General features: G+C 60.9%; 434 protein-coding genes, 6 tRNA genes and 11 pseudogenes (2 of these 451 running past the window's edge). 233 read left to right on the top strand and 218 right to left on the bottom strand.

Annotation, left to right across the window (positions count from 1 at the left end):
• The 11 genes from AB4O08_RS24465 to AB4O08_RS24415 all read right to left on the bottom strand — a co-directional run.
• On the bottom strand, positions 1–710 hold the 5' portion of the coding sequence (locus tag AB4O08_RS24465; RefSeq protein ID WP_236320606.1) for a DUF4055 domain-containing protein. Its footprint begins 709 nt before the window's first position; 710 of the gene's 1,419 nt are visible here — the first part of the coding sequence; the start codon lies at positions 708–710; the stop codon falls past the left edge of the window.
• Positions 707–2,008, bottom strand: a complete 1,302-nt coding sequence (locus AB4O08_RS24460; RefSeq protein ID WP_460114421.1) for a terminase large subunit domain-containing protein — start codon at positions 2,006–2,008, stop codon at positions 707–709. Before AB4O08_RS24460 ends, AB4O08_RS24465 begins: the two co-directional genes overlap by 4 nt.
• Positions 1,995–2,456: a DUF2280 domain-containing protein gene (locus AB4O08_RS24455; RefSeq protein WP_034135924.1), complete on the bottom strand. Its 462-nt coding sequence runs from the start codon at positions 2,454–2,456 to the stop codon at positions 1,995–1,997. The genes AB4O08_RS24460 and AB4O08_RS24455 overlap by 14 nt, the downstream gene beginning before the upstream one ends.
• A gap of 31 nt (positions 2,457–2,487) precedes the next feature.
• Positions 2,488–3,111: a putative metallopeptidase gene (locus AB4O08_RS24450; RefSeq protein ID WP_368945273.1), complete on the bottom strand. Its 624-nt coding sequence runs from the start codon at positions 3,109–3,111 to the stop codon at positions 2,488–2,490.
• A gap of 54 nt (positions 3,112–3,165) precedes the next feature.
• Positions 3,166–3,630, bottom strand: a complete 465-nt coding sequence (locus AB4O08_RS24445; protein ID WP_068931898.1) for a hypothetical protein — start codon at positions 3,628–3,630, stop codon at positions 3,166–3,168.
• A gap of 109 nt (positions 3,631–3,739) precedes the next feature.
• A complete protein-coding gene (locus AB4O08_RS24440) occupies positions 3,740–3,928 on the bottom strand; it encodes a hypothetical protein (protein ID WP_368945271.1) in 189 nt (62 codons plus the stop codon).
• Between the two features lie 48 nt (positions 3,929–3,976).
• A complete protein-coding gene (locus AB4O08_RS24435; protein ID WP_460114420.1) occupies positions 3,977–4,321 on the bottom strand; it encodes a hypothetical protein in 345 nt (114 codons plus the stop codon).
• A complete protein-coding gene (locus AB4O08_RS24430; RefSeq protein ID WP_003218335.1) occupies positions 4,318–4,656 on the bottom strand; it encodes a hypothetical protein in 339 nt (112 codons plus the stop codon). The genes AB4O08_RS24435 and AB4O08_RS24430 overlap by 4 nt, the downstream gene beginning before the upstream one ends.
• A gap of 173 nt (positions 4,657–4,829) precedes the next feature.
• Positions 4,830–5,153: a hypothetical protein gene (locus AB4O08_RS24425; protein WP_092489149.1), complete on the bottom strand. Its 324-nt coding sequence runs from the start codon at positions 5,151–5,153 to the stop codon at positions 4,830–4,832.
• 8 nt (positions 5,154–5,161) lie between these two features.
• The gene (locus AB4O08_RS24420; protein ID WP_368945269.1) at positions 5,162–5,347 is read right to left on the bottom strand and encodes a Com family DNA-binding transcriptional regulator; all 186 of its coding nucleotides are present in this window, start codon (positions 5,345–5,347) and stop codon (positions 5,162–5,164) included.
• A 76-nt stretch (positions 5,348–5,423) separates the two neighbouring features.
• Positions 5,424–5,657 (bottom strand): hypothetical protein, encoded by a 234-nt coding sequence (locus AB4O08_RS24415; protein ID WP_068936743.1) that lies wholly within the window; start codon positions 5,655–5,657, stop codon positions 5,424–5,426.
• A gap of 385 nt (positions 5,658–6,042) precedes the next feature.
• Here AB4O08_RS24415 and AB4O08_RS24410 point away from each other — a divergent pair, with 385 nt between their 5' ends.
• Complete coding sequence (locus AB4O08_RS24410) at positions 6,043–7,815, top strand: sensor domain-containing phosphodiesterase (RefSeq protein WP_368945267.1); 1,773 nt, start codon at positions 6,043–6,045, stop codon at positions 7,813–7,815.
• A 129-nt stretch (positions 7,816–7,944) separates the two neighbouring features.
• On the opposite strand, the gene AB4O08_RS24405 is transcribed toward AB4O08_RS24410, so the two are convergent.
• The 7 genes from AB4O08_RS24405 to AB4O08_RS24375 all read right to left on the bottom strand — a co-directional run bounded on the left by AB4O08_RS24405 (position 7,945) and on the right by AB4O08_RS24375 (position 12,128).
• Complete coding sequence (locus tag AB4O08_RS24405; protein WP_068936747.1) at positions 7,945–8,493, bottom strand: hypothetical protein; 549 nt, start codon at positions 8,491–8,493, stop codon at positions 7,945–7,947.
• On the bottom strand, positions 8,490–9,065 hold the full coding sequence (locus AB4O08_RS24400) for a recombination protein NinG (protein WP_460114419.1): 576 nt from the start codon (positions 9,063–9,065) through the stop codon (positions 8,490–8,492). The genes AB4O08_RS24405 and AB4O08_RS24400 overlap by 4 nt, the downstream gene beginning before the upstream one ends.
• Positions 9,062–9,532 (bottom strand): hypothetical protein, encoded by a 471-nt coding sequence (locus AB4O08_RS24395; protein ID WP_457243402.1) that lies wholly within the window; start codon positions 9,530–9,532, stop codon positions 9,062–9,064. Before AB4O08_RS24395 ends, AB4O08_RS24400 begins: the two co-directional genes overlap by 4 nt.
• The gene (locus AB4O08_RS24390; protein ID WP_353631365.1) at positions 9,532–10,341 is read right to left on the bottom strand and encodes an ATP-binding protein; all 810 of its coding nucleotides are present in this window, start codon (positions 10,339–10,341) and stop codon (positions 9,532–9,534) included. Before AB4O08_RS24390 ends, AB4O08_RS24395 begins: the two co-directional genes overlap by 1 nt.
• Positions 10,331–11,131 (bottom strand): replication protein, encoded by an 801-nt coding sequence (locus AB4O08_RS24385; RefSeq protein ID WP_460114418.1) that lies wholly within the window; start codon positions 11,129–11,131, stop codon positions 10,331–10,333. Before AB4O08_RS24385 ends, AB4O08_RS24390 begins: the two co-directional genes overlap by 11 nt.
• 110 nt (positions 11,132–11,241) lie before the next feature.
• On the bottom strand, positions 11,242–11,859 hold the full coding sequence (locus tag AB4O08_RS24380; protein ID WP_457243404.1) for a hypothetical protein: 618 nt from the start codon (positions 11,857–11,859) through the stop codon (positions 11,242–11,244).
• Positions 11,860–11,912: 53 nt separating this feature from the next.
• Entirely contained in the window at positions 11,913–12,128 is a 216-nt protein-coding gene (locus AB4O08_RS24375) for a helix-turn-helix domain-containing protein (protein ID WP_003218319.1), read from the bottom strand.
• Positions 12,129–12,215: 87 nt separating this feature from the next.
• On the opposite strand from AB4O08_RS24375, the gene AB4O08_RS24370 reads away from it, so the two are divergent.
• From AB4O08_RS24370 to AB4O08_RS24290, 17 genes are all read left to right on the top strand, one after another.
• Positions 12,216–12,884, top strand: a complete 669-nt coding sequence (locus AB4O08_RS24370) for a LexA family protein (RefSeq protein WP_060764994.1) — start codon at positions 12,216–12,218, stop codon at positions 12,882–12,884.
• A gap of 79 nt (positions 12,885–12,963) precedes the next feature.
• Positions 12,964–13,437, top strand: coding sequence for a DUF6932 family protein (locus tag AB4O08_RS24365; protein ID WP_170045120.1), 474 nt, complete (start codon positions 12,964–12,966; stop codon positions 13,435–13,437).
• A complete protein-coding gene (locus tag AB4O08_RS24360) occupies positions 13,422–14,396 on the top strand; it encodes a hypothetical protein (protein WP_460114417.1) in 975 nt (324 codons plus the stop codon). Before AB4O08_RS24365 ends, AB4O08_RS24360 begins: the two co-directional genes overlap by 16 nt.
• A 244-nt stretch (positions 14,397–14,640) precedes the next feature.
• Positions 14,641–15,072 (top strand): hypothetical protein, encoded by a 432-nt coding sequence (locus tag AB4O08_RS24355; RefSeq protein ID WP_169388688.1) that lies wholly within the window; start codon positions 14,641–14,643, stop codon positions 15,070–15,072.
• Positions 15,073–15,180: 108 nt separating this feature from the next.
• Complete coding sequence (locus AB4O08_RS24350; RefSeq protein WP_460114416.1) at positions 15,181–15,507, top strand: DUF2388 domain-containing protein; 327 nt, start codon at positions 15,181–15,183, stop codon at positions 15,505–15,507.
• A gap of 81 nt (positions 15,508–15,588) precedes the next feature.
• Complete coding sequence (locus AB4O08_RS24345; RefSeq protein WP_099491208.1) at positions 15,589–16,062, top strand: hypothetical protein; 474 nt, start codon at positions 15,589–15,591, stop codon at positions 16,060–16,062.
• A 295-nt stretch (positions 16,063–16,357) separates the two neighbouring features.
• Positions 16,358–16,609: a DUF1654 domain-containing protein gene (locus tag AB4O08_RS24340; protein WP_457243410.1), complete on the top strand. Its 252-nt coding sequence runs from the start codon at positions 16,358–16,360 to the stop codon at positions 16,607–16,609.
• Between the two features lie 427 nt (positions 16,610–17,036).
• Positions 17,037–17,810 carry a hypothetical protein gene (locus tag AB4O08_RS24335; protein ID WP_460114415.1) on the top strand — a complete coding sequence of 258 codons (774 nt, stop codon included), beginning with the start codon at positions 17,037–17,039 and terminating at the stop codon, positions 17,808–17,810.
• A gap of 146 nt (positions 17,811–17,956) precedes the next feature.
• Complete coding sequence (locus AB4O08_RS24330) at positions 17,957–18,223, top strand: hypothetical protein (RefSeq protein ID WP_460114414.1); 267 nt, start codon at positions 17,957–17,959, stop codon at positions 18,221–18,223.
• A complete protein-coding gene (locus tag AB4O08_RS24325) occupies positions 18,201–18,431 on the top strand; it encodes a hypothetical protein (RefSeq protein ID WP_460114413.1) in 231 nt (76 codons plus the stop codon). The genes AB4O08_RS24330 and AB4O08_RS24325 overlap by 23 nt, the downstream gene beginning before the upstream one ends.
• Positions 18,428–18,655 carry a hypothetical protein gene (locus tag AB4O08_RS24320; protein ID WP_460114412.1) on the top strand — a complete coding sequence of 76 codons (228 nt, stop codon included), beginning with the start codon at positions 18,428–18,430 and terminating at the stop codon, positions 18,653–18,655. Before AB4O08_RS24325 ends, AB4O08_RS24320 begins: the two co-directional genes overlap by 4 nt.
• 57 nt (positions 18,656–18,712) lie before the next feature.
• Positions 18,713–19,840, top strand: coding sequence for a hypothetical protein (locus tag AB4O08_RS24315; protein WP_460114411.1), 1,128 nt, complete (start codon positions 18,713–18,715; stop codon positions 19,838–19,840).
• 53 nt (positions 19,841–19,893) lie between these two features.
• The gene (locus tag AB4O08_RS24310) at positions 19,894–20,859 is read left to right on the top strand and encodes a RecT family recombinase (protein ID WP_460114410.1); all 966 of its coding nucleotides are present in this window, start codon (positions 19,894–19,896) and stop codon (positions 20,857–20,859) included.
• Positions 20,859–21,521, top strand: a complete 663-nt coding sequence (locus AB4O08_RS24305; RefSeq protein ID WP_460114409.1) for a lambda exonuclease family protein — start codon at positions 20,859–20,861, stop codon at positions 21,519–21,521. The genes AB4O08_RS24310 and AB4O08_RS24305 overlap by 1 nt, the downstream gene beginning before the upstream one ends.
• Positions 21,522–21,523: 2 nt before the next feature.
• Positions 21,524–21,766: a hypothetical protein gene (locus tag AB4O08_RS24300; RefSeq protein WP_460114408.1), complete on the top strand. Its 243-nt coding sequence runs from the start codon at positions 21,524–21,526 to the stop codon at positions 21,764–21,766.
• Positions 21,763–22,233 (top strand): hypothetical protein, encoded by a 471-nt coding sequence (locus tag AB4O08_RS24295; protein WP_460114407.1) that lies wholly within the window; start codon positions 21,763–21,765, stop codon positions 22,231–22,233. Before AB4O08_RS24300 ends, AB4O08_RS24295 begins: the two co-directional genes overlap by 4 nt.
• 69 nt (positions 22,234–22,302) lie before the next feature.
• On the top strand, positions 22,303–22,656 hold the full coding sequence (locus AB4O08_RS24290; RefSeq protein WP_460114406.1) for a hypothetical protein: 354 nt from the start codon (positions 22,303–22,305) through the stop codon (positions 22,654–22,656).
• Here AB4O08_RS24290 and AB4O08_RS24285 read toward each other — a convergent pair.
• Entirely contained in the window at positions 22,645–23,709 is a 1,065-nt protein-coding gene (locus AB4O08_RS24285) for a hypothetical protein (RefSeq protein ID WP_460114405.1), read from the bottom strand. The genes AB4O08_RS24290 and AB4O08_RS24285 overlap by 12 nt on opposite strands.
• A gap of 83 nt (positions 23,710–23,792) precedes the next feature.
• Here AB4O08_RS24285 and AB4O08_RS24280 point away from each other — a divergent pair, with 83 nt between their 5' ends.
• The 7 genes from AB4O08_RS24280 (at position 23,793) to AB4O08_RS24250 (ending at position 29,357) form a co-directional block, all read left to right on the top strand.
• The gene (locus AB4O08_RS24280) at positions 23,793–24,743 is read left to right on the top strand and encodes a phosphoadenosine phosphosulfate reductase domain-containing protein (RefSeq protein ID WP_460114404.1); all 951 of its coding nucleotides are present in this window, start codon (positions 23,793–23,795) and stop codon (positions 24,741–24,743) included.
• A 372-nt stretch (positions 24,744–25,115) separates the two neighbouring features.
• A complete protein-coding gene (locus tag AB4O08_RS24275) occupies positions 25,116–27,212 on the top strand; it encodes a DNA cytosine methyltransferase (RefSeq protein WP_460114403.1) in 2,097 nt (698 codons plus the stop codon).
• 330 nt (positions 27,213–27,542) lie between these two features.
• Positions 27,543–27,857, top strand: a complete 315-nt coding sequence (locus AB4O08_RS24270) for a hypothetical protein (protein WP_460114402.1) — start codon at positions 27,543–27,545, stop codon at positions 27,855–27,857.
• A complete protein-coding gene (locus AB4O08_RS24265; protein ID WP_460114401.1) occupies positions 27,854–28,399 on the top strand; it encodes a hypothetical protein in 546 nt (181 codons plus the stop codon). The genes AB4O08_RS24270 and AB4O08_RS24265 overlap by 4 nt, the downstream gene beginning before the upstream one ends.
• Positions 28,400–28,445: 46 nt before the next feature.
• Positions 28,446–28,769, top strand: coding sequence for a hypothetical protein (locus AB4O08_RS24260; RefSeq protein WP_460114400.1), 324 nt, complete (start codon positions 28,446–28,448; stop codon positions 28,767–28,769).
• A 49-nt stretch (positions 28,770–28,818) separates the two neighbouring features.
• Positions 28,819–29,136 (top strand): hypothetical protein, encoded by a 318-nt coding sequence (locus AB4O08_RS24255; RefSeq protein WP_460114399.1) that lies wholly within the window; start codon positions 28,819–28,821, stop codon positions 29,134–29,136.
• Entirely contained in the window at positions 29,136–29,357 is a 222-nt protein-coding gene (locus tag AB4O08_RS24250; protein WP_460114398.1) for a hypothetical protein, read from the top strand. The genes AB4O08_RS24255 and AB4O08_RS24250 overlap by 1 nt, the downstream gene beginning before the upstream one ends.
• Here the strand turns inward: AB4O08_RS24250 and AB4O08_RS24245 are convergent.
• Positions 29,354–29,596: a hypothetical protein gene (locus tag AB4O08_RS24245; RefSeq protein WP_460114397.1), complete on the bottom strand. Its 243-nt coding sequence runs from the start codon at positions 29,594–29,596 to the stop codon at positions 29,354–29,356. The two genes, AB4O08_RS24250 and AB4O08_RS24245, sit on opposite strands and share 4 nt — an antisense overlap.
• 354 nt (positions 29,597–29,950) lie before the next feature.
• Between AB4O08_RS24245 and AB4O08_RS24240 the strand changes: the two genes are divergently transcribed.
• Both AB4O08_RS24240 and AB4O08_RS24235 read left to right on the top strand, forming a co-directional pair.
• The gene (locus AB4O08_RS24240; RefSeq protein ID WP_068936822.1) at positions 29,951–30,187 is read left to right on the top strand and encodes a DUF4224 domain-containing protein; all 237 of its coding nucleotides are present in this window, start codon (positions 29,951–29,953) and stop codon (positions 30,185–30,187) included.
• A 4-nt stretch (positions 30,188–30,191) separates the two neighbouring features.
• Entirely contained in the window at positions 30,192–31,256 is a 1,065-nt protein-coding gene (locus tag AB4O08_RS24235) for a tyrosine-type recombinase/integrase (RefSeq protein ID WP_460114396.1), read from the top strand.
• Positions 31,257–31,373: 117 nt separating this feature from the next.
• Here AB4O08_RS24235 and AB4O08_RS24230 read toward each other — a convergent pair.
• Positions 31,374–31,464 (bottom strand) — tRNA-Ser (locus AB4O08_RS24230).
• Positions 31,465–31,616: 152 nt separating this feature from the next.
• Here AB4O08_RS24230 and AB4O08_RS24225 point away from each other — a divergent pair.
• Positions 31,617–32,288 (top strand): Bax inhibitor-1/YccA family protein, encoded by a 672-nt coding sequence (locus AB4O08_RS24225; protein ID WP_010209655.1) that lies wholly within the window; start codon positions 31,617–31,619, stop codon positions 32,286–32,288.
• A 62-nt stretch (positions 32,289–32,350) separates the two neighbouring features.
• Here AB4O08_RS24225 and murB read toward each other — a convergent pair whose 3' ends face one another.
• From murB to AB4O08_RS24185, 8 genes and pseudogenes are all read right to left on the bottom strand, one after another.
• Positions 32,351–33,370 carry a UDP-N-acetylmuramate dehydrogenase gene (gene murB / locus AB4O08_RS24220; protein WP_010209654.1) on the bottom strand — a complete coding sequence of 340 codons (1,020 nt, stop codon included), beginning with the start codon at positions 33,368–33,370 and terminating at the stop codon, positions 32,351–32,353.
• Entirely contained in the window at positions 33,367–33,831 is a 465-nt protein-coding gene (locus AB4O08_RS24215) for a low molecular weight protein-tyrosine-phosphatase (RefSeq protein ID WP_010209653.1), read from the bottom strand. The genes murB and AB4O08_RS24215 overlap by 4 nt, the downstream gene beginning before the upstream one ends.
• A 3-nt stretch (positions 33,832–33,834) precedes the next feature.
• Positions 33,835–34,596: pseudogene (gene kdsB, locus AB4O08_RS24210) on the bottom strand (3-deoxy-manno-octulosonate cytidylyltransferase); the annotation flags it as partial.
• A complete protein-coding gene (locus AB4O08_RS24205) occupies positions 34,593–34,778 on the bottom strand; it encodes a Trm112 family protein (protein ID WP_003174668.1) in 186 nt (61 codons plus the stop codon). The gene AB4O08_RS24205 and the pseudogene kdsB, both read right to left, overlap by 4 nt.
• A gap of 24 nt (positions 34,779–34,802) precedes the next feature.
• Positions 34,803–35,813, bottom strand: a complete 1,011-nt coding sequence (gene lpxK / locus AB4O08_RS24200) for a tetraacyldisaccharide 4'-kinase (protein ID WP_010209651.1) — start codon at positions 35,811–35,813, stop codon at positions 34,803–34,805.
• Complete coding sequence (locus AB4O08_RS24195) at positions 35,813–36,241, bottom strand: ExbD/TolR family protein (RefSeq protein WP_010209650.1); 429 nt, start codon at positions 36,239–36,241, stop codon at positions 35,813–35,815. The genes lpxK and AB4O08_RS24195 overlap by 1 nt, the downstream gene beginning before the upstream one ends.
• The gene (locus AB4O08_RS24190) at positions 36,238–36,873 is read right to left on the bottom strand and encodes a MotA/TolQ/ExbB proton channel family protein (RefSeq protein ID WP_010209649.1); all 636 of its coding nucleotides are present in this window, start codon (positions 36,871–36,873) and stop codon (positions 36,238–36,240) included. Before AB4O08_RS24190 ends, AB4O08_RS24195 begins: the two co-directional genes overlap by 4 nt.
• 73 nt (positions 36,874–36,946) lie before the next feature.
• The gene (locus tag AB4O08_RS24185) at positions 36,947–39,172 is read right to left on the bottom strand and encodes a DNA internalization-related competence protein ComEC/Rec2 (protein ID WP_029529109.1); all 2,226 of its coding nucleotides are present in this window, start codon (positions 39,170–39,172) and stop codon (positions 36,947–36,949) included.
• A 135-nt stretch (positions 39,173–39,307) separates the two neighbouring features.
• Here AB4O08_RS24185 and AB4O08_RS24180 point away from each other — a divergent pair, with 135 nt between their 5' ends.
• Positions 39,308–39,823: a DUF2062 domain-containing protein gene (locus AB4O08_RS24180; RefSeq protein ID WP_021492748.1), complete on the top strand. Its 516-nt coding sequence runs from the start codon at positions 39,308–39,310 to the stop codon at positions 39,821–39,823.
• Here AB4O08_RS24180 and AB4O08_RS24175 read toward each other — a convergent pair.
• Together AB4O08_RS24175 and AB4O08_RS24170 are read right to left on the bottom strand one after the other, a co-directional pair.
• The gene (locus tag AB4O08_RS24175) at positions 39,820–41,190 is read right to left on the bottom strand and encodes a sensor histidine kinase (RefSeq protein ID WP_010209646.1); all 1,371 of its coding nucleotides are present in this window, start codon (positions 41,188–41,190) and stop codon (positions 39,820–39,822) included. The genes AB4O08_RS24180 and AB4O08_RS24175 overlap by 4 nt on opposite strands.
• The gene (locus AB4O08_RS24170; RefSeq protein ID WP_021492750.1) at positions 41,177–41,905 is read right to left on the bottom strand and encodes a response regulator transcription factor; all 729 of its coding nucleotides are present in this window, start codon (positions 41,903–41,905) and stop codon (positions 41,177–41,179) included. Before AB4O08_RS24170 ends, AB4O08_RS24175 begins: the two co-directional genes overlap by 14 nt.
• A 206-nt stretch (positions 41,906–42,111) precedes the next feature.
• Between AB4O08_RS24170 and AB4O08_RS24165 the strand changes: the two genes are divergently transcribed.
• The 4 genes from AB4O08_RS24165 to AB4O08_RS24150 all read left to right on the top strand — a co-directional run bounded on the left by AB4O08_RS24165 (position 42,112) and on the right by AB4O08_RS24150 (position 46,889).
• Entirely contained in the window at positions 42,112–44,865 is a 2,754-nt protein-coding gene (locus AB4O08_RS24165) for a response regulator (RefSeq protein ID WP_021492751.1), read from the top strand.
• Positions 44,866–44,987: 122 nt separating this feature from the next.
• The gene (locus AB4O08_RS24160; protein ID WP_010209643.1) at positions 44,988–45,977 is read left to right on the top strand and encodes a 2-hydroxyacid dehydrogenase; all 990 of its coding nucleotides are present in this window, start codon (positions 44,988–44,990) and stop codon (positions 45,975–45,977) included.
• A 70-nt stretch (positions 45,978–46,047) separates the two neighbouring features.
• Positions 46,048–46,488: a hypothetical protein gene (locus AB4O08_RS24155; protein WP_010209642.1), complete on the top strand. Its 441-nt coding sequence runs from the start codon at positions 46,048–46,050 to the stop codon at positions 46,486–46,488.
• Positions 46,485–46,889 (top strand): META domain-containing protein, encoded by a 405-nt coding sequence (locus tag AB4O08_RS24150; protein WP_010209641.1) that lies wholly within the window; start codon positions 46,485–46,487, stop codon positions 46,887–46,889. The genes AB4O08_RS24155 and AB4O08_RS24150 overlap by 4 nt, the downstream gene beginning before the upstream one ends.
• A 139-nt stretch (positions 46,890–47,028) precedes the next feature.
• Here AB4O08_RS24150 and AB4O08_RS24145 read toward each other — a convergent pair whose 3' ends face one another.
• Positions 47,029–47,490: a TlpA disulfide reductase family protein gene (locus AB4O08_RS24145; protein WP_010209638.1), complete on the bottom strand. Its 462-nt coding sequence runs from the start codon at positions 47,488–47,490 to the stop codon at positions 47,029–47,031.
• Between the two features lie 115 nt (positions 47,491–47,605).
• Here AB4O08_RS24145 and arsC point away from each other — a divergent pair, with 115 nt between their 5' ends.
• The 3 genes from arsC to AB4O08_RS24130 are packed head-to-tail and all read left to right on the top strand — an operon-like array spanning position 47,606 to position 48,970.
• Entirely contained in the window at positions 47,606–47,959 is a 354-nt protein-coding gene (gene arsC / locus AB4O08_RS24140) for an arsenate reductase (glutaredoxin) (RefSeq protein WP_010209636.1), read from the top strand.
• Positions 47,956–48,570 carry an NAD(P)H:quinone oxidoreductase gene (wrbA, locus tag AB4O08_RS24135; RefSeq protein ID WP_010209634.1) on the top strand — a complete coding sequence of 205 codons (615 nt, stop codon included), beginning with the start codon at positions 47,956–47,958 and terminating at the stop codon, positions 48,568–48,570. Before arsC ends, wrbA begins: the two co-directional genes overlap by 4 nt.
• Complete coding sequence (locus AB4O08_RS24130) at positions 48,554–48,970, top strand: DUF2069 domain-containing protein (protein WP_010209633.1); 417 nt, start codon at positions 48,554–48,556, stop codon at positions 48,968–48,970. Before wrbA ends, AB4O08_RS24130 begins: the two co-directional genes overlap by 17 nt.
• An 88-nt stretch (positions 48,971–49,058) precedes the next feature.
• On the opposite strand, the gene AB4O08_RS24125 is transcribed toward AB4O08_RS24130, so the two are convergent.
• Both AB4O08_RS24125 and ttcA read right to left on the bottom strand, forming a co-directional pair.
• Complete coding sequence (locus AB4O08_RS24125; protein WP_010209632.1) at positions 49,059–49,730, bottom strand: DNA-3-methyladenine glycosylase I; 672 nt, start codon at positions 49,728–49,730, stop codon at positions 49,059–49,061.
• Between the two features lie 67 nt (positions 49,731–49,797).
• On the bottom strand, positions 49,798–50,622 hold the full coding sequence (gene ttcA, locus AB4O08_RS24120) for a tRNA 2-thiocytidine(32) synthetase TtcA (RefSeq protein WP_010209631.1): 825 nt from the start codon (positions 50,620–50,622) through the stop codon (positions 49,798–49,800).
• Between the two features lie 262 nt (positions 50,623–50,884).
• On the opposite strand from ttcA, the gene AB4O08_RS24115 reads away from it, so the two are divergent.
• Together AB4O08_RS24115 and AB4O08_RS24110 are read left to right on the top strand one after the other, a co-directional pair.
• Positions 50,885–51,487 carry a Yip1 family protein gene (locus AB4O08_RS24115; RefSeq protein WP_010209630.1) on the top strand — a complete coding sequence of 201 codons (603 nt, stop codon included), beginning with the start codon at positions 50,885–50,887 and terminating at the stop codon, positions 51,485–51,487.
• Positions 51,488–51,615: 128 nt separating this feature from the next.
• Positions 51,616–52,110, top strand: a complete 495-nt coding sequence (locus AB4O08_RS24110) for a SprT family zinc-dependent metalloprotease (RefSeq protein ID WP_010209629.1) — start codon at positions 51,616–51,618, stop codon at positions 52,108–52,110.
• A gap of 105 nt (positions 52,111–52,215) precedes the next feature.
• Here the strand turns inward: AB4O08_RS24110 and AB4O08_RS24105 are convergent, their stop codons facing one another.
• A complete protein-coding gene (locus AB4O08_RS24105; RefSeq protein WP_045791938.1) occupies positions 52,216–53,397 on the bottom strand; it encodes a CaiB/BaiF CoA transferase family protein in 1,182 nt (393 codons plus the stop codon).
• A 157-nt stretch (positions 53,398–53,554) separates the two neighbouring features.
• Between AB4O08_RS24105 and tusD the strand changes: the two genes are divergently transcribed.
• The 6 genes from tusD to AB4O08_RS24075 all read left to right on the top strand — a co-directional run bounded on the left by tusD (position 53,555) and on the right by AB4O08_RS24075 (position 56,991).
• The gene (gene tusD / locus AB4O08_RS24100) at positions 53,555–53,947 is read left to right on the top strand and encodes a sulfurtransferase complex subunit TusD (protein ID WP_021492753.1); all 393 of its coding nucleotides are present in this window, start codon (positions 53,555–53,557) and stop codon (positions 53,945–53,947) included.
• A 1-nt stretch (position 53,948) separates the two neighbouring features.
• On the top strand, positions 53,949–54,299 hold the full coding sequence (gene tusC, locus AB4O08_RS24095; RefSeq protein ID WP_042572148.1) for a sulfurtransferase complex subunit TusC: 351 nt from the start codon (positions 53,949–53,951) through the stop codon (positions 54,297–54,299).
• On the top strand, positions 54,299–54,577 hold the full coding sequence (gene tusB / locus AB4O08_RS24090; RefSeq protein WP_010209618.1) for a sulfurtransferase complex subunit TusB: 279 nt from the start codon (positions 54,299–54,301) through the stop codon (positions 54,575–54,577). The genes tusC and tusB overlap by 1 nt, the downstream gene beginning before the upstream one ends.
• Positions 54,574–54,909 (top strand): TusE/DsrC/DsvC family sulfur relay protein, encoded by a 336-nt coding sequence (locus tag AB4O08_RS24085; protein WP_010209617.1) that lies wholly within the window; start codon positions 54,574–54,576, stop codon positions 54,907–54,909. Before tusB ends, AB4O08_RS24085 begins: the two co-directional genes overlap by 4 nt.
• Complete coding sequence (locus tag AB4O08_RS24080; RefSeq protein ID WP_021492755.1) at positions 54,906–55,907, top strand: glycosyl transferase family protein; 1,002 nt, start codon at positions 54,906–54,908, stop codon at positions 55,905–55,907. Before AB4O08_RS24085 ends, AB4O08_RS24080 begins: the two co-directional genes overlap by 4 nt.
• Before the next feature lie 88 nt (positions 55,908–55,995).
• Complete coding sequence (locus AB4O08_RS24075; protein WP_047540916.1) at positions 55,996–56,991, top strand: glutathione S-transferase family protein; 996 nt, start codon at positions 55,996–55,998, stop codon at positions 56,989–56,991.
• A gap of 105 nt (positions 56,992–57,096) precedes the next feature.
• Here the strand turns inward: AB4O08_RS24075 and cysG are convergent, their stop codons facing one another.
• Genes cysG through AB4O08_RS24040 form a run of 7 tightly spaced genes read right to left on the bottom strand, consistent with a single transcriptional unit; the run spans position 57,097 to position 64,832 of the window.
• Positions 57,097–58,491 (bottom strand): siroheme synthase CysG, encoded by a 1,395-nt coding sequence (cysG, locus tag AB4O08_RS24070; RefSeq protein WP_010209614.1) that lies wholly within the window; start codon positions 58,489–58,491, stop codon positions 57,097–57,099.
• Positions 58,492–59,772: a serine--tRNA ligase gene (serS, locus tag AB4O08_RS24065; RefSeq protein ID WP_010209612.1), complete on the bottom strand. Its 1,281-nt coding sequence runs from the start codon at positions 59,770–59,772 to the stop codon at positions 58,492–58,494. It lies immediately after the preceding gene.
• A gap of 16 nt (positions 59,773–59,788) precedes the next feature.
• The gene (crcB, locus tag AB4O08_RS24060; RefSeq protein ID WP_042572146.1) at positions 59,789–60,163 is read right to left on the bottom strand and encodes a fluoride efflux transporter CrcB; all 375 of its coding nucleotides are present in this window, start codon (positions 60,161–60,163) and stop codon (positions 59,789–59,791) included.
• Positions 60,163–61,485, bottom strand: coding sequence for a replication-associated recombination protein A (locus tag AB4O08_RS24055; RefSeq protein ID WP_010209607.1), 1,323 nt, complete (start codon positions 61,483–61,485; stop codon positions 60,163–60,165). The genes crcB and AB4O08_RS24055 overlap by 1 nt, the downstream gene beginning before the upstream one ends.
• A 10-nt stretch (positions 61,486–61,495) precedes the next feature.
• Positions 61,496–62,119, bottom strand: coding sequence for an outer membrane lipoprotein chaperone LolA (gene lolA, locus AB4O08_RS24050; protein ID WP_010209605.1), 624 nt, complete (start codon positions 62,117–62,119; stop codon positions 61,496–61,498).
• 54 nt (positions 62,120–62,173) lie between these two features.
• Complete coding sequence (locus tag AB4O08_RS24045) at positions 62,174–64,582, bottom strand: DNA translocase FtsK (protein WP_010209603.1); 2,409 nt, start codon at positions 64,580–64,582, stop codon at positions 62,174–62,176.
• Positions 64,557–64,832, bottom strand: coding sequence for a hypothetical protein (locus AB4O08_RS24040; protein ID WP_137205507.1), 276 nt, complete (start codon positions 64,830–64,832; stop codon positions 64,557–64,559). The genes AB4O08_RS24045 and AB4O08_RS24040 overlap by 26 nt, the downstream gene beginning before the upstream one ends.
• A 246-nt stretch (positions 64,833–65,078) precedes the next feature.
• Here AB4O08_RS24040 and aat point away from each other — a divergent pair, with 246 nt between their 5' ends.
• The 3 genes from aat to infA all read left to right on the top strand — a co-directional run bounded on the left by aat (position 65,079) and on the right by infA (position 66,841).
• A complete protein-coding gene (aat, locus tag AB4O08_RS24035) occupies positions 65,079–65,759 on the top strand; it encodes a leucyl/phenylalanyl-tRNA--protein transferase (RefSeq protein ID WP_010209601.1) in 681 nt (226 codons plus the stop codon).
• A 55-nt stretch (positions 65,760–65,814) separates the two neighbouring features.
• A complete protein-coding gene (locus AB4O08_RS24030; RefSeq protein ID WP_010209600.1) occupies positions 65,815–66,522 on the top strand; it encodes an arginyltransferase in 708 nt (235 codons plus the stop codon).
• Positions 66,523–66,622: 100 nt separating this feature from the next.
• Positions 66,623–66,841, top strand: coding sequence for a translation initiation factor IF-1 (gene infA, locus AB4O08_RS24025; RefSeq protein ID WP_002553999.1), 219 nt, complete (start codon positions 66,623–66,625; stop codon positions 66,839–66,841).
• Positions 66,842–67,095: 254 nt separating this feature from the next.
• Here infA and clpA read toward each other — a convergent pair whose 3' ends face one another.
• On the bottom strand, positions 67,096–69,366 hold the full coding sequence (gene clpA, locus AB4O08_RS24020) for an ATP-dependent Clp protease ATP-binding subunit ClpA (protein ID WP_010209598.1): 2,271 nt from the start codon (positions 69,364–69,366) through the stop codon (positions 67,096–67,098).
• A gap of 29 nt (positions 69,367–69,395) precedes the next feature.
• A complete protein-coding gene (clpS, locus tag AB4O08_RS24015; protein WP_010209597.1) occupies positions 69,396–69,764 on the bottom strand; it encodes an ATP-dependent Clp protease adapter ClpS in 369 nt (122 codons plus the stop codon).
• A 224-nt stretch (positions 69,765–69,988) separates the two neighbouring features.
• On the opposite strand from clpS, the gene cspD reads away from it, so the two are divergent.
• The gene (gene cspD / locus AB4O08_RS24010; protein ID WP_029529108.1) at positions 69,989–70,267 is read left to right on the top strand and encodes a cold shock domain-containing protein CspD; all 279 of its coding nucleotides are present in this window, start codon (positions 69,989–69,991) and stop codon (positions 70,265–70,267) included.
• A gap of 81 nt (positions 70,268–70,348) precedes the next feature.
• Here cspD and icd read toward each other — a convergent pair whose 3' ends face one another.
• On the bottom strand, positions 70,349–71,605 hold the full coding sequence (gene icd, locus AB4O08_RS24005) for an NADP-dependent isocitrate dehydrogenase (protein ID WP_010209595.1): 1,257 nt from the start codon (positions 71,603–71,605) through the stop codon (positions 70,349–70,351).
• A 493-nt stretch (positions 71,606–72,098) separates the two neighbouring features.
• On the opposite strand from icd, the gene AB4O08_RS24000 reads away from it, so the two are divergent.
• The 24 genes and pseudogenes from AB4O08_RS24000 (at position 72,099) to AB4O08_RS23885 (ending at position 99,236) form a co-directional block, all read left to right on the top strand.
• Positions 72,099–74,324, top strand: a complete 2,226-nt coding sequence (locus AB4O08_RS24000; RefSeq protein ID WP_047540912.1) for an NADP-dependent isocitrate dehydrogenase — start codon at positions 72,099–72,101, stop codon at positions 74,322–74,324.
• 226 nt (positions 74,325–74,550) lie between these two features.
• A complete protein-coding gene (locus tag AB4O08_RS23995; protein ID WP_010209593.1) occupies positions 74,551–74,997 on the top strand; it encodes an NUDIX hydrolase in 447 nt (148 codons plus the stop codon).
• Between the two features lie 59 nt (positions 74,998–75,056).
• On the top strand, positions 75,057–76,181 hold the full coding sequence (gene mnmA / locus AB4O08_RS23990; protein ID WP_010209592.1) for a tRNA 2-thiouridine(34) synthase MnmA: 1,125 nt from the start codon (positions 75,057–75,059) through the stop codon (positions 76,179–76,181).
• Complete coding sequence (hflD, locus tag AB4O08_RS23985) at positions 76,178–76,801, top strand: high frequency lysogenization protein HflD (RefSeq protein ID WP_021492762.1); 624 nt, start codon at positions 76,178–76,180, stop codon at positions 76,799–76,801. The genes mnmA and hflD overlap by 4 nt, the downstream gene beginning before the upstream one ends.
• Positions 76,802–76,926: 125 nt before the next feature.
• On the top strand, positions 76,927–78,297 hold the full coding sequence (gene purB, locus AB4O08_RS23980; RefSeq protein ID WP_010209589.1) for an adenylosuccinate lyase: 1,371 nt from the start codon (positions 76,927–76,929) through the stop codon (positions 78,295–78,297).
• Positions 78,298–78,380: 83 nt separating this feature from the next.
• The gene (locus AB4O08_RS23975) at positions 78,381–79,547 is read left to right on the top strand and encodes a ribosomal protein uL16 3-hydroxylase (protein ID WP_010209588.1); all 1,167 of its coding nucleotides are present in this window, start codon (positions 78,381–78,383) and stop codon (positions 79,545–79,547) included.
• Positions 79,540–79,962, top strand: a complete 423-nt coding sequence (locus AB4O08_RS23970; RefSeq protein WP_047540909.1) for a GNAT family N-acetyltransferase — start codon at positions 79,540–79,542, stop codon at positions 79,960–79,962. The genes AB4O08_RS23975 and AB4O08_RS23970 overlap by 8 nt, the downstream gene beginning before the upstream one ends.
• A 232-nt stretch (positions 79,963–80,194) precedes the next feature.
• On the top strand, positions 80,195–80,932 hold the full coding sequence (locus AB4O08_RS23965; RefSeq protein ID WP_010209583.1) for a secretin N-terminal domain-containing protein: 738 nt from the start codon (positions 80,195–80,197) through the stop codon (positions 80,930–80,932).
• Positions 80,933–81,422: 490 nt separating this feature from the next.
• Positions 81,423–82,748 carry an isocitrate lyase gene (gene aceA, locus AB4O08_RS23960; protein ID WP_003174717.1) on the top strand — a complete coding sequence of 442 codons (1,326 nt, stop codon included), beginning with the start codon at positions 81,423–81,425 and terminating at the stop codon, positions 82,746–82,748.
• A 657-nt stretch (positions 82,749–83,405) separates the two neighbouring features.
• The gene (locus AB4O08_RS23955) at positions 83,406–83,819 is read left to right on the top strand and encodes an NADH-quinone oxidoreductase subunit A (RefSeq protein WP_003219575.1); all 414 of its coding nucleotides are present in this window, start codon (positions 83,406–83,408) and stop codon (positions 83,817–83,819) included.
• Between the two features lie 10 nt (positions 83,820–83,829).
• On the top strand, positions 83,830–84,504 hold the full coding sequence (locus AB4O08_RS23950) for a NuoB/complex I 20 kDa subunit family protein (RefSeq protein WP_003219572.1): 675 nt from the start codon (positions 83,830–83,832) through the stop codon (positions 84,502–84,504).
• 72 nt (positions 84,505–84,576) lie between these two features.
• On the top strand, positions 84,577–86,361 hold the full coding sequence (nuoC, locus tag AB4O08_RS23945) for an NADH-quinone oxidoreductase subunit C/D (protein WP_021492763.1): 1,785 nt from the start codon (positions 84,577–84,579) through the stop codon (positions 86,359–86,361).
• Between the two features lie 2 nt (positions 86,362–86,363).
• The gene (nuoE, locus tag AB4O08_RS23940; protein WP_003174721.1) at positions 86,364–86,861 is read left to right on the top strand and encodes an NADH-quinone oxidoreductase subunit NuoE; all 498 of its coding nucleotides are present in this window, start codon (positions 86,364–86,366) and stop codon (positions 86,859–86,861) included.
• Positions 86,858–88,213 carry an NADH-quinone oxidoreductase subunit NuoF gene (nuoF, locus tag AB4O08_RS23935; RefSeq protein WP_003174722.1) on the top strand — a complete coding sequence of 452 codons (1,356 nt, stop codon included), beginning with the start codon at positions 86,858–86,860 and terminating at the stop codon, positions 88,211–88,213. Before nuoE ends, nuoF begins: the two co-directional genes overlap by 4 nt.
• Positions 88,214–88,348: 135 nt before the next feature.
• Positions 88,349–91,063, top strand: a complete 2,715-nt coding sequence (gene nuoG, locus AB4O08_RS23930) for an NADH-quinone oxidoreductase subunit NuoG (RefSeq protein WP_010209579.1) — start codon at positions 88,349–88,351, stop codon at positions 91,061–91,063.
• The gene (gene nuoH / locus AB4O08_RS23925) at positions 91,060–92,067 is read left to right on the top strand and encodes an NADH-quinone oxidoreductase subunit NuoH (RefSeq protein ID WP_003174724.1); all 1,008 of its coding nucleotides are present in this window, start codon (positions 91,060–91,062) and stop codon (positions 92,065–92,067) included. The genes nuoG and nuoH overlap by 4 nt, the downstream gene beginning before the upstream one ends.
• A gap of 11 nt (positions 92,068–92,078) precedes the next feature.
• Positions 92,079–92,627, top strand: coding sequence for an NADH-quinone oxidoreductase subunit NuoI (gene nuoI, locus AB4O08_RS23920; RefSeq protein WP_003174725.1), 549 nt, complete (start codon positions 92,079–92,081; stop codon positions 92,625–92,627).
• A 9-nt stretch (positions 92,628–92,636) separates the two neighbouring features.
• Positions 92,637–93,140, top strand: a complete 504-nt coding sequence (nuoJ, locus tag AB4O08_RS23915; RefSeq protein ID WP_003174726.1) for an NADH-quinone oxidoreductase subunit J — start codon at positions 92,637–92,639, stop codon at positions 93,138–93,140.
• 2 nt (positions 93,141–93,142) lie between these two features.
• Complete coding sequence (gene nuoK, locus AB4O08_RS23910; protein WP_003174727.1) at positions 93,143–93,451, top strand: NADH-quinone oxidoreductase subunit NuoK; 309 nt, start codon at positions 93,143–93,145, stop codon at positions 93,449–93,451.
• On the top strand, positions 93,448–95,301 hold the full coding sequence (gene nuoL, locus AB4O08_RS23905) for an NADH-quinone oxidoreductase subunit L (RefSeq protein WP_021492765.1): 1,854 nt from the start codon (positions 93,448–93,450) through the stop codon (positions 95,299–95,301). The genes nuoK and nuoL overlap by 4 nt, the downstream gene beginning before the upstream one ends.
• A 39-nt stretch (positions 95,302–95,340) precedes the next feature.
• Positions 95,341–96,873: an NADH-quinone oxidoreductase subunit M gene (gene nuoM, locus AB4O08_RS23900; protein ID WP_010209575.1), complete on the top strand. Its 1,533-nt coding sequence runs from the start codon at positions 95,341–95,343 to the stop codon at positions 96,871–96,873.
• Between the two features lie 7 nt (positions 96,874–96,880).
• Positions 96,881–98,344, top strand: a complete 1,464-nt coding sequence (gene nuoN, locus AB4O08_RS23895) for an NADH-quinone oxidoreductase subunit NuoN (protein WP_012724956.1) — start codon at positions 96,881–96,883, stop codon at positions 98,342–98,344.
• A gap of 237 nt (positions 98,345–98,581) precedes the next feature.
• A pseudogene (locus tag AB4O08_RS23890) lies at positions 98,582–98,932 on the top strand (toxin).
• Positions 98,922–99,236 (top strand): helix-turn-helix domain-containing protein, encoded by a 315-nt coding sequence (locus tag AB4O08_RS23885; RefSeq protein ID WP_045791932.1) that lies wholly within the window; start codon positions 98,922–98,924, stop codon positions 99,234–99,236. Before AB4O08_RS23890 ends, AB4O08_RS23885 begins: the two are co-directional and overlap by 11 nt.
• Before the next feature lie 61 nt (positions 99,237–99,297).
• Here AB4O08_RS23885 and AB4O08_RS23880 read toward each other — a convergent pair whose 3' ends face one another.
• Both AB4O08_RS23880 and AB4O08_RS23875 read right to left on the bottom strand, forming a co-directional pair.
• On the bottom strand, positions 99,298–100,050 hold the full coding sequence (locus AB4O08_RS23880) for an outer membrane beta-barrel protein (protein WP_010209570.1): 753 nt from the start codon (positions 100,048–100,050) through the stop codon (positions 99,298–99,300).
• A gap of 133 nt (positions 100,051–100,183) precedes the next feature.
• Entirely contained in the window at positions 100,184–101,011 is an 828-nt protein-coding gene (locus tag AB4O08_RS23875) for an arylamine N-acetyltransferase family protein (protein ID WP_021492767.1), read from the bottom strand.
• Positions 101,012–101,131: 120 nt separating this feature from the next.
• Between AB4O08_RS23875 and AB4O08_RS23870 the strand changes: the two genes are divergently transcribed.
• Positions 101,132–101,368, top strand: coding sequence for a DUF6555 family protein (locus tag AB4O08_RS23870; RefSeq protein WP_010209566.1), 237 nt, complete (start codon positions 101,132–101,134; stop codon positions 101,366–101,368).
• A 31-nt stretch (positions 101,369–101,399) separates the two neighbouring features.
• Here AB4O08_RS23870 and AB4O08_RS23865 read toward each other — a convergent pair whose 3' ends face one another.
• Complete coding sequence (locus AB4O08_RS23865; protein ID WP_010209565.1) at positions 101,400–101,600, bottom strand: DUF6021 family protein; 201 nt, start codon at positions 101,598–101,600, stop codon at positions 101,400–101,402.
• A gap of 14 nt (positions 101,601–101,614) precedes the next feature.
• On the bottom strand, positions 101,615–101,791 hold the full coding sequence (locus AB4O08_RS23860; RefSeq protein WP_010209563.1) for a hypothetical protein: 177 nt from the start codon (positions 101,789–101,791) through the stop codon (positions 101,615–101,617).
• Positions 101,792–101,904: 113 nt separating this feature from the next.
• Between AB4O08_RS23860 and AB4O08_RS23855 the strand changes: the two genes are divergently transcribed.
• Positions 101,905–102,426 (top strand): DUF3087 family protein, encoded by a 522-nt coding sequence (locus AB4O08_RS23855; RefSeq protein WP_010209560.1) that lies wholly within the window; start codon positions 101,905–101,907, stop codon positions 102,424–102,426.
• 41 nt (positions 102,427–102,467) lie between these two features.
• Here AB4O08_RS23855 and AB4O08_RS23850 read toward each other — a convergent pair whose 3' ends face one another.
• From AB4O08_RS23850 to AB4O08_RS23805, 10 genes are all read right to left on the bottom strand, one after another.
• Positions 102,468–103,598: an MFS transporter gene (locus AB4O08_RS23850; protein ID WP_045791930.1), complete on the bottom strand. Its 1,131-nt coding sequence runs from the start codon at positions 103,596–103,598 to the stop codon at positions 102,468–102,470.
• Positions 103,599–103,644: 46 nt separating this feature from the next.
• Positions 103,645–105,009 carry an MFS transporter gene (locus AB4O08_RS23845; RefSeq protein ID WP_010209557.1) on the bottom strand — a complete coding sequence of 455 codons (1,365 nt, stop codon included), beginning with the start codon at positions 105,007–105,009 and terminating at the stop codon, positions 103,645–103,647.
• Positions 105,010–105,095: 86 nt separating this feature from the next.
• Positions 105,096–105,548 (bottom strand): alpha/beta fold hydrolase, encoded by a 453-nt coding sequence (locus tag AB4O08_RS23840; protein WP_460114395.1) that lies wholly within the window; start codon positions 105,546–105,548, stop codon positions 105,096–105,098.
• A complete protein-coding gene (locus tag AB4O08_RS23835) occupies positions 105,541–106,290 on the bottom strand; it encodes an HvfC/BufC N-terminal domain-containing protein (RefSeq protein WP_021492770.1) in 750 nt (249 codons plus the stop codon). The genes AB4O08_RS23840 and AB4O08_RS23835 overlap by 8 nt, the downstream gene beginning before the upstream one ends.
• The gene (gene bufB / locus AB4O08_RS23830) at positions 106,287–107,111 is read right to left on the bottom strand and encodes an MNIO family bufferin maturase (RefSeq protein ID WP_010209552.1); all 825 of its coding nucleotides are present in this window, start codon (positions 107,109–107,111) and stop codon (positions 106,287–106,289) included. The genes AB4O08_RS23835 and bufB overlap by 4 nt, the downstream gene beginning before the upstream one ends.
• A 59-nt stretch (positions 107,112–107,170) precedes the next feature.
• On the bottom strand, positions 107,171–107,452 hold the full coding sequence (gene bufA2 / locus AB4O08_RS23825) for a BufA2 family periplasmic bufferin-type metallophore (RefSeq protein WP_106119303.1): 282 nt from the start codon (positions 107,450–107,452) through the stop codon (positions 107,171–107,173).
• A 26-nt stretch (positions 107,453–107,478) separates the two neighbouring features.
• The gene (locus tag AB4O08_RS23820) at positions 107,479–108,240 is read right to left on the bottom strand and encodes an alpha/beta fold hydrolase (RefSeq protein ID WP_010209550.1); all 762 of its coding nucleotides are present in this window, start codon (positions 108,238–108,240) and stop codon (positions 107,479–107,481) included.
• 18 nt (positions 108,241–108,258) lie between these two features.
• Positions 108,259–108,666 (bottom strand): DoxX family protein, encoded by a 408-nt coding sequence (locus tag AB4O08_RS23815; protein WP_431479770.1) that lies wholly within the window; start codon positions 108,664–108,666, stop codon positions 108,259–108,261.
• Positions 108,663–108,935: a BufA1 family periplasmic bufferin-type metallophore gene (locus AB4O08_RS23810; protein ID WP_010209548.1), complete on the bottom strand. Its 273-nt coding sequence runs from the start codon at positions 108,933–108,935 to the stop codon at positions 108,663–108,665. Before AB4O08_RS23810 ends, AB4O08_RS23815 begins: the two co-directional genes overlap by 4 nt.
• A 467-nt stretch (positions 108,936–109,402) precedes the next feature.
• Positions 109,403–110,263: a Dyp-type peroxidase gene (locus tag AB4O08_RS23805; protein WP_106119305.1), complete on the bottom strand. Its 861-nt coding sequence runs from the start codon at positions 110,261–110,263 to the stop codon at positions 109,403–109,405.
• 138 nt (positions 110,264–110,401) lie between these two features.
• Between AB4O08_RS23805 and AB4O08_RS23800 the strand changes: the two genes are divergently transcribed.
• Together AB4O08_RS23800 and AB4O08_RS23795 are read left to right on the top strand one after the other, a co-directional pair.
• Positions 110,402–112,018, top strand: a complete 1,617-nt coding sequence (locus AB4O08_RS23800) for an NADP-dependent glyceraldehyde-3-phosphate dehydrogenase (protein WP_460114394.1) — start codon at positions 110,402–110,404, stop codon at positions 112,016–112,018.
• 23 nt (positions 112,019–112,041) lie between these two features.
• Entirely contained in the window at positions 112,042–113,100 is a 1,059-nt protein-coding gene (locus tag AB4O08_RS23795) for an FUSC family protein (protein ID WP_460114875.1), read from the top strand.
• A 181-nt stretch (positions 113,101–113,281) separates the two neighbouring features.
• On the opposite strand, the gene AB4O08_RS23790 is transcribed toward AB4O08_RS23795, so the two are convergent.
• The gene (locus AB4O08_RS23790; RefSeq protein ID WP_010209536.1) at positions 113,282–114,040 is read right to left on the bottom strand and encodes a TetR/AcrR family transcriptional regulator; all 759 of its coding nucleotides are present in this window, start codon (positions 114,038–114,040) and stop codon (positions 113,282–113,284) included.
• Between the two features lie 360 nt (positions 114,041–114,400).
• On the opposite strand from AB4O08_RS23790, the gene AB4O08_RS23785 reads away from it, so the two are divergent.
• Genes AB4O08_RS23785 through AB4O08_RS23770 form a run of 4 tightly spaced genes read left to right on the top strand, consistent with a single transcriptional unit; the run spans position 114,401 to position 119,027 of the window.
• Positions 114,401–115,105, top strand: coding sequence for an ABC transporter ATP-binding protein (locus AB4O08_RS23785; RefSeq protein ID WP_042572136.1), 705 nt, complete (start codon positions 114,401–114,403; stop codon positions 115,103–115,105).
• Complete coding sequence (locus AB4O08_RS23780; RefSeq protein WP_460114393.1) at positions 115,102–116,319, top strand: ABC transporter permease; 1,218 nt, start codon at positions 115,102–115,104, stop codon at positions 116,317–116,319. The genes AB4O08_RS23785 and AB4O08_RS23780 overlap by 4 nt, the downstream gene beginning before the upstream one ends.
• Positions 116,312–117,790 (top strand): TolC family protein, encoded by a 1,479-nt coding sequence (locus AB4O08_RS23775; RefSeq protein ID WP_042572134.1) that lies wholly within the window; start codon positions 116,312–116,314, stop codon positions 117,788–117,790. The genes AB4O08_RS23780 and AB4O08_RS23775 overlap by 8 nt, the downstream gene beginning before the upstream one ends.
• Complete coding sequence (locus AB4O08_RS23770; protein ID WP_460114392.1) at positions 117,780–119,027, top strand: efflux RND transporter periplasmic adaptor subunit; 1,248 nt, start codon at positions 117,780–117,782, stop codon at positions 119,025–119,027. The genes AB4O08_RS23775 and AB4O08_RS23770 overlap by 11 nt, the downstream gene beginning before the upstream one ends.
• A gap of 303 nt (positions 119,028–119,330) precedes the next feature.
• Here the strand turns inward: AB4O08_RS23770 and AB4O08_RS23765 are convergent, their stop codons facing one another.
• From AB4O08_RS23765 to AB4O08_RS23715, 11 genes are all read right to left on the bottom strand, one after another.
• Complete coding sequence (locus AB4O08_RS23765; protein ID WP_460114391.1) at positions 119,331–120,722, bottom strand: FAD/NAD(P)-binding protein; 1,392 nt, start codon at positions 120,720–120,722, stop codon at positions 119,331–119,333.
• A gap of 12 nt (positions 120,723–120,734) precedes the next feature.
• Positions 120,735–121,502 carry an ABC transporter ATP-binding protein gene (locus AB4O08_RS23760; RefSeq protein WP_042572131.1) on the bottom strand — a complete coding sequence of 256 codons (768 nt, stop codon included), beginning with the start codon at positions 121,500–121,502 and terminating at the stop codon, positions 120,735–120,737.
• A gap of 3 nt (positions 121,503–121,505) precedes the next feature.
• Positions 121,506–122,846: an ABC transporter substrate-binding protein gene (locus tag AB4O08_RS23755; RefSeq protein ID WP_010209526.1), complete on the bottom strand. Its 1,341-nt coding sequence runs from the start codon at positions 122,844–122,846 to the stop codon at positions 121,506–121,508.
• A gap of 46 nt (positions 122,847–122,892) precedes the next feature.
• Positions 122,893–123,942 (bottom strand): branched-chain amino acid ABC transporter permease, encoded by a 1,050-nt coding sequence (locus AB4O08_RS23750; RefSeq protein ID WP_010209525.1) that lies wholly within the window; start codon positions 123,940–123,942, stop codon positions 122,893–122,895.
• A 4-nt stretch (positions 123,943–123,946) separates the two neighbouring features.
• The gene (locus tag AB4O08_RS23745) at positions 123,947–124,828 is read right to left on the bottom strand and encodes a branched-chain amino acid ABC transporter permease (protein ID WP_010209524.1); all 882 of its coding nucleotides are present in this window, start codon (positions 124,826–124,828) and stop codon (positions 123,947–123,949) included.
• Positions 124,825–125,598 (bottom strand): ABC transporter ATP-binding protein, encoded by a 774-nt coding sequence (locus AB4O08_RS23740; RefSeq protein WP_021492783.1) that lies wholly within the window; start codon positions 125,596–125,598, stop codon positions 124,825–124,827. The genes AB4O08_RS23745 and AB4O08_RS23740 overlap by 4 nt, the downstream gene beginning before the upstream one ends.
• On the bottom strand, positions 125,595–126,497 hold the full coding sequence (locus AB4O08_RS23735) for an AMP-binding protein (protein WP_069672535.1): 903 nt from the start codon (positions 126,495–126,497) through the stop codon (positions 125,595–125,597). Before AB4O08_RS23735 ends, AB4O08_RS23740 begins: the two co-directional genes overlap by 4 nt.
• A 123-nt stretch (positions 126,498–126,620) precedes the next feature.
• Entirely contained in the window at positions 126,621–128,000 is a 1,380-nt protein-coding gene (locus tag AB4O08_RS23730; protein ID WP_010209520.1) for an LLM class flavin-dependent oxidoreductase, read from the bottom strand.
• Positions 128,000–128,326: an acyl-CoA dehydrogenase gene (locus AB4O08_RS23725; RefSeq protein WP_010209519.1), complete on the bottom strand. Its 327-nt coding sequence runs from the start codon at positions 128,324–128,326 to the stop codon at positions 128,000–128,002. Before AB4O08_RS23725 ends, AB4O08_RS23730 begins: the two co-directional genes overlap by 1 nt.
• Positions 128,327–128,337: 11 nt before the next feature.
• Positions 128,338–129,534 carry an SfnB family sulfur acquisition oxidoreductase gene (locus AB4O08_RS23720; RefSeq protein ID WP_021492785.1) on the bottom strand — a complete coding sequence of 399 codons (1,197 nt, stop codon included), beginning with the start codon at positions 129,532–129,534 and terminating at the stop codon, positions 128,338–128,340.
• 154 nt (positions 129,535–129,688) lie between these two features.
• On the bottom strand, positions 129,689–130,252 hold the full coding sequence (locus tag AB4O08_RS23715; protein ID WP_044287368.1) for a helix-turn-helix domain-containing protein: 564 nt from the start codon (positions 130,250–130,252) through the stop codon (positions 129,689–129,691).
• Between the two features lie 92 nt (positions 130,253–130,344).
• Here AB4O08_RS23715 and AB4O08_RS23710 point away from each other — a divergent pair, with 92 nt between their 5' ends.
• The 7 genes from AB4O08_RS23710 (at position 130,345) to AB4O08_RS23680 (ending at position 137,524) form a co-directional block, all read left to right on the top strand.
• Positions 130,345–131,274: a DMT family transporter gene (locus tag AB4O08_RS23710; RefSeq protein ID WP_010209516.1), complete on the top strand. Its 930-nt coding sequence runs from the start codon at positions 130,345–130,347 to the stop codon at positions 131,272–131,274.
• A gap of 210 nt (positions 131,275–131,484) precedes the next feature.
• Entirely contained in the window at positions 131,485–134,406 is a 2,922-nt protein-coding gene (locus AB4O08_RS23705; protein ID WP_021492786.1) for a monovalent cation/H+ antiporter subunit A, read from the top strand.
• Positions 134,406–134,750: a Na+/H+ antiporter subunit C gene (locus AB4O08_RS23700; RefSeq protein WP_003192163.1), complete on the top strand. Its 345-nt coding sequence runs from the start codon at positions 134,406–134,408 to the stop codon at positions 134,748–134,750. The genes AB4O08_RS23705 and AB4O08_RS23700 overlap by 1 nt, the downstream gene beginning before the upstream one ends.
• Positions 134,747–136,429 (top strand): monovalent cation/H+ antiporter subunit D, encoded by a 1,683-nt coding sequence (locus tag AB4O08_RS23695; protein WP_010209510.1) that lies wholly within the window; start codon positions 134,747–134,749, stop codon positions 136,427–136,429. Before AB4O08_RS23700 ends, AB4O08_RS23695 begins: the two co-directional genes overlap by 4 nt.
• The gene (locus AB4O08_RS23690; protein ID WP_010209508.1) at positions 136,426–136,914 is read left to right on the top strand and encodes a Na+/H+ antiporter subunit E; all 489 of its coding nucleotides are present in this window, start codon (positions 136,426–136,428) and stop codon (positions 136,912–136,914) included. The genes AB4O08_RS23695 and AB4O08_RS23690 overlap by 4 nt, the downstream gene beginning before the upstream one ends.
• Positions 136,911–137,189: a K+/H+ antiporter subunit F gene (locus AB4O08_RS23685; protein ID WP_010209507.1), complete on the top strand. Its 279-nt coding sequence runs from the start codon at positions 136,911–136,913 to the stop codon at positions 137,187–137,189. Before AB4O08_RS23690 ends, AB4O08_RS23685 begins: the two co-directional genes overlap by 4 nt.
• A complete protein-coding gene (locus tag AB4O08_RS23680; protein ID WP_010209506.1) occupies positions 137,186–137,524 on the top strand; it encodes a Na+/H+ antiporter subunit G in 339 nt (112 codons plus the stop codon). Before AB4O08_RS23685 ends, AB4O08_RS23680 begins: the two co-directional genes overlap by 4 nt.
• Before the next feature lie 126 nt (positions 137,525–137,650).
• On the opposite strand, the gene AB4O08_RS23675 is transcribed toward AB4O08_RS23680, so the two are convergent.
• A complete protein-coding gene (locus AB4O08_RS23675; RefSeq protein ID WP_010209505.1) occupies positions 137,651–138,109 on the bottom strand; it encodes an HIT family protein in 459 nt (152 codons plus the stop codon).
• Positions 138,110–138,210: 101 nt separating this feature from the next.
• Between AB4O08_RS23675 and AB4O08_RS23670 the strand changes: the two genes are divergently transcribed.
• Positions 138,211–138,540: a winged helix-turn-helix transcriptional regulator gene (locus AB4O08_RS23670; protein WP_010209504.1), complete on the top strand. Its 330-nt coding sequence runs from the start codon at positions 138,211–138,213 to the stop codon at positions 138,538–138,540.
• On the opposite strand, the gene AB4O08_RS23665 is transcribed toward AB4O08_RS23670, so the two are convergent.
• Both AB4O08_RS23665 and lepB read right to left on the bottom strand, forming a co-directional pair.
• Positions 138,537–139,319 carry an SDR family oxidoreductase gene (locus AB4O08_RS23665; protein WP_042572127.1) on the bottom strand — a complete coding sequence of 261 codons (783 nt, stop codon included), beginning with the start codon at positions 139,317–139,319 and terminating at the stop codon, positions 138,537–138,539. The genes AB4O08_RS23670 and AB4O08_RS23665 overlap by 4 nt on opposite strands.
• Before the next feature lie 192 nt (positions 139,320–139,511).
• Positions 139,512–140,180: a signal peptidase I gene (lepB, locus tag AB4O08_RS23660; RefSeq protein WP_460114390.1), complete on the bottom strand. Its 669-nt coding sequence runs from the start codon at positions 140,178–140,180 to the stop codon at positions 139,512–139,514.
• A 112-nt stretch (positions 140,181–140,292) separates the two neighbouring features.
• Between lepB and AB4O08_RS23655 the strand changes: the two genes are divergently transcribed.
• The 3 genes and pseudogenes from AB4O08_RS23655 to AB4O08_RS23645 all read left to right on the top strand — a co-directional run.
• Entirely contained in the window at positions 140,293–140,856 is a 564-nt protein-coding gene (locus AB4O08_RS23655) for a dihydrofolate reductase family protein (RefSeq protein ID WP_042572126.1), read from the top strand.
• Positions 140,857–140,871: 15 nt separating this feature from the next.
• The gene (locus tag AB4O08_RS23650) at positions 140,872–141,570 is read left to right on the top strand and encodes a Type 1 glutamine amidotransferase-like domain-containing protein (protein ID WP_044287369.1); all 699 of its coding nucleotides are present in this window, start codon (positions 140,872–140,874) and stop codon (positions 141,568–141,570) included.
• 22 nt (positions 141,571–141,592) lie between these two features.
• Positions 141,593–141,724: pseudogene (locus AB4O08_RS23645) on the top strand (DUF6124 family protein); the annotation flags it as partial.
• A 211-nt stretch (positions 141,725–141,935) separates the two neighbouring features.
• Here the strand turns inward: AB4O08_RS23645 and cysS are convergent.
• Positions 141,936–143,324: a cysteine--tRNA ligase gene (gene cysS, locus AB4O08_RS23640; protein ID WP_010209498.1), complete on the bottom strand. Its 1,389-nt coding sequence runs from the start codon at positions 143,322–143,324 to the stop codon at positions 141,936–141,938.
• A gap of 42 nt (positions 143,325–143,366) precedes the next feature.
• Positions 143,367–145,067 carry a glutamine--tRNA ligase/YqeY domain fusion protein gene (locus tag AB4O08_RS23635; protein ID WP_010209497.1) on the bottom strand — a complete coding sequence of 567 codons (1,701 nt, stop codon included), beginning with the start codon at positions 145,065–145,067 and terminating at the stop codon, positions 143,367–143,369.
• Positions 145,068–145,315: 248 nt separating this feature from the next.
• Here AB4O08_RS23635 and AB4O08_RS23630 point away from each other — a divergent pair, with 248 nt between their 5' ends.
• Together AB4O08_RS23630 and lpxH are read left to right on the top strand one after the other, a co-directional pair.
• Positions 145,316–145,819 (top strand): peptidylprolyl isomerase, encoded by a 504-nt coding sequence (locus AB4O08_RS23630; RefSeq protein WP_010209496.1) that lies wholly within the window; start codon positions 145,316–145,318, stop codon positions 145,817–145,819.
• Complete coding sequence (gene lpxH, locus AB4O08_RS23625; protein WP_044287373.1) at positions 145,816–146,565, top strand: UDP-2,3-diacylglucosamine diphosphatase; 750 nt, start codon at positions 145,816–145,818, stop codon at positions 146,563–146,565. The genes AB4O08_RS23630 and lpxH overlap by 4 nt, the downstream gene beginning before the upstream one ends.
• Before the next feature lie 149 nt (positions 146,566–146,714).
• Here the strand turns inward: lpxH and AB4O08_RS23620 are convergent, their stop codons facing one another.
• From AB4O08_RS23620 to AB4O08_RS23605, 4 genes are read right to left on the bottom strand one after another with little or no spacing between them, the layout of a single operon-like run.
• Positions 146,715–148,244 (bottom strand): DHA2 family efflux MFS transporter permease subunit, encoded by a 1,530-nt coding sequence (locus tag AB4O08_RS23620; RefSeq protein WP_010209494.1) that lies wholly within the window; start codon positions 148,242–148,244, stop codon positions 146,715–146,717.
• Complete coding sequence (locus AB4O08_RS23615; protein ID WP_460114389.1) at positions 148,244–149,443, bottom strand: HlyD family secretion protein; 1,200 nt, start codon at positions 149,441–149,443, stop codon at positions 148,244–148,246. Before AB4O08_RS23615 ends, AB4O08_RS23620 begins: the two co-directional genes overlap by 1 nt.
• Positions 149,444–149,458: 15 nt before the next feature.
• On the bottom strand, positions 149,459–150,910 hold the full coding sequence (locus AB4O08_RS23610; RefSeq protein WP_069672532.1) for an efflux transporter outer membrane subunit: 1,452 nt from the start codon (positions 150,908–150,910) through the stop codon (positions 149,459–149,461).
• The gene (locus AB4O08_RS23605; protein WP_010209489.1) at positions 150,907–151,380 is read right to left on the bottom strand and encodes a MarR family winged helix-turn-helix transcriptional regulator; all 474 of its coding nucleotides are present in this window, start codon (positions 151,378–151,380) and stop codon (positions 150,907–150,909) included. Before AB4O08_RS23605 ends, AB4O08_RS23610 begins: the two co-directional genes overlap by 4 nt.
• A 169-nt stretch (positions 151,381–151,549) precedes the next feature.
• On the opposite strand from AB4O08_RS23605, the gene AB4O08_RS23600 reads away from it, so the two are divergent.
• The 7 genes from AB4O08_RS23600 to AB4O08_RS23570 all read left to right on the top strand — a co-directional run bounded on the left by AB4O08_RS23600 (position 151,550) and on the right by AB4O08_RS23570 (position 163,444).
• Positions 151,550–154,336 carry an ATP-binding protein gene (locus AB4O08_RS23600; protein WP_460114388.1) on the top strand — a complete coding sequence of 929 codons (2,787 nt, stop codon included), beginning with the start codon at positions 151,550–151,552 and terminating at the stop codon, positions 154,334–154,336.
• The gene (gene pvrR, locus AB4O08_RS23595; protein ID WP_010209487.1) at positions 154,323–155,510 is read left to right on the top strand and encodes a response regulator cyclic di-GMP phosphodiesterase PvrR; all 1,188 of its coding nucleotides are present in this window, start codon (positions 154,323–154,325) and stop codon (positions 155,508–155,510) included. The genes AB4O08_RS23600 and pvrR overlap by 14 nt, the downstream gene beginning before the upstream one ends.
• Before the next feature lie 51 nt (positions 155,511–155,561).
• Entirely contained in the window at positions 155,562–158,720 is a 3,159-nt protein-coding gene (locus tag AB4O08_RS23590) for a hybrid sensor histidine kinase/response regulator (RefSeq protein ID WP_460114387.1), read from the top strand.
• A 22-nt stretch (positions 158,721–158,742) separates the two neighbouring features.
• Entirely contained in the window at positions 158,743–159,387 is a 645-nt protein-coding gene (locus tag AB4O08_RS23585) for a response regulator (protein ID WP_010209485.1), read from the top strand.
• A gap of 84 nt (positions 159,388–159,471) precedes the next feature.
• Positions 159,472–160,062 carry a fimbrial protein gene (locus AB4O08_RS23580; RefSeq protein WP_042572122.1) on the top strand — a complete coding sequence of 197 codons (591 nt, stop codon included), beginning with the start codon at positions 159,472–159,474 and terminating at the stop codon, positions 160,060–160,062.
• Between the two features lie 60 nt (positions 160,063–160,122).
• Complete coding sequence (locus AB4O08_RS23575) at positions 160,123–160,872, top strand: fimbrial biogenesis chaperone (protein ID WP_042572121.1); 750 nt, start codon at positions 160,123–160,125, stop codon at positions 160,870–160,872.
• Between the two features lie 85 nt (positions 160,873–160,957).
• Positions 160,958–163,444, top strand: coding sequence for a fimbria/pilus outer membrane usher protein (locus AB4O08_RS23570; RefSeq protein ID WP_137205518.1), 2,487 nt, complete (start codon positions 160,958–160,960; stop codon positions 163,442–163,444).
• A gap of 80 nt (positions 163,445–163,524) precedes the next feature.
• Here AB4O08_RS23570 and AB4O08_RS23565 read toward each other — a convergent pair whose 3' ends face one another.
• The 3 genes from AB4O08_RS23565 to AB4O08_RS23555 all read right to left on the bottom strand — a co-directional run bounded on the left by AB4O08_RS23565 (position 163,525) and on the right by AB4O08_RS23555 (position 169,638).
• A complete protein-coding gene (locus AB4O08_RS23565) occupies positions 163,525–167,196 on the bottom strand; it encodes a translocation/assembly module TamB domain-containing protein (protein WP_460114386.1) in 3,672 nt (1,223 codons plus the stop codon).
• Entirely contained in the window at positions 167,196–168,923 is a 1,728-nt protein-coding gene (locus AB4O08_RS23560) for an autotransporter assembly complex protein TamA (protein ID WP_021492798.1), read from the bottom strand. The genes AB4O08_RS23565 and AB4O08_RS23560 overlap by 1 nt, the downstream gene beginning before the upstream one ends.
• Positions 168,924–168,987: 64 nt before the next feature.
• On the bottom strand, positions 168,988–169,638 hold the full coding sequence (locus tag AB4O08_RS23555) for a GNAT family N-acetyltransferase (protein ID WP_460114385.1): 651 nt from the start codon (positions 169,636–169,638) through the stop codon (positions 168,988–168,990).
• Positions 169,639–169,806: 168 nt separating this feature from the next.
• Here AB4O08_RS23555 and xthA point away from each other — a divergent pair, with 168 nt between their 5' ends.
• Together xthA and AB4O08_RS23545 are read left to right on the top strand one after the other, a co-directional pair.
• Positions 169,807–170,619 (top strand): exodeoxyribonuclease III, encoded by an 813-nt coding sequence (xthA, locus tag AB4O08_RS23550; RefSeq protein ID WP_010209477.1) that lies wholly within the window; start codon positions 169,807–169,809, stop codon positions 170,617–170,619.
• Positions 170,620–170,807: 188 nt separating this feature from the next.
• Positions 170,808–172,139, top strand: coding sequence for a substrate-binding domain-containing protein (locus tag AB4O08_RS23545; protein WP_460114384.1), 1,332 nt, complete (start codon positions 170,808–170,810; stop codon positions 172,137–172,139).
• Between the two features lie 130 nt (positions 172,140–172,269).
• Here AB4O08_RS23545 and AB4O08_RS23540 read toward each other — a convergent pair whose 3' ends face one another.
• Positions 172,270–173,499 (bottom strand): acyl-CoA dehydrogenase, encoded by a 1,230-nt coding sequence (locus tag AB4O08_RS23540; RefSeq protein ID WP_021492800.1) that lies wholly within the window; start codon positions 173,497–173,499, stop codon positions 172,270–172,272.
• Between the two features lie 151 nt (positions 173,500–173,650).
• On the opposite strand from AB4O08_RS23540, the gene AB4O08_RS23535 reads away from it, so the two are divergent.
• The 3 genes from AB4O08_RS23535 to AB4O08_RS23525 all read left to right on the top strand — a co-directional run bounded on the left by AB4O08_RS23535 (position 173,651) and on the right by AB4O08_RS23525 (position 175,975).
• Positions 173,651–174,586 (top strand): LysR family transcriptional regulator, encoded by a 936-nt coding sequence (locus AB4O08_RS23535; protein ID WP_010209472.1) that lies wholly within the window; start codon positions 173,651–173,653, stop codon positions 174,584–174,586.
• Between the two features lie 80 nt (positions 174,587–174,666).
• Complete coding sequence (locus tag AB4O08_RS23530; protein ID WP_010209471.1) at positions 174,667–175,059, top strand: MerR family transcriptional regulator; 393 nt, start codon at positions 174,667–174,669, stop codon at positions 175,057–175,059.
• Positions 175,060–175,075: 16 nt separating this feature from the next.
• Entirely contained in the window at positions 175,076–175,975 is a 900-nt protein-coding gene (locus AB4O08_RS23525; RefSeq protein WP_010209470.1) for a hydroxymethylglutaryl-CoA lyase, read from the top strand.
• A gap of 681 nt (positions 175,976–176,656) precedes the next feature.
• Here the strand turns inward: AB4O08_RS23525 and AB4O08_RS23520 are convergent.
• Positions 176,657–178,291 (bottom strand): AMP-binding protein, encoded by a 1,635-nt coding sequence (locus AB4O08_RS23520; protein WP_045791919.1) that lies wholly within the window; start codon positions 178,289–178,291, stop codon positions 176,657–176,659.
• Positions 178,292–178,442: 151 nt separating this feature from the next.
• Here AB4O08_RS23520 and AB4O08_RS23515 point away from each other — a divergent pair, with 151 nt between their 5' ends.
• From AB4O08_RS23515 to AB4O08_RS23500, 4 genes are all read left to right on the top strand, one after another.
• Positions 178,443–179,606 carry an isovaleryl-CoA dehydrogenase gene (locus AB4O08_RS23515; RefSeq protein ID WP_021492803.1) on the top strand — a complete coding sequence of 388 codons (1,164 nt, stop codon included), beginning with the start codon at positions 178,443–178,445 and terminating at the stop codon, positions 179,604–179,606.
• An 11-nt stretch (positions 179,607–179,617) separates the two neighbouring features.
• Positions 179,618–181,225, top strand: coding sequence for a carboxyl transferase domain-containing protein (locus AB4O08_RS23510; RefSeq protein WP_044287381.1), 1,608 nt, complete (start codon positions 179,618–179,620; stop codon positions 181,223–181,225).
• A gap of 61 nt (positions 181,226–181,286) precedes the next feature.
• Positions 181,287–182,093, top strand: a complete 807-nt coding sequence (locus tag AB4O08_RS23505; protein WP_045791918.1) for a gamma-carboxygeranoyl-CoA hydratase — start codon at positions 181,287–181,289, stop codon at positions 182,091–182,093.
• Complete coding sequence (locus AB4O08_RS23500; RefSeq protein WP_045791917.1) at positions 182,090–184,015, top strand: acetyl/propionyl/methylcrotonyl-CoA carboxylase subunit alpha; 1,926 nt, start codon at positions 182,090–182,092, stop codon at positions 184,013–184,015. Before AB4O08_RS23505 ends, AB4O08_RS23500 begins: the two co-directional genes overlap by 4 nt.
• Here the strand turns inward: AB4O08_RS23500 and AB4O08_RS23495 are convergent.
• A complete protein-coding gene (locus tag AB4O08_RS23495) occupies positions 184,012–184,644 on the bottom strand; it encodes a LexA family protein (RefSeq protein ID WP_021492804.1) in 633 nt (210 codons plus the stop codon). The two genes, AB4O08_RS23500 and AB4O08_RS23495, sit on opposite strands and share 4 nt — an antisense overlap.
• 131 nt (positions 184,645–184,775) lie before the next feature.
• Here AB4O08_RS23495 and AB4O08_RS23490 point away from each other — a divergent pair, with 131 nt between their 5' ends.
• Complete coding sequence (locus tag AB4O08_RS23490; RefSeq protein ID WP_010209462.1) at positions 184,776–185,126, top strand: DUF6124 family protein; 351 nt, start codon at positions 184,776–184,778, stop codon at positions 185,124–185,126.
• 465 nt (positions 185,127–185,591) lie between these two features.
• Positions 185,592–186,743, top strand: coding sequence for a M14 family metallopeptidase (locus AB4O08_RS23485; RefSeq protein ID WP_021492805.1), 1,152 nt, complete (start codon positions 185,592–185,594; stop codon positions 186,741–186,743).
• Here the strand turns inward: AB4O08_RS23485 and AB4O08_RS23480 are convergent.
• Complete coding sequence (locus AB4O08_RS23480; protein ID WP_045791916.1) at positions 186,740–187,192, bottom strand: winged helix-turn-helix transcriptional regulator; 453 nt, start codon at positions 187,190–187,192, stop codon at positions 186,740–186,742. The two genes, AB4O08_RS23485 and AB4O08_RS23480, sit on opposite strands and share 4 nt — an antisense overlap.
• A 99-nt stretch (positions 187,193–187,291) precedes the next feature.
• Between AB4O08_RS23480 and AB4O08_RS23475 the strand changes: the two genes are divergently transcribed.
• Positions 187,292–188,563, top strand: a complete 1,272-nt coding sequence (locus AB4O08_RS23475) for an MFS transporter (protein WP_045791915.1) — start codon at positions 187,292–187,294, stop codon at positions 188,561–188,563.
• Here the strand turns inward: AB4O08_RS23475 and AB4O08_RS23470 are convergent.
• Entirely contained in the window at positions 188,465–189,004 is a 540-nt protein-coding gene (locus tag AB4O08_RS23470) for a cytochrome b (protein WP_010209458.1), read from the bottom strand. The two genes, AB4O08_RS23475 and AB4O08_RS23470, sit on opposite strands and share 99 nt — an antisense overlap.
• Positions 189,001–190,083: a catalase family peroxidase gene (locus tag AB4O08_RS23465; RefSeq protein WP_010209457.1), complete on the bottom strand. Its 1,083-nt coding sequence runs from the start codon at positions 190,081–190,083 to the stop codon at positions 189,001–189,003. The genes AB4O08_RS23470 and AB4O08_RS23465 overlap by 4 nt, the downstream gene beginning before the upstream one ends.
• A gap of 167 nt (positions 190,084–190,250) precedes the next feature.
• Here AB4O08_RS23465 and AB4O08_RS23460 point away from each other — a divergent pair, with 167 nt between their 5' ends.
• Positions 190,251–190,757, top strand: coding sequence for an RNA polymerase sigma factor (locus tag AB4O08_RS23460; RefSeq protein ID WP_010209455.1), 507 nt, complete (start codon positions 190,251–190,253; stop codon positions 190,755–190,757).
• Positions 190,754–191,491 (top strand): anti-sigma factor family protein, encoded by a 738-nt coding sequence (locus AB4O08_RS23455; protein ID WP_044287385.1) that lies wholly within the window; start codon positions 190,754–190,756, stop codon positions 191,489–191,491. Before AB4O08_RS23460 ends, AB4O08_RS23455 begins: the two co-directional genes overlap by 4 nt.
• On the opposite strand, the gene AB4O08_RS23450 is transcribed toward AB4O08_RS23455, so the two are convergent.
• The 7 genes and pseudogenes from AB4O08_RS23450 to AB4O08_RS23420 all read right to left on the bottom strand — a co-directional run bounded on the left by AB4O08_RS23450 (position 191,488) and on the right by AB4O08_RS23420 (position 197,791).
• Complete coding sequence (locus tag AB4O08_RS23450; protein ID WP_460114383.1) at positions 191,488–192,462, bottom strand: Csu type fimbrial protein; 975 nt, start codon at positions 192,460–192,462, stop codon at positions 191,488–191,490. The two genes, AB4O08_RS23455 and AB4O08_RS23450, sit on opposite strands and share 4 nt — an antisense overlap.
• A pseudogene (locus AB4O08_RS23445) lies at positions 192,459–194,776 on the bottom strand (fimbria/pilus outer membrane usher protein). The gene AB4O08_RS23450 and the pseudogene AB4O08_RS23445 overlap by 4 nt, the downstream one beginning before the upstream one ends.
• Positions 194,777–194,891: 115 nt before the next feature.
• Positions 194,892–195,680, bottom strand: a complete 789-nt coding sequence (locus tag AB4O08_RS23440; RefSeq protein ID WP_021492811.1) for a fimbrial biogenesis chaperone — start codon at positions 195,678–195,680, stop codon at positions 194,892–194,894.
• 25 nt (positions 195,681–195,705) lie between these two features.
• Complete coding sequence (locus AB4O08_RS23435) at positions 195,706–196,194, bottom strand: Csu type fimbrial protein (RefSeq protein ID WP_010209447.1); 489 nt, start codon at positions 196,192–196,194, stop codon at positions 195,706–195,708.
• 2 nt (positions 196,195–196,196) lie between these two features.
• Positions 196,197–196,739: a Csu type fimbrial protein gene (locus AB4O08_RS23430; protein WP_010209446.1), complete on the bottom strand. Its 543-nt coding sequence runs from the start codon at positions 196,737–196,739 to the stop codon at positions 196,197–196,199.
• 18 nt (positions 196,740–196,757) lie between these two features.
• Positions 196,758–197,300 (bottom strand): Csu type fimbrial protein, encoded by a 543-nt coding sequence (locus AB4O08_RS23425; RefSeq protein ID WP_045791911.1) that lies wholly within the window; start codon positions 197,298–197,300, stop codon positions 196,758–196,760.
• Positions 197,294–197,791: a Csu type fimbrial protein gene (locus AB4O08_RS23420; RefSeq protein WP_010209444.1), complete on the bottom strand. Its 498-nt coding sequence runs from the start codon at positions 197,789–197,791 to the stop codon at positions 197,294–197,296. The genes AB4O08_RS23425 and AB4O08_RS23420 overlap by 7 nt, the downstream gene beginning before the upstream one ends.
• A 215-nt stretch (positions 197,792–198,006) precedes the next feature.
• On the opposite strand from AB4O08_RS23420, the gene zapE reads away from it, so the two are divergent.
• Together zapE and AB4O08_RS23410 are read left to right on the top strand one after the other, a co-directional pair.
• The gene (gene zapE, locus AB4O08_RS23415; RefSeq protein ID WP_045791910.1) at positions 198,007–199,101 is read left to right on the top strand and encodes a cell division protein ZapE; all 1,095 of its coding nucleotides are present in this window, start codon (positions 198,007–198,009) and stop codon (positions 199,099–199,101) included.
• A gap of 39 nt (positions 199,102–199,140) precedes the next feature.
• Positions 199,141–200,433: a protein kinase gene (locus AB4O08_RS23410; protein ID WP_021492815.1), complete on the top strand. Its 1,293-nt coding sequence runs from the start codon at positions 199,141–199,143 to the stop codon at positions 200,431–200,433.
• A 116-nt stretch (positions 200,434–200,549) separates the two neighbouring features.
• Here AB4O08_RS23410 and AB4O08_RS23405 read toward each other — a convergent pair whose 3' ends face one another.
• Positions 200,550–201,257 carry a YebC/PmpR family DNA-binding transcriptional regulator gene (locus tag AB4O08_RS23405; protein ID WP_010209440.1) on the bottom strand — a complete coding sequence of 236 codons (708 nt, stop codon included), beginning with the start codon at positions 201,255–201,257 and terminating at the stop codon, positions 200,550–200,552.
• Between the two features lie 109 nt (positions 201,258–201,366).
• Positions 201,367–202,692 carry an MFS transporter gene (locus tag AB4O08_RS23400; RefSeq protein ID WP_010209437.1) on the bottom strand — a complete coding sequence of 442 codons (1,326 nt, stop codon included), beginning with the start codon at positions 202,690–202,692 and terminating at the stop codon, positions 201,367–201,369.
• A 255-nt stretch (positions 202,693–202,947) separates the two neighbouring features.
• Here AB4O08_RS23400 and AB4O08_RS23395 point away from each other — a divergent pair.
• Positions 202,948–203,843 (top strand): annotated as a pseudogene (locus AB4O08_RS23395) (LysR substrate-binding domain-containing protein).
• Here AB4O08_RS23395 and AB4O08_RS23390 read toward each other — a convergent pair.
• The gene (locus tag AB4O08_RS23390; RefSeq protein WP_010209434.1) at positions 203,813–204,673 is read right to left on the bottom strand and encodes a LysR substrate-binding domain-containing protein; all 861 of its coding nucleotides are present in this window, start codon (positions 204,671–204,673) and stop codon (positions 203,813–203,815) included. The pseudogene AB4O08_RS23395 and the gene AB4O08_RS23390 sit on opposite strands and share 31 nt — an antisense overlap.
• Before the next feature lie 113 nt (positions 204,674–204,786).
• On the opposite strand from AB4O08_RS23390, the gene AB4O08_RS23385 reads away from it, so the two are divergent.
• From AB4O08_RS23385 to AB4O08_RS23375, 3 genes are all read left to right on the top strand, one after another.
• Positions 204,787–205,896, top strand: coding sequence for a 2-aminoethylphosphonate--pyruvate transaminase (locus AB4O08_RS23385; RefSeq protein WP_010209433.1), 1,110 nt, complete (start codon positions 204,787–204,789; stop codon positions 205,894–205,896).
• 28 nt (positions 205,897–205,924) lie between these two features.
• Positions 205,925–206,752: a phosphonoacetaldehyde hydrolase gene (phnX, locus tag AB4O08_RS23380; RefSeq protein WP_460114381.1), complete on the top strand. Its 828-nt coding sequence runs from the start codon at positions 205,925–205,927 to the stop codon at positions 206,750–206,752.
• Positions 206,753–206,866: 114 nt separating this feature from the next.
• Positions 206,867–207,424 (top strand): cytochrome b, encoded by a 558-nt coding sequence (locus tag AB4O08_RS23375; RefSeq protein ID WP_021492818.1) that lies wholly within the window; start codon positions 206,867–206,869, stop codon positions 207,422–207,424.
• Here the strand turns inward: AB4O08_RS23375 and AB4O08_RS23370 are convergent.
• Both AB4O08_RS23370 and AB4O08_RS23365 read right to left on the bottom strand, forming a co-directional pair.
• Entirely contained in the window at positions 207,414–208,298 is an 885-nt protein-coding gene (locus AB4O08_RS23370) for a 1-aminocyclopropane-1-carboxylate deaminase/D-cysteine desulfhydrase (RefSeq protein WP_042572102.1), read from the bottom strand. The two genes, AB4O08_RS23375 and AB4O08_RS23370, sit on opposite strands and share 11 nt — an antisense overlap.
• Positions 208,299–208,355: 57 nt before the next feature.
• Positions 208,356–210,395 (bottom strand): oxidoreductase, encoded by a 2,040-nt coding sequence (locus tag AB4O08_RS23365; protein ID WP_460114380.1) that lies wholly within the window; start codon positions 210,393–210,395, stop codon positions 208,356–208,358.
• A 212-nt stretch (positions 210,396–210,607) separates the two neighbouring features.
• Here AB4O08_RS23365 and AB4O08_RS23360 point away from each other — a divergent pair, with 212 nt between their 5' ends.
• The 3 genes from AB4O08_RS23360 to AB4O08_RS23350 all read left to right on the top strand — a co-directional run bounded on the left by AB4O08_RS23360 (position 210,608) and on the right by AB4O08_RS23350 (position 214,113).
• Complete coding sequence (locus AB4O08_RS23360; protein WP_021492821.1) at positions 210,608–211,738, top strand: carbon-nitrogen hydrolase family protein; 1,131 nt, start codon at positions 210,608–210,610, stop codon at positions 211,736–211,738.
• On the top strand, positions 211,735–212,763 hold the full coding sequence (locus AB4O08_RS23355; RefSeq protein WP_460114379.1) for an AraC family transcriptional regulator: 1,029 nt from the start codon (positions 211,735–211,737) through the stop codon (positions 212,761–212,763). The genes AB4O08_RS23360 and AB4O08_RS23355 overlap by 4 nt, the downstream gene beginning before the upstream one ends.
• Positions 212,764–213,096: 333 nt before the next feature.
• Positions 213,097–214,113 (top strand): transketolase-like TK C-terminal-containing protein, encoded by a 1,017-nt coding sequence (locus tag AB4O08_RS23350; protein ID WP_021492823.1) that lies wholly within the window; start codon positions 213,097–213,099, stop codon positions 214,111–214,113.
• Positions 214,114–214,154: 41 nt separating this feature from the next.
• Here AB4O08_RS23350 and AB4O08_RS23345 read toward each other — a convergent pair whose 3' ends face one another.
• The gene (locus tag AB4O08_RS23345; RefSeq protein WP_010209424.1) at positions 214,155–214,625 is read right to left on the bottom strand and encodes a MarR family winged helix-turn-helix transcriptional regulator; all 471 of its coding nucleotides are present in this window, start codon (positions 214,623–214,625) and stop codon (positions 214,155–214,157) included.
• A gap of 146 nt (positions 214,626–214,771) precedes the next feature.
• Between AB4O08_RS23345 and aceE the strand changes: the two genes are divergently transcribed.
• Positions 214,772–217,432 (top strand): pyruvate dehydrogenase (acetyl-transferring), homodimeric type, encoded by a 2,661-nt coding sequence (gene aceE, locus AB4O08_RS23340; RefSeq protein ID WP_042572099.1) that lies wholly within the window; start codon positions 214,772–214,774, stop codon positions 217,430–217,432.
• A 1-nt stretch (position 217,433) separates the two neighbouring features.
• Here aceE and AB4O08_RS23335 read toward each other — a convergent pair whose 3' ends face one another.
• Complete coding sequence (locus tag AB4O08_RS23335; protein ID WP_460114378.1) at positions 217,434–218,207, bottom strand: DUF2242 domain-containing protein; 774 nt, start codon at positions 218,205–218,207, stop codon at positions 217,434–217,436.
• A gap of 89 nt (positions 218,208–218,296) precedes the next feature.
• Positions 218,297–219,196 (bottom strand): LysR family transcriptional regulator, encoded by a 900-nt coding sequence (locus AB4O08_RS23330; RefSeq protein WP_010209419.1) that lies wholly within the window; start codon positions 219,194–219,196, stop codon positions 218,297–218,299.
• A gap of 119 nt (positions 219,197–219,315) precedes the next feature.
• On the opposite strand from AB4O08_RS23330, the gene AB4O08_RS23325 reads away from it, so the two are divergent.
• The gene (locus AB4O08_RS23325; protein ID WP_044287394.1) at positions 219,316–220,521 is read left to right on the top strand and encodes an MFS transporter; all 1,206 of its coding nucleotides are present in this window, start codon (positions 219,316–219,318) and stop codon (positions 220,519–220,521) included.
• On the opposite strand, the gene AB4O08_RS23320 is transcribed toward AB4O08_RS23325, so the two are convergent.
• The 11 genes from AB4O08_RS23320 to AB4O08_RS23270 form a co-directional block, all read right to left on the bottom strand.
• Positions 220,468–220,992 (bottom strand): GNAT family N-acetyltransferase, encoded by a 525-nt coding sequence (locus tag AB4O08_RS23320; protein WP_074900423.1) that lies wholly within the window; start codon positions 220,990–220,992, stop codon positions 220,468–220,470. The two genes, AB4O08_RS23325 and AB4O08_RS23320, sit on opposite strands and share 54 nt — an antisense overlap.
• A gap of 99 nt (positions 220,993–221,091) precedes the next feature.
• Complete coding sequence (locus AB4O08_RS23315) at positions 221,092–222,966, bottom strand: SurA N-terminal domain-containing protein (protein WP_154973355.1); 1,875 nt, start codon at positions 222,964–222,966, stop codon at positions 221,092–221,094.
• A gap of 228 nt (positions 222,967–223,194) precedes the next feature.
• Positions 223,195–223,467: an HU family DNA-binding protein gene (locus tag AB4O08_RS23310; RefSeq protein WP_003174819.1), complete on the bottom strand. Its 273-nt coding sequence runs from the start codon at positions 223,465–223,467 to the stop codon at positions 223,195–223,197.
• Between the two features lie 148 nt (positions 223,468–223,615).
• A complete protein-coding gene (gene lon, locus AB4O08_RS23305; RefSeq protein ID WP_010209415.1) occupies positions 223,616–226,012 on the bottom strand; it encodes an endopeptidase La in 2,397 nt (798 codons plus the stop codon).
• Positions 226,013–226,186: 174 nt separating this feature from the next.
• Positions 226,187–227,470, bottom strand: coding sequence for an ATP-dependent Clp protease ATP-binding subunit ClpX (gene clpX, locus AB4O08_RS23300; RefSeq protein WP_010209414.1), 1,284 nt, complete (start codon positions 227,468–227,470; stop codon positions 226,187–226,189).
• Between the two features lie 112 nt (positions 227,471–227,582).
• Positions 227,583–228,218 (bottom strand): ATP-dependent Clp endopeptidase proteolytic subunit ClpP, encoded by a 636-nt coding sequence (gene clpP / locus AB4O08_RS23295; RefSeq protein ID WP_021492827.1) that lies wholly within the window; start codon positions 228,216–228,218, stop codon positions 227,583–227,585.
• Positions 228,219–228,309: 91 nt separating this feature from the next.
• Positions 228,310–229,620, bottom strand: a complete 1,311-nt coding sequence (tig, locus tag AB4O08_RS23290) for a trigger factor (protein ID WP_010209411.1) — start codon at positions 229,618–229,620, stop codon at positions 228,310–228,312.
• A 401-nt stretch (positions 229,621–230,021) separates the two neighbouring features.
• Positions 230,022–230,097, bottom strand: a tRNA-His gene (locus AB4O08_RS23285).
• A 77-nt stretch (positions 230,098–230,174) separates the two neighbouring features.
• A tRNA-Leu gene (locus AB4O08_RS23280) sits at positions 230,175–230,259 on the bottom strand.
• A gap of 56 nt (positions 230,260–230,315) precedes the next feature.
• Positions 230,316–230,391 (bottom strand) — tRNA-His (locus tag AB4O08_RS23275).
• Positions 230,392–230,423: 32 nt separating this feature from the next.
• Positions 230,424–230,500, bottom strand: a tRNA-Arg gene (locus tag AB4O08_RS23270).
• 279 nt (positions 230,501–230,779) lie between these two features.
• On the opposite strand from AB4O08_RS23270, the gene folD reads away from it, so the two are divergent.
• Both folD and pbpG read left to right on the top strand, forming a co-directional pair.
• Positions 230,780–231,634: a bifunctional methylenetetrahydrofolate dehydrogenase/methenyltetrahydrofolate cyclohydrolase FolD gene (folD, locus tag AB4O08_RS23265; RefSeq protein WP_010209410.1), complete on the top strand. Its 855-nt coding sequence runs from the start codon at positions 230,780–230,782 to the stop codon at positions 231,632–231,634.
• A gap of 207 nt (positions 231,635–231,841) precedes the next feature.
• Complete coding sequence (pbpG, locus tag AB4O08_RS23260; RefSeq protein ID WP_010209408.1) at positions 231,842–232,765, top strand: D-alanyl-D-alanine endopeptidase; 924 nt, start codon at positions 231,842–231,844, stop codon at positions 232,763–232,765.
• A 156-nt stretch (positions 232,766–232,921) separates the two neighbouring features.
• Here pbpG and AB4O08_RS23255 read toward each other — a convergent pair whose 3' ends face one another.
• Positions 232,922–233,584, bottom strand: a complete 663-nt coding sequence (locus tag AB4O08_RS23255; RefSeq protein WP_031291166.1) for a C39 family peptidase — start codon at positions 233,582–233,584, stop codon at positions 232,922–232,924.
• A 285-nt stretch (positions 233,585–233,869) separates the two neighbouring features.
• On the opposite strand from AB4O08_RS23255, the gene AB4O08_RS23250 reads away from it, so the two are divergent.
• Positions 233,870–234,031 carry a hypothetical protein gene (locus AB4O08_RS23250; RefSeq protein WP_010209406.1) on the top strand — a complete coding sequence of 54 codons (162 nt, stop codon included), beginning with the start codon at positions 233,870–233,872 and terminating at the stop codon, positions 234,029–234,031.
• Here the strand turns inward: AB4O08_RS23250 and AB4O08_RS23245 are convergent.
• Positions 234,028–234,438, bottom strand: a complete 411-nt coding sequence (locus tag AB4O08_RS23245) for a PA0061/PA0062 family lipoprotein (protein ID WP_010209405.1) — start codon at positions 234,436–234,438, stop codon at positions 234,028–234,030. The genes AB4O08_RS23250 and AB4O08_RS23245 overlap by 4 nt on opposite strands.
• A gap of 198 nt (positions 234,439–234,636) precedes the next feature.
• Between AB4O08_RS23245 and AB4O08_RS23240 the strand changes: the two genes are divergently transcribed.
• The 4 genes from AB4O08_RS23240 (at position 234,637) to AB4O08_RS23225 (ending at position 241,225) form a co-directional block, all read left to right on the top strand.
• Positions 234,637–237,858 (top strand): efflux RND transporter permease subunit, encoded by a 3,222-nt coding sequence (locus tag AB4O08_RS23240; RefSeq protein ID WP_042572096.1) that lies wholly within the window; start codon positions 234,637–234,639, stop codon positions 237,856–237,858.
• On the top strand, positions 237,848–239,017 hold the full coding sequence (locus AB4O08_RS23235) for an efflux RND transporter periplasmic adaptor subunit (protein WP_010209401.1): 1,170 nt from the start codon (positions 237,848–237,850) through the stop codon (positions 239,015–239,017). The genes AB4O08_RS23240 and AB4O08_RS23235 overlap by 11 nt, the downstream gene beginning before the upstream one ends.
• A complete protein-coding gene (locus tag AB4O08_RS23230) occupies positions 239,001–240,419 on the top strand; it encodes an efflux transporter outer membrane subunit (protein ID WP_305436238.1) in 1,419 nt (472 codons plus the stop codon). The genes AB4O08_RS23235 and AB4O08_RS23230 overlap by 17 nt, the downstream gene beginning before the upstream one ends.
• 596 nt (positions 240,420–241,015) lie before the next feature.
• Positions 241,016–241,225 (top strand): DUF6124 family protein, encoded by a 210-nt coding sequence (locus AB4O08_RS23225; protein WP_010209399.1) that lies wholly within the window; start codon positions 241,016–241,018, stop codon positions 241,223–241,225.
• A 141-nt stretch (positions 241,226–241,366) separates the two neighbouring features.
• Here AB4O08_RS23225 and AB4O08_RS23220 read toward each other — a convergent pair whose 3' ends face one another.
• The gene (locus AB4O08_RS23220; RefSeq protein WP_305436240.1) at positions 241,367–242,650 is read right to left on the bottom strand and encodes a Zn-dependent hydrolase; all 1,284 of its coding nucleotides are present in this window, start codon (positions 242,648–242,650) and stop codon (positions 241,367–241,369) included.
• Between the two features lie 158 nt (positions 242,651–242,808).
• Positions 242,809–244,296: an NCS1 family nucleobase:cation symporter-1 gene (locus AB4O08_RS23215; RefSeq protein ID WP_154847056.1), complete on the bottom strand. Its 1,488-nt coding sequence runs from the start codon at positions 244,294–244,296 to the stop codon at positions 242,809–242,811.
• 591 nt (positions 244,297–244,887) lie between these two features.
• On the opposite strand from AB4O08_RS23215, the gene hydA reads away from it, so the two are divergent.
• The 3 genes from hydA to preA all read left to right on the top strand — a co-directional run bounded on the left by hydA (position 244,888) and on the right by preA (position 249,130).
• The gene (gene hydA / locus AB4O08_RS23210) at positions 244,888–246,327 is read left to right on the top strand and encodes a dihydropyrimidinase (RefSeq protein WP_010209394.1); all 1,440 of its coding nucleotides are present in this window, start codon (positions 244,888–244,890) and stop codon (positions 246,325–246,327) included.
• Positions 246,328–246,488: 161 nt separating this feature from the next.
• On the top strand, positions 246,489–247,856 hold the full coding sequence (locus tag AB4O08_RS23205; RefSeq protein ID WP_137205526.1) for an NAD(P)-dependent oxidoreductase: 1,368 nt from the start codon (positions 246,489–246,491) through the stop codon (positions 247,854–247,856).
• Entirely contained in the window at positions 247,856–249,130 is a 1,275-nt protein-coding gene (preA, locus tag AB4O08_RS23200; protein ID WP_010209390.1) for an NAD-dependent dihydropyrimidine dehydrogenase subunit PreA, read from the top strand. Before AB4O08_RS23205 ends, preA begins: the two co-directional genes overlap by 1 nt.
• Before the next feature lie 118 nt (positions 249,131–249,248).
• On the opposite strand, the gene AB4O08_RS23195 is transcribed toward preA, so the two are convergent.
• Entirely contained in the window at positions 249,249–249,869 is a 621-nt protein-coding gene (locus tag AB4O08_RS23195) for a TetR/AcrR family transcriptional regulator (protein ID WP_305436243.1), read from the bottom strand.
• Between the two features lie 143 nt (positions 249,870–250,012).
• Here AB4O08_RS23195 and AB4O08_RS23190 point away from each other — a divergent pair, with 143 nt between their 5' ends.
• The 10 genes from AB4O08_RS23190 (at position 250,013) to AB4O08_RS23145 (ending at position 258,904) form a co-directional block, all read left to right on the top strand.
• Positions 250,013–250,480, top strand: coding sequence for a GNAT family N-acetyltransferase (locus AB4O08_RS23190; RefSeq protein ID WP_010209387.1), 468 nt, complete (start codon positions 250,013–250,015; stop codon positions 250,478–250,480).
• On the top strand, positions 250,474–250,839 hold the full coding sequence (gene copC / locus AB4O08_RS23185; protein WP_010209386.1) for a copper homeostasis periplasmic binding protein CopC: 366 nt from the start codon (positions 250,474–250,476) through the stop codon (positions 250,837–250,839). The genes AB4O08_RS23190 and copC overlap by 7 nt, the downstream gene beginning before the upstream one ends.
• Before the next feature lie 3 nt (positions 250,840–250,842).
• The gene (copD, locus tag AB4O08_RS23180) at positions 250,843–251,700 is read left to right on the top strand and encodes a copper homeostasis membrane protein CopD (RefSeq protein WP_010209384.1); all 858 of its coding nucleotides are present in this window, start codon (positions 250,843–250,845) and stop codon (positions 251,698–251,700) included.
• A gap of 257 nt (positions 251,701–251,957) precedes the next feature.
• Positions 251,958–253,220 carry an OprD family porin gene (locus AB4O08_RS23175; protein ID WP_010209383.1) on the top strand — a complete coding sequence of 421 codons (1,263 nt, stop codon included), beginning with the start codon at positions 251,958–251,960 and terminating at the stop codon, positions 253,218–253,220.
• Between the two features lie 232 nt (positions 253,221–253,452).
• Positions 253,453–254,277 (top strand): NAD-dependent epimerase/dehydratase family protein, encoded by an 825-nt coding sequence (locus AB4O08_RS23170; RefSeq protein WP_010209382.1) that lies wholly within the window; start codon positions 253,453–253,455, stop codon positions 254,275–254,277.
• A 3-nt stretch (positions 254,278–254,280) separates the two neighbouring features.
• Entirely contained in the window at positions 254,281–255,156 is an 876-nt protein-coding gene (locus AB4O08_RS23165) for an SMP-30/gluconolactonase/LRE family protein (RefSeq protein WP_010209380.1), read from the top strand.
• Between the two features lie 51 nt (positions 255,157–255,207).
• Complete coding sequence (locus tag AB4O08_RS23160; RefSeq protein WP_010209378.1) at positions 255,208–256,170, top strand: TRAP transporter substrate-binding protein; 963 nt, start codon at positions 255,208–255,210, stop codon at positions 256,168–256,170.
• Positions 256,171–256,234: 64 nt separating this feature from the next.
• Positions 256,235–256,762 (top strand): TRAP transporter small permease, encoded by a 528-nt coding sequence (locus tag AB4O08_RS23155; RefSeq protein WP_010209377.1) that lies wholly within the window; start codon positions 256,235–256,237, stop codon positions 256,760–256,762.
• A gap of 1 nt (position 256,763) precedes the next feature.
• Positions 256,764–258,044, top strand: a complete 1,281-nt coding sequence (locus tag AB4O08_RS23150; RefSeq protein WP_038453403.1) for a TRAP transporter large permease — start codon at positions 256,764–256,766, stop codon at positions 258,042–258,044.
• A complete protein-coding gene (locus AB4O08_RS23145; protein WP_305377773.1) occupies positions 258,044–258,904 on the top strand; it encodes an aldose 1-epimerase in 861 nt (286 codons plus the stop codon). Before AB4O08_RS23150 ends, AB4O08_RS23145 begins: the two co-directional genes overlap by 1 nt.
• 110 nt (positions 258,905–259,014) lie before the next feature.
• On the opposite strand, the gene AB4O08_RS23140 is transcribed toward AB4O08_RS23145, so the two are convergent.
• From AB4O08_RS23140 to AB4O08_RS23130, 3 genes are all read right to left on the bottom strand, one after another.
• Positions 259,015–260,160, bottom strand: a complete 1,146-nt coding sequence (locus AB4O08_RS23140; RefSeq protein ID WP_010209371.1) for an HlyD family secretion protein — start codon at positions 260,158–260,160, stop codon at positions 259,015–259,017.
• Positions 260,157–261,800: an MFS transporter gene (locus tag AB4O08_RS23135; protein ID WP_460114377.1), complete on the bottom strand. Its 1,644-nt coding sequence runs from the start codon at positions 261,798–261,800 to the stop codon at positions 260,157–260,159. The genes AB4O08_RS23140 and AB4O08_RS23135 overlap by 4 nt, the downstream gene beginning before the upstream one ends.
• Before the next feature lie 116 nt (positions 261,801–261,916).
• Complete coding sequence (locus AB4O08_RS23130) at positions 261,917–262,504, bottom strand: TetR/AcrR family transcriptional regulator (protein WP_010209369.1); 588 nt, start codon at positions 262,502–262,504, stop codon at positions 261,917–261,919.
• 177 nt (positions 262,505–262,681) lie between these two features.
• Here AB4O08_RS23130 and AB4O08_RS23125 point away from each other — a divergent pair, with 177 nt between their 5' ends.
• Positions 262,682–263,470 (top strand): SDR family NAD(P)-dependent oxidoreductase, encoded by a 789-nt coding sequence (locus AB4O08_RS23125; RefSeq protein WP_010209368.1) that lies wholly within the window; start codon positions 262,682–262,684, stop codon positions 263,468–263,470.
• Positions 263,471–263,654: 184 nt separating this feature from the next.
• Here the strand turns inward: AB4O08_RS23125 and AB4O08_RS23120 are convergent, their stop codons facing one another.
• The 10 genes from AB4O08_RS23120 to pedF all read right to left on the bottom strand — a co-directional run bounded on the left by AB4O08_RS23120 (position 263,655) and on the right by pedF (position 274,716).
• Complete coding sequence (locus tag AB4O08_RS23120; protein ID WP_460114376.1) at positions 263,655–265,133, bottom strand: DASS family sodium-coupled anion symporter; 1,479 nt, start codon at positions 265,131–265,133, stop codon at positions 263,655–263,657.
• A 79-nt stretch (positions 265,134–265,212) separates the two neighbouring features.
• Positions 265,213–266,583, bottom strand: a complete 1,371-nt coding sequence (locus AB4O08_RS23115) for an ATP-binding response regulator (RefSeq protein WP_460114375.1) — start codon at positions 266,581–266,583, stop codon at positions 265,213–265,215.
• Positions 266,567–267,730 carry an alcohol dehydrogenase-like regulatory protein ErcA gene (gene ercA / locus AB4O08_RS23110; RefSeq protein WP_045791871.1) on the bottom strand — a complete coding sequence of 388 codons (1,164 nt, stop codon included), beginning with the start codon at positions 267,728–267,730 and terminating at the stop codon, positions 266,567–266,569. Before ercA ends, AB4O08_RS23115 begins: the two co-directional genes overlap by 17 nt.
• 126 nt (positions 267,731–267,856) lie before the next feature.
• On the bottom strand, positions 267,857–267,928 hold the full coding sequence (gene pqqA, locus AB4O08_RS23105) for a pyrroloquinoline quinone precursor peptide PqqA (RefSeq protein ID WP_106119375.1): 72 nt from the start codon (positions 267,926–267,928) through the stop codon (positions 267,857–267,859).
• A 195-nt stretch (positions 267,929–268,123) separates the two neighbouring features.
• Positions 268,124–269,644: an acetaldehyde dehydrogenase ExaC gene (gene exaC / locus AB4O08_RS23100; RefSeq protein ID WP_010209363.1), complete on the bottom strand. Its 1,521-nt coding sequence runs from the start codon at positions 269,642–269,644 to the stop codon at positions 268,124–268,126.
• 121 nt (positions 269,645–269,765) lie between these two features.
• Positions 269,766–271,541 (bottom strand): PQQ-dependent methanol/ethanol family dehydrogenase, encoded by a 1,776-nt coding sequence (locus AB4O08_RS23095; protein ID WP_010209362.1) that lies wholly within the window; start codon positions 271,539–271,541, stop codon positions 269,766–269,768.
• Between the two features lie 126 nt (positions 271,542–271,667).
• Positions 271,668–272,600, bottom strand: a complete 933-nt coding sequence (locus AB4O08_RS23090; protein ID WP_010209360.1) for a quinoprotein relay system zinc metallohydrolase 1 — start codon at positions 272,598–272,600, stop codon at positions 271,668–271,670.
• Between the two features lie 16 nt (positions 272,601–272,616).
• Positions 272,617–273,366 (bottom strand): quinoprotein dehydrogenase-associated SoxYZ-like carrier, encoded by a 750-nt coding sequence (locus AB4O08_RS23085; RefSeq protein ID WP_460114374.1) that lies wholly within the window; start codon positions 273,364–273,366, stop codon positions 272,617–272,619.
• Between the two features lie 9 nt (positions 273,367–273,375).
• Positions 273,376–274,251 carry a substrate-binding periplasmic protein gene (locus AB4O08_RS23080; RefSeq protein WP_154973245.1) on the bottom strand — a complete coding sequence of 292 codons (876 nt, stop codon included), beginning with the start codon at positions 274,249–274,251 and terminating at the stop codon, positions 273,376–273,378.
• Between the two features lie 3 nt (positions 274,252–274,254).
• Positions 274,255–274,716, bottom strand: coding sequence for a cytochrome c-550 PedF (gene pedF, locus AB4O08_RS23075; RefSeq protein ID WP_042572089.1), 462 nt, complete (start codon positions 274,714–274,716; stop codon positions 274,255–274,257).
• 255 nt (positions 274,717–274,971) lie between these two features.
• On the opposite strand from pedF, the gene exaA reads away from it, so the two are divergent.
• Both exaA and AB4O08_RS23065 read left to right on the top strand, forming a co-directional pair.
• Positions 274,972–276,864: a quinoprotein ethanol dehydrogenase gene (gene exaA, locus AB4O08_RS23070; RefSeq protein WP_021492845.1), complete on the top strand. Its 1,893-nt coding sequence runs from the start codon at positions 274,972–274,974 to the stop codon at positions 276,862–276,864.
• A 78-nt stretch (positions 276,865–276,942) separates the two neighbouring features.
• Positions 276,943–277,590, top strand: coding sequence for a pentapeptide repeat-containing protein (locus AB4O08_RS23065; RefSeq protein WP_021492846.1), 648 nt, complete (start codon positions 276,943–276,945; stop codon positions 277,588–277,590).
• A 38-nt stretch (positions 277,591–277,628) separates the two neighbouring features.
• Here the strand turns inward: AB4O08_RS23065 and AB4O08_RS23060 are convergent, their stop codons facing one another.
• Both AB4O08_RS23060 and AB4O08_RS23055 read right to left on the bottom strand, forming a co-directional pair.
• Positions 277,629–278,255, bottom strand: coding sequence for a response regulator transcription factor (locus AB4O08_RS23060; protein ID WP_010209351.1), 627 nt, complete (start codon positions 278,253–278,255; stop codon positions 277,629–277,631).
• Positions 278,252–279,514, bottom strand: a complete 1,263-nt coding sequence (locus AB4O08_RS23055) for a HAMP domain-containing sensor histidine kinase (RefSeq protein WP_154973417.1) — start codon at positions 279,512–279,514, stop codon at positions 278,252–278,254. Before AB4O08_RS23055 ends, AB4O08_RS23060 begins: the two co-directional genes overlap by 4 nt.
• A gap of 186 nt (positions 279,515–279,700) precedes the next feature.
• On the opposite strand from AB4O08_RS23055, the gene AB4O08_RS23050 reads away from it, so the two are divergent.
• The 6 genes from AB4O08_RS23050 to AB4O08_RS23025 all read left to right on the top strand — a co-directional run bounded on the left by AB4O08_RS23050 (position 279,701) and on the right by AB4O08_RS23025 (position 284,726).
• Positions 279,701–280,873: an ABC transporter substrate-binding protein gene (locus tag AB4O08_RS23050; RefSeq protein ID WP_010209349.1), complete on the top strand. Its 1,173-nt coding sequence runs from the start codon at positions 279,701–279,703 to the stop codon at positions 280,871–280,873.
• A gap of 30 nt (positions 280,874–280,903) precedes the next feature.
• A complete protein-coding gene (locus AB4O08_RS23045) occupies positions 280,904–281,863 on the top strand; it encodes a YVTN family beta-propeller repeat protein (RefSeq protein ID WP_010209348.1) in 960 nt (319 codons plus the stop codon).
• Positions 281,860–282,600, top strand: a complete 741-nt coding sequence (locus tag AB4O08_RS23040) for an ABC transporter ATP-binding protein (protein WP_021492850.1) — start codon at positions 281,860–281,862, stop codon at positions 282,598–282,600. The genes AB4O08_RS23045 and AB4O08_RS23040 overlap by 4 nt, the downstream gene beginning before the upstream one ends.
• The gene (locus AB4O08_RS23035; RefSeq protein ID WP_021492851.1) at positions 282,597–283,388 is read left to right on the top strand and encodes an ABC transporter permease; all 792 of its coding nucleotides are present in this window, start codon (positions 282,597–282,599) and stop codon (positions 283,386–283,388) included. The genes AB4O08_RS23040 and AB4O08_RS23035 overlap by 4 nt, the downstream gene beginning before the upstream one ends.
• Positions 283,389–283,496: 108 nt before the next feature.
• On the top strand, positions 283,497–284,045 hold the full coding sequence (locus AB4O08_RS23030; protein WP_021492852.1) for a PQQ-dependent catabolism-associated CXXCW motif protein: 549 nt from the start codon (positions 283,497–283,499) through the stop codon (positions 284,043–284,045).
• A 15-nt stretch (positions 284,046–284,060) separates the two neighbouring features.
• Entirely contained in the window at positions 284,061–284,726 is a 666-nt protein-coding gene (locus tag AB4O08_RS23025) for a response regulator transcription factor (protein WP_010209341.1), read from the top strand.
• 146 nt (positions 284,727–284,872) lie between these two features.
• Here AB4O08_RS23025 and AB4O08_RS23020 read toward each other — a convergent pair whose 3' ends face one another.
• The 5 genes and pseudogenes from AB4O08_RS23020 to AB4O08_RS23000 all read right to left on the bottom strand — a co-directional run bounded on the left by AB4O08_RS23020 (position 284,873) and on the right by AB4O08_RS23000 (position 290,468).
• Complete coding sequence (locus tag AB4O08_RS23020; RefSeq protein ID WP_042572084.1) at positions 284,873–286,813, bottom strand: PAS domain-containing hybrid sensor histidine kinase/response regulator; 1,941 nt, start codon at positions 286,811–286,813, stop codon at positions 284,873–284,875.
• Positions 286,755–287,900: a nitric oxide-sensing protein NosP gene (gene nosP, locus AB4O08_RS23015; protein ID WP_021492853.1), complete on the bottom strand. Its 1,146-nt coding sequence runs from the start codon at positions 287,898–287,900 to the stop codon at positions 286,755–286,757. The genes AB4O08_RS23020 and nosP overlap by 59 nt, the downstream gene beginning before the upstream one ends.
• Positions 287,901–288,031: 131 nt before the next feature.
• Positions 288,032–288,837: pseudogene (locus AB4O08_RS23010) on the bottom strand (sulfite exporter TauE/SafE family protein).
• Positions 288,838–290,082, bottom strand: a complete 1,245-nt coding sequence (locus AB4O08_RS23005) for an NAD(P)/FAD-dependent oxidoreductase (protein ID WP_047540758.1) — start codon at positions 290,080–290,082, stop codon at positions 288,838–288,840.
• Between the two features lie 50 nt (positions 290,083–290,132).
• The gene (locus AB4O08_RS23000; RefSeq protein ID WP_005789341.1) at positions 290,133–290,468 is read right to left on the bottom strand and encodes an ArsR/SmtB family transcription factor; all 336 of its coding nucleotides are present in this window, start codon (positions 290,466–290,468) and stop codon (positions 290,133–290,135) included.
• 94 nt (positions 290,469–290,562) lie between these two features.
• On the opposite strand from AB4O08_RS23000, the gene AB4O08_RS22995 reads away from it, so the two are divergent.
• On the top strand, positions 290,563–291,426 hold the full coding sequence (locus AB4O08_RS22995; protein WP_021492855.1) for an MBL fold metallo-hydrolase: 864 nt from the start codon (positions 290,563–290,565) through the stop codon (positions 291,424–291,426).
• On the opposite strand, the gene bkdR is transcribed toward AB4O08_RS22995, so the two are convergent.
• The gene (bkdR, locus tag AB4O08_RS22990) at positions 291,423–291,908 is read right to left on the bottom strand and encodes a Bkd operon transcriptional regulator BkdR (protein WP_010209335.1); all 486 of its coding nucleotides are present in this window, start codon (positions 291,906–291,908) and stop codon (positions 291,423–291,425) included. The two genes, AB4O08_RS22995 and bkdR, sit on opposite strands and share 4 nt — an antisense overlap.
• Before the next feature lie 195 nt (positions 291,909–292,103).
• On the opposite strand from bkdR, the gene AB4O08_RS22985 reads away from it, so the two are divergent.
• From AB4O08_RS22985 to AB4O08_RS22965, 5 genes are all read left to right on the top strand, one after another.
• Positions 292,104–293,339 (top strand): 3-methyl-2-oxobutanoate dehydrogenase (2-methylpropanoyl-transferring) subunit alpha, encoded by a 1,236-nt coding sequence (locus AB4O08_RS22985; protein ID WP_044287408.1) that lies wholly within the window; start codon positions 292,104–292,106, stop codon positions 293,337–293,339.
• Position 293,340: 1 nt separating this feature from the next.
• Positions 293,341–294,399 (top strand): alpha-ketoacid dehydrogenase subunit beta, encoded by a 1,059-nt coding sequence (locus tag AB4O08_RS22980; RefSeq protein WP_010209333.1) that lies wholly within the window; start codon positions 293,341–293,343, stop codon positions 294,397–294,399.
• Entirely contained in the window at positions 294,400–295,659 is a 1,260-nt protein-coding gene (locus tag AB4O08_RS22975) for a dihydrolipoamide acetyltransferase family protein (protein ID WP_021492856.1), read from the top strand.
• Positions 295,660–295,662: 3 nt separating this feature from the next.
• Positions 295,663–297,042: a dihydrolipoyl dehydrogenase gene (gene lpdA, locus AB4O08_RS22970; protein WP_021492857.1), complete on the top strand. Its 1,380-nt coding sequence runs from the start codon at positions 295,663–295,665 to the stop codon at positions 297,040–297,042.
• Between the two features lie 124 nt (positions 297,043–297,166).
• The gene (locus tag AB4O08_RS22965; RefSeq protein ID WP_460114373.1) at positions 297,167–298,186 is read left to right on the top strand and encodes a branched-chain amino acid aminotransferase; all 1,020 of its coding nucleotides are present in this window, start codon (positions 297,167–297,169) and stop codon (positions 298,184–298,186) included.
• 73 nt (positions 298,187–298,259) lie between these two features.
• Here AB4O08_RS22965 and AB4O08_RS22960 read toward each other — a convergent pair whose 3' ends face one another.
• A complete protein-coding gene (locus AB4O08_RS22960; RefSeq protein WP_074900420.1) occupies positions 298,260–299,153 on the bottom strand; it encodes a GNAT family acetyltransferase in 894 nt (297 codons plus the stop codon).
• 195 nt (positions 299,154–299,348) lie between these two features.
• On the opposite strand from AB4O08_RS22960, the gene ctlX reads away from it, so the two are divergent.
• From ctlX to AB4O08_RS22925, 7 genes are all read left to right on the top strand, one after another.
• Entirely contained in the window at positions 299,349–300,275 is a 927-nt protein-coding gene (gene ctlX / locus AB4O08_RS22955; RefSeq protein WP_042572082.1) for a citrulline utilization hydrolase CtlX, read from the top strand.
• Positions 300,276–300,291: 16 nt separating this feature from the next.
• Positions 300,292–301,338: an ornithine cyclodeaminase gene (locus AB4O08_RS22950; protein ID WP_010209325.1), complete on the top strand. Its 1,047-nt coding sequence runs from the start codon at positions 300,292–300,294 to the stop codon at positions 301,336–301,338.
• A gap of 244 nt (positions 301,339–301,582) precedes the next feature.
• The gene (locus AB4O08_RS22945) at positions 301,583–302,359 is read left to right on the top strand and encodes an ABC transporter substrate-binding protein (RefSeq protein WP_010209324.1); all 777 of its coding nucleotides are present in this window, start codon (positions 301,583–301,585) and stop codon (positions 302,357–302,359) included.
• Between the two features lie 72 nt (positions 302,360–302,431).
• The gene (locus tag AB4O08_RS22940) at positions 302,432–303,133 is read left to right on the top strand and encodes an ABC transporter permease (protein WP_010209323.1); all 702 of its coding nucleotides are present in this window, start codon (positions 302,432–302,434) and stop codon (positions 303,131–303,133) included.
• Complete coding sequence (locus AB4O08_RS22935; protein ID WP_010209322.1) at positions 303,130–303,843, top strand: ABC transporter permease; 714 nt, start codon at positions 303,130–303,132, stop codon at positions 303,841–303,843. Before AB4O08_RS22940 ends, AB4O08_RS22935 begins: the two co-directional genes overlap by 4 nt.
• Positions 303,844–303,846: 3 nt before the next feature.
• On the top strand, positions 303,847–304,677 hold the full coding sequence (locus tag AB4O08_RS22930; RefSeq protein ID WP_010209321.1) for an ABC transporter ATP-binding protein: 831 nt from the start codon (positions 303,847–303,849) through the stop codon (positions 304,675–304,677).
• 5 nt (positions 304,678–304,682) lie between these two features.
• The gene (locus AB4O08_RS22925) at positions 304,683–305,180 is read left to right on the top strand and encodes an Lrp/AsnC family transcriptional regulator (RefSeq protein WP_010209320.1); all 498 of its coding nucleotides are present in this window, start codon (positions 304,683–304,685) and stop codon (positions 305,178–305,180) included.
• A 3-nt stretch (positions 305,181–305,183) separates the two neighbouring features.
• Here AB4O08_RS22925 and AB4O08_RS22920 read toward each other — a convergent pair whose 3' ends face one another.
• From AB4O08_RS22920 to AB4O08_RS22905, 4 genes are all read right to left on the bottom strand, one after another.
• A complete protein-coding gene (locus tag AB4O08_RS22920) occupies positions 305,184–306,014 on the bottom strand; it encodes a TIGR03915 family putative DNA repair protein (RefSeq protein ID WP_460114372.1) in 831 nt (276 codons plus the stop codon).
• Complete coding sequence (locus tag AB4O08_RS22915; RefSeq protein WP_010209318.1) at positions 306,011–307,231, bottom strand: putative DNA modification/repair radical SAM protein; 1,221 nt, start codon at positions 307,229–307,231, stop codon at positions 306,011–306,013. The genes AB4O08_RS22920 and AB4O08_RS22915 overlap by 4 nt, the downstream gene beginning before the upstream one ends.
• 77 nt (positions 307,232–307,308) lie before the next feature.
• Positions 307,309–308,646, bottom strand: a complete 1,338-nt coding sequence (locus AB4O08_RS22910; RefSeq protein ID WP_010209316.1) for a lysine N(6)-hydroxylase/L-ornithine N(5)-oxygenase family protein — start codon at positions 308,644–308,646, stop codon at positions 307,309–307,311.
• A 119-nt stretch (positions 308,647–308,765) separates the two neighbouring features.
• Complete coding sequence (locus tag AB4O08_RS22905) at positions 308,766–309,248, bottom strand: sigma-70 family RNA polymerase sigma factor (protein ID WP_021492862.1); 483 nt, start codon at positions 309,246–309,248, stop codon at positions 308,766–308,768.
• Positions 309,249–309,613: 365 nt separating this feature from the next.
• On the opposite strand from AB4O08_RS22905, the pseudogene AB4O08_RS22900 reads away from it, so the two are divergent.
• The 14 genes and pseudogenes from AB4O08_RS22900 to AB4O08_RS22835 form a co-directional block, all read left to right on the top strand.
• Positions 309,614–310,696: pseudogene (locus tag AB4O08_RS22900) on the top strand (efflux RND transporter periplasmic adaptor subunit); the annotation flags it as partial.
• An 87-nt stretch (positions 310,697–310,783) separates the two neighbouring features.
• A complete protein-coding gene (locus tag AB4O08_RS22895) occupies positions 310,784–312,754 on the top strand; it encodes a MacB family efflux pump subunit (protein ID WP_010209310.1) in 1,971 nt (656 codons plus the stop codon).
• A complete protein-coding gene (locus AB4O08_RS22890; protein WP_460114371.1) occupies positions 312,747–314,150 on the top strand; it encodes an efflux transporter outer membrane subunit in 1,404 nt (467 codons plus the stop codon). Before AB4O08_RS22895 ends, AB4O08_RS22890 begins: the two co-directional genes overlap by 8 nt.
• 104 nt (positions 314,151–314,254) lie before the next feature.
• Entirely contained in the window at positions 314,255–314,998 is a 744-nt protein-coding gene (locus AB4O08_RS22885; protein ID WP_460114370.1) for an alpha/beta fold hydrolase, read from the top strand.
• A gap of 107 nt (positions 314,999–315,105) precedes the next feature.
• The gene (locus tag AB4O08_RS22880; RefSeq protein WP_010209305.1) at positions 315,106–315,873 is read left to right on the top strand and encodes a FadR/GntR family transcriptional regulator; all 768 of its coding nucleotides are present in this window, start codon (positions 315,106–315,108) and stop codon (positions 315,871–315,873) included.
• Between the two features lie 223 nt (positions 315,874–316,096).
• On the top strand, positions 316,097–317,299 hold the full coding sequence (locus AB4O08_RS22875) for an ABC transporter substrate-binding protein (RefSeq protein ID WP_460114369.1): 1,203 nt from the start codon (positions 316,097–316,099) through the stop codon (positions 317,297–317,299).
• Between the two features lie 57 nt (positions 317,300–317,356).
• A complete protein-coding gene (locus tag AB4O08_RS22870) occupies positions 317,357–318,217 on the top strand; it encodes a branched-chain amino acid ABC transporter permease (protein ID WP_021492866.1) in 861 nt (286 codons plus the stop codon).
• A 1-nt stretch (position 318,218) separates the two neighbouring features.
• Positions 318,219–319,229: a branched-chain amino acid ABC transporter permease gene (locus tag AB4O08_RS22865; RefSeq protein ID WP_010209302.1), complete on the top strand. Its 1,011-nt coding sequence runs from the start codon at positions 318,219–318,221 to the stop codon at positions 319,227–319,229.
• The gene (locus tag AB4O08_RS22860) at positions 319,226–319,975 is read left to right on the top strand and encodes an ABC transporter ATP-binding protein (RefSeq protein ID WP_010209301.1); all 750 of its coding nucleotides are present in this window, start codon (positions 319,226–319,228) and stop codon (positions 319,973–319,975) included. Before AB4O08_RS22865 ends, AB4O08_RS22860 begins: the two co-directional genes overlap by 4 nt.
• A complete protein-coding gene (locus AB4O08_RS22855; RefSeq protein WP_042572037.1) occupies positions 319,975–320,670 on the top strand; it encodes an ABC transporter ATP-binding protein in 696 nt (231 codons plus the stop codon). Before AB4O08_RS22860 ends, AB4O08_RS22855 begins: the two co-directional genes overlap by 1 nt.
• Positions 320,671–320,683: 13 nt before the next feature.
• Entirely contained in the window at positions 320,684–321,952 is a 1,269-nt protein-coding gene (locus AB4O08_RS22850; protein WP_042572036.1) for a Zn-dependent hydrolase, read from the top strand.
• Complete coding sequence (locus AB4O08_RS22845) at positions 321,949–323,352, top strand: amidase (protein ID WP_460114368.1); 1,404 nt, start codon at positions 321,949–321,951, stop codon at positions 323,350–323,352. Before AB4O08_RS22850 ends, AB4O08_RS22845 begins: the two co-directional genes overlap by 4 nt.
• Before the next feature lie 893 nt (positions 323,353–324,245).
• On the top strand, positions 324,246–325,109 hold the full coding sequence (locus AB4O08_RS22840) for a LysR family transcriptional regulator (protein ID WP_010209295.1): 864 nt from the start codon (positions 324,246–324,248) through the stop codon (positions 325,107–325,109).
• 58 nt (positions 325,110–325,167) lie between these two features.
• On the top strand, positions 325,168–326,172 hold the full coding sequence (locus AB4O08_RS22835; RefSeq protein WP_045791863.1) for a LacI family DNA-binding transcriptional regulator: 1,005 nt from the start codon (positions 325,168–325,170) through the stop codon (positions 326,170–326,172).
• Here the strand turns inward: AB4O08_RS22835 and AB4O08_RS22830 are convergent.
• From AB4O08_RS22830 to AB4O08_RS22805, 6 genes are all read right to left on the bottom strand, one after another.
• Positions 326,169–326,894, bottom strand: a complete 726-nt coding sequence (locus tag AB4O08_RS22830; RefSeq protein ID WP_460114367.1) for an SDR family oxidoreductase — start codon at positions 326,892–326,894, stop codon at positions 326,169–326,171. The genes AB4O08_RS22835 and AB4O08_RS22830 overlap by 4 nt on opposite strands.
• Before the next feature lie 139 nt (positions 326,895–327,033).
• On the bottom strand, positions 327,034–328,566 hold the full coding sequence (locus tag AB4O08_RS22825) for an FGGY-family carbohydrate kinase (RefSeq protein ID WP_042572063.1): 1,533 nt from the start codon (positions 328,564–328,566) through the stop codon (positions 327,034–327,036).
• Positions 328,567–328,569: 3 nt separating this feature from the next.
• Positions 328,570–329,649: an erythritol/L-threitol dehydrogenase gene (locus AB4O08_RS22820; RefSeq protein ID WP_010209291.1), complete on the bottom strand. Its 1,080-nt coding sequence runs from the start codon at positions 329,647–329,649 to the stop codon at positions 328,570–328,572.
• Between the two features lie 28 nt (positions 329,650–329,677).
• Positions 329,678–330,670 (bottom strand): ABC transporter permease, encoded by a 993-nt coding sequence (locus AB4O08_RS22815; RefSeq protein ID WP_010209289.1) that lies wholly within the window; start codon positions 330,668–330,670, stop codon positions 329,678–329,680.
• Positions 330,636–332,144 (bottom strand): sugar ABC transporter ATP-binding protein, encoded by a 1,509-nt coding sequence (locus tag AB4O08_RS22810; protein WP_010209288.1) that lies wholly within the window; start codon positions 332,142–332,144, stop codon positions 330,636–330,638. The genes AB4O08_RS22815 and AB4O08_RS22810 overlap by 35 nt, the downstream gene beginning before the upstream one ends.
• 63 nt (positions 332,145–332,207) lie before the next feature.
• The gene (locus AB4O08_RS22805; protein ID WP_010209287.1) at positions 332,208–333,131 is read right to left on the bottom strand and encodes a substrate-binding domain-containing protein; all 924 of its coding nucleotides are present in this window, start codon (positions 333,129–333,131) and stop codon (positions 332,208–332,210) included.
• 294 nt (positions 333,132–333,425) lie between these two features.
• Between AB4O08_RS22805 and AB4O08_RS22800 the strand changes: the two genes are divergently transcribed.
• Both AB4O08_RS22800 and AB4O08_RS22795 read left to right on the top strand, forming a co-directional pair.
• Positions 333,426–334,103, top strand: coding sequence for a sterol desaturase family protein (locus AB4O08_RS22800; RefSeq protein WP_044287419.1), 678 nt, complete (start codon positions 333,426–333,428; stop codon positions 334,101–334,103).
• Complete coding sequence (locus AB4O08_RS22795) at positions 334,100–335,200, top strand: SMP-30/gluconolactonase/LRE family protein (protein WP_044287420.1); 1,101 nt, start codon at positions 334,100–334,102, stop codon at positions 335,198–335,200. The genes AB4O08_RS22800 and AB4O08_RS22795 overlap by 4 nt, the downstream gene beginning before the upstream one ends.
• 48 nt (positions 335,201–335,248) lie before the next feature.
• Here AB4O08_RS22795 and AB4O08_RS22790 read toward each other — a convergent pair whose 3' ends face one another.
• From AB4O08_RS22790 to AB4O08_RS22765, 6 genes and pseudogenes are all read right to left on the bottom strand, one after another.
• Positions 335,249–336,691 carry a PPC domain-containing protein gene (locus AB4O08_RS22790; RefSeq protein ID WP_460114366.1) on the bottom strand — a complete coding sequence of 481 codons (1,443 nt, stop codon included), beginning with the start codon at positions 336,689–336,691 and terminating at the stop codon, positions 335,249–335,251.
• A 125-nt stretch (positions 336,692–336,816) separates the two neighbouring features.
• Positions 336,817–337,170: a hypothetical protein gene (locus AB4O08_RS22785; protein ID WP_010209282.1), complete on the bottom strand. Its 354-nt coding sequence runs from the start codon at positions 337,168–337,170 to the stop codon at positions 336,817–336,819.
• 2 nt (positions 337,171–337,172) lie between these two features.
• Positions 337,173–338,081: pseudogene (locus AB4O08_RS22780) on the bottom strand (hypothetical protein).
• A gap of 137 nt (positions 338,082–338,218) precedes the next feature.
• Positions 338,219–339,280, bottom strand: coding sequence for a lipocalin-like domain-containing protein (locus AB4O08_RS22775; RefSeq protein WP_137205546.1), 1,062 nt, complete (start codon positions 339,278–339,280; stop codon positions 338,219–338,221).
• Positions 339,270–341,732, bottom strand: coding sequence for an ABC transporter permease (locus AB4O08_RS22770; RefSeq protein ID WP_044287424.1), 2,463 nt, complete (start codon positions 341,730–341,732; stop codon positions 339,270–339,272). Before AB4O08_RS22770 ends, AB4O08_RS22775 begins: the two co-directional genes overlap by 11 nt.
• A 1-nt stretch (position 341,733) precedes the next feature.
• The gene (locus AB4O08_RS22765) at positions 341,734–342,402 is read right to left on the bottom strand and encodes an ABC transporter ATP-binding protein (protein ID WP_010209278.1); all 669 of its coding nucleotides are present in this window, start codon (positions 342,400–342,402) and stop codon (positions 341,734–341,736) included.
• A gap of 276 nt (positions 342,403–342,678) precedes the next feature.
• On the opposite strand from AB4O08_RS22765, the gene pmrG reads away from it, so the two are divergent.
• From pmrG to AB4O08_RS22750, 3 genes are all read left to right on the top strand, one after another.
• Entirely contained in the window at positions 342,679–343,353 is a 675-nt protein-coding gene (gene pmrG, locus AB4O08_RS22760; RefSeq protein WP_010209274.1) for a lipopolysaccharide core heptose(II)-phosphate phosphatase PmrG, read from the top strand.
• A 174-nt stretch (positions 343,354–343,527) separates the two neighbouring features.
• The gene (arnT, locus tag AB4O08_RS22755) at positions 343,528–345,183 is read left to right on the top strand and encodes a lipid IV(A) 4-amino-4-deoxy-L-arabinosyltransferase (RefSeq protein WP_044287426.1); all 1,656 of its coding nucleotides are present in this window, start codon (positions 343,528–343,530) and stop codon (positions 345,181–345,183) included.
• A 60-nt stretch (positions 345,184–345,243) separates the two neighbouring features.
• The gene (locus AB4O08_RS22750) at positions 345,244–345,447 is read left to right on the top strand and encodes a hypothetical protein (RefSeq protein WP_080662759.1); all 204 of its coding nucleotides are present in this window, start codon (positions 345,244–345,246) and stop codon (positions 345,445–345,447) included.
• 52 nt (positions 345,448–345,499) lie between these two features.
• Here AB4O08_RS22750 and AB4O08_RS22745 read toward each other — a convergent pair whose 3' ends face one another.
• From AB4O08_RS22745 to hpaA, 8 genes are all read right to left on the bottom strand, one after another.
• A complete protein-coding gene (locus AB4O08_RS22745) occupies positions 345,500–346,213 on the bottom strand; it encodes an AAA family ATPase (protein WP_010209270.1) in 714 nt (237 codons plus the stop codon).
• Positions 346,213–346,956 (bottom strand): hypothetical protein, encoded by a 744-nt coding sequence (locus tag AB4O08_RS22740; protein WP_010209269.1) that lies wholly within the window; start codon positions 346,954–346,956, stop codon positions 346,213–346,215. The genes AB4O08_RS22745 and AB4O08_RS22740 overlap by 1 nt, the downstream gene beginning before the upstream one ends.
• A gap of 8 nt (positions 346,957–346,964) precedes the next feature.
• Positions 346,965–348,158, bottom strand: a complete 1,194-nt coding sequence (locus tag AB4O08_RS22735) for a YcaO-like family protein (protein ID WP_029529098.1) — start codon at positions 348,156–348,158, stop codon at positions 346,965–346,967.
• Positions 348,145–348,951 carry a SagB/ThcOx family dehydrogenase gene (locus AB4O08_RS22730; RefSeq protein WP_457244364.1) on the bottom strand — a complete coding sequence of 269 codons (807 nt, stop codon included), beginning with the start codon at positions 348,949–348,951 and terminating at the stop codon, positions 348,145–348,147. Before AB4O08_RS22730 ends, AB4O08_RS22735 begins: the two co-directional genes overlap by 14 nt.
• Complete coding sequence (locus tag AB4O08_RS22725; RefSeq protein WP_010209265.1) at positions 348,948–349,805, bottom strand: McbB family protein; 858 nt, start codon at positions 349,803–349,805, stop codon at positions 348,948–348,950. The genes AB4O08_RS22730 and AB4O08_RS22725 overlap by 4 nt, the downstream gene beginning before the upstream one ends.
• Positions 349,806–350,674: 869 nt before the next feature.
• Complete coding sequence (locus AB4O08_RS22720) at positions 350,675–350,905, bottom strand: HD domain-containing protein 2 (RefSeq protein ID WP_010209264.1); 231 nt, start codon at positions 350,903–350,905, stop codon at positions 350,675–350,677.
• Positions 350,906–351,054: 149 nt separating this feature from the next.
• Positions 351,055–353,607 (bottom strand): putative mucin/carbohydrate-binding domain-containing protein, encoded by a 2,553-nt coding sequence (locus AB4O08_RS22715; RefSeq protein ID WP_044287428.1) that lies wholly within the window; start codon positions 353,605–353,607, stop codon positions 351,055–351,057.
• A 206-nt stretch (positions 353,608–353,813) separates the two neighbouring features.
• Positions 353,814–354,674: a 4-hydroxyphenylacetate catabolism regulatory protein HpaA gene (hpaA, locus tag AB4O08_RS22710; protein WP_021491053.1), complete on the bottom strand. Its 861-nt coding sequence runs from the start codon at positions 354,672–354,674 to the stop codon at positions 353,814–353,816.
• A 128-nt stretch (positions 354,675–354,802) separates the two neighbouring features.
• On the opposite strand from hpaA, the gene AB4O08_RS22705 reads away from it, so the two are divergent.
• From AB4O08_RS22705 to hpaI, 8 genes are all read left to right on the top strand, one after another.
• Positions 354,803–355,468 (top strand): fumarylacetoacetate hydrolase family protein, encoded by a 666-nt coding sequence (locus AB4O08_RS22705; protein WP_021491054.1) that lies wholly within the window; start codon positions 354,803–354,805, stop codon positions 355,466–355,468.
• The gene (locus tag AB4O08_RS22700; protein WP_021491055.1) at positions 355,465–356,235 is read left to right on the top strand and encodes a fumarylacetoacetate hydrolase family protein; all 771 of its coding nucleotides are present in this window, start codon (positions 355,465–355,467) and stop codon (positions 356,233–356,235) included. Before AB4O08_RS22705 ends, AB4O08_RS22700 begins: the two co-directional genes overlap by 4 nt.
• Before the next feature lie 5 nt (positions 356,236–356,240).
• Complete coding sequence (hpaE, locus tag AB4O08_RS22695) at positions 356,241–357,701, top strand: 5-carboxymethyl-2-hydroxymuconate semialdehyde dehydrogenase (RefSeq protein ID WP_460114365.1); 1,461 nt, start codon at positions 356,241–356,243, stop codon at positions 357,699–357,701.
• 49 nt (positions 357,702–357,750) lie between these two features.
• On the top strand, positions 357,751–358,608 hold the full coding sequence (hpaD, locus tag AB4O08_RS22690) for a 3,4-dihydroxyphenylacetate 2,3-dioxygenase (RefSeq protein ID WP_010209257.1): 858 nt from the start codon (positions 357,751–357,753) through the stop codon (positions 358,606–358,608).
• 15 nt (positions 358,609–358,623) lie between these two features.
• Positions 358,624–359,037: a tautomerase family protein gene (locus tag AB4O08_RS22685; RefSeq protein ID WP_047540712.1), complete on the top strand. Its 414-nt coding sequence runs from the start codon at positions 358,624–358,626 to the stop codon at positions 359,035–359,037.
• Between the two features lie 63 nt (positions 359,038–359,100).
• Positions 359,101–360,405 carry an MFS transporter gene (locus AB4O08_RS22680; RefSeq protein ID WP_010209254.1) on the top strand — a complete coding sequence of 435 codons (1,305 nt, stop codon included), beginning with the start codon at positions 359,101–359,103 and terminating at the stop codon, positions 360,403–360,405.
• Between the two features lie 11 nt (positions 360,406–360,416).
• The gene (hpaH, locus tag AB4O08_RS22675; RefSeq protein WP_010209253.1) at positions 360,417–361,220 is read left to right on the top strand and encodes a 2-oxo-hept-4-ene-1,7-dioate hydratase; all 804 of its coding nucleotides are present in this window, start codon (positions 360,417–360,419) and stop codon (positions 361,218–361,220) included.
• Between the two features lie 16 nt (positions 361,221–361,236).
• On the top strand, positions 361,237–362,037 hold the full coding sequence (hpaI, locus tag AB4O08_RS22670; protein WP_460114364.1) for a 4-hydroxy-2-oxoheptanedioate aldolase: 801 nt from the start codon (positions 361,237–361,239) through the stop codon (positions 362,035–362,037).
• A gap of 91 nt (positions 362,038–362,128) precedes the next feature.
• On the opposite strand, the gene hpaR is transcribed toward hpaI, so the two are convergent.
• Entirely contained in the window at positions 362,129–362,557 is a 429-nt protein-coding gene (hpaR, locus tag AB4O08_RS22665; RefSeq protein WP_010209251.1) for a homoprotocatechuate degradation operon regulator HpaR, read from the bottom strand.
• A 207-nt stretch (positions 362,558–362,764) separates the two neighbouring features.
• Between hpaR and AB4O08_RS22660 the strand changes: the two genes are divergently transcribed.
• From AB4O08_RS22660 to AB4O08_RS22640, 5 genes are all read left to right on the top strand, one after another.
• Complete coding sequence (locus AB4O08_RS22660) at positions 362,765–364,063, top strand: NAD(P)/FAD-dependent oxidoreductase (RefSeq protein WP_010209250.1); 1,299 nt, start codon at positions 362,765–362,767, stop codon at positions 364,061–364,063.
• Between the two features lie 135 nt (positions 364,064–364,198).
• Complete coding sequence (locus AB4O08_RS22655) at positions 364,199–364,564, top strand: cupin domain-containing protein (protein WP_010209249.1); 366 nt, start codon at positions 364,199–364,201, stop codon at positions 364,562–364,564.
• 13 nt (positions 364,565–364,577) lie between these two features.
• The gene (locus tag AB4O08_RS22650) at positions 364,578–365,399 is read left to right on the top strand and encodes a molybdenum cofactor biosynthesis F family protein (RefSeq protein WP_045791852.1); all 822 of its coding nucleotides are present in this window, start codon (positions 364,578–364,580) and stop codon (positions 365,397–365,399) included.
• Positions 365,392–366,192 (top strand): SDR family NAD(P)-dependent oxidoreductase, encoded by an 801-nt coding sequence (locus AB4O08_RS22645; RefSeq protein WP_021491061.1) that lies wholly within the window; start codon positions 365,392–365,394, stop codon positions 366,190–366,192. The genes AB4O08_RS22650 and AB4O08_RS22645 overlap by 8 nt, the downstream gene beginning before the upstream one ends.
• Entirely contained in the window at positions 366,185–366,937 is a 753-nt protein-coding gene (locus AB4O08_RS22640; RefSeq protein WP_392397726.1) for an SDR family oxidoreductase, read from the top strand. The genes AB4O08_RS22645 and AB4O08_RS22640 overlap by 8 nt, the downstream gene beginning before the upstream one ends.
• Before the next feature lie 5 nt (positions 366,938–366,942).
• Here the strand turns inward: AB4O08_RS22640 and feaR are convergent, their stop codons facing one another.
• The 3 genes from feaR to AB4O08_RS22625 all read right to left on the bottom strand — a co-directional run bounded on the left by feaR (position 366,943) and on the right by AB4O08_RS22625 (position 370,099).
• Positions 366,943–367,884, bottom strand: a complete 942-nt coding sequence (gene feaR / locus AB4O08_RS22635) for a transcriptional regulator FeaR (protein WP_010209242.1) — start codon at positions 367,882–367,884, stop codon at positions 366,943–366,945.
• 186 nt (positions 367,885–368,070) lie between these two features.
• Entirely contained in the window at positions 368,071–368,637 is a 567-nt protein-coding gene (locus AB4O08_RS22630; RefSeq protein WP_021491063.1) for a DUF3156 family protein, read from the bottom strand.
• Positions 368,600–370,099, bottom strand: a complete 1,500-nt coding sequence (locus AB4O08_RS22625) for an APC family permease (protein ID WP_010209238.1) — start codon at positions 370,097–370,099, stop codon at positions 368,600–368,602. Before AB4O08_RS22625 ends, AB4O08_RS22630 begins: the two co-directional genes overlap by 38 nt.
• Before the next feature lie 217 nt (positions 370,100–370,316).
• Between AB4O08_RS22625 and AB4O08_RS22620 the strand changes: the two genes are divergently transcribed.
• Positions 370,317–371,639 (top strand): alginate export family protein, encoded by a 1,323-nt coding sequence (locus AB4O08_RS22620; protein WP_460114363.1) that lies wholly within the window; start codon positions 370,317–370,319, stop codon positions 371,637–371,639.
• A gap of 32 nt (positions 371,640–371,671) precedes the next feature.
• On the opposite strand, the pseudogene AB4O08_RS22615 reads toward AB4O08_RS22620, so the two are convergent.
• Positions 371,672–372,151: pseudogene (locus AB4O08_RS22615) on the bottom strand (flavin reductase family protein); the annotation flags it as partial.
• 58 nt (positions 372,152–372,209) lie between these two features.
• Positions 372,210–373,379 (bottom strand): p-hydroxyphenylacetate 3-hydroxylase oxygenase component, encoded by a 1,170-nt coding sequence (locus AB4O08_RS22610; protein WP_010209231.1) that lies wholly within the window; start codon positions 373,377–373,379, stop codon positions 372,210–372,212.
• A 236-nt stretch (positions 373,380–373,615) separates the two neighbouring features.
• Between AB4O08_RS22610 and AB4O08_RS22605 the strand changes: the two genes are divergently transcribed.
• A complete protein-coding gene (locus tag AB4O08_RS22605) occupies positions 373,616–375,103 on the top strand; it encodes an aldehyde dehydrogenase family protein (RefSeq protein ID WP_010209229.1) in 1,488 nt (495 codons plus the stop codon).
• On the opposite strand, the gene AB4O08_RS22600 is transcribed toward AB4O08_RS22605, so the two are convergent.
• Positions 375,078–375,500, bottom strand: coding sequence for a RidA family protein (locus AB4O08_RS22600; RefSeq protein WP_010209228.1), 423 nt, complete (start codon positions 375,498–375,500; stop codon positions 375,078–375,080). The two genes, AB4O08_RS22605 and AB4O08_RS22600, sit on opposite strands and share 26 nt — an antisense overlap.
• A gap of 88 nt (positions 375,501–375,588) precedes the next feature.
• Positions 375,589–376,929 carry a PQQ-dependent sugar dehydrogenase gene (locus AB4O08_RS22595; protein WP_010209227.1) on the bottom strand — a complete coding sequence of 447 codons (1,341 nt, stop codon included), beginning with the start codon at positions 376,927–376,929 and terminating at the stop codon, positions 375,589–375,591.
• 398 nt (positions 376,930–377,327) lie between these two features.
• Here AB4O08_RS22595 and AB4O08_RS22590 point away from each other — a divergent pair, with 398 nt between their 5' ends.
• Positions 377,328–377,603, top strand: a complete 276-nt coding sequence (locus AB4O08_RS22590; RefSeq protein ID WP_029529095.1) for a DUF6124 family protein — start codon at positions 377,328–377,330, stop codon at positions 377,601–377,603.
• 309 nt (positions 377,604–377,912) lie between these two features.
• A complete protein-coding gene (locus AB4O08_RS22585; RefSeq protein WP_010209225.1) occupies positions 377,913–378,389 on the top strand; it encodes an Sbal_3080 family lipoprotein in 477 nt (158 codons plus the stop codon).
• On the opposite strand, the gene AB4O08_RS22580 is transcribed toward AB4O08_RS22585, so the two are convergent.
• The 6 genes from AB4O08_RS22580 to AB4O08_RS22555 form a co-directional block, all read right to left on the bottom strand.
• Positions 378,364–379,296: a pyridoxamine 5'-phosphate oxidase family protein gene (locus AB4O08_RS22580; RefSeq protein ID WP_010209224.1), complete on the bottom strand. Its 933-nt coding sequence runs from the start codon at positions 379,294–379,296 to the stop codon at positions 378,364–378,366. The two genes, AB4O08_RS22585 and AB4O08_RS22580, sit on opposite strands and share 26 nt — an antisense overlap.
• A 79-nt stretch (positions 379,297–379,375) precedes the next feature.
• A complete protein-coding gene (locus tag AB4O08_RS22575; RefSeq protein ID WP_010209222.1) occupies positions 379,376–380,260 on the bottom strand; it encodes a LysR family transcriptional regulator in 885 nt (294 codons plus the stop codon).
• Entirely contained in the window at positions 380,260–381,180 is a 921-nt protein-coding gene (locus tag AB4O08_RS22570; protein ID WP_010209220.1) for a LysR family transcriptional regulator, read from the bottom strand. The genes AB4O08_RS22575 and AB4O08_RS22570 overlap by 1 nt, the downstream gene beginning before the upstream one ends.
• An 18-nt stretch (positions 381,181–381,198) precedes the next feature.
• A complete protein-coding gene (locus tag AB4O08_RS22565) occupies positions 381,199–381,819 on the bottom strand; it encodes a glutathione S-transferase family protein (protein WP_047540679.1) in 621 nt (206 codons plus the stop codon).
• Between the two features lie 190 nt (positions 381,820–382,009).
• Positions 382,010–382,804, bottom strand: coding sequence for an ABC transporter permease (locus AB4O08_RS22560; RefSeq protein WP_045791849.1), 795 nt, complete (start codon positions 382,802–382,804; stop codon positions 382,010–382,012).
• Complete coding sequence (locus AB4O08_RS22555) at positions 382,801–383,478, bottom strand: ABC transporter ATP-binding protein (protein ID WP_021491073.1); 678 nt, start codon at positions 383,476–383,478, stop codon at positions 382,801–382,803. Before AB4O08_RS22555 ends, AB4O08_RS22560 begins: the two co-directional genes overlap by 4 nt.
• Positions 383,479–383,641: 163 nt before the next feature.
• On the opposite strand from AB4O08_RS22555, the gene AB4O08_RS22550 reads away from it, so the two are divergent.
• Both AB4O08_RS22550 and AB4O08_RS22545 read left to right on the top strand, forming a co-directional pair.
• Positions 383,642–384,355: a hypothetical protein gene (locus AB4O08_RS22550; protein ID WP_021491074.1), complete on the top strand. Its 714-nt coding sequence runs from the start codon at positions 383,642–383,644 to the stop codon at positions 384,353–384,355.
• Positions 384,356–384,535: 180 nt separating this feature from the next.
• Positions 384,536–385,744 (top strand): DUF1835 domain-containing protein, encoded by a 1,209-nt coding sequence (locus tag AB4O08_RS22545; RefSeq protein WP_460114362.1) that lies wholly within the window; start codon positions 384,536–384,538, stop codon positions 385,742–385,744.
• Here AB4O08_RS22545 and AB4O08_RS22540 read toward each other — a convergent pair.
• Complete coding sequence (locus AB4O08_RS22540; protein ID WP_460114361.1) at positions 385,723–386,295, bottom strand: hypothetical protein; 573 nt, start codon at positions 386,293–386,295, stop codon at positions 385,723–385,725. The two genes, AB4O08_RS22545 and AB4O08_RS22540, sit on opposite strands and share 22 nt — an antisense overlap.
• Before the next feature lie 97 nt (positions 386,296–386,392).
• Between AB4O08_RS22540 and AB4O08_RS22535 the strand changes: the two genes are divergently transcribed.
• On the top strand, positions 386,393–388,321 hold the full coding sequence (locus AB4O08_RS22535; RefSeq protein ID WP_460114360.1) for a hypothetical protein: 1,929 nt from the start codon (positions 386,393–386,395) through the stop codon (positions 388,319–388,321).
• Positions 388,322–388,417: 96 nt separating this feature from the next.
• On the top strand, positions 388,418–389,242 hold the full coding sequence (locus AB4O08_RS22530; protein ID WP_021491076.1) for a 5'-nucleotidase, lipoprotein e(P4) family: 825 nt from the start codon (positions 388,418–388,420) through the stop codon (positions 389,240–389,242).
• Positions 389,243–389,287: 45 nt separating this feature from the next.
• On the opposite strand, the gene AB4O08_RS22525 is transcribed toward AB4O08_RS22530, so the two are convergent.
• The gene (locus AB4O08_RS22525; RefSeq protein ID WP_010209207.1) at positions 389,288–390,061 is read right to left on the bottom strand and encodes an OmpA family protein; all 774 of its coding nucleotides are present in this window, start codon (positions 390,059–390,061) and stop codon (positions 389,288–389,290) included.
• A 10-nt stretch (positions 390,062–390,071) separates the two neighbouring features.
• Entirely contained in the window at positions 390,072–390,464 is a 393-nt protein-coding gene (locus tag AB4O08_RS22520; protein ID WP_010209206.1) for a DUF4398 domain-containing protein, read from the bottom strand.
• 231 nt (positions 390,465–390,695) lie between these two features.
• Here AB4O08_RS22520 and AB4O08_RS22515 point away from each other — a divergent pair, with 231 nt between their 5' ends.
• Complete coding sequence (locus tag AB4O08_RS22515) at positions 390,696–391,073, top strand: c-type cytochrome (protein ID WP_021491078.1); 378 nt, start codon at positions 390,696–390,698, stop codon at positions 391,071–391,073.
• A gap of 167 nt (positions 391,074–391,240) precedes the next feature.
• On the opposite strand, the gene gspD is transcribed toward AB4O08_RS22515, so the two are convergent.
• The 24 genes from gspD to AB4O08_RS22395 all read right to left on the bottom strand — a co-directional run bounded on the left by gspD (position 391,241) and on the right by AB4O08_RS22395 (position 414,951).
• Positions 391,241–393,352: a type II secretion system secretin GspD gene (gspD, locus tag AB4O08_RS22510; RefSeq protein ID WP_021491080.1), complete on the bottom strand. Its 2,112-nt coding sequence runs from the start codon at positions 393,350–393,352 to the stop codon at positions 391,241–391,243.
• A gap of 5 nt (positions 393,353–393,357) precedes the next feature.
• A complete protein-coding gene (locus tag AB4O08_RS22505; RefSeq protein ID WP_010209202.1) occupies positions 393,358–393,876 on the bottom strand; it encodes a general secretion pathway protein GspN in 519 nt (172 codons plus the stop codon).
• Positions 393,873–394,475, bottom strand: a complete 603-nt coding sequence (gspM, locus tag AB4O08_RS22500) for a type II secretion system protein GspM (protein ID WP_010209200.1) — start codon at positions 394,473–394,475, stop codon at positions 393,873–393,875. Before gspM ends, AB4O08_RS22505 begins: the two co-directional genes overlap by 4 nt.
• Positions 394,450–395,442 (bottom strand): PilN domain-containing protein, encoded by a 993-nt coding sequence (locus tag AB4O08_RS22495; RefSeq protein WP_021491081.1) that lies wholly within the window; start codon positions 395,440–395,442, stop codon positions 394,450–394,452. The genes gspM and AB4O08_RS22495 overlap by 26 nt, the downstream gene beginning before the upstream one ends.
• On the bottom strand, positions 395,439–396,140 hold the full coding sequence (locus tag AB4O08_RS22490; RefSeq protein WP_010209198.1) for a hypothetical protein: 702 nt from the start codon (positions 396,138–396,140) through the stop codon (positions 395,439–395,441). The genes AB4O08_RS22495 and AB4O08_RS22490 overlap by 4 nt, the downstream gene beginning before the upstream one ends.
• Entirely contained in the window at positions 396,137–396,706 is a 570-nt protein-coding gene (locus AB4O08_RS22485) for a prepilin-type N-terminal cleavage/methylation domain-containing protein (protein WP_021491082.1), read from the bottom strand. The genes AB4O08_RS22490 and AB4O08_RS22485 overlap by 4 nt, the downstream gene beginning before the upstream one ends.
• Positions 396,703–397,035 carry a type II secretion system protein gene (locus AB4O08_RS22480; protein WP_047540668.1) on the bottom strand — a complete coding sequence of 111 codons (333 nt, stop codon included), beginning with the start codon at positions 397,033–397,035 and terminating at the stop codon, positions 396,703–396,705. The genes AB4O08_RS22485 and AB4O08_RS22480 overlap by 4 nt, the downstream gene beginning before the upstream one ends.
• On the bottom strand, positions 397,032–397,457 hold the full coding sequence (locus tag AB4O08_RS22475; RefSeq protein ID WP_021491084.1) for a GspH/FimT family pseudopilin: 426 nt from the start codon (positions 397,455–397,457) through the stop codon (positions 397,032–397,034). The genes AB4O08_RS22480 and AB4O08_RS22475 overlap by 4 nt, the downstream gene beginning before the upstream one ends.
• 7 nt (positions 397,458–397,464) lie before the next feature.
• Entirely contained in the window at positions 397,465–397,854 is a 390-nt protein-coding gene (locus AB4O08_RS22470) for a type II secretion system protein GspG (protein ID WP_010209194.1), read from the bottom strand.
• 13 nt (positions 397,855–397,867) lie between these two features.
• Positions 397,868–399,064 carry a type II secretion system inner membrane protein GspF gene (gspF, locus tag AB4O08_RS22465; RefSeq protein ID WP_042571766.1) on the bottom strand — a complete coding sequence of 399 codons (1,197 nt, stop codon included), beginning with the start codon at positions 399,062–399,064 and terminating at the stop codon, positions 397,868–397,870.
• Positions 399,061–400,752 carry a type II secretion system ATPase GspE gene (gspE, locus tag AB4O08_RS22460; protein WP_021491085.1) on the bottom strand — a complete coding sequence of 564 codons (1,692 nt, stop codon included), beginning with the start codon at positions 400,750–400,752 and terminating at the stop codon, positions 399,061–399,063. Before gspE ends, gspF begins: the two co-directional genes overlap by 4 nt.
• Positions 400,753–401,068: 316 nt before the next feature.
• Positions 401,069–401,860: a Fe(3+) dicitrate ABC transporter ATP-binding protein FecE gene (gene fecE, locus AB4O08_RS22455; RefSeq protein WP_021491086.1), complete on the bottom strand. Its 792-nt coding sequence runs from the start codon at positions 401,858–401,860 to the stop codon at positions 401,069–401,071.
• A 4-nt stretch (positions 401,861–401,864) separates the two neighbouring features.
• Complete coding sequence (locus AB4O08_RS22450; RefSeq protein ID WP_010209189.1) at positions 401,865–402,833, bottom strand: iron chelate uptake ABC transporter family permease subunit; 969 nt, start codon at positions 402,831–402,833, stop codon at positions 401,865–401,867.
• Entirely contained in the window at positions 402,830–403,819 is a 990-nt protein-coding gene (gene fecC / locus AB4O08_RS22445; RefSeq protein ID WP_021491088.1) for an iron-dicitrate ABC transporter permease FecC, read from the bottom strand. The genes AB4O08_RS22450 and fecC overlap by 4 nt, the downstream gene beginning before the upstream one ends.
• 2 nt (positions 403,820–403,821) lie before the next feature.
• Positions 403,822–404,736, bottom strand: coding sequence for a Fe(3+) dicitrate ABC transporter substrate-binding protein FecB (locus AB4O08_RS22440; protein ID WP_373422424.1), 915 nt, complete (start codon positions 404,734–404,736; stop codon positions 403,822–403,824).
• Between the two features lie 230 nt (positions 404,737–404,966).
• A complete protein-coding gene (locus tag AB4O08_RS22435; protein WP_010209184.1) occupies positions 404,967–407,357 on the bottom strand; it encodes a TonB-dependent receptor in 2,391 nt (796 codons plus the stop codon).
• 84 nt (positions 407,358–407,441) lie between these two features.
• A complete protein-coding gene (locus AB4O08_RS22430) occupies positions 407,442–409,052 on the bottom strand; it encodes a gamma-glutamyltransferase family protein (protein WP_460114359.1) in 1,611 nt (536 codons plus the stop codon).
• Positions 409,053–409,088: 36 nt separating this feature from the next.
• On the bottom strand, positions 409,089–409,868 hold the full coding sequence (locus tag AB4O08_RS22425; protein ID WP_010209181.1) for an amino acid ABC transporter ATP-binding protein: 780 nt from the start codon (positions 409,866–409,868) through the stop codon (positions 409,089–409,091).
• Positions 409,869–409,870: 2 nt separating this feature from the next.
• The gene (locus AB4O08_RS22420; RefSeq protein ID WP_010209179.1) at positions 409,871–410,647 is read right to left on the bottom strand and encodes an amino acid ABC transporter permease; all 777 of its coding nucleotides are present in this window, start codon (positions 410,645–410,647) and stop codon (positions 409,871–409,873) included.
• A gap of 11 nt (positions 410,648–410,658) precedes the next feature.
• Complete coding sequence (locus tag AB4O08_RS22415; protein ID WP_137205563.1) at positions 410,659–411,465, bottom strand: ABC transporter substrate-binding protein; 807 nt, start codon at positions 411,463–411,465, stop codon at positions 410,659–410,661.
• Between the two features lie 77 nt (positions 411,466–411,542).
• The gene (locus AB4O08_RS22410; protein ID WP_042571771.1) at positions 411,543–412,211 is read right to left on the bottom strand and encodes a GntR family transcriptional regulator; all 669 of its coding nucleotides are present in this window, start codon (positions 412,209–412,211) and stop codon (positions 411,543–411,545) included.
• A gap of 278 nt (positions 412,212–412,489) precedes the next feature.
• On the bottom strand, positions 412,490–412,930 hold the full coding sequence (locus AB4O08_RS22405) for a hypothetical protein (protein WP_029529093.1): 441 nt from the start codon (positions 412,928–412,930) through the stop codon (positions 412,490–412,492).
• Between the two features lie 57 nt (positions 412,931–412,987).
• Positions 412,988–414,271, bottom strand: coding sequence for an ATP-binding protein (locus tag AB4O08_RS22400; protein WP_137205565.1), 1,284 nt, complete (start codon positions 414,269–414,271; stop codon positions 412,988–412,990).
• The gene (locus AB4O08_RS22395) at positions 414,268–414,951 is read right to left on the bottom strand and encodes a response regulator transcription factor (protein WP_021491094.1); all 684 of its coding nucleotides are present in this window, start codon (positions 414,949–414,951) and stop codon (positions 414,268–414,270) included. Before AB4O08_RS22395 ends, AB4O08_RS22400 begins: the two co-directional genes overlap by 4 nt.
• A gap of 188 nt (positions 414,952–415,139) precedes the next feature.
• Here AB4O08_RS22395 and bamA point away from each other — a divergent pair, with 188 nt between their 5' ends.
• The 12 genes from bamA to AB4O08_RS22335 all read left to right on the top strand — a co-directional run bounded on the left by bamA (position 415,140) and on the right by AB4O08_RS22335 (position 429,393).
• Positions 415,140–417,506 (top strand): outer membrane protein assembly factor BamA, encoded by a 2,367-nt coding sequence (bamA, locus tag AB4O08_RS22390; protein ID WP_460114358.1) that lies wholly within the window; start codon positions 415,140–415,142, stop codon positions 417,504–417,506.
• Between the two features lie 78 nt (positions 417,507–417,584).
• Positions 417,585–418,019 (top strand): YeeE/YedE family protein, encoded by a 435-nt coding sequence (locus AB4O08_RS22385; protein WP_010209167.1) that lies wholly within the window; start codon positions 417,585–417,587, stop codon positions 418,017–418,019.
• Between the two features lie 2 nt (positions 418,020–418,021).
• On the top strand, positions 418,022–418,441 hold the full coding sequence (locus tag AB4O08_RS22380; RefSeq protein WP_183703274.1) for a DUF6691 family protein: 420 nt from the start codon (positions 418,022–418,024) through the stop codon (positions 418,439–418,441).
• 218 nt (positions 418,442–418,659) lie between these two features.
• Positions 418,660–419,652 (top strand): SphA family protein, encoded by a 993-nt coding sequence (locus AB4O08_RS22375; RefSeq protein ID WP_021491097.1) that lies wholly within the window; start codon positions 418,660–418,662, stop codon positions 419,650–419,652.
• A 15-nt stretch (positions 419,653–419,667) separates the two neighbouring features.
• Complete coding sequence (locus AB4O08_RS22370) at positions 419,668–420,849, top strand: MFS transporter (protein WP_010209164.1); 1,182 nt, start codon at positions 419,668–419,670, stop codon at positions 420,847–420,849.
• A gap of 35 nt (positions 420,850–420,884) precedes the next feature.
• On the top strand, positions 420,885–422,330 hold the full coding sequence (locus AB4O08_RS22365; protein WP_460114357.1) for a carotenoid oxygenase family protein: 1,446 nt from the start codon (positions 420,885–420,887) through the stop codon (positions 422,328–422,330).
• Positions 422,331–422,560: 230 nt separating this feature from the next.
• Complete coding sequence (locus AB4O08_RS22360; RefSeq protein WP_460114356.1) at positions 422,561–423,412, top strand: fumarylacetoacetate hydrolase family protein; 852 nt, start codon at positions 422,561–422,563, stop codon at positions 423,410–423,412.
• Positions 423,413–423,415: 3 nt separating this feature from the next.
• Positions 423,416–424,234 carry an IclR family transcriptional regulator gene (locus AB4O08_RS22355; RefSeq protein ID WP_010209161.1) on the top strand — a complete coding sequence of 273 codons (819 nt, stop codon included), beginning with the start codon at positions 423,416–423,418 and terminating at the stop codon, positions 424,232–424,234.
• Positions 424,235–424,255: 21 nt separating this feature from the next.
• Positions 424,256–425,902, top strand: coding sequence for a bifunctional 3-(3-hydroxy-phenyl)propionate/3-hydroxycinnamic acid hydroxylase (locus tag AB4O08_RS22350; RefSeq protein WP_021491098.1), 1,647 nt, complete (start codon positions 424,256–424,258; stop codon positions 425,900–425,902).
• A 22-nt stretch (positions 425,903–425,924) separates the two neighbouring features.
• Entirely contained in the window at positions 425,925–426,773 is an 849-nt protein-coding gene (locus tag AB4O08_RS22345) for a VOC family protein (RefSeq protein ID WP_021491099.1), read from the top strand.
• Positions 426,774–426,843: 70 nt separating this feature from the next.
• Positions 426,844–428,322, top strand: a complete 1,479-nt coding sequence (locus AB4O08_RS22340) for an aldehyde dehydrogenase family protein (RefSeq protein WP_460114355.1) — start codon at positions 426,844–426,846, stop codon at positions 428,320–428,322.
• A 72-nt stretch (positions 428,323–428,394) separates the two neighbouring features.
• Positions 428,395–429,393: a helix-turn-helix domain-containing protein gene (locus AB4O08_RS22335; RefSeq protein WP_010209154.1), complete on the top strand. Its 999-nt coding sequence runs from the start codon at positions 428,395–428,397 to the stop codon at positions 429,391–429,393.
• A 12-nt stretch (positions 429,394–429,405) separates the two neighbouring features.
• On the opposite strand, the gene AB4O08_RS22330 is transcribed toward AB4O08_RS22335, so the two are convergent.
• Positions 429,406–430,341: an AraC-like ligand-binding domain-containing protein gene (locus AB4O08_RS22330; protein ID WP_042571987.1), complete on the bottom strand. Its 936-nt coding sequence runs from the start codon at positions 430,339–430,341 to the stop codon at positions 429,406–429,408.
• A 563-nt stretch (positions 430,342–430,904) separates the two neighbouring features.
• Between AB4O08_RS22330 and oxdA the strand changes: the two genes are divergently transcribed.
• From oxdA to AB4O08_RS22280, 10 genes and pseudogenes are all read left to right on the top strand, one after another.
• The gene (gene oxdA, locus AB4O08_RS22325; protein WP_044287455.1) at positions 430,905–431,963 is read left to right on the top strand and encodes an aliphatic aldoxime dehydratase; all 1,059 of its coding nucleotides are present in this window, start codon (positions 430,905–430,907) and stop codon (positions 431,961–431,963) included.
• An 83-nt stretch (positions 431,964–432,046) separates the two neighbouring features.
• Positions 432,047–432,913, top strand: a complete 867-nt coding sequence (locus tag AB4O08_RS22320) for a transporter (RefSeq protein ID WP_021491102.1) — start codon at positions 432,047–432,049, stop codon at positions 432,911–432,913.
• A 189-nt stretch (positions 432,914–433,102) separates the two neighbouring features.
• Positions 433,103–434,617 (top strand): amidase, encoded by a 1,515-nt coding sequence (locus AB4O08_RS22315; RefSeq protein ID WP_137205569.1) that lies wholly within the window; start codon positions 433,103–433,105, stop codon positions 434,615–434,617.
• A gap of 73 nt (positions 434,618–434,690) precedes the next feature.
• A complete protein-coding gene (nthA, locus tag AB4O08_RS22310; RefSeq protein WP_029529092.1) occupies positions 434,691–435,284 on the top strand; it encodes a nitrile hydratase subunit alpha in 594 nt (197 codons plus the stop codon).
• Between the two features lie 41 nt (positions 435,285–435,325).
• A complete protein-coding gene (nthB, locus tag AB4O08_RS22305) occupies positions 435,326–435,988 on the top strand; it encodes a nitrile hydratase subunit beta (protein ID WP_010209144.1) in 663 nt (220 codons plus the stop codon).
• Positions 435,985–437,244 (top strand): GTP-binding protein, encoded by a 1,260-nt coding sequence (locus AB4O08_RS22300; protein ID WP_460114354.1) that lies wholly within the window; start codon positions 435,985–435,987, stop codon positions 437,242–437,244. Before nthB ends, AB4O08_RS22300 begins: the two co-directional genes overlap by 4 nt.
• 18 nt (positions 437,245–437,262) lie before the next feature.
• A pseudogene (locus AB4O08_RS22295) lies at positions 437,263–438,213 on the top strand (PAS domain-containing protein); the annotation flags it as partial.
• Positions 438,214–438,261: 48 nt separating this feature from the next.
• Positions 438,262–438,531: pseudogene (locus tag AB4O08_RS22290) on the top strand (methyl-accepting chemotaxis protein); the annotation flags it as partial.
• A gap of 93 nt (positions 438,532–438,624) precedes the next feature.
• A complete protein-coding gene (locus AB4O08_RS22285; RefSeq protein WP_305436290.1) occupies positions 438,625–440,265 on the top strand; it encodes an AMP-binding protein in 1,641 nt (546 codons plus the stop codon).
• A 46-nt stretch (positions 440,266–440,311) separates the two neighbouring features.
• Positions 440,312–440,887 (top strand): TetR/AcrR family transcriptional regulator, encoded by a 576-nt coding sequence (locus AB4O08_RS22280; protein ID WP_085989253.1) that lies wholly within the window; start codon positions 440,312–440,314, stop codon positions 440,885–440,887.
• Positions 440,888–440,942: 55 nt separating this feature from the next.
• Here AB4O08_RS22280 and AB4O08_RS22275 read toward each other — a convergent pair whose 3' ends face one another.
• Positions 440,943–441,425: an Lrp/AsnC family transcriptional regulator gene (locus tag AB4O08_RS22275; RefSeq protein ID WP_021491108.1), complete on the bottom strand. Its 483-nt coding sequence runs from the start codon at positions 441,423–441,425 to the stop codon at positions 440,943–440,945.
• Positions 441,426–441,609: 184 nt separating this feature from the next.
• Between AB4O08_RS22275 and AB4O08_RS22270 the strand changes: the two genes are divergently transcribed.
• Complete coding sequence (locus AB4O08_RS22270) at positions 441,610–442,650, top strand: zinc-dependent alcohol dehydrogenase family protein (RefSeq protein WP_460114353.1); 1,041 nt, start codon at positions 441,610–441,612, stop codon at positions 442,648–442,650.
• Between the two features lie 136 nt (positions 442,651–442,786).
• Here AB4O08_RS22270 and AB4O08_RS22265 read toward each other — a convergent pair whose 3' ends face one another.
• The 4 genes from AB4O08_RS22265 to AB4O08_RS22250 all read right to left on the bottom strand — a co-directional run bounded on the left by AB4O08_RS22265 (position 442,787) and on the right by AB4O08_RS22250 (position 449,286).
• Positions 442,787–443,488 carry an MlaA family lipoprotein gene (locus AB4O08_RS22265; RefSeq protein WP_460114352.1) on the bottom strand — a complete coding sequence of 234 codons (702 nt, stop codon included), beginning with the start codon at positions 443,486–443,488 and terminating at the stop codon, positions 442,787–442,789.
• 85 nt (positions 443,489–443,573) lie between these two features.
• Complete coding sequence (locus AB4O08_RS22260) at positions 443,574–444,968, bottom strand: efflux transporter outer membrane subunit (protein WP_460114351.1); 1,395 nt, start codon at positions 444,966–444,968, stop codon at positions 443,574–443,576.
• Positions 444,965–448,099 (bottom strand): efflux RND transporter permease subunit, encoded by a 3,135-nt coding sequence (locus AB4O08_RS22255; RefSeq protein ID WP_460114350.1) that lies wholly within the window; start codon positions 448,097–448,099, stop codon positions 444,965–444,967. The genes AB4O08_RS22260 and AB4O08_RS22255 overlap by 4 nt, the downstream gene beginning before the upstream one ends.
• 2 nt (positions 448,100–448,101) lie before the next feature.
• Positions 448,102–449,286, bottom strand: a complete 1,185-nt coding sequence (locus AB4O08_RS22250; RefSeq protein WP_021491113.1) for an efflux RND transporter periplasmic adaptor subunit — start codon at positions 449,284–449,286, stop codon at positions 448,102–448,104.
• Between the two features lie 144 nt (positions 449,287–449,430).
• Here AB4O08_RS22250 and baeS point away from each other — a divergent pair, with 144 nt between their 5' ends.
• Complete coding sequence (gene baeS / locus AB4O08_RS22245; protein WP_010209129.1) at positions 449,431–450,816, top strand: sensor histidine kinase efflux regulator BaeS; 1,386 nt, start codon at positions 449,431–449,433, stop codon at positions 450,814–450,816.
• Between the two features lie 3 nt (positions 450,817–450,819).
• Positions 450,820–451,503, top strand: coding sequence for a response regulator (locus AB4O08_RS22240; RefSeq protein ID WP_460114349.1), 684 nt, complete (start codon positions 450,820–450,822; stop codon positions 451,501–451,503).
• Positions 451,504–451,746: 243 nt separating this feature from the next.
• Here the strand turns inward: AB4O08_RS22240 and AB4O08_RS22235 are convergent.
• From AB4O08_RS22235 to pheS, 5 genes are all read right to left on the bottom strand, one after another.
• Positions 451,747–451,823, bottom strand: a tRNA-Pro gene (locus tag AB4O08_RS22235).
• Positions 451,824–451,913: 90 nt separating this feature from the next.
• Complete coding sequence (locus tag AB4O08_RS22230) at positions 451,914–452,270, bottom strand: MerR family transcriptional regulator (RefSeq protein ID WP_010209127.1); 357 nt, start codon at positions 452,268–452,270, stop codon at positions 451,914–451,916.
• The gene (ihfA, locus tag AB4O08_RS22225; protein WP_002553164.1) at positions 452,251–452,553 is read right to left on the bottom strand and encodes an integration host factor subunit alpha; all 303 of its coding nucleotides are present in this window, start codon (positions 452,551–452,553) and stop codon (positions 452,251–452,253) included. Before ihfA ends, AB4O08_RS22230 begins: the two co-directional genes overlap by 20 nt.
• Positions 452,554–452,556: 3 nt before the next feature.
• Entirely contained in the window at positions 452,557–454,935 is a 2,379-nt protein-coding gene (gene pheT, locus AB4O08_RS22220) for a phenylalanine--tRNA ligase subunit beta (protein ID WP_460114348.1), read from the bottom strand.
• 26 nt (positions 454,936–454,961) lie between these two features.
• Positions 454,962–455,662, bottom strand: the 3' portion of a protein-coding gene (pheS, locus tag AB4O08_RS22215) for a phenylalanine--tRNA ligase subunit alpha (protein WP_010209123.1). Its footprint extends 316 nt past the window's final position; only the last 701 of its 1,017 coding nucleotides appear in the window; its start codon lies off the right edge, out of view; it ends in the stop codon at positions 454,962–454,964.

Raw genomic sequence — 455,662 nt, 5'->3', positions numbered from 1 at the left:
TTGTTCTGCGCGCCGACGAAGGTGAAAGGGATCTCCTTGAGACGCCCTGTGACGCCTTCCGGCCTGAACTCTTCGATGACCGCCAGCGGCCCGCCACCTTTCGGCCCGGACCGGCGCCAAACACGACAAACGAAACCGTCGTCCTCAAGCGCCAGTTCCCGGTACTGCTCAGCTGTCTTGTAACCGAAGCCATCAGGAATCTCCGGAGACTCGCGCAACACCACCAGCGTCAGCACGCTGTGACCGTTCACCATGCCCGTGCGCCAGTTGATGATGTCTTCGGCGCAATAGGACAGGATCACCGAGTGACCGCCAATGCCGTCATCCTGGTGATAGTCGACGTATAGGCCGTGGCGGCCAGCTTCAAGCACCTTCTCCAGCGTGCCCTGCGAGTGCTGGTAGATGCTCACACCGGAGCCGTTGGCATTGTCCTGCAGGTATTCCAGCTTCTTCGGTACCGTGAGCGTCGGGTCTTTATGAAAGGCCAGGCCCAACAGCCCGTTACGGGTGTGCCCGGTGGCGTTCTTGAACACCGCCCGCTCGCGGTAAGCACGGTTCCGGTCTTCGTTCTCCGGCGACTTGTCGTGCGCGTTGATGTACGGCAGCCGATCGACTACCCGGTGCTGGCCCGCGCAGACGTCGCGAACGGTCGCCCAACGGTCCAGCACTGCCGTGTATTCCGCCCGCTTGAAGGAGACGTCGTTGCTCATCGGGCGTATCCCATTTTGATAGCGGTGACCGGTTTGATGGTCGGGTACTCGCGGTGGATGAAGTAGCCGCCGGCGTCGTTCGCGTGATCGATGCCGGCGGTTTTATCTGGCTCCCCGTTCGCGCCCCACACCTGCTGTTCCAGGCCATCGGCGTAGGTCGGACAGGTGAACGGATTGACCAGGTAGCGGCGCTCGCCCTGCGCATTGCAGAAGACGGCGTTCATTGCGTTGATTCGGTCCTTCACCGGCGGGTTTGCCGCTGGAGCAATGACCGCGAACCCAGCCTGCTTGAGCATGGCCAAGTCAGTGATGCTTGCGTTTATGGACTTGCGTGAATCGCCCGAGGCGTCCGGGTAGATCCTGATCTCGCACGTTTTCTTGAAGTCGTTGCCGTCGTGCTGCCAGTAGCGCTCCTTGATGCGGCGGATCATGTCGGGCGTGTCATACCCGTCGATCAGCTCATCCACGGCCCTGGGCAACCCTTGTTCGCGCTTGACGTGAGTGATCGCCGCCATCTTACCGACGTTGAAGTCCATCCCAATGAACAGCGGCTCGCCAGGCTGCACGGTATCGAAGCACCCGTTGAGCTTGCGGTCGTAGGCCGTGTAAATCGTGCCGGACGTAAGGTTGACGAACTGCCCACGGAGATAGGCTTGAATCAATTGCGGCGGATACGACTCCATCAACGATGCGATGTAGTCATCCGGCAGGTTCAGCTCGTTATCGAACGTACTGGCCTGCACCAGGCCGTAAATGCCGTTCAGCGCCGGTTTGTCACGCAGTTGCTTCACGAACTGCTGGTAGACGAACTTGAAGCCTTCCGGCGTCGTGGTTACGTCCACGCCGTTCTTCAGCCCGGGCAAGTTGTAACGCATCCGCGCAATGATCTTGCGCCAGGCCTGCTGAGCCTTCAGCAAGCTCATCACGTCCAGCTCATCTACCAGTGCCTGGCCGATCTTGAAACCCACGATGGTCTGCGGCTTCTCCATCGACCGGCAAATCACAGTGCCGCGATACTGCCGTCCGCTGTAGATGTGAACTTCATGGTTCGCCTGGTTGATCTTGGTCTTCAATCCCCAGTCGTAAGCCACCTCATCCATAGTCGGATAGAAGATGTCCCGGATCTGCGGGTAAGTCGGTGCAAAGTAACCAGCGTTGACGCCGGGCCACTCCATGAAGTGTTTGCTCAGTACCGAGCATCCCACCCAGGTCTTGCCTGAGCCGAATCCGGCAACGAACGCACGGAATTTATGAGGCAGCGTGAGGAACTGAGCCTGCGGAACGTTAAGGCTCGGCATTCGGCTTCCTCGCATCCACCACATCGACCTGGATGCGGGTCGGGATCACAGGTTCATCGCCCGCCTCTTCCTTCCTGGCCCGGTTGACGTAGATGTCACCGGTTTCTTTCGCGGCCTGTTCGAGGATCTGCATAGCTAAACCGATGTTCTTCATCGTCTCAGCCTTCTCCACGAAGCGGTTCATGGCTCGAAGGCGGAAGGCGCGGTTGGCTATCGGGATATCTACTGTCTCTTCCCTGAATCGCTTGCGACACTCTTCAAAAAACGTCTTCCACTTCTGCCCGAGGTCACGACCGGAATACTTGGTTGGGTCGTATCGCTCACACAGTTGGCGGGATACCTCGATGCCGTATTGCTCCTTGACGGCCTGACAAACCTGACTGGGGGTATCGAAGCAGGCCAGGGCTTGGACAATAAAGGCCTTCACCTCATCTTTCAGGGCTGCCATAGATTCATTTTCCGTCAAGGGCTGTCAAGGATTAAGCCAGCTTGAGCAGACAGGTTCCGCAGGCCCTCGCAATGTTCAATTTCCCCACCTCAGCAGGACTGTTTGCAGCATCCACCAACGCTTGGACGTCAGGGCTCGCACCGTAGCGGCGGACAACACCAACGAACTCTTCTACGTCGTGGCCCTGCAGCTTGATCTTTGGTGCACCGTCTTGGGTGAATGCTGGCTGACCGTACTTGTCGGTCGCGTGAGCCAGGTGATAAAGCTCGTGCTCGATCAGGGCGCAGAACTCAAGGTCGCTGCACTGGGCGCAGTAGTCAGCAGCCAGGGTGATGATGAAGGCCGGCACCTCGCCGAACCAATCACACATCTGCTGCTTCATTCGCGCCTTCTGCCAGCCGCCGGCACGAAACGCTACCTGCTCGGCCTGGCCAAGCACTGTCCTGCCCTGCTTCTCGAAGCTCGACGATGCCCACATGACCCGGATGTCTGCATCCAGTAGATGGGCATGGTCTTCGTTGTGAATGCTACCGGTGTTGGAAAGGATCTCGGCTTGGAGCCATTCCCACACTTCGGAAGCTGGGGCCAGTCGGATGCCAAAGTCGGAAAGCTCGGACAGCTCAAGAAGTGAGGATGGAGGGTATGGTCTATCCATTTCCTCTCCCAATAAAAAGCCCCGCACTAGGCGGGGCTATATGGCACAACTTTCTTAGTGGGCGCCAAGAAGATAGATGATTGCGCCCATCACTTGATAAGCCGATAAATCTTCACCGGCTACGAATTGCGTGCGAGAACTGATTGGCCGCTCGTCCGTCTCACCAAGATAAATCGTTCCACTCTTCGATACCCGGAACGAAGCTACCCGCAAAAATACAGGCTCGCCCTCTTCATTGAAGCCTTTGCGGCGAACACCCCATACGCCTTCTACTGACTCACCGTTGACCAGAAGGCTAAGCTGAGCCTTCGCGTCGCCAAAAGGCGTCTCAAGCTCCACTGTGGTTCCGTCCGGTTGGACCATGAAACTGACTCCCCAGCGCTCCCTTACTGTCTCCTCTTGGCAAACAGCCGAAAGCCTGGCGATGAATTTCTTGGCGTGCTCTTTGATCCGTTCCCCGTCGAACTTCAGATTGTGTAAAGCGTCAACTTGATCCGGGGTGACTGATAATAAATCCATGTAAACCTCCTGTCCTGTTTGGGCAGGCAGTATGCCACCACAGTCAATCAGTTCACCATCCCACATACAAGCAAATGTAGAGGCCATCTCGTACTCACCCGCGGCAGACCTACCCGACCATAATCGCGGTTTGCGAATGGGTTTGCCCGTGCAGCACCGCGACGATAATCCCCTGTGGGAGGCCGGCAGCCTTCGCAGCGTCAATTGCCTTGGCGATGGCATTGTCCATATCTGTCAGGGCCTTGTTGATGTCATGGCTCATCGGAAGCGCGTGACGCAGGAGGGTGACGTTGCTCATCTGAGAACCTCGCGCCACGATTTGGCGCATTCGAAAACGTGGCGCGGATTACTTGCCCCGGCGCTCGATACCACCAGGCGCCTTGTCACAGTGCAGGCAGTGCTCGCAGTTCAGTGTGAGGCACAGCCAGACCTTTACCCGCTGCCAGTACGTAACCATGAAGATGTGTCGAGCACCGGCCAAGGCCAGGGCGACATGCAGCGTCAGGCCGGCGGTGGTCGGGCCGAAGAAGATGTTCTGGCTGCGCGCCATGACGACAAAGCCGCTGATGGCGATCGTCGAGTAGATCAGCTTCCCGAGAATGCCGTCCCTCACTTTCCCGCTCAGTACGCACCAGGCCGCCCACAGGGCGATAAGGCCGCAGGCGATGGAATTGATCAGTTCAAGATTCATGGTGGATTGCCTCCCCCGAACCGCTGGCGAATGAGCGCCCAGAGGTCAGCGGATTTGATGGCTCGATTGATGGCCGCCAGGAGCGAGCCGCCGAAGGCACCCAGCAGGAAGCCTATGCCGGCGACGATCTTCGGCTCGGTCACACCCAGGTAAGTGCTGACCATGCTCGTCAGGTAGATCGAGCAGGCCATGCCGGTGATGAGGAAGATCATCCACGCACGCCAGTCGTTCAGGTCGTCCTTGTGCCACCAGCTGGCGATCACTGCCCCAACGAGGCCCGCAATCAGTAATTCGAACCTGTCGATCTTGTCGAGCAGGCGCTGTAGATACTCCATGCGCTCGACTCCGTGGGGCATGTTTGAATAGGTCAGCCCCAGCAGCACTCCCAGCTCAGAGCAATGGGTGTGGTGGAGCCGAAAAAAAGAAGGCCCCGGCAAATGCCGGGGCCTTGGCCTGTCAGTAGTGGACAGGAGAAAAGCAAACGGCTGCATAAGCAGCCCATCGCGCCTTAAGGCAGAAGGTCGTAGGTCACGTAGGCCGTACCGCCACCATTCTGTGTCATTGCTACCCACAGGCCCTGACCCGCAGGAATGGTCACAGAGAATGGAAGAGTGGAAGAACCGCTAACGGCGGACAAGATAACGGGCACGTTGGTCACCCAGCGTCCTTCCGGAATGGTCGTGCCGGTACTAATAAATCCGTTCCCGACGGGGCTTATCATCGTAGCTGTCCGAACTACAGCGCCATTCACGTTCTGTGCCGGAGTGAAAATTGCCTCGGCGTAGCTGGTTGCCACAGATTTGAAACGGCTGCCGATTTGTACTGGTTCCATGTTTTCACCTATTGAGTCGACTGATTGTTCGCGGAGGATTCCGCATTCATGTCGCTCAAAGGCGATTGCTCGAGGCTCGTGGCCTTCACATGATTCAACGTCCCGCATCGGGAACATTTGATCTGGAGCTCTGTAAACTCACCCGTACGGGCGAGAAGTCGGTTGCAGTTACCGCATCTGATTTCTTTCAACATCTGCAAATTCCTTTTGCTGAATCGCCCTTCCATGGGCAATAAAAAACCCCGCTCTAGGCGGGGCTTCATAAAAACTTTAGTCGCTTGAAGTTTGAGGGACTGGGGCCTCGTCGATGCTTATGCAGTGTTCAATGTCCGTTATTTTCTTCAGTGCAAGCTCGGCCGTTGAATAAGCTCCGAACATTCTGCCCTGATAAAAAACAACCCACGCAAACTGAATATCCGCGTTGTCAGCCTGCCCTACAACCAACTTCTTGAACCGTTCCGCCAAGTCGTCGACATGCATTTGTGCCATGCCACGCAAAACCATGACGCTCTCCCAGTTTATAGTCGGAAGCTCTATTTTCGACCTTGCACAAACTGAGCGCAACAAAAAGCCCGACATGCAAGCCGGGCTTTCAAGTGTGAGTCCCTCACGCGCAAGATCGATAGGATGAACAAATAGTCTCTCATTTTCTCACTCAGTGCAACATTTTTTTGGGTATCAGTTTTTTCTTGTAGCTCCGCCGATTGTACTTTCCTGAGTTCTCCAAATTTCTGCCAAATTCTTTCGAACGGCAAAACAGTCGTATCCGAGGCATGCGCCATACGTGTGACCGGGTCTAACCTATTGGAGCGATAGGTAAATGGAGTCGTAGGCCTGCAGGGGGATATGATACCGTTTAGCCATATGGTCGTGATGCAAGAGGTTGATCATGGACGTGAACGCCCATTTTCCTGAGTACGAAGCACAACGCTTAAAACGCGTTGAGGCTCTCTGCCCGCAAAATGAACAAGACGATGAAGTCTTCGAAAAAATGATTTTGATGGCTTCAGAATACTTCAGTGCCCCCATCGCGCTAATTTCTATCGTCGATAAGCACCGTCAATGGTTCAGGGCTCGGATTGGAATCGAAGAATACACTACACCACGGGACGTTTCGTTCTGCGCTCACTCGCTACACGACAGAAAGCCTTTAGAGGTTTTGGACGCGAAGGACGATGAGCGCTTCAAAGATAACCCCATGGTCACCGGCGCGCCCTTCATTCGCTATTACGCTAGCGCGCCACTTCTCACAAGTGATGGTTTCTCTCTGGGTAGCCTATGCATAATAGATACTTCACCTCGAGAACCAATGAGCAAACGAGATGCAGCAATGCTCGTTTATTTCGCTCAACTCGTTGTCTTGCGGATTATGGGTTTACGTTCCCGTAATTTTATTGATCAGCCTACCGGCCTTTTCAACCGACTCAGACTGGAAGAAGATATTCGACTCGCAAGCTCTAGTGGTATTCAGCACGATCTCTTTGCCGTAGACGTTATATCTCCAAAATTTTTGAATGACGTAGTAAAAGCACTCGGCTACAGCTTTTCTCAAAATTTAATGCTCAGCGTTAAGGGTAGACTTCAGTCTTTATTACCTAAGAACTCTCTCTTGTACAAAATCAGTCCAACGCGTTTTGGGTTTCTCTTAGAAAGTGGCCAGCCGGTGGAAGGTCTCTGCCTTGAAATTCTTTCAAATTTCGACGAACCGGTGGATTGTCAAGGAATCCCAATTCTCATGCAGACAGGTATTGGAGTATTGAAAATCGCCGATGCAAAAGAGAGGGACTGGTTACGGTTAGTGGTAGGGGCAGCTGATGACGCCAGGGTTCGAAACTTGGGCTGGGCGATGTATCAACCTAAGTTAGACGCAGCTCAGCAGCGAGCGTTTGCCCTATTGAGTTCCCTGTCTGATGCAGTTCGGTCTGAAGATCAACTGAGCTTGGTTTTCCATCCGAAAGTCACATTACCTAGTCTAGCATGTGAAAATGTTGAAGCATTGATCCGATGGAATCATCCTACGCTCGGACCTATCAGCCCCGCAGAGTTTATCCCACTAGCAGAGAAAACTGCGCTGATACATTCAATTACCCTGTGGGTACTTGACGCTGTAGTTAACCAAGCTAAGGAGTGGTTTGGCAAAGGTATTGAATTACGAATTTCCATGAATGTCACTGCCAGTGATCTTGATAACTCTAAGTTCTTAAATAAAATTACAGAATATATAAAAAACGGCACCCTTCTGCCGAAAAATCTAGAACTTGAATTCACGGAAAGCATGCTCATGTCAGACCCGAAGACAGTTATTGAGCAGCTTGACCGCGCCCGCGCGTTAGGCATTGAAGTTTCCGTGGACGACTTCGGCACAGGCTACAGCAACTGGACATATCTAAGACAACTGCCTGTGAGTACCGTTAAATTAGACCAGTCACTAATCAGAAACCTCAACACGAACGAAAAAGATAAACGGCTAGTTAAGACACTCATCGAGCTTGCTAGAGGATTAGGCTATAGAGTCGTAGCAGAGGGCGTCGAAACCCAAAGCATTCTGGACCTAATCACGCTCTGGGGGTGTTCAGAGGCTCAGGGATACCTGATAGCAAAACCCCTGAAAGCGGAACCATTAGAAAAATGGCTGGCACAAGGTGGTTTCAGCGCGGGATAGGACTAGAACGCCAGGCACCGAGTCCTTGTAGTCCATCAAAACCTGTCGGCGGGAAGCCTGTAACCACCTCCTGCCCATCTCAAAGCTGACGTCGTACAGGTCATTTGTCCAGTTCATTGTCGAAGCAAATTATGATGCCATGAGGTTCTCCATTAGCCCCTCGGCGTCAAGGATCTCTTGAGCGACCATCAGCGCCTCATTCACCTGGCCATCCAAAGAATTTCGTATGGATGAACGCCAACGATACCGAGTTGACTCTGGCTTGCCGTCGTTATCCCAATTCGTAATGTCGTACCAGGCGGCCGGCAGCACCGCGGCGGAGCGCTTGCCCTCGGCACCGGCAACTTGTGGAATGGCCCAGGTCAGCACCGCGCATTCCCGGAAGCGCTTCGGCGCCGGTGTCTTCACCGAGTTCAGCAATTCCAGGATGGCGCCATGCTTGCGCTCCTGGTGCGTCGAGTACTTTGCCACAAGTGCCCGCCAGTGCGCCGGGGTGAGCGCCTTGTGCAGCCGACCGAACACCCAGCAGTCCTGAAGAAACGCCGCCTCCTTGCCGACGATCTCCCCCTTCTGCTTGGCGCACTGCACCTTCGGCTCAAAGTCGCAGCCGCCGGCGGAACTGATGGTCTCGGCCGCGAGGGCTCGAACTACTGCTGAAACAACGTTGCGATAGGTCATGCTGCAGCCCTCTTCAGTTCACGGGTTTTGGCTCGGTAGTCGGCCTTGATGGCCTGCAACTGCTCAATGGTGTAGCGCCGGGGCTCATGAGGCCCTTCCAGCCAATCCACTTTTTCGACGCCGATTCGCCTCACCAGCTCCAGCCGGTAGTTCACGATGTCGCCCGATTTGTGGTTGTTGCACGGCGCGCACTGGCGCCACACGTTCAGCGGCTCGAAGCGAAGCTCTGGGTTGCCACCGACAGTGCGGTAGTGCCCGGCGTGCCATTGGCCGTTGTGGTGCCGGCCGCAACTTACGCACGGCAGGCCGATATCCCGCTCGCGAATCCAGGCATTGAAGGCGGCCTGCGCCTCTTTCATGTGCTGGGCGCGCGACTTGATCTTCACCTTTGCCGCGCGCAGCTCCTTGCGGCCGATATCGGCCAGCGACTTGCGCGCCTTCGCCTGGTTCACGCCCTTGATGGCCAGACCGCACTTCGGACTACATACTGCCTGGCCGAGCCGCTGCGGCGGGAAGCTGATGCCGCATGCCGGGTTCTTGCACTTCTTAGGTTTGGGTTGCTTGACGATCATGCAGCCTCCTTGCTGAGTAGATCAGTGAAAACCACACCTTGGCCTGTGAAATAGGTGGCGATGCGGTCGGTGTAATTGATGCCCTGGGCGCGATTGAACAGGCTGGTCACTGGGAAACCGTCGGGGCCGAACAAATGGCACTCGCCCATCATGGCCAGCTTCGTTTCGTAGGGCAGATGGCGCATGACCCGGTACCACTCGGCCTGAAAGCCAGCGTCCTCGTTCAGCAGGATCTGCACGCCGAAGTGCAGCTTGCAGTAACGGCGGGCATCGGCCGGGTCGCCGATCTGAGTCATTTCTGCGATGCGCTTGTACATCCCAAACCACAGCCGGTTTTGGTCAAGCGTTCGGTCCTTACCCGCGCGCAGGGTCACCACGACAAACTTCTTGTCTTTGTACATGGCGCTGATTTTGGTGATGACCTCGGAGAGCTTGGCCTGGCAGTTGACTGAGATTTTGTCGGACATCAGAAGCCCTCCTTGCCGCGCTGTGATTCCCACTCGAACGGGATAACGATCACCCCGCCCTCTCGAAGCCGGTCAATGCACCGGTCGCCAATGGCATCCGGCAGCGCCTTGGCTTCCAGGTTGGAAACGATCACCGTGGGGCGCATCTGCTCATAGCGGCCGTTGATGATTGCGAACAGCGTGGTCAGCTCGAAGTCGCTGGGCTTCTCCTTGCTGACGCCAATCTCGTCCAGGATGAGTAGAGAGGGGCTGATCAAGCTGGCGAGGATTTGGCTTTCGCTCTGGTCGCTGGTGCGGTCGTAGGTCGCCCGGATCGCCTGCAGCACAGAACCGATGGTGCGGTACACAGCCGTGGCGCTGGACCTGGCCATGATCTCGTTGGCGATCGCCACAGACAGATGCGTCTTGCCGGTACCGGGCTTGCCCAACAGCAACAAGCATCGACCGGCCTCGGCGATCTGCTTGAACTCGGCGGCATACCGGCGGCAAGTGTTCAATGCCTTGCGCTGCTCTGCGGTGATGGCGATGTAGCCGTCCAGGGTTTTCGAGGCGAAGCGCTTGGGGATCAATGCGGCGCCGAGCTTGCGCTCCATGGCCATACGCAGCTCCATTGCCTTGTTCGCCAACTCGGCGGCCTCGGTCTTCTCGCGCGCGAGCCGGCTGCACTCAGGGCAGGCGCTCTTCAGCTCCTTGCCCAGCACAGGGAATACCTTTTGCTCGAAAGCACCGTGAATCTCACAGTCGCCTGGCTGGATGCGTGTTCCTGGCGGTAGCTCAGGAGCGGGTTGCTCAGCGGACTCAGATCGCATAGGAACCGTCCTCACGCTGGATCAGTCCATCGGTGTAGTTGCGCTCTGCAAACCCGGTGTGGCGAGATTGTGGCGCCTGTGGTGGTGCGGACTCAGCCAATCGCTTGATCACCCAGGAGGCCTTGAAACCCTGCCAGCCGGAATTCAGCGCCTCGGTGATTGCGTCGTCGGCGGTGATCCCGGCTTCGGCGCACTTGGCCAGCTCGGAGTTCACGGTTGACCAGACAGTTGCGGTCACGGCAGCGCGCTTGGCCTTTCGCTGGGTGAGCCAGTCGGCCAGCAATTGCTCAGGGATGCTGTGCGGGTTGTCGGCCAGCAACTGCGCCATGCCGAATGGAGCCTTGCGATCAACCTTCGCCGGTTCGGTTTTTGGTTGGGGCGGATTAATCTCTTTCGAAGAAAGAGTTAATAGGGGTTCTTTCTTTGTATAAAGAAGGGAGTCGTCGGTTTTGGTCTGTTTCGCGGCTGAGCCGATTCGGACCACTTGAGCCGAATCAGACGATATGGTCTGTTTCGGCTCTACTACGAAGATCCACTCTTTTGGGTCGCAAACTCCGATGTCGCCGCGCGCACCGCCTTCACGGTACAGCACGCGACGACGCAGCAGGCCAGAGATAGCCTTCGACACCGTGTCAGGGTGGATGTGGGTTGCCTTAGCGATATCGACCGCGGGGATGCGATGTGCGCCCGCGCTGAAGTTTAAGGTGGCCTTTGCCACGTATAGAACGATCTTCATTTCGCGCGCCGACAAATCGATGGCCATCAAGCCATCCATCATCTGGTTGTCCATTCGGGTGAACCCCCGAGGGTTGTGTATCGGAACAATGTTTGGCATGATTTCTCTCGCTTACAGCTGTAGAAGAAGCCGACCTCGACCGTCGGCTTTTTTGTGCCTGTAATTCAGGCTATGGATTTCAGTGGCCGGGCCGCCGCTAGCAACTGCTCAGCTCTACGCCCCAACTCCCCCGCCTTCGCTTCAACCTGGCGGCATTGCTTGGCGAACGCTGGCAAGTGCGGCAGATCCAGTTCGCACATCACCTGGTCGTCAAAAACTTCGCTGCCGGTGTCGATCACATCACCCAGGGCGCGGATCAGCGCGCCGAAGCTCTTGTTTGCGCATTGGTCGCTGGTCATCTGGCGGGCGCCGGTCAGGCCGTGTCGGCTTGCCAGCTCGTTTACGCAGTGGTCCCGGAATTCAGGCTCAAGGGCGTTGACCCACGACTCTTCCAGCCAGGAAGGCATTTCCTGGTCGCCGGAAAGCCAGCGCTGAACGCGCTTGAGCCAGCGACCCGTTGCCTTGATGAACTCACCCACATCGTTTTGCCGGGCCAGCTCGTCAAAATCTGGCACCTTCGCCAGTTCGATCTTCAAGGTGGGAACGGTCAGATAGATCTCGCGACTCAGCGCCTGGGCGAAATCGTCCTGGCTCAAGCTGGTGCGGGCGATCTGGTTTTGAGCATGGGCGACCAGCACCTGATCACGGGTTTGTACGGTGTGTCTGGAACTGGACGTTTGCATGGGGACGGCTCTCTTCTAATCTGGCTTCATGGAACGGCGGACAGGGATGTCGCTTAGGCGGCCATCTCGGCCCATGGAAACGACGGACAAAGGGATTCTTTTTTGAAAGCACCTCCGGTCAACGCCTCCGCTCGCTTGGCAACCACTGGAGACATGCCGTGCTTCTCGCGAACCCAACCGGAAACGGTGCTTTGATCAACCTTGAGCTTTTCGGCCGTGACCTCCTGAGTGCCGAAGAAGGCAACGAGGTCCTTATAAATAGTGTTCATGCTGCCCCTCCATACGGGAATACCCATATAGTAGGTTATGGGAATACCGATTTGCAAGGATATGGGAGCACCCGTAATACTCGCCGGATGGAATTCAAAGATCGTTTAAAGGCAGCGCGCCGGCACGCCAAGCTCAACCAGGGCGAATTGGCCGCTAAAGCTGGTATCACGCAGACGTCGATTTCTGACCTTGAGCGTGGAAAATCGAAAGCCACCGCACACGTCGTGAAGATCGCCGACGCATGTGGGGTGAGCGCCAAATGGCTCTCAGACGAGATCGGGCCAATGCTGGCTCCTGGGTTAACGTCTGGCTCTGGTGAATCAAACGTCTCCCCTGCCGCCCAGCCCACCAAATCATTCCGCTACCCGGTAGTGAGCTGGGTTGCAGCCGGCGCCTGGGCGGAAGCAGTGGAACCCTACCCAGCTGGAATCTCGGACACCTATGAGTTTTCGGAGTACGACTCCAAAGGACCGGCGTTCTGGCTGACAGTCAAAGGCGACTCGATGACTGCGCCCGCCGGCCAGAGCATCACCGAAGGCACGCTGATCCTGGTGGACACTGAAGCGGAGGTTGCACCAGGTAAGCTGGTGGTGGCCAAGCTGCCGGACAGCAATGAGGCCACATTCAAGAAGCTGGTGAGCGACGGCGGCCGGCTGTTCCTGAAGCCGCTGAACCCGAGCTACCCGATCGAGGCAGTCGACGAGAACTGTCGGATCGTAGGCGTGGTTGTTCAGGCGCTGCAGAAGTTTTACTGAGCTCCAAATGCTTCGCCGCCCCAGCAAACAACGCGGACGAGCGGAAACCAAATTGACAGGAATCAGCTAAGAGGATTGGATGCCTATACCTGCACTAGATGCCAGAGGGTTACTCCCTGGTGGCATCCATGTCGGGACCTTACGCGATATTGAGCAGCGCTTTCTGTTCAATCAGCACAGGTCAGATCTCTACTACCAAGTCAAAACGTTCTTTGACGGTGAGCTTCGAGGAAAAGCGTTTGGGCTTCAGTTGGTGCTTGGTGGTAGTTTTTTCTCCGACAAAGAGCACCCCGCTGATATAGAGGCGACCGTATACTTGCCATCCCCTATGGTGATCGCCCACGTTCAACTGATGGCTTTAAACAACTCAGCTGAGAACGCTCGAATCAAGAACTCCTTTAGGGCTGATTTCTATGTCAGTCTGATGGTTGCAGGATGCATGAATCTAGGACAGTTTTTTCAGTACGTCGGCCCCAAAACAGCGCATGACAAGGGGCTTCACGAAAAGGACGCGCGCGGCGTAATTGAGGTGGAAGCATGGGAACTTGGGTAGAACAGGTCCATAAAAGGGCGTCAGTGTTTCAGGACCAGATCGTCGCAGCCAAGCAGACGCAGATTGTTCACGGCGTCGAACTGGGCCAAATGATTGAGTTTCTTCAAGGCAAGCTTCGTGATCTCTACGAAGAAGAGATGCCGTTGGCCAAAATTTATGACACCTCAGATCTGGTGTTCCATGCCGAAGGCCCTTCCACCGCATCCTCAACCCCTGGACTCCATGCTTTTAACTGGCTTTGTGGCTCTGCAGAAAAACAGCTGAAGATGCTTGCTCGATCCATTTTTGACCTTTCTGACCGCGACGCAAAGAAACTGTCGAATAACCTGGATCTTCGATTCACCGGCTTCGCACCTGGCAGCATTTATGCCGGCTTCACTCTTTCTGAAATTCCTTCCATCCTCGACAGCGACGAGCCTGAACTGATCTTTTCTGTACTGAAGCAGGCCATCAGACAATTGCCCGCTATCCCTGAATTTATTGGGGATGAAAGGGTTAGTGGCGCAATCAATGAACTGATCCCCGATCCCGCCATGCGGGATGCGAGCCTTGAGACCGTATTCAAGCTATCGCCAACCGGCCGGGCAGGCATTCACACTGTCGATATTTCCTCGCCGGACGCCAGAGTAGCTTCTCTCACTGCTCGTGAGCGGGTGGTTCTAAGGGACGCATTGCAGAAGCCGGTTACCAACATAAAAAAATATGGCCGCTTTGTCGGAGAGGTCCGAGAAATAGACCTGGACTCGGGAAGATTTCATCTTCGAAACGTGCTTGACATAGGGACGGTGCGTTGCGTGATGCCTACAGTCACAAGCGAGCAAGGTCAGAAGCTTTTGGGCGCCCAAGTGTTAGTTGAAGGTCAGTATGAATGTGATGCATCTGGGCGACCGAGACTGATGTTCGTTGAAGCAGTGAAACCCTCACAGGGAATAGACCTGCAATCGACGATGAGGTTTTAAACAAAGCCCGGCCCAGCGCCGGGCTTCTTGTCTCTGCCCGTTCACACTCGGCTCCTTTGGTCATCCCCATTTTTAGCACCCGCTTAAGCCCGCCCTCCTTAGCCGAATCCGTCACGGCATATCTTGTTACAACCATTCGCCCGCAGGTACCGCACGCAGAGAACTACAAACTTCTACTCCAGTCCTAATACTAGGCGTGCTTTAAACCGTGAGCGCCTGCTGACAACCCATAGAGGTTCAAAAAATGAAAATGACACTACCCGCCCTAGCTTTGGGTGTCCTCATTTCGCAAGGAGCGATGGCAGCCGGAGATGGCACAGCCGCTCTTGGAGGCGGCGTTGGTGGTGCACTTGGCAACATCGTAGGTCAACAGCTCGGCGGCTCAACGGGAGCGGCGGTAGGCGCCGGCGTAGGTGGTGCTGCGGGCAGCGCTGTCGGTGCTCAGAGAGGCAACAGAGCTGAAGCCGCATTAGGTGGCGGTATCGGCTCGGCTGGTGGCTCGCTCATCGGTAATCGCCTCGGCGGCACGACTGGCTCGACGATCGGTGCAGGTCTAGGCGGCGCTGCGGGTGGCGCGCTTGGAAACAACCTGGCGGATGATGAGAGCAATCATCGGTCGGATGGTAAGAAGCACAAAGGCAACAACAAGCATAAACACAAGAACAAGCATCGTTAGTTTCTGATGCGGTTACATCGAGCCCGGCCCTGCGTCGGGCTTCTTGTTTCTGGCGAGCCACTACCCTGCTATGGTGGCGCCCTTAGATCGCAATGGAAGCAATGAAGCATGGAGTTATGGAAGACACTGGCGATAGCCCTACTGGCATCGGTCAGCACGCAGGCCGCATCAGGTGATGGCGCCAACCCTATCGCTGCCGCGATATTCCTCACAATTTCCGCGCCAACCATTTTAATTGGGGCGACCACATCCCTAACGACCGAGCCGCCAAAGGTTTTCAAGTCAGCTAAGACCGACGCCCTCGCCTACATAGGTTCGGATGGCGAGATTCGCGGCGCCCAGTTTGAGCAAGCGTGCCGACACTACCGATTGAGCTATAGATCGCCCCTCATGTCCGATATGCAACTCGCCCAGGCGATCGTGACTACCTACTGATACAGACCTTTAACCTATCCTCAGCGTCGTGATTCATGCCTCCGGCGTAACCGCCAAACTCATCATCTAGGTCTGCCACCAATGCCTTCCATCGTCTATGCCAATGAGTTCGACATCTGCGTATCAATGTCCGATTTAGTTTCATGGGTAGGGGACGAGCACTCACCCAATGCGGATTTAGAAGCCGCTTTGAGCGCCGCTGGAATCGAGCTAGACATTGCCAAGCTGTACAACCACTACTTCGAAGACACACATATTGGTGCTGGTGACGTTCATGTCTATTCGTCTGCCGTGAGCGAGAGCCTAATGGTCATAGACCTGTATCGAGACCTGACCGATCAACTTGATTTGATTACGGTTTCATTGAAAATTGACAAGCCACTTACCCATTTGGTCCTTCCATTGCTCAGACGATTTTTTGATGCCGCTGAGTGCCAGGTACTTTTCAGTCAATCTACACACTCACAGCGATTGCGCTCACTGACAGATGAGAGCAGGTACCCTTTACCGATGGGGGAGAACGGGTACCGACAACAGATAATTTTCCATAAATGATGCGCACGGCTAATGAGCCACTTCCTTTCACACCCCTTCACAGTCGGGCGCCTATGGTAACCACAGCTCCTAGCGATCATCCCTTTAAGCCCGCTACTCCCCATCGCGGGCTTTTCTTTGTTCGCGATTCAGCGATCCTGGCAACCATCCACCTTTAGCTCATTGCTCCAATGCACACGAGGAAGCCCCCCCCCGCAAAAATATGCATTTGTGCATGAAACTTATTGCCGCCCTCTTGCCAAGGCATGTCAGCACCAATACTGTATATAAATACAGCACTCGCAAGGAGCGAAGAATGCACCAGACGCCCTACCCCACAACCAAACCGAGAAATTCCTACGAGCTTGTGGGCCGCCGCCTTCAAGGATTGATCACCTCTCCCCGGGTACAGCGAATTCAATTGGTCGAGGTTTCCAGACGCGACGACGAAAGCCCTGAAGCCTGGCGCCAGGTCATCCAAGACATCGGCGACACCGCCGGCATTAGCGTCGAGCATTTGGATGACGGTGCCGTCAGGATCGGCTGGCGCCAGTACTGCGACTCATAAAAGAGCCCGCCAATGAGCGGGTTTTTTATCGCCTCCCATAAAATATATGGGAATACCCATTGACGATAAATATGGGATTGCCTATATTTATACCCATCGAGACGCCACAGCGGATCGCCAGAGCCGAAGGCTCGAAGCTCTTTAGCGACACCCCTTGCCGGATCACCACCGGCCCAGATTCAAAGGCAGCGATGAACCGGCCTAAACGGTTCAGAGGGTTGGCAACTGACCCGGGCGTGCAGCGTAAAGCGCCAAGAAAAGTTATCCAGCGGGAAAACAAGCCGAAAGGCCCGCGGCTGGAGTGACATTTGATTCAAGCCGGTGACCGACGCCAGTAGCGGGTTACCGCGGAAGTTTTCACTGATGCACCCAACTGCAGTTCGGTCGGGTGCATTGGGAAAACAACCGATCAAGCACGGAGCACCAAATGAACGAGCAAACACTTCAATCCATGCTGATGGATGGCGTAACCCGATTCACAGACAGCGCCAAGCCAGCAGAAATCATCGATAAGCATGTGGAAAGCATGTTCACCGACATTATCAAAGACAATTTCCGCAGCTACAGCGACATGGGCAAGCTGGTCAGCCAGGCCATTAAAGATGCGCTGCCATCCAACGTGAGCGATCTGTTTGAGCTGACTCGCTACAACGACCTGATCGCTACCGCATTGAAAACACAGTGGGAGTCTTCAGGCGTTACAGGCGAAATGCTCCGTCGTTCGCAAGCAGCGATCGACGATGCGCTGAAAGACGACATCGTGCCGGAATTCGTAAACCTGAGCGATTTGTTGAATGCCTTCATCGAAGAAAACAAAGAGCGTGCAACCGACGAGCAATGGGAGAGCCCGCACATCACCATTCGTGAGGCTGAAAACGACTACATCGGCAGCAGCAAGCACATGCACATCTGCTTTGACCCACAGCCGGAAGAGCGCAGTTCGTCATCTCGATACTCCTCTGGTACCAAGCGCACCGAATGGGAGCTGGCAAATCGGATCAGCATCAGCGTCAAGGGCCAGAACGAGCGGGGCTACGACTTCGGTGAGGTCTACAGCGCGAAGCTGGACGGCGCACCCATTGGCCGCAACTTCATGATTTACAAGAAGTGGGAAAAGCTCACTGCGGCCCTCTACTTCGGTGGTGCGAAGCTGGTGATCGATTGCGACGAGCACGATTTCAGTTATGGCCTGTACGACTGAACAACCAGCGCCATGACAGCCGGGAAAGACCGGCATCTCCCCTTCCCCACCTCTATTACGTCAGCACTCCTCCCCCGCGCCCATCGGCAACCAGCGGGAGGCATGAGTGTTGACGAATACAGGTGAACCAACGAATGGAGTTGACCATGAATCAAAGTCAGCACGCTTACTGCGACGTAGCGCTCGCAATGAATCAGCGCCGCAATATGGCCTTGGCGCTTTGCCTCGGCCTGGTCGGCTCCAGTGCACCGAAGACCTCGCCGCTGTTTCGGGTGATCCCGGCCGGCAATGAGTTCTTCCACGTCGTCGACTCGTCCACCGGCAAGGTGAAGGGGTTTCGCCGCAACCACAACGAAGCCTGCGCCCTGGCTCGGCGCCTGGAGACCCACGATGCCAACCAGCTACGCGGATAGCGCCCAGGCCAGAGAATCCGACAGGCGCTGGGACTTGCCCAACTTTGGCAAGAAGCAGCACGTCGACCTGTTCCACGAGTACACGGCTGACGACCTCGCTGAGCGCGAGGCTCGGCGCATCAAAGAGCGCGCCAGTCTCAAGCTGCGCATAGGTGCCGTTATGGCTCAAATGGAGCTTATCTGCCCGCCAGTAGGAGGTGCCGAATGAACGTCGCACAGCGAGATCATCAGAACGCTGTGAGCTGGATCGAGGGCGAGATCGAAAACATGATCCGCGACCTGGGCAAGCCTAATGCCAGCTCAGCTGCTACATCGTGCGTCACCCTGGCCTTCATGCTGCGCGTTATCGACGACAGCGAACATCGCTACTTCCGCGCTCGCATCGACAAGATTTACGCCAACTACAACGCCTCTATCGTTTCCGCCGCTTAACGGCGCCACCCCACCACAACACTTTCAATGCTGCGCCAGGCGCGGCGAGGGATCGTCATGTCCACAAATCCTAAAAAAGCACCTGCACAAGAATCGCTCGAAATGAGCGAAGCCGAAGAAGCGAAAAAGGCTGTATCCCCTGCCGTGGCGGTGACCGACATCGCTGAATATCGGCCACACGAAGAACAAATCGTTCGCTTGGAAACAACCTACGCGAAGCTGGTCGTTGACTGCTCGACGAGCGAAGGCTTGGCAAATGCGAAGGAAGTCCGCGTCGATATCCGAGACGTGCGCTATGCGCTGGCAAACACCACCAAGACCGCGCTGGTGCCATATCAGCAGAAGGTGAAAGAAGCACAGGCTCGCGTCAACCAAGTTAAGGAGTTCGGTGAAGCGCTGAAAGCTCGCGTCCTAGTGCTTGAAGAGCCAATCGATGAAGCCATCAAGGCCGAAGAGAAACGCGTCGCCGACGCTAAGGCCGAGAAAGAGCGTGTCGAGGCTGAGCGTGTCGAAGCTATCCGGGCGAAAATTACCCGCTTCAGTTCTGTCGCTGCCGCATACGCAAGCCGCAGCGCTGCAGACGTCGCCGGAATTCTGCAAGGCGTTAAGGAGTCGGTCATCCTGCCCGAAGAATATGGCGAATTTGAAGCCGAAGGCACCATCGCTCGCGACAACGCAATTGAGCAGTTGGAAGCGCTACACAAGGCTGCCATTGATCGAGAGGAAGCTGCTGCCAAGCTGCTGGCTCAGCAGAAAGAGTTGGACGAACTGCGCGAGAAGCAACGCATCGCCGACGCTGAGGCTGAAGAACTGCGTAAGCAGCGGGCCGAGGAAGATCGTCTGCGCTTGAAAAAGCAGCAGGACGAGTTGGACCAGCAACGCCGCGACATGGAAGCACAGCAGCGCCAGCAGCGTGAACGTGACGCGCAGTATCAGCGCGACCAGGAAGAGCTGGCCCGTCTGCGCGCCCAAGCTGCCGCGCCGGCCCCGGTCATTGCTACGGTTCCCGTGTCGATCGAAGCGAAGGCCGAGGTCGCACCAGTCAGCTCACAGGCGACCAGCGCTGAACAGGACGATTTGACTACGACCGCGCCGGCAGTTGACGACATTGTCGAGGTTGTAGCGCTGGGCTTTGACGTAGACCTCGAAACCGCTCGCGCCTGGCTTCGTGCCATCCGCTTCTAACCACCCTTTCCATCTCACAGCCAGCAAACCTCATGCTGGCTACGGAGGGCGCTATGACCGATACAGACCCCCAAGCACAGACAGGCCTCGCCACATACCACGATCCATCGCACAACGCGGCAGCGCTCATCCTTGACCCCGGCACCATGAGGTCGATGACTGATCTTGCGACCATGATGGCTGATGGAAAAACGACGGTTCCTGAGCATCTTCGGGGTAACAGGGCCGACTGTATGGCAATCGTCTTGCAGGCAATGCAGTGGCAGATGAACCCATTCGCAGTAGCCCAGAAAACGTTCATCGTGAAGGGTGGCGCACTGAGTTACGAAGCCCAATTGGTCAACGCCGTAATCACATCCAAGGCTCCCACCATCGACCGATTGCACTATGAATGGTTTGGCCCCTGGGAAAACATTGTTGGCAAATTCCTCGTTAAGAAAAACTCGGAAAACAAGGAATATCGCGTGCCTGGCTGGGGCCTGCTCGACGAGGTGGGACTGGGAGTCCGAGTTTGGGCAACCTTCCGTGGGGAGGATGAACCGCGAGTGCTTGAGACGCTCATGGCGCAAGCTCGAACTCGAAACTCCACCCTATGGGCTGACGACCCAAAGCAGCAGATTGCGTACCTCGCCACAAAGAAATGGGCTCGCCTATTTTGCCCTGACGTGATCCTGGGTGTTTACACGCCTGACGAGTTCGAAGGCTCATACGGGAACGAGATTGATATCACTCCTGCTGAGCAAACTGCGAACACCACCGCCGCCGCTGGGGTGTCATTCGGACCCAAATCACCTTCTCCAGAAATCGACGGAGTATTCGCGGACCTGCTGGAAGTTGCAAAGCGCCAGGACATCGACGCTTACGCAGCAGCGTGGGCAGGCCTCAAGCCAAAGCAGCGCGCAGCAATCGGCCTGGAGTGCCATGAAGCACTCAAGAGTATGGCGGCGACCGTCGATGCTGACTTCACGGACATGACCAGCACCAACGGCGACCAGCCACACGCAGAGGAGGCGGCATAGTGAGAACGGAACTTCAGGGCACAGCGAAGTGGCATGCGGACCGATCTGGCCGCGTGACAGCCAGCCGCTTCAAAGATGTGATGGCCTGGGGGAAGCCTGACAAAAATGGGAAGCGCGAGCCAATGGGGGCTCGCACCTCATACATGCGCGAACTTTGCTTCGAGCGACTGGCAAAGAAGTCCAAACATAACGTCAGCAGCGCTTCCCTAAAATGGGGGCACGCTGAAGAACAAAAGGCCCAGGACGCCTACGAAATGCTGACCGGCAACATCGTCCTACCCTCCGAATTCATCGTTCACCCCAAGTACGACTGGCTCGGCTGCTCGCCGGACGGCCTGATAAATGATGATGGGGGCACCGAATCGAAGTGCCCATTCAACGAAGCGATACATATCAGGACTTGGCTGGAAGGAATGCCCGAAGAACACATGCCGCAGGTCCAGGGCTGCATGTTCGTTACCGGCCGCAAATGGTGGGACTTTATTTCGTTCGACTCGCGTCAGGATGAGGATTGTCAGCTCTACATCGAGACGATTTACCGCGACGAAGCCTACATCGCCAACCTGCACAGAGAACTGGTCCAGTTCAACCTGGAGCTGAATCGCATGGTTGATGAGGTAGCGGACAAAGCTCGGGCGCAAGCCCATCGCCTAGGAGCCTGATCATGATCAGTAACCTGAAATCAGACATCGAGTTTCGGCGCGAGAAAGCGCTGGAACTTTCCAGTCAGGTCCGTCGGCACCTGGCAGCGGGCGGAAAATACACCATCGGCGATAGTCCGGCGATCAATCCAGACCCGGCGAAGCGCTCGGAAAAGATCGATCCCGAAACCATACTCAAGCGCCGCAAGCCTCCGATTTCCAGGGCTGAGCGTAAGGCGCTGCGCAAACTCGCGGAGGCCTTATGAGCAAGCGCAAGCCGCATAACCTGCAAACACGCATCGCCCGGTCGTGCCGCTCGCTACTGGCCTCCAACCATGTCGCGGTGGTCAACATCGACCCCAGCGGCCGCCAGGGCATGATCAATTACAAATCGCTGAAGAACATCGCGCCGGGGAAGATTGGCCAGGCCGTTTGCGGTATCCCCCACCGCTGGACGATCTACCTCAGCGCCCTCTGCATCGACGCCCGCGGCGACCGGTACAGCAAGTCGGTTGAGGTGGCACCCGACGGCGTCTATCTCTCCGACCACCTCGAGGACGTAATCGAGCATTGCTACATGAAGCTGCGCGACGAGGCCAATCAAAGCCAGATGGTGGCTTCGGGTTGGATCGCCATACCAGACACCCTGTCGCTGGACGAGGAACACGCCGCGCGTATCTTCGAAGCCATCGGCGCTTGGCACCAGGTGAAGGTCGATTCATGCGCCGCATAGCCCGCATCCAGCAACGCAAACGTCAAACCTGGCTCGCACTGCCGGCCCGCGGAATAGAAGAGGTAGGTCATGGCCAAATCAGTACAGGAACGGTCGGCCAAGGCTGCGCAGAAGCGCCTGGCGGTCGCCGAAAAGGAATTGCGGCACAGGGTCAGGCCGGGTATCGAGCAGGCCATGGAGCGGATCTGCACCAGAGGCAAGACGCCAATCATCAGCGAGGTTTTGCAGATCGCCATCATGAAGATGGACTTGATGGGCGACCACGAGTTGGTTGAGTTCTTGCAGTATCCGCGCCACGAAATCGTGATTAGCGAAAAAGTAGCGCGTGAATTTGAAAAAGCCAGCCGGCGCGAGCTGAGCCGAGATTCGGGTGATGACGGAATGACCGTAAACGACACCAATCTTGATTTTTCACTCCTCTAGTTCTGACGCTTCCCCGAAACCTTTCGTTTGGTTAATAATCATTGCCTGCCTGAGATGTAACGCTTTCTCCGCTTCCTCAAAAACCATCTCGCGCGCATCAGGGTCGGCCCACACTTGCACCAATCTCTCCTTGCGGAAAGCTTCGGGTGAAAGCGGATGCTTCGCGTAGGGATTGTGGTATACGCGAAGGCCGTCTGTTATAGACTCAACAATTTTCCCGCCGCTCGAAACTTCCCGAGTAATACCCTCCGGTGTTTCCCAGTGAGTAGCGATCACGGACATGGGATTTCCAGATAATGCTTCAACTTTACCCCATGTAGCAGTACTACTGAAAACGACAGCGCTAACGTGACTAAATCGATCGCAGTCGAAAAAACCTAGTTCTATTTCCGATCCATTATCTTTCGCTACGCTACCCAAGCTTTTCGACTCGGGCCCATCAGGAAAGCGACTTGGATTCGCCATATACTCATCTTCATCTACATAAAAATCGAACAACAGCGCTTCGATCGCTCGAAAAACCTGCAGATTGAACCAAGGTTGCTCAAACGGAGCGATCGCTATAACAAACGGCTTATCCTTAACATGCTCTAGTTTTGAATACTTATCAAGATAATGGGTCGACTTATTCATAAAGGCATTCGCCAATCGAATAATTGCCACTCGATTCAGCTCATTGAACTTTATCTCCCCAAGCTGGGGCGGAGTAAGAGACTTACTCCACTCCGGGAGGCTGTCTTTCGCTGCGTTAGCAGTTGTAGCTTCCAGCAAAAACTCAGAACCTTTTATCCGCAACACAAAGTCCGGCGCATAATAACTCCAGTCGAACTCCGCCCCAAGCTCACGAAGAGCAGCATGTAAGTAAATCTCCCAGAAACTAGAGTTAAATGTGGTTTGAAACTCTTTTACGAATTTACCGTCCCTATCTGGGAATCCGTCCGCCCATTGCTCTATAACTTTTCGGCAATATTCATTGCTCGGCAGATCTTCGCAAATACGGCGAAAATGTTGGTGAAGCTTATCGCCCCCTATTTGCGGGGTGAATAAATCCACAGCATATCTCCTTGATCCGGCCCCATGCCGGTAACCCGTAATACCCCATATCAACGAATCACGCCAGCCGGCGAGGATCCCCTATGCCTACTCACAACATCGTCAGCATGAGCGGCGGTAAAGACAGCACGGCTACGTTGCTGGTCGCCCGCGAGCTGGAGGTGCCAAACCTCAGCGCTGTAGTGGCTGATACCGGGCATGAGCATCCAGAGACCTACGACTACCTCCACTACTTGGCCGAAGCCACAGGCGTTCCAATCCGCTGGGTGAAGGCTGACTTTTCCAGGCAGATCGCCGGCAAGCGCAAATTCATCGAAACGAAATGGCGCGAAAAGGGTGTTGCCGAATCCGTGGTGCTGGGCGCTCTGGAAGTTCTACACCCAACCGGCAACCCGTTCCTGGACCTGTGCCTTTGGAAAGGCCGATTCCCCAGCACCAAGGCGCGCTTCTGCACCGACGAACTCAAGCGCAATCCAATCATCGAGCAGGTCTACTTGCCGCTTATGGATGGCGAGAACATGCTGCTGTCCTGGCAAGGCGTTCGGGCTGATGAATCGCCGGCCCGCAGGTACCTTGCAGAGTGCGATGAGGTTGGAGGCGGCCTGTTCAACTACCGTCCAATCTTGAAGTGGACGGTTGATTCGGTATTCGAAGCTCACCGGGCAGCCGGTATCAAGCCAAACCCGCTTTACTTGCAAGGCTGCAATCGGGTTGGCTGTATGCCCTGCATCATGTGCGCGAAGGACGAGCTCCGGCAGATCGCGGCCAGGTGGCCAGAGGAAGTTGACCGGGTGCGTGAGTGGGAGCGACTGGTGAGCATTGCCAGCAAGCGAGGAGCGGCTACGTTCTTCGCCACCGTGACCGACCCCACCGTCCGGTCAGATGACAAAGTCAGGGCCGTCACGCACGGAATTGACAGGATCGTCGACTGGAGCAACACCGCGCGCGGCGGCCGCCAGTTCGACATGGTCGACCTGATCGCCCGCACCGATAGCCAGAATAGCTGCTCATCCGCATATGGTCTTTGTGAATAGCCTCAGTACGTCATCCACGTCAAAGCGACCTGACATATCGCTGCGGTAGCAGCACAGCCTGCAGCTAACTTGTTCCACTTCGTTTGTTCATCGGCTGTTTTGAGGATGTCGACTCTGCCTTTGGAAGACTCCTTCGTTAGTAACACGCCAGCCATGCCAGACGAACTCTCATCGTGAATTACCTCGACTGTTGCCGATTTTACCCAGAGTAAACACGACCCTAACGAAAACCCGGCTACAAGAACGGTGAAAACAAGCTTCGTCGATAGCATTTTGTCGCTCCATTGTTTTCAGAAACCTTTACTCCAAAACCGCGCTCCCCGCCAGCCCATCCAAACTCACTGCCCGGGCATGACTCGGCAAGGATCCCCTATGTCCGCACAACAGAAGAAACACCCCTTCGATTTCAAAACCCAATACGGGCTCGGCTTCAACCCTCAGGACGATGAGATCGTTGTCGACTTCTTCTGTGGTGGCGGCGGCGCCGGCACCGGCCTGGAGATGGGCCTGGGCCGCGCGGTGAATGTGGCGAAGAACCACAGCCCTCAAGCCATCAGCATGCACACCATGAATCACCCAGGCGCCAAGCATTTCACCACCGACGTGTTCGATGGTGACCCGGACACCGAATGCGGCGGCAAGGCCGTGGGCTGGTTCCACATGTCGCCGGACTGCACCCACCACAGCCAGGCTGCCGGCGGCCAGCCGCGCAAACGCGAAATCCGCAACCTGTCTTGGATCGGCCTCAAGTGGGGAGGCAAGAAGCGCCCCCGGGTGATCAGCCTGGAAAACGTGAAGCAGATCCTGCAGTGGGGCCGATTGATCGCCAAGCGTGACAAGGCCACCGGGCGGGTGGTGACCCTGGACCAGGTGCCGCACCCGATCAAGAAGGGAAAGACCACCAACCGAATCGCCGCACCGGGCGAGCAAGTGCCGGTATCGAACCAGTTCCTGGTCCCTGATCCGAAGCAGCGTGGCCGCACCTGGCGCCGGTTTGTGGCGCTGCTGGAAGGGATGGGGTATGTCGTGGAGTGGAAGGTGATCAGGGCATGCGACTTCGGTGCACCGACCAGCCGGGAGCGCCTGTTCATGATCGCCCGGTGCGACGGCCAGCCGATCGTGTGGCCTGAGCCGACCCATGCTAAGATCCCCGCCAAAGGCCAGCAGAAGTGGAAGACCGCTGCTGACTGCATCGACTTCACGGACCTGGGCAAAAGCATCTTCGGCCGCAAGAAGGATCTGGCCGACGCAACGCTGCGCCGCGTCGCCAAGGGCATGAAGAAATTCGTCATCGACAGCCCGGCGCCGTTCATTGTGCCGATTGCAAACTGGTCGGGTGAATCCGTGCAGTCTGCCGATGAGCCGCTGCGCACAGTCACCTCCTATCCAAAGGGTGGCGCCTTTTCCGTGGTCAGCCCGGTGATCGCGCCAGCAACGCACCAGGGTAGCGACCGAATCAATGACCCGCTCGACCCACTGCCTACGGTGACCTGCGCGAATCGCGGCGAGCTTACGCTGATCAGTCCCACGCTGATTCAGTCGGGCTACGGGGAGCGCCCAGGGCAAGAGCCACGGGTTCCGGGCGTGGATCAACCGTTGGGCACGGTTGTCGCCGGCGGCGTGAAGCACGCACTGGCTTCGGCCTGTATCGTCCAGGCCGGCCACGGCGAGAGATCCGGCGCAAACAAGCGCCGCTCCCACGGGGTGAATGACATCTGCGGCCCGGTGGGCACCGTCACTGCCAGCGGCGGCGGCCAATCCGTCAGCGCCGCGGTGATGATCCAGGCCAACGGCGGATTCAACACCACGCACGCCAAGGGTATGCACGAACCCATGACGACGGTCACCAACACCGGCAGCCAGCAGCAGTTGGCCGTGGCGAACCTGGTGCACCTGCGTGGCAACTGCGATGCCCGCGACCTCAATGACCCGCTGCACACCGTCAGCGCCGGTGGCCAGCACCACGGGCTGGTCAGCGCATTCATGGAGCGAGTATTAGGCGGGAGCATTGGCCAGGGCCTGGAGGAGCCGGCGCCGACCATTACTGCCGGTGGCGGGGGAAAGAGCTCGCTGGTGTCGCTCACCCTTTCGCCTGAACACGAAGCCGGTGCCCTCCGCGTAGCCGCTTTCCTGATCAGCTACTACGGTACCGAGAACATCAGCGCTTGCGACTCGCCGGCGCCGACGATCACCACCAAGGACCGCCTGGCCATGGTCACAGTGATGGTTAAGGGCACGCCCTATGTGATCGTCGACATCTGCCTGCGGATGCTGAAGCCGACCGAGCTGTACAAAGCCCAAGGCTTCCCGGCCGACTACATCATCAGCCACGGCGCCGACGGCAAGCCGTTCACCAAGACACAACAGGTGCACATGTGCGGCAACAGCGTCAGCCCGCCGCCGATGGCTGCGCTGGCAAGGGCCAACGACCCATGGCGCTCCGAAGAACGCCAAGCACGCGCCGCCTAACCCCTTATCAGGTTGTGTTGTTTTGCTGCGAACGTTGAAAGGTTTGGTACGTCACCTGTTGCCCGATTGGTTGCAATCCAAATCCGTGTCGCCTCCACCTCGAGGCTCTGTTTATTTGCATCCAGCTCAGCCAGAAGAGTTCCAGATATCCGATACCGGCCACATCCGTCGCAGTTCCAATCCTGATAATCGCCAAGTGGAGCAATGTCCTCAGCCGGTTCATTGCAAATTCGACATGCCATTTTCTGCACTCCTTGTGAATGACCATTCAACTGTAGCTGATCCCTCACCATCCTCCACCGCCCGGGCATGGCCCGGCAAGGACTCCCCATGCATACAGAAAACAAACCGGCTGATCCCTTCGGGCCGAATGGCCGCACCTTTCACATTCACCTGAGCGTGCGCGGCGCAATTCGCGACTTCAGCAAGCGCCAGCTCAAGGGTATGTTCCGCATGGATGGACGTGATTGCACCGCTGACGAGGCGAAGGATCACCTGCTCGAAGCGCTGGCCCAGGGCAAGGAAGTACTGCCATTCGGGCCACCATGTGAAGGCTTTGACTTCACGGGTAATGGCTGTCCCGGACACGACAACCCGCCGCTGGGTGTGAATGCCCATGATCTGGTAACGAGGGAGGCTGTATGAGCAGTCAATGGAAACTGGTACCGGTTGAACCGACCGAGACCATGGTAATAAACGGCTTCGAATCGGTTCCAGACGAGTGCTTTTCCGATGAGGAAGTCTGGGAGCAGTACCAAGAGATGAGCGGATGCCAGCAAGCAGCTTTCCGCGCGAAGCTTTGCTGGGCTGCCATGCTCTCAGCCGCCCCCATGCCGCCGCAAGCTGACCTCGATCGCGTCACCGCCGAGCGGGACGCCCTGCAACTCCTGCTCAACCAGCGCGACGAACAGATCGAAACGTTGAAGCGCCAGCCCCAGGGCGAGCCTGTGGCGTGGGAAGTGACCGGCGGTGGAGTTAAGCCAGGATTGTTCACATACAAACCTGGGTGGGCCGTTGAAGACCCCGCGTACGAAGTGCGAGCGCTGACCTACGCCGAGCAGCCCGCGCCGGTAGCGGTTGGTCTGCCTGTCGATCCTGAGCGCGAGCGCCTGATGGAAATCGTTCAGCAATACCCAAACGGCGATCCGCTCGAATACGACGCCGCAGTTCGAACACTCCGTAAGTAACCCCTCCCCCTTCAAAGTCAGCCGCTATAGCGGCAAGGAACCCGGTATGCCTGAAGAAACCGTTTTGATCCAGCCGCTGCCCGTTGAGCGTGACGAACATGGCTACTGGACCCACCCGGCCTGGCCATCCACCGAAGACGAGTTGATCCCATACGCCTGGTTTGACTCGCGCGGCCTGGAAGTACGCGAACTGGCTTTCGAATACGACGCGTCAGAGGACGTGCAGGCGTCTTGGCTTGCTGAAGGTATCGCCGACTGTGCAGCCTGGAACCCCACCAATCCTCCTGGCGATGGCTGGTTCATCTTCTCGATTCACGATACCGACGACGGCCCTATGTGCGTGTGGGTACGCAAGCGGGTGACGCCATGATCGCCACCCTCTGGTTCGCCTAAGTGTTCATCTGCAAGGGGCCAAGGCCATGACGCAGACAATGCAGGATCAATTCGAGCAGGCATTCAGCGACGATAACGGCAAGTTGCCCGTGGCGTTCATCAAGCTGCAGCGCCTGGGCGATAGCTACAGCTTGCCGCGCGTTGCTCGAGCCTGGTACTGGTTCAAACGCTCTCGGGAAACTCTGGTGGTGGCCCTGCCCACAGTTGGCCCTTCGCCGGAACCGCCAGAAGATGCCATCGACGACAGCTTCCTTGATGCCCACCACGCAAAGATCCGCATGCGTAACGGCTGCTTCATGGCCATTAAAGCGGCCGGTATTACAATCGCGGGGGAGTCGAATTAATGAGCGACGAACTGAAACCATGTCCTGAGTGCGCAAGCGACAACCTGGAACTGGACAGCAGCTGCAGCGCCGGGCTGAGCTGGGTGATCTGCCGCGACTGCGACTTCACCCTGCAAAAGAAGGTGCCCGAGGAAAACATCTGGCGGCACTGGAACAAGCTGAAGAAAACGCAGAAGCCCTATCCCCAATCCCCCTACATGCCTGGCGGTGAGCCGGCTTAAGGCAGTTGGCTGTCGATCCAGCGCTCAGCAGCGGCGATAGCTTCGTCCAGTGCCGCTGGATAATCAGGCCATGGCCCTTCCAGTACAGCGGCAACTTCGCCCAAGCCGTCGATTGGAGCGGGCTCGATGATCTTGGCCGCCACAGGGGCGTCATCGTTCGGGCGTCGCCAGTCGAACTTGAGGAACATCGTGTGACCCCGATATGCGTGGGCAATCGGAACATCTATTTGGTGTGACACACGCCCTCCTGGCAAGTGAATGGGTTGATTCCCTGTTTTACACCCATCAAAGCAACTCAGATATCTAGGCAAAACGCCATTACTCCATCCCCCTGCATGCCTGCCGGTGAGCATCAAGGCTGTTTCTTGCTCTTCGCCAACCCACAAACCATCAAAACCAAACCGGTAATCCACAGGACTGGCGCAGTGATCGCAATGCCGCAGATTACCAACGGGATCCCAGTTAAAAACAAAGGATTTCTAAACGCCTTATCCATTTCGCGCCACCTGTAAGAATTTTTCTCATTAAAGCACAAGTGCCTGCCGCAAAGCGGTGGGCCACTTTCTGCCGCCCAGCGCGGCAAGGACACCACTATGGAAATTCAAAGCGAAACCCTTGCCGAGGAAGAGATCGCGGCAATCACCGGTTACATGATCCCGTCAGGCCAGATCGCCTGGCTCAATCGAAACGGCTGGAAGTATGTGCTGACCCGCGCGCGCCGACCTGTAGTAGGCCGCGTCTACGCCCGCATGAAACTGGCAGGCGTAAAACCATCAGCAGAGAATGTCGCGGCCGAAGCCTGGTCACTGGATCTGTCAAAAGTAGGATAAATCGATGCGAGCAAAAAAGGCGGCGAACAGGGACCTGCCGCCGCGAATGATTCGGCGCGTGCGCACGCTGAAAGGCGGTAAAGAGTGGGTTGGGTACTACTACGACGGGAGGAATGAAGACGGGAAGCGGGTAGAGATCCCGCTCGGGGGTGACTTGGACATCGCCAAGGCTGAATGGGCAAAGCTCGATTGCAAGCCGGTACCGAAGAAGAACGCTCTGCTGGGCCAAGTGTTTGACCGGTACGAACGGGAGATCATCCCGGGCAAGGCGCCCAAAACGCAAAGCGATAACCGACTGAGCCTGAAACAGCTGCGCAATGTGTTCAGTGACGCGCCTATCGATGCGGTTACGCCGCAGATTATTGCGCAGTACCGCGACAGTCGCACCGCCAAGGTTCGAGCCAACCGGGAGATCTCCCTGTTGTCACACATCTACAACATCGCACGCGAGTGGGGACTGACTAAGGCCAACCCCGCCGCCGGTGTGCGCAAGAACAAAGAGGCGCCGCGCGACTTCTACGCCAGCGAGGAAATCTGGAGCGCCGTATACGCGGTGGCAGCCTCAGAGCTGCGCGATGCAATGGATCTGGCATACCTGACTGCCCAGCGCCCGGCTGACACGCTGTCAATGCGGGAGGCCGACGTGGTTAACGAGTTCCTGCAGGTATCCCAAGGCAAGACGTCCAAGAAGCTGCGGATCCGCCTGACGGCCGCCGGTGCGCTGAATGATTTGGGCATGCTGGTTGAGCGCCTGATTGCGCAGAGACGCGCGCGAGGGGTTCGAAACCCTTATCTGATCGTCACGGAGGACGGGAGGCAAGTGACCAAGCACATGCTGCGACTGCGTTTTGACGATGCGCGCGACAAGGCAATCGTCATCGCCAGGGGCGCAGGCGATGGAGTGTTGGCCGCGAGTATTCGGCAGTTCCAGTTCCGTGACATCCGCCCGAAAGCGGCCAGCGAAATCCTGGACCTGGGTGATGCCAGCCGACTGCTGGGGCATACCGACAAACGCATAACCGAGACGGTTTACAGGCGTGTCGGGGAGATCGTGAAACCGACCCGCTGACATCGAGTTGCGGAAACTGCCTGAAATGATGCGGAAACGATTAGGTGTTTAACTGAAAGCATCGTCAAACCCCAGAAACACAAAAGCCCCGCTAGTGCGGGGCTTTCGTTTGAATCTTGGCGGGAAACCAGGGATTCGAACCCTGGAGACGCTATTAACGTCCGCCGGTTTTCAAGACCGGTGCATTCAACCACTCTGCCAATTTCCCTTGTGCATCACAGGATTATAGTAGCCCATCCCGTCTCAGCGGGCGCCATAATACCCGAATGAAACACACTGTCAAACTCTTGCCATCGCTTGTTACAGAGCGTCTGTTATGATCTTTGCGACTGAACGTTTCAAAATCGAAGGAGTGTCGCCATGCGCGAACAGAATTACGCAGTGAATGGTAACGCGCAGGCTGAGCAGCTTGAAGTCAGCCGCGTGTTGCGCAACACCTATGGCTTGCTCGCCCTTACCCTCGCATTCAGCGGCGTGATGGCGTTCGTGGCCCAGCAGATGCGTGTCGGCTACCCGAATATCTTTGTCGTGCTGATCGGCTTCTATGGTCTGTTCTTCCTGACCAACAAGCTGCGTGACTCGGCCTGGGGCCTGGTGTCGGCGTTTGCCTTGACCGGTTTCATGGGCTTTATCCTCGGCCCGATCCTCAACCGTTACCTCGGCATGGCTGGCGGCGCGGAAGTGGTCAGCTCGGCGTTCGCCATGACGGCGCTGGTGTTTGGTGGTCTGTCGGCCTACGTGCTGATCACCCGTAAGGACATGAGCTTCCTGGGTGGCTTCATCACCGCTGGTTTCTTCGTGCTGCTGGCGGCGGTGGTTGCGGGCATGTTCTTCCAGATCAGCGGCCTGCAACTGGCGATCAGCGCAGGTTTCGTGCTGTTCTCCTCGGTGTGCATCCTGTTCCAGACCAGCGCAATCATCCATGGTGGCGAGCGTAACTACATCATGGCGACCATCAGCCTGTATGTGTCGATCTACAACCTGTTCATCAGCCTGTTGCAGATCTTCGGCATCATGAGCCGTGATGACTGATTGTTAACGCAATAAAAAATGCCCCGCATCCAAAGATGCGGGGCATTTTTGTTTCAAGGGACTTAATACTGGTTGGGCTCCATTTCCAGATCAACCTTGAAACGCTCAGCGATGTCGCGCTGGATACGCTGGGCCAAGTTCGCAATATCGTGCCCCGTGGCATCGCCATAGTTGACCAGCACCAACGCCTGCAACTTGTGTACGCCAGCATCGCCGTCGCGAAAGCCCTTCCACCCCGCCTTGTCGATCAGCCAGCCGGCCGCGAGCTTCATCTGCCCATCCGCCTGCGGGTACGCCACCAGGTCCGGATACACCGCTTGCAGCTCAGCCGCCAGCGCCTGGGACACCAGCGGGTTCTTGAAGAAGCTGCCGGCATTGCCCAGTTCTGCCGGGTCCGGCAGTTTTTCCCGGCGGATGCTGCAGATCGCGCGGCTGACGTCACTCGGCGTCGCCTCGGTGATCCCCTGCCCCGCCAGGCGCTGTTGCACCGGCCCGTAGTCGAGTTTCAGGTGGCTGGCGCGACTCAGGGCAAAGCGCACGCGCAGGATCAGCCAGCGTCCGGTTTCGTGTTTGAACAGACTGTCGCGGTAGGCAAAGTTGCACTCGTCCAGGCTAAAGTCGCGCAGCTCGCCGGTGTGGCGATCCAGAGCAGTCAGGCCGGCAAATACATCCTTGATCTCCACGCCGTAGGCGCCGATGTTCTGCATCGGGGCTGCACCGACGGTGCCGGGGATAAGGCTGAGGTTTTCCAGGCCGCAGAAGCCCTGTTCCAGGGTCCACAGCACGAACGGATGCCAGGCTTCGCCGGCTTCGGCTTCGACCACCACCTGCGTGCCGTCGTCATGCAACACACGGATGCCTTGGGTAGCCATGCGCAGGACCAGCGCCGGAATGTCCTGAGTCAACAGCAAGTTGCTACCACCGCCGATCACCAACAGCGGCACCGCGTGCACCGCTGAATAGGCCAGCGCCTCACGGACGTCATCATCGCTGTGGGCCTCGGCAAACAACTGGGCACTGACATCAATGCCAAAGCTGTTGAATGGCTTGAGCGATACCTGCGCAAGCACTTGCAAGGTCATAACCGCCCCTTCAATTCGATCACCAATAAATCACAGGCGCGTTCGATCAGGTCCAGGACCCGTTCGAAGCCTTGTTCACCTTCGTAATACGGGTCCGGCACTTCGTCAACTTCGGCGTCGTAGCGGCGCAGGAAAAGGTCCAGCTCCGCCTTGCCCTGGCCCGGTTGCAGGGCCTTGAGGTTGCGCAGGTTGCTGTGATCCATGGCCAGGATCAGGTCATAACGCGCAAAGTCGGCGCGAGACACCTGCTGGGCACGCTGGGCGGACAGATCGTAGCCGCGCACCAACGCCGCACGCTGACTGCGTTGATCCGGCGGGTTGCCGACATGCCATTCACCCGTCCCTGCAGACGCTACTTCCACCTGCCCCGCCAGCCCCGCTTCGCGCAATTTATGACGCAGTACGCCTTCTGCTGTGGGCGAACGGCAGATGTTGCCCAGGCAGACAAACAGAACCTCCATCAGGCCCCCCAGCAGGCGACGGACGCGCTCAAGGTCTTCCGGGGTATCGACACCGGCCGGCGGTGCTTCCAGCGCATCGCCCACATGGATACGCACGCCGTGCCACAGGGCCCGCAGTTGCTCCAGGGATTCAGTGTTTTCCAGCCAGCACGGGCCCCAGCTGACGAAGTCATGCAGGAAACCGGCGCGGTAGGCGTAAATGCCGATATGGCGACGGTAAGGCACGCCTTCCGGCAATACGTCAGGTTTCTTGGCGAAGGCGTCGCGCGCCCAAGGCAAGACCGAGCGGCTGAACGTCAGCGCCAGGCCGTTGATGTCGCTGACCACTTTCACCACATTGGGGTTGAACAGGGTCTCGATGTCTTCGATCGGCTCGGCGAGGGTCGCCATGCGCGCTTCGCCATGGGCGGCCAGGTTGGCAGCGACCTGGTCGATCACGCTGGGCGGGATCAGGGGTTCGTCACCCTGTACGTTGACCACGATGGCGTCCGGTGCCAGGCCAAGCTGGGTGGCAACTTCAGCCAGGCGATCGGTGCCGGAGTTATGGTCTTCGCGGGTCAACACCGCCTCGGCGCCAAACCCCTTGCAGGCTTCGATGATGCGCGGATCGTCGGTGGCCACCACCACACGCTCGGCGCTGCTTTTGCAGGCCTGTTCCCACACCCGCTGGATCATCGGCTTGTCGCCGATGAGTTGCAGCGGCTTGCCCGGCAAACGGGTCGATGCGTAGCGGGAAGGAATGACAACGGTAAAGGCGGTGGTCATTTATCCAGACGCTCGTCGGTGGTCAGGGTGCGGGCTTCGCTTTCCAGCATCACCGGGATGCCATCGCGGATCGGGTAAGCCAGGCCGGCGCCTTTGCTGATCAGCTCGGTTTTGTCGGCGCTGAGCTTGAGCGGGCCTTTGCAGATCGGGCAAGCGAGGATGTCGAGCAGTTTGGTGTCCATGAGTGGTTCCTGGAAAGCAGCAGTTTAAGGCAAAAGACGGGCAGGCAGCAGACGCATCAGCTGCGTGTCGAACCAGGCGATGAACGCCCGCGACGGCAGTGCATCCACCGCAAGGTACCACCAGTCGGGCTGGGCAAAGGCGCGGCACTTCACCGCGTCCTTCTCGGTCATGACCAGCGGCAATGACGGCGTAAAATTCAGGACCTCAGCGCTGTAGGGCGCGTGGTCGGCAAATGCATGGGGTATCGGCTGCCAGTGTAGCGTTTCAAGGGTATTGAAGAAACGTTGCGGGTTGCCAATACCGGCGACCGCATGCACCGGCTGGCCGGCGGGAAAATGATCCACCGGCTGCCGCTCGCCGGTCAGCAGGTTGACCAGTGCCGTGGGTTGCAAGCGAAAGGCGAAACCATCGTCTCGATCACTGACGGCGCCGTTGTACAGCAACGCGTCGACACTCTGCAGCCGCTCCACCGGCTCACGCAACGGCCCCGCCGGCAGGCAACGACGGTTGCCCAGGCCGCGGGCGGCGTCGATCAGGACCAGTTCAAGGTCACGGGCCAGGCGGTAGTGCTGCAGGCCGTCGTCGGAAAGGATCAGGTCCACGGTTTCGCTGGCCAGCAGCGCCTGGACTGCATGGCTACGATTGGGGTCGATCACCAACGGGACGCCGCAGCGCTGCACGATCAACAAAGGCTCGTCACCCGCCACTTCGGCGCTATGGCTGGCTTCAACCCGCCATGGCAACTGTGGCGGCTTGGCGCCATAACCGCGGCTGACCACCCCCACGCGCAAGCCGCTGCGTCGACAATGTTCGATCAACCACAGGATCAATGGCGTCTTGCCAGTGCCACCCACGGTGATATTACCGACCACCACCACCGGCACCGGCGATTGATAGATCTCGCCCTCACCCGCCAGGAAGCGCGCACGCTTGCGCTGCACAACCCCACGGTACAAGGACTCCAGCGGGCGCAGCAGCGTGAGTGCCGGATGGCCCTCGTACCAGGCCTTGAGCAAACGATCGGACATGGCCATCAGGGTTGGCCCGCCGCCTCGACGGTGGTCATGCGCAGATGACTGAAGCCGAGCTTTCCGGCGGCGTCCATCGCGGTGATCACGGCCTGATGCTGGGTCTTGCCGTCGGCACTGATGGACAGTGGCAGCTTGGTGTCGCCGCCGGACTCTTTCTGCAAGGCGTCCATCAGGCTGGCCAGGTCGTTTTTCTCAAGCAACTGGTTGTTCACCGAAAACACCCCGTCGGCGCTGATGGCGATGTCCAGTTGCTTGACTTGCTGGTCTTCGGCCGGCGAGCCGCTCACGGCTTCCGGCAGGTCGACGCGCAGCTCGGTCTGCCGGGTGAAGGTGGTGGTGACGACAAAAAACAGCAGCAGGATAAACACCACGTCAATCAGCGACGCGAGGTTGATATCGACGTTTTCCCGTTGCTTGCGGCGAAATTTCACGCTTTGCCCCCAACCAGGTCGACGTCACGGTCGCCTTGCACCACTTCCACCAGCTTGATGGCTTCCTGTTCCATGCCGACCACCAGCTCATCAATGCGACGTTGCAGGAATCGGTGGAAGAACACCGAAGGAATACCCACCATCAAGCCTGCGGCTGTGGTGATCAGCGCTTTGGAGATACCGCCGGCCAGTACGGCCGCGTTGGTGGTCATGCCGGCGCCCATGAATGAGCTGAAAATATCGATCATGCCCAGCACTGTGCCGAGCAAGCCGAGCAACGGCGCCATCGCGGCGATGGTGCCGAGAGCATTGATATAACGCTCAAGCTCATGAATGACGCGGGCGGCGGCCTCTTCGATGCACTCCTTCATGATCTCGCGACCGTGCTTGGAGTTGGCCAGGCCTGCAGCAAGGATTTCACCCAACGGGGAGTTGGCGCGCAGTTCCTTGAGCTTTTCCTTGTCCAGTTGCTTGTTCTTGATCCAACCCCAGACCTGCCCCAGCAGATGCTCGGGGGTCACGCGGCTGGCGCGCAGGGTCCACAGGCGTTCGGCGACGATGCCGAGTGCGGCGATAGAGCTCATGATGATCGGCAACATCATCCAGCCGCCGGATTTGACCAATTCCCACACAGTGAATGTCCCCTCGAAAAAGTGCGCCACTTTACCATATAGGTGCGTAGACCACAGACCCCATCGGCCTCGGCTAAGGTAACCGCTCGCGCCAGAACCGGCGTTGACTGCGCGCAACAACCGGCGCCGCGAAAGCCCCTAATCGCAGACGCACGGCGCCCTGCTCGGCAGAGTCATACACCTGGCTGCCCAACCGCTGGTAACGCGCCATCACCTGCGGATGGGGATGGCCGAACGCGTTGCTGCGCCCACGCGAGATCAGCACAGATCGCGGCGCAAGCCGTTCCACAAAGGGCCAGGACGAAGAACTGCGACTGCCATGGTGCGGCGCCTGCAGCCAATCGGTGGGCACAGCAAGGGGGGACGCGAGCATGGCCTGTTCGGCTGCGCGGTCAATATCACCGGTCAGCAACAGGCGCTCACCCTTGGCCTGCACCTGCAAAACGCAGGACTTCGCGTTGCCGCTGATAGCGTCAGGCCATTGCCAGAGTTCGAAGGTCACGCCATCCCAGGTCCAGCGCTCGCCACTGACGCAAGGCTGGGTGCCGAGCGATATTGGCAGGCCTTCGGTCTCTCCGCCCACCACGCGCTTGATCGGCATGCCTTTGGCAATGGCTGCTGCGCCACCGGCATGATCGGCGTCGGCGTGGCTGAGCAGCAGCATGTCCAGCTCCCCTATCCCGAGTTTTCGCAAAGATGGCAGTACCACGCGGGCCCCCAGGTCAAAGGCTCCGGAGCGCGGGCCGGCGTCGTACAGCAAGGTGTGATGGCGGGTACGCAAAATCAGCGATTGCCCCTGGCCGACGTCAAGCTGCGTCACCTCCACCTGCCCGTCAGGCACCGGCGCTCGCGGTGGAAACACCGCCAGCAACAGCATCGGCCAGCCCAGCACACGAAACGGCACGCCCTTGGGCAGCAGGAGCAACGTGGCGCCCAGCAGACTCACCAGCCAATACCCCGGCGGTACTTCGGCCGGAATCCAGGCCGGCATCCGCCCGGCGAGCCACGCCAAGCCGTTAAACAAGGCATCCAGCGCCCCTCCCGCCAGCCAGAGCAATCCTTCCCCCACAAACGGCAGCACCAGCAATGCGCTGCCCAACAGGGCCAACGGCAATACCACCAGGCTGATCCATGGCACCGCCACCAGGTTAGCGAATGGTGCGCTCAGGCTGATGGGCAACCCCAACACCAGCAAGACCGGAAACAACCCGATGGCAATCAACCACTGCGGCCGGGTCCAGGCCTGCCATAGGCTCCAGGGCCCCAGCCGTCCGCCAAACGCCAGGATCAGCACCGCCACCGCCGCAAATGACAGCCAGAAACCCGGCTGCACACTGGCCAATGGTTCCAGGACCAGCACCCCATTGAGCGCCAGCAACAACGGCCGCCACAGCCCGAGATGACGCAAGCGCCATCGCCACAACAATACCAACCCAACCATCACACAGGCGCGCTGTACCGGCACGCCAAACCCGGCCAGCAAGCCATAACCCAATGCCGTGGTGAACGCCAGCCCACAGGCCCACGGCAGCCACGGCCAGGTTCGAGGCCAGAACCCATAGCGCGCCAGGCCGGCGATCAATCCGTAGATCAAGCCAGCGAGCAAGCCGATGTGCTGGCCGGAGATGACCAGCAGGTGCACAGTGCCGGTGTCCTGCAGTACCTGCCAATCAGCCGCCGCCAATCCAGAGCCATCGCCCAACACCAAGGCAATCAGGCCTGCCTCCCTGCCTTGGGCATCTACCGCCAGCAGGCGCTGACGCACACTGTCACGCCAGGCGGCGGTAGCCGGGGCCAGGCGCTCTCCGTCCTTTACCGTACCCGTGGCGCCGATGCGCTGGGCGAGCAGCCAGGCCTCCTGATCAAACCCATGAAAGTTCAGCAACCCGGCCGGCCGCTTGAGGGTGATTGCCAGGCGCCAGCGTTCACCGCTGCGCACGGGCGGCCCACCGCGCCAGGACACCCGGATGCGCTTGGGCAACCGAGCGTTACGCGACCGACTGTCGGTGAGTACGAAGCGCACGCCATCGCCCGTCTGTTGCGGCAGCCCGCTGACCTGCCCTTCCACCCAGCGTGTTTGCCCCTCCAGCGCGGGCCTGAGACGGTCATCCAGCGCCCACTGCGCGCTGATACAGGCCCAACTCAGCCCCAACAGAAAAAACGCCAAGGGATAAGTGCGAAACGGCAACAGCATCAAGGCCAACACCAGCAGGGCGATCAGCCAACCGGTCGGCGGCAATGCCGGTAAAAAGCGCAAGGCCAGCAACCCCAGCGCAAACGCGAACATCCCTGTCCTCATGGATCCTCCTTTTCGAGTGATCCACTCAGTCTTAGCCGGTTGTCCAATACGGCCTATGATGTTTTGTCACAAAGTCTGAATTTTCTGTTTATAGAATGCGGGCATACTTGCCCCTCGAACTGACCTGGACCCCTTATGCCCCGGCGCTTATTCAAACGATACATGCCTGACCCCAGCAGTATCAGGGAACACAAGTCATTACAGTTTCTCGGCACCTTGCTGCATGACCCGAACCTCTGGCACCTGAACCGGCATTCGGTCGCACGCGCAATGGCCGTGGGTTTGTTCGCGGCCTTTATCCCGATTCCGTTGCAGATGTTGCTGGCAGCCGTCCTGGCGATCACCGTGCGCGCCAATATGCCCATCGCGGTCAGCCTGGTATGGCTGACCAACCCGATTACCATGCCTGTGGTGTTTATCTGTACTTACATGACCGGCGCCTGGCTGATGAATGTGCCGCCGCGCAGCTTGCCGGATGACCTGACCTGGGAATGGATCAGCGGCCAATTGAGCACGTTATGGCAGCCGTTCCTGCTGGGTTCAGTGGTGTTGGGGCTGGTATTGGGCGCGATCGCGTACTGCCTGACCATGGGCTATTGGCGCTGGTGGGTGGCCCACCAATGGAAAAAACGCAAACAACGTCGCGCCTAGCAAGCCCGCAGGCGCAGATGCACCCGTAACCCTTGCCCGGTATTTTCTGCCCAGAGGCTACCGTCCTGGCGCTGCACGGCATTGCGCGCGATGCTCAGGCCCAGGCCGAAGCCACCATCGCCCGGGCGTGAACCGTCCAGCCGGGTAAAAGGTGCGAAGATCCGCTCCAGATCCCCTTCATCTATCCCGCCGCCCTGGTCCTCCAGCCACACATGCCAATAGTCACCTTCGCGACGCCCATCCAGGCTGACCACACCGCCCACGGGTGAGTGGCGGATGGCATTGCGCAGGATGTTTTCCAGCGCCTGGGCCAACGCGTTCAGGTTGCCTCGCACCCAGCAATCCGGGCCGAGCAGGCACGGCAGACGCGATGCCGGCCAATCGCTCTCGAAACACGCGTTTTCGCGCAGCATGTCCCACAAGGCCTGCAGCTGGATATCTTCCTGAGGCAGCGGCGCCCGTTCAGTGTCCAGCCAGGCCAGTTGCAGGCTGTCTTCGACCAGGCGTTGCATGGCGTCGATCTCACGGCCGAGGCGCTCGCGCAGTTGCGTCAGGTCTTGCTCACTGTCACAGGCCACCCGCAGACGACTCAGCGGTGTGCGCAGTTCGTGGGACATGTCCCGCAGCAGTTGCTGCTGCAACACCACGGTACCCTGCAAACGCTCGGACATATGGTCGAACGCACGGCCCAGCTCGCCCAATTCATCCCGGCGACTGGTCGCATCGTGGGATAACCGGGTATTCAATTGATCGGCACGCCAGGCGTTGGCCTGCTCACGCAGTTGATTCAGGGGCACGATCAGCAACCGATACAGGCCGACGCACAACAACAGGGTAAACAGACCGGGGATAACGCCATTGGTCACCACCCGCCAGAACAGCTGATAGCGCCCCGGCATGAAGCGCTGCGGCAACTCGATCACCAGCGAACCCGCGTTGGGGTCGACGGGGAACGGGATTTTCAGCCACGGCAGGCCTTTGACATGTCGGCTCACCGGCCAATCCAGGCCACGCAGAAAGGTCAGGCGCTGGCTTTCCTTGTCGGTCAGCGGGTAACTGCTGAGCGACTGCAGGTCATTGCCGATCACGCCTATCCAGGTGGTTTCACGCTTGCCCATCGCCTGCAGCCAAGCGTCGACACCCGCACGTCCACCCTGACTCCACGCCTGCTCGGCACCGACTGCGTAGCCACTCAACGTGATCCGCGCTTCATCGGACAGGTAGGCGTTCTTCTGCTCCATGTACCGACCCCACGACCAACTGAGCCAGATCATCAGCAAACAGAAGGCGATCAACAGGCAGGCCAGCTTCCAGAACAACGAGTGCTTGCCCGGCAGCCGCTTCAAGGGGCGTTCAAAGGCTGTCATCGGCACCGCTCAGCACATAGCCTTTGCCCCACACCGTACGCACTTCGCGCTCGGTGTAGCCGATGGCCTTGAGCTTGCGGCGGATCTGGCTGATGTGCATGTCGAGGCTGCGGTCATGGGGCGCGTAACCGCGTTGCAGCACATGCTGGTAAAGGAAGGGTTTGCTGAGGACTTCTTCAGCGTTGCGATGCAGGGTTTCCAACAGCCGGTATTCACTGCGGGTCAAGCCGGCCCAGTGCCCCAGGTGGAAGACATCGCACAATTGATCGTCGAAGCGCAGGGTGCGGGCATCGTCACGTGCGGGTGCCAGGCTCGGCAATGGGCGTCGGTCCAGGGCCACCCGGCGCAGGATGGCTTCAATGCGCACACGCAGCTCGATCATGCTGAACGGCTTGGGCAGGTAGTCATCGGCGCCCAGGCGGAAACCGCTGATGCGATCGGCCTCGGCCCCCAGTGCCGACATCAGGATCACCGGGATCGAATGGCTCTGACGCAGGTGGGTCAGGATCGACAACCCATCCAGCCCCGGCAGCAGGATATCCATCAGCACCACGTCAAACACTTGATTGCGCGCCATCTGCAGACCTTGCTGGCCGTTCTGGCACCAGGTGACGTGGAAACCACAGCGGCCCAGGTGCTCCTGGACATAGGCGCCCAGCACGGGGTCATCTTCAATGGTCAGGACACTGGGTAGGCCAATCGCTGCGGGATTCATTAGTATCTGCAAGTCATTCTCAATCACTGATTATTCAAGATTCACCCGCCACAGGCAATCGCCACCGCGCGCCAAATGCCTTGAAGATTGCCGTATGTCATTAATTTGCAAGATTCCTCGCCGCGCAAATGGCTACACTGCGCAGGTGGCGCGGACCGGATGCCCGCGCAATTTCGTAGATATCAATGTGGTAGCAGGAGAGTGGCGTGCTGACAAGAATGGGGATAAAAGGCCGCGTACTGTTGCTGACCTTATTACCGACCAGCCTGATGGCCTCGTTGTTGGGGGGCTATTTCACCTGGATGCAGCTCTCGGAACTGCAGACCCAATTGCTGCAACGCGGCGAGATGATTGCTGAGCAATTGGCGCCGCTGGTCGCGCCCGCCCTCAGCGCGCGCAACACCGATCTGCTTGAGCGCATCGCCACTCAATCCCTGGAACAGCCGGACGTGCGTGCCGTGTCCTTTCTGAGCCCCGAACGCGCGTCCCTCGCCCACGCCGGCCCGACCATGCTCAACCAACCGCCGGTCGGCAACAGCTCTCACCTGCTGCAACGCACCGGCAATGACGCCACCCGCTATTTGCTGCCGGTGTTCGGGCGCCATCGCAACCTTGCCGGCGAGCTGATCCCGGATGAAGCCGACCGCCTGCTGGGCTGGGTCGAGGTGGAACTGTCCCACAACGGCATGTTGCTGCGCGGCTACCGCAGCCTGTTCGCCAGCCTGTTGCTGATCGCCATCGGCCTGATTTGCACCGCCGCGCTGGCGCTGCGCATCAGCCGCACGATCAATTCGCCGATCGGCCAGATCAAACAAGCCGTGGCTCAACTCAAGGACGGCAATCTGGAAACCCGCCTGCCGCCCCTGGGCAGCCAGGAACTGGACCAGCTCGCTTCCGGCATCAACCGCATGGCCGAGACCTTGCAGAATGCCCAGGAAGAACTGCAACACAGCATCGACCAGGCTACCGAGGACGTGCGCCAGAACCTGGAAACCATCGAGATCCAGAACATTGAGCTGGACCTGGCACGCAAGGAGGCCTTGGAGGCCAGCCGCATCAAATCGGAGTTCCTGGCCAACATGAGCCATGAGATCCGCACGCCGCTCAACGGCATCCTTGGCTTTACCCACTTATTGCAAAAAAGCGAGCTGACCCCACGCCAGCTCGACTACCTGGGCACCATCGAAAAGTCCGCCGACAACCTGCTGGGCATCATCAACGAGATCCTCGATTTCTCGAAAATCGAAGCCGGCAAGCTGGTGCTCGACAGCATCCCGTTCAACCTTCGGGACTTGCTGCAAGACACCCTGACCATCCTCGCACCCGCCGCCCATGCCAAACAGTTGGAACTGGTGAGCCTGGTGTACCGCGACACGCCGCTGGCGTTGGTCGGCGACCCGCTGCGCTTGAAGCAGATCCTCACCAACCTGATCAGCAACGCGATCAAGTTCACCCGCGAGGGCACCATCGTGGCCCGGGCAATGATCGAGGACGAACAGGAGGACAGCGTGCAATTGCGCATCAGCGTGCAGGACACCGGTATCGGCCTGTCCAGCCAGGACGTGCGCGCGCTGTTCCAGGCCTTCAGCCAGGCCGACAACTCGCTGTCGCGCCAACCCGGCGGCACGGGGCTGGGCCTGGTGATTTCCAAGCGCCTGATCGAGCAGATGGGCGGCGAAATCGGCGTCGACAGCACGCCGGGCGAAGGTTCGGAATTCTGGATCAGCCTGAACCTGCCCAAGACCCGCGACGACGTCGAAGACTTGCCTTCCGCGCCCCTGCTGGGTCATCGCGTCGCCGTGCTGGAAAACCACGAACTGGCACGCCAGGCACTGCAACATCAATTGGAAGACTGCGGCCTGGAAGTCACCCCGTTCAATAGCCTGGAAAGTCTGACCAACGGCATCACCAGCGCCCATCAGACCGAACAGGCCATCGACCTGGCGGTGCTCGGCGTGACGGCCAACGACATCCCGCCCGAACGCCTCAACCAGCACCTGTGGGACCTCGAACACTTGGGCTGCAAAGTGCTGGTGCTGTGCCCCACCACCGAGCAGATGCTGTTCAACCAGTCTGTGCCCAACCCCAACAGCCAGTTGCAGGCCAAGCCGGCGTGCACGCGCAAACTGCGCCGTGCGCTGTCCGACCTGATCAGCCCGCGTCCGTCGCGCAGTGAACCGGGCGAACCGTTGTCCAGCCGTGCGCCGCGCGTGTTGTGCGTGGATGACAATCCGGCGAACCTGCTGCTGGTACAGACCCTGCTGGAAGACATGGGCGCGCGGGTGCGTGCCGTGGAAAGCGGTTATGCCGCCATCGACGCCGTGAAACAGGACACCTTCGACCTGGTGCTGATGGACGTACAAATGCCCGGCATGGATGGCCGCCAGAGCACCGAGGCGATCCGCCAGTGGGAAAGCGAACGCAGCGGCACGCCATTGCCAGTGGTCGCCCTCACCGCCCACGCCATGGCCAACGAAAAACGCGCCTTGCTGCAAAGCGGCATGGACGATTACCTGACCAAACCCATCAGCGAGCGGCAGCTGGCTCAGGTGGTATTGAAGTGGACCGGCCTGGCCCTGCGCAATCAAGGCCCGGAACGCGTAGCGGATGGCCTCGGCCCCGGCGTACAACTGCCTGTGCTTGACCATGAAGAAGGCCTGCGCCTGGCCGCCGGTAAGGCGGATCTGGCGGCGGACATGCTCGCCATGTTGCTCGCCTCCCTGGAGGCCGACCGACTCGCCATCACCATTGCGCGTGACGCCAACGACAACAACGCCCTGATCGAGCGTGTGCACCGACTGCATGGCGCCACCCGTTATTGCGGCGTACCGCAACTGCGGGCCGCCTGCCACCGCGCCGAAACCCTGCTCAAGCAGGACGACGCCAAGGCCCAGCATGCCTTGGACGAACTGGACATGGCCATCGCCCGACTCGCCAGTGAAGCGCGGGTCAACGCCTGATTTTGCACAGGTACCGGCGTTTGTGGTGAGCGGGCTTGTCGGCTCGCCGTATCGCGCGAGCGGGGCAAGCCCGCTCACCACAAACGCCTGTGCCTTCATTTGTCATTGCAGGGAGCATTTCCATGCGCGTCATTCTTTTCAGCAGCCAGACCTACGACCGCGACAGTTTCCTCGGCGAACCGCTGCCGCCTGGCCTGGAGCTTCAGTTCCAGCCAGCCCGTCTCAATCTGGACACCGTAGCCCTGGCCGAGCATCACGAAGTGGTCTGCGCCTTTATCAACGACGACCTCAGCGCCCCGGTCCTGGAGCATCTGGCCAAGGGTGGCACGCGGTTGATCGCCTTGCGTTCGGCGGGTTACAACCATGTGGACCTGGCCTGCGCCAAGCGCCTGGGCCTGACCATCGTGCGGGTACCGGCGTATTCGCCCCATGCGGTGGCCGAGCATGCGGTCGCACTGATCCTCGCCCTCAACCGTCGACTGCACCGGGCCTACAACCGCACCCGCGATGGCGATTTCAGCCTGCATGGCCTCACCGGGTTCGACCTGGTGGGCAAGACCGTCGGCGTGGTTGGCACCGGGCAGATCGGCGCTACGTTTGCCAAAATCATGGCCGGCTTCGGCTGCCAGTTGCTCGCCTATGACCCCTTCCCCAACCCGCAGGTACAGGCCCTGGGCACGCGCTACGTGAGCCTGCCCGAACTGCTCGCCCAGGCACAGATCATCAGCCTGCATTGCCCGCTCACCGCCGACAGCAAGCACTTGATCAACGCCCGCTCCCTGGCGCAGATGCAGCCGGGCGCGATGCTGATCAACACAGGTCGCGGCGGCCTGGTCGACACCCCGGCGCTGATTGAGGCGCTCAAGGACGGCCAGCTCGGCTATCTGGGACTCGATGTGTATGAAGAAGAGGCCCAGCTGTTTTTCGAGGACCGCTCCGACCTGCCCCTGCAGGACGACGTCCTCGCGCGCCTGCTGACCTTCCCCAATGTGATCATCACCGCCCACCAGGCGTTCCTCACGCGCGAGGCCCTGGCGGCGATTGCCGGCACCACCCTGGCCAACATTGCCGCCTGGGCCGATGGGCGGGCGCAGAACCTTGTCGAAGGATGATCAGCGGTCACATACCGGGCTCATGATGAGCCAGCACCGTGATAGGATGCCGCGCCTATTTGGAGGATCCATGGCCGAACACGATTTCCGCTTCAGTTTGCTGAGCCCGCAACACACCCTGATCGAATGCCGCGCCCTGGTGCCGGGCCGTTATCAGGTCACTGGCAACGGTGGTTCGATCAAGCACGGCGACGTGCTGATCGTCACCTTGCGCGGTAGTAAAACCCTGTCGATGCGCCTCACCGTCGAAGGTGACGCGCGCTACTCCATCCGCCCGGCAGGCCAGTGGGTCGCCATGGCCCAGGGGCCGAAGTTCGGCGAGTTGGAGATTCACACCTGGAAGGTCAACTGCGACAGCTGCGAGGCCGTGCTGGAGTTCGAATTCGCGGTGGAAACCAAGCTGACCAAAGAGCCGCTGCAACCCGCCGCGAATGCGCGCATTGCCGAACTGGGCTGGGCCAGCGAGGGTGACAAGCACCGCTGCCCGAAATGCCAGAAGGCCGCGCAATGAGAGGCCTGCTTCTGCTCGCCGCCATCGGTGCGGCCCTGACGGGTTGCGCCGGGGATTCGGTCAAGCTCAAGCAGGATCACAGCTACGTGGTGGAATGGATTGGTGAACGCCCGCTGATGGACTATGCGCACCTGACCGTCACCCTTGGCGCCGATGGCCGCGCCTACGGCAATGGCGGCTGCAACCACTGGTTTGCGCCCTACACCGTCGACGGCGACAGCCTCAGCTTCGGCAAGATCGGCAGCACCCGCAAACTCTGCGCCGAGGCCCTGATGGAGCAGGAACACCGCTTCTTCCAGGCCCTGCAAGGCGTGCAGCGTTGGGATATCTCGCCCATCGAGCAGACGCGGTTCTGGCCGGCCGAAGGCAAGCCGATCCGCTTGTGGCTCGAAGAAGGCTGATTTACCCAATCGATGGATTGATGGAAGCTGAATGTGGGAGGGGGCTTGCCCCCGGTAGCGGTGGATCAGTCAATATATTATTGCTGACATGCCGTCATCGGGGGCAAGCCCCCTCCCACAGGTGTTTTGAGTCGTGGTTTTAGCCGCGCAAGGCCTTGAGCTTGGCCAACACCCCTTCCGCTGTCTGCTCACCCATCAACTGCTCACGTACCTTGCCCTTGTCATCAATGATGTAGGTCACCGGCAATGCTTCGCTGCGTGGAATATCGAAAATCTCTTCCGGGTTCTGCGCCAGCACCGTGAACTTGATGCCCAGCTTGTCGCTGGCGGCTTTCAGTTCTTCGCCCTGCACGTTGTCGAAATTGACCCCAAATACGCCTACGTTCTGCGCCTTCAACTGCTCGGCCAACGCATTGAGTTCGGGGATTTCCGTACGGCACGGGCCACACCATTCGGCCCAGTAGTTGACCACCAGCCATTGCTTGTCCAGGCGTTCGGAAGCTACCTTCTTGCCATATTGGTCAACGCCGTAATCGTTACCGCAGCCGCTGAGCAGCAGGGTTGTGATGATCGCCAATGCACCGATCAGTCGCCTTGTCATGGGGTAATCCTTCGCAAAAATGAACGTTGGCTGCGACCTATCGCCTCTTACGGTTTAAGGACAGGTCGCTGCGCGGGTAGAATACCCGCCACCTTACGCAAGATGCGACCCGCACATGACCGATCTGACGCTTTATCACAACCCGCGCTGCTCGAAATCCCGCGGTGCGCTGGAACTGCTGGAAGCCCGCGGCCTCACTCCGACGGTGGTGCGCTACCTGGAAACCCCGCTGGACGCCGCGCAATTGAAGGCGTTGCTGGGCAAGCTGGGCATCAGCGCCCGCCAACTGCTACGCACGGGTGAAGATGAATACAAAACCCTCAACCTGGCGGACGCCAGCCTCAGCGAAGCACAGTTGATTGCCGCCATCGCCGAGCATCCGAAGCTGATGGAACGCCCTATCCTGGAAACCGCCGACACCGCCATCATTGGCCGTCCGCCGGAAAACGTGCTGGAGATTCTGCCGTGACGTCGCCGTATGTGCTGGTGCTGTATTACAGCCGCAATGGCTCGGTGAGCGAAATGGCCCGGCAGATTGCCCGGGGCATCGAGCAAGGCGGCATGGAAGCCCGGCTGCGCACCGTGCCGGCGATCTCCACCGAGTGCGAAGCCGTGGCGCCGAGTATTCCAGAGGAAGGCGCGCTGTACGCCAGCCTCGATGACTTGAAGCACTGCTCGGGCCTGGCCCTGGGCAGCCCGACCCGCTTCGGCAACATGGCCGCGCCGCTCAAGTATTTCCTCGACGGCACCAGCAACCTGTGGCTTACCGGTGCCCTGGTCGGCAAGCCGGCTGGGGTGTTCACCTCTACCGCCAGCCTGCACGGCGGCCAGGAAACCACGTTGATGTCGATGCTGTTGCCGCTATTGCACCACGGCATGCTCATCACCGGCCTGCCCTACAGCGAACAGGCGTTGCTCGACACCCAGGGCGGCGGCACGCCGTATGGCGCCAGCCACCATGCCGGGCCTGACGGCAAGCGCTTGCTCGATCAACATGAAATCGCCCTGTGCCGCGCACTCGGCCTGCGCCTGGCCACCACCGCCACGCTGCTGGAGAACGGCCGTGGCCAGAAAGCCTAAGGTCCTGCCGCCCCAGGCGTGGCTGGAGCCGCGGGTCAAGCTGGCGCGCGTGCTGAGCCTGCTGGCGTTTTTCGGCTTGGTGGGGTTGCTGTGCGTGTACTACCTGTTCGTTGCTGATCTGCACGGCGCACGGCCGTGGGTGATCCTGCTGATCGAACTGGTGCCGCTGCTGGTGCTGACGCCGGGCATGCTGCTGGGCAGCGCGCGCGGGCATTCGTGGATGTGCTTTGTGGTGAATTTGTACTTCATCAAGGGCGCGCTGGCGGCCTATGACCCGAACCGGCAGTGGTTCGGGGTACTTGAGATGCTGGCGAGCCTGGCGGTGTTTTGTACGGCGTTGTTGTATGTGCGGTGGCGGCATCAGTTGAATCGGCGATTGGTTGAAGCCCGCGACGCCTGAAACTCAGCCTTCGCGAGCAAGCCCACTCCCACATTTGGATGCATTCCCCTGTGGGAGCGGGCTTGCCCGCGAAAGCATCAACGTGGTCTCAATGATTCACCGTATACGCCAGCATCATCGACAACTGGCACATCGGCCGCCCACTCTCGGCATGCCACTGGTTGAACGCCCCCTGCACCGTCGCCAGGTCGCGCAGGCTGGTCGGCGCCTTGTCGACAATCTTCTGCGCGTTCAGCGCCGCCACCACGTCATAACTCGGCACAAAGGTGTCCTTGCCGACCATGCGCAGGAAGCGCGGCGCTGACAGCCCGCCGAGCTGGTGACCATGCTTGCTCAGGTATTTCCACAACCCGACGATATCGGTCACCGGCCAATCGGCGACAAACGCGCCGAAACTGCCCTTCTCCTGCTCGATGTCGAGAATCATCTGCGCATTGCGCGGTACGCTCTTGAGCTTGCCCAAGTGACGGATGATGCGCGTGTCCTGCATCAGCCGCTCCAGGTGCTCGGCGCCCATCAGCACGACCTTTTCCGGGTCAAAACCGAAGAACACCTGCTCGAAGGCCGGCCACTTGGCGTCCACTACGCTGTGCTTCAAGCCCGCACGAAACACACGCAACGCCAGGGTCGACAGGTAGCGATCATCGCTGATCTTGCGCAATTGCGCCGGGGTCTTGGGTACAGGCAGGTGGGCTTCCAGCTCGGCCGCCGAACCGAATCGGTTCAGACAGTATTCGTGCAGCCACTTGTAATCGCGCATGCCCTCTCCTAGCAATTGAATTGAAAACGGCGCCCGCAAGCGCCGTGTGTCAGAGCGTTGAATCGACTCAGAGGTTCACAACATTGACGAAGCGCGACGCAGCGGTCTCATCAATCTTCAAGCTGGTGAAGTCGAACAGGTTACGATCGGCCAACTGCGAGGGAATCACATTCTGCAGGCTGCGGAAGATGCTTTCGGTACGGCCTGGGGTCTTGCGCTCCCAGTCCACCAGCATTTCCTTGACCACCTGGCGCTGCAGGTTCTCCTGGGAGCCGCACAGGTTGCACGGAATGATCGGGAATTGCTTGAAGTCGGAGTAGGCCTGGATGTCTTTCTCGTTGCAATACGCCAGCGGGCGGATCACCACATTGCGCCCGTCATCGGCGCGCAGCTTGGGCGGCATGGCCTTGAGTGAGCCGTTGAAGAACATGTTGAGGAAGAAGGTCTCGACGATATCATCGCGATGATGACCCAGTGCCATCTTGGTCGCACCGATCTCGTCGGCGAACGTGTACAGCGTGCCACGGCGCAGGCGCGAGCACAGCGAGCAGGTGGTCTTGCCCTCCGGAATCAGCTCCTTGACCACCGAGTAGGTGTCTTTTTCGACGATGTGATACTCGACACCCAGCGCCTTGAGGTAGGCCGGCAGCACGTGCTCAGGGAAACCCGGTTGTTTCTGGTCCATGTTGACGGCGACGATCTCGAATGTGATCGGCGCGACCTTTTGCAGGTGCAGCAGCACGTCGAGCATGGTGTAGCTGTCTTTGCCGCCGGAGAGGCAGACCATGACCTTGTCGCCGTCCTCGATCATGTTGAAATCGGCGACCGCTTCCCCGGCCAGGCGACGCAGGCGTTTTTGCAGTTTGTTCTGGTTGACCGTAAGAGTGCCCATGGCGCTTGGATCCGCTAGAGGTGTGTGACGAAAAGCCGGTTATTTTACGCAAAAAAACCATCAAAAGGGCTAGCGGTAAAAGACCTCGCCGCGATTAAGCTCAATGTTTACAGCGCAATTTGCTCTAAAGGCCCTACAGTTATTCCGGTCATCACTTCCTATACTGCGACTAGAGGTCGCACATCTATCCGGACCTTTGAGGCCATTTGGCCCGTGGGCGCTCCGATGGGGGGCGATGGTAATAACGACAGGAGTGACTGGCATGATCCATCACGTCGTGGGGCTGTTTACCCATCCCGACCAGGAATGGCGGGAAATCCGTGGCGATAAAGAAGAAAGCATCGGCCACATGTACCTCACTCACACCTTGATTCTTGCGGCGATCCCCGCCGTATCCGCCTTTATCGGCACCACCCAGGTCGGCTGGGTCATCGGCAATCGCGCACCGGTGATGCTGACCCAGGAAAGCGCCTTGTGGATGACCCTCATGTCTTACGCCGCCATGCTCGGCGGCGTGGCGGTAATGGGCGCGTTTGTCCACTGGATGGCACGCACCTACGACGCCAACCCCAGCATGGCGCGTTGCGTGGCCTTTGCCACCTACACCGCTACGCCGTTGTTTATCGGTGGGCTGGCCGCGCTCTATCCGCATATGTGGCTGGGCATGGTCGTGGGTACGGCGGCCATTTGTTACACGGTGTACTTGCTCTATGTCGGGCTGCCGACCTTCATGAACATCGACCCCGATGAAGGCTTCCTGTTTTCCAGCTCGGTACTGGCCGTGGGCCTGGTGGTCCTGGTGGCAATCATGGCGTTTACCGTGGTCGTCTGGGGCCTGGGCGTGGGCCCTATCTACACCAACTGACCTTTTCAACCCCCAGGCAAAGCCACCGCAAGGTGGCTTTGTGCATCATGCATGACCATTCGGCGCCTGACAGATTCGGAAACACCCAGCTTTGCGGCATACTGGACGTCTCTGGAGATATGTACAGCATGCCCGAGCAACTCAATACCCGCGTCGAAGATTGTTTCCTGCAAGCCGAATCCTTTTTCAAACGAAGCTTCAAACGCCCCCAGGTCAGCCTCAAGCTGCGTGGGCAAAAGGCCGGTGTCGCGCATTTGCACGAGAACCTGCTGCGTTTCAACCCACAGTTGTACCGTGAAAACAGCCAGCACTTCCTGAAACAGACCGTGGCCCACGAAGTCGCGCACCTGATTGCCCACCAATTGTTTGGCGAACGTATCCAGCCCCATGGCGAGGAATGGCAATTGATCATGCGCGGGGTCTACGAACTGCCGCCGGATCGTTGCCATACCTATGAGGTGAAGCGTCGTCAGGTGACTCGCTATATCTATCGTTGCCCGTGTGCCGATAGCGACTTTCCGTTTTCGTCGCAGCGACATGGCATGGTGGCTCAGGGGCGGCGGTATTTGTGTCGCAGGTGTCGGCAGACGCTGGTTTTTACCGGGGAAACTCGGGTGGAGTGAGGGCCTCTTCGCGAGCAAGCCCGCTCCCACATTCGCCTGTATTCCAAGGTCAGAACACGTTCGGTTGTGGGAGCGGGCTTGCTCGCGAAAGCGTCAGATCAGGCACTACCCAACCACCTTGGCCTGTCGCAGCTCGGCTATCCGCTGGGCACTAAGCCCCAGCTCCACCAACACCTCATCACTGTGTGCGCCCACGGCAACGCCAATATGCCGAGGCGCCGGTAACCCGTCGGAAAACTTCAACGGACAGGCAAGCTGCGACTGGGTCGAGCCGTCGCCCCGCGGCACCTGGCTGACCAGCGCACGCGCCTTCAACTGCGGATGCGCCACGGCTTCGCTCAGGGTCAACACCGGTTCCACACAGGCATCTGTCGCGGCAAACAGCGCACACAGCTCATCAAAACTGCGCTTTTCAAACTCGACCTGCAGCGCCTGCTTGAGGGCTTTTTGCTGTTCCGGCTTGGGCGACAAACCTTGCGCGGCCAGTTCGGGGCGGCCCAAGGCTGTGCAGAGTTGTTGCATAAACGCCGGTTCCAGGCTGCCCACCGACATCCAACGCCCATCCCGTGACCGGTAATAGTCGTAGAAACTACCGCCATTGAGCACATGGCTTTCCCACTCAGGCTCCACCCCACACGCCAGGTAACCCGCGCCGGCCATCGCGTTCAGGCTGAACGAGCAATCGGTCATGCTCACATCCAGGTATTGCCCCACCCCGCTCTGCTGCCGAGCGATGACCGCCGCCAGCAACCCCACCACCGCATGCAGCGAACCACCGCCCACGTCCGCCAACTGCACGCCGAGGGGCAAAGGCCCGGCGTCCTGGCGCCCGGTGTAGCTGGCCACTCCGGCGAGCGCCAGGTAATTGATATCGTGCCCGGCGCGGTCCTTATAGGGGCCAGTCTGGCCGTAACCGGTGATCGCCACATAAATCAGCCGGGGGTTGATCGCCTTCAGTGCCTCATAGCCCAACCCAAGGCGATCCATTACCCCAGGTCGGAATTGTTCGAGCAGAATGTCGTAGTCCTTCACCAGTGCCCGTACGATCTCCAGCGCCTCGGCCTGCTTGAGGTCCAGTGCCAGACTGCGCTTGTTACGATTGAGGTAGGCGTGGCTGGCCGAAGTGCCCTGATCATGGGGCGGCAGCACCCGCAACAGGTCCATGCGTGTGGGCGACTCGATACGCAGCACTTCGGCGCCCATGTCCGCCAGCATCAGGGAGGCAAACGGGCCGGGCAGCAGGGTGGAAAAATCCAGCACTTTGAGGGACGCCAAGGGACCTGACATGGGCACTCCATTTCCGTTTCGACTGCCCACAGACTAGGCAGCCTTGCCCCTGAGGGCAATCGCCGGAACGGTCACCGACAGTGACCGTTTTGATCACGGCGGGCTTTTTCGTGGCGGCGGCTTTATCATTGGCTCACGTTTGCTTGCAGAGTGTTCCATGAAGTTTGCGATTGCAGTGTTTTCCGCCGCCCACGCGCCCTCCTCGCGCCGTGCCCTGCTGTTCGCCCAGGCGGCATTGGCCGGCGGGCATGAGATTGTGCGGCTGTTTTTCTATCAGGACGGCGTGCACAGCGCGTCCAGCAACATCGTTGCGCCTCAAGATGAGCAAGACATCGCCCGACAATGGCGCGAGTTTGTCAGCCAGCACTCGCTTGATGGCGTGGTGTGCATTGCCGCCGCCTTGCGCCGCGGCGTGCTCAACCAGGAGGAAGCCACGCGTTATCAGCGCAGCGCGGTCAACCTCGACGCACCTTGGGCGTTGTCGGGCCTGGGGCAGTTGCACGATGCCGCCCAGTCCGCCGACCGCCTGATCTGTTTTGGAGGGGCGTGATATGTCCAAATCTCTTTTGGTGATCAACCGCCAGTCGCCGTGGTCCGGGCCAAGCGCCCGCGAAACGCTGGACATCGTGTTGGCCGGCGGCGCTTTCGATCTGCCGATCGGCCTGCTGTTCCTCGATGACGGTGTGTTCCAGCTCGCGCCGCACCAGGACGCCAAAGCCGTGCAGCAAAAAGACCTCAGCGCCAACCTTCAAGCACTGGGTCTGTTCGGCATTGATGAAGTGTTCGCCTGCAGCCACAGCCTGGCCGAGCGCGGTCTCTCAACACCCGCCAACGCCCAGCCGCTGGACACTGCAGCGATCTGCGAACTGATTGACCGTTACGACCAGGTGATTACCCTCTGATGTCGACTCTACATGTGGTATCCCATTCCCCGTTTACCGATAGCCGCCTCGCAAGCTGCCTGCGCATCTGCGGCGCCACGGACGCCATCCTGCTCTGCGGCGATGGCGCCTATGGGCTGCACAACGCAGCGCTGCAAACAAAGGGCGTGAAGGTGTTTGTCCTGGCCGAAGACATGCAGGCCCGCAATCTGCCGCTCCCGGACTGGGCCGACAGCGTGGACTACCCAGGCTTCGTGCAATTGTCGATTGACTACGACAAGGTCAACACCTGGCTATGAACACCCTGACCGTAGGCGCACGCACCCTGGAACTGGACAAGGACGGCTACCTGGCCCACCTGGACGACTGGTCCGCTGACGTCGCCAATGCCCTGGCCGCCGCCGAAGCTTTGGAGCTGACCGAGGCCCACTGGGAAATCCTCGAATTGCTGCGCCAGTTTTATGCCGAATTCCAGCTGTCACCGGCCACACGCCCGTTGATCAAGTACACGGCCTTGAAACTCGGCCCGGAAAAGGGCAACAGCCTGCACCTCAACAAACTGTTCAACGGCACTCCCGCCAAACTCGCCGCCAAACTGGCGGGCCTGCCCAGGCCGACGAATTGCTTATGACCGACTTTGCCCCGCTGACCCTCGAAACCCCTGCCGAGCACCCGTTTGCGCAGTTCGTGCGCATCCTGGGCAAAGGCAAGCGCGGTGCGCGCAACCTCACCCGCGAGGAAGCGCGCGAAGCCATGGGCATGTTGCTCGACGAAAAAGTCGAAGACACCCAGCTCGGCGCCTTCCTGATGCTGCTGCGCCACAAGGAGGAAAGCCCGGAAGAACTCGCCGGTTTCACTGAGGCCGTGCGCGAACGCCTGGCCGCCCCGGCGCTGAACGTGGATGTCGACTGGCCAACCTATGCCGGAAAGAAGCGCCATCTGCCGTGGTATCTGCTGGCGGCCAAGTGCCTGGCGCAAAATGGCGTGCGTATTCTCATGCACGGCGGCGGCGCACACACGGCGGGGCGGCTGTACACCGAGCAATTGCTGGAAGGTTTGCAGATCCCGCTATGCCGTAACTGGCAGCAGGTCGAGAGCGCCTACACGCAAGGCAACCTGGCGTTTATCCCGCTGGGTGACTGGGCGCCGCAACTGCAACGCATGATCGACCTGCGCAACACCCTGGGCCTGCGCTCGCCTATCCACTCCCTGGCGCGTTTGCTCAACCCCCTGAATGCCCGACTGGGCCTGCAAAGTATTTTCCACCCCGGTTACCAGGGCGTGCACCGCGATGCCAGCGGCCTGCTCGGCGACAACGTAATCGTGGTGAAGGGTGATGGCGGCGAGATCGAGATCAACCCTGACTCGGCGAGCCACCTGTACGGCACCACCGGCGGCGAAAGCTGGGACGAGGAGTGGGCCGCCCTCTCCGCCCAACGCCACGTCAAACCGGCCACACTCGAACCGGAACACCTGAAGGCGTTGTGGCGCGGCGATGTCGAAGACAGTTATCCGCAATTGGCCTTGATCGCGACCATGGCCCTGGCGTTGCGCGGCCTTGGCCATTCACGCGAACAGGCGTTCATCCTGGCCCAGCAATACTGGGATGCGCGAGACAAATCGATTTAATCGATCATTAACGCCCGGTCTTTGCGCTTTTAGTTCGAACTCAGCCCTTTAGACTGGGCTCCAACGCTTAATAGTCGAGGAGCCAGTCATGGGTTTGCTGATCGAAGGACACTGGAAAGACCAGTGGTACGAAAGTAGCGCAGACGGCGCATTCCAACGGGAACAGGCGCAACGCCGGAACTGGGTGACCGCCGACGGCGCGCCAGGCCCGAGCGGCGAAGGCGGTTTCAAGGCCGAGGCCGCCCGTTATCATCTCTACGTCTCCCTCGCCTGCCCGTGGGCCCATCGCACCCTGATCCTGCGCAAGCTCAAGGGCCTGGAAAGCCTGATTGATGTATCTGTGGTCAGTTGGCTGATGCTGGAAAACGGCTGGACCTTCGACAAGGCCCACGGCTCGACCGGCGACAAGCTGGATGATTTTGACTTCATGCACCAGCGCTACACCGCTGACACTGCCGATTACACCGGGCGCGTCACCGTGCCAGTGCTGTGGGACAAGAAGCTCAAGCGCATCGTCAGCAATGAATCGGCGGAGATCATCCGCATGTTCAACAGCGCGTTCAATGAGTTGACCGGCAATACCCTCGACTTCTACCCCGAGCCGCTGCGCGCGACCATCGACGCGCTGAACGAGCGCATCTACCCCGCCGTGAACAACGGCGTATACCGCGCAGGCTTTGCCACGTCGCAGCAGGCGTATGACGGTGCGTTTGAGGATGTGTTTGCCGAGCTGGATCACCTGGAACATCATCTGGGTGACCATCGCTACCTGGTCGGTGAATACCTGACCGAGGCGGATGTACGGCTGTTCACCACGCTGATTCGCTTTGATGCGGTGTATTACAGCCACTTCAAATGCAACCTGCGCAGGATTGCGGACTATCCGAACCTGTCGAATTGGCTGAGGGAGATGTATCAGTGGCCGGGGGTGGCCGAGACGGTGGATTTCGAGCATATCAAAGGGCATTACTATGCCAGTCACCGCACGATCAACCCGACGGGGATTGTGCCGAAGGGGCCGTTACAAGCGTTTGATACTGCGCATGATCGTGGGCGGCTAAACGGCAGAGCTGTCTGGGGCTGATCCAGATGCAGTGTTGTGTCTGAAGGCGTCATCGGGAGCAAGCCCCCTCTCACATTGGCATGCATTCCAATATGAGAGGGGGCTTGCTCCCGATGCTTTTAAGGCTCAAACCTGGGACTGCGCGCCTTCAAACCACTTGAGCTTCTCGCGCAACACCACCACCTCACCGACGATCACCAGTGTCGGCGCATGCACTTCATGCTCCGCCACCAGCCGCGGCAGGTCCGCCAGGGTGCCGGTAAATACACGCTGGTTGGACGTGGTGCCCTGCTGGATCAGCGCTGCGGGGGTGTCCGATGCACGCCCGTGCTTGATCAGTTGCTCACAGATGATCGGCAAGCCAATCAAACCCATGTAGAACACCAGGGTCTGCGACGGCCCCACTAGATCCTGCCAAGGCAGGTCTGACGTCCCGTTCTTCAAATGCCCGGTAATAAAACGTACCGACTGGGCATAGTCACGGTGAGTCAGCGGAATCCCGGCATAGGCCGCGCAACCACTGGCTGCGGTGATTCCCGGTACGACCTGGAACGGGATGCCATGGGCAGCCAACTCCTCGATCTCTTCGCCACCCCGACCAAAGATAAACGGGTCGCCACCTTTGAGGCGCAGCACACGCTTGCCTTGCTTGGCCAAATCCACCAGTTGCTGGTTGATCTGGTCTTGCGGCACGGCATGATCGGCACGACGCTTGCCGACATAAATTCGCTCGGCATCACGGCGGCACAGTTCGAGAATCGCCGGAGCGACCAGGCGGTCATACAGCACCACGTCGGCTTGCTGCATCAGGCGCAGGGCGCGGAAGGTCAGCAGGTCGGGATCACCCGGCCCTGCGCCCACCAAATAGACTTCGCCCGGCGCGTAGGGTGGCGCGCCGTTGACCTTCTCGATCAGCAAGCGTTCGGCTTCATCGCCCTGCCCGGCCAACTGACGGTCGGCGATCGGGCCCTGGAAAACCTCTTCCCAAAACGCACGACGCTGCTGAACATCCGGGTACAAGCCTTTGACCTGGGCACGAAAACGCGCCGCCAACCCCGCCAACTGACCATAGGTGGACGGAATCCAGGTTTCCAGCTTCGCTCGGATCAGGCGTGCCAGCACCGGCGCATCGCCGCCGCTGGACACTGCGATCACCAACGGTGAACGGTCAACAATCGCCGGGAAGATCACGCTGCACAAGGCTGGCGCATCCACCACGTTAACCGGCACGCAACGGCGCTTGGCATCGCTGGACACTTGCGCGTTCAGCGGCTCGTCGTCTGTGGCCGCAATGATCAGGGTGCAACCGTCGAGGTCCGCCTCCTGATAACCGCGCAAAATCAACTCCCCGCCACTCTCCAGTACCCGTTCACGCAACTGGTCTTCGATCTGGGGAGCAACCACCCGCAGCAACGCACCGGCATCGGCCAGCAGCCGGGATTTGCGCAAGGCAATCTCCCCGCCACCGACGACCAACACACGACTGCCGCGCAGGTTATGAAACAGCGGCAGAAATTCCATTTAGCGGATGACCTCAACGCCCGCCATGTAAGGCTTGAGCACTTCCGGTACACGGATCGAACCGTCAGCCTGCTGGTAGTTTTCCAGCACTGCCACCAGGGTACGGCCTACCGCCAGGCCGGAACCGTTAAGGGTGTGCACCAGCTCCGGCTTGCCGGTTTCCGGGTTACGGAAACGCGCCTGCATGCGACGGGCCTGGAAATCACCGCAGTTGGAGCACGACGAAATCTCGCGGTACTTGTCCTGGCTCGGCACCCACACTTCAAGGTCGTAGGTCTTCACGGCGCTGAAACCCATGTCGCCGGTGCACAGCGCCAGCACACGGTACGGCAGCTCCAGCAATTGCAGGACGCGTTCGGCGTTGGCGGTCAGGCCTTCCAGGGCTTCCATGGACGTCGACGGCTCGACCACTTGCACCATCTCGACCTTGTCGAACTGGTGCTGGCGGATCATGCCGCGGGTGTCACGGCCCGATGCGCCGGCTTCGCTGCGGAAGCACGGGCTGTGGGCCACGAACTTGATCGGCAGTTGCTTGGCGTCGAGGATCTCGCCGGCGACGATGTTGGTCAGCGACACTTCGGCGGTCGGAATCAGGTACAGGTCGGCTTCGCCGTCGCGGCTGATCTTGAACAGGTCCTCTTCGAACTTCGGCAACTGGCTGGTGCCCATCAACGCCGGCGCCTGCACCAGATACGGGGTGTAGGCTTCTTCGTAACCGTGCTCGCCGGTGTGCAGGTTGATCATGAACTGCGCCAGGGCACGGTGCATGCGCGCAATCGGCCCGCGCAGCAAGGCAAAGCGCGCGCCGGACATCTTGGCCGCGGTTTCGAAATCCAGGCCGCCGGTCAATTCGCCCAGGGCGACGTGGTCCTTGATCTCGAAATCAAAGGCGGTTGGCGTGCCCCAGCGACGCACTTCGACGTTACCGTCTTCATCTTCGCCAATCGGCACGGATTCGTGCGGGATGTTGGGGATGCCGAGCAGGATCGAATCCAACTCGGACTGGATTTTTTCCAGCTCGACTTTACCGTCGGACAGCTCAGTGCCCATGCGCTCGACATCCGCCATCAGCGGCGCGATGTCTTCACCGCGCTGCTTGGCCTGACCGATGGATTTGGAACGCGCATTACGTTCAGCCTGCAGTGCTTCGGTGCGGGTCTGGACGGTCTTGCGCTGTTCTTCCAGCGCTTCGATGCGCGCAACATCCAAGGCAAAGCCACGGGATGCCAGGCGGTCCGCTACGTCCTGAAGGTTGCTACGTAACAGTTTGGAATCGAGCATGTCGGTCTCTCGTTTATCAAAGTTTGGTCAAGGACAGGCCAGCCCAGGTGGCGAGCAGCCCGCCGAACACGCTGATGCCCAGGTACCCGAAGGCTATCAGGGCCTGCCCGCTTTCCAGCAGGCGCAGCGTATCCAGTGAAAAGGATGAAAAGGTCGTCAGACCGCCTACAAAGCCGACAATCAAGCCAGCCCGAATTTCAATCGGTACTTCCGGGCGCAACAGGAACCAGCCATACAACAGCCCGATGATCAAACAGCCCACCAGGTTGACCGCCAGGGTCGCCGCATAAAAATGCTTCGGCCAGTTGGCGCTGACCCAGGTGCTAGTGGCGAAACGCAATAATGTACCAGCGATGCCGGCTGCGGACACGGCTAGAATCGTCTTGAACACTACTTTCTCCGTTGTTTAGGGCTGAGTCGATCGAGTTCGGCGAGGTGATTGAGCTTTTCACCGATCTTCAGCTCCAGGCCACGGGGCACCGGCTGATAAAGCGGAAGTGGCTCAAGGTCATCGGGGAAGTAGTCTTCACCGGCCGCATAGGCGTCCGGCTCATCGTGGGCGTAGCGGTATTCATCCCCATAACCCAGTTGTTTCATCAGCTTGGTCGGCGCGTTGCGCAGGTGCATCGGCACTTCGAGGGAGCCGTATTCGGCGGCGGCGCGCAAGGCCGACTTGAAGCCCATGTACACCGCGTTGCTTTTCGGCGCGCAGGCCAGGTAAGTGATGGCCTGGGCCACTGCCAGCTCGCCTTCCGGGCTGCCGAGCCGCTCCTGCACGTCCCAGGCGGCGAGGCACAGGCTCAGTGCGCGTGGGTCGGCGTTGCCGATGTCTTCGCTGGCCATGCGTACCACGCGGCGTGCCAGGTAGAGCGGGTCGCAGCCGCCGTCGATCATGCGCGCGAACCAGTACAGCGCGCCGTCCGGGTTGGAGCCGCGTACGGATTTATGCAAGGCCGAGATCTGGTCGTAGAAGGCTTCGCCGCCCTTGTCGAAACGACGGCGCGTGTCGCCGAGCAGGCTTTGCAGGAGGTCGACGCCAATCTCGCTGCCGTCTTCGGCCAGGTCGGAAGCGTTCTCCACCAGGTTGAGAAAGCGGCGACCATCACCATCGGCGGCGGTCAGCAGGATCTTGAAGCCCTCTTCGCTGACGCGAAGTTGCCGCTTGCCCAGGCCTTTGTCTTCACTCAGGGCGCGCTGCAGCAATTTCTGCATCGCCGCTTCGTCCAGGCTTTTCAGCACATAGACCCGCGCGCGCGAGAGCAAGGCGTTGTTCAATTCAAACGAAGGGTTTTCGGTGGTGGCGCCGATAAAAATCAGCGTGCCATCTTCCACATAGGGCAAAAACGCATCCTGCTGCGATTTGTTGAAGCGGTGCACTTCATCGACAAACAGGATGGTGCGCTTGCCGTACTGCCCGGCCTGCTGCTTGGCGACTTCCACCGCCTGGCGGATCTCCTTGACCCCAGCCAGTACCGCCGAGACCGTTTCGAAGTGCGCATCCGAGACCTTCGCCAGCAGCCGCGCCAGGGTCGTCTTGCCCACCCCCGGCGGCCCCCAGAAAATCATCGAGTGCAGCGCCCCCTGCTCCAGGGCTTCGCGCAAAGGCTTACCGCGAGCAAGCAGGTGTTCCTGACCGACGTACTCATCCAGGTTGGTCGAACGCAAGCGTGCGGCCAATGGCTGGGCAATCGGGTCACTTCGAAACAGGTCCATGGGCAGCGTGTTATTCCTGGATCACGTCGGCACCCTTGGGGATGTCGAACTTGAACTTGGCGGCGGGCACAGGCTGGTTGGCCTTGACCCCGGAGAACAGTATGTCGGTGCGTTGGCCGACACTGTCGACCAGGCGCATATTGTTGATCACGCCATTGCCGAACGACAGGGACAGCGTATCGAACAGCGTGTCCTTGGATTTCGGCTTGAGGGTGAACTCGATCACGTTGCTGGTTTGCTTGGAGGTGATGTCGAAGCTGTCGTTGATCTTCGACACATCACCCGAGAGCAGCAGCGCCGGGGTCTGGTTCAGGCGCGGGTCCAGCTTCTTGATGGTCGCCTGCTGCAAGTCAGGGTCCCACAGGGTCACCTTCTGGCCGTCGGACACGATGGTCTGCTCGGCCTTGCCTTCGGTGTGCCAGTAGAACAGGCCAGGACGCTGCACGGCCATTTCGCCTGCGGTTTCCTGCAACTGGGTGCCGCCGGCATCCAGGGTCAGCTGGGAGAAGCGCGCGGTCAGGGTCTGGGATTTGTCCAACAGGTTCTTCAGGCTCGCGACGGAGGCCGGGTCAGCGTGAGCCGAAACAGCAGTCAGGGCCAGTGCCGGCAACAACAGCATGCGGATAAGGCGCATGGGAGTCCTCATTGATTATTCAGGGCGCGCCGCGTGTTGCCACGCGGTGCGGGATCAGTCGCGCATCTGCCCGGGGGCGATCACTTCACGCGAACCGTTGGTGTTCATTGCGGTGACGACACCCGCCATCTCCATGGCTTCGATCATGCGGGCGGCGCGGTTGTAGCCGATTTTCAGTTTCCGCTGCACCGCAGAAATCGAGGCGCGACGACTCTCCAGCACAAAGGCCACGGCCTCGTCGTATAGCGCGTCGGTTTCAGCATCGTCGTCACCACCGCCGCCGCCGTTTTCAAAACCGCTGCCGGCTTCTTCGACGCCGTTGAGGATGTCGTCGTTGTACTCGGGTGCGCCGCGCAGCTTCCAGGCCTCCACCACGCGGTGCACTTCGTCATCGGAAACAAAGGCGCCGTGGACCCGGATCGGCAGGCTGGTGCCCGGCGGCATGTAGAGCATGTCACCGTGGCCCAGCAATTGTTCGGCGCCGCCCTGATCGATGATGGTCCGTGAGTCGATCTTGCTCGACACCTGGAACGCCATACGCGTGGGAATGTTGGCCTTGATCAAACCCGTGATCACGTCCACCGACGGACGCTGGGTCGCGAGAATCAAGTGGATACCGGCCGCACGGGCCTTCTGGGCGATACGTGCGATCAGTTCTTCGACCTTCTTGCCGACGATCATCATCATGTCGGCGAATTCGTCGACCACCACCACGATGGTCGGCAGCTTGGTCAGTTTCGGCGCTTCGTCATGAATGCTTTCGCGCTTGTACAACGGGTCATCAATGGTCTCGCCGCGGTCGTGGGCTTCCTTGATCTTGGCGTTGAAGCCCGACAGGTTACGCACGCCCATCTTCGCCATCAGCTTGTAGCGGCGCTCCATCTCGGCCACGCTCCAGCGCAGGGCGTTGGCGGCGTCCTTCATGTCGGTAACCACTGGGCACAGCAGGTGCGGGATCCCTTCGTAGATCGACAACTCCAACATTTTCGGGTCGATCATGATCAGCTTGGCGTCTTCCGGGCCGGACTTGAACAGGATCGACAGGATCATCGCGTTCACACCCACCGACTTACCGGAACCGGTAGTACCGGCCACCAGCAGGTGAGGCATCTTCGCCAGGTCGGTGATCACCGGCTTGCCGCCGATGTCGTGGCCCAGGGCCAGGGTCACCGGCGACTTGAAGTTGTCATATTCAGGCGTCGACAGCACTTCGGAGAAGCGCACGATCTGACGGTCTTCGTTGGGAATCTCGATACCCACGGTGGTCTTGCCGGGGATGACTTCCACTACGCGCACGCTGGTCACGGCCAGGGAACGGGCCAGGTCCTTGGCCAGGTTGGAGATGCGGCTGACCTTCACACCGGCGGCCGGCTGGATTTCGTAACGGGTGATCACCGGGCCGGGGTGGATCGAGTCCACCGACACTTCGACGCCGAATTCCTTGAGCTTGATTTCCAACAGGTGACCGACGGCCGCCAGGGATTCCGGTGAATAGTTGAGTTGTTTCTTTTCGGCCGGGTCGAGGATCGAGATCGGCGGCAAAGTACCTTCGACGGCACTGTCGATGAACAGCGGCGCCTGTTTCTCTTTCTGCACGCGGTGGCTCGGCTCGGGAGCCTTGGGCGGAGCCGGCGCGATCACCGGCGGTACCTGCTTCTCGCGGTCCGACATGTGTTTGCTCAGGGCCTGCTCGCGCTCTATCAGGCGCTCCTTGACCTTGGCCTGCTCGCGCCGATCCGGCGTGCTCGGGGCCACGACCTCGTTGACGCGGGTGTCCACCTCGCGCAACTGGGCGACCATGCGCTTGCGATCGACACGGGCCGCCCACCAGCGGTTGGCAGCGCCCTGGAACAGTTCCAGCAGGTCGAGGGTGATCTTGCCGGTCACGTCCATCACCTTGAACCACGACAGGTCGGTGAACACGGTGAGGCCGAACAGGAACAAGGCGATAAACATCAGGGTGCTGCCCTGGATATTCAGGGTCTTGCGCGCCAGGTCGCCGAGGCTTTCGCCCAGCGCCCCGCCCGCGCCCGCCGGCAGGCCGGTCGGTGCATGAAAATGGATATGCGCCAGCGCCGCGCCGGACAGCACCAGGAACACCAGGCCGATCAAGCGCCAGGAAAACAGCCAGCCGCTCCACTGCCACGGCTCGTGGCGCTGGCGGAAGATCTGCCAGGTCTTGATCGCCAGCAGCAACGGGAAGATATAGGCGAAGTAGCCCAGCACCATGAACAGGATATCGGCGCTGTAGGAACCGGCAGGCCCACCGAAGTTCTGCACGTCTTCGATCTTGCTGTTGTGGCTCCAGCCCGGATCGTCCTTGCCGTAAGTGAGCAAGGCCATCATCAGGAACAGGCACAGGGCGCCGATAGCGATCAGCGCACCTTCCTTGAGGCGATAGTGCAGGTGCTGGCGCCAGGCCGGCACGACTGCTGCTTTAGGTGTTGCGGCGGATTTCTTCAAAACGGGTCTTTTCCTGCGCCTTTAGCGCGTCCATCTGTTGAATGACTGCAAATACTGCCCAATCCGAGCAGCTGAAAAATGAACGTGCGTCGTTGAATCTACTTTTAACATTGGGCGCTTGCTGGATGAAATGACGAAAGCGCCACAATGCCCGCATTGTACGGGTTTGTGCCGGCGATGCCACGCCCTTGCCCTTCACTCGGCAGCCTAGCCAAATTTTTGTCACAACATGTTCAATTTGAGCATGCATTGCCTTTGCTGACAAAGGCTTATGCGCTGTTTTTATCAATCAAGGCAAGCTTGGCAAATGGCCTGCATCGCACAGACCCGATTACGACCACGTCCCCGACATAGAGTTGCAGAAACACCTGCTCATGCTAATCCACGCCAATGGCCGATTCGGGCTGGCCCGATGGCCCCATGTCGACAATAATCAGCACTGCGCAAGCAGGTGTCATACCTGCCACTCCCCTCCCCTTCCGTAAGCCTGGATGCCATGCTGACCTGGTTACAACGCGATTCACTGACATTCCCTCCACTCGCCAAGGCGATGCGCGAACCCAATGGTCTGCTGGCTGCTGGCGGCGACCTGTCGGCCGAGCGCCTGGTACAAGCCTACCGCCACGGTTGCTTCCCGTGGTTTTCGGAGGGCCAGCCGATCCTCTGGTGGTCGCCCGACCCGCGCACCGTCATATTCCCCGACGAGCTGCATGTCTCCCGAAGCCTGGGCAAACTGTTGCGCCAGCAGCGCTACACCGTGACCTTCGATCAGGATTTCGCGGCGGTCATTCAGGCCTGCGCGGCACCGCGTGCTTATGCCGACGGCACCTGGATCACCGAAAGTATCCAGAGCGCTTACCTGACGCTCCACCAGCGCGGCTACGCCCATTCGGTGGAGGTTTGGGACAACGGCACGCTGGTGGGCGGGCTGTATGGCCTGGCGATGGGCCAGCTGTTTTTTGGCGAGTCCATGTTCAGCCGCGCCGACAATGCCTCGAAAGTTGGCTTTGCCACACTCACCCGACAACTGCAGGCCTGGGGCTTTGTACTGATCGACTGCCAAATGCCCAACGATCACCTCCATAGCCTGGGTGCCCGCGCCATATCCCGCAGCGACTTCGCAGGTTTCCTGCGCGACCATCTGGACCAGCCCAACGCTGGACCGTGGGTTTCCTAGGCGACTTCCGCGCTCCTGGCTTACACTTATTTCAAAGCTTATCCGAGGGTTGATCATGACCGAGTTGGCGCGTTTGAAGTTTTATGCCACTCAACCCCACTCTTGCAGCTATCTGCCCGACGAGCAGGCCACCACACTGTTCCTCGACCCCAGCCAGCCTATGGACGTGCATGTGTATGCCGACCTGTCGGAGATGGGCTTTCGGCGCAGCGGCGATCATCTGTACCGGCCTCATTGCCAGAACTGTAATGCCTGCGTCCCGGCACGTATTCCCGTGGCGCAGTTTCTGCCGGACCGCAACCAGAAACGCATCCTCAAGCGCAATGCCGACCTGACGGTGATGCCAACCAAGCCACGGTTCACCGAAGAGTACTTCGACCTGTACCAGCGCTACATCGAAGAGCGCCATGCCGATGGCGATATGTTTCCGCCCAGTCGCGACCAGTTCTCCACGTTCCTGGTACGCGACCTGCCGTTCTCGCGCTTCTATGAGTTTCGCGCCGACGGCCGGTTGCTGGCGGTGGCCGTGACCGATTTACTGCCTAACGGCCTGTCGGCGGTCTACACCTTTTACGAGCCCGGCGAAGAGCGCCGTAGCCTGGGACGCTTTGCGATCCTGTGGCAAATTGGCGAAGCCTTGCGCCTGGAACTGGAAGCTGTGTACCTCGGCTACTGGATCAAGAACTGCAAAAAGATGAACTACAAGACCCAATATCGGCCCATAGAACTGCTAATTAATCAAAGATGGGTCGTGCTTAACTAGAACCCCTTGGCTTAAACACCCTTTTTCGGGCACAATGCACGCCGCTTTTGCCTGGCGCAGTTGCACCGGGCCATTCACTGGATACCGAGGGCTTTACTGCATGTCGAAAGAAGACAGCTTCGAAATGGAAGGCACTGTCGTCGACACCCTGCCCAACACCATGTTTCGTGTGGAGTTGGAAAATGGGCACGTCGTAACCGCGCATATCTCCGGCAAGATGCGCAAGAACTACATTCGTATTCTTACCGGTGACAAAGTGCGCGTCGAGCTGACGCCCTATGACTTGAGTAAAGGGCGCATCACTTACCGCGCTCGCTAAGCAAGTCAATACAAAACGCCCGGTTATGCCGGGCGTTTTTGTGTGCGTGCGATTTAGCAGATACTGGTCAACCCTGTGGGAGCTGGCCTGCCTGCAATAGCGGTGTGTCAGCCAAGGAACCCTTTCCTGATCCACCGCTATCGCAGGCAAGCCAGCTCCCACATTTGATCTTTATTGACCTGAAGACTGCGCTGCACAATCAGAGACAGCAAAAAGGCGCCTTTCGGCGCCTTTTTGCTTTGTTGCAACCGCTATCAGGCCATTTCAGCCGTGGTCTCGAACTCGAAGGTCAGCTCGCCATCCTTCAGGTCGATATGCACCACGCCGCCATGATCGGAAAGCTCGCCGAACAGGATTTCTTCGGCCAATGGCCGCTTGATCTTGTCCTGGATCAGACGCGCCATTGGGCGTGCGCCCATTGCCGCATCGTAACCACCTTGCGCCAGCCAACTGCGCGCCGCGTCCGTAACCTCCAACTGCACGCGCTTATCTTCCAACTGCGCCTGAAGCTCGGTAAGGAACTTGTCCACCACGCTCTTGATGACCTCATGACTGAGGCGACCAAACTGGATAATGGTGTCCAGACGGTTGCGGAATTCCGGCGTGAAGCTCTTTTTGATCACTTCCATCGCATCGGAAGAGTGATCCTGATGGCTGAAGCCGATCGAAGCCCGCGCAGCCGTTTCGGCACCGGCGTTGGTGGTCATGATCACGATCACATTGCGGAAGTCCGCCTTGCGTCCGTTGTTGTCGGTCAGGGTTCCGTGATCCATTACCTGCAGCAGCAGGTTGAAGACTTCCGGGTGGGCCTTCTCGATTTCATCGAGCAGCAGCACGCAATGCGGTTGCTTGGTGATCGCTTCGGTCAGCAGACCGCCCTGATCGAAGCCGACATAGCCCGGAGGCGCACCGATCAGGCGCGACACGGTGTGACGCTCCATGTACTCGGACATGTCGAAACGCACCAGTTCAATGCCCATGGCCTTGGCCAGCTGCCGCGCCGCTTCGGTCTTGCCGACGCCGGTCGGGCCTGCGAACAGGAACGAACCGACAGGCTTGTCCGGCGACTTGAGGCCCGCACGGGACAGCTTGATCGCGGTGGACAACGCATCGATGGCCGCATCCTGGCCGAACACGGTGAGCTTGAGGTCGCGCTCCAGGTTACGCAGCAACTCCTTATCGGAACTGTTGACGTGTTTTGGCGGAATCCGCGCGATCTTCGCGACAATGTCCTCGACCTGAGGCACGTCGATGCGCTTCACGCGCTTCTCGACCGGCTGCAGGCGCTGGTAAGCCCCTGCCTCATCGATCACATCGATGGCCTTGTCCGGCATGTGACGGTCATTGATGTAGCGCGACGCCAGCTCGGCGGCGGAGCGCAGTGCTTCATCGGTGTATTCGATGCCATGGTGCGCTTCGAAACGCCCTTTGAGCCCCCGCAGGATACCGATGGTGTCTTCAACCGAAGGCTCGGAAACGTCGACTTTCTGGAAGCGACGCGCCAGGGCACGGTCTTTCTCGAAGATGCCGCGGAATTCCTGGAACGTGGTCGAACCGATGCAACGGATATCACCCGAAGACAGCAGCGGTTTGAGCAGGTTGGAAGCATCCATCACGCCACCGGACGCCGCGCCGGCCCCAATGATGGTGTGGATTTCGTCGATGAACAGGATCGCCTGCGGACGTTTTTTCAGCTCACCGAGCAGCGCCTTGAAGCGCTTCTCGAAATCACCACGGTACTTGGTCCCCGCGAGCAACGCGCCCAGGTCCAAGGAGTAGACGACGCTGTTGGCCAGCAGGTCCGGCACCTGGTTATCGACGATGCGCTTGGCCAGGCCTTCGGCAATCGCGGTCTTGCCCACGCCTGCCTCACCCACCAGCAACGGGTTGTTCTTGCGACGACGCGCAAGGATCTGCGCTACACGCTCGACCTCAAGCTCTCGCCCCACCAGCGGATCGATCCGCCCCTGGCGCGCCAGTTCGTTGAGGTTGCTGGCATAGGCATCCAGTGGATTGCCCGAAGAAGAAGACTCACCGCCCTCGTCGTCCTGCATATCCTGCTCACCCTCGGAATGATCGCCGTGCCCGGGTACCTTGGAGATACCGTGGGCGATGTAGTTGACGACATCGATACGGGCAACGCTCTGCTGTTTCAGCAGGAACACTGCCTGGCTTTCCTGCTCGCTGAAAATCGCCACCAGCACATTGGCGCCTGTGACTTCACGCTTACCGGAGCTCTGAACATGAAACACGGCACGCTGAAGCACCCGCTGGAAGCCCAGGGTTGGCTGGGTTTCACGGTCTTCATCGTGGACTGGAATAAGTGGCGTCGTGGAGTCGATAAACTCCTGCAGGTCATGCTTGAGTTTGTCGAGGTTGGCGCCGCACGCACGTAGAACGGTAGCGGCAGCTTCGTTATCCAAAAGTGCCAGCAGCAGGTGCTCGACGGTCATGAATTCATGACGCTTCGAACGAGCCTCCTTGAAGGCAAGATTGAGGGTGACTTCGAGCTCGCGGTTTAACATAGCTTCACCTCATACCCAAGTGGTCGGCGTTAACCGTCCTTCTCGATTTCACAGAGTAGCGGATGCTGGCTTTCCCTGGCGTACTGGTTGACCTGCATGGCCTTTGTCTCGGCGATGTCGCGGGTAAACACTCCACATACTGCCCGTCCTTCTGTGTGAACGGCCAGCATTACCTTGGTCGCCAACTCGCGGTTCAGGTTAAAAAACACCTCGAGCACTTCGACCACGAAATCCATCGGTGTGTAGTCATCGTTGAACAAAACCACCTTGTACATCGGCGGCGCCTGTAAGGCAGGCTTGGCCTCCTGAACAGCAATGCCTGCAGAACCGTCGTCATCAGGTTCCTGATCCGGTCGATCCTGATTGAATGTTAGTCGAATCTGGCTGTTTGCATGCATGGAAAGAAAGGTTCGTCAGTGGTTCAAATACAGTGGTGGGGGCGACCTGTCAGAATTTCAACTCTGACCGACTGGTCGCCTTGACTATCGGCGAAACGGTGTTACAACCAATAGAACCCACAGTGGGTAAAAAAGGTCCGCGCAGTCAACCTTATTTATTCGGGTTAGGACGGATAAACTGGATGATACTCCAGTGATGGAGTCTGGTGCAGAGGGATATGGGTATGTCTGGCGTCAAGATCAAAGGCAAGGTCAAGTGGTTCAACAATGCCAAGGGATATGGTTTTGTTAACGAAGAAGGAAAAAGCGAGGACCTTTTTGCGCATTACTCAGCGATTATCATGGATGGTTACAAAACGCTGAAAGCGGGACAACCGGTCACCTTTGATATCATTCAAGGCCCCAAGGGGCTGCACGCCGCGAATATCGATACGGTGAAAGCAGAAGCCGATGCGAGCCCGGCAGTACGTGCGAGCGGCGTAGAAAAGAAACAAACGGCCTGATCAGCCGCCGAGCGTCCAGCGCGTTATAAAAAAACGGCCACCCCAATCAACTTGAGATGGCCGTTTTTTATGCCTGCGTGATTACATATGCGAAATCAACGCATCACCAAAGCCGGACGACGACACCAGCTTCGCGCCGTCCATAAGGCGCTCGAAGTCATAAGTTACCGTCTTGGCAGAAATCGCACCATTGGTGCCCTTGATGATCAGATCCGCAGCCTCGGTCCAGCCCATGTGACGCAGCATCATCTCAGCCGACAAAATCAGGGAGCCCGGATTGACCTGGTCCTTGCCCGCATATTTAGGCGCAGTACCGTGGGTCGCTTCGAACATCGCCACGGTGTCCGACAGGTTCGCACCCGGCGCAATACCGATACCACCCACCTCCGCCGCCAAGGCATCGGACAGGTAGTCGCCGTTCAGGTTGAGGGTCGCGATCACGTCATACTCGGCCGGACGTAGCAGGATCTGCTGAAGCATGGCGTCAGCAATCGCATCCTTGACCACCACGTTCTTGCCGGTCTTCGGGTTCTTGAACTGCATCCACGGACCGCCATCCAGCAGGGTCGCGCCAAACTCTTCAGCCGCCACTTCGTAGGCCCATTCCTTGAAGGCCCCTTCGGTGAACTTCATAATGTTGCCTTTGTGCACGATGGTCAGGGAGTCGCGATCGTTATCCACTACGTATTGCAGGGCCTTGCGTGCCAGGCGCTTGGTGCCTTCCAGCGATACCGGCTTGATACCAATCCCGCAATCCTGGTCGAAACGGATTTTGGTGACACCCATTTCTTCCTTGAGGAACTTGATCACCTTGATCGCTTCGGCCGAACCGGCCTTCCATTCGATCCCGGCGTAAATGTCTTCGGAGTTTTCGCGGAAGATGGTCATGTCCACATCGCCAGGCTTCTTGACCGGGCTAGGCACGCCTTCGAACCAGCGCACCGGGCGCAGGCACACATACAGGTCGAGCTGTTGGCGCAGGGCCACGTTCAGCGAACGGATGCCGCCACCGACGGGGGTGGTCAGCGGCCCCTTGATGGAAACCACATAGTCCTTGACCGCATCCAGGGTTTCCTGGGGCAGCCAGGTGTCCTGGTCGTAGACTTGAGTCGCCTTCTCACCGGCATACACCTCCATCCATGAGATCTTGCGCTTGCCGCCGTAGGCCTTTTCAACAGCTGCGTCGACCACCTTGATCATCACCGGGCTGATGTCGACGCCGATACCGTCACCTTCGATGTAAGGGATGATCGGTTGGTCAGGAACATTGAGAGAATGGTCTGCGTTGACGGTGATTTTGTCGCCGACTGCCGGAACCTGAATCTTCTTGTATCCCATGCTGAACTCCATCTATGGATTGAACATCTGGCTGCGTTCGAGCCTACTCCAGATAAATGGCGACTGAAACCTCACGCCATGCTCATTTGCATCGAAAACAGCATAATTTGTCGCCTACAAGCCTGAAAGAAAAGGCAAAATCGCCAATCTTGAGCACAACGTGCGACTTTGGTAGCAACTTCTGCCCTGCGACCTTTAGACCAATGGACGACACACCTTTTGTATGAAGGCTCAGCGTAAGCATAGCGACCTATGTATAATGCCGCCGCTGACCAAAGAGTCACGACGGCTGACCGCTCTAGACAGTAGCCTTCAGCCAGAAAGCAGGACTATTACAATAGTCCAAACGCTTGACGCTCGACTGATGCAACCCAACATCACCGCGAAGAAACCTCGACATTTCGCTCATGGATGACTTTGAACGAACGCGCTCCACCCGGCGCATCTCGAGTTTCTGCGCACGCTTTCAGCAAAGAAGAGAGTTAATCCGAATATGCCCACCCGCTCGAAGATCATCTACACCTTCACCGACGAAGCCCCGGCCCTCGCCACCTATTCACTGCTGCCTATCGTAGAGGCCTTCACCGCTTCCGCTGATATTGCCGTGGAAACCCGCGACATCTCCCTCGCCGCGCGCATCCTCGCAAGCTTCCCCGAGCAACTGGGCGCCAAGGCTATCCCGGACCACCTCGCCGAACTGGGCGACCTGGCCGTTACGCCTGAAGCCAACATCATCAAACTGCCTAACATCAGCGCCTCGACCCCGCAGCTGCAAGCCGCGATCAAGGAACTGCAGGCCCAGGGCTATGCCCTGCCGGACTACCCGGAAACCGTAACCACCGACGCGGAAAAAGAAACCCGTGCACGTTACGACAAGGTCAAGGGCAGCGCCGTGAACCCGGTACTGCGCGAAGGCAACTCCGACCGCCGCGCACCTCTGTCGGTCAAGAACTACGCGCGCAAGCACCCGCACAAGATGGGCGCCTGGGCTGCCGACTCCAAGTCGCACATTGCCCACATGAACAATGGCGATTTCTACGGCAGCGAAAAAGCCGTACAGATCGAAGCCGCTGACGCTGTCAAAATCGAGCTGATCGCCCAAGACGGCACCGCCACCGTCCTGAAGGAAAAGACTTCGGTACAGGCCGGCGAGATCATCGACACCGCTGTACTGAGCAAGAAAGCCCTGCGCGCGTTCATCGCCGCTGAAATCGAAGACGCCAAGAAACAAGGCGTGCTGCTGTCGGTTCACCTGAAAGCCACCATGATGAAGGTCTCCGACCCGATCATGTTCGGCCAGATCGTTGCCGAGTTCTATAAAGACGCCCTGACCAAGCACGCTACCGTGCTGGAGCAGATCGGCTTCAACCTGAACAACGGCATCGGCGACCTGTACGCTCGCATCAAGGCCCTGCCGGCCGAGCAGCAAGCGCAGATCGAAGCGGACATCCAGGCTGTTTATGCCGCCCGCCCTTCCCTGGCGATGGTCAACTCCGACAAAGGCATCACCAACCTGCACGTGCCGAGCGACGTGATCGTCGACGCCTCGATGCCGGCCATGATCCGTGACTCCGGCAAGATGTGGGGCACCGATGGCCAGCTGCACGACACCAAGGCTGTGATCCCGGATCGCTGCTACGCCACCATCTACCAGGCGGTCATCGAAGACTGCAAGGCCAATGGCGCTTTCGACCCAACCACCATGGGCAGCGTGCCAAACGTTGGCCTGATGGCGAAGAAAGCCGAAGAGTACGGCTCCCACGACAAGACCTTCCAGATCAAGGCTGACGGCGTAGTCCGCGTCACCGACAGCAAGGGCAGCCTGCTGATGGAACAGAAGGTCGAAGCCGGCGACATCTTCCGCATGTGCCAGACCAAAGACGCGCCGATCCAGGATTGGGTCAAACTGGCCGTCAACCGCGCCCGCGCCAGCAACACCCCAGCGATTTTCTGGCTGGACCCACAGCGTGCTCACGACGGCGTCGTGGTCGAGAAAGTTCAGGCTTACCTGAAAGACTACAACACCGAAGGCCTGGACATCCGCATCATGTCGCCCGTCGACGCGATGAAGTTCACCCTGGAGCGCACCCGCAAGGGCCTGGACACCATCTCGGTAACCGGCAACGTACTGCGTGACTACCTGACCGACCTGTTCCCGATCATGGAGCTGGGCACCAGCGCCAAGATGCTGTCCATCGTGCCGCTGATGAACGGCGGCGGCCTGTTCGAAACCGGCGCCGGCGGTTCGGCACCGAAGCACGTGCAGCAACTGGTGGAAGAGAACTTCCTGCGCTGGGACTCCCTGGGCGAGTTCCTGGCCCTGGCCGCCTCCCTTGAGCATTTGGGTGTGACGTACAACAACCCGAAAGCCCTGGTACTGTCCAAGACCCTGGACCAGGCCACCGGCCAGTTCCTCGACAACAACAAGTCGCCATCGCGCAAAGTCGGCAACATCGACAACCGCGGCAGCCACTTCTACCTGGCGCTGTACTGGGCTCAAGCCCTGGATGCCCAGACCGAAGACACCGCACTGCAAGCGCAGTTTGGCGAACTGGCTAAAACCCTGAGCGAAAACGAGGCGACTATCGTTGCCGAGCTGAACGCCGTACAGGGCAAGCCAGTGGACATCGGCGGCTACTACGCGCCGAACCCGGAGCTGACCAGCAAGGCCATGCGCCCAAGCACCACCCTCAACGCGGCCATTGCCAAGTTGAAGTAAGGTTGTAAGGATGCAAAGAAGCCCCGGCCCTGTGCCGGGGCTTCTGTTTCAGGACACTGCGGTTTTGCTGAACAAACCGGATCAAAGTGTGGGAGCGGGCTTGCTCGCGAATGCGGTGTGCCAGTCGCCCGATGCATATCTGACCCATTGCATTCGCGAGCAAGCCCGCTCCCACACTGACTGCAATCCTGCCCAAAGACCGTCGCATCTCGAATCGAGGTTTTGAATGACCTGGCAACCCCACATCACCGTCGCCACCATCGTCGAAGACAACGGCCGCTTCTTGATGGTCGAAGAACTCAAGGGTGGCCGCGCCGTGCTCAACCAGCCGGCGGGCCACCTGGACCCGCATGAAACCCTGACCGAGGCCGCCGTGCGCGAAACCCTCGAAGAAACCGGCTGGGACGTCGAAGCCACCGGTATTGTCGGGATCTACCTGTACACCGCCCCCAGCAATGGGGTGACTTATCAACGGGTCTGTTTCATCGCCAACGCCTTGAAACACCATCCAGACTATCAACTCGATGAAGGCATCCTGCGTGCTCGCTGGCTGACCCGTGACGAGCTGATGGCCTTGCGCGACGACTGGCGCAGCGAGCTGATCATCCGCTGCATCGATGATTATCTGGCCGGCCATCGCCACAGTCTCGAATTGATCCGCCCTTCTCTTTAGCCTTGAAGGCCTGAGCCTGATAGAATCGCGTCCTTTTTCAAGACACCCGTTGAAATCCTATGCGTGATCCAGCCCCTTCTGACACACAAAAGAAGCGCGTCATCGTCGGCATGTCCGGCGGCGTGGACTCTTCCGTTTCCGCCGTTCTGCTGATGGAGCAGGGATATGAGGTGGAAGGCCTGTTCATGAAGAACTGGGAGGAAGACGATGGAACGGAATACTGTACCGCCATGGACGACCTGGCAGACGCCCAGGCCGTGTGCGACAAGATCGGTATCAAGCTGCACACCGCGAACTTCGCCGCCGAGTACTGGGACAACGTGTTCGAGCACTTCCTGGCCGAATACAAGGCCGGCCGCACGCCGAACCCGGACATCCTGTGCAACCGCGAGATCAAGTTCAAGGCGTTCCTCGACTACGCCATGATGCTCGGGGCCGACCTGATTGCCACTGGCCACTACGTGCGCCGACGCGACATCGATGGTCGTACCGAATTGCTCAAGGGCCTGGACCCGAACAAGGACCAGAGCTACTTCCTGCACGCCGTCGGTGGTGAGCAGATCGCCAAGACCCTGTTCCCGGTGGGCGAGCTGGAAAAGCCCGAAGTGCGCAGGATCGCCGAGAAACACGGCCTGGCCACCGCCAAGAAGAAGGATTCCACCGGCATCTGCTTTATCGGCGAACGCCGCTTCAGCGACTTCCTCAAACAATACCTGCCAGCACAACCGGGCGAGATCAAGACCACCGAGGGTGAAGTCATCGGCCGCCACCATGGCCTGATGTACCACACCATCGGCCAACGCCAGGGCCTGGGCATCGGCGGCCTGAAAGACGCTGGTGAAGAGCCGTGGTACGTGCTGATCAAGGACCTGGAACACAACGAGCTGATCGTCGGCCAGGGCAACGAGCATCCACTGCTGTTTTCCGGCGCCCTGCTCGCCTCGGAAATCTACTGGGTCAACCCGATCGACCTGAGCACCCCGCGCCGCCTGACGGCCAAAGTGCGTTATCGCCAGAGCGACCAGCCTTGCACCCTGGAAAAAACCGCCACCGGTTACCGCGCCATCTTTGACGACCCGCAACGCGCCGTCACGCCTGGCCAGTCCGTGGTGTTCTACGACGGCGAAATCTGCCTGGGCGGCGGCGTGATAGAAGTTGCCGAAGCCTGGAGCAACCCGGCATGAGCCCGACCCAGGAGCAATTGACGGCACTCGGCGGGGTTTTTCTCTCCGCCGTGCTGGTGGACAAGATCGCCAAGACCGGCCAGGTCACTGAAGCCGGCCTCACCTGCATGCTTGGCAGCCTACTGATCCGCGACCCCAAGGACACCCTGGAGGTCTACGGCGGTGACGATCTGGCGCTGCGTGAAGGCTATCGCGCGCTGATCGGCGCGCTTGAGCGCGACCCAAGCACCTTGCAGCGCGAGCCGTTGCGCTACGCTCTGTCGATGCTCGGTCTTGAGCGTCAACTGGCCAAGCGCGACGACATGCTGGAGGTCATCGGCAAGCGCCTGCCACAGATTCAGTCCCAGGTGGAACACTTCGGCCCGGCCCACGAAAACGTGATCGCAGCCTGCGGTGCGCTGTACCAGGACACCTTGAGCACCTTGCGGCAGCGCATCCAGGTGCACGGTGACATGCGTAACCTGCAGCAACCGAATAACGCCTCGAAAATCCGCGCCTTGCTCCTGGCCGGTATTCGTTCGGCGCGGTTGTGGCGCCAGTTGGGCGGTCATCGTTGGCAGCTGGTGATCAGCCGACGCAAATTGCTCAAAGAGCTTTACCCGTTGATGCGCAACGAATAAGTCGCATCAGCAGGCCATTTTCAAGCCGTTACGCGTAATACGCCGGTCAGTTGGCAACGGACCGGCGGATTTTTTCATGTATGATACGCGCCCCATTTCGTTGCCCGACTGTCCGAGAACACCCCATGCAGCTCTCTTCGCTCACTGCGGTTTCCCCTGTTGACGGCCGCTACGCCGGCAAAACCCAGGCCCTGCGCCCTATTTTCAGCGAGTACGGCCTGATCCGCGCTCGTGTCCTGGTTGAAGTGCGCTGGCTCCAGCGCCTGGCCGCTCACCCCGCCATCAGCGAAGTGCCGGCGTTCTCCGCCGAAGCCAACGCTGTGCTCAACACCCTGGCGGAAAACTTCTCCCTGGAGCACGCCGAGCGTGTGAAAGAGATCGAGCGCACCACCAACCACGACGTAAAAGCCATCGAATACCTGCTCAAAGAGCAAGCGGCGAAGCTGCCGGAACTGGCCCAGGTCAGCGAGTTCATCCACTTTGCCTGCACCAGCGAGGACATCAACAACCTGTCCCACGCCCTGATGCTGCGCGAAGGCCGTGATGACGTGATGCTGCCGCTGATGCGCCAAACCGCCAACGCCATCCGCGAACTGGCCATCCGTTTCGCCGACGTGCCGATGCTGTCGCGCACTCACGGCCAGCCGGCGTCGCCGACCACCCTGGGCAAAGAACTGGCTAACGTGGTGTACCGCCTGGAGCGCCAGATCGCTCAAGTCGCGGCCGTGCCGCTGCTGGGCAAGATCAACGGCGCCGTAGGCAACTACAACGCCCACCTGTCGGCCTACCCAGAGATCGACTGGGAGGCCAACGCCCGCGCCTTCATCGAAGACGAGCTGGGCCTGGGCTTCAACCCGTACACCACGCAGATCGAACCGCACGACTACATCGCCGAGCTGTTCGACGCCATTGCGCGCTTCAACACCATCCTGATCGATTTCGATCGCGATATCTGGGGCTACATCTCCCTGGGCTACTTCAAGCAGCGCACCATTGCCGGTGAAATCGGTTCGTCGACCATGCCGCACAAGGTCAACCCGATCGACTTCGAAAACTCCGAAGGCAACCTCGGCATCGCCAACGCCCTGTTCCAGCACCTGGCCAGCAAGTTGCCGATTTCCCGCTGGCAGCGCGACCTGACCGACTCCACCGTCCTGCGCAACCTCGGCGTGGGTTTTGCCCATAGCGTGATCGCGTACGAAGCCAGCCTCAAAGGCATCAGCAAACTTGAGCTCAACGAGCAAAAGATTGCCGCTGACCTGGACGCGTGCTGGGAAGTATTGGCCGAGCCGATCCAGACCGTGATGCGCCGCTACAACATCGAAAACCCGTACGAGAAGCTGAAGGAATTGACGCGCGGCAAGGGCATCAGCCCAGAAGCACTGCAAACTTTCATCGACGGCCTGGACATGCCAGCCGCGGCCAAGGCCGAGCTGAAACTGCTCACCCCGGCCAACTACATCGGCAACGCTGTAGAGCAAGCCAAGCGCATCTGATCATCGCTAGACCTTTGAGACGCCCGGCCGCGCCGGGCGTTTTTATTCCAGTCTGAAAAATGCTTTTTTTCAATAGGTTACACATGAATCCTGATATCCCTCTTCAACTTCTGGGCGGCATCACGGCACGGGAATTCCTGCGCGACTACTGGCAGAAAAAGCCGCTGCTGATCCGTCAGGCCATCCCTGACTTCGAAAGCCCGATCGACGCCGACGAACTCGCCGGCCTGGCCCTGGAAGAAGAAGTCGAATCGCGCCTGGTGATCGAACACGGCGAGCGCCCGTGGGAATTGCGTCGCGGCCCCTTTGCTGAAGACGCCTTCAGCACCCTGCCCGAGCGCGAGTGGACCCTGCTGGTGCAGGCCGTCGATCAGTTCGTGCCGGAAGTGGCCGAATTGCTGGAGCAGTTCCGCTTCCTGCCAAGCTGGCGCATCGACGATGTGATGATCAGCTTCGCCGCGCCGGGTGGCAGCGTCGGCCCGCACTTCGACAACTACGACGTGTTCCTGCTGCAAGCCCAGGGCAAGCGCAACTGGAAGATCGGTCAGATGTGCAGTTCGGAGAGCCCGCTGCTGCAACACGCCGACCTGCGCATCCTCGCCGAATTCGAAGAAAGCGCCGAATGGGTGCTGGAACCGGGCGATATGCTCTACCTGCCGCCGCGCCTGGCCCACTTCGGCATTGCCGAAGACGACTGCATGACCTACTCCGTGGGTTTCCGTGCACCGAGCGCCGCCGAAGTGCTGACCCACTTCACCGACTTCCTCAGCCAGTACCTGACGGATGAAGAGCGCTACACTGACGCCGACGCTCAGCCCGCCACTGACCCGCACCAGATCCAGGGCGACGCCCTCGACCGGCTCAAGAGCCTGCTGGCCGAGCACATGAGTGACGAGCGCATGCTGCTGACCTGGTTCGGCCAGTTCATGACCGAGCCGCGCTATCCTGAACTGGTGGCCGGTGAAGAATTGGGCGAAGAGGATTTCGTCAACAGCCTGCAAGACGGCGCGATCCTGGTACGCAATCCGAGCGCGCGCATGGCCTGGTCGGAAGTCGACGATGATGTGCTGCTGTTCGCCAGCGGCCAGAGCCGTTACCTGCCGGGCAAGCTGCGTGAATTGCTCAAGCTGATCTGCGCCGCCGACGCGCTGCACGCCGAAAACCTCGCCCCATGGCTGGCGGACGAAGACGGTCGCGACCTGCTGTGCGAATTGGTCAAGCAAGGAAGCCTGGGATTTGCCGATGAATAAGATTCACGTAAGTGTCGCGGACTGGCAAAAGGATATCGCCGAGATTCGGCGCATTCGTGATGCGGTGTTTATCGCTGAGCAATCGGTTCCACCTGAGCTGGAGTGGGACGCAGACGATGCGAGTGCTGTGCATTTTCTCGCATTCGAGGGCGACTTTCCGATCGGCACCGCGCGCCTGCTGCCCAGCGGCGAAATCGGGCGCGTTTCGGTACTCAAAGACTGGCGCGGGCTGAAGGTCGGCGACAAGCTGATGGAAGCCGTAATCGGCGTGGCCGAGCAACGCGGTCAGACCAAGCAGTTCCTGAGTGCGCAGGTCTATGCGGCGCCGTTCTATGAGCGACTGGGCTTCAAGATCGTCAGCGGGGAATTCCTGGAAGTCGGGATTCCCCATGTCGATATGGTGCGCGGGGGCTGATTCGAGACCGCGTCGCTGCCATCGGGGGCAAGCCCCCCTGCCACACTTGACCACATCCTCAAGGATGTACTCGGTCAAAATGTGGGAGGGGGCTTGCCCCCGATAGCTATTTCAGCAACACCAACAATGCCCTGCCATGCCAGGGCATTTTGCCGTCTACGATTCAACTTGCGACCCACCAGGCCGACAAACTGGCACTATCAAGCCCAAATGACTCGCAGAGATCACGGACATGTCCCTACGCACCCTGCTCACCGCCCTCCTCCTGACCGCCAGTTGCTCGACCATGGCCGACACTGAAGTCGTCAACCTGAGCAACCGCACCAGTGCCGACCTGCTGCCCGTGGCGCAGAACTTCATCGGCAAGGACGGCACCGTCAGCGCTTACGGCAACCAACTTATCGTCAACGCTGACCCCGCCAAGATCCAGGACCTGCGCGCCCTGCTTGCACAATTGGACACACCAGCCAAGCGCCTGTTGATCACCGTCGACACCAACGAAAACAACCAGCAGAACAGCGGCGACAGCCAGACCCGCATCATCAGCTACGGCACCGCCAGCCGCGACGGCGGGATCCAGCAGATTCAGGCCAGCGAAGGTGTGCCCGCGCTGATCCAGGTAGGCCAGAGCGTACCGCTGACCACCACCCAGCAGGACAGCTACGGCCGTCTGCAGAACCAGACCCAGTATCGCAACGTGACCCAGGGCTTCTACGTCACCGCCAGCGTCACTGGCGAGACCGTGCACCTGGCGATCAGCACCAATCGTGACCGCATGAGCCAGGAGCGTCCCGATGTAGTGAATGTGCAAAGTACCGACACAACCGTCAGCGGTCGACTGGGCGAGTGGATTCCCCTGGCCGGCATCAATCGCGAAACCCAGGCCGATAAATCCTCTACAACCCGCAGCTACTCTACCCAGGGCCGCGATGACCTGACTTTACGGGTCAAGGTCGACACCCTGAACTGAAGCACCAAAAACTGACTGATGAGTCGTATTAGACTAAAGATGTAGTGCTTGAAAAAAAGCACTACAAAACATTTGACGATCCAAAAAAGCATGGGCATGATGGCCTCGCTCCCGCTAATCAGGGGCCCTGGCAAGGGCCTTCGGATCGCCGCTCTAAGCTACCCACCTGAGCCGATTCGTGTCTGTACCGCCCACAAGGCGTGTTTGACGAGGTTGCGACTGGAACGAAGTTGTCCCGAGGGACGGAAGCTAACCAGGTAACCCGGCTACACGCTGTTGAACACCCAAGGGCCCACGACGCCCTCAGACTGTTCGCGGCCCGCCATTACCTACCGCCTCTCTCGCCAATCGTTCACCCCGTCGCATTCCCCGCCAGACCCGCCATGACCGCCTAAGCTTCTGGTCAGCGAGCAGCCCTGCCCACGCATGTGAATGCAGGGCTGGCAAATGGATTTTTCCACCACAAGAAGACGCGACGAGGTTTACTTCCATGGCACTGACACGCGAACAGCAAATTGCAGCCCTCGAAAAAGACTGGGCTGAAAACCCACGCTGGAAAGGCGTGACCCGCGCTTATTCCGCTGCTGACGTCGTCCGCCTGCGTGGCTCGGTTCAACCTGAGCACACCTTTGCAAAACTCGGCGCCGAGAAGCTGTGGAACCTGGTGACCCAAGGTGCCAAGCCTTCCTTCCGTCCCGACAAAGATTTCGTCAACTGCATGGGCGCCCTCACTGGCGGCCAGGCAGTGCAACAGGTGAAAGCCGGCATCCAGGCGATCTACCTGTCCGGCTGGCAAGTGGCGGCGGACAACAACTCCGCTGAATCCATGTACCCCGACCAATCGCTGTACCCGGTGGACTCTGTGCCAACCGTGGTCAAGCGCATCAACAACTCGTTCCGTCGTGCCGACCAGATCCAGTGGAAAGCCGGCAAGAACCCAGGCGACGAAGGCTACATCGATTACTTCGCACCTATCGTGGCTGACGCTGAAGCCGGCTTCGGCGGCGTGCTGAACGCCTACGAACTGATGAAGAGCATGATCGAGGCAGGCGCCGCCGGTGTGCACTTCGAAGACCAACTGGCTTCAGTGAAAAAATGCGGCCACATGGGCGGCAAGGTACTGGTTCCTACCCAGGAAGCCGTACAGAAGTTGACCGCTGCCCGCCTGGCCGCTGACGTTGCCGGTACACCGACCATCATCCTGGCCCGTACCGACGCCAACGCCGCTGACCTGCTGACGTCGGACTGCGACCCTTACGACCAGCCATTCGTGACCGGCGAGCGCACCCAGGAAGGTTTCTACAAGGTACGTGCCGGCCTGGACCAAGCGATTGCCCGTGGCCTGGCCTACGCGCCGTACGCCGACCTGATCTGGTGCGAAACCGCCAAGCCGGACCTGGACGAAGCGCGTCGTTTCGCCGAAGCCATCAAGAAGGAATACCCGGACCAACTGCTGTCCTACAACTGCTCGCCTTCCTTCAACTGGAAGAAAAACCTGGACGACGCGACCATCGCCAAGTTCCAGCGCGAACTGTCCGCCATGGGCTACAAGCACCAGTTCATCACCCTGGCCGGCATTCACAACATGTGGCACAGCATGTTCAACCTGGCGCATGACTACGCCCGCAACGACATGACGGCCTACGTGAAGCTGCAGGAGCAGGAGTTCGCTGACGCCGCCAAGGGTTACACCTTCGTGGCTCACCAGCAGGAAGTGGGCACCGGCTATTTCGACGACATGACTACCGTGATCCAGGGCGGCACCTCGTCCGTGACCGCGCTGACCGGTTCGACCGAAGAAGAGCAGTTCCACTAAGCACCGCGTACACGGCCACTGCGGCCCCAAGGAAGACCTAACCGCAGTGCCGCACGACAATCACGCCCCGACTGGTTCGGGGCGTTTTTTTTGTTTTCTGAAAATCCCCCCTGACAATAAAAAGTCAAAATGTGGGGGCGGGCTTGCTCGCGAAAGCACTGGCTCAGTCAGCACATGTTTTCCTGGCACACCGCTTTCGCGAGCAAGCCCGCCCCCACAGGGGAAAGCGTCCAACCTGAAGATTTTGTGCAAAACATTGATCCAGAGCGGTATTCACCTGAATCAAATCGGTTAAAAGATCCCCGTCGACAACTAAGCGCCCTTCAAGCAAGTAACAACAACTTCCCGCGCCACACGAGAAACATTCGCTTAAACCCCATGCAAACAATAGTCATTATCATTTGGCGCGTGAAAACTTCGTTACAGTTGAAACAAAACTTAATTGTTCAAAAGCCCGCTAATGCCCACACCATAAGGGCTACAGCCCCAAGAAGGTGCACTATGTCCTTATTCCATCGAATAATTTCGCCATAGGAATTTTACTTGCCCGGTGTTTAGCCATAAAATCACCGCGATTGATTGCAGTGCGACATATCGTCACTGCATCGTTACTTTTTCGAGCTCAGAGACCTTTGCTCTCTGTTAAGGATTTCCAGCATGACCGAAGCGACAGGACTCATGGCCCACAACTGGGGCTTTGCCATTTTCCTCCTCGGTGTTGTCGGCCTCTGCGCCTTCATGCTCGGCGTCTCCAGCCTCCTCGGGTCAAAAGCCTGGGGCCGCAGCAAAAATGAACCGTTCGAGTCCGGCATGCTGCCTACAGGTGGCGCCCGCTTGCGGCTCTCAGCCAAATTCTATCTGGTCGCGATGCTGTTCGTGATCTTCGATATCGAAGCCCTCTTTCTCTTTGCCTGGTCTGTGTCCGTCCGCGAAAGCGGCTGGACCGGATTCGTCGAAGCCCTCGTTTTCATAGCAATTCTGTTGGCAGGCCTTGTCTACCTATTTCGAGTGGGCGCCCTTGACTGGGCTCCGGAAGCTCGTCGTAAGCGGCAAGCGAAGCTGAAACAATGAGGCTTTGGCGATGCAATACAATCTCACCAGGATCGACCCGGATGCTCCTAACGAGCAGTACCCCATCGGCGAACGGGAAACCGTTTCCGACCCGTTAGAAGACCAAGTCCACAAAAACATCTACATGGGCAAGCTGGAAGACGTGCTGAGTGGCGCGGTCAACTGGGGACGTAAGAACTCCCTGTGGCCGTACAACTTTGGTCTTTCGTGCTGCTACGTGGAAATGACCACCGCCTTCACGGCGCCCCACGACATCGCGCGCTTTGGCGCCGAAGTTATCCGGGCATCACCGCGTCAGGCGGATTTCATGGTTATCGCCGGAACCTGCTTTATCAAGATGGCGCCGATCATTCAGCGTCTCTACGAGCAAATGCTCGAGCCGAAGTGGGTTATCTCCATGGGTTCGTGCGCCAACTCCGGTGGCATGTACGACATCTACTCCGTTGTTCAAGGGGTGGACAAGTTCCTGCCCGTGGACGTCTACGTGCCTGGCTGCCCGCCCCGCCCTGAAGCATTTCTGCAAGGCTTGATGCTGTTGCAGGAATCGATTGGCAAGGAGCGTCGCCCACTTTCCTGGGTTGTCGGAGATCAAGGCGTTTACCGCGCCGAGATGCCGTCACAAAAGGAACAGCGCCGCGAACAGCGTATTCAGGTCACCAACCTGCGCAGCCCCGACGAAGTCTGATCCAGCACCGATTCTTTTATAGAACGAAAACCTGGCTTCATTCTTTACGTTGACCGAAAGCGATAAAAAACCATGACTACAGGCAGTGCTCTGTACATCCCGCCTTATAAGGCAGACGACCAGGATGTGGTCGTCGAACTCAATAACCGTTTTGGCCCTGACGCCTTCACCGCCCAGGCCACACGCACCGGTATGCCGGTGTTGTGGGTCGCGCGTGCCAAGCTTGTCGAAGTCCTGACCTTCCTGCGCAACTTGCCCAAGCCGTACGTCATGCTCTATGACCTGCATGGCGTGGACGAGCGTCTGCGCACCAAGCGCCAAGGCTTGCCGAGCGGCGCCGATTTCACCGTGTTCTACCACCTGATGTCGCTGGAACGTAACAGCGACGTGATGATCAAGGTCGCCCTGTCGGAAAGCGACTTGAGCATCCCGACCGTGACCGGTATCTGGCCGAACGCCAGCTGGTACGAGCGTGAAGTCTGGGACATGTTCGGCATCGACTTCCCCGGCCACCCGCACCTGACACGCATCATGATGCCGCCCACCTGGGAAGGTCACCCGCTGCGCAAGGACTTCCCTGCCCGCGCCACCGAATTCGATCCGTTCAGCCTCAACCTTGCCAAGCAACAGCTTGAAGAGGAAGCGGCGCGTTTCCGTCCGGAAGACTGGGGCATGAAACGCTCCGGCACCAACGAGGACTACATGTTCCTCAACCTGGGCCCGAACCACCCTTCGGCCCACGGCGCCTTCCGTATCATCCTGCAACTGGACGGCGAAGAAATCGTCGACTGCGTACCGGACATCGGCTACCACCACCGTGGTGCCGAGAAGATGGCCGAGCGTCAGTCGTGGCACAGCTTCATCCCGTACACCGACCGTATCGACTACCTCGGCGGCGTGATGAACAATCTGCCGTACGTGCTCTCGGTCGAGAAACTCGCTGGCATCAAGGTGCCGGACCGCGTCGACACCATCCGCATCATGATGGCCGAGTTCTTCCGGATCACCAGTCACCTGCTGTTCCTGGGGACCTATATCCAGGACGTCGGCGCCATGACCCCGGTGTTTTTCACGTTCACCGACCGTCAGCGCGCCTACAAGGTCATCGAAGCCATCACCGGTTTCCGCCTGCACCCGGCCTGGTACCGCATCGGCGGCGTGGCCCACGACCTGCCGAATGGCTGGGATCGCCTGGTCAAGGAATTCATCGACTGGATGCCCAAGCGTCTGGACGAGTACCAAAAGGCTGCGCTGGATAACAGCATCCTCAAGGGCCGTACCATCGGCGTCGCCCAGTACAACACCAAAGAGGCCCTGGAATGGGGTGTCACCGGTGCTGGCCTGCGCTCCACCGGCTGCGATTTCGACCTGCGTAAAGCGCGCCCGTACTCGGGCTACGAGAACTTCGAATTCGAAGTCCCGTTGGCGGCCAATGGCGATGCCTACGACCGCTGCATCGTGCGCGTCGAAGAAATGCGCCAGAGCCTGAAGATCATCGAGCAATGCATGCGCAACATGCCGGCCGGCCCGTACAAAGCGGATCACCCGCTGACCACGCCGCCGCCGAAAGAGCGCACGCTGCAGCACATCGAAACCCTGATCACGCACTTCCTGCAAGTTTCGTGGGGCCCGGTCATGCCGGCCAACGAATCCTTCCAGATGATCGAAGCGACCAAGGGTATCAACAGTTATTACCTGACGAGCGATGGCGGCACCATGAGCTACCGCACCCGGATCCGTACCCCAAGCTTTGCCCACTTGCAGCAGATCCCTTCGGTGATCAAAGGCGAGATGGTCGCGGACTTGATTGCGTACCTGGGTAGTATCGATTTCGTTATGGCCGACGTGGACCGCTAAGCATGAACAGCACGCTTATCCAGACAGACCGTTTCACCCTCAGTGAAACCGAGCGCTCGGCCATCGAGCACGAGCTGCATCACTACGAAGACCCGCGCGCGGCGTCGATCGAAGCCTTGAAGATCGTGCAGAAGGAACGTGGCTGGGTGCCGGACGGCGCCCTCTACGCCATCGGCGAGATCCTCGGCATCCCTGCCAGCGACGTTGAAGGTGTAGCCACGTTCTACAGCCAGATCTTCCGTCAGCCAGTGGGCCGCCACATCATTCGCGTGTGCGACAGCATGGTCTGCTATATCGGCGGCCACGAATCCGTGGTCAGCGAAATCCAGAACAAGCTGGGCATCGGCCTCGGCCAGACCACCCCGGACGGCCGCTTCACGCTGCTGCCGGTGTGCTGCCTGGGCAACTGCGACAAGGCGCCGGCGTTGATGATCGACGACGACACATTCGGTGACGTGCAGCCCGCTGGCGTGACCCAATTGCTCGAGGGCTACCCATGACCCTGACTTCTTTCGGCCCGGCCAACCTGATCAAGCGTTCGCCTGAGACCCACCCGCTGACCTGGCGCCTGCGTGACGATGCCGAGCCCGTGTGGCTAGACGAGTACCAGGCCAAGAATGGTTACGCCGCTGCGCGCAAAGCCTTCGCCGACATGGCCCAGGACGACATCGTCCAGACCGTGAAAGACGCCGGCCTCAAAGGCCGCGGCGGTGCAGGCTTCCCCACGGGCGTAAAGTGGGGCCTGATGCCCAAAGACGAATCCATCAACATCCGCTACCTGCTGTGCAACGCGGATGAAATGGAGCCGAACACCTGGAAAGACCGCATGCTGATGGAGCAACTGCCCCATCTGCTGATCGAAGGCATGCTGATCAGCGCCCGCGCGCTGAAAACCTACCGTGGCTACATCTTCCTGCGTGGCGAATACACCACCGCCGCCAAGCACCTCAACCGTGCCGTGGAAGAAGCCAAGGCTGCTGGCCTGCTGGGCAAGAACATCCTCGGCTCCGGTTTCGACTTCGAGCTGTTCGTGCACACCGGCGCCGGGCGTTATATCTGCGGTGAAGAAACCGCACTGATCAACTCCCTCGAAGGCCGCCGCGCCAACCCACGCTCCAAGCCGCCCTTCCCTGCCGCTGTAGGCGTGTGGGGCAAGCCGACGTGCGTGAACAACGTCGAGACGCTGTGCAACGTGCCGGCGATCATCGCCGACGGCGTGGACTGGTACAAATCCTTGGCCCGCGAAGGCAGCGAAGACATGGGCACCAAGCTCATGGGCTTCTCCGGCAAGGTCAAGAACCCTGGCCTGTGGGAACTGCCGTTTGGCGTGACCGCTCGCGAGCTGTTCGAGGACTACGCCGGCGGCATGCGCGACGGCTACACCTTGAAAGCCTGGCAGCCAGGCGGTGCCGGTACCGGTTTCCTGCTCCCTGAGCACCTCGATGCACAAATGTATGCCGGCGGCATCGGCAAGGTGGGCACCCGGATGGGTACCGGCCTGGCGATGGCGGTGGACAACACCGTGAACATGGTCTCGCTGCTGCGCAACATGGAGCAGTTCTTTGCCCGTGAATCCTGCGGCTTCTGCACCCCATGCCGCGACGGCCTGCCCTGGAGCGTGAAGCTGCTGATGGCCCTGGAAAACGGCGAAGGCCGCGAGGGTGATATCGAAACCCTGCTGGGCCTGGTCGGTTTCCTCGGCCCAGGCAAGACCTTCTGTGCTCACGCACCGGGCGCCGTGGAGCCATTGGGCAGCGCCATCAAATACTTCCGCTCGGAGTTCGAAGCCGGCATCGCGCCTACCAGCGCCGCCGTCCCGCCTCTGGCAAGGCCGATCGTAGTCGGCGCGTAACGCTTTAAAAGGCGAAGGGTCCGTGCCCTTCAACTGCTCATGGGCTGACGCCGTAAAGGCTGTGTTGATGCCCATGAATAACAAGATTCCATTAGCCACGCCCGCTGACAACGGGCCAACGAAGAACTTTGAACCATGGCCACTATCCACGTAGACGGCAAAGCGCTCGAAGTCGATGGGGCAGACAACCTGTTACAGGCATGTCTCTCACTAGGCCTCGACATCCCGTATTTCTGCTGGCACCCCGCGCTTGGTAGCGTCGGTGCCTGTCGCCAGTGCGCGGTCAAGCAATACACCGACGAGAACGACACCCGTGGTCGTATCGTCATGTCCTGCATGACCCCAGCCACCGACAACACCTGGATCTCCATCGACGATGAAGAATCCAAGGCGTTCCGCGCCAGTGTCGTCGAGTGGCTGATGACCAACCACCCCCACGACTGCCCGGTCTGTGAGGAAGGCGGTCACTGCCACCTGCAAGACATGACGGTGATGACGGGTCACAACGAGCGCCGTTATCGCTTCACCAAGCGTACCCACCAGAACCAGGACCTCGGCCCGTTCATTTCCCACGAAATGAACCGCTGCATCGCCTGCTATCGCTGCGTACGCTTCTATAAGGACTACGCCGGCGGCACCGACCTTGGCGTTTTCGGCGCCCACGACAACGTGTACTTCGGTCGCGTTGAGGACGGCGTGCTCGAAAGCGAGTTCTCCGGCAACCTCACCGAGGTCTGCCCGACCGGTGTGTTCACCGACAAGACCCACTCCGAGCGCTACAACCGTAAATGGGACATGCAGTTCGCCCCGAGCATCTGCCATGGCTGCTCCAGCGGTTGCAACATCTCTCCGGGCGAGCGCTACGGCGAACTGCGTCGGATCGAAAACCGCTTCAACGGTTCGGTCAACCAATACTTCCTGTGCGACCGTGGCCGTTTCGGCTATGGCTACGTCAACCGCGAAGACCGCCCACGCCAGCCGCTGCTGGCCGGCGGCGCGAAGCTGAGCACCGACGAGGCCCTGGATAAAGCCGCCGAGCTGTTGCGCGGCCGCAACATCGTTGGTATCGGTTCGCCGCGCGCCAGCCTCGAAAGCAACTTCGCGTTGCGCGAGCTGGTGGGTGCCGAGCACTTCTACTCCGGTATCGAAGCCGGTGAGCTGGAGCGCATCCGCCTGGTCCTGCAGGTGCTGAACGACAGCCCGCTGCCCGTGCCGAACATGCGCGACATCGAAGACCACGACGCCATCTTCGTGCTCGGTGAAGACCTGACCCAGACCGCCGCCCGCATCGCCCTGTCGCTGCGCCAGTCGGTCAAAGGCAAGGCCGAAGACATGGCCGACGCCATGCGCGTCCAGCCTTGGCTCGACGCCGCGGTGAAAAACATCGGCCAGCACGCGCTGAACCCGTTGTTTATCGCCAGCCTGGCTGAAACCAAGCTCGACGACATCGCCGAAGAATGCGTACACGCAGCACCAGACGACCTGGCCCGCATCGGTTTCGCCGTGGCCCACGCCCTCGACGCCAGCGCACCGGCTGTCGAAGGCCTGGACACCGAAGCCGTCGAACTGGCCCAGCGCATCGCCGACGCCCTGCTGGCAGCCAAGCGTCCATTGATCATTGCTGGCACCTCCCTGGGTTCCAAGGCGCTGATCGAAGCCGCTGCCAACATCGCCAAGGCGTTGAAGCTGCGCGACAAGAACGGCTCCATCAGCCTGGTCGTGCCGGAAGCCAACAGCCTTGGCCTGGCCATGCTTGGCGGCGAGTCCCTGGACGCAGCCCTGCAAGCGGTCATCGACGGTAAAGCCGACGCCATCGTGGTGCTGGAAAACGACCTGTACACCCGCACCGATGCCGCCAAGGTTGACGCTGCACTGGACGCCGCCAAGGTCCTGATCGTCGCCGACCACCAGAAGACCGCTACCAGCGACCGCGCCCACCTGGTGCTGCCAGCCGCCACCTTCGCCGAAGGCGACGGTACCCTGGTCAGCCAGGAAGGCCGCGCGCAGCGCTTCTTCCAGGTGTTCGATCCGAAGTACATGGACGCCAGCATCCTGGTTCACGAAGGCTGGCGCTGGCTGCATGCCCTGCGCTCGACCCTGCTGAACCAGCCGATCGACTGGACCCAGCTCGACCACGTCACCGCCGCCGCTGCGGCAAGCGCGCCGCAGCTGGCACGTATCGTCGACGCTGCACCGTCCGCCGCGTTCCGCATCAAGGGCATGAAACTGGCCCGTGAACCGCTGCGTTACTCCGGTCGTACCGCCATGCGTGCCGATATCAGCGTGCATGAACCACGTACCCCGCAAGACAACGACACCGCGTTCGCCTTCTCCATGGAAGGCTACTCGGGTTCGGCCGAACCGCGTCAGCAGGTGCCATTCGCCTGGTCGCCGGGCTGGAACTCGCCGCAGGCCTGGAACAAGTTCCAGGACGAAGTCGGTGGTCACATCCGCGCTGGCGACCCGGGCACCCGCCTGATCGAAACCCAGGGCGACTCGTTGAACTGGTTCGCCGCCGTACCGCGTCCGTTCAACCCGGCCCAGGGCACCTGGCAGGTTGTGCCGTTCTTCCACCTGTTCGGCAGCGAAGAGACTTCGTCCAAAGCCGCACCGGTTCAAGAACGTATCCCGACTGCCTACGTATCCGTGGCCAAGTCCGAAGCCGACCGCCTGGGCGTCAACGACGGGGCCCTGCTCAGCCTGAACGTGGCCGGCCAGACCCTGCGTCTGCCGCTGCGCATCAATGATGAGTTGGGTGCCGGCCTGGTTGCACTGCCGAAAGGCCTCGCCGGTATTCCACCGGCGATCTTTGGCAAAACCGTTGACGGTCTGCAGGAGGCAGCGCAATGACCTGGTTCACCCCTGAAGTGATCGACGTGATCATCTCGGTCGTCAAGGCCATCGTGATCCTGTTGGCCGTGGTCGTCGCGGGCGCCCTGCTCAGCTTCGTCGAACGTCGCCTGCTGGGCTGGTGGCAGGACCGTTACGGTCCGAACCGCGTTGGCCCGTTTGGTATGTTCCAGATCGCCGCCGACATGCTGAAAATGTTCTTCAAGGAAGACTGGACCCCGCCGTTTGCCGACAAGGTGATCTTCACCCTGGCACCGGTCGTGGCCATGAGCGCCTTGCTGATCGCCTTCGCGATCATCCCGATCACCCCGACCTGGGGCGTGGCGGACCTGAACATCGGCTTGCTGTTCTTCTTCGCCATGGCCGGTCTTTCGGTCTACGCGGTGCTGTTCGCCGGGTGGTCGAGTAACAACAAGTTCGCCCTGCTGGGTAGCTTGCGGGCGTCGGCCCAGACCGTGTCCTACGAAGTGTTCATGGGCCTCGCGCTGATGGGCATCGTGGTGCAGGTCGGCTCGTTCAACATGCGCGACATCGTCGAGTACCAAGCGCAGAACCTGTGGTTCATCATTCCGCAGTTCTTCGGCTTCTGCACCTTCTTCATCGCTGGCGTCGCCGTGACTCACCGTCACCCGTTCGACCAGCCGGAAGCGGAACAGGAACTGGCCGACGGTTACCACATTGAATACGCCGGCATGAAATGGGGCATGTTCTTCGTTGGTGAGTACATCGGCATCATCTTGATCTCGGCCCTGCTGGTCACGCTGTTCTTCGGCGGCTGGCACGGTCCATTCGGCATCCTGCCGCAGTTGGCGTTCTTCTGGTTCTTCCTGAAGACCGCGTTCTTCATCATGTTGTTTATCCTGCTGCGCGCTTCCATTCCGCGTCCACGATACGACCAGGTGATGGATTTCAGCTGGCGCTTCTGCCTGCCACTGACCCTGATCAATTTGCTGGTGACTGCTGCCGTTGTGTTGTTGAACACGCCAGCGGCCGCGGTTCAGTGAGGATTTGACCCATGTTCAAATATATTGGCGACATCGTTAAGGGTACCGGTACCCAGTTGCGAAGCCTGGTGATGGTGTTCGGTCACGGCTTCCGCAAACGCGACACCCTGCAATACCCGGAAGAAGCGGTGTACCTGCCGCCGCGCTATCGCGGCCGCATCGTGCTGACCCGCGACCCCGATGGCGAGGAGCGTTGCGTAGCCTGCAACCTCTGCGCCGTGGCGTGCCCGGTGGGTTGCATCTCCCTGCAGAAAGCTGAAACCGAAGACGGTCGCTGGTACCCGGACTTCTTCCGCATCAACTTCTCGCGCTGCATTTTCTGCGGCCTCTGCGAGGAAGCTTGCCCGACCACCGCAATCCAGCTGACACCGGATTTCGAGATGGCCGAGTTCAAACGTCAGGACCTGGTGTACGAGAAAGAAGATCTGCTGATCTCTGGTCCCGGTAAAAACCCTGATTACAACTTCTATCGTGTTGCAGGTATGGCCGTTGCCGGTAAGCCGAAAGGCGCCGCACAAAACGAAGCCGAGCCGATCAACGTGAAGAGCTTGCTGCCTTAAGGAAGAAAGATGGAATTCGCTTTCTATTTCGCATCGGGTATCGCGGTTGTGTCCACGCTTCGCGTGATCACCAACACCAACCCCGTGCACGCCCTGCTCTACCTGATCATTTCGCTGATCGCCGTGGCCATGACCTTCTTCAGCCTCGGCGCACCGTTCGCCGGTGTACTGGAAGTGATCGCCTACGCTGGCGCCATCATGGTGCTGTTCGTGTTTGTGGTGATGATGCTCAACCTGGGGCCGGCTTCGGTCGCCCAGGAGCGCGTCTGGCTCAAGCCCGGCATCTGGCTCGGCCCGGTTGTGCTGGCAGCGCTGCTGCTGGGTGAACTGCTGTATGTGCTGTTCGCTCACCAGAGCGGCCAGGCCATCGGCCACACCACCGTAGACGCGAAAGCCGTGGGCATCAGCCTGTTCGGCCCGTATCTGCTGGTGGTCGAACTGGCTTCGATGCTGCTGCTCGCTGCAGCCATCACCGCCTTCCACTTGGGCCGCAACGAAGCCAAGGAGCAATGACGATGCCTGCTATCCCTTTGGAGCATGGTCTGGCGGTCGCCGGCATCCTGTTCTGCCTTGGCCTGGTCGGCCTGATGGTCCGCCGTAACATTCTGTTCGTGTTGATGAGCCTGGAAATCATGATGAACGCCGCGGCACTCGCGTTCATCGTTGCGGGTGCACGTTGGGGCCAGCCGGATGGACAAGTCATGTTCATCCTGGTGATCAGCCTGGCAGCCGCCGAGGCCAGCATTGGCCTGGCGATCCTGCTGCAACTGTATCGTCGCTTCCACACGCTTGATATCGACGCTGCCAGTGAGATGCGCGGATGAACATGATCTTTCTGACTTTCGTATTCCCCCTGATCGGTTTCCTGCTGCTGTCGTTCTCTCGCGGGCGCTGGTCGGAAAACCTCTCGGCCTTGATCGGCGTGGGCTCCATTGGCCTGTCGGCCATTGTGGCCGCCTACGTCATCTGGCAATTCAACGTGGCGCCGCCGGAAGGCGGTCACTACACCCTGGTGCTGTGGCAGTGGATGTCGGTGGAGGGCTTCAAGCCCAACTTCGCCCTCTACGTCGACGGCCTGTCGATCACCATGCTGGGCGTGGTTGTCGGCGTGGGCTTCCTGATCCACCTGTTCGCGTCCTGGTACATGCGCGGTGAAGCGGGTTACTCGCGCTTCTTCTCGTACACCAACCTGTTTATCGCCAGCATGCTGTTCCTGGTGCTCGGCGATAACCTGTTGTTCCTGTACTTCGGCTGGGAAGGCGTGGGCCTGTGCTCGTACCTGTTGATCGGTTTCTACTACAGCAACCGCAACAACGGTAACGCGGCACTCAAGGCGTTCATCGTCACCCGCATCGGCGACGTGTTCATGGCCATCGGCCTGTTCATCCTGTTCCAACAAGTGGGCACGCTGAACATCCAGGAACTGCTGGTGCTGGCACCGCAGAAATTCCAGGTCGGTGACTTCTGGATCACCCTGGCCACCCTGATGCTGCTGGGCGGCGCCGTGGGCAAATCCGCGCAACTGCCACTGCAAACCTGGCTGGCGGACGCGATGGCCGGCCCTACCCCGGTTTCCGCACTGATCCACGCGGCAACCATGGTAACTGCCGGTGTCTACCTGATCGCCCGTACCCATGGCCTGTTTACCCTGGCGCCGGACATCCTGCATCTTGTAGGCATCGTCGGTGGCGTGACCCTGGTACTGGCCGGCTTCGCCGCGCTGGTGCAGACCGACATCAAGCGGATCCTCGCCTACTCGACCATGAGCCAGATCGGCTACATGTTCCTGGCCCTGGGCGTTGGCGCCTGGGACGCGGCGATCTTCCACCTGATGACCCACGCCTTCTTCAAGGCCCTGCTGTTCCTTGCTTCCGGTGCGGTGATCGTTGCCTGCCATCACGAGCAGAACATCTTCAAGATGGGCGGCCTGTGGAAGAAACTGCCATTGGCCTACGCCAGCTTCATCGTCGGTGGTGCCGCACTCGCAGCCCTGCCGTTGGTGACCGCCGGTTTCTACTCCAAGGATGAAATCCTCTGGGAAGCCTTTGCCAGCGGTAACCAGAACCTGCTGTATGCAGGCCTGGTGGGTGCGTTCATGACCTCGCTGTACACCTTCCGCCTGATCTTCATCACCTTCCACGGTGAAGCCAAGACTGAAGCCCACGCAGGTCACGGCATCTCGCACTGGTTGCCATTGTCGGTGCTGATCATCCTGTCGACTTTCGTTGGCGCCATGATCACCCCGCCGCTGCACGGTGTGTTGCCACAAAGCGTCGGTCATGCCGGCGGCGAAGCCCAGCACAGCCTGGAAATCGCGTCGGGCGCCATTGCTATCGCCGGTATCCTGTTGGCGGCCCTGCTGTTCCTCGGCAAGCGTCGCTTCGTGACAGCCGTGGCCAACAGTGGCATTGGCCGTTTCCTGTCGGCCTGGTGGTTCGCTGCCTGGGGCTTCGACTGGATCTACGACAAACTGTTCGTCAAGCCTTACCTGGCTATCAGCCACATTTTGCGTAAAGACCCGCTTGACCAAACCATCGGTTTGATCCCGCGTGCCGCCAAGGCCGGTCACACCGCCTTGAGCCGCAGCGAGACGGGTCAATTGCGTTGGTATGCAGCTTCCATGGCGGCAGGTGCCGTTTTGGTGATCGGCGCCATCGTCGTGGTAGCGGTCTGATATGAACTTTGCGAACTTGCGAAAGGAAACGAGCCTGTCATGATTCTGCCCTGGCTAATCCTGATCCCCTTCATCGGCGGCCTGCTCTGCTGGATGGGTGAACGCTTCGGCGCCACCCTCCCCCGCTGGATTGCGTTGCTGACCATGTCCCTGGAACTCGCACTCGGCCTTTGGCTGTGGGCCCATGGCGACTATTCATTTGCTCCGGCACCGGGTGTCGATCCCACCTTCGCGCTTGAATTCAAGCACGTGTGGATCCAGCGCTTCGGCATCAACGTGCACCTGGCCCTCGACGGCCTGTCGCTGTTGATGATCCTGCTGACCGGCCTGCTGGGTATCCTCTCGGTACTCTGCTCCTGGAAAGAGATCCAGCGTCATGTGGGCTTCTTCCACCTGAACCTGATGTGGATCCTGGGCGGCGTCGTCGGCGTGTTCCTCGCCCTTGACCTGTTCATGTTCTTCTTCTTCTGGGAAATGATGCTGGTGCCGATGTACTTCCTCATCGCGCTCTGGGGTCACAGTTCTTCGGACGGCAAGAAAACCCGGATCTACGCAGCGACCAAGTTCTTCATCTTCACCCAGGCTTCCGGCCTGATCATGTTGGTGGCGATCCTGGGTCTGGTACTGGTCAACTTCAACAACACCGGCGTGATTACCTTCAACTACGCCGACCTGTTGAAAACCAAGATGTCGCTGACCACCGAGTACATCCTGATGCTGGGCTTCTTCATCGCGTTCGCGGTGAAGCTGCCGGTGGTGCCATTCCACTCCTGGCTGCCTGACGCTCACGCCCAGGCGCCGACCGCCGGCTCCGTGGACCTGGCCGGTATCTTGCTGAAAACCGCTGCCTACGGCCTGCTGCGTTTCGCCCTGCCGCTGTTCCCGAATGCCTCGGCCGAATTCGCGCCGATCGCCATGACCCTCGGTCTGATCGGGATCTTCTACGGTGCGTTCCTGGCCTTTGCGCAAACCGACATCAAGCGTCTGATCGCCTTCTCGTCCGTTTCCCACATGGGCTTCGTACTGATCGGCATCTACTCCGGCAGCCAACTGGCACTGCAAGGCGCAGTGATCCAGATGTTGGCCCACGGTGTCTCGGCCGCTGCCCTCTTTATCCTGAGTGGCCAGTTGTACGAGCGCCTGCACACCCGTGACATGCGTGAAATGGGTGGCGTGTGGTCACGCATCGCGTACCTGCCGGCGATCAGCCTGTTCTTCGCCGCCGCGTCGCTGGGCTTGCCAGGCACCGGTAACTTCATCGGCGAGTTCCTGATCCTGATGGGTGCCTTCGTGCAAACGCCGTGGATCAGCGCCATTGCAACGTCCGGCCTGGTGTTCGGTTCGGTCTACTCGCTGATCATGATCCACCGCGCCTACTTCGGCCCGGCCAAGTCCGACACCGTCCTGCAAGGGATGGATGCTCGCGAACTGATCATGGTGCTCGGCCTTGCGGTGCTGCTGATTTACATCGGCGTGTACCCGCAACCGTTCCTGGACACTTCTGCCGCGACGATGCATGGCGTGCAGCAGTGGTTCGGCACCGCCTTCTCTCAACTCGCTTCGGCCCGGTAAGAGCGCTATGGAATTCACGATCCAACACTTTATCGCGCTTGCGCCGCTGCTGATTACCAGCCTTACCATCGTGGTGGTGATGCTGGCGATCGCCTGGCGCCGCAATCACTCGCAAACGTTCCTGCTGTCCTGTGCCGGTCTCAACCTGGCCCTGCTGTCGATCATCCCGGCCCTCAAGGTCGCGCCTCTGGCGGTAACGCCATTGATGATGGTGGATGACTTCGCACTGCTGTACATCGCGCTGATCCTGGTCGCGACCCTGGCCTGTGTCACCCTCGCCCACGCCTACCTTGGCGAAGGCGGTACCGGTTACCCAGGCAACCGCGAAGAGCTGTACCTGCTGATCCTGCTGGCTGCGGCCGGCGGCATCGTGCTGGTCAGCGCGCAGCACCTGGCGGGCCTGTTCATCGGCCTGGAACTGCTGTCGATCCCGACTTACGGCCTGGTGGCCTACGCCTTCTTCAACAAGCGCTCCCTGGAAGCCGGCATCAAGTACATGGTGCTGTCGGCTGCCGGTTCGGCGTTCCTGTTGTTCGGTATGGCCCTGCTCTATGCAGAAGCTGGCAACCTGAGCTTCACCGGTATCGGTCACGCCCTGGCGGCCACCAGCATGCCTGCGCCGATTGCCCAACTGGGCCTGGCCATGATGCTGATCGGCCTGGCATTCAAGCTGTCGCTGGTGCCCTTCCACTTGTGGACCCCGGACGTGTACGAAGGCGCCCCGGCGCCGGTGGCTGCGTTCCTGGCCACTGCGTCGAAAGTGGCTGTGTTTGCGGTGATGGTGCGTCTGTTTCAGATCTCCCCTGCCGCCAACACGGGTGTGCTGAGCACCGTACTGACCGTGATCGCCATCGCGTCGATCCTGTTCGGCAACCTGCTGGCCCTGACCCAGAACAACCTCAAGCGTCTGCTGGGTTACTCGTCCATCGCTCACTTCGGCTACCTGCTGATCGCCCTGGTGGCGAGCAAAGGCCTGGCCGTGGAAGCCATGGGCGTGTACCTGGTCACCTACGTGATCACGAGCCTTGGCGCATTCGGCGTGATCACGCTGATGTCCTCGCCGTTCAAAGGCCGTGACGCCGACGCCCTGTATGAATACCGCGGCCTGTTCTGGCGCCGTCCATACCTGACTGCCGTACTGACCGTGATGATGCTGTCCCTGGCCGGTATTCCGCTGACGGCGGGCTTCATCGGCAAGTTCTACATCGTCGCTACCGGTGTTGAAGCCCACGAATGGTGGTTGGTTGCCTCCCTGGTACTGGGCAGCGCCATCGGCGTGTTCTACTACCTGCGCGTGATGGTCACCCTGTACCTGATCGAGCCAAACCTGCGCCGTGTGGATGCCGAGTTGCACTGGGAACAGAAAGCCGGTGGCGTCATGCTGCTGGCCATCGCCCTGCTCGCGTTCTTCCTGGGCGTGTACCCACAACCGTTGCTCACCCTGGTGCAGCACGCGGTGCTGGGCGTTTGATCGCTTAGCGGATGCGGTAAACAAAACGGCGCCTTCGGGCGCCGTTTTGCGTTTCTGGGGCCGGTGCTTTTACCCTCCCCTGCTCACGGAAATGTCCTCCTCCAGCTGCCTCCTTATCTGGCATCTACCCGATGGAGGCCGCCGTATGGTGTTTGCGTTCTAGGAAAGTTCCCACAGCAAGGTCACTTGACCCAAGGCGCGCGGGCCACCAAACTATACGCAGGCTACGTACAGAACATGGATGCTCTATTTATCGAACTGCCGGCCTTCGAGCGGCATCGCAAGGACTATCTGAGTGACGAGCTTTTCCACGGTTTTCAACAGGCGTTGATGAAGAACCCGGAAGCGGGAGACGTGATCGAGGGAACAGGCGGGTTACGCTAGGTTCGCTTTGTCGACGAACGACGCAACAAAGGCCAGCGCGGTGGCCTGCGGGTCATTTACTACGGGTGGTCAGGCGGCACGCAATTCTGGTTATTCACCCTGTACGGCAAACACGAACAGGACGACCTGACGCCACAGCACAAAAAAGCCCTAAAACACATGCTGGACAGGGAAATCAAAGCGAGAACACATCATGAAACGTGAAATCTTTTCCGAACTGGTCGAAGGCTTCGACGCCCTGACAAGCGAACGCCAAGGCAAAGTCACCCTGCGGACCCACAAGGTTCATCTCAACAACCTGGAGCCGCTCACCGCAGAGGAAGTGGTCGCCGTGCGTCAACAGCTCAACCTCTCCCGTGCCGTCTTCGCCATGTACCTGCGCACCAACACGCGTACGCTGGAGAACTGGGAGCAAGGCCGGGCTAAACCAAATGCCCAGGCCGCCACCCTGATTCGCCTGGTGGCGCGTTTTCCTGAGACCGTGGCACAACTTGCTGCGTTGGGTTGATCTGCAATTGTCCCCAAAAAAAACGCCCCGAACATTCGGGGCGTTTTCCATTGCAACGGTATCAGAACGCGATACCGACCTTGAACCCGTACTCATCACGCTTGAGCTTGGTGTTGTCGGCCACCTCGGAATTACCGTCAAGCTTATACTCGGTGCGGGTGTAGTACAGGCCCGCGACCACCGGCAGGTCGCCTTTCTGGTTCATCAGCAAGCTGACTTCGGCGTAAGGGTTGGTGCGGTCCTTGAGGTCCACGGTGTCGCTGCCAAAATCTTCCACCTTGAGCTTGGTGCGGCCGTCGATAGTGCGACGGGCGCCCGCTTCGACACGCAGGGTCATGTCATCGAACTGGTGGTTGTAGCCCAGGGCCGCCTTGGCGAACGGCGACTTGTTGGTAAGTTTCACGTCGAGGTCGTTGATCTCTGGCTCGTAGCGCGTCCAGCTGTAGCCACCGCCGACGATCACGTCGACAAAGTTGCGCGCATCCAGCGCGGCACGCCAACCGAGGTCCAGGTCAGCCTGGCCTTCCTTCAGTTTGTTGTCGCTCTTTTCACCGTACTTGGCTTCGATACCGGCCTGGTAGATAAAGCCGGATTCAGCGGTGAGCTTATTGCCGAAGTTGTAGAACAGGCCAGCTTCAGGCATGTGGCTCTTGTCGCTTTCGCTGCCGTCTTCGAATTTGAAATCGTTGTAGCTGCCCTGGATCCCGAAGGTAGAAATCGGGTCGGTGGACGGTGCGGCAAACACCGCGGCAGGCGCAGCAACCAGCGCCAGCAGCGAGGAACCCTTGAGGAATTTTCCGAATAGCTTGGACATCGTTTTACATCTCCTTGTTTGGTGAGCAAATTATTCAGGAACCGGTTCGAACCCCGGTGGATGCCAAAGGTTCGAATTAATTTGCGCTAATTTGGAGGTAAAACGGTTCAGCGAAGGCTCTATCTCAATGCTTCTATGAATTCGGCACTGTCAAGCCATCAAGGGCAGTCCGCAGTGCCGCCCTGACCGGCACGCAAATCCCGAAGACTTCAGTCAACAGCTGCAGCACCTCATCGGCACTGACGAGGGTGCGCTTTTCACTCGGCCGGTCCAGGTAGTGAATTGCATAGTTGGCGTTGTTCAGGGTATGACGCTCACCCGCAGCCAACCGCGCGACTTTCAACTGGCCGACGAAGACCGAGTCCGGGTGGGTGGAGACATACCAGTTGCCGATTTCATAATCGATGGTCGCCTGCACTTGCAGATCGAACACATACAACCCACGCCATTCATTGGCCACTTGCACCCACAGGGTGTAACTGTCGTGCCCGTCGAAGGTCACGCGATAGGGTTCGTGCGCGGTGGCCTGCACCACCTCGGTGTCCAACAGCAACGGGCTGCTGGGCACCATGCCGCCGAAGCCGACGTCGGTGATGTAACGCACGCCATCCAGGGTCACCAGGCTCAAACGATGGGTACGCGCCGTGCGCGCATCCGGCGGCCCACCCATCACCACCCGCCCCGTGATGCCGCGAGCATCAAAACCGAGCTCCTGCAACAGCGCCAGGAACATCTGGTTCAACTCATAGCAATAACCGCCCCGCCCCTCCAACAGCACTTTTTGCTCGACGCTGGCCAGGTCGATAGGCACCGGCAAGCGCATCAGGCTGGAGAGGTTCTCGAAGGCAAAGCTGCACACATGGCGCAGTTGCAGATCCTGCAAGGTGCGCAGGCTCGGCGCTGGCGGCGAGTCATAGCCCAGGCGTTGCAGGTAGAGGCGGCTATGGGTCAGCAGTGACATGGCGCAATCCTTCGGCACGGGATAAAGGCGACACTATGCCGCGCCAACGAGCAGATTGTCATTTTGAATGAACCTTTTAGAACGCTGCCCTATCCATCTATAACAACACAGGGAGGCAACATGAGTACCGCAAAAATCTACACCATCAATTACCAGCTGCACGGCAAACCGAAATCCTTTGTGGTGCGCGCCGAAGTGATGAACAACGCCGAGGCCTGGCACTGGGCGGCGGTGGATGCCGATATCGCGCATGTGAGCCGCGTGGGGCGGGTCGGGCATGAGCAGGTGAAGAAGACGACTCGACCGTGGGCGGAGAAATTCGGGATTACCGACGTCACTTGGATAGCGCCCAAGTAAACGAAAGCCCCGCACATGGGCGGGGCTCGCTTTATGGCTTCAAGTCGCCCAATGGATCATAGGGCGGCTTTTTTTCATCCTTGCCTTTTTTGTCCTTATCCAACGGCGCAATCGCCGGCCCTACCGGATCCACCTGCGGATCCGACACATCCGGCGAATCGGGATCGAACCCCAATTCGTCCTTACCACTGGAATGCTCGCCCGAAGCCGGGCCTTTTGGCGTATTACTCACGGCGTTCTCCTCATTCAGAGCGGACGGGCCTTGTCATGCAGGTTTTCCAGGTCTTCCTCGACGCGTTCCACGTCATCGTTCTGACGCTCCGCCGGGTCGTTGGGGCGCAACGCGTCGTTGTCGCGCTCTTCTTCGCCGGGTGTGCGGTCAGGGTTCGGGGTGCCGGGTGGTGGCTGGTTGTAGTCGGACATGATGCTTCACCTCAGTGGGTCTACACAGGTTTAGAGAAACCGCTATGCGCCAACGTTCAACTTGTTTGCCCAGGCGTGAGATGATGCCCGCCCCTTCTGGAGACATGAACCGGATGTTCGAGCTCAAACCCTGCGACCCCGTCACCTTCCGTCAACAGACCCGACGTAGTACGTTGATCGTGGCGGTGCTGTTCCTGGCCCTGGCCATGTTGCTGTCGAGCCTGGCGGTGATGCTGTTTGGCGAGCCTGGCGGAGACAACTTGCGCTTCAATGTCGGCGGGGTGTTCGCCGGAGTGTTGATCACGGTGGCGCTGGTGCGCGGCCCGTTCTGGACCCAGCCGTGGCTGGCGGCGGCGGTGTATGGCTGGCAACTCAAGCGCAACCTGATGAGCGTGACCAATGTAATGCACAAGGTCACGGAGCGGGTGCAGGCGAATGATCCGACGGCGCTGAAGGTGCTGCGCTTTTATCACTTGGGCCTGACGCAGATGCATGAGCTGGACGCCAACTCCAGCGCCCAGGTGCAACTGGTCGCTGAGGTCGAGGCACATAAGGCCAAGATGCAGGCGCAGGGGCTCGATACCGAGCAGACCCGGTTCGACCCCGCGTGGCTGGACACCTTTAAAACCGCTTAGGCCAGCGCACCTACGCAGTCTCCTTGATGCCCCCCATATCGTCAGTTGGGCATCTTTGTCCGCCAACAGAACACGGCACTTACGGCAATGGCAGCACCCGCCAGGCCAAACACCCAGGGGGCCGAGGCAATCGGCAGCAACAGGCCGGCGAGTAATGGCCCGAGGCCGGCGCCGATATCGCGCCACACGGCATTCGAGGCCAGGGCCGACACGCGCATGGACCCTGGGTTGCGCTCGGCCACCAATGTCGTCACCAGCGGCAGTTGCAGGGCGCGCAGCACCAGCACCGCCGCCGCACCGACAATCACCCAGTAGCTGCCGAACGCGATCAGGGCCAGGGCACTGAGGAACGAAAACAGCAGCAACATCGAGGTCGCGCCGAAACGCTGGGCTGCGCGCCCCCCCAAGGGGCTCAGGAGCATTTCCGAGACATAACGCAGCGCCATCAAGCCACCGGCGATCAGCACCGCATCACCGCCCAAGAGCTTCTGTGCCTGGATCGACAGCCCGAAGATAAACAGGCCGTCCAGCGCCACCCCCTCGATAAACGACCACATTGCCACACTGTCCGGCCACTTGAAGCGCCGCCCCGGCGTGCCGTGCAAATCATGCCCGGCCCTAGGCAAACCGCGCGCCATCCACAAGCCCACCAGGCAGCACCCGGCCAGAATCAGAAAGATCGGACGTGGCCCGGCCATCAGTGTCAGCCAGCCGCCCAACGGCAACGCCAGCATCGGTCCCAGGGCAATCAGCGCGCGGGAACGCCCGGCCCGGCGTGCGGCACCGGCTGGCTCCGAAGTGGCCAAGACTTGGGTCGACAGGTTCAACGCAGCAAAACACAGGCCCCACACCAGTCGCAGGCAGAGCAAGGCGGCGAAGCCGGACAACAGCGAGTTGCCCACGGCGCACAGGGTTGCGGCGCCGGCGGCGATCATGCAGGTCAGGCGGTCGCCGTGACGCGCGTAGAAATTGAGCACATGGCGGTAGCCGAAAATCCGCACCAGGCGGTTGGCTGCCAGCAGCACACCGGCCTGGGCCAGGGTAATGCCGAAGGCCTGGGATTCCATCGGCAGCAGCAAGTAGAGCAACACGTCGCTGGGCAGGCATAAAGCCAGGGTCAGTGCGGCGCGGCGGGAGTGGGTATCAGCGGTGCGGAGGGCCAGGCTGGACATAAATCCGAAACATTCCGAAATACTCAGGTCGCCACGGTAGCGTTAATCAGCACTTTTTCCCATAGGGTAACAACCGTAAACCACTGGCCACGGCCCCGACCAAGGCAAATCCACAGCCCAGCCACAGCGCAGATTGCGGACCACTGCCCATGGACAGATGGAAGCACAAGGCCACCAACGACGCGCCCAACGTCTGCCCCAACAACCGCGAAATGGCCACGATGCCACTCGCCCCGCCGCTGCGGGCCAGTGGTGCGCTGGTCATCAACGCCTTGAGGTTGGGCGACTGGAAGAAGCCGAAACCCGCCCCGCACAGCGCCATGCGCCAGCCGATATCCAATGCCGAAGCGCCGCTGCCCAAGGTCGCGAGCGCGGCCATGCCCACGCTGAGCATCAACAGACCGATGCCGCACAGCACGCCCAGGTTCACGCGGTCGGCCAGGCGCCCCGCCACCAGCGCCATCACCGCCACCACCGCGGGCCACGGTGTCATCAGAAAGCCGGTTTCCACCTGGCTATGGCCAAGCACCGCCTGCAACAGGAAGGGCAGCGACACAAACGCCAGGCCCTGGGCGCTGAACGCGCAAATAGCGGTAAGGGAAGACAACGCAAACACCGGGCGCTTGAACAGGTCCAGCGCCAGCATCGGCGCCGGGTGCCCGGCCTGGCGCCGCAGCAACCCTGCACCGCACACCAGCGCCACGGCGATCAGGCCCAAAGTCAACGCACCCTGGGCGCCGTGCACCGCCGTACCCAGGCCGAGTACCAGCAAGGCAAACAGCCCCGCACACAACACGGCCGCAAAGCGGTCGAAGGCATGCCCGGTCATCGGCAAGGTCGGCAACGAGCGCAGGCCCAACGCCAGCGCCAGCACACCCAACGGCACATTGATCAGGTACAGCCAGTGCCAGGTCGCCACCGACAGAATCGCTGACGCCGCCGTCGGCCCAAGGGTAAATGCGAGCCCCACCACCAGGGAGTTATACCCCAGCCCCCGACCCAGCATGTTTGACGGGTAAATATGCCGCAGCAACGCCGTGTTCACGCTCATGATCGCCGCCGCGCCCAGCCCCTGCACCACCCGCGCCGCCGTCAGGGTGACCAGTGAGCCGGCCAACCCGCAAAACAGCGATGAGACAATAAACAGCAGCAACCCGCCGAGGTACACCCGGCGATGCCCCAGCACATCACTGAGGGACGCAAACGGCAGCACCGTGGCAATGATCGCCAACTGGTAGGCATTCACCACCCAGATCACCGAGGCGGAATCGGTGCCAATCCCCTCGGCCAGGGTCGGCAACGCCGTGTTGACGATGGCGGTGTCCAGGGTCGCCATGCCAATCCCCAGGGAGATCGCAATCACGGCCGGCAGGCGTTTATTGAGGGGCAACCCATCGGCAACAGAAGACATGGACAATCCGCGCAAGTGACAAAGGCTTTTAGATTAAGGGCTGCGGCGAATTTTTTCAGGCGTGGATTGGCTGGCTGTCAGTAGTTTCATGTTCGCCAGTGCCCGGTCTTCGCCATAACCCCCACCGCCTCGCCAAAACCGGCCTGGGGTGCGGTGTTCAAGCTGACCAGGCCCACGCAGCGGCTCGGTTTCAAGGCCGCAGCACGGATGGCCACCCGTCCGCCGACGTCCACACCGGCGAGCACAGCCTCAGGAATATGCAGCGCGTTCATCAATTCCAGCACATCCTGGCCCTGTACCGCCTCATCCTGCCCGCGCAGGTACGGGACGATCACCCGGAAACCTTGCGCAGCCAGCGGTCCGGTGATCGCTGCAAACGCGTTCACATCCGCCGCCAGCAAAATGATCGCCCGGCTCTCCTCCGGCCCGAACACTGCATAGCGGATCTCTCCGTCATCAATGCTGACCTGTTGCACTGCCAATGCCGGTGCGGCCATCACCACCGCCGCCAACAGCAAAAAACCACGACGATCAAACATGACGGACTCCCACTATCAATTCACTGCCCAGCCAACCGGCCAGGTATTCACCCGCCTGCATCACGCCCGCTTCTTCCCCCAGGCGTTGCACCAAGTACTCACACAGCCCAGCGAAACTGCCATCGGCCTGCAGGTGTTGCACGGCCAGTAGCTCCAACGCATCCACCTGGCGCAAACGCGACGTGAACTGCCGTCGCCACACCAGCAAGCCACCCGCTTGCGCCAGCATTACCGCTTCCGGCACCGGTGCGTCCTGCCACAGCGCCGACCAGATGGCCTCGGCATTGGTGGTCAGGCCGTGGCAGCGCAGCGACGGCGTGAGCTGCAACACCGCCGTGTCCCAATCCAGCTCGGCCAAGGCCTCCAGGGCCAATGGCTGTGCGTCGGCGGCGACAAAGGCTTCATTGAGGGCCGACTCGATCCAGGCCAGCTCATGCACATCCGGGTTGCCTGGGAACACCTCTTTCAAAGTGGCGTAGAAGCCCTCCGGGTACGCGTCCAGGGTCCAGGCGTGAGGCGGATGACGGTCGATATGGGTGATGCTCGCGGCCAGGAAGGCTTCCTCCCCGACCCAACGACGCAGGTAGGGAAACGCCTGCTCCAGGCAACCGACCAACTGCGCACGGTAGTTGTTCTGGTACACCGCCAGGCCGGCGTGGTGATTGCCCAGCGCCTGCGCGGATTCATCCGACGCACTCACCAACCAGCGGCGAAAGGTCTGTTGTAGCTGCGCCAGGTTCATCGTTGCGCTCCCAACGTTCGGGCCATGGACAACTCCTGAAGCAGTTCGGCGAGCGGCGGGATCTCATCGTCACGCTCGATCATGGTCGCCACCGGGCCCAGCCGGGTCATGGCCTGGGCGTACAGTTCCCAGACTCCGGTGCACACCGGGCTGTCATGGCTGTCGATCAACATCTCACGGCCTTGACTGTGGCCGGCCAAGTGCACCTGGCGCACGCGCTCGGCAGGGAGGCCATTGAGAAACGCCAGGGCGTCGAAACCGTGGTTGCTGGCGCTGACGAACACATTATTGACGTCCAGCAGCAGTTCGCAGCCGGTGCGCTTGGCCATGGCTGCAATAAATTCCCATTCGGTCATGGAGGCGCCTTCAAACGCCAGGTAGCTTGAGGGGTTCTCGAACAACATCGTGCGGCCCAACACGTCCTGGGCTTGCTGGATATTGGCACACACCCGATCCAGCGCCTCGTCGGTGTAAGGCACTGGCAGCAAGTCATGGGAATTGAAGCCAGCGCTGCGCGACCAACTCAGGTGGTCGGACACAAACAGGGGCTCGACTTCATCCACCAGCGACTTGAGGCGCTTCAAGTAATCCGCATCCAGCCCTTCGGCGGTGCCGATGGACATGGACACACCGTGCAGCGCCACCGGGTAGCGCTCGCGGACTTGTCGCAGGATATGCCGGGGCTGACCGCCCGCGACCATGAAGTTTTCGGAGATCACTTCGACGAAATCCACGGGCACCGAGGTCTCCAGGAAATCGCAGTAATGCTCCTTGCGCAGTCCCAGGCCGTAGCCTGAAAAGTGAGGATTGGATGTCGACATTGAGGGGCTCCAATAACCCTTTAGGAGCGGGTTCGCCCGCGCCTAAAGGGGGTGAGGCGTTATTTAGGTTCAGTCAAGGTACCGCCAGCCTTGAGGCACTCGGACGGGGTCTTGACGATCACGCCTTCGCCTTTGCAACTGTTGAGGCCTTTGCAGTCGTTCTTGGCGGTGGCGCACAGGCTGGTGCCTTTGCAGGTGTTGACGCCGTAGCAACGGCCGGGCTTTTCCGGCGCGTCGGCGGCGCTGGCGGCGCTGGCGGCGGTAGCGAACGAAGCGGAGGCCATGGCGATCAGGGCAGCCGCGGCAGCGAGGCTCAGACGGGATTTGAGTGCAGTGTTCATGGGTATTGCTCCAGGGTTGGGGTGAATTACTTGATAACGGAAGCAGCGTCTTCGATGACCTTCGCCACAGCCTCAGGCTGGGAGATGTACACCGAGTGGCTGGCCTTGATTTCGGTGACCTTGGAACCCGCGCGTTTGTACATCCAACGCTGCAGGTCCGGGCTCAGAGCGCGGTCTTCGGTGGAGACCACGGCATAAGTCGGTTTTTTGTGCCAGGCCGCGGCCCATACGGTGCCGCCGAACAAGGCGGTGGTCGCCGGCACTTGGGAGGCGGCCATGAAGTCGGTGCGGTTGGTGGTCAGGTCGGCAGCAAAGTCGGCGTTGAACTTGGTGCGGTCGAAGAACAGATGACCGTCGCGGCTGGCCTTGATGTCATCGCTGGGCGCCGGCATCGAGCCGATCAACTGGGCCATGTTCTCGCCCACTTCCGGCTGCAGCGCCGAGACGTAGACCAGCGACTTGACCTTGTCGCGGTCGCCGGCAATCGAGATCACCCCGCCACCTGAACTGTGGCCCACTAGCACCACCGGCCCGACTTGCTGCTCCAGCACTTCGCGGGCCTCGGCCACATCGGCGGCCAGGCTCTCGTGGCCCTGGTGCACCACGGTGACCTTGTAGCCCTTGTGAATCAGGATGTCGTGCACCACGCGCCAGCCGGAACCGTCGACAAACGAACCGGGCACGATCACCACGCTTTTACCAGTGCCGGGCTGCGGGGCATCTGCCGCCTGGGCCAGCATCGGGACAGTCAGGGCCATGGCAATGGCCAGGGAAGAAAGCATACGCATTGGAAATCTCCATCAAAGTTAAGAACGCTTGCCTGAGATGAGGCGGTCCAACGACCAGGCCCCACCGCCGTACGCCAGCAGCGGCAACAACAGGCCCGCCCAGGTGAGGTGCACCGGCCAGGCGGCGGGGTACACAAACACCTCGATCACCAGGGTCATGCCCAACAGCGCAGCAGCGGCCGGGCGGGTCAGCAGGCCGAGCACCAGCAGCAGCGGGAACAAGTGCTCGGCGTAGGTCGCCAGGTGCGCGGCCCAGTCCGGCGGAATCAGCGGCAAGGCGTATTCCGAACGGAAAAGCGTGTAGGTCGACGGTTTGAGTTCAATAAACCCCGTGACCTTGGTGCGCCCCGACAGGAAGAACACCGCCGCGATCGCCACCCGTGCCACCAGCAACAACAGGGCATCGGGAAGCAGGCGCTGGATCACGGCTGCTCCGTCAGGCTGCCGAAGCCTTTAGGGGTCTTGATCTGGGTGCAGGTGCCTTTGTCCACCAGTACCCAGGCGTTGCCCTGGTAGTCGGTGGTGGAAGTGGCGGCGCATGAGGTGCCAGCGCCTGCGGCGCAGTCGTTGGCACCGGCCAGGGCCACGCCGAAGCACTTTTCCTGGGGCTTGGGTTCATCGGCATGGGCCACGGCCGCGAAGGCACTGAGGGACAGGGCGAGGGTTGCCGCGAGGGCTGCGTAAGGACGCTTCATGGGGTGAGTCTCCTGGCTTGACTGAGTATGGCCAGGGCGCCTCGGGGTCGGTGACCGCCTGCGCCAGCTGGTGTGCAGAGTTAAAGCCAGGCGTGTATCCGGTCTGTGTCGCGAACGCGATAGAACGTCATGCGGGTGTATCAGGAGGGTGCGGGGATACAGTTCGATACACAGTTACTAAAACAATGCCAACCCCCCGGCGATTGCTTCGGCATCCCTATCGAGATAATTAGATATATTTGCCTTTACGAACGATGGCGCTTGCGGGTCGTCGACGACCGCAAGAATCACCCTGAATTTCATGCGGTTGTGGTCATGTTTGTTAGTTGATGGCCCGAGGTCATTCCGTTGAAAAAATATGTGTTTCCAACGGAATGTTTGGCGCGGCCCAATCGTTGTTGTACCTGAAGCTGCCCGCCCCCCATCACCTTCAGGAACGGTTTTATGACGGGTGGCCTACGCGTGATTCAAGCCAGCGCGCTCAGGTCCAGGTGCCCCTCCTTGATCGGTGGGCACCAGTAGTAACCGCCGGTCAACGGTGTGCTGATGCGGTACAGGCCATCGACAATGCCATCTTCCAGTCCACTCATGCGGCGCAGTTGCGCTTCGAATGCATCGAAGGAGTGGCCGAACGCGAGAAACATCAACCCGGCCTGGCCGTTCTCCGCCCAAGGCATGGAGCGGCGTACCACGAAGGCTTCCGGGGTGAAGCTTTCCTGGGCGGTGCGTTTGGTGTGGGCGGACTCGGGGGCGTCGTCGAGTTCTTCGTTGTCGCCATGGCGGCGACCGATGATGTAGTCGCGCTCCTGCGCGGGCAAGGCGGCGAAGCCGTCGAGGTCGTGCTGCCATTGCTGGATCGCGGCAAAGCTGGCGCCGCTGTCGGTCAGGGCGGCTTCAACCGCCGCATCGTCGTGGGGGTTCTCGGTGCCGTCTTCGTAGTCGGTAAGGTCGAAGCCGGTCTTGTAGCGGAAGCCTTCGGTCATCTGCACCAAGCGAAACGCCGGGGCCAGGGCTTTTTCGAAGGCGCGGCTGCGCAACAGCAACTCACCACGGTCCACGCCGTGCAGCCATACCCACAGCGCGTGCTGGGTAGAGGGGTTGTGCGCACCCGGCCCACTGACGGAGGGAAAGGCGCGCAGGCCTTCAATCCGGGCGCCCAAGGCATTGACCAGCGGCTCGCCAAAACCGACCACCGCCGCCGAATCGGTCAACTGCACCAACGTGTCCAACGCAGCGTGCACGGCGGTCAGTGAGTCCACGGCAAAAAACAGATGGCGTGCCTGCAACGGCACCGGTGCGGCAAGAATGCCCGGCTGGTACTGACTCATGTGAACTCCTTCTGAAAAGCCGCGCAGTTTAACCTTCAGCCACAACACTGCGTACAAGAAAGCGCGCAAGCCTTGCCATAGAGCCTGTTGTTGGGTGACTCTCTAGTCATGTTTTGCAACTATTCCAGGGGTAGTGACATGACCACCAGCAACCTGCTTGCCCAGCTGTTTCCAGACTCCGCCGCCGAGATTCCCGAGCAATTCCAGCTGGGAGCGCCCATTGAACAGCGTGATTACCTGGTCGATGGCCAGTTGAAGGTGTGGAACGGCCCCTTGGCCAAGGTGCAAAGCCCGGTGCAGTTTGGCGACGAACGTGTGCACATCGGCAGCACGCCGTTGCTGGACGCCGACACCGCCCTCACCGCCCTCGACGCCGCCGTTCGTGCCTATGACCGGGGCCAGGGTGAATGGCCGACGATGCGTGTGGCTGAACGTATCCAACACGTCGAAGCCTTCCTGCGCCGCATGCGTGAACAGCGCGACGCAGTGGTCAAGCTGCTGATGTGGGAAATCGGCAAGAACCTCAAGGACTCGCAGAAAGAGTTCGACCGCACCTGCGACTACATCACCGACACCATCAACGCCCTCAAGGAACTCGACCGCCGCTCCAGCCGCTTCGAACTGGAACAGGACACCCTCGGCCAGATCCGACGCGTGCCGCTGGGCGTGGCCCTGTGCATGGGCCCGTATAACTACCCGCTGAACGAAACCTTCACCACGCTGATTCCGGCATTGATCATGGGTAACACCGTGGTGTTCAAGCCGGCCAAGCTTGGCGTATTGCTGATCCGACCTTTGCTGGAAGCGTTCCGCGACAGTTTCCCGGCCGGGGTGATCAATGTGATCTACGGCAGCGGCCGGGAAACCGTCAGCGCACTGATGGCCAGCGGCAAGATCGATATCTTCGCGTTTATCGGCACCAACAAGGCTGCCAGCGATCTGAAAAAACTGCACCCCAAGCCACATCGCCTGCGCGCCGCGCTGGGTCTGGACGCGAAAAACCCCGGCATCGTGCTGCCCGACGTGGACCTGGACAATGCCGTCAGCGAAGCCGTCACCGGTTCCTTGTCGTTCAATGGCCAGCGCTGCACCGCGTTGAAAATCCTCTTCGTGCATGAAGACGTCGTCGACCGCTTCATCGAGAAATTCAACAAGAAGCTGGGCACGCTCAAACCCGGTATGCCGTGGGAAGACGGTGTGGCGCTGACGCCATTGCCCGAAGTGGGCAAGGTGGATTACCTCAACGGCCTGGTGGCTGACGCCGCGCAACAGGGCGCCACGGTGGTGAATGAAGATGGCGGTGAAAGTCGTGGATCGTTCTTTTATCCGGCGGTGCTGTACCCGGTGAACCCACAGATGCGCGTGTACCACGAGGAACAGTTCGGCCCGGTGGTGCCGATCGTGCCCTACCGCGACCTGGAGACCGTGATCGACTACGTGCTGGACTCGGACTTCGGCCAACAGTTGAGCATTTTCGGCACCAGCGCCGCAGAAGTCGGGCGCCTGGTGGACACCTTCGCCAACCAGGTCGGCCGTATCAACATCAACGCCCAGTGCCAGCGCGGCCCCGACACCTTCCCGTTCAACGGACGCAAGAACTCGGCAGAGGGCACGCTGTCGGTACATGACGCCTTGCGCGTGTTCTCGATCCGCACCCTGGTGGCGACCAAGTTCCAGGAGAGCAACAAGGCGCTGGTCAGCGACATCCTGCGCAACCGCGATTCGAGTTTCCTGACCACCGATTACATTTTCTAGAGGACGATTCGTCGTTGATTAACCTGCACCTGCCTGTGTTTGCCCGGCGCCTGCTGCGCCCACTGCTCGACCCGTACCGCCGCTATCGCCATGCCAAGCTGATCCATGCCGTGCGCGTGTCCATCGGTTTGCTGGCGACCATCCTGCTGACCACCGGCATCAACCTGCCGCATGGTGAGTGGGCCTCGGTGACCATGCTGGTGGTGATCGGCGGGTTGCAGCACCATGGCAATATCGGCAAGAAAGCCGTGGAGCGCGCCTACGGTACGTTGATCGGCGCCAGCGTCGGGTTGTTGCTGGTGGTGCAGGAGGCGTACGTCGGCCAGCCACTCCTGACCTACCTGTTGATGTCGGTGGTGTGCGGGTTCTTTTCCTATCACGCCATCGGCAAGGGTGGGTACACCGCACTGTTGTCGGCGATCACGGTATTTATCGTCGCAGGCCACGGTGACAACCCGCTGTCGGATGGGTTGTGGCGCACCGTGGACATCCTGATCGGTATCGCCCTGGCCCTGGCGTTCTCCTTTGCCCTGCCGCTGTATGCCGTGTACTCCTGGCGCTACAACCTGGCCAGCGCATTACGCGATTGTGCCCAGATCTACAGCCGGATCATCAATGGCGAGTCCGTCACCAGTGATGAACACCTCAAGTTGCTCAACCGCCTGAATGCGGCGATGTTGCAGTTGCGTTCACTGATGCGGTCGGTGTCCAAGGAAGTGCGCATTTCCATGACCGAACTGGACGCGATCCAGCGGCATCTGCGCCTGTGCATCAGCACCCTGGAGATTCTCGGCAACACCCGGCCCGACCCTCGCGATGAACAGGCGATGGCGCGCATGCGGGGGGTGTTGAAGGCCGAACATCGGCAGATCCGCGTGCAATTGGTGGGGATGGCACGGGCATTGAAGTCAGGGGTGACGGAGCGCTTGGAGCGCCAAAGCCATGCGGGTGTCGAGCCAGCACTGGATGCTCCGGTCTACAGCGCGTTGGATGGTTATCGGCTGCTAACCCTGCAATTGGCGCAGAACGTGGACGCGATGCGCCAGCGGCTGGCCAAGAGTGCGGGGCGCTGGAAAATCTGAATCCGCTGGGTGGAAGAGGAAAATTCCGATGTGTTCACACATTTCAGAAATTTCACAGTTTGTCTTACAAAGTTTTCACGCTTTATTCACATCTCGGAACGTAATGTGAAGCCTCATCCGTTACAAATGTTGCACATCAAGCCCGCCGCCCCAGCGGGCTTTTTTTTGCCTGGGATTTGCGTCAACGCGCGGCCTTGCTCGCTGGTGCCATGGCCTGCTCACGAATGGCACGCTGGGTATCCAGCACCTTGGCCAAGGCATTTTCTGCCTCCGGGCTTTGTTGCGGTACCCGAATCGCCGCTGACACCAGCGTGATCAACTTGGCCATCACCTCGGCATCCGTGGCCGGACGGCCCAGGCTCATGGAGTTCATCAGCAGGCGCAGCTCGGTGCCGGCCATCACCCCGGAAATCGCTTTGAGGGCAAATTGCAGACGCACGCCCAGTTCATTGCGCGGCAGGTCCGGCAAGGCCAAGGCAAAAGCCTCGAAAAAACGCTGGAACACCGGCTGGTAATGCACCTTGAGGTATTCCTGGATAAACGGCGACGTGTCGCTGTACACCCGCCCCAGGAAGCGGATGAATGAACGCCCTTCCCCACTGGCGCTGGCTGGATCGCTGCGCTCCAGGCCCATGGCCGGGGCGAACAGCACGCCGAGCAACGTGTCGCAGTCCAACGGGCCGTCGGACTCAGCCTCACAGCGCGCAAGCAGTTCCAGGCGCTGCTCGTTGAGCGGCTCCAGGCGCTGTTTGAGCAGGGTTTGCATCAGGGAGTCCTTGTCCCCGAAATGGTAGTTCACCGCAGCCAGATTCACCTGGGCACGCTCGGTAATCTGCCGCAGCAAAACCGCGTCGTATCCGTATTTGATGAAGAGAGCCTCTGTCGCATCCAGCAATCGAGTCTTGGTAATGTTTGGAGCGCTGACTTTCTTCGCGACCATAGAAGTTCCACATGGGAAATATTGTTTAAAAAAATAATTTGATTTTTTATACCGGGGCCATCGTTCGAAAGCAAGTAGTGACACACCGCCATATGATCGAAAGCCTCGGCCGGCGGGCTCGACGGGGGAGTCCCAAGCGGGTTTTGAGCTGCCTTTCGCCCTCGCAGGTAGGCATTTTCCCAAGCTTGAGCCGCTCTATATCGATGGCTGGCGGAGCGCCTGGAACGCGGTTAGTATTCAAACAATATTTTAAAAACAAGAAACAAAAGCAGTCCATGACGCATCCCCGGCCAACTTCCCAACTTGTTACAAAGCTTTACTGGGGCGGCTGACGGCAGCGTCGAGACTGAAGGCGTATTCATGACAGATACCCCCGCGCACCCAGGCTTGATCTCCCTGCAAGGCATCGGCAAACGCTATCAGCTGGCCGGGCAGCACCTGTCCATTCTCAATGATGTGTGCCTGTCCATCGCCCGCGGCGACAGCTGCGGCATCCTCGGCGCCTCCGGCTCCGGCAAAAGCACCCTGCTCAATATCCTCGGCCTGCTGGACCTGCCCAACTGTGGCCAATACCACTTTGCCGGCCACGATATCTTCACGGCCACGCCCGACCAGTTGGCGGCCATCCGCAACCAGCAGATCGGTTTTGTGTTCCAGAGCTTCAACCTGTTGCCACGCCTCAGCGCTCTGGACAATGTCGCCCTGCCCCTGAGTTATCGCGGCGTGTCGCGCCATGAATCGGTGGAGCAAGCCCTGCGCATGCTCGAACAAGTCGGCCTGGCCGACCGCGCCCACCATCGCCCCGCCGACCTGTCCGGCGGCCAGCGCCAGCGGGTTGCCATTGCCCGGGCGCTGGTAGGCAAGCCCTCGGTGATCCTCGCCGACGAACCCACCGGCAACCTCGACAGCACCACCGCCCAAGACATCATGGAACTGCTGCTGACGCTGAACCGCGAACAACAGGTCACCCTGATCATCGTCACCCACGACCCACACATCGCCGAGCGCCTGGACCGCAAGATCCTGGTGCGCAATGGCGTGGTGCAAGAGGCCGGGCGCCCATGACCGAGCGGGTAAAGAGCAGCCTGCGGGTCGAACAGAACTTCAGCCAACTGCTGCATGAAGCCTTCGTCAGCCTGCGCACCCTGGGCAAGCGCTCGATCCTGGCCCTGCTGGGTATCGTGATCGGCAGCTCGTCGGTGGTTGCGCTGATCAATATCGGCCACAACGCGGCAGTGGATGCCGCGATGATTTTCAAGGACATGGGCACCGACACCCTGATCGCACAGTTCCCCCCCAAAGGCGCCAGCACTGTCCCGATGCCCGCCCGCCTCGACCTGGACGCCGTGCGCCAGACGGTGCCGGGCATTGCCCATGTCGGCGCCCTCACACTGTTCAGCGGCCCCATCGTGTTCCATGGCCGTACCGTCAACGCCAACTTAGTCGGCAGCACCCCGGACATCAAGGACGCGATGCGCTTGGCGTTGCAACAGGGGCGCTTCCTGTCGGGTTTCGATGCCAACGAAACCTATGGTGTGATCGGCGACCAAGTGGCCCAGTCACTCGGAGCGCCAGGTGACCCGTTGCGTTTGGGCGATCGCGTGCGCATCAACGACTACCTGTTCCTGATCGTGGGCATCCTGCGCAGCCAGCCACGGGCGATGCTGATGCCGGTGCAAGCCAACGAGTCGCTGTTCATTCCCGCCGAAGGCATGCGCCGCATCTATGCAACGCCGCAGATCGGCAACCTGATCATCCGCGCTGCGCCCGGCCAGGACATGGAGCGTATCGCCAAGGACGTGGCTGTCGTGCTGCAACCCCAACTGACCGACCACGATGTGGACATCCAGGTGCCCCAGCAGATGATCGACGGCATGACCCGGCAAAGCCGCACCTTCGCCTACCTGCTGCTGGCCCTGGGCGCAATCTCACTGGTGGGCGGTGGCGTGGGGGTGATGAACGTGATGCTGATGAACGTTTCGGAGCGCCGCCGCGAGATCGGCATCCGCATGGCGCTCGGCGCGCGTCAGCGAGATATCCGCAACCTGTTCCTGCTCGAAGCCGTGACCCTCACCGCCGTCGGTGCCCTCTGCGGCGCCGTGCTGGGCCTGACCGCCGCCTGGTTGTACGCCTGGCTGTCGGGCTGGGAATTTGCCCTGGCGATTGCTGCCTTGCCATTGGGGGTGGGCAGTACGTTGCTGGTGGGGTTGTTCTTTGGCATCTACCCGGCGGTCTCGGCCTCACGTTTGCAGCCGGTGGAGGCCCTGCGCGATGAATAAATGGCTCTGGCTGCTCGTCTTCGCCAGCCTGCCCGGCATGGCCGCCGACGTGGTAATCAAGCCATCGGCACCCAGTACGACCCGCAGCGGCTATGACCGGGGCGTCTCGTTGAATGCCCAGGTCACCAGCCTGACCCTGGGCGACGCGGTGTACCTGGGTCTGCGCAACAACCCGGCGATCCGCAGCGCCTACCTGCAACGGGTGGCGCAGAAATTCGACCTGCGCGTGGCCGAAGACGAGTTCAACCCCAAGCTCACCCTCAACAGTTATTACCGCAGCACCCGCGGCTCGGCCGACAATGCGCGCAATGCCAACGTGGCGCCGGCCACCAGCCTGCTCGGCGAGTACGGCACGCGCCTGAGCATGGCCTGGACCCAGCAGTTGAACAACGCCGACCGCGCCGGCCGCTACCGCAGTGACGGCCTTGACCTGGCGATCATCCAGCCGCTGATGCGCGGCGCCGGCTGGGACGCCACCACCGCACCGCTGCGCCTGTCACGGCTGTCGGAGCAGGCCAACCGCCTGAACCTCAAGGCCACCGTGGCACAGACCATCAGCCAGATCATTGCCACCTACCGCGAACTGCTGCGCGCCCAGGAGCAGTTGAGCATCGTGCAGGACGCCCTCAAGCGCTCCGGCACCTTGCTGGAAGTGAACAAGGCGCTGATCAATGCCGGGCGCATGGCTGAGTTCGAGATCGTGCAGACAGAAGCCGATATCGCCACCCAGCAACTCGGCGTGGAAGAAGCGCAGAACCAACTGGACACCAACCGCCTGGCCCTGCTGCGCCTGCTGGCCCTGGACCTGTCCACACCGATTCGCGCCACCGAAGCCCTGGAGGCCAGGCCCATGCAGATCGACAAGCGCCAGGCCTTTACCCTGGCCCAGACCCAGCAACCGGAGTACCTGGCGGTCTTGCTCGGCAGCCAGCAGGCCGACCTCAACCTGGTAATCGCCAAGGACTCCGGGCGCTGGCAGGTGGACTTGGTGACAGGTGCCAACCAGATACGCGCCAACACCGATAACAACGCCGGCCGTTCCAACAACCGCACCTGGGACAGCTACGCCGGGGTGCAGGTGCAAATCCCCATCGGCGACATCAGTACGCGCCAGGCCGAAGTGCGCGCGCGGGTGAATGTGGAGGATCAGGAGATCCGTATCACCGACGCGCGCCAGGCCCTGGAGCGCAGCGTCAATGATGTGGTGCGCGACCTCGGCACCCGTTGGCGCCAATATGAAATCTCCCAGCGCGCCGTGGAATTGTCGCGGCGCAAGATCGAGATCGAGCGGGAAAAACTCAGCGCCGGACGTTCCACCAACTTCCAGGTGCTGAGTTTCGAGACCGACCTGCGCAACGCCGAAAACGCGCAGCTGAATGCGCTGATCGCTTATTTGAACGCCCAGACCCAGCTCGACTTGACCCTGGGCATGACGCTGGAAAGTTGGGAAATTGCCCTCAATGACTACTAATCAGAAACGCCTGCTGGGCGCTGTACTTATTCTCTTACTGGGCGGCGCGGTCCTGACCTTGCGCAGCCCGGCCTCCGATCCGGTTGGCACCCAAGAGCAATGGCAGGTCGTCAAGCCCGAGGCATTGGTGCACCAGATCGGCCTGGTCGGCAAGATCGAGCCCGACACCACTATCACCCTCACCGCGCCTTTCGACGGCAATGTGCAAGCCAACCTGGTGGAGCAAGGCCAGCGCGTCGAGGCCGGCCAGGTACTGTTGCGCATGGACCCGGCGACCCTGGAGGTGCAACTGCGCGACGCCCTTTCCGCCCAACTCAAGGCCCGGCGCACCGTGCAAGAAATGCAGGACTGGGACAACGGCCCCACCGTCACCCGCGCGCGCCGTAGCTTACGCACCGTCGAAATGACAGCCAGTAATACCCAGCGCAAACTTACCGAAAGTGAAAACCTGTTCAAGCGCGGCATCATCCCACGCAACGAACTCGATGACCTCAAGCAGCAGACCCAGCAGCAACAGCTGGACCTTGCCTCCGCGCGCAGCGAACTGCAGCAGGCCATCGACCAGGGCAAGGGCGAATACCGCCAGATCGCCGACATGGAACTGACCAATGCCACGGTGAAATACGACGCCCTGCACAAGCTGCTCGAAGGCAAGGAAGTCAAGGCGCCGTTCTCCGGCATTGTGGTGCCACCACCCGGCAATAATTCACCTCAGGCTGGCGGCAACAACACGGCCCCGGTGCAAGCCGGCAGCAAGGTCAGTCAGGGTCAGGTGCTGTTTGGCCTGGCGAACATCGAACGGCTTAAAATCGTCGCCAAGGTCTCGGAGCTGGACATCAACCAGTTGCATCAGGGCCAGGCAGTGGAAGTGCTGGGGGATGGTTTTGACGGCGAGCGACTGACTGGCTCGGTAAGCGTGGTGAGCGGCTTGGCGATTGCCGGTGACAGCCAGGGCAGCGCGCAGTTTCCAGTGACCCTGTCGATCCCCAAACTCACGCCGCAGCAGTTGCAGCGGGTGCGGCTGGGGATGAGTGCGCGGTTGACTATTGTGACTTACAACAATGCGCAGGCGATTGTGATTCCGAGCCAGGCGATCCGGGCGGATAAGACGGTCGAATACCGCGAGGCGATGGATAAGCCGTCGGAGCGGGTGAAGGTGACCACCGGGCAAGCGACGGCCCAAGGCGTGGAAGTGTTCGGCCTCAAACCCGGCTTCGTGAAAACAAACCCCTTGTAGGATCTGCCTTGCCCGCGAAGCCGACCTGACAGCCAACCACTCTCCAACGGTTGCCCCGCGACCCAAATGTGGGAGCTGGCTTGCCTGCGAAGCCGACCTGACAGCCAACCTCTCTCCAACTGTTGCCCCGCGATCCAAATGTGGGAGCTGGCTTGCCTGCGAAGCCGACCTGACAGCCAACCACTCTCCCACTGTTGCCCCGCGATCCAAATGTGGGAGCTGGCTTGCCTGCGAAGGCAGCCTGACAGCCAACCACTCTCCTACTGTTGCCCCGCGATTCAAATGTGGGAGCTGACAAGCCCGCTACAGGGTGAGTCGTGCGGCCAGCGCCTTGGCTTGCAGCGCTACATCCGTCACTGCGGTGCTCTCCCACCACATCCCGCGCAACGGCGGGCCCATGGCGAACAGGCGCCGGCTGATAGTGCCCTCGGCGTCCAGCACCGCGCCCGACGCATCCGCCGCAATCCCCAACGCCAGCGGCCCGGGGCGGACCAGTCCACGTTTGAGCAATTGCTGCGGCAGCGGACGAGCCACACGGCGCCAGTCGTATTCGATGCCGCTGGAGTTGATCAGCGCTGCACCCGAAACCAGGGTGATGGCTTGCTCGCCGCGATGACGCAAGCGAATGGTCACGCCTTCAGCCGAAGGCTCCAAGCCCTTGAAGGAGGCTGCCCGAATCCGCAAACGCCCCTCATCATGCAAGCGTGCCACCAACTGCGCGCTCAACGGCGGCGAACGGTGATGATGGCTTTCCCACCACGGCCGCACATGCCGCACGAACTGGCGTTTCTCGCGCTCGCTGGCCTGGCTCCACAGGCGGCCGATGTGCGCGCGCACGGTGTCCAGCGGCGCTTGCCAATCAATGCCCTGCGTTTGCGCGATAGCGCATTGCCGACGGACTTCGCGCAACAACTGCCGTGGGCTGCGCAGACGGTGATCCTCGCCGAGAAAATCCACCCAGCTCGGCGGTTGCCGGCGCACATGGGGCAGCAAGCCGTGACGCGAGAAAACCTCGACGGGCCCGCGATGCCCGGCCTGTTCCAGGGAGACCACGGCGTCGACCATAGTCAGCCCCGCCCCGATGATCAGCACCGGCGCTTGTGGGTCAATCCCGGTCATCGCCTTGACATCCCACGGGTCCACCGCCGCCGCGTTCAGCCCTGTGGATTCAGTCTGTGGTGTACGGGCCGCCGGGAACATGCCGGTGGCCAATACCGCAAACCCGCCGCGCAGTTGCTGGCCGTTATCGAGGGTCAGCAGCGTCGAGGCTTCCTCCACTTGCAGGTCGACCACTTCGCCGCGCACGTGCTCGACGCTGGATGCGGACTGCGCCCTGGCCTCAGCCAAGCGCTGCTGGGCGTACAAACCAAAAATCCCGCGCGGCGGGAACAGTTCGCTGATCGGCACGTGTTGCTGGTCGGACTCGGGCCAGCCACCGGCGCCGATGTAGTCGGTGAGCCATTGGGTCAGGTCGTCGGCATTGTCCGGGTCGACACTCATGCGCGCCGCATTGCCGTTCAGGGTATGGCCCAGTTCGACAGCACTGTAGGCCTCGCCGCGCCCCAGTTCCGCGCGCGGCTCGATCACCAGGATCCGGCGTTGGCCAGGCAGGCGCAGCAGTTGCACGGCCAGCATCGTGCCGCTCAGGCCGCCGCCGATGATCAGTACATCAGCGTTGCGGATGGATTCAGTCATGCAGAGTCGCCCTTACCGTTTGCCCAGATAAATGTCATGCAAGTCACCCCGCGCCAACAGTTCAGCGGCACTGCCACTCAAGGCCACGCGCCCAGTATCCAATACGTAGCCGTGGGACGCATAGTTCAGCGCGACGTTGATGTTCTGCTCGGCGATCAGGAAGCTCACCTGCTGCTCGCGGTTGAGCTGACCGATGATCTCGAAAATCTCCTGCACGATCATAGGCGCCAAACCCATGGATGGCTCGTCGAGCAGTACCAAAGTAGGACGGGTCATCAACGCCCGGCCGATGGCGACCATCTGCTGCTCGCCGCCCGAGGTGAGGCCGGCGCGGGTGTGGCGCTTGGTCTTGAGCCGTGGGAACCAGGCGTAGAGGCGTTCGAGGTCGTGCTCCATCTCCTGGCGGCTCAGGCGCCGGACAAAACCACCGCTGCGCAGGTTATCTTCCACGCTCAGTTGGCCGAACACATGGCGACCTTCCAGCACGTGGACCATGCCCTGGCGCACGCGCTGGCTGGGGTCGATGCCGGCCAGGTCGGTGCCAGCGTATTCGATCGTGCCCCGGCTGACCTCGGCCCGCTCGGCACGCACCAACCCGGAGATGGCCTTGAGCGTGGTGCTCTTGCCGGCGCCATTGGCACCGAGCAAGGCCACGATCGCGCCCTTGGGTACGCTCAGCGACACACCGGCTACCGCGAGGATCGCGCCGTCATAGATCACTTCGATGTCGTTGACGCTTAACAGTGCCTGGCTGGCGGATTCAGCGGCGGGCTGGCTCATGGTTTATTCATCCCCGGTGCAGGTACGCGGCGTCAGACCTTTTTCCTTGGCGAACGCTGCCGATTTGTCATCGATCAGCGGGCGCAACAGCGCGCGGTCGGCGGCGATCCAGTCGCTGATCAGCGTCCAGTTGGCGCCGTCCCACTGTTGCACTCGCGCCGACCCACCACCTTCATGGTCGCGGCACGACAGCTTGAGGTTCTGCATCAGGCCCAGGTAGCCCATGTCCTTCAAGCGCGCATCGTCGATGTTCAGGTGCTCCAGGCCCCAGCGGCCTTCTTCGCCATTGAGCGGGCGCTTGCCGAACTTGGCCTGGCCGGTGCGAATCGCTTCTACCGCCACGGCGGCGTTCACCAGGCCGGAGTTGTAGTAGACGCTGCCGAAGTTCTTCAGGTCCTTGAGGTCGCTGTGGCCCTTGTCGAGGATGTACTGCTTGAGGCGCTTGTGGATCTCGAAATCAGCCCCGGCCGGGTATGGCGTGAGGGCCAGGTAGCCCTTGGCGGCGGCACCGGCGGGCAACACGTCTTCGCTGGAGCTGGCCCAGATATCGCCGATGATGTGGTCGACCGGGAAGCCGAAGCGCGCGGCGGTCTTTACCGCGACCGGCGTGGACACACCCCAGGTGCGCAGGAACACCCAGTCCGGGTTGGCCTGACGCACCTGCCGCCATTGCGCGGATTGTTCGTTGCCGGGATCGGCCACCGGAATCTGGATGTTTTCGAAGCCGTACTTTTCCGCCAGCAACTTCAGCGGGCCGAGGGTTTCGCGACCATAGGCCGAGTCGTGGTAGACCGTGGCGATCTTCTTGCCCTTGAGTTTGTCGAAGCCGCCTTCGCGCTGGGCGATGTAGTTCACCAGCGTCGATGCCTCGCTGTAGAAGGTCAGCATCACCGGGAAGTTGTAAGGGAACACGGTGCCGTCAGTGGCTTCGGTGCGGCCGTAGCCGAGGGTGATCAGCGGGATCTTGTCGACCTCCGCGCGCTCGCTCAGCGCATACGCCGCTGGCGCGCCGTTGGGCTGGTAGACCGCGACCGGCGCGCCATCCAGGCCATTCTTGAAGCGCTCATAGCACTCGATGCCCTTCTCCGCCGTCCACTCGGTTTCGCACTCCTGCCACACCAGCTTTACGCCATTGATGCCGCCTTCGACCTCGTTGATATAACGCAAATAGTCGATCATCCCGGCCCACACCTGCACACCGCTGGAGGCGTAGGCGCCCACGCGATAGGTGGCCAGGGGAATGAACTGCTGGTCCGGCGAGGCCGTCGCCTGGGGGACCGCACCGGCCAGGGTTGCCAGCGTAAACGCGGCGCCGATCAAGGAACGTTTCAAGGATGCACGCATGGGGGCTCTCTATCAGTCAGTAAAGTAAACAGTCAGTCGAAAAGGCTCAGAAACGCAGCGGCCACTGCCGCACACGGTCACGCAGGTTGTGCAACAGGCGAATCAAACCCTCGGGTTCCTTGATCAGGAACACGATGATCAACACGCCAAAGATAATTTTCTGCAGGTTCTGCAACTGCCCCGCATCCACCGAACCGCCGAAGAGTGCCTGGCCGGCATGGCTGAGGAAGATCGGCAGCAGGCTGATGAAGGCCGCACCGACAAAGTTGCCGGCGATGCTGCCCATGCCACCGATAATGATGATGAACAGGATCTGGAAGGAACGATTGATATCGAAGCTACTGGCGCTGGCCGTGCCCAGGTAGGCAAAGGCCCACAGCGCGCCGGCAATCCCTAAGTAAAACGAGCTGACCGCAAACGCCAGGCGCTTGTAGCGCACCACCGGGATGCCGACCACGGCGGCGGCGGTGTCCATGTCACGGATCGCCATCCAGTTGCGCCCGACCTGGCTGCGCACCAGATTTATCGCGGTCCAGGTCAACAGCAGCACGGTGACCAGGGTCAGCAGGTAACGGCCCAACGGCGTGTTGAGGTCATGACCGAACAGCGCCAGCTTCGGCGCGGAAATGGTCCCTGACGAACCGTAGTTGTAGAACCAGGGGAACTTGACGAACAGCCACTCCAGGAAAAACTGCGCGGCCAGGGTGGTGACCATCAGGTAGAAGCCCTTGATCCGCGAGCTCGGCAGGCCAAACAGCAGGCCGACCAAGGCGCTGATGATGCCACCGCCGAGCAGAGCCACCGGCAACCCCAGCTCCGGCAGGCGCAGCAAAAACCCATAGGTCGCAAACGCGCCGACGGCCATGAAGCCGGCCGCCCCCACTGAGGTCTGGCCGGTGTAGCCGGTGAGCAGGTTCAGGCCCAGCCCGGCCAGCGACAGCACCAGGAACGGGATCAGGATCGCGTTCAGCCAATAGTCATTGCCCCACAGCGGCACCACGATAAAGGCCAGCGCCAACAGGCCGATCAGGGCCCAGGGGATGCGCCGCTGAATCAGCAGCAACGGCGCGGTGTCTTGAGCAACGGGGATCGACATGGTTTCAGACTCGCTCGATGGCGCGCTCGCCGAACAGGCCGGCGGGACGGATATACAGGAAGGCCAGGGCCAATACATAGGCGAACCACGGCGTGATGCCGCCGCCAATCAATGGGCCGATGTACACCTCGGCGAGGTTCTCCGCCGCGCCGACAATCAGCCCGCCGACAATCGCCCCGCCAATCGAGGTAAACCCGCCGATGATCAGCACCGGCAAAGCCTTGAGCACCACCAGCGACAAGGAAAACTGTACGCCCTGGCGCGCGCCCCACAGCAGGCCAGCCACCAGCCCGACGATGCCCGCCACCGCCCAGACGATCTGCCAGATGCGGTTGAGGTTGATGCCGATGGACAGCGCCGCCGTGGTGTCATCCGCCACCGCACGCAGCGACACACCGATGCGGGTCTTGTTGAACAGCAGCGCCAGCACGGTCACCAGCACCACAGCGGCGGCGGCAGCGATCAGGTCGAACTGGCTGAGCATCAGCGGGCCAACGAACAGCGGCACGTCGTCGATGCCCAGGTCAAGGGCGCGCACCTGGGAACCCATCAAGCCCTGGGCCAGGCCTTCGATAATGAACGACAGGCCCAATGTGGCCATAAACAGGGTGATTTGCGAACGGTTTACCAGCGGCCGCAGCACCAAACGTTCGATGAGCAAGGCGCCGACGATCATCACGATCACTGTCACCAGCAGCGCCAGGGCAAACGGCACGCCTTGGTCATGCAGGCTGACGAATGTCAGCGCGGCAAACAGCAGCATCGAGCCCTGGGCGAAATTGAACACACCACTGGCCTTGTAGATCAGCACGAAGCCGATGGCAACCAGCGAGTACATGGTGCCGGCGAGCAGGCCGCCGAGCAGGGTTTCGAAGAAGAACGTCATGCGTTTACAACTCCCAGGTAGGCCGCGATCACCTCGGGATTGGCCTGCACGTCGGCTGGTGTGCCGTCGCCGACCTTGCGCCCGTAATCGAGCACCACCACATGGTCGGACAGGCCCATCACCACGCCCATGTCGTGTTCGATCAACACCACGGTAGTGCCGAGGTCGCGGTTTACGTCGGCGACGAAGCGCGCCATTTCCTGTTTTTCTTCGGCATTCATGCCAGCCATGGGCTCATCCAGCAGCAACAGGCTCGGCCCTGCGATCAACGCCCGGCCGAGTTCCACGCGCTTTTGCAGGCCGTAGGACAGGTTGCCCACCAACACATCGCGATGGGCTTGCAGCTCAAGGAATTCGAGAATGCCCTGGGCCCGCAGCCGGAATGCTTCGGCTTCTCGGCGTGCACGGGGCAAGCCCAGGGCCTGTTCGATAACGCTGCTGCGCATGTGGCGCGACAGGCCGGTGAGAATGTTGTCGAGCACGCTCATCTTCTTGAACAGCGCGTTGTTCTGGAAGGTGCGGCCAATGCCCCGGCGCGCGGCCCCCAAGGGGTCGATGCGGTGGAAGTGCTGGTCCTCGAAGACGATCTCGCCGGCGTCGAAGCGATACACACCATTGAGCACGTTGAGCAGCGAGCTTTTACCGGCACCATTGGGCCCGATCAGCGCGCAGATTTCGCCGCGCGCCACCTCGAAGGACAAGGCATTGATCGCCTTGACGCCCTTGAACGACAGCGAAATATCCCGCACTTGGAGAATGGCCTGGCTCATGCGATGTCCCGCTTGAATTCCGCCAGCCACGCCGGCGAAGGGGTGGATTTGACGGGTTGCCAGATATACGCCAGTCGCTGGAAACCCAGGAGTTTGCGCACGCGGTTTTTCAGCAGGCGACGCAGGCCGCTTTGAGGATGGGCGATGGCCCAGTCGCAGAGGCGCCGACGCCAGGTGCCGTGGGGCGCCAGGCGGCTTTCGATCTCGTCGGCCAAGTGCTGCAGGCGTGCGGGCGACAACAGCAGGCCGGTGGGAGCGACTTCACTGCGATCACGTCGCGCCGACGCCAGGCTTTCCGGAAAGGCCAGGCCATGGCCGCTGTTCAGCCACTGCTCCAGGACCACCGCCAGGCCGCCCTGCCAATGGGTGCCCTCTTCGCTCCACAATGAAGTTTCGCCTGTGGGGTGCCACCAACGTGCGAGGTGTTGCGCGGGCGCCAACGGACCGAGCAATTGGACGAAGTCCAACAAATTGGCCGACTGCCAATGGCGCACGGTCTGGCGGTTCTGCACATAAGCATGGGTGGGGCGAATGCGCCACAGGTGCGGCTGGAGCGCCTCGGGTTCCAGGTCATCGGCCAGGGTCAGGACCTGCCCGCCGATGGATTGCGCCGCCAGCGCCAGCAACAACAGGTTCGGCTCGAACGCACCGCTCAGGGCCAGCCGCGAGTGCTCGCCGAAACCTTGCTGGCGCAAGCCATCGGCCAGGCGCTCGACGTCACGCAATGCGTCAATCCAGCGCCACGCGTACCACTGCCCCTGGCGCTTGTGGCGCAGGGCGGTGTGCAGCGGCGTGATCTGCGCCCAGTGCTGCAGTTGTTCCAGCGCCTTGGGCAGGTTGCCGAGGAGTTCGGCAGGCCATTCCAGGACCAGCGGACGTTTGAGTTCGTGCACGCTCATAGGGGGGGTTGCTCCTATTGGGTGGTGTGCGTGCGGTGGTCCGCTGGCGGGTATCGATCAAACAATAAAGATCAAACGGTGGGAGCTGGCGTGCCTGCTCCCACATTGACCGAGGTGTTTCAATCAGAGACGGGTGGCTTTGAGGTCGCGGTAGCTGGCGCCAGGATGGTTAGAGGCCAACCTCGCACCGTCGCCAAACAACTTCTCGCGCAAGGTGCCCTGGGCGTATTCGGTCTTGTACACACCACGCTTCTGCAACTCCGGCACCAGCAGGTCCACGGCGTCGATGAAGGTTTCATGGGTCAGTGCATAGGCTAGGTTGAAGCCGTCGACATCGGTCTCTTCGACCCATTCCTGCAACAGGTCCGCCACGGTTTCCGGGCCGCCGACAAACAGCGGGCCAAAACCGCCGATGCCGACCCAATCGGCCAGTTCGTTTGGCGTCCAGACTTTGTTCGGGTCCGCCGTGGAGAAGGCTTCCACCGCCGATTGAATCGCGTTGGTGTGCACGTGCTTGAGCGGTTCATCAGGCTTGAACTGGCTGAAGTCGATACCGGTCCAGCCAGAGATCAGCGCCATCGCGCCTTCGTAGCTGACGTAGGATTTGTATTCGTCAAACTTGGCCTTGGCCTTGGCGTCGGTCTCACCGACGATCACCGTCTGCAGGTTGAAGATCAGGATCTTCTGCGGATCCCGCCCGGCTTCGGCGGCGCGGCGGCGGATGTCGGCGACCGTCTTTTTCAGCAGCACCTTGGAGGGCGCGGCGACGAATACGCACTCGGCCTGTTCAGCGGCAAACTGCTTGCCACGGCTGGACGCACCGGCCTGGTAGAGCACCGGCGTGCGCTGCGGCGACGGCTCGCAGAGGTGAATGCCGGGCACCTGGAAGTGTTTGCCGACATGGCGGATTTCGTGGATCTTGCTCGGGTCGCTGAAAATCCGGCGCTCACGGTCACGCAAGACAGCGCCCTCCTCCCAACTGCCTTCCCAGAGTTTGTAGCAAACCTCCAGGTATTCCTCGGCGTAGTCGTAGCGCGCGTCGTGTTCGGTCTGGGCTTGCTGCCCGAGATTCTTGGCGCCGCTTTCCAGGTAGGAGGTGACGATGTTCCAGCCGACACGGCCCTTGGTCAGGTGGTCGAGGGTGGAGAGACGGCGGGCGAACGGGTACGGATGCTCAAAGGACAACGAAGCAGTGAGGCCAAAACCCAGATGCTCGGTGACCAAGGCCATCGGCGCGATCAGCGACAGCGGATCATTGACCGGCACCTGCGCGGCCTGGCGAATCGCCGCATCGCCGTTGCCGTTGTAGACGTCATAAATACCGAGCACGTCGGCGATAAACAGGCCGTCAAACTTGCCTCGTTCGAGGATTTTCGCCAGGTCGGTCCAGTATTCCAGATCCTTGTACTGCCACGAACGGTCACGCGGATGGGCCCACAGTCCCGGAGATTGGTGGCCGACACAATTCATGTCGAAGGCATTCAAGCGGATTTCACGGGACATCAAAGCACTCCGTTGAGGTGATAATTGCCGACGACCTGGTATTTCCAGCGCAGGGGGTCGTCGAGGGTCGACGGCAGTGCGGTGCGTTGCCCGGTGAGTTCGAATTCGGCGTTGCTCGCGGCGATCAGGGCTTCGGCGGCGGCAATTTGCGCTTCGGTGGCGGCCACCGGGCTGGGGTGGGTTTCGGCGCGTTCCAACAGGGCAGCGGCGACATCGACGCGGATCTGTAAGTCGCCAAAGCGGCTGATCACGTAAGGGTCAGCGCTTTTCTCGACATGCCGGCGGGTGCTGTCCAAGAGTTGGCGCGCAAGGCTCAGTGCGGTCATGGTTAAGCTCCTTAGTTCCAGGCGTGGCGCGCGGGTTTCACGCCGTTGAGCACGAAATTACCGATCAGGTGATATTTCCAGCGGGCCGGGTCGTGCAGGGTGTGAGTGCGCGCATTGCGCCAGAAACGGTCGAGGTTGTGCTTGCCGGTGACCGAGCGGGTGCCGGCCAGTTCGAAGAGTTTGCTGCTGGCGAGCAAGGCGGTTTCGGCGGACAACACTTTGGCCTGGGCGACGACCAGCGAGGCATGGGCGACGGAGTCTTCACTCGGCTCGGCAAGGGCGCGGTCCACCGCCTGGCCGGCCTTGGCGAGGATGGCTTCGGTGCCGTGCACCCGCCATTCCAGGTCGCCGATGGCGGCGATGGTGAACGGGTCTTGCCAGCCGTGATCCTGCTGGCTGTCGATCCATGGGCGTGCCTGGCGCGCGAAAATCTTCGCCTGCTCAAGGGCGCCGAGGGCGATGCCGGTATCGACGGCAGCCTGGATAATTTGCGAGATCGGGCCATCGGCCGTGGGTTGATCGAAGGCCAGGTGCGCAGGGACTACCGCGCTCAACGGCACGGTGACGCCATCGAGGGTCACGCCGCCGCTGGCGGTGGTGCGCTGACCAAAGCCATCCCAATTGTCGATCACGGTCAGGCCTGGTGCATCGCGCTCGACAAAGCCAATGAACGCCTGGCCGTGTTCGTTATTGCCGACCGTCGGCACGATATGGGCAAACAGCGCGCCGGTGCAGTAGAACTTCTCGCCGTTGATTTGCGCGGTTTCACCGTGGAAGCGAATCTGCGTGTCGAAGGTGCCGGCGTTTTTGCTCTTGGCTTCGGAGAAGGCGTTGCCGAAGCGGTAGCCCTGGAGGACTTTGCCGAAGTAGTGCTGCTTTTGTGCCTCTGTGGCCGTTTGCAGCAGGATGTCCACCACGCCCAAGTGGTTCTGCGGGATCTGCCCCAGGGACGGGTCGGCGGCGGAGATCAATTTGATCACCTCGGCGACCGTCACATAGGACACTCCTGCGCCGCCGTACTCTTTGGGAATGGTGATGCCCCACAGGCCGCTGGCAGAGAATTCGTCGAGTTCGGCCACCGGCAGGCGACGCTCACGGTCGCGCGCGCTGGCGTCGACGGCAAAACGTGCGGCCAGGCGCGTGGCGACTTCGATGGCTTCCGCGTCCGAGCGGATGACATGGGCAGGGTGTTGAGGGTGGGCTGACATGGGCCGACTCCAGGCTCCGAGGGGATACTGGAGTGATTGCAGGAGTCGTGCCTGAATCTAATCGCCAATAAAATCAGCGAGTTGCTGGCAATTAAGCGCAGTAGCGCGTAGTTCAAACCAGCAAAGTGTCCATCCACTGTTGCCGGGTGAACAGTTAGATCACCACGTTGCGCACAAACCGCACAGCCACATCGCCGTCATTGCGATAGCCATGGACGTGACGGCTGGCGAACATATAAAACTCACCCGCGGCAACGCGCTTCTCTTCATCGCCCACCAGCAATGTGAGGCAGCCTTCGAATACAAATAGCTGCACGCTCCAGCCATCCGGGTCGGGGTCGGGACTGTAGCGATCACCTGGCTCCAGTTGCATTTCCCATAATTCGACCTCACGCCGCGCCGTGGCCTTGGCCAACAGCACCGCTTTGCTCCCCGGAATTTCACCCGCCCAGGCCAGTTCGTTGATGCGGCTGTGGTCAGGCGCATCCGGGGCCTGGATCAGGTCACTGAAGGCTACGTCCAACGCTTCGGCGACACGGTCGAGGGTGGACAAGCTGACATTCTTTTCCCCTGCCTCGATGGCCACCAGCATGCGCCGGCTGACCCCGGATTTTTCCGAAAGCGCGGTCTGGCTCAGGTCGGCGGCGTGGCGCAGGCGACGAACGTTCTGGCTGACGTGCTGCAGGACCGAAGCCCGGTGTGGATTTTCTTTGTGCACTATATTGCTCAATGGGTGGGTGTGCGCAGTATACTGCCCAGCGTGCGGCGCATTGTGCGGTCCGTGCCTTTCCCTTGCAAGACCGAGCCGCCATGACCACCCCAAACTCCCCTTCGCGTTTCAACCGCTTCAGCAAAGCCGAATGCATCCTGGTGGTGATCACCATGATCTGGGGCGGCACCTTTTTGCTGGTGCAGCATGCGATGACCGTCAGCGGCCCGATGTTTTTCGTCGGCCTGCGGTTTGCGGCGGCGGCCATCGTGGTGGGGTTCTTTTCCTTGCGCACCCTGCGCGACCTGACCCTGTTCGAGTTGAAGGCCGGGGTGTTTATCGGCGTAGCGATCATGTTTGGCTACGGATTGCAGACCATTGGCCTGCAGACGATCCTGAGCAGCCAGTCGGCGTTTATCACCGCGCTCTATGTGCCCTTCGTGCCATTGCTGCAATGGCTGGTGCTAGGGCGGCGCCCGGGGTTGATGCCGAGCATCGGTATCATGCTGGCGTTCACCGGGCTGATGCTGCTGACCGGGCCGGCGGGCGCTTCGCTGAATTTCAGCCCTGGTGAAATCGCCACCTTGATCGGGGCGGTCGCGATTGCGGCGGAGATCATCCTGATCAGTGCCTTTGCCGGCCAGGTGGATGTGCGCCGGGTGACCGTGGTGCAACTGGCCACGGCATCGTTGCTGTCGTTCCTGATGGTGGTGCCGATGGGCGAGGCATTGCCGGGTTTCTCCTGGCTGTTGCTGTTCAGCGCAGTGGGCCTGGGCTTGACCAGTGCGGTGATCCAGGTCGCCATGAACTGGGCCCAGCAAAGTGTATCGCCAACCCGAGCCACGTTGATTTATGCCGGTGAGCCGGTGTGGGCAGGCGTGGTGGGGCGAATCGCCGGGGAGCGCTTCCCGCCGATTGCGATGGTGGGCGCGGCGTTGATTGTGGCGGCGGTGATTGTCAGTGAGATGAAGACCAAGGGGCAGAAGGCCCTCGAATTGCGCGATGAGCGGGAACAGGAACAGCAGGGATAAGGTCCGAATGCTTGCAGTGGCTGTCAGATCGCCATCGCAAGCAAGCCCGGCGCCTACATAGGGCGGTGTGGACACTGGAACAGGCTCGCTTGAAACAAAGCTAAATGAGCGGTTTCGGCCTACCTTGTAGGATCCTGCCACATCTTGCCGTTTGGTGATCGTGAAAGCGGCACGTATGATGCATCCCAAACTTCCGCAGATTAGAAGCCTATGTCCCTGATAGTTCTACTGCTTCTGCCGTTTATTGGCAGCTGTCTGGCGGCCTTGCTGCCGCACAACGCACGTAACACCGAATCCCTGTTGGCCGGCCTTGTCGCACTGGTCGGTACTATTCAAGTCGCCCTGCTTTACCCTCAGATCGCCCACGGTGGCGTGATCCGCGAAGAATTCATGTGGTTGCCCAGCCTTGGGCTGAACTTCGTGTTGCGCATGGACGGGTTTGCCTGGCTGTTCTCGATGCTGGTGCTGGGCATCGGCACGCTGGTGTCGCTGTATGCGCGCTATTACATGTCGCCGGACGACCCGGTGCCGCGCTTCTTCGCGTTTTTCCTGGCATTCATGGGCGCCATGCTCGGGCTGGTGATCTCCGGCAACCTGATCCAGATCGTGTTCTTCTGGGAACTGACCAGCCTGTTCTCGTTCCTGCTGATTGGCTATTGGCACCACCGCGCCGATGCGCGACGCGGCGCATACATGGCGTTGATGGTCACCGGCGCCGGCGGCCTGTGCCTGTTGGCGGGCGTGATGCTGCTGGGGCATATCGTCGGCAGCTATGACATGGACCGGGTGCTGGCGGCGGGCGATCAGATTCGCGCCCATTCGCTGTACCCGGTCATGCTCGCCCTGGTACTGATCGGCGCCCTGAGCAAAAGCGCCCAGTTCCCCTTCCACTTCTGGCTGCCCCACGCGATGGCGGCCCCCACGCCGGTGTCGGCGTATCTGCATTCGGCGACGATGGTGAAGGCCGGCGTGTTCCTGCTGGCCCGCCTGTGGCCCTCGCTGTCCGGCAGCGAAGAATGGTTCTGGATCGTCGGCGGTGCCGGCGCGCTCACCCTCCTCCTCGGCGCCTACTGCGCCATGTTCCAAAATGACCTCAAGGGCCTGCTGGCCTACTCCACCATCAGCCACCTCGGGCTGATCACCTTGCTGCTGGGTCTCAACAGCCCACTGGCTGCCGTCGCAGCCGTTTTCCATATTCTCAACCATGCCACGTTCAAGGCCTCGCTGTTCATGGCGGCCGGCATCATCGACCATGAGAGCGGCACGCGGGACATCCGCAAGCTCAGCGGGCTGGTCAAGCTGATCCCGTTTACCGCGACCCTGGCGATGGTCGCCAGTGCCTCGATGGCCGGCGTGCCGCTGCTCAATGGATTCCTGTCCAAAGAGATGTTTTTTGCCGAGACCGTGTTTATCTCATCGACCGCGTGGGTCGAAATTGCCCTGCCGCTGATTGCGACGATTGCCGGCACGTTCAGCGTGGCCTATGCCCTGCGCTTTACCGTGGATGTGTTCTTCGGTCCGCCTGCCACCCATCTCCCGCACACGCCCCACGAACCGCCGCGCTGGATGCGCGCGCCGGTCGAGTTGCTGGTGTTCACCTGCCTGCTGGTGGGGATCTTCCCGGCTCAGGTGGTCGGTTCGATCCTCGCTGCCGCCGCCCTGCCCGTCGTCGGCGGTGAACTACCGGAATACAGCCTGGCGATCTGGCACGGCTGGAACGCGCCGATGATCATGAGCCTGGTGGCGATGTCCGGCGGCGTGGTGTTGTACCTGCTGCTGCGCAAGCAACTCAAGCGCGGTCGCTTCAAATACCCGCCCATCATCAGTTACTTCAACGGCAAGCGCGGCTTCGAGCGCAGCCTGGTAGTGATGATGCGCGGCGTGCGCAAGATCGAAAAACGCATCAGCACCAAGCGCCTGCAGACTCAACTCTTCTTGCTGGTATTGGTGGCGGTGATCGGCGGCATGATCCCGATGCTCAACAGTGGCTTGAGCTGGGGCGATCGCCCGAAAATCCCAGGCTCCATCGTGTTCGTGACCCTGTGGCTGCTGGCAATTGCCTGCGCCCTGGGTGCCGCCTGGCAAGCCAAGTACCACCGGCTGGCGGCCCTGACCATGGTCAGCGTGTGCGGCCTGATGACCTGCGTGACCTTCGTGTGGTTCTCGGCGCCGGACCTGGCGCTGACCCAGTTGGTTGTGGAAGTGGTCACCACCGTGCTGATCCTGCTGGGTCTGCGCTGGCTGCCCCGGCGGATAGAGGAGGTGTCGCCATTGCCGAACACCTTGCGCAAAGCGCGGATTCGACGGGTACGCGACTTCCTGTTGTCGACCGTGGTGGGTGGCGGCATGGCGTTGCTGTCCTATGCGATGCTGACCCGCCAGACGCCCAACGATATCTCCTCGTTCTACCTCAGCCGTGCCCTGCCCGAAGGTGGCGGCAGCAATGTGGTGAACGTGATGCTGGTGGATTTCCGCGGCTTCGACACACTGGGTGAAATCACCGTACTTGGCGCCGTGGCGCTGACGGTATACGCCCTGCTGCGCCGCTTCCGCCCGTCCAAGGAAAGCATGCAATTGCCCGCGCAACAGCGTCAGTTGGCGCCGGACGTGGCCACCGACCTGGTCAACCCGCGCCAGGCCAGCGACACCGCCCTGGGCTTCATGATGGTGCCGGCGGTGCTGGTGCGCCTGCTGCTGCCGATTGCGCTGGTAGTGTCGTTCTACCTGTTCATGCGCGGGCACAATCAGCCAGGCGGCGGGTTTGTCGCGGGCCTGGTGATGTCCGTGGCGTTTATCCTGCAATACATGGTTGCCGGCACGCAGTGGGTCGAGGCGCAGATGAGCCTGCGGCCGATGCGCTGGATGGGCTTTGGCCTGTTCTCGGCGACGCTGACCGGTCTCGGCGCACTGTTTGCCGGGTATCCATTCCTCACCACCCACACCTGGCATTTCAGCCTGCCGGTGCTCGGCGATATTCACATCGCCAGCGCCTTGTTCTTCGACGTCGGCGTGTACGCCATGGTCGTAGGCTCCACGCTGCTGATGCTCACCGCCCTCGGTCACCAGTCCGTGCGTGCCCATAAACCGAGCAACCAGGCCAAAGTAGTTGCCGCAACGGAAGGAGCCGCCTGATGGAAGAAGTCATCGCAATTGCCATTGGGGTCCTGGCGGCCTCCGGCGTCTGGCTGATCCTGCGGCCACGGACATTCCAGGTGGTGATGGGGCTGTGCCTGCTGTCGTACGGGGTCAACCTGTTCATTTTCAGCATGGGCAGCCTGTTTATCGGCAAGGAGCCGATCATCAAGGACGGCGTGCCACAAGACCTGCTCAACTACACCGACCCGCTGCCCCAAGCGCTGGTGCTCACCGCCATCGTGATCAGCTTCGCCATGACCGCGCTGTTTCTGGTGGTGCTGCTGGCCTCACGGGGCCTGACCGGCACTGACCACGTGGATGGCAGGGAGCCCAAGGAATGAATTGGGTCAACCAACTGATCGTCGCCCCCATCCTGCTGCCGTTGCTCACCGCCGCACTGATGCTGATGCTCGGCGAAAAACGCCGTCCGCTGAAGGCCAAGATCAACCTGTTCTCCAGCGTCATCGGCCTCGGCATCGCGATCCTGCTGTTGTACTGGACGCAAAAAGGCGGCCCCGGCTCGATTGGCGTCTACCTGCCGGGCAACTGGCAGGTGCCATTCGGCATCGTGCTGGTGGTCGACCAACTCTCGGCGTTGATGCTGGTGCTTACCGGGATCATCGGTGTGAGCGCGCTGCTGTTCGCCATGGCCCGTTGGGACCGTGCCGGCACCAGCTTCCATGCACTGTTCCAGATTCAGATGATGGGTTTGTATGGCGCATTCCTCACGGCGGACCTGTTCAACCTGTTCGTGTTCTTCGAGGTGCTGCTGGCGGCGTCCTATGGTTTGATGCTGCACGGTTCCGGCCGTGCGCGGGTGTCGTCGGGGCTGCATTACATTGCGATCAACCTGCTGGCCTCGTCGCTGTTCCTGATTGGCGCGGCGATGATCTACGGTGTCACCGGCACGCTGAACTTCGCGGACCTGGCGCTGAAAATCCCGCTGGTGCCCGAGGCCGATCGCGGACTGTTGCACGCAGGTGCCGCTATCCTCGCGACCGCGTTCCTGGCCAAAGCTGGCATGTGGCCGCTGAACTTCTGGCTGGCCCCCGCCTACTCCTCGGCCAGCGCGCCGGTGGCGGCGATGTTTGCGATCATGACCAAGGTCGGCGTGTACACCGTGCTGCGCCTGTGGACCCTGTTGTTCTCCGGCCAGGCCGGTGCATCGGCATTGTTTGGCGGCGATTGGCTGGTGTATGGCGGCATGGCAACCATCCTCTGCGCCGGTTTGGCGATGGTGGCGGCGCAGCGGCTGGAGCGCATGGCCAGCTTGAGCATTCTGGTGTCGGCGGGAATCTTGTTGTCTGCCGTCGGTTTCGCTCAACCCAGCCTGACGGCGGGGGCGCTTTTCTATCTGGTCAGCTCGACGTTGGCGCTGAGTGCGCTGTTCCTGCTGGCTGAACTGATCGAACGTTCGCGCTCGGCCAATGACCTGCCACTGGATGAGGAAATCGATGCGTTGCCCAAGGCCATGGAATCCCTGCATCCGCGGCCCGGCGTGAACCTCGACGATGAACAGAAAGCCGTGGTCGGCCAAGTGATTCCCTGGACCATGGCCTTCCTTGGCTTGAGCTTTGTTGCCTGTGCACTGCTGATTATCGGCATGCCGCCGCTGTCCGGGTTTATCGGCAAGCTCAGCTTGTTGAGCGCGCTGGTCAATCCGCTGGGCCTGGGTGTCAGCATTGACGCGCCGATACGCCCGGCTGCCTGGGGCTTGGTCGCACTGTTGATCCTGTCTGGCCTGGCCTCGCTGATCGCTTTCGCCCGCCTGGGCATCCAGCGTTTCTGGACCCCGGAAGAGCGCCCTTCGCCGCTACTGCGTCGCTACGAGTGCCTGCCGATCTTCTTCCTGCTGGGTCTGAGCATCCTGCTCACCTTCAAGGCCGAGCCGTTGATGCGCTACACCCAGGACACAGCCGTCAGCCTGAACAACCCGGAACACTACGTGATGGCGGTGATGGCCACGCGTCCGGTGCCAAGCCCTGAAGCCAAGACCGCCGCGCTGGAGGTGCAACCATGAAGCGCCTGTTCCCTGCCCCGTGGTTGTCGCTGGCGTTGTGGTCGTTGTGGCTGGTGCTGAACCTGTCCGTGAGTCCCGGCAACCTGCTGCTGGGCGCCTTGCTGGGCTTTCTTGCGCCATTGATGATGGCGCCGCTACGCCCCTTGCCGATCCGCATTCGCCGCCCTGGGGTGATCATTCGCCTGTTCTTCCTGGTCGGCCGCGATGTAATCATCTCCAACCTGCAAGTGGCCTGGGGCGTATTGATGTGCGGCACACGAGCGCCGCGGTCGCGCTTCGTCAAGATCCCCCTGGACCTGCGCGACCCCAACGGCCTGGCTGCGCTGTCGATGATCACCACCGTGGTGCCCGGCACTATCTGGTCGGAACTGGCGCTGGACCGCAGCATCCTGCTCTTGCACGTGTTTGACCTGGAGGACGAAGCGCCCTTCATCGAGCACTTCAAGACCACCTACGAACGGCCCCTGATGGAGATCTTCGAATGAGCGCCCTGCTCTCCAATGCGATCCTGTTGAGCCTGTTCCTGTTCTCGCTGGCCATGGTGCTGACACTGATCCGCCTGTTCAAAGGCCCGTCGGCCCAGGATCGGGTCCTGGCGCTGGACTATTTGTACATCCTGGCGATGCTGATGATGCTGGTGCTGGGCATTCGTTATGCCAGTGACACGTACTTTGAAGCGGCGCTGCTGATTGCGCTGTTTGGCTTCGTGGGCTCGTTTGCCCTGGCGAAATTCCTGCTGCGTGGGGAGGTGATTGAATGATGCCGTTATGGGTGGAAGTGATCGTGGCCGTACTGCTGGTATTGAGCAGTGTGTTTGCGTTGATTGGCGCGATTGGCTTGCTGCGGATGAAAGACTTTTTTCAGCGCATGCACCCGCCGGCACTGGCCTCGACCTTGGGCGCATGGTGCGTGGCGCTGGCGTCGATCATCTACTTTTCGGTGCTCAAGTCCGGGCCGGTGTTGCACGGGTGGTTGATACCGATTTTGTTGTCGATCACGGTGCCAGTGACCACGTTGCTATTGGCCCGCACCGGACTGTTCCGCAAGCGTATGGCCGGTGATGATGTGCCGGCCGAGGTCAGCAGCCGCCGCTGATTCATCAAGCGAACCCCCTTGAAAAATGTGGGAGCGGCTTGCTCGCGAACGCGGTGTGTCAGAAACACATACAGTGACTGATACTCCGCTTTCGCGAGCAAGCCCGCTCCCACATTGGGTTGTGTATCAGACATAAGACCTGATGTGCGCTGCCAATTCCGCCAGTTCAGCATCATCCGCCCGCACATAATCGTGGGACGAGATATAGCCCTCGTACGCCTCGAAGAACTTCTCCACCTTGGAGCTGATCGGCTTGAAGGTACTGTCACACCCCGTCCCGTGCATGGGAAACAACTTCGCATGCAGGTGGTCCACACCATACCCTTCCAGCATCATCCCGGTGCGCGCCACATCCGGAAACGCCCGGTCGATCTGCAACGCGGTCTTCTTCGCCGCTATCGCGAGCCCGGCCAACACTTCATCCGACTGCGCAAACGCATAGCTGCCGTAATGCTGCTTGGGGATCACTACGCTGAAACCCGGCGTATTGGGGAAGATCGACAAAAATGCCATATGCTGGTCGTCTTCCCACAGGATGTGCGCCGGGGAAGTCTTTTTAACGATGCTGCAGAAAATACATTCCATTTGAATCACCGCCAGTTGGGTCGTGGCGACCATCTAAAGCCAGGATCAGGCGGGCGTCAAAATAAATGCGCATTTTCCGAAATGCCCCAAGGACGTATGCGATGAGCAAAACCTACACCCCCGCCACCGCCGCAGCCGATGTCGAAACCACCCTCGCCTGGCTCGGCGGGCGCTGGAAGCTGATCATCCTGTTTCACCTGTTCGGCGGCCAGGTGCAGCGTTATTCCGACCTTGAACGGCTGATCCCGGATATCTCACAGAAGATGCTCGCTCAACAATTGCGCCAGCTCGAAGCCGATGGTCTGGTGCAGCGCACGGTCTACCCGGTGGTGCCGCCCAAAGTGGAGTACCGCATGACCGAGTGGGGCCAGAGCCTGTGCCCGGTGCTGGATGGCCTGCTCAAATGGCAGGCCGCCAAAACGACACGCTAGACCGTGGGCACGGTGCCGCCGTCGATCACGTACTCGGTACCGCTGATCGACGCGGCGCGGGGCGAGACCAGGAAAGCGATCAAATCAGCCACTTCCTCAGGCTTGGCAGGCCGCCCCAAGGGTATGCCACCCAGCGCCTGCATGATGATCTGCTTGCCACCTGCGTAATCGGTTCCGGCTTCGTCCGCCAGACGCTCTGCCAGCGCGACCGCCGCATCCGTCTCCACCCAACCCGGCGAAACCCGCACGACCCGAACGCCCTTGGGCGTCACTTCTTTCGACAGGCTCTTGCTGTACGTCGCCAACGCTGCCTTTGCAGCGGCATACGCCGTGGTCGATTCCGGCAACGGCAACTCCCGCTGGATCGACGTGACATGAATGATCACACCTGCCCCACGCTCGACCATGCCCGGCAACAGCGCCCGATCCACGCGCACCGCCGCCATCAGGTTCTGGTTGAGCGCATTCGCCCATTGCTCATCATCGAGCACCGCAAAACCACCGCCCGGCGCACTCGAACCGCCGAGTACATTGACGATGATATCCACGCCGCCAAATTGCTCCTTCACCGCCTGGGTAGCGCTGGTGCAACCGGCGGCAGTGCCCAGGTCGGCGGCGATGAAATGCACACCCTCGGGTGGCGAAACCACCGCCGAACGCGCGACCGAAACCACCTGGGCGCCCTGCGCCTGCAACACGGCAACCACGGCCGCACCGATACCTTTGGTGCCACCGGTGACCAGCGCGCGAAGGCCTGTTAGTCCGAGATCAAAGCTCATGGAACCTACTCCTGGTTAAAAGAAAACCCAGGATAGGAACGGGACGAACAGGCCACAAGAACGCACGAAAAGGTAATGGGCTCACTCAAAAGTAAGTGTCCGGATTCATGGGGCCTGCGCAACACACCCAACGGAAGGAGCCGGCTTGTCAGCACCTAGCGATGCATCGGGTGGCAATCGATGCGCTCGTCATTACAGGATCTTTGCACCAAATCTGTTCAGGCGTGGCATCCAATGATCCAGGATGTCCGCAGAGGCCAGCACATGATGTGCGCGCCCGATCAGAAGCCGACGTGGCACGAAGCCGATGTACCGCGAGTCATCGCTGTTATCGCGGTTGTCCCCCAGCATGAAATAGCTTTCGGCCGGCACCACCACCGGCCCGAAATCACGCAACGCGCGCACCGTCGGCATGAACTGCACCGTGCGCTGACGGTTGGCCACCCACTCATTCAGCTTGATCCCCGGCACCGTATGGCCGGGAACAATCGGTTCGCTGATGTCTTGCGCATCACTGTAGGTAGCAGGCACGCCGTTGACCCACAACACTTCATCTTTCATTTCCAGGGTGTCACCGGGAATGCCGACAATGCGCTTGATCAGGCGCATGCCATCCTTGGGCGACGAGAACGTCACCACGTCACCGCGCTGAGGGTTATCGAGCCTGGCCAGGGAAATGTCCGTGAGCGGCACCTTGAGGTCATACGCCACCCGGTTCACCAGCACCACATCGCCCTCCAGCAAGGTCGGGCGCATGGAGCCAGAAGGAATGGGGTTCCAGTCAGCCAGGGACGTACGGAAAACGCCGAAGCACATCCCGAAAATGATTGCGTAACGGTAACGGATCAACCAACTTCGCATACATCCTCGCACTGCAGAAAGGGGTGTCAGGGCTGCTTCTTAGACGCCCGGTTGTTGCACGCGGGGATTAAATTAACATTAGCGTCCAAGCGCACTAAAAGGAGTTTCCGCCATGGATATCAAATGCTCAGTCTTCATCGCAGCGAGCGTCGACGGCTTCATTGCCCGTCCGGACGGTGATATCGACTGGTTGCATCGACCCGAGTATGAAGCCAGCGAGTTGAGCGGCGTGACCTATGAAAGCTTTATCGCCACGGTGGATGCGCTGGTGATGGGGCGCAAAACCCTGGAGAAAGTGCTGTCTTTTCCCGAGTGGCCCTATGAGGGTACGCCGGTCATTGCGCTCTCCCATCAGCCTCTGCGGATCCCTGCGCATCTGGAGGGCAAGTTGGAGGTCATGGCGGGAGACGTCACCTCACTCATGGCAACGCTAGCCGAACGCGGTATGAAGCACGTCTATATCGACGGCGGCCAGACGATTCAGACGTTTCTTGAAGCAGGCCTGGTCAATGAGCTGATCATTACGCGTATCCCGGTTGTGCTGGGGCAAGGTATTCCACTGTTCAACCAGCTTGGCAGTGAGCATGCGCTGCACCACGTCGGAACCTACGTGTCGGACAATGGTTTTGTTCAGAGCCAATATCAAGTGAGGGCAGGCGCTCGCGCCGCGCAATAGGGACTGGAGTTCAGGATGACTCAACACATTATTGTCATTGGCGGCGAGTCCACCGAAGACATGACCCGCATGACGCGTATCGATAAACACATCGTCGCGTCATCAGGCAAAACGCACCCTAGCGTGCTCTATATCTCCACCGCCAATGGCGATGACCGAATCAAGATTTCCGATTTCACCGCCAAATATGAAAGCGCTGGCTGTCGCGTAACCTCGCTGGCATTTTTTATTTCACCCTTCCCCAACGCCAATCATGTTTCATCACTCTTTGAGCAAGCCGACATCATTTACGTACCAGGCGGAAATACCCGCGCCATGTTGGCGGTCTGGCACGAATTTGCTGTCGTGGACCATCTGAAGAAGGCCTGGGAAAACGGCAAAGTCCTATGCGGTGTCAGTGCAGGCGCCATTTGCTGGTTCGAGCATGGGCATTCCGACTCAGGGGGAGCGTTTGCGCTGGTTCAGGGCCTGGGATTGCTGCCTGGAGCGCTGTGTCCGCATTTCAGCTCAGAAGCAGGAAGGGAAACCTCGTTTGTCGAGCTTGTTCAGCTTGAGGGGATACAACCCGCGTACGCGGTCGACGATGGCGTCGCTTTGCATTTCAAGGACGGTAAGTACCACGAGACGATCTATAACGACGCAACGAGTAACGCCTATAAAGTCAGTACAAGGCCCCCCTACCTAGCACAGGTATTGCAAACTTCAGGCGAGTAAGCGAAGCAAGGAAATTTCCGACAGCAGTCATTTGGCTTTTGAGATCGACGGCAATCCTCGCAGCGTGGCCTTGGGAATGTGTCGGATGCTGGAGGGGATCCAGCTAATGGTGGATAAAACACTAAGCCTCAAAGACCATTCGACTCACACATAAATCTGAAACCGAAGAGTTCGCAAAGTGCGCACGGTAAAAAATGTGGGAGCTGGCTTGCCTGCGATTGCAGCAGGTCAGTCAACATTTCCGGTGACTGACAGTCCGTCATCGCAGGCAAGCCAGCGCCCACAGTAGATCGAGTGAGCCGTTAAACGGTGTGCAAAAAAACGCCCCGAACCAGTCGGGGCGTTTTTCATTTAGCGTTTACCGATCAAGCCTGATCAGCCAACCGCCATGTCGTCCCACCCTTGCCGTCTTCCAACACCACACCCATCGCGGTCAATTGGTCACGGATACGGTCGGACTCGGCCCAGTCTTTGTTGGTGCGCGCAGCCAAACGCGCCTGGATCAACGCATCCACTTGCGCCGCATCCACACGCCCTTCAGCGCCGGCTTGCAGGAAGTCATCGGCTTCCATCTGCAACACGCCCAGCACGCTGGCCAGCTCTTTCAAGCGTGCCGCCAGGCCCGCCGCTGCATCAAGATCGCTCTCGCGCAGGCGGTTGATCTCGCGCACCATTTCGAACAGCACCGCGCAGGCTTCGGGGGTGCCGAAGTCGTCGTTCATGACTTCGGTAAACCGTGCCACGAACGCTTCGCCGCCAGCCGGGGCAACGGCGGGCAGGCCTTTCAACGCATGGTAGAAACGCTCCAGGGCGCCTTTGGCGTCCTTGAGGTTGTCTTCCGAGTAGTTAATGGCGCTGCGGTAGTGGCTGGACACCAGCAGGTAACGCACCACTTCCGGGTGGTACTTTTCCAGCACGTCGCGGATGGTGAAGAAGTTGTTCAAGGACTTGGACATCTTCTCGCCATTGATGCGGATCATGCCGCAGTGCATCCAGGCGTTGGCGTAGGTCTTGCCGGTGGCGGCTTCGCTTTGGGCGATTTCGTTTTCGTGGTGCGGGAACTCGAGGTCGCTGCCGCCGCCATGAATGTCGAAGGTGTCGCCCAGGCAGCAGGTGGACATCACCGAGCATTCGATGTGCCAACCCGGACGGCCCGCGCCCCATGGCGATTCCCAGCTCGGTTCGCCCGGCTTGGTGGCTTTCCACAGCACGAAGTCGAGCGGGTCTTGCTTGGCTTCGTCGACTTCGATGCGTGCGCCGATACGCAGGTCTTCGATTTTCTTGCGCGACAGCTTGCCGTAGCCCATGAACTTGGCGACGCGGTAGTACACGTCGCCGTTGCCTGGGGCGTAGGCGTAACCCTTGTCGATCAGGGTCTGGATCATCGCGTGCATGCCAGGGATGTGATCGGTGGCACGCGGTTCCATGTCCGGCTTGAGGATGTTGAGGCGGGCCTCGTCCTCGTGCATCGCAGCAATCATGCGCTCGGTCAGCGCGTCGAACGACTCGCCGTTTTCGTTGGCGCGATTGATGATCTTGTCGTCGATGTCGGTGATGTTGCGCACATAGGTCAAGTCATAGCCGCTGAACCGCAACCAGCGGGTCACCAGGTCGAAGGCAACCATGCTGCGGCCGTGGCCGATGTGGCAATAGTCGTACACGGTCATGCCGCACACATACATGCGCACCTTGTTGCCATCCAGCGGCTTGAAGACTTCTTTGGTTTTGCTCAGCGTGTTGTAGATCGTTAGCACGATGCTTCCTTTTCTCTCTATGCAAAGCCGCTCACGGCTGCATCACTGGCCCCACGAATCACGCAAGGTCACGGTACGGTTGAATACCGGCTGACCGGGTTTCGAGTCCTTGATATCCGCGCAGAAGTAACCTTCGCGCTCGAACTGGAAACGATCTTCCGGCTGTGCGTCGGCCAAAGATGGCTCGGCACGACAACCCGTCAGTACTTGCAGGGAGTCAGGGTTGATGTTGTCGAGGAAGCTGGCGCTGTCTTCAGCCTTTTCAGGGTTCGGCGAGCGAAACAGGCGATCGTACAGGCGCACTTCACACTCGATGCTGGCCGCCGCCGGCACCCAGTGGATCACGCCCTTGACCTTGCGGCCTTCAGGGTTCTTGCCCAGGGTGTCCGGGTCGTAGGAGCAACGCAGTTCGACGATGTTGCCATCGGCGTCCTTGATCGCTTCGTCGGCGCGGATCACGTAGCTGCCGCGCAAGCGCACTTCGCCGTTCGGCTCCAGGCGCTTGTAGCCCTTTGGCGGCTCTTCCATGAAGTCATCGCGGTCGATGTAGATTTCGCGGGCGAACGGCAGCTTGCGCACGCCGAGCTCTTCTTTCTGCGGATGACGCGGCAGTTCGAGGTGGTCGACTTTGTCTTCCGGGTAGTTGGTGATCACCACCTTCAACGGACGCAGCACGCACATGGCGCGCGGAGCGTTGGCATCGAGGTCCTGGCGGATGCTGAATTCGAGCATGCCGAAGTCGACCACGCCGTCGGAACGGTTGGTGCCGACCATGTCGCAGAAGTTGCGGATCGAAGCAGGTGTGTAGCCACGGCGACGGAAACCCGACAGCGTGGACATGCGCGGATCATCCCAACCGTGTACGTGCTTTTCATCCACCAGTTGCTTGAGCTTGCGCTTGCTGGTGATGGTGTAGTTCAGGTTCAAGCGGCTGAACTCGTACTGGCGCGGGTGCGCCGGTACCGGCAGGCTGTCGAGGAACCATTCATACAGCGGACGGTGGCTTTCGAACTCCAGGGTGCAGATGGAGTGGGTGATGCCTTCGATGGCATCCGACTGACCGTGGGTGAAGTCGTAGTTCGGATAGATGCACCACTTGTCACCGGTCTGGTGGTGATGGGCGTGGCGGATGCGGTACATGATCGGGTCGCGCAGGTTCATGTTCGGCGAGGCCATGTCGATCTTGGCACGCAGTACGCGGGCGCCGTCCGGGAACTCACCGGCGCGCATGCGGGCGAACCAGTCCAGGTTCTCTTCCACCGAGCGGTCGCGGAACGGGCTGTTCTTGCCCGGCTCGGTCAAGGTGCCACGGTATTCCTTGGCCTGCTCCGGGGTCAGGTCGTCAACGTAGGCCTTGCCGGCCTTGATCAGCTCGACGGCCCAGTCGAACAACTGGTCGAAATACTTGGAGGCATAGCGCACTTCACCGGACCATTCGAAGCCCAGCCACTTGATGTCGCTTTCGATGGCGTCGATGTATTCCTGGTCTTCCTTGGCCGGGTTGGTATCGTCGAAACGCAGGTGCGTGACGCCACCGAACTCCTGGGCCAGGCCGAAGTTCACACAGATCGACTTGGCGTGACCAATGTGCAGGTAACCGTTGGGCTCTGGCGGGAAGCGGGTGACGATCTGCGTGTGCTTGCCCGAATCCAGGTCCGCCTGGATGATCGGGCGCAGGAAATTGACCGGGACGGCAGGTCCGGCCTTGGAATTCGAGGTAGGGTCGACAGTGGGCTTGCTCATAGGATCCTTGAACAGACGAGTACGTGGCCGGGCTAGGCCGACAAAACAAAGGCGATATCATAGCTGATGCTGTCAAGTACCTGACAGAGCGAGGCCGAAAACTGCTGCATTTATTGCATCGGCGGTAAAAAACCACCTCGAAATTCCTGCAGGGCACGCTAAACTGCGCGCCTTGGCCGCAGTTTCGCCATACCGGTCGTGGTGCCCAGGCACCCAAACCCACGAATTCCCTGAAAAGAGTAGTGAACATGACTCAAGTCAAACTGACCACCAACCACGGTGACATCGTCATCGAGCTGAACGCCGAGAAAGCGCCGATCACCGTCGCCAACTTCATCGAGTACGTGAACGCCGGCCACTACGAAAACACCGTTTTCCACCGTGTCATCGGCAACTTCATGATCCAGGGCGGCGGTTTCGAGCCTGGCATGAAAGAAAAGAAAGACAAGCGTCCAAGCATCCAGAACGAAGCGGACAACGGCCTTTCCAACGACAAGTACACCGTCGCCATGGCCCGTACCATGGAGCCGCATTCGGCCTCCGCGCAGTTCTTCATCAACGTCGCCGACAACGCCTTCCTCAACCACAGCGGCAAGAACGTACAGGGCTGGGGCTACGCGGTATTCGGTAAAGTGACCGAAGGCCAGGACGTCGTCGACAAGATCAAAGGCGTGCAGACCACCGGTAAAGCCGGTCACCAGGACGTTCCGGTAGAAGACGTTATCGTCGAGAAAGCCGAGATCGTTGGGTGATATTGCTGATTTCAGATTTGCATCTGGAAGAGGAGCGTCCGGATATCACCCGGGCGTTTCTGGATCTGCTCCACACCCGCGCCCGTGGCGCCCAGGCGTTGTACATTCTGGGGGACTTCTTTGAAGCCTGGATTGGCGACGATGGGATGACGCCCTTTCAGCGCTCGATTTGCGCAGCCCTGCGCGAACTGAGCGACAGCGGCACCCCGATTTTCATCATGCACGGCAACCGCGACTTCCTGATCGGCAAGGCGTTCTGCAAAGCAGCAGGTGCCACCTTGCTCAAGGACCCGAGTGTCGTGCAACTCCATGGCGAGCCCGTGCTGTTGATGCATGGCGACAGCCTCTGCACCCGCGACGTCGGCTATATGAAGCTGCGACGCATCCTGCGCAACCCGATTGTGCTGTTTATCCTGCAGCACCTGCCCCTGAGCACGCGCCATAAACTGGCACGCAAGCTGCGCAGTGAAAGCCGCGCGCAGACCCGCATGAAGGCCAACGACATCGTTGATGTTACCCCCGAGGAAGTGCCACGGGTGATGCAGCAGTTTGCCGTGCGCACCCTGGTCCACGGCCATACGCACCGCCCCGCCATTCACAAGTTGCAGATTGGCGATCAGGCGGCCAAGCGCATTGTGCTGGGGGATTGGGACAAGCAGGGCTGGGCGTTGCAGGTGGATGAGCAAGGGTTTCAGTTGGCGGCGTTTGATTTTGTGAACCCGCAATTGGCGTTGCCTGGCGCATGACCTCCCCCCTGACTCCCTGTAGATCGAGATCTGAATGTGGGAGCGGGCTTGCTCGCGAAGGCGGTGACTCAGTCGATACATGAGTTGACTGGCACACTGCCTTCGCGAGCAAGCCCGCTCCCACATTTTTGACCGCTTACATCCTGTGATCAGTGCCCGGAAGCTTCCGGCCCGGCCTTCGCGCCAAACGGCGGCTTGGCCAGCCACACCAGCAGCATCAACCCCATGAACATCCACCCCAGCAACGTGAAGTAGTCCACGGTGGACATCATGTACGCCTGGCTGGTGAGAATCTGGTCCAGCTGCGTGTAGGCCTTCTGCCCTGCCCCACCCAGTGCCTGCAGGGCATCGCGGGTGGCCGAGTCGTAGGTGGTCATGTTTTCGCTCATGTACGCATGGTGCTGGTCTGCACGGCGAATCCAGATCCAGGTGGTCAGCGACGCCGCAAAACTACCGCCCAGGGTCCGCAGGAAGGTTGCCAGGCCAGCGCCGTCGGCAATCTGGTGCGGCGGCAGGTCGGACATCAAGATGCTCAGGGTCGGCATAAAGAACAGCGCCACGCCGATACCCATGAACAGCTGCACCAGGGCGATGTGCTGGAAGTCCACTTCATTGGTGAAGCCTGCGCGCATGAAGCAACTCAAGCCGATCGCCAGGAACGCCAGCCCCGCCAGCAGGCGCAGGTCGAACTTGTGCGCGTACTTGCCGACAAACGGCGACATCAAGACCGGCAGGATGCCGATGGGCGCTACCGCCAGCCCCGCCCAGGTGGCGGTGTAGCCCATCTGGGTCTGCAGCCATTGCGGCAGGATCAGGTTGATACCGAAGAAACCCGCGTAGCCCAGAATCAACACAATGGTGCCGATACGGAAATTACGGTAGGCAAACAGCCGCAGATTCACCACCGGGTGTTTGTCGGTCATTTCCCAGATGACGAATACCGCCAGCGCAATCACCGAAATCGCCGCGCCAATGATGATGAAGTTGGATTCGAACCAATCCAGGTCATTGCCCTTGTCGAGGATGATCTGCAAGGCGCCGACACCGACAATCAGGCTCAGCAACCCAACGTAGTCCATCGGCTGGTAACTGGTTTCGACCGGACGCTTCTTCAACTGTGAACGCACCACCATCACGGCAAAAATGCCGATGGGGACGTTAATGAAGAAGATCCACGGCCAGCTGTAGCTGTCGGTGATCCAACCGCCGAGGATCGGCCCTGCAATGGGCGCCACCACCGTGACCATCGCCAATAACGCCAGGGCCATGCCGCGCCTCGCCGGCGGGTAGACCGCGATCAGCAGGGTCTGGGTCATCGGGTACAACGGCCCGGCCACCAGGCCTTGTATGACCCGGAAGGCGATCAGTTCGGGCATCGACGTAGAAATACCGCAGAGAAACGACGCCAGCACAAACAGCAGGGTCGCCCACAAGAACAGCTTCACCTCGCCAAAGCGGCGGCTCAACCAGCCGGTCAGCGGCAGGGCAATCGCGTTGCTCACCGCAAACGAAGTGATCACCCAGGTGCCCTGCTCCGAACTCACGCCGAGGTTGCCGGAAATGGTCGGCAACGCCACGTTGGCGATGGTGGTGTCGAGCACCTGCATAAAGGTCGCCAGCGACAGGCCAATGGTGGCCATCAACAGGCTGGGTGGCGTGAAGGAGGCGTTATTGCTCATCAGCGTTGCACAGCCTTAGGCGCGGCGAGGCTGTTGTCATGGATCAACTGGTTGATCATGGCGTCAGCTTCAGCGAGTTGGCGGTCATACACGTTGGTGGTGAACGAGGCTTTCTGCGGCGCCTGTTGCGCCAGTACCGGGCCGCTCTGGTCGTGCAGGTCGACATTGACCAGGGTGCTCAAGCCCACGCGCAGCGGATGCTTGGCCAGCTCATCGGCGTTGATATGGATGCGCACCGGCACCCGTTGCACGATCTTGATCCAGTTACCCGTGGCGTTCTGCGCCGGCAGCAGGGCAAACGCGCTACCGGTACCGGCGCCCAGGCTGTCGATGGTGCCGCTGAATTTCACGTCGCTGCCGTAAATGTCCGACTCAATGTCCACCGGCTGCCCGATACGCATGTCGCGCAGTTGCGTTTCCTTGAAGTTGGCATCGATCCACAGCTGATTCAGCGGGATCACCGCCATCAATGCGGTGCCCGGTTGCACGCGTTGGCCCAGTTGCACGGTGCGCTTGGCCACATAGCCGGTGACCGGTGCGATCAGGGTACTGCGCGCATTGGTCAGGTAGGCCTGGCGCAATTGTGCGGCGGCGGCTTGCACGTCGGGGTGGGACGAGATCACGGTGTCATCCACCAAGGCATTGGTGGTTTTGAGTTGCTGCTCAAGGTTGGTCAGTGCGTTTTTCGCCGCCGTCAGGCTGTCACGGGCGTGGGACAGTTCTTCCTGGGAAATCGCCCCGCCCTGGGCCAGGGCTTTACGTCGGTTGAAGTTGTCCTGGGCGGTTTGCACGTCGGCTTTCTGCGCATTGACCTGAGCTTTCATGCCGTCGACGTTGCTGTACAAGCCACGCACCTGGCGCACGGTGCGCGCCAGGTTGGCCTGGGCACTTTGCAGGCCGACGGCGGCATCGTTCGGGTCAAAGTTGACCAGCACCTGACCCTCATGGACCAGGTCGCCATCGTCGGCGCCAATGCTGACCACGGTGCCGGTGACCAGCGGGGTGATTTCCACCACGTTGCCGTTCACGTAGGCGTCGTCGGTGCTTTCGTTGAAGCGGCCGTAGAGCTCATACCAGCCCCACACGCCCACCACCGCCAGGATGACGATCAGCGCCAGGCCGATCAGCATCACTTTGCGTTTGCGTGGGTTGTTGTCTTTAGGTTGTTCGGTTGCGTTGATGTTTTCGGCAGTGGCCATGACAAATACCTCAAATTATTCCGTGCGTGTGGCTGGGGTGGTCGCTGCCACGTTGTCGGCGCTGTAGCCACCGCCCAGGGCCTGCATCAGTTGAATCGACAGATCGATCTGCGCGGCATTCAGGGTCGCCAGCTGGCGCTGGGCCTGCAGCAATTGCTGCTCGATGCTGAGCACGTCCAAGTAGTTACCGATCCCGGCGCTATAACGCTGCACGCCGGTGTCGTAGGACTGCTGGGCAATGTCAGCGGCATGTTGCTGGGCCTGGATCTGCCGGCCGGTGTCGCGCAGTTGTGAAAGGGTGTTGCCGATATCGCCCAGGGCTTGCACCAGGGTCTTGTTGTACTGCGCCACGGCCAGGTCATAGTCGGCGTCGCGCGCATCCAGATCGGCGCGCAGGCGGCCGCCGTCGAAGATCGGCAGCGAGATTGTTGGTGCGATATTGAAGAAGCGGCTGGCCGAACCAAACATCGCGTCACCCAGCAACGACTCGGCCCCGGCGCTCGCGCTCAGGTTGAGGTTGGGGTAGAAGCGGGTCTTGCTCGCATCAATGCTTTTGCCCGCCGCCTCGACACGCCAGCGCGCAGCAATCAAGTCCGGGCGACGACCCAGCAGTTCAGCCGGCAGCACTGAAGGCACGGCGACCGCGCTGGGTTTCAGCACGTGGGGACGGGCCAGCTCATTGCCACGGTCCGGGCCTTTGCCGAGCAGCACCGCCAGGGCGATTTTCGCGCTCTGCAGTTGTTTTTCCGCATCAATCAGTTGCGACTGGGAGCTGGCTTCCAGGCTTTCGGTCTGTTGGTACTGGTAGTGGCTGTCGATGCCCGAGTCCAGGCGGCGTTTGCTCAGGTCAAGCATCTGCCGGGTGCGCTTGAGGTCGTCGTTGGCCAGGTCGCGCACGATGTGCGCTTGGCCCAGGTCGCTGTAAGCCTTGGCGACGTTGGCGGCCAAGGTCAGGCGCGCCGCCTGCTGATCGACCTGGGCGGCGCGCGCCTCGCCCAACGCGGCTTCCCAGGCAGCGCGCTGGCCACCCCAGAGGTCGAAGTTGTAGTTGAAGCTGGCGCCGATGTTGCGCACGGTCGAGTAGGCATCGCCCTGCCCCCGCGGGTCCTGATCCTTGGCCAGGCGTGAGCGGCTCACACCCGCGCTGGCGTCGAGAGTCGGCATGCGCTCGGCATTGGCGGCGTAAGCGGCCGCTTCGGCCTGATGGGCACGGGCGCTGGCGACTTGCATGTCGGGGCTGTTCTGCAGGGCTTCCTGGATCAGGCCGTCCAGCTGTGGGTCGCCGAGGTTTTTCCACCAGTCAGCGGTGGGCCAGGCGGCGCTCGACAGGGTCATGCCGCTGAGGGACTTACCGGCTTGCAAGGTGCTGGCGTCGAGGCGTTTGCCTTGGGTGTCGAGGCCGCTGTAGTTGGCGCAACCGGCCATGCTCATGGCCACGAGCACCAGGCATAAGGCGCGTGTGTTCATTGATTACCTACCCGCTGGATGACGATGGCGTCACCGGCAGCTACCAGAATTTTCTTGAGGATGCGCTCCAGGGTCTGCAACTCGCCGGGCTCCAGGGCACCCGCCAATTCGTTCATCGACTGGGCGCCGATGTACGGCAGCATGTCCGCCAGGCGCTTGCCGTCTTCCGTAAGCACCAACCGCACCTGGCGCCGGTCCTGCTCGGAACGCTGGCGCGCGAGCAAGCCTTTCTGCTCCAGGCGGTCGAGCATGCGGGTCATGGAACCGCTGTCCAGGGACAGGTTGCGGCACAGCTCCGCCGGGGTATCCACGTCGAACTGGGCGATGATGATCAACACCTTGAACTGCGCGGCTGTCACGCCGTGCGGCTCCATATGGGTGTCGATAATGCGGTCCTTGAGCAGCGCCGCCCGGCCCAGGAGAAGGCCGAGGTGGCAGTTGCGAAAGCTGTCAGGGGTGAAGTGGGGCATCGGAAGTCACCTTATTACTGCCTAGGCAGTGAATGTATGACAAGATGTTACTGCTTAGGCAGCGAATGTCAAATGGAATTATTAGCTTGCTTGGTATCTGGCGGATGAGTGGCGGTGTTCTAAGGATCGTCTGATTTTTCCTGCGCTCGGCCACCCCTAGAGTGCCGGGATGAGATTAAAGAGCTACCTGCACCAGATCAGCCCCGTACTATCCACGCCCAATGCCGCGCGTCGCCTGTTGCGCATTTTTGCGTTGGTACTGTTGGTGGGCATCTTGGGCGGTGTGTACAGCTTCCTGCTATTCACCTTCAACAATGAGATCTCCCAGCGGCGCAGCTACATGAGCAGCGCCATTGCCGAGGCGCATACGTTTTTCACCACCCGTGAAGCCGTGCTGGAAAGCCTCAGCCTGTCGGCGACACGCAATGCCAAACTGGACCTGCCGGTCTCCGATGAAGAGATCCGCCTGTTGCTGGGAAACACCCCAGGCAAACAATGGAGTATCTGGCTGACCGAACGCATGCGTGCCTTCTTGAAGTCCAAGCAGCTCAACCTGCTGTATGTCAGCACGGATGCCCAGGTGCTGCGGCTATACGATGCGACGCCCGTGGCTGCGGATTTTCCCGCGGCCATGCTTGAGCAATTGCACGCCCTCAAGCAGCAGAAAACCCTGCAGGAACTCTGGCTGACCCATGCCACGGACGGTCACTCACAGCTGTACATCTTTATTCGCCTGGATGAGCGCGACCTGAACTCCGGCTGGCTCGGCCTGGAAATGGACGACCGTGAAGTCTCTAACGCCTTGAGTGACCACAGCGCTGGCGACTTCACCATGTTCAATACCCAGGGTATGCCGCTATTCACCAACAGCCATAGACCACCACCAGGACAAAATCTGCCGCACCTGCGCCAGCAGGACTTCTTCGGCTTTGTCGGCGATGGCTGGCTGCCCGAGCAAATTGTGCTGCGCAAGCAACTGAAGTCTTCGGACTGGCAGCTCACCTACTCCATCGACCTGCGCGCGGTCCTGTGGGCACTCTGGCCGCAGATGCTCGGCGCCCTGCTGTTCTGCCTGCTGACCATCAGCCTGGTGTGCCTGCTGACCCGCCGCTTGGAACACCGCTTCATCACCCCGGCGATCCACCGCATCCAGGCGCTGGTGGAAAGCGAGCTGTTCAGCCGCGACGTGATCCAGACGGCCCCCGTAGCGCTGTGCGTGCTACGTCGCACCGATGGCGCAGAGGTACTGAAAAACACCCTTGCCCAACAATGGCTCGGCGAACGTGGCGCACAACTCGGTCCCGGCTGGATCCGTCAAGCGTTCGACCCCGACGCACCGTCCCTCACCGACTACTTCGAAGCCGCCGAAGGCCGCCATCTGTACCTGAGCTGCGCGCCCACCCGCTACAAAGGCGAAGACGTGTTGCTCTGCGCCTTCAGCGATATCAGCGCGCGCACGCAGATCGAAGCGGCGCTGGAACAGGCACGCCAGTCCGCCGACGCAGCCAACGAAGCGAAGACACTGTTCCTGGCCACCATGAGCCATGAAATCCGCACGCCCCTGTACGGCGTACTCGGCACCCTCGAACTGCTCGCCCGCACCCGCCTGGATGCCCAGCAGAAAAGCTACCTGCACGCCATCGAAGGATCGTCTGCGACGCTGCTGCAACTGATCTGCGACGTGCTCGACGTGTCGAAAATCGAAGCCGGACAACTGGCCCTGGAATTAAGCGAGTTCTGTGTGCCGACCCTGGTACAGGAAGTGGTGCAAGGCTATGCGGCAGCGGCACACAGCAAAGGCTTGCAGCTGTATGCCTGCCTCGACCCGCAACTGCCCCGGCGCTTGATCGGCGACGCCAGCCGCGTGCGCCAGATCCTCAACAACCTGCTGAGCAACGCCGTCAAGTTCACCGACTCCGGCCGCGTGGTGCTGCGGGTCAAAAAGCTCGGCCGCGAAGGCGAACGGGTGTGCCTGCAATGGCAAATTTCCGACACCGGCAAAGGCATCGCCCCTGCCGACCAGGCGTTCATCTTTGAACCGTTCTACCAAAGCGAAGGCAACTCCCATGTGATCGCCGGCACCGGCCTGGGCCTGCCAATCTGTCTGCGCCTGACCCACTTGATGAACGGCACACTACGCATGGTCAGCGAACCGGGACTAGGCAGCAGCTTTTCACTGACCGTGCCACTGGAGCAACCTTCCGGCAACGCGCCGCAGAGCTTGCAGGCACTGGCGCCGGAGATCGTGTATGTACTGTCGCCGATCCGCGAACTGGCCGACAGTCTCTGCGGCTGGCTGCGCCGCTGGGGCGCGCGCGCGCAGGTCGGTCTGCCGACCAGCACGCAGTTGGCGGGGCACTGTGTATTGCTTGAACTCATGGAACGCCGCCTCGACTTGCCCTGGCAGGGGCCACGGGTACTGGCCAGCAATGACGGAGCCCACGAACCGCAGTTCAACGGCGATGGCTGGCAGGTCAACCTGAACGACCTGGACGCGATCCAACAAGCGGTTCGCCATGCCCAGAACGGCCAAGTCGTGCCACCCCAGACGCGCTGCGAAGCGCGCGACCTGCGCCCCTTGCACCTGCACATCCTGGTGGCCGAAGACAACGTCATCAACCAGTTGATCCTGCGCGACCAGCTTGAAGAACTCGGGTGCAGCGTGGAACTGGCCGGTGATGGAGAAGACGCCTTGGCACGCTGGCACGAAGGCACCTTTGACGTCGTCCTCACCGACGTCAACATGCCTAGGCTCAACGGCTACGAACTGGCCGAAGCACTCCGGCGGCTGGGCTGTACCACCCCGATCATCGGCGCCACCGCCAACGCCCTGCGCGGAGAAGAGGCCTTGTGCCTGGCGGCCGGCATGAATCACTGCCTGGTCAAACCCTTTACGCTGCGAGCCTTGTCCACTGTCCTGGCTCCCTACGAACGAGCCACCCATGAAGCCCTGTAGCATTTTGATTGTCGAAGACCATCCCTTTCAGCACCTGTATTTGCAGAACCTGTTCAGCGAGTTGGGCGATTTCGACCTGGTGTGCGCCAGGGACGGTGAAGAAGCACTGGCCTGCCTGAAACAACGTGATTTCGACCTGGTGCTCACCGACCTGCTGATGCCGGGCATGGACGGCGTGCAATTTATCCAGGGCCTCGCTGCGCAACCGTCACGTCCGGCGCTGGCAATTATGAGCGCCGCGTCGCGGCGCATGCTGATGGGTGCGAGCCTGGTGGCGAGCAACCTGCAAGTGAAGGTGATCGGGCTGATCTCCAAGCCGGTGAATGCCGCCGCTTTGCGCTGCCTGACCGATCAGTTGCAAGCGCTGCGTCAGGTCGCACCGGCAGAGATCCAGCCGGGTATTGATTGCCAAAGCCTGATGAACGCCCTGGTCAATGGTGACCTGCAAGCCTGGTTCCAGCCCAAGAAGGCCCTGAGCAATGGCCGCATCGTCGCGGCCGAAGCCTTGGTGCGCTGGGCCCACCCCGAGCATGGGCTGTTATTGCCCGGTGTGTTCCTGCCGGCATTGATTGCCTGCAACCTGGAGGAACGCCTGTTGTGGTGCGTGCTGAAACAGGCGATGGCCGCCCAAGCCACGTGGCGCCAACAAGGCTACGACATCCCGGTATCGATCAACTTGCCCACTCACCTGCTCAACAGCCACGACCTGCCCGACCGCATCCAGGCGTTCGTGCTGGAACACCAGGGCTTGCCCGCGCGCATCTGTTTCGAGCTGATGGAGTGCTCGGTACCGGATGACATCAGCAACTTCTACGCTGGGGCCTGTCGCTTGCGCATCAAGGGCTTTGGCTTGTCCCAAGATGATTTCGGCAAAGGCTACAGCTCGTACATGAACCTGGTGTCGGCGCCTTTCACCGAGTTGAAAATTGACCGTGCACTGGTGCAAGGCTGCAACGCCAACGAGGAACTGGCCCAGGCGCTCACCAGCATCGTCAGCTTGGGACGCCAGCTGGGTTTGATCGTGGTGGCTGAAGGTGTAGAAACCGCGCAAGAACTTGCGCTGTTGCGTAAAATCGACTGCACTCAGGTCCAAGGATTCCTGATCTCCCACGCCGTGTCTGCGGATCAGTTCCAGCAATTGCTGACCCACGACGGTCCGGCGAGCGCCTATTGACCCGCCGGCCGGGTGTGGTCGAACGCCGTTAGCTTGCGAGGTCACCGCGTCATGCATCACCCCAACGCCTTCCTGGAGAAACTTACCAGCAGCTCGCTGCGCCTGAACAAAGGCTTGCTGGTGCTGGGAGCCTTGGTACTGTTGCTGCTGGGCATCAGCTATCTGGGGGTGCAGCGCATGGTTCAGGAGCAGCGCGACACCTTGCAGTTCCACTTCGCCCGGCTGATGGAAAACATCCGCGAGCAGGAAGCGTTCCTCGGCGATATCTCGCGGGGCAGCAGCACGGGTAAGTTCAACCCCTCGGCCATGCTGCCGCCCTACGTGCAAAAACACCTGCCTGAAGAAGGCGCCAATATCTATGAAGGCCGCGGGCTGCCGTTTTCCCTGCCCTATAGCCTGAAGATCAACCCGCAAAAGGTCGCCGTCGACCAATACCCCAAAGTGTTCGCGCTGGGCACCTACCTGTCCGCCTACTACAGTGCCTTCTGGGCGGCATCCCACTACCAATCCCCGCAAGTGGTGGTGGTCAACGGCCCGGACAACTTCGACATCAGCGTGCCCGCCACCGGCCGACTGCGCGATGGCGGCCACGTGCAGATCGGTGCACTGGTGGAGGTGATAACCCAAGTGAACAAGCGCCTGCACCTGCAGAACGCGTCATTGCCAGATCATCCCGTGCGCTGGGAACCCTACCATCCCGCGTCCGATGACAAGGGCGCCCCTGTGCTGCTGGGCTATGTCGACATCAACCTGGCCTCGACCGCGCTGACCATCGACGGCGCCAGTACTTGGGTGGTGGTGGCCTCGTTGCTGGACCTGGCCAAGGTCAATAACATCGAGCGGCTGATGCAATGGTCGATCTACGACGACTTCACCCTGATCACGCCCGCCGGTGTAGTGCTGACCGGTGCGACGAAGCCCGGCCAGGTGCTGAACGAGGGCATAAACTTCACCCGTGATGGCCTAGTGTTCAAGTTGACCAGCCAGGGCGAGCAACACTGGACGGCGATCTATGTGATCAGCGTGCAGCGTTTTCTCGACTATGCGATGTGGCCATTACTGTGCCTGGTGGCCGTGGCGCTGGCGATGCTGGGGTGCAGTCGGGCGTTCACGCGTTGGTACACCGTACGGGTGGTCCTCCCCGCCCATCAGGCCCATGCCAGTATCGCCGAAAGCGAGGCCTTCAGCCGTGCACTCATCGACACGGCCCCGATCGGTTTGTGCGTGATCCGTCGCAGTGATCATCACGTACTCCTGCAGAACCAGCACGCCCTGCAATGGCAAGACGCTCGCCCCTTGTACGACTTGCTCAAGCAACAGCCTCACACCGCACCGGGCCAGGCCGACCTGGAAAGCCGCGGCCGGCATCTGCACGTGGCGTTCGTGCCCACTCGCTATCAGAGCCAGGACGCGTGGTTGTGCGTGGTGCATGACGTGACCCGGCATATCGAAGACGCTGCCGCCCTGGAAGAAGCGCGTCAGGCCGCAGACTCGGCGAGCCAGGCCAAGAGCCGTTTCCTCGCGACTATGAGCCATGAAATTCGCACGCCGTTGTATGGCGTGCTGGGCACCCTGGAGCTGCTTGGCCTGACGTCACTCGCGCCACGCCAGCAGGATTACCTGCAGACCATCCAGCGTTCTTCCACCACCTTGTTCCAGTTGATCAGCGATGTATTGGATGTGTCGAAGATCGAGGCCGGGCAAATGACCCTCGAACTCCAGGATTTCTGCCCCCTGGAACTGACGGAAGACTGCGTGCGCACCTACGGCGCATTCGCCCGCTCCAAGGGCTTGCAGCTGTATGCCTGCATCGACGCGAACCTGCCGGACAGGTTACGCGGTGACCCGCTGCGTATCCGCCAGATCCTCAATAACCTGCTGAGCAATGCGATCAAGTTCACCGATAACGGGCGCGTGGTGCTGCGCCTGCGGGGCCTGGAAACCAGCGATGGGCGGGTCGAGTTGCAGTGGCAAGTCAGCGACTCTGGCGTGGGCATTGCCCAAGCACAACAGCATCAACTATTCGACCCGTTCTACCAGGCCGAAGATGCCACCCGACAGGCCGGCGCCGGCCTGGGCCTGGCCATCTGCAAATGGCTGTGCGAGTTGATGCACGGCCAACTGAACGTGGTCAGCGAACCCGGCCTGGGCAGCAGCTTTACCCTGCAAGTCGCGCTGGAGTCCGTGCCCGGCACCTTGGCCGATTGCCCCGTCTTCAGCCCCGACACGCCGCCTGTCTACGTGCGCGCGCCGGAAGCGGAGCGGACGCAATGCATGATCGACTGGCTCAAACGCCTGGGGCTCGACAGCCGCGTATGTGCCACCGACACACCCGCCGCCGCGCTGCTGGTGGATTTCACCCATGACCCGGCATGGCCCGGCACACGCATCATCGCCAGCGCCGGAGGGCCGAGCCCGGCGCAACCGTACGGCAGCGATTGGGCGGTCGACGCCAACGATGTTCGCGCCATTGCCTGGGCGGTCTACCTGGCGCAGCACGGTGCCGAGGCCGACCATCGCCCCGCGCCACCCACCCAGGCACGCCCGCTGAACCTGCAGGTACTGGTGGCCGAGGACAATGTGATCAACGCGGCCATCATCCAGGAGCAACTGGAAGCCCTGGGCTGCTCGGTGGTACTCACCTCCGACGGCGAACAGGCACTGACCCAATGGTTGCCCGGACGCTTCGACCTGGTGCTGACCGACGTGAATATGCCGGTAATGAACGGCTATCAGTTGGCCGAAGCATTGCGCCGACAAGATGCCACGTTGCCGATTATCGGGATAACCGCCAATGCCATGCGCGAAGAAGGCGAACACTGTACGGCTGTTGGCATGAACGGGTGGATGGTCAAGCCGCTGAACCTCGCCACCTTGCGTGCGCAATTGGAAAAACACTGCAAGATCGAAGTGCCCGCCGTCGTCGATATGCCGCCGCTGTCGCCCAAGATGCGCGAACTGTTTGTCACCACGCTGCGTCAGGATGTGCACACCATCCTGGCCGCATTGGACAACCAGGACGCCAGCGGCACGGCGCAACAATTGCACAGCATGGCCGGAGCCCTCGGCGCGGTGCAGCTCGTTGATTTGGCCAACGCCTTTGTCGAACTGGAACTGCGCCTGACCGGCATGGCCATCACGCCCACGCTTGCCCTGGAAGTACGGCGCAACCTGGCTCGCCTCACGGCATTGCTCGACTCCTTTGAATAATTTCACTCTGGATAATCAACCCATGGAAACCCTCAACGTAGTCATTGCAGACGATCACCCCATCGTGCTGGTCGGGGTACGGGAGCTGGTCGAGCGCGACAAGCGTTTTCGCGTGGTGGGCGAAGCCGTGTGCTCCAACGAACTGGTGACGCTACTGGAAAACACTGCAGTGGACCTGGTGATCACCGACTTCAATATGCCGGCGGACTCGCCCTACGGCGATGGCCTGAAGTTAGTGGAATACCTGGTGCGGCATTTCCCCAAGGTACGCGTGCTGGTGCTGACGATGATCTCCAATCCGCTGATCCTCACGCGCTTGCAGGAAGTGGGCGTGCTGGCCGTGATCCAGAAAAACCAACTGCACAATGAGATTCAGGCCGTGCTCAAGGCCATCGCCCGGGGCATCCCGGTACGCAGCAAGGGCCCGCAACCGACCTCGGTACTGGAATCGTCCGATCTCGATGAGCGCTTCACTCGGTTATCCCCAAAGGAACATGAGATCCTGCGTTTGTTTATCTCAGGACAAAGTGTCAATGAAATTGCGCGAGGTTTGAACCGCAGCGCCAAAACCATCAGCACACAAAAAGTCTCGGCCATGCGCAAGTTGGAAGTCGGCAGCGATCAGGACTTGTTGGCTTATTGCATAGAGCGCAACTTGTTCAACTAACACCGGTTTCTAGGGATCGTCTGATGTCCCACTCACCGCTGCAGCCTTATTGTGTTGTTTTAACCCCAACATGGAAAAAACAACATGAAACAGCTGTCTCGCACACTTCTGGCATTGTCGATCTTCGCCGCTGGTAATGCATTTGCCGTCGACCCACCGGCAACCCCTACCAAAGCCGGTAGCGGTACCATCAACTTCACCGGCAGCATCAACAATGATGCTTGCTCTGTTGAAGGCATCGGTGAGAACAAAACTATCTCGGTCAGCATGGGCGAAGTGTCGATCAAGGACATAGGCACAGCCACCGCACCGAAAGGCAACGGCACCCTGAGCGCCGAGAACTTCGGCATGACGATCAACTGCAACGCTGGCACCAAGGTGGCGATGATCTTCCAACCGACCAAAGGCGCCGGCTCCGGCATCGTGACCGGCACCAAAGTGTTGAAGCTGACCGACGGCCTGGGCGCCGCCAAGAACATCGGTATCGCCCTGCTCGACTCCAATGGCGCGCTGATCGACCTGAGCTCGCCGACCGCCGCGAAGGTCGAGAACACCCTGCAAGACAGCAATACCACGCTGAAATTCTCGGCTGCCTACGTCACCACCGCTGACGCCGCCTCCGCCGTGGCCGGTCGCGCCGATGCCACCCTGCCATTCACCCTGCAGTACGAATAAGCCCAACCTGTTGCGGGGCCTGCGGGCCTCGCATACCTCTCAAACATAGCGGTAGCCATTATGTTTTTTCGCTATTCACTGTCCCTCTGTGCGGGTCTGCTCGGCCTGTTTGCGGTCGGCCAGGCCACAGCCGGCATTTCGTTGAGCAGCACACGCCTGGTGTTCGACGGCCAGCACAAAGAAGCCGGTATCACCGTACGCAACAGCGGCGAGGACATATTGATTCAGTCCTGGGTCGACACGGACGACGCCGACGCAAGCTCCGTACCGTTCGCCGTCACCCCGCCGCTGGCGCGGGTCACCAGCAATGAGCAACAACTGTTGCGGGTGATCTACGAAGGCACGGGCATGCCCACCGACCGCGAGTCCGTCGTTTGGCTCAACGTGCAGGAAATTCCCAAGGCCTCGAAAACCGAGAACACCTTGCAGCTTGCCGTGCGCCAGCGCATCAAGGTGTTCTTTCGCCCAGCCGGCATGAAAAACAACGCCTACCTGGCGCCGACCGAACTGCGCTGGCAACTGGCCGAGCACGGCGGCAAGCCTGTGCTGCGGGTGAGCAACCCTGGGGCTTATCACGTGTCGATTGCCGACATTACCCTGCAGGCCGGTGCCGTCAGCGAACACCCATTCGATACGATGATGATTGCGCCAGGCGAACAAAAAGAGTTCGTCCTCAAACAACTTCCGGTCACTAACGCAGCGCACTTGAAGTTCAGCAGTATTAATGACTATGGCGCACAAGATCCCTACAGCGCGCAAATTTCCAACAGCGCTCAAATAAGCGCCAGTTTGAACAAAGAATCACCATAACGCGCCTGCCCTTCGCGCAGTCGCACTTTCACTGTATTTCTCTTCGCTCCGTTAGTTCGTATCGGAGGTGATATAGGGTTCCTGCATGTTTTTATTCAAGCGCGATAGTCTGGCGCCACTTTTGATTGCCGTGGGCTTCAGCTCGGTCTGTCACGCCGACGGCGATGAACACTTCAATACTTCGTTTTTGCAGGGCGCAGCGGCGTCGGTCGACCTGCAGTCGTTGCTCGCCAGCAGCAGCGTGCTCCCCGGCAATTACCGGGTTGACCTGTATGGTAACGACACCCTGGTAGGCCGACGCGATATCGACTTTCGCCGCAACCCTTCGAACGGCCGGGTCGAGGCCTGCCTGACCCTGGAGATGCTGCAACAAGTGGGCGTCGATATCGGCGCCTTACAGGCCAACGGGAAACTCGTCGACACCGATCCCAACGCCTGTCTCGACCTGCCCGCACTGATCGAACACGCCAGCGTTCGCTACGACGTACCGCGCCTGCGCTTGCTGGTCAGTGTGCCGCAACGCGCCATGGAGCGCGGGCGCCGCGGTTATGTCGATCCGGCCCTGTGGGACGATGGCGTACCCGCCGCGTTCATGAACTACCAGTTGAGCAGCAACCGCAGCAGCACCGACGCCAACACCACGCTTTCAAACAACCTGGGCCTGCGCAACGGTATCAACCTCGGGGGCTGGCGCCTGCGCAACGAGTCGAACTTCAGCAGCAGCACCGGCCGCTCCAGCACGTTCAAGAGCAACCGTAGCTACCTGCAACATGACCTGACCGCCTTGAAGGGGCAGTTCAGCGCCGGGGACATTTTTTCGGATGCCGACCTGTTTGACAGCGTGCGCTATCGCGGCCTGAAGATGGCCTCTGATGACGGCATGCGCGCCGACAGCGAACGCGGCTACGCGCCGATCATCCGGGGCGTTGCGCAGTCCAGCGCCACCGTGGAGATCCGCCAGAACAACTACATCCTCTATACCGCCAACGTGCCGCCGGGGCCGTTCGAAATCAGTGACATTTACCCCAGCGGCTCCAACGGCGACCTTGAAGTGACGGTGATCGAGGCGGACGGCCGTCGCCGGGTCACGGTGCAGGCGTTTTCCAGCTTGCCGATCATGGTGCGTGAAGGCCAGGTGAAATACAGCCTCTCGGCCGGTCAGTACAACAGCAACAGTGACGGGCAGAAAACCCCGCAGTTTGTCAGCAGCACCCTGGCCTATGGCATCAGCAGCAACCTGTCGGGGATCGTCGGGGTGCAGGCTACGCAGGACTTCCAGGCGCTGTCGGTCGGGGCCGGGCGCAACACATCGATTGGTGCGGTGTCACTGGACATGACCCACTCCGCCAGCCGTACCTTCGGCCGGCAGGTCACGGGCAACAGCCTGCGCGCGCTGTATGCCAAGACCTTTACCGGCACCGACACCAACTTCACCCTAGCGGCCTATAGGTACTCGACCGAGGGCTATCGCACCCTCACCGAACATGTCGAGGAATTGAGCAGCGACGGCCGGACACACCTCGGCAACTCGAAAACCCGCACCGACCTGACCGTCAACCAGAGCCTGGGGCGCAACCAGCAGTTCGGCAGTGTGTACCTAAACGCCAGCGACCAGCGCTACTGGGGACGCGGCGGCGCGCAAAGCTTGTCGGCGGGCTACAGCAATTACTGGAGAGACGTGACCTACAACCTCAGCGCCACGCACACCAAGGATGTGGGCAACTACGGGCCGTCGAACAACGACACGTTGATTAACCTGTCACTGTCGTTTCCGCTGGGCTCGAAGCCCCGTGCGCCGAGGGCATTCGTTTCTGCCAGCACGCAAAAAGACAACGACACCACGCAAATGGGCGTCAACGGCTACCTGACGGAAGACAGCAACACCTATTATTCGCTGCAAGCCGGCAACAGCAGCACGGGCGGCAGCACCGGTTCGGCCAACCTCAGCACCCGCACGGCGCTGATGGACATCAGCGGTGGCTACAGCCAGGGCCGTGGGTACAGCGCACAGAACCTCAATGTGGCCGGGTCAGTGGTGGCCCACGCGGGCGGTATCAACCTGGGACAGACCGTGGGCGAGACCTTTGCGCTGGCGCAAGTCGAAGGCGTGCCCGGTGTGAAGATCAGCAGTTTCTCCGGCGCCAGGACTGGCAGCAACGGCTATGCAGTGATCCCCAATACGCAGCCTTATCGGGTTAACTGGATCAGCCTGGACACCCGCGACCTGGGCGCTGATATCGAAATCGATAACGCCACCCAGCAAGTTGTCCCTCGGCGCGGGGCCGTGGTCTTGGCGCGCTATGCCAGCAAGAGCGGGCGCCGCGTGCAGTTCGCCTTGTTCGACGCCCAACATCGGCCGATCCCGTTTGGCGCGTCGCTGGAAAGCATGGCGGGCAAGCAGATGGCGATCGCCGATCCGAGTGGCAAGGCGTTGGCCTTGGTGGAAGAAGATACGGGTACGCTGGTGATCAAATGGGCCGACCAGCACTGCCAGGCACCTTATGCGTTGGGCGAACGCAACAAGGCGCTGAACTACGAGCGGGTAGCACTCACCTGCGCGCCGAACCCGTAAGCACCTCGTCAAACACGCTGGCCCAAATCCATGTCGGAGTATGGGCACGCTAAGCCGGGCGAGGTGCCGAGTGGTCGGACTTAAAAGTCGCGCTTGTAGAAGATATCCAGGGAGCTGGCCACACCGCTCGCCACTTCCAGGTACACCTTCTTGCTCAACAGATAACGCAAGGCGATGGTACTCGCCGGTTCGAACACCCCTACGCCGTAACGCAGGCTGAGTTTTTCGGTGATCTTGCCGCTGGCCACGACGGCAGTGTTGTTGCCGCTGCCTTGGGTATCCAGTTCGAAGTCCTGGATGCCCAAGTTCTTCGCCAGGTCCGACGTCACTCCGGCGCTGCCCATCAAACCCAGGCCCAACGCGGCCTGGGCCAGCATATTGTTGTCTTCACCGGTGGTGCTCAGCGGACGCCCCAGCACCAGGTAGGACAGCGCCTGTTCCTGGCTCATGGCCGGCTCCGAGAAGATCTGCGTGGTGGGCTGCTCGGCGCTGCCGCTCAGGCGGATCCCGGCGATCACATCGTCGGTCTTGCGAATCGCTTCGATGTCCAGGTATGGCTGGTCCAGGGGGCCGGCGAACAGCAGTCGCGCACGGCGTACATCAAGCTTCTGCCCGTAGGCGCGGTAACGGCCATCGTTGAGCCACAGCTCGCCACGGGTGTCGAGGTTGTCGCCGATATGCACCTGGCCCTGTACCTTGGCGGTGAGGCCGAAGCCCGAGAAGTTGAGCTTGTCCTCGCCCACCATCACGTCGATGTCCATGGCCATCGCCATCGGCGGCTTGCCCTCTTCGGTCTGGCTGCCGATGATCACCGTGTCATCCGAGACCTTGACGGTGGACGGCGGCAACTCGCGCACCGTGATATCGCCGCGCGGGATGTGCACTTTGCCGGCGACGGCCAGCTTGTCGTTCTTCAGGCTGATTTTCAGATCGGGCGCCACTTCCAGCACCGCGTAGGGCTCCACCGTCACCGGCAGTTGCGAGCCTTGCAGGCTGAGGTCCACCGCCAACGCCTGCCCCCATTCGATCTGGCCTTTGAGGCTGCCCTGCCCGGCCTTGCCACTGCGCCAGCCACCGTTGAGCTGCACGCTCTCGCCGGCAATCACTGCTTGCACGTCCAAACCTTGCAGGCTGATGGGCAGTTCCGGACCGGAAACCTCGCCGCCCACCAGGTTCACGTTGCCGTTGACCTGGGGCGCCAACAGGCCACCAGCAATACGCCCGTTGCCATTGAGCTTGCCGCTGAGGGTTTCCACCATCGGCACAAACGGTCGCGCCACCGCGAGGTCCAGACCGACCAGGCTGAAATTGCCGGTGATCGGTTTGTTCTTCGGCAGCGGGTTGATCTGCGCCTGCACCATCAATTCGCCAAGCTTGCCGCCACGAAAATTCAGCTGCGTGTCGATCCGCTTGGGATTGAGGGTGGTTTCCAGCTTCAAGGTGTCATAGGGGAAGTCCAGCCACTGGTCCTTGTCCCTGACACGCAAGGTGCCGCCACTGGCATCCACCGCGACCACGCCTTTGGGGCCGCTGTCGGGCAAGTCCAGTTGCACGTCGGCGTTGAGCGTGCCCTGCCAGGCGAAATCCTTAGGCAGGAACGCCGCGAGGCTGTCGATGGGGAATTGCTTGAGGTGGTAGCGCAGTTTCGGCTCGGGCATCAGGCGCTGGTCTTCGCCACACAGGCTGGCAGGGCCGGACACCCAGCAGTGCGCGGCAAACGTCAGCTTGCCATCGGCCATGCGTTCGATCTTCGCCGGGGCTTGCAGCTTCCAGTCCTGGCCACCGGCTTGTACATCGCCACTGGCCAGGCGCCCGCGCCAGTTGCCTTTGTCGAGGTTGCCATCCAACGCCAGGGCAAGCTTGACCAGCGGTCCCGCCAGGTCCAGTTGGACTTTCTGGTTTTTGATATCGCCTTGGGCGCTGGCGGTCAGGGTGCCAACCTGGGTGTCGCCGGATTGGATGCCGCTGCCTTTCAAGTCGATCTTGGCGCGCTGGGCACTGTCGAGGGTGGCGTCGAGGGTGAGGCTTTGCAGGCGATTGTCGGCAAACGCCAGTTGTTGGCCCTTGAGGTCGAGTTTGCCCTGGGGAGCCTTGAGGCTACCGGCCACGTCAAGTCGGCCGTTGACCTGGCCGCGCAATTGCGGCCAGAGCTGGGCCAGGCGCGCCAGCTTGATATCGATCTGCCCGGCCAAACGTTGTTGCAGGCTGCCACTGCCGTTGATGCGGTTGTCACCCAGGCGAATATCCAGGTTGGCCAACGTCCACTGCTCGCCGGCGCCTTCAGCCTTGGCCGCCAACACGGCGGTTTGCCCACGCAGGCGGCCCTTGAGGTCGAGGTCGGCGTTCAGCTTGAGTTGCTCACTCTTGAACTCGCCCTTGCTGCGTAGCGGTCCCGCCAGGGTGCCCGGCAGTTCTGCGACCCAGTACGCCGGGTTCAGCGCCGACAGGTCCAGCGCGGTGTCCCAGGTAATGCCGTCGGCAAATTGCAGGTTCAGGTGGCCTTCAGCCTTGCCCTGGCCGGCGGCGAGTTTCAGCTCGGGCAGGAAGATCTGCTTGAGGTCGCCACTGAAGGGCGTGACCACATTGAACGTGCCCGCCGGGCCGTCGAGGTCGGCTTTGAGATTACCCAGGTAGTTGCCGTCCTTGTAGGAAATCTCGCCGTTGAACGTTCGCAGGGCGACCTGCGGCTCGTCGATCACCGGATAGAGGCGATGCCAGGGGAAATCCAGCCAGTCGATCTTGGCGTCGGCGCTGAAGCCTTGCTGCCAATCCAGTTGGGCCGTCAACTTGAGGCTTTGTTTGTCACCGGCATTCAGGTCCAGGCCAGCGATCTGCGCACCCTTGGCGTCGACCCGGCCTTGCAGCAGCAGATCCACCGGACCTTTTTCCGCCGGCAATACGGCTTTGCCCAGCAGTTGGTAGCCGCGGTTCAAGTCACCTTTGGCGGTGAGGTCCAGTTGATTGAGTTGCAGGGTATCGGGCAGATCGGCGCTCGGTTTGAAGCCGTCGGCAGTGATGTGCAATTGAGCCGGTAGATTTTCCACCAGGGGTTGCAGTTCGCCCGTGAGCTTGGCAGGCAGGTAGCCCGTACTGTCAGCGTCAAGCTTGAGGGTCTTGAGCAGGTCGCCATCGACCTTGAGCGCCACCTTCCACGAAGCGCCGCCCGGTGCGTAAGGCAGGCTCAGGTTACCGGTAGCGTTCAACGGCCAGTCGCCGGTGGGTTGCAGCAGCCCGGTGAGGTCCAGCACCAGGTCATCGCGTTGCAGGTGCACCGAGTCGATCTGCAATCCGGCGGCGGTCCAATGCGCCGCCAATTGCAGGCCCTTGAGTTCCTCACTGCCATTGAACAGCAGGCTGCCGACGCGAACGTCGCCCAGCTGGATGGCCAGCGGCAGTTTCAAGTCGGGCAGTTGAATCGGCCCGCTGCTTTCTTCGGTGCTCGGAGGAAATTGCAGGCTGACCTGCTCCACATCCAACGTCTCGATACACAGGGTCATGCGCAATAGGCATGCCGGCGACCAATCAAATGTGGGCGCCTTGAGTTCGACACGGCTGCTGTCCTGCTGCCACAGCACATGGTCGGCGCTCCACTGGCCGCCCAAATGCCCCTGGAAATTTTCCAGGGTCAAACCCGGCACGCGGCCCAACGCCCAGCGGCTGCCCGCCTGGGTGCCGAGCACCGCCCACAGTGCCAGCAACAGCACGACAAGGATGGCCACCACCGCCAGCCCCGCTATTTTTACACCACGCATCACAGCTCAGGCCCCATGGAAAAGTGCAATCGAATACCGCCCGGGTCTTCCAGGGCATGGGCCAGGTCAAGGCGGATCGGACCGACCGGCGAAACCCAGCGGATGCCGACACCCACGCCGGTTTTCAGGCTCGGCAGGTCCAGGTTGTTGAAGGAATTACCCTGGTCGATGAAGGTTGCGATCCGCCATTTCTCGGCAATGGAATATTGGTACTCGGCACTCAGGGCCACCATGTAGCGGCCACCGATGCGGTCGCCACGGTCGTTCTCGGGCGACAGCGTCTGATACTCGTAGCCCCGCACACTCTGGTCACCACCGGCAAAGAAACGCAGTGACGGCGGCACCGATTTATAGCCGTTGGTGGCACTGCCACCCACCTGTGCGCGGGCCAGGAAGCGGTGGTTGTCCCACAACGTGGTCAGGCCTTTGACCAGGGCCGTGCCATACAGCAGGTTGGTATCGGAGCCCAGGCCCTCTTTGGCGACCTTGGTGTCGAATTGCAGGCGGTAGCCGTTGTGCGGGTCGATGCGATTATCGCTGCGCAGGTAGGAATAGCTGACGCCCGGCATCACCAGGTTACTCAGGCCGGAGTCATTGCCCAGGCGGTATTCCTCACGCTGGTATTTGAGCGAAATCACACGTGTCCAGCCGCTCGGCAACTTGCTATGCCATTCAGGGCCGAGGGTCAGCAATTTACTGACCGTATCGGTGTTGGCGATTTCTTCGTTCTGGTAGCCCCCGGCGAAACGCAGCTTGTCGGTCAACGGCGGGTCGAGCGGGATGTCGTACCACAGGCCGACGTTCTGCCGGGGCGCCGACAGCTCGGCTTCCCAGCCATAACTGTGGCCCTGGGGGTTGACCCAGTGGCGGGTCCAGTTGGCTTTGCCACGCGGACCGACGTCGGTGGAAAACCCCAGGCCGAGCCCCATGGTGCGCGGCTTGCGGGTTTCCAAGCGCACAGCCACCGGAATGATGTCGTTGGTCGAAGCGGCCGGGGCCGCGTCCACGCGCACGCCTTCGAAGAAGCCACTGGCTTGCAGGTTCTGGTTGAGTTCGGCGATCAGTTCAGAGTCGTAGGGCGTGCCGCTTTTGAACGGCACCATGCGGTGCAGCAGTTCTTCGTCAAATGGCGTATCGCCGGCAAAGCTCACTTTGCCGAGGGTATAGCGCGGACCGCTGTCGTAGATGAGTTCGATATCGGCGACGCCAGCCTGCGGGTCTACTGCCAATTTCTGACGGGTGAAGCGCCCACTGAAAAAGCCATAGCGCGAGGCCTGGTTCTGAATCAGACGCTTGGCGTCTTCGTAATGGCCGTGATTGAGCACGGCGCCGGACTTGAGGTCGTTGCTGACGGGCACGCGAAAGGCCTTGAGGTCGGCGGCCGGGCCGTCGACCCGAATGGTCACGTTACGCAAATGCACGGGCTCGCCGGGGTCAATGGTGAGGATCAGGCGCGGGTTGTTGCCGCCCTTCACGTCACTCTCGATCCGTGGCTGATAGAAGCCTAGGGCCTGGGCGGCTTTGCGCGCCTGCTCCTCCGCGCCACGGCTGAACCGTAGCAAGGCCTCTTCATCACGATCGCCCACCCCGCCGATATAGCCTTCGATGTTGGCTTTCAACGCGTCGTTTGAAGGTTTGACTCGCACGTCCAATTCGCTTTGCGCCAAGGCGCCGCAGCTTGTGAACAGCAGAATCAAGCCGCTGGTAAATCTTCCTGGAAACTTCATAGGCGCGGATGCTACACGACCTGGGGAGCCTCTTTGAACTCGGAAATGTCTGAATAATTCTGTATTAAGCCGTTGCAGCATGTAACGACTGGGGATTGGGGTGAAAAAACACGTGCTCCAGGATGGGGCCTACAGCGACTTCACCGATTTCCTGATAGCCCTGACGCTTATAGAACTCCAGATAGCGCGAGTTGCCCGTGTCCAGTACCACGCCAGACGAATGCGGGTCTTCGGCGCACCAATTGTGCACGGCCTCCAGCAACTGCTCGCCGTAGTGTTTGCCCTGGAATTGCGGGTGAATACCCAACAACGGCAGCACATGCACTGATTCAGTGGGCAGGCACGCCAGCACCGCGTGATGGTAGTCGAGGTAACATCGCGTGCCGCGCACACCCGTGCTCAGCCACATGCGCAGTTGCCAGGCCCAGCTTTCGGTGATGCCCAGGCGCCGCTGCGGCGGTGCGATCAGGGCGATACCGATCAGCCGGTCGTTGACGAACAGGCCGATGGCCGGAAGTTTCTGAAAGAAGTGCTGCTTGACCAGTTCGCGCACGGTGGCGCGTACCCGCTGTTCATAGCCAGGGCGTTCGGCTTCGAAGATGTAGGCGAACGTCGGCTCATGCCGATAAGCCTGGTACAACAAGGAACGGGCTTCGCGTGAATAGCCACTGTTGAGCAGGCGAATTTCAGCGATTGCAGTTGAAGTGTCCGGCATACCGTCAATCTCCCTGGGCGCCACTGAAAGGATGGCGCTCTTATGGTACGAACCTACACAGCATCAGTCGTTCCCAGACATTAGCAGTGCATCTGTCCTACCGCCACGCTGGCCCCCGTCCGTCTTGTCCGCTAGCATCGCCCTTTTGCCAGGACTGGACTGCCGACCATGAAAATCGTCTCCTTCAATATCAACGGGCTGCGCGCCCGCCCTCATCAGCTGGCGGCGCTGATTGAAAAGCACCAGCCCGATGTGATCGGCCTGCAGGAAACCAAGGTCCACGATGACCAATTCCCACTCGCCGAAGTACAGGCCCTTGGCTACCACGTGTACTACCATGGCCAAAAAGGTCACTACGGTGTCGCCCTGCTCTCGCGCCAGCCGGCGTTGAGCCTGCACAAAGGCTTCGCCAGTGACGAAGAAGATGCCCAGCGCCGCTTTATCTGGGGCACCTTCGCCGACGAGAATGGCCACCCGGTCACCATCATGAACGGTTACTTCCCCCAGGGCGAAAGCCGTGACCACCCCACCAAGTTCCCGGCCAAGCAGCGCTTCTACGAAGACTTGCAGCAACTGCTGGAAAGCCAGTTCAGCAATGACCAGGCACTGGTGGTGATGGGCGACATCAATATTTCCCCGGAAGACATCGACATCGGCATCGGCGCCGACAACGCCAAGCGCTGGCTGAAGACCGGCAAGTGCAGCTTCCTGCCGGAAGAGCGCGAGTGGATGGCGCGCCTGAAGAACTGGGGCCTGGTGGACAGCTTCCGCCACCTCAACCCGGACGTTGCCGATCGTTTCAGCTGGTTCGACTACCGCAGCCGTGGGTTTGAAGACGAGCCCAAGCGCGGCCTGCGCATCGACGTGATCCTGGCCTCCAATGGCCTGCTGTCGCGGGTCAAGGATGCCGGGGTGGACTACGAACTGCGGGGGCTGGAAAAACCGTCGGACCATGCGCCGATCTGGCTTGAATTGAGCTGACACCACCATTCAATGTGGGAGCTGGCTTGCCTGCGATAGCGGTGGGCCAGTGAAAGATTGGTTTGCTGATACACCGCTATCGCAGGCAAGCCAGCTCCCACAATTGGATCCTTGGCTTATCAGTCATATTTCTGCAACCGGCCTGACTTATTCTCGCGGCACTCCCTTTGGTTTGAGAAGGTGCCGGCATGAGGCTGCGCGTTCTGTTTCTGCTGGCACTCTTTCCTCTCTACGCTGTTTCCGCCCCCCTACCCGCTCCCGATCAAGGCCCTGCTTTGCGCATCCAGGGTTCCAATACCATTGGCGCGGCGTTGGGCCCGGCGCTGGTCAAGGGCTTGATGGAGCATCAGGGTTTGCAGGCGGTGCACGGTGAACCGGCGGAAGGCGCCAATGAACAGCGCGTGATCGGCAAGACCCGCCAAGGCAAGACGGTGATCATCGAAATCGCCGCTCATGGTTCAAGCACCGGTTTCACTGCCCTAAAGAAATCCACTGCCGACCTGGCTGCCTCATCGCGCCCGATCAAGGACAGCGAACTGGTGGACCTCGAACCCCTCGGCGACCTGAAAAGCCCCGAAGCCGAACAGGTGATCGCCATCGATGGCCTGGCCATCATCCTCCACCCGCAAAACCCGCTGAACACCCTGAATACCGAGCAACTGGCGCAGGTCTTCAATGGCGAGATCAGCACCTGGGAGGCATTGGGTGGCGTGGGTGGGCCGATTCACGTGTACGCACGGGATGACCAGTCGGGCACCTATGACACCTTCAAGGAACTGGTACTGCGCCTGCGTGGCAAGCCGCTCGCCTCGGGCGCCACACGTTTCGAGTCCAGCGAGCAGTTGTCCGATGCGGTCAGCCAGGACCCCCAAGGCATCGGTTTTATCGGCCTGCCCTACGTACGCCAGGCCAAGGCGGTGGCGATTGTGGATGGCGACTCGCACCCGATGCTGCCGCTGAACAGCCTGATTGCTACCGAGGATTATCCACTCTCACGTCGACTGTTCTTTTACTTGCCGCCATCCAGTCGCAATCCATGGGCCAAGGCGCTCGTGGACTTCAGCCAGAGCAGCAAGGGCCAGGCGATTGTGGCAGCCAACGGCTTTATCGCGCAGCAGGTGCAGGCGATCGCCGTGGAGCCGCGCGCGTCGATGCCTGAGGACTATCAAGCGATCGCACGTGATGCTCAGCGCCTGACGGTGAATTTTCGTTTCGAGGAAGGCAGCGCCAGCCTGGACAACAAGGCACGCCAGGATCTGCAGCGGGTGGTGGCGTATCTCAAAAGCCACGACAAGCTGGATAAACAGGTGACGCTGGTGGGGTTTGGAGATGCCAAGAATGACCCGCAGCGGGCGGCATTGCTGTCGAAACTCAGGGCAATGGCGGTGCGCCGGGAATTGGTCAAGAACGGCGTGGTATTGCGCGATATCCGAGGGTTTGGCGCGCAGATGCCGGTGGCGGCGAATACGGCGGATGAAGGCCGGATCAAGAATCGGCGCGTGGAGGTTTGGGTCTACTGAACCTTAAGCGTTGTGTTGTTCGGGCCGGCCTCATCGCGGGCAAGCCCGGCTCCCACAGTGGATCGAGTCGTTCATGTAAACGCCATCTAATGTGGGAGCCGGGCTTGCCCGTGATGCAGGCGGCTCGGTCTTACTGCCCGCCGCGCATCAGCTCTTTAGGCACATACTTGCCAATCTCGAACTTGCCGATCGCCGCCCGGTGTACTTCGTCCGGGCCATCGGCCAGGCGCAGGGTGCGTTGCATGGCGTACATGTAGGCCAGCGGGAAATCGTTGGAAACACCGGCACCACCATGGATCTGGATCGCGCGGTCGATCACCTTCAAGGCCACATTCGGCGCGACCACCTTGATCTGGGCGATTTCGCTTTTCGCGACTTTGTTACCCACGGTGTCCATCATGTACGCCGCCTTCAAGGTCAGCAGGCGTGCCATATCGATCTCCATGCGTGAGTCGGCGATCTTGTCGATATTGCCGCCCAGGCGCGCCAGTGGCTTGCCGAATGCAGTCCGGCTGACGGAGCGCTTGCACATCAGTTCCAGTGCGCGCTCGGCCATGCCGATGGAGCGCATACAGTGGTGGATACGGCCCGGACCAAGGCGGCCCTGGGCGATCTCAAAGCCCCGCCCCTCACCCAGCAGCACGTTTTCGTAGGGTACCCGCACATTGTCGAACAGCACTTCGGCATGGCCGTGGGGCGCGTCGTCGTAGCCGAACACCGGCAGCGGGCGCACGATCTTCACGCCGGGGGTGTCCACCGGCACCAGGATCATCGAATGTTGCTGGTGGCGCGGTGCGTCCGGGTTGCTCAGGCCCATGAAGATCAGGATTTTGCAGCGCGGGTCGCAGGCGCCGGAGGTCCACCACTTTTTGCCGTTGATCACCCATTCATCGCCCTGGCGCTCGGCGCGGGCGGCCATGTTGGTGGCGTCTGAGGACGCCACATCCGGTTCGGTCATGGCGAAGGCCGAGCGGATCTCGCCTCGCAGCAACGGCTCCAACCAGCGTTGCTTTTGCTCTTCGTTGGCATAGCGCACCAGCACTTCCATGTTACCGGTGTCGGGGGCGGAGCAGTTGAACGGCTCAGGGCCCAACAGCGAACGGCCCATGATTTCAGCCAACGGTGCGTATTCGAGGTTGGTGAGGCCGGCGCCCAGTTCGGACTCCGGCAGGAACAGGTTCCACAGGCCTTCAGCTTTAGCCTTGGCCTTCAGCTCTTCCATGATTGCGGTGGGCTGCCAGCGGTCGCCTTCGCTGACCTGGCGTTCGAATACCGGCTCGGCCGGGTACACGTAAGCGTCCATGAACGCAGTGACGCGTTCACGCAGTTCCTGAACCTTGGGCGAATAGGCGAAATCCATGAGCAGCTCCCTTCTCTGAGAGGTTGTTTAGGTCATGCAATCGATGCTAGAACAGCGTTGATAATTTACCTAGCCTATTCTCGGCGTGTATTAACATTCATCACCGATATATGATCGACGTATGGCCACCTAACAATAAGAGCGCTACGAAATGAATCTGAGCAAGGTCGACCTCAACCTGTTTATCGTCTTTGACGCGATCTACACCGAAGCCAACCTGACCCGCGCCGGGCAGATTGTCGGCATCACCCAGCCGGCGGTGTCCAACGCTCTGGCACGCCTGCGCGAGACCTTCAACGACCCGCTTTTCGTGCGCACCGCCCAAGGCATGGTGCCCACGCCGATGGCGCAGAACATCATCGGCCCGGTGCGCAATGCGTTGTCGTTGCTGCGGGTGTCGGTGCAGGAAAGCCGCATCTTCAACCCGCAACAGGCGGCCAAGACCTACCGCATCAGCATGACCGACCTCACCGAAGCGGTGATCCTGCCGCTGCTGTTTCAGCGTCTGCGCCGCCTGGCGCCTACCGTGGTGATCGAGAGTTTCCTGTCCAAACGCCGCGAAACCACCAAGGAACTGGCCGCCGGGCGCCTGGACTTTGCCGTGGACGCGCCGCTCAACACCGATCCGCAGGTGCGACACGTCAAGCTGATGGAAGACCGCTACGTGTGCGCCATGCGCAAGGGTCATCCGCTGGCGGGCAAGGACAAGCTGACCCTGGATGATTACCTGGGGCTGACCCACATCCATATCTCCAGCCGGCGCAACGGTCTGGGCCATGTCGACCTGGCACTGGGCAAGATGGGCCTGCAGCGCAAGATCGCCCTGCGTTCCCAGCACTACCTGATGGCCTCGCAGGTGCTGCAGCAGACCGACATGGTGATGACCGTGCCCGAGCGCTTCGCCCGCCGCCACGAACTGCATTGGTTCAACCTGCCGGTCAACGACGTGCCGCCGGTGGAAACCCATTTGTATTGGCACGAAAGCACCGACCAGGACCCGGCCAACCGCTGGATGCGTGAGCAGATGATCGAGTTGTGCCAGCAGGTCACGGCGCACGAAAAGAAGCTCGACAAGCAACAACCCTAAGGCTAGCGCCTACAGGGTTGAGCTTGACGCTTACGTCAACCTGCCATTAGCTTAGCGCCAAGACCTTCTTGAGCGCCGCCATGAGCACTACCTACAGCATCTCCGACCTCGCCCGCGAGCTCGACATCACCACCCGCGCCATTCGCTTCTACGAGGAACAAGGCCTGCTGGCTCCGGAACGCCGGGGCCAGGAGCGCATCTACTCGGCGCGGGACAAGGTCAGCCTCAAGCTGATCCTGCGCGGCAAACGGATCGGTTTTTCCCTGGCGGAATGCCGTGAGTTGATCGAACTCTACGACCCCACCAGCGGCAACCATGTGCAACTCAACAGCATGCTCGCAAAAATTGCCGAGCGCCGTGAACAGCTGGAACAGCAACTGCTGGACATCGAACAGATGAAGCTGGAACTGGACACCGCCGAAGAACGCTGCACCCAGGCCCTGGCCCACACCATGCGCCAGGCCGGCCATTGATCAGAAGGTAACTGCCATGTCACTCCCCTCACACGTCCGCCTGGTGGAAGTCGGCCCACGCGACGGTCTGCAAAACGAAGCCCAGCCCATCAGCGTGTCGGACAAGGTCCGGTTGGTGGACGCCCTCAGCGCGGCGGGCCTGAGTTATATCGAAGTCGGCAGTTTTGTATCGCCCAAGTGGGTCCCGCAGATGGCCGGTTCCGCCGAGGTCTTCGCGCAGATCCAGCGCAAGCCTGGCGTGACCTATGGTGCCCTGGCGCCGAACCTGCGCGGTTTCGAGGACGCAGTGTCGGCCGGCGTGAAGGAAGTGGCGGTGTTTGCGGCGGCATCCGAGGCGTTTTCCCAGCGCAATATCAACTGTTCCATCAGCGAAAGCCTGGAGCGCTTCGCGCCGATCATGGCGGCGGCCAAGCAGAATGGGGTCAGCGTGCGGGGTTATGTCTCGTGCGTGCTGGGTTGTCCCTATGAAGGTCAGATCGCGCCAGAGCAAGTGGCGGCGGTCGCACGGGAGTTGTATGCCATGGGCTGCTACGAGGTGTCCCTCGGCGACACCATCGGCACCGGCACAGCGGGCGCCACGCGTCGCCTGTTCGAGGTGGTCGGTGCGCAGGTGCCACGGGACAAGCTGGCGGGGCACTTCCATGACACCTATGGACAGGCCATCGCGAACATCTACGCCAGCCTGCTGGAAGGGATTTCGGTGTTCGACAGCTCTATCGCGGGCCTCGGCGGCTGCCCTTACGCCAAAGGTGCCAGCGGTAACGTCGCCACCGAAGATGTGGTGTACCTGCTCAATGGCCTGGGTATCGAGACCGGTATCGACCTGGAGGCCTTGATCGGCGCGGGCCAGCAAATCAGCAGCGTGCTGGGTAGGCCTACCGGGTCGCGCGTGGCGAAGGCGCGTAACGCCGGTTGAGTAGCTTAGCGGTAAGAATGTGTTACCGCCCTGCTACACATCGAGTAACACGGGAACATATTTTGTCGTATTTGCCGTAGGCCAATCCCTATATAAAAATTATGTTATTGATTTTAAAGCATTTTTAAAAGTTGGCACGGCTTCTGCTATCTCTATGGCATAACAAGAATAAAAAGCGCCAAACCTAATAAAAATAAGACGAAACGACTCTGACATAACAAAAACAACACGGCAGAGACGCAGCTAACAGATTTTTTTGGAGAAGATGTGCTTCGCAGGGTACGGCATGCCGAAACCCGCAACCGGTTAGAGAAAAATAAAACTACCTCAGGTAGCTACCCACTGGTTGGATCGATAACGAAGAAGCAGATCAGCGCTCAAAAAAATACGTTTGCTCTTGACCCCGCATGGGGGTCGCCAAAAACAGCGGTAAAGGGTAACGGTTGCCAAAAACAACAATAGACCGCCCCTCAATAATAAAAAAAGAGCACGCAACGACAAATTAAAGGGGACCCTCGGGTCCCCTTTGTGCTTTCTGGGAATTGATAAACCCTGGCCTGGCACGCGTCAAAAAATGCAGGAGCGGGCTTGCTCGCGAATGCGGTGGTTCAGTCGATACAGGTGGCGACTGAGGCACCCTATTCGCAGCAAGTCCGCTCCACATTGGTAATGCGTCATTAGCTAGAGCGCGTTCTTCAGCTCTTGTATTGAGATCTCGCGCATGCGGAATTTCTGGATCTTGCCCGTTACCGTCATCGGGAACTCCTCCACGAACTTGAAATGCTTGGGCGTCTTGAAGTGCGCAATGCGGCCCTTGCACCAGGTTTGCAGCTCAAGCTCATTGGCCACATGGCCTGGATGGAACTTGACCCAGGCGACGATGGCTTCACCGTAACGCTCATCCGGAATGCCGATGACCTGCACATCCGCCACTGCCGGGTGGGTGAAGAAAAACTCCTCCAGCTCACGCGGGTAAACGTTCTCGCCACCACGGATGATCATGTCCTTGTTGCGCCCGGCAATGCACACGTAGCCATGGGCGTCCATGCTCGCCAGGTCGCCGGTGTGCATCCAGCCAGCGTCGTCGATGGCCTCGCGGGTGGCATCGGGGTTGTTCCAGTAGCCAAGCATTACGCTGTAGCCACGGGTGCACAACTCGCCGATCTCGCCTCGCGCCACCGTATTGCCGTCGGCATCGATGATCTTGTTTTCCAACTGCGGCTGGGTGCGCCCGACCGTGGTCACGCGGCGCTCCAGGTCATCATCCGCCCCCGTCTGCAAGGACACCGGACTGGTTTCCGTCATGCCGTAGGCAATCTGCACCTCGCTCATGTGCATCTCGCTGATCACCCGGCGCATCACTTCGATGGGGCACGTGGCGCCGGCCATGATGCCGGTGCGCAGGCTGGACAAGTCAAAGCCGCCCAGCTGTGGATGATCGAGCATAGCGATGAACATGGTGGGCACGCCGTACAGGCCGGTGGCGTGCTCTTCGGCGACGGCGGTGAGCGTCAGCAGCGGGTCGAAGCCGTCATTGGGATAGATCATGGTGGTGCCATGGGTGATGCAGCCCAGGTTACCCATGACCATGCCGAAGCAGTGATACAGCGGCACCGGGATCACCAGGCGGTCTTGCGCGGTCAGGCCCAGGCTTTCGCCGACCATGTAACCGTTATTGAGGATGTTGTGGTGACTGAGGGTGGCGCCTTTGGGGAAACCGGTGGTGCCGGAGGTGTACTGGATATTCACCGCCTGGTCGAAGTGCAGGATGGCCTGGCGGCTGTGCAACTGTTCGAGCGGGATGCCTGTCCCGAGCGCGGCCAATTGCGCCCAGGGCAGGAATCCCGGGGGCGGGCTGGGGTCTAGGCTGATCATGCCGCGCAGATCGGGGTTCAGTGCCTGCAGCATCGCGTGGTAGTCGGAGGTCTTGAATGACCCGGCGCACACCAGCCACTGGCAGCCGGACTGCTTGAGCACGTATTCCAGTTCACTGCTGCGGTACGCCGGGTTGATATTGACCAGGATCACGCCGAGCTTGGCGCTGGCGATCTGGCTGATGCACCACTCGGCGCAATTGGGTGCCCAGATACCCAGGCGGTCGCCGGTCTGCATACCCAGGGCGAGAAAGGCACGGGCGTGCAAATCGACCGTTTCGGCCAATTGCCGCCAGGTGTAACGACGCTGCTGGTGTCGCACCACCAGGGCCTCGCCATCGGGGAATTGCGCGACGGTGCGATCAAAGGCTTGGCCAATCGTCATGGCCAGCAAGGTCTTGTCCTGGGAGCCACGGCTGTAGCTCTGGTTCGGTTGATCCATAACGACCCCTGTTTGTCTTTTTTGTAGGTTGACGTAAACGTAAACTACGATTGACACCGCCGTAACGCAAGTTTACGTTAACGTAAAGGTGAGCGCCCTCCCCTGGCGCGCCCTCCACACAAAAACAAAGCTCACATTAAGGTGCCTGTCCATGAGTTACCCGTCCCTGAACTTCGCCCTCGGTGAAACCATCGACATGCTGCGCGACCAGGTGCAGTCCTTCGTGAGCAAGGAAGTCGCGCCGCGCGCGGCACAGATCGACCGTGACAACCTGTTCCCCGCCGACCTGTGGCAGAAATTCGGCGACATGGGCCTGTTGGGCATCACCGTCCCGGAAGAATACGGCGGCGCCGGCCTGGGCTACCTGGCCCACGTGGTGGCGATGGAAGAGATCAGCCGGGGTTCGGCGTCGGTGGCGTTGTCCTATGGCGCGCATTCCAACCTGTGTGTGAATCAGATCAACCGCAACGGCAACCACGCACAGAAACTCAAGTACCTGCCCAAACTCATCAGCGGCGAACACGTCGGCGCCCTGGCCATGAGCGAGCCTAATGCCGGCTCCGATGTGGTCTCGATGAAACTGCGCGCCGACAAACGCGGCGACCATTACGTGCTCAACGGCAGCAAGACCTGGATCACCAACGGCCCCGACGCCAGCACCTATGTGATCTACGCCAAGACTGACCTGGAAAAGGGTCCGCACGGCATCACCGCCTTTATCGTCGAGCGCGACTGGAAAGGCTTCAGCCGCAGTAACAAGTTCGACAAGCTGGGCATGCGCGGCTCCAACACCTGCGAGCTGTTTTTCGATGACGTGGAGGTGCCGGAGGAAAACATCCTCGGCACGCTCAATGGCGGCGTCAAAGTGCTGATGAGCGGCCTGGACTACGAACGCGTGGTGCTGTCCGGCGGCCCTACCGGGATCATGCAGGCGTGCATGGACCTGATCGTGCCCTACATCCACGACCGCAAGCAGTTCGGCCAGAGCATCGGCGAATTCCAGCTGATCCAGGGCAAGGTTGCCGACATGTACACCCAACTCAACGCAAGCCGTGCCTACCTCTACGCAGTGGCCCAGGCCTGCGAGCGCGGCGAGACCACGCGCAAGGATGCGGCCGGGGTGATCCTCTACAGCGCCGAGCGCGCCACGCAAATGGCCCTCGATGCGATTCAGATCCTCGGTGGCAATGGCTATATCAACGAATTCCCGGCCGGGCGCCTGTTGCGCGACGCCAAGCTGTATGAGATCGGCGCCGGCACCAGTGAAATCCGCCGGATGCTGATCGGTCGCGAACTCTTCAACGAAACCCGCTGAAGGAGCGCACCATGGCCACCTTGCATACCCAACTCAACCCGCGCTCGGCGGAGTTTGCCGCCAACAGCGCGGCGATGCGCCAACAGGTCGACGCCCTGCACAGCCTGCTTGCCCACGTGCAACAAGGCGGCGGCGCCAAGGCCCAGGAGCGGCACACCTCACGCGGCAAACTGTTGCCCCGTGAACGTATCAATCGGTTGCTCGACCCCGGCTCGCCGTTTCTTGAACTCAGCCAATTGGCCGCCCATCAGGTGTATGGCGAGGACGTACCCGCCGCCGGAGTGATTGCCGGGATCGGCCGGGTGGAAGGCGTCGAATGCATGATTGTCGCCAACGATGCGACGGTGAAAGGCGGCTCCTACTACCCGCTCACCGTGAAAAAACACCTGCGCGCCCAGACCATCGCTGAGCAGAACCGCCTGCCATGCATCTACCTGGTCGACTCCGGCGGCGCCAATCTGCCGCGTCAGGACGAGGTGTTCCCCGACCGCGAGCACTTCGGGCGGATCTTCTTCAACCAGGCCAACATGAGTGCACAGGGCATTCCGCAGATTGCGGTGGTGATGGGCTCGTGCACCGCCGGTGGCGCCTACGTGCCGGCCATGGCGGATGAAGCGATCATGGTGCGCCAGCAAGCCACCATCTTCCTCGCCGGGCCGCCACTGGTGAAGGCCGCGACCGGTGAAGTCGTGAGTGCCGAAGACCTCGGCGGTGCCGATGTGCACTGCAAGATCTCCGGCGTGGCCGATCACTATGCCGACAGCGATGAACACGCGCTGGCGCTGGCCCGGCGCAGCGTGGCCAACCTCAATTGGCGCAAACAGGGCGAGTTGCTGCAACGTACGCCCGTGGCGCCGCTTTACAGCAGCGAAGAGCTGTACGGCGTGATCCCCGCCGACGCCAAGCAACCCTTTGATGTGCGCGAAGTGATCGCGCGGCTGGTGGACGGTTCGGTGTTCGATGAGTTCAAGGCGCTGTTTGGCACCACGCTGGTATGCGGCTTTGCGCACTTGCACGGCTACCCGATTGCGATCCTGGCCAACAACGGCATCCTGTTTGCCGAAGCCGCGCAAAAAGGCGCGCACTTTATCGAGTTGGCGTGCCAGCGCGGGATTCCCCTGCTGTTCCTGCAGAACATCACCGGCTTCATGGTCGGCCAGAAATACGAAGCCGGTGGCATCGCCAAGCACGGCGCCAAGCTGGTCACCGCAGTGGCCTGCGCCAAGGTGCCAAAGTTCACCGTGATCATCGGCGGCAGCTTTGGCGCCGGTAACTACGGCATGTGTGGCCGCGCCTATGACCCACGCTTCTTGTGGATGTGGCCGAATGCACGCATTGGCGTGATGGGCGCCGAACAGGCCGCCGGCGTGCTGGTGCAGGTCAAGCGTGAGCAGGCTGAGCGCGCCGGCGTGGGTTTCAGCGCTGAAGAAGAAGCCGCGATCAAGCAGCCGATCCTCGACCAGTACGAAACCCAGGGCCACCCCTACTATTCCAGCGCACGCCTGTGGGACGACGGTGTGATTGACCCGCTGCAGACCCGAGACGTGCTGGCCCTGGCCTTGTCCGCTTCGCTGAATGCCCCCATCGAGCCGAGCCGCTTCGGCGTCTTCCGCATGTAACCTGCAGGAGCGAGCTTGCTCGCACCTACAGGAGACCTCTTATCATCATGGAGCTCCCTGCATGAGCGATTTCAATACCCTCGAACTGATCACCGACAGTCGTGGCTTTGCCACGCTGTGGCTCAGTCGCGAAGCCAAGAACAACGCGTTTAACGCCGAAATGATCCGCGAACTGATCATCGCCCTCGACCAGGTGCAAGGTGATTCATCATTGCGTTTTCTGGTGCTGCGCGGGCGCGGCAAGCACTTCAGTGCCGGGGCCGACCTGGCCTGGATGCAGCAATCCGCCGAGCTGGATTACCACACCAACCTGGACGATGCGCGCGAACTGGCGGAGTTGATGTACAACCTGGCCAAGCTGAAGATTCCCACCCTCGCGGTGGTGCAAGGCGCGGCCTATGGCGGTGCGCTGGGGTTGATCAGTTGCTGCGACATGGCGATTGGCGCCGACGATGCGCAGTTCTGCCTGTCGGAAGTGCGTATCGGCCTCGCACCGGCGGTGATCAGCCCGTTCGTGGTACAGGCCATCGGCGAGCGTGCAGCACGGCGCTATGCGCTGACCGCTGAGCGCTTCGGCGGCCCGCGGGCACGGGAGATCGGTTTGTTGGCAGAAAGCTATCCAGTCGACGAACTGGATCAACAAGTCGAGCAATGGATCGCCAACCTGCTGCAGAACAGCCCGGCGGCAATGCGCGCCAGCAAGGACTTGCTGCGCGAAGTGGGCCACGGCGCCCTCACCCCGGCCCTGCGCCGCTATTGCGAAAATGCCATTGCGCGCATACGTGTCAGCCCTGAAGGCCAGGAAGGCCTGCGTGCCTTCCTGCAAAAACGTCCACCCAGCTGGCAATCCCAGGAGCCGCGTTCATGAGCACGTTGACAACTCTGCTGGTGGCCAACCGTGGCGAGATTGCTTGCCGGGTAATGCGCACCGCCAAGGCCATGGGCCTGACCACCGTGGCGGTGCACAGCGCCATCGACCGCGATGCGCGCCATAGCCGCGAAGCGGATATCCGTGTCGACCTGGGCGGCAGCAAGGCCACTGATAGCTACCTGCAAATCGACAAACTGATCGCCGCAGCCCAGGCCAGCGGCGCCCAGGCGATTCATCCGGGTTACGGCTTTTTGTCGGAGAACGCCGGTTTTGCCCGCGCGATTGAAGCGGCTGGTTTGATCTTCCTCGGCCCACCCGCCTCGGCCATCGACGCCATGGGCAGCAAATCGGCCGCCAAAGCACTGATGGAAACCGCCGGCGTGCCTCTGGTGCCGGGTTACCACGGCGAAGCCCAAGACCTGGAAACCTTCCGCGCAGCCTGCGAGCGCATCGGCTACCCCGTGCTGCTCAAGGCCACGGCCGGTGGTGGCGGCAAGGGCATGAAGGTGGTGGAGGATGTCAGCCAGTTGGCCGAGGCCCTGGCCTCGGCACAGCGCGAGGCGCTGTCGTCCTTCGGCAACGGGCAGATGTTGGTGGAAAAGTACCTGCTCAAGCCACGTCACGTGGAGATACAGGTGTTTGCCGATCAGCACGGGCATTGCCTGTATCTCAATGAGCGAGACTGCTCGATCCAGCGTCGCCACCAGAAGGTCGTCGAAGAAGCCCCGGCACCGGGATTGAGTGGTGAACAACGCAAGGCCATGGGCGAAGCCGCCGTGCGTGCGGCCCAGGCCATCGGCTATGTCGGCGCAGGCACCGTGGAGTTCTTGCTGGACGCGCGTGGCGAATTCTTCTTTATGGAGATGAACACGCGGCTGCAGGTGGAGCACCCGGTGACCGAGGCGATCACCGGCCTGGACTTGGTGGCCTGGCAGATCCGTGTCGCCCAGGGCGAGGCGTTGCCGATCAATCAAGAGCAAGTGCCGCTGACGGGCCATGCGATCGAAGTGCGGCTGTATGCCGAAGACCCGACCAATGACTTCCTGCCCGCCACCGGACGCCTGGCGCTGTACCGCGAATCCGCACCGGGGACGGGGCGTCGTGTGGACAGCGGTGTCGAACAAGGCGACAGCGTGTCGCCGTTCTACGATCCCATGCTCGGCAAACTGATTGCCTGGGGCGAAGACCGTGAGCAGGCGCGATTGCGGTTGCTGGCCATGCTGGATGAGTTTGCCATCGGCGGACTCAAGACCAACCTGGGCTTTTTGCGGCGCATTATCGGGCATCCAGCGTTTGCGGCAGCCGAATTGGATACCGGGTTTATTCCGCGCTATCAGGAGGAGTTGCTGCCGGCCCCAGGGGACTTGAGTGATGAATTCTGGCAGGCGGCCGGATCGGCATTCATACAGAGTTTGCCGCCGGAAGATGGGCCTTGGGGGGATAAGCGCGGATTTCGTGCTGGGTTACCTGCCGAGGTGTCGTTGCACTTGAGCTGCACTGGCCAGGATCGATTGGTGACGCTGGCCGCGGATGCGCCGCCATTGCGCGGCGAGCAGCTGCTGATCGAGCGACAGGGCGTGCGGCGCAGCCACCTGGCAGTGCGCAGCGAAGGCAGTGTGTTTTTGCGCTGGGACGGCGAGATGCACGGCGTGACGCTGTTCGACCCGATTGCGGCCGTTGAGGCCAACCAATCGCACCAGGGCGGCCTGACGGCACCGATGAACGGCAGCATCGTACGTGTGCTGGTGGAGGTGGGCCAACACGTCGACGCCGGCACGCAACTGGTGGTGCTGGAGGCCATGAAGATGGAGCACAGCATTCGCGCGCCCCAGGCTGGAGTGGTCAAGGCGTTGTTCTGCCAGGAAGGTGAAATGGTTGCAGAAGGTTGCGCGCTGGTGGAACTCGAACCGGCCGGTTAGAACTTTGCCATGGCCTGAACCACGACGCCAAGGATGTGGCAGTCGTCAGTGAAGGGCTGCTTTGGGTAGGTGGGATTGAGCGGCACCAGGTAGAGCTGGCCGCTTTCTTCCAGCAACTGGCGGAAGGTCGCCTGGGGGTTCGCAGCTCCTTGGGCGACCACCAGTTTACCGGGCTCGGCCTTGATGGCCGGGTCGACCAGGATCATCATGCCCGCGCTGACGCTCAGGCCGCTGGGCGCGGTCATGGCGTCGCCTGTGACCGGCAGCCAGAAAGCGTCGCCCTGGGCATGATAATCGCTCAATTCGAAACGGGCCGCGCCATAGGTCGCCCGCTCTTCGCGGACCTCGCACAGCCCTTTCCAATCGCTGACCGGGTAGCGGAAATACGGGTTGTAGTTTTTCTCCGGAAGCGCTTCTTCGGCCCGCTCGCGAATATCCAGCGCAACTTCCAGGTACCCCAGCCCCAACGCCGTCAGTACCCGGTTCATGTCCGTCAGGTTCGGCGCACGGCGCTTGTTGAGCCAGTGGCCAACGCCGCCCTGGGACATGCCCAGGCGTTCAGCCAATTCACCCTGCGTGACCTTGCGGTCTTCCATGTTGGCCTTGACCAACGCTATCCAGTTATCCATGGAGCTGACAATACGTCATGCAGTGTTCAGGGCAATAAACAGTTTGTAGTAATCCATAAAACGACACAAATACGATACGTACTATCATCGAACATAAGGTTTTCGACACCCACAACAGAGTACCGCCCCTTATGACGACCAGCCCGTATCTGCTACCCGAAACCCCAGAAGAACACGACCTGCACGTGCTACGCAGCAGCGGTGCCGCCCGGCGCGCATTGGACTTTTACTTGAAAGAGGAGATGTCGGCAGCAGCCCCTGACGACGCCCTGTTCGCCATCAAGCCAGGCATCAGCCAGGAGGAAGCCCTGGTGCACGCCTCGGACTTGTTGCGCAGTGCCGCAGCTACGGCCTATGAATCAGCGAACAACCATCAGGGCAATCATCGCGACCTGGCGTTTTCGGTGGTGTATTTGATTGATATGGCGAAGGCGATGGTGGAGCGGTCGTTGCAAGTGCCAGCGGCTCACGCGAACGGATAACAGGCACAGAGAAAAATATTTCTATCTGACGGATAAAAACATTTGACTTGCAAATGATAATGATTATTATTGGACCTAGCTGATCGCGAGATCAGTCGATAGACCAAGGGACCTTAGGTCGGACTCTTGGAATATCTCCTCATCAGGCTAATCACGGTTTTTGACCCGGCTCTTTGGCCGGGTCTTTTTTTTGCCAGTTTCCCTGGCATGGCTTCAGGCTAATGAAGACTGTGTGTTGCTTGATGACGCGCATGGTAGCAAAAGACCATCGTCAAAAGAAAGCCAGTCGACCGCTCTAGCCCAGATCTTTGCGAAATAGCGCTTGAGAATCAATCTCATAGATTCTAAGCTGCTGCGGCGTCAAGGATGACGCCCCCTCCCCCCGTGCAACAATTTTGCATCCAGTCTTTACCGGACTCCTGTGTAATATAGCCGCCACAACACTCATAATCAGGCAACCAGACTATGACCGTGGCCTTGACCTCCATCAAGATCAGCACCGACTTCGACAGTGGCAACATCCAGGTACTGGATGCCCACGATTCCCATCAGTTGTTGCTGGCAATCAAACCCGACACCCGTAGCCAACATTACCAATGGTTCCACTTCAAGGCCGAAGGCATGCACGTGGGCCACACCCACACGTTTCGCCTGAGCAATGCGGGCAAGTCGTCTTACCCGCACGCGTGGAGCGGCTACAATGCCGTGGCCTCCTACGACAATATCAACTGGTTTCGGGTGCCCTCGCGCTTTGATGGGGAAATCCTGCATATCAGCCTTGAGACCCGCGAGAAGCACGCCTGGATTGCCTATTTTGAACCCTACAGCCGTGAGCGCCACGACTGGCTGATCGAGCAGGCCCTGACTCGCGCCGGCACCCAATTGCTGGCGACCGGTAAAAGTGTCGAAGGTCGTGATATCCAACTGCTGCGTCGCGGCAAAGGCGGCAAAGGCCGTCGCAAGGTCTGGATCATCGCCCAACAGCACCCCGGCGAACACATGGCCGAATGGTTTATGGAAGGCATCATCGAACGCCTGCAACAGGACGGTGACGCCGAGCTGAAAAAACTGCTGAAAGTCGCCGACCTGTACCTGGTACCCAATATGAATCCGGACGGGGCGTTCCATGGCCACCTGCGCACCAATGCCGCGGGCCAGGACCTCAACCGTGCGTGGCAGAGCGCCAGCCAGGAGATCAGCCCGGAAGTGTTGTTCGTGCAACAACAGATGGAGAAATACGGCGTAGACCTGTTCCTCGATATCCACGGCGACGAGGAAATCCCCTACGTTTTCACCGCCGGATGCGAAGGCAACCCCGGCTACACGCCGCGCATCGAGACGCTGGAAAAACACTTCCGCAGCCACTTGAGCAGCCTGACCCGCGACTTCCAGACCACCTACGGCTACACCCGCGACCTGCCGGGCGAAGCCAACATGACCCTGGCGTGCAATGCAGTCGGTCAGCAGTACGACTGCCTGTCCCTGACCCTGGAAATGCCCTTCAAGGACAACGACGACGCCCCCAACCTGCTCACCGGTTGGTCAGGTAAACGTTCGATGCAACTGGGCAAGGATGTGTTGAGCAGCGTAGCCGATATCGTCGACGTCTTACGCTAAACCGAGTCGGCGGGCACCCGCCGACAATCCTCGGGCCCCAGCAAGCGCCCATCCGCCGAGCGCAACTCCAGCCCTCGCAGCGGCTCGCCGTTGGCGCGGTCCACCATCACCGAATGCTTCTCCCCTGCCCCATAGAAAAATCCCTCGCCCCACTGCCGCAACCCGATGATTACATGGAACAGGCCTCGACCCTTTTCCGTCAGGGCGTACTCCTGATACGCACTGCCATCCGACGCCGGCACGATCTCCAGCACCCCATGGGCGACCAGGCTGCGCAAGCGCGTGGACAAGATGTTCTTGGCCATCCCGAGGCTGCGCTGGAACTCACCAAAACGGCAAATCCCGTCGAATGCATCGCGAATGATCAGCAGCGACCAGCCATCGCCAATTGCGTCCAACGAGCGCGCCACCGGGCATTCGGCACTTTCAAAGCGGGTGAGCTTGACCATCGGGCTGCCTGTCGTCGACCATTTATGTAGTTGCAATATAAAACCAGAATCCTTACCGTACAACGAGTTTCATTTTGAAACCACACAAGGATTATTCGCATGTCGTCATCCCCTTTGAGCGGCGCCGTAGTATTGCTGCTCGCCGTCGCCTGTGGCCTGTCGGTGGCCAATGTCTACTACGCCCAGCCGCTGCTCGACGCCATGGCTGAAACCTTTGCCATGGACCACGCCACTGTCGGCATCATCATCGCCCTCACCCAGGTTGGCTATGGGGTGGGCCTGTTGTTGCTGGTGCCACTGGGGGACCTGCTCAACCGGCGCAGACTGATCGTCAGCCAACTGCTGCTTTCCACCCTGGCCGTGCTGATGGTGGGATTGTCGTCAAGCAGTTTCTGGCTGCTGGCCGGCATGGCACTGACCGGGCTGCTGGCAGTGGTCGCCCAGGTGCTGGTGGCACTGGCCGCTCATCTGGCATCGCCTGAACAGCGCGGCCATGTGGTGGGGTTGGTCACCAGCGGTATCGTGGTCGGTTTGTTGCTGGCCCGCTCGGTTTCCGGCGCGATGGCCGACCTGGCGGGATGGCGCTCGGTCTACCTGTTGTCGGCAGGCCTGACACTCTTGATGGCGATCTTGCTGTGGCGTGTATTGCCAAGCACCGAGCCACCGCGCGCCAGCGGCACTTATGGCGCATTGATCCGCTCGGTGTTCAGCTTGTTCAAGGAGGAGAAAGTCCTGCGTGACCGCGCCGTGCTGGCGATGTTGATTTTCGCCGCCGGCACTGTCTTGTGGACGCCGCTGGTACTGCCCCTGAGCGCCCCGCCGTTGTCGCTTTCCCACACGCAAATCGGCCTGTTCGGACTCGCCGGCGCCGCCGGTGCCTTAGGTGCCGCCCACGCCGGGCGCCTGGCCGACCAAGGGCTGGCCCAATGGACCAGTGGCACAGCCCTGCTGCTGATGCTGCTGTCATGGGTCGCAATCGGCTTCACCCAATCCTCGTTGTGGGCCTTGTTGCTCGGCGTGATTGTATTCGACCTGGGCCTGCAAGCCGTGCATGTCACCAGCCAGAGCCTGATCTACGCCGTGCGCCCCAATGCCCAGAGTCGGCTGGTGGCCGGTTATATGCTGTTTTACTCGGTGGGCAGTGCGCTGGGCTCCATCAGCGCAACGGCCATGTATGCCTGGGGCGGCTGGATCGGGGTGTGTGTCCTCGGCGCAGCCATCAACCTGCTGGCGCTGGTCTACTGGCTGGCCACACTGCCCCCGAAACCTGTTTCAGTCCTGGCTGCCGGTCATGCTTTGCAACACGCCGTCACGACGGATCAACCCGTGGAACAAGGCCGCCGCCAGGTGCAACAGCACCGTCAGGAATAGCAGATAGGCCAGGAACCCATGGGCCCTGCGCAGCACCGCGAACAGTGGCGCGTTCGCTCCCACCAGCGCTGGCAACTGCACCGAACTGCTGAGCATCACTGGATCACCCGCCGCAGAGATCATCGCCCAGCCCAGCAGCGGCAAGACCAGCATCAGGGCATACAACACCAGGTGGGAGGCCTTGGCCGCCAGCACTTGCCACAGCGGCAAGTCGGCAGGCAACGGCGGTTGGCGAGTAGAAAAGCGCACCACCAAGCGCACGATCACCAATACCAGAATCGCGATACCCAACGGCTTGTGCAGGTGGATCAGCCACTCATGCCGCTGCGAAACAGAAGCCGCCAGCCCCGCGCCGATAAACAGCATGGCGATGACCATCAGCGCCATCAGCCAATGCAGCAGGCGCGCCAGGGGGGCAAAAAACCGTGGTTGGACATTCATGGCTTCAACTCCTGAGGGGCGCTGTGCAACGGGCTGACTTCACCGGCGCGACGCAGGTACGAGCTGGCGTACGCCGCCGAACGTGCCGCCAGCAACGGGTCATTGGAGGCTTCAATGCCGCTGGGCAGAATCAGTGGATCAAAGTTGATATCGCGACAATCCCCGTCCGCTTGCGGCTGGCTGCTTTGCAACACCAGGGTGCCGGCGTTGATGACTTTATGCTCGCCGGTCCAGGCTTTGCTTGCATCGTCCAAAGGATCGCCGGGATTGGCCAGGGTCATGTTCAACTGCCAGCGCAACGGACCGGTAGCGAGGCGCTGTACCAGGTCCTTTTCCAGGAAATCACTGCCGGCAGGCGCAGTATCGCCCGCTGCGTCCTGACTCTGCGGCACTACGCCCCAACGCACGGCCTGGCGCTTGCCATCGGCCCCCACCAGGAAGAACGCGTTGATGCCGTTGTAGGTTTCGGTCGCATAGCTGGCCGAAGGCTTGGCGGATTTGACCCACGCCAGGAACGGCGCGGTCTCGGGATGGGCGGCAAAGAATGCCGGCATGCTCGCCGGGTCCGGTTTGCCGGTGGAGGGCTGCGGCGCACCGGCCTTGAGCAGTTGGTAGAACGCCTCAGGCGTGCCCACTGGGAACACCGGCATGCTGTTCATGCCGGTGCGCCACTGTTGGCCGTTGGCCTGGCTGAACTGCACGGCAAAACTGCGGATCGGTACACTGCTGTCCGGCGCATAGGGGTTGCCGCTGGGCAGCGCAAATCGGCCAATCAGTGGGGTCTTGGCCTCACTGAACACCTGGGCACTGGAGTAGGCACGGGCTTCGGGGCTGCTCTGGAAATACCCGGCCACGCACACGCCCTTGGCGTGGTTACGGCGGAACCCAGGGTGCACGCCATTGTTGGTTTCCAAGGCATTGACCAGGGTTTTAGGGCGCAGGCGCTGCGGGTCGAGGCTGCCATTGACGTAGGCAAAAGCCCCCGCCACAACCGCAACCACGGCACCGATACCCGCCAGGCGCGCGATCAGGCTCGCAGTGCTCAGCGGAGGACGGGGCGGTGATGAGTGATCTACCATGAAGGAACTCCAGGGCCAAAGGCCTTAGGGATGAACATAAGGTCGGAGCATTAAGACGAACGCCGATCGGCTCTATTCCCTGGCCTCGGATTTATTTCCTGGCACGCGGAATAATCGTCAACGCCGCACGTCTCTCTAGTCCCAGCGTAGTGACCAGCCAGATACCCATGCATGAACTCGACGAACAGTTACGTGAACTCATCCCCAGGCTGCGGCGCTTTGCCGTGTCCCTGACCCGTAACGCCAGCAGCGCCGACGATCTGGTGCAGTCGACCCTGGAACGGGCAATCATCAGTTGGGCCGACAAACGCGTCGAAGGCGATTTGCGCGCCTGGCTGTTTTCGATCCTCTACCGGCAGTTCCTCGATGCCCACCGCCGTACCCGGCGCTACGCTCGCATGCTCGAATTTTTCACCGGACGCGACGATGCGCAGCCGTCGGTGGAACGTACGGTGATCGCCCAGTCGACCCTGCAAGCCTTCGATCAACTCAACACCGAGCAGCGTGCGCTGCTGCTGTGGGTCTCGGTCGAAGGCCTGAGCTACAAGGAAATCGCCGAGATCCTTGAGGTGCCCATCGGCACCGTGATGTCGCGCCTGTCCCGTGCGCGCCAAGCCCTGCGTCTACTCAGTGATGGCGAAATTGCCAGCCCTTCCCTGCGGATACTCAAATGATCAGCCTGCCCCCCAGCGAACGCGATTTGCATGCCTACGTCGATCACCAACTGCTGGAGAGTGATCGCCGCGTGCTTGAGACCTATTTGGCGGCGCACCCGGACGTCGCCGCGCAGGTCCATGCCTGGCAACACGACGCGCAGTTGCTGCGTGCAGCGCTGGGCGGCGCCCTGCAGCAGCCGGCCAACCCGGACCTGGACCCGGCCCTGATCCGCCAGCGCATGAAGCGCCAATCGCGTCGACAGTTTGCTACGGCCGCCGTGCTGCTTCTCGCCGTCAGCCTCGGCGGTATCGGCGGCTGGCACGCCCGTGAAGCCACCCAGCCCGCCCAACTGCCCATGGCCGATGCCATGCAGGCGTTCCGCTTGTTTGCCCAGGACGGCATCATGCCCGCCGACTACAAGGTGCAGGGCGGCGGCACGATGCAGGCCTGGCTCGATCGCTACTTCAACCAGGCACACCGCCTGCCGGACTTGAGCACCTCCGGGTTCACTCCGGTCAGCGGGCGCCTGCTCACCACCGAGCAAGGCGCCGCCGCCATGGTGTTGTACGAGGACCCGCAAGGCCGGCGCATCAGTTTCTATATCCGCCCGCCAGGCCCGGAAAACGGCTTCCTGCCTCGGGGCAGCCGCAGCGCCGATGGTTTGCAAGCGCAATACTGGTCCGGTGCCGGCTATAACTATGCGCTGGTCAGCCCGGTGGATCAGCCCGGCCCGCCGCTGCTGAAATTCTAGAAGCCGACGTCGAGCACCACGTTGTCCAGGTAGGTGCCCGCGGGCGGGGTGGGCTGGTCGGTGTAGATCCGGGCGTTATAGTTGAACACCTGGCTGCCAATGCCCAGGCCATTGCCGGGGTTGATCTCGGCGGTGGAGCTGTCGCGACGCGCAGCGCCGACACTGCCCCAGCGCGTGGTACCGGCGCTTTTGAAGAGGTCATAGGCCAAGTAGTTGCTGCCTGAGACCATCCGGCGTCGCCCGCCCACACTGACGGCGTTCTGGCCATCGCTCAAACCTACGCTGTAAGCACTGCCCTTGGTGCAGGAAATGCTGATGGTCTGGCCGGTGACCGGGGTAAAGCCGCTGATGACGGGCGCGCTGCCAAAACTGATATTGGGTGCAGTGATCTGGCAGTCGTTGGTGACGGTCATGCTCACGGTCAGGAGCTTGACCTGGGGGGTGAGGTTCTTGTCACGCAATATGCACAAATTGCCAACGCCCAGGCCGATACAATAATCCCAGGTCCACGCGACGCTCAAGACTTCGGTATACACCCCTGCCGCCACATTCGTCCCAGTAATACTGCCCACGTAAAGCGGCAGGTTCTTGCTGCCCGGCCCCGTCAAAAGCCCCGCGCTGGTCGCAATGCCATTGGGACCGAAATCGAACTGGATCCCCCGGGTAATCGGGAACGTGGTGGTGTTAGTGCCATAAATCGTATAACCAATCACGTCCCCCGTGGGGCCGACCATGCCGCTGGTGGTTGAAGTGATCGTGGCATAGAAGTGGTCATTGGTGCCGAGGGCGATCAATGAGGCCGTGCAGCTCAAACCGCCATTGAGGGTCGAACTGTTTTGCGTCGCGGTGCGCACGTTGATCGAACTCACCGAGCCAAAACTCACCGGAGCAGTCGCCACCGTCGAACACAGCGCCATCGCCTGCCCCGAACACAACAGCCCGATGAGCGACAGCCATCCCAAGCCTCTCATTGGCACACCAACGGCCCGATCAACGGCACGCCCTGCTGCTGCTCGTCGATATCGAAGCGCGCCTGACACGTGCGCCCGTCCCCCAGCGTGACCTGCAAGGTGTTATGCGCCGAGAGGTTTTCCAGGTACACCAGGCCATCCCAGCCGACCACCGCCTGCTGGTTGCTTTGCTCGTGCACCAGCAGGCTGCCCAGGGGTAATTCCTGGTGCTGGGTGTCCACCAGCGTGACGCTGGCCGCAAGCACCCGGCGCAGCGGGAACTCCAGCAGATAACCGCTGCCGCGCCGCACGGATACACGCTGCTCCACATTCGGGCTCTGCACGTTGAGCGGCAGGTTCAGCGGATCGATTTCATACTTGGCGCGGTAATACGCGCTGCTCCACGGCACCAGCAGATGACCGTTGCGGTCGGTTTCACCCACCAGTTGGTTTTCATAGCGCACCGGAATCCCGGCGAAGCCCTGAGTACTCACCACCACAAAGGCATCATTGATACGGTTGGCTGCAAAAGTGTCGCCGCCCATCCACACCAGCGAGCCACTGGCATCCGCCCAACGCGTCTCGGCGTCGCTGCTGCCGTACACACCGGCCTGCAACTGCACCGACTGCAAGCGCCAGGTCAGATCGGCCTGCCGGTACGCCGGGCCATCACCCTGGGCATAACCGAGGTTGTAACCCACCCCGCCCTCGCTGGGCACCGCACTGCTGTAGTTGAGGCGCTGGCGACTGGCGCCATCCTTGCTGCGCTCGGTGCTCAAGGCCAGGCTGCCGTTGAGATCAAACGGAATCACCAGCTGCGCCTGCATCGCCCAGTTGCTGTCGCCGATCTCACGGTTGGCCGACAGGTAGAAGCTGGTGTTGCGCCACAGCGGCTTGCTCCAGCTGAGGTTGAGCAAGCGCGTTCGAGAATCGTCCGCTGCCTGCACGTCAAAGTAACCTACGCCCAGGCTGCCGAAGCGCTCAAGGTTAAGGCTCAAGGTCACTTGCTCGCTGCGTTTGCTGAGGCTGGCATAGGGCGTGTCGACCAGGGTCAGGTCGGCGTACTCGTCGCGCCGCTCGACCCGCTGGTACGACAGGCTGTAGCGCATGCTGTTGTATTGATAGCCCAGGCTCAGTTGCTGGCCGCCGCGGCCTTCGAACTGGCTTTGGCTGACGGCGGTATTGAGCACGCCGAAGTTGCCCAGCCGCAGGTTGCCACCCAGTCCGCCGAGGGTCAGGTCACTGGAGGCTTCGGCGTGACTTTCCAGGGTCAGGTTGTCGGAATAACCATAACGAAAGGTACCGCTGGCAACGCCAGGCCCGTAGGCGAAATCTTTCAAGGTGTATTCCCGGCGCAAGGAACCGGCAGCCACCGAGAAATCCGTCAGGCCTTTTTGCAGCAGCGTACTCGTCACATAAAACGGCACCGTGGTCGACACCTGGCGGCCCAGGGCGTCGGTGGTCACCACGACCGCTTCGCCTGCACCGTTGATGAACGGGACGTTGGTCAGGGTGTAAGGCCCCGGTTGCAGCAGCGCACTGTCGGATTTGTAGCCGTTGATGAACAGGTCAACCGACGACGGCACAGCGGCTTCACCGGCAAATTGCGGCAACGGGTAGGTCACCAGGTCCGGGCGTACGGCAAAGTCGCGGGAAAACTGCACCCCCCCCAGGCGCACCGAACTGCTCCAGGGCAAGGCCCCGCTGATCACGTCACCGGCCTCGTAGGTCAGCAGCCGTTCGTCATCGGAGAAACGCCAGGTGGTGTCATAGCGCCGATAGCCGTTGTTGAACGTACTGCTGCTCACGCCATCGGCCAGGGTCTGGCGATACTGGCCGGTATTGGACAAGGTGCCCCAGTTGTCGAACAGCCGTACTTCGTTCCAGGCGGCGAGGTAGCTGCCGCCTTCGTCGGTGTCGCTGAAATACAGATCATAGTTGAGCAAGGCGCCGAAACTGCTCATCGCCTGGGTGCGCGGATAGGCGTTGCGGTTACCGATGAACTGCTCTTTCAACCACGCAGGCGGCACATCCAACAGCAGGCGCTGAGCGTTGCTGTCGTAGTCACTGTGCAGACCCGGGATCGTGTCCAACGCCACGCTGCCACTCAGTTCACCGGGCAGTTTCATGCCCACATCCTGCAGCGCACTGGCCGGCACATAGAGCTGTCCGGCCCGTTGATCGACCGCGATGACGCGGCCGGTGTCCATCTGGTTGACCACCAGTTCCAGAAACAACTGTGCATCGGCGACAGCCTCCATACTGCTCGGGGGCGGTGGCAAGTCGCCAGCCCCCCCTGCGGCGCAATCATTGCGCCCCATAGCCCGCTTACCATTGCTACCGACGGCCATAGACCTCGAGTCCAACCACGACTCACACATGGCGTTGTGTCCTTCAATGGACATCTCCATCCGTTTAAATCCCGGAGCTTCCCGCCCCGTTACACCCGGTTACCGTGTCGGCGCAAGGTTCTCCAACTGCTGCGCGCCGTTGATCCTGACCTGCAGGGGCTGGTCAGCCGACAGCCCATCCGGCACCGGCCAGCGCATGGTCGCGCCCGGCAAGACATAGCCAAGCAAACCGTCCACCAAGGGCCGTGTCTGCCCGCCCTGCTTGAATGAGGCATCGGTGAGGCGCGCATGCACGGCGCCCTGGTTGCGTACTTCGAGGTAATTGCGCCCCGCCACCGTGACTTTCTGCCAACTCAAGTCCGGCTTGCCGGCGCCCTTGGGATCACGCTGACGTGTGCTGTCTTCCTTGCTCCACAGGCCCGCGCCGTAGGCAAACAGCGGTACCGAGTAACGCATCTGGAAGCGAATAGCCGCCGCCGTATTCTTGCCCTCTGGCGGCGCTGGCACCTGCAGCGGCGAAGGGATTTCATCAATGATGATGCGGTAGGCCAACTCTTGTCCCGGCGGCACTTCGCGGGTGCGGGTCAGGCGCACCAGTTGTTTTTGCCCTGGCTCGATTCGCGCCACCGGCGGGCTGCCGATCACATCGCGCTGGTTCTGGTATTGCTCATCGAAGCCGCTCTGGCTCCACGCGAACACGCGTATCTGCAGGCTCGCGGTTTCGGTCCCACGGTTTTCCAGCCACAGCGCGCTGGCCTGTTGGTCGGCCTCCAGCACTGGATCGATGGGCCAGATCAGCACCGAGCTGGCCGCCTGCACGACCCCCGCCGTGCACACCGCACTCAAGGCAATACCCGCGGCCCACAACCGCCGGGAAGGTGAACGCATAACCCCACTCCTTATACCGATAGCCTTACCACGTCAGCTGCACCTGCAGCGTGTCGCTGTATGTCCCCCCAGGCTGATTGCCCGGCAATTGCACCCGCCCGTAGATGGGCAGGTTGATGTTATTCGCGTCGCTGTAGGCCACGTTGACGCTCTGGCCAATCCCCAGGCTCTGGCTGAACGCCGCATCCCGAAACAACTGGTAAGCCACTCGCGCGCTGCCGCTGTTGAGCTGCAAATTGCGCCCGGTGCCGCTGTGCAGGCCGCCGTTGACGCTCATGCTCAGCGTCACCCCAGGCGTGCATTGCAAAGTCACACCCCCCGTCAGCGCCGCCGTGACCGTGCTGGTAGCCAGGGCCGAGTAACTGCCGTAGGTCAGCGCGCCATAATTGGAGCCTGCGCCCACAACCAGGCAACCTGGTGTGATAGTCGCGCTCACCTGGAAGCTTTGGCTGGTCACCGCCGATAACGGCAGCGGCACCGCCAGCCCACAGGCCAGCAACGCTCTGAGCCACATCGCTAGAACGTCAGTTCCACGGCCACGGTGTCGGTGTAGGTGCCGGCTGGCAGCCCCGCCTTGCCCACCGCTCGACCGTAGAGGTTGACGGTCTGCGCTACGCCGGTACTGGTGGCGAGTGTGATCACGTCGTCAATCGCCAACAGCGCGGAGTGGCCGCTGTCGGTATAGAAGTCGTAGGGCACGAAGTTGCCTGCACCGTCGGCCAACGCACGACTTCCACCCGGAGACGCACCGTCATGGGCACCGGCGCGCACCTTGACCGCTGGGGTGGTGCCACTGGAGCACAGAATAGACAGCGCCCCACCGGTGCCGGTGCCGCCGAGCAACTGGGCATCGGCGTTGGTGAACAGACTGTTGGTGGTGCCGAAGTTCAAGCTACCAAAGTTAAGGCCGCTGGCGGCTCCAGAGCCGTTGACCTGGCAGCTGGCGATCAATATCAGGCTGGACGTGATCTGCCCGGTCACGGTGGTCGCCGCGTTGAGGCTGGAGGCCATGGCCAGGCCCAGTGCACAGACACCTAATCGCGAAACAAGTACATGCATGGTTTTCATCCTCTTGAGTTACCAGTCCAGTGTCACCGTCAACGTGTCGGTGTAGATCCCTGCCGGTAAGGCACTGGTATTTGCCACCACGGAGCCAAACACCGGAATCGGTATCTGGGTGCCCCTGGCCACGACAAAATTGCGTTGTTGGCCGATGCTGTAAGCGCTGCGGCCCTGCGGGTCGGCAGACAGCCGATACGGAATCATCTGGCGCCCATTGCTCAGGCGTCGTGTAGTGCCATCGCCATTGGTGCCGCCGTCGATGGTCACGGTAAAGCTCGAGACCGAAGGGTTGCACGACACCGCCAGCGGCGCCTTGTCGCCGTCGGAGACCGCTGCGCCCAGCGTGCTGTTCCAGGTCGGGCCCTGGCTGCCGAAGTCGAGCATCGCCGTGCCACCCGTGGGGTTGACCGGTGCGCTTTCGACGCCTTTGCTCACTTCGCAACTGGCGGTGATCACCAGCCGCGCCTGGATAAACCCGGTGGCGACAGCCGCCTGCGCGTCATCCGCCAGCACCAGCAGGCCGCCCACGGCCACCGCGGCCAGATAGCGGCTTACCACGTGACCGTCACCTTGAGCAGGTCGGTGTAGCGGCCGACGGCGGGTATGTCTTTGAGCGGCTCGATGCGGCCATACAGCGGCAGGTCGACGAAACCGGCGTCAGGCACCCGGCCACTCAGCGGCACATCCACCGGCAACGGCACGCGCCGCGCGGCGTCGGCATAGATGCGATAGGGAATGGGTCGGGTCGAAGGGGTGGCGCTGAGGTAACGAAGTTCACCGGTGCCGCCATGCAGGCCGCCATCCACGCGCACTTGATACGGCGTGTCGGGGTTGCACTCCAGGCGCGGCTGGCGCTGGCTGATCAGTGCCGCACTCAGGGGCCCGGCCGGGTCATCCAGACGCGGGCCGCTGCCGAAATCCAATACGCCAAGCTGCTCGATGCCCGCTTGGCGGGTCGTGCCCACCAGTTGGCAGCCCCGCTGCACGTCGATACGCACCTCCACCTGAAGCTGTGCACCGTAAGCCGTGCTGCAGAGCATCGCGCCCATGACTGCCAATACTGCTCGTCCCTTCACTGCCCCAGATCCTTTTACAGGGGTGACTGCTGTGTAGAAGGTTAGTCACTCAACGAGAAACTGCCAGTCTGGACAGGATTACCCTCGTGACATGCTTTTTCGAGATAGCTGGCAGTGCCCTTCTCTATTGGTCAAAACGCGGCGGGCGCCCTAAAGTGAGCGACCACTGAAATACAGAGTGACTTGCATTGGCCGCGCTTTCCCTGATCCGTCGCCTGCTCGGTAAGAAAACCGACGCCCTGGACGCCTCGCCTATCCCCGCGTTCTTTCAGCAAAAAGCCGAGCAACAGGGTTATACCCTCAGTGCCGGTCAAACCCGAGCCATTGCTGCCCTGGCCCGAGAAACCCAGCACCTGCTCGCCGGCCGACCTACCCGCAGCCTGTACCTGCACGGGCCGGTGGGGCGCGGCAAAAGCTGGTTGCTGGACGGCTTTTTCCAAGCGCTGCCGATTGCCGAGAAACAGCGCGTGCACTTCCATGATTTTTTCGCGCGCCTGCATCGCGGTATGTTCACGCACCGTGAGCAGGACGATGCCCTGGCTGTGACCCTCGATGAACTGCTGACGGACTGCCGTGTCCTGTGTTTTGACGAGTTCCACGTCCACGATATCGGCGATGCCATGCTGATCACGCGGCTGTTCAAAGCCTTGTTCGAGCGCGGTGTGCTGGTGCTGGTGACGTCCAACTATGCGCCGCAGGGGCTGCTGCCCAATCCGCTGTACCACGAGCGCTTCAAGCCGGTGATCGACCTGATCGATGCGCGCATGGCGGTGCTGGAAGTCAGCTCGCCCCAGGATTTTCGCAGCCTGCCTCAAGCCCAGAGCGCACAACGTTTTACCAGCGGTCGGTACGTTTGGCCCGCAAACGCGAGCCAGCGCCAAGCCTTGGGGCTTCCCGCCGCCGACTGCCCGCCGCGCCCGCTGGCCGTCGGCAACCGGACGTTGATCTGCCGCCACCACGCAGGCCGCACCATTGCTTTCACCTTCAGCGATCTTTGTGAACAGTTGACCGCCGTGATGGACTATCTGCTGCTGTGCCAAGACTATGATCACTGGATCATCGACGGCCTGCCGCAACTGGCCGATTGCCCGATTGCCGTACAGCAACGCTTTATCAACCTGGTGGATGTGCTCTACGACCGGGACAAGCACCTGATCCTGATCGGCGAGCAACCCCTCGACCTGGCCCTGAGTGGCCAGGCCATCGACCTCGCCCGCACCACCAGCCGTCTCGGCCAATTGCAACAGGCTGACCCGCAACCTGCACACGACCCGGTATCATGAGCGCCATTTGCGCCCCTTTGCCGAGTAAACGCCCCGTTCATGAATACTCTCGCCCAACTCAAGGCCGGCCAACTGGCCGGTATCACGCGCCTGGACCTGTCCTGCGGGCTGACCGAATTTCCCCAGGAAATCTTCGAACTGGCCGACTCCCTGGAGATCCTCAACCTCAGCGGTAACGCCCTGAGCAGCCTGCCCGACGACCTGCATCGCCTGCCCCACCTGCGTGTGCTGTTCTGTTCAGACAACCTGTTCACCGAGCTGCCGACTTGCCTGGGCCTGTGCGCCAAGCTGAGCATGATCGGCTTCAAGGCCAACCAGATCAGCCACGTGCCCGCCGCCGCGTTGCCGCCGTTGTTGCGCTGGCTGATCCTGACCGACAACCGCATCCACCATTTGCCCGATGAACTGGGCAAACGCCCGCTGCTGCAAAAGCTGATGCTGGCCGGCAATCAACTGTCGCAGCTGCCGGAGAGCATGGCCAACTGCCGCAGCCTCGAATTGCTGCGCATCGCCTCCAACCGTTTCACCCAGTTGCCGGCGTGGTTGCTGGCCCTGCCAAGCCTGACTTGGCTGGCCTATGCCGGTAACCCGGTGGAAATGGCGGTGGAGGTGACAGGTGATGTCGCCACGCCGGATATTCCCTGGGCCCAGCTGGAACTGGCCGAAGTCCTTGGCGAAGGCGCCTCCGGCGTTATCCGCAAGGCCCTGTGGAAACCGTCAGGCAAACCGGTCGCAGTCAAACTGTATAAAGGCAGCATCACCAGCGATGGTTCGCCGCTGCACGAAATGCAGGCCTGCATCGCCGCCGGGCTGCACCCTAACCTGATCAAGGTAGAAGGCCGCGTTGTCGGCCACCCGGATGACCAGGCCGCGCTGGTGATGGACCTGATCGACCCGAGCTACCGCAACCTCGCAGCCCTGCCCAGCCTGGCTTCGTGCACCCGCGACATCTATGAACCGGGTACGCGCTTCAGCCTTGATGTGGCGCTGCGCATTGCAAGGGGCATCGCGTCGGTCGCGGCGCATCTGCATCGCCACGGCATCACCCATGGCGACCTGTATGGCCACAATATTCTGTGGAATGAGGCGGGAGACTGTTTGCTGGGGGATTTTGGCGCGGCGTCGTTCCATGCCACGGCCGATGGCGTGGAAACCAGGGCCTTGCAGCGGATTGAAGTGCGGGCGTTTGGGGTGTTGTTGGGGGAATTGTTGGAGCGGGTTGAGGAACAGCTGAGTGATGGACTGGCAGCGTTGCAAAAAAGCTGCTGTCAGCCTGATGTGCTGGCACGACCGGGGTTCAACGAAATCGAATCACTGCTGAGCCGGGGCTGAAACCCAATCCAAATGTGGGCGCTGGCGTGCCTGCGATAGCGGTGTATCGATCACTGAAAAAGTGAATGACACGACTTCATCGCAGGCACGCCAGCGCCCACATTTGTTAGCGTGTTTTAGCCCGCCAGACCGACGAACATGTCCTGAACGTCATCATGGTTGTCCAAGCCTTCGAGGAAGGCTTCGACTTCCGCCATTTGCTCATCGCTCAACCCGCTCACCGGGTTCTTCGAGATATAGCCCAACTTGGCCGACAGCACGGTGAACCCCTGCTCCGGCAAGGCTTTCTGTACGGCGTCGAGGTCGGTGGTCTCGGTGATGAACAGGGTGGTGCCTTCTTCTTCACCCTCTTCGAAATCCTGGGCGCCGGCTTCAATGGCTGCCATTTCCGGATCGGCGTCCGGGCTGTCCGGCGAGGCTTCGATCAGGCCGACGTGGTTGAAATCCCAGGCCACGGAGCCGGAAGCACCGAGTTGGCCCTTGCGGAATGCCACGCGGATTTCCGCCACGGTACGGTTGATGTTGTCGGTCACGCACTCGACGATCAGCGGCACCTGGTGCGGGGCGAACCCCTCATAGGTCACGCGATGGTACTGCACGGTTTCGCCGAGCAGACCGGCGCCTTTCTTGATGGCGCGGTCCAGGGTTTCCTTGGGCATCGAGGCCTTTTTGGCCTGTTCCACCACCAGACGCAGGTGAGCGTTGGTCGAGGTATCGGCGCCGTTGCGCGCGGCGATGGTGATTTCTTTCACCAGCTTGCCGAAGATCTTGCCCTTGGCATTGGCTGCCGCTTCTTTATGTTTGACTTTCCACTGTGCGCCCATGACTCACTCTCTTCTATCCATCGCGCCGAAACGTCTACTGGCCGGCGCTTTGGGGGCAGAGTTTATAGGGCAAAAACGCTCTAATCCACCAAAAAACCGGCCATACCCCTCAGGTTCGCAAGGGTTTGACCGCCACGTTACAGTCCGGCACGAAATCCCCGACCTGGGCCAGCACTGCCGGCCGGGCGTTCCAGTACGGCATCAACACCAGCGAAGAAAACAACGCAGCCCCGGCAAACACGATAAACACCGTTACGGTATCGAAGTACCCCGGCAGCAGCCCGCCGAGGATCGCGCCCACCGAGCCGCAGCCATTCACAAAGCCCGCGGCGGTGGCACCGGCCTTGGCGGTGCCGAAGTCGATGGCAGCGGTGCTGCTGATCATCGAGTCCGGCCCGTACAGGGTCAGGCCCATGACAAACAGCAAGGCCATCACCAGCACCACACTACCGGTATGCAGCGCCCCCATGAACAAGGCCAGGGCCACGGTCAGGGCCAGCAGGCTGAGCACACAGGCGGGCATGCGGCGGGCACCAAAGAGTTTGTCGGAAGCCAGGCCGATCAGTACCGGACCGAGCAAGCCCGCCAGCTCGAACGCCGTGGGCACGATCGCCGCCCCCACTTTGCCCACCGACGGCATCTGTTCGTAGACGATCACCGGGCCCCACAACAGGATCGCGTAACGCGCCGGTTTCAACAGAAAATACGCCAGCCCCAGGGTCAGCACCGTGCGGTTGCGCAAGATCGCGCGTAATGGCTCCAGCACGCTGATGCGTTTTTCGGCGGCGGCCTCCTCCGCACTCAACGCCGGCTCCGGTTCGACGGCGGGCAAGCCCACATCCTGCGGCGTGTTGCGCTGGAAGATAAAGAACAGCAGCGCCACCAGCGCCACCACCACCGCACTGGAGATAAACGCCGCGTGCCAGCTGCCTATCAAGGTGTAGGCCCACCACCCTGCAAAGGGCGAGGCTACCAAGCCACCGAACGCGTAGCACGAACTCCACAACCCCAGTACCCGTCCGCGCTGTTGCGCCGGGAAGAAACTACCGAGGTTCTTGCACAACCCCGACCAGCCGGTGGACTGCGCCAGGCCTTGGATCAACATGCATGTGACAAAGATCGGCAAGGTCGCGAACGTGCCCATGACCAGGGCGGCGGCAGCGGAAATCAACAAGCCGCCCAGCACCACGACCCGTGGCCCGAAGCGATCGGCCAACATCCCCCAGGTGAATTGCCCGACGGCATACGCCGCCAGGTAGAGACCGTCCAGGTTGGCCATCATCATTTTATCGAGGGGGAAGCTCGGGTCGTCGCCAATGCCCAGCTTGGCCACCGAAAACGCTTTGCGAGTGAAGTAAAAGGCGGCGTACGCCAGCCAGGTGATGGCGAAAATCTGCACGCGCCAACGCTTGATGCTACCCATAGGGATATTCATGGTGGTTCTGACCTCAGGTTGAGTGTGCCGGCAGAATCGCGAAGCAAATGCCTGTTTTTTTATTGTTGAGCACTGCAACACCGGTCCCTGGGGAACGGCATTGGTCAGATGAGCGCTGTTTGCCAGGGCTCATGGCCACCGCGGTTGTAGGACTCAACCTACGGCGACTGAGGCGTATAAAAGCAACGGCAGACTAATAGGTAAAATCGATTTATCGTATTTCAAATATAAGCTGAGCTTGTAGGAGGTCTGTTCATGTCGGTGTCTCATGCGCAACTCAAAGCCTTTCACGCCGTAGCGGTCCACGGCAGCTTTACCCAGGCCGCCGAACGGCTGTTCCTCACGCAACCGGCGATCTCCGACCAGGTGCGCAAACTTGAAGAGCGCTTTGGGGTGTTGCTGTTTCATCGCAACAAACGTGCAGTGCGCCTGACCGACCTGGGTGAACGCCTGCTCGCCATCACCCAACGCCTGTTCGTGATCCAGGCCGAAGCCGAGGAACTGCTGCAAGACTCGCGCGCCCTGCTCACCGGCACCCTGACGCTGGCGGTGGACGCACCGGTCCACGTGCTGCCGCAGATCGCGCGTTTTTGCGAGCGCTACCCGGGCATCAGCGTGAAGATCGAAACCGGCAATACCGACGAATCACTGTTTCGCCTGTACAACTACCAGGCCGACCTGGCCTTGCTGGGGCGCGATGTCGATGACGAACGGCTCTTGTCGTTGCCCCTGCCCGACGACCAGCTACTGGCTTTTGTCGCGCGCAACCACCCGTGGGCCGGGCGCGAATCTATCTGCCTGGCCGACCTGGACGGCACGCCCCTGGTGCTCAGGGAAACGGGCTCTGTCACCCGCCAGACCCTGGAGCAGGAGATGAGCCAGGCCGGGCTGCGCATTCGCCCGGCGATCCAGGTCGAAGGCCGTGAAGCCGCACGAGAAGCGGTGGTGGTGGGATTGGCGTGGGGGTGGTCTCGGCGGCGGAGTTCGGCGCGGACTCACGGGTCTACGCCATGCCGATCCGCGATTGCAGCCAGCGGATGAAAGAAACCCTGGTGTGCCTCAAGGAGCAGAGCTCACGGCGGGTGGTGGCGACGTTCCTCGACATCATGCGCGAGAGTCTTCAGCCCGGCGCCAGCTCGAAGAACGCCTGAATCAGGCGCAGCGACCGGCGCCGCTCCATGCAACCGAGCACATGCCGGTTCACCAGGCCATCACCCAGCAGCGGTACCGCCCGCACGCGTGGGTCCTGGCTGACCTCCATGGACGAGACCACACCGACGCCCAACTCGGCGGCGACGGCCTCGGTCACCGCTTCACGGCTGTCGAGTTCCAGCAGCACCTTGGGTTTTACACCGGTCGCGGCACACGCTTCATCGAACGTACGCCGGGTGATCGAGCTGGGTTCGCGCAGCACCATGATCACCTCATTCAATTGCGCCAGGCGAATGCCCCCGGATTGCATCGCCCACGGATGCGCAGCCGGCACCAGCGCGCAGATCCGCGACTCACTCAACGGTTGCAGGTGCAGGCCATTGCGCGGCGCCACTTCGGTGAGCACCGCCACATCCGCATGCTCGGACATAAGCGCCGCTAGGGTTTCCTGGGCATTGCCCAGGCGCAGGTTCACGGTGATCCCCGGGTAACGCGCTCGCAGGCTGGCGATCATTGGCATCACCAGGTGCGGGCCGTCCGCTGCCACTTCCAGCCGCCCGGTGAGCAATTGACGGTTGGCCTCCAGCATCGTCTGCGCTTCGTCCACCAGGCCAAAGATCGCCCGGGTGATTGACGCCAGGCGTGCGCCCTCCTCGGTCAACTCAACCCGTCGCGCGGTGCGCCGCAGCAACGGGATCTGGTAGTACTCCTCCAGGGCCTTGATGTGCCCGGTCACCGCCGGCTGGCTGATGAACAGCCGTGCGGCGGCACGAGTAAAGCTGCCCTCGCGGGCCACGGCATCGAATGCACGCAGTTGGAACAAATTCATGGCTATCGGCCTCACTGATAGCTCGCATAACAACAAACAATTTGATTGATAACAAGCCAAACTGCAATTTAAGCGCCGTAGCTTCAACCCCCGATGCCTTGCGAGGACTTGAGATGACCACTGCCGCGCCGATCCTGCTGACCCCTGGCCCCCTGACCACATCGAACCGCACCCGCCAAGCCATGATGGTGGACTGGGGGTCATGGGACGACCGCTTCAACCAACTCACGGCCAGCGTGTGCGAGCAATTGCTGGCGATCCTCAACGGCGAAGGCAGCCACCATTGTGTCCCCTTGCAGGGCAGCGGCACCTTCGCCGTCGAAGCCGCCATCGGCACCCTCGTCCCGCGTGACGGCAAGGTGCTGGTGCTGATCAACGGCGCGTATGGCAAGCGCCTGGCGAAAATCTGCGAAGTCTTGGGCCGCGCGTTCAGCACCTTTGAAACCGCCGAGGATGAGCCCACGACCGCCGCCGATGTGGACCGTCTGCTACGCGCCGACCCGGCCATCACCCACGTCGCGCTCATCCACTGCGAAACCAGCACCGGCATCCTCAACCCATTGCCGGAGATTGCCCAGGTCGTTAAAGCCCACGACAAACGCTTGATCATCGACGCCATGAGTTCTTTTGGCGCGCTGGCGATCGACGCCCGCGAAGTGCCATTCGACGCGCTGGTCGCCGCCTCCGGCAAGTGCCTGGAAGGCGTGCCGGGCATGGGGTTCGTCTTCGCCAACAAACAGGCGCTGGCCGCCGCTCAAGGCAATTGCCACTCCCTGGCGATGGACCTGTTCGACCAACACAGCTACATGGCCAAGACCGGTCAGTGGCGCTTCACCCCTCCTACCCATGTAGTCGCCGCCCTGCACGAAGCGCTGCTGCAGTACCAGGAGGAGGGCGGCCTGATCGCGCGGCATAAACGCTACGCCAGCAACTGCCAGGCGTTGCTCGACGGCATGGCCGAACGGGGCCTGCGCAGCTTCCTGCCGGCTGACATCCAGGCGCCGATCATCGTCACCTTCCATGCACCGAGGGACCCGCGCTATCAGTTCAAGGATTTCTACGAGCGGGTCAAGGCCAAGGGTTTCATTCTGTATCCCGGCAAATTGACCCAGGTGGAAACCTTCCGCGTGGGCTGCATTGGCCATGTCGACGCGGCAGGGATGCGAGCGGCGGTCAAGGCGATCGCCGACGTGCTGCAAGAAATGGAAGTGTTGGACATTTGATTTCCCCATAACCCACAGGATCTGAATGATGAACTATCAAAACCCCAACACCCTCCAGGCCGTCATCCTTGACTGGGCCGGCACCGTGGTCGACTTCGGCTCCTTCGCTCCCACGCAGATTTTTGTCGAGGCCTTTGCCGAGTTCGACGTACAGGTTTCCATCGAAGAAGCCCGTGGCCCGATGGGCATGGGCAAGTGGGACCACATCCGCACCCTCTGCGACCAGCCACAGGTCGCCGAACGCTACCGCAAAGCCTTCGGCCGCACGCCCACGGATGACGACGTGACTGCCATCTACCAGCGCTTCATGCCCTTGCAGATCGAGAAAATCGCCGAACACTCGGCGCTGATCCCCGGCGCCCTCGACACCATTGCCCGGCTGCGCGTGCAAGGCATCAAGATCGGCTCCTGCTCCGGCTACCCCAAGCAAGTCATGGATAAAGTCGTCGCGCTGGCGACCACCAACGGCTATATCGCCGACCATGTGGTCGCTACCGACGAGGTGCCCAATGGCCGCCCATGGCCAGCCCAGGCGCTGGCCAACGTGATTGCACTGGGTATTGACGATGTGGCGGCGTGCGTGAAGGTCGACGACACCGTACCGGGTATCCTCGAAGGCCGCCGCGCCGGGATGTGGACCGTGGCCCTGACCTGCTCCGGCAATGCCCTGGGCCTGACCTACGAGCAGTTCCGTGCCTTGGACGGCGCCGCCCTGGCCAGCGAACGCAAGCGTATCGAGGCGATGTTCGAAGGCTCGCGCCCGCATTACCTGATCGACACGATCAATGACCTGCCGGCGGTCATCCTCGACATCAATGCACGGCTGGCCCGTGGAGAAATGCCACAGAGCTACTGATCGAGGTCAAAACTACGCCACTTACGCCAGGCAAACCGCTCAAAACCGGCATACAGTAAAAGGACTCCATCACCCAAGAATGGAGGTTTGCCCTGATGAGTGAGGAACCCAGCGATGCCGTGGAAAAACTCCGATACACGCTACAGCAGCATGTCGATCGCGCTGCACTGGTTGATGGTGGTGCTGCTGGCGGTGGTGTACGCCTGCATTGAATTACGCGGCCAGTTTCCCAAAGGCAGCGGTGCGCGAACGTTGATCGTGGAGATGCACTTCATGTTCGGCCTCACCGTGTTTGTGCTGGTGTGGCTGCGGTTGTTCGCACGCAGCCTGGGCGTGGCGCCGAAGATCGTGCCGGCGCCGCCGCAATGGCAAACCCTGTTGGCGACCCTGATGCACGTTGCGCTGTACGCATTGATGATCGGCATGCCGATTGCGGGTTGGCTGATTGTCAGTGCCGAGGGTCATTCGGTGATGTTCTACGGGATGGAATTGCCGCCGTTGATCGGCGAGAACAAGGACCTGGCCAAACAGATCGAGGGGTGGCATGTGTGGTTTGGCAAGGTCGGTTATTGGCTGATCGGGCTGCATGCACTGGCGGGGATCGCCCACCACTACATCCTGCGGGACAACACGGCATTGCGCATGATGCCGGGCAAGCGCGCTAACCCGTGAAGCCTCGACGGCCCTGAAGGCCGCCGGTGTGAACGAAGATCAGGCGAGTGCCGGGGGTGAAGCGCCCGGCCTCGACCTGCGCCTTCAAGGCCATTAACGCCTTGCCGGTGTAGAGCGGCTCCAAGGGCAGGCCACACGTTTGCTGCGTGGTGTCGATGAAGTCGAGCAGCACGGGATCGACTTTGGCGAAGCCACCTCGGCTGGCGTCCAGCAACTCATAGCCCGCCTGTACGATGGCACCGATGTTCTGTGCCACACCGTGATCATCCGGCACGGCCAAGGCGCCGTAAACCGGATGCGCCCCCGCCTCTGCAAGCACCAACCCCGCCAACGTGGTCCCCGTACCCGCCGCCAACCACCAAGCGTCGTAATCAGCCCAGCCCAGCGCTTGCAACTGCGCGCGAGCCTGTTCGACCAGCACACCACAGCCACTCGCGCCGGCAAGCCCGCCACCGCCTTCGGGCACGGGATGAAGATGCGGATAGTGCTCGCGCCAAGGTAGCCAGAACGCCGGCTCATGCCGCGCACGATAGCCGCCATAACCCAGCCAATGCAGGTGCATGCCGAAGGCTTTCAGGTCAAGGACGGTCGGGGTGTCTTGGGGATGTCCGCGCAGCAGGCCGACGGTAGGAAAACCAAACCGCTTTCCCGCCGCCGCCAGCGCGTGCAGATGGTTGGAGTACGCGCCCCCCAGGCTAATGATGCCGCGAGCATTTTGCGCCTGCGCCAGATGCCCGGTGAGTTTGAACCACTTGTTGCCGCTGATCAGCGGGTCGATGCGGTCCAGGCGCAGCACGGCCAACTCGACACCGCTCAGCCAGTCCAGGCGCAAAGGTTCAAGCGGGGCGTGGGGAAGCCAATCGAAGGGACCCATCGGGAGGAATCTGCATGAAAAACGGGGCGGTAGTCTAACACCGCCCCGCTTCGGGTCTTACAGCTCGGCCGCGAGTCGCGAGCCCTGGTTGATGGCGCGCTTGGCGTCCAGTTCGGCCGCCACGTCGGCGCCGCCAATCAGGTGCACGTTCTGGCCGGCCGCCACCAGGCCGTCCTGCAATTCGCGCAGTGGGTCTTGGCCGGCGCAGATGACGATGTTGTCCACCGCCAGCACCTGGGGCTCGCCCTCGGCACCGATGCGGATGTGCAGGCCTTCATCGTCGATCTTCAGGTACTCGACGCTGTTGAGCATCTGCACCTGTTTGTTCTTCAAACCGGTGCGGTGGATCCAACCGGTGGTCTTGCCCAGGCCGTCACCGACCTTGGAGGTCTTGCGTTGCAGCAGGAACACCTCACGCGCCGGAGCATGCACCTGGGCTTTGATCCCCGCCACGCCGCCACGGGCTTGCAGTTGGGTGTCGATGCCCCACTCCTTCCAGAACGCTTCGCGGTCCAGGCTTGTGGACACGCCCTGGTGCACAAGGAATTCCGACACGTCGAAACCGATACCGCCCGCGCCGATCACCGCGACGCGCTTGCCCACGGGCTTGCGTTCGAGGATCACATCCAGGTAGCTCAGCACCTTGGCGTTGTCGACGCCTGGAATCGCCGGGGTACGCGGTGCGATACCGGTGGCCAGGATGATCTCGTCGTAACCGCCTGCTGTCAGTTGCGCCACATCAACGCGGGTGTTGAGGCACAGCTCGACGTGAGTGGTCTGCAATTTGCGCTTGAAGTAGCGCAGGGTTTCGAAGAACTCTTCTTTGCCCGGTACACGTTTGGCAATGTTGAACTGGCCCCCGATTTCACTGGCGGAATCGAACAGGGTCACTTGATGTCCGCGCTCTGCCGCCACAGTGGCCGCCGCCAAGCCCGCAGGGCCGGCACCCACCACGGCAATCTTCTTGATCTGTTTGACGGGCAGGTAATTGAGTTCAGTCTCGTAGCACGCTCGAGGGTTGACCAGGCAGGTCGTCAACTTGCCGCCGAAGGTGTGGTCCAGACAGGCCTGGTTGCAGCCGATGCAGGTGTTGATCTCATCGGCGCGCCCGGCGGCGGCCTTGTTGACGAAGTCCGGATCGGCCAGGAATGGGCGAGCCATGGACACCATATCGGCATCGCCCTCAGCGAGGATCTGCTCGGCGATCTCCGGGGTGTTGATACGGTTGGTGGTGATCAGCGGAATCTGCACCGCACCGCGCAACTTGGCGGTGACTTTGCTGAACGCACCACGGGGCACCTTGGTGGCGATAGTCGGGATGCGTGCTTCGTGCCAGCCAATCCCGGTGTTGATAAGGGTCGCACCGGCGCCCTCGATGGCCTTGGCCAGTTGCACGATTTCTTCCCAGGTGCTGCCGCCTTCCACCAGGTCGAGCATCGACAGACGGAAGATAATGATGAAGTTCGGGCCCACGGCTTCACGCACACGGCGCACGATTTCTACGGCCAGGCGCATACGGTTTTCGTAGCTACCGCCCCAGCGGTCGGTGCGATGATTGGTGTGAGCTGCCAGGAATTGGTTAATGAAGTAGCCTTCGGACCCCATGATTTCCACGCCGTCGTACTCGGCGACCTGGGCCAGCAACGAGCAGGTGACGAAATCCTGGATCTGCTTTTCGATGCCCTCTTCGTCCAGCTCCTTGGGTTTGAACGGGTTGATCGGCGCCTGGATCGCACTGGGCGCAACCTGCTTGGGGCTGTAGGCATACCGGCCGGAATGGAGGATCTGCATGCAAATCTTGCCGCCCGCTTCGTGCACGGCCTTGGTCACGATCTTGTGCTTTTGTGCTTCTTCGTCGGTGGTCAGCTTGGCCGCACCGGCATACACACCGCCCTCGTCATTCGGGCCGATGCCGCCGGTGACCATCAGGCCGACGCCGCCCAGGGCGCGCTCGGCAAAGTAGGCCGCCATGCGCTCGAAACCGCCGGGCTTTTCTTCCAGGCCGGTGTGCATCGACCCCATCAGGGTACGGTTGCGCAAGGTGGTAAAACCCAGGTCCAACGGGGCCAGCAGGTGCGGGTAGGCAACAGCGGTCATGGTCAAGCTCCACAACGGATCATCACGGGACGTGGAAGGCTCGAATGGCCTGCCATCGGTTTATGTCCCACAGACTAAGAGGCGGTGGACAACGGCTCAATGACTGAAACTGACAAGTTATTGATCCAAATGCACAGCCCCCCTTGGCAAGCCGGCCCATGGGCCCTACCCTAGTCGGCGAACCCTGCACACGGTCTGTTGTCTGTTCCCCCATGCGTAAACTTCTAGCTTTTACCGTCACCATGGCCCTGGTTGCCGCCGTCGCCGCGTATCTGGTCTGGACCCAGGAGCGCCCCGTGGCGCATTACCTGTCGGACCTGCGTATTACCCTTGCCGTCAACGAAGGCCTGCCTGCCGACCGTGGCAACTTGCTGGGCATCCAGCCAGAGCTGTTCCCCGCCGACTACCAGAGCCTGGAACGCCTGCACCTGAAGCTTGCGGCCTACCTGCAAAACGCCCGCGACCAGGGGCTGATCAACGACAAGACCATCGTGGTGCTACCTGAGCACATCGGTACCTGGCTGATGCTGACCGGCGAAAAGAACGAGGTGTACCAGGCTCTCCACGCTAAAGATGCGATGAACTGGCTGTCGGTCAGCAACCCGCTGCTGTTCGCCCGCGCCTGGATCAGCGCCACTGGCGACAACCGCACCGACGATGCCTACCTGCGCATGAAAGCCGACGGCATGGCACGGGATTACCAAGTGCTGTTCGGTGGCCTCGCCAAGGAGTTCGGCGTCACGCTGGTGGCGGGCTCCATCACCCTGCCCAACCCAAGTGTCAGCCAAGGCCAGCTGCACGTCGGCCATGGTGCCTTGTATAACGCCAGCGTGGTGTTTGCCGCCGATGGCTTGCCGATCGGCGATCCGCAGCGCCAGCTCTACCCGATCTACGATGAACGCGGTTTTATCGAGCCCGGTGATGAAAACGTCGTCAGCGTGGTCGACACGCCGGCTGGTCGACTGGGTGTACTGGTAGGCAGCGACAGCTGGTACCCGGACAACTACCGCAAACTCAACGAACAAGGCGCGCAATTGATCGCGGTACCGGCCTTCGTGCTTGGCCGTGATACCTGGGACCGTCCTTGGCGTGGATTCAAAAGCGTGTCCACCCCGACAGAAATCAGCCTCAAGCCCGAAGAACTCAGCGAGGGCGAGGCTTGGCGCCGTCTTACATTGATCAGCCAGCCCCCCATCAGCCAGGCCAGCGCCGGCATGAGCGTGTTCCTGCGCGGCCAGTTCTGGGACCTGGGCACTGCCGGGCACAGCTTTCTCAGCAGCAACGGGCAAGTCAGCGCCGATGGCGAAGCCCGTGGCGCGCGCTTGTTGAATATCTGGCTGTGAAGCCCGTACGGCTGGGGGATTTGTCGGTGGGCTTCGTGCACGCCCTGGCCGACGCCATCCACAGCCACGGCCTGGACCCGCAGCCACTGCTGCTGCAATACGGCCTCGACCCGGCGCGCCTGGCCGAGGCCGGTGCACGATTGTCGATCCCGCGCTACATGCGTCTTGGCCATGCCGCTATCCAACTCACCGGCGACCCGGGCCTGGGTCTGCGCATGGGCCAGCTCAGCCGCTTGAGCCAAGGCGGGTTGGCGGGCGTGACCGCCGCTCAAGCCCCCAACGTGCGCGAAGCTGCGCGCGCGCTCACCCGCTTCGAAGCGCTGTACGGCTCCAATTATCGCGGGCAGTCGAGCTTTGTCGAAGATGCCGAAGGCGCCTGGCTGCGCTTCTATTCCATCAGCCCCTACAACGCCTACAACCGCTTTGTGGTGGACTCGATCATCGCCGGCTGGCTGCACCAGTTGTCGAGCCTGGCCCAGCAACCGGTGGAGGCGCAGCGCATCGACATCGAATTTGAAGCACCGGAGTACAACGATCAATACAGCGTGCTGGGCGACGTCCACTTCGGTGCCGAGGCCAACCAGTTGCGCCTCAACCAGCAGACCCTGGCTTTGCGCAACCCGCAGCACTGCCCGAGTACCTGGAACCTGTTGTTACAACTTTGTGAGCGAGAGTTGGAGCAATTGACGCGCACCCGCAGCCTGCGCGAGCGCATTACCCGGTTGCTCGGGCCTATGCTCAATGGCGGCCGGGAACCCGACCTGGAAGAAGTGGCGGCACGCTTGAAGCTGCCCACCTGGACGCTGCGCCGCAAACTGGCCGACGAAGGCACTCAGTTCCGCGCGATTCTCAACGACACCCGCCGCGACCTGGCCATGACCTACATTCGCGATACGGAACTGGCATTCGGCGAGATCGCCTACTTGCTCGGTTTTGCCTCGGCCCAGGCGTTTCAACGGGCCTTCAGGCGGTGGAACAACCAGACCCCAGGGGAATTTCGCCGCAGTCAGCGGCATTCCGCCTGAAGTCGGTCTTACAGCTCAGTGGCATCGTCAGCCGGTTCCAGCGGGTCCAACTCAATCGCGTGGTACTCGAGCAGTTCTTCCTGGTAATCGTCCATGGTGGACTCCTTTTTGAGTTAAGAGTGGCTGCAGATAAATGACCTGCATCACCAGCCTAAAGTGCCGTGATGACTAAAAAATGTCGACGTCATGACGTTCCTGCACTCAAGGATTAAACGTAGCAGCGCCATATGGATTTAGCACTTGGCCTTAGAGGAACTATTGCAATCATTGCAATTGCAATCATATGTAGGTTTCCGTTAAGGTAATGACATTCGTCGCCAGGTGATCCTCTCCATGACCGCCGCTACCGCACACGCCGCGCAGCTCTGCATCAACGCCTTGAGCACAGCCGCCCCCACCCGCCACTCACCGCTGTACACCGTCATCAACATGGCCAATACCCTTGAACTCAGCCGCCAGGCCTGGGTGATCCGCGGCCAGTCAAGCTCCCGGCGCATGGGTAACTGGCCTGGCTGGTTCGCCCGTAATACCACCGAAAAACCTTTGCTGTACCTGCACAGTGCGCAATCGTCCGCGCAACTGAGTGCGCTGTCGGACGTCACCCAACAGCGCGGCATTCTGTGCAACGACATTGAAAACCAGCCCTCCCGCTGGCCCAAGGGTGCGCAACCTTCCTTACCGTTGTGGCTGGCCACCCACCCGTGCTGTACGCCGTATGACCCGGCCTCGGGCGAAGAGGCCCGTGCGATTGTGCTGGCGGCGTTGCGTAGCCTGTATGTCGACGGCAAGCCCGGGTTCTATTACCTGGCCCTGCATGATCATGAAGGCGCAACGCCCCTGAGCGAGCAGGACCGTGAAGCCGTACTCGAGGGCATGTACCCGCTGCAGCAGGACACGCGGGGGGATGTGCGATTGCTCGGCGCAGGCCGGGCGCTTGCAGAGGTGGTGCAGGCCAAGCGCTTATTGGCACAGGACTGGAACATCACCGCGCAACTGTGGAGCTGCCCCAGCTACACACGACTGGCCCGCGAAGCTGCTGCGGTTGAACGCTGGAATCGCCTGCACCCCGGAGTGCCCAAGCGCAGCTGTCATTTGCGCAATTGTCTGGCCGGAAGTGCAGCACCGGTGATTGCGGTGACCGGCTATCCGCAAGCGATTGTCGACCAGTTAGGGGCACACGTGGATGCGCGGTTCGTAGCGTTGGGCGCGGGCTCGGTGCAGGCGTCGGCGCCGAGTCGGTATTGGATTGTGGTGGCTGCGCTCAGGGCGTTGGCGGATGAAGGGTGCATCGATGCACTGCAAGTGGAGGCAGCGATGAATCGCTATGCATTGGTATACGATGGACTGTAGGCGCGGGCTTGCCGGCGCCTACAAGGTTTTGTCGAGGGCCTTCAGACTTTGCGGCGGCTGCGGGTCTGGGCGCCCGCCTCCATCGCCAGCCCGGCGGTGCGCTCCAGCGCGTCGGCGAAAGCCTGGCGCTGCTCAGGCTCGATCTGTGACAGGAACAGCTCATCCACCGTGCTTTCGTAGATCTTCCACATCTTTTTACGCAGCTCCCGGCCCGACCCGGTGATCGAGGCAAATGCCGCACGGCCGTCGCCGTCGGAGCGGGAGCGCACCACTAGGCCGTCCTTTTCCAGGCGGTCGACCAAGCGCGTGAGGTTGTAGCGCTCGATGGCCAGCACATCAGCCAATTCGTGCATGCGGCGAGTACCGTCGGGGCCGCTTTCCAGGCCCCATAACGCGTCATACCAGGCATAGGGCGGCAGGTCCGCCTCTGCCAGGCGCCGCTCGATCTCGCGGATGACCGTCCTGTGGGCCCTGACAAACCGAAACCAGACATCAGGCTCTTTCGACGACATGCAACACCATCCGGGCAATTTCAAGAAGGTTGCAATAGTAGCTCATCCCGCGCTAGATTCGGCCATGTAGTTGCAATTGCAATTACATTTGCCGGCACTCCCACAAGGAGCACGCCGCTTGAAATCCGCCTACCCTGGAGCCTCACATGACCCCGAACAACGCAGTCAGACGCGACGACGATCCACAGGAAACCCGCGAGTGGCTGGAGTCCATCGAATCGGTGCTGTCCACCGAAGGCCGCCCGCGCGCCCACTACCTGATCGATCAGTTGCTGGATTTCGACGTGGCGCGGCATGGCGATTTCTACGGGCGGGTGACCACGCCCTACGTCAATACAATCCCGGTGGACCGTCAGTTGCCCTACCCCGGCAACGTCGTTATCGAGCGGCGTACCAACGCGTTTATCCGCTGGAACGCCATGGCGATGGTGTTGCGTGCAGGCAAACACTCGGGGGTCGGTGGGCACATCGCGACCTATGCGTCAGCCGCAGTACTTTACGACGTAGGCTTCGATCACTTCTTTCGTGGCCGCACCGACAGCTTTGATGGCGACCTGGTGTATATCCAAGGCCACTCTTCCCCCGGCATTTATGGTCGCGCCTACCTGGAAGGCCGCATCAGCGAAGCGCAACTCGACAACTTCCGCCGCGAGGCCGGTGGCGACGGTATTTCCTCCTACCCACACCCAAGGCTGATGCCGGACTTCTGGCAATTCCCTACCGTGTCCATGGGCCTCGGCCCCATCACCGCCGCTTATCAGGCGCGCTTTATGCGCTACCTAGAATTGCGCGGCCTCAAACAGCACCAAGGGCGCAAGGTCTGGGCCTTCCTCGGTGATGGCGAAATGGACCAGCCGGAATCCCTGGCCGCCATTTCCCTGGCCGGGCGCGAGAAACTCGACAACCTGATCTTCGTGGTCAACTGCAACCTGCAACGCCTGGACGGCCCGGTGCGTGGTAATGCCAAGGTGATCCAGGAGTTCGAAAGCCTGTACCGCGCTGCCGGCTGGAACGTGATCAAAGTGATCTGGGGCAGTGGCTGGGACGCCCTGCTGGACAAAGACCAGAGCGGCCTGCTGCGCCAACGCATGATGGAATGCGTGGACGGCGACTATCAGAATTACAAGTCGCAGAACGGCGCCTATGTGCGCGAACACTTTTTCGGCAAATACCCGGAATTACTCGCACTGGTTGCGGACATGTCCGACGACGAAATCTGGAAACTCTCGCGGGGCGGGCATGACCCGGACAAGGTTTACAACGCCTATGCGGCGGCCGTGCGCCATAACGGCCAGCCCACCGTGATCCTGGCGAAAACCGTCAAGGGTTTTGGCATGGGTGAAGCAGGCGAAGGCCAGAACATCAATCACCAACTGAAGAAAATGGGCGCCGATGCGGTAAGAGCTTTCCGAGATCGCTTTGACCTGGACGTCGCGGACGATCAGCTCGCCGACATCCCCTACCTCAAGCCCGCCGCCGACAGCGAAGAAGCCCGCTACTTCGCCGCACGCCGCCAGGCCCTGGGCGGCTACGTACCTGCGCGCCACAGTGCGGTCGAGCCTTTGCAGATTCCCGAACTGGCCGCCTTCGCCACACAGCTCAAGGACACCGGCGAACGGGCGATTTCCACCACCATGGCCTTCGTGCGCATCCTCGGCACCCTGCTCAAGGACCCGCACCTGGGCAAACTGATCGTGCCCATCGTACCGGATGAGTCGCGCACCTTCGGTATGGAAAGCCTGTTCCGTCAGATCGGCATCCACTCCGCCGTAGGCCAGCTCTACACTCCACAGGACGCGGGGCAATTGAGCTACTACAAGGAAAGCAAGGACGGACAGATCATGCAGGAAGGCCTGAATGAATCCGGCGCCATTTCCTCGTGGATCGCGGCGAGTACGTCCTACAGCAACCACAGCCTGATGACCGTGCCGTTCTATATCTTCTATTCGATGTTCGGCTTCCAGCGGGTCGGCGACCTCGCCTGGGCAGCAGGCGATGCACGCGCGCGCGGCTTCCTGCTGGGGGCCACGGCCGGCCGCACCACGTTGATGGGCGAAGGCTTGCAGCATGACGATGGGCACAGCCATATCCTGTCGTCGGTGATCCCGTGCTGCGTGTCGTACGACCCGACGTTCGCCTACGAGTTGGCGGTGATCATTCGCGAGGGCATGCGGCGGATGTATGAGCAACAAGAGGACATTTACTACTACATCACTCTGCTCAACGAAAACTACCCGCACCCGGCGATGCCCGAAGGCGTGGAAGACGGCATTCTCAAGGGCATGTACCGGCTCAGTACCAGCCAGCAGGCCCAGGTGCAATTGATGGGCAGTGGCTCAATCCTGCGCGAAGTGATCGCGGCGGCTGAGCTGCTGCAGGAGGACTTCGGCGTGCACAGTAATGTGTGGAGCACAACCAGCCTCACCGAATTGCGCCGTGACGGTCATACAGTGGAGCGCTGGAACCTGCTGCACCCGCAGAGCGAGCCAAGGGTGAGCTACGTGGAGCAATGCCTGGCCGGTGAAACGGGGCCGGTGGTGGTGGCGACGGACTACATGAAGCTGTTCGCCGATCAGATCCGACCTTTCGTACCCGGCCGGCGCTTTGTGGCGCTGGGCACGGACGGCTTCGGGCAATCGGATACCCGTGAAACCTTGCGGGCGTTCTTCGAAGTGGACCGGCATTTCATCGTGCTGGCGGCCTTGAAGGCCTTGGCGGATGACGGCGTGATCGGACGCGAGAAAGTCAGTGAAGCCATCAGCCGCTACGGGATCAACGTCGACAAGGCCAACCCCGTAGCGGTCTAAGTTACTGCGACGGCGCCGGTAGGAGCGGAATCGCTTCTGTCGGCGGTGGCAGGTCCGGGTTGCTGGTGGCTGGAGCGGGCTCTGCCTGCGGCGCAATTGGCGCGGACTCGGCAGGTGGAGCGACAGGCTGGGAGACCGCAGGCTCTTCCTTCGGCGGCTCAACCTTCTCGGCAGCCGGAGCTGCCTTGGGTTCCGGCACCCCCAACTCGGCTTTCGGCTGCTCGGGAATATGCTCGGCCTTCTTCACTTCCTGCGGTAGGAACACATCCACCAGCGCAAAGTAACGCTCGTAGAACTTCGGCGCGGACACGGTCTCGCTCGCTACTTTCACCATGGAGTCATCGGTGGAACCGATCGGCATCGACACCGAGCCCAGCACGCCCACACCCAGGCTCGCGGAGTTGTTGACCTTCTTCAGCGCGTAGCGATCCTGCAAGGCGTTGGCGAACATCGTCGAATGGTTGGTGCCTTTGCCATCATCGGCACATACCACGTTGAAGCTGATCTGCAGATGGGTCTCGCCGGTCTGCTGGAAGCTCTTGTTACCCACCACCAGTTTCGGATCGCTGCTGGTGATGATGTAGCCCTGGCTCAGCAAGGCGCGTCGCGCGGCTTCGCACGCGGCGACGTCAGTGACGGGGTAATCCCGGGAAAACGTACCGGAGTCGTCGAAATTCTCATGTTCATAAATGGCGGTCTTGGGTGACGAGCAGCCCGCGGCGCCCGCCAGCACCAGCGCCAGCCCGAGGCTACGCAAGTGAAATGATGTCGACATTGAAAATCCTGAGGAAAACAGTCCGGGCGGTATTGTGCAACAGAACGCTGCCTTGGCGCGCGCATTCCTGTCGGTAAAACGTCACAGCCTTACACGACGCCACCTGTAGGAAACAGCCCTGCGCACATATGATCAATAAACACGCGCAGTTTGGCCGAGGCGTGGCGACTTGATGGCCAGAGCATCCAGAAACTGCCGCGATGCTCCAGGTAATCATCCAGCACCCTCTGCAGACGCCCTTCGGCGACAGCCTGGTTGACCATATAGTCCGGCAGGCAAGCAATGCCCAAGCCTTCGTGCACGACATGGTTGAGGGACTCGATGGTGGTGCTGACGAACGGCCCACGCAAGATGGACTCGGGGGCGCCCGGTGCTCGCCGCAAAGGCCAGGGCTCCAGCTTGCCGGTCGCGCAGAACTTGTGGCGCAGGCAGGCATGGTCGCTCAGGTGCTGCGGCTGTTGCGGGGTGCCATATTCGCGAAAATAACCCGGCGTACCCACCAGCACCAACTGGTAATGCCCCAGATGACGGGCCATCAGCCGCGAATCTTCCGGCTTGCCGGTACGAATCACCGCGTCGAACCCTTCTTCGATCACATCCACCATGCGGTCGGAAAAATCCACATCCAACTCGATGTCCGGGTAGGCGCGCATGAAGTCGCTGAGGACCGGCATCAGCAAGCCGCGCACTTGCGGCACGCTGATACGCAACTTGCCCCGAGGGGTTGCGCTGGCGTCGCTCAGTTCTTGCTCGGCAGCTTCGACCTCGGCCAGGATGCGCCGCGAACGCTCAAGGAACAGCGCGCCTTCGCTGGTCAAAGTGATGCTGCGGGTGCTGCGATGAAACAACCGCACACCCAGGCGCTCTTCCATCCGCGCGATGCTTTTGCCCACGGCCGACGACGAGACGCCCAGCACCCGCCCGGCGGCGGTGAAGCTACGGGTCTCCGCCACCTGCACGAATACGGAAAGACTGCCCAGACTGTCCATGGAAGGGTCCTTGATGATTACGGACGTTTAAGTCCGATAAGTCCGGAACCTTAGCCTGTTTTTCCGCTGACCACAGCCCCTTACCCTGCCTGCTTACCCTTTTGCATGGATAGAGCGCGATGACCTCCCTTACCGACCCCGCAGTGACAGACCGGCGGGACACCTTGCCGTTGAGCGGCTTACTGGCCTTGGCCAGCGCGGGTTTTATCACCATCCTCACCGAAGCCATGCCCGCCGGGCTCCTGCCGCAAATAGGCGAAGGGCTGGGCGTATCACCCGCTTTAGTCGGTCAAATGGTCACGGTGTATGCCCTGGGGTCACTGCTGGCAGCCATTCCACTGACGCTGCTGACCCGTGGCTGGCGACGACGCCCCTTGTTGCTGTTAGCCATTGGCGGCTTCGCCTTGGTCAACAGCGTGACCGCCCTTTCCAGTCATTACGGGTTGACCCTGGTGGCGCGCTTTTTAGCCGGTGTATGGGCCGGACTGCTGTGGGCGCTGCTGGCCGGTTATGCCAGCCGGATGGTTGCGCCACACCTGCAAGGCCGGGCAATTGCGGTGGCAATGCTTGGCGCACCGCTGGCGCTGTCGTTGGGTGTACCAGCAGGCACCTTCCTCGGGGCCGCTGTTGGCTGGCGCCTGAGCTTTGCGATCATGACTGGACTGACACTGGTGCTACTGGCATGGGCGCGCTGGCAACTCCCGGACTTTGCGGGCGAGCCGGCAGGAAAACGCCTGGGATTGCATCAAGTGCTGACCTTGCCGGGGATTCGTCCGGTGCTGTGGGTGACCTTCACCTATGTACTGGCCCACAACATTCTCTACACCTACATCGCACCGCTGCTGGTGCCGGCAGGGATTGCTGCCGACATTGATCAGGTGCTGCTGGTGTTCGGCCTTGCAGCGTTGTTGAGCATTTGGATGGCCGGTGTGCTGATTGATCGATGGCTGCGCGTACTGCTGCTGATCAGTTGCACGATGTTTGGCCTGATCGCCTTGGCGCTGGCGTTCTGGATCAACCTGCCAGCGGTCATCTACGTCGCCGTGGCATTATGGGGCCTGGCGTTCGGCGGGTTACCTGCCTTGCTGCAAACGGCACTGGCCCAATCGGCGGGCGAGTCGGCCGATGCCGCGCAATCGATGCTGGTGACCGTCTGGAACCTGGGCATCGCAGGCGGCGGCCTGGTAGGTGGCGTGTTACTCCAGGGCTGGGGGGCCTGCGCATTTGCCTGGGCCGTTGTATTGCTGATGCTACTGGCTCTGGCCGGCGGATTACAGACAGCGCCCCAACAACTGGCCCGGCCACCCTTCAAGATCGAACGTTGAAATACGCTGATACCCGCAAGCCTCATAAAAACGCACCAGGTCACCCGTGCCGCCGGCGTAGCAATCCACGCGCAGGCGCCCCACCCCGGCAGCGTGGGCCCGCTCATCGGCGAAGGCCAACAGATGCCGGCCCAACCCACGCGCACGCGCATCACGTGCGGCAATCAGCAATCGCACATAGACCTCCGGCCCGGACGCTGGCGGCACGTAAGGCATGGGTTCGCCCAGCACAAGTGCCGCCAGGACCCGCCCCTCGGGAGCCTCGACCACCCACGCATCCGGCATCGCACACGCTTCTGTGACTTGCGCCACTCGCCGGGGCAATGCCGACCAAGGCTCGGTGCCCCATTGGACGGTATTCCCTATCCCTACAAACCAGGCAATCACCTCGTCAAACACTTGCAGCACTGCCGGGGCGTCCGCTGCGCTGGCGCGACGGATTATCCAGTCCTCTCTTCCATGAATAGACACGCTTGAAACTCCCTGATCGGCGATAACGTACGCGCAGTCTAGCGCACATAAAAAAACCCCCGGTCTTTTCAGGCCGGGGGCTTCTCTTTCAAACCGCCATCAGAACTTCTTGATGTCAGCCTTGGTTTCCAACTGCTTGCGGTAAGCCGCGAAGTCCTGCTGACCGACACGGGAGGCGAGGAAACGGCGATATTGCGCCTTTTCTTCGTCCGTTGGGGCAGCGGCTTCATTGACGCCGTTCAAGCGCACGATCACCAGGCTACCATCCGCCAGAGTCACCGTGGTGAAGGTCGGCTTGTCCTTGGTCGCAGGCTTGGGCATGCGGAACAGGGCTTGCAGCACGGCAGGATCGATCGCTTCCTGGCTACGGGTAGCCGCTTCAGTGACCTTCCATGCCTGGCCGTCGACCGGCTGGTTCAGTGGAGTCTTGCCATCACGCAGGCTGGCGATGAGTTCGTCAGCATGAGCTTTGGCAGCCGCGCTGGCGCGCTCCTTGGCCATCTGCGTACGGATCGCCGCACTGACGCTTTCCAGCGGCAGTTGCGAAGGTTTCAGGTGCTCTTTGGCACGCAGTACGATGATGGTTTCCGGATCCAGTTCGATGGCGGTGCTGTTGGCACCTTCATCCAACACTTCCGGGCTGAACGCAGCGGTGACCACGGCACGGTTGGCCGCAACACCTTCGCCACCTTCACGGCCAAACGGCGCGGAGGTGTGCACGGTCAGTTTCAGGTCGGACGCCGGCTGGGCCAGGTCGGAAGCTTCGAACGCCGCATCTTCCAATTGCTTGGTCGCTTCAACAAAACGCTGCTCAACCTGTTGGGTCTTCAGCTCCTTGGTCAGCTTGTCTTTAAGGCTAGCGAACGTCGGCACTTGCGGTGCCTCAACGCCCAACAGCTTGATCAAGTGCCAACCGAAAGTGCTGCGTACCGGTGCCGAGACCTGGTCCTTGTTCAACGCGTACAAGGCGGTTTCGAAGTCTGGATCGTAGACGCCAGGGCCAGCAAAACCGAGGTCGCCGCCAATGTTGGCCGAACCAGGATCCTGGGAAAACTCCTTGGCCAGGGCTTCGAATTTTTCACCTTTGGCCAGGCGCGCCTGGATTTCTTCGATCTTCGCCTTGGCTTGCGCGTCGGTGACCTTGTCGTTGACTTCAATCAGGATGTGCGCCGCACGACGCTGTTCAGCGAGGTTGGCGGTTTCTTTCTGATAGGCCGCCTGCAGCTCTTCGTCCTTCACGCTGACCTGGTCGAAGAAGGAAGACTTCTTCAGTTCCAGGTAGTCGATGACCACCTGGTCCGGGGTCATAAATTCTTTGGCGTGCTGGTCGTAGTAAGCCTTGACCTCGTCGTCGGTGAGTTTCACCGCGGCAGGGTTGGCCTTGATGTTGACGGTGGCGAAGTCGCGAGTCTGTTTTTCCAGACGCGCGAATGCCAGCACTTCGGAATCGGTGACGAAACCGCTGCCGGCAATACCTGCGCGAACCTGGCCGATTAGCATTTCCTGGGTCAGCATCTGACGGAATTGCATACGGCTGTAGCCCAGTTGACGGATCACCTGGTCAAAGCGTTCGGCGCTGAACTTGCCGTCCACCTGGAATTCCGGCGTCTGCAGGATCACTTGGTCCAGTGCAGCTTCAGAGAAGCCAAACTTGGAGTCGGCAGCACCTTGCAGCAATAGCTTGCGATCGATCAGCCCCTTGAGGGCCGCTTCGCGCAGCAGTTTTTCGTCCAGCAGGGAGGCATCGAAATCCTTGCCCAGCTGTTGCATCAGCTGACGACGTTGCATGTCGACGGCCTGGCTCAGCTCGGTCTGGGTGATTTCTTCACCGTTGACCTTGGCCACGTCCTGCTTACTGTTACCCGAAGCCTGGAAAATGGCCTCGATACCGGTGAACGCCATCAATGCGACGATGATCCCGATAATGGTCTTGGCAATCCAGCCTTGTGAATTGTCCCTGATATTTTGCAGCATGCGTCCCCCAGAAACGGTTGAACTTCAATAATAGGCAACCGTGGAGCGTGGGTAGAGTACGGATATAAGAAAGGCGCATCCAAGGATGCGCCTTCTCGCAACTGGCGGAGCGGACGGGGGCTTTGGTTCTCCCCCGGCTTGGCGACCCGATGCATACATGGGTCTGCTGCCGCTCCGCTCCCAGGTTGAACCTACGTTCAACCCGGGTAGGTAAGGCTGGATCGAAGCTTAGTTAACAGCTTCTTTCAGGGCTTTACCGGCTTTGAAACCTGGTTTCTTGGCAGCAGCGATTTGCAGTGCTTTGCCAGTCTGTGGGTTACGGCCAGTGCGAGCTGGACGGTCAGTCACAGAGAAAGTACCGAAGCCTACCAGTACCACGGAGTCGCCGGCCTTCAGAGCGCCAGTGACGGATTCGATTACTGCATCCAGCGCACGGCCAGCAGCAGCTTTCGGGATATCAGCGGATGCAGCGATAGCATCAATCAGTTCCGACTTGTTCACTCTAAGTCCCCTTATATATCTATTGAGTATGATTCTAAGTTTTTTGATGAAAGCAAAAACCAGTGCTGAATGGCCTACAGACACTTAAGAGCCGCTTTATAACAAGGGCTCTAAAATGCTGTCAAGGAAGCTCCCAGGCTTTAACACATTAATGCGTGCTAATTCTTTCCTTGGAATCAGACTCGCGTTTTTCGTCCTTAGCAACTATCTCCGGAGCCACATCCGGCAAGGGCTCCGGCGCGTATTGCAGCGCAATTTGCAGGACCTCGTCAATCCATTTAACGGGTTTAATCTGCAGATCCTGCTTGATATTGTCAGGAATTTCCTTCAAGTCGCGAACATTCTCTTCAGGAATGATCACCGTCTTGATACCACCCCGGTGTGCGGCAAGCAATTTCTCTTTCAGACCACCGATGGCCAATACCTGGCCGCGCAAGGTGATTTCCCCGGTCATGGCGACATCGGCACGCACCGGAATGCCAGTCAATGCCGACACCAGGGCCGTGCACATGCCTACGCCAGCGCTAGGGCCGTCTTTCGGGGTCGCCCCTTCCGGCATGTGGATGTGGGTGTCGTGCTTCTCGTGGAAGTCCAGGGGGATCCCCAGGCTCTTCGCGCGGCTGCGCACCACGGTCTGCGCGGCGGTGATGGATTCGACCATCACGTCACCCAGGGAACCGGTCTTGATCAGCTGGCCTTTGCCTGGGATCACCGCGGCTTCGATGGTCAGCAATTCGCCGCCCACCTGGGTCCACGCCAGGCCAGTCACCTGCCCTACCTGATCCTGCTGCTCAGCCAGGCCGTAGCGGAATTTCTTCACGCCCAGGAAGTGTTCCAGGGAGTCGGCCGTCACCTTCACCGAGAAGCGTTTTTCCAGTGCATGCTCTTTGACCGCCTTGCGGCAGATCTTCGCAATCTGGCGCTCCAGGCCCCGTACACCGGCCTCGCGGGTGTAGTAGCGCACGATGTCACGGATCGTCTCAACTTCGAACTCGATCTCGCCCTTCTTCAGGCCGTTAGCCGAAATCTGCTTGGGCGCAAGGTATTTGACGGCGATGTTGATCTTCTCGTCTTCGGTGTAACCCGGCAGACGAATCACTTCCATCCGGTCCAGCAACGCTGGCGGGATGTTCATGGAGTTGGAGGTGCACAGGAACATTACGTCGGACAGGTCGTAGTCGACCTCCAGGTAATGGTCGTTGAAGTTGTGATTCTGCTCGGGGTCGAGCACTTCGAGCAACGCCGACGCCGGATCGCCACGCATGTCGCTGCCCATTTTGTCGATTTCATCGAGCAGGAACAGCGGATTGCGCACGCCGACTTTCGTCATCTTTTGAATCAATCTTCCTGGCATCGAACCGATGTAAGTCCGGCGATGACCACGGATTTCCGCTTCATCACGCACACCGCCGAGGGCCATGCGCACGAATTTACGGTTGGTGGCGTTGGCAATGGACTCAGCCAAGGAGGTTTTACCCACGCCAGGCGGCCCGACCAGGCACAGCACCGGACCACGAATCTTCTTCACGCGCTTTTGCACGGCGAGGTATTCGAGGATGCGTTCTTTGACTTCTTCGAGGCCATAATGGTCGGCGTCGAGAATGTCTTCAGCCCGGGCCAGGTCCAGACGCACCTTGGTCTGGGCCTTCCACGGCACCTGCACCAGCCAGTCGATATAGGAGCGCACCACGGTGGCTTCGGCCGACATCGGCGACATCTGCTTGAGCTTGTTCAGCTCGGCAGTGGCTTTGGCCAGGGCATCTTTCGGCAGGCCAGCGGCATCGATGCGCTTTTTCAGCTCTTCGATTTCGTTGTGGCCTTCCTCGCTGTCGCCGAGCTCTTTCTGAATGGCCTTCATCTGCTCATTCAGGTAGTACTCGCGCTGGCTGCGCTCCATTTGTTTCTTCACGCGACCACGGATGCGCTTCTCGACCTGCAACAGGTCGATTTCGGCATCCAGCAGCGCCAGCACGTGCTCAACACGCGCCGACAGATCAATGATTTCGAGAATGTCTTGCTTCTGCTCGATTTTCAGCGCCATGTGCGCCGCCATGGTGTCGACCAGGCGGCTTGGCTCATCGATGCTGTTGAGGGACGACAGGACTTCAGCCGGGACTTTCTTGCCCAACTGCACATACTGCTCGAATTGCGAGAGCAGGCTGCGTACAAACACTTCTGACTCGCGCTCAGGGGCCTCGACTTCGTCGATCAGCGCCACTTCAGCGCGCAGGTGGCCATCCACCTCCATGAAGCGCTCAACCGCACCACGCTGCTCACCTTCCACCAGCACCTTGACGGTGCCATCAGGCAGCTTGAGCAATTGCAGCACGGTAGCAATGGTACCAACGCGATACAGGGCGTCTTCGCCTGGATCATCATCAGCAGGATTCTTCTGGGCCAACAGCAGGATCTGCTTGTCGCCCGTCATCGCGGCCTCGAGGGCTTCGATAGACTTCTCGCGCCCCACGAACAGCGGGATAACCATGTGCGGATAGACGACGACATCACGCAACGGCAGGAGAGGCAATTCGATGGTGGTCTTCATGATTTCGCCTCTATGACAGATGAAAAATAAGCTTGAAGCCAAGATGGGGGCTGCATGCAAAAAAAACAAGCTTATTGCCAGCAGTTAAACGCAGTAAACGCTTCGGGGCAAAAAACGTTGTAAAAACAAAGGGGCCCCTGAAGGCCCCTTGTTTATACCGAAACTGCGAGACGCTTACGCGTCGGGCGCAGCCTTGGCAGCCGGCTCACTGTTTTCGTAGATATACAGTGGCTTGGACTTACCTTCTATGACGCTTTCGTCGATCACCACTTTACTCACCTCGGACTGCGAGGGGATTTCGTACATGGTGTCGAGCAACACGCCTTCCAGAATCGAACGCAGGCCACGTGCACCGGTCTTGCGCTCCAGTGCCCGCTTGGCCACCGATTTAAGAGCGTCAGTACGGAACTCAAGGTCTACACCCTCCATCTCGAACAGCTTGGCGTATTGCTTGGTCAAGGCGTTTTTCGGCTCGGTGAGGATCTGAATCAGAGCAGCCTCATCCAGCTCGTCCAACGTGGCCAGGACCGGCAGACGACCCACGAACTCCGGGATCAAACCGAACTTGACCAGATCGTCGGGCTCGACCTCACGCAGGGATTCGCCAACCTTCTTGCCTTCTTCCTTGCTGCGGACTTCGGCACTGAAACCGATGCCGCCGCGAGTCGAACGCTGCTGGATGACTTTTTCCAGACCGGAGAACGCACCACCACAGATAAACAGGATGTTGCGCGTATCGACCTGAAGGAATTCCTGCTGCGGGTGCTTGCGACCACCTTGTGGTGGTACGGAAGCGACCGTGCCTTCGATCAGTTTCAACAGGGCCTGCTGCACGCCTTCACCGGAAACGTCCCGGGTGATCGACGGGTTGTCCGACTTGCGCGAAATCTTGTCGATTTCGTCGATGTAGACAATACCCATCTGGGCTTTCTCTACGTCGTAGTCGCACTTCTGCAGCAACTTCTGAATGATGTTCTCGACATCTTCGCCCACGTAGCCAGCCTCGGTGAGGGTGGTGGCGTCGGCGATCGTGAACGGAACGTTCAGCAGGCGAGCGAGGGTTTCTGCAAGCAGGGTCTTACCCGAGCCTGTAGGACCGATCAGCAGGATGTTGCTCTTGCCGAGTTCAACTTCGTCGCCTTTCTTGTCACGCTGGTTCAAGCGCTTGTAGTGGTTGTACACCGCTACGGCCAGAACCTTCTTTGCACGCTCTTGACCAATCACGTACTGATCAAGGATGCCGCTGATTTCTTTAGGCGAAGGCAATTTATGCGCGCTGCTTTCGGCCTGGGCTTCCTGCACCTCCTCACGGATGATGTCATTGCACAGGTCGACGCACTCGTCGCAGATAAAGACCGAGGGGCCGGCAATCAATTTGCGTACTTCATGCTGGCTCTTGCCACAGAAGGAGCAATAGAGCAGCTTGCCGTTGTCCTCGCCGTTGCGGGTGTCAGTCATTCGTTCGATCCAAATCCGATAGGCTTGCAACACAAGATGAAGGCTTATGCGGGCTTTTTCAAGCCCGCCGGTGGTCGGACATGCCGACCAGCCCTATTTTGAGCGGCTTATATTAAGCGGGGCGCTGATTGATCACTGCGTCGATCAGGCCATAGGCTTGCGCGGCTTCGGCACTCATGAAGTTGTCGCGGTTGGTATCGCGCTCGATTTCTTCCAGGGTGCGCCCGCTGTGCTTGGCCATCAGCGTGTTGAGACGCTCACGAATAAACAGGATTTCCTTGGCATGGATTTCGATGTCCGACGCCTGGCCCTGGAAACCGCCCAGTGGCTGGTGAATCATCACGCGCGAGTTAGGCAGGCAGAAACGCTTGCCTTGGGCACCGGCGGTCAGCAGGAATGCGCCCATGCTGCAGGCTTGGCCAATGCAGGTGGTCGACACGTTCGGCTTGATGAACTGCATGGTGTCGTAGATCGACATGCCTGCGGTCACCGAACCGCCTGGGGAGTTGATGTAGAGATGGATGTCCTTGTCCGGGTTTTCCGCTTCAAGGAACAGCAGCTGCGCACAGATCAGGTTGGCCATGTAGTCCTCTACGGGGCCTACCAGAAAGATCACTCGCTCCTTAAGCAGGCGCGAGTAGATGTCGTAGGCGCGTTCGCCACGAGCGGACTGCTCGACAACCATCGGGACCAGGCCGCCAGCGGCCTGGATATCAGAGTTCTGCTGAATATAGGAATTACGGAACATGCTCTGCAGTTACTCCCAAATAGTCATGTCTTGAAAACGCATAAGCCAGCGCGAGGCTGGCTTATGGTTGAATTTCCAACGAGTTGGACAATCAGTCGGCTTGTGCTGCTTCCGCCGGTTTGACTGCTTCTTCGTAAGAGACCGCTTTATCGGTCACCTTAGCCTTCTGCAGAACAGTATCCACAACTTGTTCTTCCAGCACAACCGAACGCACTTCGTTCAGCTGCTGATCGTTCTTGTAGTACCAAGCCACGACCTGCTCAGGCTCCTGGTAGGCCGAAGCCATTTCCTGGATCATTTCGCGAACGCGGTCTTCGTCAGGCTTGAGGTCGAACTGCTTGACCACTTCAGCCACGATCAGGCCCAGCACGACGCGGCGCTTGGCTTGCTCTTCGAACAGTTCAGCGGGCAGCTGATCAGGCTTGATGTTGCCACCAAACTGCTGAACAGCCTGTACGCGCAGGCGATCCACTTCGTTGGACAGCAGGGCCTTAGGCACTTCGATCGCATTGGCGGCCAGCAGACCGTCCATGACCTGGTTCTTGACCTTGGACTTGATGGCCTGACGCAGCTCGCGCTCCATGTTCTTGCGAACTTCGGTGCGGAAGCCTTCGATGCCGGTTTCCTTGATGCCGAATTGAGCGAAGAACTCTTCGTTCAGCTCTGGCAGCTTAGGCTCGGAAACGCTGTTGACGGTCACGGTGAACTCGGCGGCTTTGCCAGCCAGGTCCAGGTTCTGGTAGTCAGCAGGGAACGTCAGGTTCAGAACGCGCTCTTCGCCGGCCTTGGCGCCAACCAGGCCGTCTTCGAAACCGGGGATCATGCGGTTGGAACCCAGCACCAGCTGAGTACCCTTGGCCGAGCCGCCAGCGAATACTTCGCCGTCAACCTTGCCAACGAAATCGATGTTCAGCTGGTCTTCGTTCTGGGCAGCACGGTCGGCCACTTCAAAACGGGTATTCTGCTTGCGCAGGATTTCCAGCATGTTGTCCAGGTCCGAATCAGCCACTTCGGCGCTCAGACGCTCGATTTCGATACCGTCGAAACCGGCCACTTCAAATTCAGGGAACACTTCGAACGTTGCAACGTATTCCAGGTCCTTGCCAGCTTCCAGGGACTTAGGTTCGATCGAAGGCGAACCCGCTGGGTTCAGCTTGTGCTCAACAACGGCTTCATAGAAAGAAGCCTGGATCACGTCACCTACAGCTTCCTGGCGCGCATCGGCACCAAAGCGGCGCTTGATTTCGCTCATTGGCACTTTGCCTGGACGGAAACCAGCGATCTTGGCCTTCTGGGCAGTCTGCTGCAGACGCTTGTTGACCGCAGTCTCGATACGCTCGGCCGGCACGGTGATGCTCAGGCGACGCTCGATAGCAGTAGTATTTTCAACAGAAACTTGCATGGATATTCCTCGTTGCACAGACGTTAGCCGGCCATTTCCGACCCCAATCAAGGGCATGCATTCTAGTGGGTCAAACTCAAGAAGTCACCCTACTGGAAATACGCCCGAAAACAGCCGGCAATTTATCGGTACGAAGGCACTGCTGCACCTCGCCCCGGTGACAAATACAACCCATCACGCCAGGGCTCTGCGCCGCCCCTTCTATATATAGAAGAAGTCGTCATGCATCTCCCTGACGGCCAACCCCGCAAACAGGGCTGGCAGGCAGCGCAGCATCATCGAGATACATAAATACGACGAAACGCCCTGCCGTCGCGCCTCATTACCTGCAGCCGCTGGATATTTCGAACCGCTGAAACCAAAAAAGGCGCCAGACTGTTAAATCTGGCGCCTTTCGAATATGGGGTGGACGAAGGGGATCGAACCCTCGACAACGGGAGTCACAATCCCGTGCTCTACCAACTGAGCTACGCCCACCATATTGCGTTAACAAAGAAACCAAACCACTTCTTTGTTGAGCCCTACCCTGCGTTTCGACAGGGCCAGGCTTTATTTGGTGCGGATGAAGAGACTCGAACTCTTACGCCTCGCGGCGCTGGAACCTAAATCCAGTGTGTCTACCAATTCCACCACATCCGCGCTTGAAGCTCTTAAAGCAAAGGCGCCAGACGATTAATCTGGCGCCTTTTAAAATATGGGGTGGACGAAGGGGATCGAACCCTCGACAACGGGAGTCACAATCCCGTGCTCTACCAACTGAGCTACGCCCACCATATAGCGCTACTTGTGCCAAAGCTGCCTAATGGCGCACCCGGCAGGACTCGAACCTGCGACCATCCGCTTAGAAGGCGGATGCTCTATCCAGCTGAGCTACGGGCGCCTTATTAATCTGTACTCTTGGAGGATTACAAACTAAGTGCTTCCAGCCTTACAGAACAACACGTTATTCTGCTCGACCTTCTTAACCAGTGCTAGGCTGTGCCCGACAAGTGCGACGAATAGTATAGACGCCCTCGAAACCCGTCAAATCTTTTTTGAAAAAAATTCATTTTATTTAAGGGGTTAGGGCAATTTGCAGACCAAGCGCCTTTGCCCTAACGTCCTGGCATGCGAGAATGCGCGCACTTTTCTTCCCCCTCTCGATGGTTAATCACGCGTAATGACTGCACAACTTATCGACGGCAAATCAATCGCCGCCAGCCTGCGCCAGCAGATCGCCAAACGAGTCACCGAGCGCAGCCAGCAAGGTCTGCGCACGCCGGGCCTCGCGGTGATCCTGGTCGGCAGCGATCCTGCCTCTCAGGTTTATGTCTCGCACAAGCGTAAAGACTGTGAAGAGGTCGGCTTTATTTCCAAGGCCTACGACTTGCCTTCCGAGACCACCCAGCAGGCCCTTACCGACCTGATCGACGGCCTCAACGACGACCCGAAGATCGATGGCATCCTGCTGCAACTGCCATTGCCCGAGCATTTGGACGCCTCCAAATTACTGGAGCGCATTCGGCCCGACAAAGACGTCGACGGTTTCCACCCTTATAACGTCGGCCGCCTGGCCCAGCGCATTCCGCTGCTGCGCCCGTGCACACCAAAAGGCATCATGACCCTGCTGGAAAGCACCGGTGTCGACCTGTATGGCCTCGATGCAGTAGTCGTCGGCGCCTCCAACATCGTCGGCCGCCCGATGGCAATGGAGCTGTTGCTGGCCGGCTGCACCGTGACCGTCACCCACCGCTTTACCAAAGACCTGGCAGGCCACGTCGGCCGCGCCGACCTGGTCGTGGTTGCCGCCGGCAAGCCCGGACTGGTCAAAGGTGAATGGATCAAGGAAGGTGCGATCGTTATCGACGTGGGCATCAACCGCCAGGATGACGGCAAGCTGGTGGGCGACGTGGTGTACGACACCGCCCTGCCCCGCGCTGGCTGGATCACCCCGGTACCCGGTGGTGTCGGCCCGATGACGCGCGCTTGCCTGCTGGAAAACACTCTGTACGCCGCAGAGACCCTGCACGCTTAATAACCAGCCGTACTGAAAAAGCCCTGCTTTATCGCAGGGCTTTTTATTGCCCGCAATAAATCCTGTTTTTTCTTAGTTTTTAAGAACTTTCATCGGGTTCTAGAAGAACATTCGACAGTTTCTGATCCATACTCCTAAAATGTAACGGCATTTATCAAAAAACCGTTCCCGAACGGTATTTCCTTACTTTTTAGCGAGTTCATCCGCGTGAAAATTCGTCTTTCTCTCGTCAGCCTATTATTTGCTTTCACAGGCACCTTTGCGCACGCCGCCGAAACCACCCAGGCCCCGCGTGACACGTCCAAACTGCAAATCGCTTCCGGCAGCGCCATGCTGGTGGACCTGCAAACCAACAAGGTCATCTATTCCAGCAACCCGGACGTGGTCGTCCCCATCGCCTCGGTGAGCAAGTTGATGACTGGTCTGGTGGTATTGGAAGCCAAGCAGAACATGGATGAATACATCGACATCAACATCAAGGACACGCCGGAAATGAAAGGTGTGTTTTCCCGCGTGAAGATCGGCAGCGAGATGCCGCGCAAAGAGATGCTGCTGATCGCGCTGATGTCCTCGGAAAACCGTGCCGCCGCCAGCCTGGCGCACCACTATCCGGGTGGTTACCCGGCATTTATCGCGGCGATGAATGCCAAAGCCAAGGCGTTGGGCATGACCAGCACCCATTACGTCGAGCCCACTGGCCTGTCGATCCACAACGTGTCCACTGCCCGTGACCTGAGCAAACTGCTCGCCGCCGCGCGTCACTACCCGTTGCTGAGCCAGTTGAGCACCACCAAGGAAAAGACCGTGTCGTTCCGCAAGCCCAACTACACCCTGGGCTTCTCCAACACAGACCACCTGATCAACCGCGCCAACTGGGACATCAAGTTGACCAAGACCGGCTTCACCAACCAAGCCGGCCACTGCCTGGTGCTGGTGACCAACATGGGCAACCGCCCGGTGTCGCTGGTAATCCTGGATGCCTTCGGCAAATTCACCCACTTTGCCGATGCCAGCCGTATCCGCAATTGGGTCGAGACCGGCAAGAGCGGTTCGGTGCCGGATGTGGCGCTGCGCTACAAGGCTGACAAGAACCTGAAGAATCGTCCCAACGCCGCCGAAGTACGCCGCTAACCGCAGCCAGCTTAATGCAGGAGCTGGCTTGTGTGGGAGCTGGCTTGCCTGCGCTAGCATCACCGCGGTGTAACTGAACCACCCCAGTGCCTGCATCGCGGGCAAGCCCGGCTCCCACAGGTTCCGGTGCACACATTGGCACCTCGGGGCTGGCTGTTACTTTTTCTCCGCCAACACCTTCAGCGCCTGCGCCGCCGCCCGCTCCTGACCGGCTTGAGCCGTCGCATTCGCCGAGTCCCGCCACCGTTGTGCATCCACATTGGCTGGCAATTGGCTCGGGCGCTGGGTGAGGATTGCCCAACTGCCGGCGCTTTTCCATTTGGACTCAAAGTCGCTGAAGCTCATCAACAGACGCCGATCCATTCCCGATCGCAGCAACACTGTGCTTTTTTGCTGGTTGAACCCCACCACGACCACATAGTGCGCATCCGACCACAACCCACCGCCAACCCGCGCCATCACCGGATATCCCGCCGCCACCTGGGCCAGCACTGCCGTCAGCTTGGCATCCAGCGGATACACCATCAGGCCGTACTCACGCGCCAACACCTGCATGTTGCGCTCCAGGTCCGCTTCGCCGCCCGGCAAATGCAGCGGTTTATCCAATAGCCCCGGTGTCATGACAATGCCTTGTTGCGACAGCATGCTGGCTAAAGACGTTGGACCGCCCTGATATGCCTCGCTGCGAAAAGTCGGCACGCCGGTGAGCTCGACACGCTCCGGCAGGCCCGCCAGTCTCGACGGGGTGGAGGAACACGCCGCAAGGCCCAGGGCACACGCGAGGAACAAGGATGTTTTAAGGTTCGACCGTAACCGCAATTTTCGACTCTCTTGATCAACTGCCGGTAAGGGGCCTGATCATAGCCCAATCACGTTTAAGTAGGCGCGGGCTTGCTCGCGAAAAACCTGAGGGTGCCGGGTCAATCCAGATAGCCCGCCTTACCGTTGACGTGTTTCACGCGCAAGCTCGTGCCTACAAAGGTCGTGGATATAGCAAAGAAGTTGGACAGACACGACCATTGGTCAATAGCAGGCAACCGTCAGGTAGCTAGACTGTCCATTGAGAAGACTGTGTGTGCCCCGAGGGGGCGAAAGGAGGCCCGAATGAGCCTTGCAACAACGATTGTCCTGTTGATCTGCGGTTGGCTGGCGGTGGCCGGCGCCATGTTGTGGGGGGTGCTGCGCATCACCCGTCGGCACCATCACCCCCAGGTCAGACCCGCTGCACCCGCCAAACCCCATAAGGTGGCAGCGCATCACGCCTAGCCAGGCATGCAATTGAAGTCCTGAGTCGCCGCCACTTCCTTGCCGTGACCATCCATCAAGGATGCGCGCACGGTGGTGCCCAGGCTCGACTCCACCAGGGTGTAGTGCTCACCCGCCTTGAAGTGCTTGTACTCGACCCGCCCTTGGCAGTCCTGCTGGTTGTCGTCGCCTGGCTCTTCCTCGAACAGCGTTACATCCAGGCGATGGTCTCCCGGCGTCACTTCGAAGAAACGTCCGTCATCCACGCGATGACCGTCCACGCGCTCAGCCATCAGGTCGTTGGGGGCTTCTTCTTTCAAACCGATCCACGCTTCGCTCGGGTCCGCCTTGGGGATCGGGCCGGCGCACGCCGACAACAACAGCACAGCACCGAGGGCGGGGATCAACAAAAGAGGTTTGAGTGACATGGCAGGGCTCCAAAGAAGGACTATGTGTCCGGTGGGCTACAAGCTTGAGGAGCCACCCTGTGTAGAACAAATGAATACATATGAAACGATCTTCAGCCCCTTCCTAAATGTTCCTTCACCTGGCTGAAAGGTGCGTGTTAGGTGGGTCGCGTGAGACTGCCGGGGTTTGCAATCCTGCTCCTTTCGGAGGTTTCACGCATGCTCGGGCTGGTAAAGACCGCACTGCAAAAGCCGTACACGTTTATCGTGTTGGCCATATTCATCTGCATCATCGGGCCGATGGCGGCCCTGCGTACCCCCACTGACGTTTTCCCGGACATCGGCATCCCCGTGGTTGCCGTGGTCTGGCAGTACAACGGCCTGTCGCCGGACGCCATGGCCGGTCGGGTGATCTATACCTACGAACGCTCCCTGAGCACCACCGTCAACGACATCGAACACATCGAGTCGCAATCCCTGCCCGGCATGGGCATCGTCAAGATCTTCTTCCAACCCGGCGTGGATATCCGCACCGCCAACGCCCAGGTGACGGCGGTGTCACAAACCGTGCTCAAGCAGATGCCGCCAGGCATCACGCCGCCGCTGATCCTCAACTACAGCGCCTCCACGGTGCCAATCCTGCAAATGGCGTTCTCCAGCCCCAGCCTCTCGGAAGCAAAGATCCGCGACTTGGTGCAGAACAACATTCGCCTGCCCCTGAGCGCCCTGCCCGGTCTGGCCATGCCCACACCGATGGGTGGCAAGCAACGCCAGATCACCTTGGACCTCGACCCACAGGCGTTGGCTGCCAAAGGCTTGTCAGCCCAGGACGTGGGCAACGCCCTGGCGTTGCAGAACCAGATCATCCCGGTGGGCACCGCCAAACTCGGCCCCAACGAATACACGATCCTGCTCAACAACAGCCCCAAGGCCATTGATGAGCTCAATGACCTGCCGATCAAGACCGTCGACGGCGCGCTGATCACCATCGGCCAAGTCGCCCACGTGCGGGATGGTTCGCCGCCACAGACCAATATCGTGCGCGTCGACGGTCACCGTGCGGTACTGATGCCGGCACTGAAAAACGGCAGCATCTCCACCCTGTCGATTATCGACGGCATCCGCCAGATGCTGCCGCGTATCAACGAAACCCTGCCGCCGTCGCTGAAGACCTCGTTGCTGGGTGACGCCTCGGTGTTCGTCAAGCAATCCGTGGGCAGCGTGGCCCAGGAGGGTATCATCGCGGCGTTGCTGACCAGTGCGATGATCCTGCTGTTCCTCGGCAGCTGGCGCTCCACGATCATTATCGCCGCATCGATTCCCCTGGCAGTGCTGTCGGCCATCGCGCTGCTGGCGGTCAGCGGGCAAACCCTCAACGTGATGACCCTCGGCGGACTGGCGTTGGCAGTGGGGATCCTGGTGGACGATGCCACGGTGACCATCGAGAACATCAACTGGCACTTGGAGCAAGGCAAGGCGGTGAAGACCGCGATCCTCGACGGCGCCGCGCAGATAGTCGGACCGGCGTTCGTCTCGCTGCTGTGTATCTGCATCGTGTTCGTGCCGATGTTCCTGTTGCAAGGCATCGCCGGCTACCTGTTCCGGCCGATGGCCCTGGCGGTGATCTTTGCCATGGCCAGCTCGTTCATTCTCTCGCGCACACTGGTGCCGACCCTGGCGATGTTCCTGCTCAAGCCCCATGTACCGGAGCAAGGCGCGGGCCATCACCCGGAAGATGAATTTATCAACCACCACGAGGGCGAGCAGCACACCCAACAACGCAATGCCGTGCTGCAAGGGGTGCTGAACTTCCAGCAGGGCTTCGAGCGGCACTTCTCGAATATCCGCGACACGTACCATGGCCTATTGACGTTGGCGCTGGGCAATCGCAAGCGCTTTATCGTCGGTTTCCTCGCCTGCGTGCTCGCGTCGTTCCTGCTGCTACCCAGTCTGGGCCAAGACTTTTTCCCGGCCACCGACGCCGGCGCCCTGGCCCTTCACGTGAGGTTGCCGCTGGGCACGCGCATTGAAGAAAGCGCAGCCGCGTTCGACCGTATCGAAGCGCGGATTCGAGAGGTGATTCCTGCCGAGGAACTCGACACTATCGTCGACAATATCGGCATCCCGCTCAGCGGCATCGACATGGCCTACAGCAGCAGCGGCACCATCGGCCCGCAGGACGGCGATATCCAGGTCACGCTGAAAAAAGACCACGCGCCCACCGCCGACTACGTGAAGAAACTGCGTGAAGCCCTGCCGCAAAGTTTCCCCGGCAGCCACTTCGCGTTTCTACCGGCAGACATCAGCAGCCAGATCCTCAACTTCGGCGCCCCGGCCCCGCTGGACGTGAAAATATCCGGGCGCAGCGATGAAGAAAACCGGGCCTATGCGGTGGAACTGGAGCGACGACTGCAACATGTACCGGGCATTGCCGACCTGCGAATCCAGCAGTCCACCGGCTATCCGTCCCTGCAGGTAAACGTCGACCGCCTGCGCGCCAATGGCCTGGGCATCACCGAGCGTGACGTGACCAACAGCATGGTCGCCTCCCTGGCCGGCAGCTCCCAAGTGGCCCCGACCTTTTGGCTCAATCCGGCCAACGGCGTGTCGTACTCAATCGTCGCCGCGACGCCGCAATACCGTCTCGACAGCTTGCCGTCACTGGAAGCCTTGCCGGTGACCGGCGCGGGTGGTCAGTCGCAAATCCTCGGCGGTGTGGCAAGTATTTCCAGGGTGGAAAGCCCCGCGGTAGTGACCCACTACAACATCGAACCGACCCTGGACCTGTACGCCAACGTGCAAGGCCGCGACCTCGGCGGCGTGGCCCGCGATGTGCAAAAGGTACTGGATGACACCGCGGCCATGCGCCCCAAAGGCGCAGTGATCAGCCTGCATGGGCAGATCGATGCGCTGCATGAAGCCTTCAGTGGCTTGAGCTTCGGCCTGCTCGGTGCTGTGGTGCTGATCTACCTGCTGATCGTGGTCAACTTCCAGTCCTGGGCCGATCCGTTCGTGATCATCACGGCGTTACCGGCCGCACTGGCGGGAATCGTGTGGATGCTGTTCCTCAGCGGCACCTCGCTGTCGGTGCCGGCACTGACCGGCGCCATCCTGTGCATGGGGGTGGCCACCGCCAACTCGATCCTGGTGGTGAGTTTCTGCCGTGAACGCCTGGCCGAACACGGCGATGCACTCAAAGCCGCGATGGAGGCCGGTTATACGCGCTTCCGCCCGGTGTGCATGACCGCCCTGGCAATGATCATCGGCATGCTGCCCCTGGCCATTTCCGAGGAACAAAACGCCCCCCTTGGCCGGGCTGTGATCGGTGGGTTGATCTTCGCCACCATCGCCACCCTGCTGTTTGTACCCGTGGTCTTCAGTCTGATCCACGGGCGTCACCCTACTCGCGCTGTTGCAGGAGAAGTCCCACATGTCGTCTGATCACAAACCCTCGCGCAAGCGTCTGATGCTCATGGGTGTCGGCGGCCTGACCCTGGCCGCCCTGTTGGTCGCCAATGGCCTGCATGCCCGCACGCTGCACGAACAATCGGTCACCGCCTGGACAGAGACTGCAGCGATCCCGCAAGTGCGCGTGTTCCAACCGCAACAGAACGCCGCCGGCGACACCCTGCGCTTGCCGGCGCACCTGGAAGCCTGGAGCAAGGCGCCCATCCATGCCCGCGTCAGCGGCTACCTGAAGGACTGGAAAGCCGACATAGGTACGCAGGTGAAAGCCGGGCAAATCCTGGCCGAAATCGACAGCCCGGACCTGGACCAGCAAATGGCGCAAACCCACGCCCGGCTGATTCAGGAACAGGCCAACGCACGCCTGGCGCAAACCACCGCCACGCGCTGGCAAAACCTGCTCGCCAGCCACTCGGTATCACGCCAGGAAGCCGATGAGAAAACCTCCAACGCTGCAGCCGCCAAGGCCAATGCCGAAGCCGCCGCTGCCGACTATGCGCGGCTGTCCGCACTGGAAAGCTACAAAACCATCCGCGCACCATTCGCCGGCACCATCACCGCACGCAACACCGATATCGGCCAGTTGATCAAGGCCGATACCGACAGTGACCCGGAATTGTTCAACATTGCCGACACCCATCAATTGCGCCTGTACGTACCGGTGCCGCAGAACTACGCGGCGGTCATCCACCCAGGCCTTGAAGCTGAACTGACGGTGCCCGAGCATCCCGGCGAGCACTTCAAGGCGCGCCTGATCGGCGACTCCACCGCCATCGACCGCCGCTCCGGCACCCTGCTTGCGCAGTTCGTTGCGGACAACCCCAACGGTGAATTGCTGCCCGGTGACTACGCCGAAGCGACGCTGCCGATTCCGGCGGACACCCATGGCGTGAGCATCCCGGCCAGCGCCCTCATTTTTCGCGCCCAAGGTACTCAGGTCGCTGTGCTTGACGCGCACAATCATGTGCATCTGCAAACCATCCACATCGGCCTGGATCTCGGTGAACGCCTGGTGATCGACCAAGGCCTGAAACCGGTCGATCGCGTAGTCGACAACCCGCCCGACGCCCTGCGTGAAGGTGACCCGGTGCAACTGGCCGATGCCTCGGGAGGTGCGCATGCGCCCAAGGCTTAAACCTCTCGCGGCCTTGATGCTGCTGGCATTGCAGGGTTGCTCCATGGCCCCAACCTACCAGGTGCCTGCGGTTGACCTGCCCGCCGGCTACCGCGAACAGACCAGCGACGGCCCGTGGCACAGCGCGCAACCGTCCGACCAACTGGCGCCCGAGTGGTGGACGCTCTACAACGATTCGCGCCTGAACGACCTGCAACAGCAACTGCTCAAGGCCAACCCGGATTTGGCCGCGGCACTGGCGCATTTCGATGCGTCCCAGGCGTATGCCAGCCAACTGCATGCCGGGCTGTTCCCGCAGATCAGTGCCAGCGCGCAACCGTTGCGCCAGCGGCAATCGGATTCGCGACCGCTGAGGGGCGATACGCAACCCTCGGTGTACAACAGCAATACCGCGGGCTTTTCACTGAGCTACGACCTGGACCTGTGGGGCAAAATCCGCAACCAGGTCGCGGCGGGCGATGCCCAGGCGCAGGCATCCGGCGATGACTTGGCGGTGGCACGCCTGAGCCTTCAGCATCAGTTGGCGACGTTGTATGTGCAGCTCAATGGGCTGGATGCGCAGGCGCGGATTCTCGACCGTTCGCTGGATGATTTCCGCCAGGCGCTACAGCTGACCCGTAGCCGCTATGAAGGCCAGATTGCCTCGGAGCTGGACCTTACACGCGCGCAGAATCAACTGGCCGAAGCCAAGGCGCAATGGGATGAAATACGCGGGCAGCGCAACCTGACCGAGCATGCGATTGGTGAGCTGGTGGGTGTGGCCGCCAGTGATTTTTCATTGTCGCCGAGCCCGCAATTGATCTCCTTGCCGGGGATACCCTCGCAATTGCCAAGCCACCTGCTGCAACGCCGCCCGGACATTGCAGCGGCAGAGCGACGGGTGTTTGCGGCCAACGCCAACATCGGCGTGGCCAAGGCGGCGTGGTACCCGGATTTCAGTCTGACGGGGTTGATTGGCGGGCAGACGCAAGGGGTCGGCAACCTGCTGTCCGCCGGCAATCGCTATTGGGCATTGGGGCCATTGGTCAACTTGCCGATCTTCGATGGCGGTCGCCTAAGTGCCAACGAACGCCAAGCCAAGGCCGAGTTTGAAGAGGCGTCGGCGCACTACCGACGCCAGGTGCTGAAAGCCGTGCGCGAAGTGGAGGACAACCTGGCTCAGCTGCGCGACTTGCAGCAAGAGGCACAGGATGAGCAGGCAGCGGCGGATGCGGCACAGCACACTCAATCGCTGGCGATGAACAGCTACCAGGCCGGGGCCGTGAGCTACCTGGACGTGGTGACCGCGCAGACGGCAGCGCTGCAGGCGCAACGGACCTTGCAGGCGGTGCAGACACGACAACTGCAAGCCAGTGTAGGGTTGGTGACTGCGCTCGGCGGAGGTTGGCACGCATCGAATTAAATGTGGGAGCTGGCTCGCCTGCGATGCCGGTGAGCCAGTCGCCGAATCAACGGGATGATGCCCCCTTTCGCAGGCAAGCCAGCTCGCACTTTCCTGATTGTGGGGAATCAAGGAGTCAACGTTGACTCGCTCACTTGCGGCCGGCTATCAAGATAAACACTGACCGCCGTGTAATCGCTGCCATTGGCATGTCGATACAGCGTACGGCTGTGGTAGTCCGAAACATCCCCCGCCACCGAGACAGTGATCGTTTGGCCTTGCACCTCAATCTTTGCCGATGCGTCACGCGTAATCAAAAATGGACCAGCACCTTCCAAAGCAGACAATACTTCTGTGTCAGTCCCAAAGGTGCGATAGACGTAGTATCGGTAGGTGAACGGAACAGTTGCCCCTCCACGATCATCCTTCACACCCTAGACGGACGCGTCATTGCTCAGAGGCGTGCGGAGTACAACCTCTGTCAATTGCGGGCGACTTGGCGAAAGAAGCCAGCCGCCGCCGATATACACCAAGCATAGCGCCAGCTGGATCGTGGTAACGATTGAGTAAAGCGACTTTTTAGTAGTTCCTGAATCTGGCATACGAAGGTTTGGGACATGTCTTTCGGGCCCGCCCTCGACAACGAAACCCTGCTGGTCAATGCCTCTCAGGATCTTGAATCCATCAATGCCATTGCCGCGAACCCGGTTTTTGAAGTCGATGGTCCGCAACGCAGTGTGGTGCGGGGGATTTGTCGGAGGGTGGAGGGCGTGCAGCTGTTGGTGGATCGAGTCGTAGATGGCACCAACGAGGCAATCTCCCAGTAACAGCGTCGTCTGTCAGGGCCTGATAACGGGCAAGCCCGGCTCCCACATTTTTAAGCTGTGAACCCTTTCAAAAATGTGCGAGCTGGCTTGCCTGCGATTGCAGTGGACCAATCAGTAAACACCTAACTGAACCGCCGGGTTTCAGGCAGCGAGTTTGCCGTTAGCGATGGCTGCCGAGGCGGCGACCATGGCGCGCAGCAGCACCGCACACCCTGCCGCCAGGTCATCGGGTGCGGCATTCTCGATTTCGTTATGGCTGATGCCACCCTCACACGGCACAAAGATCATCCCTGCCGGACCGAGTTCGGCAACGAAGATCGCGTCGTGCCCTGCCCCGCTGACAATGTCCATGTTCGACAGGCCCAGGCCATTCGCCGCATTGCGCACAGCGTCTACGCAGCCTTTGTCGAAATACAGCGGCGGGAAGTCAGCGGTGGGTTCCATCTCGAAACTGAGTCCATGTTTGGCGCAGGTGTCTTCAATGACCTTGCGCACCTGCGCAATCATCGAATCCAGACGTGCCGGTTCCAGGTGCCGGAAGTCCAAGGTCATGCGCACTTCGCCTGGAATGACGTTGCGTGATCCCGGATAAGCCTGCAGGCAACCCACCGTCCCGCACGCATGAGGCTGGTGCCCCAGTGCCGCTGCGTTCACCGCCGCTACCACTGCCGCCGCGCCCACCAAGGCATCCTTGCGCAGGTGCATCGGCGTTGGTCCCGCATGCGCCTCAACTCCACGCAGTTTCAGGTCAAACCACTTCTGCCCGAGTGCGCCGAGCACCACGCCGATGGTTTTCTGCTCGTCCTCAAGAATCGGACCCTGTTCGATGTGCGCCTCGAAATACGCACCCACTTTATGACCGCTTACCGCGCGCGAGCCCGCATAGCCAATCGCATTCAGCGCGTCGCCGACACTGACGCCATCCACATCCACCTTGGCCAAGGTGTCCGCCAAGGTGAATTTCTCGGCAAACACCCCCGAGCCCATCATGCACGGCGGAAAGCGCGAGCCTTCCTCATTGGTCCACACCACCACTTCCAGCGGCGCCTCGGTTTCTACCTTCAAATCATTGAGGGTGCGCAGCACTTCCACGCCGGCGAGTACGCCAAAGCAACCGTCAAACTTGCCACCGGTGGGCTGGGTGTCGATGTGGCTGCCGGTCATCACCGGTGGAAGGTTGGGATTGCGGCCGGGGCGCCGCGCGAAGATATTTCCGATGCCATCGATGGTGACCGTGCAACCGGCTTCTTCGCACCACGTTACAAACAGGTCGCGGGCTTTGCGGTCGAGGTCGGTAAGCGCCAGGCGGCACACGCCGCCCTTGGGGGTGGCGCCAAGTTTGGCCAGGTCCATCAGCGACTGCCACAAGCGGTCGCGGTTGATGTGCTGATGGGTCGATTGCAGAACGTCGAGGGCAGCGTTCATGGGGATCTCCTCAGGCTACATTTCTTATGAATTGACTCACTCAACTGTGAGAGCTGGCGTGTGTGGGAGCTGGCTTGCCTGCGATACAGGCGGCTCGGTATTTCTGCCGAACAGAGGTGATGCAATCGCAGGCAAGCCAGCTCCCACATTGACCGTGTTTACAGAGGTGACTTGGCGGCAACGGGGCTGATGCCACGCCTGGCATTCAGGCCGTAATACAACAACCCGCCCAAGGCCGAACCGGTAAACCAGCCATAGCTGTAGAACCAGCTGAACGCGTCACTGCCCAGCGACAGCAAGGTCAGCACCACCGGCACGCCAAAGGCGATAAAGCCACTCCAGTTCCATGCCGGGTACACGTCGTCGCGGTACAGACCGGCCAGGTCCAGTTGCTGTTTGCGGGTGATGAAGTAGTCCACCACCATGATCCCGGCGATCGGGCCCAGCAGGCTTGAGTAGCCCAGCAACCAGTTGGAATACACGGTTTCCAGGCTCACATCCGAGACGATCAAGCCGAGTTTTTTCAGCAGTTCATGGCCCATCAGCACCAACCCCACCAAACCGGTGAGGATCACCGCGGTAGTGCGATTGATCAGCTTCGGCGCAATGTTCTGAAAGTCATTGGTGGGCGAGACAATGTTCGCCGCGGTGTTGGTGGACAAGGTCGCGACGATGATCAGCGCCATGGCCACGGCCACCCACACCGGGCTCTGGATATGCCCGATCAGGGTCACCGGATCGGACACGCTCACCCCGACCAGCTTGACCGAGGCAGCAGTCATGATCACGCCGAGGGCGGCGAACAGGAACATGGTCAGCGGCAAACCGAAGATCTGCCCGAGGATCTGGTCCTTCTGGCTTTTGGCGTAGCGGCTGAAGTCAGGAATATTCAAGGACAAGGTAGCCCAGAACCCCACCATCGCCGTCAGGCCAGCCATGAAGTAGCCCGTGAGGCTCGCACCTTCTGGACGCTTGGGCGGGATGGCCATCAGCTCGCTGATGGACACATTGGGCATCGCCCATACCAGCAGGCCGATGCCCACCGCCACCAGCAGCGGCGCGGACAGGGTTTCCAAGCGCTTGATCGACTCGGCGCCACGTAACACCACCCACAGATTCAGGCACCAGAACATCATGAAACCGATCACTTCACCGGTGCCGCCTAGGGACTTCCAGCCCTCGAAAATCGAGCCCAGGAACAGGTGAATCGCCAGCCCGCCAAACATCGTCTGGATACCAAACCAGCCACAGGCCACAAGCGCCCGGATCAGGCACGGCACGTTGGAACCCAGGATGCCGAACGACGAGCGCAACAAGACCGGGAACGGTATGCCGTACTGGGTGCCGGGGAAGGCGTTGAGGGTCAACGGAATCAGCACCACGATGTTGGCCAGCAGGATCGCCATCAGCGCTTCCCCCACCGACAGACCGAAGTACGCGGTGAGTACCCCGCCCAAGGTATAGGTGGGCACGCAGATCGACATGCCGACCCACAGCGCGGTGATGTGCCACTTGTTCCAAGTGCGTTCATGCACCTTGGTCGGTGCCATGTCGTGGTTATAGCGGGGGCTGTCGAGGACGTCGGGGCCGGCGTCGAGTTCGTACAGGCCGTTGCGCTCAATGACTTGCGATCTGTTCTGTTGCATGACCGCTCCACGGTTTTTTCGAATTATTGTTGCTCGCCTGCAAGGTGTGTGCAGGTGGCCGGAGTACCTCGTAAACAACATGACATCACGGGCCCGGCCAGCCGCCACTGCACTCAATATCCGTGCCGACAACCGTTACCGCACCCACACCGCTTATATAACTTGCTGATGTTTATCAGCTTTCCGAGTGAGCCTTCGAAACTTGCCGCTTTACTCAGGCTAACTAAAGCGAAAGTTGGCCGAACCATCAGGACTCAATCTGGTGCAACACAATTATTTTTATTTCCCCGCCCCGTCAAGAGGCAAGTCTCAAGCGTCTGATTTGCAATAAGAAATGTTGCTCAATTTAAGAACCTGTCAAGTGCGTCAAAATGGTGAGTGCACGCTACATTTTGGTGAATTTCGTTTTTTATCTTTAATAATCAAATGGTTATCATTGATATAAGCTTATGAAAAATCTTCTTGCTCAATCGAAAAACTCGGGCTAGTTTCTATTCCTGTCACCGATGACAGGAATTAATCGATCATCGGTAAGCAGCATTACAACACTTAGAACTGGCACAAGCCGGTCAAGCCTGTGAGGAACTCGACATGTCGCTGTTGATCCGTGGCGCCACCCTTGTTACCCATGATGAAAGTTATCGCGCCGATGTGTTATGCGCGGGCGGTCTAATTCGGGCTATTGGTACGAATCTGGATATTCCCGCCGGTACTGAAATACTCGATGGCAGCGGCCAATACCTGATGCCCGGCGGCATCGACCCTCATACCCATATGCAACTGCCCTTCATGGGCACCGTGGCCAGTGAAGACTTTTTCAGTGGCACGGCGGCAGGTCTGGCGGGCGGCACCACATCGATCATCGACTTTGTGATTCCCAACCCACAGCAATCCCTGTTGGAAGCGTTTCACCAGTGGCGCGGCTGGGCGGAAAAATCCGCTTCAGACTACGGCTTCCACGTAGCGATCACTTGGTGGAGCGAACAGGTGCGTGAAGAAATGGCCGAGTTGGTGAGTCAGCACGGCATCAACAGCTTCAAGCACTTCATGGCCTACAAGAACGCAATCATGGCGGCGGACGACACCTTGGTCGCCAGCTTCGAACGCTGCCTGGAACTGGGCGCGGTGCCCACCGTGCATGCGGAAAACGGCGAGCTGGTGTACCACCTGCAACGCAAGCTGATGGCCCAGGGCATCACCGGGCCCGAGGCGCATCCGCTGTCGCGCCCTTCGCAAGTCGAGGGCGAAGCGGCCAGCCGCGCAATCCGCATCGCCGAGACCATCGGCACGCCGCTCTACCTGGTGCATGTGTCCACCAAAGAGGCGTTGGATGAAATCACCTACGCCCGCAGCAAAGGCCAACCGGTCTATGGCGAAGTCCTCGCCGGTCACCTGCTGCTGGACGACAGCGTCTACCAGCACCCGGACTGGCAGACCGCCGCCGGTTACGTGATGAGCCCGCCGTTCCGCCCACGCGGGCATCAGGAAGCGCTGTGGCACGGCCTGCAATCCGGCAACCTGCACACCACTGCCACCGACCACTGCTGCTTTTGCGCCGAGCAAAAAGCCGCCGGCCGTGATGACTTCAGCAAAATCCCCAACGGCACCGCCGGCATCGAAGACCGTATGGCCTTGTTGTGGGATGAAGGGGTCAACACCGGGCGCCTGTCGATGCAGGAGTTTGTCGCGCTGACCTCCACCAACACTGCGAAGATCTTCAATCTCTACCCGCGCAAAGGTGCGATCCGCGTGGGCGCGGATGCCGACCTGGTGCTGTGGGACCCCGAGGGGACGCGGACTATTTCCGCCAAGACCCACCATCAGAAAGTCGACTTCAACATCTTCGAAGGCAAGACCGTGCGCGGCGTGCCGAGCCATACCATCAGCCAGGGCAAGCTGGTCTGGGCCGATGGCGACCTGCGCGCCGAGCGCGGGGCCGGGCGGTATGTAGAGCGGCCGACGTACCCGCCGGTGTTCGAGCAGTTGAGCAAGCGCGCAGAGCGTTCCAGGCCCACTGCTGTGAAGCGCTGAAAACGGCCTTAGGCCTGTCGCGGGCAAGCCCGGCTCCCACATTTCAACCCTGTGAACCCGATGCATGTGGGAGCTGGCTTGCCTGCGAAGAGGCCAGCACAGGCAACAAAAAAACCAATGCCCATCAGAGGCAGCACCTCAATCACCGTGAGGCCAAAACCGTGATCCAGACCCTGACCCACCTCCCCCATCCCCACGAAGACGGGGCCACCCTCGCCAGCCATTTCACCGACCTGGCACCGCCTCTCAACGCCCGCCAGGCACAACTGGAAGCCTCGCGCTGCCTGTATTGCTACGACGCGCCGTGCGTGAATGCGTGCCCCAGCGAAATCGACATCCCGTCGTTTATCCGCAACATCCACACCGAAAACGTACAAGGTGCGGCGCAAAAAATCCTCTCGGCCAACATTCTCGGCGGCAGTTGCGCCAGGGTCTGTCCCACCGAGATCCTCTGCCAGCAAGCCTGCGTGCGTAACAACGCTGAAGAATGCGCGCCGGTGCTGATCGGTCTGTTGCAACGTTATGCCGTCGACAATGCACACTTCACCGAGCACCCCTTCCATCGCGCAGCCTCGACCGGCAAGCGTATCGCCGTGGTGGGTGCAGGCCCTGCGGGACTGGCCTGCGCCCACCGCAGCGCCTTGCACGGCCATGACGTGGTGATTTTCGAGGCCCGGGAAAAGGCCGGCGGCCTGAATGAATACGGGATCGCCAAGTACAAACTGGTGGATGACTTCGCGCAGAAGGAGCTGGATTTTCTGCTGCAAATCGGCGGCATCGAGATTCGTCACGGCCAGCGCCTCGGCGATAACCTGACCCTCAGCGAGCTGCATCAACAATTCGATTCGGTGTTCCTCGGCCTCGGCCTGGCCGCGAGCAAACAGCTCGGCCTGCCCCACGAAGACGCCCCCGGCCTGCTCGCCGCCACCGACTACATCCGCGAACTGCGCCAGGCCGACGACCTGACCCAACTGCCCCTGGCCAATCGCTGCATCGTGCTCGGCGCCGGCAACACCGCCATCGACATGGCCGTGCAGATGGCCCGTCTCGGTGCCCACGATGTGAACCTCGTCTACCGCCGTGGCCTGGCGGACATGGGCGCCACCCACCATGAACAGGACATCGCCAAGGCCAACCAGGTACGCCTGCTGACCTGGGCCCAGCCGGAGGAGGTGCTGCTGGACGATCAGGGCCATGTGCGCGGCATGCGCTTCCTGCGCACGCGCATGGAAAACGGCCGTCTGCTCCCGACCGGCGAAACCTTCGAACTGGCTGCCGATGCGATCTTCAAGGCCATCGGCCAGGGTTTCGACAACGAGGCACTGCACGATCCGCTGGCCCAGCAGCTGCACCGTGTCGGTGAAAGGATTTTCGTCGACGAACAGTTGCGCACCAGCATTCCCGATGTGTACGCGGGTGGCGATTGCGTCAGCCTCGGCCAGGACCTCACCGTGCAGGCCGTGCAACACGGCAAGCTGGCCGCCGAGGCCATGCACGCCCAACTCATGTTGAATGCGGAGGCTGCGTAATGGCCGATCTCTCGATTGTATTTGCCGGTATCAAAGCCCCCAACCCGTTCTGGCTGGCCTCCGCGCCGCCCACCGACAAGGCTTACAACGTGGTGCGCGCCTTCGAGGCCGGCTGGGGTGGCGTGGTCTGGAAAACCCTTGGCGAAGACCCTGCAGCGGTCAACGTGTCGTCACGCTACTCGGCGCACTACGGTCCCAACCGTGAAGTGATGGGCATCAACAATATCGAGCTGATCACGGACCGCTCCCTGGAGATCAACCTGCGGGAAATCACCCAGGTGAAAAAGGATTGGCCCGACCGCGCGCTGATCGTGTCGCTGATGGTGCCGTGCGTCGAGGAGTCCTGGAAAACAATCCTGCCGCTGGTGGAAGCCACCGGCTGCGACGGTATCGAACTGAACTTCGGCTGCCCCCACGGCATGCCCGAACGCGGCATGGGCGCGGCGGTAGGCCAGGTGCCGGAGTATGTGGAACAGGTGACGCGCTGGTGCAAAACCTATTGCTCGCTGCCGGTGATCGTCAAGCTCACGCCTAATATCACCGACATTCGCGTGGCGGCGCGGGCCGCGTATCGCGGCGGCGCGGATGCGGTGTCGCTGATCAACACCATCAACTCCATCACCAGCGTCGACCTGGAACGCATGGTCGCGCTGCCGGTGGTGGGCACCCAAAGTACCCACGGCGGTTATTGCGGTTCGGCGGTCAAGCCGATCGCGCTGAACATGGTCGCCGAAATCGCCCGCGACCCGCAGACCCAGGGCCTGCCGATCTGCGGCATTGGTGGCATCGGCAACTGGCGTGACGCGGCGGAGTTTGTAGCCCTGGGCTGCGGCGCGGTGCAGGTGTGCACGGCGGCGATGCTGCATGGGTTTCGGATTGTGGAGGAGATGAAGGACGGACTATCGCGATGGATGGACAGCCAAGGCTACAACAGCCTGCAGGACTTTTCCGGGCGTGCGGTGGGCAACACGACGGACTGGAAGTACCTGGATATCAACTATCAAGTCATTGCGAAGATCGATCAGGAAGCCTGCATTGGCTGCGGACGTTGCCACATTGCCTGTGAGGACACGTCGCACCAGGCCATCGCCAGTTTGAAACAGGCGGATGGCACGCATAAATACGAGGTGATCGATGATGAGTGCGTGGGCTGCAACCTGTGTCAGATCACCTGCCCGGTGGCGGACTGTATCGAGATGGTGCCGATGGACACAGGCAAGCCGTTCTTGAATTGGACGCAGGATCCGAGGAATCCCTACCGCGAAGCTGTGTAGCCCTTCAGGCCGCCTTCGCGAGCAAGCCCGCCCCCACATTCGACCGCATTCCTCCAGATAGAATGCAGTCGAATGTGGGGGCGGGCTTGCTCGCGAAGAGGCCATCAGCCTCGACCCGTCAAGGCTCCAGCCCAATCCCCCGCAAGATCACACTCGTCACCGTCTGTATTGCCTTCTCAAACTGCATATCCGACAACGGCTGGTGCTCATTCAGGATCTTCACCTGATGATCAAAGTCGGCATAGTGCTGGGTCGAGGCCCAGATCATGTACAGCAGGCTCGACGGTTCCACCGGCAGGATGCGTTTGTCTTCCACCCACTGGCGAATTTTCGCTTCCTTCATCTTGGCCCAGTCGTACAGGCTTTCATCCAATGCCTCACCAAGCGTCGGCGCGCCGTGGATGATTTCATTGGCCCAGACTTTCGAGCCATAGGGCCGGGTCCGCGAGCGTTGCATCTTGGCGCGGATGTAACTGCTGAGCACCACCCGCGGGTCATCGAAGGTCTCAAAACTCAAGGCGTCCTGCTTCCACACCTCCAGCAGATCGAACAGCACCGCGCTGTACAGCTCGCTTTTGGTGGTGAAGTAGTAATGCAGGTTGGAGCGCGGCAGTTGCACTTCTTCGGCGATATCCGCCATGGCGGTACTGCCATAGCCTTTTTCGGCGAAGATTTTCTCCGCCGCCAGCAGGATTTTATCGACGTTGACCCGACGAATTCCGATCTTGTGATTGCCCATAAGGGCTCCCTGACAACAACTTGGCTTAAAGACTACCATCGGCTCTAGATCGCGGCGACAGCCCATAATGAAACTTCTGACGCGAACCTTTCCCCTGGAAATCGGATTGGTTAGGATCGCGGTCCCCATGAAGGATCACCGCAATGACTATTCGACCTCGCGTGCCCACCGACGACCCCGTGCTGGGAGCACTGTGGGAGCGCTCGGTACGCGCCACCCATGATTTCCTCCCCGAGGATGACATCCAACGTCTGCTGCCCCTGGTGCGCGACACCTACCTGCCAATGCCCGCGCTGGATGTGTGGGTGTATGAAGACCCACACGGCATCGCCGGTTTCATCGGCACCGGTGGGCACAACGTGGAAATGCTGTTCATCGAGCCCGACCGCCGTGGCCAGGGCATCGGCCGCCAGTTGCTGGACCACGCCCGCGCCCGTCACGACACGCTCACGGTGGACGTGAACGAACAAAACCCCCAAGCCGTGGGCTTCTATCTGCATTATGGTTTTATCCAGGTCGCGCGCTCGCCGCTGGATGGCGAAGGCAAGCCCTTTCCGTTGCTGCACATGGCTTTACCGACTCCTGACCCCGAAGGTATTGAACAATGTTGATCAAGAAAAGCCTCACCACCGTCGCCCTGCTCGCCTCCCTGCTGGGTGCATCTGCCGCATTCGCCCACGCGCACCTCAAAAGCGCCGAACCGGCGGCCGACAGCAGCGTCGCCGCGCCTAAAGACCTGCGCCTGACCTTCAGCGAAGGCGTCGAGGCCACCTTTACCAAGGTGTCCCTGAGCAAGGACGGCACCGAAGTTGCGATCAAGGGCCTGGAAACCTTAGGAGCCGACAAGAAAGTCCTGGTAGTCACCCCGGCCGCACCACTGGCCGCCGGTAACTACACAGTGGTGTGGAACGCGGTTTCGGTCGACACCCACAAGAGCAACGGTGAGTACAGCTTCAAGGTCGGCCAATAACCCATGGCGACGCTGCTGGTGCTGTGCCGCTTCCTGCATTTCATCGTCGTGCTGCTGATGTTCGGGTCCTGCGCTTTCAGGCCCTGGCTGCTGGGCGCTGAAACGCAACCGGTACTGGACCGGCAACTTGACCGTATCACCCGTGGGCTGGCCTGGCTGGGGGTGTTTTCCGGCGTGGCCTGGTTGCTGTTGATTACCGCCAGCATGGCAGGTCGCTGGGACGCGGCGCTGCAACCGGCCACCGTGCAGTTGGTACTGGGCAAGACCTTCTTTGGCCAGGTGTGGGTATGGCACCTGCTATTGAACCTGTTGCTGCTGATCGTGCTGATCAAACCCTGGCGGGCACTGCGCTTGGCGGTCATCGCGTTGTTGCTGGGGACCTTGGCGCCGGTCGGCCATGGCGCCATGCTCGATGGGCTCAGCGGGCAATTACTGATCCTCAATCAGGTGGTGCACCTGGCGTGTGTGGGTGCCTGGCTAGGCGGATTGCTCCTGCTGGTGTTGATCCTCAGGCACTCGCCCCCCTTGGCGCTGGAGCCGATCCTGCGGCGGTTCAGCGGTGTGGGTTATGGCCTGGTCGCCGGTTTGCTGGTCACCGGTTTGATCAACGTGCGTGTGCTTACCGGGCAACTGTGGCCCACGCCTTTGTTCCAGGGGTTCGCGTTGATCCTGTTGATCAAGGTGCTGCTGGTGCTGGGGATGTTGGCGCTGGCCTTGCTGAACCGGCTCCGTATCGAACGTTGTGAAGCGCGATTGGGCACTTTGAAGGCCAGCGTGATGCTGGAATGGTTACTGGGTGTTTCAGCGGTAGCCGCCGTCTCGCTGTTGGGTACCCTCCCGCCAATGGTTATGGCCGGCTAAAAACAGAGGTTGAAATGCAATCCCTGTAGGAGCTGGCTTGCCTGCGATGGAGACAACACGGTCTGGCAGGAACACCGCGGCAATGCCATCGCAGGCAAGTCAGCTCCCACAGTGGCGGTGCCCGCTTTTGATCAACCCGCCCCGAGTCATCGTATAACTTCTGCTTGACAGCCCTCGAAAACCTCGCAAATATCCCGCTCAATGTTGTACGACGACGTATGACAAATAATAAAAACAACAAAAAAGGGAGTTCCACTGTGAGTCAATTCGCCCGCAATTCGTCCTCATGTATCGGCCTCCTCGGTCTCGGCAGCCTGGCATTTACCCTCCCCCTCAGCGTTCAGGCCGACGGTTTTATCGAAGACGCGAAGGCCACGCTCAACCTGCGCAACGCCTACTTCAACCGTAACTTCACCAACCCGACCAACCCCCAGGGCAAGGCCGAAGAATGGACGCAGAACTTCATTCTCGACGCCAAGTCCGGCTACACCACAGGGACGGTGGGCTTCGGCATTGATGTGCTGGGCCTGTATTCGCAAAAGCTCGATGGCGGTAAAGGCACCGGCGGTACGCAGTTGCTGCCGATCCACAGCGATGGCCGCCCGGCCGATAACTTCGGGCGCCTTGGCGTGGCGCTGAAAACCAAATTATCGAAGACTGAATTGAAGGTCGGCGAATGGATGCCAGTGCTGCCGATCCTGCGCTCCGACGACGGCCGCTCCCTGCCCCAGACCTTCCGCGGAGGCCAGGTCACCTCCAATGAAATCGCCGGCCTGACGCTTTACGGCGGGCAGTTTCGCGGTAACAGCCCGCGCAACGATGCGAGCATGGAAGACATGTTCATGAACGGCAAAGCCGCGTTCACCTCCGACCGCTTCAACTTCGGTGGCGGCGAATACAGCTTCAACGACAAACGCACCCAGGTCGGTGTGTGGTACGCCGAACTCAGCGACATCTACCAGCAGCAGTATTTCAACTTGACCCACAGCCAACCTGTCGGCGACTGGACCCTGGGCGCCAACCTCGGTTTTTTCACCGGTAAGGAAGACGGCAGCGCCCTGGCCGGCGACCTCGACAACAAAACCGCTTTCGCCCTGCTCTCAGCCAAATACAACGGCAACACTTTCTATGTGGGCCTGCAGAAACTCACCGGTGACAGCGTGTGGATGCGGGTCAACGGCACCAGCGGCGGGACCCTGGCCAACGACAGCTACAACGCCAGCTACGATAACGCCAAGGAAAAATCCTGGCAGGTGCGCCATGACTTCAACTTCGTGGTACTGGGCATTCCGGGGTTGACCCTGATGAACCGCTATATCAGCGGCAGTAACGTACACACCGGGGCAATCACCGATGGCAAGGAATGGGGTCGGGAGTCGGAACTGGCCTACACAGTGCAAAGCGGCGCACTGAAGGATCTGAATGTGCGCTGGCGCAATTCGACCATGCGTCGGGATTTCAGCAATAACGAGTTCGATGAAAATCGCCTCTTTATCAGCTACCCGATCTCACTGCTGTAGGGTTTCGGATCGAGCGGAAACTTCCCGTCAACGCATACCCCTGTGGCAGCGGGCTTGTTCGAGAATGCGCTACATCCGCCGCGGATGAGTCGACTGACACACTGTATTTGCGAGCAAGCCCGCTCCCACATTTCCGGCCATCACCTGACCGCAAGGACGTTGACAACCAAGGGAATCCCTAACGATACTTCGGCATAGTCATACGACAACCTACAACAACAATGGAACCCTCATGACCACTACCCCAACCACGCCCGTTCCATTCAACCGCCTGCTGCTCACCGGTGCCGCTGGCGGCCTGGGTAAGGTCCTGCGCGAGCGCCTGCGCCCTTATGCCCAGGTACTGCGTCTGTCGGACATCGCCAATATGGCCCCGGCTGCCGACGCGTCCGAAGAAGTGCAACCTTGCGACCTCGCCGACAAACAAGCCGTGCACCACCTGGTGGAAGGCGTCGACGCGATCCTGCACTTCGGCGGCGTCTCGGTGGAGCGTTCTTTCGAAGAAGTGCTCGGCGCGAACATCAGCGGCATTTTTCATATCTATGAAGCCGCGCGCCGCCACGGTGTGAAGCGCGTGATTTTCGCCAGTTCCAACCACGTGATCGGCTTCTACAAGCAAGGTGAAAAACTCGACGCCCACTCCCCTCGCCGCCCGGACAGCTACTACGGCTTGTCCAAGTCCTACGGCGAAGACATGGCCAGCTTCTACTTTGATCGCTATGGCATCGAGACCGTCAGCATCCGCATTGGCTCGTCGTTCCCGGAACCGCAGAATCGTCGGATGATGCACACGTGGCTGAGCTTCGACGACCTGACTCAGTTGCTCGAGCGCGCGCTGTACACCCCCAACGTCGGGCACACCGTGGTCTACGGCATGTCGGATAACCTCGACACCTGGTGGGACAACCGCTACGCCGCCCACCTGGGCTTTGCGCCAAAGGACAGCTCCGAAGTGTTCCGTGCCCAGGTCGAAACCCAGCCACCGGTGTCCGACAATGACCCGGCCAAGGTCTACCAGGGCGGCGCGTTCTGCGCGGCCGGCCCGTTCGGTGATTGACCCATGAACGCTGAATTGATTGTCGACGCGCGCAATGCCGTGGGTGAATGCCCGGTGTGGGTGCCTGGGGAAAACGCCCTGTACTGGGTGGACATCCCCAAGGGTGGCCTGCAACGCTGGAGCGCCGCCACCGGCCACGTGGCCGCCTGGACAGCCCCGCAGATGCTTGCCTGCATCGCCCGCACCGATGCGGGCAACTGGGTCGCCGGCATGGAAACCGGCTTCTTCCAGCTCACCCCGCACAACGACGGCAGCCTCGACACCACGCTACTGGCGGCTGTCGAGCACCCACGCCAGGACATGCGCCTGAACGACGGCCGCTGCGACCGCCAGGGCCGATTCTGGGCCGGCAGCATGGTGCTGAACATGGGGTTGAATGCAGCCGAGGGCACCCTGTATCGCTACACATCAGGTGCGGCGCCCCATGCGCAACTGGACGGTTTTATCACCTTGAATGGCCTGGCTTTCAGCCCCGATGGCCGCACAATGTATGCCTCGGACTCACACCCGCTGGTGCAGCAGATCTGGGCGTTCGATTACGACATCGACACCGGCACGCCCTCCAATCGCCGCGTGTTCGTGGATATGCACAAGCACCTCGGCCGCCCCGACGGCGCCGCCGTGGATGCCGACGGCTGCTACTGGATCTGCGCCAACGACGCCGGGCTGATCCACCGTTTCAGCCCCGACGGTCGCCTCGATCGTTCCCTCACCGTACCGGTGAAAAAACCCACCATGTGCGCGTTTGGCGGCAGTCGCCTGGACACCTTGTTCGTCACCTCGATCCGCGATGACCAGAGTGAACAGTCACTGTCCGGCGGCGTGTTCGCCCTCAACCCCGGCGTTGTCGGATTGCCGGAGCCCACGTTCACCCTCTAGCTGCATCGCTGTGCCTTGAATACAACAATAACAAGACAGGAGAGACCTCCCATGGACTTCAAACGCACCTTGCTCGCCGCCGCATGCTTCGCCCTCAGCAGCGCCGCCCATGCGCTGGAAATCAAATTTGCCGACATCCACCCCGCCGGCTACCCCACCGTCGTTGCTGAAGAGAACATGGGCAAGGCCCTGACCCAGGCAAGCAACGGCGAACTGACCTTCAAGTATTTCCCAGGCGGTGTCCTCGGGTCCGAGAAAGAAGTGGTCGAACAGGCGCAAGTCGGTGCTATCCAGATGACCCGCGTCAGCCTGGGCATCGTCGGCCCGGTGGTGCCGGACGTGAACGTGTTCAACCTGCCGTTCGTGTTCCGTGACCAGGCGCACATGCGCAAGGTCATCGACGGCGAGATCGGCGACGAAATCCTTGCCAAGATCACCGACTCCGAATTCGGCCTGGTCGCCCTGGCCTGGATGGACGGCGGCACGCGCAACCTCTACACCAAGAAACCCGTGCGCAAGATCGAAGACCTCAAGGGCATGAAAATCCGCGTACAAGGCAACCCCTTGTTCATCGAAGCGTTCAATGAAATGGGGGCCAATGGCATCGCCATGGACACCGGCGAGATCTTCAGCGCCCTGCAGACCGGCGTGATCGACGGCGCGGAAAACAACCCGCCGACCCTGCTTGAGCACAACCATTTCCAGAACGCCAAGTACTACACCCTCACCGAGCACCTGATCTTGCCCGAGCCCATCGTGATGTCAAAAATCACCTGGAACAAACTCACCCCCGCGCAACAGGATATGGTGAAAAAAGCCGCCAAGGCCGCCCAGGCTGACGAGCGTGTGTTGTGGGACGCCAAGTCCGCCAGCAGTGAAACCAAGCTCAAGGCCGCCGGTGTGGAGTTCATCACCGTCGACAAAAAACCCTTCTATGACGCCACCGCACCGGTTCGCGCCAAGTACGGGGCGGCGTACGCCGACATCATCCAGCGTATCGACGCCGTTCAGTAACGCCCTCCTTCTCTAGCAAGGCCCGGCGCGGTCGGCATCGACGCGCCCGGTTACGGTGAACGCCATGAAGAATTTACTGCTGCGCATCAACGACCGCATCTACATGACCTGTATCTGGGTCGCCGGCCTCTCGGTATTGGGAGTCGCGCTGATCATCCCCTGGGGCATCTTCGCCCGCTACGTCCTCGGCACCGGCTCCAGCTGGCCGGAGCCCACCGCCATCCTGCTGATGCTGGTGTTCACCTTTATCGGCGCCGCCGCCAGTTACCGCGCCGGCGCGCATATGTCGGTGGCCATGGTCACCGACCGCCTGCCGCCCCGCCAACGCCAGATCATCGGCGTCGTTTCGCAATTGCTGATGGGCACCATCTGCCTGTTCATGACTATCTGGGGCACCAAACTGTGCCTGTCCACCTGGAACCAGTTCATGAGTGCGATTCCTACCCTGCGCGTGGGCATCACCTACATGCCGATCCCGATTGGCGGGCTGCTGACCTTGATTTTCGTGGTGGAGAAACTCTTGCTCGGTGATCAGAGCAACCGTCGGGTCGTGCGCTTCGACCTGGTTGAAGAAAGCGAAGGGGCTGCCTGATATGGACGCATTGATTCTGTTGGGCAGCTTTATCGCCTTGATCTTGATCGGCATGCCCGTGGCCTACGCCCTGGGGTTGTCAGCGCTGATCGGTGCGTGGTGGATCGATATCCCGTTCCAGGCCCTGATGATCCAGGTGGCTGGCGGCGTGAACAAGTTTTCGCTGATGGCGATTCCGTTCTTTGTGCTGGCTGGCGCGATCATGGCCGAAGGTGGCATGTCACGGCGGCTGGTCGCGTTTGCCGGCGTGCTGGTGGGCTTTGTGCGCGGTGGCCTGTCGCTGGTGAACATCATGGCCTCGACGTTTTTCGGCGCGATTTCCGGCTCGTCGGTGGCGGACACCGCCTCGGTCGGCTCAGTGCTCATCCCGGAAATGGAGCGCCGTGGCTACCCGCGTGAATTCGCCACCGCGGTGACCGTCAGCGGTTCGGTGCAGGCGCTGTTGACCCCGCCCAGCCATAACTCGGTGCTCTACTCCCTGGCGGCGGGCGGCTCGGTGTCCATCGCCTCGCTGTTCATGGCCGGCGTGGTGCCTGGGTTGTTGATGAGCGCGTGCCTGATGGTGCTGTGCCTGATCTTCGCGAAAAAGCGCAACTACCCCAAGGGTGAAGTCATCCCGCTCAAGCAGGCGCTGAAAATCTGCGCCGATGCGCTCTGGGGCCTGATGGCCATGGTGATCATCCTCGGCGGTATCCTTTCGGGTATTTTCACCGCCACCGAGTCCGCCGCGATTGCGGTGCTGTGGGCGTTTTTCGTGACCATGTTCATCTACCGCGACTACAAATGGAGCGAGCTGCCCAAGCTGATGCACCGCACGGTGCGCACCATTTCCATTGTGATGATCCTGATCGCCTTCGCCGCCAGCTTCGGCTACATCATGACCCTGATGCAGATCCCGGCGAAGATCACCACGCTGTTCCTGACCCTGTCGGACAACCGCTACGTGATCCTGATGTGCATCAACGCCATGCTGCTGTTGCTCGGCACGGTGATGGACATGGCGCCGTTGATCCTGATCCTCACGCCGATCCTGCTGCCGGTGGTGCTGGGTATCGGCGTCGACCCGGTGCACTTTGGCATGATCATGCTGGTCAACCTCGGTATCGGCTTGATCACCCCGCCGGTGGGCGCGGTGCTGTTCGTGGGCGCGGCGGTGGGCAAGGTCAGTATCGAGAAGACCGTGAAAGCGCTGCTGCCGTTTTATGGCGTGCTGTTCCTGGTGCTGATGGCAGTGACCTACATTCCGGCGCTGTCGTTGTGGCTGCCAAGCGTGGTGCTCTGATGCTGATTGAACTGCAGGACAACCTGACCCACCTCACCCTCGCGCCAGCCACGGGAGGCAGCCTTGTCAATTGGACGGTGCGCGCCTCCGGGCAGCCGTTGCTGCGCCATAACGATCAGCAGGCGATCGATACCGGTTTGCCGGGCAAGCTGGGGTGCTATCCATTGGTGCCCTGGTCCAACCGCATTGCCCACGGCGGTTTCGACAACCCCGGCGGTTGGCTCGCGCTCACGCCCAACAGCCTGACCGACCCGCTGCCGATTCATGGTTCGGCCTGGCAGCAGGCGTGGCAGGTGGTCAGCCACACAGCGGATGAAGTGGTGCTGAAAGTGCGCTGTGACACGCCGTTTGCCTATCGCGCCGAGCAACGGATTCGCTTGAACGACGGGGCGTTGAGTATCGAGCTGCGGGTGACACACCTGGCCGAAACAGCGGCGTGGCATGGCGTGGGCTTGCATCCATACTTTCCGCGCCGGCCAGGTACCCGGTTGCAGGCCAGGGCCGCGCAGGTGTGGATCAGCGACGCATCCAAGCTGCCGACCGGGTTGACGCCGGTGCCGGGCGAATGGGATTTCCAGGTATTGAATACCCTGCCCGAAGGCCTGGTGGACAACGGCTTTTGCCAGTGGGATGGGTACTGCCGGATCGAACAGCCGGACCTGGGCTATGCGCTGGAATGCCAGGCCAGCGGGGCCGACTACTTCCTGCTGTACTGCCCGCCGGGGCTGGGGTTCTTTTGCGTCGAGCCGGTGAGTCATCCAGTGAACGCTCATCACCTGGCGGGACGACCGGGCCTGAAACTGCTGGAACACAATCAGTCGGTCCAACTCAATTTCAACCTGAAATACACCCCCCTGTAGGAGCGAGCTTGCTCGCGAAAAACCTCAGGGCAACGCGGGCATCAGGCGCCCCGCGTTATCGTTGACGATCTTCGCGAGCAAGCTCGCTCGTGCAGGGATCAGCGCCATGCTCAAGGTGGTGAGTTTTTGAGGCGGCCGGCGGTATCGATACTCACGACAACCGACAACCCCGGCCGCAACCGCTCGCTCTCGGCCTGGTCCGGGTCCACCGTAATCCTTACCGGCACGCGCTGGGCAATCTTCACAAAGTTGCCCGTCGCGTTGTCCGCCTGCAACAGGCTGAATTCCGACCCCGTGGCCGGGGAAATATGCTGCACCGTGCCATGGAATTTGCGATGGTTCAGTGCATCCACCGTGAAGGTCACCGGCTGGCCGACCTGCACGTTGTCCATCTGGGTTTCCTTCATATTGGCGATCACCCACAACTGCGGCGGCACCAGCGCCATCAACTGTGCGCCGGAGTTGACGTAGGCCCCCAGACGCACACCAATCTGCCCGAGCTGACCATCGCGCGGCGCGGTGATGCGGGTGTTGGACAGGTCGATACGCGCCAACTCCACCGCCGCCTCGGCACTCGCCACCGCCGCTTCCAGGGAGCCGCGATTGACGATCACCGTTTGCAGGTCCTGCCGGGCGATTTCCAGGCTGGCCTGGGCTTGCGCCACGGCGGCGATGGTCTGCGCGTTGGCCGCGCGGGTTACGTCCAGCTCACGCTTGGACACCGAACCGTCGCTGATCAGTTCTTCATTGCGGCGCAAATCGGCGGTGCTCTTGCGCGCCTGGGCCTGGCTGTCCGCCAAGGCTGCCTGGCGCAGCTTGATGGTGGCTTCGGCACTGTTGCGTTGCTGCACCACATTGGCCAGCGCGGCCTTCTGCACCGCCAGTTGCGCCAGCGCCTGGTCGAGGCGCTGCTTGTAGATGCGGTCATCCAGGCGCACCAGCAGGTCGCCGGCCTTGACGTACTGGAAGTCCTGCACCGGCACCTCGAACACATAGCCGCTGAGCTGTGGGCCGATGATGGTCACCTGGCCACGCACCAGGGCGTTCTCGGTGGTTTCCACCGCGCTGCTGAACGGCGGCAATTGCCAGGCATACAGCACGATCAGCACCCCGACGATGGCAATCGCGGCAAAGCCCAGGGACGAGAGGATGCGCACGCGCAGTGAGCGCGGCTCGGTGACCGTGGCGCCGGGCGGCGTGGTGCCTTCCGGGGTGGCGGCGATGGCGTTGGTGGTCGTGGTGGTCGATTCGGTCATGAAGGTGCGCCGCTGGGTTGAACGGGAGTGGCTGCTTTAGTGGTGCTCATCAGCCACAGACTGCGGATAAAGATCCAGATCATGGTCAGGATCGCGATAATCGCGATCAGCATGAACACATCGTTGTAGGCCATGACATTGGCCTCACGGGTCGCCGCGGTGGCCAGGCTGCGGATGCCCATGAGGTTACGCAGTTCCGGGTCGGCGACAATGCCGCCGTAGGCCGAGCCGCCGCTCTGCACCCGTGCGGCCACACGTGGGTCGAGCAGGGTCAGGTGCTCGACGATCATGCTGGAGTGATACTTCTCGCGCACGATCTGGAAGGTGCCCAGCAACGCCGCGCCAATCAAGCCGCCGAGGTTCTGGCAGATACCGAACATCACCGAAAAACTCACCAGGTTGCGCGGGTTGGTCAGCACGTTCTTGGTGCCCAATACCATGGTCGGGCCAAGGAAGAACGTTCCGCCGAAGCCTAGCAGGAACTGACTGATGTACAGGTTCTGCGGGCGCGTGAGGTTGCTGGAGAAACTGTCCATCACCGAGCCGGTGGCCATCAGCGCCAGGGAAATTACCAGCGGCATCAACAGGTGCGCCGGGTTGATGGTCAAGGCACTGACCACCAACCCGGCAATCGCCCCGGCGAGCATCACCACGTAAAGGGTGTGCATCTGCTGGTAGCTCATGTTCAACATCTGCATGAACCCCACCGCGCCAGTGGACTGCTCGGACAGCACCATGCGAATCAGGATCACCGCCAGCGCCAGGCGGATCATCACACCGCTGCCCAGCCAACGGGTCATCAACATCGGATTGGCGCGGTTATGTTCGATGGCCAGGCCCGCCATGATCAGCACCAGGGAACAGGCTGAGGCAATGCCGATCCAAGGGGCTTCAAGCCACCAGTCTATGCGCCCCAGGGACAGCACCGCGCACAGCAGGGCCACGCCGCTGGCGAGGATGGCGAAGGTGAGGAAATCGAGTTTTTCAAACGTCTTGAAGCGGTCGCCGGGTGGAAGTTTAAGCAGGAACACGCAACCCAGGCAGATGAGTGCCATGCCCAGCTCGAACAGGTACAGACCACGCCACTCGGCGATTTGCAGCAAGTCTTCGGAGAACAGGCGCGCCAAGGGTAAAGCAAGTTGCGCGGTGCCCAACCCCAGTACCAGCGACTTCAACCGCCACTTGGCCGGGAACGCCTGGATCATGTAGTACAAGCCCAACGAGCTCAGCGCGGCGCCGACCATGCCGTGGGCCGCCCGTACGGCGATGGCCGAGTTGAGGTCGTTGACGAACAAGTGGCCGAAGGTCACCAGCGCGTAGAGCACCAGGAACACCTCGGTAAACGCACGCAGGCCGAATTGCTGGCGAAACTTCACCAGCAGCAGGTTCATGCACACGTTAGTCATCACATAGGCGGCGGGCAGCCAGGCCATTTCCGCAGTGGTCGCCCCGAGGGCGCCTTGCAGGTATTGCAGGTTGGCGATGACCAGCGCGTTGCCCAGGCCACCGGTGATCGCCACCAGCACGCCCACCAGCGCATACAGCCAGCGCTTGTGGGTGGGGTGCCACGGCGTCGACGGAGAACCGGGCAGGCTCGGGCGCTCGTGGGGTTCCCAGGTGTGGGGGGTGCATTTATCCATTCGATGACCTAGATGACCCGACGGGTGACGTCGGTAAAACCATTACTCAGAGTAGTAAACCTGAGCGGGGTTCATCTTGCCATCTTGGGCGCATCGGTTAACGCCCATCTTGCCACTCATGCGCTGTTTTCTTTACTCGATGGCAGCGATGCGATTATCTCAGCGCGGCACGTTTGCAGGATCTCATCCGCGAGTTCCGAGTCATCCGGACACGCCCGCGACAGCATGACCGCACCGACTGCGTGGGCCAGCAGGTTGATCATTTTCGTGCGGACCTCTTGGCGGGTGACATCCACACCCGCCGTGTACTTGTCCTCAAGGGCTGCCAGCGTATTTTCAACGCCACTGGCAAAGGTCGCCTTCAGATCATCCGACTGACGGGCGGCGTCACCACACAGGGCTGCCAGGGTGCACCCCTCTCCCCTGCCGTCTCTGTGATCCCTGGACACGTACAGGTTTACAAATCCCGGCACGTCGAGATCGCACGTACTCGACAGGGACTTTGCCAGGCTGTTTTCGGCCGCTTCGGCCATCAAGTCGGCTTTGGAGCCGAAGTGTTTATAGAAGCCTCCCTGGGTAAAACCTGCAGTCGCCATGAGTTCTGCCACACCCACACCATCATAGCCACGCTCACGAAACAGCTCTGACGCCGTCTCCACAATATGCGCTCGGTTGGCGAGTGATTGCGTTTTGGTGATCTTCATTTCGCACCCCTGGAACTCCTGAACAATGGTCTGACTATACTCTGATGTCGGTCATAATCAAAACTGTTGACAGCTTTGATTATGACCAACATCATAAAACCACCAGCGCATGTCTCTGCGACGGTACGGCGCGGATCGCCGTCTCTGACCATCCTGAACACTCAAGAGCATCTACTTATGAGCACCCCAGAAACCGTACTGATTACCGGCGCCTCAACAGGCATTGGCGCGACCTACGCCGAGCGTTTTGCCCAGCGTGGGCATAACCTGGTGCTGGTTGCCCGCGACAAAGGCCGGCTAGACGCATTGGCCTCGCGGCTGCGTGAGAAACACGCGGTTTCCATTGACGTGATCCAGGCCGACCTGACTCAAACCAGCGATCTGACCAGCGTCGAAGCACGCCTGCGTGATGACGCCAGTATCGGCATCCTGGTGAACAATGCGGGCGCCGCCCTCTCCGGTAGCTTCATCGAGCAATCCATCGACAGCGTTACCAACCTGGTCGCGCTCAATACCACCGCCTTGGTGCGACTTGCCAGCGCCATCGCGCCACGCCTGGCACACGCCGGTAGCGGCGCGATTATCAACATCGGCTCGGTGGTGGGGCTGGCACCGGAATTCGGCATGAGCGTCTACGGTGCAACCAAAGCGTTTGTGCTGTTTCTATCCCAGGGGCTGAGCCTTGAGCTCTCACCCAAAGGCGTCTACGTGCAAGCTGTCCTGCCAGCCGCCACCCGCACGGAAATCTGGGATCGCGCGGGCATCGACATCAATACCCTGAGCGAAATCATGAGCGTGGACGAGCTGGTCGATGCTGCGCTGGTCGGTTTTGATCGTCGCGAGCCAGTGACCATTCCGCCATTGCAAGACGCCGCCCGCTGGGATGCTCTGCAGGCCGCCCGCCAAGGTTTGCTGTCAGAGATCCGCCAATCGGCCGTCGCCGAGCGCTATCAAGCCAAGGTGTGATAGTCACGCGAACCATAAGAACTGTTGGGGTGCGAAGCGCCCCCAATGCAGGACGAATGCGGTGTACCCGATATTGCGCAGTGGCTGGTTTTGGGGCTTCCAGTTTGCTGTGCGACAGCGCTAAGTCGGAGATTCAGCCGCCTGCCACATTGGATCTCCTGTGCACCCAGAAACGCATTCCCAATCAGATCCAACCGAGCCAACTCCAGTAAGTCGCCGCAAACACCAACATCAACCCATACCCGATCAACGTCACCAAAATCCCCACCTTGGCGAACTGCCGTGCCGTAAACGTCCCGGTCCCCAGGCACACCATGTTCTGCGGCGCATTGATCGGCAGGATAAACCCGTAGCTCATCACAAACCCCAACAGCATGGTCATGCCCAACCGGTTGAACTCCCCCGGCAAGGTCTGCAGCACGGCAATCAGGATCGGCAACAGCGCCGAAGTCAGCGCCGTGGCGCTGGCAAAGCCCAGGTGGATCACAATCAGAAACGCCCCCAGGATCGCAAACACCCCCAGCGGCCCGACCTGATCAAGGCCGGTGTGCGCCACCACCTGGGAGCCCAGCCATTGCCCGGCCTGAGTGGTCAGCAGCGCCGTACCAAGGCTGATCCCAACGCCGAACACAATCACGGTGCCCCATGGAATGCGCGATTGCACGTCCTTCCAGGTCATCACTCCAACCCCCGGCAGCAGCAGGAACACCAGCCCGGCGTAGGTGGTCGAGGTGGTGTCGAAAGGGTGAAGGCGCCCTTCCGTCGCCCACGCCAACAGCAACAGCACCGACACTGTCAGCAAGCGTTTCTGCGGCCCGGTCATCGGACCGATGTCTACCAGGGATTGGGCCACGGCCTCCTTGCCACCCGGGATGCTATCGGTTTCCGGCGGCAACAGCTTGATTACCAGGAACAGCAACACCGCCGACATGATCACCGCCCACGGTGCGCCGGTGATCAGCCAGTCGATCCACGACACGCGCTGGCCGAGCATCTTGTCCATAAAGCCCACGGTCAGCAGGTTTTGCGCGGCGGCGGTCTGGATACCGACGTTCCAGATACTGGTGCCCTGGGCCACCACGATCATCAGGCCGGCGGCGATATTGGAGCGTTTGTCCACGCCGAACGCTGCGACCACGCCCATCATGATCGGCACCACACAAGCGCTGCGCGCGGTGGCGCTGGGGACGACGAGACTGAGCAGGATCGTCACCGCAATCGCCCCCAGCAGAATGCCGCGGGTGCTGGTGCCGACGCGGGTCAGGGTCACCAGGGCGATGCGCCGGTCCAGGCCGGTGTGGGTCATTGCCGCCGCGATGAACAACGCGCCTGCCACCAGCGCCAGCGCCGGATTTGAAAAGCCGGTGAGTGCCATGCTGATGGCCGGGCTGGAGCCGATCAGGTGCGTGGGGTCTTGCAGCGACGGCGCCGTGCCGAGCAAAAACGCCATGAGCGAGGTGATCATGATCGCGCTGGCTTCATAAGACACCGCCTCGGTGATCCACACCACCACGGCAAACGCGAGGATCGCCAGCATGCGCTGCCCGGCTACCGGCAGGTCGGCGGGCAGCGGCAACAGCAGCACGCCGACCATCACCAGTACGCCGATCACCAGGCCCAGGGGCAACTTGAAGGATGCTGCGGTTGTTGCGGGGGCGTTCATGGCGGGCTCCGTCGGGCTCTGAATCAGGCCCGCAGCATGGGGCAAAGCGCCGCAACGGGTGTTGACGGGTATCAAGACCCTAGGTCAATAACTGGCTCAATACCGCCCGCAACTTGCCGGGCTTGAGCGGTTTGTTCAACAACGGCGCGTCCAGGCGGCGCAGCACGCGACGGCACTGGTCGGTGCGGTCGGCGGTGATGATCACGGCGGGGATGTTCTGCGCGAAATGCTCGCGCAGGTGCTTGACCACCGCACAGCCCACCACGCCGTGGTCGAGGTGGTAGTCGGCGAGGATCAGCTCCGGCGCCCTGCCCTGCAACGCCAGCAACGCCCCGGCCTGGTCGGTGGCGGTGATCACCTCACAGCCCCACTGCGCCAGCAGGGCGCGCATGCTGTCGAGGATGCTCACCTCGTTATCGATCACCAGCAGGCGCCGCCCCGGCAGCGGGTTACCCGTGGTCGGTAGCACCGGCAGTTGGCTGATCGCCAGGGGCATCTCCTCGCTGATGGGCACCTTGATACTGAACATCGAGCCACGCCCCGGCCACGAACGGACCGCCACCGGGTAGCCGAGGATCTCGGCGATGCGCTCGACAATCGCCAGGCCCAGCCCCACGCCTTTGCGGTCCGAAGCACGGCCGACATCGAGCTGGTTGAATTCAAGGAAGATCGCGTCGAGCCGGTCGGCCGCGATGCCGCGCCCGGTGTCCCACACCTCCAGGCGCAGGCAATCGCCACGGCGGCGTGCGCCGAGCAGGATGCAGCCCTCGTCGGTGTATCGGCAGGCGTTGCTGAGGAAGTTGCGCAGGATTCGCGTCACCAGGCGCAAGTCGGTGCGAATCGCATAATGGCCGGTGCGCGCGCGCAGGTTGAGGCCGGCCGCCAGCGCCACCGACTGGAACTCCGAGACCAGCGGCGCAAACAGCTCATCCAGGCGATACAGCGCCACGTCGGGCTTGACCGCCGCCTGATCGAGCCGCGAAATATCCAACAGGTCGGTGAGCAAATCCTCGGCGCCTTCCAGGGCCTGGTGCGTACGTTCCACCAGCACCTGCTCGACGCTGGGCAAGTTGCGTTCGCGCAGGGTCGAGATCAGCAACCGCGCCGCGTTAAGCGGTTGCAGCAGGTCGTGGCTGGCGGCGGCGAGGTATTTATCCTTGCTGCGGTTGGCAGCCTCGGCGGCGTCGCGCGCATCGCGCAACTCCTGCTCGACCTGCTCGCGCTGGGCAATCTGCTGTTGCAGGTTACGGTTGGCTTCCAGCAGTTCATCGGTGCGCACCGCCACGCGCTGCTCCAGCTCATCGTTGAGACGGATATAGCGGTTGCGCTCGGCCTCCAGTTCGTCGAGACGCGCGGTGAGTTCCGGGTAGTGGCTCTTGCGCGCCGAGTGATTGCCCAGGCCCAGCAGCCCGGCCAGGGCCTGTTGCTGATCTTCAGAGCGCTTCGCCATACACGACCTCGACGTCACGCTGGCTGGACTCGCGTGGGTTAGTGAGGATGCACGGGTCGTGCATCGCATGCCGGGACAGGAACGGAATATCCGCCACGCGCACCCCATGCAAACCGAGGGTTTCGTGAAAGCCGATGGCGTGCTTCAGTGCAATCAGATGCTCCACCAGCCGCGCGCAAATCTGCCGATGGCTGAGGCCCCGGCAATCGATGCCAAAGGTCTCGGCGATCACCTTGAAGCGCTCCGGCGCCGAGTTGTAGTTGAACGCCACCACATGCTCCACCAGCACTGCGTTGCATAGCCCGTGGGGCAGGTCGAGAAACCCGCCGAGGCTGTGAGACATGGCATGCACCGCGCCGAGGATTGCATTGGAGAACGCCAGGCCGGCCTGCATGCTGCCGAGCATGATCTTCTCGCGCAGGGCAATGTCACCGGGGTTGGCGATCATCTGCACCAGGTTGCCGTTGATCAGGCGCATGGCTTCCAGCGCATGGGGATCGGTCAGCGGGCCGTGGCCGGTAGACACGAACGCCTCGATGGCATGCACCAGCGCGTCGATGCCGGTACAGGCGGACAGGAACGGGTCCATGCTCGCCGTAGTTTCCGGGTCGATCAGCGACACATCCGGCACCACCGCCTTACTGACGATGGAGAACTTCATGCGTTCCTGCTGATTGGAAATGATCACGAACTGCGAGACATCCGCCGACGTGCCGGCGGTGGTGGGGATCAGGATCAACGGTGGGCTCGGCACACGAATGGTGTCCACGCCTTCGAACTCGAGGATGCAGCGCCCATGGGCGACCACAATGCCGATGGCCTTGCCGCAGTCCATGGGGCTGCCGCCGCCAATGGCCACGATCACGTCGCAGTGGTTTTCGCGGTACACCTCGGCGCCGAGCATCACTTCTTCAACGCGCGGGTTGGGCGACACGGCGCTGTACAGGCAATAGTCGATGCCGATGGCTTGCAGGCTGGCTTCCACATCGGCGACCCAACCGGCGGCGATCACCCCGGGGTCGCTGACCACCAACACCTTGCGCGCGCCAAAGGTCTTGGCATAGTTACCGACGTTATGCCGACAGCCGGCACCAAAGATGATTTCAGGCGAGACGAATTTACGCAGGAGGCTCAGATTGGGGCTCATTGGAAAGCCTGTTGTTATTATTTTGGTAGATGCGCTTCACACTAACCCATTCCGGGGCGAATGCAATCAGACCAAAGGGTCATTCCCAATACCGCACCGGCCAGCACAAGGCTGGCCGGAGATGGATCAGCGGCTGGCGAAGTACATGGTCACTTCGAAGCCGATACGCATGTCGGTGAAGGCGGGTTTGGTCCACATAGGGAGAGTCCTCTTGTTGTGCCGGAAGATTCCGGTATGGGCATTAATGCATGGGGGGATGGGGGGGCGAATGCTACTTTCGAAGTAAATGCCGCACTGCATTAGTCGCGAATGTACAGGGAGCAAAATGTGGGAGGGAGCAAGTCGAATCGTCGCACCGCCCCTCCCACAGGAGACCGCATTGCAGTCAGAGGGTTAGAAGAAACCCAGCGGATTGATGTCGTAGCTCACCAGCAAATTCTTGGTCTGCTGGTAGTGATCGAGCATCATCTTGTGGTTCTCACGCCCCACGCCCGACTTCTTGTAGCCGCCAAACGCCGCATGCGCCGGGTACAGGTGATAACAGTTGGTCCACACGCGCCCGGCCTTGATCGCCCGGCCCATGCGGTAGGCACGGTTGATGTCGCGGGTCCACAGCCCGGCGCCGAGGCCGAACTCGCTGTCATTGGCAATCGCCAGGGCTTCGGCTTCGTCCTTGAAGGTGGTGATGCCCACCACCGGGCCGAAGATTTCTTCCTGGAACACGCGCATCTTGTTGTGGCCCTTGAGCAAGGTCGGCTGGATGTAGTAACCGCTGGACAGGTCGCCCTCCAGGCGCTCGGCTGCGCCGCCGGTGAGCAGCTCGGCGCCCTCTTCCTGGGCGATCTTGAGGTAGGAGAGGATCTTGTCGTATTGCTGCTCGGACGCCTGGGCGCCAACCATGGTTTCGGTGTCCAGCGGGTTGCCGCGCTTGATCTTGACGATCTTCTTCATCACCACTTTCATGAAGTCGTCGTAGATCGACTCCTGCACCAGCGCCCGCGACGGGCAGGTGCACACTTCACCCTGGTTGAAGAACGCCAGCACCAGGCCTTCGGCGGCTTTTTCGATGAACTGCGGCTCGGCCTGCATGATGTCTTCGAAGAAGATGTTCGGCGACTTGCCGCCCAGTTCCACGGTAGAAGGAATGAGGTTCTCGGCGGCGGCATGCATGATGTGCGCACCGATGGGGGTCGAGCCGGTGAACGCGATCTTGGCGATGCGCTTGCTGGTGGCCAGTGCCTCCCCGGCTTCGCGGCCAAATCCCTGGACGATGTTCAGCACGCCCGGTGGCAGCAGGTCATTGATCAACTCGGCAAACACCATGATCGACAGCGGCGTCTGCTCGGCCGGCTTGAGCACGATGCAGTTACCGGCGGCCAGGGCCGGGGCGAGTTTCCAGGCGGCCATCAGCAGCGGGAAGTTCCACGGAATGATCTGCCCGACCACGCCCAATGGCTCATGGAAGTGATAGGCCGCGGTGTGTTCGTTGATCTCGGCGGCGCCGCCTTCCTGGGCGCGGATGCAGCCAGCGAAGTAGCGGAAGTGGTCAGCGGCCAGAGGCACGTCGGCGTTGAGGGTTTCGCGCACGGCCTTGCCGTTGTCCCAACTTTCGGTCACGGCCAGCACTTCGAGGTGCTGCTCGATACGGTCGGCGATTTTCAGCAGCACCAGGGAGCGATCCTGAGGCGAGGTTTTGCCCCAGGCGTCGGCGGCGGCATGGGCAGCGTCGAGGGCCTTGTCGATATCGGCGGCGTTGGAGCGCGGGAATTCGGCGATCACTTCACCGGTCACCGGCGAAGTGTTGGTGAAGTATTCACCGCTGAGCGGGGCGACGAACTCACCGCCGATGTAATTACCGTAGCGCTGCTTGAAGCTGACGATGGCGCCAGGGGTGCCAGGTTGTGCGTAGATCATGTTAAAGCCTCTGTCTGGGTCCGGGCCTGTCGGTCAACAGGCGATGACCCGATAGTAAAGAGCCCCCGTTGCCCGGCGAATGCGCCGTTGGCAGGGGGGCGCTTGTCATTTGGTCGTAGATTCAGTGTTTGGCGACCAGCTCTTTGGGCAGCTTGAAGGTCCAGAGCATGCCGCCCTGGTTGAAGTCCTTGATGCGCTTGGCCACTTCACCGCCCCACAACGGCACTGCACCGCCCCAGCCCGAGAGCACCGAGACGTACTGTTCGCCGTCCATTTCCCAGGTCACAGGCGAGCCGAGCACGCCGGAGCCGGTCTGGAATTCCCAGACTTTCTCGCCGGTCTTGGCGTTGAACGCCTGCAGGAAGCCTTCCGGCGTGCCTGTGAACACCAGGTTGCCCTTGGTGGTCAGCACTCCGCCCCACAGCGGCGCGAAGTTCTTGTGGCGCCAGACTTCCTTGCCGGTCTTCGGGTCAATGGCGCGCAGCACGCCGATATAGTCTTCGTTCAATGGTTTGATAGTGAAGCCCGCACCGAGGAACGCCGCGCCCTTCTTGTAGGCGATGCCTTCGTTCCACATGTCCATGCCCCACTCGTTGGACGGCACGTAGAACAACCCGGTGTCGCGGTTATAGGCCATCGGCATCCAGTTTTTCGCGCCCAGGAACGCCGGTGCGACGAACACCGAGGTGCCCTTGGCTTCGCTGCCCGGAGCGCCAGGGCGGCTGGCGTCGTTGTAGATCGGCCGACCGTCCTTGTCCAGGCCGGTGGCCCAGGTGATCTTGTCGACAAACGGGAAACCACGAATGAACTTGCCGTTGGTGCGATCAAGCACGTAGAAGAAGCCGTTACGGTCGGCTGTGGCGGCAGCTTTTATCTCTTTGCCACCTTCCGTGTAGTTGAAGGAGACCAGCTCGTTCACGCCGTCATAGTCCCAGCCGTCATGGGGCGTGGTCTGGAAGTGCCACTTGATGGTGCCGTCGTCCGGGTTCAGCGCCAGGCGCGAGGACGAGTAGAGGTTGTCGCCAGGGCGCAGGTGCGAGTTCCACGGCGCCGGGTTGCCGGTACCGAACAGCAGCAGGTTGGTTTCCGGGTCGTAGTAGCCGCCCAGCCACGGTGCGGCGCCGCCGGTTTTCCACAGATCTCCGGGCCAGGTCTTGCCCGCCTCGCCACCGGAGATACCGTTCTCAACCGCCTTGCCGTCTTTATAGACGTAGCCCATATGGCCTTCGACCGTCGGGCGACTCCAAAGCAGTTCACCGTTCTTCGGGTCATAGGCTTCGATCTTGCCCACCACGCCGAACTCGCCACCGGCCACACCGGTAATCAGCTTGCCGTTGATCACCAGGGGCGCGGCGCTGATGGAGTAGCCTTCTTTGTGGTCGGCGACTTTCTTGCTCCACACCACTTTACCGGTGTCTTTGTTCAGCGCCACCAGCTTGGCGTCGAGGGTGCCGAAGAACACCAGGTCGCCGTACAGCGCCACGCCACGGTTGATCACGTCACAGCACGGGCGAATGTCATCGGGCAGACGCGCATCGTACTGCCAGAGCTTCTTGCCGGTGCGCGCATCCACCGCGAACACCCGCGAGTAGGAACCGGTGAGGTACATCACCCCATCCTTGATCATCGGCTGCGCCTGTTGCCCACGCTGCTTCTCGCCGCCAAAGGAAAACGCCCAGACCGGTCGCAGTTCCTTCACGTTATCGACGTTCAGGGTGTCGAGGGGGCTGTAGCGCTGGCCCTGCACGCCCAGGCCGTTGGTGACGATCTGCCCGGGGTTTTTCGGGTCCTGGAGAATTTCCTCATCGGTCACCGAGGCCATGGCCTGGCCTGACAACAGGATGGCACCGAGCAACACACTCAAGGCGAAGGGTTGGCGGCGTGCGGGTTGGGTCATGACGGCTACCTCTGCGGTTTTTTGTTATACCCGGGAAATTTTCCCGGTCTGGAGCAGATTCTTGGGCGCAGGGGCAGTTGTCACAATTGACCGCAGTATCGAGTTTGCTAGTTCCTTAGTAGCGGGTCAGCGCGCCGAATCCACGCGTTGCATCCGTTCGCGCTCGTAACGCGGGTACAGGTGGCTGACGCTGCGAATCAGTTCATAGCGGCTCAGGCTGATCGTGGCGAAGCGTTCAGGGATGGGGCTGCGGATCATCTCGGCCATGTCGCTGCCGTGGGCCGCGCCGTCACGCAGCAGTTGATCGAGCCAGGTCAGGTAGTCGCGCATCTGCGTGAAGGGCTGCGCGTCGCTGGCCACCGGGCCATGGCCGGGCACGATCAGGGTCCAGGGCAAGGCTTGCAGGGTGCCGAGGTCGGCCAGCCACACCGCCAGCCCCGGGCTGTTGGGGGTGGTGAGCGCGCGCTGGTAAAACACCAGGTCGCCGGCGAACAGCACGCCGGTGCTCTGGTCGAAGATCGCCAGGTCGGCGCCGGTGTGGCCGGTGAGCGCGAGCAAGCGCAAGTCGTGGCGGCCGACGCTCAGCACACCGGGTTCCAGCACCTGGGTCGGCAATACCACCTCGGTACCGCGCATCCAGTCGCCGACCATGCGGTAGAGATTTTCCGCCATGCCGTCGCCCTGCTCGTGCAGCAGCCGCGTGGTCTCGGCCAGGGCGCCGATGGGCACGTCCTTGAAGGCCTGGTTGCCCAGCGCATGGTCGGGGTGATGGTGGGTAATCAGCACCTGGGTCACCGGCTTGGGGGTGACGCGGGCGATGGCCTCGCGCATGGCTTCGCCATAGCGCCGCGACGGCCCGGTGTCGATCACCACCACGCCAGCCTCGGTGACAATGAAGGCGGTGTTGACGATATTGCCGCCATTGGCCTTGGCAAAATTGTCGGTGCTGCCTTCAAGCAGCCAGGTGTCATCGGCGATCAATCGGGGCTTGAGGGCGTAGTCGAGGTCCGCCAGGGCGGGCAGGCTCAGGCCCAGGCATAACAATAGAATCCAGCGCATGCCGCGCTCCTTCTGGTCAGGGTATGGCCGCGTCGAACTCATTGCCGCTGTTGTCGCGCAGCACCAGCCGGGTAGGCCCCGGCGCGTCGATGTCGAAGGCCAGGTTGGGGTTTTCGCTGACCGCCGGGAATAGCTCAAGATCAGCCAACACCTGGCCGTCCCGGCCAAGCAGTTGTGCATGGTTGATAAAAAACTCGGGGATGCCGCTGACCATGCCATTGTCCATCGGGTGCGCCACCTGCACACGTACGCGGCTGAACTCGCCCCGCGAGTAACGGCCGCCGAGCACTTCGCCGATGTGCTCTTCCCAGCCCGGCTGGGTGCGTACCACGCTGGGCGCGGTGCAGCCGCCACCGGCCGCGTCGATCAGGGTCGAGCCCACATGCCACAGCCCGTCATCGGTGAGCACCGCCGCCCGCAACGGCGTGGCCTGCTCGATACGAATCCGCAGCGACAGCCACGGCAGCACGCCGGCCCTGGGTTGGAAGTCGACGATTTTCGGCAATGGGTTGAGCTCGGCCCAGGCGAGGATTTTCACCACATGGCCGTTGAAGGCGCGGGCGTCGATTTCCAGCGGCACCTGGCGCGCATCTTCGGCGAACGGCGGCGCGAGCAGCTTGACTCGGTCGTCGAACACGAACGGCGCCTCGGCCAGGAACTGCTTGTGATAAAACGCCCACATCACCGACGGCACCGGGTCGACCTCCACGGCGTGAGCCGCCAGCGGCAGCCAGCACGCCAAGATGCAGCTCAGTCGCCAGTTCATCGCCTGCTCCTATTGATACATCTCGGGGACTTCATACTGCAGGCCGTAACGGGCATAGATGGCTTGCACCGCGCCGTCGCGGATCAAGCCTTCCAGCGCCTCTTCCACCGCGTAGGCCAACTGGCGATTGCTCTCGTGCACCGCCATGCCGATCTCCCAGCGCTGCTTGCCCATGTTCGGGTAGGCGTTTTCAGCGAGGGCCAGTTGCGGGTCGTGGGCTTCATGCACCTGCCAATCGACTTCGCCGCGCATCGCCATCACCGCATCGACCTCACCGGCTTTCATCGCCGCAAAGGCCTGGGGGACGTCGGGATAGTGATGGGTCTTGGCGGCGAGCATGCCGTTGAACACCGAGGTGAGGTAGAACGACGGCACGCTGTCGACTTCGACGCCAATCGGGTGCTGCTCGAACACCGCCACGCTGGCAACCCTGTCCAGGCGCCGACGGTCGTAAGCCACCTGCCATTGTTCGTTCTGATACGGCCCGAACATCACCACATGGCCGTTTTCCAGTTCGCCCTGGTCGTTGCGCTTCTGTGCGTAATCGCGATCGTAGGGCGCGCGCATCATCAGGTCGGCCAGTTGCTGGTTGTGCAACTGGCTGCCACGCCAGATGTAGTCGCGCAGGTCGTCGTCGAGCTTCTCGCCGGCCGGCGCCCAGATCAACGTGAGCCGTACCCCCAGCGCCGTGGCCAGGGCCTGGGCCAGCTCCACGTCGACCCCGCGCGCGGTGGCGCCGTCTTCGAAACTGTAGGGGGCAAAGTCCTTGTACACCGCCACGTTGATGTCGCCGGCGGCGATCATCTGGTCAAAGCTGCGCACCTGCGCCTGTGCCGGCTGGCAACACAGCAGGGCCAGGCCAAGCACATAAGCGAACAGGCGCATGGCTTACTCCTCGACGTGCACGGTATCCAGGTAGGTGCGCACGGCCCACAAGGCTTCCTGGCTCAGGTAGTCGGCCATTTTCGGCATGTACACGCGACCGTCACGCACCGCGCCATGGCGCACGCGCTCGACGAACCACTCATCACCGGCTTCGCCCACATCGAGCATGCGCAGGTCGGGGGCGATGCCGCCGGACTTGGCTTCCAGGCCGTGGCAGGCGGCGCAGTTCTGGTTGTAGGCGGACGAACCAATCTCCACGGCCCGATCGTGTTCAGGCGAGGTGCGGTACGGATTGACCGCCGCCCAGCCGTCTTCGTTGACCGGCACGCCGGCGTCCTTGATCGAGGTCAGGCCCTGGGTTTCCACCGCTTGCGGGACCACGTCACCATGGGCCCAGGCGGAGCCCGCGGCGATCACACCGACCAACAGCCCGGCGACGAGCAAGGCATTGTGTTTTGTTGTCATTATTTTTGCCCTCAGGATTGCACGCAAAACCTCATTGCAGAGGCTATGGCAACCATCTTAGAAACCCCGGGACATGGGCCGTATGCTGCTTTGGTGGCCGCCCTCTCCTCCCTTGGTAGTAGGGCTTGTGGGGCACGCCTAAAACAGCGGCGCCCCGGGAAGTCTTCCCGGCCACAGCGGGACTTTTTCCGTATCCGCCCGGCGCCCCGGCGTTCCACCCTGTGCAGGCCAAAACCTCCACTGGGAACTGCAACCATGACAATAAGATCGCTACCCGCCCGCTCACCTTTAAGCCTTGCCGTGCAAGCCTTTGTGCTGGTGGGCAGCCTGTCCCTCAGTGCCGTAACGTTCGCGGCCGCCGAACCCGCCAAGCCGACGCGCACTGTCACCTGGGAAGACATCGCCAACGACCACCTGACCACCCAGGACGTGCTGCAATACGGCATGGGCACCAACGCCCAGCGCTGGAGCCCGCTGGCCCAGGTCAACGACAAGAACGTGTTCAAGCTCACCCCGGCCTGGTCCTACTCGTTCGGCGACGAGAAGCAACGCGGCCAGGAGTCCCAGGCCATCGTCAGCGACGGCGTGGTCTACGTCACCGGCTCCTACTCCCGCGTGTTCGCCCTCGACGCCAAGACTGGCAAGCGCCTGTGGACCTACAACCACCGCCTGCCCGACAACATTCGCCCGTGCTGTGACGTGGTCAACCGGGGTGCGGCGATCTTCGGCGACAAGATCTACTTCGGCACCCTCGACGCGCGCCTGATCGCCCTCGACAAGAACACCGGCAAAGTGGTGTGGAACAAGAAGTTCGGCGACCACGCCGCCGGCTACACCCTGACCGGCGCTCCGGTGCTGATCAAAGACAAGGTCAGCGGCAAGGTGCTGCTGATCCACGGCAGCTCCGGCGATGAATTCGGCGTGGTCGGCCAGCTGTTTGCCCGCGACCCGGACACTGGCGAAGAAGTATGGATGCGCCCGTTCGTGGAGGGCCATATGGGCCGTCTGAACGGCAAGGACAGCACGCCGACCGGCGACGTCAAGGCCCCTTCGTGGCCGGACGACCCGACCACCGAAACCGGCAAGGTCGAGGCCTGGAGCCACGGCGGCGGCGCCCCTTGGCAGAGCGCAAGCTTCGATGCCGAGACCAATACGATCATCGTCGGCGCCGGCAACCCCGGCCCGTGGAACACCTGGGCGCGCACCGCCAAGGACGGCAACCCCCACGACTTCGACAGCCTCTACACCTCGGGCCAGGTCGGCGTCGACCCCAGCACCGGCGAAGTGAAGTGGTTCTATCAGCACACCCCGAACGACGCCTGGGACTTCTCCGGCAACAACGAGCTGGTGCTGTTCGACTACAAGGACAAGGACGGCAAAGTGGTCAAGGCCACCGGCCACGCCGACCGCAATGGTTTTTTCTATGTGGTGGACCGCAATAACGGCAAGCTGCAGAACGCCTTCCCCTTCGTCGACAACATCACCTGGGCCAGCCATATCGACCTGAAGACCGGGCGTCCGGTGGAGAACGAAGGCCAGCGTCCGGCCAAGCCATTGCCGGGTGAAACCAAAGGCAAACCGGTGGAAGTCTCGCCGCCGTTCCTGGGTGGCAAGAACTGGAACCCCATGGCCTACAGCCAGGACACCGGGCTGTTCTACATCCCCGGCAACCAGTGGAAAGAGGAATACTGGACCGAAGAGGTCAACTACAAGAAGGGCTCGGCGTACCTGGGCATGGGCTTTCGCATCAAGCGCATGTATGACGACCACGTCGGCACCCTGCGTGCGATGAACCCAACCACCGGGAAGGTGGTGTGGGAGCACAAGGAAGCCTTGCCGCTGTGGGCCGGCGTGCTGGCCACCAAGGGCAACCTGGTGTTTACCGGCACCGGCGACGGTTTCTTCAAAGCTTTCGACGCCAAAACCGGCAAGGAGCTGTGGAAGTTTCAGACCGGCAGCGGCATCGTCTCGCCGCCGATCACCTGGGAGCAGGATGGCGAGCAGTATGTCGGCGTAACCGTCGGCTATGGCGGCGCGGTGCCGTTGTGGGGCGGCGACATGGCCGAGTTGACCAAGCCAGTGGCACAGGGCGGGTCGTTCTGGGTGTTCAAGATCCCGAGCTGGGATAACAAGACCGCCCAGAAGTAACCCTTGCGAGATGACCGGACCGCCTTTTGTGATGAGCGGGCTTGCCCCGCTCACCACAGGATCCCTAGAGGTTGCACGATGAACTACCTGCCCTTGTTACTCCTGCTCTCCCTGCCCCTGGCGCACGCCGACGATGGCGACGACGCCCCGCTGATCATCAACGGCTGCACCCTCGCCGAACACAGCCAATGCCCCGGCGCCAACCTCAAGGGCGCCGATTTGCGCAACCAGGACTTGAGCAAGATGAACCTGGCCGGCGCCGACCTGCGCGAGGCGGATCTGCGGCATGCCAACCTCGACCTGGCTAACCTGGAAAAAGCCCAGCTGCAAGGCGCCAACCTGACCCGCGCCAGCCTGCAACAGGCCAACCTGCGCCTGGCCAACTTCAGCGGCGCCACGCTGATGGCGATCCAGGGCTGGGGCCTGTTTGCCCAGGGGGCGCAGTTCGAAAACGCCAACCTCAGTGCGGCCTACCTGCAGTTTGCGCGGCTGTCCGGGGCAAAAATGCACAAGGCCAACCTGCGTGCGGCCGACCTGGAGATGACCTGGCTGAGCAAGGCCGACCTGCAAGGTGCCGACCTCAGCGACGCCAACCTGCAGGAAGCCAAGTTCGGCGAGAGCAACCTGGAACAGGCCACCCTCACCGGCAGTCGCCAGCACTATGCGAACTTCCAGGATGCCAATATGGAGGGTTGCCAGGATTGCCCAACGACCTGGGATCGCTGAAACGACGCTAATGAAATGTGGGTTTTGTGCACGCCCAGTTATCCAACCACCCGCACCACCCCCATGTCGATCCCCAGGTGCACCAGCTCGGCATGGGAACTCACCTGCAATTTGCTCTTGAGCAAGGTCAGGTGATTGGACACGGTCTTGCTGCTGATATTCAGCTGGTCGGCAATCGCTCGGGTGGGCGTGCCCCTGGCCAGCATCAGGAAAATCTCCAGTTCACGCGGGGTCATGCCCTGCAAGCGTTGATCGCTGGGGGTATAGGCCAGTTCGGTGGCCAGGGCCTGCTCGATGTAGGCGTGGCCGTCGAGGATGCGCCGCACCGCTTCGATCAACACCTCGGGGGCCGAGGTTTTGGTCAGGTAGCCTGAGGCCCCGGCGTCCAGGGCCTGGCGCACCAGGGGCAGCTCGTCGTGCATGCTGAAAAACAGCACACGCAGGTGCGGCAGGCGCTGGCGCAGGCGACGGGTGGTTTCCAGGCCGCTGATGCCCGGCAAGCCGAAGTCCATGATCACCAGGTGCGGCAGCGCTTCCTGGACCCGGCTCAACGCTTCTTCACCACTGGCCGCCTCGCGCACTTCAACGGCCGGCAGCAGCGCGCGCAGCAGGCTGGCATAACCCTGGCGCACCACAGCGTGGTCATCCACCAACAGAATATTCATGAAGCCTCCAACGGCACGTTCAACGCCAACGCCCAGCCGGCGCCGGGCTGGCTGATGATCTTCAATTCGCCGCCCAGGCAGCGGGCGCGTTCGGCCATCGAATACAGGCCCACGCCGGGCCGCTGGGGCGTGTCTGCACCGCAACCGTTATCACGCACCCACAGGCGCAGGCGCGAACCGCGATGTTGCAGACGCACGTGCACCTGGCTGGCGTCGGCATGCCGCAGGATGTTGGTCAGGGCTTCCTGGAGCAGACGGTACAGATGGGTCTTGCTGGCGCCGGGCAACAGCGGCAGGTCCGTACTGACTTGCAGGTGGCAGGGAATGCCGTGGCTGGCCTGCCACTGCGTAACCAGCATCGAAAACGCCTCGGCCATCGGCAGGTGTTGCAGGGCCACCGGATAGAGATCGTGGACCAGCGCCCTGAAGCCTTGCTGCAAGTGCTCGCAGTGATCCTCCAATTGCGCCACGGTGGACGCCAGCAGATGCGGCTGGTCGGTGACCACGCGCAACAGGCAGGCCTGGGCGCGAATGCCGGCCAGGTATTGACCGAGGTCATCGTGCAGGGTCTGGGCCAGGTGGGTGCGCTCCTGTTCCTGCACCGCCAGCAGGGTCTGGGTGAGCCGGGTGTTATCGGTGCGCGCCTGCTCCAGGGCGTCGGTCATGCGGTTGAAGTGCAGCGCCAACTGCCGTGCTTCCGGCGCGCCTTTACTGCGCAGGCGCACGTTGAGCTGGCCGGCGCACACCTGTTGCAGCGCGCGCAGTAATTCATCCAACACGCCCATGCCACGGCGCACCGCCCAGCGGATGGTCAACAGGCTCAACACCAGGGCCAGGGCGCACAGGCCCAGCAGTTGTTGCAGGGAATCCCAGACCTCATCGATCTCATCCCGAGGGTCGACGGCGATGGACACGCGCCGACCGTCCGACAAGTCCAGCACCTGGGCACTGCGTCGTGCCTCGGCAAACAGCAGGCGCCCGAGCCAGGCGTCCAGCCCGTCCGGGGCCGGCGCTTGCGCGCTGTCGCCGCTCGCCAGCCAGCGCACACGTACATGGCGCAAACTCGCGGTGAGGTGGGGTTGCAGGCTGGCCGGGTCGCGCTCGGCGGTTTCGCTCAGGTAGTGCACCACCGCTTCGGCCGATTGCAGCTCGTGCTCCACATCGGCCAGGGCCTGGTGCAGCAACAGCGCGGTGCAGGCGCAGGTCACCAGGGCGAAGAAGCCGCACACCCACAGGTTGATGCGCCACAGGGCCGACAGGCCGGGCCGGGTGGTGAAAACGCGCATGCTCGTGTCACTCCTGTGAATAAGACCGTTAGGGATCCATGCTAAGACCGCACTCGCTGCGCGGGGCTACTACCTTGGTACTGCCCCAGCGCTACTTTCTGCATATTTGCAGCGACGTTCAGGGTTCCTATGCTGGCGCTACCTGTCATGGAGTGCCTTATGCGCCAGCTCGCCCCCTACGCCGTGATCTGCCTGCTGGCAATCGCCTGGGCCGCCAACGGCCAGGCCGCTGAAGCGCCCTTGCAGGTGCAGATCGGCTACCTGGGTTATCGGCCCGATCCGGGCCCGCTGCTGTCGAACGTCATTCCCGAGCCTGCCGATGCCGGGCAGCGCGGTGCTGAACTGGCGATCATCGACAGCAACAGCACCGGCGCCTTTCTCAACCAGCGCTATAGCCTGACGACCGCCACGGTAGACACCCCAGACGCCCTGCTCGCCGCCGCCCAAGCCCAGCATGCCCAAGGCCTGCGCCTGTTCGTGGTCAACGCGCCTGCCGCCAGCCTGCGCCAACTCAGCGCGGCGCTGCCCGACAGCCTGCTGTTCAATGCCGGCAGCCCGGATGACAGCCTGCGCAGCACCGCCTGCCTGGGCAACGTGCTGCATACGCTGCCCAGCCGCGCGATGCTCGCCGATGCGCTGGCGCAGTTCCTGGTCGTGCGCAAATGGCAGAAAGCGCTGTTGATCGTCGGCCCCACCGAGGATGACCAGGCCTACGCCGCCGCCCTGCGTCGCGCCGCCAAACGCTTCGGCGTGCAGTGGGTGGCGGAAAAGGCCTGGCGCTTCGACAACGACCAACGCCGCAGCGCCCAGGCGGATATGCCGCTGTTCACCCAGACCGCCGAATACGACGTGGTGTTGGTGGCCGATGAGCGCGGCGACTTCGGCGAGTACGTGCCCTACCAGACCTGGTACCCGCGCCCCGTCGCCGGCACTCAGGGCCTGACGCCCACCGGCTGGCACAAAACCGTCGAGACCTACGGCGCCGCCCAATTGCAGAAACGCTTCGAGGCCCTGGCCGGGCGCTGGATGAACGACCGCGACTTCGCCGCCTGGATGGCCGTGCGCAGCATCGCCAGTGCAGTGAGCAAGTTGCGCCAGGTCGAGCCCATGGCGATCCGTCAACTGGAAATCAGCGAGCAACTGCCCCTGGATGGTTTCAAGGGCCGCAAGCTCAGCTACCGCCCCTGGAACGGCCAACTGCGCCAACCGATTCCCATCGTGCAACCCCGCGCGCTGGTCAGCACCTCGCCCCAGGACGGCTTCCTGCACCCCACCAACGAAATGGACAGCCTGGGCTATGACAAACCCGAGGTGACCTGCCGCTTCCCTTGATCACCTACTCACAATAATAAGGACTCCGCCATGCGCCGCACCCTGCTCTCATGCGCCCTGCTGCTTGCCGCCGGGCACGCCGTGGCCAGTACCGCCTGGGTCTCCAACGAGAAAGACAACAGCCTGAGCCTGATCGACATGCAGACCCTGCAAGTCACCGACACCCTCAAGGTCGGCCAGCGTCCGCGAGGCTTGCTGCTGTCCCATGACAACAAGCTGCTGTACATCTGCGCCAGCGACTCGGACCGCGTGCAGGTGATGGACGTGGCCACGCGCAAGATCATCAAGGAACTGCCCTCCGGCAAAGACCCCGAGCAGTTCGCCCTGCACCCCAATAACCGTTGGCTGTATGTGTCCAACGAAGACGACGCGCTGGTCACCGTGATCGACACCGAGACCGCCAAGGTGCTCGGCCAGATCAACGTCGGCGTCGAACCCGAAGGCATGGCCGTGAGCCCGGATGGCAAGTGGGCGGTGAACACCAGCGAAACCACCAACATGCTGCACTGGATCGACACCAGCACCCAGACCCTGGCCGACAGCACCCTGGTGGACCAGCGCCCGCGCTTCGTCGAGTTCAACCACGATGGCTCGCAGCTGTGGGCCTCGGCGGAAATCGGCGGCACCGTGACCATCCTCGACGTAGCCAGCCGCGCGATCCTCAAGACCCTGACCTTCAGCATCAAGGGCGTGCACCCGGACAAAGTCCAGCCGGTCGGCATCAAGCTCAGCGCCGACGGCAAGTACGGCTTTGTCGCCCTCGGCCCGGCCAACCATGTGGCCGTGATCGACGCCAAGACCTTCGAGGTCCTCGACTACCTGTTGGTGGGCCGCCGCGTGTGGCAGATGGCATTTACCCCGGACGAGAAACAGTTGCTGGTCACCAACGGTGTGAGCGGCGATGTGTCGGTGATCGATGTGGACAGCCTCAAGGTGATCAAGTCGGTGAAGGTCGGGCGTTATCCGTGGGGCGTGGTGGTCACACCATGAACGCCCTGGAGGTGCGCGACGTGAGTTTCGCCTACGGCGCACGGCAGGCCTTGTGCGAGGTGAGTTTCAGCCTTGCACCGGGGCGCTTTGCGGCGCTGCTGGGGCCCAATGGCGCCGGCAAATCCACCTTGATCGCCCTGCTCACGCGGCTGTATGACCTGCAAAGCGGCGACATTCGCGTGGGCGGTCACTCCCTGCGTGAGGCACCGCGTGCGGCCCTCACCCAGTTGGGTGTGGTGTTCCAGCAAAGCACCCTGGACCTGGATCTGAGCGTGGAACAGAACCTGCGTTACCACGCCGCGCTGCATGGTTTATCGCGGCGCCAGACCGACCTGCGCGTAGCCGCCGAACTGGCACGCCAGGCCCTCACGGAACGGCGCCGCGAAAAAGTCCGCGAGCTCAACGGCGGACACCGGCGCCGGGTGGAAATCGCCCGGGCGTTGCTGCATGAGCCGCGCTTGCTGCTGTTGGATGAAGCCAGCGTCGGCCTCGACCCGGCCAGCCGCCTGGCGCTGAACCAGCACGTGCGCAGCCTGTGCCTCGAACACGGCATCAGCGTACTGTGGACCACCCACCTGCTCGACGAAGTGCAGGCCGACGATGCGTTGATGATTCTGCATCAGGGTCGTCTGGTGGCCCGTGGGCAAGTCGATGCCTTGATCGCGCAACAAGGCGGCGACCTCGGCAGTGTGTTCGCGCGTTTGACTCGCCCCACCACGACGGGAGCAGCGGCATGAACGCTTACTGGCAATGCCTGCGCGGCATCGTGCTGCGCGAGTGGCTGCGATTTGTGTTGCAGCGCACGCGGTTTCTCAGTGCGCTGGTGCGCCCATTGCTGTGGCTGCTGGTGTTCGCCGCCGGGTTCCGCGCCGCGTTGGGCATCTCGGTGATCGAACCCTACGACACCTACATCCCCTACGAGGTGTACATCATCCCGGGGCTGGCCTGCATGATCCTGCTGTTCAACGGCATGCAAGGCTCGCTGTCGATGGTCTACGACCGCGAGATGGGCAGCATGCGCGTGCTGCTGACCAGCCCGTTGCCGCGCACGTTTTTGCTGTGCAGCAAGCTGTTGGCCACCGCGCTGATTTCACTGTTGCAGGTGTATGGGTTCCTGGCGATTGCCTGGGTGTACGGCGTGCAACCACCGGCCATGGGGCTGTTGATCGCCCTGCCGGCGTTGCTGCTGGTGGCCTTGATGTTGAGCGCCCTGGGCCTGTTGCTGTCGAACGCGATTCGCCAACTGGAGAACTTTGCCGGGGTGATGAACTTCGTGATCTTCCCGCTGTTTTTCCTGTCTTCGGCGCTGTACCCGCTGTGGAAGATGCGCGACTCCAGTGAATGGCTGTACTGGCTGTGTGCGATCAACCCGTTTACCCACGCTGTGGAGCTGGTGCGCTTCGCCCTGTACGAACGCTTCGCCGGCCTGGCCTTGGCGGTGTGCCTGGGCTTGACCGTGCTGTTCGCGGTGTTGGCGGTGCTGACCTTCAATCCCCAGCATGCGGCGTTGCGCAAAAAGGGCTGACGGCGGCAAAAACTACTACTTTAGTACTGGTTTTCCTGTCTATCGTCGCATTCCCAAGGGCTCGGGACTCACGTGTAATGCGCGCATAACGATAAGGATCGCCCTGCCATGCTGTACGCCCGACTGCCTCTGTTGGCACTGCTGTGCCTGTTCGTCGCCAACGTCCAGGCTGACGCCCCTCTGTTTTCCGCCGACGGCTACCGCATCAGCCTGTACCGCAGCCCCACGCCCGACCACCTGCCCGGTGCCACGATTGTCGACACTGCGGCGCTGCAAACCCTGCTCAGCCAAACACCCGCGCCCGTGCTGATCGACGTGTACCGCCGCCAGTGGCTGCAAGGTCGCTTCATCGAAGACCAGCCCCACGCCAACCTGCCCGGCAGCCACTGGCTGGCCAATACGGGCGACGGCGACCTGACGCCGGAGTGGCAAAGCTATTTCGTGCGCCACCTGTATGCCTACAGCGGCGGCGACCTCAAGCGACCGTTGGTCTTCTATTGCCGCTCCGATTGCTGGCTGAGTTGGAACGCGGTAAAACGTGCCGCCAACCTCGGCTATACCTCTGTGTACTGGTATCGCGACGGACTGGATGCCTGGGAAGCGGCGAAGCTGCCGGTGACGGTCGCCCAACCCGAGCCATTTCAAACATCACAATAAGCAAGGTGAACGGCCATGTACAAAATCCTGATTGCCGACGATCACCCACTGTTTCGCGAAGCGATCCATAACGTCATCAGCGACGGCTTTCCCGGCAGCGAAGTGATGGAAACCGCCGACCTCGACAGCGCCCTTGCCTTGACCCAGGAACACGACGACCTCGACCTGATCCTCCTCGACCTGAACATGCCCGGCATGCACGGCCTCAATGGCCTGATCAACCTGCGCAACGAGGCGCCGACCATTCCGGTGGTGATCGTCTCGGCCGAGCAGGACAAGCAAGTCGTGCTGCAAGCCATCACCTATGGCGCCGTGGGCTTTATCACCAAATCCTCGCCGCGCCTGCAAATGACCGAGGCGATCCAGCAGATTCTCAACGGCAACGTGTACCTGCCGCCGGACATCATCCGCACCCAGAAGCCTGGCACCCACCGGCGCCTCAACGAAAACCCCGGCTTCGCCCCCGAACTGCTGCAAGCCCTGACGCGCAAGCAATTGCTGGTGCTGGAACGCATGACCAAGGGCGAGTCGAACAAACAGATCGCGTACACGCTGGAGATTGCCGAGACCACAGTAAAGGCCCACGTGTCGGCGATCCTGCGCAAATTGAATGTGCATAACCGGGTGCAGGCGATCCTCAGCGCCGGGGATATCGATTTCGGCTCTTACCTGCGCCGCTGACCCGTCTGACACAACACAATTCAAAGGTGGGAGGGGGCTTGCCCCCGATGGCGGTGCATCAGTCAGTTATGATGTCGACTGACCCACCGCTATCGGGGGCAAGCCCCCTCCCACATTTTGATCTCCACTTGTGGGTATTTCGCCGTTCATTTGCCGAGCAGGTGGCTCATGGCGGTCTTGAGTTTCATCGGGCGTACCGGCTTGTGCATCAGGGTGTGTCCCAACTCGCGGATCTGCTGCTTCAACTCATTGCTGTAGTTGGCGGTGATCATCAACGCCGGTATCGCGCGGCCGCGTCGTCCATTGATGCGGGCGACGGCGTCGACGCCGTTCTGGTCGTCGTCGAGGTGGTAATCGGCGATCAGCAAGTCGGCTTCGGCATGGTAGTTATCCACCTGCCGTGCCAGGTCTTGCTCCGACAACGCCGTGATCACCTGGCAGCCCCAGCCTTCCAGCAAGGTGCGCATGCCCGCGCAGATCGCCGCGTCGTTATCCAGCACCCACACCCGCGCGCCTTGCAGGCGTTCGAGCATCGGTTCGCTCATGGCCAGTATTGGCAGCGACTTGGGCGCCGTGGCGCTCAACGGCACCTCCACCGAGAACATTGAGCCTTTACCCGGCCAGGATTTGACGCTGATACGATGACCCAGGATCCCGGCAATCTTTTCCACAATCGCCAGCCCCAGGCCCAACCCCCGGTCCTGGTCGGGCCGCTGCACATCACCGCGCTTGAACTCCTGGAAAATCTCCTCCAACCGCTCCTCGGCGATGCCCATGCCGCTGTCCCACACCTGGATCAACAAACGCTGATGCTGGCGGCGACACCCCAGCACCACACGCCCGTTGTAGGTGTAGCGAATCGCATTGCTCAACAGGTTGCGCAGAATCCGCGCCAGAAGCTGAATATCGCTGCGCACCAACGCCGAGCAGCCGACAAAATGCAGCGCCAGGCCCTCGCTGCGGGCCAATTCGGTGTACTCGGCGGCCAGGTTGTCGAGCAGTTCACTCAGGGCAAACGGCGCGATGTCGGCCTTGATCACCCCGGCATCCAGCTTGGAAATATCCACCAGGGTGCCCAGCAGGTTTTCCACGTCTTCCAGGGAATTGCTCACGTTGCGCACCAACGTTTCGCTGGGCCGCTCCAGCAGCGCGCTGGTAAACAGGCGCGCCGCATTCAAAGGTTGCAGCAGGTCATGACTGACGGCGGCGAGGAATTTGGTTTTTGACAGGTTGGCCTGCTCGGCCTCCAGCTTGGCTTCACGCAGGCGCGCCTCCACGCGGCGGCGCTCGTCGATCTCCTGCAATAACTGATCGTTGAGCGCGGTCAGTTCCGAGGTGCGCTGGGCCACGCGTTGCTCCAGGTGCTGATAGGCCTGGTGCAGGGCTTCGGCGGTGCGGCGGCGTTCGGTGATGTCGCGGATCAGCACGAAGATCCCTACCACTTCGCCGCTGGCCAGCGTATTCGGCACATAGGAGCGCAGCATGTAGCGCTCCTGATTATTGATGTTGGTCTCGGCGAATTCAAAGGTCACGCTCTCCCCCGCCAGGGCGCGGGCGACGTAGGCATCCAGGCGCTGGCAGTGTTGCTCACTGTGGACCTCGCGCAGGCTCTGGCCGAGCATCATGCCGCGCGGCCAGCAATACCATTCTTCATAGACTTTGTTGGTGAACTCGTAGACCAGGTCGGCGTTCAGGTAGCCGATCAGGGCCGGGACGTTATCGGTGATCAGGCGAATCCAGCGTTCGCTTTCCTGGGCCTTTTGTGCCGCGACCTGTTCGCCGCGCAGGGTTTCGGCGCGCAGCCGGGCGTTGATCAGCAAGTGGTTGCTGGCCTTGAGTTCGGCCATCGCTTGGTTCAGCGCGTCGGTGCGTTCACGCACTTGCTCGGCCAGCACCACGGAATGCTGAAAGGTGGTGTAAGGGTTATTGCCCTGGGCCATGCCGGACTCGATGCGTTCGATCAGCGCAGCGTTGATCCGTGCCAGCTTGTGGTTGTCCTGTTGCAGCTGGGCAACCTGGGCGAGCAGTTCAGCGCCGACCTCGGGCAATGGCGACTCCAGTGAAGGTCTGGTTGATATGCATGCCATTGAACTGTTCTCCGTAGGTGTTGAAGCCCATCACCCGCTGGTCACGCAGGAAACCGCCGATCTGTTCCAGATTGTCGCTGTCTTCCAACTCCAGGCGGCGCAGGAAGCAGTCGCAGCCGATGGTCAACAGCAGGTCGCCAAGGCGCGCTTGCAAGCCGTCGAACAGGGTTTGCAGGTTCGGCAGGATCAGCCCGGGCTTCATCACGGTGAGGACGATGCCGTTTTCCACCGCGCAGTAGAAACTCAGGCTGAGGTCGTCGTGCACTTGCTGGATCGCCCGCACGTAGTACTGGTCGTGGATGCGTACCGCCAACGGATGCGCCGCGAAGACCCGGTGATCGAGGTCGGCCACTGCCACGCCGATATGCCGCGCGTATTCTTCGGCGGCCGGTTCGGCATTGAGCTCGAAGACCCGGCGCGACGGGCTGTCGGCGCCGGTGACCACCAGTTTTTCGCTGCGCGGCAGGATGTGGTGGGTGGTGAACACCTCGAAATCCAGCCAGGTATTGACCAGCACCACCACCGCCGCACCGCTGTGGAAAGCGCCGTTGAAATACACGTGGGTGTGGGTGAGGAAATTGTCGTCGCCGGCCGAACCGCCGAAATGCGGAATGTCGCCAAGCGCCGCGCTGAGGGCAGCGAGCACCACCTCTTCACGGCTGGACAAACCATCGAGCAGGGTCAGGGCGAAGGTGTTGCCCTTGATCGGTGCCAGGGTATTGCTGCGGCAACCGCCGACGAGACGTTCGACCATCTGCTGGGCATCGATCAGGCTGAAGTGTTCCACCTGGTCGATCAGCTCCGTGGCGATGGAAAAGTGCGCGTGGTTAAAGCCCATTGCCGTCACGCAATTGCGGCCGTAGCCCTCGGGCGTGATCTCGCCAGCGCTGGTGCAGCCCACCACGCGCACGTTGCCGAAACACGCTTGCAGGGCCTGGCCCAGGGCCTGCAGGTCGTAGGACGCCGAGCAGAAAAACAGCACGAAGCCCAGGTACGGATGCAGCAGTTGCCGCGCCAACTCCTCGGCGGCCTGCCCGGCATCGGTAGCCTGGGACATGGCACTGACTACGCCTTCACCGTTATGCATCGTTGCCTCCCCCTCTGAGGCATGAGTTTACGAAGAGCGAGGGTTGGGACCTATGCTACTTGGGTACTGGGTAGGGGGATGCGATGGGATGAGGGCGCTTGATCGTTCCCGCCGCGTAGGAACGATTACGTTCAAAGCAAGGCGCTGACCAGCATGCCGATAGCCACCACCACACACAGGCTGGCAAACCCCACCTGCAACGTGCGTGCGGCAACCACCGAGCACAGGCGCCGGCCGATCAGCATGCCGACGATACTCGCCGCGATAAATACCCAGCCAAGGGATTCGATGCGTACCCCGGCATGCAACGCGCCGGCCACGCCGATCAGCGAAATCAGGCTGATCACCATCAGCGACGTGGCGACGATGCCGCGCATCTGCACGTCGGTGAGTTGCTTGAACGCGGGTACGATCAAAAAGCCGCCGCCCACCCCGAGCAAACCCGAGACCGCCCCCGTCACCGCGCCCAGTGCGGCCAGGGTGGCGCTGCATTTGGCGGTCCAGGCCAAGCGCCCGGTCTGCTGGTTGAGCATGCAGTTCTTCTGCCCCCAGGACGCGCTGCCATGGTCACTGGGTCCCGGCTGGTTTTTTCGCGCTGCAACATGCGCCAGGCGACCAGCACCATCAACGCGCTGAACAAGCCCATCAACAGCGGTTCCGGCAATTGGTGGGCGACAAACACCCCCACCGGGGAGAACAGCGCGCCGAGCAACGCGATCAGCAACGCAGCACGATAACGCACCAGACCATGGCGCAAACCGTCGATCGCCCCCACCGCTGCCGCCGCACCGACGGCGAGCAACGACACCGGCGCCGCCTGGGTCATGCTCAAGCCAAGGCCCAGCACCAGCGCCGGCACCCCAAGGATGCCGCCGCCTGCGCCCGTCAACCCCATGACCACGCCCATCAATAATCCCAACACACTGGCCAGCAGCATTCAGTCCACCTTGCTCAGACGGGTCAACCACTCGCGGCCCTTGAGCATGCCATTCCAGTAGAACCATGGCAGCAGCGTGGCCTTGAGAAACCACATCGAGCGACGTGCCTGGGTCGGGTCCAGGGGGAAGGTCGGCAGTAACTTGCCGCCGTAGCCGAACTCGGCCAACACCACCTTGCCCTTCTCCACCGTCAATGGGCAGGAGCCGTAACCATCGTACTTGAGCGGCAGCGGCGCCTGTTTGCGCAGGGCCAGCAGGTTCTCGGCAACCACCACGATCTGCTTGCGTACCGCAGCGGCGGTCTTGGCGTTGGTGGTGCCGCACACGTCACCCAGGCCGAAGATGTGCGGGTAACGCAGGTGTTGCAGGCTGTGGGGGTTCACTTCGCACCAGCCGGCGGCGTCGGCCAAAGGGCTTTGGCGGATGAAATCCGGGGAGACTTGCGGTGGGACGACGTGCAGCAAGTCGAAGGATTTTTCTTCAATGCGAGCATTGCCTTCGACGTCCTTCACTTCGAACCAGGCCTTGCGTGCCGGGCCGTCGACTTTCACCAGGTTGGCATTGAACGCCAGGCGCGCGTTGTACTTCTCTACGTATTTCATCAACGGCGGCACGAACGTCGCCACGCCGAACAGCGCGGCGCCGGCCAGGTTGAATTCGACGTCGATGTTTTTCAGCACGCCCCGCTTGAGCCAGTGATCGCAGGACAGGTACATGGCTTTTTGCGGCGCGCCTGCGCATTTGATCGGCATGGCCGGCTGGGTGAAGATCGCCTTGCCGCCCTTGAGTTGCCGGACCAGTTGCCAGGTATAGGCGGCGTGTTGGTAGCTGTAGTTGGAGGTGACGCCATGCTTGCCGAGGGTGTCTTGCAGGCCTTCGATCTTCTCCCACGCCAGCCTCAGGCCGGGGCATACGATCAGGTGTTGCCAGCTGACGCGCTGGCCGCTTTCGAGGATCAGGGTCTGCTCGTCGGGCAGTATTTCGCTGACGGCGGCCTGCACCCAGGTAACGCCATTGGGCAATACATCAGCCAGCGGGCGGCGGGTTTTTTTCAGGTCGTAGGCGCCGCCACCCACCAAGGTCCACGCGGGCTGGTAGCAATGGTGGTCGCTCGGTTCGATCAGGATGATGTTCAGATTCGGGTCGCGCTTGAGCAGACTGGCCAGCAGGCCAATGCCTGCCGAGCCGCCGCCGATGACTACGATGTCGCCACTGATGGTCGGTCCCCAGTGTTGGTCGGTCATGGTCTATCGCCTTTGTCATACATGCACACAAGGGTCGCTGCCAGATGGCGTCACGCCCAGCTTTTTATGACCGCGCCGCAGTACAGCCCGGACAGGGTCTTCATGACTTGAATCACTTCGTGGCTGGCCAGCCCGTAGAAGATGTATTTACCTTCCCGACGGGTGGCGACCAACCCTTCGTCACGCAGGATGCCCAACTGTTGAGACAGCGTCGGCTGACGCACGCCGGTCAGGGCTTCGAGTTCGCCGACATTGCGCTCGCCCTGGGTCAGTTGGCACAGGATCAACAAGCGGTCCTCATTGGCCAGGGCCTTGAGCAAGGAACAGGCCTTGGACGCCGATGCGCGCAGCTGGGCGACTTCGCCCTCACTCAGAGTAGATTCCATTTGCTTCGGGTCCTTTTTGTCACTTAAGCTCGAAACATTATGTGAAAACATAAACTGATTGTAACTACTTTTTTCTTCACCCGGGACAAACGCCATGCCAGCGCTGATTCAAGCCTTTCTGGACGAGGCATCATCGACCTACACCTACGTCGTTTATGAAGGCGATGGCGGCCCCTGTGCCATCGTCGATTCGGTGCTCAACTACGACCCGGCCTCGGGGCGCACCGAGACCGTCCAGGCAGACAAGATCATTGCCTTTGTGCGCGAGCACAGCCTGCAGGTGCAATGGTTGCTGGAAACCCACGCCCACGCCGATCACTTGTCTGCCGCGCCTTACCTGCGCCGGACGCTGGGCGGCAAGATCGCCATCGGACAGTCGATCAGCAAAGTGCAGGGCGTGTTCAAGAACCTGTTCAACCTGGAGCCGGAGTTTCGCGTGGATGGCTCGCAGTTCGATCATCTGTTTGCGCCGGATGAGGTGTTCCACATCGGCACCCTCAAGGCCCAGGCCCTGCATGTGCCTGGGCATACCCCGGCGGACATGGCCTACCTGATCGATGGCCGACTGATTCTGGTGGGCGACACGCTGTTCATGCCGGATGTCGGCACGGCGCGCTGTGACTTCCCCGGAGGGGATGCGCGGCAGTTGTATGCGTCGATGCGCAAGTTGCTGGCCTTTCCATTGGAAACCGAACTGTACGTCTGCCACGACTACCCGCCCGACGGCCGTGAGGCAAAGTGCCGGACCACGGTGGCGGAGCAGCGCGCAGGAAATATCCATGTGCATGATGGCGTGGATGAAGCCACGTTTGTCGAGATGCGCACCCAGCGCGATGCCGGGCTGGGGATGCCGACGCTGTTGCTGCCGGCGATCCAGGTGAATGTGCGGGCGGGGAATATGCCGCCGGCTGAGGACAATGGGGTGGTGTACCTGAAGATCCCGATCAACCACCTCTAACCGAGGTTGATACCATTGGCCGGCAACGGCAGCGCAGTCTTGTAGCGCACCTGCTTCAACGCAAAGCTCGACCGGATGTTCGCCACCCCCGGTACCTTGGTCAAAAAGTCCATCATGAAACGCTCCAGCGACTGGATCGTCGGCACCAGCACCCGGATCAGATAGTCCGGGTCACCGGCCATCAGGTAGCACTCCATCACTTCGGGCCGGTCGGAGATCGCGCCTTCGAACTGCTGCAACGCCAACTCATTCTGTTTTTCCAGGCTGACGTGGATGAACACGTTGACGTGCAGCCCCAGCAAATCGGCGTCGAGCAGCGTGACCTGGTCACGGATCAAGCCCAGTTCCTCCATCGCTTTCACCCGATTGAAACACGGCGTGGGCGACAGGTTCACCGAGCGGGCCAGGTCGGCATTGGTGATGCGGGCGTTCTCCTGCAGGGCGTTGAGAATGCCGATATCGGTACGGTCCAGTTTGCGCATGAGACAAAATCACCTGTTTATTATGTTTATGCAGTTTTTTTATCCGCAAATGATCGTGAGCGCAATGAAACACAGATAAATATTCTTCTACGCCCCGCCTATGATTGTTGTAGGACAAGATTTCTCCTATCCGGAGGCTGACTGTCAGCTAGCGCGCCCACTACAAGAAATTCACAAGATAGAGCGTAGAAAGCCATGACCCAGCAGTATGAACCACTGCGCCTGCACGTCCCTGAACCCTCGGGCCGCCCAGGCTGCAAGACCGACTTCACTTACCTGCGCCTGACCGACGCCGGTACCGTGCGCAAACCCGCCATCGACGTAGAACCCGCCGACACCGCCGACCTGGCCAAGGGCCTGATCCGCGTGCTCGACGACCAGGGCCAGGCCCTGGGGCCGTGGGCCGAAGGTGTTTCCGTCGAAATCATGCGCAGAGGCATGCGCGCCATGCTCAAGACGCGGATCTTCGACAACCGCATGGTGGTCGCCCAGCGTCAGAAAAAAATGTCGTTCTATATGCAGAGCCTCGGCGAAGAAGCCATCGGCAGCGCCCAGGCCCTTGCCTTGAACATCGACGACATGTGTTTCCCCACCTACCGCCAGCAAAGCATCCTGATGGCCCGTGAAGTGCCACTGGTGGACCTGATCTGCCAACTGCTGTCCAACGAGCGAGATCCGCTCAAGGGCCGCCAGTTGCCAATCATGTATTCGGTCAAGGACGCCGGCTTCTTCACCATTTCCGGCAACCTCGCCACCCAATTCGTACAAGGCGTGGGCTGGGGCATGGCCTCGGCGATCAAGGGCGATACCAAGATCGCCTCCGCCTGGATCGGCGACGGCGCCACCGCCGAATCCGACTTCCACACCGCCCTCACCTTCGCCCACGTATACCGCGCGCCGGTGATCCTCAACGTGGTCAACAACCAGTGGGCGATCTCCACCTTCCAGGCGATTGCCGGCGGTGAAGCCACCACCTTCGCCGGACGCGGCGTCGGTTGCGGCATCGCCTCCCTGCGCGTGGACGGCAACGACTTCATTGCGGTGTACGCCGCTTCCGCCTGGGCTGCCGAGCGTGCGCGCCGCAACCTGGGGCCAACGCTGATCGAGTGGGTCACCTACCGCGCCGGGCCGCACTCCACGTCTGATGACCCTTCGAAATACCGCCCAGCCGACGACTGGAGCCACTTCCCCCTGGGCGACCCCATTGCCCGTCTCAAGCAGCACCTGATCAAGATGGGCCAGTGGTCCGAAGAGGAACACGCGGCGGTCAGTGCCGAACTTGAAGCCGAAGTGGTCAAGGCACAGAAAGAAGCCGAACAGTACGGCACCCTCGCCGGCGGCCAGATTCCAAGCGCCGCAACGATGTTCGAAGACGTCTACAAAGAGATGCCGGAGCATTTGAAGCGCCAGCGTCAAGAGTTGGGGATCTGACATGAACGATCACAACAACAGCATTGAAGTGGAAACCGCCATGACCACCACCACCATGACCATGATCCAGGCCCTGCGCTCGGCCATGGATGTGATGCTCGAACGCGACGACAACGTGGTGGTATTTGGCCAGGACGTCGGCTATTTCGGCGGAGTATTCCGGTGCACCGAAGGCTTGCAGACCAAATACGGCAGCTCTCGCGTGTTTGACGCGCCGATCTCCGAAAGCGGCATTGTCGGCGTGGCGGTGGGCATGGGCGCCTACGGCCTGCGCCCGGTGGCCGAGATCCAATTCGCCGACTATGTCTACCCTGCCACCGACCAGATCATCTCCGAAGCAGCGCGCCTGCGTTATCGCTCGGCCGGCCAGTTCACCGCGCCATTGACCATGCGCATGCCTTGCGGCGGCGGCATCTACGGCGGCCAGACCCACAGCCAGAGTATCGAAGCGGTGTTCACCCAGGTCTGCGGGCTGCGCACGGTCATGCCGTCGAACCCCTATGACGCCAAAGGCCTGTTGATTGCCTCCATCGAAAACGATGACCCGGTGATCTTCCTGGAGCCAAAACGCCTGTACAACGGCCCGTTCGATGGCCATCACGATCGTCCGGTGACCCCGTGGTCGAAACACCCGCAAGCCCAAGTGCCGGACGGCTACTACACCGTGCCACTGGACGTGGCCGCCATTGTGCGTCCGGGCTCGGCCGTGACGGTGCTGACCTACGGCACCACGGTGTATGTGTCGCAAGTCGCTGCCGAAGAGACCGGCATCGACGCCGAAGTCATCGACCTGCGCAGCCTGTGGCCGCTGGACCTGGAAACCATCGTCAAGTCGGTGAAAAAGACCGGCCGTTGCGTGGTGGTACATGAAGCCACCCGCACCTGCGGCTTTGGTGCCGAGCTGGTGTCGCTGGTGCAAGAGCATTGCTTCCACCACCTGGAAGCGCCGATCGAACGCGTCACCGGTTGGGACACCCCCTATCCGCACGCGCAGGAGTGGGCGTATTTCCCAGGGCCGTCCCGAGTGGGCGCGGCGTTGAAACGGGTCATGGAGGTCTGAATGGGCACGCACGTTATCAAGATGCCGGACATTGGTGAAGGCATCGCAGAAGTTGAATTGTCGGTGTGGCATGTGAAGGTCGGCGACATGGTCGTCGAAGACCAGGTGCTGGCGGATGTGATGACCGACAAGGCAATGGTGGACATTCCCTCGCCGGTGCATGGCAAGGTCATTTCCCTCGGCGGCGAGCCAGGTGAAGTCATGGCCGTGGGCAGTATTTTGATCAGCATTGAAGTGGAAGGTGCGGGCAACGCCAAGGAAGCGCCGGCAGCGAAGGAGACGCCGATAGCCGCACCGGTGGTTGAAGCCAAGCCTGCGCCGGTGGCGGTTGAAAGCAAACCAGCGCCGGTTGTCGCGGCCCAGGCGCCTGTGGCGCGTGCCGCCGACGAACGCCCATTGGCCTCCCCCGCCGTACGCAAGCACGCATTGGACGCCGGGATTCAACTGCGCCTGGTCCAGGGCTCCGGTCCGGCCGGGCGGATTCTGCATGAGGACCTCGACGCCTACCTGCAACAAGGCGCGTCAAAGCCTTCAACAGCCACCAATCCCTACGCCGAACGCAACACCGAAGAACAGATCCCCGTCATCGGCATGCGCCGCAAGATCGCACAGCGCATGCAGGACGCCACCCGTCGTGCCGCGCATTTCAGCTATGTAGAAGAGATCGACGTCACCGCCCTCGACGAGTTGCGCGTGCACCTCAACGAGAAGCACGGCGCCACGCGTGGCAAGTTGACCCTGCTGCCGTTTATCGTGCGCGCCATGGTGGTTGCACTGCGGGACTTCCCGCAGATCAATGCGCGTTACGACGATGAAGCCCAGGTGATCACCCGCCTTGGCGCGGTGCACGTAGGTGTCGCCACCCAAAGCGACGTAGGCCTGATGGTGCCGGTGGTGCGTCACGCCGAAGCTCGCAGCCTGTGGGGCAACGCCGAAGAAATCGCCCGCTTGGCCACTGCTGCGCGCAATGGCAAGGCCAGTCGCGATGAGCTGTCCGGTTCAACCATCACCCTGACCAGCCTGGGTGCCTTGGGCGGCATCGTCAGCACGCCGGTACTGAACCTGCCGGAAGTGGCGATCGTGGGCGTCAACCGTATCGTCGAAAGGCCGATGGTGATCAAGGGTCAGATCGTGGTGCGCAAGATGATGAACCTCTCCAGTTCCTTCGATCACCGTGTAGTCGATGGCATGGACGCGGCGCAATTCATCCAGGCCATTCGCGGCCTGCTCGAACAACCCGCCAGCCTGTTCCTGGAGTAACGCATGACTCAGACGTTGAATACCACGCTGCTGATTATCGGCGGCGGCCCTGGCGGTTATGTGGCGGCGATCCGCGCCGGCCAACTGGGCATCCCGACCATCCTGGTGGAAGGCCAGGCGCTGGGCGGCACGTGCCTGAACATCGGCTGCATCCCGTCCAAGGCCCTGATCCATGTGGCCGAGCAGTTCCAGCAAACCATCCACCATAGCCAGGGTTCGCACCTGGGCATCGAAGTGGATGTGCCGACCCTGGACATCCGCAAAAGCGTGGAATGGAAAGACGGCATCGTCGACCGCCTGACCACCGGCGTCGCCGCGCTGTTGAAAAAGCACAAGGTGCAAGTGATCCACGGCTGGGCCAAGGTCGTAGACGGAAAGACCGTCGAGGTCGGCGACCAGCGCATCCAGTGCGAACACCTGCTGCTGGCCACCGGTTCAAAGAGCGTCAACCTGCCGATGCTGCCGATTGGCGGGCCGATCATCTCGTCCACCGAGGCGCTCGCGCCCACGCGGGTGCCCAAGCGCCTGATCGTGGTGGGTGGCGGCTATATCGGCCTGGAGCTGGGCATTGCCTACCGCAAGCTGGGTGCCGAGGTCAGCGTGGTCGAGGCCCAGGATCGTATCCTGCCGGCCTATGATGCTGAGCTGACGCAGCCGGTGAACGAATCCCTCAAGCACCTGGGGGTGAAGCTGTACCTCAAGCACAGTGTCACCGGTTTTACCGATGGCAGCCTGCAAGTACGCGACCCGAATGGCGACACCGTGTCGTTGGCAACTGATCAGGTGCTGGTTGCTGTGGGTCGCAAGCCCAACACCCAAGGCTGGAACCTCGAGGCGCTGAACCTGGAGATGAACGGCGCGGCGATCAAGATCGACAGCCGCTGCCAGACCAGCATGCGCAACGTGTATGCCATCGGTGACTTGAGCGGCGAGCCGATGCTGGCGCACCGCGCCATGGCCCAGGGCGAGATGGTGGCCGAACTGATCAGCGGTAAACACCGTGAATTCAACCCGGCCGCGATCCCGGCCGTGTGTTTTACCGACCCGGAACTGGTGGTCGTCGGCAAGACACCCGACGAAGCCAAGGCCGCCGGATTGGACTGCATCGTGTCGAGCTTCCCGTTCGCGGCCAATGGCAGGGCCATGACCCTGGAGTCGAAGACCGGTTTCGTGCGGGTGGTGGCGCGACGTGACAACCACCTGATCGTCGGCTGGCAGGCCGTGGGGGCGGGTGTCTCCGAGCTGTCCACCGCCTTTGGCCTGAGCCTGGAAATGGGTTCACGTCTGGAAGATGTGGCGGGCACCATCCACGCCCACCCGACCCTCGGCGAAGCCGTTCAGGAAGCCGCGTTAAGGGCGTTGGGCCACGCCCTGCACCTGTAAAAACGCGGCAGGGCCCACCCACCCGCTCCCACACCGGCCAAGAATGAAGTATTGTTGTGCCCATCCAGAAAAAAACCGACAAGCCTGCCTTCGACCAGGCGGTTGACCAGAGATAGAGGGTGTCATGGGTAACGAAAGCATCAATTGGGACAAGCTGGGTTTTGACTACATCAAGACCGACAAGCGGTTTCTCCAGGTCTGGAAAAACGGCGAATGGCAAGCAGGCACCCTGACCGATGACAATGTGCTGCACATCAGCGAGGGCTCCACTGCCCTGCACTACGGCCAGCAATGCTTTGAAGGCCTCAAGGCCTACCGCTGCAAGGACGGTTCGATCAACCTGTTCCGTCCGGACCAGAACGCCGCCCGCATGCAACGCAGCTGCGCCCGCCTGCTGATGCCGCATGTGCCGACCGACGTGTTCATCGACGCCTGCAAGCAAGTGGTCAAGGCCAACGAGCACTTCATCCCGCCGTACGGCAGCGGCGGCGCGCTGTACCTGCGCCCGTTCGTGATCGGCACCGGTGACAACATCGGCGTGCGGACCGCCCCGGAGTTCATCTTCTCCGTGTTCTGCATCCCCGTCGGCGCCTACTTCAAAGGTGGCCTGGTACCACATAACTTCCAGATCTCCACCTTCGACCGCGCCGCACCGCAAGGCACCGGCGCCGCCAAGGTCGGTGGCAACTATGCCGCCAGCCTGATGCCAGGTTCCGAAGCGAAGAAGTCCGGTTTCGCCGACGCGATCTACCTGGACCCGATGACCCATTCGAAAATCGAAGAAGTCGGCTCGGCCAACTTCTTCGGGATCACCCACGACAATAAGTTCATCACGCCGAAGTCGCCGTCGGTGCTGCCAGGCATCACCCGCCTGTCGCTGATCGAACTGGCCAAGACCCGCCTGGGCCTGGAAGTGGTCGAAGGCGAAGTGTTCATCGACAAGCTCGACCAGTTCAAGGAAGCCGGCGCCTGCGGTACGGCTGCAGTGATCTCGCCAATCGGCGGCATCCAGTACAACGGCGAGCTGCACGTGTTCCACAGCGAGACCGAAGTCGGCCCGATCACCCAGAAGCTCTACAAAGAGCTGACCGGCGTGCAGACCGGCGACGTTGAAGCGCCGCAAGGCTGGATCGTCAAGGTCTAACTCTGCAACGAGCCCCACCACAAAGCCCATGTGGGAGCTGGCGTGCCAGCTCCCACAGTTTATTTGGGTGTTCTCACAAGTCCTTGGGAATATTCCCTACAATCTTCTTGCCCATACTGATCCTCGGTTCCACCCCATACCCCAACGCCTCGTAGAACCCCACCACCGCGTCGTTGCCGCCGGTGATCTGCAGGTTGATCTTCATGCACCCCAACGCGGTCAATGCCTGTTCCGCGTGGCGTACCAACGAAGACCCCAAGCCATGGCGCCGATAGTCGGCGTGCACCGCCACCGAATACAGCCAGCCGCGATGACCGTCGTAGCCGGCAAGAATCGTCCCGATCACTGCTTTTTTATCCATGGCTACGAAGAACAGCCCATCGTTGACGGCCAGCTTCTTATCAATCGCCAGCGTTGGCAGGTTGTGGGCGGTGTCATAGCCAAAGGCCTGCTGCCAGAGCGCAACCACTTGCGCCCGATGCTGACGGTCGCGATACGGACCGATGGGATGCCGGGACAGCAGCGCTTTTTCCATCACCAATGTACGTTCGTTGCCGTGGTAAACGTCACGCACGGTGTTAAACCCCAGCTTGGTGTAGAACGGCTCGGCCGTCAGCGAAGCAGGCACGCTCAATACGGTCACCCCAGCCTCGCGGGCGCGCAGTTCGATCTCGATCATCAGCAGGCGACCGATTCCCTGCCCTTGCAGCGCTGGATTGACGAACACCGAGCGCACCACATTACCGTCGAGGGCGGCGGTGGCGACGATCACATGATCTTGAATTGCCACCAGTACCTGGCGACGCTTGAGCAAGGCCAGCACCGCATCCGGTGTGAAGTTACTGGCCACCCGCGCAATCACATCCGCCGGATAATCCCGCGCATTGCTGCTGTGCAAGGCCGCCAGGATGACCTGGCTGATGCCCTCGGCATCGGCTGCCTGGGCGAGGCGAACGGCGGTAGACATGATTCCTCCTGGCTGACTGCGTTTGAACAACCCGCACAATAGCAATTTTGACCTGCGCTCGCCCGAACAGCCGATTCGGCTGCCTCACCCCACTCTTCAGCTTTCCCGGCTGACCCGCTTCCCGGTTTCAGCCGGGATTCACCCCGCACAACCCACAAAATAGCCCCACAGTTCAACCCATGGATTCGTGCACCCATGCAAACCACCAATACCGTCTTGATGATTCGCCCGGCGCGCTTTGCCTTCAACCCGGACACCGCGATCAACAACCGCTTCCAACGCCAACCCCTCGACCCACTCGGCGCACAGCAGAAAGCGCTGGAAGAGTTCGACGGCTATGTCGACACCCTACGCCGGCACGGCGTGGAAGTGCTGGTGGTGCAGGACACGCCGGCGCCCCACACCCCCGACTCGATATTCCCCAACAACTGGTGGAGCAGCCACGCCGACGGCAGCCTGGTGCTGTACCCGATGGAAGGCCAGAACCGACGACTGGAGCGCAACAAAGGCGTGCTGCAAGTGCTGGAGCAACGTTTTGCGATCAACAGCACCATTGATCTCAGCCACCTGGAACAGCAGAACATCTTCCTCGAAGGCACCGGCAGCATGGTGCTCGACCGCCAACACCGCATCAGCTACGCCTGCCACTCCGGGCGCACCCACCAGGACGCCCTGCGCCAGTTCGCCGAACGCCTCGACTACCAGCTCTGCGTTTTTCACGCCGTCGACCGCCATCACGCGCCGATCTACCACAGCAACGTGATGATGAGCGTCGGTCGCGACCTCTCGGTGGTATGCCTGCAAGCCCTGCCGGACGCCAGCGAACGCCAGGGCCTGGAACGCTCCCTGCGCGACACCGGCAAGGACATCCTCGCGCTCGATTTCGATCAGTTGGAGGCCTTCGCCGGCAACATGCTCGAAATCCACGACCGCGACGGCCAGCCCCTGTTGGTGATGTCCGCCAGCGCCTGGGGCGCTTTGCAACCCGCCCAGCGCCAGCACGTGGAACGCCATACGCGGCCGGTGGTGGTAAACATCGACAACATCGAACGCATCGGCGGCGGCAGTGCCCGCTGCATGCTGGCGGAAGTGCACCTGCCCGCCCGCGCCACCGTCCAATAACTCAAGGAGTCTTGTCATGACCCGCTATATCGACGTCAACGATCTCTGCTACCTGGTCTCGCAAAAAGGCTTGCAAACCTGCATCACCGAGATGGCCGAGTACATCCGTGCCGACTACCTGCGCTGGCAGGATTTCGAAAAATGCGCGCGCCTGGCCAACCACTCGCCGGACGGTGTGATCGAGCTGATGCCGGTCTCCGACGCATCCCTGTACGCGTTCAAATACGTCAACGGCCACCCGAAAAACACCCTGGCCGGCATGCTCACCGTGATGGCTTTCGGCGCGCTGGGGGACGTGGACACCGGCTTGCCGGTGCTGCTGGCGGAAATGACGCTGACCACTGCGATTCGCACCGCCGCCACGTCGGCGCTGGTCGCCCGCTACCTGGCCCGCGACAACAGCCGCAGCATGGCGCTGATCGGCAACGGCTCCCAGAGCGAATTCCAGGCCCTGGCCTTCCACGCCATGCTCGGCATCACTGAGATCCGCCTGTTCGATATCGACGCCAAGGCCACCGCCAAGCTGGCCGCCAACCTCAAAGCCTTCCCGGCGATCAAGGTGATCCTGGCCGGCAGCGTCGCCGAAGCGGTAAAAGGCGCGGACATCGTCACCACCGTCACGGCCGACAAGGCCTACGCCACCATCCTGACGGACGAGATGATCGAACCCGGCATGCACCTCAACGCCGTCGGCGGCGACTGCCCCGGCAAGACCGAGCTGGACCGACGTATCGTCGAGCGCGCCCGGGTGATCGTCGAGTACGAACCGCAAAGCCGCATCGAAGGTGAAATCCAGCACATGCCGGAAGACTCACCGGTCACCGAACTCTGGCAAGTGATCAACGGGCAACAACCCGGCCGCGAAAATGCGCGCCAGGTCACCCTGTTCGACTCGGTAGGTTTTGCCATCGAAGACTACTCGGCCCTGCGCTATGTGCTGGACGTGGCCAAGGCCTTGGATGTGGGCAGCGACCTGGAGCTGGTGCCGGACCTGGCCGACCCGAAAGACCTGTTCGCACGCCTGGCACAACAACCTCGCGCACAGCAGAAAAAGCGCGCCTGAGAACGCTCTGGCCTGCCGCTCTGCGTCGAGGGCGGCCCAGATTTGGGTGGGTGAAAAGCCGATTCAGCGGGTGGCACAGCCGATTCCGCTGCATTGCCCGTTTTAACAGCGCAATTCGCGCTTTGAGCACGGGGTAAACGACACAAAAAACGCACCACCATGGAGCATTCTCTGCGCCAATAAGAACGATTTGTTTCAGCTCAATGACTGCCCTGACATCAATTACAAAATATAGGGACTACACATGACTCCACTGCGATCACTCTTCGCTGCGTTGCTGTTGCCACTCTGCGCAACCGCCCACGCTCAGGAATGGAAAGAAATCCGCTTCGGCGTGTTCCCCGAATATCCCCCCTTCGAATCCGTTGCCGCCGACGGCAGCCTGCAAGGCTTCGATATCGAGCTGGGCAACGCGATCTGCGCCAAGCTGGAAGTGAAATGCACCTGGGTGCACAACGAATTCGACGGCATGATCCCGGCCCTGCGCGCCCGCAAGTTCGACGCGATCATGTCCTCCATGGCTGTAACCCCGGCCCGCGAAAAGATCATCGACTTCAGTGACCGCCTGTTCCTCAGCCCTACCTCCGTGATCACGCGCAAGAGCGCCGACTTCGGCGACACCCCGGAATCCCTCATGGGCAAGCAAGTCGGGGTACTGCAAGGCTCGTTGCAGGAGGCCTACGCCCGTGCCCACCTGGCCAAGCTCGGCGCGCAGATCAAGGCGTATCAGTCCCAGGACCAGAACTACGCCGATCTGCAGAACGGCCGCCTGGACGCGACCCTGACCGACAAGCTCGAAGCCCAGCTCAACTTCCTGTCCAAACCCGAAGGCAGCGACTTCAAGACCGGCCCTGCCTTCAAGGACCCGACCCTGCCCCTGGACATCGCCATGGGCCTGCGCAAGAACGATCAGGCACTGCGGGCGCTGATCAACAAAGGCATCGCCGCTGTGCAGGCGGATGGCACCTACGCACAGATCCAGAAGAAGTACTTCGGCGATCAGGACATCTACCACGAGTGATGTCCGAGCCAGGCAAAAGTCCCCTGTAGGCGCGAGCGAGCTCGCGCCTGCATAAAAGAGATCTCCTTCCCCATGAACGAATTCCTGAATCTGCACGGCTACGGCCCGATGCTGGCCCAGGGTGCCTGGATGACGCTCAAGCTGGCCTTCCTCGCGCTGGCGCTGAGCCTCGCCCTGGGCCTGATCGCCGCCGCTGCCAAGCTCTCCAGCGCCAAATGGCTGCGTGTGCCGGCCACGCTCTACACCACCTTGATCCGGAGTGTGCCGGACCTGGTGCTGATCCTGCTGATTTTCTACAGCCTGCAACTGTGGCTCAACGACCTGAGTGAAGTGTTCGGCTGGGACTATTTTGAAATTGACCCGTTTACCGCTGGGGTGATCACCCTGGGCTTTATCTACGGCGCGTATTTCACCGAGAACTTCCGAGGCGCGATCCTCAGCGTGCCGGTGGGCCAGCTGGAAGCGGCGACCGCCTATGGCCTGAGCCGCTGGCAGCGCTTTCACCTGGTGCTGTTCCCGCAACTGATGCGCTTTGCCCTGCCGGGCCTGGGCAATAACTGGCTGGTGCTGCTCAAATCCACGGCGCTGGTGTCGATCATCGGCTTGTCGGACCTGGTCAAGGCCGCACAAAATGCCGGCAAAACCACTAATGAGCCGCTGTACTTCCTGATCCTCGCGGGCCTGATGTACCTGGTGATCACCACCCTGTCCAACCGCGTCCTCAAGCGCCTCGAACGGCGCTATAACCTCGGCATCAAGGGGATGGCGCGATGATCGAACTGTTCCAGCAATACGGTCTGGCCTATCTGTTCAGCGATGGCGCAGGATTGTCCGGCGTGGCCATGACACTGTGGTTGTTCATCATCTCGGTGGTGTTGGGTTTTTTCCTGTCGATCCCGTTGGCGCTCGCGCGTGTTTCCGAGCACGTCTGGCTGCGCTGGCCAGTGGAGGTCTACACCTACCTGTTTCGCGGCACGCCGCTGTATATCCAACTGCTGATTTGCTACACCGGGCTGTACAGCCTGGAAATCGTGCAGGATAACGCCCTGCTCAACCAGTTTTTCCGCAATGCGCTGAACTGCACGCTGCTGGCCTTCGTGCTCAACACCTGCGCCTACACCGTGGAGATCTTCGCCGGGGCGATCCGCAATATCCCCCATGGCGAAATCGAAGCGGCCCGCGCCTACGGCCTGCACGGTTGGCGTCTCAACCTGTTCGTGGTGGTGCCCGCCGCGCTGCGTCGTGCGTTACCGGCCTACAGCAACGAAATGATCCTGATGCTGCACGCCACCTCGCTGGCCTTTACCGCCACCGTCGCCGACATCCTCAAGGTGGCCCGCGACGCCAATGCCGAAACGTTCCTGACGTTCCAGGCGTTCGGCATCGCTGCCCTGCTCTACATGCTGCTGTCCTTTGCACTGGTGGGCCTGTTCCGACTGGCCGAACGTCGCTGGATGCGCTTTCTTGTTCCTACCCGAGGCTAACCCATGAATCAGTCCGCGCAGGCCCTGGCCGCTTATCCCGTTGATGAACCCGTTGCCCAACCCGTCACCGCGGCCATCAAGCTTCAAGTCGAAGGCATCCACAAACGCTATGGCGAGCACGAAGTGCTCAAGGGTGTTTCCCTGAATGCGCGCCAGGGCGATGTGATCAGCCTGATCGGCGCCAGCGGCTCTGGCAAAAGCACGATGCTGCGCTGCATCAACTTCCTCGAACAGCCGGACGCCGGGGTGATCACCCTGGACGGCATCAGCATTGAAATGCGCCAGGGCCGCGCCGGCACCCGTGCGCCGCACCAAGATCAATTGCAGAACCTGCGCACACGCCTGGCCATGGTGTTCCAGCACTTCAATCTGTGGAGCCACATGACCGTGCTGGAAAACATCACCATGGCGCCGCGCCGGGTACTGGACGTAAGCGCTGCGGAGGCGGAAAAACGCGCGCGAATGTACTTGGACAAGGTCGGCCTGCCGAGCCGCGTGGCGGATCAGTACCCGGCGTTTCTCTCCGGCGGCCAACAACAGCGCGTGGCGATTGCCCGGGCCTTGGCGATGGAGCCGGAGATCATCCTGTTCGATGAGCCGACTTCCGCACTCGACCCAGAACTTGTAGGAGAAGTCCTCAAAGTCATACAGACGTTGGCCGAGGAAGGTCGTACCATGCTGATGGTCACCCACGAAATGGGCTTTGCCCGCCAGGTGTCCAGCCAAGTGTTGTTCTTGCACCAGGGCCGGGTTGAGGAACACGGCGATGCCAGGATTCTCGACCAGCCCAATAGCGAGCGCTTGCAGCAATTTCTCTCCAACCGTTTGAAGTGAACCCCATGGATACCAAGGCCAACGGACCCCATTCCTCCCCCACGCTGGACCGCATTGATGAAGCCATCATCGAAGTGCTGCGGCATCAGGGGCGTATCACCTACGAAAAGCTCTCGTCGCTGGTGCACCTCACGCCCAGGCCCTGCCTGGAGCGGGTGCGCAAGCTGGAGCGACGCGGGGTGATCCGTGGGTATGGGGCGATCATCGATGTGCAGATGGTCTCGCCAGGGCTGTCATTGCTGGTGTTGGTAGCCTTGTCCAACCAGAGCGGGCGCTCGGCGCAAAAGGCCTTCGAAGCCTGCGTCAAGGCTTGCCCGCAGGTGTTCGAATGCCAGTTGATCAGCGGTCCGTTTGACTACAGCCTGCGCATGCGTTGCCGGGATATGGAGCACTACCGGGTGCTGACGGAGACCTGGTTGAACAACGACGAATTGCACATCGATAAGCTGGTCGCGCATCCGGAGTTGGCGGTGGTAAAGAACACAGCGACGGAACTCAGCTGAGCCTTAAAAGGCGCGAGCGATTCGCTTGCCCAGCTTTGCCCCGATCATCTTCGCCTGCCCATCCTTTTGCTTGCCGGTACGCGCCTCACTGATCAACCCCGGTATCAACTTGCCCTCTGGCAGATTCTTCCAGAACCGGCTGGGCAAATGCCCTTCCATCACCTTGGGGTTCAACCGTGCTGGATTGAAGATGTGGCTGTAGTAGGTCAGCCACATCGCACTGTGTGGATCCTCGACATTCTGCGCCAATTGCCGCCACGCCTCGGGGCATTCGCGCTGGTGGATCAGTTGCTCACCGTCGTAGTACACACCGTCCAACGGTGTGGCGATCATCCAGCGGTGACGCCCCATGCGCCCGATGAAATGCTGGCTGGCTGATTTCAAGATGTCATGGGCCGGCTCGTGCCAGGCCACGTACTCGGGCAATTCCAGCCCGGCCTCGGCGGGTAACGCGATGAACCGCACAAACGCGTGCAGATGGTGTGCCTCGCGACTGACCTGCTTGATCCGCCGTTGCAACTCACTGCCCAGTTTGTCCCCTGCCAGCATCGCCGTGCGATCACCATGACTGACGCGCCACAGCACTTCATACAACAAGCTCCAACGCTGGTCGCCGTGGTAACAGGCGGCCGACTCCAACAATTCCAGCAGGGCCTTGGGCACCCGTGTCTGGAAAGGCCCCATCCCCTCGGGAATCGGTTCGTCGGTGGCAAACAGGTCCGCCACTTCGGCCTCGCCCCAACTCACCTGGCTGGGGTCGACCTGATGGCTGAGCAGCCAGCGCGCCTGATCGCGCCAAGTGCCGAACAGGTTGTTGCATTCCAGGCTGATCATCCCCACAACCCCATTTGCTGCGGCTGAGGACGGTCGCGCAGTTGTTCGCGCAACAACACGCTGGTGCTGTCGGCCTGTTGCGGGTGGTAGTCGCTGGTGATGAAAAACGGCTTGGCCTTGGCCAATACGCACCGCATGCGCGCCAGGTCTTCGAAGCGGATCTTGCGTTCACGGCGCAGGTCCACCAGACGCTGGGTGGTACGCAGGCCAATGCCCGGAATGCGCGCTATCAAGGTCGGTTCCGCGCGATTCAGGTCTAAAGGGAAGACTTCGCGATTATCCAGCGCCCACGCCAGCTTGGGATCGATATCCAGCGCCAGGTGACCAGGACCTTTGAACAGCTCATTGGCGTTGAACCCATAGCTGCGCAACAGGAAATCGGCCTGGTACAAACGGTGCTCGCGCATCAGCGGCGGCGCGGCCAGAGGCACGGTTTTCGGGCTATTGGGGATGGGACTGAACGCCGAGTAATACACGCGGCGCAGCTTGAAGTTGCCGTACAACGCCTCGGCACCGTGGAGAATGGTGCTGTCATCGGTGTCGTCGGCGCCGACGATCAGTTGCGTGCTCTGCCCGGCCGGGGCAAAACGCGGTGCGCGTGGCTCGTTGCGTACCGTCTGCTCGCCGGTGTAGATGGTCTGCATGGCCTGTTTGATCGACACGATCTTCTTTTCCGGCGCCAGGGTCTGCAGGCTGGCCTCGGTGGGCAGTTCGATGTTCACGCTCAGGCGATCGGCATAGCGTCCGGCTTCGGCGATCAGTGCCGGGTCGGCATCAGGAATCGTCTTGAGGTGGATATAGCCGCGAAAGTCATGCTCTTCGCGCAGCAGTTTGGCGACCCGCACCAATTGCTCCATGGTGTAATCGGACGAACGGATGATGCCGGAACTGAGAAACAGCCCGCTGACGCAGTTGCGTCGGTAGAAATCCAGGGTCAGGGTGACCACCTCCTCCGGGCTGAAACGCGCGCGGGGCACGTCGCTGGAGCGGCGGTTGACGCAATACTGGCAGTCGTAGAGACAGAAGTTGGTGAGCAATACCTTGAGCAACGACACACAACGCCCGTCCGGCGTGTAGCTGTGGCAGATGCCCATGCCATCGGTGGAACCCAGCCCCGCCTTGCCCTCGGAGCTGCGCTTGGGCGCACCACTGCTGGCGCACGAGGCATCGTACTTGGCGGCGTCGGCGAGGATGCTGAGTTTTTCGATCAACTGCATGGGGGCTACCGATACTGGTTTTTTGTACAGTACCAATAGCCACTCGTTGCCACAAGTGCCGTTTGTAGGAGCGCGTTTCAGCTCGCGGTGGCGAGCAACAAATCCTGCACCGAACGACCCTTGCCGCGCCCACGGTCCAGCGCATACAGCGACGCCGCAATCTCATCCGCCCGAATCGGCAGTACCGACAGCAGGGTATCGCTCAACCCATGGCTGGCCTGGCTGAAGCCCTGGATGTAGATACCGGCGTTGCAACGCTCGTCGGTGACGATGCGATAGTCGCGCGCCACGTCGAAGTCGCCCAGGTAGTCTTCCAATGGCGCCAGCAGCGCGCGGTGTGTCTGGCGCTCGTAGCCGGTGGCGAGGATCACCGCGTCGTAGTGGTTGACGCTGGTGTCGCCGTTGGCGTTGTTGCGCAGCACCAGTTCGATGCCCAACGGGCCTGGTGTGGCCTTCTCGACCACGGTCAGGGTGCGGAACGCCTGGCGGGCGATGCCGGAGACCTTCTGGCGGTAGAAGATGCCGTAGATACGCTCGATCAAGTCCAGGTCCACCACCGAATAGTTGGTGTTCTGGTACTCGGCGACCAGGCGCTCACGCTCGGCGCCCTCTTGCTGGAACACCAGGTCGGTGAAGGCCGGCGAGAACACTTCGTTGACGAACGGGCTGTCATCGGCGGGTTTGAGCGCCGAACCGCGCAGAATCATGTCGACCTGCACCGACGGGAAGCTGTCGTTCAGGTCGATAAAGGCTTCGGCCGCGCTCTGGCCACCGCCGATGATGGCAATGCGCATGGCCTTGCCCTCGACACATGGCTGGCTGGCCATCCGCTCCAAGTATTGGGAATGGTGGAACACCCGGCTATCGCCCTTGAGCGCCTTGAACGCTTCGGGAATACGCGGCGTGCCCCCGGCGCTGACCACCACCGAACGGGTGGTGCGTACATGTTGCTCCCCCAGCGCATCCCGGGAAATCACACGCAGCGCTTCAACCTGCTGCTGGTGCAGGATGGGCTCGATGGACAGCACTTCCTCGCCGTAGCGCGCCTGGGCCTGAAACTGCCCGGCGACCCAGCGCAGGTAGTCGTTGTACTCCATGCGGCACGGGTAGAAGGTGCCCAGGTTGATGAAGTCCACCAAGCGGTCGTGGGCTTTCAGGTAATTGACGAAGGAATACGGGCTGGTGGGGTTGCGCAGGGTCACCAGGTCCTTGAGGAATGAAATCTGCAGCTCGCTCTGGGTCACCAGGGTGTTGCCGTGCCAGCGGTAGTCGGCCTGTTTGTCGAGAAACAGCACATCCAGTTTGCCCTGGGCCTTTTCGCGCTCCTGCAGGGCGATGGCCAGCGCCAGGTTCGAAGGGCCGAAACCGATACCGATCAGGTCGTGAACCGCGGGCGAAGCAATTGCCTGTGTCATTCCAGTGTCCTCTGGATAAGCCCCTTGGCGGTGGGGCGGGAATACCTTCAAGACCTGAACAACAGGTCGTGTGTTGATAGGAAACGAGGACAATGAAATAAAATTTAACTGATCTTCGATCAGTGCGTTTCCCACTCGCGCATCCGCACCCGGCAGTGCTTCATGGCATTGACGATGTGTTTCTCCACCATGGCGCGGGAAATGCTCAGGCGTTCGGCGATCTGCAGGTGGGTCAGGCCTTCGAGTTTGCGCAGCAGGAAGCTGTCGCGACAGGCCGGCGGCAGCTCGGCCAGGGCGCGTTCGAGCAGTTCCAGGCGCTGGCCGTGATCGTGGTGGGAGTGAGGCGAACTGCTGGCGAAGCGCTCTTCGGCATCCAGCACGTCCAGGGGTTCAACCTGGCGCAAGGCATTGCGCCGATGTCCATCGATCACCAGATTCAATGCGGTGCGGTACAAAAAGGCACGGGGTTGTTCGATGGGCGTGTCGCTGGAACGCTCCAGCACCCGGACATAAGCGTCATGCACCACATCCTCGGCCACCTGACGGTTGCCCAGCTTGGCGTTGAGGAAACACACCAGCTCGCGATAGTAGTTTTCCAACATGACTCCCGACCGCCGGGTGGCGGCATTTGGTCCCTGGGTGCAAAAAACAGCCTGTAGACGCGAGCGTGCTTGCGAAGACCGTTAATGATATCGCGAGCATTCAGGATAAACGCAGCGCCTGAACGTCCCTCGCGGGCAAGCTCGCTCCTACACTTAAATCAACCCGTTCGGTGATGGCAGTTTGAGTGCGTGCAATTTATAGTAATTCTCATCTACTTTTAAAGCAGACTTGCATCAACGGACGATTTTTTTCTTCAAGGGAGCTGTAACTGCTTATGTAACCGCCTAAATCCCCGCGCAATTCCCTCGTTTACTTGTCAGCTCCCCGCAACTGCGGTCCGAACTTTCCTGGCTGGAACCAAAGCATGAAACGCCCTCGACCTGCCCGACGCGCCTTGCTTGTTATCGCGTGCCTGATCCCTTTTATCGCCGTCGCGGCCTGGCAGGTGCTGCCGCCGGGGCGTGACACTCTCACCACCGTCACCGTCACCCGCGGCAGTATCGAAAACAGCGTGACCGCCTTGGGCACCCTACAACCGCGTCGCTATGTGGACGTCGGTGCCCAGGCCTCTGGCCAGATCCGCAAAATCCACGTCGAAGCCGGCGACCAGGTCGAGGAAGGCCAATTGCTGGTTGAGATCGATCCGTCCACGCAAAAAGCCAAGCTGGACGCCAGCCGCTACGCCATCGAAAACCTCAAGGCCCAGTTGCAGGAACAAAAGGCTCAGCACGAATTGGCACGCCAGAAGTACCAGCGCCAGCAACGCCTGACCGCCGCAAACGCCACCCGTGAGGAAGACGTGCAAACCGCGAAGGCCGAACTGAGCGCTACCCAGGCCCGGGTCGACATGTTCCAGGCGCAGATCCTGCAAGCCCAGGCCAGCCTGCGCAGTGACGAAGCGGAATTGGGCTACACACGCATCTACGCGCCCATGACCGGCACCGTGGTCGCGGTGGACGCGCGGGTTGGCCAAACCCTCAATGCCCAGCAGCAGACGCCGTTGATCCTGCGCATCGCCAAGCTGTCGCCGATGACGGTGTGGGCAGAAGTCTCGGAGGCCGATATCGGCCACGTCAAACCCGGCATGACCGCGTACTTCACTACCTTGAGCGGCGGTAACCGACGCTGGACCAGCACCGTGCGGCAGATCCTGCCGATCCCGCCCAAGCCGTTGAATGAAACCCAAGGCAGCGGCAGCCCCAACAGCACCAGTAAAAGCGGCAGCGGCCGCGTGGTGCTGTACACCGTGCTGCTGGACGTGGACAACAGCGACAACGCGCTGATGGCCGAAATGACCACCCAGGTATTTTTCGTCGCCAGCCAAGTCAAGGATGCGCTCACCGCGCCGGTTGCCGCGTTATCGGGCACGGCGAACGCCAACCAGCAGATCGCCCAGGTCGTGGGCAAGAACGGCCGTATCGAGCAGCGCCAGGTGCAGGTGGGCATCAGCGACCGCCTGCGCGTCCAGGTGCTCGACGGCTTGAGCGAAGGCGATCACCTGCTGATCGGCCCCGCCGACGGCAACGGGGTTGAGGTGACCACGCCCCTGATCGAACTCAAGAACATCCGCAAATCCTACGGCGGCGGCGACAGCCCGCAGGTCGACGTGTTGCGCGGCATAGACCTGTCGATCCATGCCGGGGAGTTCGTCGCCATCGTCGGCGCCTCCGGCTCCGGCAAGTCCACGCTGATGAATATCCTTGGCTGTCTCGACCGCCCCAGCACAGGCAACTACCTGTTCGCCGGGGAAAACGTCGCCCACCTGGACAGCGATGAACTGGCCTGGCTGCGCCGCGAAGCGTTCGGGTTCGTGTTCCAGGGCTACCACCTGATCCCGTCGGGCTCGGCCCAGGAGAACGTCGAGATGCCGGCGATCTACGCCGGCATCAGCGCCGCCGAGCGCCATGCCCGCGCCAACGCCCTGCTCACGCGCCTGGGCCTGGCCGAACGCACCGGCAACCGTCCGCACCAACTCTCCGGGGGCCAGCAACAGCGGGTATCCATTGCCCGAGCCTTGATGAACGGCGGGCATATCATCCTCGCCGACGAACCCACCGGCGCCCTCGACAGCCACAGTGGCGCCGAGGTCATGACCCTGCTCGATGAACTCGCCAGCCAGGGCCACGTGGTGATCCTGATCACCCACGACCGCGAAGTGGCGGCGCGGGCCAATCGCATCATCGAGATTCGCGATGGTTTGATCATCAGCGACTCGGCGGACAGCAGCGACGTTGCGCCAGCATTAGCGAACGGTGCTCTGCAAGCCGTGGATCTGCGCCAGCGCCTGGCCGACGGCGCCGAGCACAATGGCGCGTGGAAAGCCGAGCTGGTGGACGCGGTGCAAGCCGCCTGGCGGGTGATGTGGATCAACCGCTTCCGCACCGCACTGACCCTGCTGGGGATCATCATTGGCGTGGCCTCGGTGGTGGTGATGCTGGCCGTCGGTGAGGGCAGCAAGCGCCAGGTCATGGCGCAGATGGGGGCGTTCGGTTCCAACATTATCTACCTCAGTGGAACATCGCCCAACCCGCGCACGCCCCTGGGTATCGTGACCCTCGACGACGTCCACGCACTGGCGGCGTTACCCCAGGTCCAGCGCATCATGCCGGTCAACGGCAGCGAAGTCGGGGTGCGCTTCAGCAACGTCGACTACATGGCCTACGTGGGGGGCAATGACACCAACTTCCCGGAGATTTTTAATTGGCCGGTGGTCGAGGGTAATTACTTCACGGCCGCCGACGAGCGTGCCGCCGCCACGGTGGCGGTGATCGGTCATCGCGTGCGCGAGAAGCTGTTCAAGGGCGAGGTCAACCCGATCGGCCAGTACATCCTGATTGAAAACGTGCCATTCCAGGTAATCGGCGTGCTGGCGGAAAAAGGCGCCGCCTCCGGCAACAAGGACAGTGACGACCGCGTTGCCATCCCTTACACCGCCGCCAGCGTGCGTCTGTTCGGCAACTACAACCCCGAGTATGTCGTGATCGCGGCGGCCGATGCGCGCAAGGTCCGCGAAACCGAGGTGGCCATCGACCAGTTGATGCAAAAGCTGCACAACGGCAAGCGCGACTATGAGCTGACCAACAACGCCGCGATGATCCAGGCCGAGGCCCGCACTCAGAACACGCTGTCATTGATGCTCGGTTCGATTGCGGCAATTTCCCTGCTGGTGGGCGGGATCGGCGTGATGAATATCATGCTGATGACCGTGCGCGAGCGTACCCGCGAAATCGGCATTCGCATGGCCACCGGCGCACGCCAGCGCGACATCCTGCGCCAGTTCCTCACGGAAGCGGTGATGCTCTCGGTGGTCGGCGGTTTGTGCGGCATCGCCCTAGCATTGTTGGTCGGCGGGGTGCTGGTGCTGGCCAAGGTGGCGGTGCAGTTCTCCCTATTGGCGGTGTTTGGCGCGTTTGGTTGCGCACTCGTCACCGGTGTCGTATTCGGCTTCATGCCGGCCCGTAAAGCTGCCCGGCTCGATCCGGTTAAGGCGTTGACCAGTGAATAAACGATCCCTCTACCTGCCCGCCTTGTGCGTATTACTCAGCGCCTGCACCGGCAACCCGCCAGCGGTCGACAGCGGGATTGCACCGCCTGCCGCCTGGCAACTTGCCGAACGCGACGCCGCCCAAGCCACCAATCAGCAATGGTGGACACAGTTTGGCAGCCCGCAGCTCAACCGTCTGATCGACCAGGCCCGGCGTGACAGCTTCGACGTGGCCGCCGCCACCGCACGCGTGCACCAAGCCCAAGCCAGTGCAGTGATCGCCGGCGCGCCGCTGTTGCCGGAGGTGAAGCTCAACCTCACCACCAGCCGTCAGAAACTGTTGCGTGGTCCGGGTGGACCGGATCTTGACGCATCACAAAGCGATGACACCGTCGACAATTTCGGCGCCAACCTCACCGCCAGCTACGAAGTGGACTTCTGGGGCGGTCGCGCCGCCGCTCGCGACAGCGCCCTGCACAACGTGCGCGCCAGCGAGTTTGACCAGGCCACCGTGGAGCTGACCTTGCTCAGCAGCGTGGCCGACCGCTACGCACAAACCCTGGCCGCGCAGCAACGCCAGCAGATTGCCGAGTTGAACCTGGCCAATGCGCGTAATGTGCTCGACCTTGTACAGACTCGCTATGACGCCGGCTCCGCCACTGCCCTGGAACTGGCCCAGCAAAAAAGCCTGGTGGCCAGCCAGCAACGCCAACTGCCGTTGATCCAGCAATTGGCCGAAGAGTCGCGGATTACGCTGGCTGCCCTCCTCGGCCAGCCGGTACAGGCTCTGAACCTAGGCACCGAACCGTTCCAAGCCTTGACCTGGCCTGCAATCGGCGCCGGCTTGCCAAGCCAGTTGCTCAGCCGTCGCCCCGATATCGCCAAGGCCGAGGCACAGCTGGCGGCAGCGCAGGCCGACGTCACGGTGGCTCGCGCGGCCATGCTGCCCGCCATCACCCTTGGCGCCACCCTGGGTTCCGACGCCTACAAAGCCGTGGATGTGCTGCGCAGCCCTTATTACACGCTTACCGCTGGACTGGTGGCGCCGATCTTCAACAACGGCCGTTTAAGTGCTGAACGCGACAAGGCCCGCGCGCGCCAGGATGAACTGCTGCAAACCTATCGCGGTGCGATCATCAACGGCTTTGCCGACGTGGAAAAATCCCTCAGCAGCATCACGCGTCTCGACCAGCAGCGCGAATGGCAAAGCGAAGAACTGCAACAGGCCCAGACCGCCTTCCAGATTGCAGAAAGCCGCTATCAGGCGGGTGCCGAAGACTTGCTCACGGTACTGGAAACCCAGCGCACCCTGTACACAGCCCAGGACCAGAACGTGCAACTGCGGCTGTCGCGCCTACAGGCCAGCATCGCGCTGTACAAAGCATTAGGCGGCGGCTGGCAGACTCAGATCCGATAAACAAAACTCCGTTTTCGTACGCCAGCTGTCTTCTCGCCCTACATTCTTCGACCAACGGTCCTTGGTAAAAAAACCGCACTCACACGGTTGCCCAGGACCTCTTGATGACTGTCGCAAAATACCTGACGTGCGCCTGTCTCTGGATGACAGCAAGCGCTGCCCAAGACCTGATTGCCCCCACCGCCATCGATTGGCTGCTGGATTGCCCCCTGCCGACCGTTGAACGCCTGGACCCCGAAGTGCTGCAGCGCACCCAATGCGGCGTCGTGAGCGTACCGCGCAATTACGCAGCCCCCCGGCAAGGCAACCTGCGCCTCTACCTGACCCGCGTCGGCGCCCGAGACCCACTGAACCGGGAAGGCGTGGTGTTCGCCCAGGCCGGCGACGCGCCTAAAAGGAATCAGGGCGGCACCTTCGTCATTCACCTGACCAGCCTTTGGGGTTCTTACTCCAACCCGGCGTATCGCACACTGGTCAACCGCTACGACTTCATCGAGCTCAGCCCTCGCGACCTCGACAACGAGACTGGAGTCGAACAGGCCGCTCAAGACCTTGAGTATGTGCGCAGCCAACTGGGCGAGGCCCAACTGTTCTACCTGGGCAATGCCGATGCCACCCGCCTGGGCAACCGTTACGCGGCCCTGTTTCCCGAACGGGTAGCGCGCATGGTGCTGGTCAATGCGCAGCAGCCCGAATCGGCAGCGCCCCACGTCGAACAACTGCGCCTGAAAGAAACAACCAAACAGGACGCCAGCAGCTGCATCAACCGTTGGGTGGGCGATTTCCTGGTCTTCGGCAAGCAGCCGCCGCCGTCCACCCGATGCCTGGACTCAGGCAACGGGGAGTAACCACCCGATTGCGACCTTTTGCCGTCGAAAACGACACCCGCCGTTGACGCTGCCCCCCGATCGTTATTAAGTGCTATTTATCCGCATTAATACGATAAATCGAACTTATGCTAAGCCGCCCGCTACGACGCAAACGCCAGAAGCTGTCCGACGTGATTGTCGAGTCGGTCAAGCGCTCCATCGTCACCGATGCCTTGAAGCCCGGCGACCGCTTGCCCACCGAACGCGAGCTGATGGAAAGCTTCCAGTGCTCCAAAGGCTCGGCCCGTGAAGCGCTCAAGGCCTTGGAAGTCGAAGGGTTGGTGAGCACGCGTACCGGGCCCAGCGGCGGCGCCTACCTGAACCAGGCCGGCACCGAACCGGCCAGCCGGGCGTTGCGCAACTACCTGCACTTCCAGCACCTGGACGGCGAGCAGGTGTACCAACTGCGCAAAGTCATCGAAGTGGAACTGGCGGTGTCGGTACTCGGACGCTTGAGCGAAGACGACTACCAAGCCCTGCAAGACAACGTGGATTTTTGCAGCGCGCCCGAAGACAGCGAGGCTGGCCAGCGTGAACAGCGCCTGGCAGAACTGGAGTTTCACAACCTGCTGGCCAAGGCCTGCCCCAACCCGTTGCTGAGTTTCATGGCGCAGTTCCTCAACGACCTGTTGCGTGACCTGGTGGTGTTGAAAAAGGCCTACAAGCCCAAGCGCAAGCAGTTCGATGCGGCCAACCTGGATTATCACAAGCAGTTGCTGATCGCGTTTCGGGCCGGGGATGAAAGCGCAGTGCGCAGCCTGATGCATGAACACATGTGCGACGCCGAACACCATATGACGGCGCTGGAAGGTGAAGTCAGCCCGCATTTTCTATTGGAGTTCGATCATCGTTAAGGACACCACGAATCCAATGTGGGAGCGGGCTTGCTCGCGAATGCGGTGGGTCAGCAATGCACCCGGTGACTGATACACCGCATTCGCGAGCAAGCCCGCTCCCACAGTTTGACCCTATTCCAACCAAAACCGCGTTATCCCAATAACAGGCCTGCCCACAGGCCCTTGCTCCACCGTATCGCCATTGCCACTCCTGCCAATAACTAAACCAGGGAGTCACCCCATGCAGCGTCGTACGTTGTTGAAAGCCAGTCTTACCGCAGCCGCCGCCCTCAGCCTCCCGCTGAGCATTCGGTCTGCATTCGCCGCCGAGCCCTTTACCTTTTACGGCCTCAAGTCCATGTCTGGCGCCTTTGCCAGCTATGGCAAGTTTGCCGACATGGGTTCGCGCCTGGCGGTGCAACAGCACCCGCAGGTGCTAGGTCGCGCGTTGAACTACAAGGTCATCGACACCGAAGGCAACGCCGGCAAGGCGGTGCGCAAGGTGCAGGAAGCCATCCAGCAGGACGGCGCACGGTTCTTCCAGGGTTGCACCTTGTCGTCGTCGGCACTGGCGGTGGCCAAGGAAGTCGACAAGGTGGGTGGCGTGTTCATGACCCCGGTCGGCGCCGATGAAGTCACCGGCAAGGACTGCAACCTCGCGACCTTCCGCTGGTCGGTGCCCACCTACGGTGCCATCCGCGAAACCATGGTGCCGCTGATCAAGCTGCTGCCGGACGCCAAGCGCTGGTACACCATCACCCCGCAATACGTGTTCGGCGAAGCGTTGCTCGAAGGCGCAAAAAATGTGCTCAAGGAAAACGGCCTGGAGCACATCGGCAACAGCTACCACTCACTGCAGGAACAGGAGTTCTCCGGTTACCTGACCAATGCCATCGCCGCCAAGCCCGATGTGCTGGTACTGCTCAACTTCGGCAGCCAGTCGTCCAACACCCTGCGCCAGGCGGTCAACTTCGGCATCAAGGAACGCATGAAAGTGCTGTTGGTGTGGTCCGCCGGCCTCGACCAGTTCCAGGAACTGGGCAGCGACGTGCTGGAAGGCGTGTACCTTGGCGCGCAGTACTGGCACCAGGTCGACACCCCGCTCAACCGTGAACTGGTCAAGCTCACCCAGGCCCAATACGGCATCAACCCCACCTATCCGCTGGCCGCCGACTACATCAGCACCAAGATCATGCTCGACACCATCATCGCCACCGGCAGCTTCGACGGGCCCACCGTGGCCAAGGCCATGCAGGGCCTGAGCTACGAAGGGCCGACCGGCAAGGAATCGATCCGCGCCGGCGACCATCAGGTGATCAAGGATTACTACCTGCTGATCGGCAAGGCCACTGCCGACATGGCCGACAAGGATGACCTGGCCAAGGTGCTCAGCGCCGGCCAGTCGTTCCCACCCATGGAAGCCACGGGCTGCACGCTCGGCTGATCCCCTGAATTTGGTAGCGCAGGGCCGTGCAAGCGGCCTCCTGCAGAGGGTTCCTGCATGCTTAATCTTTACCTGTTCCAGATTCTCAACGGCCTCGGATTGGGGATGATCTACTTCCTGATCGCGGTCGGGCTGACGATCATTTTCGGCCTGCTCAACTTCGTCAACTTCGCCCACGGCGCGTTTTTCCTGCTGGGTGCCTACATCTGCTACACCGCTGTGAGCCTCACCGGCAACTTCTGGCTGGCGCTGCTGATCGCGCCGCTGGTGGTGGCCGCACTGGCCTGGGTCATCGAGCGAGTGTTGATCCAGCGGATCTATCACTTGCCACACATGTTCCAGATCCTGGTGACCTTAGGGATCGCGCTGATCATCCAGGAAGCCAGCGTGATGATTTGGGGCCCGGTGGGCAAGAGCGTCGCCGTGCCGGAACTGCTGCGCGGCGTGCTGGTGGTGGGTGACTTCGTCTACCCCTACTACCGCCTGTTCCTCATCGTGTTCTCCGGGCTGGTCGGCCTGGGCCTGTGGCTGCTGCTGGAACGCACGCGCTTCGGTGCCCTGGTGCGGGCCGGCAGTGAAAGCACCGAAACCGTGTCGCTGCTGGGCACCAATATTTTCCGCCTGTTCTCCATGACCTTCGCCCTCGGCGTGGCCCTGGCCGGCGTTGCCGGCGTACTGTTCGCCCCGTTGCGCGGCGCCCAGCCCTTTGTCGGCCCGGAGATTCTCGGGGTGGCCTTCGTGGTGGTGGTGATCGGCGGCATGGGTTCGTTCAGCGGTGCGCTGGTCGGCGGTTTGCTGGTGGGCGTGGTGCAAAGCCTGATGACCACACTCTGGCCCCAAGGCGCGAGCCTGATGATCTATGGCGCAATGGCCGTGGTGATTCTGGTACGTCCTTACGGCCTGTTCGGGAGAGCCTGAGATGAGCGAGAAAAATCCCCTGCCGTTCGCCAAGACCCAATCCAAGGCCATGTTGCTGTGGGTGCTGGCGGTACTGATCGGCCTGCCGTTGATATTGCCCTCGGCGACCCTGGCCACCGAGATCCTGATCTTTGCCATGGCCGCCCTCGCCTGCAACCTGTTGCTGGGCTACACCGGGCTGCTGTCGTTCGGCCAAGGCATCTTCTTCGGGGCCGGCGCCTACTGTGCGGCGTTGCTGATGATTCATCTGCAACTGGGCCTGTTCACCGCATTGCTCGGCGCCGCCATCGCGGGTGGCTTCCTGGCGTTGCTGGTGGGCGCCCTGGCGATCCGTCGCACCGGCATCTACTTCGTGATGCTGACCCTCGCATTCAGCCAGATGGCCTACTTTGTCGCCTACACCCTCAGCGACTGGACCGGTGGCGACAACGGCCTGCTCAGCGTGCCACGCCCGGAGATCCGCCTGGGTGAAACCGTGCTGCTGTCACTGGCCGACGCCCGCGCCTTCTACGCGTTTGTCGCGGTGCTGTTCCTGCTGATCTTCATCGGCGCACGCCGGGTGATCGCTTCGCCGTTCGGCAGCACGCTGATGGCCATCCGCGAAAACGAAACCCGCGCCTCAGCCATCGGCTATGACACACGCCACTTCAAAATCCTGGTGTTTGTGCTGTCCGGCGCCGTCACCGGCATCGCCGGCGCGCTCTACGCGATGCTGCTGCACTTTGTGCCGCTGTCGAATATCGACCTGATGATGTCCGAAAACATCCTGATCATGACCATCGTCGGCGGCACGGGCTCGTTGTTCGGCTCGTTGCTGGGCGCCGGTTCCATCGTGTTGCTGGGGGATTTCCTCTCCGACCTGTGGCCGCGCTGGCTGATGCTGCTGGGGGTGATTCTGATCCTGGTGGTGATCTTCATGCGCGGTGGTTTGTGGGGCGGCCTGGTGTCGCTGTTTGAACGGGTGCGTGGCAGCCGCAAGACCGCCGCTGTCGCCAAGGAGGAAGGGCTATGAGCATCCTGTTGGAAACCAAAGACCTGGAACTGGCCTACGGCGCGTTCCATGCGGTGAACGGCGTGAACCTCAAGGTCGAGGCCGGCACCATCCACACCATCATCGGGCCCAACGGCGCGGGCAAGACCAGCCTGTTCCACTGCCTTACCGGCGAACGCCAGGCCACCGCCGGGGCGATTCATTTCGACGGCAAGAACCTGATGCGCAAGCCCGCCCACGGCCGGGTCGGCTTGGGCATGGCGCGCTCGTTCCAGCTTACCAGCCTGTTCCAGAACCTCAGCGTGCGCGAAAACCTGCGGCTGGCCGCCCAAGGCCGCGACGGTGCGCGTGCCTTGAATTTCTGGCGTCGCGTCGACAGCAAGCGCGAACACCTGGAGATGGCCGACCAGGTGCTGGAGCGTCTGCAACTCACTGCCCGCGCCGATACCCTCGCCGGCGAGTTGTCCCACGGCCAGCAGCGGGTGCTGGAGGTGGGCATGTCGATCTGCTCCAAACCGAAACTGTTGATGCTGGATGAGCCCACCTCGGGCATGGGCATCGATGACATCCCGATCATGACTCAGTTGATCAGCGACCTAGGCCGTGACCACACGGTGCTGCTGATCGAACACAACATGAGCATTGTCATGTCCATCAGCCAACGCATCACGGTGATGAGCCACGGGCAGATCCTGGTGGAAGGCACGCCGGAATTCGTGCGTGCCGATGAACGCGTGCGCACCGCGTATCTTGGGGAGGCTGCCTGATGCTGATCGTCGAGAATATCCATTCCTACTACGACAAGAGCCATGTGCTGGAAGGCGTGTCGCTGACCGTCAACCCTGGCGAACTGGTGACACTGCTGGGACGCAATGGCGCCGGCAAGACCACCACCCTGCGCAGCATCCTCGGCATCATCTGCCCGCGCCAGGGCCAGATCCACTTCAACGGCCAGGCGCTGGTGGGCCAGAAAATCTTCGAAATCGCGCGCCAGGGCCTGGCGCTGGTGCCGGAGAACCGTGGGATTTTCCGCCTGCTCACGGTCGAGGAAAACCTGCGCATCGCCACGCGCAAGACCAGCCGCTGGCAGCTTGAGGACGTCTACGGCATGTTCCCGCGTCTCAAGGAGCGCCGCAAAAACGCCGGCCATGCGCTGTCCGGCGGCGAGCAACAGATGCTCGCCATCGCCCGCGCCCTGCTCAACGATCCCAAGCTGCTGATTCTCGATGAACCCACCGAGGGCCTGGCGCCGGTGATCGTCGACGAACTGGTGAAGATCCTGCGCAAGGTCAAGGACGACGGCCTGCCGGTGCTGTTGGTGGAACAGAACCTGATGGTCTGCGACAAGCTCGCCGACCGCCACTACGTGCTCGAACAGGGCCGCGTGGTCTACGAGGGCAGCGCCGAAGCCTTCCGCGCCGACCCAACCATCAAAAACCGTTATTTGGCCCTGAGTGCCTGACCGGAGATTGCACATGAATAGTTTTGCGCAACCGCTCAAGAGCAACGCCCCGCTGATCAACCGCGACCGCCTCTGGCAATCCTTGATGGACCTGGCCCAGCTCGGAGCCACCGTCAAAGGTGGTGTGTGCCGCCTGGCGCTGACCGACCTGGACCGCCAGGCCCGCGACCTGTTTGTGCAATGGTGCGAGGCCGCCGGCTGCAGTGTCAGTGTCGACGCCATCGGCAATATCTTTGCACGCCGTGCCGGGCGCAACCCCGCCCTGCCCCCGGTGATGACCGGCAGCCATATCGACACCCAGCCCACCGGCGGCAAGTTCGACGGGTGCTACGGGGTGATGGCCGGGCTGGAAGTGATCCGCACCCTGAATGACTTGAACATCGAAACCGCCGCGCCGATTGAAGTGGTGGTGTGGACCAACGAAGAAGGCTCGCGTTTTCCGCCGTGCATGATGGGCTCCGGGGTGTTTGCCGGTAAGTTCGATTTGCAGGATACCCTCGACAAGCTCGATGACCAGGGTCTGTCGGTCGGCGCCGAATTGCAGCGCATCGGTTATGCCGGATCCCGCGCCGTGCTCGGTCACCCGGTGGGCGCCTACTTCGAAGCACACATCGAACAAGGCCCGGTGCTGGAGGACCAGGCCACCACCATTGGCGTGGTCATGGGCTGCCTGGGCCAGAAGTGGTTCGACCTGACCCTTACCGGCGTAGAAGCCCACGCCGGCCCGACGCCGATGCACCTGCGCAAGGATGCCCTGGTCGGCGCCGCCGAGGTGGTCAGCGCGGTCAACCGTATCGCCCATCAACAACAACCGCACGCCTGCGGCACGGTCGGTTGCCTGAGCCTGCACCCCGGTTCACGCAATGTGATTCCTGGCCAAGTGCACATGACCATCGACCTGCGCCACCTGCATGCGGACAAGCTGCAAGCCATGGTCGATGAAGTGCGCGGCGTGATCGAAGACACCGCTAAAAGGCACGGCCTCACCTTCGAGCTGACGCCGACGGCTGATTTTCCGCCGCTGGACTTCAACCCGGTCTGCGTCAACGCTGTGCGCGACGCCGCGGCTGTATTGGGCTTGAGCCATATGGATATCGTCAGCGGCGCCGGGCACGATGCGATTTTCGTCGCCGAACTCGGCCCGGCCGGGATGATTTTTGTGCCGTGCGAAGGCGGCATCAGCCATAACGAAATCGAAAACGCGGCGCCGGACGACCTGGCGGCGGGCTGCGCGGTATTGCTGCGCGCCATGGTCAATGCAGCCCAGGGGGAAACGGCATGAGCGAGATCGGCCAACTGACGGCAGTGCAGCTGCTGCAGCATTTTCGCGACAAGACCTTGTCACCGGTGGACGTCACCGAAGACGCCCTGCTGCGTATCGAACGCTATAACCCGGTGGTGAATGCCTACTGCCACGTGGACCCGGAAGGCGCGCTGAACGCCGCGCGCGCTTCGGAACAACGCTGGCTCAACGGCCAACCCTGCGGCGCGCTGGACGGTGTGCCGGCGTCGATCAAAGACCTGACGCTGACCGTCGGCATGCCGACCCGCAAGGGCTCGCGCACCACATCGGCCGAGGGCCCGTGGGACGTCGACGCGCCCTTCACCGCCTTTATGCGCAAGGCCGGTGCGGTGCTGCTGGGCAAGACCACTACCCCGGAATTCGGTTGGAAAGGCGTCACCGACAACCCGTTGTACGGCATTACCCGCAATCCCTGGGACACACGCACCACGGCGGGCGGCTCATCCGGCGGCGCGGGGGCCGCGGCAGCGCTGAACCTGGGCGTGCTGCACCAAGGCAGCGATGCCGGCGGTTCGATCCGGATTCCCTGTGCATTTACCGGCACCTTCGGGATCAAACCGACGTTTGGCTATGTGCCGCAGTGGCCGGCCAGCGCCATGACCCTTCTCTCGCACCTGGGGCCGATGACCCGTACGGTGGAAGACAGCGTGTTGATGCTACAGACCATCGCCCAGCCGGACACGCGCGACGGCTTGATCGGCGCGCCACGCACCACGCCGTGGCTCACACCGGGTACGGATCTGAACGGTTTGCGTGTCGCCTATAGCCCGAACTTCGGTTACGTGGACGTCGACCCGCAAGTGGCCAAGGTCGTCGCTCAAGCGGTGGCAGGGCTGGTGCAACTGGGCGCCCATGTCGAGCAAATCGACCCCGGCTTCAGCGACCCGCTGGAAGTCTTCAGCACCCTGTGGGCGGCCGGCGCCGCACGCCTGACAAGCCCCATGAACGATGCGCAAAAACAGCTGCTGGACCCAGGCCTGCTGCGTATTGCACAACGCGGCGAACGCTTGAGCCTGGATGACTTCAACGCAGCCCTCGAAGCCCGCGCAGCCCTGGTGGCGCGCATGGCGGCGTTCCATGAGCACTACGATGTACTGGTGTCGCCGATGATGCCCATCACGGCATTCGACGCCGGGCACGACGTACCGTCCGGCTCCGGATTGGAGGAATGGACACAGTGGACACCGTTCACCTACCCCTTCAACCTGACCCAACAGCCAGCGGCCTCGGTGCCGTGTGGGTTGGCGACGAATGGCTTGCCGGTGGGCTTGCATGTAGTGGGCGCGCGGTTTGCCGACGAACAAGTGTTGCGGGTGTGCCACGCCTACGCGAAGGCCTTCCCGACCCAGCACCTCCAAGCCCCGCAAACCCCAACCTGAAATACCCCCTGTAGGAGCCGGCTTGCCGGCGCCTACACCTACCGGCTTTTGATTCAACCACTCAGGCCGGCTATCAGGCCGCCGTGCTCTTGCTTTTGATCTTGATCTTGATCTTGATCCTAAGCGCCCCGTCAAACACGCTGGCCGGAATTCGACAGGGATTTGGGGGGTAAACCGGCAGGGATGCCGGTTTAGCCGCCCCGCGCCATGGATGGCGCGTGGCGGCGGCCCCCCAAATCCCTGTCGGATTACGGGCACACCGAGCCTAGGCGAGGTGCCGAGTGTTGGGGCAAGAGCGCTTTGGTTACTTTCGCGCTTTTCGAAAGTGACCCGCCGTAAGGGCGGAACCAATAGTAGTCGTTACCTAAATAACGGATATGTACCCGGGCAGATCCAACATCCAGGTCGGCTGTCAGGCCGCCTTCGCAGGCAAGCCAGCTCCCACATTTAGATCGCGGGGCTACAGGGAGATTGTCGTCGGCTGTCAGGCCGCCTTCGCGAGCAAGCCCGCTCCCACATTTGGATCGCGGGGCTACAGTGAGATTGTCGTCGGCTGTCAGGCCGCCTTCGCAGGCAATCCAGCTGCCACATTTGGATCGTGGGGCCACAGTGAGATTGTCGTCGGCTGTCAGGCCGCCTTCGCGAGCAAGCCCGCTCCCACATTTGGATCGTGGGGCTACAGTGAGATTGTCGTCGGCTGTCAGGCCGCCTTCGCAGGCAAGCCAGCTGCCACATTTGGATCGCGGGGCCACAGTGAGATTGTCGTCGGCTGTCGGGCCGCCTTCGCGAGCAAGCCAGCTCCCACATTTGGATCGTGGGGCCACAGTGAGATTGTCGTCGGCTGTCAGGCCGCCATCCACTACAATGCCCTCCATTCAACCCCGGGGGGCTTCATGGACATCGAACTGGCACGCACCTTCCTCGAAATCACCCGCTGCGGCAGCCTGGCCGCAGCCGCCGAGAAACTGCACGTCACCCAGACCGCCATCACCGCGCGAGTCAAAAGCCTCGAAAGCCAGCTAGGCAGCACACTGTTCGTGCGCAACCGCGCCGGCGCCAGGCTGACCGCCGACGGCGAGGCCTTCGTGGTATACGCCAACCAATTGCTGCAAACCTGGGAAGCGGCAAAACGCGACCTGCCGCTGCCCGATGGCTACCGCAACGTGCTGCATATCGGCGGCGAGGTCAGCCTGTGCAACCCATTGATGCTCGGCTGGGCCCAGGCCCTGCGTCAGCATCTCCCCGGCCATGCGCTGCGCACCGAAGTACGCGAAGGCGAGTACCTGTTGCGCCAGCTGGAGCTGGGCGTGCTCGACGCCGCGCTGGTGTTCCAGCCGCAGTACTGGCCGGGGTTGCAGGTGGAGCAAGTGTTGGAAGAAAAACTGATCCTGGTGCAATTGGTGAGCAATCCGGCCCCCTACGTGTATATCGATTGGGGCCCCGGCTTTCGCCAACAGCACGATGCCGCCCTGCCCGACAAGGCCCGCGCCGCGCTGAGTTTCAACCTCGGCCCGCTGGCGTTGCAGTACATCCTGGAAAACGGTGGCGCCGGCTACTTCCGTACCCGCGTGGTGCAGAGCTACCTGGACAATGGCGTGATGCAGCGCGTGCCCAAGGCGCCGGAGTTCAGCTTCCCCACTTACCTGGTGTATTCACGGGCGCGGGATTCGGCGGTGTTGCAACAGGCACTGGGGTTGCTGCGCGAAGTGGTCAAGGCTGAAAGTGACTGGTCGCAGCGCTGGGACCCATTGATTTGAATCACCCTCCCCCTGCGCGCATGCTAGCCTGCGAGTGTTTCCTTTTGCAGCCTTACCGATGAACAAGAAAAAGTCCGTCACCATCAGCGATATCGCCAAACGCGTCGGCATGACCACCATCACGGTGTCCCGGGCGTTGAGCAAACCCGACCTGGTCAAGCCGGCCACCCTGGCGCGCATCCTTGAAGTGGCACGGGAGATGGACTACGTGCCCAACGCCTTCGCACGCGGGCTCAAGCGCAGTGAGAGCCTGATCATCGGCGTGATCACCGCATCGGTGGACAACCCGTTCTACAGCGAAATGATCAAGGCGATTTCCCGCGAGGCCAAACAGCACGGCTACACCATCATGCTGGTGGACACCGATGAGCTGGAAGAACTGGAAAGCAAGGCCGTGGATACCCTGCTGGGCTACCGTGTGGCGGGGATCATCCTGTCGCCGGTCTCGGATGAGCCGAGCTATCAGCCCGACTACCTTGAACGCCTGGCCAACGGCAAGACCCCGGTGGTGCTGCTCGATCGCACGATCCATGACAGCCCGTTCAGCCGCGTGGTGCTCGACAACTACCACAGCGGCATCCAGGCCGCGCATTACCTGCTGCGCCAGACACCAAATCTCAAGCGCCTGCTGGTGCTGACCGGCCCCGAGCACTCACGTATCACCGTCGAGCGCCTCAAGGGCCTGCGCGAAGTGCTGGCCGAACACCCGCAGGTAGAGGTCGAGGTGCAGGCCGGCGACTACACTCTGATGCCCTCCTACCTGCACACCCTCGACTACCTGGCCGAACACTCGGCGCCAGACGCGATCATGGGCTTCAACCAGTTGATCACCCTCGGCGCCCTACGCGCACTGCGCATGCACAACATCGCCCACGACAGCCTGACCATCTGCGGCATCGACCGCCTGCCCTTCGCCGATATCTTTGGCGTGCCCATCGCCTGCGTGGCCCACGATGCGTCCCTGGCCGGCAGCAGCGCGGTGCGCCTGCTGCTCGACCGCCTGGAAGACCCGTTCAAGCCACGGGACAAGGTGGTAATCGCCGGCCAGTTGGAAAACGGCTAGCGACTGGTGTAACCGCCGTCGATGGGCAAGCTGACGCCACTGATCATGCTGGCGGCGCGACTCAGCAGGAACAGCACCGGCAAGGCCACTTCCACGGTTTGCGCAAAGCGCCCCAATGGAATGGCCGCCAGCGCCGGGTCACGCTTGGCCGGCTCGGACCAGGCCATGGCTGCCATCGGCGTGAGCGTCACCGTGGGGTTGACACTGTTGACGCGTATGCCAAAGCGACCCCACTCGGCGCATTGCACACGGGTGATCGCATCCAGCGCGGCCTTGGACGCGCAATAGCCAAGGTGATCGTCCAGGGCCACCAGCGAGGCCTGGCTGGAGACGTTGACGATGCTACCGGCGATCTGCGCTTCTATCATCTTGGCCGCCACGCGGCTGGCGACTTGCGCGGCGGCACGGGCATTAACCTGCATCACTTGGTCGAAGGCTTCGGCGCTGATGGCAGCGGCGGGCTCCAGGCGCGAAATGCCGGCGCAGTTGACCAGGCCATGCAGCGGCGGCAGGTCGTGCAGGGCTTTGTCGAGGGCGGCGCTGTCGGCGATGTCCAGGCAGAGGGTGTGGCAACCGAGTTGGGCCAGAGCTTGCGCGTCGCGGCCAAGGGCGAAGACTTCAGCGCCGCTGGCGATGAGCTGTTGGGCGATTGCGCGACCGATGCCGCTGCTGGCGCCGGTGACGAGGATACGGTGATGGGTGAAGTCGAAGGCTGCGTTCATGAATACACATCTCAAAAGCAATGAAGATCCCCTGTGGAGCGGGCTTGCTCGCGAATGCGGTGGATCCGCCAATGAATCTGTTGACTGACACACCGCATTCGCGAGCAAGCCCGCTCCTACATTTTTGGACTGTGTTGAATCAGTTGGTTTGCAGGTTATGCATGATCGGTTTCAGCGCGGGATACAGCTTCAAGTACTCGGCAAACGCCCGGTCATAAACCCCGACGTTTTCAACCTTGGGCTCCGCCCGCAGCGCCAATTGCACCCACCCTTTGTCCATCTCCCCATCACTCACCAACCCCACCGAATGCGCCGCCAACAACGCCGCACCCAACGCCGCCTCCACCTCCTGAACGATGGTGTACACCGGGTACTGCGTAATATCCGCGATGATCTGCATCCACAAATCCGAATGGCTTGCCCCACCCACCACAATCAAGCGCGGGTCCAGGGAATGCGCGCCACGGGTGCCCGCTTCGATGTTGTGCCGCAAGGCAAAACTCACGCCCTCCAGCACCGCGCGATACAGGTGAATGCGGCTGTGGTAAAGGTTCAAGCCGACAAAACTGCCACTGGCACGGTCATCCCAAACCGGACTGCGTTCACCCATCAGGTACGGCAGGAACAACAGGCCTTCGCTGCCCGCCGGGAGGTTCATCGCACGCTGCTCCAGCAGCACCAGGCTGTCCTGGCCGGTAACCTTGGCTTGTTGCTCTTCGGCCTGGCAGAACTGCTCGCGAAACCAGCTGACCGAGGCACCGGCCGTGATCGCACCGCCGAAGATGTACAGGTCGCGGTGGCCGTTGTAGACGTGGGGCATGCTGACCAAGCCGTGATGGGCGTCCACCTGTTGGTTCAGGTAACCCCAGCACATGCTGGTGCCGATCATTGCCACGTGGTTGCCCGGCTGGGTGACCCCTGCGGCCAGCGTGGCCATGGCAGCATCGACGCCACCGGCAAGCAACGGCGTGCCAGCTTGCAGGCCCAGGCGTGTTGCCCAGGTGTCGAGCAGGCCACCCACCACCTCCCCTGAATACACTAGCCGCTGCGGCATCATTGTCTGGGGAATGCCCAGCGCATCCAGCATCTCCCCCGACCAGTCACGCGCCTTCACGTCGTAGACACCGCCGATATTGCCGGCGCTGCTATGGTCCACCGCCAACTCCCCGGTGAGGCACCAATTGATATAGCTGTTGGGCGGCAACAGGTAGCGGGTGTTCGCCCACACCTCAGGCTGGTGCTGCTTGAGCCAGAGCATCTTGGTGAAGCCATAGTAGCTGTCCACCGAATTGCCGGTGATCGCGAACAGCCGGTCCAGGTCAACCTGCTCGCGTACCCAGGCTACCTGCTCGCCGGCGCGGCGATCCATCCAGATCAGGCACGGGTGCAGCGGCGTGATCTGCGCATCCACCGCAATCCCCGAGCCGCCGTACAGGCTGCTGATGCACAATGCCTTGACCTGTTCCGCCGCCACGCCGGCCTTGGCCATGCACTGCGCCACACAGGCCTCGACCGCATCCAGCCAGACCTGAGGCCATTGCTCGGCCCAGCGCACTTTCGGGGTATCCACACGATACCCCTGGCTGTGCTGGGCGATGATCGTACCTTGACCATCCACCAGCAGCGCCTTGGTGCTCTGGGTTCCTATATCGACACCCATCACGTAGTTCATTTTTCAGACCACCGGCTTCAACAGCACCTTGATCGACTTGGTCGAGTTCGCCAGCTCGAAGGCTTCGGCCCAGTCGTCCAGCGGGAAGTCATGGGTAACGATGCCCTTGGACGTGACCAGGCCGCGCTCGAACAGGTCGATGGCGATCGGGTAGCAATACGGCCCGAGGTGGGCGCCGCGTACGTCCAACTCCTTGCGATCGCCAATGATCGACCAGTCGACGCTGGTCTCGGCACCAAACACGCTGAACTCGACAAAACGCCCGAGCTTGCGGATCAGGTCCAGCCCCTGGGTCACGCCGGCCGGTACGCCGGTGGTTTCGATGTACACGTCGCAGCCATAGTTGTCGGTCAGGCCATTGATGATCTCGCGGGCGTTGTCCCGCGACGGGTTGATCACCACATCGGCGCCGAACTTCTTCGCCAGTTCCAGGCGCTCGTCGACCATGTCGATCACCACCAGTTTCTTCGGCGTCTTCAACGCAGCGACCTGGACCATGCACAGGCCAAGGGTGCCGGCACCGGCGATCACCACCACGTCATCGAGCTGGATATCGCCGCGGTTGACGGTATGGATGGAACAGGCCATCGGTTCCACCAGCGCCGAGTCTTCCAGCGACACCGACTCGGGGATTTTATGCACGATGGCGGTCTTGGGAATCCGCATGTACTGGGCCATGCCGCCTTCGGCCACTTCACGCTGGAAGCCGAAGATGTTGTGCACTTCGCACATCCAATACTTGCCCGACTTGCAGAAACGGCACTTACCGCACGGCACGATCTGTTCGGCGATCACCTTGTCGCCCACCGCGACTTCGAAGTGCTCTTCGGCGCCCTCGCCCGCTTCCACCACATAGCCGAAAAACTCGTGGCCCGGCACCACCGGCGCCTTGACCCACGGGTTGTCGCCGCCCCAGAACATCGCTGCGCCCGAGTGGCACTTGCAGTCACTGGCGCATATGCCGCAGGCGGCGATGCGGATCACCAGTTCATTGGCGCGTGCCTGGGGTTTGCCGATGCGTTCCAGGCGATAGTCTTTGGGGCCGTGGCAGACGACGGCTTGCATTTCGGTGTGCTTGTCCATGGTGTCGAGTCCTGTTCTTGTTAGGAGTTTATTTGTGGCGCTGACGGCTGATAAAAATCGCCAGCAAAATGATCCCGCCCTTGATGACGCTTTGGACGTAGGGCGAAACGCCAAGCATGTTCAATCCGTTGTTCAACACGCCGAGCAGCATGGCGCCGAGCAACGTACCGACGATCACGCCGCGCCCGCCGGCAATCGAGGCGCCGCCGAGCACCACCGCAGCAATCGCATCCAGCTCGAACGACACGCCGGCATTCGGCTGGCCACTCATCAGGCGTGAGGTGAGTACCAGCCCGGCAATCGCCGCCGTCAGGCCGCTGATGCCATACACCAGCAGCTTGAAGCGCGCTGCGCGCACGCCGGACAAACGCACGGCTTCTTCATTGCCGCCGATGGCGTAGATGTAGCGGCCGATGCGTGTGTGTTGCAGCAGCACATAGGCGACCAGGTAGGTGAGCAGCATGATCAGGATCGGCACCTGGATGCCGAACAGGCTTTCGCGGCCGAAGAACGCAAACCAGTCCGGCAAACCGGAAATCGGATAACCGTCGGTGTACATCAGGCCCAGGCCACGGGCGATGCCCATGGTCGCCAGGGTGACGATGATCGGCGGCATGTGCAGGTAGGCCACGAACAAGCCGTTGCCGATGCCGAAGGCCACGCCGATCAACATGCCTGCGCCAATCGCCAGGCCCGGCGGCAGCCCCGCGACCATCAACCCGGCGGTGAGGGTGCCGGACAAGGCCATCACCGGCCCTACCGACAAATCGATGCCGCCGGTGAGGATCACGCAGGTCATGCCCACCGCGATGATCGCGTTGATCGACACCTGGCGGGCAATGTTCGACAGGTTGCTGGCAGTGAGGAAGGTGTCGCTGGCAAGGATCATCACCAAGGTCACCACCACCAGCCCCACGAACGGGTAGAAGGCCGGCGAGCGCACCAGCCGCGCCAGGTTGAGGCGCAGCCGGCTGCTGTCGCCGGTACTAATGGACGTATTCACTTGAGCCCCCTGTTGCATGGCGCATGACCTCTTGAGGATTGACGGCGGACGCTTCGAGTAGCTTGACGATGGCGCCCTTATGGAACACGGCGACCCGGTCGCACATGCCGATGATTTCCGGCAACTCGGAGGAAATCATGATGATTGCGTAGCCCTGCTCGGTAAGGCTGCGCATCAGTGCGTAGATCTGCGCCTTGGCCCCCACGTCGATGCCACGGGTGGGCTCGTCGAACACCAGCACATCGCAGTGGTGGTTGATCCAGCGCGCGATCACCACCTTTTGCTGGTTGCCGCCGCTGAGGTTGAACACCCGGCTTTCGCTGCTGGGAGCCTTGATCGACAGTTGCTTCATCAGGCCCTCGACACTGGCGCATTCGCGGTTTTTGTCGATCAGGCCCGAAGCGTTCTGGTATTTGGGCAGGTTGTTCAGCGAGATGTTTTCGCGAATGCTGAAGTCGGTGATCAGCCCTTCGCTCTTGCGGCTTTCCGGCAGTAGGCCGATGCCATGGGCCAGCGCCTGGGCCGGGTCGTCGAGGGTGATTTTCTCGCCGCGCAGCCACACGTCTTTGCTCACCGACGGCAGCGCGCCCATCATGCCCAGGGCCAGTTCGGTGCGACCGGAACCGACCAGTCCGGCAAAGCCGAGGATCTCGCCCTTGTGCAGTTGGAAGCGGTTGTGGGGCCCGTTGCGCACCAGCTGGATATCCTTGACCTCCAGCAACAGCGGGCCGCGTTCGCGGGTCGGTTTGGGCGGAAAACTGCATGCCAGGCGACGCCCGACCATCATCTCGACCAAGTGATCGATATCACTGTCGGCCACATCGGTAACGCCGACATTGCCGCCGTCGCGCAACACGCTGATGCGGTCACACACCTGGAAAATCTCCTCCAGGTGATGGGAGATGAAAATCACCGCCACGCCCTGGCGCTTGAGCTCGCGCATGATCTCGAACAGCAGTTCCGCCTCACTGGGCGTGAGGGTGGCGGTGGGTTCGTCAAGCACCAGCAGGCGCGCATCCAGGGCCAGGGCCTTGGCGATCTCGACAAACTGCTGCTCGGCCACGCTCAGGTGCTTGACCGCACATTGCAGGTCGATGGTCACGCCCAGGCGCTTGAACAAGGCCTCGCTGGCCTCGACCATTTCGCGCTTGCGCAGCAGGCCGAAGCGGTTGCTCAGCTCATGGCCGAGGAAGATGTTTTCCACCGCCGTGAGGTAGGGGATCAGGCTGAATTCCTGGAACACGATGCCGATACCGGCGGCAATCGCATCGCGATAGGTCGCGAACTGCTGCGCCTGGCCATCGATCAGGATCTGGCCCTCGTCTTGATGCTCGACGCCGCCGAGGATCTTCATCAGGGTCGATTTGCCCGCGCCATTTTCGCCGAGCAAGGCATGGATCTCGCCGCGCTCGACTTGCAGGTTGATGGACTTGAGGGCCTGTACGCCCGGGTAACGTTTACAGATGTTTTCCAGCTTCAGAAGACTGCTCATACCGCCGACCTCGTATTCAGAAGGATGACCTGGGCCCCACGGATTGTGTGGGGCCTGGGTGATTTACCAGCTGAAATCCTTGGCTTTGGCCTGGTCGATCAGGGTGATGTCCACCGGGAGGGTGGCCGGCACCTGCGCGCCCCACTTCCTGGCCAGGGCAATGCCCAGGGCGAGGCGGATCTGATCGCGGGGGTATTGCGCCGAGGTGGCAATGAATTTGCTGCCGGGCTTCTGGATCGCCTTGATCGCTTCCGGTGCACCGTCGACGCTGACCAGTTTCACGTCCAGGCCGCTGGCTTCGATGGCCGAGAGCGCACCGAGCGAGCCGTTGTCATTCACGCTGAAAATGCCCTTGAGGGTGGGCTGGGCCTGCAACATGTTCTCGGTGACGGTCAGCGCCTGGTCACGCTCCTGCTTGCCGTTCTGGATGCTGACAATCTTGATGTCCGGATGCTTCGCCACGGCCTCCTTGCAGCCGCGCACGCGCTCGAGGATGGGCACCACGGCGATGCCGTCGAGGATCGCGATATTGCCTTTGTCGCCGATGTTCTTGGCCAGGTATTCACAGGCCTGGAAGCCGGCGTCGAAGTTCTTCGAGCCGACGAAGGAATCCAGCGGGCCGTCCGCCTGGGCGTCCACCGCGACGACCACCACACCCGCAGCGTGGGCAGACTTGACTGCCGATTGCACGCCGACCGAATCCGTGGGGTTGATCAGCAGGATATCGATGCCTTTTTGCAGCATGTCTTCAACGTCACTGACTTGCTTGGACACGTCGTGGCGGGCGTCGGTGATGATCAGTTTCGCGCCGATGGTCGCCCCGGCTTCTTCAAGGGCGTTTTTCATGGTGACGAAATAAGGGTTGTTGATTTCCTGGAAGGACGCGCCGATACGAATCGGCTTGGCAGCGTCGGCAAAAGCAGGAGCAGCGGTGCCGAGGGTGATGCTTACAGCCAATAAACACAGGGTTTTCGGAAGCATTTTCATGGCGTGGTTCTCTGTTTTGTTTTTATTGTTAGAGCAAATGTTATCGTTAACATTTTGCCAAAAGCTAACAAGTAAATTCGGCAGGCGCAAGGGGCCACTGGTCGGTCGCGATCGAAATGTAGGAGCGGGCTTGCTCGCGAATGCGATGAGCCAGTCACCCAATGGAGTGCCTGACACACCGTTTTCGCGAGCAAGCCCGCTCCCACATTAGATTGGTGTACCACGCAAAAACTCGCACAAATTCGAGTACCAACTAAGCTCACTCTCCAACAAAAAGCCGCTGAGCTGCCCGCCATGGCCCACCCCACCGAAACCTTTCGCGCCCGTTACCGCGCCAACGTCGCGCCCCACTACAACCCCTGGCTCCACGCCAGTTTCGTGTTCGGCTACGGCGTTGCCTGCATCACCCTGGCCTGGTCATCCACTGCCCATATATCCGCATTGCAATGGCTGACCGTGCCCGCGACCCTGGTGTTCTTCAACCTCTGCATCTACCTCGTACACCGCCACCTCGGCCACCACAAACACGCCTTGGCCCGCCTGTTCTACGCACGCCACACCGGCGACCATCACAGTTTCTTCACCCCCGGCCACATGACCTACGACAGCCCCCGCGACTGGCGAGTCATCCTGTTCCCGGCCTGGCTGATCGTGCTGCACAGCCTGGCAATCACCCTGCCCGCCTGGTGGTTGCTCAATCAATTGAGCCCCAACGTTGCAGGGCTGTTCGCCGGGTGCATGATCCTCGGGTATTTACTTTACGAAGTGTTTCACGCCTGCGAGCACCTGCCCGCCGAGCATCCGGTGGCGCGCTTGCCGTGGATCCGCCAGATGCACCAACTGCACGCCCTGCATCACCGTCGTGAACTGATGCAGGGGCGCAACTTCAATATCGTCCTCCCTTTGATGGATTACCTCTTCGGTACCCTGCACTGGGAACCGAGCACCCCGGACAACCAGGAATCGTCATGAGCACCCGTCCAAAAAAACTGCGTCATCTGCTGTTTGTACTGTTTCTGGCGGTGATCGCCTTCCTGCTGTTGATGCCCACTAAGGTGCAACCGGTGAATTGGACACCGCCCAAGGCTCCGTCGATGAAAAGCGGCCCTTACGCCGAAAACCTGCGCCTCAAGGGCGTGCAGAGAATCGGCGCCCAGGACATCGCCGGCCCCGAGGCCTTGTTGCTGGATACTCAGGGCTACCTGATCAGTGGTTTGCATGACGGACGCATCATCCGCACCTCGCCCGACAGCCGCAGCCTGGAAGTATTGGTCAATACCGGTGGGCGGCCCTTGGGCCTGGCGATGCACCCGGATGGACGCTTGATCGTTGCCGACGGGATCAAGGGCTTGCTCGCCCTGGATGCCAAGCGCCAGCTCACCACCTTGAGTACCAGCGCCAACGGCGTGCCCTTTGGCTTTACCGATGACGTCACCGTAGACGCGAGCGGGCGTTATGCCTACTTCAGCGACGCGTCGAGCCGCTGGGGTTATGGGCAGGACGGTGAAGCGGTGATCGAACATGGCGGCGATGGTCGGCTACTGCGTTATGACTTCAGCAACGGCACGACCGAGGTGCTGCTGGACCAGTTGCAATTCGCCAACGGCGTTGCCTTGGGCCCGGATGAAAACTTTGTGCTGGTGAATGAAACGGGCGCCTATCGCATCAGCCGTTACTGGCTCAAAGGCGAGCGCGCCGGTACCCATGACCTGTTTCTCGACAACCTGCCCGGACTGCCGGACAATCTCAGCTTCAACGGCCAGGACCGCTTCTGGGTAGCGCTGTACTCACCACGCAATCCCTTGCTGGACAGATTTGCCGGCTATCCATCGCTGCGCAAAGTGATGGTGCGGGCGCTGATGGTGGTGCCCAAGCCTATCGAGCACAAAGCCTTTGTGCTGGGGTTGGATACCGAAGGCAAGGTCATCGCCAACCTGCAGGATGGCAGCGCGGGGAACTACTCGCCGATCACCACCGCGAGGGAGTACGGAAACTGGTTGTACCTGGGCTCGCTGACGAGCACGAGCATGGCGCGCCTGCCGTTGGACCTGGCATTGGCGGGTGAATAAAAAAGGGGCAGCCTCGTCAGGCTGCCCCTGCTTACTTACACCGTTGAATCAGTGGACGATGTTCTGGGTGCAGATGTGCCCGAAGGTCACGTAAGGCACGTTCTCGCCCCCCACGCCCACACCCGGGAACTCGTCCAGCTCGATACGCCAGCCGCCGAAGTTGAAGGTGGTGTCCCAGGTGTAGGTGACACCGGTGCTGCTGTCCGGGTACTGCACACGGTTATCGCCGAAGCACTCACCGATACCGGCACTCGCCTGGGATGTGCCCGCACTGTTGGTGGTGGCCTTGAAGTCGGTCCAGTGGAACTCGGCACCGTCGAAGCGTTTGTCGATGCGCAGGACCGGCGTGACACCCAACAGCGGTGCGCCCGTGGAGTCGGACCAGTTGGTGGTCCAGTTCACCGTACGTGCGGCCTGGGTCGCCATCCAGAAAATCGACGCGGGTACACGCACGATATTGTCGCCCTTCACATCCGATGTGTTCAGCCGCGGCGTAGAGCCCAAGCTCAACTGGTACTGCTTGGTCGGGTCTTGTACCGCCGCCGGGTTGGCCCGCACACGCACCTTCACGGTAGTGCCCGGCGTGACACTCGGGTAGGTGGAGGTCGAACCGGCAGGGATGGTGACCCAATTGACGCCATCAAAACGGTCGAAGATCCATTGGTTGCGACTGCCGCTCGCGTCACCGGCCAGGTACATGCTCACGCTTTGGCCACGCACCGCCTTGAAGTCGAAGTAATCGACATCGTTAGCGTTGTCGAGGTTGCCGGTCACCTTGTTCATCGAGTCCGGCAGCACAAAGGCGGTTTGCGGCGAGTCATTGGGCTCGTAGGCGTCGATGTTGGTGTCCACCGCCACGCCAAAGCTGAACTGGGAGTTATTGGCAACCTTGGCGACCATGTACCAGTAGTAGTCACCAGCCGGCAGCACACCGTTGAGATACTCGTCGGCATTGCCCGCCGCATCCGAGGAACCCACCACGCTCAGGTTGCCCTGGCCGTCGTCCTGAAACAGGGTCAACGACATGTCGCTGCCCGCACTCTGGTTGACCAGTTGCACCTGGATCCGCGCGTTCTCAGGCAGATTGAAGTGATAAGCGAACTCTTCACCTTGAGCCACCCCGGTGATGGTGTACAGCGTGTTGATATCCAGAGTCGGGAACAGGGGTACGAAGGTCGCAACGGCAGCGCTTTTCAGCTCGGCCTGGCCGGGCTTTTTCAACTCGCCGACCACGGTGTTGAAAGGCGCGGATTTGACGGACTGAGTGACAGCCTTGGACTGGCCGGTCTTGGCCGCCTGGAGTTTTTGCTTGAGGCTGGCCGGGACCTTCGCCGCGTCCAGCTTGCCACCGGATTTGAGCGCTTTGTCCACGGCCTGCTTGACCGCTTCGGCGCTGAGTTTCTGAGGGGTTTGCTCGGCCAGGGCAAAGGCCGAAACGAAGCAGGAGGCTGCCATGGCTGCGCCCAGCATAAAGGCTTTTTTCGATTTCATTTTTTATCCATCCATAGTTAAAAAGTGAAGCTCAGGTGACATCCGGTCACCTGGGATGGAATGTAGGACAGTACTGGATGGATGTACAGCACTATTTCAAATAAATGTGTCGCCGAAAGGGCAATCTAGAGCCAAGTGAACCAGAGCCCCCAGTAGGCAGCCAAAAAAAACGCAAGACGATACAACCCTACCGCCCACCGCTTGAGTGCTATGGGTATGGAGGCCAACTCTGCCTCAGTCACGAACCTGTCTTTCACATGTCGTTTTGGCGTTGTGAGGAGACTGATCATGAGGCACATGCGATTAAATCTAGCGAACCGCTGATTTTCCCAGCGTTGCAGAAGTTTGCGTACCTCTGCGTTTTCACTGAAGTAACTTTCCAACTCGTCGAGTTTTGTGCGCGTGGCATAAAGCACCAGCCCCACGACAACAAACGTCCCAATCACCATCACGATGGTGTAGGCAAAAAACCCTGACATTGTTAAGCCACCTCTGGTTGAAGGATCAAATCACCCTCCATCTCGATGACCTTGCCGCCTAGGAACTTGCCACCGTCGCCACCTAGATTGCCTCCTGCATACCCGCCAGCAGCGCCCCCAACGATTGCGCAGGTCAGAGCACCGCTTCCTCTCGTCGCGACACCTAAAAAAATGGTGCATGCACGACGAGTTAGCTCAGCACCCAACACGCCTCCCCCTGCACGCCCCCCATAAACGTCCCCGTCTCCACATACTTCGCCCTTCGACACTGTGCCTCCCGCCTCGTCACACACGCCTCCTTGATCTCCAACCCCGCCACGCCCACGTCCAAGGCCAACCCCACATAAGTCCCTCTGCCCACCACTTCGATGTCTGCGCTGTCTCCCGAATCCGCTTCGCATACCCCGCGATCTCCCCCTTGTGCAAATAGCTCTTGGTCGAAATCCCCAGCACTTTCTTCAACGACTCATTGCCCTGCAACCCCGCACCAACCCGCGCCGCACCTTGCAGTCGCTGATGCAACCGCTCGATGTCCTCCAGCGTTTGCGCCACTTCATTCAGGTGCCGCGCCCACGCCGACGTCACGCTGCCGATGCCAATCGAGCCATTCGCCATGAAACTCTGCAGCAAGTCATAGTTGTCGATCACCGCTGCGCCGCCCGCTGCACTCATCTCCAGGTGGCGACGCACCTCTTCGGCATGACGCATCAACCACGCTTCCTCGACCGAACAATTCACGCTGTGGCCGTCGGGGACAATCACAGTTGCCCCGGCGCCACCAGGCCGGGCCGCAGGTGCCGGTTCAACACGTCAAAATGATCGGAGCGCGGTCGACTCAGGGCGCCGCCCATCACTCGATTTTTCAAACTCTGATAGTCCGTCGCGCGGTCATTGATAAAGCTCTGCTCCATGCTTCACATTCCCGATGCGATGAAGATGGCGTCGAAATATAAGCAAGCGCCTACGCCCCGGACACAAGTCCAGGGGGGCAGATTTACATTTGGGAATCGGCCTACACAGCGAAGAAAAGGAGCCTACGGAAACCGCGCTAGTACCCGGTCATTTCCAGGTAACCCACCCCACCTTCGAACTGCACCGGCCCCTCCCAGTACGGAATACTCAGGTTCATCCAGGCATTCGGATTGACTGCTTGGGTGGTGATGTCCAGCTGCTTTGCGGGAATTTTCAGCGACCAGCGCGTGGGAATCTTGCGGCCGTCAATCGTGCTGGTTTCCAACGGTACGAGCTGGATATCAGCGTTGTGCAGCGTCTGTGTCTGGCCTTGCGCGTCGATCCAGGTGCCCGTGAGATACCCGGTGCCGTTGGTTTGTCGCACTCGGAACAGCATCAACTGTTCGCCACGGTCCAGGTGCAGGGAGAACCAATCCCAGCCGGTCTGGCTGGCGCTCAGCGGTTGGCTGCTCCACTCGCGGTCGAGCCAGGCCGGGCCCGTGACTTGATACACCTTACCGTCGAGAGTGACGCTGCCGCTGGCACTGAAGAACGGCTGGCTGTAGTAGTACGATGCCTGGCCCTGGTCGGACTTGCGGCTGTAGCCATTGTCGCCCTGCAACACCAACGGGCGACTGGAAGTCAGGTGCAGGTCGTAGGCGAATTGCGCACCGCTGGCCTTGAGTTGCATGTCCGCCAAGCTGCTCGCGGCGCCGGGGCGGGTGACGAAATGCCAGTCGTCGATCCAGGCGTTGAATGGCTTCGCCTGGGCTCCAGCCTGGCCCACGCCGCCGCGCGCGTAGCGCTCAGCGGCATAGTGTTGGGTGGCGGAAGTCACGGCGGCGTGGCCAAGCCAAATGGTCGAATCGCGCCAGCCAGCCTGTGTCGGCCCGGCCTTGAGGGCATTGCGGAACAACGTCCATTGCACACCGAATACGTTGCCTTGTTCATCCCTGAGATTGGCGGTGACGTACCACCACTCGATCCGAAACCCCGCGTGGGGGCCATGATCCTCGGGGAAGCTGAACACCTTGCCAGGCACCACTTGGGCGAAGTCGGCCGCATCACTGCCCAAGCCGGCGAAGCTCTCCTCTGGCGCGGGCACTTTGTCGCAAGCGGCCAGTAACAGGAACGTCCACAGCAGGCACTTAATCTTCATGGGCAAACGTCCTCAACAAGTCTGCCGGACGGCTGCGGTACAACTGCCACAGCGGCCAAGCCGAAGCCAGCAACGTGGCGAGCATTGCCAGCCCGAGCAATTGCGCCAATTGCCACGGGAACACCTGCAACGGCAGACGCCAGCCAAACGCCTGCACATTGATTACGGCATCCAGGCACCAGGCCAGCAGCAGGCCCAGGGGCAACGCCAGGATCAGCGTGAGCACAGCCAACAGCCAGGTCTGGCCAAGGTTGAGCAGCATCAATTGCCGTCGCGTGACACCCAATGCCCACAGCGGCGCGAGTTGACCGAGGCGGCTCTGGCTCTGGGTCAACAGGCTGATGAACAGCGCCACACCGGCCACGCCCAGCGTCAGGCTGTTCAATGCGGCAGTGGCGGCGAAGGTGCGTTCGAACACCTGGCTCGACCAGCCTTTGAGTTGTTGCTGATCGATGATACGGCTGTCATCCAGGGCAAAGGCGCGTTGCACCTCGCGCACCAGTGGCGCCACATTTTCCGGCGCAACCCGCAGGTTGAAACGCGCCGGCGACAGCGTCGGCCAGTGGGTCAACAGGTGCGTGGAATTGACCAACATATGCCCCTTGGGGTTGCCGTAGTCGGCGTAGACCCCCACCACCTTCGGCGCCCACACGCCTTGGGGCGTGGCAATGTTTACGCTATCGCCCAGCCTCACGTTGAGCCGGCGCGCCAGTTGCTCGCTGAGCATCAGGGTGTCGCCTTGCTGCAACTGGTCCCACGGTTTATTGGCCGCTTCCAGCAGGGGCCAATGCTGGCGATAGGTCGGGTCGTCGACCACGCCAAACAGGTCCGCCGGCCAACCTTGCAGTTGCACGGCGACCTGCCAAGTGGGCAGCACGGTTTGCACCAACGGTTGCTGCGCCAGCCAGGTGCTGAGTTGCTGTGCCTGAGCCGGGGTTTGTGGGTTGAGGTACAGCTCGGCGGTCAGGCGTTGCTCCAGCCAATTGTTGAAGGTGTAACGAAACCCCGAGGTCATCGAACCCGCCCCGATGTTCGCAGCCAGGGCCAGCAACAGTGCCATTAACGCCAGGCTCAATGCCGGCAATTGTTGGCGGCAATCAGCCAGAAACCATTGGCCGAGCACCGAACGGCTGCGCCCCAACACGGCCTTGAGCAGGCCATTGAGCACCACCGGCAACCCCAGGGCGGCACCGAGCAGCAACGCCGCCATCAACACAAAACCAGCAGCCAGGCTGTTGCCCAACCACAGCGCCAGCACCGCAATCAACAGCGCCGCACTGGCCACCCAGCCTTGGCGACGCAACCAGCGTCCATGGGCTTCATGCCAGGCCTGTGCATTGGCCAGCGCCAGCAAGGGCAAACGCGCCGCCCGCCACAGGCTACTGGCGCCGGCAAGCAAGGCACCGAGCAGGCTCAAACCCAACCCCGCGCCCCACCACCAGGGGCTGAGGTTCAACTGCCCCGGTACCTCAGCGCCATACAACCCGCGCAGGCTGGCGGCCACATCCGGCAACAACAGGCTGGCCAACAGGTAGCCGCTGGCCACGCCTAACACACCGCCCAGCAATGAGAGCGCGCCCAGTTCCACGCTGAGGCTGGCAATCAACATCCGCACACTGACGCCACAGGCCCGCAGGGTGCGCAGCAGTCCGCGCCGTTGCTCCAGTGCCAGGCCGATGGCGGCATGCACGATAAATAGCCCCACTACGAAGGACAAAAAGCCCAGTGCGTCGAGGTTCAGGTGAAAGCTCTCGGTGAGGCGTGCGAGGTTATTATCCTCGCCCTGCTTGAGTTGCAGCCCGGCGGGCGCCGTGGGCTGGCCGGCAGCGAATGCCTTGTCCACCAGCAGGCGCGATAGGCGACCCGGCATCTCCAGCACCGGTTGGGCAAACCCGATATCGGTGAGCAATAGACCGGGAGCCATATCCGCTTGGATTTGCAGCGGCGGCAGGGTGTGTCCGCTCAGGGTGGTTGGCTGTTGACCTTCATGCAGCCCCAAGGCCTGCAAGGTCTGCGGTGCGATCCAGGTACGCCCCGGCGGATCGAAAAACGCCAGCATCTGCGCCTGACTCAAACGCTGCCCCGCCACCGCACCGCTGCCGGGCAACGACACCGGGTCAATGCCCATCAGTTGCAGGCGCACGTCTGGCTGTCCCTCGAGCTGCACCCGCCCCTGTACCACCGGCGACACCGGCCATCCGGCACGGCGCAATTGGGCAAAGACCTCTTGGGCGAAACTGGCGCCGTCCGGCGTACCGAGGCTGGCTTGGGGTTCGCCGCCGATCAATTGGCTGGCGCGGGCATAGCTATCACGCGCCTGGCTGTTGAGGGCTTGCACGCCGACCAGTAACGCGGTGGCCAGCCATAAGCCGGTGAGCACGCTGAAAAACTGCACAGGATGCCGCCGCCAGTGGCTGAGCAACGCGCGCAGGGTCCAATGAAAGACCGCCATGTCAGGCGACGCCCGCGGGCACGACACGACCGCGGTGCAGCACCACCTGCTGGTCCAGCCGGGCGGCGATGCGCGGGCTGTGAGTGACCATCAGCAGGCTGGTGGGGCTGTCACGCAGCAAGTCCAGCAGCAGTTGCAGCACTTCGTCGCTGGTGGCTTCGTCCAGGTTGCCGGTGGGTTCGTCGGCCAATAACAGACCCGGCCGTGACGCCAATGCCCGCCCCACCGCGACCCGTTGCTGCTGGCCGCCGGAAAGCTGTTCCGGATAGCGCTTGAGCAGATCACCCAGGCCCAGGCGCTCCACCAACTGGGCCTGCCACTGCGGGTCAAACCGCCCCGCTAATCGCGCCTGAAACGCCAGGTTGTCATCCACCCGCAGACTGCCGATCAGGTTGAACTGCTGAAACACCAGCCCGATGTCCGTGCGCCGCCAGTGGGCCAGCTGTGCTTCGCTGAGCTGATCGAGGCGCTGCTCGCCGACCTGGATGCTGCCACCGTCCACGCGGTCCAGCCCGGCCACCAAATGCAGCAAGGTGCTCTTGCCGCTGCCCGACTCGCCCATCAATGCCAGGCTGCTGCGCTCGGCCAAATGCAGATCCACACCGGCCAACACCGCCAGAGGTCCCTGGGGGGTGGCATAGCTTTTGAACACACCTTGCACCTGCAGCATGACGACACTCGTTTGATAGGGGGGCAATCGAGAATAACGGCTGCCGATCCAGGCCATGCAAATTTTTCACATGGATTTCACCGGCTAACCACCCAGCACACTTTAGATTACCGGCCATGGGTCGTTCGCCGGCAACTTGTTAGTTGCCCCGCCTGACAACTTTTTAACCGCAGCATGTTCAGCCAAAAGACAGCCTCCGTATGACAGCCTCTGGCTTCACTGTGGGCATACGCCAACACGTTGCACCTAACTAATACAACTTTGCCAACACTGCCCATGGTGACTGAAGTGGTTGACTTTACCCTGACCAAACCGCGCTCGCGATGGGTCTTTATCAAGCGCCTGCGACGCCTGTGGCTGGGGCTCTTCGTGGTGGGTTTGCTGTTCGCCGCCAGCCTGCTGTGGAACGCATCGCCAAAGGACCTGGGCATCGGCAATCGCCTATTGACCTCCCACATGCTGCCCCTGTGGCGCGACGGCGACCTGATCGTGCTGGTGCGCCACGAAGAACGTTGCGACCGTTCGACCAACCCTTGCCTGGGGCCCGTGGAAGGCCTGACGATCAACGGCAGCCAGAACGCCGAAGCCCTGGGAAAAGCCTTTAAAACATTGGGTATGGAGGGCAGCGACGTGCTGGCCAGTCCAACCATCCGCACCGCCCAGACCTTACGCTTCATGTTCGGCAAAAATGAACTGACCTCCGGCCAGCAAGCCGTCTGCGGCGCGGCCATGGGCGAAGAATTGCTCAGTCACAAAACCCCCGGACGCAACCTGGTCTTCGTCACCCACAGCGGTTGCATCGCCGACTTCGAAAGCACCCTGGGTTTTCCCCGTGCCGCGTTCCCCAAATACGGCAGCGCCTTGTTCGTGCAGGTATTGCCCAACGGAAAATTCAACACGCTGGGCATCGTCAACAGCCAGGACTGGCCCGCCGCCTTAAAACAACTCTAGACACTTTCCTGTCTGTTTGTTCAGCAAAAAGACAGCCCTGCTCTGGCATGTTTAGTTGCGCCTTTTAACTAAGGACATCATGACTATTTCCCGTAATTCAGTGAGCGCTGTGATTTTTTCTTCTACTTCATTACTTGAAAGCCCCGCAACTAAACGTCAGGGAGCGACGTTTGCATGACTCGATTAAAACCCCTGCCGATATTATTACTGGCCTTTGTCGCCTTTTACCTGCTTCCCCTGGGCCTGCACGGCTTGTGGACCCCGGACGAAACCCGCTACGCCCAGATCAGCCAGGAAATGCTCCAGAGCGGCAACTGGATAGCGCCGCATTTCATGGGCATCCGCTATTTCGAAAAGCCTGCCGGCGGCTACTGGTTGATCGCCCTGGGCCAGGCGGTGTTCGGCCAGAACCTGTTTGGTGTGCGCATCGCCTCGGCCCTTACCACCGGATTGAGCGTGCTGCTCGCCTATCTGATCGCCCGTCGCCTGTGGAAAGACCCTCGCAAAAGCTTCGCCTGCGCGCTGCTCTACCTGAGCTTCGGCCTGGTGGCCGGGCAAGCGGGTTATTCCAACCTGGATCCGCAATTCACCCTGTGGGTCAATCTGAGCCTGGTAGCCCTGTGGTTTGCGTTCGACAGCAGCACATTGCGCGGCCGTCTTTGGGCCTGGGCCGTCGTGGGCCTGGCCTGCGCCCTGGGTTTCCTGACCAAGGGTTTCCTGGCCTTGGCGTTGCCGGTGCTGATTGCAGTGCCTTACATGCTCTGGCAACGCCGCCTGGGCGAACTGCTGTGCTATGGCCCACTGGCCATGCTGGTGTGCTTGCTGGTGTGCCTGCCTTGGGCACTGGCGGTCCATCTGCAGGAACCGGACTTCTGGCGGTTCTTTTTCTGGAATGAACACATCCGCCGCTTCAGCGCCGACAACGCGCAACACGTGCGGCCATGGTGGTTCTTCCTGCCGATCATCGCAGTGGCTTGCCTGCCCTGGGCAGGGTTGCTGCCGACCACCCTGCGCAAGGCCTGGCAGGAAAAGCGCCAACCGGCGATCGCCTTCCTCGCCTTGTGGCTGCTGTTGCCGCTGGGTTTCTTCAGCTTGAGCAAAGGCAAGCTGCCGACCTACATCATGCCGTGCCTGCTGCCCCTGGCCTTGTTGATGGGGCATACGCTGGTCAACCTGATCAACAACGGCCGCGCCCGCACCCTTTGCCTCAATGGCCTGCTCAATTTCCTGATCGGCATGGCCGCCATGATCGCGCTGATCTACCTGCAAATCGCCCGGCCGCTGTACAGCAACAGCCACGCGGAGATGTTCAGCCTGTCCCTGGCGTTTATCGTGTTGTTGGTGTGGATCCTCACTAACCTGCTGCAAGCCTTCCGCCCGCTGACGCTGTGGGCGATGCCGACCTTGGGCATTGGCGTGCTGGTTATCCTGCTGCCGGCGAGCATGCCGGAGTGGATCGCAGACAACGAAATGCCCGACCAGTTTGTGCTCGAACACCTGGAAGAACTGCAACAGACCCAAGCCCTGCTGAGCAACGAACTGGGGAATGCCAGCGCCCTGGCCTGGCGCCTGAAACGCCCGGAAGTCGCGTTGTATGACACCGAGGGCGAGTTGCGTTATGGCTTGCAATACGCGGGGTCAGTACATCGCAAAGTGGGGTTGGAAGACGTGCAGGCCTGGCTCAAGGAGAAGCGCCTTATCGGATCGGTCGGCGTACTGATGCGCGTCAACAGCACCCGTGAAATGCGCGAAGCCGGGCAACTACCGCCAGGAGGCAAACGCTACTACAAAGGCTCCCTTGAACTGATCATCTATCCGCAATCGCCTTGATGGCTACGTTCTGGAAGACCGAACGCGGCGCGCTGTCCTGCAACTGGTTGATCATTGCCAATGCCCACTAGCTGGGTGGCCTCGGTCCTGGTCACTGCGTCTTCCGTACGGGATCGGCGCCTGGCTGAGCGTGTGGCGGATCTATCTGATCAACGAACAGCTGCTGTGCTGATGCTGCTGATACTGGGCGTGGTTTACCCGTGGAGCAACGGAAATGGCGGTGTGCCGCGCTTTGCCGAAGACGTTCGAACCGCGGCGCCCTAAAGCGCGCTGTGGGAGCGTGGTGTCCATTCCGCAGCCCAAATATGAGGCGGTCTTATCCTTTTGGCAGGCTGGCGGCGTGAATAAATGCCTCATCCAAGCTATTAGCGCTGTATGCATCCATGAAGCCTTGCGCATCAGTGAAACGGTTGAATTGTCTTTGACTCAACATGTAGAAATCATCGCAATGCGCAACGATCTCATCGACATTGTGTGATGAAACCAACACCGCGACACCTCCTGCCGCGGCCCCCTCCAGACAACGCCAGATGTGATAACGGAACTCTGGATCCACACCCGCAGTGGGTTCATCCAATATCACAAGGTCCGGGCTGGCGCAGAGCAGGGACAACGTAAAAAACCAGCGTTTTTCCCCGTAGCTGCAGAGTGCAGATTTTTTGTTCCAGATCTCGCCGTAACGCTCTGCGATGCCTGGGCTCCATTTTTCGATTTTATCAAGCGCATGTTGTTGGGTGACCTTGGTGTCAGAGCAAAACAGCATGGTCATTTTGAAGATGTCGAACATGCGAAATACAGGGGGTGTGCTGATGATCTGCGACAGGTAGAGCAGCTTTGAGAAGGCGTTGTTTATCGCGCCGCCATCCATTTTCTTCAGGCCGCACAGCACATCAAAAAAGGTGGTTTTGCCGGAGCCATTTGGACCGAGAAGGCCTGATATGGAGCCGGCCTCGACTGTCAGAGAAGCCTTATGAAACACGATATGAGTTCCATATCTGACATCAAGAGAATCTACAAGAAGTCCCGCCATCAGTAACGGCTCCAAACAGGGTTAATCAGTAAAAACCGGCACATCACTAAAAACAAAAACGGAAGTGAAATAATAACCACCAAGACAACCATCCCACATTCCATCACTCCGTCCAACATAATCCTATTCGCCCACCACATCGGATTAAAAAAACTGATAACCCCTAATGCCGGACTTACTGGACCCACACTCAGAATTCCAAGTGCTAACATCGTGAGGGACACAATAGAAAAAAGTGTACTCGTATTTTGAAAACCTAACGGGACCAGTGTCAGCAACAGCGAGGGAATAGAAAAAACAAGAAAACAAACGTAAAACCGTCCAATAATCACGAGATACTCGGCAACATCCACACGCCCTGAAAAAATACGGGTAAGTAAATAAAACACAGAGCCATACAATATCGACACAACTGTATATGCGAAAAACTGCCCAACCAAAAAGACAACCTTAGTACGCCCCGTATAAACAAAAGACCGAAGAAAACCACTTTCCCTCCGACCGACCATATAAAACGCCAGCCCAAACAATGCCACGTTCGATGACACAAAAGCATAGAACCACGAAGTACTGGAGAGATAATCCACAGCCGAACTATTCAGTGGCGCACGCACGTAGGTAATCAAATAGTAGGTCACCACTGGAGATATCACCGTCCAAAACAATGCAACAGGCTCTCTGAGCTGTTCTTTTATAAATAACGCCGCTAACGAGACCGGTCTCGACACACAATAAAAAACCATCACTCACCTCACGGAAACGGGACCATCACTGCTAATCTGGAGCCGAGTATCGATAACTCAAACGCTCTGGAATACTGATTTATCAAATTGAAATTCTTCGAGTTATTCATGTGAAGAAACAAATCAGGGGAGACGAATTTAACGAAAACCCCCACCACGCCATTAACCTCCTCAATTTTTGAGTAGAAATAGCCAGAGATACCCAATTGCTTTAGCACTGACAAAAAATCAGGCACTGTAAAATCCTGCAGAGACCTACGCCCTCCACACTCCAGCACATCAACAACATCTTGATAGGTCTCATAAGCATTGCAACTTAAAAAATAACGTATATATGAATCTTCAAGCTTTGATTCTTCAGAACCAGTAGCCCTGAACACATTCATGAAGCGAAAAGTCTGCCACAACTCAAGCAAAGATTTTTCCAACGCAATAGACATATCCGACGAATAAGCCATCCCAGCACAATATTTTACGTGCCGACCGTCTTTCTCTTGCCCATATACAACCAATATGCAAAACCCCGGAAATCTAGTATCAGATATATCTAAAAAGGTTATCTCCCCCGACATGGATAGCGCATTGTATAGGTGTAGAACGTCCCGCCTCACCAATAACTGCACCACTTGTTTAGAAGAAATCCGCGAACGACACGTCTTCGTTAACCAGAACCTGACAAGAAACTGGCGTTCAAGATATTCTTTTATCGCTCCTAAGAAAGCTATATCTGCGCACCAATGGAAGCTGCACCCACATGTATCCCGAAGAGGGTAGAGCACGCTATCATCACCGAGATTATAGGACGAGAGCGAAATACAGGCAGTCGGGATAAAACACGTAGAGAAGTCAGAAGCCCTGACCACCTGGCTTAAAGCAAACTTATATCCACCGATATCTGCAAGAGAGACTTTCTTATTCGACGTCTGAACGAACGCCTCCGCGAAACCGAGAGCTTCACTTTCTGACAGAGTCTCACTAAGAAACCCGCGTTTTTTTGAAAAAACCTCCCTATAAAAATGTCGGCGTTCGAAATACTCACCTATAGCAGTTTTGATCGAGTTTGAACCTCCTCCTACACCAGATCCATTCACCGAGAGGAAATCTGATATTTCTACGGCGCTTGGCAGGCCGAGCATCCCCGCAGGCTGAAAAAGAAGTACTCCGGGGAGATCCGGCTTATGCATTTCATTAATAAGCTTCATGCCGCTTACCTATAAAATGAACACACATTGGTAAAAACAGAGCCGGGTTAATTCCCAGGACTTTACACAGCATGAGGTCCGTATACGCAGACCATAGCCGAGATGACAGTCCCAAGGACTTGGCTTGCAGCTCGACAAGCATGTAAATTGAGCCAATCTCCATCAGAGCCATTCGATACCCACGATACCGATACTTGAAGAGATTTTTAGGCATATAGACCGCGTAGACTATCGCCAGACTGGGCGTCCCAATACTATTAGACGAAAACAGCAGTGCCGCCTTGAGTTCCTCTACATCAACCTGAATCTGCATCACCTCAAATTTTCGGGATCTCGGAAGCAAATGGAGTACTTTCCCGGGACAGGGCCAGGTGGGGTTGTCCTCAGTCATTGAGCAGAGGAAAACTTCGGCAGGGTACAGTGCGCCACCGCTCGGATACCCTCTTTTGCAGGATTCAATACTCCTTGATAATAATGGCCACATAAGCATCTCTACATCCGAGAACGCTAACAAGTGAGGCGAAAAGTGCTCACATGACTCAGTTCTGTACAGCGTTTTTTCTCTTTCCTCTTGGGAGACGTTTATCGTCAGCGTAAGATCCATATCGGGATAAAGGGCCAATTCATTCCCTGTCAGTTGTTCAAGGTTTTTTTCATTTAATCGGTGGAGGCTCGTGCGGCCTTTGATCGCCCCATGAAATACAAAATTACCCTTATTATGAAACTCAAGCACCTCACCGTAAACCGAGGACTCTATAAACCTTAGATAGTAATCGTGCGGAATATTTTTCATTCACGCGCCCTCAAACAATCACACATATACCAGTGCGAATTAGGCTCTTCTGAAATGTGACCATCCATTAGCCGAAGATGTGAGCTATGCAGAACGTCATCCTGATACTTATGCCCATCGTTATACTCGGTGAAGAATTTAATCTTTTTTATAACCGCACCGACAACAATCATCTCCTGATAAAGACTGAGCGCCTTGGTTGGCACACCTACATGCTTGTTTTTACAAAACGCCAAAATACTTGCCCAGTCGTTCCTTGAAGTCTTCACCAACTGATTGGGAATAAACCTGTCAACGCTACAAAAATGACACGGATTCCCTATCTCCGGGATATAAGGCTGCCCGATGCAAAAAACACTACCCATTTGCCAACAAACGCTAATGGCACTTTTAGGAGACGCACGTACGAGATCGAAATACAAGCTCTTAACACGATCATAATCATACACATAGCACAACAGTACAATAAAACACCTTAAATTCCGGACCGCTTCAACCGATTCACTTGAGAATGATCTAAACTCCAAAGACGTGGACAGCTCGCCCCTGAATAGACTTTCTATATCAACCTGACCTCCCCAATCATGGATAACAATAGTTTTCTCAAAATATATTTCCTCAACCGACCTCAGCGGGATTACTCTCTCTAAAAATGCAAAGGCATCACTTTGATTCAACCCACTTTCTGCCAACACCTCATCCAACTCGACCTTCGTCATCACCTTCGAAAGCTTTAGTTTCCGAAGCGCCTTTAACAATGGCTGAGAATGGATTTTTGAAATCCCAATATCGGAAACCAGAAGACTTTCGGTTTCAAAGTTCAGGATTTCGTAATTGGGTATGATGATATTCATTGCACGATCTCCTGTAGAGGTTTTCTGGAAAACCAGAAAACCTCATTAGGTGAGTGAATACTGAATCTACTCATCCGCCGGTGGGGGCTCTATTATCGAGTTATGGCACCCCCCGCTCCCCCCATTACACCCGCCGCCTCCACCACATCCTCCGCTACCCCCGCACCCACCTTGACTTCCCGAGGCTCCGGCGTTACCCGCGTACGGGTTGAACCCTTCCTCACTTTCAAAGCTAAAAACAAACTCCCCAAACGCTTCATTGTTCATGTCGGATCTCCAGCTTTGTGAAGCTATTGACTTTAGGTCGCTCATCAACAAGCAACAAAATCAAATCTAGTCCGACTGGAGAATCTCGCAACAACAATAAAAAATTTATGTAGGACATATAACTTATAATTTTAGGAAAATTCATTCATGAATTTCGGAATCCAAACAATTGCCAAAAATATAAAAACCGTCGCCACCCACGCATTAAAAAATCAATCTAAATAAAATTAATACGTTGCAAATCGTCTAACCAAAAGCAACAGCCAACACCAATATCGATTTTTTTTGCAAAACAGAACTTTTCTCGACAGGTGTGCAGAATAAATCCGACAAGTGGCGCTGCTTGTCTCTAAGGGTTTGCTATCTGCGCGACGCTAATACTGGCTGCTTACCCGCGTAGTAACTGCGCTCGCCGAGGATGTGCGAACAGAAGCGGCCAAACGCGCGCCGTGGCAGCAGTACCACATGTGGGGGAGCCTCTGGCGTACTTAGGCGAAGATCATGGGGTGATAACCACCCAACCAGATAATGACGAGCGGTGGTTTCATAAGCGTGAGGATGGAAGCGTGGCGTTTGTGCCAACGCTTCGATAGACAGAGGTTTCATCGGCCCGACAGGTCGATCTTCTCGCGGGTCCCCGCATCAATAAGACCGTGGAGCCTTTCAAACAAAGGATCGGCATCCGTGTAGCCTTTTCCGTAGGTCAGGTTGAATCCGTAGTCGAAACCAGGATTGAACCCGTTCATGCGCGACATACCGGCCTCGGCCGTGTCCACTCGCAAACCTGCCACCAGCGCCTGCACCGTCGGATGCTCGACCACATCCTCAAACAAGGTACGCCGTACTCAGCAAGTGTCAGGAACTCAGGTCGCTGGTCACTCGTCCTCCTGCAACACAATCGCGCGGTTGGTCACCCGTTACAGGTCGGACAAGCGCTGGGGTGAGCAACGTCGTCCAGCAAGACGTAATCCATCGAGGGCGATCAGACCTGTAACTTCCCGTCGCCGAGCGCTCGAACAACCTGTATCTGTTTCACCGGATATCGCGCTTGAGTATCGGTATTCACCAATTCAGAGCGTACCGACTCCACGTGCAGAACGCTGACCGTAGACCCTTTGACAAACGGCAGACTTACATAACTGGCCTCAGCAGGCGCAGTACCTCGTAGTTCCTGAGAGAACAGAACTTCACCTGTCGCAGTCCTCACCCATACGGCAATATAGATCGTTGAAAAATAATAGTGCGGCGCACCGGGGTGCACTTGGATAGCCACTTGCTGAGTCGCTGTATTAATATTGATTTCCGCGACCGACCTATTTTCAAGTCCAGGCTGACTCCAGGTAAAATAGTTACCCGAAACGACTGGTCCCCCCGTGTCCGCGTAAGAAATGATCAAGTCCTTATACAGGCCGATAAGCGTGTCTTTTTCGGCGCCGTCGAACGTATGGATCGCTGCGAAGACATCCATCACAGGTGCTGATCCAGCATGGAGCAATACATGCGGTGTTTTTCTGATTTCATCGGCCGCGGCTGCAATTCTGGTCTTGAGGTTATCCGCGGGCCAGCTGCCCATCTTGATATTTTTAAAACCCTGCGTTGTAACTTCTAAAAAATTATCTATTGCCTTGAGGTCAATAAATGGCTGCAACCTCGGAACTTCTCTCAGCCGAACAGGTTCCTGGTGGTGAACGTTGACAGTACAACCCGGGGCTATCGGAAACTCATACACGCCCACGAGCGCACCCACGCCCGGAAGTACCACATCGCACAATATAAAGCCATTCAAATCCCTAACAAGAACACTTGCATACGTCGCAGAACCAAAGTAAGAGTGTGGCGTGGTACTGACAACACTGAACGAAGCCCTGCACGATTCCATATCAATACATAACGTTGCAATTTTCCCATCGCCAAGTCCCAAAAAGTCAATTGTTTGGGAAGCCAATGAAGTCCCCTTCGCCAGCACGCTATCTAACTCAACGAGATTGTTCATATTGGCGGCCACTTCCACGTACGTGTAATTTTTGATGAGATTCCCACTGGTCATCGCCGGGGGCTGCAAGGTATAAACACCGATTGGCAGCCCCTTTACTTCTAACGTTGGTGAAATCACCTTAACGACCCTTGATATATTGCTACCCGTCCGAATGACAAGGGATTTGCCTTTATTTTCGAAATAGGCTCGCTCTGTCATTCTCAGTGTCACGTCGCCCTTGAGGTCGGTCTCCAGGAGGGATTTGCAATCAACAAGAGACAGTGGCGTCTTTAACTTCAGGCGTCGTTGAATGGAGGCCAGCTGTTCGGGAGGAACAACCCTGTACAAGGGGCAACAGGGTTGATAATTGGCATAGGCAGTGTTGAAGCTAACCGCATTCGTGACGTTGGCCCCCACTTGCGTCATGAACGGGCCGACATCCAGGTTGGTTCGTTCAGCCCAGCGTGTGACGAAGATATCTTCCAAAGGAAAGGTGAGGTAATTAAACCCTTCAGCGTTGGCGAGTCGTCGATAATACTGATTAAACTCGGTAAATGCAGGCTCACCGACTTTATCAATGACAAGCATAAATATGAAAAGCAACTCACTCAGGGGCCACATCGAAAGGGGGACGTCACTATCAATACGACTACGCACGGCATCAAAGGTAGCCTGAGCATTTCCCCCATACATCCAACCACGCTCATACACACTGTCGCCCATCATCTTATGCTGATAGTACGTTGCGTATATATTATTCCAAACCTCACCGGTCGGTATCGAACTATTATACATCGCTAACGTTTGATAACCGTGAGCGATCTCATGCAGCGCACACCAATTATCGGGGCGGGTATCCAGCCAACAAGGCGCGATAGTTGCTGCCACTTGGGCGGTCCAATACTGACCATAATACGCTGACCCTCCTCCGTCCTTATCAGCCTTGATAAAATAACGATTGAGAATATTTTTATCCGTAGGCACTGTTGCATCAAGCGAAATACCCGCCAACCGATTAAAATATTCAAACACATTCACATAATAGGCTTCAAGGGCGCCCAGACCTTCCGCCTGATGCAGCTCCTTGAGCCTTGACTTATCAACTGCCGGCACCAGCAAATTTGCATACGTTGTTTGAACAAGTGTAAACGCCGAGTCAGTTTCATCCCATTGCCGAAAAAACAAGTCAGCATCATCACCCGCGCGATAGGTCGGCAATACATGCTCACCCACCGCCGAATATTCAATTTGCACATCGATGGGAATATAGGGTGTACGAATAAAGGGGACCGATGCGCTAGTCACAGTAAGTGTCGTCCACTCTCCAGTGATCCTAACGTAGGTTTCCGTCGATCCGCTATCATTCAGCATATCCAACTCTAACACGGTGTCCATTGGACTCGATCGACGAATTGAAAAGCTGGCACCGGCAGGCAACGCAATGCCCAGCGACTGGCGATCATGGTAAATACCTTTGCTAAAGCCGGTCCCAAACAACCAGGACGGATACTCTAACGTATAAGGCTTGTACGTTTTCACACTATCCTTTAACTCGATCATTTCAACACTCGCACAGTGATTCGCCCATCCAAACTTAAGCCGAAATCAACTGCGCAGCGACTGTTATAAATGACAGTTTTTTATAATTAGTTCTTTGCCCCCTTAAAAGAAAAGCATCTAAAGAATGGTTTAAGGGTGCTCCCACAGGGACCGCACTTAAACCGTCAGATTCAGCGGCGCCGTTGAGTTGGGCGGCGCGTTGCAAGTCAGCGCAAGCCCGACTGCCGCAGCCGATACTCCCCCGGCGTCACCTGCGCATACCGAAGGAAAAACCGGCTGAAGTACGCCGGATCCTTGAAGCCCAGCTGATAGCAGATTTCGTTGGCGGAGCTACCGGTGAACAACAGCAGGCGCTTGGCTTCCTGCATCAGCCTTTCCAGGATCAGGCGCTTGGAGGGCAGGTCGGCAAGGCGCCGGCACACATCATTCAGGCGTGCCTCGGTCACGCCAATTCCTTCGGCATAGCGTGCCAGCGGCCAGTGTTCCAGGTAGTGGGCCTCGATCAGTTCGTTGAAGCGATGGAAGATGCGCAGGTCTTCATGGCGGGTCGGCTGCGCGGGCAGTGAGTGAACGCACAGGCGCAGCAGGCGAATCATGATCAGCCGCGTGAGGCTGTCCAGCGCGGCGGCACGCCCTGCCCTCGCGCCGTTGATCTCTTCGTTCAACTCTTCGAACAACCGATCCAGCCCCTGGTCACCCGCCGTCAGCGCCACACAGGCGGCGCCGGAGGCCAGGCTGGGGTCGGCATCGATCAATCCCCACACCAGCTGCTGGCGCACCGTCAGCACATGCCCGTCGGCATCCGCCTCAGTGACAAAAGCGTGGGGCACCGTGGGCGGCGTCAGGAAGAACATCGGCCCGGACTCCACGTACTGGCGGTCGTCCAGGTACACCCGCACCGCGCCGCTTTTCACGTAATGCACCTGGAAAAACCGATCATGCCGATGCACCGGCATGTTGCGCCCGAAAAAGCCCGCCAGGTTGCCGAGCTTGTCGTAATGCACCTCGGCATCGCTGTAACGCTGGTCGTAGACCTGTCCGATGTTGATGTTGGGGATCGGCTTCACGTGGCTCTCTTCTTGTTGTTTTGAGGCTGACCGATTTTGCCACGCTTGACGGTAGTTAACATATTAATTATAACGTTAACAACTTAACGAACTGCCTATGCAGCAGTCGTCACCGTCAGGAGAAACGCATGAGCCGTACCCTGCATGATGTTGCCAGCGGCACCCTGTTCGGCGTTGCGCTGAACTATCAGGGTTTGCTGGACCAGCATCTCGCCGCCTTCCAGCAGGCGCCCTACCAGAAGCCGCCGACCAAGCCGGTATTGTTTATCAAGACCCCGAATACGCGTAATCAGCACGACGCGGTGGTGCTGCATCCCCAGGGTGAACGCCTGCAACCCGGCCCTGCTTTAGGCGTGGTGATTGGCCTGCGGGCCAGCCGCGTCAGCCTGGAAAATGCCATGGCCCATGTGGCTGGTTATGTGGTGGTCAACGAGTTCAGCCTGCCGGAAGACAGCTACTACCGCCCCGCCGTCAAAGCCAAATGCCGCGATGGATTCTGCGCACTCGGGCCGCATTTGATCCCGCGCGACCAGGTGGCCAACCCCAATCAACTGAGCCTCAAGCTGTGGGTCAACGGCGAACTGCGCCAGGAAAACTCCACCGCCCATTGGGTCCGCGATATTGCGCAATTGATCGCCGAAATCAGCGAATTCATGACCCTGCACCCCGGCGACGTGCTGATCACCGGCACGCCCGAAGGCCGTGTGGACGTGCTGCCGGGGGACAAAGTTGAAGTCGAGATCAGTGGCGTGGGCCGCCTGGTCAATCATATTCAAGCGGAGACCCCAGCATGAAACGCGCGCGCATTCGCTTTGAAAATGAAATCCACGCGGTACAGGTCGAAGCCGACAACGCCGTGCGCCTGGACGATGGACGCCTGCTCGCCGAGGATCAGGTCGAGTGGCTGCCCCCGGCCACCGGCAACATGTTCGCCCTCGGCTTGAACTACGCCGACCATGCCGCCGAACTGGCCTTCACCCCGCCCACGGAACCGCTGGCTTTCATCAAGTCCGTCGGCACCTACACCGGCCACCGCCACGTCACCTGGCGCCCGGACAACGTCGCCTACATGCACTACGAGTGCGAGTTGGTAGCTGTCATCGGCAAGGCCGCGCGCAACGTCAAGCGTGCCGACGCCCTGGACTACCTGGCCGGCTACACGGTGTGTAACGACTACGCGATCCGCGACTACCTGGAAAACTACTACCGCCCCAACCTGCGCGTGAAAAACCGCGACGCCACCACCCCGGTCGGCCCGTGGATCGTCGACGTGGCCGACGTGCCCGACGCAGGCAACCTGACCCTGCGCACTTGGATCAACGGTGAACTGCGCCAGGAAGGCAGCACCCGCGACATGATTTTCGACATCCCCTACCTCATCGAATACCTGTCCAGCTTCATGACCCTGCAACCCGGCGACATGATCGCCACCGGCACGCCCGAGGGCCTGGCCGATGTGGTGCCCGGCGATGAAGTGGTAGTGGAAGTCGAAGGCGTGGGCCGCCTAGTCAACCGGATTGTCAGCGAGGCGGACTTCTTCTCCGCCCGGAAAGAGGCGTAATCAGCATGATCAAACATTGGATCAACGGCCGTGAGGTCGAGAGCAAAGACACCTTTATCAACTACAACCCGGCCACCGGCGAGGCGATTGGCGAAGTCGCCAGCGGCGGCGCCGAGGAAGTCGCCCTGGCCGTCGCCGCGGCCAAGGAAGCCTTCCCCAAATGGGCCAACACCCCGGCCAAGGAGCGCGCACGCTTGATGCGCAAGCTCGGTGAGTTGATCGAGCAGAACGTGCCGCACCTGGCCGAGCTGGAAACCCTCGACACCGGCCTACCGATCCACCAGACCAAAAACGTGTTGATCCCACGCGCTTCGCACAACTTCGATTTCTTTGCCGAAGTCTGCACGCGCATGGACGGCCACAGCTACCCGGTGGACGACCAGATGCTCAACTACACCCTCTACCAACCGGTGGGCGTGTGCGGGTTGGTGTCGCCGTGGAACGTGCCGTTCATGACCGCCACCTGGAAGACCGCACCGTGCCTGGCCCTGGGCAACACAGCGGTATTGAAGATGTCGGAACTGTCGCCATTGACCGCCAATGAACTGGGGCGCCTGGCAGTGGAAGCCGGGATCCCCAACGGCGTGCTCAACGTGATCCAGGGCTACGGCGCCACGGCCGGCGATGCACTGGTGCGCCATCCGGACGTGCGGGCGATTTCCTTTACCGGCGGCACCGCCACCGGCAAGAAGATCATGCAGACCGCGGGCCTGAAAAAATACTCCATGGAGTTGGGCGGCAAGTCGCCGGTGCTGATCTTCGAGGATGCCGACCTGGAACGCGCCCTCGACGCGGCGCTGTTCACCATCTTCTCCCTGAACGGCGAACGCTGCACCGCCGGCAGCCGCATCTTTATCCAGGAAAGCGTGTACCCGCAGTTCGTCGCCGAATTCGCCGCACGTGCCAAGCGCCTGATCGTCGGTGACCCACAGGATCCGAAGACCCAAGTCGGCTCGATGATCACCCAGGCGCATTACGACAAGGTCACCGGCTACATCAAGATTGGTATCGAGGAAGGCGCTACCCTGCTCGCCGGTGGCCTGGACCGCCCGGCCAATCTGCCGGCGCACCTGAGCAAAGGCCAATTCATCCAGCCAACGGTGTTTGCCGATGTGAACAACAAAATGCGCATTGCCCAAGAAGAAATCTTCGGTCCGGTGGTGTGCCTGATCCCCTTCAAGGACGAAGGCGAGGCCCTGCAACTGGCTAACGACACCGAGTACGGCCTGGCCTCCTACATCTGGACCCAGGACATCGGCAAGGCTCATCGCCTGGCGCGCGGGATTGAAGCCGGCATGGTATTTATCAACAGCCAGAACGTGCGCGACCTGCGCCAGCCGTTCGGTGGCGTCAAAGGCTCCGGCACCGGGCGTGAAGGCGGCCAGTACAGCTTCGAAGTGTTTGCCGAGATCAAGAACGTGTGCATTTCCATGGGCAGCCATCACATCCCGCGTTGGGGTGTGTAACCCGCGACAATGCGCACTCTAATAAAAACAACTATTCAGGAGAATCATCATGGGCGAAGTGGTCCTGGCGGCGAAGATCTGCCACGTACCGTCGATGTACCTGTCGGAACTGCCCGGCAAGCATCACGGCTGTCGCGAAGCGGCGATTGCCGGCCACAAGGAAATCGGCCGCCGCGCCCGTGAGTTGGGCGCCGACACGGCAGTGGTGTTCGACGTGCACTGGCTGGTCAACAGCGGTTATCACGTCAACTGCGGCGAGCAGTTCCAGGGCACCTACACCAGTAACGAGCTGCCGCACTTCATCAAGAACATGGACTACGCCTACCCCGGTTGCCCCGAGCTGGGTGCACTGATCGCCGCCGAGGCCAACGGGGCCGGCGTGCGCAGCATGGCCCATAACATCCCGAGCCTGGAGCTGGAATACGGCACGCTGGTGCCCATGCGCTACATGCACATGGGCGTGCCGGAGGACGAGAAATTCAAGGTCATTTCCATCGCCGCGTGGTGCGCCTGGCATCGCCTGGAAGACAGCTTTGCCTTTGGCGCCGCCGTGCGCCGGGCCATCGAAAAGAGCGACCGCAAGGTGCTGGTGTTGGCGTCCGGTTCCCTGTCGCACCGCTTCTCGGATGACCGCCAGGCCGAAGCAAACATCCACAACTGGACCCGCGAGTTCGACAAGCAGATGGACCTGCATGTGGTGGAGATGTGGAAGCAAGGCCGCTTCAAGGCGTTCTGCGCGATGCTGCCGGATTACGCCGAGCACTGCTTCGGCGAAGGCAAGATGCACGACACCGCCATGCTCCTGGGGCTGCTCGGCGGACCGGATTATGCCAAGCCCGCAGAGATCATCACGCCGCCGTTCGGCAGTTCGGGCACCGGCCAGATCAACGCGATTTTCCCGTTGTAAACCTGGGAGAAACCCATGCCGCACTTCATCGCCGAGTACACCGACAACATCGAACGACAGGCCGACCTGCCCGGCCTGTTTGAAAAGGTCCACCGCGTGCTGGGAGACAGTGGCGTGTTTCCCTTGGGCGGTATCCGCAGCCGCGGCGTACGCCTGGACACCTGGCGCATGGCCGACGGCAAGCACGATTACGCCTTCGTACACATGACCCTCAAGGTCGGCCACGGTCGCGACCTGAGCACGCGCCAAGCAGTGGCCGAGGCCGTGTTTGCGGTGATCACCACGCACTTCGCCGAGCTGCAGGCGCAACGCCTGTTGGCGCTGTCGTTCGAAATGGTCGAGCTGCACGCGCAGCTCAATTTCAAGCAGAACAATGTGCATGCGTTCCTGAACAACCCGACGGTCTCCACCGATCACGCAACCCCGTAGGCGCTGGCAAGCCAGCGCCTACGGGCCTCCTCCCACGGCCTCTCAGACAAAAAGTACAACATCATGAGCACAGCCCAATCGACTGCCAGCCGCGTGCTGGCCGAGCACGACCGCACCCATCGTTCAGTGACCTGGCGCCTGATGCCGCTGTTGCTGGTGTGTTACCTGTTCGCCCACCTGGACCGCATCAACATCGGCTTCGCCAAGATGCAGATGAGCAGCGACCTGCATTTCAGCGACACGGTGTACGGCTTCGGCGCCGGGTTGTTCTTTATCGCCTATGCGTTGTTTGGCGTGCCCAGCAACATGGCGCTGGACCGCGTCGGCCCACGGCGCTGGATCGCCAGCCTGATGGTGGTATGGGGGCTGCTGTCCACCGGCATGCTGTGGGTGGAGAGCGCCCGTGGTTTCTATGTGCTGCGCTTTCTGCTGGGGATGGCTGAGGCCGGATTTTTCCCGGGGATCCTGGTGTTTCTCAACCGCTGGTACCCGGCACGCCGTCGTGCCCAGGTCACCGCGTTGTTTGCCATTGCCGTGCCCATGGCGGGCGTGCTGGGCGGGCCGTTGTCGGGAGCGATCCTCGAACATTTCCATGATGTGGGCAGCCTGCGCGGCTGGCAGTGGATGTTCCTGATCGAAGGTCTGCCGGTGGTGCTGCTCGGGCTGGTGGTGCTCAAGTGGTTGCCGGACGGCTTCGACTCGGTGCACTGGCTGACGGCCGAGCAAAAGCGCCAGTTGCAGACCCAACTGCGCAGTGAGGAACAGCGCAAGACCATCACCTCGTTCGGCGGCATCCTGCGTGACCCGCAGGTCTGGCTGCTGGTGGCGGTGTATTTCGCGGTGATGCTGGCAGTGAACACCCTGGCGTTCTGGATGCCCACGCTGATCCACGGCGCTGGTATCGGCCGCGACAGCCAGGTCGGCCTGCTCAGCGCCTTACCGTACCTGGCCGGATGCTTTTTCATGATCGGCTGCGGGCGTTCTTCCGACCGCCACCGCGAACGTCGCTGGCACCTGTGCGTGCCGCTGCTGATGGCTGCCGTCGGTATCGCCGTGGCGGGCCTGGCGCCGGGTAATCCGCTGCTGGTGATGGGTGGGCTGATCGTCGCCGGCATGGGCGCCAGTGCCGCATTGCCGATGTTCTGGCAACTGCCGCCGGCGTTTCTCTCCAACACCACCCAGGCAGCGGGTATCGCCATGATCAGCTCGTTCGGCAGCATCGCCGCGTTCCTCGCGCCCTACCTGATCGGCTGGATGCGTGACGCCACCCAGAGCGCCAGCTTGGCCCTGTACGTACTCGCTGTATTTATCGCCCTCGGCGGCCTGCTGGTGCTGCGCACCCACGCTGCCATCGTCAACCCCCGTTAAGGACCCTTGCCATGCTCGACTCCCAGCAAATTCTTGCGGCCGCTGCCAACCTGGACCGCGCCGAACGCAGCCGCGAACAAGTACGCCAGTTCTCCCTCGACTATCCAGGCATCACGATCGAAGACGCCTACGCGATCCAGCGCGCCTGGGTCGCGCAGAAGATCAAGGACGGGCGCACGCTCAAGGGCCACAAGATCGGCCTCACGTCGCGGGCCATGCAGGTGTCGTCGAACATCACCGAACCGGACTACGGCGCGTTGCTCGATGACATGTTCTTCGACGAAGGCAGCGACATTCCCTTCGAACGCTTCATCGTGCCGCGCGTGGAAGTCGAGCTGGCGTTTATCCTCGGCAAACCCCTCAAGGGCCCGAACTGCACGGTGTTCGATGTGCTCGACGCCACCGAATGGGTGATCCCGGCGCTGGAAATCATCGACGCACGCATCCAGCAGGTCGACCCGCAGACCAACGCAACACGCAAGGTATTCGACACCATCTCCGACAATGCCGCGAATGCCGGTGTGGTGCTGGGCGGTCGCGCGGTGCGGCCAACCGAGATCGACTTGCGCAAAGTGCCGGCTGTGCTGTACCGCAATGGTGTGATCGAAGAGTCCGGCGTTTCGGCTGCCGTGCTCAACCATCCGGCCAAGGGCGTGGCCTGGCTGGCGAACAAACTGGCGCCCCATGACGTAACCCTGCTACCAGGGCAAATCATCCTCGGTGGTTCGTTTACGCGCCCGGTCGCCGCCCGCCCTGGCGATACATTCCACGTCGACTACGACCTGCTCGGCTCGATCGCCTGCCGCTTCGTCTGAACCCTGGAGGATTGTCATGAACATGCCCGTCAACCGCTTCAAACAACGCCTGCGCAACGGCGAGGTACAGATCGGCCTGTGGCTGGGCCTGGCCGATGCCTATTGCGCGGAGCTGGCTGCCAACGCTGGTTTCGACTGGTTGCTGATCGACGGCGAACACGCGCCCAATCACCTGCAAGGCATGCTCGCCCAGCTACAGGCCGTGGCGCCCTACCCCAGTCAGGCGCTGATTCGCCCGGTGATCGGCGACAGCGCGCTGATCAAGCAACTGCTGGACATCGGCGCCCAGACACTGCTGGTGCCCATGGTCGAAAGCGCCGCCCAGGCCCTCGAACTCGTGCGAGCCATGCGTTATCCGCCCCAGGGGATTCGTGGAGTAGGCAGCGCGCTGGCGCGGGCGTCGCGCTGGAACAGTATCCAGGGCTACCTCAACCAGGCGGATGATCAGATGTGCCTGTTGGTGCAAATCGAAAACCTTGAGGGCCTGGCGAACCTGGATGAGATTGCCGCCGTCGAGGGCGTGGACGGTGTGTTTATCGGCCCGGCGGATTTGAGCGCGTCGATGGGGCATCGCGGCAATCCTGGGCATCCCGAGGTGCAGGTAGCGATTGAAGACGCCATCGGGCGCATCGTGCAGTCGGGCAAGGCGGCAGGGATTCTGAGTGCCGATGAAAACCTGGCGCGGCGCTATATCGAATTGGGCGCGACGTTTGTGGCGGTCGGCGTGGACACCACGGTGTTGATGCGCGGGTTGCAGGCGTTGGCCGGCAAGTTCAAAAGCGTTCCCACGCCAACCCACGCCGGTAGCGTGTATTAACCCCCTGTAGGAGCCGGCTTGCCGGCGATGGCGATCTTGAAGACGCTATCGCCGGCAAGCCTGCTCCTACATAGGGTTGTGCGGTGCTGACTCAACGCTTGATGTTGATGTTCTTCAAGTCATCCAGCAGACCCAACAGGGTCTGCAACTTCTCTTCGCCCAACTGATCCTGCAAACGCTGGTAGTTGGCCTCCATGCACTGGCTCATGGACTCGAAACTGGCCTTGCCCTTGTCGGCCAGGGTCACCAGTACCCGGCGCTGGTCTTGCTCGGCTTTGCGCCGGTGCACCATACCCGCGGTTTCCATGCGCACCAATACGCCGGTCATGCTCGGCTTGAGGATGCAGGCCAGTTCCGCCAGCTGGTAGATCTCCAGCTCACCGTACTGTTCAAGGATGCGGATGATCCGCCATTGCTGTTCCGTCAGGCCGTGTTCGTTCAAGGACGGGCGGAAGAAACTCATCGCGGCTTCGCGGGCTTGCAGCAGGGTCAGGGTCAGGGACTGGCGAGGTTTGAGCATAGGAATCAGGGTCACGACGTATTTAGTTAATAATTTAACGAAACTCTAGCATTCCCTGCCAGCGAGCGCGCTATAACTTGTCTATCGCACCGCCCATGGCGCGCAGAATCAAAAGCCTGGGCACGCAGGATCAAGACTTCCATCCCGCCAGGGCCCCTAATGGAGGCATCCGCTTTAGAGCCTTCCTTCACCTTTTCAGGCTGCGCCATGATCAACATCGAAACCCCGACGTATTACACCGCCACCAAGAAATACAACCTCAGCTTCCCGACCCTGGAACAGGACATCGACGCCGACGTCGTGGTGATCGGCGGCGGTTTCTCCGGCATCAACACGGCCCTGGAACTGGCGGAAAAAGGCATCACCAATATCGTGGTGCTCGAAGCGCGCTACCTCGGTTTCGGCGGCACCGGCCGCAATGGCGGGCAGATCATGGCGGGTATCGGCCACGATCTGGAAAAGATCAAGAAGGACGTGGGCGAAGACGGTCTGCGCCAAGTGTTCGAGATCAGCGACCTGGGCGCCGACATCATCAAGAACCGCATCGCCAAGTACAACATCGACGCTGACTTCTGCCACGGCTACGGCTACATGGGTTTCAACGCCCGCCAGGAAAAAACCCTGCGCGCCTGGGAAAAGGACTTCAAGTCGGTCAACAGCCAGCACGAGATCCGCTTTCTCGGCGGCTCGGACGTGCAGCAGATCATCGGTTCCAAGGCCTACAGCAGCGCCCTGCTGCACATGGGCGGCGGGCATGTGCACTCGCTGAACCTGCTGTTGGGCGAAGCCACCGCACTGGCCAGCCATGGCGTGCGGATTTTCGAGAACAGCCCGGCGCTCGAAGTCAGTTATGGCGAACGCATCACCGTGCGTACCGGCCGCGGCTCGGTGCGCGCGAGCAAGCTGCTGTGGGCCTGCGACAGTTTCCTCAACAAGCTGGAGCCGGAGCTGCACCGCTCGACCATCAACACCTACGCGTTCCAGATGATGACCGAGCCGTTGTCCGAGGAACTGATCCAGCGCATCAGCCCGATTCGCGGGGCCTACAGCGACATTCGCCCGGTGATCGATTACTACCGCGTCACCCACGAGAACCGCCTGCTGTTCGGCGCCGCCACGCCGCTGGTGGAGCATATTCCCGGCGACCTCAAGGCCTGGAACCGCACCCTCATGCTGAAGATCTTCCCCTACCTCAAGGACGTGAAGATCGACCTGGCCTGGGGCGGCCCCATGGCGTGCAGCCCCAACCTGTTCCCGCAGGTCGGCACCTTGCCGGGGCGCAGCAACGCGTTTTTCGTGCAGGGCTACTCCGGCTTCGGCGTGACGCCCAGCCACATCATCTGCAAGGTCCTGGCCGAAGGCATGAGCGAAGGCTCGGCGCGCTATGACCTGGTCAGCTCGATTCATCGCCCGACCATCATCGGCAAGGACGCGATCCGCCCCTTGCTGCTGACGGCGGGCAAATCCTGGCACCAACTGTCCGGATATTGGAACGGGCGCCGCTAAACCACCCCCCTGTAGGAGCGGGCTTGCCCGCGAAAATCGTTAACGATAACGCGGGCATTCCGATTGATCGCGGTGCCATTGCGTTTTTCGCGAGCACGCTCGCTCCTACATTTTGTCCTCATCAGGAGCAACGCCATGACTCTCACGACCCTCAAGCACAACATCCCGCTGTCGGAACTCGACGCCTGGGGCACTGTGGCCGACCTCGGCTCGCAGATTCTCGAAGGCGAAGTGCGTGCCTTCGGCAAGATGACCTTCGGCGCGCCCACCGACCCGGTCAGCAGCGCCTATTTTGGCACCACCCAGGGCAAATTCCGCATGGTCTACCCCTTCGCCGAACACGCCACGGTGGTGACCGGCGAAGTGCGGCTCACCGACGAGTCCACCGGCCAATCCACGCACTACAAAGCCGGTGACAGCTGGTTCGTGACCAAGGGCACGCCGGTGTTGTGGGAAGTGCTCACCGAAAGCTTCGTCAAACACTACTTCGCCGTCGTATAAAGGAGACATTGCCATGACGAGCTCTTCTGACTGGATCACCGTCGGTGCGCTGGCCGACGGTTTCGCCCCGGACGCTTTCATCCTGCCCAACCTCGCCGACTTGGCGGGCCAAACCTTCACCCTGCATTTCGCCAACGGCTGGCAGATCGAGCACCGTTTCGAGCAGGACCGCCTGGCCTGGCACGCCGCTGACGGGCACTCCAGCGGCAGTGCGCCGTACCGCGCCACCTCGATCCGTCCAGGGCTGTATCTGGTGGACTTCATCAAGCACGAGGCCGGGCACAGTTGGTCGATCAGCCTGGTGCTGGACGCACCGAACGCCTCATTCACGGCGGTGATCGGGCGCCTGCCGGACCACGCCGAGACTCACGAAGGCCTCTATCACCGCGCCCTCGCCGGGAAACCGCTGACCTCGGTCGAAGTCGACTTCCTCCATGGCAGCCTCGACCGCCCGTGGCAGGCCGGCCACTGCCTGCATGCGCCCACCGACGAACTGGTGGGCCTGCGCAACCACTACCGCTACAGCCCCAGCGAAGTCTACGAACACATCTACCTCAACGAGCGCTTCTACGCCTGGCAATGCCTCAAAGGTGTAGAACAAGGCCTGTGCGACACCGACCGCTGCCACTCCTACAAGATCGCCGAGCAGCTGTATCTGTTCGTATGGCAGGAGAAGATCGTGCCGACCCTCGGCCTGGTGCTGATCGACCTGCAACAACACCGCAGCGACGGCAAGATCTTCGGCTATGCGGGTGCGTCCTTCGATGCGCTGTCGAACTTCCCCATCAGCTCGTATTGCCAGGTGCTCAACCGCACGGAGTATCCCGATGACTGAGCCGCGCACGGTGGTGATCACCGGCGCTGGCACAGGCATCGGCGCAGCGTGTGCCCGGCTGTATGCGCAGGAAGGTGCACGCCTGGTGCTGATCGGTCGGCGCAGAGCGCCGTTGGAACAGGTTGCGCAGGACACGGGCGGCCTGATCCTGGTGGGTGATGCCGCCTGCCCGCAGACCTGGGACGGGTTTATCCACCAGATTCGCGAGCAACACGGGCGCCTCGATGTGCTGCTCGCCTGTGCTGGCGGGCATGGCCTGGGCAGCGCCACCCAGACCAGCCCGAGCACCTGGGAAAGCGCCCTGCGCAGCAATCTAGACAGCGCGTTCTACAGCGCCCGCGCCTGCTTGCCGTTGTTGCAGGAAAGTGCGGGGAATATCGTGTTGATCGGCTCCATCGCCGCATTGGCGGCGGGGCCTGAGGTGTGCGGCTACACCACGGCCAAACACGCGTTGCTCGGGCTCAATCGCTCGCTGGCGCGCGACTATGGGCCGCACGGCGTAAGGGTGAACGCGGTCTGCCCCGGCTGGGTGCGCACACCTATGGCCGATGCGGAGATGCAGCCGCTGATGGAGGCTTTTGGCGACACGTTGCAGCAAGCCTATGACCGGGTCTGCGCCGATGTGCCGCTGCGACGGGCCGCCAGTGCCGACGAGATCGCCAAGGTGTGTCGCTTCCTGGCTTCCAGTGATGCGTCCATCATTACCGGGGCGACGGTGGTGGCCGATGGCGGTTCCAGCATTGTCGATGTGCCCACGCTGGCTTTCGCTCACTTGGAGAATGCCCATGAATGACCTGGATTTCAGCGGGCAAGTGGTGCTGGTCACGGGCGGCGCCCAGGGCATTGGCCGAGGCATCGTCAAGGCGTTTGCCCAACGTGGCGCACGGGTGGTAATCGCCGATCGGCAGCGGGAACAGGCTCAGGCGGTGGCGACTGAGTTATCCGCGCAGGGTTGCCGAGTTACAGCGGTGGGCGTCGACCTGGCCGAATCCCAGGCTGTGTTTGAGTGCGTTCAAGGGCTGCCGCAGCTGGATATTCTGGTGCACAACGCCGGGTATTTTCCTTTGACGGCTTTTGAAGACATCACCCCGGACCTCCTGCAGCGCACCCTGGCGGTTAACCTGTCGGCGTTGTTCTGGCTGACCCAGGCCGCATTGCCGGCGTTCCGCGCACAAGGCCGGGGCTGCGTGCTGGTGACCTCTTCGGTGACCGGCAACCGTGTCGGTTATCCGGGCCTCAGCCACTACGCGGCGTCCAAGGCCGGCGTCAACGGTTTTATCCGCAATGCAGCGCTGGAACTGGCGCCGCTGAATGTGCGGGTCAATGGCGTGGAACCGGGCATGATCGCCACGCCGGCGATGGCCAACCTGGGCGATACCGCGTTGAACGTCACCATCGCCAGTCGCGTGCCACTGGGGCGTTTGGGAACAGCGGCGGATATTGCCGGCGCCATGCTGTTTCTTGCCTCCGACCTCGCCGGCTACATCACCGGGCAGACCCTGGTGGTGGACGGCGGGTCCACCCTGCCAGAAGTCTGACCTTCCTACGCCCCCACCGCCTGCATGCGGCTCGAACGGAAATCCTTGGGCGACACCTCGAACTGCTTCTTGAACGACCGGCTAAAATGCGCCGAATCGGTAAAACCCCACTTGTAGGCTATCGAGGTGATCGACTCACTGCGCAGGAACGGGTTGGTCAAGTCATCCGCACTGCGTTTGAGCCGCGCGCGCTGAATGTAGCGGCAAACGCTGTCGTCCTGCTCTTCGAACAGACGGTACAAGTGGCGTACCGAAATGTTCAGGCGGTTGGCCAGGCCGATCGGGCTGAGGCCAGGCTGGCTCAGGGACTCATCAATAACCTTCTGCACATAACTGCGCAGGTTGTTGCCCTGCAGCAGTGCCAAGCCTTCGCGACACTCGTCGCCCTGCTCCAGGGCCGAGCCCAACAGCGATACAAAAGCGCTTTGCAGCGCCTCCACTTCACCCGCGCCGTCTTCGGTGTCGTCCTTGCACAATTGGTCCATCAGCACATGCAGCATGCGCCCACAGGCTTTGGTCGAGGAGATCTTGCCGAAGGCCCGTGCGTCGCCGCCCAGGTGCTTGCACACCTGCGGGCGCGACAATGACAGCGAGGCGTGTTCGATCAGGCCGAAGGGGGTGATTTCGATGGAGCCCACCGAGTCCATCAGCAGCATCTCGCCGGGGGCCAGTTGCAGGGCCTGGCCGTTCTGCACGATCTGCGAGTAGCCGCTGCGCTGGCTGATCAGGAAACAGTCCTGGTCGTTGTCATGGTCGGCGTGGTGCGCCGGGCGTTTGATCAGCCCGGCATTGGTGCGCAAGAGGGCCAGGCCGCGCGGCAGGTCTCTGATCTCGCCGATGAACAACGAGCGGTTGAAGGCCAGTTCTGTGTCGAAATACCCGCACGCGGCGCGTAGCTCGCGGTTCCAGGTGTCCAGCCCGTCGTGTGCATGCTGTGGGATGCTCATGGGGTGTCTCCGCAATGGCTTCTTTTTGTTGTTCTGGTGCAATAGTTAACATGTTATCTATATGCACGCAACAACATCTGGTGTGCTGCTGGAGTAGCACTATTGATGCCAATGGGAAGGATAGGCGCCGGCTCCTGCGGGTCCGCGCACCCACGATGAGTAGCGCTTCGCAGCGTGGGTCGTTTTTTAGAGGTGTGAGAGTACCCGCTGCAGGCCTGTCAGGGAAGCCAGGAGGTGGGTGCGTTGCACCGGGCTCAGCGCGATGTAACGCCGAAACGCCGGCAGGCGATTGACCACCTCGCTGCCGCCCATATGCTCCAGGCGCACGCACCAGTGCTGGTCTTGCAGTTGGATGCGCAGGCGTTTGAAATCCAGCGGCATCAGCGCCTGGAACAGCGCTGTGTCGGCCAGCAATCGCACCTGCAACTCACGACCCAGCGCCTGGTCGCCGGAACGGCACCTCACACGGAGGCCCGTGCGGCGGATCGCGCCGCCATGGTGCACCTCGAAGCTCGCCGTGCCCGCTGTCGCAGCGGGTACCTGCAGGACGAATTCAGTCAGCACCAGGTGCATCAACAACTGCGACTCGGTGCGTTCGACAATCTCGAACGCCACCCCCTCCACGTCCAGCGTCGCCAGCCCGAGGTTGCGCCGCAGGTGCGCCAGGGTCACCCCTGGCCGATACCCCGCCGGGGCACGACCGGTGCGAAACAGTTCAAACAGTCTTTGCCGCAAAGTCGCCATGACCCTCATCGGCCTGCTCCGGTTGATGACTGAATTCCTTTGCCAACACTTCCTCCACGGAAGCCGGCTTGAACGGGTTGACCTTCTGCACCACCAGGGTCCAGAACAGCGCGTACGCCGCCGTACCGCCCAGCATCACGCCAAACGGCACATAGATGTCCGCCGGGTTCATGCCCGGAGGCGTGATAAACCACATGCCCAGCAGGATGCCGATGCTCGATACGATCTGCGGCAGCGGGAACCACGGTGAACGATACGCCCGCGGCAAATCCGGCCGACGGATACGCAGGCTGACCACCGAGATCGTCACCAGCAGGTAGGCAAAGCTCCAGGCACACACCGCCGCCAGCACCAAGTGCATGATGTTGTCGGTGTTGCCGCCCAGGTACAGCGCGTGCAGGCAGGGAATCAGCATCGCCACCAGGATGCACAGCAGCGGCGTCTTGAAACGTGGGTGCAGGTAAGTGAAAACCTTGGGCAACGCTCCATCCACCGCCATGCCATACAGAATCCGTGGCACACCGGCCATCAAGGTGTTGATAGTGGCCGCGCCGGCGAACAGAAAGCCGATGCCCAACCACAGGGGGCCAATTTGGCCCATCACCTGCTCGGCGAACTTGGGGATCGCCATGGGCGTGTCCAGCAGGTGCACGCCGGAGGCGGCATCGAGTACCACGTTTTCCACCTGGCGTTTCATTGCGGCGCCATAGATGAACATGCACGTGGCCACGCCCATCAGGCCCAGCATCATGGCGCGTGGCATCACCTTGGCCGATTGGCGCAGGTCCGGCGCCAGCGGCGTGACGAATTCGCAGCCGACAAACATGAACATCGCCATGCCCACCAATGACAGCACGGTGATCAGGTCGGTGCCCACCAGCGACTCACCGAACCAGCCGTCCAACTGCACAGCGGGCGTGGCGATCAGCCCCAGCACGCCGAACACCATCAGGGTCGTCCACATGCCAAAGGTGAGGATGATTTCCGCACGGCCAAACGCGCTGACCCCAAACGCGTTCAGCACACCAAAGACGATCACGAAGCCGACGCCCAGCAACCATGAACCGCCGGCCGACTCTGCCAAGGTGTTGAGATGTTCGAAGTTCACCAGGGCCATGACGCCGGACAGGATAGTTTCAGCGGTGCCCGCGAACACATGCACGATCAAGTACGCCGACAAGGTGCCGGTGATCGCGAAAAAACGACCCATGCCGCAGTTGATGTAGTCGTACACCGAGCCGGTGGTGGGCAGGATCGAAGCGGCCTCGGCGAAGGTGGTGGCCTGGGCCAGCATCATCACTACGGCAATCAGCATTGCCAGGGCAAACGCGCTGCCGCCGATGCCGAAGCCCATGGTGGCGGTGAGAATCACCGGACTCGCCATGATCAGGCCAATGGTGCTGGCCAAAGCGGTGGGGAAACCTACCGTGCCCCGGTTGAGGTGCGCGGTGAGTCGGTCGTTGATCGACATGTTGGGGTCCTCGAAAGCGGTTTTTTTAATGTGTCAGCACTCTGCGCCCCACTCGAGTTGATCGTCTTGCCCCTGTCTGCCGCCGGTTTTGTTGCTCCCTGCCACAACGTATGGCGTGGCGGCCTGGGTCAATTCCCTGGCACGCAGAGAAAAGACTCAGGCCTCCAACGCTCGCCCTAATGCGCCCTCACTCTTAACCAAGATGGGGACAATAACAATGGAGTACACACTGAAAAATCGCCGCCTGCGCCAGGCGGTCGGCCTGGGCATTGCGCTGCTGGTGGGCCAGGCCCAGGCCATTGAGTTGTATGCCGATGCCGACACTCAGGTCACCGGCAATTTCCTCGCCGTGTACGGCATGTTCAACAGCCCGAAGAACTACGATGGGCGCAGCGGCGGTTCCACCTGGCGCGAGGCGTTTATCAAGTACGGCCTGAGCGTGGACCAGAGCCTGGGCGCCTTTGGCGGCGTGTATGGCACGGTCAACCTGGTGAGCTCCGGCACCTGGGGCGATGGCGATGCGTCGGGGGTCACCACGGGCAAGGAGCGCACCACCAAGTTTGACGAAGCCTCCGCCGGCTGGCGCTCCGGCGACCTGTTCCCGGCCCTGGGCAAGGACGGTCTAGACCTGTCGTTCGGCCGGCAAATCATCCTGTTGGGCGACGGCTTTCTCATCAATGATGACGGTCCCAACCTCGGCAAGGGCGTGGGCGATGGGGACTTCAACCGTGGCGGCGCCTACTACATTGCCGCTCGCCATGCTTTCGACAAAACCGCCGTGATCCGCCTGGGCGGCAAAGACGGCGTACATGGCAGCCTGATGTGGATCAAGTCCGACAACCCTGCCCAGGCCATGACTGAAATGGCCGCCGGCACCCTGGAATACAGCGCGGCACCGGGCACGCTCGGGCTCACCTACATTCACGGAATCGACGTGGATGAACGCTTCGCCAGCGACGTACAGCGCCAACGCAAGGGCATGAACCTCTATAGCCTGCGTGGCGCGGGCAATGCGGGTATCGACAACGCGCATTTCGCCTTCGAACTGGCCCGCCAGGACCGCCGCGACAGCCAGCAAAATGCGGGCTACGCCGAAGCCGGCTACACCTTCGCCGACCTGCCCTGGTCGCCGGACCTGACCTACCGCTACGCGCGCTATTCAAAGAACTGGGACGCCATGTTCTCCGGTTTCAGCCGGGGCTACGGCACCTGGGTGCAGGGTGAAGTCGCCGGCAACTACTCCGGCCCCTACAACACCAACACCTCAGTGCAACACGTGGCGCTCAAGGTCAAGCCGCTGGAGAACGTCACCCTCGGCGCGCTGTTTTTCGACTACACCACCGTCAGCACCCGTGGCCAACTCAACCTGGATGGCCGTGAGCTGGACCTGTACGCCGAGTGGGCGGTGAACGATCACCTGATCATCACGCCGCTGCTGGGTCTCTACAAGCCCAACCAGGCTGCAGAGACCGGCGGCAATCAGGTCGGGGGCAACGGCACCAACGTCTACAGTCAGTTGGTGGTTGCCGTGCCGTTCTGAACCGTCTCGGGCGCGCAGGGACGCAGCGCCTGGACCTCGGCATAAGCGCCCTGGTGATACAACAGCGGCGCACGCCCGAAGTCATCAAAGGCGACCACCTTGCCGATCATGATCCAGTGATCGCCGCCGTCCACCTGCTGGTACTTCTCGCAGTGGAACCGTGCCGAGCAATCAGCGAATACCGGCGAGCCACCCTCCCCCGGTTCGTATTCGATCAAGGCAAAGCGGTCTTCACGGGGGCGCGCAAAGTTATTCGACAAGTGCACCTGGTCGGCCGCCAGCACGTTCACCGCAAAATGGCTGGCCTCCTCGAACACCTCATGGCTGTTGGAGCGTTTGTCGATGCTCCACAGCACCAGCGGTGGGTCGAGAGATACCGAGTTGAAACTGTTGGCGGTCACACCCACCTTGCGCCCGGATGCGGTGGCGGCGGTGACCACGGTCACGCCGGTGGCAAAGTTGCCCAGGGCACGGCGAAAGGCCCGTGGGTCGAAAAGGCTGCTGTCAGACATGCAAGACTCCCGGGCGCCGTCGAACGGGCGCCCTGATTGTTGTGGGGGGAAGAACGCGTCACACCATGCTCGGGTCCGGCTCCAGGCCCATCAGCTCGCGGCCAAGGATCTGCGCACAGACGTCGTAGTCGGTATAGGCATGGGCGCCGGTCATATGGGAATCGCGAAACAGGCGCTGCATCTCGTTATGTTCGAACCAGGCGTTGCCGCCGGCAGCGGCGAACAGACGGTCCACGGCTTCGATGCACATTTTTGTCGCGTAGGCCTGGTTAGTGCGCCAGAACGCCAGGGTTTCGCGGCTCGGGTAACGGTGCGCGGCGCTGTGTTCGGCGTGGTCTTGCCAGGTCTTTTCGAGGAATGCGCGGGCGGCGGCCACCTGGTGGGTGGACTCGGCCAGGCGCATCAAGGCGGGAGTGGCCGCGCCAACGGCGGCACCGGTATAGGCGCGCACGCGGTTTTTGGTTTTTTCGCGGAACACCTCCAGCATGCGCTCGGCCACGCCGAGGCTGACGGTGGAAAACCCGCTGGCGAAATATGGCCGGTACGGCGCGTAGAAAATCTGGCTGTCGGGATACAGGCCGAAACCTGCGGACTTGCCTTCCATCATGTCTTTGGCTTTCTGGATCCGGTGTTCGGGCACCCAGACGTTGTCGATGACCAGGGTCTTGGTGCCGCTGCCTTTCATGCCGGCGGCGTACCAATCGTCACGAATCTGGTAGTCACTGCGCGGCAGCACGGCGAAGCAGTAGTCCTGGCCGCCTTCGGCGTTCTGTCGACGGCAGCCGACAATCGCCCACTCGCCATGGTCACAACCGCTGCTCCAGCCCATTTCACCGCTGAAGTGCACGCCGCCTTCGCCCTCCACCACACGACCGAATGGCGCAATACTGCTGCTGGCGGTGGCATGCGGGTTTTCGCCCCAGATCTCCTGCTGCAACTGGGCCGAAAACAACGCCAGTTGGTGGCTGTGGGTGCACAGCAAGCTCATGGCCCAGGCGGTGCTCGCGCAACTGCCGGCAAGCAAGGCGATGCAATCGGCAAACTCCGGCAGCGAGAGTTCCAGGCCACCAAAGGCCTTGGGTTGAAAAGCGCGGTGCAGGCCAATGCTTTTGAGCAAGGCCATGTTTTCATCCGGCACCTGACGCTGCTGTTCAGCCTGTGTGGCATTCGCGGCGATGATGGGCAGGAGTGGCTTGAGGTCTTCAAGGAGCGGGTTTGGCTTTTTCATGGACGGCCCTGCTTATTATTGGAAGTCCGGCGCGCGCTCCGGGTTGAGGAACGGCGCCTGATGCAGGGCCAGTATCGGTGGGGTGGCACGGCTGGAAAATGCACGTTCCACAGGCAAGATTGTACTTTTCATAGGGCTGGCAGCCACAGACATCTCGCACGGCAGGCAGAGTCAAGCCATGGCCCGGTGGCTTGGTTACCCTCGGTTTTTCCTTTGTGACCTGCCAGGAACCCGCCATGAGTGATATCCCGCTGCTGCCTCAAGTCGAAGCCTTTTTGCGTCGGCCCCATGGGCTGTTCATCGACGGCGTCAACATCCGCAGCCATTCCAGTCAGACACTGGCCGTGACCAACCCGGCCACCGGTGACGTGATCGCCCAGGTGTCCGATGCGGACCTGGCGGATATCGACGCGGCGGTGAATTCCGCCAACCGCGGCTTCCAGGTGTGGTCCCAGGCTTTACCCGCGACACGCGGCAATGTGCTGCTCAAGCTCGCCGACCTGCTGGAGCGCAATCGTGAAGAACTGGCGCAGATCGAGACCTGCCAGTCCGGCAAGATCATCCAGATTGCCCGCGCATTCGAGGTCGACCAGGCCGCGCACTTCCTGCGTTACTACGCGGGCTGGGCGACCAAGCTCAGCGGCCAGACCCTCACTCCGTCGCTGCCCTCGTTCAACGGCGAACGCTACACCGCATTCACCCTGCGTGAACCGGTGGGCGTGGTGGTGGGCATCGTGCCGTGGAATTTTTCCACCATGATCGCCATCTGGAAACTCGCCTCCGCGCTGGTAACCGGCTGCAGCATCATCATCAAGCCCAGCGAATTCACGCCGCTGACCGTTCTGCGCATCGCCGAGCTGGCCGTCGAAGCCGGGTTGCCACCGGGTGTGCTCAATGTATTGACGGGCGGCGGCCATGTCGGCAAAGGCCTGGTGGAACACCCTGGCACCCACAAAGTGTCCTTCACCGGTTCCGTGCCTACGGGCATTGCGGTCGGCCGCAGCGCCATGGGCGCCGGCCTTACCCGTGCAACCCTGGAGCTGGGGGGCAAGAATGCTGCCGGTTTCCTGCGCGATGTGGACGTGGACACGGCGGTGAACGGCATCATCGAAGCGGGCTTTTTGCACTCAGGGCAAATTTGCGCGGCGGCCGAGCGCTTCTTCGTGCACCGTTCGCAGATCGACGCGGTGCTGGACACACTCAGCCAGCGCCTTAGTCGCCTGAACATCGGCTCGCCACTGGATGAACGCACCGAATTCGGCCCCGTCACCCACCACCAGCACCAACTCAAATTGCTCGGTTACTTCAACCAGGCCCGCGCCGAAAACAACACGATCATCCATGGCGGCACCCTCATTGACCGCCCCGGCTGCTACGTCGAGCCCACGGTGATCCTCGCCAACAGCATCAACGACACCCTGCTCAACGAAGAAACCTTCGGCCCCATCGCCACCTTCCTGCCCTACGACAGCGAAGACGAACTGCTCGCGCTGATGAACAACGGCCCCTACGGCCTCAGCGCCAGCCTATGGACCAACGACCTGGGCAAGGCCTTGCGCATGGTGCCGGCCATCCAGGCCGGCACCTTGTGGGTGAACATGCACACGCTGCTCGATCCGGCGGTGCCGTTTGGGGGCAATAGGTCTTCGGGGGTTGGGCGGGAGTTCGGCAGTGCGTTTATCGAGGATTACACCGAACTCAAATCGGTGATGATTCGGTACTGAATGGAACGACCGCCTCGGCCTCGATCTCGATCAACCATTCCGGCAACGACAACCCGCTGACGATAATCCACGAAGACGGCGGCGGGTTATGTGGGAAGCGCTGGCGCAGCGCCTGCGCGATCGGCTCCTGCTGGTCACGAGCGGACTCGGCGATGTACAGCCGCAGCATGATCACATCGGAAAGGTCACCCCCGACTTCGGCCAGCACCTTGTCGATATTGTCCAGCGCCTTGGCGGCCTGCTCGGCAATGCCTCCGCCCACCGTGCGCTCGTCAGCATCCACGCCCACCTGGCCGGAAAGCATGATACGTCGCCCCTGTGGCACCTCAAGCGCCTGGCTGAAGCCGTATTGCAGGGAGTTGAATACCGTCGTGGGATTGATGACCTTTCGTTGCATGACGCTTCCTTGTTGTCGGTAGGAAAACAAGGCTAACCCAAAGGCATCGTTCAATCTGGCAGTTCAACATCCCGCAACATATCGACGGTCAGGGTTTGCTCTGCGCCACCCGCCACACCTTGTTCCCCACATCATCCGCCACCAGCAAGGCGCCCTGCTCATCCAGGGTCACGCCCACCGGCCGACCTTGCGCTTCGCCTTCGGCATTGAGAAACCCAGTGAGGAAGTCGACCGGTGCGCCCGACGGTTTGCCGTCCTTGAACGGGATAAACACCACCTTGTAGCCCGCTTGCGGATTGCGGTTCCAGGAGCCGTGCTCACCGACAAACACCCCATCGGCAAAAGCGGCCGGCATGCCGCGTGCGTCGGAGAACGTCAGGCCCAGGGGGGCGACATGGGTACCCAGGGCGTAGTCCGGCGCGATGGCCTGAGCGACTTTGTCCGGGCGCGGCGGTTGGACGCGTACATCCACGTGGCTGCCGTAATAGCTCCACGGCCAGCCGTAGAACGCGCCGTCCTGCACCGAGGTGAGGTAGTCGGGCACCAGGTCGCTGCCGATTTCATCGCGCTCGTTGACGACCGTCCACAGCTGGGTAGAACCCGGTTTCCAAGCGAGACCGTTGGGGTTGCGCAAGCCGCTGGCGAATAACCGTTTCTCGCCGCTGGCCAGGTCCAGTTCCCAGATAGCCGCACGACCCTCCTCTGCGTCGAGGCCGTTTTCGCCGACATTGCTGTTAGATCCAACCGTCACATACAGCCGGGTGCCCTCGGGATTGGCCAGCAGGTTTTTGGTCCAGTGATGGTTAATGCCCGCCGGCAGGTCGGTGACCTTCACCGGAGTTGCGTCGATGTGAGTCTGGCCCGGGGTGTAGGGCACCTTGACCACCGCGTCGGCGTTGGCGATGTACAAATCGTTGCCCACCAGCGCCATGCCGAAAGGTGACATCAGGCCAGTCAGGAATTCGGTGCGTACCTCCGCATGCCCATCGTGATCGGCATCGCGTAGCAACGTGATGCGATTCGCGCTGGGTGCATCGGCGCCGATGCGGCCCATCACCACACCCATTGCCGTGCGGCGTGCCCAGGCGATCAAGCCGGTGCCGCCGTCGGTGGCACCTTCGGGCATGGGCGGGTGGTTGCTTTCGGCGACCAGCACATCGCCGTTAGGCAAGGTGTAGACCCACCGCGGGTGGTCGAGATTGTCGGCCAGGGCCGTGACGGTGAAACCCTGAGGCGCGTTGGGTTGCACACCCTCAGACCAGCCCACGGCCTTGGAGACCTTGAGCGTAGGGATCAAAGAAGTGCTGGGCTCGGGCAGTTGCGGCGCAGGCCCGACACCCGCCTGGAAAGGCAGTCTGGAGGCTTCGCCACAAGCGCTGAGGACAGCGGCAGCGGCAATCAGGAGCGCAAGGCGGCTCGGTACATTCATGGTTGGAACCTCGAGGCAGAAACGTGAGGGAGTATTGCCTCAAAAAGCACGGGTCACCACCGGGCATGGCGCAATTGAATGTTAACCGGGGGGCACGAATGGTATAGAAGGCCCTTTTTATCGGACCGTTCCTGCATAACTTTCGGGTTGCGTCCGATGAACCTCGCCGCTAACCTTCGCGGGTCGCTGCAAATTCAGCGAATGGGTGTGGTAGCCCAGTTCTTTCATAGACCCCAAAACGCTCATGGGCGTTTTTTTGTGCGGGCTGCTTTGTGGCGGCTGTGCATGGGAGGCTTCGGCCTGCCGGGTTTCTATGACCGGTCTACCACCCCGTGTACAGTCGCCTCCTTACTTCGTGTGGTAGCGAAATGGAGGTGCTCATTCATAGGCGTTTCACCCTGACAAAAGTCACCCCCAATCCCCCGCCATCCACCTCGGATGACAATCCGCAACTTCCTCCCGATGTCATTTTCACCGTCCGTCCCGGACTCGGTACCGAAGCCGCCTTGAGCAATGCCAGCGAGATGCTTGAGTCAGCAGCTGTCTGCGCCTATGACTGTGCCGAACACCTTGATGGGCCAAGCCTGAAAAAGGTGCTGGCGGTGGTGCAGATAGTCGAGATTGCGCAGTTGTTGGTCGATGAAGCGCTGAACCGGGAATGCCCGGTAGCCTGATCAAACACGTAATTCCATCATAAAAAGCAATCCCTGTGGCGAGAAAGCTTGCCCCCGCTGACTGTGCAGCAGTCCCAGTCTGTTCAAACATAGAACTGGGGCCGCTTCGCGACCCTACGGGAGCAAGCTCCCTCGCCACAGTTACAGTGTTTGTCTTAACTGACTGGCATAAGGGCTTGCCCCCGATAGCAGTGCGGCGATCCGACAAGCCAGCTCCCATACAGACGACCCCCTGCGTCTGAAATGCTGCGCTCGGCATCAGGCCTTCACTGCTATCATCAAACCACTACTGAAGAAATGGACGTCGCTATGCGCCTGATAACAGCTCCCGCTTGTTTACTGGCCGCCTTAACCCTGGCTGGCTGCAGCATCAAGCAAACCGTCACGCCGGTTGCCTTCAGCGGCGCCCAGGCGCCTGAGATCTGCATGATCCCCGCCGAAGGCTTGCGTGCCGGGTTCAATGCCACCTACACCGCGCAGTTGCGCAGCAAAGGGTTCCAGACTCGTGAGCTGCGGCCCGGCACCCCACCGGCCAGTTGCGCCCTGTCGACGACCTACATTGGTCAATGGAGCTGGGACCTGGCGCTTTACATGAGCTATGCCGATATCCAGGTGTTTGAAAATGGCCGCCAGGTGGGCAAGGCGCTGTATGACTCGACTTCGGGTGGCGCTCGAATGGGCAAGTTTATCGATGCACAAAGCAAGATCATCGAGATGACCAACCAGTTGTTCCCGAATGCCTCCTATGGTCCGGGCCTGGCTACCAACTCCCCATCGCCAGACTGAACGGCGAAAACTCCGCGAACTGCCACCGCAACGCCAACGCCGCTGGGCGGCGCACCACGTGTTCCACTGTCACCGTCCACAGCCGCTGGGCGCTTTCGAACAGCGCCACTTCCGGGCCGTCGAGAATCAACGAGGTCCGTCCAGCCACTTGCAGTACATCCCCCGACTCAAAGTCGATGAACAACAAACCCGCCACCGGGTTGGCTTGCAGGTTGCCCAGGGTGGCAAAGAACAGGTTGCCGGCGAAGTCGGGGATGGTCAGCACGTTGCCCTCGACCCGCACAAAACCTGAGTTACCGCCCCGATGAGAAACGTCCACCGAACGTTGGCCATCGACCTCGACGTAACTGGCGACGAAAAGCGTGTCGACGTTGCGGATCAGGGTTTGCGCGGCATCGTCCAGGTCGTTGAAGCGTTCGACCACCGTTCCGGGTCTGCGGGCGATGCTGTCGACCGGGCGCAGTTGGATGTACTTGGGGCAGTTGCCGAAGGTATGCACCACGTCGACCGAAAAACCTTCGTGATCGAATGCACCGATTCGGCCGTTCATGCGATTGCGGCGCCGAGTGTTGAGGTCGATGCCCAGCAGGCCGACGGCTGCTCCCGTACGCAAGGCGTTGCGGGCCGGGTCAGTCGCGGACGGCAGGCTGTCGATCTGCAGGGTCTGCGGATCCGGCGAGTGGGCAAAGCCTGGCGCGCCCTCAATCATCGTCGCCCAAGGGATGCCCTGCTCGTCCACCGCACCCAGTATCAGGTACGGCAATAAAGGGTAGAAATCCCGGTGCTGTTCCGGCAGGTGATCGCGGATCACTTTGGGCCCGACCACGGCCATACGGTCGGCCACGCCCACCGCTGCTTGTATGTGCCGTTCACCGGCATGCCAGGGGGATTGTTCGATCAGGTTCATGGCGAGCACCTCATGTTGGATGTGTCGATGCTGCGCCCTGTCAGCCGGCGTGAGAATCACCACGCCAGGCAATCCACTGTTACGCCAGCTGAAATGCCGGGTAGTCGCGCAACGCCGTCACACAGTGGTCGACAAAACTGCGCACGCGCATCGGTGCGTTGCGGCCTTCGCGGTACACCACCTGCACCGGCAGGGGCGGCGGCTCAAAGTCCGGCAATACCCTACGCAGCTGCCCGGTCTGCAGGTGGTCGTGCACCGGATAACTCAAGCAGCGAATCAACCCCGCGCCATGCACCGCCGCATTGATCGCGCCCTGCACCGTGGCGCAGCCGAGTCGGGCGCGGGCCTTGAGTTGATAGCCCGGAAAATCCCAATGCACCTGATCGGTGCTGGCGATCAGTCGATGCTGCTTGAGGTCATCCGGGCGTTGAGGCTCACCGTGAACAGCAAGATAGTCGGGGCTGGCGCAGAGGATAGGCCGCACGTGCCCCAGCGGTCGGGCAATCAATGACGAATCGGGCAGTTCTCCGACGAGGATGGCGACGTCGAGCCCTTCTTCGTGCAGGTTCGGGTAATAGTCGTGGTAGCTGACGACCAGGTTCACCTCGGGATAGCGGTCCAAGTAGTCGGCCAAGACCGGCGCCATCACATAGCGGCTGAACAGGAACGGCAAAAACACCCGCAGATTGCCTTGGGCCTGCACATGCAGCCCCTTGGCGGAGGCTTCGGCGGCGTCCACCGCGGCGAGCAGGCGCACGCAGTCCGCCAGGTAGGCGCTGCCGGCGTCGGTGAGGCTCACGCCACGCGTGCTGCGCGCCAGCAACGGCACGCGCAAACGCGCCTCCAGGCGGGCAATCGCGCGTACCAGGGTCGGGCCGGAGACCTTCGCGTCACGCGCCGCCGAGGCCAGGCTAGGCTGCCCGGCCAGCGCGGCGAACAACTGCATATCGCGATAACGCTCCATCAGCTGCGCCGCTTGATTGCCGGGTTCAGCGCGGCGTCCTGGCCCAGGCGGTGGGTGAGAAAGTCGACAAAGGTGTTGATCTTGGCCGGCACCCGGCCGCTTTTCTGGAACACCACCTGGATCGGCAACGGCGCCGACTCATAGGCTTCAAGGACAATCTCCAACTCACCCGCCGCCACCGCCGCTGCGACTTGATAGGACAGCACACGCGTCATGCCCCAGCCCAACCGCGCCAGGTTGATCGCGGCATTGTTCGCCGTGACCACCAGACGTGGCTCGATGGACACGGTCAAGGGTTGGCCGCCGTCGACGAACTCCCAGCCACTCACCAACCGGCTGGACGACGACGTGGCGATCTTGGCTTCACGCAACTGCGACGGATGCGTAGGCCGCCCGTGCTGTTCGAGATAGGCCGGCGATGCACACACCACTCGGCGCACTTCACCGACCTTGATCGCCTGCTGCCCCGGCTCATGCAAGTGACCGATACGCACCGCCACATCCACACCTTCGTCGGTCATGTTGACCACGCGATCGACCAGCAAGGCGTTGATATTCACCAGCGGGAACCGGTCCAGGTACTCCCCCAGCACCGGTGCCACATACAGCTCGCCAAACAGCACCGGCGCGGTCACCGTCAAATGGCCGCAAGGAATGGAATAACTGCCCGCCGCAGCTTCCTCGGCTTCATCGAGCTCCGCCAGGATACGCCGGCAATCTTCCAGGTAACGCTGGCCGGCTTCGGTGAGGTGCAAGCTGCGTGTGGTACGCGCCAGCAATTGGGTGCCGATGCGTTGCTCCATGGCGGCGATGGCCCGGGTCACACTGGGCGGCGAGGTTTTCAGGCGGCGCGCCGCAGCGGCGAAGCCCTCCTCCTCGGCCACGGCCAGGAACACCTGCATCTCATGAAATCGGTCCATCGGCACGCCTCTAGAAAGTTATTGCGACTGCAAGCCCACCGCCGTTCGCGGCATGCCCACGAACCCCGGCAACGCCTCGATGCTGGCGAGCCAGGCGCGCACTTGAGGGTAGTCGGCCAGCGAAACATTGCCTTCCGGCGCGTGAGCGGTGTAGGTGTAGAACGCCACATCGGCAATAGTGGGTTGCTCGCCGACCAGGAAACGGCTCTGGCTCAATTGCGCCTCCACCAGTTTCAGCAACGCATGGGAACGGGCAATGGCGACGGCGGTGTCGACCTCGGCACCAAACACCGTGGCCAGTCGTGCAGACGCAGGCCCGGCGTGCAACTGGCCGGCAGCGGCCGAGAGCCAGCGCTGCACGCGAGCCTGCCCCACCGGGTCGCTCGGCAGCCATTGACCGTTGCCATAGGTGTTCGCCAGGTAAACCAGGATCGCATTGGAGTCCGCCAGCACAACACCGTTGTCATCGATGGCCGGCACCTGGCCGAACGGGTTGATGGAGGCAATGAACTCGGGGGCTTTGTGAGCGCCTTGCTTGAGGTCAACCTGCACAAACTCCGTAGGCAGGCCGAGCAGCGACAGCATCAGCTCGACCCGGTGTGAGTGGCCGGACAACGGGAAACCGTAGAATTTGATCATGAAAGGCTCCAACAGAGTGAGGTATCGACGCCCCGCATGTTCCGCCGCTGCCCCGGCCGTTGGAATCACCAGGATTTACAATCCAGCATTTCATCCGGTGAAACAATCACTCGTCGAATAATACCCACGATCAGGTTGAACACGGTGGTCATCACCACGCTGTCCAACGCGATCCAGGCCAAGACCTCGATCAGGCACGTTCTTGCAGCCGATCACGCAAAAACCGATGGCTCACCGAAAACAACCGCCGATACGTGAGCAGCACCGCCCCCACCGTGCCCAACGCCGACGATGCGGCAATCAGAAACATGATCACGATCTGATACCGCACCGCGTCCACCGGACTCTCCCCCGCCAGTACCTGCCCCGTCATCATGCCGGGCAGGCTGACGATGCCCACCACCGTCATCTGGTTCAGCGTCGGGATCATACCGGCGCGCACCGCCTGGCGGATGGCTTCCTGCGCCGCTTCCCAGCGCGAGCCGCCAAGGGCCAGGATCATTTCGATGGTGTTGCGGCCCGACGTCAGCTCCTGGGTCATGCGCTCTATCCCCAGCGACACGCCAGTCAGGGTGTTGCCCAGAATCATGCCAAGGATCGGGATCGCATACTGCGGCTCGTACCACGGATGGATGCGAATCACCGCAAACAAGCCCACCGCCGTCACCAGCCACGAACTGCCCCACACCGACAGGATGCTGTCCACGCGCTGCCCCCGATACGTGCGCCGCCCGCGCCCCGCCGCCGAGATACCGGCAATCAGCGTCATGGCGCACATCAGCGGCAGCACCACGTACCAATAGGCAAACTCGAACACCCAGCCCAGCAGATAACCGATGGCCAGCAGTTGCACCACGGTGCGCACAGCCGCCCAGAACAACTGACGCTCCAGGCCCAGGCGCAACAGCAGGGAGAGCGCGCCGTTGATCAGGATCAGCGAGGCGGCGATGCCCATGTCCAGCGCGGTAAGGTTCTGATAGTTCATGGCTGGGCCACTCCACTCAATACACCGGCACTCATCTGCAAATGGATGTCGCTCATGCGCCGGGCCTGTTCGAGGTCGTGGGAGACCCAGACACAGGCGCGGGAGCGATCCACGGCAAACCAGGCGTCGATCAGCGCTTCCACTTCGCGGGAAGACGTGGGGTCGAGGGCGGCGGTGGGCTCGTCGAGCAACAGCACTTCGGGGTTGAGCTGCAGGGTGCGGATCAGCGAAACCACCTGGGACTCACCGCCCGACAGGTCGGCGGCGCGCTTGGCCAGAAAATCCGGAGTCTTACCCGCGTGGCCCAACAGCGTGGTCACCGTCGCCAGGTCAAAGCGGCGTTTGCGCGACGTCTTCAGGCTGAACGGGAAGCGCAGGTTGTCTTCCACTGTGCCGTCGAGCAGCGCCGGGCGTTGCGACAGGTAGCTGATGTGGCAGCGGTAGTGAGGAATCTGCGCGTTGTTAATCGGCTGGCCGTTCCACAGGATCTGCCCGGAGCTGGGCGCGTCCAGCAGGGCGAGTGCGCGCAGGAACACGCTTTTGCCCGAGCCGGATGAGCCGGTGATCGACACGCGATCGGTGGCATTCAAGGTGAAATCGGTGGGCTGGAGCAAGGCCACGTGGCGGCGCTCGTCCATGCGCGTAAGGGCGCGGGTTTCGATCAGTGCGCTCATGGACGCGGTGTTCCTCTCAATCTGGATGGTGCAATGGTGAAGCACACTCGTCGGGATTTCATGCAAAACATTCAAACTCATGTGCACGAGCAGAAGCGCGCAGTTGGCCTGGGCAAGGCCCATTGTGCTCGCTAGACTCGCAGTCCTATAAAAAGGAACCCTCATGGACGAACAGAAAGTATCCAATACCCCCGCTTCCCGCTTGAGCGCAGCGTGGTTATGGCGACTGCTAAAGCGTCAAAGCCTGCCGATCATGCTGCTGCTGTTTGCGCTGTTTTACTCAAACGGCTACGCCTATCTGGAGACTTATAACAAGGTGCTCGGCGTGCCCGTTAACCGTCTCGGCTACGACACTTATCACTACGTGGTGTACGGCGGAAACCACATTCTGGTCAAACTGGCGGCCTTGCTTATCTTCACCGCAGCGGTCCTGGTTTTCGCCTGCCTGATGTACTTCACCGAAAATCCTGACCGTGTTTTACCCACTCGGGAATTGGGGATCCACACACGTCGCTATCGAATGCTGCGCAGGCTAGAGAAGAGCTACAGGAAAGCCACGACGCCGATATCCGGCGCACTGCTGATCAGCCTGCTGGCATTTTTCGCCTGGATCATCTGGTCGCTGGCGTACGCGCAGTCGATGGCACATGGCAAGCTGAGAGCCTACGAAGAGATTCGTGATTGCAAGCCATCAATCCTCCAGCTCAACAACCTCGATGTGGTCACGGCCTGTATCGTCGGCGAAAGTGACGATATGTTGTATCTGGTGGAAAAACACAGGGAGGGCGGCGAAATCCAGTTTCAGAAACGCCGAGTTCCCAAAGACAGTGTTCGCTCAACCACAGGTCCCACCACGGTGCTGAAAAAACCCGACTGACCTCTGTGGGAGCCGGATACAAGAGACTGATTTGCAATCAAGCGCGGCACTGCCTATATTTCCCGCCTGGCGCTCTCTACGCCACCTTCCGCGGAAAGGGCTGCGCCCAAGACCCTGCAACACCCTCTTTTTTTACGACTCCCAACCTTGAAGCGGAAAAGGTTTGTGCAAGGAGATCGTATGTCCCATCCATTCAACACCGATGGCCGCCTCAACCTTGAGCAGCAGCGCAAGCGCGCCAAGGAACTGCTGCCACACCTGAAAACCCAGGACCCGAACGCTACCTTGTCCGTGGCCCAGTGGACGATCGCCAAGCAGCTGGGTTTCAGCAGTTGGCCCAAGCTCAAGGCCCATGTCGACGCCATCGACTTCGCCGCCCGCCACCCCGACTTTGCCGCCAGTGATGAAGCCCGCACCACCCACTGGCGCTGCGGCAATGACATTGCCCACACCCTCCAGCTGGCGGGGTTCAAAGGGCAGTTCCGGATGCTCGCCGACCCGCTGTGCATGGGACCGGTCCGCGACTTGCCCAGCCAAGACTTCCGCGCCATGCGCAGTGCATTTATCAGCCAGGCCTTTTCCATCGATGAAGCAGACGCAGCGCGTCGCGTAGACGTTGAATACGACCATCTCGACGCATTGGCCAGCGCCGATCACAGCGTGCTGTGGTGCGAAGCGGATGCCTATGACCAATTGTTCCTGGTCCGTGCGCTTGCCGGCCTCGAACAAGCACCGCGTAAGTTGGAACTGATCGAGGTAGACCACATTCCCGGCGTGCAACGCTTCATCGGCATCGGCCAACTGGCGCCGGATGTGCTGGCGTGGCTGTGGCCGCAACGGCGTCTGATCGATAATGATGCCGTGCAATTGGCCAAACGGGCCTGGTCGGCGTACTGCGATAGCTCGCCAGTCAAATGGGCGCAATTGGCCCATGACAGCCATCCCGCCTTACCGTTGCTCGCCCCGGCGCTGTTGCGTCAATTGCAGGAGTTGCCTGGGATGCGCGATGGCCTGTCGCTGACCGAGCGATTGGCCCTGACGTACCTTGCTGAAGCTGGGCCAACCCCCTTCGGTCGGGTGTTTGCCGAGCTGATGGCCAAGCGTGAACCGCTGCCGTTTCTGGGGGACATGATGTTTCATGCGCTCTTGCGGCCGCTGATCGATGGCGACAACCCTTTGCTCCTAGAAGCAGAAGCCCAAAAAGCATGGTCGCAAAGAGGGTTGACGCTGACGGCATTGGGCCAAGACGTGCTCAAAGGCCGAGCCTATTGGCCCGACCATTGCTCCCATGAACGCTGGGTCGGTGGAACGTGCATCCAACCCGGCCAACCTCACTGGACGATTGATGAGGATAACCAACCCGTCTTTCAGCGCAGGGCTATCAGGTAGGCTTCTTCAGCCGAGAACCCCTCCATGATGAGGTCGATGATAGCCTCTCTGTATTCACTGACCTTCACCGGCAGGGTCGCCTTGTTCGTCTGGTAATAAGCCGCCATACACTGGATAGCTTGCGGCTTTTTGACCTTTTGGCGAGGTTTCACTGCCTGCGTGGTCACACTGACGAAACCATCGAAGTCCGCTGTCGCGACGCTCCAGTCAAACTCAAAGACCTGCTTACGCGCAGTCACCGGATCGAAGTGTCGAGTAAAAAAACTGCCACACTCCCCCGAGCTTTTACTGATCACCAACGACGTCAGGTCTGGCAGCCCTCGCTCATTGGTGAACAGCCTGACCACGTCCAGCCGCCGCCCGGTGGAAACGGGAATAGCATTTTGAACGACCGGATGGTCAGGGTTCTCACACTGGGCACGATCGACCAGTTCGGAGTACGTCAGGCAATGTTTGTGCTTGGCCAGATCAACCAGAATTGGGTAATAGACGGACGCCAACTGGACGTCGATAAGGGTGATGTTTTCGTAAAGACCTTGCTGTGCGTTCATGATGTTCCTGACCAGCGCATGATTTCCTTGAGTGGGATAACATCCCACACTTCGCACCACATGGCTAATAGCCACCTATTCTTATCAAGGAAGATTTGTGACCCTTCGAACAGCAGCTGACCTGTGGAACAGCCTAAACTCAGCGGACCGCCTGGCGCCCAGGAGCCATGACAGACAGTTCGTCGCAGACCTGCGCGCGGCGTTGCAGATTGCGCCATCTCAAGACATTGGCGCCTATCTGAAACGTCACACCGTCGATGCCACGTCTTTCCTCATCGCGGTACTGAATGCCTTGCAGCCTTTCGGCATGATGCTCAACGACATCTATGAGATGTTCGCCGAGGGCGGTGTGTCCCAGAGCAATGAGCGACTGCTGATCGAGTTCGATTTTGGTCAGGGCGACAAAGTGCCCTTCGACGTCGATGCGTTTCGTCGCGCCCGCGCGATAATGGAAAACCTCAGCCACGCAGTTGCCCAGCGCGCCTATTGTGCAGAGGACTTGAGGCTCATCAGCAACGGCGTGTTCCGTGCGTTGAGAGAAACGCCGGGGGTGGACACTACCAGGCCCCCTTCTCTCGTGGATATGGCTGCAAAAAGCTGGATTGATAGCCACGAATGGCCTTATCAAACGCCTGTGCCGCTGCCCGATGGTGCGCCCAATGACTCACTGACCCAGGCACTTGCACCACTGGCGACCCTGATCCAGCAGCTGTGCCAACGTACAAGCCGCTATACCAGCCAGAATGACCTGCGCAGCGCCCGCCGTGATGACGAGCCATGCCCATCAGAGAGAGCGCCCATCCATCAATGGAGTGAATCCCAGTTAGCGCACGCTCAGGACGATCACATCGCGCGCTATCACCTCTTACGCGGACTTTGGTATTGCCAACAGCTTGTCCCCCTGTCACACAGGGACAATTTCGCAGAAAAAATTGAAGCACTCACCAATGCCCATTCGCAGTTCGTCCCGCCCCAACCCTTGTCACGTGAGCTGGAAGACCTGCTGGACCTGCCCATCTGGAAACAACGTTCACAGCTCTATTCGGTGTGGCTTATTACGCTGCTGAAGCGCGAACTCAAACAGTCGGGTGAACGTTTTCAACTGATGGCCGAAGACAACGGCCTCACATTCGCCTTCAGGCCTACTCTTATTGCCAAGCTGCATGTCGGCAACGATGTGCTCGAGCTGATGGCGGAGCTTCGCGTCGCCTCCAAAGACATTAAGTTGGCAGGTGCAGGCCGTAGCCAGAACATTCAACCTGACTATTCGCTCCTGCAGCGCCTGCCGGATAAAACCGAAAAAGTTGTCTATGTGCTGGAAGCAAAGCAGTACGCGCGCGCCAACACTCGAAACTTCAATGAAGCCCTGCGCGACTACGCAAAGATCAACACACACGCCCTTGTAGCCCTCGCAAACTACGGACCGGTGCCCGCCAGTCAGCCGAAAAAGCTGGTGGACCTGTGCGCGCAGAATGGCGATGAAAACGTGAGTGAGCGTTGCCAGGCATTTGCAGGCGTCACCCCCATCAACGCGATGTCAACGCACCTATTGCGCCAGCATTTTCGTCGTGCACTCACAGAGTACGCGTTACCTCTGCCCCGCCTGATTGTCGACTTGTCGAGTTCAATGGGTGGAGTGCTGAATACTCAAGCCTTGGATAGCTGGCCAACCACTGCCGAGCGCATTGCTGATTCGGGCATGGGGCTCATACTTAACCAGCACTACCCGGAACCCGTGAGTCCCGGCCAGCCAACGCGTAACGCCATGCTGTCGCTGTTCGAAAAAACCGTCAACGGACCCAAGGGGGTCTACGACATCACCCAAAAAGAACGTGGCCTGTTGATGCTGTTTACGGACAGCGGTGGATTTCATGAAGAACGCAATTATCACGACAAGCTGGCGGGCATCATCATTCTGCAACCGGACGGCTCAATGGAGCTGCGGATGAGGAAATCTACGGAGAGTCTGCTGCGACGGGCAATACCCGCTCTGATCGCTTGCACACGTGCTGGTGAATCCTATTGAGCGTTTGCCACAAAGCCGCTCGGGGCCGTATGGTGCGGCATCCATCAAACTCTACGCCTGCCACGCGGCGCGCCTTTTCCAAGGTTGATTATTTCAATGCGCAACCTGATCTTCGTCAGCCTCTGCCTGTTGGCCGGCTGCCAACAAACGCCACCCGCCAACGACCAGCTCGACGCCGTGCTCTGGACCCAGACCTCCATCGAGCATGAGCTGATCTACCGCCAGCTCTTTGCCAATGCCACCCGCCAACTCGACGTGGCCCTGGCTGATCCCACCTGGGACGCCCTGCCCTTACCACCGCGCAACCTGACGGGCTTGCCGCCGGCCGTGGTGGTGGATATCGACGAAACCCTGCTGGACAACGTGCCGCTCAACGCGCGGGATGTGGTCAATAACCAGGTCTACTCCTACGACCGCTGGAACACCTGGGTCGACCAGGCCAAGGCCCAGGCGTTGCCTGGCGCAGTCGCCTTCCTGCAAGCGGCCCAGCAAAAAGGCATCGCGGTCTACTACCTGACCAACCGCGAACACAGCCAGGTCACCGCCACGGTGAAAAACCTGCGCCTGCGCGGCTTTCCGGTGGAAAGCGACGAACACGTCCTCGCCGCCAGCACACCTACCGGCCATTGCGAAAGCGCCGGCTATGGCAAGAACTGCCGCCGCCAATGGGTCGCTGCCCATGCTCGGGTGTTGTTGATGGCGGGTGATTCCCTTGGGGATTTCGTCCAGGCCGAGCACAACACCGTCGCGGATCAACGCAAGGCCGTGGCGCCCTATGTGAACTGGCTGGGGCAACGCTGGTTTCTGCTGCCCAACCCGACCTATGGCAACTGGTACAGCGCGCCGTATGGGGATGATGAGAAGTTACCGTTTGAGCAAAAGCGCACGCTCAAGCAGCAGGCGTTGCAGTTGCAGGAATAGCCCGCGCGACTGAACGGGCCTGGGATGCTGCCGTATACCGATTCCTCAGCGACGTGCGCTGACTGCCGAAGCGTCATTGGACACGATCACTTCCACACGGCGGTTCAACTGGCGTGACTGCGCGCTCTGGTTATCGGCGACCGGGAATTGCTTGCCGTAGCCGATTACCGCAATACGCTCGATCCCCACGCCAAGCCGTTGCAGGCCACGGGCGACTGCTTGGGCACGTCGCTCGGACAGGCTCTGGTTGTAGGCATCGCCACCGACGCTGTCAGTGAACCCCTCTACGCGCACCTGACGCTCCGGGTTCTGCACCAGAAAGTTCGCCAACCCCTGGAAGTCCCGTTGGCTGCCCGCTTTCAAATCGGCCTTGCCGGTATCGAACAGCACGTCACCAAAGGTGATGACCTGACCACGCTCGGTCGGCTGGGCTTTCATCGCCTGCAACGCCTTGAGCTGCGCGGTGCGCACGTCGAGTTGCACCTGGGTGCGGTCGACCGCGATGTTGTCGAGCTGGGCGTCGGTTTTGCGGCCGACGATGGTCTGCTCGGCCAGGGCGATTTTTTGCGTGGCAAGGTAGGCGAGCTGGTCGATCTGGGGGTCGGTACGGTCGTGCAGGGACACTTGGTTGGCGCGGTCCAGCGCGTTGGAAGCGATACGGGTTTCAACCGCCGCCAGGGTGTTGGACTCCGGCTTCTCCTGCAGGCTGGAGAACAGGCTGCGCGCTTGCAGCAATTGCGGGTTTTCCGGCGGCGTGGCGCAACCGGCAAACACTAGACTCAGGGCCGAAAGAACAGGAATGAAAAAAAGGGCACGCATGGCAAGATCCTCAGTGGGTAGTCGCGGGGGCGTTGAGCATTTCCTGCTTGAGCACCTGGATGCCCTCTCGCGCCTGCTTCAAGACTTGTTGTTTACGCACGGCATTAGCCTTGGCTTCGGCGAGGCTGGCATCGGCTTCGATCTGATCGGCCAGTGCGTCGACCTCGACGTACTTCATTTCACCGATGGCCTGGTCCATACGTGCCAGTTTGTCCTGGGCCGTTTTCATTTCCAGTGGCGCGAACTGGGTCGCTTGCGCTGCCAAGGCACGCCCTACCGCATCACGGGCCAGGGAGATCTTTACCGCTGGTGGCTGCGGCGTGGCACAACCTGCCAGTACACCGGCGGCGATCACGGCCCAGGCCGAGCGGCGCAGGCGTTTGCTCACACTGGTCATCTTCATGTGTTGACTCCTAAGCATGTTCTTACGGCTGCGGGGCGATGGGAACAGCCCTTGCCGTCTCGCTTGTGTTCAAGCGATCGCGCCATCCTAGGAGGAAAAATGCAGACTAGAAGAATGAAAAATCCTGGCTGGTTGTAGGATTTTTCTCAGAAAAACAACCACCACCAAGTGTAGTATTTGTTCACTTAATCAATAAGTTGTCCGCCGACGGACACAATAAGGCATATGGAAATGAAAAGAGTGTTGATCGCTGCGTTCGGCATCTTGTCGCTGACCCAAACATCGCTGGCGTTCGCCGATAACGCCAACGGAAAAAATCTCTATATGCAGCGATGCGCCATGTGCCACGGCGCGGATATCAAGGGAACAGGGCCGTTGGCCAACAAAAGCAACCCGCCTACACCAGACCTGACCACCGCTGCCTTTAAAAAACGCCTGAATGATTATCCGGGCGTTATCGTCTCTTCGATCATACTTCGCCCCAATGGCGACTTGATCCCAAGAACGTTGCGAGAGAACGGCGTAAAACTACCGCCGTTCGCTTGGAGGGTTAACGACTTCCGCGATTTGAATCAGTACATGAGCGGTGTGATTGCCAAGCATCAATGATGGGCGGTCAATCGATCACGCGGTCCTGATCGCCCAGGTCCAGGCCTTGCTGGCGCAAGCCGTGTTGGGGCGAGAAGCGTTTTTGCTTACTGTTGGCGCTTCCAAAAGTGACCCGCTGCAACAGCGGGACCCTAAGCTGCCGTTACCGAAGAAACGGATAGGTACACCTATTTATCCAGCCGCAACAGTTGCATCTGCTGCCGATAATCATCCGTCACCTGCCGAGCCTGCCCGCTGCTGGTAATCACCTTAGGCGTAATCAGCACAATCAACTCCGTCCGATCCTTCGACTTGCTGGTACTGCCGAACAACCACCGCAACCCCGGAATCTTCCCCAGATACGGTACCGCACTCACACTCTCCTGGTTGTCCTGCTTGATCAACCCCCCCAGCAACACCGTCTGCCCACTCTGCACCGCCACCTGCGTCGACACCGAACGCGTGGAAATACGTGGATTCACCGGCGTGTCGCTATTCGTACTCTGATTCTCAGCATCACTGACCTGCTGCTGAATATCCATGTACACCAACCCACCCGGATTGATCCGCGGCACCACATCCAGAATCACCCCCGTCTGCACATACTCGACACTGCTCAAGGTGGTATCCGCATCCCCCGTGTTCACCGTGGTCTGGTTGATGGGAATGTTGTCCCCCACTTGAATCTGCGCCGGCTGGTTGTTCATCACCACCAGCGACGGTGCCGACAGTACCTGGGTGCGGCCATTGGTTTCCAACGCATGCAACGCCACCTGCAAATTCGAACTGACAAACGAATAGAACAACGAATCCGTTGCCCCCAACCCCGCCCCACCCCCGCCCAGCGCGCCCTGGCTGCCAGAGGCATTGGCCACGGTGGTGCTGGAGGAATTCCCCGCCAGGCGCCCCAGGTACCACTGCACGCCCAGGTCCAGTTCACCAGTGAGCTTGACCTCAAGGATGCGCGTCTCGATCTGCACTTGCAGCGGCGGGTTGTCGAGGCGTTTGATCGCCGCTTCGATCTCTTTCCACTGTGCCGGTCGGGTGCGCACCAGCAGCTGGTTGCTGCTCTTTTGCGCGGTGATGCGGGTGCCGGCTTCGAGCGCGCTGGTGGGGGCGACTTCCTTTTCTTGCGGCTCCGACTCTTCGGCCGCAGGCGGGTTGTTCTGCAAGCCGCCGGAATTGAGCGACGACAGGGTGGTCGTGCGCAGACCCGGCGCGACCTTGGCCGGTGTGTCGTCCTTGATTGCGCCGGTGCCGTAGATCTGCCGCAGGTACTTGGCCAGGTCGGCGGCCTTCATGTTGCGCACGTCGTAAACGTACATCTGCGGCTCGTTACCGCCGCCTTCGTCGATGGTGCGAATCCAGTCGCCCACTTCGCTGAGGTACTGCGGCTGGGAAGAAATCGCCACCACCGAGTTGGTCCGTTCAATCGGCAAAAAGCGCAGCATGCCGGCCAGGGGCATGCCGCTGTCAGGGCCGAACATGCTTTGCAGTTGGGGCATCAACTCGGCCACGGAAGCCCGTTGCAGACCGAAGACGCCCACCGACATGCCCTTGAGCCAGTCCACGTCGAAGGTGTCGATGGTGTCCTGGTAGTTAGCCAACTCGTCCGGGGTACCCGCCAGGCTCAGCACGTTGCGCGCCGGGTCCACCAGCAAGAACGCGTTCTCGCGGGCGAAGGGCTTGAGCAGTTTTTGCATCTCGGTGGCGGAGATGTAGCGCAACGCAAACAACCGCGCCGACAGGCCGCTGGACGGTTGCGCCACGTTCATCTGCGGTACCAGTTTGCCGGCCACCGCCTGGTTGGCGGGCAGGATCACGTAGCGATCGCCCTGCTTGATCATCGCGTTGTCGGTCCAGGACAGCAGGGTTTCAAGGATCGACAGAGCCTGTTGTTTGTCCACCGGTTTGGAGGTGGAAAAGCTGACGTTGCCCTTCACGCCCTGGGCGATGCTGTAGTTTTCGTGCAGCAGGTCGCCCATCACGCTGTTGATCACCGCTTCGATGGGCTGGTCGGCAAAGTTGAAGACGATATCGCCCCCCTTCTCTTTCGCCACCGGCTGCGCTGCCGGCGCGCGCACGAACTGTTGGTTGCCACGGATCAGTTGGCGCTGCGCTGGCGGTTGCACCGACGGCGGCGGAGTTTCCGCTGCGGCCTGCTCGGTCGGCGGGCGTTGCGAGCCCGTGCCCTGCATGGCTTCGTGCAGCAGATCGTCATCCGGTTCCAGACGGTCGGGAAAAGATCCACAGCCGCCCAGGACAAGGGCGGTGGCCAGGCAAAACGTTGAGGTGCGCATGTCGATCAAGGGAGAGGCTCGCGGGGCAAAGTAATGGGGGGCCTGCTGGACGGCGGCGGCAGGCGCTTGGCGTAGAGGCTCAAGGTTTGCGTGCGGCCGTCCAGGCTGAATCGGGCGTATTGCGGGGTGAGGTGGTCCAGGCGCCAGCCGTTGGGCAGGGCCTGGCCGAGACGGACCGTCAGGGCGCGGCCGTCGGCCTGTTTGAGCATGGCCATTTGCAGGTTGCCGGTGATCATGATGCCGCTGAGGGTCAGGTTGGCCAGGCTGGCGCCTTGGGCTTTGCCCACGACGCGATCCGGGCTGCGGTCCGGGCTGAACAGCGGCGTTTGCCAAGTGGCGGCGAGGTTTTCCAGCGGGACACTCGGCGCGACCTGGACCTGAGCGGTAGGATGGGCGCGCGTGGGCGCTTCAGGCAGCCACTGCGGTTCATCGCCGATACTGCTGAGAATCACCGCCATCAACACGCCCAGTAAGCCCGACAAGCCGAGCAGGCCCCACTCCACGGGGCGTAGTCTGCCGATCATGGCGTCACCCGCGCCGGTTGCAGATAGCCGCGCACCAACAGATGCACCACCAACTTGCCCGCACCGCCATTGGCCGGCGCCTGCTGGCTGCGACGGATGCGCAGTTCATCCACGAACAGGAACGGCGGCTGGTACTCCAACTCATGCAGCAGGGCTTCCAGAGGTTCGATGGCGCAATCGAGGGTCAGGCTGACCTTGACCTGGCGATACGGCTCGCCGTCGTCCTGCTCCGGGGTGATGGGCTTGCGCTGGGTCAAACTGCAACCGCCGCCGAGGTTGGCGTGGCTGTTGATCAGGTCGGCGAGACGCTGCATCAGGTCGGCGGCCACCACATCGGGGTCATCCCCCGGCAATAGGCTGGTGCTGCTGGCGGGATCCTGCCGGGCTTGCTCAAGCTGTTGGCGCAGTGCATCGCGTTGACGCAACACGCCGGCATACCGCTGCTGTTGCTCGCGCAGTTGTTCGGCCTGTTCGCCCATGTCGCGCAGGGGGCCGGCGAACCAGCTGTCGATCAACAGCCAGTAGGCCGTGCCAAGCACCAACGCCAGCACCAGCAAGGCAGCACCACGGCGTTCACGGGGTGTGAGGGGTCGGCGCATCGGCAGCCTCCTGGCGTAGGTGTGCACGCAAGGCAAACTGGTCCTTGCCGGTGCGGGCATCGGGTTGGATCACCCCTTCGAACTGGGCGTTTTCCAGGCTGCGGCAGCCTTTGATACGGGTGATCAATGCGCTGGCCTTGGCGCTTTGGCCGGAGATTGAAATCTCACCGTCCTTCACCTCCAGTTGATCCAGCCAGGTGTCGGCGGGCAAGCAGGTGGTCAGGTCATTGAGCAGCGCGGCCAGCGGCGGTTGCGCCAGTTTGCGCCGGGTGAGGTACTGCGCCGCGCCGCGGGTATTGAGCAGTTGCTGGCGCAGGGCATGCACCTCGGCGACCTGGGCTTTTTGCTGTTGGACGCTGGTGTGCATCGCGTCGATGACACGCTGGCGGTCGTTGAGCCACAGCACCATCGCCGCGATCAGCAAGGCCCCGCACAACCACGGCAGGCTACGCTGCAAGCCCATGCCCGGCCGGCGTTGACGGGGGCGCAGCGGTGCGGGCAGCAGGTCGATACCGAGGTTTGCCGCGTCCACGCGATGGGGATGCAGGCCGAGGGCGGCGCAGTCGGTAAGCATCTGGTCCAGGCGCTCGCGCAGGATCGCCACCAGCGTGACCTCAAGGTGGCTGGGCGTGCGCCGCTCCTGGCGGGCGACACAGTAGAGTTGGTCAGCCTCGAACGGGGTGTAGCGGTCCAGTTCATAACCGACCACGGCCTCCAGATTGCGCCCGGCGGCCAGAGGCAGTTGTACGCGTTGCAGCAGCACGGCATCCGCGCCGAGCATCAGCACTTGGCGTGTGCTGCTCGACACGACCGGCACCGCTAACGGCCAGTGGTGGATCTGCTCCGGCGGTTCCGGCCGTGCCAACCAACTCGGCACACAGGCGCGCAACTCCGCAAGCCACACGCGCCAACCCTGTTGCAGCAGGCTGCCGCGCCAGTGCCGGGCAATGGGTTCCAATCGATTCATTCTTGCCAACGCAACACCCGATAGGGTTGTGCGCTGTCCTCCGATGGGCTCAATAAAACAGTGACTTGCAGCCGCGCCTGATAACCGCCGGGGCGCTCGGCGCGGCTGTCGACCACCAGCACTTCGCCAGGGTCGGCACCTTCGGCGTTCTGACGCGGCAGGTTCAGCGCCTTGCGCATCAGCGGGCTAGCGAAGGCGGGATCGGGGCGGTCCAGGTCGCTCCACAAGGTGATCTCGGGCAGCAATTGGCTGTAGAGGGTTTGCGTCATGCCGGGCAATTGGCGCACTTCTTCCAGCACCCGGAACGGCGCCAGGCCCTGGTGACGTCGCGCGTCGAGGGCCGTGGCCAACTGTGTCGCTTGGGCCGGAGTGGCACCGCAGGCCAGGGCCAGGCGTGTGAAATCCTGTGCCTGGGCATTGATCAGGTAGAGCTTGCCGCGTTCGCTACGCAAGCTGACGTGCAACTGGGCGTCGTCAAAAGCCAGGGCGATATCGCGGCCATCGGCAACCCAGCGTCGGTCGACCAAGACGTGCGCGATGCCGGCTTCGGCGGCCAAAACAGTCTGGGTATGTTGGCGCAGCCACAGGGCCTGGCGACTTTCCAGTTGCACCCAGCCCGCCAGGCCGCCGAGCAACACGCTGAGCAACGCCAGTACCCACAACACCAGCAGCAGGGCCGCGCCGCGTTGGCGTCTCATTCTTCCACGCTCCCGCTGGACAGGTTCAAGCGCAGGGCAATCACCTGGGTGACCCAGGGCACCGGGCCGTCGACGTGGGCGGCGATGCGCACGGCCGCAGGCAAGCGCCTGGACCATGGCCAGTCACTGACCCAACCGGTGGGCTGGCCCAGCGGTGACGTGCCGCGATAATTGAATTGAAGACCCTCGATATTGTTCAGCAGCACCTGGGGTTCACGCTGGGAAAACCCGACCTGCAGACCCTGTTCGACCCGTTGCAGGCTGAACCGGTGGATCCCACCACCGAGCACACCGGGCAAGGTCGAGACGAACTCCAGGCGCTGTGCCGTGCCGACGAAAAATCCATCGCCCTCACCCACCGCCAGGGGCAACGCCTCGCTGATCGCCGTGCGCAAAAACTGTTGAGCGGCGCGCATTTCATCCAGGCTCACTGCATATGCCTGGGCCTTGGACACGGCACGATTGGCACCCAGCAACGCGCCGCCGACCAACACCAGCAGCACGCCCAGCAAGCTGAGTACCACAAGGATTTCCAGCAAGGTAAAGCCCTGTTCGCGGCGCTTCACAGGCGCGCCTTCAACGTGCTGAAACGGGCCTGGTGCGGGCCCTCACCAACGACCAGATCGAGACGAAAAATATGCGTTTGCTGACGGGTACAGGTCAGTTGCCAGTGGATACCATCGAGTTCGCCCTGGCTGACGCCGTTGCTCAATCGCCCTGCGGCCTCTTGATCGAAAATCGTCAGCGCCGCATGAGTGAGCCGGTCACTGTGGGCCACCTGGGACAGCGAGCGCGCGCTCTGGCCGAACGCAACCAGCAGCACCGTGCTGCACACCGCCATCAGCGTCAGCGCGGCGAGCATTTCCAGCAGCGTGAACCCGGCCTGGTGCTTCATGGCAGCGCCTTGGATTGCACGCTGCCGGTGAGCCAGCCGATATCGATGCGCCAACGCCGGGTGCCGTTGGCCACTAGCAGATTGCCGCCGGTGGAGCTGCCGTCCGGATAGAACTCGACGGCGGGGCCCACCTGTTCGGCGGTGTGCAGTGTCACTTGCAGCTCGGACGGCCACTGTTGCAGCGCACGGCCCGGCGCCTGGAACGTGCGGGCGCGCAGGTCGAACGCAGTACGTGCGGACTGCCCGCTGACAATCGCCCCCGCCCGCGTGGTGCGCAACGCCTCCACCATCTGTCCGACCGCACGGCGCTCCTTCGCCGCCTGCAGGCCTTGGCGTACGCCCATCCCCAGCAACCCGGCGGCGAGGCTGATCAATAGGATCACGACCAGCATTTCCAGCAGGGTAAAGCCGCGCTGGAACATAGCCGCGTTACTCCCAATTGCCCAGGTCGGCGCTATAACCTTCGCCGCCCGGCTGGCCATCCTGGCCGTAGAAGATCAGGTCGAACGCACCGTGTTCACCGGGGAAGCGATAGCCGAAGGCATGCCCGAACGGGTCCTTGAGGTCCGACGGCTTGGCATAGCCACCGGGTCTGTCCACCAGTTGTTGCAGGCTGGTGGGCGGCGCGCCGACGTCGAGCGCGTAGCTGTCGATCTTCATGCTCAGGCTGGCCAATTGCGCCTTGCCCGCGCCGTACTTGCCCTTGTCCACATTGCCGCCGACCTGGCGCACGACAATGGTGGCGACAATGCCCAGCAGCACGATCACCGCGAGCATTTCCAACAGGGTGAAACCGCCTTGGCGGCGTGGTTTTCTCATGGGTTCAGCTCCTTCATATATTGCTGGTCAGGCTCATCAACGGCAGCATGATCGCCAACATGATCACCGCCACCAGCACCGCCATGACCACGGTCAGGGACGGCACCAGTGCGGCGAGCAGGCGATCGATGCCGCGCTTGGCTTCGACGTCGAAGATGTCGGCCACCTTGAGCAGCATGCTATCGAGTTCGCCGGCCTGTTCGCCGACTTCAATCATTTGCAGGGCCAGCTCGGGCAGCAGCGGCTGGCTGCCGAACGCGCTGGCGAGGGTGCCGCCGCCTTTGACCGATTCCGCCGCACTGCCGACCTGGGCCTGCAGCGCGCGGTTGGTGCAGACTTGCCGTGCGATCACCAAGGCTTGCAGCAACGCCACGCCATTGCTGAGCAGCGTGCCGAGGGTGCGCGTCAGGCGGGCCGCTTCGACACGTTGCAGCAGCGGGCCGATCCCACGGACACCGAGCAGGCGCCGATCGTATTGTTCTCGAAACGCCGGATTACGCAGGCGTGCCGCCCAACACCCACCGCTCACGATCAGCCCGGCCAACACCAGCAGGCCATAGGCGCCCAGGAACTCACCCAAGGCGAGAATCACCTCGGTGATCCACGGAATCGGCACGCCCAGGTCCTGGAAGATCGGCACGAATTGCGGCACCACATAAGCCAGCAACAGCGCCAGGGACCCGAGTACGCCCACCACCAGGAAGGCTGGATAGATCAGCGCATTGATCACTTCACCACGCAGCCGCTCGCTGCGTTCCAGGTAGTCGCTGAGTTGGCGCAGGGTGTTCTCCAGTGCGCCACCCGCCTCACCGGCGCGCACCATGCTCAGGTACAACGGTGAGAAGCTGCCGCCTTCTTCTTCCAAGGCGGCGGACAGTGGTTTACCCGCTTTGACGTGATCACGGATGCGCCCAATCAGTGCACGCACCTGGGGTTGACCGGGTTGCTTTAGCAACAGGCTCAACGAACGTTCAAGCGGCTGACCAGCCCCCAGCAGCGTCGCCAACTGCTGGGTGAAACTCACCAACGCGGCGCCCTTCAACTGCCCGCGTGGGTTGCGCAGGAGCGGGCTGCCGGCCGCCTCAATCTGCAACAACAACAGGCCACGCTTGTGCAGGGCCGCGACGGCGGCGACTTGATCCGCCGCTTCCAGCGTACCGTTCTGCGGCACACCCTGGCTGTCCAGGGCGCGGAACTTGAACAGGCTCACGCGCCCTCTCCACGGGTGACGCGCAGCACCTCTTCCAACGAGGTAATACCCGCCAAGGCCTGGCGCAGCCCTTCTTCATACAACGTGCGCAAACCGGCGCGGCGAGCCGCCTGCTCCAACGTGGCGGCATCGGCGTGACGCATCAACAGGCTGCGCAGTTCGTCGTTCATCACCAGCAGCTCGGTCAGGGCGCTGCGGCCGTGATAGTCCCCGCGATAAAGCAGAATCGGGCGCTGTTCGGTCAGGCGATCCAGGCCGTGTTCCGCGATCAGTTCCGGCGGCGCTTCAAAGGCCACGCGGGTGACCGGATCCAGGCGCCGCACCAGGCGCTGGGCGAGAATGCCGCTGACGGTCGAGGCGATCAGGTAGCTTTCCACGCCCATGTCCATCAGCCGCGTGATGCTGGCTGCGGCGCTGTTGGTGTGCAGAGTGGAAAGCACAAGGTGCCCGGTCAGGGACGATTGAATGGCGATGCGGCAGGTTTCCAGGTCGCGGATCTCGCCGATCATGATCACGTCCGGGTCCTGGCGCACGATGGAGCGCAGCGCCCCGGCGAAGTCCAGGCCGATGGCAGGTTTGACCTGGATCTGGTTGATGCCTTCGAGTTGGTACTCCACCGGGTCTTCCACGGTGATGATCTTGCGCTCGGTGGTATTGAGCCGCGACAGCGCGGTGTAGAGCGTGGTGGTCTTGCCGGAACCGGTGGGCCCGGTGACCAGCAGGATGCCGTGGGGGCGCTCCAGCAGATCGAGGAAGCTTGCCAGGCGCTGGCCGTCAAAGCCCAGGCTCGGGAAATCGAACTGCACGGTCTGCCGGTCCAGCAAGCGCAGCACCACCGACTCGCCGAAGCTGGTGGGCACCGTGGACACGCGCAGGTCGAGCTCCTTGCCCTGGATGCGCAGCATGATGCGCCCATCCTGGGGCAGCCGACGTTCGGCGATGTCCAGCCGCGCCATGATCTTCACCCGTGAGATCACCGCCGCCGATGAACTGGCCGGCGGCGCTTCGGCGTCGTGCAGCACGCCGTCGATGCGGTAGCGCACCTTGAGCTGGTTTTCGAAGGGTTCGATATGGATGTCCGAGGCCCGTTGTTCCACGGCGCGCTGCAGGATCAGGTTGACCAGGCGGATCACCGGTGCTTCGGAGGCCATGTCCTTGAGGTGTTCGATATCTTCCTCGGCGCCGCCCTGCTCATCGAGGTTTTCGATCAGCGTGCCCATGGCCGAGCGGCCCTGGCCGTAGTAGCGCTCGATCAGGGTGTCGACTTCATTGCGCGGGCCGATGGCCAGCCACACCGGCACCTGGCACGCATAAGCCAAGGCCTGGAACGGATAAAGTTGCGCCGGGTTGGCGGCGAGCACCCGCAGGCCGCCCTGGGTCCAGCCCATGGGCACTACCTGGTAGTGACGCATGAAGCGTTCGGTCAAGACGGGCAAGGGATCGAGCAACGGCGGCGCGGCATCGGCCAATAACAGCGGCGCGCCGAGTAACGCCGCCCAGGCGCGGGCCAATTCGACTTCAGAGACCAGGCCCAGGCGTGTCAGCAGGCTCAGCAGGTCGTCCGTGGACAAGCGTCGGGCGCGCTCCAGGTCCACCGTTTTCAGCCCGGCATGCTGCATCAGCCACGCGCACACCTGTTCGGTGTGCGGGATCTGCATCTGGCAGGCATCGATAGGCGCTGACGACATAATGTTCAGGTATCTAGTGTTGCGAGAAAGTATGGCTATTTGGAACTACAGCAACATGCCATTAGTTAGCCATAACCCAAGCGAGAGTAAGCCGGGGTTATCGACTGGAAGTTATAGCCCTAGTTCCTGAAGACCGGGAATAAAATAAACATAATGGCCAAGACCCTTGCGCCAGAGCCTTAGAAGCTAATAGCCATCCTTTCACTAGTTGCAATTAGCCACTTACGCGTTTTCTCGCGCAATTAAACGGTTTTTCAATACATTCAACCGGGTTACTTCATTATCAACAAGAAGCAAAACCACACGTTCAACCACGTCAGGTATGAGGTCGGGTGCTTTTTTTGATCAGGCACATCGGCGTGCCTGCCACCGGCTCGCTCATCACCTGCACCTGCACCTCAAACACCTGCCGCATCAACTCGGCAGTGATCACCTGCCCCGGCGCACCATCGGCCACCAGCTTGCCGCCGTGCATCACCGCCAGGTGGTGGGCGTAGCGGCAGGCCTGGTTGATGTCGTGGAGCACGGTGATCACGGTCTTGCCTTCGCCAGCCAGTTCGCCCATCAGGTCGAGCAGTTCGACCTGGTGGCTGATGTCGAGGTACGTGGTGGGTTCGTCGAGCAGTACCACCGGCGCGTTCTGCGCCAACACCATGGCCAGCCAGGCGCGTTGGCGCTGGCCGCCGGACAGGTCCGCCAGGGCGCGGTCGGCCAGGGTGTCCAGTTCCAGGCGTTGCATGGCCTGGGTGACATGGGCTTGGTCATTGCCGCTCAGGCGTCCCCACAATGAGTTGTGCGGGCTGCGGCCATAGGCGACCAACTGACGCACACTGACGCCTTCTGGCACTGGCAACACCTGGGGCAAGAATGCGATCTGCCGCGCCAATTGGCGGGCGGACAGGCTGGTGTAAGCCTGGCCATCCAGGGTCAGTTCACCCTGGGTCGGCTTGAGGATGCGCGCGAAGGCCTTGAGCAAGGTGGATTTGCCACAGCCATTGGGACCGATCAAGGCGGTGACCTTTCCGGTCGGCGGCACAAAGGACAACCCCTGCACAATACGCGTGGTGCCGTAGCCGATATCCAGCTCGCGTGCTTGAAGAATACTCATGTGATCAGCCCTTGAACCGTGCCAGCAACCAAAGAAAATACGGCGCGCCAATCACCGCCGTGAGCACCCCGGCGGGGATTTCGCTGGGCGCGATCAACGTGCGTCCCAACGTGTCGGCCAGCACCAGCAACAGCGCACCCGTCAGCATCGCCGCCGGCAGCAAATACTGGTGATGCCCGCCCACCAAGCGACGTGCCATGTGCGGCGCGACCAGGCCGATAAAACCGATCGGCCCGATCACGCCCACGCCCAGGCTGGTCAACACCACCGCGCAGGCCATGGCCAGCCAGCGAGTGCGGCCAAGTGCCGTGCCGAGGCTGTGGGCGGCTTCGTCGCCGAGGGCAATCAGGTTCAGCGGCTTGGCCAGGCACAGGCCCACGGGGATCAGCACCAGGAACGGCAATACCAGCGCCACATGGTGCCAGTTACGGCTCCACAGGCTGCCAGTGAGGGCGAGCAAGGCCGTGTTGATATCCAGCGGATGGGACAGGATCAGAAACTCGGTGACACTGGACAAGGTCACCGCAATCGCCACCCCGGACAGTGCAAAGCGCACTCCGGAAAAACTCACCCCGGCGTTGTACAGCGCCAACAGCAACGCACCGCCGGCCCCACCCAGGCACGCCACCAACGGCAACCACGCAATCGGCATATGCGGCCAACTGATGATCGCTACGGTCAGCGCCAGGCCCGCCCCCTGGGTCACGCCGAGGATCTCCGGCGAGGCCAGCGGGTTGCGGATCACACCCTGCACAATCGCCCCGGCCAGGCCGAAGGCGCATCCGGCGAGGATCGCAATCAGGCTGCGTGGCAGGCGGTGGTTCCAGACGTCGAAGTCGAGGGCGTCGTGGGCCAACAAGCGGTCCAACACAGCGTCAGGCGTGAGCCACACAGTGCCGGCGCTGAGGCTGATTAACGTCGCCAGCAGCAACAGGCCCAGCAGCAGCCATAAGCGCAATGGTGGCCGGGTCATAGGGCACGCCTGGCAAGAAAGAGGAAGAACGGCGCGCCGATCAGCGCGGTGACCACACCGGCCGGGGTCTCCACCGGAAACGCCACGGCGCGGCTGAGCAGGTCGGCGCCCAGCACGATCACCGCGCCCAACGCAGCGCTCAGCGGAATCAACCAGCGGTAGTCATTCCCGAGGAACTGACGAAGGATATTCGGCGCGATCAGCCCCACAAATCCGATCGGCCCCACCGCGCAGACACTCGCCCCCACCAGCAACAGGCTGGCGATGAACACCTGCAAACGCAGGCTGGCAATGCCCACGCCCAGGGAGCGTGCGGCGTCTTCGCCGAGGTTGATCAGGTTCAGTCGCGGCGCACACCAGAGCGCCCACAGGCCGCCGATCAAGGTGCACGGCCAGAGCAATTGCACTTGCGCGGCGCCGGCATTGGCCAGGGAACCGGCCAGCCAGTTGAGCACGCTTTGCGCCTGGGCCTCGACCAGGATCACCGTGAGCCGGGTCAATGCCGCGCACAACGCCGCCACCGCGACGCCAGCCAATACCAGGCGGCCTTGGGCCGTAGTCGGCGACCAGGCGCCGCCGAGGCTGAATACGGTGATCCAGGCCAGCGCGCCCCCCAGGCAGGTCATCAACAACGCACCGCCCGCAAACGGCAACGCAACCAGCCCGGTGGAAAACAACGCCAAGCCCAACGCCGCCCCTGCCGTCACGCCAAACAAGGACGGCGAGGCCAGACGGTTGCGAGTAATGCCCTGCATCAACGCACCGGCCAAGCCCAGGCAGGCGCCGACCAAGGCGGCACACAGCGCGCGTGGCACACGCAGCTGGGCGACGATGTAGGCCATATTGCCGCCCACGCGGCCTTGATGAACCAGGCCATTCCACGCATCCGTCGCCGTGATCGTGAACGGCGACCAGCTGTACAGCGACAGCCAGAACAAGCCGGCACCCAGCAGCACAATGCCTGCCGCCGCGAGACTGCGCCCCATGCTTATTGGCTCAGTACGGCTTTACCGCCTTTGAGAATCGCCAGCGCGTCTTCGGCGATCTGCTCCGAGGCCAGTACGCCGCGGTTGCGCGCCCAACTGTCGCCGTCCACTTCGGCGACCTGCTTGTTACGCACCGCTCCCAGCACTTGCCACAGCGGCTGCTGGCTCCAGCTGTCGACGATGCTGGGGCGACGGTAATGGCCGACGAGCAACCAGCCGGGGTCGAGGGCGAGCAGTTGCTCCAGGCTGACGAACTCGGTAGGTGCAGCGTTGGCGCGTACCGAAGGGACCTTCAGGCCGATGGCTTCGAGCACGCTGCCGGCGTAGGAGTCCGGGCCGTGTACGGAGAAACTGTCTTCACGCGCCACACCGAACAGCACACTGGCGCCGGCCGGGATCTGTTGCGCAATGGCGTTGAGGTTCTCGCGGTTCTTCTGGATCCGCGCTTCCATCTGCGCGCTTTTGCCCAACGCCTTGCCGATCAACTCGGCGGATTTCAGGCTGCCCTGGTAGTCCTCGCCGCGTGACGGCAGCAACAGGGTCGGCGCGATGCTCGCCAGGTCGCTGTACAAGGCCTGGTGACGATTGAGGTCGGCGACGATCAAGTCTGGCTTGAGCCGGGCGATTTCCTCGATACTCGGTTGCGAGCGCAGGCCCACCGACTTCCATTGGCCGATGGCCTGGCGCACACGGGGCAGTACGCGGTTGGCATCACCATCATCGGCGGCCCCAACGGGCGTGACGTCAACGGCAGCCAGGCTGTCGAGAAAGGAGAATTCCAGCACCACCACGCGCTTGGGCGCATCCGGCAGATGCACCGCGTGCTGGCCGTCGTTGAGGTCGATGGGGGCGGCGCTCAGCAGGCTTGAAGAGAACGCCAACACGCAGGCGGCAAGGGTGGGGATGGAGCGCAGCATTCGCATGACAAGGACCTCGGCGTTAAAACACCCCGCTAGACAGGCCGGGGAAAACGGCGGGTACTATTCCATATCGGCGCGGCGTGATCAAAAAACATTCTCATTAACGCCAAAATCAGGTGTGGGAGCTGGCTTGCCTGCGATGACGCTACATCAGCAAATAGCGCTGTGACTGGCGCCCCTCCCTATCGCAAGCAAACCAGCGCCCACAGGTTGATCGGTGTCCCCCCTTAGAAGTCGACGGTGGCGGACAGCAGATAGGTACGCGGCGTCGACAAGGTCAGCCCCGGCTCACTGTCATCCGAAGCCCCGGCCGAACTCCAATAGCGCTTATCGGCCACGTTCTCCACATTCGCCCGCAAGGTGATGTGTTTGTCGTCCACCTTGAACGCGTAGCGCGCCCCTACGTCGAGGCGGTTCCAGGCGTCGATTTCCTTGACGTTGGACTGATCCAGGTACTGCGAGCTGGAGTAAATGCCACGGCTGGTCAGCGTCAGGCCTTCGAGGCCCGGCACATCCCATTCGGCACCCAGGTTGACGTTGTACTTGGGCGTGGCCGGGGCACGGTTGCCGTCCCAGGTACCGTTGGTGGTGTCCTTCAGCTCACTGTCGATGTACATCACACCACCGAGCAGGCGGAAGCCCTTGAGCGGTTCGCCGAACACACTCAGTTCCACACCTGAGTTCTCGCGTTTGCCATTGGGACCAAACAGCCGCGTGGTCGCATTGGTTTCATAGGCCGGCTGCTTGATACGGAACACCGCAGCGGTCACGGCAAACGCCCCGGCGTCGTACTTGGCGCCCACTTCGACCTGGCGGCTGATGAACGGCGGGAAAATCTGGTCTTCGTTGATCGAGGTGGACGGCGCGATCTTGCCCTGGCTCAGGCCTTCCATGTAGTTGGCGTACAGCGACAACCTGTCGGTGGCCTTGAACAGGATGCCGCCGGATGGCGAGACCTTTTCTTCGTCGTAGGCGGTATCACCTTTGATGCCGTCGCTCCAGTCATCGACCTTCACGCGCTGCCAGCGCGCACCGAGGGTGAGCAACAGGCGATCATCGAAGAAGCCCAGGGTGTCGGACAAGGCCACGCCGCTGAATTTGTTTTCGGTGTAGACCTTGGGATCAAACCGCGTCGGCCGCGAAGGCGTGGGGGTTTGCACCGGGTTGTAGAGATTGCTCGACGGCGACGTATAACGCGCGCCTCCGTTGGTGAAGTCCATGTCGAAGTAGCTGGCGGCCAGGTTGACCTCATGGCTCACCGGCCCGGTCTGGAACCAGTTGCGCACGCCGGCGGTGTAGGTGCGCACGTTTTCATCGCGGGTGAAATCCCGTGGCTGCACGCTGAAGTCACCGGCTGCGTTGGATACGGACACCGCGTGGCGCAGGAAATCGTGGTTGCTTTTGCGCGCCCCCATGCCGCCGTAGAGCATCACGTTGTCGCTGAGGTCATACTCGGCATTGACCGTGCCGAAGGTGTCGTTGGTGCGGGCCTTGCTCCAGGATTGCGCATAGTTGCGGCGCACGTCATTGGCGCTGGGCACCGGCGCTGCGGCCGCCACCTGTACGCGCTCTTGCGGCGCATCGGTGTCGCGCTCGGTGTGGCCGATGTCAGTGGAAAGGCGCAAGCGTTCGCCACGAAAATCCAGGCCCAGCACGGCCATTTCGCGGTCGACGCTCTGGTGATCCCACTCGGTATCGCCGGACTGCTTCACGCCGTTGAAGCGAATGCCGAACTGGTTGTCTTCGCCAAAGCGTCGACCGATGTCCACTGCGCCGCCGGCCTGGCTGTCGGAAGCCCAGTTGCCGGTAAACGAGTTGATGTCCTTGTCGGTGGCGCGCTTGGGCACCACGTTGATCCCGCCGCCCACGCTGCCACGCGGCGAAATGCCGTTGATCAACTGGCTCGGCCCCTTGAGGATGTCGACACGGTCGGCCATTTCCATGTCGATGGTGTAAGTCGGCAGCACGCCGTATAAGCCGTTGTACGCCACGTCGCTGTTGAACAGGCTGAAGCCGCGAATGGTGAATTGCTCGTAGCGCCCACCGGCCGGGTTGGTCGCGCGTACCGACGGGTCGGCGGCGATCAGGTCGCCCAGGGTGCGGGCCTGTTGGTTCTTCACCGTGTCAGCGGTGTAGGTGGTGATGCTGAACGGGGTTTCCATGAAGTCCCGCGTGCCGAGCAGGCCCTGGGCCGTGCGGCGCGCCACTTGGCCCCCGGCGTAGGTGTCGCCGTCATACAGGCCGGTGGTGCCGAGGATCGACGTCGGGGCCAATTCCAGGCTGCTGCCCTCCGGCGCCGGCACCAGCATATAGGCCTGTGCACCCATCGGCTGCAGTTGCAGGCCAGAGCCTTGCAGCAAGCGGGCAAAGCCCTCCTCGACCGCATACTCGCCGGACAAACCGCTGCTGCTGCGCCCACTGACCAACGCCGGGTCCACCGACAGATTGACGCCCGCCAACCCGGCAAAGCGGGTGAGCGCCGCACTCAGGCTGCCGGCGGGCACCTGATAGCTGCGGCGAGTGGCGGTGTCTTCGGCGTAGCTGACAGCAGCGAAGAACGGGCTGGCGCTGAGGCTCAGCAGCAGGCTGAGTTTCAGCAAGGGGCGGACTACAGGCATTGGCGGAAGCTCTCAATATTGTTCACTTGCCTGGAATGACAGGCGAGATGAAAAAAGGGGACAGGCTTCAGCCAATTTTTTCGCTTACCACACTGCGATCGTTGAATCCGCCCTCGGCTCCGTTCCGCCGCACAATACACCACTGACCGGGTCCCGCAGAATGATCTGCCCACGCCCGTAGTCGGTGAGGTCGCTGGCCATCTGCACCTGATGCCCGCGCCGCGCCAAGGCATTGGCCAAGTCGCGGGAGGCACCCTGTTCGATACCGACCTTCATGTCGCCCAGCCATTGCCAGCGCGGCGCGTCCAATGCCGCTTGCGGGTTGAGGCCGAAATCCACCAGGTTCATCACCATCTGCACGTGGCCCTGGGGCTGCATGTAGCCGCCCATCACGCCGAACGGGCCGAGCGCCTGGCCGTCTTGGGTGAGGAAGCCGGGGATGATGGTATGGAAGGTTTTTTTGCCTGGCGCCAGGCAGTTGGCGTGTGTCGGGTCGAGGCTGAACTCCTGCCCGCGGTTCTGCAGGGCAATGCCACTGTCGGGCAGCACCACGCCGGAACCAAAGCCGTGGTAGTTGCTTTGGATAAACGAAACCATGTTGCCCTCGGCGTCGGCCGTGGCCAGGTACACCGTGCCGCTGGCGTGGGGATCACCGGGTTTGGGGGGCTGGGCCTGTTCACCGATCTGCCCACGGCGACGGCTGCTGTAGTCATCGCTGAGCAGATCGGCGACGGCCACGCGCATGTGCAGCGGGTCGGTGATGTAGTGCAGACCGTCGCTGTAGGCGAGTTTCATGGCCTCCAATTGGCGGTGCCAGGTCTGCTGGCTGTCGCGGTGATCGAAGCTGAAACCTTCGAGGATGTTCAGCGCCATCAACGCCACCAGGCCCTGGCCGCTGGGGGGGATTTCCCAGACATCCACGCCCCGGTAGTTGACGTGGATCGGCTCCACCCACTCAGCGCGGTAATCCTGGAGATCGCTGGCGCGCAGGTAGCCGCCACTCGCCCTGGAATGCGCATCCAGGCGCTCGGCCAGGGCTCCGCGATACAGGCTTTCGCAGCGGGTGGCCGCCAGTTCTTCGAGGGTACGGGCCTGGGCCGGGTTGCGAAATATGTCCCCGGCCCGTGGCGCGCGGCCGTCGATCAGGAAGGTGTCGAACCAGGCATCCAGCGCAGCGTCGCGATGGGGGCTGAATTCTTCCAGGGTAAGCTGCCATTGATGGGCGACCACCGGCGACAGCGGGAAACCATCGCGCGCCAGGCGGATGGCCGGTTGCAGCAACTCGGCAAACGGCAATTTGCCGAAGCGTTGCGACAGCTCGGCCCAAGCCGACGGGCAGCCTGGCACCGTGACCGGTGTCCAGCCATACAGCGGCATCTGATCATGCCCCGCTGCCTTGACCGCCTCGATACTCAAGGCCGCCGGCGCATGGCCGTTGCCATTCAAACCGTGCAACTGGCCCTTGCACCAGACGAGGGCAAACGCATCGCCGCCGATGCCGCAGCCGGTGGGCTCCACCACCGTCAAAGCGGCCGCCGTAGCAATCGCAGCGTCGATGGCGTTACCGCCCTTCTGCATGACCTCGATACCGGCCTGGGCGGCCAGGGGCTGGGACGCCGCGACCATGCCGCGCTGGGCAAACACGCTCTGGCGTTGGGAGGGATAAGGGTACTCGTGAGCAGAAAATTTCAACATGGCTAAGACTCGTCAACACAAGCGTGATGGGAAGACTCACAACACACGACTAAGGAACGCACGCGTGCGCGGATGGCTGGGGTGGCTGAAAATCTGTTCCGGCGGCCCTTGCTCGATGAGTTCACCCTGATCGAGCACCACCACGCGGTCGGCCACTTCACGGGCAAAACCCATTTCGTGGGTGACCACCACCATGGTCATACCCTCCTCGGCCAGCTCCTTCATCACCTGCAGCACTTCGCCGACGGTTTCCGGGTCGAGGGCGCTGGTGGGTTCGTCAAACAGCATGGCCTGGGGTTTCATCGCCAGTGCACGGGCGATGGCCACCCGTTGCTGCTGCCCGCCGGAGAGCATCGCCGGGTAGTGGCTGGCCTTGTCCGCCAGGCCGACCCGCGCCAGTAATCCACGGGCCTGTTCCAAGGCTTGGGCGCGTGGTGTGCCAAGCACCTGGATCGGCGCCTCGATGATGTTTTCCAGCGCAGTCATGTGGGGGAACAGGTTAAAGCGTTGGAACACCATGCCGATGTCGCGGCGCTGACGGGCGATGTTGCGCTCCGAGTCGCGCACCAGGCTGCCGTCGCTGCGCTCGCGATAGCCCATGGCGCGGCCGTTGACGCGGATGCGTCCACCCTGGATGTCCTCCAGCAGGTTGATGCAGCGGATAAACGTGGTCTTGCCCGAACCCGAGGCGCCGATCAGCACCACCACCTCACCGCGCCGCACTTGCAGGGAGATCCCCTTGAGGATCTGCAGCGCGCCGAACGACTTATGAATATCCAACGCTTCGATAATCAGCTCTTCACTTTGATGCGCCATGGTTACCGTCCCCTCAGCAGTTTCAAGGTGCTGCGCCCGAACATGCGGCTGGACGCCGGTGGCGGTGCGGAAGGCCGGTCGGACTGGCCGAAGCGTGCCTCCAGCCAGCGCTGGAAGAAGCCCCAGAGCGTGGTGAGCATCAGGAAGTAGATCGCGACCACCAGATACAACTCGAACACGCGGAACGTCGCCGAGGTGACCATTTGCGTGCTGAGCAACAATTCCTGCACGCCGATCACGCTGACCAGGGTGGTGTTCTTGAGCATCACGTTGAACTCGTTGCCCAGCGGCGGCACGATCACGCGGAACGCCTGGGGCAGCACGATACGCCGCATCAGCTTGGCAAAGCCCATGCCCAGGGAGCGCCCGGCTTCGTACTGGCCCTTGTCGACCGCGCCAATGCCGGCGCGGATGATCTCGGCCATATAGGCGCCTTCGTTGAGGCCCAAAGCGATGATCGCCGCCTGGATATTGCCAGGCACCACCAGACCGAACAGGTCGATATCCTCAAAGCGGAAAATCCCGCCCGCCGCCAGCGCCGTGTACAGGAACACGATCTGCACCAGCAACGGCGTGCCGCGCATCAGCCACACATAAAAACGCACCGGCAGGTGCAATAGCGGGTTCTTTGACAGGCGCAACAGTGCAGCCGCCAAGCCCAGCACACAGCCCAGCAGCATCGCCGACACCGCGATCAGGCAGGTCAGCCAGAGCCCGGTGAGGTACACCCCGCTGGGCTGCAACAGGTACTGCCAGAACACATCCCAATTGAAGTTCATTGCGGGAAACCTCAGTCGAGAGTGTCACTGCTGACATGCCATTTGTTGAGCAATGCCACATAGCTGCCATCACTGCGCATGTCGCTGATCACTTGCTGCACGGCGGCGCTGAGTTGCGGGTCATCCTTGCGCATGCCCAGGCCGGTAAGGATGCGACTGAATGCCGGCACGCCTTCCTGGAACAGGTCCGGGGCCATCGCGGCGTAGTAGCCGGCGGTTTCCACCGTGGTGCCGTAGGCGTCGACCTGGCTGATGCGCAGGGCCTGGAAGGCATCGGTGTCGCTGTTGTACACCACCAGTTTCATCGGCGGCTTGCCGGCTTTGGTCAGGCTGTCGTTTTGCGCGTCCAGCAGGGTCTTGATGGTGGAGCCGTTGAGCACTGCGACCTTGTGCCCGGACAAGTCATCCAGGGCCTTGATGCCTTTTGGATTGCCCTTGGGCACCACCACCGACTGGCTGGAATACATGTAGTTAACGATGTCGATCACCTGGCGCCGTTCGGGTTTGTCGAACAGCTGGTCAACGATCATGTCGCATTGCTGGGCAAGCAACGCAGGCACCAGGCCGGAAAACGGAATGACCCGCCATTGCACCTGTTTGTCGCCCAGGCGCTTGGCAACTTCAAGCCCGAGGTCGACGGTGAGACCACGCGGTTTCTGCGCTTCATCGAAGGACACCAGGGGCGGTGAATCCATCCCGGAGCAGTAGACGAGTTTATCGACTGTCTTCAGGCGCTCCGGCACCTGGGGCGTGGCAGAAGCCCATTGGGTACAGAAGCCGAGGGAGACAGCCATCAACAAGGCGCGGCGTTTATGCATGACCAGACACTCCAGTTCGTTGTTTAACGGGGCAGGACTCAAAGTCAACACACGGACGGGCTTGGGCCCGCCTCTTGTTATTTTTCCGCTTGCAGGAACTGTATCAGCGCCGGCACGGTGCCCTCGATATGCTCGCGCACCACGCCCTCGGCGCGGGCGGCGTCACCGGCACGGATGGCATCAAGGATCACCGCATGTTCCTGGCGGGCGCTGAGGGGTTTCTCGCCATGCTGCAACCACAGGCGCATGGGCGCTTCCACCAGCGAGTACAGCGCCGAGATCTGCTTCATCAAGCGTGGACGGCCACTGAGGCTGCACAGGTATTCGTGAAAAGCACGGTGGCGGCTGACCCAAGCGGCGCTTTCGTCGCGGTAGTCGTCCATCTCGTCGAGCATGCGCTCCAGTGCGGCCAATTGACGTTCGCCGATGCGTGGGACTGCCACACGCACTGCCAGGCCTTCGAGGGCACTGCGCATCTCGAATACTTCGTGCAATTCATCGATATCCAGGCCGCTGACGACGGCACCACGGTTGGGTCGCAAGGTGACCAGACCTTGGGCATCCAAGCGGCGGAAGGCTTCGCGCACCGGCATGCGGCTCATGCCAATCTCACTGGCGATGTCTTCAGCGATCAGCCGGTCGCCCTTGCGGTAGCGACCACCGCAAATGGCGTCGAGCAGGAAGTTGTAGGCCTCCTCCTCGGCGGTGAGGGGCTGACGGTCAACGTAAGCGGGGGCGAATTGCATTGGCAGCACCTTTTGTATTTTTGTATCCAATTATCCATGAATACAAAAAAGCAGTTTGCGTGCCAGATTATGCAAAGGTGTGCCAAATGGTTGATTTGGATGAAACAGCGGGGGATTTGTCGGCAGAGGGTGCGCAATGACGTTGCAGGTGCTTGCTACCAAACAGCACATAAATTGCCCCGTGAGTGGGCACACGTAACAGGTCGCGGGCCACGTCGGGGCAGATGTCTAAACACGGCCCCTGGCCTCAGATCAGGATTGAAGGCAACCGGCCATTTTCAACCGGGTTCGGCCGAGTAGATGATGGTCTGCGCACTGTTTTCAGTGACGGGCGGGCGTGTGAAGTAGGTGTCACCTTCGTCGGTAAGGATCTCGTAGTCGACGTTGCGGGTGTTGCTTGCGTGCTTGATGATTTTCAGCACGCGTTGGAACTTCATGCTTTGCGTACCGTTCTGGTTGGGCCCGGTCAACACGCTGACGCTTTGGAACCAGCCGCTGTGCTGCTTGTTGCCGAGCAGCGCACAGGTCATCGCCTCGAACCGTTCCAGCCGCGTAAACCCCCATAGCGTCTGCTCCTTGACCGCCGCGCCTGGGGTGGCGGCACCGGTAAACACGAAGAGATTGATCGCCGGATTGTCTTCACAAAAAAAATCATACGGGACCAGGCCGTCGACCATTTTCCTACCGGGTACAAAGCCCTTTTTATGCACCTGAAACATTGTCACCTCCGCTCAATCACTGGCGACCAGTCTAATGAGGGGCGACGTACAGGGCGGTCAAGCCAATGTAATGTCGTGTAAAGATCGCGCACTGTGGAGGTTGATCTCCACGGTCAGCCCGCCCCCCGACTCGTTGCGCGCCTCGATATGGCCGCCATGCATCTGCACCGCCCTCGCCGCAATGGCCAAGCCCAGGCCAAAGCCGACAGTGGCATCACCCACACCGCGTTCGAACGGCTGGAAGATGGTGCTCAGTCGGTCAGGCGCCACTCCAGGCCCAAGGTCGCTGATGCGTACGCTCAAGCGATTAGCTTCGCGATTGACCTGCGCCGACACCTGCACGGTCGTTCCCGGACGGGTATAGCGTACGGCGTTGCGAATCACGTTTTCAAAACAGCGGTACAGCAACTCACCGCTGACACAGGCGATAAACGGCGGGCAAGCCTGCAGGTGAACGCGACAGTCCTTGATACCCGCTTCGAATTGCGCATCGTCGACAATCATCGCCAGCAATTCAACGATATCCACCGGCTCGCGCTCGATGCTTTCAGGGCGGCCCTGCAGGCGGGCCAGGGTCAGCAACGCCTCGATCAGCGTGTCCATGCGTTCGCACTCGCGCTCGATGCGCTCGAGCATTTCCAGGCGTGCGGCGTCCTGGCGCAACAGGCCGATGGCCGCTTGCATACGCGTCAATGGCGAGCGCAGTTCATGGGAGATGTCGTGCAGCAGATGGTGTTGGGCTTGCACCAACACCTTCAACTGGTTGGCCATGCGGTCACAGTCTTCGGCCAGGTCGACGATTTCATCGCGGCGCTTGCCCATGGAGGGCTTGACCCGGGTTTCGAAACGCCCCTGGGCCACATCGCTCATCGCCCGGCGCAAGTGCGCCAACGGCCAGGCCAGGTAGTACGCCATGTACCCGCTGAACAGCGCACTCATCAGCGTGCCGATGATCAGCGGGACCTGTTGCCAGGGCCTGCCGCCGTCATCACCGGGGGCGTGACTCGAGCGCAGTGAAAGCGCCAGGCCTTCCTTGCTGGTCACCGCGCGCTCAAAGGCTGGCTCCGCAACCGCAGACCCAGCCAGTAACTGGCCGGTGCTGTCATAGATGCCGATAACTTCGTCCGGCGGACGCTCCCATACCGCCAGGAACTGGCCAGCGGCCTGGACACCAAATTGTTCCAGCAGCTTTTGCTCACTTGCGAGGATGGCGCCCACATGCGGGTCGCCCGGGCGGAAGCGGCTCAGCTCCAGCACACCGACCCCGACCAGGAACGTCAAGGTGGTCGCCAGCCAGAACGCCAGGAACAGTTTCCAGAACAGCAGGCTGGGCTTGGTCATTCGGCAATCAACAGGTAGCCCAGGCCACGCACGCTCTGGATCCAGGCCTTGGCGTCCGGGCGCGGCCCCAGCTTCTGCCGGATGCTGCTGATATGCACGTCGATGCGCCGGTCATAGCGGGTCAGCGGGCAACCCAGGGCATTGAGCGATAGATCCTTTTTGCTCACCACTTGGCCGGCGCAGCGGGCCAGTTCTTCGAGCAGGCTGAACTCGGTGCTGGTCACGCCCAGTTCTGCACCATTCCACACGGCCTGGCGCTTGCCGGGCCATAACATCAGCGAACCAGTCTTGATCACCTCGGTGGTGGGCTGACCGACTGCCTGCACCCTGCGCATGATGGCGCGCAGGCGCGCCACCAACTCGCCTGGGGAGCTGGGTTTGGGCACGTAGTCATCAGCACCGAGCTCCAGGCCAGTGATGCGGTCGATGTTGTCGCCACGGGCGGTGAGCAACACTACCGGGACTTGGCTGACGGCACGGATACGCCGCAGTACCTCAATGCCCGAACGCTGCGGCAACATCACATCCAGCACTACGATGCTGTAGCGACCCGACAGCGCCTCGGCCTCACCCGCCTCGCCCGTATGCACGGCCGTGGCCTCGAAGCCTTCGCACTCCAGGTATTGGCGCAGCATTTCAGTCAATTCCTGGTCATCGTCGACTAACAGTACGGAGATCATGACGGGCTCGTCCGGGGTGTGGGCGCGCATTATCAGCCTTGCTGCCGGAATCCGGGCCAACCTTTACCTAACTTGACATTCAGTTAACCGCACCAAACGCCGCGCACTCTTATGCTGGCTCTTCACCGGTCGGCGAGTGAACCAAGCGCGCCGGCGCTGCTCGTCGATGTGTTCTGGAAAAGATCTTGATGAATTTTTCGCGCCTGCTCTGCTCGGTTGCGCTGCTGCTCAATGCCTCACTGGCACTCGCCCAAGGCTTCAAAATCTCGGATATTCGAATCAATGGCCTGCAACGGGTTTCGGCAGGCAGCGTTTTCGGTGCATTGCCGCTGAACGTTGGCGATGAAGCCGATGACCGGCGCCTGGTGGATTCCACCCGAGCATTGTTCAAGACCGGTTACTTCCAGGACATCCAGTTGAGCCGCGAAGGCGACGTGCTGATTATCAACGTCGTCGAGCGCCCTTCGGTTGCCAGTATCGAGTTCGAGGGCAACAAAGCGATCGCCACCGATGACCTGATGAAAGGCATGAAGCAATCAGGTCTGAGCGAAGGCGAGATATTCCAGCGCGCCACCCTGGAGGGCTTGCGCAATGAACTGCAGCGCCAGTACGTGGCCCAGGGCCGCTATTCGGCGTCGGTCGACACCGAGGTCGTGCCCCAACCGCGCAACCGCGTGGGCCTGAAGATCAAGATCGACGAAGGCGAAGTGGCATCGATCCAGCACATCAATGTGGTCGGCAATACGGTATTCGCCGACGCCGCCTTGCTCGACCAATTCACGCTAAAGACCAGCAACTGGCTGTCCTTTTTCAGGAACGACGATAAATACGCACGGGAGAAACTCTCCGGCGACCTTGAACGCCTACGCTCCTTTTACCTGGACCGCGGCTACATCAACATGGATATCGCCTCGACGCAGGTCTCCATGACCCCGGACAAAAAGCACGTGTACATCACCGTGAATATCCAGGAAGGCCAGAAATACACGGTGCGCGACGTGAAGTTGAGTGGCGAGCTGAAAGTCCCGCAGGATCAGGTGCAGGCGTTGTTACTGGTGAAAAAAGGCCAAGTGTTTTCGCGCAAATTGATGACCACCACGTCGGACCTGATCACCCGCCGCCTGGGCAACGACGGTTACACGTTCGCCAACGTCAGCGGCACGCCGCAGGTGCATGAAGCGGATCACACGGTCGATATCACCTTCAGCGTCGAGCCCGGCAAGCGGGCTTACGTCAACCGCATCAACTTCCGGGGCAATACCAAGACCGATGATAAGGTGCTGCGTCGCGAAATGCGCCAGATGGAGGGCGGCTGGGCCTCGACCTACTTGATCGACCAGTCCAGGGTGCGCCTGGAGCGGCTGGGGTACTTCAAGGAAGTGAACGTCGAGACGCCAGCGGTGACCGGGCTGGATGACCAGCTGGATGTGAACTACGCCGTGCAAGAGCAAGCATCCGGCTCGATCACGGCCAGCGTCGGCTTCGCCCAAAGTTCTGGGCTGATCCTCGGCGGGTCAATTACCCAGAACAACTTTCTCGGCACCGGCAATTCTGCCAGCCTGGGGCTGACCCGGTCGTCCTACCAGAGCAAGTACAACATCGGCTTCACCGATCCCTACTTCACTCGTGATGGGGTGAGCCTGGGTTACAACGCGTTCTATAACAAGACCGACTACAACAAATACTACGATGACGGAGTGTCCTATTACGCCATTAACAGTTATGGCCTGGGCGCCAGCCTCGGCTACCCGATCAATGAGACGTCGCGCCTGAGTTTCGGCTTGACCGCCCAACACGACAGTATCGAACCGGGCACCTACAGCGCCGACGAGATCTACGACTTCATCGAGCGCGAAGGCAAACAGTTCACCAACTTCAAAGCCAACCTGGGCTGGTCGGAATCGACCTTGAACAAAGGCGTGCTGGCGACGCGTGGGCACGCACAAAACCTCAACCTGACGGTGACGGTGCCCGGCAGCGACCTGAGTTTCTACAAAATCGATTACACGGGGCAAACCTTCCTACCGGTCAGCAATAACACCGCCCTGCGTTTGCATACCAAGCTCGGTTACGGCAACGGCTACGGTTCCACCGACGGCTTACCCTTCTACGAAAGCTATACGGCCGGCGGTGAAGGCACGGTGCGCGGCTTTGAAAGCGGCACGCTCGGCCCACGCAGCACGCCGGCGACCGGAACGTATGCCAGTGCCGGCCAGGCGTACTATTCGGACCGGGATACAGAGGCGCTGGGCGGCAATATCCTGATTACCGGCGGCGCGGAGTACTTGTTCCCCGTGCCGTTCATCAAGGACAACAAATCCGTGCGCACTTCACTGTTCTGGGATGTGGGCTCGGTGTATTCGGACAAGTGCTACCTGAGCACGACCCAAGGCTGCGGCGGCGTGGACCTGAGCCAGATGGCCAGTTCCGTGGGGGTGGGAGTGACCTGGTACAGCCCGCTGGGGCCGTTGAGTGTCAACCTGGCTTATCCGATTCGCACACCTGAGAACGCAGACAAGCAGGTCTTCCAGTTTTCCATGGGGCAGACGTTTTAAAGGGCCTGATCGACTTTTTCCACTATCAGTGGCGACGCTGAAGCACAATAGCGCCGAATCACTCAGGAGCAATGCTTCATGACTGTCGACTGGCTCAACTTCACACCCTGGTCGTCTCTGGCAGGCGGCGCACTGATTGGCCTGGCGGCCAGCGTGTTCGTCGTCAGCAACGGCCGTATCGCCGGCATCAGCGGCCTGATCGGCCATCTTCTGCAGCGAGAGGGCAAGGGCGTGAGTGAAACAGCACTGTTTCTGCTCGGCCTGCTCGTCGCCCCGCTGCTATGGGGTGCGTTCGCCACGCTACCGTTGATTGAATTCCAGAGCGGCTGGCCCGCATTGATCCTTGCCGGTTTCCTGGTAGGGGTGGGCACGCGGTACGGTTCAGGGTGCACCAGTGGCCATGGAGTGTGCGGCTTATCGCGACTTTCGCCACGCTCAATGGTCGCCACTGCCTGCTTCATGGCCAGCGGTTTCGTTACGGTGTTTGTGCTGCGTCATCTACTGGGAAGTTGAACATGATCAAGGTCACGGCATTCATCGCCGGGTTGCTGTTCGGTTTGGGCTTGCTTCTGGCGGGCATGGCCAACCCGACAAAAGTACTGGCGTTCCTGGATATAGCCGGCGCTTGGGATCCGTCCTTGGCACTGGTTATGATTAGCGCCATTGCCGTGGCGATTGGCCCGCTGACCTGGGCCCGCCGGCACTCCCGCTCACTGCTGGGCGCGCCCATGCAGTTGCCCGCCAAGCGCGGGCTGGACCGGCGCCTGGTGGGCGGCAGCCTGTTGTTCGGCATCGGTTGGGGTATTGCCGGGGTTTGTCCGGGTCCGGCCGTGGCCATTCTGCTGACAGGGCAGTGGCAGGTCATCCTGTTCACGGTGGCCATGCTGGGCGGCATGCTGTTGTTTACGGTACTGGAGAACCGGCGCAGGGGTTAAATCCGCTGAATGGGGACACACTACGATGGCTGCGCAAGCGCCATCATCCTGCGAACACCCCCTTCTCTATCCGTGGATAGGGTAAATCAACCGGCGTGACATGACGCTCTCAGTCAACTCTGACCGCTGTGTACAAGTAACAGCAACGCTCGAGAATTAAAGTTGAAGTGCCAGGGGAAGCTACCCCAGCTCACAACTCCAATAATAGAGCGACGTCAATGAGACTGACACCATCCTTGCCAGCGTGCCTGGCCCTCAGTTGCGTATCACTTGCCGCCTTTGCTGCCGAAGGCCCCCCACCGCCCTCCGTCAGCCAACCCAGCGGTATCAACCTGGGCGGCACCAGCTTCTTCGACGGGTTCGCCGGGCCACCGGGGCTGACGCATCAGACCTATTTGAAGTTCAGTACGTCCAGCAGCATTCGTGACAATGGTGGCAAGGACAACCGCAACTTCGATAACCCGAAGATCAATGTCATTACCCTGATCAACCAGTTCAGCTATTACTCACCGGACACCATCGGCGGCGGCGCACACCTGGGCTGGAGCCTGTTGGTCCCGGTGGTTTCCCTGGACGGCGACTTCGGCGACAACGGCGTCAAACTCAAAGACAACGGGGTCGGCCTGGGCGACGTCACTGTTGGCCCGCAAATCCAGTTCGATCCGCTCCTCAACGCCGAAGGCCGGCCGGTGTTCGTGCAACGCGTGGCCTTCGATACGATCCTGCCCACAGGTAAGTACGACAAACACAAGGACTTGAACCCCGGCTCCCATTACTTTTCCGTCAACCCCTACTGGGCCGCGACCTTGATGCCGGCACCGCGCTGGGAAGTGAGCTGGCGCTTGAATTACCTGTACAACTTCAAGAACGACGATCCCGCGAGCAGCTCGGCACAGTTCTTTGAAGGGCGCCCCGTGCGCGACACCCAATCAGGGCAATCGGCCTGGGCCAACTTTACGGCCTCCTACGAGGTGTACCCGAAAATCTCGGTCGGGATCAACGGCTATTACTTCCGGCAGATTTCCGATGACCGGGTCAACGGCGACCGCCTGAGCAACTCTCGCGAGAAAGTCCTTGGCATTGGCCCCGGTTTGTTCTGGAAGATCACTGAGGACAAGGCGTTCTGGCTCAATACCTATAAAGAAACCGGCGTAGAGAATCGCAGCAAGACCGATTACGCCGTGCAAGTTCGCTACGTTCATAAGTTTTGACTGAGGTGATGTGTGATGAATGCGCTCGACTCCATCGACAGCAAGCAATCACTGGGCGCTATTTGCCTGATGATGGTCATTTCCCTGGGAACGCTGCAGATCCAGCCGATTCTGGGCGGCGCGCTGATTGACCAACTGGGGGTGCCGCTCAATGCCATCGGCGTGATCTTCGCTGCCGAGCTAATCGCGATGGCCATCGCCTGCGGCGTATGTGCCCTGCTCATGGCCCGTGTCGACCGCCGCCGCTTTGCACGGGTGGCCTTGTTGATACTGGCCGTCGGCAACCTGATCAGCACTCAGGTTCACAGCCAGACGTGGCTGGTGGTCTTGCGGATCATCTGCGGCGCCAGCGGTGGCGCGGTCATGGCGGTGGTGTATGCGACCGCGGCACTGCGCCGGTCCAAAGATGCAACGTTTGCAGTGATCAATATCGGCAACTTGTTATGGGGCATGCTGCTGGTCACCTCGATGCCTCTGCTGCTGCAGGTATTTGGCGTGCGGGGTGCCTTTGGCCTGCTGGCCATCACCAGCCTGCTTGCCGCACTGGGTTGCGGGAGAATCCCCAGGCATTACCCGGACGCCCAACGCATCGCCCATGGCGCGGCCCGACCGTTCGGGGTGACCTCACTGCTGCTGATCGCGCTGTTTGCGCTGCTATTCTTCGGGCATTCCGCTCTATGGGTGTACCAGGAACGAATCGGTAAAAGCCTGGGCCTGGAACCTCAACAGATCGGGGCTATCCTCGGCGGCAGCATCCTGGCGGGTGCCCTGGGTGCAGGCCTTTCCGGGCTCATCGGACGGCGGCTTGGCCTACTGTTCCCGCAACTGTTGAGCTTCGGTGCTGCGTTAGTGGCGACCCTGATCATGGTGTATGGCGACAGTACCGTTGCCTTTGCCACCACGGCGTGCCTGATCCATATGGTGTGGTTTTTCAGCTTGCCCTATCTGCTTTCCATGGCCGCCGAACTGGATCCCTCCGGGCGCCTGGCGGGACTGGGCAACGCCGCGATATTCGTCGGGCAAGGGCTTGGCCCCTTTGGCGCCGCGCTGGTAGTGGGCGAAGGGCATTTCCGCGCGGTGGGCTGGCTGGCCGCCTGCGCTTATGGGCTCGCCTTGATCATCTCGTGCCTGGTGGTGGCTCGCTTCCGTCGCGGCGTTAAGCCCGGCGGGCAGGCCCTGTCAGCCCAATCCGCCTGAACGACGCCACCCAAACCGATCAATGAGATAACGCGATGAATACGCCATTCCCAAACACCCCGGAATTTTCCGGAGCGCTGTATGCGCCGAGCCGCGTCGAGGGCGACGTGTATGACCTTGAAATCGAAGGCGCCCTTCCCGAGGCGATCCGTGGGGCCTTTTACCAGGTGTCACCCGACCCGCAATACCCGCCCATGCTCGGCAACGATATTTTCTTCAATGGCGATGCCTTGGTCAGCGGCTTTTATTTTGCTGATGGCAAGGTCTCGCTGCGCCGCCGCTATGTGCTGACCGATCGCCTGGTCGCTCAGCGCCGTGAAGGGCGCTCGCTCAATGGTGTGTACCGCAACGTCTACACCAACGACCCGCTGGCGGCCAAAAACAACACCACCGCCAACACGTCTGTGATCCCGCACAACAACGTCCTGCTGGCTCTCAAGGAGGATGCCATGCCCTGGGCGTTGGACCCGCAGACCCTGGAGACTCTCGGCGAGTGGAATTTCGACGGGCAGATTGACTCTGCGACGTTCACTGCCCACCCCAAGCTCGACCCCGTCACGGGAAACCTGCTGGCCTTCAGTTACGAAGCCAAAGGCGACGGTACACCGGACATGGCCTATTTCGAGATATCGCCAGAGGGGAAGCTGCTGCATGAAATCTGGTTCCAGGCGCCCTACGCCGCGATGGTCCACGACTTCGCGGTCACCGAACGGTATGTGGTGTTCCCACTGATCCCGTTGACAGTGGACGTCGAACGCATGAAAAAAGGCGGCCAGCATTTCCAGTGGCAGCCCGAGTTGCCCCAGCTGTTTGCCGTGGTGCCCCGTTACGGCCATGCGCGCGACGTGCGCTGGTTCAAAGGACCTAAGGACGGCTTCCAGGGCCATACCCTGAATGCGTTCGATGAAGACGGCAAAGTGTATCTGGACATGCCGGTCACCGGCGGCAACATCTTCTACTTCTTCCCCCAGGCGGACGGTTTCGTACCGCCGCCAGAGACCCTGGCCGCCAGTCTGATGCGCTGGATATTCGACCTGAACAGTGCGCAGGATGAACTACAACCCCAGGCGCTGACGGACTATCCCTGCGAGTTTCCCCGCTGCGATGACCGCTACATCGGCCGCAAGTATGAACATGGATTCATGCTCGCCTTCGATCCAGAGCGCCCGTACAACCCGTCGAACGGGCCGATGCCATTCCAGTTTTTCAACCTGCTGGTTCACCTCAACCTCACGACCGGTGTCACCGATGCCTGGTTTCCCGGGGACAGCGGCTGTTTCCAGGAACCCATCTTCATTCCGCGCTCCGCGCAAGCCAAGGAAGGCGACGGCTACGTAGTCTGCCTGCTCAACCTGATTGCCGAAGGCCGCAGCGAACTGGTGGTGCTGGACGCCACCGCCATAGCCGCCGGCCCCCTCGCACGCATCAAAATCCCGTTCCGCATGCGCATGTCACTGCACGGCTGCTGGGCACCGCACTAAGTCGCGCCACCGCTCCCCCTCTCTCCATGCGACACGCCCGTGGCCCTCCACTTGCTGGAAGGGCGCGGGCTGCCCGGCGTTACAGGGCTGGATCCGATGATCGAACAGAAAAATCACGTTTATTTCGTAATGCAGGATTTATACAAAAATCCCACTTTACAGGATAAATGCTCAAGACTAGATTAAACCCATTGCTGCCATCTCCCGCTTCCTTTTCGAGAGGACACTTCATGAAACTTGCAAGCTTCATTGTTCACGGTCGCACGACCTACGGTGTGGTCGAAGGTGATCAACTGATTGACCTGGAATCGGTCAAATCAACCTTTGGCGCTGACCTCAAGCAAGCCATTGCCGCCAATCGCCTGGGGGAGCTGACACCGGCCGTGCTCGCGCCACTGCCCCGCGTGCCATTGGCCGACGTCACCTTCCTGCCGGTGATCGCCAATCCCGGGAAAGTGCTGTGCATCGGCATCAACTATGCCACCCACGTGCGGGAGACCGGGCGTGACATGCCGACCTATCCGATGATTTTCACGCGTTTCGCCGACAGCCAGGTCGCGCACCTGCAGCCGATCATTCGTCCAAAGGTGTCGCACAAACTGGATTTCGAAGGCGAACTCGCAGTGGTCATCGGCAAAACCGCAAGGCACGTCAACGCAGCGGACGCGCTGGACTACGTGGCCGGTTATGCCTGCTACAACGATGGCAGTGTGCGCGACTGGCAGAAGCACACCCTCCAGTTCGTGCCCGGCAAGAACTTCCCCCAAACCGGTGGATTCGGCCCTTGGATGGTGACCCACGACGAGATCAACGACCCGCAGGAGCTGGAACTGACCACGCGCCTGAACGGCGAAGTGATGCAACACACCCCCACCAGCGACATGATTTTCGACGTGCGCCAGTTGATCGAGTACTGCTCCACGTTCACCGAACTGGCCCCCGGCGACGTGATTGTCAGCGGCACCACTGGTGGCGTCGGTGCCTTCCGTGAACCGCCGGTGTGGATGAAGCCCGGCGACACCGTCGAAGTCGAGATAACCGGCATCGGCCGCCTGCGCAACAGCATCGCCGACGAGCAGTGAGTCATGAATCTACTTGAATCAGAACGCCCGTCGGAGCTGGAAGCCGATAGCAAAGGCTCCAGCCTGGAACGCATGCTGCGGGTGCTGGACCTGTTCACCGAGGCCAGCCCGATCTGGGCGGTGGACGAAATGGGCGCCGCACTGGGTTACACCCGCTCGACCATTTACCGCTACGTACGCGAACTGGCCGAGGCGAGCCTGTTGTTTCAGGTCGAAGCCGGACGCTATGCACTGGGCGCACGGATCATCACCTGGGACCGCCAGCTGCGCCTGAGCGACCCTCTGGTGCGCGCGGCACAGTCGCTGGAACAGGCTCTGCCACGCTGGAGCGAGCAACAGGTATGGCTGATCTGTCGGCTGTTCAAGGACCAGGTGGTATGTATCCACCAGCATGGCGAGTTGTTCAGTGAGGTCAGCTACTCCCGGGGTTCGCCCAGGCCGTTGTTCCTCGGCGCGACATCGAAAGCGATCCTCGCCAACATGACCTCGCGCCAGCACCGCCAGCTGTTCCTGGAAAACCCGGATGAAGTGCGCGCCAGCCACCTGGGCCAAACCTGGGAACAGTTCCGCCGCGCGCTGCAGCAACTGCGTCGCCAGGGCTATGTCGCCAGTGCGGCGGAAATCGATCCCGGCGTCTACGGCCTCGCGGCACCGATTTTCGACAGCGACGGCAAGGTGCTGGGCAGCATCAGTTGCGTGCGTCCGATCCAGGAGCGTGACAACACCCAGGAAGCGCAACAAGGGGAACAGATGCTGACCCTCGCACAGACACTCTCGCAACGCATGGCGGCCCTGACTCAACGCCCCGCGCAGCCGGACTGAAACCTTTGGAAGGGAATAACAATGACAACCCTCAACAGCTTCAGCACTCAAGTCCTGATCATCGGCGCCGGCCCCACCGGACTGACTCTGGCCAACCTGCTTGGCCAGGGTCAGGTGGATACCCTGATCATCGACCGCAAGGCCGGCACCGTGACCGAGCCCCGCGCTGTCTCGATCGACGATGAATCCCTGCGCACCATGCAGGCGATCGGGCTGGATGCCGCCGTGCTACACGATGTGGTGCCGGGCTACGGCGTGCATTACTTCACCCGCCCGGGCGGGCGTTGCTTTGGCAAGGTCGAGCCCACCGGCAAGGTGTATGGTTTTCCCAAACGCAATGCCTTTCGCCAGCCACTGTTCGAACACACGCTGAAGACCGGCCTTGAGCGCTTTGCGAGCGTGACTGCACGCTTCAATCACGAACTGCTGGAGTTCACTCAAGACGCGCACGGTGTGCGTGCCTTGATCAAGGACACCGATGGCCAATTGCTCGACGTCAAGGCCAACTACCTGGTCGCCTGCGACGGCGGCCGCAGCCCGGTGCGCAAGCAACTGGGAATCGAGATGGTCGGGTCGAGCTTCTCCTCGCGCTGGCTGGTGGTCGATACCGACCAGGACGACGACCCGTTCTGGCAGACCCGCGTGTACTGTGACGCCCGGCGCCCGGTGGTGGAAGTACCCGGTCCGCACCGTACGCGGCGTTTCGAATTCATGCTCCGGCCGGACGAAACCGAGGAGCAGGTGCTCAGCCCGCAAAGCCTGCACGTGCTGTTGCGTCCGTTCAAGGGCGATGCGCCGGTTTCGATCGTGCGCAAGACGGTCTACACCTTTCATGCCCGCGTTGCAGAGCGCTGGCAGGTGGGCCGCGTATTGCTCGCCGGTGATGCCGCGCACCTGACCCCGCCCTACGCCGGACAGGGGATGAACAGCGGCGTTCGCGATGCTCATAATCTGGGCTGGAAGTTGATCGGCGTACTCAACGGCAAATTGGCCGCGACCGCCTTGCAGTCCTACGAAAGCGAGCGGCGCGGGCATGCCTGGGCCTTGATCAAGTTGGCCCTGAACCTGGGCGTGGTCATGGCGCCGGCTACCGTGCTGCGGGCTCGCCTGATCAGTGCGGCATTCGCGTTGGTCGGCCTGGTGCCGCCGCTGCGCGACTATTTCCTGCAGATGCGCTTCAAGCCAAAACCACGCTTTACCCAAGGCCTGGTGCTGCCCGACGGCAAGGCCGGAAAGCTGGCCTGTGGGCAAATGTTTCCTCAGCCGCTGCTGACCGACGCCCAAGGCCACGCCCAGTTGCTGGACGCGAGCATCGGTGCCGGCTTTGCCCTGATTCAATATGGCGACCCTGCTCGCCAGCGTCTTGATGAACTGCGCCACGGTCTTTGGGATCACCTGGAGGCCAAGCGCATCCTGATCCTGCCTGCGCACTTCCAGGCCCTGCCATCGCTGCCTGGCTGCACCGTACTTCAAGACCATGAGGATGCGCTCAAGGACCTGCTGGGCGACAGCCACACGTTTGTGTTGCTGCGCCCCGATCGCTATGTCGCCGCCCTCTTCGACAAGACCACCCAAGACCAGGCTGCCGCCGCCTTGCAGGCGCTGTTCGGCATCCCCTCGACAAGCGCCTGTGCGGATCAACCGGCCATGGCCCCCGTCTACCCCTGAACCTTCAGCCACCGAGGTGTTTATGCAAACCTTGCAGACTTCTACCCCCGCACGCCTGTGTTACCTGCACCTGGCGAGCAAAGCGCCCCAGCAACAAGTTGATTTCTATCGGCGCCTGCTGGACATGAACTGCCTGGCGCAGGCAGACGGCAGTTGGCTGCTCCAAGGCCCGCAACGGGCCATGCTAATCTCGCCCGCCGACCACAGCGGCCTGCTCGCGGCCGCGTACGACCTGGGCAGCCAAGCGCGCTTGAGTGAACTGCGCACGCGCCTGGTGAGCAAGGGCTGTAGCGTCGAAGCGCTCGACTCGCCACTGCTGGAAGCCGGCGCCTTTCAAATCCGCGACCCCCAGGGCCGGCAAACCGTGTTTGGCGTGTCTCTTGGCGCCGTCGCCACCGACCGCAAGGGCATGCCGGGCCGCCTGCAGCATGTGGTGTTCCAGACCACGGAGCTGGAAGCGATGATCGACTTCTACGTCAACACGGTGGGGTTCACGGTCTCGGACAATGTTGTCGATGAGCAGAGCAGCCAGCTCACGACCTGCTTCCTGCGTTCAGACGACGAGCACCACTCGCTGGCGTTTTTCCGCGGTTCGAAAAACGAATGGGATCATCACTGTTACGAAACCAACGAGTGGAATGACATTCGCGACTGGGGCGACCGTTTCGCCAAGGAGCGGATTACATTGTTCTTTGGCCCAGGTCGCCACGGTCCGGGCAATAACCTGTTCTTCATGGTGGTCGATGCCGATCGCAATCGCCTGGAGTTCTCGGCGGAGCTGGAAATCACCGAAGCCAGCCGCGCGCCAGGCGTCTGGCCCCAAGAGGAATACACCCTCAACTCCTGGGGACGCGCCTGGATACGCAGCTGAAAAGACACACTTCAAAGGGTCTGCCCTCACCTACCCTCAATCAACGCGGCTACCTGCCTAAGGTAAGACAATGACAATTCCAACCTTCGCGACCTACGCCATCAGCGGCGACCAATACATCAACGGCACCTGGCGCACAGGTCGTTCGACACGACGCCTGGATGACCGTAACCCGTTCAACGGCGAACGCTTGCTGGAGATGCCGCTGGCCTCGGTGGTTGACCTGGATGACGCCTACCAGGCGGCCCAGCGCGCACAGACCGACTGGGCAGCGCTGCACCCGACCCAGCGCAGTGCGCAGCTGGAAAAACTCGCTCAGGTCATCCAGGACCGCAGCGAAGAAATCATCGACTGGCTGATCCGTGAGTCCGGCAGTACCCGTATCAAGGCAGGGATGGAATGGCAGTTCACCCTCAACCTGGTTCGCGAGTGCGCAACGCTGCCGATGCAGGTTGAGGGGCGAATCCTGAGCAGTTACAAGCCTGGCGAACAGAGCTTCGTGTTTCGCGAGCCGCTGGGCGTGGTCGGTGTCATCAGCCCCTGGAACTTTCCACTGTACCTGAGCATGCGCTCGGTGGTGCCGGCCCTGGCGCTGGGCAATACCGTGGTGCTCAAGCCCGCCAGTGACACGGCGGTCACCGGAGGCCTGCTGATTGCGCACCTGTTCGAAGAAGCCGGGTTCCCCGCGGGTGCGCTGAATGTGGTGGTCGGCGCGGGCTCGGAGATTGGTGATGCATTCGTCGAGCACCCGATACCAAGCCTGATCTCCTTCACCGGTTCCACCGACGTGGGCCGCAATGTCGGACGCATCGCCACCGGCGGCAAGCACATCAAGCGCGTGGCGCTGGAATTGGGCGGCAACGCACCGCTGGTGGTCCTGGACGATGCGGACATCGAGATCGCGGCGCATGCCGCCGTGGTCGGGCGGTTCCTGCATCAGGGCCAGATCTGCATGAGCGTCAACCGCGTCATTGTCGATCGTTCGCTGTATGCCGACTTCGCGGCGCTGGTGGTGGAGCGCGTGCGCAACCTCAAGACCGGTGACCCGGCCAAGCCCGATACGGTGATCGGGCCGGTGGTCAACCAGAGTCAGCTCGATGGCCTGCTGGGGAAGATCGACGCAGCCGAGCGTGCCGGCCTCAAGCAACTGTGTGGTGGCCAGGCGCAAGGGCTTGTGCTGCCAGCCCATGTCTTCGGCGAAGTGGGCCCCGAGCAGGCATTGGCCCGCGATGAAACCTTCGGCCCGTTATTGCCATTGATGATTGCACACAATCAGGCCCACGCCCTGGAGTTGGCCAATGCAAGCGAGTACGGTCTATCCAGTGCCGTGTTCACCCGGGACATGGCGCGCGGCCTGAGTTTTGCGCGAGGCATCGTGGCGGGCATGACCCATATCAACGACATCACCGTCGACGACCAACCCAATGCACCGTTCGGTGGCGAGAAGAACTCCGGCCTAGGGCGCTTCAACGGTCACTATGCCTTGGATGAGTTTACCCGGGCCCATTGGGTCACCTGGCAAGCGGGGAGCCATCGCTACCCGTTCTGATCGCATGCCAGAATCGGGCAAGGCGCCCTCCTTGCCCCTTCAGCCATAACAAAAAGACAGAAGGCGAAACCAATGAACAACCTAGCCTGTGTGTCCACCGATCAGGTCGTTCGCTCTGACCGGCTGATGAAGTGGAAAGAGTTCATGAGCGATCACCTGGGCCGCACGCCTGAGTATATAAAGCGCCTGGAAGCCACCCATATCGACCCGTTGCACAACGGTAACTTCCAGGGGCGGCTGGAATATGGCGACCTGGGCCAGCTGCGTTTCTGCCGCATGACCGCCAGTGCCCATCGCTATTCACGCCACTTGAGCAAAGCACTCGATGTCGTCGACACGCCGCGCATGTTGATCCTGCAAGTTGCCGGTGTCAGCCACTTCGAGCAAGGGCAGCAAAGCAGTACCGTCGCACCGGACGAAATGCTCCTGGTCGATTGTGGCAAGCCCTTCAGCGTTACCAGTACCCAGGGGTGCGAACACTTTATCCTGCTGTTCCAAGGCGCCGCCGGGCAACTGACACAGACCGGCGACATGCACTTGAGTGGCCGCAACGGGCTGGGGCGCATGCTGATGCACCTGATCAGCGACGCTTACCATCAATACCCCTTGCTCAACAGCCAGTCGGCCGGGCTGATCGGCGACAGCATCGCCGGGTTGCTCAACAATGCCTTGAAGAACAAGCAAGATGAAAAGCAACTGGACCACGACTTCCGGTTCTTCAAACAGAATCGCCTCAAGGCCTATATTGAGCGCCACCTGGCGGACCGCGACCTCAGCATTGAGCGCATCGCCAATGCTGAACAGTGCTCGGTGCGCAGCTTGCACCGGGCCTTTCAGGATGAATTGGGCTGCAGCGTCAGCGAGTATATCTGGCAGCGTCGGTTGTCCCGATGCGCCGAGGACCTGCGCAACCGCGAACAGGCCCATCGCTCACTCACCGAGATCGCCTATGCCTGGGGCTATGGCAGCAGTTCACATTTCAGCCGGCACTTCAAATCGACATTCGGTATGTCACCACGACTGTTCCGGGAAACGGCCAGCGACAACCGCACTCAATCGCCAGCCGTTTGAGCGCGAAGCCTCTCAATTGCGGCGCAAAAGGGTATTCGGCGCAACGCCAAAGGCCTTGCGAAAGGCATGGCTGAAGTGGGAGAAGTCGGAAAACCCGAAGTCCAGCGCCGCCTGGGACACGCTGCGCACCTGACCGCGCTCGATCGCTTCACGGCTCGCATTCAGGCGCTCTTTCCAGATCTCGGCAACGGGGGTCTTTTGGTATCGCGCGAACGCGCGCGTGACAGTTCGCGTGGACACATTATGAGCCTGCGCGATGACGTCAATGGATAGGTCCGGCTCGGTCAAGTGCCGTTGGATGTACTGCATGATACGACCGTAGAGGTCGAGTTCCTGATGGGTTGTCTTCAGGTCCTGGAGTTCCAGGCTTATCACCAGCAGGTCGATCAATGCGCCGGAATAACGATTCGAGATGTGCTCATCCTGCAACGACATCGGCGAGCTCGCGGCCTGACGCAACATTTCACGCAAGGGCACGACGCCGGGGCGGCGGTCGTCGAGGACCATCGCCGTGTAATCGGCGATTCGTGGCAGACGCTCAATCAGTAAGGCTCGCGGAATACGGACCAAGTGGTTTTCGGTACCACCGAAACTGAATCGAAACGCCTGTGTTGCGTCATAAAGAAACAGATTTCCAGCTGCCAGGCTGGCTTTTCTTCCTCCTTGCTCAATTTGCCCATGGCCATTTCGGGAGAAGCCCAACCATAAATCTTCAGCCGGGCCGCTGCGCAGGTGACGCTCTGAGCGCTCCCAGTAATGCAGCGGCGAAGACAGCGAACAGATGTCCAGGTCGCCGAGCGTATTGATCGCGAGCGCGCCATCAAAACTGCTCTGGGACAAGGGTTTGCTGTCTGCTGCCAGGCAATGGCGGCACACCACTTCCTTCCAGTAATCAAAGCGACGGGGGGCCGACACTGCAAGGGTCGAATACTGCGTGCTCGGGTTCATGTCACTGACCTCGACATCAATGCAAAAGGCGCTCGATAAGGTGTAACTTGCGGTCAACTGTCCCCCATCAAAAGCAATTTGCAGGCCAAACACCGCTGCAGGCCGTCCAGTCACACTGCCGTGCGATGCCCCTCGCAACGCGCCTCAGGCCGCAGGCGGTTGCCTGAGCCGTTATCCCCATTTAGAGGCACAGCCCGTCACGCGGTCGGCCCAAGTGCACCAACGCGGACCACGGCGCAAGGTCAGTTTCTGCAGTGTCTTTTCCAACCAAACGGTTGTCCCGTCGAACAAAGCGCCCCCTCGCCACCCAGCCTAATTTCCACCTCACAGCAGCTCATACCCCGCTGATGAGGCACGCCATGTATCGACACTATTCACAACGACGGGCTGATTCCTCCTGGTTTCTGCAGAGGCGCGACCTGGTCCCTGAAGAGTCGGCGTATTGGTTGATTGAATGGGGAGCCATGACGCTGCTGCACCGACGGCAAGTCGTCAAACGCGACCTGCCGCCGAAGCGCTGATGCCCACCCGTAGGCCTGAACGAAAATAACGAGGAGCTCACCATGGAATCTGCAATCGACACACATCTCAAATGCCCACGCACCCTGTCACGCCGGGTGCCCGACGAATATCAACCGCCGTTCCCGATGTGGGTCGCGCGCGCTGACGAGCAACTTGAACAAGTGGTGATGGGATACCTCGGCGTGCAATATCGCGGCGACGCCCAGCGCGAGGCCGCGTTGCAGTCAATGCGCCACATCGTCGGCAGTTTCAGTCTGGCCGATGGCCCGCAGACCCATGATTTGACCCACCACACCGACAGCAGTGGGTTTGATAATTTGATTGTGGTCGGGTACTGGAAAGACCCTGCCGCCCACTGTCGCTGGTTGCGCTCACCCCAGGTAAATGACTGGTGGAATTCGCCGGATCGGCTCAGTGACGGCCTGGGCTATTTCCGCGAAATCACCGCCCCACGCGCCGAACAGTTCGAAACCTTGTACGCCTTCCAGGAAAACTTGCCCGGTGTCGGCGCGGTCATGGATAGCACCAGTGGCGAGATCGAGGAACACGGTTACTGGGGCTCGATGCGCGACCGCTTCCCGATCTCCCAGACGGACTGGATGAAACCTACCAGTGAGCTGAAAGTGGTCGCGGGTGACCCTGCCAAGGGTGGGCGGGTCGTGGTCATGGGGCATGACAACCTCACGCTGATCCGTTCAGGCCAGGACTGGGCGGATGCCGAGGCGGACGAACGCTCGCTGTACCTGGATGAAATTTTGCCGACCTTGCAGGACGGCATGGACTTCCTGCGTGACAACGGGCAACCCCTGGGCTGCTACAGCAACAGGTTTGTGCGCAATATCGATATCGACGGTAACTTTCTCGACGTGAGCTACAACATCGGTCACTGGCGCTCGGTGGAAAAACTCGAACGCTGGGCAGAGTCGCACCCTACCCACCTGCGTATTTTCGTGACGTTCTTCCGTGTGGCCGCGGGTTTGAAAAAGTTACGGCTGTACCACGAAGTGTCGGTGTCAGACGCCAAGAGCCAGGTATTCGAGTACATCAACTGTCACTCGCAGACCGGCATGTTGCGCGACGCGCTGTCGCCAACCGCCTGAGTGCCGTCGGCACTTCTTCCCCATTTCCTACTTCCTTGCCACCCTCCCCGGGTGGCGTGGTTTCCTGTGCGAGGAATAAAAAAATGAACAAGATCCGCCTGCTGACACTTTCCACCCTGTTGCCCGCACTTCACGCGAACGCCGGTGAAGTAGCCCCTGGCGACTATGAGCAATACCCGGTCGGCGCGACCATCGGTGCGATTTATTACCAGCACTCCACCACGGACTCGGCTTACGCCAACGGGCACAAGGTCAGCTCCGACTACAGGTTGAGCTCAGACGTCGGCATTCTGCGTCTGCTCCATGTCTACGCACTCAGCGACACAGTCACCATCGACCCGCAATTCCTACTGCCCTTCGGGCACGTCTCCAGTGGCGGTGACGCCTCGACGCTGGGCAGTACCCGCGGCGTCGGCGACTTGATCCTGACCGCGCCGGTCAAGTGGCGGCTCAACGAAGCCCGCGACACCCTCAGTATCGCCCCCTATCTGTATGTACCCACTGGCACTTATGACAAGGATGACGCGCTCAATATCGGTGAGAACCGCTGGAAGTTCGAACTGCAGAGTGCCTACGTCAAGCACTTCACAGAAAAATGGGCAATGGACTTGGTCGGCGGCGCAACCTGGTATGGCGACAACACCGACTATGGCGCAAATGCCGACCGTCTGAAGCAAGACGTTTCCTATGCAGCACAGATCATGGGGCGTTACATGCCTGACGCCACCACAGCGTTTGGTATCGGCTTCGGGCGCACCTGGGGAGGTGAGACGAACGTCGAGCACGTCAATCAGGATAACGAGTTGGGTACAACCAACTTCCGCCTGACAGCGACCAAATTCGTCACCCCCCAAGACCAGATCCAGCTGCAGTTGGGCAAGGATCTGTCAGTGGACAACGGCGCCAAGGAAGACTTCCGCATGAACCTGCGTTACGCCCGCGTATTTTGACGCAAGCGTCCACCGGACAGCGGCCCCAGCCCTCTGTTGCCTTGGCGCAGGGCTGTCCGGCTCAGCCAAGTCGCTGTCTTTTTCAACCAAGCCTTCGACTGGAGGCGCGGACTATCTTGAGCACCAGGCCCACTGACCTTGATGAGCATGCAGTGCTCTTCGGCCACAGACGATAAGGACAGCCCCACCATGGCAATCGTTCGCCCCACCCTTGAGCAGTTATTGGATATCGCCAGCCGCCTGCACATGCAGCTCAGCCCCGAGCATGCGCGGGAATACTTGCCGCTTATGCAGGCGAGCTTTGACGCCTACGACCTGATTGACGAGTTGCCCGATTTCATTCCACCGGTACGTTACGAACGCAGCTCGGGCTATCGTCCATCGGCTGCACACAACCCACTCAACGCCTGGTACGTGCGAACGGAAGTCAGCGGTGCCCGTGACGGCAAACTGGCGGGTAAAACGGTCGCACTCAAAGACAACATTTCACTGGCTGGCGTGCCCATGATGAATGGTGCCAAGCCACTGGAAGGCCACGTTCCATCGTTCGACGCCACTGTGGTCACTCGGTTACTGGACGCGGGCGCAACCATCCTCGGCAAGGCGACGTGCGAGCATTACTGCCTGTCAGGTGGCAGTCACACTTCCGATCCCGCACCGGTTCACAACCCTTATCGCCATGGGTTTGCCTCGGGTGGATCGTCTTCCGGCAGCGCGGCGCTGGTCGCCGCGGGCGAGGTCGACCTCGCAGTCGGCGGTGACCAGGGCGGATCGATCCGGATTCCTTCCGCATTCTGCGGCACTTACGGGATGAAACCTACGCACGGTCTGGTGCCTTACACCGGGATCATGGCCATCGAAGCGACCATCGATCATGCCGGCCCCATCACCGCCAATGTGAGAGACAACGCCTTGATGCTGGAGGTCATGGCCGGCGCGGACGGGCTTGATCCCCGGCAAGCCGCGCCCCAGGTCGACACGTACAGCGATTACCTGGCACGCGGTGTGAGCGGTCTGAAGATTGGCGTCCTGCGCGAAGGCTTCGAATTGGCCAACCAGGATCCACGCGTTGCGTCGTCGGTCCGCAATGCCATCGCACGATTTTCGCAACTGGGCGCGCAGGTCGAGGAGGTGTCGGTGCCTGAGCACGCGATCGCCGGGGCGCTGTGGCACCCCATCGGCTGTGAGGGTCTGACGATGCAGATGATGCACGGCAATGGGGCGGGTTTTAACTGGAAAGGGCTGTATGACGTGGGCTTGCTGGACAAGCAAGCCGGATGGCGCGATCAGGCGGATGACCTGTCCGCCTCTCTCAAGCTGTGCATGTTCGTCGGCCAATACGGTGTCGAGCGCTACAACGGGCGTTTCTACGCCAAGGCGCAAAACCTCAGGCGCCTGGCTCGCTCGGCCTATGACGCGGCCTTGGCGCGCTATGACCTGCTGGTGATGCCTACCGTCCCGATCATTGCCCAGCCGCACCCGGAACCGGGTTGCTCGATCACTGAGTACGTGGCGCGAGCACTGGAAATGATCGGCAATGCCTCCGCCCAGGACATCACGGGCCACCCGGCGATGTCGATCCCCTGCGGTCTGGTAGACGGTCTGCCTGTCGGGCTCATGTTGGTGGGCAAGCACTATGCCGAAGGCACGATTTATCAGGCTGCCGCAGCGTTCGAGGCGGCTGTCGACTGGAAAAACTGTTAGCCGGCCCCCCGCAGCGCAAAAAAGACTAAGCCGCCAGGCGCTGCCTAGACGCTCAATGATGAGGAATAAACCGATGACCACTCCTGAGAGAAACACATCAACCCCGGGCGAACGAGCACAAGCGTTACTGCAAGTGCTCAAGCAGAAGGACCTGATCCCCGACGGTTACATCGAGCACATGACACAGCTGATGGCGCACGAATGGAGCCCGGAAAATGGCGCGCGGGTTGTGGCCAAGGCCTGGGTAGACCCGCAGTTTCGTGAACTGTTGCTAAGGGATGGCACCGCAGCGTGTGCCCAATTTGGCTACACCGGCCCGCAGGGTGAATACATTGTTGCCCTGGAAGACACGCCCACTCTGAAAAACGTGATTGTGTGCAGCCTGTGCTCCTGCACCAATTGGCCCGTCCTCGGCTTGCCACCGGAGTGGTACAAGGGCTTCGAATTTCGTGCCCGGCTGGTGCGCGAAGGGCGCACTGTCCTGCGGGAATTGGGCACGCAACTGCCGGACGACGTCACCATCAAGGTGTGGGACACCAGCGCCGAAAGCCGCTATCTGGTGCTGCCTGTACGGCCGCAAGGGAGCGAGTCCATGGATGAAGAGGCGCTTCGAAAATTGATCACCAAGGATGTCCTTATCGGCGTGGCGCTACCGCACGTCGCGTAACCGGGGCGCTTTGTTTCTTTCACTTTTCAGAGGTATTCACAATGGATGGTTTTCACGATCTCGGTGGTTTTCAGGGCTTTGGCAAGGTCCCTCACACCATCAATAGTCTGGACTACAAACAGGTATTCAAGCAGGACTGGGAACACCTGGCCTACAGCTTGATGTTTATCGGTGCCGATCACTTGAAAAAGTTCAGCGTGGACGAAGTGCGCCACGCCGTCGAACGCCTGGATGTCCGCCAACATGTCGGCACCCAGTACTACGAACGCTATGTCATTGCGACCGCCACCCTGCTGGTCGAAACAGGCGTCATCACCCAGGCAGAACTCGATCAGGCCTTGGGCTCCCCCTTCAAGCTGGCGAACCCTGCTCATGCCGAAGGTCGCCCGGCGATCACCGGTCGACCGCATTTTGAGGTGGGCGACCGGGTCGTCGTGCGAGACGAGTACGTGGCCGGGCATACCCGCATGCCAGCCTATGTGCGTGGCAAGGCAGGCGTGGTGCTGCACCGCACATCGGAGCAGTGGCCGTTCCCGGACGCGATTGGCCATGGCGACGTGAGCGCGGCGCACCAGCCGACCTACCATGTCGAGTTTCGCGTAAAGGATCTCTGGGGTGATGCGGCAGACGATGGGCTGGTGGTGGTCGATCTTTTCGAAAGCTACCTGGACCACGCCGATGTCGCTCAAGCGGTGAAAGCATGATTGACGGCGCCCTGACAGGCCGACTGCCGGTGACGGTGCTTTCCGGCTTCCTCGGCGCCGGCAAAACCACCCTGCTCAACCATATCCTGCGCAATCGCGAAGGCCTCAGGGTGGCGGTCATCGTTAATGACATGAGCGAGGTCAACATTGATGCCCAGGAGGTGCAGCGCGATGTGTCACTGCACCGTGGCAGCGATGAGTTGATCGAGATGAGCAACGGCTGCATTTGCTGCACGCTGCGCGCCGATTTGCTTGAGCAGATCAGTGCGCTGGCGCGCCAGCAGCGTTTCGATTACCTGCTCATTGAGTCCACCGGGATCTCTGAGCCGATGCCGGTCGCGGAGACGTTCGCCTTCCTGGACGCCGAAGGCTTCAGCCTCAGCGAGTTGGCACGGCTCGATACCTTGGTGACAGTGGTCGATGGCAGCCGTTTCCAGGCGCTGCTTGAGTCACCGGACACCGTGCCCCGCGACGACGCACAGGAGGACACGCCCCAGCGCCCTCTAACCGACCTTCTGATCGAGCAAGTGGAGTATGCCAACGTCATTCTTGTCAACAAAATGGACTTGATCGATGAGCCTGGCTACCAGGCCTTGCACGGAATCCTCGCAGGCCTTAACCCGTCCGCGCGGATCGAGCCAATGACTCAGGGTAACGTTGAGCTATCCCACATCCTCGGCACCCATCTGTTTGATTTACCCAGCCTTGCGGCGTCGCCGGGCTGGATGAAGACAATGGAGGCCAGCGACGCACCGGCCTCCGAGTCGGATACCTATGGCGTGACGTCCTGGGTGTACCGCGAGCGCGCCCCTTTTCATCCGCAGCGATTGTTCGATTTCTTCCTGCGACCCTGGTGCAACGGGCGCCTGTTGCGCAGCAAAGGTTACTTTTGGTTGGCCAGCCGCCACCTTGAAATCGGCCTGCTGGTGCAAAGCGGCAAGCAGTTCCAGTGGGACTATGTCGGGCGCTGGTGGACCTTCATTGAGCCGTCGCAATGGCCACGTGATGAATATCGGTTGCAAAGCATCATGGCCAAGTGGGACAGCATTGTCGGGGATTGCCGGCAGGAATGGGTCTTCATCGGCCAGGATCTGGATACCCATAGGTTGCAACACGAGCTCGACAACTGCCTGCTGAGTGCCCAGGAAATCGCCGCAGGCCCGTCGGCCTGGCAAGCCCTGCCGGGAGCGACAGACTTTGACACCCGGGCCTTGTCGGCATGCCCGTTCCCCCTCTTGCAGGCGGATCCCCTTTGAACGAGGTAGAGGTGCTCCATGCTTTTTTTCAGCAGAACCACCCGTTGGGTACTGGCGCCGCTCGCCGAGAGGCTGGAGCAGCCAGACCAGCCGAGCATGCCGTTATCATCGAACAACCCGTTATTGCGGCGCATTCTGTCAGGCGTCGATCAATTGCTACAGGAGCGGCGTGCCTTGGAGGAGCAAGCACGTGCACTGACATTGAAAGTCAGCCAATTGGACGAACGTCTGGCCTGCCGCGACAAGCATTTGCGTCATGTGGAGACGCGCTGGGCACTGATCACCCAGGGTGCAGATGAACTGTTCTGGACACTGGATCTGGCTGCAACCGCCGCCCCCGGGCCGGAGTGCGCAATGGAGTGGTCGGGGTCGGCGTCAATCCAGGCCCAAGGTATTGATCAGCTCGGCCGTTGGAGCGAACAGTTACACCCCGCTGACCGGCAACCGCACCTGGAAGCGCTTGCCCGGCATCTTGCCGATCGCAGTGGGCGGACGCCCTTTGCGCTCGATGTGCGCCTGAAGTCCGCATCAGGCAGTGACTATCGCTGGTGCAGGGTCAGCGGTAACGCAAGTCGTGATCCTCAAGGCGTACCTCTCGCCATCGGTGGAACCCTTCGTGACATTCACGAACAACACCTGCACAACGAGACACTTGAACTGGCGGCCACACGTTTCGACATTTCCCGGGAAATGCTGCACGACGGGCTCTGGGACATCGAGGTTGTGGCCGGCGACCCTGCGAACCCGAAAAACACCATCTGGTGGTCGTCGCAAATGCGCCGACTGCTGGGGTGCAGCACGGTTGAAGAGTTCCCCAATACCCTGGAAAGCTGGACCTCGCGCCTGCATCCCGACGACAGCGAACGGGCGATCGCAGCGTTTGTTGCCCACGTTGAAGACCGCAGCGGCAAAACACCGTTTGATGTGGATTACCGACTCAAACATAAAAGTGGCACTTACCGCTGGTTCCGCGGCCGGGGGCAAACGCGCCGCGCATCGGACGGCTCCCCGCAGCGAGTGGTGGGTGCCATTACCGATATCCATGCCCACCATGAAGAAAGCACGATGCGTGAGGCGCAGGCGGAACAACATCGCGTGATGCAGGAAACGCTCAGCAAGTTGACGCACATTGTCGCCACCATCCAGGGCATTGCCAGCCAAACCAACCTGCTGGCCTTGAACGCCGCCATTGAGGCGGCGCGCGCAGGCGAGGCCGGGCGCGGGTTTGCCGTGGTCGCTGATGAAGTCCGCAAGCTGGCCACTCGGACCAGCCAGGCCACACAGCAAGCGGCCGAAATGATGGACAGCTAGCCACATCAAAGCGCGCGCACTGGGCGTGTGCACACCGAACATCTACCAACAATAACAATCAGGTACGTTATGCGTGATTACGACTCGGCAGTGACCTCTTTCAATTATCGACAACTGGCCACCCAGGACTTGCACGGCGAGCTGGCGGCCATGAACGCCTGCATCGAATGCTGCGACCGGCACGCCCTGGGTGATGCCGTGGCGTTGTACTGCGAAACGCCGGATGGCCGCGCCACGCACCACACGTTCAGCGAACTGCAGGCCCACGCTGCGCGCTTCGGCAACTTTTTGCGCGAGCAAGGGGTCAAGCCGGGAGAGCGTGTAGCGGGCCTGATGCCACGCACGGTTGAACTGTTGATTGCCATTTTGGGGACCTGGCGCATCGGCGCGGTCTACCAACCGCTCTTCACCGCATTCGGCCCCAAGGCAATCGAGCAGCGATTGGGTTGCTCCGAGGCGCGCTGGATTGTGACCGATGCCCATAATCGCCCCAAGTTGGACGACGTCATTGACTGCCCACGCATCATCGTGACCGGCGCAGGCCCACGCAACCCGGACGATTACGACTTCTGGACCGTTCTGGATCGCCAACAGGCCGATTGTGCACCCGAGTTGCTGGACGCCAGTGCGCCGTTCCTGCTGATGTGTACGTCAGGCACCACAGGGCCGGCCAAGCCGTTGGAGGTGCCCTTAAGCGCCATTCTGGCCTTCAAGGGCTATATGCGTGATTCGATTGACCTGCGAGAGGACGACCATTTCTGGAACCTCGCCGACCCCGGATGGGCCTATGGTTTGTATTACGCGGTGACCGGCCCGCTGGCATGTGGCCGTGCCACGCTGTTCTATGACGGCCCGTTCGCGGTGGACAGTACCTGCCGGATCATTGCCAAGTATGCGATCACCAACCTGGCCGGCTCGCCGACCGCCTACCGCCTGCTGATCGCGGCGGGGGCTGCGTTCGCCGACACCGTGCGTGGTCGCCTGCGTGTCATCAGCAGTGCCGGCGAGCCGCTGAACCCGCAGGTCATCCGTTGGTTTGCCGACGAACTCGGCGTGGTCATCCACGACCATTATGGCCAGACTGAAATCGGCATGGTGCTGTGCAACCACCACGGCCTGCGTCACCCGGTACGTGAGGGTTCAGCCGGTTATGCGGTTCCGGGGTACCGGATTGTCGTGCTGGATGATGCTCATCGGGAACTGCCACCGGGCCGGCCAGGCGTGCTGGCGGTGGATCGCGAGCGGTCGCCCCTGTGTTGGTTCGAGGGCTACTTCGGAATGCCCACCCAGGCTTTTGTCGACCGTTATTATTTGAGCGGCGATATCGTGGAGTTGAATGACGATGGCAGCATCAGCTTCGTGGGCCGTAACGACGACGTGATCACTACCTCCGGCTATCGCGTCGGACCTTTCGATGTGGAAAGTGCGCTGATCGAACACCCTGCGGTGGTTGAAGCCGCCGTGATTGGCAAACCGGACCCGCAACGCACCGAGTTGATCAAGGCGTTCGTCGTACTGAACAGTCAAAGCCTGCCAAGCACCGAGTTGGCGGAAGTCCTGCGCCTGCATGTCCGGCAACGCCTGGCCGCGCACGCGTACCCGAGGGAAATCGAGTTCGTCGAACACCTGCCCAAAACACCCAGTGGCAAATTGCAGCGGTTCATTCTGCGCAACCAGGAAATCGCGAAGCAGCAGGCGTTCGACACATGACCCAAGGCCACGGCCGTCGGGTGTGGCTGCGTGTGCGCAACACAGCGTGCGCACTGTGCTAAGCCGCTCTGAATTCCAGCGGAGAGCCCTGGAGTTGTTCCAGCAGCGCAGTTTCAGTCAGGTCAGCATGCGTGAACTGGCGGCGCATATCGGCATCACTCCGGGGGCGATTTATCACCATGTAGAAAGCAAGGAAGCACTGCTTTTCGAGTGGCTGATGGAGCTGTATCAGACGTTGTTGTCGCACGTTGAGCTGATCAAAAAACGAAGATTGACGCCCGCGCAACGTCTGACAAAACTGATCGAAGGCCACCTTCGATTGCATGAACACATGGCCGGGCAGTTTAAGTTGGCGGTCATGGACACCGGCTGCCTGAACGCGCCGATGGAAGAAAGTGTACGGCGATTGAGGGAGGCTTATGAGTCGGAAATACTGAGCTTGGTCGGGCAGCTATGTCATCAGCCTGGTGGCCCCTTGCGCGAAGGCGCACTGCAGGCAATCGTGCCCATGCTGAACAGCCTGCCTGCATGGCTGAGCCCCAGGATGGAGAAAGCCCAGCGTCGGGTCATCGCCCAGGCCATCGTCAATGCTGTCGTACAGGCGATAAAGGCCCTGCCTTGAACCAGGTAGCGCCTGGGCGCCTGATGATCAGGCCGTCGCCCTGATTCAAAGGTCCTCAGATGCTCAGGAGTTCGGCCACTGGAAACCGATGGGTGGTCTTCATTTCTCGCAGTGACAGGTTCGACCGGATACTCAATACACCCGGCAGCTTCCTCAGCACTTTTTCAACGAATCGGCTGTAGCTGTCCAAATCTCTCGCGACCACTTGAAGTAAAAAATCCGCCTCGCCCGTTGTGTTGTGACAACTGAGTACCTGCGGCGCCGACGCTATGATTTTCTCAAACTTTTCCGTGGCTTCTTCACTGTGATCACTGCAGGAAATCTGCACGAAAGCCATCACCCCCAGGCCCAGTTTTCTGCGATTCAGGATGGCTTGATACCCCTCGATCACGCCGCACTCCTCCAGGCGTTTCTGTTTACGCCAACACGATGCTTCACTGAGGGAAAGTTGCTCCGCCAACTTGACATTCGAGAGTCGCCCCTCTCGCTGCAGTCGCTCCGATATCGCAATATCCACCTTATCCAAACGCTCAAACATGGTTGATCCTTTCAATTATGTGCAGGATAACGGAGATTAATTTCATTTATCGCCCACTATCAACTGGAATCTGAAAAGCAATTTCAAGGCATTCGCACATAATGGATCAGCGTTGATTCGAGCCGCCCCGCGCAAGAAATCAGACGAATACAACGTCGTGTCTATCCGAGCAGAGGTGATTTTCATGAAAGCAGTTGTCTACGAAGCCTTTTCCCAACCGCCGCGCTTGATGAACGTCGAAGACCCGACGCCGGAGCGTCACGGCGTGGTCGTACAGGTGCGGGGCACCGGCGTCTGCCGCAGCGACTGGCACGGCTGGAAGGGGCATGATCCGGACATCCAACTGCCGCATGTTCCCGGGCATGAGCTTGCCGGCATCGTGACGGAAGTTGGCAGGGACATCACCCGGTGGAAGGTCGGCGACCGTGTAACGGTGCCCTTTGTCGGCGGGTGTGGCGCGTGTCCCGAGTGCAACAGCGGTAACCAGCAAGTCTGCAATACGCAGTTTCAACCGGGCTTCACTCATTGGGGGTCGTTTGCGGAATTCGTCGGTATACACCAGGCCGACCTGAACCTCGTCGCACTCCCGCAGAACATGGACTTCGCCACTGCTGCGAGCCTGGGCTGCCGCTTCGCCACGTCATTCCGCGCCGTCGTTGACCAAGGCAAGGTCAGCGCCGGACAGTGGGTCGCGGTGCATGGCTGCGGAGGTGTGGGCCTGTCCGCCGTGATGATCGCCCAGGCCCTTGGCGCGAATGTCATTGCCATCGATATTTCGCCGGAAAAACTCGAACTGGCACGCGCGCTCGGCGCCGCTGCTACCGTGAACGCACACAGCGTGGCGGACGTCACCGAAGCCGTGCTGGAAATCACCCAGGGGGGCGCCCACGTATCGCTGGATGCATTGGGCCATCCCACCACCTGCTTCAACTCCATCAACAACCTGCGCCGTCGAGGCAAGCACGTCCAGGTAGGCCTGATGCTCGCCGACCACGCCCAGCCGGCGATCCCCATGAGCAAGGTCATCGCGCACGAGCTTGAGATCTACGGCAGCCACGGCATGCAAGCACATCGTTATGACGCCATGATCCAGATGATCACCAGCGGAAAACTGGCACCGGAAAAACTCGTGGGTAAAACCATCAGCCTGGAGCAGTCCATCGACGCGTTGATGAACATGGATCGTTTCGAGACCGCTGGCGTAACCGTCGTGACCGAATTTTAGATCGCACAGGACGCAGCCGTACAACCGGCAGTGCTGGAGTAAGCGCAACGTTAGTGTTGCGTTCCAACTGGAGAGTGACGAACGATATTGATCTTCTGTGCCGAGCGGGTTGGGGAAGAGCACGCAGGGGCGCCGGTCAGAAGTCATCCTTTACGTTTGCGCCGTTGATCTTGAACGCTCGGTTTTGCAGATAGGCACTGCGAATAAACGTGTATTTATCGCCCGTCGTGAGCTTTTCAGATGCCAGATATTGAGCACGCCCGTCGATCACGCCCACGCTGTACAGGCTATTACGCGTAGGCACGTCGCCCATGTAGCGAACCGGATTGGCGTAGGCATCGGGAAGGATGGCCGGTGCATCGCGCAGTGTGCTGGGCCCCAGGAACGGCAGCACCAGGTAAGGCCCGCTATTGACCCCCCAGTAACCGAGGGTTTGCCCGAAATCCTCGTCACTGCGCTGCAGCCCCATGGGGGTCGCGACGTCGATCAACCCCACCAGGCCAATCGTGCTGTTGAGCAAAAAGCGGCTTGTGTCGACGCCAGCGCTGTGGAACTTCACCTGGAGGACATCGTTAGCCACGTTTTTGACCTCCCCGAGGTTGTTGAACACATTATGAATGCCGTCCTGGACAACACCGGGCGTGATGAGTTGATAGCCCTGGGCGAGGGGTTTCAGTGCATAGGTATCCAGTACGTCATTGAATGCGAAGATCGGTCGGTTAACACCTTCCCATGGGTCCGCGTCGGAATTCGCAAGACACAGCGGTGACATCATGATGAAACAGGCGCAGCCCAGCACCTGGACGCAACCGCTTAAAGTGGAACGAAAAGCACACATGTTGATTCCCCGTTGAATGAACTAGCCGATTTGATCCGCGCAAGCCGTTCCATTGCTGCGGTGATGTGTGCATGTGCCAGCGCCGTTAATTCCAACCGCCACCCAGCACTTTGTACAACGTGATGCGGTTACTCTGCTCGGTCAGGCGCAGCGTGATCAGGTCCTGTTGTGCGCTGTAGAGCGAGCGTTGCGCATCCAGGGCTTCGAGGTAGCTTTGGGAGCCGCCCCGATACAAGGCATCCGAGAGTTCGAAGCTTTTGCGGCTGGCGTCGGTCAGCGCTTGTTGCGCGGCAATACAGCGATCCAGGGTGCTGCGCACCGCCAGTGCGTCGGCCACTTCGCGGAATGCGGTTTGCAGGGTTTGCTGATAGGTCTGCAACTGGATCTCGCGTTCGACCTTAGCCGAATCCAGGGTTGCGCGGTTACTGCCCCCGTCAAAAATCGGCACGCTGATGCTCGGGGCAAAGGTCCAGGCGCCGCTGCCGGACTTGAACAGGCCGGCCAATGCCGAGCTGGAAGAGCCGGCGTTGGCGGTCAGGCTGATGCTCGGGTAAAACGCCGCACGGGCCGCGCCAATATCGATGTTGGCGGACTTGAGCGTATGCTCGGCCGAGAGCACGTCCGGGCGTTGTTGCAACAGGCTGGAGGGCAGGCCTGCTGGAATATCCACCAGCACTGCCGCCGACTCCAGGCGCGTGCCCGGCAAGAGGGCCTCGGGCAGATCGCTGCCCACCAACAGGCGCAAAGCATTGCGGTCCTGCAGGATCTGGCTCTCATAGGACGCTACATCGCCCCGTGCCGATTCGACGGTGGTCTGGGCTTGCGCCACCGACAACGCGGAAGAGCCACCCAAGGCGTAGCTGCGCTGGGTCAGGTCGTAGGTGGCCAACTGGCTGGTCAGGGTTTCCTGGGCCAGCAGCAGCCGTTCGTTGTCGGCGGCCAAGGTCAGCCAGGCGGTGGCAACTTCCGCCACCAGGCTGATTTGCGTGCTGCGCCGGGTTTCCGTCAACGCCAAGTAGTCTTCCAGCGCCTCATCGCGCAGGTTGCGAACCCTGCCAAACACGTCCAGTTCATAGCTGCTCAGCCCCAACTGAGCGCTGTAGTCGTGTGTGGTGACTGCCGTGCCGGTGTTGGACAACGACCCCGGCGTACGGCTATGGGTGCCGCTGACGCCCGCGTCGACGGTAGGAAACAGGTCAGCGCGCTTGATGCGGTACTGCGCCTGGGCCTTTTCAACGTTGAGGCTGGCCAGGCGCAGGTCGCGGTTATTGGCCAGCGCCAATTGCTGCAACTGCGCCAGGCGGCGGTCGGTAAAAAATTGCTGCCACTTGATATCAGCCCCAACCTTTCCTTTGGGCAGGTTGGCCGCCGGCAACCATTGCTCGGAGACGGGGGCCTCAGGGCGCTCGTACTGCGGCGCCAGGTTGACGCAGCCGCCCAGGGCCATGGCGGCCAGCAGAGGCCAGTGTGACTTGATCATGCATCACCTGTCGGGGCAGATTGATTAGCGCTGCGCACGCGGCCGAAACGACCGCGGATCAGCACGAAAAACAACGGTACAAAGAAGATCCCCAGCACTGTGGCGCTGAACATACCGCCCAGTACTCCCGTACCAATGGCCTGGCGTCCGGCGGAGCCTGCACCGGTGCTCAAGGCCAGCGGCAATACGCCGAACATGAAGGCCAGGGAGGTCATCAGGATCGGCCGCAGGCGTTGGCGCACCGCGACCAGCGTCGCGTCGATCACGCTGCTGCCCTGCTCTTGCAAGTGCTTGGCAAACTCAACGATCAGGATCGCGTTTTTTGCGGCCAGGCCCACGGTGGTCAACAGCCCGACCTGGAAATACACGTCGTTGCTCAGCCCGGCGACACGGGTCGCCAGCACTGCACCGATGACCCCCAGGGGCACGACCAGGATCACCGAAAACGGCACCGACCAACTCTCGTAGAGCGCGGCCAGGCACAGGAATACAAACAACACGGAAATGCCGTAGAGAAGCGGCGCCTGGGACCCGGACAAGCGCAGCTGATAGGACTGCCCGGTCCACTCGTAGCCAATACCCTGGGGCAACTGCCGGACAATGGCCTCCACGGCGGCCATCGCATCGCCGGAGCTCACCCCTGGCGCCGGATCGCCAACGATCTCCAGGGAGGCGTTACCGTTGTAGCGTTCCAGCAGCGGCGAGCCGTAGCCCCAGGTGCTGCTGGCAAAGGACGAGAACGGCACCATTTCATTGTTACTGTTGCGCACAAACCAATGATCAAGGTCCGCAGCCTGCATGCGCGAGGATGCCTGGCCCTGTACATAGACCTTTTTCACCCGGCCCTGGTTGAGAAAGTCGTTTACATAAGTGCCGCCTAAGGCCGTCTCAAGGGTGCTGTTGATATCGCTGGTACTCAGGCTCAGGGCCCCGGCCTTGCGGTCGTCAATGCTGACCTTGAGCTGCGGTGCATCGTCCAGGCCGTTGCTGCGCACGCCCAGCAAGCGGGCGTCTTTCCTGGCCAACTCAAGGAACTGTTCGCGGGCGGCCACCAACGCATCATGGCCCAGGCCACCGAGGTCCTTGAGCTGCAGGTCGAACCCTGAGCTCTGGCCCAGGCCACGCACGGTCGGCGGCTGCATGACGAACGCATCGGCATCACCGATGCTGGACAGTGCCAGGGTCGCCCGCTGGGCAATCGCGGCTGCACCCTGACCAGAGCCACCGCGTTCGGACCAATCCTTGAGGCGGATAAACGCCCGTGCGGTGTTCTGGCTGTTACCGCCCATGCCTAAGCCGCTGATGCTGATCATCGCTTCGACCTCGGGCTGTTGCAGGATGTAGTCCTCGAACTGCTTGATCACCGCCTGTGTGCGGCTGTCCGTCGCGCCGACCGGCAACTGGATCTGTGCCAGCAGAATCCCTTGGTCCTCGTCCGGCAGAAACGAAGTGGCCAGGCTGACATAACCCACCGCCATGACCACCAGCACCAGCCCATACAGCAGCAGGCTGCGCCCCCAACGCCGCAACACCACGCCCACCCAGCGCTCATAACCGGCGCTGGCGCGCTCGAAGGTGCGGTTGAACCAGCCAAAGAACCCATGCTGAGCGCCATGCCCCTTGCCATTGCGCGCTTTGAGCAACGTCGCGCACAGCGCGGGTGTCAGGGTCATCGCCACCAACACTGAGAGGACCATGGCCGAGACGATGGTCACGGAGAACTGCCGATAGATGATCCCGGTGGAACCACCGAAAAACGCCATAGGGATAAATACCGCACTCAGCACCAGGGTGATCCCGACCAGTGCGCCACTGATTTCACGCATCGATTGACGCGTAGCCGCCACGGGCGACAGCCCTTCGCCCATCAGCCGCTCCACGTTTTCCACCACCACGATGGCATCGTCTACAAGCAAGCCGATCGCCAGGACCATGGCAAACATGGTCAAGGTATTGATCGAGTAGCCGAACAGCGCCAACACGCCGAACGTGCCGAGCAGTACCACCGGCACGGTAATCGCCGGGATCAGCGTTGCGCGCAGGCTCTGCAGGAACAGGAACATGATCAACACCACCAGCACGATGGCCTCGCCCAGGGCCTTGACCACCTCTTCGATGGACAGGCTGACAAAGGGCGTGGTGTCGTAGGCGATCACATTTTTCAGCTGCATTTCCGTCGGGTAGAAGGGCTCCATCTCCTTGAGCTTGGCCTTGACCGCCTTGCCGACGTTCAGCGCGTTGGCGCCGGCGGCCAACTGCACGCCCATGGCCGCCGCGGGCTTGCCGTTGAGGGCGGTGCTGATGTCGTAGCTTTCACTGCCCAGTTCCAGGGTCGCGACATCGCCCAGCAGTACCACGGCACCGTCGCTGTTGGACTTGACCACGACCTTGCGAAACTCGTCCACGGTCTGCAGTTTGCTGCGGGCGCTGATCGTAGCGTTCAGTTGCTGCCCCTTGATCGCGGGCAAGGCGCCGAGCTGTCCAGCCGAGACTTCGGTGTTCTGCGCTTCCAGGGCGCTGCTGATGTCCGACGGCATCAACGCATATTTTTCCAGCAAGGCGGGGTCCAGCCAGATGCGCATGGCGTAGCCCGAGCCCAACGTCTGCACATCGCCCACGCCGTCTATTCGGCTGATGGAATCGAGCAAGGTGGTGGAAATGTAATCACCTATCTGAGTGCCGGTGACGCTGGGGTCGTCCGATGCCAGGGCGACAATCATCAAGAAGTCCGAACCGCCCTTGGTCACGGTCAGGCCTTCGCTTTGTACCGATTGCGGCAGCCTCGACTCGGCTTGTTGCAGCTTGTTCTGCACCTGCATCTGGGCGACGTCCGGGTCGGTGCCGGCAGTAAAGGTCAAACTGATGCTGGCACTGCCTGCCGAACTGCTGGTGGCCGACATATAGGTCAGGTTATCCAGGCCTTTCATCTGCTGTTCGATGACCTGGGTCACCGAGTCTTCGACGGTCTTGGCCGAGGCCCCGGTGTAGGTGGCAGAAATTTTCACCGTGGGTGGTGCAATATCCGGGTATTGCTCCAACGGCAACTGGCTGATGGACAGGCTGCCACCGAGCATGATCACGATGGCAATGACCCAGGCGAAAATCGGTCGATCAATAAAAAAGTGCGCCACGCTCAACCCTCCTTCGCGGGGGTGCGGGGTGTGGCCGCCTGAGCATTGGCGTCCTGCACTTGGACCGCGGCACCGGCACGGACTTTTTGTCCGCCTTCGACAATCAACTGGTCACCTGCCTGCAGACCTGCCGTGACCCACCACTGATTCCCCACCGCCCGATCGATGGTCAGCTCACGTTGTTCGACCTTGCCGTCAACCACCAGCAACGCGGTGGTCACGCCACTGGCGCTGCGGTTCACAGCTTTTTGCGGAACCAGAATGGCTTGCTCGTTGCGAGCCTGTTCGAGCACCGCGCGGACATACATGCCCGGTAGCAGCAGGTGATCCGGGTTGGCGAACTCCGCACGCAGGGTGACCGTGCCCGTCCCCTCGTTGACACTGACACCACTGACCTTGAGCCGCCCCTGCTGGTTGTAGGCACTGCCATCGTCCAGCTTCAGGCTGACCCGTGCCTGGCCATCGCCGTTGGACTGCAATGCGCCGCTGGCCAGGTCACGCTTGAGCTTGAGCAATTCGGTGGTCGATTGGGTCACGTCCACATAGATCGGATCGAGTTGCTGCACCGTGGTCAAAGCGCTGTCCTGATTGGCCACCACCAGCGCACCAGGGGTCACGGTCGAGGTTTCGATGCGCCCGCCGACCGGTGAGGTAATACGGGTGTAAGCCAGGTTGATCCGCGCGGTCTGAACGTCGGCCTCGGCGCCCTGCACGTCGGCGGCGGCCGTCAGCAAGGTCGCCTGGGCGTCTTCGTTATCTTGCTGGCTGATGGCATTGATCTTCACCAGTTCGGCGTCGCGCCTGGCGGTGGCCTGCGCCGATTTAAGCGTGGCGCGGTACTTGGCCAGGCTCGCCTCGGCCTGCGCCAGCGCGGCGGTGTAGGACGCTGCATCCAATTGGTACAACGCTTGCCCAACCTTGACATCCGCCCCCTCGACAAACAGTCGACGCTGGACGATACCGCCAACCTGAGGACGAATCTGCGCCACCATGAAGGCCTGGGTGCGCCCCGCCAGCTCAGTGGTCAGCACCTGGCTCTGGGGTTTTATGCTGATGACCGAGACTTTGGGGGTGACCGCCTCAGGAGGTGGCTCGCCACCGGAGCAGCCGCCCAGCATGGCCAGAACGATCAAGGACAGGAAAACTGCGGCGGTTACCAGGTATTTGGCGATTACTTTCGTGGACATAGCAGCCTCTGCGACACGGAATGGCTTGAGTCAGCGCCATCCTGCGAGGCAAATGTGCAGGAAAATTGAAGATTGCCCAGCCGGGTTGAATCTATCCCTCACTAGGGCCTAAATGGTCCCACCTATTTTTAACGGCCCATCTGCATGAAGTTCAGTATCTCCACCAAACTGTTTATTGCGGTACTGGCCGGTGTGTTGTTGGTCATCCTGAGCATGGGCCTGGCGACGAGCTGGAGTTTTGGACGCGGCTTTCTCGGGTACCTCAATGAGCAGGCACTGGAGCGCATGGCGCCCGTGCTGCCACGTCTGGCCAGTGCTTACGCGCGTGAGGGCAATTGGGAGTTCCTGCGTAACCAGCCGGATCGCTGGTTTGAGATCATGCGGCCCGAACTCGGCGCAGACCCGGCGAAGAACGACTTGCGCTCGCCCATGGCTTCGGACCTGACGGGCGCCCTGTTTCGGATCGCCCTGCTGGATAAATATAAAAAGCGCGTGAACGGCTACCCGGACATCGGCACGGACGCCCTGCTACGCCCGATTGTGGTGGCCGATGAAACCGTGGGCTGGCTGGCCGTGACACCGTTCCAGAGCGTGACCGAAGCCGGCGGCGAACGATTCCAGCAATACCAGTTACGCACCAGCCTGGTCATGGGCGCCTTCTCACTGCTGCTGGCGATGCTGATTGCCTGGTGGATCGCCCGCACGCTGCTGGAGCCGGTCAAGCGGGTGGCTGCGGCAACACATCGCCTGGCCAGCGGCGACTTCAGCAGCCGGGTGGCAGTGAGTTCCAATGACGAAGTCGGCCAATTGGCCCGTGACTTCAACCAACTCGCCTACACCCTGGAACGCAATGAGCAGATGCGCCGCGAATTCATGGCCGATGTGTCCCACGAACTGCGTACCCCGCTGTCGGTCTTGCGCGGCGAGCTGGAGGCTATCGAGGATGGCGTACGCACCCTCGACCCAGGCTCGATGCAGTCCTTGCAGGGCGAAGTGAGCATGCTCAGCAAGCTGGTGGATGACCTGTATGAACTGTCCCTGGCGGATGTTGGGGCGCTGACCTACCGCAAGAGCGCCTGCGCACTGGAGCCACTGCTGCGCGCCAGTGTGTCGATGTTCCAGGAGCGCTTGAATGCGCGCCACCTGCGCCTCGAACTGGATTTGCCAGCACCGCCCGTGGAACTGTTGGCCGATGCCGGTCGCTTGCAGCAACTGTTCTCCAATCTGTTGGAAAATGCGGTGCGCTACACCGACCCGAATGGGCTAATACGTATCCGCGTCGCCCTGGATCGCGCTGACGTATGCATCGACATCCTCGACTCCGGCCCTGGTGTGTCGGCCGAGCAATTGCCGCGCCTGTTCGAGCGCTTCTATCGCGGCGAATCCTCGCGCAACCGTGCCAGTGGCGGGGCCGGCCTGGGGCTCGCGATCTGCCACAGCATCGCCCTCGCCCACGGCGGCAGCCTCAGCGCCGCTCACTCCCCCCTCGGTGGCCTTTGGCTGAGCCTGCGCCTCCCACGGAATACCTGACCCATGAGCGAAGAACGCCCGATCCTGATCGTTGAAGACGAACCGAAACTGGCCGCATTGCTGCAGGATTACTTGGCCGCAGCGGGCTACCCGACCCTGTGCCTGCACAATGGCCTTCAGGTGGTACCGACCGTGCGCGCCCGCCCCCCTCGCCTGATTTTGCTCGACCTGATGCTGCCAGGGCGCGACGGCATGCAAGTGTGCCAGGACCTGCGCGGTTTCAGTGCCGTGCCGATCATCATGATCACCGCCCGCGTCGAAGAAGTGGACCGCCTGCTGGGCCTGGACCTGGGCGCCGACGACTACATCTGCAAGCCCTTCAGCCCCCGGGAGGTAGTTGCCAGGGTCAAGGCCATCCTGCGCCGTGGCCCCCAATTGCTGAGCAACACCCCACCGCGACTGCTGATCGACGAAGCCCAGTACCGCGCATCACTCGACGGCGTCGCTTTGGACCTCACGCCTCTGGAGTTACGCCTGCTGAGCACTTTTGCACGCTCCGCCGGCCGGGTATTTTCCCGCGACCAACTGCTCGACAAGCTCTACTCCGACCACCGCGTGGTCACCGACCGTACGGTGGACAGTCATATCCGCAACCTACGGCGCAAGCTGGAGCAGGCGTGCCCAGGGGAAACACCCATCGAGTCATTGTACGGCGTGGGCTATCGGTTTCAGTTGTCCAACGCCTGAGGGCTTGAAGGGCCAAGGCTGATTCGAAGAGAAAGCCCAACCGACTGCCCCGCTGGCCGACGACAAAAAGACATGAATCGGTTGGAAATTTTCAGAGCAATTGCCAGAGCTGAAGGTGGCAACCCGACTGGCCAGAACACAGCCCTTGAGCCGAATACCAGCGACATCCCAGGCAGCTTCGCGCAGGCACAAAAAAGCCGATCTATCTGATCGGCTTAACTGTCTGATTTTACTCAGGAATAATGGTCGGGACGGAGTGATTCGAACACTCGACCCCTAGCACCCCATGCTAGTGCGCTACCGGACTGCGCTACGCCCCGACTAGGCGTGTTACTGGGTTCGCTTCTTGACGAAGCGATCCGGAATATACCGCAAGCTTTTGAAATGTGGAAGTATTTTAAAAGCCGGAATTACTTTTTCAGAACCACCAGCACATCTTCGAGTTCGGCGATCATCTGGCGGATCATTTGTTTGTATTGGGTGGTGTCGTCTTTGGCTTCATCACCGGACATGCGTTGGCGCGCGCCGCTGATGGTGAACCCCTGATCGTACAGCAACGCACGGATCTGTCGGATCATCAGCACATCCTGGCGCTGATAATACCGACGGTTCCCGGTGCGTTTGACGGGGTTGAGTTGAGGAAACTCCTGCTCCCAATAGCGCAGTACGTGCGGTTTTACCGCACAGAGCTCGCTGACTTCACCAATGGTGAAGTAGCGTTTGCCTGGGATGACGGGTAGCTCGTCGTTATGACTTGGTTCCAGCATAAGCCTCAACTCGGGCCTTCAACTTCTGCCCTGGACGAAAGGTGACCACACGGCGAGCCGTGATCGGGATTTCTTCTCCCGTTTTTGGATTGCGGCCAGGCCGCTGGCGTTTGTCCCGCAGGTCAAAATTGCCGAAACCGGACAATTTGACCTGTTCGTTGTCTTCCAGAGCGTGTCTGATCTCTTCAAAAAACAGCTCGACCAATTCCTTGGCCTCGCGCTTGTTCAGACCCAACTCTTCGTACAGACGTTCCGCCATCTCAGCTTTCGTCAAAGCCCCCATACGTCACTTCCTTAACGTGGCGTTCAACCTTTGTTCGAGCGAGGTGAGGATATTTTGTGTCGTGGTATTCACCTCATCGTCATTAAGAGTGCGCGATGGATGCTGCCAGGTCAAGCCAACTGCAAGGCTTTTTCTATGCGGATCAATACCTTTACCCTGATAGACGTCAAATAGCCTGAGGTCTGTCAGCCATTCCCCTGCATTTTCACGGATTACCTCCAGAACGGCAGTGGCGGCCACTTCACGGTCGGCGATCAGGGCCAGGTCACGGCGCACTTCAGGGAAGCGCGACAACTCGCTGAATTTAGGCATCTTGCCAGAGGCCACTTCAGCCAGAACCAGCTCAAACACGAAGACCGGACGGTCGAGACCGAGGGTTTTCGACAGCTCAGGGTGAATGGCACCGACGAAGCCTACCAGGCGACCTTCGCGCTCGATGCGCGCAGTCTGGCCAGGGTGCAATGCAGGATGGCTGCCCGGTACAAAGGTGAAGGCATCCAGAGCACCCGCAAAACCCAGCACCGCTTCCACGTCAGCCTTGACGTCGAAGAAGTCCACAGCGTCGCGACCCTGTGCCCAACCTTCCGGCAGACGGCTGCCGCAAACCACGCCAGCCAGCATCGGCTCTTGCTTCAGGCCGTCCAACTGACCGACGAAGCGCAGGCCGCTTTCGAACATGCGCACACGGTCTTGCTGACGGTTCAGGTTGTGGGAAAGCGCTTTCACCAAACCTGGCCACAGAGACGAACGCATGGCCGCCATGTCGTTGGAGATCGGATTGGCCAACAGCAGCGGCTCGACGCCTGGGTTGAACAGCTCGAACTGCTTGGGATCGATGAAGCTGTAGGTCACCGCTTCCTGGTAGCCACGGGCAACCAGCAGACGACGCAACTCGGGCAAGTGCGCACGCGCCTCGGCCTTGGGTTGTGGCGCCAGGCGCGCTTGCGGGTAACGAACCGGCAGACGGTTGTAGCCGTAGAGGCGAGCCAATTCTTCGATCAGGTCAACTTCCAGACTGATATCGAAGCGATGGCTTGGCACTTCAACGGTCCACTGCCCTTCCCCGCCTGCGGAAATACCCAGGCCGAGGGCGGACAACAGTTGTTCGATTTCAGCCGGCTCGATCACCAGGCCAAGCATCTGCTCGACACTTTTGGCACGCAGGATGATCGGCGCAACAGACGGCAGGTACTGCTCGTTCACGGTTTCGGTGATCGGGCCGGCTTCGCCACCGGTGATTTCCAGCAGCAGGCCAGTGGCGCGCTCCATGGCTTCACGCGCCAGCTTCCAGTCCACGCCGCGCTCATAGCGGTGCGATGCATCGGTGTGCAGGCCGTAGGAGCGGGCCTTGCCGGCGATGGCGATCTGGTCGAAGAACGCACTCTCAAGGAATATATCGCGAGTGGTCGCGGACACGCCGCTGTGCTCGCCCCCCATCACGCCGGCAATCGCCAGGGCGCGGGAGTGGTCTGCAATCACCAGGGTATCGGCACGCAGGCTGACTTCCTGACCATCGAGCAGCACCAGCTTCTCGCCTTCTTCGGCCAGGCGCACACGGATGCCGCCGTTGATTTCGGCAAGATCAAAAGCGTGCAGCGGCTGGCCCAGCTCCAGCATCACGTAGTTGGTGATATCGACGGCAGCGTCGATGCTGCGCACGTCGGCGCGACGCAAGCGCTCAACCATCCACAGCGGGGTTGGCTTGGACAGGTCGACGTTGCGGATCACACGGCCCAGGTAGCGCGGGCAAGCGTTGGGCGCCAGCACTTCGATCGGGCGTACTTCGTCGTGCACCGCAGGCACGGCAGCGACGACTGGGCGGGTGACCGGGGCGTTATACAGCGCTCCGACTTCACGGGCCAAGCCAGCCAGGGACAGGCAGTCACCGCGGTTCGGGGTCAGGTCGACCTCAATGCTGGCGTCTTCCAGCTCCAGGTAAACACGGATGTCCTGGCCCACTGGCGCATCGGCCGGCAGTTCCATCAGGCCATCGTTGCCCTCGCCTACCTGCAGCTCTGCCTGGGAGCACAGCATGCCGTTGGACTCGACGCCGCGCAGCTTGGCCTTCTTGATCTTGAAGTCGCCCGGCAGCTCGGCACCGATCATGGCGAACGGGATCTTCAGGCCCGGGCGCACATTGGGCGCTCCGCACACGACCTGGAAGGTTTCCGCGCCATTGCTGACCTGGCATACACGCAGCTTGTCGGCGTCAGGGTGCTGCTCGGTGCTCAGCACCTCACCCACCACCACGCCACTGAAGACACCGGCGGCCGGGGTAACGCTATCGACCTCAAGACCGGCCATCGACAGACGAGCAACCAGCTCGTCACGATCTACCTGCGGGCTTACCCAGCCACGCAGCCATTGTTCACTGAATTTCATCCTGCTCTCCTAAAGATTCGTTACGACTAGCGAAATTGCGCGAGGAACCGCAAGTCGTTGTCGAAGAACAGACGCAAGTCGTTCACGCCGTAACGCAGCATGGCCAGACGCTCAACGCCCATGCCGAAGGCAAAGCCCGAGAACTCTTCCGGATCGATGCCGGACATGCGCAGCACGTTAGGGTGAACCATGCCGCAGCCCATCACTTCCAGCCAGCCGGTCTGCTTGCAGACACGGCAGCCTTTACCGCTGCACATCACACATTCCATGTCGACTTCAGCGGATGGCTCGGTGAACGGGAAGAACGATGGACGGAACCGCACCGCCAGCTCCTTCTCGAAGAACACCCGCAGGAATTCTTCAATGGTGCCTTTGAGGTCGGCGAAGTTGATGTCGCGATCAACCAGCAGGCCTTCGACCTGGTGGAACATCGGCGAGTGGGTGATATCGGAGTCGCTGCGGTACACACGGCCTGGGCAGACAATGCGGATCGGCGGCTTGTTCGCTTCCATGGTGCGGACCTGTACCGGCGAGGTATGGGTGCGCAACAGCATGTTCGCGTTGAAATAGAAGGTGTCGTGCATCGACCGGGCCGGGTGGTGGCCTGGGATGTTGAGCGCCTCGAAGTTGTGATAATCGTCTTCGACCTCAGGGCCTTCGGCAATGCCGTAGCCGATGTGGGTGAAGAACTGCTCGATACGTTCCAGAGTCCGGGTGATCGGATGCA

This window comes from Pseudomonas sp. H3_E07, from assembly GCF_054668895.1.
This window is presented reverse-complemented; position numbering and strand designations above follow the sequence as displayed.

Coding starts and splice junctions, on each gene's coding strand:
- AB4O08_RS24460 (WP_460114421.1), bottom strand. CDS start 2,008: ATGCCGAGCCTTAACGTTCCGCAGGCTCAGTTCCTCACGCTGCCTCAT.
- AB4O08_RS24455 (WP_034135924.1), bottom strand. CDS start 2,456: ATGGCAGCCCTGAAAGATGAGGTGAAGGCCTTTATTGTCCAAGCCCTG.
- AB4O08_RS24450 (WP_368945273.1), bottom strand. CDS start 3,111: ATGGATAGACCATACCCTCCATCCTCACTTCTTGAGCTGTCCGAGCTT.
- AB4O08_RS24445 (WP_068931898.1), bottom strand. CDS start 3,630: ATGGATTTATTATCAGTCACCCCGGATCAAGTTGACGCTTTACACAAT.
- AB4O08_RS24440 (WP_368945271.1), bottom strand. CDS start 3,928: ATGAGCAACGTCACCCTCCTGCGTCACGCGCTTCCGATGAGCCATGAC.
- AB4O08_RS24435 (WP_460114420.1), bottom strand. CDS start 4,321: ATGAATCTTGAACTGATCAATTCCATCGCCTGCGGCCTTATCGCCCTG.
- AB4O08_RS24430 (WP_003218335.1), bottom strand. CDS start 4,656: ATGGAGTATCTACAGCGCCTGCTCGACAAGATCGACAGGTTCGAATTA.
- AB4O08_RS24425 (WP_092489149.1), bottom strand. CDS start 5,153: ATGGAACCAGTACAAATCGGCAGCCGTTTCAAATCTGTGGCAACCAGC.
- AB4O08_RS24420 (WP_368945269.1), bottom strand. CDS start 5,347: ATGTTGAAAGAAATCAGATGCGGTAACTGCAACCGACTTCTCGCCCGT.
- AB4O08_RS24415 (WP_068936743.1), bottom strand. CDS start 5,657: ATGGTTTTGCGTGGCATGGCACAAATGCATGTCGACGACTTGGCGGAA.
- AB4O08_RS24410 (WP_368945267.1), top strand. CDS start 6,043: ATGGACGTGAACGCCCATTTTCCTGAGTACGAAGCACAACGCTTAAAA.
- AB4O08_RS24405 (WP_068936747.1), bottom strand. CDS start 8,493: ATGACCTATCGCAACGTTGTTTCAGCAGTAGTTCGAGCCCTCGCGGCC.
- AB4O08_RS24400 (WP_460114419.1), bottom strand. CDS start 9,065: ATGATCGTCAAGCAACCCAAACCTAAGAAGTGCAAGAACCCGGCATGC.
- AB4O08_RS24395 (WP_457243402.1), bottom strand. CDS start 9,532: ATGTCCGACAAAATCTCAGTCAACTGCCAGGCCAAGCTCTCCGAGGTC.
- AB4O08_RS24390 (WP_353631365.1), bottom strand. CDS start 10,341: ATGCGATCTGAGTCCGCTGAGCAACCCGCTCCTGAGCTACCGCCAGGA.
- AB4O08_RS24385 (WP_460114418.1), bottom strand. CDS start 11,131: ATGGACAACCAGATGATGGATGGCTTGATGGCCATCGATTTGTCGGCG.
- AB4O08_RS24380 (WP_457243404.1), bottom strand. CDS start 11,859: ATGCAAACGTCCAGTTCCAGACACACCGTACAAACCCGTGATCAGGTG.
- AB4O08_RS24375 (WP_003218319.1), bottom strand. CDS start 12,128: ATGAACACTATTTATAAGGACCTCGTTGCCTTCTTCGGCACTCAGGAG.
- AB4O08_RS24370 (WP_060764994.1), top strand. CDS start 12,216: ATGGAATTCAAAGATCGTTTAAAGGCAGCGCGCCGGCACGCCAAGCTC.
- AB4O08_RS24365 (WP_170045120.1), top strand. CDS start 12,964: ATGCCTATACCTGCACTAGATGCCAGAGGGTTACTCCCTGGTGGCATC.
- AB4O08_RS24360 (WP_460114417.1), top strand. CDS start 13,422: ATGGGAACTTGGGTAGAACAGGTCCATAAAAGGGCGTCAGTGTTTCAG.
- AB4O08_RS24355 (WP_169388688.1), top strand. CDS start 14,641: ATGAAAATGACACTACCCGCCCTAGCTTTGGGTGTCCTCATTTCGCAA.
- AB4O08_RS24350 (WP_460114416.1), top strand. CDS start 15,181: ATGGAGTTATGGAAGACACTGGCGATAGCCCTACTGGCATCGGTCAGC.
- AB4O08_RS24345 (WP_099491208.1), top strand. CDS start 15,589: ATGCCTTCCATCGTCTATGCCAATGAGTTCGACATCTGCGTATCAATG.
- AB4O08_RS24340 (WP_457243410.1), top strand. CDS start 16,358: ATGCACCAGACGCCCTACCCCACAACCAAACCGAGAAATTCCTACGAG.
- AB4O08_RS24335 (WP_460114415.1), top strand. CDS start 17,037: ATGAACGAGCAAACACTTCAATCCATGCTGATGGATGGCGTAACCCGA.
- AB4O08_RS24330 (WP_460114414.1), top strand. CDS start 17,957: ATGAATCAAAGTCAGCACGCTTACTGCGACGTAGCGCTCGCAATGAAT.
- AB4O08_RS24325 (WP_460114413.1), top strand. CDS start 18,201: ATGCCAACCAGCTACGCGGATAGCGCCCAGGCCAGAGAATCCGACAGG.
- AB4O08_RS24320 (WP_460114412.1), top strand. CDS start 18,428: ATGAACGTCGCACAGCGAGATCATCAGAACGCTGTGAGCTGGATCGAG.
- AB4O08_RS24315 (WP_460114411.1), top strand. CDS start 18,713: ATGTCCACAAATCCTAAAAAAGCACCTGCACAAGAATCGCTCGAAATG.
- AB4O08_RS24310 (WP_460114410.1), top strand. CDS start 19,894: ATGACCGATACAGACCCCCAAGCACAGACAGGCCTCGCCACATACCAC.
- AB4O08_RS24300 (WP_460114408.1), top strand. CDS start 21,524: ATGATCAGTAACCTGAAATCAGACATCGAGTTTCGGCGCGAGAAAGCG.
- AB4O08_RS24295 (WP_460114407.1), top strand. CDS start 21,763: ATGAGCAAGCGCAAGCCGCATAACCTGCAAACACGCATCGCCCGGTCG.
- AB4O08_RS24290 (WP_460114406.1), top strand. CDS start 22,303: ATGGCCAAATCAGTACAGGAACGGTCGGCCAAGGCTGCGCAGAAGCGC.
- AB4O08_RS24280 (WP_460114404.1), top strand. CDS start 23,793: ATGCCTACTCACAACATCGTCAGCATGAGCGGCGGTAAAGACAGCACG.
- AB4O08_RS24275 (WP_460114403.1), top strand. CDS start 25,116: ATGTCCGCACAACAGAAGAAACACCCCTTCGATTTCAAAACCCAATAC.
- AB4O08_RS24270 (WP_460114402.1), top strand. CDS start 27,543: ATGCATACAGAAAACAAACCGGCTGATCCCTTCGGGCCGAATGGCCGC.
- AB4O08_RS24265 (WP_460114401.1), top strand. CDS start 27,854: ATGAGCAGTCAATGGAAACTGGTACCGGTTGAACCGACCGAGACCATG.
- AB4O08_RS24260 (WP_460114400.1), top strand. CDS start 28,446: ATGCCTGAAGAAACCGTTTTGATCCAGCCGCTGCCCGTTGAGCGTGAC.
- AB4O08_RS24255 (WP_460114399.1), top strand. CDS start 28,819: ATGACGCAGACAATGCAGGATCAATTCGAGCAGGCATTCAGCGACGAT.
- AB4O08_RS24250 (WP_460114398.1), top strand. CDS start 29,136: ATGAGCGACGAACTGAAACCATGTCCTGAGTGCGCAAGCGACAACCTG.
- AB4O08_RS24240 (WP_068936822.1), top strand. CDS start 29,951: ATGGAAATTCAAAGCGAAACCCTTGCCGAGGAAGAGATCGCGGCAATC.
- AB4O08_RS24235 (WP_460114396.1), top strand. CDS start 30,192: ATGCGAGCAAAAAAGGCGGCGAACAGGGACCTGCCGCCGCGAATGATT.
- AB4O08_RS24225 (WP_010209655.1), top strand. CDS start 31,617: ATGCGCGAACAGAATTACGCAGTGAATGGTAACGCGCAGGCTGAGCAG.
- murB (WP_010209654.1), bottom strand. CDS start 33,370: ATGACCTTGCAAGTGCTTGCGCAGGTATCGCTCAAGCCATTCAACAGC.
- AB4O08_RS24215 (WP_010209653.1), bottom strand. CDS start 33,831: ATGGAGGTTCTGTTTGTCTGCCTGGGCAACATCTGCCGTTCGCCCACA.
- AB4O08_RS24205 (WP_003174668.1), bottom strand. CDS start 34,778: ATGGACACCAAACTGCTCGACATCCTCGCTTGCCCGATCTGCAAAGGC.
- lpxK (WP_010209651.1), bottom strand. CDS start 35,813: ATGGCCATGTCCGATCGTTTGCTCAAGGCCTGGTACGAGGGCCATCCG.
- AB4O08_RS24185 (WP_029529109.1), bottom strand. CDS start 39,172: ATGAGGACAGGGATGTTCGCGTTTGCGCTGGGGTTGCTGGCCTTGCGC.
- AB4O08_RS24180 (WP_021492748.1), top strand. CDS start 39,308: ATGCCCCGGCGCTTATTCAAACGATACATGCCTGACCCCAGCAGTATC.
- AB4O08_RS24175 (WP_010209646.1), bottom strand. CDS start 41,190: ATGACAGCCTTTGAACGCCCCTTGAAGCGGCTGCCGGGCAAGCACTCG.
- AB4O08_RS24170 (WP_021492750.1), bottom strand. CDS start 41,905: ATGAATCCCGCAGCGATTGGCCTACCCAGTGTCCTGACCATTGAAGAT.
- AB4O08_RS24160 (WP_010209643.1), top strand. CDS start 44,988: ATGCGCGTCATTCTTTTCAGCAGCCAGACCTACGACCGCGACAGTTTC.
- AB4O08_RS24155 (WP_010209642.1), top strand. CDS start 46,048: ATGGCCGAACACGATTTCCGCTTCAGTTTGCTGAGCCCGCAACACACC.
- AB4O08_RS24150 (WP_010209641.1), top strand. CDS start 46,485: ATGAGAGGCCTGCTTCTGCTCGCCGCCATCGGTGCGGCCCTGACGGGT.
- AB4O08_RS24145 (WP_010209638.1), bottom strand. CDS start 47,490: ATGACAAGGCGACTGATCGGTGCATTGGCGATCATCACAACCCTGCTG.
- arsC (WP_010209636.1), top strand. CDS start 47,606: ATGACCGATCTGACGCTTTATCACAACCCGCGCTGCTCGAAATCCCGC.
- AB4O08_RS24125 (WP_010209632.1), bottom strand. CDS start 49,730: ATGCGCGATTACAAGTGGCTGCACGAATACTGTCTGAACCGATTCGGT.
- ttcA (WP_010209631.1), bottom strand. CDS start 50,622: ATGGGCACTCTTACGGTCAACCAGAACAAACTGCAAAAACGCCTGCGT.
- AB4O08_RS24115 (WP_010209630.1), top strand. CDS start 50,885: ATGATCCATCACGTCGTGGGGCTGTTTACCCATCCCGACCAGGAATGG.
- AB4O08_RS24110 (WP_010209629.1), top strand. CDS start 51,616: ATGCCCGAGCAACTCAATACCCGCGTCGAAGATTGTTTCCTGCAAGCC.
- AB4O08_RS24105 (WP_045791938.1), bottom strand. CDS start 53,397: ATGTCAGGTCCCTTGGCGTCCCTCAAAGTGCTGGATTTTTCCACCCTG.
- tusD (WP_021492753.1), top strand. CDS start 53,555: ATGAAGTTTGCGATTGCAGTGTTTTCCGCCGCCCACGCGCCCTCCTCG.
- tusC (WP_042572148.1), top strand. CDS start 53,949: ATGTCCAAATCTCTTTTGGTGATCAACCGCCAGTCGCCGTGGTCCGGG.
- tusB (WP_010209618.1), top strand. CDS start 54,299: ATGTCGACTCTACATGTGGTATCCCATTCCCCGTTTACCGATAGCCGC.
- AB4O08_RS24085 (WP_010209617.1), top strand. CDS start 54,574: ATGAACACCCTGACCGTAGGCGCACGCACCCTGGAACTGGACAAGGAC.
- AB4O08_RS24080 (WP_021492755.1), top strand. CDS start 54,906: ATGACCGACTTTGCCCCGCTGACCCTCGAAACCCCTGCCGAGCACCCG.
- AB4O08_RS24075 (WP_047540916.1), top strand. CDS start 55,996: ATGGGTTTGCTGATCGAAGGACACTGGAAAGACCAGTGGTACGAAAGT.
- cysG (WP_010209614.1), bottom strand. CDS start 58,491: ATGGAATTTCTGCCGCTGTTTCATAACCTGCGCGGCAGTCGTGTGTTG.
- serS (WP_010209612.1), bottom strand. CDS start 59,772: ATGCTCGATTCCAAACTGTTACGTAGCAACCTTCAGGACGTAGCGGAC.
- AB4O08_RS24055 (WP_010209607.1), bottom strand. CDS start 61,485: ATGGACCTGTTTCGAAGTGACCCGATTGCCCAGCCATTGGCCGCACGC.
- lolA (WP_010209605.1), bottom strand. CDS start 62,119: ATGCGCCTTATCCGCATGCTGTTGTTGCCGGCACTGGCCCTGACTGCT.
- AB4O08_RS24040 (WP_137205507.1), bottom strand. CDS start 64,832: ATGCATGCTCAAATTGAACATGTTGTGACAAAAATTTGGCTAGGCTGC.
- aat (WP_010209601.1), top strand. CDS start 65,079: ATGCTGACCTGGTTACAACGCGATTCACTGACATTCCCTCCACTCGCC.
- AB4O08_RS24030 (WP_010209600.1), top strand. CDS start 65,815: ATGACCGAGTTGGCGCGTTTGAAGTTTTATGCCACTCAACCCCACTCT.
- infA (WP_002553999.1), top strand. CDS start 66,623: ATGTCGAAAGAAGACAGCTTCGAAATGGAAGGCACTGTCGTCGACACC.
- clpA (WP_010209598.1), bottom strand. CDS start 69,366: ATGTTAAACCGCGAGCTCGAAGTCACCCTCAATCTTGCCTTCAAGGAG.
- clpS (WP_010209597.1), bottom strand. CDS start 69,764: ATGCATGCAAACAGCCAGATTCGACTAACATTCAATCAGGATCGACCG.
- cspD (WP_029529108.1), top strand. CDS start 69,989: ATGTCTGGCGTCAAGATCAAAGGCAAGGTCAAGTGGTTCAACAATGCC.
- icd (WP_010209595.1), bottom strand. CDS start 71,605: ATGGGATACAAGAAGATTCAGGTTCCGGCAGTCGGCGACAAAATCACC.
- AB4O08_RS24000 (WP_047540912.1), top strand. CDS start 72,099: ATGCCCACCCGCTCGAAGATCATCTACACCTTCACCGACGAAGCCCCG.
- AB4O08_RS23995 (WP_010209593.1), top strand. CDS start 74,551: ATGACCTGGCAACCCCACATCACCGTCGCCACCATCGTCGAAGACAAC.
- mnmA (WP_010209592.1), top strand. CDS start 75,057: ATGCGTGATCCAGCCCCTTCTGACACACAAAAGAAGCGCGTCATCGTC.
- hflD (WP_021492762.1), top strand. CDS start 76,178: ATGAGCCCGACCCAGGAGCAATTGACGGCACTCGGCGGGGTTTTTCTC.
- purB (WP_010209589.1), top strand. CDS start 76,927: ATGCAGCTCTCTTCGCTCACTGCGGTTTCCCCTGTTGACGGCCGCTAC.
- AB4O08_RS23975 (WP_010209588.1), top strand. CDS start 78,381: ATGAATCCTGATATCCCTCTTCAACTTCTGGGCGGCATCACGGCACGG.
- AB4O08_RS23970 (WP_047540909.1), top strand. CDS start 79,540: ATGAATAAGATTCACGTAAGTGTCGCGGACTGGCAAAAGGATATCGCC.
- AB4O08_RS23965 (WP_010209583.1), top strand. CDS start 80,195: ATGTCCCTACGCACCCTGCTCACCGCCCTCCTCCTGACCGCCAGTTGC.
- aceA (WP_003174717.1), top strand. CDS start 81,423: ATGGCACTGACACGCGAACAGCAAATTGCAGCCCTCGAAAAAGACTGG.
- AB4O08_RS23955 (WP_003219575.1), top strand. CDS start 83,406: ATGACCGAAGCGACAGGACTCATGGCCCACAACTGGGGCTTTGCCATT.
- AB4O08_RS23950 (WP_003219572.1), top strand. CDS start 83,830: ATGCAATACAATCTCACCAGGATCGACCCGGATGCTCCTAACGAGCAG.
- nuoC (WP_021492763.1), top strand. CDS start 84,577: ATGACTACAGGCAGTGCTCTGTACATCCCGCCTTATAAGGCAGACGAC.
- nuoE (WP_003174721.1), top strand. CDS start 86,364: ATGAACAGCACGCTTATCCAGACAGACCGTTTCACCCTCAGTGAAACC.
- nuoF (WP_003174722.1), top strand. CDS start 86,858: ATGACCCTGACTTCTTTCGGCCCGGCCAACCTGATCAAGCGTTCGCCT.
- nuoG (WP_010209579.1), top strand. CDS start 88,349: ATGGCCACTATCCACGTAGACGGCAAAGCGCTCGAAGTCGATGGGGCA.
- nuoH (WP_003174724.1), top strand. CDS start 91,060: ATGACCTGGTTCACCCCTGAAGTGATCGACGTGATCATCTCGGTCGTC.
- nuoI (WP_003174725.1), top strand. CDS start 92,079: ATGTTCAAATATATTGGCGACATCGTTAAGGGTACCGGTACCCAGTTG.
- nuoJ (WP_003174726.1), top strand. CDS start 92,637: ATGGAATTCGCTTTCTATTTCGCATCGGGTATCGCGGTTGTGTCCACG.
- nuoK (WP_003174727.1), top strand. CDS start 93,143: ATGCCTGCTATCCCTTTGGAGCATGGTCTGGCGGTCGCCGGCATCCTG.
- nuoL (WP_021492765.1), top strand. CDS start 93,448: ATGAACATGATCTTTCTGACTTTCGTATTCCCCCTGATCGGTTTCCTG.
- nuoM (WP_010209575.1), top strand. CDS start 95,341: ATGATTCTGCCCTGGCTAATCCTGATCCCCTTCATCGGCGGCCTGCTC.
- nuoN (WP_012724956.1), top strand. CDS start 96,881: ATGGAATTCACGATCCAACACTTTATCGCGCTTGCGCCGCTGCTGATT.
- AB4O08_RS23885 (WP_045791932.1), top strand. CDS start 98,922: ATGAAACGTGAAATCTTTTCCGAACTGGTCGAAGGCTTCGACGCCCTG.
- AB4O08_RS23880 (WP_010209570.1), bottom strand. CDS start 100,050: ATGTCCAAGCTATTCGGAAAATTCCTCAAGGGTTCCTCGCTGCTGGCG.
- AB4O08_RS23875 (WP_021492767.1), bottom strand. CDS start 101,011: ATGTCACTGCTGACCCATAGCCGCCTCTACCTGCAACGCCTGGGCTAT.
- AB4O08_RS23870 (WP_010209566.1), top strand. CDS start 101,132: ATGAGTACCGCAAAAATCTACACCATCAATTACCAGCTGCACGGCAAA.
- AB4O08_RS23860 (WP_010209563.1), bottom strand. CDS start 101,791: ATGTCCGACTACAACCAGCCACCACCCGGCACCCCGAACCCTGACCGC.
- AB4O08_RS23855 (WP_010209560.1), top strand. CDS start 101,905: ATGTTCGAGCTCAAACCCTGCGACCCCGTCACCTTCCGTCAACAGACC.
- AB4O08_RS23850 (WP_045791930.1), bottom strand. CDS start 103,598: ATGTCCAGCCTGGCCCTCCGCACCGCTGATACCCACTCCCGCCGCGCC.
- AB4O08_RS23845 (WP_010209557.1), bottom strand. CDS start 105,009: ATGTCTTCTGTTGCCGATGGGTTGCCCCTCAATAAACGCCTGCCGGCC.
- AB4O08_RS23840 (WP_460114395.1), bottom strand. CDS start 105,548: ATGTTTGATCGTCGTGGTTTTTTGCTGTTGGCGGCGGTGGTGATGGCC.
- AB4O08_RS23835 (WP_021492770.1), bottom strand. CDS start 106,290: ATGAACCTGGCGCAGCTACAACAGACCTTTCGCCGCTGGTTGGTGAGT.
- bufB (WP_010209552.1), bottom strand. CDS start 107,111: ATGTCGACATCCAATCCTCACTTTTCAGGCTACGGCCTGGGACTGCGC.
- bufA2 (WP_106119303.1), bottom strand. CDS start 107,452: ATGAACACTGCACTCAAATCCCGTCTGAGCCTCGCTGCCGCGGCTGCC.
- AB4O08_RS23820 (WP_010209550.1), bottom strand. CDS start 108,240: ATGCGTATGCTTTCTTCCCTGGCCATTGCCATGGCCCTGACTGTCCCG.
- AB4O08_RS23810 (WP_010209548.1), bottom strand. CDS start 108,935: ATGAAGCGTCCTTACGCAGCCCTCGCGGCAACCCTCGCCCTGTCCCTC.
- AB4O08_RS23805 (WP_106119305.1), bottom strand. CDS start 110,263: ATGAGTCAGTACCAGCCGGGCATTCTTGCCGCACCGGTGCCGTTGCAG.
- AB4O08_RS23800 (WP_460114394.1), top strand. CDS start 110,402: ATGACCACCAGCAACCTGCTTGCCCAGCTGTTTCCAGACTCCGCCGCC.
- AB4O08_RS23790 (WP_010209536.1), bottom strand. CDS start 114,040: ATGGTCGCGAAGAAAGTCAGCGCTCCAAACATTACCAAGACTCGATTG.
- AB4O08_RS23785 (WP_042572136.1), top strand. CDS start 114,401: ATGACAGATACCCCCGCGCACCCAGGCTTGATCTCCCTGCAAGGCATC.
- AB4O08_RS23780 (WP_460114393.1), top strand. CDS start 115,102: ATGACCGAGCGGGTAAAGAGCAGCCTGCGGGTCGAACAGAACTTCAGC.
- AB4O08_RS23775 (WP_042572134.1), top strand. CDS start 116,312: ATGAATAAATGGCTCTGGCTGCTCGTCTTCGCCAGCCTGCCCGGCATG.
- AB4O08_RS23770 (WP_460114392.1), top strand. CDS start 117,780: ATGACTACTAATCAGAAACGCCTGCTGGGCGCTGTACTTATTCTCTTA.
- AB4O08_RS23765 (WP_460114391.1), bottom strand. CDS start 120,722: ATGACTGAATCCATCCGCAACGCTGATGTACTGATCATCGGCGGCGGC.
- AB4O08_RS23760 (WP_042572131.1), bottom strand. CDS start 121,502: ATGAGCCAGCCCGCCGCTGAATCCGCCAGCCAGGCACTGTTAAGCGTC.
- AB4O08_RS23755 (WP_010209526.1), bottom strand. CDS start 122,846: ATGCGTGCATCCTTGAAACGTTCCTTGATCGGCGCCGCGTTTACGCTG.
- AB4O08_RS23750 (WP_010209525.1), bottom strand. CDS start 123,942: ATGTCGATCCCCGTTGCTCAAGACACCGCGCCGTTGCTGCTGATTCAG.
- AB4O08_RS23745 (WP_010209524.1), bottom strand. CDS start 124,828: ATGACGTTCTTCTTCGAAACCCTGCTCGGCGGCCTGCTCGCCGGCACC.
- AB4O08_RS23740 (WP_021492783.1), bottom strand. CDS start 125,598: ATGAGCCAGGCCATTCTCCAAGTGCGGGATATTTCGCTGTCGTTCAAG.
- AB4O08_RS23735 (WP_069672535.1), bottom strand. CDS start 126,497: ATGAGCGTGCACGAACTCAAACGTCCGCTGGTCCTGGAATGGCCTGCC.
- AB4O08_RS23730 (WP_010209520.1), bottom strand. CDS start 128,000: ATGTCCCGTGAAATCCGCTTGAATGCCTTCGACATGAATTGTGTCGGC.
- AB4O08_RS23725 (WP_010209519.1), bottom strand. CDS start 128,326: ATGACCGCACTGAGCCTTGCGCGCCAACTCTTGGACAGCACCCGCCGG.
- AB4O08_RS23720 (WP_021492785.1), bottom strand. CDS start 129,534: ATGTCAGCCCACCCTCAACACCCTGCCCATGTCATCCGCTCGGACGCG.
- AB4O08_RS23710 (WP_010209516.1), top strand. CDS start 130,345: ATGACCACCCCAAACTCCCCTTCGCGTTTCAACCGCTTCAGCAAAGCC.
- AB4O08_RS23705 (WP_021492786.1), top strand. CDS start 131,485: ATGTCCCTGATAGTTCTACTGCTTCTGCCGTTTATTGGCAGCTGTCTG.
- AB4O08_RS23700 (WP_003192163.1), top strand. CDS start 134,406: ATGGAAGAAGTCATCGCAATTGCCATTGGGGTCCTGGCGGCCTCCGGC.
- AB4O08_RS23695 (WP_010209510.1), top strand. CDS start 134,747: ATGAATTGGGTCAACCAACTGATCGTCGCCCCCATCCTGCTGCCGTTG.
- AB4O08_RS23690 (WP_010209508.1), top strand. CDS start 136,426: ATGAAGCGCCTGTTCCCTGCCCCGTGGTTGTCGCTGGCGTTGTGGTCG.
- AB4O08_RS23685 (WP_010209507.1), top strand. CDS start 136,911: ATGAGCGCCCTGCTCTCCAATGCGATCCTGTTGAGCCTGTTCCTGTTC.
- AB4O08_RS23680 (WP_010209506.1), top strand. CDS start 137,186: ATGATGCCGTTATGGGTGGAAGTGATCGTGGCCGTACTGCTGGTATTG.
- AB4O08_RS23675 (WP_010209505.1), bottom strand. CDS start 138,109: ATGGAATGTATTTTCTGCAGCATCGTTAAAAAGACTTCCCCGGCGCAC.
- AB4O08_RS23670 (WP_010209504.1), top strand. CDS start 138,211: ATGAGCAAAACCTACACCCCCGCCACCGCCGCAGCCGATGTCGAAACC.
- AB4O08_RS23665 (WP_042572127.1), bottom strand. CDS start 139,319: ATGAGCTTTGATCTCGGACTAACAGGCCTTCGCGCGCTGGTCACCGGT.
- lepB (WP_460114390.1), bottom strand. CDS start 140,180: ATGCGAAGTTGGTTGATCCGTTACCGTTACGCAATCATTTTCGGGATG.
- AB4O08_RS23655 (WP_042572126.1), top strand. CDS start 140,293: ATGGATATCAAATGCTCAGTCTTCATCGCAGCGAGCGTCGACGGCTTC.
- AB4O08_RS23650 (WP_044287369.1), top strand. CDS start 140,872: ATGACTCAACACATTATTGTCATTGGCGGCGAGTCCACCGAAGACATG.
- AB4O08_RS23635 (WP_010209497.1), bottom strand. CDS start 145,067: ATGAGCAAGCCCACTGTCGACCCTACCTCGAATTCCAAGGCCGGACCT.
- AB4O08_RS23630 (WP_010209496.1), top strand. CDS start 145,316: ATGACTCAAGTCAAACTGACCACCAACCACGGTGACATCGTCATCGAG.
- AB4O08_RS23620 (WP_010209494.1), bottom strand. CDS start 148,244: ATGAGCAATAACGCCTCCTTCACGCCACCCAGCCTGTTGATGGCCACC.
- AB4O08_RS23615 (WP_460114389.1), bottom strand. CDS start 149,443: ATGGCCACTGCCGAAAACATCAACGCAACCGAACAACCTAAAGACAAC.
- AB4O08_RS23610 (WP_069672532.1), bottom strand. CDS start 150,910: ATGAACACACGCGCCTTATGCCTGGTGCTCGTGGCCATGAGCATGGCC.
- AB4O08_RS23605 (WP_010209489.1), bottom strand. CDS start 151,380: ATGCCCCACTTCACCCCTGACAGCTTTCGCAACTGCCACCTCGGCCTT.
- AB4O08_RS23600 (WP_460114388.1), top strand. CDS start 151,550: ATGAGATTAAAGAGCTACCTGCACCAGATCAGCCCCGTACTATCCACG.
- pvrR (WP_010209487.1), top strand. CDS start 154,323: ATGAAGCCCTGTAGCATTTTGATTGTCGAAGACCATCCCTTTCAGCAC.
- AB4O08_RS23590 (WP_460114387.1), top strand. CDS start 155,562: ATGCATCACCCCAACGCCTTCCTGGAGAAACTTACCAGCAGCTCGCTG.
- AB4O08_RS23585 (WP_010209485.1), top strand. CDS start 158,743: ATGGAAACCCTCAACGTAGTCATTGCAGACGATCACCCCATCGTGCTG.
- AB4O08_RS23580 (WP_042572122.1), top strand. CDS start 159,472: ATGAAACAGCTGTCTCGCACACTTCTGGCATTGTCGATCTTCGCCGCT.
- AB4O08_RS23575 (WP_042572121.1), top strand. CDS start 160,123: ATGTTTTTTCGCTATTCACTGTCCCTCTGTGCGGGTCTGCTCGGCCTG.
- AB4O08_RS23570 (WP_137205518.1), top strand. CDS start 160,958: ATGTTTTTATTCAAGCGCGATAGTCTGGCGCCACTTTTGATTGCCGTG.
- AB4O08_RS23565 (WP_460114386.1), bottom strand. CDS start 167,196: ATGCGTGGTGTAAAAATAGCGGGGCTGGCGGTGGTGGCCATCCTTGTC.
- AB4O08_RS23560 (WP_021492798.1), bottom strand. CDS start 168,923: ATGAAGTTTCCAGGAAGATTTACCAGCGGCTTGATTCTGCTGTTCACA.
- AB4O08_RS23555 (WP_460114385.1), bottom strand. CDS start 169,638: ATGCCGGACACTTCAACTGCAATCGCTGAAATTCGCCTGCTCAACAGT.
- xthA (WP_010209477.1), top strand. CDS start 169,807: ATGAAAATCGTCTCCTTCAATATCAACGGGCTGCGCGCCCGCCCTCAT.
- AB4O08_RS23545 (WP_460114384.1), top strand. CDS start 170,808: ATGAGGCTGCGCGTTCTGTTTCTGCTGGCACTCTTTCCTCTCTACGCT.
- AB4O08_RS23540 (WP_021492800.1), bottom strand. CDS start 173,499: ATGGATTTCGCCTATTCGCCCAAGGTTCAGGAACTGCGTGAACGCGTC.
- AB4O08_RS23535 (WP_010209472.1), top strand. CDS start 173,651: ATGAATCTGAGCAAGGTCGACCTCAACCTGTTTATCGTCTTTGACGCG.
- AB4O08_RS23530 (WP_010209471.1), top strand. CDS start 174,667: ATGAGCACTACCTACAGCATCTCCGACCTCGCCCGCGAGCTCGACATC.
- AB4O08_RS23525 (WP_010209470.1), top strand. CDS start 175,076: ATGTCACTCCCCTCACACGTCCGCCTGGTGGAAGTCGGCCCACGCGAC.
- AB4O08_RS23520 (WP_045791919.1), bottom strand. CDS start 178,291: ATGGATCAACCGAACCAGAGCTACAGCCGTGGCTCCCAGGACAAGACC.
- AB4O08_RS23515 (WP_021492803.1), top strand. CDS start 178,443: ATGAGTTACCCGTCCCTGAACTTCGCCCTCGGTGAAACCATCGACATG.
- AB4O08_RS23510 (WP_044287381.1), top strand. CDS start 179,618: ATGGCCACCTTGCATACCCAACTCAACCCGCGCTCGGCGGAGTTTGCC.
- AB4O08_RS23505 (WP_045791918.1), top strand. CDS start 181,287: ATGAGCGATTTCAATACCCTCGAACTGATCACCGACAGTCGTGGCTTT.
- AB4O08_RS23500 (WP_045791917.1), top strand. CDS start 182,090: ATGAGCACGTTGACAACTCTGCTGGTGGCCAACCGTGGCGAGATTGCT.
- AB4O08_RS23495 (WP_021492804.1), bottom strand. CDS start 184,644: ATGGATAACTGGATAGCGTTGGTCAAGGCCAACATGGAAGACCGCAAG.
- AB4O08_RS23490 (WP_010209462.1), top strand. CDS start 184,776: ATGACGACCAGCCCGTATCTGCTACCCGAAACCCCAGAAGAACACGAC.
- AB4O08_RS23485 (WP_021492805.1), top strand. CDS start 185,592: ATGACCGTGGCCTTGACCTCCATCAAGATCAGCACCGACTTCGACAGT.
- AB4O08_RS23480 (WP_045791916.1), bottom strand. CDS start 187,192: ATGGTCAAGCTCACCCGCTTTGAAAGTGCCGAATGCCCGGTGGCGCGC.
- AB4O08_RS23475 (WP_045791915.1), top strand. CDS start 187,292: ATGTCGTCATCCCCTTTGAGCGGCGCCGTAGTATTGCTGCTCGCCGTC.
- AB4O08_RS23470 (WP_010209458.1), bottom strand. CDS start 189,004: ATGAATGTCCAACCACGGTTTTTTGCCCCCCTGGCGCGCCTGCTGCAT.
- AB4O08_RS23465 (WP_010209457.1), bottom strand. CDS start 190,083: ATGGTAGATCACTCATCACCGCCCCGTCCTCCGCTGAGCACTGCGAGC.
- AB4O08_RS23460 (WP_010209455.1), top strand. CDS start 190,251: ATGCATGAACTCGACGAACAGTTACGTGAACTCATCCCCAGGCTGCGG.
- AB4O08_RS23455 (WP_044287385.1), top strand. CDS start 190,754: ATGATCAGCCTGCCCCCCAGCGAACGCGATTTGCATGCCTACGTCGAT.
- AB4O08_RS23450 (WP_460114383.1), bottom strand. CDS start 192,462: ATGAGAGGCTTGGGATGGCTGTCGCTCATCGGGCTGTTGTGTTCGGGG.
- AB4O08_RS23440 (WP_021492811.1), bottom strand. CDS start 195,680: ATGCGTTCACCTTCCCGGCGGTTGTGGGCCGCGGGTATTGCCTTGAGT.
- AB4O08_RS23435 (WP_010209447.1), bottom strand. CDS start 196,194: ATGTGGCTCAGAGCGTTGCTGGCCTGTGGGCTGGCGGTGCCGCTGCCG.
- AB4O08_RS23430 (WP_010209446.1), bottom strand. CDS start 196,739: ATGCATGTACTTGTTTCGCGATTAGGTGTCTGTGCACTGGGCCTGGCC.
- AB4O08_RS23420 (WP_010209444.1), bottom strand. CDS start 197,791: ATGGGCGCGATGCTCTGCAGCACGGCTTACGGTGCACAGCTTCAGGTG.
- AB4O08_RS23410 (WP_021492815.1), top strand. CDS start 199,141: ATGAATACTCTCGCCCAACTCAAGGCCGGCCAACTGGCCGGTATCACG.
- AB4O08_RS23405 (WP_010209440.1), bottom strand. CDS start 201,257: ATGGGCGCACAGTGGAAAGTCAAACATAAAGAAGCGGCAGCCAATGCC.
- AB4O08_RS23400 (WP_010209437.1), bottom strand. CDS start 202,692: ATGAATATCCCTATGGGTAGCATCAAGCGTTGGCGCGTGCAGATTTTC.
- AB4O08_RS23390 (WP_010209434.1), bottom strand. CDS start 204,673: ATGAATTTGTTCCAACTGCGTGCATTCGATGCCGTGGCCCGCGAGGGC.
- AB4O08_RS23385 (WP_010209433.1), top strand. CDS start 204,787: ATGACCACTGCCGCGCCGATCCTGCTGACCCCTGGCCCCCTGACCACA.
- phnX (WP_460114381.1), top strand. CDS start 205,925: ATGAACTATCAAAACCCCAACACCCTCCAGGCCGTCATCCTTGACTGG.
- AB4O08_RS23375 (WP_021492818.1), top strand. CDS start 206,867: ATGCCGTGGAAAAACTCCGATACACGCTACAGCAGCATGTCGATCGCG.
- AB4O08_RS23370 (WP_042572102.1), bottom strand. CDS start 208,298: ATGGGTCCCTTCGATTGGCTTCCCCACGCCCCGCTTGAACCTTTGCGC.
- AB4O08_RS23365 (WP_460114380.1), bottom strand. CDS start 210,395: ATGACCGCTGTTGCCTACCCGCACCTGCTGGCCCCGTTGGACCTGGGT.
- AB4O08_RS23360 (WP_021492821.1), top strand. CDS start 210,608: ATGCGTAAACTTCTAGCTTTTACCGTCACCATGGCCCTGGTTGCCGCC.
- AB4O08_RS23350 (WP_021492823.1), top strand. CDS start 213,097: ATGACCGCCGCTACCGCACACGCCGCGCAGCTCTGCATCAACGCCTTG.
- AB4O08_RS23345 (WP_010209424.1), bottom strand. CDS start 214,625: ATGTCGTCGAAAGAGCCTGATGTCTGGTTTCGGTTTGTCAGGGCCCAC.
- aceE (WP_042572099.1), top strand. CDS start 214,772: ATGACCCCGAACAACGCAGTCAGACGCGACGACGATCCACAGGAAACC.
- AB4O08_RS23335 (WP_460114378.1), bottom strand. CDS start 218,207: ATGTCGACATCATTTCACTTGCGTAGCCTCGGGCTGGCGCTGGTGCTG.
- AB4O08_RS23330 (WP_010209419.1), bottom strand. CDS start 219,196: ATGGACAGTCTGGGCAGTCTTTCCGTATTCGTGCAGGTGGCGGAGACC.
- AB4O08_RS23325 (WP_044287394.1), top strand. CDS start 219,316: ATGACCTCCCTTACCGACCCCGCAGTGACAGACCGGCGGGACACCTTG.
- AB4O08_RS23315 (WP_154973355.1), bottom strand. CDS start 222,966: ATGCTGCAAAATATCAGGGACAATTCACAAGGCTGGATTGCCAAGACC.
- lon (WP_010209415.1), bottom strand. CDS start 226,012: ATGAAGACCACCATCGAATTGCCTCTCCTGCCGTTGCGTGATGTCGTC.
- clpX (WP_010209414.1), bottom strand. CDS start 227,470: ATGACTGACACCCGCAACGGCGAGGACAACGGCAAGCTGCTCTATTGC.
- clpP (WP_021492827.1), bottom strand. CDS start 228,218: ATGTTCCGTAATTCCTATATTCAGCAGAACTCTGATATCCAGGCCGCT.
- tig (WP_010209411.1), bottom strand. CDS start 229,620: ATGCAAGTTTCTGTTGAAAATACTACTGCTATCGAGCGTCGCCTGAGC.
- folD (WP_010209410.1), top strand. CDS start 230,780: ATGACTGCACAACTTATCGACGGCAAATCAATCGCCGCCAGCCTGCGC.
- AB4O08_RS23250 (WP_010209406.1), top strand. CDS start 233,870: ATGAGCCTTGCAACAACGATTGTCCTGTTGATCTGCGGTTGGCTGGCG.
- AB4O08_RS23245 (WP_010209405.1), bottom strand. CDS start 234,438: ATGTCACTCAAACCTCTTTTGTTGATCCCCGCCCTCGGTGCTGTGCTG.
- AB4O08_RS23240 (WP_042572096.1), top strand. CDS start 234,637: ATGCTCGGGCTGGTAAAGACCGCACTGCAAAAGCCGTACACGTTTATC.
- AB4O08_RS23235 (WP_010209401.1), top strand. CDS start 237,848: ATGTCGTCTGATCACAAACCCTCGCGCAAGCGTCTGATGCTCATGGGT.
- AB4O08_RS23230 (WP_305436238.1), top strand. CDS start 239,001: ATGCGCCCAAGGCTTAAACCTCTCGCGGCCTTGATGCTGCTGGCATTG.
- AB4O08_RS23225 (WP_010209399.1), top strand. CDS start 241,016: ATGTCTTTCGGGCCCGCCCTCGACAACGAAACCCTGCTGGTCAATGCC.
- AB4O08_RS23220 (WP_305436240.1), bottom strand. CDS start 242,650: ATGAACGCTGCCCTCGACGTTCTGCAATCGACCCATCAGCACATCAAC.
- AB4O08_RS23215 (WP_154847056.1), bottom strand. CDS start 244,296: ATGCAACAGAACAGATCGCAAGTCATTGAGCGCAACGGCCTGTACGAA.
- hydA (WP_010209394.1), top strand. CDS start 244,888: ATGTCGCTGTTGATCCGTGGCGCCACCCTTGTTACCCATGATGAAAGT.
- preA (WP_010209390.1), top strand. CDS start 247,856: ATGGCCGATCTCTCGATTGTATTTGCCGGTATCAAAGCCCCCAACCCG.
- AB4O08_RS23195 (WP_305436243.1), bottom strand. CDS start 249,869: ATGGGCAATCACAAGATCGGAATTCGTCGGGTCAACGTCGATAAAATC.
- AB4O08_RS23190 (WP_010209387.1), top strand. CDS start 250,013: ATGACTATTCGACCTCGCGTGCCCACCGACGACCCCGTGCTGGGAGCA.
- copC (WP_010209386.1), top strand. CDS start 250,474: ATGTTGATCAAGAAAAGCCTCACCACCGTCGCCCTGCTCGCCTCCCTG.
- copD (WP_010209384.1), top strand. CDS start 250,843: ATGGCGACGCTGCTGGTGCTGTGCCGCTTCCTGCATTTCATCGTCGTG.
- AB4O08_RS23170 (WP_010209382.1), top strand. CDS start 253,453: ATGACCACTACCCCAACCACGCCCGTTCCATTCAACCGCCTGCTGCTC.
- AB4O08_RS23165 (WP_010209380.1), top strand. CDS start 254,281: ATGAACGCTGAATTGATTGTCGACGCGCGCAATGCCGTGGGTGAATGC.
- AB4O08_RS23160 (WP_010209378.1), top strand. CDS start 255,208: ATGGACTTCAAACGCACCTTGCTCGCCGCCGCATGCTTCGCCCTCAGC.
- AB4O08_RS23155 (WP_010209377.1), top strand. CDS start 256,235: ATGAAGAATTTACTGCTGCGCATCAACGACCGCATCTACATGACCTGT.
- AB4O08_RS23150 (WP_038453403.1), top strand. CDS start 256,764: ATGGACGCATTGATTCTGTTGGGCAGCTTTATCGCCTTGATCTTGATC.
- AB4O08_RS23145 (WP_305377773.1), top strand. CDS start 258,044: ATGCTGATTGAACTGCAGGACAACCTGACCCACCTCACCCTCGCGCCA.
- AB4O08_RS23140 (WP_010209371.1), bottom strand. CDS start 260,160: ATGACCGAATCGACCACCACGACCACCAACGCCATCGCCGCCACCCCG.
- AB4O08_RS23135 (WP_460114377.1), bottom strand. CDS start 261,800: ATGGATAAATGCACCCCCCACACCTGGGAACCCCACGAGCGCCCGAGC.
- AB4O08_RS23130 (WP_010209369.1), bottom strand. CDS start 262,504: ATGAAGATCACCAAAACGCAATCACTCGCCAACCGAGCGCATATTGTG.
- AB4O08_RS23125 (WP_010209368.1), top strand. CDS start 262,682: ATGAGCACCCCAGAAACCGTACTGATTACCGGCGCCTCAACAGGCATT.
- AB4O08_RS23120 (WP_460114376.1), bottom strand. CDS start 265,133: ATGAACGCCCCCGCAACAACCGCAGCATCCTTCAAGTTGCCCCTGGGC.
- AB4O08_RS23115 (WP_460114375.1), bottom strand. CDS start 266,583: ATGGCGAAGCGCTCTGAAGATCAGCAACAGGCCCTGGCCGGGCTGCTG.
- ercA (WP_045791871.1), bottom strand. CDS start 267,730: ATGAGCCCCAATCTGAGCCTCCTGCGTAAATTCGTCTCGCCTGAAATC.
- exaC (WP_010209363.1), bottom strand. CDS start 269,644: ATGATCTACGCACAACCTGGCACCCCTGGCGCCATCGTCAGCTTCAAG.
- AB4O08_RS23095 (WP_010209362.1), bottom strand. CDS start 271,541: ATGACCCAACCCGCACGCCGCCAACCCTTCGCCTTGAGTGTGTTGCTC.
- AB4O08_RS23090 (WP_010209360.1), bottom strand. CDS start 272,600: ATGCGCTGGATTCTATTGTTATGCCTGGGCCTGAGCCTGCCCGCCCTG.
- AB4O08_RS23085 (WP_460114374.1), bottom strand. CDS start 273,366: ATGAACTGGCGACTGAGCTGCATCTTGGCGTGCTGGCTGCCGCTGGCG.
- AB4O08_RS23080 (WP_154973245.1), bottom strand. CDS start 274,251: ATGCGCCTGTTCGCTTATGTGCTTGGCCTGGCCCTGCTGTGTTGCCAG.
- pedF (WP_042572089.1), bottom strand. CDS start 274,716: ATGACAACAAAACACAATGCCTTGCTCGTCGCCGGGCTGTTGGTCGGT.
- exaA (WP_021492845.1), top strand. CDS start 274,972: ATGACAATAAGATCGCTACCCGCCCGCTCACCTTTAAGCCTTGCCGTG.
- AB4O08_RS23065 (WP_021492846.1), top strand. CDS start 276,943: ATGAACTACCTGCCCTTGTTACTCCTGCTCTCCCTGCCCCTGGCGCAC.
- AB4O08_RS23060 (WP_010209351.1), bottom strand. CDS start 278,255: ATGAATATTCTGTTGGTGGATGACCACGCTGTGGTGCGCCAGGGTTAT.
- AB4O08_RS23050 (WP_010209349.1), top strand. CDS start 279,701: ATGCGCCAGCTCGCCCCCTACGCCGTGATCTGCCTGCTGGCAATCGCC.
- AB4O08_RS23045 (WP_010209348.1), top strand. CDS start 280,904: ATGCGCCGCACCCTGCTCTCATGCGCCCTGCTGCTTGCCGCCGGGCAC.
- AB4O08_RS23040 (WP_021492850.1), top strand. CDS start 281,860: ATGAACGCCCTGGAGGTGCGCGACGTGAGTTTCGCCTACGGCGCACGG.
- AB4O08_RS23035 (WP_021492851.1), top strand. CDS start 282,597: ATGAACGCTTACTGGCAATGCCTGCGCGGCATCGTGCTGCGCGAGTGG.
- AB4O08_RS23030 (WP_021492852.1), top strand. CDS start 283,497: ATGCTGTACGCCCGACTGCCTCTGTTGGCACTGCTGTGCCTGTTCGTC.
- AB4O08_RS23025 (WP_010209341.1), top strand. CDS start 284,061: ATGTACAAAATCCTGATTGCCGACGATCACCCACTGTTTCGCGAAGCG.
- AB4O08_RS23020 (WP_042572084.1), bottom strand. CDS start 286,813: ATGGCATGCATATCAACCAGACCTTCACTGGAGTCGCCATTGCCCGAG.
- nosP (WP_021492853.1), bottom strand. CDS start 287,900: ATGCATAACGGTGAAGGCGTAGTCAGTGCCATGTCCCAGGCTACCGAT.
- AB4O08_RS23005 (WP_047540758.1), bottom strand. CDS start 290,082: ATGACCGACCAACACTGGGGACCGACCATCAGTGGCGACATCGTAGTC.
- AB4O08_RS23000 (WP_005789341.1), bottom strand. CDS start 290,468: ATGGAATCTACTCTGAGTGAGGGCGAAGTCGCCCAGCTGCGCGCATCG.
- AB4O08_RS22995 (WP_021492855.1), top strand. CDS start 290,563: ATGCCAGCGCTGATTCAAGCCTTTCTGGACGAGGCATCATCGACCTAC.
- bkdR (WP_010209335.1), bottom strand. CDS start 291,908: ATGCGCAAACTGGACCGTACCGATATCGGCATTCTCAACGCCCTGCAG.
- AB4O08_RS22985 (WP_044287408.1), top strand. CDS start 292,104: ATGACCCAGCAGTATGAACCACTGCGCCTGCACGTCCCTGAACCCTCG.
- AB4O08_RS22980 (WP_010209333.1), top strand. CDS start 293,341: ATGAACGATCACAACAACAGCATTGAAGTGGAAACCGCCATGACCACC.
- AB4O08_RS22975 (WP_021492856.1), top strand. CDS start 294,400: ATGGGCACGCACGTTATCAAGATGCCGGACATTGGTGAAGGCATCGCA.
- lpdA (WP_021492857.1), top strand. CDS start 295,663: ATGACTCAGACGTTGAATACCACGCTGCTGATTATCGGCGGCGGCCCT.
- AB4O08_RS22965 (WP_460114373.1), top strand. CDS start 297,167: ATGGGTAACGAAAGCATCAATTGGGACAAGCTGGGTTTTGACTACATC.
- AB4O08_RS22960 (WP_074900420.1), bottom strand. CDS start 299,153: ATGTCTACCGCCGTTCGCCTCGCCCAGGCAGCCGATGCCGAGGGCATC.
- ctlX (WP_042572082.1), top strand. CDS start 299,349: ATGCAAACCACCAATACCGTCTTGATGATTCGCCCGGCGCGCTTTGCC.
- AB4O08_RS22950 (WP_010209325.1), top strand. CDS start 300,292: ATGACCCGCTATATCGACGTCAACGATCTCTGCTACCTGGTCTCGCAA.
- AB4O08_RS22945 (WP_010209324.1), top strand. CDS start 301,583: ATGACTCCACTGCGATCACTCTTCGCTGCGTTGCTGTTGCCACTCTGC.
- AB4O08_RS22940 (WP_010209323.1), top strand. CDS start 302,432: ATGAACGAATTCCTGAATCTGCACGGCTACGGCCCGATGCTGGCCCAG.
- AB4O08_RS22935 (WP_010209322.1), top strand. CDS start 303,130: ATGATCGAACTGTTCCAGCAATACGGTCTGGCCTATCTGTTCAGCGAT.
- AB4O08_RS22930 (WP_010209321.1), top strand. CDS start 303,847: ATGAATCAGTCCGCGCAGGCCCTGGCCGCTTATCCCGTTGATGAACCC.
- AB4O08_RS22925 (WP_010209320.1), top strand. CDS start 304,683: ATGGATACCAAGGCCAACGGACCCCATTCCTCCCCCACGCTGGACCGC.
- AB4O08_RS22920 (WP_460114372.1), bottom strand. CDS start 306,014: ATGATCAGCCTGGAATGCAACAACCTGTTCGGCACTTGGCGCGATCAG.
- AB4O08_RS22915 (WP_010209318.1), bottom strand. CDS start 307,231: ATGCAGTTGATCGAAAAACTCAGCATCCTCGCCGACGCCGCCAAGTAC.
- AB4O08_RS22910 (WP_010209316.1), bottom strand. CDS start 308,646: ATGACACAGGCAATTGCTTCGCCCGCGGTTCACGACCTGATCGGTATC.
- AB4O08_RS22905 (WP_021492862.1), bottom strand. CDS start 309,248: ATGTTGGAAAACTACTATCGCGAGCTGGTGTGTTTCCTCAACGCCAAG.
- AB4O08_RS22885 (WP_460114370.1), top strand. CDS start 314,255: ATGACTGTCGCAAAATACCTGACGTGCGCCTGTCTCTGGATGACAGCA.
- AB4O08_RS22880 (WP_010209305.1), top strand. CDS start 315,106: ATGCTAAGCCGCCCGCTACGACGCAAACGCCAGAAGCTGTCCGACGTG.
- AB4O08_RS22875 (WP_460114369.1), top strand. CDS start 316,097: ATGCAGCGTCGTACGTTGTTGAAAGCCAGTCTTACCGCAGCCGCCGCC.
- AB4O08_RS22870 (WP_021492866.1), top strand. CDS start 317,357: ATGCTTAATCTTTACCTGTTCCAGATTCTCAACGGCCTCGGATTGGGG.
- AB4O08_RS22865 (WP_010209302.1), top strand. CDS start 318,219: ATGAGCGAGAAAAATCCCCTGCCGTTCGCCAAGACCCAATCCAAGGCC.
- AB4O08_RS22860 (WP_010209301.1), top strand. CDS start 319,226: ATGAGCATCCTGTTGGAAACCAAAGACCTGGAACTGGCCTACGGCGCG.
- AB4O08_RS22855 (WP_042572037.1), top strand. CDS start 319,975: ATGCTGATCGTCGAGAATATCCATTCCTACTACGACAAGAGCCATGTG.
- AB4O08_RS22850 (WP_042572036.1), top strand. CDS start 320,684: ATGAATAGTTTTGCGCAACCGCTCAAGAGCAACGCCCCGCTGATCAAC.
- AB4O08_RS22845 (WP_460114368.1), top strand. CDS start 321,949: ATGAGCGAGATCGGCCAACTGACGGCAGTGCAGCTGCTGCAGCATTTT.
- AB4O08_RS22840 (WP_010209295.1), top strand. CDS start 324,246: ATGGACATCGAACTGGCACGCACCTTCCTCGAAATCACCCGCTGCGGC.
- AB4O08_RS22835 (WP_045791863.1), top strand. CDS start 325,168: ATGAACAAGAAAAAGTCCGTCACCATCAGCGATATCGCCAAACGCGTC.
- AB4O08_RS22830 (WP_460114367.1), bottom strand. CDS start 326,894: ATGAACGCAGCCTTCGACTTCACCCATCACCGTATCCTCGTCACCGGC.
- AB4O08_RS22825 (WP_042572063.1), bottom strand. CDS start 328,566: ATGAACTACGTGATGGGTGTCGATATAGGAACCCAGAGCACCAAGGCG.
- AB4O08_RS22820 (WP_010209291.1), bottom strand. CDS start 329,649: ATGGACAAGCACACCGAAATGCAAGCCGTCGTCTGCCACGGCCCCAAA.
- AB4O08_RS22815 (WP_010209289.1), bottom strand. CDS start 330,670: ATGCAACAGGGGGCTCAAGTGAATACGTCCATTAGTACCGGCGACAGC.
- AB4O08_RS22810 (WP_010209288.1), bottom strand. CDS start 332,144: ATGAGCAGTCTTCTGAAGCTGGAAAACATCTGTAAACGTTACCCGGGC.
- AB4O08_RS22805 (WP_010209287.1), bottom strand. CDS start 333,131: ATGAAAATGCTTCCGAAAACCCTGTGTTTATTGGCTGTAAGCATCACC.
- AB4O08_RS22800 (WP_044287419.1), top strand. CDS start 333,426: ATGGCCCACCCCACCGAAACCTTTCGCGCCCGTTACCGCGCCAACGTC.
- AB4O08_RS22795 (WP_044287420.1), top strand. CDS start 334,100: ATGAGCACCCGTCCAAAAAAACTGCGTCATCTGCTGTTTGTACTGTTT.
- AB4O08_RS22790 (WP_460114366.1), bottom strand. CDS start 336,691: ATGAAATCGAAAAAAGCCTTTATGCTGGGCGCAGCCATGGCAGCCTCC.
- AB4O08_RS22785 (WP_010209282.1), bottom strand. CDS start 337,170: ATGTCAGGGTTTTTTGCCTACACCATCGTGATGGTGATTGGGACGTTT.
- AB4O08_RS22775 (WP_137205546.1), bottom strand. CDS start 339,280: ATGAAGATTAAGTGCCTGCTGTGGACGTTCCTGTTACTGGCCGCTTGC.
- AB4O08_RS22770 (WP_044287424.1), bottom strand. CDS start 341,732: ATGGCGGTCTTTCATTGGACCCTGCGCGCGTTGCTCAGCCACTGGCGG.
- AB4O08_RS22765 (WP_010209278.1), bottom strand. CDS start 342,402: ATGCTGCAGGTGCAAGGTGTGTTCAAAAGCTATGCCACCCCCCAGGGA.
- pmrG (WP_010209274.1), top strand. CDS start 342,679: ATGGTGACTGAAGTGGTTGACTTTACCCTGACCAAACCGCGCTCGCGA.
- arnT (WP_044287426.1), top strand. CDS start 343,528: ATGACTCGATTAAAACCCCTGCCGATATTATTACTGGCCTTTGTCGCC.
- AB4O08_RS22750 (WP_080662759.1), top strand. CDS start 345,244: ATGCCCACTAGCTGGGTGGCCTCGGTCCTGGTCACTGCGTCTTCCGTA.
- AB4O08_RS22745 (WP_010209270.1), bottom strand. CDS start 346,213: ATGGCGGGACTTCTTGTAGATTCTCTTGATGTCAGATATGGAACTCAT.
- AB4O08_RS22740 (WP_010209269.1), bottom strand. CDS start 346,956: ATGGTTTTTTATTGTGTGTCGAGACCGGTCTCGTTAGCGGCGTTATTT.
- AB4O08_RS22735 (WP_029529098.1), bottom strand. CDS start 348,158: ATGAAGCTTATTAATGAAATGCATAAGCCGGATCTCCCCGGAGTACTT.
- AB4O08_RS22730 (WP_457244364.1), bottom strand. CDS start 348,951: ATGAAAAATATTCCGCACGATTACTATCTAAGGTTTATAGAGTCCTCG.
- AB4O08_RS22725 (WP_010209265.1), bottom strand. CDS start 349,805: ATGAATATCATCATACCCAATTACGAAATCCTGAACTTTGAAACCGAA.
- AB4O08_RS22715 (WP_044287428.1), bottom strand. CDS start 353,607: ATGATCGAGTTAAAGGATAGTGTGAAAACGTACAAGCCTTATACGTTA.
- AB4O08_RS22705 (WP_021491054.1), top strand. CDS start 354,803: ATGAGCCGTACCCTGCATGATGTTGCCAGCGGCACCCTGTTCGGCGTT.
- AB4O08_RS22700 (WP_021491055.1), top strand. CDS start 355,465: ATGAAACGCGCGCGCATTCGCTTTGAAAATGAAATCCACGCGGTACAG.
- hpaE (WP_460114365.1), top strand. CDS start 356,241: ATGATCAAACATTGGATCAACGGCCGTGAGGTCGAGAGCAAAGACACC.
- hpaD (WP_010209257.1), top strand. CDS start 357,751: ATGGGCGAAGTGGTCCTGGCGGCGAAGATCTGCCACGTACCGTCGATG.
- AB4O08_RS22685 (WP_047540712.1), top strand. CDS start 358,624: ATGCCGCACTTCATCGCCGAGTACACCGACAACATCGAACGACAGGCC.
- AB4O08_RS22680 (WP_010209254.1), top strand. CDS start 359,101: ATGAGCACAGCCCAATCGACTGCCAGCCGCGTGCTGGCCGAGCACGAC.
- hpaH (WP_010209253.1), top strand. CDS start 360,417: ATGCTCGACTCCCAGCAAATTCTTGCGGCCGCTGCCAACCTGGACCGC.
- hpaI (WP_460114364.1), top strand. CDS start 361,237: ATGAACATGCCCGTCAACCGCTTCAAACAACGCCTGCGCAACGGCGAG.
- hpaR (WP_010209251.1), bottom strand. CDS start 362,557: ATGCTCAAACCTCGCCAGTCCCTGACCCTGACCCTGCTGCAAGCCCGC.
- AB4O08_RS22660 (WP_010209250.1), top strand. CDS start 362,765: ATGATCAACATCGAAACCCCGACGTATTACACCGCCACCAAGAAATAC.
- AB4O08_RS22655 (WP_010209249.1), top strand. CDS start 364,199: ATGACTCTCACGACCCTCAAGCACAACATCCCGCTGTCGGAACTCGAC.
- AB4O08_RS22650 (WP_045791852.1), top strand. CDS start 364,578: ATGACGAGCTCTTCTGACTGGATCACCGTCGGTGCGCTGGCCGACGGT.
- AB4O08_RS22645 (WP_021491061.1), top strand. CDS start 365,392: ATGACTGAGCCGCGCACGGTGGTGATCACCGGCGCTGGCACAGGCATC.
- AB4O08_RS22640 (WP_392397726.1), top strand. CDS start 366,185: ATGAATGACCTGGATTTCAGCGGGCAAGTGGTGCTGGTCACGGGCGGC.
- feaR (WP_010209242.1), bottom strand. CDS start 367,884: ATGAGCATCCCACAGCATGCACACGACGGGCTGGACACCTGGAACCGC.
- AB4O08_RS22630 (WP_021491063.1), bottom strand. CDS start 368,637: ATGAGGGTCATGGCGACTTTGCGGCAAAGACTGTTTGAACTGTTTCGC.
- AB4O08_RS22625 (WP_010209238.1), bottom strand. CDS start 370,099: ATGTCGATCAACGACCGACTCACCGCGCACCTCAACCGGGGCACGGTA.
- AB4O08_RS22620 (WP_460114363.1), top strand. CDS start 370,317: ATGGAGTACACACTGAAAAATCGCCGCCTGCGCCAGGCGGTCGGCCTG.
- AB4O08_RS22610 (WP_010209231.1), bottom strand. CDS start 373,379: ATGAAAAAGCCAAACCCGCTCCTTGAAGACCTCAAGCCACTCCTGCCC.
- AB4O08_RS22605 (WP_010209229.1), top strand. CDS start 373,616: ATGAGTGATATCCCGCTGCTGCCTCAAGTCGAAGCCTTTTTGCGTCGG.
- AB4O08_RS22600 (WP_010209228.1), bottom strand. CDS start 375,500: ATGCAACGAAAGGTCATCAATCCCACGACGGTATTCAACTCCCTGCAA.
- AB4O08_RS22595 (WP_010209227.1), bottom strand. CDS start 376,929: ATGAATGTACCGAGCCGCCTTGCGCTCCTGATTGCCGCTGCCGCTGTC.
- AB4O08_RS22585 (WP_010209225.1), top strand. CDS start 377,913: ATGCGCCTGATAACAGCTCCCGCTTGTTTACTGGCCGCCTTAACCCTG.
- AB4O08_RS22580 (WP_010209224.1), bottom strand. CDS start 379,296: ATGAACCTGATCGAACAATCCCCCTGGCATGCCGGTGAACGGCACATA.
- AB4O08_RS22575 (WP_010209222.1), bottom strand. CDS start 380,260: ATGGAGCGTTATCGCGATATGCAGTTGTTCGCCGCGCTGGCCGGGCAG.
- AB4O08_RS22570 (WP_010209220.1), bottom strand. CDS start 381,180: ATGGACCGATTTCATGAGATGCAGGTGTTCCTGGCCGTGGCCGAGGAG.
- AB4O08_RS22565 (WP_047540679.1), bottom strand. CDS start 381,819: ATGATCAAATTCTACGGTTTCCCGTTGTCCGGCCACTCACACCGGGTC.
- AB4O08_RS22560 (WP_045791849.1), bottom strand. CDS start 382,804: ATGAACTATCAGAACCTTACCGCGCTGGACATGGGCATCGCCGCCTCG.
- AB4O08_RS22555 (WP_021491073.1), bottom strand. CDS start 383,478: ATGAGCGCACTGATCGAAACCCGCGCCCTTACGCGCATGGACGAGCGC.
- AB4O08_RS22550 (WP_021491074.1), top strand. CDS start 383,642: ATGGACGAACAGAAAGTATCCAATACCCCCGCTTCCCGCTTGAGCGCA.
- AB4O08_RS22545 (WP_460114362.1), top strand. CDS start 384,536: ATGTCCCATCCATTCAACACCGATGGCCGCCTCAACCTTGAGCAGCAG.
- AB4O08_RS22540 (WP_460114361.1), bottom strand. CDS start 386,295: ATGAACGCACAGCAAGGTCTTTACGAAAACATCACCCTTATCGACGTC.
- AB4O08_RS22530 (WP_021491076.1), top strand. CDS start 388,418: ATGCGCAACCTGATCTTCGTCAGCCTCTGCCTGTTGGCCGGCTGCCAA.
- AB4O08_RS22525 (WP_010209207.1), bottom strand. CDS start 390,061: ATGCGTGCCCTTTTTTTCATTCCTGTTCTTTCGGCCCTGAGTCTAGTG.
- AB4O08_RS22520 (WP_010209206.1), bottom strand. CDS start 390,464: ATGAAGATGACCAGTGTGAGCAAACGCCTGCGCCGCTCGGCCTGGGCC.
- AB4O08_RS22515 (WP_021491078.1), top strand. CDS start 390,696: ATGAAAAGAGTGTTGATCGCTGCGTTCGGCATCTTGTCGCTGACCCAA.
- gspD (WP_021491080.1), bottom strand. CDS start 393,352: ATGCGCACCTCAACGTTTTGCCTGGCCACCGCCCTTGTCCTGGGCGGC.
- AB4O08_RS22505 (WP_010209202.1), bottom strand. CDS start 393,876: ATGATCGGCAGACTACGCCCCGTGGAGTGGGGCCTGCTCGGCTTGTCG.
- gspM (WP_010209200.1), bottom strand. CDS start 394,475: ATGCGCCGACCCCTCACACCCCGTGAACGCCGTGGTGCTGCCTTGCTG.
- AB4O08_RS22495 (WP_021491081.1), bottom strand. CDS start 395,442: ATGAATCGATTGGAACCCATTGCCCGGCACTGGCGCGGCAGCCTGCTG.
- AB4O08_RS22490 (WP_010209198.1), bottom strand. CDS start 396,140: ATGAGACGCCAACGCGGCGCGGCCCTGCTGCTGGTGTTGTGGGTACTG.
- AB4O08_RS22480 (WP_047540668.1), bottom strand. CDS start 397,035: ATGAAGCACCAGGCCGGGTTCACGCTGCTGGAAATGCTCGCCGCGCTG.
- AB4O08_RS22475 (WP_021491084.1), bottom strand. CDS start 397,457: ATGTTCCAGCGCGGCTTTACCCTGCTGGAAATGCTGGTCGTGATCCTA.
- AB4O08_RS22470 (WP_010209194.1), bottom strand. CDS start 397,854: ATGAGAAAACCACGCCGCCAAGGCGGTTTCACCCTGTTGGAAATGCTC.
- gspE (WP_021491085.1), bottom strand. CDS start 400,752: ATGTCGTCAGCGCCTATCGATGCCTGCCAGATGCAGATCCCGCACACC.
- fecE (WP_021491086.1), bottom strand. CDS start 401,860: ATGAGTATTCTTCAAGCACGCGAGCTGGATATCGGCTACGGCACCACG.
- AB4O08_RS22450 (WP_010209189.1), bottom strand. CDS start 402,833: ATGACCCGGCCACCATTGCGCTTATGGCTGCTGCTGGGCCTGTTGCTG.
- fecC (WP_021491088.1), bottom strand. CDS start 403,819: ATGGGGCGCAGTCTCGCGGCGGCAGGCATTGTGCTGCTGGGTGCCGGC.
- AB4O08_RS22440 (WP_373422424.1), bottom strand. CDS start 404,736: ATGCTGCGCTCCATCCCCACCCTTGCCGCCTGCGTGTTGGCGTTCTCT.
- AB4O08_RS22435 (WP_010209184.1), bottom strand. CDS start 407,357: ATGCCTGTAGTCCGCCCCTTGCTGAAACTCAGCCTGCTGCTGAGCCTC.
- AB4O08_RS22430 (WP_460114359.1), bottom strand. CDS start 409,052: ATGTTGAAATTTTCTGCTCACGAGTACCCTTATCCCTCCCAACGCCAG.
- AB4O08_RS22425 (WP_010209181.1), bottom strand. CDS start 409,868: ATGGCGCATCAAAGTGAAGAGCTGATTATCGAAGCGTTGGATATTCAT.
- AB4O08_RS22420 (WP_010209179.1), bottom strand. CDS start 410,647: ATGAACTTCAATTGGGATGTGTTCTGGCAGTACCTGTTGCAGCCCAGC.
- AB4O08_RS22415 (WP_137205563.1), bottom strand. CDS start 411,465: ATGCATAAACGCCGCGCCTTGTTGATGGCTGTCTCCCTCGGCTTCTGT.
- AB4O08_RS22410 (WP_042571771.1), bottom strand. CDS start 412,211: ATGCAATTCGCCCCCGCTTACGTTGACCGTCAGCCCCTCACCGCCGAG.
- AB4O08_RS22405 (WP_029529093.1), bottom strand. CDS start 412,930: ATGTTTCAGGTGCATAAAAAGGGCTTTGTACCCGGTAGGAAAATGGTC.
- AB4O08_RS22400 (WP_137205565.1), bottom strand. CDS start 414,271: ATGACCAAGCCCAGCCTGCTGTTCTGGAAACTGTTCCTGGCGTTCTGG.
- AB4O08_RS22395 (WP_021491094.1), bottom strand. CDS start 414,951: ATGATCTCCGTACTGTTAGTCGACGATGACCAGGAATTGACTGAAATG.
- bamA (WP_460114358.1), top strand. CDS start 415,140: ATGAATTTTTCGCGCCTGCTCTGCTCGGTTGCGCTGCTGCTCAATGCC.
- AB4O08_RS22385 (WP_010209167.1), top strand. CDS start 417,585: ATGACTGTCGACTGGCTCAACTTCACACCCTGGTCGTCTCTGGCAGGC.
- AB4O08_RS22380 (WP_183703274.1), top strand. CDS start 418,022: ATGATCAAGGTCACGGCATTCATCGCCGGGTTGCTGTTCGGTTTGGGC.
- AB4O08_RS22375 (WP_021491097.1), top strand. CDS start 418,660: ATGAGACTGACACCATCCTTGCCAGCGTGCCTGGCCCTCAGTTGCGTA.
- AB4O08_RS22370 (WP_010209164.1), top strand. CDS start 419,668: ATGAATGCGCTCGACTCCATCGACAGCAAGCAATCACTGGGCGCTATT.
- AB4O08_RS22365 (WP_460114357.1), top strand. CDS start 420,885: ATGAATACGCCATTCCCAAACACCCCGGAATTTTCCGGAGCGCTGTAT.
- AB4O08_RS22360 (WP_460114356.1), top strand. CDS start 422,561: ATGAAACTTGCAAGCTTCATTGTTCACGGTCGCACGACCTACGGTGTG.
- AB4O08_RS22355 (WP_010209161.1), top strand. CDS start 423,416: ATGAATCTACTTGAATCAGAACGCCCGTCGGAGCTGGAAGCCGATAGC.
- AB4O08_RS22350 (WP_021491098.1), top strand. CDS start 424,256: ATGACAACCCTCAACAGCTTCAGCACTCAAGTCCTGATCATCGGCGCC.
- AB4O08_RS22345 (WP_021491099.1), top strand. CDS start 425,925: ATGCAAACCTTGCAGACTTCTACCCCCGCACGCCTGTGTTACCTGCAC.
- AB4O08_RS22340 (WP_460114355.1), top strand. CDS start 426,844: ATGACAATTCCAACCTTCGCGACCTACGCCATCAGCGGCGACCAATAC.
- AB4O08_RS22335 (WP_010209154.1), top strand. CDS start 428,395: ATGAACAACCTAGCCTGTGTGTCCACCGATCAGGTCGTTCGCTCTGAC.
- AB4O08_RS22330 (WP_042571987.1), bottom strand. CDS start 430,341: ATGAACCCGAGCACGCAGTATTCGACCCTTGCAGTGTCGGCCCCCCGT.
- oxdA (WP_044287455.1), top strand. CDS start 430,905: ATGGAATCTGCAATCGACACACATCTCAAATGCCCACGCACCCTGTCA.
- AB4O08_RS22320 (WP_021491102.1), top strand. CDS start 432,047: ATGAACAAGATCCGCCTGCTGACACTTTCCACCCTGTTGCCCGCACTT.
- AB4O08_RS22315 (WP_137205569.1), top strand. CDS start 433,103: ATGGCAATCGTTCGCCCCACCCTTGAGCAGTTATTGGATATCGCCAGC.
- nthA (WP_029529092.1), top strand. CDS start 434,691: ATGACCACTCCTGAGAGAAACACATCAACCCCGGGCGAACGAGCACAA.
- nthB (WP_010209144.1), top strand. CDS start 435,326: ATGGATGGTTTTCACGATCTCGGTGGTTTTCAGGGCTTTGGCAAGGTC.
- AB4O08_RS22300 (WP_460114354.1), top strand. CDS start 435,985: ATGATTGACGGCGCCCTGACAGGCCGACTGCCGGTGACGGTGCTTTCC.
- AB4O08_RS22285 (WP_305436290.1), top strand. CDS start 438,625: ATGCGTGATTACGACTCGGCAGTGACCTCTTTCAATTATCGACAACTG.
- AB4O08_RS22275 (WP_021491108.1), bottom strand. CDS start 441,425: ATGTTTGAGCGTTTGGATAAGGTGGATATTGCGATATCGGAGCGACTG.
- AB4O08_RS22270 (WP_460114353.1), top strand. CDS start 441,610: ATGAAAGCAGTTGTCTACGAAGCCTTTTCCCAACCGCCGCGCTTGATG.
- AB4O08_RS22265 (WP_460114352.1), bottom strand. CDS start 443,488: ATGTGTGCTTTTCGTTCCACTTTAAGCGGTTGCGTCCAGGTGCTGGGC.
- AB4O08_RS22260 (WP_460114351.1), bottom strand. CDS start 444,968: ATGATCAAGTCACACTGGCCTCTGCTGGCCGCCATGGCCCTGGGCGGC.
- AB4O08_RS22250 (WP_021491113.1), bottom strand. CDS start 449,286: ATGTCCACGAAAGTAATCGCCAAATACCTGGTAACCGCCGCAGTTTTC.
- baeS (WP_010209129.1), top strand. CDS start 449,431: ATGAAGTTCAGTATCTCCACCAAACTGTTTATTGCGGTACTGGCCGGT.
- AB4O08_RS22240 (WP_460114349.1), top strand. CDS start 450,820: ATGAGCGAAGAACGCCCGATCCTGATCGTTGAAGACGAACCGAAACTG.
- AB4O08_RS22230 (WP_010209127.1), bottom strand. CDS start 452,270: ATGCTGGAACCAAGTCATAACGACGAGCTACCCGTCATCCCAGGCAAA.
- ihfA (WP_002553164.1), bottom strand. CDS start 452,553: ATGGGGGCTTTGACGAAAGCTGAGATGGCGGAACGTCTGTACGAAGAG.
- pheT (WP_460114348.1), bottom strand. CDS start 454,935: ATGAAATTCAGTGAACAATGGCTGCGTGGCTGGGTAAGCCCGCAGGTA.